Below are 407,939 nucleotides of genomic sequence, written 5' to 3'. Positions count from 1 at the left end.
TTCGGCTTCTCCGACACCCGCCAAGCCGCACGCCGCTACTTCAAAAACGACACCCACTCCATCGTCGCCAAAACCCTCCAACTCCTTGCCGCCAAGGGAGAAGTTGAAGAAGGTGCCTTGGAGAAGGCCATCGAGAAGTACCGGCTCCTGGATGTGAATGCCGGCACCACCGGCGGAGCAGGCGGAGACGCCTAACAACCGCAGGAAAACCCTCGGACGCAGTCCGGTACCAAGGGCCACTCCAGCACCCAACGAAACGGCGGCTTCCACCGAAAGGTGGCGGCCGCCGTCGTGGTTTAACCGTGGGGGAAGAGTCTCCAGGTCATGTGAGCAGCAACAACACAAGTTGTAGCCTTCTCACAAATGGAGCTTGCCCGGGATGGGCCGTATGCTCGTTCCATGGCAGAGCCGAGCAAAACCACCACCAAGCGCAAGGCAGCAACCCAGGCATTGTCGCCTGAAAAGGCCGAAACTCTGCGTCAACTCCGTGCCAATGTGGGCCAACTGTCCACCAGCACCATGCGCCAACTCGAGAAGTCCCTGCCCTGGTACAGCCGTTTGAGCTCCGATGAGCGCTCGGCGCTGGGGCTCGTGGCACAGAACGGCATCGCGGCATTCGTGACCTGGTACGAACGGCCGAGCTCACCGTCATGGATTCTCACGGACGTGTTCGGCAACGCCCCCACGGAACTGACCCGATCCATCAGCCTGCAAAAGGCCCTGCAGCTGATCCGCATCGTCGTGGAGGTGGTGGAAGACCAGGTACCGGTGATCGCGCCGGAATCGGACCAGCCCTCACTTCGCGAAGCGGTCCTCCGGTATTCGCGGGAAGTGGCCTTCGCGGCTGCGGACGTCTACGCCCGGGCCGCCGAGTCCCGCGGCTCCTGGGATACCCGCCTGGAAGCACTGATTGTGGATGCCATCCTTCGCGGTGAGAACACGGATGCTTTGCGGTCCAGGATCGCAGCCCTTGGTTGGAAAGCCCAGGAGCGCTTCACGGTGATGGTGGGGAATTCGCCGTCGGAACCAAGCGCCAGCTATGTCAGCGAGCTTCGCCGGACTGCCGGGCGTTTCGCCGAGGACGCCCTGGTGGGAATCCAGGGTGACCGGCTCATCCTGATCCTTGGTGGCGTCCAGGACCGTGACACCGCATACCTCAAACTCAGCGAACTTTTTGCGCCAGGCGCAGTGGTCTACGGGCCCGAGGCCGGGTCTTTGTTGGAGGCCAGCAGCTCGGCCCAGGCAGCATTCGCGGGTCTCACTGCCGCCCGCGCATGGCCTTCCGCTCCGCGTCCAGTTGCCGCCGACGACCTGCTTCCGGAGCGTGTTGTCTCCGGTGATGACGCAGCCCGCAGGTCCTTGATCAAGAACATCTACCGGCCGCTGCTTGCCGCCTCCAACGGGTTGGTGGAGACTCTGGGAACCTACCTGGAGCTGGGGCATTCACTGGAAGCAACGGCACGCGAACTGTTCGTCCATGCCAACACAGTGCGCTACCGTTTGAAGCGTGTCTGCGACGTAACGGGCTGGGATCCGCTCCTCCCAAGGGAAGCTTTCGTCCTCCAAACCGCCCTGGTGGTAGGCCGGCTTTCAGCGCAACCGAAAGCCGCTCCCGAACGTCATACGTCGCGTTCACAGAACTGAACCGTTGTAGACTTCCTACAAACTGACCCAGTGAGCTTGGTGTACCAAAACACCAGTGGATCACGTGGCAATTTGGAAAGCTGGATACGTGCTTGCAATCGTCTGCCCTGGACAGGGCTCCCAGACCCCCGGATTTTTGGCCCCTTGGCTGGAACTCCCCTCCGTCGAAGGCCAACTGGCCAACCTGAGCGAGATCGCAGGCATTGACCTCAAGGCCCACGGCACCACCTCCGATGAAGAAACCATCAAGGACACTGCAGTGGCCCAGCCGCTGATTGTCGCGGCAGGGCTGGTAGCTGCTTCGTCTTTGTTCGACGTCGAGCTCAGTACCCTCCCCGTGATCCTCGCCGGCCACTCCGTAGGCGAGATCACGGCTTCTGCCTTGGCCGGCGTCCTCACGGAAGCTGAGGCCATGACCTTCGTCCGGGAACGCGCCAACAGCATGGCCGCTGCTGCCGCTGTCACCCCTACCGGCATGAGTGCTGTGGTGGGCGGCGATCCCGCTGAGGTACTGGCAGCCATCGAAGCCGCCGGAGCAACGCCCGCGAACGTCAACGGTGCCGGACAGACAGTCGCAGCAGGCACCTTCGACCAGCTCAAGGCCTTGGCAGAAAATCCGCCGGCGAAAGCGCGCGTGATCCCCCTCAAGGTTGCAGGAGCATTCCACACCTCCCATATGGCTCCGGCCGTCAGCGCGCTCGAGTCCCTCAAACCGTCGCTTTCACCCCAGAACCCGGCCGTTCCTTTACTGTCCAACTACGACGGCAAGGAAGTCACTGCCGGACCTGCCGCCGTCGACAGCCTGATCGCCCAAGTGTCCCGTCCCGTCCGCTGGGACAAATGCATGGAAACGCTCGTCAGCCGCGGTGTCACCGGCGTGATCGAACTGGCCCCAGCCGGCACCCTCGCAGGATTGGCCAAGCGCGGCATGCCCGGTGTCAAGACCGTCGCTGTCAAAACCCCGGATGACCTGTCCGCGGCTCTCGCTCTCTTCGCAGAATTGGAGGGACAGGCATGAGCACTCCCGTGTTGAACAAGGCAGTTGTCAACGAGAACGCCCGTATCCTCGGCATCGGCGCCTACCGCCCCGATGTCATTGTCACCAACGACGACGTGTGCCAGTGGATCGACTCCTCCGACGAATGGATCCGCCAGCGAACCGGCATCATCACCCGTCACCGCGCCGCTGCTGACATCAGCGTCATCGACATGGCTGAAGGCGCCGCACGCGAAGCGTTGCAGCACGCAGGAATCGACGCGTCCCAACTGGGCGCCGTCATCGTGTCCACCGTGACGCACCCTTACGCCACGCCGTCGGCTGCCGCTGCGCTCACCGAACGTTTGGGCGCGACGCCGGCACCCGCCTTCGATATCTCGGCCGCCTGTGCCGGGTACTGCTATGGCGTGGCCCAGGCCGATGCCCTGGTTCGTTCCGGCGCAGCCCAATACGTCCTGGTGGTTGGCGCGGAGAAGCTTTCCGACGTCATCGACAACCACGAACGCACCATCTCGTTCCTCCTCGGCGACGGCGCAGGCGCTGTGGTGGTTGGCCCGTCCGACACTCCTGGCATCGGCCCCTCCGTCTGGGGCTCAGACGGCAGCAAGTGGGACGCTATCGGCATGACCCACTCCCTTGAGGACGTCAAGAAGCTGGGCGAATCCGCCCGGCACTCCGATGAAATCGACGATCCCGCCATTCTTTCGGCAACCCAGGATGTTTGGCCCACCCTGCGGCAGGACGGTCAGACCGTGTTCCGCTGGGCCGTCTGGGAAATGGCCAAGGTTGCCCAGCAGGCTCTGGATGCCGCCGGCATTGAAGCAAGCGACCTCGCTGCCTTCGTTCCGCACCAGGCAAACATGCGGATCATCGACGAGATGGTCAAGAAGCTGAAGCTTCCCGAATCCGTTGTCATCGGCCGCGACATCGCCCAAGCGGGCAATACCTCCGCAGCGTCGATCCCGCTGGCAACGCACCGCCTGCTTCAGGAGAACCCTGAGCTGAGCGGCGGCCTGGCCCTGCAGATCGGGTTCGGCGCCGGACTGGTCTTCGGCGCCCAGGTAGTGGTCCTGCCGTAGACCGGGACTCGTCCCGGCTACCACCAGCCAACTGAATACGACTTACAAACCCAAACCGTAAACCGCGGTTTGCCCCCTTTCCGGCAGTAGCCGGTACAACAAGAAAAGGAGCCAACAATGGCTAGCAACGAAGAAATCCTGGCCGGCCTGGCTGAAATCGTCAACGAAGAGACGGGCCTCGCCACCGAAGCCGTAGAGCTGGACAAGTCTTTCACCGAGGACCTGGACATCGACTCCATCTCCATGATGACCATCGTTGTCAACGCTGAAGAGAAGTTCGGCGTTCGCATCCCGGACGAAGAGGTCAAGAACCTCAAGACCGTCGGCGACGCCGTCAGCTTCATCGCCAACGCACAGGCCTAGTCCTGACACCAGCTGTGCCGGGCCGGGATTAACGTCCCTGCGCCCGGCACAGCCGCAATACCACCCAAAGATTTTTTTGCCTCCCCTTGTGAACGCTGCAGGAGGGATGGCTGATCCGACAGAGAGTGATCGCATGGCACGCAAAGTAGTCATAACCGGTCTGGGGGCCACCACTCCCATCGGCGGCGACGTACCCACAATGTGGAAGAACGCGCTGAAAGGGGTCTCCGGCGCCCGCACGCTCGAAGACGAGTGGGTGGCCAAATACGACCTCCCCGTTCACTTTGCTGCCCGGTGCTCGACGCCGGCACTTGAAGTTCTGAGCCGCGTCGAGGCCAAGCGCATGGACCCATCCACGCAGTTTGGTGTCATCGCCGCACGTGAAGCGTGGTCCGACTCCGGTATCGAAGAGATCGACCACGACCGTCTCGCGGTAGCCTTCGCCACCGGAATCGGCGGCGTCTGGACCCTGCTGGACGCTTGGGACACGCTCAGGGACAAGGGTCCCCGCCGGGTCCTGCCCATGACCGTTCCCATGCTCATGCCCAACGGTGTGGCCGCAGCAGTCAGCCTTGACCTCGGCGCCCGCGCTGGAGCGCACACCCCGGTTTCGGCATGTGCGTCCGGCACCGAAGCACTCCACCTGGGCCTGGACCTGATCCGCTCCGGCAAAGCAGACGTCGTAGTATGCGGTGGCGCTGAAGCTGCCATCCACCCGATGCCGTTGGCCGCGTTCTCCTCCATGCAGGCATTGTCCCGCCGCAACGACGAGCCGGAGCGCGCCTCCCGCCCGTACGACACCGACCGGGACGGTTTCGTCATGGGTGAAGGTGCCGGCGCACTGGTCCTCGAAGCCGAGGAACACGCCATTGCCCGCGGCGCCCGTATCTATGCAGAACTGGCCGGAACGTCCGTCACAGCGGATGCCTACCACATCACCGCACCGGACCCCGAAGGCCTTGGTGCGACCCGGGCACTGAAGGCGGCAATGTTTGATGGCCGCATCCAGGCCGAAGACGTGGTGCACGTCAACGCACATGCCACCTCGACTCCTGTCGGCGACAAGCCCGAGTACACGGCGCTGCGCGCTGCTCTGGGGACCCACGTAGACAACGTGGCGGTCTCTGCCACCAAGTCGCAGATGGGCCACCTCCTGGGCGCTTCAGGGGCCGTTGAGGCTGTCTTGACAGTACTGGCGGTCTACGAGCGCAAGGCCCCAGTGACCATCAACCTCGAAAACCAGGATCCCGAGATCCCCCTCGACGTTGTGACCTCCGTCCGCGACCTGCCATCCGGTGACATCGTGGCGCTGAGCAACTCCTTCGGCTTCGGAGGACACAACGCCGTCATAGCGGTCAGGAACGTCTGACCGGACTCGGAGCACGCTCCTTTATCGACGTTTGGTTGAAACGTGAGAAGGGCCCCACCATCAGGTGGGGCCCTTCTCATTGCTATGGAAGACGCTTCTCGTCGGATTAGTTGGATGAGGTCGGCGGACTCTGTGCGCTGAGCCTACCTGGTGCTGCCCTGCTAACCGACTTGGTGCAGCCAGCGAACCGGTGCGCCCTCTGCTGCATGCCGGAAGGGTTCGAGTTCCTCGTCCCACGCCTCACCCAGCGCCAGGGACAACTCATGGTAGACAGCCGAGGGGTCGCCTGCACCTGATTCGTAGGCGTAACGGATGCGGTCCTCGGTGACCATGATGTTGCCATGGACATCCGTGACGGCATGGAAAATTCCGAGCTCCGGGGTATGGGACCATCGGGCTCCGTCCACTCCCTGGCTCGGTTCTTCGGTGACCTCGTAACGCAGATGCGCCCAACCCCGAAGGGCTGATGCCAACTGCGCACCCGTGCCGGGCGTTCCCGTCCACGACAACTCGGCCCGGAACATTCCGGGCGCAGCAGGTTGAGGGGTCCACTCAAGATCGGTCCGCTTGTCCACGACCGATCCAATGGCCCACTCGACGTGCGGGCAAAGTGCCGTAGGGGCCGAGTGCACAAACAGGACACCGCGGGTTGTTGCAACAGACATTCCATCCTCCATAGCTGTAGGTACGTCTTCCCCAACGACCTCTGCCTGGATGTTTGCTGTTGCTGCCGGATGCCATGAAATTATGTGGGCCCTGACAGGCTATTCAGTTATGTGAAGTGCTACTGACGATCTTGGCACAAAGATAACCCTCAACTGTGAATTGAAGGTTTCCCCGTGGTGCTCTTATTTTGCCGTACGGCGCCGCTTTCCGCCAGTGCGGCTCATGGGCGGGCCTGCTCAGGCCCTGGGGTGCGCCTGCTGGTAGCTTTTCCTCAGCCGGTCCACGGACACATGGGTATAAATCTGCGTGGTCGCCAGGCTGCTGTGTCCCAGAATTTCCTGGACGGCGCGCAAGTCCGCTCCGCCGTCCAAAAGGTGGGTTGCCGCGCTGTGCCTGAGCGCATGCGGTCCCGTGGCCGACGTATCGCCCAAGGCTTGCAGCAGCTCGCTGACCACGGCCCGGATCTGGCGTGGATCAACCCGGTTGCCCCGTACGCCCAAAAAGAGGGCCGGCCCGCTGCTGGCGGTGACCACTGCAGGACGTCCCCTACGAAGCCAGTCATCGACTGCCACAGCTGCCGGGACTCCATACGGAACAGTTCGCTCCTTGTTTCCCTTGCCCACAACCCGGAGAGTCCGACGGTCCGGGTCGAGGTCATCAATATCCAGGCCGGCAAGTTCTCCGACGCGAACTCCGGTGGCGTACAGGAGTTCCACCATGGCCCGGTTGCGAACAGCCATGGGGCCCCCTTCTGCGGCTGCCGTATTCAGGTCATCCACCATCCGGGTAACCTGCTGCTGCTGAAGGACTCCTGGCAGGGATTTGTCCCGTTTGGGAGCCTGCAGGCGGATCGCCGGGTCAGTGGCAATAAGCTCTTCCCTCTGGGCCCAGGCGGTGAAAGACCTGGCCGTGGCAGCCCGGCGGGCCAGGGTGGCCCGGGCCATGCCCGCTTCACTTTGCGCACCCAGCCAGCGGCGCAGGGAACCCAGCTCGAGCTGGCCGAGCTCTTCGATACCTTCCTGCACGGCAAAACCGAGGAGGCTCTCCACATCTGCAAGATAAGCACGCACAGTGTGCGCCGACCTCGCCCGTTCACCCTCCAGGTAGCGGCGAAAACCAGCAAGGGCGCTGAGCATCGATGATGGCAGTGATTGTCCGTTCACACGTCCCACTGTGCCAGCATCCGGCACCGACAGGACGGATCAACATGTTTCCAATCCTGGTCAGGTATTTTTGGCCCGTTTCCAGGCGCCTCGTTCCGAGCTGGCCAATCCCATGAGTCCCAGTCGTCCAAGGCCTGCCCGCACAGCATCCGGGCTCAGGCCTGCCACCACAGTCAGCTTTTCCACTGAACTGGTGGAACGGAGGGGCAGGGCATCCAAAAGAATGAGATCTTCCAGCGACAAACCATCGTGTACTGACACGTCGGCGCTTTTTTCCTCACTGGTGGATTCGCCGATTGCTCCGGCCAGTTCGGCGATCTCACCCACGTCAGTGACGCACACAGCTCCTCCATCCCGCAGCAGGCGGTGGCAACCTGCCGAGTTGGCGCTGTGAATGGATCCCGGCACGGTGGCGACAACCCTGCCGATCGATTCAGCATGATGAGCAGTATTGAGGGCACCTGAACGCCAACGAGCCTCTACCACGACGGTGACGGACGCCAGGGCTGCAATGAGCCTGTTCCGCTGCAGGAACCGGTAGCGGGTAGGTGCGGACCCAGGCGGCACCTCCGAGATGACAGCACCTTGGGTGGCAACAGCCCGGAGCAGGTCCTCGTTGCCGGAGGGGTAGAAGCGGTCCACACCGCCGGCCATCACGGCAATGGTGGGCAGCCCGGCTCCCCCGCCGCTGAGCGCCCCACGGTGAGCATGGGCATCAATGCCATAGGCGCCTCCGGAGACCACCGTGTAGCCACGCTGCGCCAAGCCAAACGCGAAGTCTCCCGTAACGGACGCGCCGTAGCTCGTACTGTCCCTGGATCCGACCAAGGCAATGGTTCGCCCCAAGGGCGGCAGCGGCTGTTCCTGGCCCCGCCACCAGAGACAGAGCGGTTCCTGGAGTCCAAGGTCCTCCAGTTGCTCCGGCCATAATTCATCCCCGGGAATGATGAAGCGCCCACCCAGCCGACGCATGGTTTCAAGGTCACGCTCCGGTGCCAGGTCACTGACGCGCGGCGCCCATCTCCGGAGACTGGCCGGGAGCCCTACCCACGTGGACGGTCCCCCTGCCTCAACCAGCAGGGCGGTAATCTCCTGCTCCACAGTGGGACCTGCCGCCAGTTCCCCGGTCGCCACACCCAGGGCATCAACCGCCCCGAGAGCCCGTACCAAGGCGAGCCCAACGGAGTCCTGCGGCTCCATAAGCCGGGCAAGTGCTGCCCGCGCAATCCGTTCTTTGTCCTGCATCCCCGCTGTTGCCACTGGATTGGTTCCCTTCGATTCAAGGTCTGTCATGGCGCACCCGCCGCTTGTCGCAGACTGAGCGCTTGCCCGATGTGGTCAACGTCCGGTGTCCCGCTGTGTCCCAGGTCGGCGAGCGTCCATGCCAACCGAAGGACGCGATCGTAACCGCGGGCAGTCAACGTGCCGCGTTCCAATGCCGTGTCCAGGATCCGGGTGGTCCCCGACGCCAGCCGCAGTTCGCCTCGCAAGGTGCGTCCTGGAACTTGGGAGTTCGTTTCAAGCCCCAATTGCCGCAACCGATCCAACTGGGCTTGCCTCGCCGCCAATACCCGGGCCGCTACAGTGCCTGTGTCCTCTTCCCGTCCTGCTTGACCGAAATCCGCCAGGGAGACCCGTTCAACCTGGAGCTGGATGTCTACCCTGTCCAGCAGCGGACCCGACATCCTCCCGAAGTACCGCCGCCGCATCATGGCAGTACAGGTGCAGTCCATGCCCTTGCCTGACGCCTTCCCGCACGGGCAAGGGTTTGCAGCAAGGACGAGTTGGAAACGGGCTGGGTACGCCGCCGTTCCTGCGGAGCGGTGAATGACGAGCTCCCCACTCTCCAGCGGTTGCCGGAGCGCATCGAGCACACGGCGTTCATATTCCGGGGCTTCGTCCAGGAACAGCACGCCGCGATGCGCCCGAGATGCAGCACCCGGGCGCGGAAGTCCGGATCCACCGCCAATGATGGCCGCAGCTGTGGCACTGTGATGAGGATTCTCGAAAGGCGGCCTACGGATCAGCCGCACTGCCGAGGATTGTACGGCGGCCAACGAATGGATGGCCGTCACTTCCATGGCAGCGTTATCTGCCAAATCCGGGAGCAGTCCGGGCAGACGCTCCGCCAGCATTGTTTTTCCAGCGCCCGGGGGCCCTGTCAGCAGCATGTGGTGGCCGCCGGCGGCGGCGACTTCAAGCGCCCTGCGCGCCTCGCCTTGGCCCGACACATCGCAGAGGTCCGGCACCAAGGCATGGTCGCCGCCGCCGTCGTCGTCAGGGACGCAGCCGTCCCCGGGGTCGTAGTCGAGGGCCAACTCCTTGGGGTCGGCCCCGAAGTCGAACGCGAGCCTGGCGAGCGTCTTGTACCCGCGGACGTTCGCCCCCGGTACCAAGGAAGCCTCCACGGCGTTTGAGTCAGCTACCACGACGTCGGGATAGCCAGCATGAACGGCCGCCATCACAGCCGGCAGGATGCCACGGACCGGCCGCAACCGGCCGTCCAAACCAAGTTCCGCGATGAATACCGTCCCGTCGATGGAACGGACGTCGTTGGCGGCACACAGAACCGCCATGGTAATCGCCAGGTCGAAGCCGGAGCCCCGTTTTGGGAGCGACGCCGGTATCAGGTTGGCCGTAATTTTTCGCCGGCTCAGGGGTATCCCGGAGTTTCGGGCAGCCGAGCGGATTCGCTCCTTGGCTTCGTTCAGAGCAGCGTCCGGCAGGCCCAGAATGACAAAGTTCGGAAGTGTCTGGCCTATATCGGCTTCAACCTCCACGATGTAGCCGTTGAGGCCCACCAAGGCAACGCAGTAGCTGCGCCCCACTCCCATTCAGCCCACACCCCGCAAGTGGTCAAGCTCAGGCTCGCCCACGCCGTCGTCGATGACCGACACGACGTCCACGCGCCTCCGGAGTGCCTTCAGCTCGTGTTCCCGGCACCACGATGAAGCCAAGCGGTGGAGGCGGGCCAACTTGGCAGTCCCCACAGCTTCAAAAGGATGCCCATAGTCAAGGCTTCGTCGGGTTTTGACTTCAGCCACCACAAGGGTGTCTCCGTCGATCGCGACGATGTCGATTTCACCGTCTGCGCATCGCCAATTACGATCGACGATCCGCATCCCCTGGCTTTCCAGAAAACCGGCCGCCAAGGCCTCGCCGCTCCTGCCCAGCAGGTCTTTTGCTCTCATGACCATCACCTCCGCTTGCCAGCTTTCCGGCTGGCGGCGGTGGGCGGCAGGGGCTCACGGGGCTATGTGGGTAAACCTTCCCGGATCACTGCTGTGGAGGAAGAGTCAGATGCTAGTTTCCAAGATCGCCCAAGTCCCCGAGCCCGCCATCCTTGGGCAAGGACAGGTCTTCACTGCGGGGCAGCTCTTCGACATTGACGTCCTTGAACGTGATCACGCGGACGTTCTTCACGAAACGGGCTGAACGGTAAACATCCCATACCCAGGCATCCTGGAGGGTCAGGTCGAAGTAGACTTCACCGTCCGCGCTGCGTGCCTGCAGATCAACATGATTGGCCAGGTAGAACCGTCGTTCAGTTTCCACGACGTAGCTGAACAGACCGACAACATCCCTGTACTCGCGGTAGAGCTGCAGCTCCATGTCGGTTTCATAGTTCTCAAGGTCCTCGGCACTCATAGTTCCATCTTGCACTATCTGCCGCGCGGCATGCGCCAACCGGAGCATGACCCCAGGCCACAGCAGGGCAGCAGCACTGTGCGGTGTGCCGTCAGCCGGCGTCAGGCCCCGTAAGGTTCCAACTGGTCCGGTGGTAGGCGCTGGGCCCTTGGAGCCGGATCACGTCCCTGTGGGCGGAGGTGGCATATCCCTTGTTCTCGTTCCACCCGTAGGCAGGGACCTCCGAATGGAGATCCACCATGATGCGGTCACGTGCCACTTTGGCCAGGACACTGGCGGCTGCAACGCTGAGGCAGCTCATGTCTGCTTTGACCCGGGTATGTACGGGAGCCTCGCACCAAGGTCCCGGCGCGGGCTCGTCAAAGAGGGACGCCTGAACATCCGGGGAGAGCCAGTTGTGGCTGCCATCCAGGAGGACGACGTCTGGCGTGGTTCCGCCGGCCAGGATCTCCAGCCACGCACGCGTCCCTGCCAGGCGCAAGGCTGCAATAATGCCAATGTCATCAATTTCCCTGGACGAGGCGTGTCCTACGGCGGAAGCAACAGCCCATTCGCGAACCAAGGGTTCCAGCCTGTCACGGTCCTCAGGCTTGAGAAGTTTGCTGTCCCGCACATCGGCCAACAAGCCATGATCCTCTAGGTTGACCACGGCAATCCCGACACTGACGGGTCCAGCCAGGGCGCCACGACCCACCTCATCCACACCGGCCAGCAACCGCACGCCGGGCGCCAGGAAGGACCGCTCCACGTCAAGGGTGGGGAAACCCACAGGGCTCTTGGCCCTGGTGGCGGGCTTGGCGCTCTTCTTGGTCTTGGCCGGGACTTTGACCTGCGTCTTGCCCTTGGGGCCGGCAGCCGTTGTTGCCATTATTTTGCCGGGGTGCTTTCGGGGACATCGCGGAAGACGTCCGGAAAGTTGTCGAGGTAGGTCCAGCGATTGACGGGCCAGGCTATGACAGTGGCCCTGCCCTCAATGTCTTCAATGTTGATGAAGCCGCCGTTGCTCTCCTGGTGGGCCCGTGAGTCCGCCGAATGATTGCGGTTATCGCCCATCACCCACACCTTGCCCTCCGGAACCACAATGTCGAAGGCATTCGGCTGCGGTATCTCGGCCGGGTTGATGTACGTCTCATCCAACGGCACACCATTAATACTGACACGCCCCTGGGCATCGCAGCAGGAAACCCGGTCCCCGGGAAGCCCAATGACACGCTTGACGAGGTGCTGCTCATTGTCGTCGGCAGCCAACCCCACAAACTCCAGCGCGTCCCCCACCCAGTCCATGGGGCCTGCCGGCTCTTTGGCCACCGGCGTCAGCCAGTTCTGGGAGTCCTTGAACACCACAACATCTCCACGTTGCAGGGCGAAAGGTTCAGGGACCAGGAGGTTGATGAAGATGCGGTCGTTGACGTCGAGGGTGCTTTCCATGGACTCCGACGGAATGTAGAACGCCCGGAAAAGGAAAGTCTTCAGCAGGAAGGACAGCACCAGCGCGATGGCCACCACGGTCACAATCTCTTTGACCCAGACCAGGACAGGGTTCTTGCGGGGCTTCTCCACTGCGTGGGCGCCGCCCGTCGATTCACGGGCGGCTGGCTTGCCGTTGCCGGGGGCAGCAGCTGCGTTGCCGGACCCACTTGACGCGTCGTCGGGTTGGCGCGGTTCATCCACCCCGGCGGCAGGTGCCGTTCCGTCCGAGACCCGGGCGTCGTCGTCGTACCGCTCGGGATTCTCTGGAGCCTTGTCCGGCATCTACTGTCCGTTCTTCGATGTTTCGGCCTGCGTAGAGCGAGGCATCTCTGCAAATCTATCAAGTGGCCAGATGATCTGGACCGGCCGTCCTATCACCCGTTCCACAGGAACCATACCGCCGCCCGGCGCACCCAGCAGTCCCCGGGAGTCTGCGGAGCGGGAGCGGTGGTCACCCATCAGCCACAGGCGGCCCTCGGGTACCATGACGTCGAATTTCTGCTTGCTGGGTGCATCCCCTGGATACACATAGGGTTCCTCAACCGGCTGGCCGTTGACTGTGAGGTGGCCACTGGGATCGCAGCACTGGACGCGGTCCCCTGCGACGCCGACGACCCGCTTGACATAGGTGGTGTCGCTGCCGGTCAGTCCAAACCACTGGCTTGCAGCCGAGACGGCGTCAACAAAAGGGCCTTGTCCGCTGCTCAGCGGCGCGAACGAGCCACGGCCGTCGAAGACCACGATGTCACCGCGGCGGATCGGCTCGGAAGTAAAGGCCGTCCGTGACACCAGGATCCTGTCCCCTGCCCCGAGGAGCGGTTCCATGGATTCGGATGGGATGTAGTAAACGTCCAGCCACAAGGACCGGACCAGTCCGCTGATGGCCACGGCGAGGACCAGTGCAAGGAAAACAAAACGCCAGCCCTGTTTCCGGGGCTGGCGTTCTGATGTGTCCATGACTCGTATCCCTGTTGCGTTGCGGATTGCTCCGGAACAACCGGGCACGAATCCTGGACCCGTTACATAAGTCGCAGGACTTACTTGGCGAAGTCGCGCTTTTCCTTGATCTTCGCAGCCTTACCGCGCAGTGCGCGCATGTAGTAAAGCTTGGCGCGGCGGACGTCACCCTTGGTGACGACCTCGATCTTCTCGATGATCGGGGAGTGTACCGGGAAGGTACGCTCTACGCCGACACCGAAGGAAACCTTGCGCACGGTGAAGGTTTCGCGAACGCCGTCACCCTGGCGGCCCAGGACGAAGCCCTGGAAGACCTGGACACGGGAGTTCTTGCCTTCAATGATGTTGACGTGAACCTTGAGGGTGTCACCCGCGCGGAACTCAGGAACATCGTTACGCAGCGAGGCTGCATCTACGCTATCGAGGATATGCATTAATCCACTCCTGGTGAACGCCACAGGTCATTCACTTTGGGTTACGGCAGACAAGCCCGGGGCACGAAGGGCCGCCGGAAATCTCCGCCGAAGTTTCTTAGTGTCCGGCTCCGCCACTGATTGGCGCGGCCGGGTTGTCCGACTGTTGGCTGAACTCCCCCTGTGGCAGGTGTCAGCCCAGTAGACACAAGGGTTAATTCTGCCATATGCGCTGCCATCGGGCCAACTGTCACGACTATTGAACTTTCGACGGCGGCAGCGGACCTCAGATTGCGGCGTCGCCGCCAGGGCGGGGACGCAAGCGACCGTCGACGACCTCGTACCCGAGGTCAGACAGGGCGTTGCGGTCAGCGCGGCTCAAGGTACCGGCGTCGAACGTTTCCAAAAGGTCCGGACGCCGCTCTGCGGTCCGCCGGAATTGCTCGTGGCGCCGCCATTGGGCGATTTTTCCATGGTTGCCGCTCAGCAGGACAGCAGGGACGTCATGGTCGCGCCACGCGGACGGCTTGGTGTAGACGGGGTACTCCAGGAGGCCGTCCGAATGGGACTCTTCCACCAGTGACTCAGGGTTTCCCACCACGCCGGGAAGGAGCCGGCCGATGGCTTCGACCATGGCCAGCACCGCGACTTCGCCGCCATTGAGCACGTAATCACCGAGGCTGACGGGCCGGACAGTGAAGTGGTCCCGCGCCCAGTCGATGACCCGTTCGTCGATGCCTTCATACCGCCCACAGGCGAAGACAAGCTGCTGCTCCTCGGCGAGCTCATAGGCGAGGGCCTGGTTGAACCGCTCCCCTGCCGGCGACGGAACAATCAGTACCGGCTTGGAACCTTCAGGAGCACCGGCCACTGATTCAAGGGCCTGTGCCCACGGTTCCGGCTTCATCACCATCCCGGCGCCACCACCATAGGGTGTATCGTCCACAGTTCTGTGCTTGTCCGTGGTGAACGCGCGCAAATCGTGGACGTTGAGTTCCAGCAGGCCATCCTGGCGGGCTTTTCCTATGAGGGAGAGCTCCAGCGGTGCAAGGTACTCCGGGAAGATGCTGACAACGTCAATCCTCATTCAGGCTTCATCCCCCGTGCCGTCCTCGGGCTCCCCGGATGAGTCGTCGTTGACTTCAAAGAGCCCGGCCGGCGGGGTGATCAGGATGTACCCGTCCTCAACATTGACTTCGGGAACGATCTCCTCGACGAAGGGAACCAGGATTTCCTTGCCATCGTCCGTCTTGACCATCAGCAGGTCCTGGACGGGCATGGTGTTGAGGGCGGCCACCTTGCCAACCACCTGCGAACCAACACGCGCCTCGAGGCCGACCAACTCGTGCTCGTACCAGCCTTCGTCGTCGTCTTCGTCGTCAAGTTCTTCGGTCTCGATGAAGAGCTTCGCACCACGGATGACTTCCGCTTCGTTGCGGTCGGCGATCTCCTCGAAGCCCAGCAGCAGAATGTCCTTGTTCCACCGGGCACTGCGGATGGTCAACGGGCCAGCCGATGCCGGTTCCACAATGAACTCGGTTCCTGCGACGAATCGCTCGGAAGGGGCGTCGGTGAGCACCTGGACGGTCACCTCGCCGCGGATGCCATGGGGTTTGCCGATCCGGGCCACCTGGAGCTGCATGGGTTCCTCTGAATTCTTGTGTACCGCGCCGCCGGGCAGCCACGGTGATGAAAGGGTGGATAAAGCAATCCGGCCCCTCCACCATATTCGGTGAAGGGGCCGGACCTAAGACAAGCAGTGCTGAGCGCGTTACCGGCGGCGGTCGGTGTCGACGACGTCGACCCTGACCTGCTCGCCACCTGCCAAGGCTGCAACCACTGTGCGCAAAGCGCGTGCGGTGCGTCCTTGACGGCCGATCACCCGTCCGAGGTCCTCCTGGTGAACGCGCACCTCAAGGGATTCCCCGCGGCGGTTGTTCTTGGCACTGACCTTGACATCCTCAGGGCTGTCAACGATCCCACGGACCAAGTGTTCGAGCGCTTCTGCCAGCAACTTACTCAGCCTCGGTGGTCTCTGCTTCAGCCTCGGCCGGAGCTTCTGCTTCGTCCTTCTTGGCCTTCTTGGTGATGGCTTCCGGAATGATGACGGAACCCTTCTCCGGTGCTACGAAGGCTTCCTTCGGAGCTTTGGTCTTCAGGGTGCCTTCCTGGCCCGGGAGGCCCTTGAACTTCTGCCAGTCACCGGTGATCTTGAGGATCGCAGCAACCTGCTCGGTCGGCTGGGCGCCAACGGAAAGCCAGTACTGGGCGCGCTCGGAAGCGACCTCGATGTACGACGGCTCTTCGGTGGGGTGGTACTTGCCGATTTCTTCAATGGCACGGCCATCGCGCTTGGCGCGGGCATCCATGACGACAATGCGGTAGTACGGTGCGCGCATCTTACCGAAGCGCTTAAGGCGAATCTTTACGGCCACTTTTGTGGTCACTCCTGTTTCTGAAACGAGGTGAACCCGACGTTCTGCACCCGTGGGGCGGGCCATACTGGACGGTTCGAAGGACAAGATACGAGCACGGAGAGAGGGGCCGCACCGATCGAGTACCTGTCTATTGTGCCAGATGCCCGGAGCAAATACGACTTACGCCACCTGGGCCCGTGTGTTGTTGCTCACCCGCGGGGGTGCAAGGTGCGCCCATGCCCGGGCGGAAGTGCTATTCGGACCAGACGTAGAGCCCGGCGCGCTCCACCTTTTCAACATCGGTTGCCAAGGCAGCCAACTGCTGGACGTACTGGCGGGATTGGGCAGCGTCGAAGGGCATATCGTCCTGCGCAGCCCAGGCTGCGGCAACGTCATCGAGGACGTTTGCCTCGCCTTCGCTCTCGTACGTCAACAGCTCGGCCAAGGCCCGCACCATGGCTTCGGGGACACCCAGAAGCGCATCACTGGTGACATCAACCAGGGCAAGTTCGTAGTCAGCACCGGCTGCGTGGACCGCCTGGCCGGCAAGGTCACCCAGCTGCTCCACTTCGAAGTCGGTAATGCCGTCAATCCTGACGGCGGGGCCGGTGACATCCGCGCCCTTATCCAGGGCCGCTGCCCTCTTGAGTGCTTCATCGTGGGTGGCTACAAAAATTTCGGCAAAGCCCATGGAAAGTACTCTCATTCCTTCGTGCTGACGGGGCGGCGGCACAAAACCCGGTTGGATCCGTGCCGTCACTGCCCAGCCTAATGCAGGAGTGGGCGGCGCAGCGGGAGTGTGCCGGCGCAGCAGGAGTGGCCCTGCTTAGCGGACGGCAACCCGCAGTTTGTTCCGCCACGGATCCTCGAACTGGAGTTCGGCGCCGGTGTGGTGGTTCTGCACTCCTGCGATCTTCAAGCGATCCGCAAGCGCCGCTACGTCGTCGGCGTCGGGGACCTCAATGAGCACTTCCCCCAGGCCCAGCGTGTCCTTGCGGGGCCCGGCGCCACGGCTGTTCCACACGTTCATGGCCATGTGGTGGTGGTAGCCGCCGGCGGAAACGAACAACGCCTGGCCATGCCAGCCCGCGGTCCGCTCAAAGCCCAGGGTTTCCACGTAGAAATGCTGGGCAGTTCCGACGTCACCGACTTGCAGGTGGACGTGTCCAATTCCGGCCGCTGCCTCGCGCTGCCCTGTCACCGCGGCTTCACTCAGGTGCTGCTCGAGGTATCGCTGCGGAGGCAAGGCAACATTGTCCATCACCACATTCCTGCCATCCCACTGCCAGAGTTCACGCGGCTTGTCGTAGTAGAGCTCAATGCCATTGCCTTCAGGATCGGTAAAGTAGAACGCTTCGCTGACCAGATGGTCGGCACTGCCCGCGAAAGCTCGGGGCTCGTACTCGGCGGCGGTAGCAATGGTGGCGGCCAATGAAGGCTGGTCGTCGAACAGAATGGCCGTGTGAAACAGGCCAGCCTCCCCACGGCCTGGAATCTGGAGACCGGACGCCGGGGCAAGATGCACCACGGGCTTTCCGAGCCGCCCCAGGTAGAGCCCGCCATCCTGCTCGGCCACGACGTCAAGGCCAAGGGCACGCTGATAGTAGTCGCTCATGACAGCCATGTCGCCGACCTTGAGCATGACGGTGCCCATGGTCAGTTCGGCAGGCAGAAGATCCTGGCTGAGTGGTGTGGTCATGTGACGCTCCCGGGTTCGAGGTGCCGCTCATCAGCACCTTTCTACTTCTCTAAATTAGTTGAAGCTTCAATTTATTCCTAACGGACCAGTGAACCGCCCAGCACGATGTGTTTGAGGCTGGAAACAGTTTCCAGCTCGATCCTGGGATCCTCGGAGCACAACACGACGTCGGCACCCGCCCCTTCGCTGATGCCCTCGGCCCCCAGCCACTCCCGGGCACGCCACGCCGCGGCGTCCAGGACCGCGGCCGGCGGCAGGCCGGCGTCGTGCAGTTCCTTCATTTCGTCTGCGATCCTGCCGTGCTTGATCACGCTGCCGGCGTCTGTGCCCGCATAAATGGCCACGCCTGACTCAAAGGCCTCCAACACCCGCTCGCGCCGACGCTCCCAAAGCCGCACCATGTGGTCCGCATAGTCAGGAAACTTTGGGGCAGCCTGGGCAGCAATGTCCGGGAAAGTCGCAATGTTGACCAAGGTGGGAACGATCGGCACGGACTGCTCCACCAAGCGCGGAATGTGTCGCGACAGCAGGCCCGTGGCATGTTCGATGCAGTCGATGCCTGCATCGAGCATGTCGTCCACTGTGTCCTCGGCAAAGCAGTGGGCCGTCACCCGGGCACCTTCATCGTGGGCGGCAGCGATGGCATCCTTGACGATTTTGGCGGGGAAAGAGGCAGCGAGGTCACCCACGCCACGGTCGATCCAGTCCCCCACCAACTTGACCCACCCGTCTCCATCCCGCGCTGCCTTCCGGACGGTCTCCACGAGTTGGCCGGGTTCGACTTCATGCCCCAAACCGCGGAGGTACCGCCGGCTCCGGGCAATGTGCCTACCTGCCCGGATCAACCGGGGAACGTCCGCACGTTGCTGGACCCAACGGGTGTCACTTGGTGATCCGGCATCCCGTATCAGCAGAGTCCCGGCGTCGAGGTCAGCGTGGGCCTGCGCAAGGGTGGTCCGCTCGTCAACGGCGCCACCCACACCCAAACCGATGTGGCAGTGGGCATCAACGAAACCCGGGAGGACCCAGCCATCCAACACCAGGTCCGGTGTGGCCGTGGGGCGTTCGAACGTCAGGACTCCGTCAACAGACCACATCCCTTGGCGCTCTTCGTCCGCCGAGACAAGCACAGATCCGCTGAATTCGATGATGGTGGCCATATCAAAAGCCTAGTCCGCAGCGGCGTCCTGGACGCTGGTTCGTTCATGTGACTGGGTGCCCGTTGTGAGCTGTGGTAGCTTCATCTACGACCACACGGGGGCCCCTGCAGGGGCTGAGATCGGACTGATGCAGTCTGCGACCGTTGAACCTGTCCGGGTAATGCCGGCGAAGGAAGTGAGTAATCCTTTGAGCACCACAAAAACACAGCACAGCCCTGCCCAAAACCGGTCCGGCTCCAGCGCAAGGACGCCGGAATCTGTGACCCAGTCGCTGACATCCCATTCATTGGCCTACCTGGAGGACCCCGACCACGGGATCCGGGTGCCCGTCACCGAGATCGCCTTGGAACCGTCTCCCAACGGCACAGCCAACCCGGCGTTCCAGGTGTACCGCACTGCGGGCCCCGGCAGTGATCCCGTTGTGGGACTTGAGCCTTTCCGCGCTCCATGGATCGAAGCCCGCGGTGACACCGTGGCTTACCGCGGACGGGAGCGAAACCTGCTGGACGACGGCAAGTCAGCGGTGCGGCGCGGGGAAGCATCAGCAGAGTGGAAGGGCACCCAACCGGTGCCCCGCCGCGCCGTCGAAGGTAAAACCGTCACGCAGATGCACTACGCCAAGCAGGGCACGGTGACTCCCGAGATGCAGTTCGTCGCGTTGCGGGAAAACTGTGACGTTGAGCTGGTCCGCAGCGAAGTTGCCGCAGGACGGGCGATCATTCCGAACAACATCAACCACCCCGAGTCAGAACCGATGATCATCGGCAAAGCCTTCCTGGTGAAAATTAACGCCAACATCGGCAACTCAGCAGTGACGAGCTCCATCGCGGAAGAGGTGGACAAGCTGCAGTGGGCCACTCAATGGGGTGCCGATACCGTCATGGATCTCTCCACTGGGGACGACATCCACACCACCCGGGAGTGGATCATCCGCAACTCCCCGGTCCCGATCGGGACGGTCCCCATCTACCAGGCGCTGGAGAAAGTCAACGGCGAGGCGAACAAGCTGACGTGGGAGATTTTCCGGGACACTGTGATCGAGCAATGTGAGCAGGGCGTGGACTACATGACCATCCACGCCGGCGTGCTCCTGCGCTATGTGCCGTTGACCGCCAACCGGGTCACGGGAATTGTCTCCCGTGGCGGGTCGATCATGGCGGGTTGGTGCCTGGCGCACCACCAGGAGAACTTCCTCTACACGCACTTTGACGAGCTCTGCGAAATCTTCGCCCAGTACGACGTCGCCTTCTCCCTGGGCGACGGCCTGCGCCCGGGTGCAACCGCCGATGCCAATGACGCAGCCCAGTTCGCCGAATTGGATACCCTCGCCGAGCTGACACAGCGGGCGTGGGAGTTCGATGTGCAGGTGATGGTGGAAGGACCTGGCCACGTGCCGTTCCACCTGGTCCGGGAAAATGTGGAACGCCAGCAGGAACTGTGCAAGGGAGCCCCTTTCTACACCCTTGGGCCCTTGGTCACGGATGTCGCTCCTGGTTATGACCACATCACCTCAGCCATCGGCGCCACCGAGATTGCCAGGTACGGCACCGCCATGCTGTGTTACGTGACCCCCAAGGAACATTTGGGCCTTCCCAATAAGGACGACGTCAAGACCGGTGTCATCACGTACAAGATCGCAGCCCACGCCGCCGACCTGGCCAAGGGCCATCCCGGGGCCCACGAGCGGGACGATGCCTTGTCCAAGGCCAGATTCGAGTTCCGTTGGCGTGACCAGTTTGCCCTCTCCTTGGACCCCGTCACAGCAGAAGCCTTCCACGACGAAACGCTGCCGGCGGAACCGGCCAAGACCGCCCATTTCTGTTCCATGTGCGGCCCCAAGTTCTGTTCGATGCGCATCAGCCAGGACATCCGTGACGAATACGGATCAGAAGAGGCGCAGACAGCCATTGCGGAAATGTACAGCGGCATGCGCGGAAAGAGCCAGGAATTCCTGGCATCTGGCGGAAAGGTCTATTTGCCGGAACTGCAGGTACCCGGCAGCCCGGACACATTTGAGGCCGGCTCAGGAAGCCTGAACTGACATGGCCCGTCCGACGTCACCAACAAACGATCGGATGATGTGATCCCCGTCCACTGAATCCTGGGGCCGGTGCCCTCCCGCAGCAACACGGCGGAGGGCTCCGGTTTCCTGGAGGTAACCGGCAATTTCCTCATACAGGGGTTCCCAGCCACCCGTGAGGACCAACGTGGGGACACCGGGCACGATGTGCAGCGGGGCCTCCCAAGGCGGGGCCTGGAGCCTGAGCCTGCGGGCTGAACGGCGCGCTTCGGGAGTATCCAGTCCCCCCGTTTCGGCAGAAAACGCCCGGCGGTAGTACTCACGTTGGTAGTCGGCGTCGTTGAGCTGGCTCCGTACATCGAACAGGGGTTCCATAAGGGCCCGATGGGAGGCTGTGGCCGGAAGCTCGGCTGTCAGGGACAAACAAGCAGGCTCAACCAAGCTCAGCGAGTGCACCAGGTCCGGACGTTCTATGGCAGCCAGCATGGCGGAGATGGCACCTTGCTCGTGCGCTACGACGTGGCCGCCACCCGTATCCGCCAGGGAATTGATGACAATGGCAACGTCCGCGGCAACGCTCGATCCCACGGGTTCTGCTGCAACGTCAAAGCCATGCCGGCGCAGGAACAGCGCGTCATAAGCGAGGGCCATGCCGTGCTGTTTCGGCCATGCCGCAGCACCAAAGCTGCCCAGGCCGTGAACGAAGACTACGCGCTGCTTATGCATTGGTTCAGCCTATTCCACGGCCCTGACATCCCAACTGCGACGCGGTGGGGATGTCAGCCGCGGCCTATTTGCCGAGGAACTTATCGAAGCCCTTGGGAAGGTTGAGCGATGAGGGATCGAACTCTGCCGCGCCTTGGCCGAAAGCGGCACCCGACGGTGCTGCCGAGGCTGCGTTCGCCCGCTTGGCTTCGGCATCGCGCAGTTCCTGTGCTGCTTTGGCAGGGTTGCCTGAACGCGCCTTCTTCTTGGGCGCATTCTTGCCGCCCTTGCGGCCTCCGCCGGGGCCACCAAGGCCAGGCATCCCGGGCATCCCCGGCATGCCGCCGCCCTGCGCAAGTTTCTTCATCATCTTCTGGGCCTGGGCGAAGCGCTCCAGCAGGCCATTGACCTCGGACACGTGGACGCCTGAACCCTTGGCGATACGGGCGCGGCGTGAGCCGTTGATGATCTTGGGAGCGACGCGTTCGTGCGGCGTCATGGACCGGACGATTGCTTCGACGCGGTCGATCTCCTTTTCATCGAAGTTCTCCAGCTGCTGACGGATGTTTTGCGCACCCGGCATCATCATGAGCATCTTCTTCATGGAGCCCATGTTGCGGATCTGCTGCATCTGGGCGAGGAAGTCGTCCAGGGTGAAGTCTTCCTGGTCGGCGAACTTCTTCGCCATCCGGGCGGCTTCGTCCTTGTCCCAGGCCTTCTCAGCCTGTTCGATCAGGGTAAGGACGTCACCCATGTCAAGGATGCGGGAAGCCATGCGGTCCGGGTGGAAAAGCTCGAAGTCGTCCAGGCCTTCACCGGTGGAGGCGAACATCACCGGCTTGCCGGTCACGGACGCTACCGACAGCGCGGCACCACCGCGGGCGTCGCCGTCGAGCTTGGACAGCACGATGCCCGTGAAGTTGACACCTTCATCAAACGCCATCGCCGTGTTGACGGCGTCCTGGCCGATCATGGAATCGATCACGAAGAGGACTTCGTTGGGGATGATGGCCTGACGTATCCGGCGGGCCTGGTCCATCATCTCGGCGTCGACACCAAGACGGCCGGCGGTATCGACGATGACGACGTCGTGGAGCTTCTGGCGCGCTTCCTCGACGCCTGCCTTCGCGACCGCTACGGGGTCGCCGGCAGGGTGCTCGAGCTCGGAGGTGGCACCAGGGTGCGGAGCGAACACCGGGACGCCGGCGCGCTGACCCACCACTTGGAGCTGTGTCACGGCGTTGGGGCGCTGAAGATCGCAAGCAACCAGCATGGGGCTGTGGCCCTGGGCCTTCAGCCACTTGGACAACTTGCCGGCAAGGGTGGTCTTACCTGCACCCTGGAGACCGGCGAGCATGATGATGGTGGGGCCAGTCTTGGCCAGGCGGATCCGGCGTGTCTCGCCACCGAGGATCTCCACGAGTTCCTCGTTGACGATCTTGACGATCTGCTGGCTCGGGTTCAACGCACCCGAAACCTCGGCACCCAAGGCACGTTCGCGCACGCGGCCGGTGAACTCACGGACCACTGATACTGCAACATCCGCGTCCAGCAGGGCGCGGCGGATCTCCCGGACTGTGGCATCAACATCAGCCTCGGTGAGGCGGCCCTTGCCACGAAGGTTCTTGAAGGTTGCTGTCAACCGGTCAGAGAGTGAATTGAACACGCGCCGTGCACTTCTTTCGATGGTCTGCGAATGGCGGCCAATGCGGCACACCAGAGTCTTGACGATTGCCCCCAGCAAACATGTCTCAACCCAACAAATCTGAATCGACTAGGGGACTCGACTATCTAGGGTACCAAGTCGCACCTGCAAGATGGCATGCTGGCACAGTGACCAGTAAAACAACTGTAAAAACGTTGCTCATCCTCGGCGCGTCCGGGGACCTGACAGGAAGGCTCCTGCTGCCCGGACTCGCCGGACTGCTGGCTTCCAGCAGGGCTCCCGGATTACGGCTGGCAGGTGCAGGCTCGGACCCCTGGTCTCCGGAACAATGGTGGGAGCGGGTTGCGGGTGCGTTCAACGCGGCCTCGGGCACGGCTGATGATGCCGGCCGTGCGGCACTGGCAAAAGTCGCTGACACCACCGAGTACCACCAGCTTGATGTCACAGCGGACGGTCCCCTGGCGGACCTCCTGGCCACCTTGCAGGGACCCGTCGCCATCTATTTCGCTTTGCCTCCCCACGTCAGTCAGAAGGCCTGCGAGGTACTTCACAGCGATCAGGTGCCTGCCGGGACCCGTTTGGTGATGGAGAAGCCTTTCGGCTCAGGCACCGAATCCGCCCACGAACTGAACAAGACGCTCGCGGCCCTGGTCCCCGAAGACCACATCCACCGCGTGGACCACTTCCTGGGCAAAGCCACGGTGTTGAACATCCTGGGCCTTCGATTCGCCAACCGGTTCCTGGAGCCCGTGTGGAACCGCGAACACATCGAAAAAGTGGAAATCGTCTTTGACGAGGATTTGGCCCTTGAGGGACGCGCACGCTACTACGACACTGCCGGTGCCCTCCGGGATATGATCCAGAGCCACCTCCTGCACATCATGGCTTTCCTGGCGATCGACGCGCCGGCAACCATCGAGGAGCGGGACCTGCGCGACGCCGTGGCAACCGTTCTGCGTGCCAGCAGCATCAAGGCTCCGTTCAAGGAGTCCACACGGCGGGCACGGTACACCGCGGGAACCCTCGGGGAACGGACGGTGCCGGATTACGCAGCGGAGGACGGTGTTGATCCGGCCCGCAATACCGAAACCCTGGCCGAGATCCGGGTGGAGATCGACAACTGGCGCTGGAAGGGGGTGCCGTTCATCCTGCGCTCCGGCAAGGCCATGGGACGCCGGCGCAAGGAAGCCGTCATTACCTTCCGCCCGGTCCCCCACCTTCCCAAAGGATTCTCCGGCGTGGACTCCCCCAACCAGTTGCGCATCGGCTTCGGTCCGGACGTGCTCCAGCTTGACGTCGATGTGAACGGCCCCGGCGACATCTTCACCCTGGACCGCGCCAGTCTGGTGACCCAGCTCAGCGCGGCCGGAATGCTGCCCTATGGAGAGGTGCTCGAAGGCATCATCAGCGGCGATCCCCTCCTGTCCGTCCGCGGCGATACGGCCGAGGACTGCTGGCGGATCATCGAGCCGGTGCTTCGCGCCTGGGAGAGCGGCGACGTCCCCTTGGAAGAGTACGACGCCGGCAGCGCGGGGCCGGCGGACTGGCCCACCGGCGTCGTGGACTAAAGACAGGCAGCGGCCTAAGATAGCAGGCCTCATGTCCTCCCACACGCGAAAGCGGGCCGGGTACCTTGACTGGTACCCGGCCCGCCTTTTTGGGTGAAGGACTTAGATTGCGGCCGAGCCGCGCTCCCCGGTCCTGACCCGGACTGCTTCGTAGACATCCACGGTCCACACCTTGCCGTCACCGGCGCGTCCGGTGTTGGAGCTGGCGATGAGGACATCCAGGATGTCGTCGGCCTGCTCATCCGTGGCGAGGACCTCAATGCGGATCTTCGGCAGCAAATCCACGTTGTACTCAGCTCCGCGATACACCTCGGTGTAGCCGCGCTGGCGGCCGTAGCCGCTGGCCGCGCTGACCGTCAGGCCCTGGACCCCGTAGGATTCGAGGCCTTCCCGGACTGCTTCGAGCTTTTCGGGGCGGACGATCGCTGTAATGAGCTTCATGCCTGGACACTCTCCTTGCCTTCTGCGGGGGTCTTGGCTGCGGCGGTTTCCGACTTTCCAGTCATGGCGTTGTGCAGCGGCTGGAAGCTGCCGCCGTGGCCGTTGACTCCGAATTCGTAGGCCGTCTCAGCGTGGAGGCTGAGGTCCACGCCAACGTTCTCCTGTTCCGTGGAAACCCTGAAGCCCATGGTCTTGTGGATGGCGAAGGCGATGATGGCCGTCATGATGGCCGAGAACGCGATGGCGATGCCGGCCGCTGCGAGCTGGGCCCACATCTGGGTCATGCCGCCGCCGTAGAAGAGGCCGCCACCTACGCCGTCGGCGGGAAGGGCGATGAAGCCCAGCGCCACGGTGCCGATGATGCCGGAGACGAGGTGGACGCCTACAACATCCAGCGAGTCATCGAAGCCCCAGCGGAACTTGAGGCCGACGGCCAGGGCGGAAGCCACACCGGCAACGACACCGAGCCCAAGGGCCCCGACCGGGCTGACGTTGGCACATGCCGGGGTGATGGCTACGAGGCCGGCAACCACGCCGGATGCTGCGCCCAGCGACGTCGGGTGACCGTCGCGGATACGTTCGGTGATGAGCCAGCCGATCATGGCCGCTGCGGGAGCTGCCAGAGTGTTGATCCAGATCAGGCCACCCTGCTCTGCTGTTGTTGCTGCACCGCCGTTGAAGCCGAACCAGCCAAACCAGAGGATTGCTGCACCGAGCATGACGAACGGGATATTGTGCGGGCGGTGGTTCGGGTCCTTGCCGAAGCCGCGGCGGTTGCCGATGATGAGGACCAGGACGAGCGCCGCCACACCGGCGTTGATGTGCACCACGGTGCCGCCGGCGAAGTCGATGGCCGGGCCGAGGGCCTTGCCGATTGCGCCTTCGGGACCGAACAGGCCGCCACCCCAGACCATGTAGGCCAGCGGGCAGTAGACCAGGGTCACCCATACCGGAACGAAGATGCTCCAGGCGCCGAACTTGGCGCGGTCAGCGATCGCGCCGCTGATCAGTGCAACAGTGATGATGGCGAAGGTGGCTGCGTAGCCAACCTTGATGAGCCCATCAGGGGTATTGATGCCTTCGAGGCCGAAGGTGGCAAACGGGTTGCCCACGATCTCCATGAAGCCCTCGCCGGAGCTCATTGAGGCGCCCCACAGCACCCAGACGACGCCCACGATGCCGATGGAGATAAAGCTCATCATCATCATGTTCAAGGCTGCCTTGGCGCGTGTCATGCCGCCGTAGAAAAATGCCAGACCAGGTGTCATGAACAGCACAAGCGCCGCCGCCACCATGACCCATACGTGACCTGCGGTAAGTTCCATGGTGCACGTTCCTCTCTTGCTAGATCTGCGGTTCAACCGCTGTCCTGACGCCGTTTGCGTCCTGCTTAAGAGTTTTGTGCCGCCGTGTTTCACCTGCTCGGGTTTTATATTGCGCGCTGGTTACAACAACCTCCCCAACGTAAATGGTGCATATCTCCGGTGTTACGGATATGTTTCAGGCGTCGGACTTCTCTGGAAATCCCCGGTTTTTGACCATCCGGCCCACCACGGCCCCACATCACCTGAAGGACCCGCCCCGTATGACGCAGCCGCCCAGATCCGTCAAAGCTCCAAGGATCCGGCAGGACAAAGCCCCGTTGCCCCGCGACATTAAGGTGATGTTGGCTGCAGCGTTCCTGATCGCCTTGGGGTTCGGGCTGGTGGCGCCCGTCTTGCCGCAATTCGCCGCCACCTTCGACGTTGGCGCCACGGCTGCCGCTGTGATCGTCAGCATCTTCGCCTTCATGCGCCTGGTGTTTGCTCCGGCAGGCGGTGCCCTGATCGGACGCTTTGGAGAACGGAACGTCTACGTCTCAGGCCTGCTGATCGTGGCAGTGTCCACGGCGGCGTGCGCGTTTGCCCAGGATTACTGGCAACTGCTGATCTTCCGTGGCCTCGGAGGAGCCGGCTCCGTCATGTTTACCGTGGCCGCGATGGGACTGCTCATCCGCCTCGCACCCCCTGAACGACGAGGGCGGGTCTCCGGCGCGTATGCCTCAGCCTTCCTGATCGGCAGCGTCCTCGGGCCGGTAGTAGGAGGTCTGCTGGCAGGTTTCGGCCTCCGGGTACCTTTTCTGGCATACGCAGGAGCGCTCCTGGTGGCGGCGCTGGTGGTCCGGACCATGCTGAGCGGTGAGGGCAACGCCGCAGAAGATGCTGAGCCGGCACCGGCCATGACCCTGAAGGAAGCTCTGTCCGATTCCGCTTACCGTGCCGCGGTGTTCTCGAGTTTCGGTAATGGCTGGGTGACGTTCGGTGTCCGCATGGCTACTATTCCACTGTTCGCGGTGGCTGTCCTGCAGTCCAAACCTGAGACGGCAGCCTGGGCCTTGGCCATCTTTGCGGTGGGCAACGCCTTGGCGTTGACCTTCTCCGGGCGTTTGGCCGATGCCTGGGGACGGAAGCCCCTGCTGATCCCCGGACTGCTCATCACGGGCGCGGCCACCGGCGTTATCGGCCTCACCACGGACCTGACCGGATTCCTTGTCGCTTCTGCGGTGGCTGGGTTCGGATCCGGCTTGTTGGGCCCGGCCCAACAAGCCGCCGTCGCTGATGTCATTGGCAGGGGACGCTCCGGAGGCAAGGTGCTCGCGGTCTTCCAAATGGCTGCGGACACGGGTGCCATCATCGGACCGGTTGTGGCGGGCCTCCTGGCCGACCAGCTGGGCTATGGCTGGGCGTTTGGCATCACAGGTGGCGTTCTGCTCCTCACGGCAGCAGGTTGGTTACTGGCCCGGGAACCCCTTAAACCCAAAAACTGACGGGCAGCCTTGGTGCGCCCTGAGTCCTCAGGGCGCACCAAGCTGCCAGCCAGTTGAGTGCGGAGGGTTTGGACCCGCGCTAGTTGAGCAGTGCGTCCACGAAGCTCTCGGCGTCGAACGGTGCGAGGTCGTCGGGGCCTTCGCCCAAGCCAATGAGCTTGACCGGCACGCCCAGCGACTTCTGGATGGCCACAACGATTCCGCCCTTTGCGGTTCCGTCCAGCTTGGTCAGCACGATGCCGGTGATATTGACCACCTCGGCGAAAACGCGGGCCTGGTTGAGGCCGTTCTGCCCGGTAGTGGCGTCCAGCACCAGCAGGACCTCGTCCACTTCAGCCAGCTTCTCGATGACGCGCTTGACCTTGCCGAGTTCGTCCATCAGGCCGGTCTTGTTCTGCAGTCGTCCAGCGGTATCCACCATGACAACATCGACCTCCTGGTCGATGCCGGCTTTCACGGCCTCGTAAGCCACCGAGGCGGGGTCGGCGCCGTCGATGTCGGACCTGACGGTAGGGACACCTACACGCTGTCCCCACGTGGCCAACTGCTCGGCAGCAGCTGCGCGGAAAGTATCAGCGGCCCCCAGCAGGACGTCCTTGTCTTCGGCAACCAGGACGCGTGCCAGCTTGCCCACCGTGGTGGTCTTGCCCACGCCGTTCACACCAACAACAAGCACGACGGCGGGACGGTCACCCTTGCGCTCGACGTTCAACGAGCGGTCCATGGAGGGATCCACCAGCTTGATGAGTTCCTCGCGGAGCATCGCCTTGACGTCCTCGGGGCTGCGGGTGCCCAAGACCTTCACGCGCTCACGCAGCGCATCAACCAGCTGCATGGTGGGTTCGGTGCCGAGGTCGGCCAGGAGGAGGGTTTCCTCCACCTCGTCCCACACGTCTTCGTCGATCTTGTCGCCGGACAGCAGAGCCAGGAGGCCCTTGCCCAGGATGCTGTTGGACTTGACCAAGCGGGCGCGCAGGCGGGTCAGGCGGCCTTCAACCGGCGCAGGAGTGTCGATGGCAATGGTTTCGAGCCCGGCGGCATCATCGGGCACATCCGCGCCCTCGACGGTTCCGTCAAAGGTGGGAGCCGGGGCCTTCACCGCGTCCGGGCGCTCTTCCACCAAGGTTCCGCCGCCCGCTGCCGACGACTGCAGGGGGTCGTTCGCATCCCGGGTTCCGGGGTATTTCGCTCCGGACTTCCGGGCCTTCAGGAGTACCGGCACGAGTCCGCCGACCACCACGAGGGCAGCGAGAATGGACAGAATTATGGGTAGGAAATCGTTCACTCCCCTACCTTCTCATAAAGCTACGCCCCGGCACCGAGCCTCTGGCTGATGACGGTGGAGACGCCATCGCCCCTCATCGTCACCCCATAGAGGGCGTCTGCCACTTCCATGGTCCGCTTCTGGTGAGTGATCACAATCAACTGGCTGGACTCGCGCAGTTCCTCAAAAATGGTGATGAGCCGGCCCAGGTTGGTGTCGTCCAGTGCCGCTTCCACTTCGTCCATGACATAAAACGGCGACGGGCGGGCTTTGAAAATTGCCACCAACAGTGCCACTGCCGTGAGGGAACGTTCACCACCGGAGAGCAGGGACAGCCGTTTGATCTTCTTGCCCGCGGGCCGTGCCTCCACTTCGATTCCCGTGTTCAGCATGTCGTCGGGATCCGTGAGTACCAACTTTCCCTCACCGCCGGGGAAAAGCCTGGCAAAGACGTGGTCGAACTGGGCGGAGGTGTCGGCGAAGGCCTCAGTGAATACCTGCTGGACCCGGGCGTCCACTTCTTTGATGATGTCCAACAGGTCTTTGCGGCTGGATTTGAGGTCTTCGAGCTGCGAGCTGAGGAACTGATGCCGTTCTTCCAGTGCGGCAAACTCCTCCAGAGCCAGGGGGTTCACTTTGCCCAAGGCAGCCAGCTCCCGCTCAGCCTTTCTGAGTCTTTTCTCCTGCTCAGCCCTGACGAACGGAATGCCGTCCACTATTGCCTGGCCATGCTCATCAACGGGTGTCCGGAGCTCTGCCCACTTGTCGGCAGTGGCTCCGGCGGGCACTGGAACAGGCAGCCCGGGTCCATAGTCTGCCACGAGTTGTTCGCCGGACAGGCCGAGTTCCTCTATGGAACGTGTCTCCAAGGCCTCGATACGCAGGCGCTGCTGGGTCCGCGCCATCTCGTCCCGATGCACGGAGTCCGTCAGTTCGGCCAGCTCCTTCGCCAAGGCCTCATTGCCGGTCCGGACCAACGTCAGCTCCGTCTCCAGCCGTTCCCGGGTCTGCTCTGCGAGGTCGCGCTCCCAGCCGGCAGCCTCCACCGAGACATCGATGAACCGCAGGGCCTGTTCCACCGCTGAAGCCACTGCTGCCGCACGCTGCGCCTGGGCTCGGCGGCGCTGGGCCCTACGGGCCGCCTCTTCACGGGCGCGCCGTTCCGTTGCGGCCGCCCGCTCAAGCGACGCGGCCCGGTTGCTGATCGCCCCCAGTTGCTCTTCTGCCGTCCTGAGGGCCAGGCGGGCTTCTGTTTCGAAGGAACGGGCCATCCTGGCTTGCGCGGCCAGTTCGTCGCGCTGATCCGTGGATGGTTCCTCGTCCGGGGCCTCCTGGGCGGCGGCGAGGCGTTCCGCGGCGACTTCAAGATCCAGTTGGGCTTCAGCGATGTTGGCTTCGGCCTTGGCCATGGAGGCGGCCAGCCTGTCGCTTTCGCCCACGGCACTGCGAAGAACGGAATTCAGGTGGCCCAGGCGCTCCGCCACTGCAGCCAGTCGGGCATCGGACTCGTGCAGGCGTTCCAGCGCGGCGTCCGCACGGTCCTGCGCTTCAGCGCGGCGGGACTGGGCGCCTGCCAGGGCAAAACGGCCCCGCTCCAAGCGGGCAGTGACCTCCTGGAGGCGGGCACCGGCGTCGTCCACTGCTGCCTGGACTTCCAACAGCGACGGCGCTGTGGCCGAACCGCCGGTGACGGTCAGGGACGTGAAGACGTCACCTTCCCTCGTCACCGCCTTCAGGTCCGGTTGTTCGGAAATGAAGGCCGCCGCGGCGTCAAGATCGTCGACGACGGCGGTCCCCGCCAGAAGGGCCAACACGCCTTCCGCTGCGGGATCGGAAATTTTCACGACGTCGGACGCCCAGCGGCCGCCGTGCGGAAGCGGCACGTCGGCTGGAGTATCTCCGTCAGCGGCGGAACCACCGGCGAGAACCAGGGCTGCCCGCCCGGCGTCGGCGTCTTTCAGGGATCTGAGGGCTGCTGCTGCACTTGCAGCATCTGCAACGACCAAGGCGTCCGAGGCGCTCCCCAATGCTGCGGCGACGGCTGCCTCGAAACCGGGCTCAATGGCCACCAACGCAGCCAGCGGTCCAAGAACGCCCTCGGCCGTCAGGAGGCTGCCGGAGCCATCCTTCCGGTTGAGTCCCAGTTGCAGGGCATCCCTGCGCGCTGTCAGGGCATCCCTCTCGCGGACAGCTTCCCGTTCCGCGGCTTTCAGTTCCTCAATTTCGGCAAGGACAGCATCCAGGACATCGTTCGCATTTTCGTAATCGGCATCCAAGCTCTCCTCGCCGTCCTCAACGCCGGCCACCTGGGATTCAAGCGCCGTGAACTCGCTCTGGGCCTTGCGGCGACGTTCATCGCCGGATGCGAGGGATTCCCTGAGCCGGCCACGTTCAGCTTCGGCGGCTTCGGCCCTGGACCTGGCGGCCGCCACTTGGCCTGCAAGCCTGGCGAGCCCTTCCCTGCGGTCGGCAGCGGCGCGCAACATGGCCGTGAGCCGCTTGTCTTCGGCGGCCGCCAGCGATTCAGCAGCGTCCTTGGCCACCGTGGCTTCAAGAAGTGCGGCTTGCTTCGCCAGGATGTCATGCTGCAGGGCGGACTCTTCCTCGCGCACCCGGGCGGCCTGGCGTTCCAGCTGCTCCGGGTCCCGGCCTGTATCCGCCGCGGCCTCGGAAGAACCCAGAAGCCGGCGACGCTCAGAAGCAAGGGATCCAAGAGAACGAAACCTCTCCCGGCCGGCAGAGAGCTGGTACCAATGATCACGCGCGGCGTTGAGCTTCGGGGTTGATTCGGCTGCCTGCTGTTCCAAGGCAGCCTGGCGCCGACGTCCCGTCCCCAGTTCCGCCTCCACCACCTGGCGTCGTTCCTTCAACGCCGCTTCGTCGGCAACATCCTGTTCAAGACTTGTAGTGAGCTGCACCAGGTCATCGGCCAGGAGGCGGGCCCTGGCATCCCTGACATCGAACTGGACCGTCTGGGCACGGCGGGCGATTTCCGCCTGCTTGCCCAAAGGAGTCAATTGACGCCGGATTTCCGCGGTAAGGTCGCCGAGCCGTGCCAGGTTGGCCTGCATGGCTTCGAGTTTGCGGACGGTCTTTTCCTTGCGGCGGCGATGCTTGAGGATTCCTGCTGCCTCTTCAATGAAACCCCGCCGGTCTTCCGGTGTGGCGTGCAGGACCCTGTCCAGTTGGCCCTGGCCCACAATGACGTGCATTTCGCGACCCAGGCCGGAATCTGAGAGGAGTTCCTGGATGTCCAGAAGCCTGCAGGGTGCGCCGTTGATGGCGTATTCGGAGCCGCCGGTCCGGAAGAGTGTCCGGGAGATGGTGACTTCGCTGTAGTCGATGGGGAGCGCGTTGTCCGCGTTGTCGATGGTGAGGGAGACATGCGCACGGCCCAGAGGCGGCCGGCCGGACGTGCCGGCGAAGATGACATCCTCCATCTTGCCGCCGCGCAGGGTTTTTGCACCCTGCTCCCCCATCACCCATGCCAAGGCATCAACCACGTTGGATTTACCCGACCCGTTGGGACCGACGACAGCAGTGACGCCGGGCTCAAAGTCGAACGTCGTAGCCGACGCGAACGACTTGAATCCTCGGACAGTCAAACTTTTCAGGTGCAAGGCGCTTCGGTTCTCCTGGGTGGCCGTTGTATCCCCTAAATCTACTGCCGTTTGAGCGAAATCCATGGATCTGTTGCCGGAACGCCTTGTGATCGGCCGGACACACCCCTACACTCCTGCCAAGGGCTACTTGGCCTGTTCGTTCCGGTGATCCGGCTGCAGCATGAACTTTGGTTCTGCCACTGCCGGATCCGGTCCCGATCTTCGGAACGTCGAGCCAAGTGCACAATGCCCCATGTTCATAACTGAAGATCTTGGTTTGACCCTGGCTGGGGAGCGGCAAGCAGGGCCCGTGTATGAAATCGCGGACCCGCATATGCATTTTCGGCGCGCCACCCCCAGGAGTTCTGATGCCCGGTACTTCAGCCAACCGACCCCAGCGAGTCCTCAAGGGTTTCCTCGTGCCCTTGGTGATCGCCACGGTGGCGGCCCTCTTGCCCCTTACTGCGCCAGCGGCGGTGGCTGCGGGTCCGTGCGACCCTGTAGTGAACGCCGTGGTGTGCGAGAACTCCAAGACGGGGAGTCCCGCCTCCGAGTGGGATATTGATGGTGCCGGCGACGATACAATCCAGGGATTTTCCACGGAAATTAGTGTCAACGCCGGCCAACCCATCCGCTTCAAGGTGGACACTAACGCGCCCAACTACACCATCGCGATTTACCGGACAGGCTGGTATGCGGGCAATGGAGCCCGAAAGGTCGCCGATGTCACGCCGTCAGTCCTCAGGCAAAACCAGCCAGCTTGCCGGACTGATGTCACCACCGGAATTTACGACTGCGGCACTTGGGCGGTATCTGCAACGTGGCAGGTGCCCTCCACGGCCGTATCGGGTGTCTACATTGCGCTCCTCCGTCGTCCCGATACGGGCGGCATGAGCCACATCACGTTCGTCGTCCGCAACGATGGCAACCGTTCTGCCGTGGTCTTCCAGACCGCGGACCAGACCTGGCAGGCGTATAACTCCTACGGCGGGGCTGACTTTTATCAGGGGGTGAACGGCCGCGCCTATAAGGTCAGCTACAACCGTCCCGTGGCAACCAGGGGAGGTCCGGATGGCCGGGACTTCTATTTCGCCAACGAATACCCCATGGTGCGTTTCCTGGAACAGAACGGCTACGACGTCAGCTACATCAGCGGCCTCGATGCTGACCGCAACGGCGGAGAATTGCTGAACCATAAGGTATTCCTGTCAGTAGGACACGACGAATACTGGTCAGGTCCCCAACGGGCCAACGTCACGGCGGCGCGGGATGCAGGGGTGAATCTCCAATTCCTTTCGGGCAACGAAATGTATTGGAGGACACGGTTTGAGCCATCGATCGTTGACGGTGCCGCCAACCGGACGCTGACCTGTTACAAGGAAACATGGGCAAATGAAAAGATTGATCCCACTGCCCAATGGACGGGCACGTGGCGTGATCCCCGCTTCGCGGCCCAAGCCAACGGCGGCGGCCTGCCCGAGAATGGCCTGACAGGCACGCTGTATATGTCCAACTTCTCAGACCTGCCCGTGACGGTGTCCGCGGAAGAAGGTAAGACCCGGCTGTGGCGCAATACGCCTTTGGCGGCGCTTCCCGCCGGTTCATCCGCAGCGCTGGCTCCCCATACTGTGGGATACGAATCAAACGAAGACCTGGACAATGGATTCCGTCCAGCAGGTTTGATCCGGTTGTCCACCACAGTGGGCAACGTTCCACAATATCTTCAGGACTTTGGAAACACCGTGGCTCCAGGGACTACCACGCATAATCTCACCCTGTATCGGGCAGCCAGTGGCGCGTTGGTCTTCTCAGCGGGCAGCGTCCAGTGGACCTGGGGCTTGGACCAGATGCACGACGGCAATGGTGCTCCCGCCGATGCCCGCATGCGGCAGGCGCAGGTCAACATCCTCGCCGACATGGGTGCGCAACCCGCCACTCGCGCGGCAGGACTGGTCGCCGCGGTCGCCAGCACCGATACCACCAAGCCCACCGCCGCCATCTCCGCACCAGCCAACGGAGCTACCGTGACGCACGGCAGCTCCGTCACCGTTACGGGCACTGCCACGGATGTGGGTGGCGTTGTGGCTGGCGTCGAAGTGTCCACCGACGGTGGAACCACCTGGCACCCCGCCACGGGAAAGCAGAGCTGGACCTATACGTACATCCAGAAGGGCCTCGCTACGGCCACCATCCAGGCGCGGGCCATCGACGACAGCGCCAACATCGGTGCCGCCGCCACCAGGAACCTGACCCTCAGCGGACCGTACAGCGTATTCGGCCAAACAGTTCCTGTGGTCAAAGACTCAGGTGACGGTGGAGCCTACGAAATGGGTCTGCGGTTCACACCATCGGTGGACGGCTTTATCACCGGCGTCCGCTTCTACAAGAGCACCGCCAACACCGGCACGCATACCGGCTCATTGTGGAGCGCAACCGGCGAGCGCTTGGCGACAGCCACGTTCACCAATGAAACGGCGTCTGGCTGGCAAACAGCCCTGTTCAGCCAGGCCGTGCCTGTTGCGGCCGGCCAGAAATATACGGCGTCCTATTGGGCACCCAACGGCCACTACGCCACCAAAGACCATCAATGGGCGAGTTTCGGTTCCACCGACGCGCCGTTGAAGGTTGCTGGTGGTTTCGGGGCTGAACCGGCGGGCGTCTACAGCACCTCGCCGGGATTCCCCACCACCAGCTTCAACGGTGGCAACTACTTCGCGGACGCGCTCTTCAGCACGGTAGACAGCTCCCCCATGACCGTCACGGGCCACTCGCCCATTCCGTCGTCGTCGAGCGTGTCCGTGAACACCAAAGTTAGTGCTGTCTTCTCCAAGCCCGTCACGGCGGCCAGCGTCCAGCTGACGCTGCAGTCGCCGTCGGGACCTGTGGCCGGCACTACGGCATACGACGCCGCGACGCGGCGGGCGACATTCACGCCGTCGAACGCCCTGGCGTTCAGCACCCAATTCACAGCGACGTTGTCAGGCACCGATTCGATCGGCGGCCCAGTCACTGCCGGAGGGACGTGGTCCTTCACCACTGCAGCGACGTTGCCTGTTCCGGGTTCTTGCCCGTGCAGCCTCTTCGATGATTCCGTCACACCCGGGATCGCCGAACTCCGTGAAGGCGTGCCGTTGACCCTCGGTGTGAGATTCTCCAGCGTATCGGCTGGTGAAGTGCTGGGTATGCGCTTTTACAAGTCCGCTGGGAACACGGGCACCCACAACGGAGCCTTGTACACCGCGGCAGGCCAGCAGTTGGCCACGGTGGCATTTACCAACGAAAGTTCCTCCGGATGGCAGACTGCGATGTTCAGCCAGCCTGTCCAGATGGCTGCCAACACGGAGTACATCGTGTCCTATAAATCGTTGACGGGTACCTACTCGGCCACCACCAACGGCTTCGGGTCAGGGCTCAGTGTTGGTCCGTTGCGGGCGGCATCGGATGCCGGGGCGTACACCTACAGCGGCGACTTTGCCGCCTCACGATCGACCACCAGCTACTTGGTGGACGTCGTGGTGACGGTACCGAATCCGCCATTCACGGTCGGCTCACACTCGCCGCTGCCAAACGCTTCAAGTGTTCCACTGAACACCGCAGTCAGTGCCGTGCTGTCCGAGGCCGCGGTGGCGTCCAGCGTCAGCATGGCAGTCAAGGTGACGGGTGGCGCCGCAGTTGCCGGCGCGACGACCTACGACTCAGCTACCCGAAAAGTCACGTTCACCCCCACCGCTGCCCTGACCGCAGGGACCTCCTACACGGCGACGGTAACGGCAACTTCAGTCTCCGGACAACCTATGTCCGCCGGCGGAACCTGGACGTTCACGACTGTTCCCCCACCGCGTACCCCGGGTGTTTGCCCCTGCACGCTCTACCAGGACACCGTGACGCCCACAACGCCCAACGCCGATGACGGTGTCGCGCTGTCGCTCGGTGTCCGGTTCGCCAGCGATACGGCGGGCCAGATCACCGGGGTGCGCTTCTACAAGGCGGCCGGCAACACGGGAACCCACACCGGTTCGCTTTTCACTGCAACGGGACAACTCCTCGCAACTGTGACTTTCACCAACGAGTCAAGCACTGGCTGGCAAACCGCAACGTTCAGCCAACCTGTCACCATCGACGCCGACACTGAGTACGTCGCGGCTTACAAGACTCCCACCGGCAAGTACTCCTACACTGCCGGCGGATTTGGTGCAGGTTTGACGAGCGGACCACTGCGCACTGCTAATGACTCAGGTGCCTTCAGCTACAACGGCGACTTTCCCGGAGCATCGTCCACGGCCAGCTATCTGGTGGACGTAGTGTTCGCTACGCCCGCCCAGCCACTGACGGTAACCGAACAGGTCCCTGCCCCTGGCGCCACGGGCATTCCGACGGACGTTAGGCCATCCATCACCTTCTCGTCCGCCATCAACCCAGGAACATCGTTCACCCTGACGGCGAACGGCACTCCTGTAGCCGGTGCAGCTGCCCTCTCTGCGGACAGCCGGACCGTCACGTTCACCCCCACCGCGGCGCTGCCCAACAGCACCGTGATCTCGGCCAGCGTCAGTAATGTCGTCTCCCAACAGGGGCAGTCGTTCCCGACTACCAACTGGCAATTCACCACTGCGGCGCCCACCGTCCAGGTGTCCACGATCTTTGGATCGCTGACGCCCCAGATAGTTTCCGCGTCCGACTTCATGCCTGTGGAACTCGGTACTGCTTTCAGTGTTTCGCAGGCAGGGAACGTGACAGGCATACGTTTCTACAAGGGGGCCGGCAACACCGGAACCCACGTGGGTTCGTTGTGGAACTCGGCAGGTACGCGCCTGGCGCAGGTGACCTTCACCAATGAGACCGCCACGGGCTGGCAAACTGCCACCCTCTCCGCACCAGTCGCGTTGGTGACAGGCCAAACCTACGTAGTGTCCTACAGGGCACCCAATGGCCGCTACTCCTACACCTCAGGGTTCTTCAACCAGACTTACACCAGCGGGGTGTTCACCGCCAGTGGCCCGAACAACGGCCGCTACCGGTATGGATCCGGTGGCGTCATGCCGGCCAACTCCTGGAACGCGACCAACTACTTTGTCGATGTGGTGTACTCCTTCACCACCCCGGCGCAGCAGCAGGCTGCACCCGCTCCGTCGCCCACAGCTACTCAGACGGCCTCGCCCACACCGTCACCCACGGCAACGGCGACGGCTACTGCTTCCCCGGGCCCCTCGCCCAGTCCGACTCCCAGTCCAACCCAGTCGGGTGGGTTGCTCTGCGGGCTGCTGGGTACATGCTGAGGGTCTGCTGAGGCCAGCAGTATGCCGCCACCGAATACTCACCTTTCTTGGGAGACTTTTTCGGCAGAACGAAGGAGGACGTGTGCGAGTGTAAGGCCAACGACACACCACACAAGAGCGGCCAATACTGCGACCCCCCAGCCTTGACTGTCCTCCATTCTTAGCCAGCCAACTTGATAGGTAAGAGGGTTGAGCGCGGAGATAAGTTTGATGTACGCGGGCGCGGAATCCAGAGGATAAAAGAGCGGCGCAGCCAGAACCACCGGAAGTGTGGTCAGAGTGACTATCAGATCTCGCTTGGAGTAGGACTGGATTCTCGCTCCGGTCGCCGCACCGAATCCCACCCAGCCGCCTACGACCAAAGCGCCGATGAGCAAGTAGGCGCCCATATCCAAAGCGGTGAAAACTCCACCTCCGAAGATCAGCCATGCCACGAGAACCAGGAGCAGGACCTGGGCAGAGAATATCAAGACAGCGCATGTGACCAAGCTGAACAGGTATCCAGAGGTGCGACCACCTTGCATCATGAAAATAGCAAAGACACCCCATTTCCTGTCATTGGCCACATCGCTGACTGCGGCGGTGGCTGCCCGGAAGGCGACCAAGCAGATGACTCCGGACAGGACAAAGTTCGAGTAGTTGCCCTCACCCAAATCCATCGCTCCCCCAAGCCCTCCGCCCAGAAGAGCGAGATAGGCGATGGGTTCAATAAAGCGTCCTATATACACCGAACGCCAGTTCCACATTGAGAGAAAATGGAACTTGGTAAGAATCAGGGACCGAATCACGACTGACCCACCCGTGAGAGGTAGGCGTCCCAAAGGTCCTCGGACTGGGGGACAACACTCATGAATTCCCCCACAGGAAGATCCGAGATCAGGCTGCCATTTTCCATTGCGATGACCCTTGTACATCGGCTGGAAAAACGTGATGTCTCATGCGTGCTGATAATGGCGGCGGCACCATCGCGGCGGCGCCGCTCCAAGTAAGCAAACACTTCAGAAATTCCTGAGGGATCGAGACCTGTTGTAGGTTCATCAAGGATCATCAGGGGAGGATCTCCGGCCATGGCTCGAGCGATCTGGGTTCGACGAAGTTCCCCTCCCGACAAGGTCTCGGCAGTTTGATCAAGATACGGGGTCAGCCCCATGGCCTCACTGAGTTCCATAAGGTCCTGGCGCCCCCTCCGCAAGAAGCTCTTTTGGCGAAGTTCCAGTCCAAGGGCGATGTTCTGCCGTACGGTCAGGGACCAATCGATGATTTCCCTCTGGGGGCACCACCCTATTTCATCAACATCAACACAAAGTTCGACACTCCCCTTATCGGGCCTCGTTAGCCCACCGAGCATGTCAAAAAGTGAAGACTTTCCCGCGCCATTGTGACCCACAACGGCAATCACTTCACCTGACTCAATTTCCAATGAGACTCCGTCAACAGCAGGGCGCTCTTTACCTTTGTAATGTTTAGTCAAGTCTGAAGCTCGAATTAGAGTCATCGCATTAGTTCCATCTCAATAAAATTGGCAATGCATTCAGTACTGGTACCATCGGGGTATCGAACAGCAATTGCTTCAGCAGGTAACAAACTCTCCAGCAGCTCCGCGGGCGCACCACTGAACCACCCCAATTTTGGTGTTGACACGGATTCAATCACCATTTCACCCCCAGTTTTTGACAGGACCAGAACAAGATCAACACAACCCCCAGGTGAGTTACTTTCCCCCAGAATATCTTCAGGATGCACAAGTGCCACGAGTCCAGTATCCGGAGAGACCGATAAACGATGGTCAAAAGACGGGAGCGACGGTATCAGCTCGACCAAAGTGGACCGACGGAAGCCCAGCGGCATCTGAAATGTCTGGGCAGCGCTGTTAGCTGCCTCAAATATCATCAGGCTGTCACTGACAAGCTTCGATCCACGACGACAAAGTTCAAGCATCGTCGAGGTCTTCCCGACGTAGTGGTCTCCAATAATGGCAAGGACCCGGTCATCGGGGAGTCGGACTATCGCACCTGGATGACTTGCCAAGCGACCCCAAAGTCGGGAATGCAAAAATGGGGGAAGCGGGGAAGGCACTGTCGACCATGAAGTAAATTCGGAGACTTCCGGCGGCAAGCCATCGCGGCAAATGGTGATTCGCTTCCTCAGCCCATCCTTTGAAAGCAGACTTTGGAAGAACCCGCGCTCTGGCCAGTCCAGGCACTGGAGATGAACACTGACCTCAGGAGACGCACTGGGGGAAACAAACTTGCGGTAGAGGAACTCCAAGTCTTCGAAGTCGGCGGCTGTGCATGTAACCTCTACACCGACGCCAAAGAATTCCAAGAGCAGCATCTTTCCGAGGTTTGAATCCACGGATGGTGATCTCCCAGTCATTGTCTACCTTCCACGAGCACCAAGATTGCCTCCTGTGCCTGTGCCAAGTGAGTGCGGACATCAAACGAGATCTTGATGGTGCATGGCCCTAGCTTTTCAACATCGAAGTCCTCAGACGACTCCACAATGACAGTCCAAACCCATGCGGGCATCGCGGAACTAATAGCCGCACCAAAGTCCCTGGGATGCAGCGCCGCGGTAATGCCAGTGGGAGTATCAAATTTCTTCGCCTTAGACATAAAGGGCGCCAGCCATGGAGTCCGCTGCAGGGTAGCTTGCCGAATGCCCACCGGGCGCGTGAACGGGATGAAGCAGTGTTGAGCGGTTACAGGAACGGTATCGTCCGAAACGAAATGCCACCCCTCCTTGAGGAGGCCCAGCAGCAAAGAAGATTTCCCTACGGTTGAGGCGCCGTGAATGAGTAGGGCACGGTCAGGATCATCCCGCGGGGTTGCTGCGCAACCGTGGACCGTCCGCATTCGCGTCGACAGTGGAGGAAGGCCGAAGGGCGGCAAAGGAGTCGGCACCACCGACCTATTCACTGACGCGTTTCGCCAGACGCCTTCCTCGTCTTGTATCAAAACAACCTGGTCGTCCGCGACGTCCCACGTGAAGGGAACTGTGGGCGATCTCAGCCACAACCTGAACTCGGGCTCAACGTCGCTGGGCGCACTCCGATAGTCCTGAAAGTAGTAGTCAAGGTGGGCCCGATCATCATCATGATCAACGCGAACCTGCACTTGGACCCCCCAAAAGTTAAAGCTCAACGACCCGCGAGATATCTTCTCGCCCTCGATACCGGCCCCCCTAGTCATAAATGCCGTCCACATACAGACTGCAACCCGTATGGATGGACGAAACAAGGGTCTCAATATCTCCAACGGAGACAACTGCCATCTCTGGGCCCATATCGGAACGCCATGGGGACATAATCAGCGTGCACATACGATCTGCCGGATAGGAAGCTTTCACATATTCAAGCAACGGCATCAAGCGGGCCACTCGGTTCCCATTAATCCTCAGACTATCCGTACCAAAGTCCCCGACCTGTGAGAGCAATAAAGGGAATCTGGGATCAACAGCGACCTCATGCTGCATGAAAGTAGCCGCTTCGTACAGTTGCACTCCAGCATCAAACCGCTTACCAAGATCGATAAGTACCTGATCCACAAATGACGTCGCTGGCAGTGCCTTTGCTCGGAACCCCAGACTGGAGCATCTCTCCAGAAGGTTCCAGCCACTATTGACCAGGAAGAGCGGATGACCGTATGTCATGAAAGCAACCGACCCAAGGAAATGGTTGCGTTCTACATGGTCAAAAACAAATTCCTCCATGAGCTCGTAGGCCGTGACTGCATGATCAGTTGCTTCATAAGTCGACTGTAGATTGATAATATTTGATGTATATTGTTCGCGGATTTCTTTATCAAATGCGGTCAAGTGAAGGATAGTTGCGCAGCTGCGCAAAGCCTCATCAGTTTCTATAGTTCTCCGATTGAATCCGCCGATGCCAAGACCGACGAGGTAAAGGTCGGCCTTGGCATCAGGGACACGGAGATCTTCTCGCAAGTTTCGCAAGAAATACTCCTACACTTTAGCGGCTTGAAAGGACTTACATCTGAGTGAACTGGCGGTGGCCGCCACTCGCCTTCACTGTTTCTTCGATGGTCGGCACATAGACGGGAATGTAGGTTGAAGCGTCCGGCGAAACGAGAACTTCGTCAACTTCGACATTCTTTTCGAAAGTAGTCATTGCTTTCTCCTTCTTCAGTTGTGCCCGCAGGTAGCGTGACGTGACTCACGGTAACAGCAAAGGACTTGTTTGACAATTCATTAGATTTGGCGGAGCCCAGTTGACTTCAATTTTTAGAAGTATGCATATGACTTGCATCTCTGCCACATTTATGAGTTGAAACGCTTTTGCTGTTGACTTGCAATTGAATGGCCGACGTACTACTGCATATAATTTATGTCAATCGCGCACTGTCCGGGCTGAGGTGCCAGGTGGCAGGAGCAGATGTCCGACTCGCGGTGAATAACCCGCGCCTAGTGGGCTCAGCGGACGACGCTTGGAGACCACGCGTGGGCGATGAACAGGCTGGGCTGCGAGCCCGGTTCGGTGCCAAGCTGCCAAATGTTGCTGTCGCCCTCCACTGCATCATCTGCCAAGCCATAGAGCAGGTTCCGGTCATCCAGCCATTCGATCTGGTCATCCACGCTGCGCTTTTCCGCAAGAACCGTTTCCCGACCTGACGCGAGGTCAAGGACGGCGACCTTCCAATGGGCCACCAGCCCTCCGCCGTCGTTCTTCTTGTAAGCGATCCGAGTACCGTCAGGAGAAATCGACGGGCACTCCACATGGTCGTGAATGGCGGTGAGGGTTTTCGCGGACAGGCTCCCCCGGACCAGCCAGATACGGCCCGACGATGCCGCTGTGGCGTAGAAGACATCACCCTGTCCTGGCGCGAAGGTCACCCCCCAGATGTTCCTGTCCGTGGCAACCAGGCGCTCACCGTTAACCATCAACGCGAAGTCCTCAAGGTTTCCGGACGTACCCCCGGGCAAACTGATTTCAGTGGCTGTGGAAAATCCCGAAGCAGCGTAGGAGTGACCCGTGACAAAGACGGTAGTAGCGATCATGGAGCCGTCAGCGCTGACCCGGGTCCTGCTCGGAATGCCCGGGAGGGGCCATGAACGCTGGATCTGCCAGTCGCGGTTCATGACTGCTGCTTCGAAGGCGGTCACCAGCCCGCGGTTCGTCTTCAAGCACACTACAGTTTCGGCCGTTCCATGGACGCGGTCGCACTCTTGTTCACTCACCGCCCGCGTACCGCCCGGAGCGGACAGGGGCACAGTTGCCGCGTTGCCATAGCCCTGGCCCGACGCCGTGTTCCGGAAAAGGACAAAAGGGGCAGCCGGAAGCGGCTGGCCAGCAGTGATACCTACGGACGAAGCCGCGGTCCTGCTCTCTTCGAACCGCTGGTAGGCGCCCACCGCATAGATTCCGGCCGCTGCCAGCACGAGTGCTGTCACGGCGAGGAGAACACCCCACCGCGCCTTGCTGCCGGTCAGTGTCCCACTCATGCCCCGCTGCCCGCGTCCTGTTGTGCGGCTGGCCTGGCACTTCGCAGGATCACGGTGACAGCCACCACTGCACAGGCCAGGAGTCCGCTGGCCACCACCATCGCCGTCGACGCTCCCACGGCATACCAGAGCACGCCAAAGCCCGCGGAGGCGGTCATCCGGCTCAACGCCACCACCGTTTGGGCTGAAGCAATTCCTGTAGCAAGCTTCCCCGCCGGCGTGAGTTGGCTGGCCAAGGCGGCCAGGACGCCATCGGTTGCGGCGTAAAACGCTCCCAGGAGGACCAGGCACCCCACCGTGCCCCACAATCCACCGAAAGGCGCCGCAGCGAGAAGGTATGTTGCCAGCAAGGCGATATGCCCGCCCACAAAAACCGGAATTTTGCCCACCCTGTCAGCCAGCCGCCCCAGCGGAATTGCGAGGGCAAGGAACACCACATTGGTCCCGACGAACAACAACGGGAACCACTGGACGGCGAACGAGTCCCTGGCCTGCAGAACCAGGTAGATGAAGCCATCTCCGATGGTCACCACACCCAGAAGGCCTGCGGCGATCAGCAGCTTGCCCAGCCCCGGTTCCTTCAAATGGCTCCACGAAAAGGCAAAGAGACGCCGGTCCTCCCGTCCCTCAGTGCTCTTCAGGCCGTGGGCGCGGATATCCGGCACCACCAGTGCCAGGACGGCGACTCCGATCACCGCGAAGGCAAGAGACACCACAAAGACGGTGCTGAATCCGTTGGGAATCATCAACAGGACAAGGAAAGCGATCAACGGCCCGGCCGCAGCCCCTATATTGTCCAGCATTCTGTGAACGCCAAAGGACCGCGCCAAATGTTCTGGCTGGGCGGAGACCGAGATCAGTGCGTCCCTTGGCGCAGTGCGAATTCCCTTGCCGATTCTGTCACCGGTCACAATGGCCGCAATCGCCCAGAAACCACCGGCAAAGAGGAAACCGATTCTGGCAAGCATGGAAAGGCCATAACCGGCCAGCGCTATCCGTTTGGGGTGCCCGCTGCGGTCGGCTGCCCACCCGGCCGCAATCCTGACGATGGCACTGGCGCCTTGGTTGATGCCGTCAATGAAGCCAAACGCGATAGTGGACAGCCCTAAAAACCCCGTCACGTACAAGGGAAGGATTGCCGTGACCGACTCGGAAGAAACGTCCGTCACCATGCTCACGATGCCCAACCAGAGGATGACCGGGGACAAACGGAACGGCACCTCCGCCGCCAGTGCCGTTGCGTTGTTCCGTGACTTGTCCCGTTTACCGCCGCTGTGGTCTGAAAGCGAAATGTACATCGATTCCCTACTCCGCCCTCGTGTGCAGGCTGCCCAGCAGCTGGAAGCGCGAATTGCCGGTTCCCGTGGTGGCCACTGAAACCGTTACCGTGTCAGCGCCCCGCACAAAGCGTGCCGCTACCGCACCGTCCGGGGCCGGCGCGTCCTCGGTCCAAAAGCCGTGTGACACCAACGATTGGCGGAAGACGTCCAGGACCTCAGCCCTCGGCTTGGCAACAATGCCATCCGCTGCCAGCTGGAGGATGTCACCGGACGTGGAAACCGAGGTGGACCCAATCGTGGTCCCGGCCGGCAGCGACAGGACGCCGTCGGGCCAGCCGTCCACCAGCTCGCCCGACGCACTGCCGGGCTCCGGAAGTGCACCAGTGATGAGCGGTGCCGGCGCCGAAGGTTCAGGTAAACCTGTTGGCGTGGCAGCGACGGGAGGCAGGACTTCGAGGGGCTTGGCCGTAGATGGCCCGGCATTACCTTCTGCTCCGCTTGTCCCGTTGCCGCTGCCCTCGGTAGCTGTGCCCCCGGTTGCGCTGTTCGCAGCGTCAGGAGCCGGACTGCCGGATGTCGGCGCGGTCGCGCCGGGTGAACCGGCGCCCGCGGCAGGGGTGGAACTGGACGACGGCGGAGCTTGCGCGGACGTGGCTCCCTGCCTGGCCATCTGGTCGAATACTACGGCCACGGCGGCAATGAGCACAGCAAGGCAGATACCTGCTATGACCAGCCGCCGCGCCATCATGGCGTACCCGGACCGGATGGGCCGCGGAAGCGGCAGTTGGATCGTGCATCAAGAACGGCTGCGGGTAGAAGTGACGCCACCCGGATTGAGGTGGCGTTGATCCTTGCGATGGCGATTCGAAGCGCCAAGCTGTTCATGGGGACAGTCTGCCATTGTGATCCGGATTCCGGAACAGTTTTGGCCCTACCAACGTCCGTTCCGTGGCCGGGGTTGGCATACGGGACACGTATAGGAGGAACGGTTCATGAACTGTTCCCTTTTCATGACACTGTGAAGGCCGATCGCCTCGCACCGGCTGCACAGTTCGCCGGCACGCCCGTACGCATTGAGGGACCGTGCAAAGTAGCCGGAGTCGCCGTTGACGTTCACGTAGAGGGAGTCGAAGCTGGTTCCGCCAGCGGCCAATGCGGCGTTCATGACGTCCTTGACCGCTTCAACCAGTTTCCCGGCATCCGCACGGCGCATGGTGTCCGTAGCCCTGGCGTAGTGGAGGCGGGCGCGCCATAAGGCTTCGTCCGCGTAGATATTGCCGATGCCGGAGATGACTGACTGATCCAGCAGCGCCCTCTTGATGCCGGTCTTCCGGCTCTTGATCCTTCGGTAGAATGCGTCGAAGGAAAAATAGGGATCCAAGGGATCCCGGGCAATGTGGGCGGCTTCCGCCGCGATCTCCGGCAGTGGTGTTTCGCCCAAGCCTCCGGGGCCGCCGTCCGGCGTCGGTACCAAGGACGTCACGAACAGTCCGCCGAAAATTCTTTGGTCCACGAACCGCAGCTGTTCCGGCATGCCGTCCGCCGGGCTGAGCTTGATCCTGACTTTGAGGTGTTTTTCATCCGGAACATCCGGGTCCTGCATCAGCAGTTGGCCGCTCATTCCCAGATGGGCCATCAGAGCCACCGCAGGGAGGCTTTCAGCTGCACCTGGGTCGGTGTGGGGCAAGCCCGGCATGGCAAGGGGCATCCAGAGGAATTTGCCTCTCCGCACCACATCCAGCACCGTGGCGTGTTCCAGGTTCCCGATGAAGTCCTCCGCTCCGAGGGCATGCCGTCGGATGGACCGCGGATCAAGGACATCGACGCCGGTCACGGAACGGCCGCGGACCCAGCGCGCCAGGCCGCGGCGTACTACCTCTACTTCGGGAAGCTCAGGCATCGGGGCTCAGGCGGATGCAGGACCGGCAGCAGTCGGATCCAAGGCAGTCAAAGCACGCCAGGCGTCGGCGGCGGCTTCCTGTTCCGCTTCCTTCTTGGAATGACCCGAGCCCCGTCCGTAGGGGGTTCCGCCGATGTTCAGCACGGCTTCAAAAGTACGGGCATGGTCAGGTCCGGAACCTTCCACGGCATAGTGGATGGCGCCCAGCTGCCGGCTGGCAGTCAGTTCCTGGATGCTGGTCTTCCAGTCAGTTCCAGCACCAAGGGCTCCGGCGTCCTTCAGGAGCGGACCCACCAGCCGCATCACTAATTGGCGGGCAGTCTCCATGTCGTTGGACAGATAGGTGGCGCCAATCAAGGCTTCCATGGTGTCGGCCAGAATGGAGGCCTTGTTCTTACCGTCAGTCAGCTTCTCGCCTTGCCCGAGGTAGATGAACTCGCCAACGCCAATTGCCCGGCCGATCCCGGCCAAGGCGCGCGTACTGACGACGGCGGAGCGGCGTTTTGCAAGTTCGCCTTCAGGCAGGGTGGGGTTCTCACGGTACAGAGAGTCAGTAACCGAGAATCCCAGGATGGAGTCGCCGAGGAACTCGAGGCGCTCGTTGGTGGGAATCCCGCCGTTCTCATACGCGTATGAGCGATGTGTCAGAGCAAGACGAAGCGTCTCGGTGTCAATCGAGACACCGAGACGCTTCAGAAGCTCTTCAGTTGAAGACATCCTTAGTCAGCCTGTACGGCAGATTAGGCGTCTGCGACCTTGCGGCCCTTGTATTCAAGGAACAGCGCGGTGCCGGCAGAGTCAGTAACGACCTTTGCCTGGTGCGGCAGGCTGTAGGTAACCTGACCGTTTTCGATGGTCTTGACCAAGTTGGGGGCAGTTGCCTTCCACTGGGCACGGCGGGCGCGTGTATTTGCGCGAGACATTTTCCGCTTGGGAACAGCCACGGCTATCTCATTTCTCTCTTAGACGAACACTTACTAATCGGTTTGCCGGTCAGTCTTAGCCAGATCAGCTAGGGCAGCCCAGCGAGGGTCAATGACCTCGTGGTGGTGCCCCGGCTCGTCTTCCAGGCGCGCTCCGCATTCGGAGCACAGACCCTGGCAGTCTTCCCGGCACACCGGCTGGAACGGCAGCATAGTGACAACTGCGTCCCGCAACACCGGCTCAAGATCGATCAGATCGTACTCGACTCGACGTTGCTCTTCATCGTCTTCTCCGCCCGAAAGCTCTACGCCTTCATAGAAGAAAAGTTCTTGCACATTGACTTCAAGGTCATACGCAAGGGGATCCAGGCATCGGCCACACTCGCCGGTTACATCGACGATTACGGTGCCGGATACCAGAATTCCTTCGTGTACGGCCTCAAGGCGAAGATCCAACTCGATATCCGAGCCTTCCTTCACGCCAATGAGCGCCACACCAAGGTCACTTGGCGCAGGTACATGCTCGTTGAGTGTCCGCATGGTCCCTGGACTGCGTCCAAGGTCCTTGACTACCAGCGCCAAGGGCGAACTTGCATCTCGCTTAATGAGAACTCCTGTAGAACATATGACCGACGTACCATCTTAGCCTGATCACGCTTGAGGACTCAAACTGACGCCGGGCGCGCATAAATGCGCGGTGGTTTCAGCTTGGGGCACTCCGCATAAGGGCGCGAGGTACCCATCAAGCCTACCCCTTGCGCGGGTGTTCCGTTGCAGGCTCGCCAGCGAGGAGACGTTTCAGTACTGACTTGGGCACGAAATCCGAGATGTCCCCTCCCAAAACGTTCACCTCTTTGATGAGTGTCGAAGACAAGTGAACATAGTGCGCTTCAGCAGGAAGGAACACAGTTTCCACACCGGCCAGCTGACGGTTCATGGTGGCCATGGGCAGTTCGTAGTCAAAATCGGACGATGAGCGGAGGCCCTTGACGATGGCCGATACGCCCCGGTGGCGGCAGTACTCAGCCAACAGTCCTTCGCCCATGGGCTCCACGATGATTCCGCGAAGGGACGCCAGCGTTTCGCGTGCCATTTCCATGCGGTCTTCCAGGCTGAACCTGTACTTTTTGGCGTAGTTGGTGGACACGGCCACAATGACTTCGTCAAAGAGGCCGGCCGCCCGGGCAATGACTTCGAGATGTCCGTTGTGGATGGGGTCAAAGGATCCAGGGCATACCGCTCGTCTCATGAGACGAACCTACCCCATAGCTTCGCCGGGATACCATGGCAGACATGGCATCCGCAGGCAGCAGCCCCTCCCTCGACACGAGCGCCGGCACCACCCCAGGTACCAGAACAGCACCTTGGCAGCGGGCCGCAACCGGAGCCAATCTACTCTCACCCGAAGGAGGGTTGGGAGTGACCATCTTCGAGGAGATGACCACACTTGCTCTCTCCACTGGAGCCATCAACCTTGGCCAGGGTTTTCCTGACGAAGACGGGCCCGATGAAATCAAAGCAGCAGCCCAAACCGCCATAGCCTCCGGGGCCAACCAATACGCACCCGGCAAAGGCCTTCCCGTTCTAAGGGAAGCGATCACGGCACACCAACAGCGGTTTTACGGCCTGGCCCCTGACCCTGACACCGAGGTCCTTGTCACCACCGGAGCAACGGAGGCGATCGCGGCAACACTGCTCGCCTTCACCCAGCCAGGTGATGAAGTCCTGACCTTCGAGCCCTTCTACGACTCCTACGGTGCCATCATTGGCATGGCAGGTGCCACGCACGTCACCGTTCCCCTGCTGGCACCGGACTTCCTCCCGGACCTCTCGGTCCTTGAAGGCGTCTTCAGTCACCGGACCCGCATTGTCCTCCTCAATAATCCGCACAACCCGACGGGCGCTGTCTTCCCCCACCATGTCCTGGCGAAGATCGTGGAACTGGCTGCCAGATACGATGCCATCATTGTCAGCGACGAAGTCTACGAGCATTTGACCTTTGGCGTGGACCACATCCCCATCACTTCCCTCCCAGGAGCAGCGGACCGGACCCTCACCGTGTCCTCGGCCGGCAAGACCTTTTCCTTTACCGGCTGGAAAATCGGCTGGCTCAGCGGTCCTGAACATTTGGTTTCTGCTGTGCGTACAGTGAAACAGTTCCTGACCTACAGTTCGGGGACACCCTTTCAGGGAGCCATTGCAGTCGGCCTCGGCCTTCCCGACGGGTTCTACACCGGCATTGCCAGTACGCTCCAGCACAAACGCGACATCCTGGCAGAAGGGCTGCGTGCGGCGGGGTTCGGGGTATGCATCCCCAGCGGCACCTACTTCATCAATGTGGACACCGCCCCCTTGGGTATCCGCGATTCCGTGGACCTTGCGCGGCGCCTGCCGGGACTGGTGGGAGTGGCCGCAATTCCGGTTCCTGTCTTCTGCCATCCAGAGGGGGCAGCGCGCACCCGCAGCCTGCTGCGCTTCGCTTTCTGCAAAAAGACATCCGTCCTGGAAGAAGCAGCCGAACGCCTCGCCTCGCTCAAGGACCGGCTCTGAATACCACCGGCTCCGGACACCACGTCGCCTCGCGCTACCTCCGGACCACGGGGCAGCACGCCACCATTGACGCGGATACCCTCATTGAGGGCAGCTTCATCCTCAGCATCGGCGGGGCCGAGCAATCGCACGTCAACCTCGCGGATCCGCGGGAGATATTTTATGAGTACCTGCGCAGGATCGGTCATGTAGTGGATTTGGCTGCGGCGCCCGGGGCACCCATCCGCGCACTGCATCTGGGTGCAGGGGCGTTGACCCTTGCCCGCTACATCCAGGCCACCCGCCCTGGTTCGGCACAGTATGCCGTTGAACTGGAACGCGAACTCCTGGACTTCGTGCTCCACAAACTGCCCATGCCCGACGGCACCACGCTGACTACCCACATTGGCGACGCGCGCGACGCGTTGGCGGAGCTTGACGCCGAGGTGACATTCGACGTCGTGATTCTTGATATCTTCTCCGGACCAGAGGCCCCGGCACACATCGCGTGCAGGGAATTCTACGAGGAGGCTGCCGCACGGCTGGGTCCTGACGGGGTCTTGATCGTCAACGTGGGAGACGAACCCGCCCTGACCTTGGTGCGGAGCCAGGTGACGGCCCTGCGTGAGGCCATGCAGGATGTTGCCGCCGTCGCAGAAACCGGCATGTTTGAGGGCCGTTACCCCGGCAACATCATTCTTGTGGGCACACGCAGAGGGTGGACGCCGGAGTGGACGGTGGAGTTGCTGGCCCGCGGCCCGCATCCTGCCGCTGTGCTCACCGGGATGGACCTGGACCGGATTGCCGGCTGAGATCCCAGCCCCGACCCGCTAGGCCGGTTCGGCGAACCATAGCTTGGTTTCGCCGTACTTCTTGTCGGCGAAGCACTCCATGGTCTCAGGCCACGCCGGTTCCGGGCTCCGCGAACTTCGCTCGACAACCACCACGGCGCCCTCATCCAAGTGCGGCGCGAGTTTTGCCAACACCTCGCTCAAGGCCGGTTCGTCCAAGGGGTACGGCGGATCGAGGAAGACCAAATCCCACAACCCGCCCGCATGTGCCCGTTCCAGGAACGATTCCACCTTGGAACGGTGGACCGAAACCTTCTTGCCGCCCAGGAGCTGGTTCACCAAGTCCGCATTGCGCTGGCAGACGTCGCTCGCCTTGGCGTCGAACTCCACCAGGTCCACGCTGCGGGCACCCCGGCTGGCGCTCTCAATGCCCAGGGCTCCCGAACCAGCGTAAAGGTCAAGGACACGGGCATCGGCGATGACCGCCAAGGATTCCAAGCGGGAAAAGAGAGCTTCCTTGACTCGGTCGGTCGTAGGCCGCGTGGCGGTTCCGGGGACGCTGGCCAGCGGGTTCCCGCCACCGACTCCCGCAATGATCCGGCTCACAGGAATGCTCCCGGTGCTGACGCGCCTTGCGGACCGCCACTCCTTGGTTTTCTAACCGCGCTCAAGGAACGCCTCCTTTTCAGGGTTCAAGTATTCGTCGATGGCTGCGGCAAGCCCCGGCTGGTGCTGGAGGGTGGGGTCCTCTGCAACAAAGCCCTGGGCGTCCGTGCGTGCGCGGGCAATGATGTCCTCATGCTCCAGGACACGGAGCAGCTTCAGCGTGGAGCGCCCACCGGATTGCGAAGCTCCCAGGATGTCGCCTTCGCGGCGGAGCTTCAAGTCTTCCTGCGACAGTTCAAAACCGTCTGTGGTTGATGCAACCGCCTCAAGCCGCCGGCGACTCGGATGCCCGGGTTCCAAGGTGGTCACCAGCAGGCAAGTGCCGGGCAAGCCGCCACGTCCTACACGCCCGCGAAGCTGGTGAAGTTGGGAAATTCCGAAGCGGTCCGCGTCCAGGATCACCATCAGGGTGGCGTTGTGGACATCCACGCCCACCTCAATGACGGTGGTGGAAACGAGCACTTTGACCTGGTTGGCGGCAAAGGATGCCATGGTCTCGGACTTCAGTTGCGGGTCCTGCCGGCCGTGGAGCGGTGCCACAGGGACACCGGCCAAGGCCGGTTCCTGCAGAAGGCTCTCGACGACGGCTGTCACCGATGCGAGCTCCCGCGCTGATCCTTCCTCCGCGAGCTCGGCGTCGCTGGGTTCGACCTCTCCCGGACTGAAATCGCCGTCGTCGTCCGTTCCAATCTTGGGGCACACCACGTACACCTGGTGGCCCGACTCAACCTCTTCACGCGACCGTTTCCAAATACGATCCACCCAGCCGGGGTTCTCCACCAGTCCCACCACATGCGTGGTGATAGGGGCCCTGCCAGCGGGAAGCTCATCCAGGATGGAGGTCTCAAGGTCTCCGAAAACCGTCATCGCCACGGTGCGGGGAATGGGCGTTGCCGTCATGACCAGCAAGTGGGGCGGCCGCTGCGCTTTGGCCCGAAGGGCGTCCCGTTGCTCTACGCCGAAACGGTGTTGCTCGTCCACCACAATCAAGCCGAGGTCCTGGAAGCTGGTCTTGTCACTCAGCAAGGCGTGGGTGCCAATAACGATTCCGGCATTGCCCGAGGCTGCGTCCAACATGGCCTGTTTGCGTGCCGCCGTCGGCATGGAGCCCGTCAGCAGCGTCACGTGGACGGACTCATGCGCCGGGTCCCCGCCAAGCATCCCCGCCCCACCGAAGACATCGTCTCGTGCCAACGATCCCAACGTCCGGCGGATCGAGTGGAAGTGCTGTGCCGCCAACACTTCCGTGGGTGCCAACAGCGCAGCCTGGCCGCCGGCATCCACCACCTGCAACATGGCCCTGAGGGCAACAACGGTTTTTCCGGAACCCACTTCGCCTTGCAACAGCCGGTTCATCGGCGCATCCCGCGCCAGTTCTTCAGCAAGCGTCTTTCCGACGGCGGACTGGCCGGCAGTCAGCGTAAAGGGCAGGTTCCGGTCAAAGCTGCTGAGCAATCCGTCGGCGCGGGGCCTGCGTGCGGTGGCTTCCTCGGCTGCAAGTTGGGCGCGCCGGCGCGCGAGGGCCGTCTGCAGGACCAATGCTTCCTGGTACCGGAACCGCTCCTGCGCCCGTTGCCAGTCCTTGGCGGTCTCCGGCGAATGGATCAAGCGGTAGGCCTCAGCCACGCTGAGCAGCCCGTCCCTGCGAACGATGCTCGCCGGAAGGGGGTCTTCCAAGGCGTCAAGGTCCATTGTCTGGAGCAAGGCCGTAATCACTTTGTGGATGGACCAACTGGTCAGCTTGGCGGTTGCCGGGTAAACCGGGATGGGCATCGCGGCAAGCTTTTCGGGGTCCATGGAACCTTCGGCTTCCGGATCCTCGTCCAGCAGCAGGAAGTCGGGGTTGGTCAGGCCAAGTGAGCCACCATAGCGGGTGACCTTGCCGGAGAACATGGCCCGCCGGCCTGCCTGTAGTTCCGCTTTGGCCCTGAAACCGTTGAAGAAGCTGACTTTCAACGTGCCCGGAGCGCCGCTTCCACCGGCTTCGTCCGTCACCACAACATCAGTGATGGAGCCGCGGCGGGCCCGCATCTGGCGCGTACTGTTGGACAGGACCCGTGCAATCAGGGTGACTTCCTCATCCAGCGGAAGGTTGCTGATGGGGGTCAGCTCGCCACGGCTGAGATACCTGCGCGGGAAATAGTTCAGTAGGGCACCTGTGGATTTGAGTCCCAGGTGCTTGTCGATGACTGCCGCGGACCGCTTGCCGATTCTGCGCTCGAGGGGTAGTTCCAGCTCAGTCATCATGCCGTGGCTGGCCTGTGATGCTGGGTTCCTGTGATGTTGGAACCTGTCCATCCCCGCTGGGCAGTGCCAATTGGCTGACGGCGATGTCCGTGGGCTCGCCCAGTGACCGAATCAGGGCCACTGCCGGGTCGGGATCTGGAACGTGGACGTGCACCCTCCACCGATAGCTTGCTTCAACCGTGGATTCCTCGTCCTCATCATCCTGGCTCCGGGCACCGCCAACCTGGCTCATGATGACCGAATCACCCATCTCATCCAGGCGCTGCCTCAGGATGGCTGCATTCAAGGGGGAAAGGTTGATGGTGCACATGACTTCCACGCCGTCGTCGGCCGGCATCCGCTCATGGATGTGGGGGTCCTGCAGCTTATAGCCGTGAAGCCCGTCCAGGAGTTCGTCCTGGAGTTCTTCGCCCAGGACTGCAGAACGCAGGCAGTCCAAAATCAGCAGCATGCCAACACCCCCGGCGTCCACCACGTGGGCTTCCTGAAGTTGTGCGAGCTCGCCTTCGGTTCGGACAACTGCCTGGTAGGCGGCTTCCACGGTGGCGTCAAGAGCGAGGGCAAGGGCGTGGTTGCTGTCGTCGGAGTTTTGGGAAGCATCCACGGCCTGCGCAGCGTCCGAAGCAGCTTCCAGGACCGACAGCATGGTTCCGGCTACCGGCTCACTCAATGCGGACCATGCCCGAATCTGTGCCCTGTTCAGCGCTGTGGCGAGCAACGGTGCACTCAGCCGCGATTTACCGCCCAACGGTTCAGCAGCGGCACAGAGGAAGACAGCGAACAGCGTGCCCGAATTCCCCCGGGCCTGCTCCATGGCGGCTTGGCCGGCGCGCGACAAGACTGCGCCGACATCATTACCCGTTTCGGTGCTGTCCGGGGCTGCCCCGTCAAGGGCGGACACTGCTGCGCGAACCGTGAGGTACAGATTGGTGCCGGTATCGCCGTCGGCCACGGGGAAGATGTTGATCGCATTAAGGCGATCACTGTGGTTGCCGAGGACCACCTCCGCCTTGCCGAGCCAACGTTTCATGGCGTGCGCATTCGCGGCGATCTTAGTCTGCAAAGTGATCCCATCCAACGGTGTCAGCAGCTTGCCCGGCGATCCGGACGCCGCTGCCTGGCGGCTCGACAACGGCTTGAACTGAGCCTATCGCAGTGAACCCCCGCGGCAGCTGAATTCCTGCTGGGAAGGTGGCAAGCAATCCGTGGTCCTCTCCCCCGCCCAGAACCCACGGCATCGGGTCGCGGCCCAGGAGTACTGCAGCCGGTTCCAGCGGCAGCGCCTGGGTCTTCAATGCCACGGGATCAAAATCCAGGGCAACATTGCTGGCTGCAGCGAGCCTGCTCCCGTCCCGTAACAGGCCGTCCGAAATATCCATCATGGCGGTTGCACCGGCGCGTGCCGCCAAGGGTCCTGCTGCCAAAGGAGGCTGGGGACGGCATTGGCTCTCCACCAAACCCCGCTGTTCTGTGTCCAGGCTGCCCATGGGAAAATTGCTTTCCAACAGTGCCCAACCGGCTGCGGCCCTGCCCAAGGTCCCTGCAACAGCCACGACGTCCCCGGGTTTGGCTCCGGACCGCAGCACAGGCGCCACGCCACCGAGGGTTCCGACGACGGCCACCGTCACCGCCAGCTCGCGGCCCCTTCCGAGGTCTCCGCCGGCAACAGAACAATCAGTGGCGCCCAGGCCAATGATTGCGGCAGTGAGGCCATCGGCGAATGACTCGACCCATTCGACGGGAGTGTCCGGCGGCATGGTCAGGCTCACGACAAGGGAGGTGGCGCTGCCGCCCATGGCATTGATGTCGCTCAGATTTTGCGCCGCAGCCTTCCAGCCGACGTCATATCCGGTGGTCCGGTATCCGTTGTTCCACTCCAACCTGAAGTCCTGGTCCTGGGTCTGGGTGTCTATGGAAATCAGGGCACGGCCATCCGGTGCAGCGATCAGGGCAGCATCATCTCCCGGTCCCAGCAGGATGCCGGGGCTGTGGTTCAGGCGCGGAAAGATCCTGGCAAGGAGCTCGGATTCCGAAAGGTCTTGGACGGTTATTTGTTCTGCGGGCACGGCTCTACGCTATCGCGATCCACTGACACAATAGTGCCGTGCACGTGTTGCCAAGCACGTGGGTGAATGTGACCGGGGTTACGTGGATCTGCCCGGCAGCCCTCGCGGGATAGGCTGGATGGATGCACCGAAAGACCCTCCGCCGGACAGCCCTGGCCGTATCCACAGCCGCTGTGGCCGTCCTTGCTTTGTCGGCTTGTTCCCCTGCCGTTGACGTCACGGCCGCCACCGACGCCGCCAATCCTGCCTGCGCCCCGATGATGGTTGCCCTACCCGACCGGATCGGCGACGCCGCACTCCGCAAGACCAACAGCCAGGCCACGGCAGCGTGGGGCGATCCGTCCCAGGTCATCCTCCGGTGCGGTGTAAATGTTCCCGGACCCACCACAGACCGCTGCGTGAGCGTCAATGACATCGATTGGGTCATCAAAGAAGGCGATCCCGTGTACACCCTCACCACGTTTGGCCGCGAACCGGCCACCGAGATCCTGATTGATCCGGTCAAATTGGAAGCAGCGAACATCAGCTCCGCAACCGTGCTCACTGAACTCGCGGCCGCGGTGGGCAAGATCAAGGCAACCGGCAAGTGCGTGGGCCAGGAAGACCTGCAGAACCTGCCGGCCGGCAAGTAGTACCGGCCGGACACGGTCAGCAGGCCACGGGTCAGCGCAGGCCGGTCTTACGGGTCAGCGCCAGATGAATCAGTTCGTCGATCAGCTCGCCATAGGCCAGACCTGACGCCGCCCACATCTGCGGGTACATGCTCTTGGGCGTGAAACCCGGCATAGTGTTGATCTCATTGATGATCAGCTCCCCGGCAGGGGTATAGAAAAAGTCCACGCGGCTGAGGCCTTCGGCTCCCACAGCATCAAAAGCCACAGCAGCCAGTTCGCGCACGCGGCTGATGGCTTCGTCCGGCATGTCGGCCGGGCAGCTCAGAGCGGCCGCACCGTCTTCGACGTACTTGGCAGCGAAGTCATAGAACTGGTGCTCCCCCGCTGCCACCGCAATTTCACCGGGCATGGACGTTCGGGGCGCGTCGGTGCCCCGTCCCTGGAGGACGGCACATTCAATCTCGCGTCCCACGATCCCGGCCTCGATCACCAGCTTCAGGTCATGCCGGCGGGCTTCTTCAATGGCGGCGTCCAGGCCCTCCAGGGAATCCACTTTCGAGATTCCCATGGACGAACCGGCGCGGGCAGGCTTGACGAATACGGGGAACCCGAGCTTGTCGACGCGCTTCCGGACAGCCTCGGCGTCGGTCAGCCACTGGCGGTCCGTCACTGCAATGTACGGTCCAACGCTCAACCCCGCGGACTCGAACACCACTTTCATGTAGTGCTTGTCCATCCCCACTGCGGAGGCCAGAACTCCGGCGCCAACGTAACGTGTGTCGGAGAGTTCCAGGAGGCCCTGGATGGTTCCGTCCTCGCCCCACGGCCCGTGAAGCAGCGGGAACACTACGTCCACGGAGCCCAGCTCCTGTGGCACGGCATTGGGCTGGGTCACGATCAGCTGGTGCTCACCGCCCACTTCGGCCAACGTCACAGTCTTTCCCGACGGCGCCACCTCAGGAAGCGCTGCGGAACTCAAGGACCACTGACTGGTGTCGCCCGAGGCCAGGACCCACTGTCCTGATTTGGCGATGCCAATGGGAATGACCTCGTACTTGCTCTTATCGATGGCCCCCATGACGCCCGCCGCGGTGACGCAGCTGACGGCATGTTCGCTGGAGCGCCCGCCAAAGAGAACCGCTACGCGGGGGCGGCCGGTCGCAGGGGTGGAGTGATCTGTCACCATCAGTAGTCGCCTTCGGACTTCAGTGCCCGGGCCAGCAAACGTGGTCCCAGGTCATCAACGGACATTCTGCCTTCAAGCACCGCTACGACGGCTGCCGTAATGGGCATTTCAACGTTCAACTTGCCTGCAAGCTCGTGCACGGCAGGGCCGGACTTGATGCCTTCGGCGGTCTGCGTCATCTGTTCTGCGACCTGTTCCAGGCTGAGCCCTTCTCCAAGCAACCGGCCGGCAGTGTGATTGCGCGACAACGCCGATGAACAGGTAGCCACAAGGTCGCCCAAGCCGGCCAGGCCGGCCATGGTGTGGGCTTCACCGCCGAGCGCCAGGGCGAGGCGGGAGGTCTCTGCGAGTCCCCGGGTGATCACCGAAGCCTTGGTGTTGTCGCCCATCTGCCGGCCTTCGCAGATGCCCACGGCAAGGGCAATGACGTTCTTGACGATTCCGCCGATCTCAACACCAACAACGTCCGTACTGGTGTACGGCCGGAAGTACGGCGCGGTGCAGGATAACGCGATCGCTGCGGCGGTATCAGCGTCGCTGCAGGCAACCACGGACGCAGTCGGTTGCTCCCTGGCGATTTCCATCGCCAGGTTGGGACCGGAAACCACTGCTACACGGGATGCGGTAAGCCCCAGTTCCTGCGCAATGACCTCGCTCATCCGTGCATCAGTCCCCAACTCCAGGCCCTTCATCAGGGACACCACCACGGCATCGGGGGCCAGCAATGGCTTCCACTCGCCCAGTTGCGGACGCAAGGATTGGGCCGGAACGGCGAGGATCACGAGCGTGGCGTCCTTCAGCACCTCCGCCACGTCCGTGGACGCAGTGATGGTCGCGGGAAGCTCAATGTCTTTCAGGTACTGGGCATTGCGATGCAGCGAATTGATCTGCTCCACCACTTCGGGACGGCGACCCCAGATCCGGATGCTGCGTTCAGCGCCGGCAGCCTCAGCGGCGTCTGCGAGGATTTTGGCAAACGTGGTGCCCCACGATCCGGCACCCAAAACCGCCACGATGTCCGGTGCGTGGACGTGGCTCTGGAGAATGGTCACTTACCGTCCTCCGGTTCCGGCGCCTCGGAGGATCCGCGCTCAACGAAACGTCCGTGCTTTGACTGTTTGTGAACAGCCGGATCCCAGCGTTCGGCGGGAGCGGGCTCGTTGCGCAGTGTGGCCAGCAGAGCGGTGATGGCGTCCATGATGACCTCGGTTGCCTCAGTCAGCGTGGCGCGGTCCATGGGCCGGTCCGCGAAGGCACTGAGGTCCACCGGTTTCCCGACAAGGACCCGAACCGTTTTGCGCGGGAAAAGGTGGAACCGCTTGGCATAGCGCGGGAAGACATCCTGCGCACCCCAGTGCGCCATGGGCACGACGGGCGCACCGGTCTGCAGGGCAAGCCGGGCGGCCCCTGTATGCCCTTTCATGGGCCAAAGGTCGGGATCGCGGGTCAGGGTGCCTTCGGGATAGATAATGATGGCACCGCCGGCGTCCACCACCTCTTTGGCGACCTGCAGCGAGTGGTTCGCTCCCGCCGTCGAGCGTTCAACGGGTATCTGTTTGGTGGCGTTCAGCAAGGCCCCGAGCACGGGCACCTTGAAGAGGCCCTTCTTCGCCAGGAAGTGCGGCGGACGCTGCTGGTTGTAGACCAGGTGCCCGATCACGATGGGGTCGATCTCGGTGCAGTGGTTTGGCGCCGCAATGAAACCGCCGGACGGAAGGTTCTCAACACCTTCCCACTTTTTGGCCATCAGGAGGTTCATCAATGGGCGTGCGATGCCCGCCAGCAGCACGAACGTGGCACGGCTCTTGGCCGATTCCTTCAAGGGATCCCCCGCTACTTGGTGGTGGTGATATCGAAGTCTGCGCCCAGGCCGGCCAACTTCTCGGTAAAGCGCTCGTAACCGCGGTTGATGATGTCGATGCCCGTCACCCTGGAGGTACCAGTGGCTGCCAGCGCCGCGATGAGGTGGCTGAAGCCGCCTCGAAGGTCCGGGATGTCGATGTCGGTACCCCGGAGCGGGGTTGGTCCTGAGATGACGGCGGAGTGAAGGAAGTTCCGCTGTCCGAACCGGCACGGGACACTGCCCAGACACTCGCGATGCACCTGGATGTTCGCGCCCATCCGGGCCAACGCATCGGTGAACCCGAACCGGTTTTCGTAGACGGTCTCGTGGACGATCGACACGCCTTCTGCCTGTGTCAGGGCCACGACCAGGGGCTGCTGCCAGTCCGTCATGAAACCGGGGTGGACATCCGTTTCCAGGACCAACGGGGACAGCTTTCCGCCCTGGTGGTAGAAGCGGATGCCGTCGTCGCCGATGTCCATACCGCCACCCACTTTGCGGTAGGTGTTCAGGAAGGTCATCATGTCCCGCTGCGACGCGCCTTCAACGAAGATGTCGCCCCTGGTCACCAACGCAGCGGACGCCCAGGACGCGGACTCGTTGCGGTCCGGGAGAGCACGGTGGTTGTACCCGCGGAGATCCTTGACGCCTTCAATCCTGATGGTGCGGTCAGTCTGGACGCTGATAATGGCGCCCATCTTCTGCAGGACAGCAATGAGGTCGATGATCTCGGGCTCAGTTGCGGCACCGATGAGTTCAGTGATGCCTTCAGCCCGCGTTGCGCTCAGCAGCACCTGCTCCGTGGCACCAACCGATGGATACGGAAGGGAGATCTTGGCGCCATGGAGGCCGTGCGGTGCGGAGATGTGGATACCGCCCGGGCGCTTTTCCACTACTGCACCAAACTGGCGAAGCACGTTCAGGTGGTAATCGATGGGCCTGTCGCCAATTTTGCAGCCACCCAGGTCAGGGATGAAGGCCTCGCCAATGGCATGGATCAGGGGCCCGCACAGCAGGATGGGAATACGGGAATCCCCGGCGTGGGCGTCAATGGCGGTACTGGACGCAGTCTTTGCATCCTTGGGGTCAAGGGTAAGGTCACCCGTGACCGGATCCTTCACTACTGTCACGCCGTGCAACTGCAGCAGGCTGGTAACAACCTCTACGTCCTTGATTTCCGGCACGTTCCTCAGCACCGATGGTTCGCTGCCCAGCAACGCCGCCACCATGGCCTTGGGCACCAGGTTCTTGGCACCGCGAACGGTCACTCGTCCTGTTAAGGGGACGCCACCGCGGATTGTCAGAACACTACTCATCTATACCGGTTTCCTCACGACTACTCGCCCCCCAAACTTACAAAGGCTCCAGCTAAGCATAGAAGCTCGCGTTACCGAACCGAAATGGACGCACCCGGCGCCGCGAGCTTCAGCCATCAGTTGAACGTTGACGAAAAAGGACCGGCAGGCACTCCCACAGGGTGCCCACCGGTCCTTAATCTGCAGCTTGCGGCCCCAAACGGCGGCGCTATCCAGCTTGAACCTTCGCAGGAAGCGTCTTGGGCTTGAAGGAAGGACGCGTGGCCTCGTAGGCGGTGATGTCTTCTTCATGCTGAAGTGTCAGGCCGATGTCATCGAGGCCTTCCAGGAGGCGCCAGCGGGTGTAGTCGTCAATGTCGAACGGAGCCACGATGTTGCCGCACTCCACGGTCTTGCTGACAAGGTCAACCTTGACTTCGGTGCCCGGAGCGTTCTCCAGCACTTTCCAGATGAGCTCAATGTCATCCTGCGCGACCTGCGCGGCGAGCAGGCCCTGTTTGCCGGAGTTTCCCCGGAAGATATCGGCAAAGCGGGAAGACAGTACGGCTTTGAAACCGTAATCCTTCAGCGCCCAGACGGCGTGCTCGCGGGATGAACCCGTGCCGAAGTCCGGCCCGGCCACCAGGACCGAACCGGCATTGAACGGGGCTTGGTTGAGGATAAAGGAATCATCCTTGCGCCAGGCGGCGAAGAGTGCGTCTTCGAAGCCTGTCCGCGTGATGCGCTTGAGGTAGACAGCAGGGATGATCTGGTCGGTGTCCACGTTGCTTTGGCGCAGCGGCACGCCGATGCCGGTGTGGGTAGTGAATGCTTCCATGGTGATCCTCCTAGACTGCGGTTCCGGTCAGGCTGCCTGCCGGGACGGACTCCAGGTCCGACGGCGAGCTCAGCGTGCCGCGCACAGCCGTGGCTGCGGCAACGACGGGTGAGACCAAGTGCGTGCGGCCTCCCTTGCCCTGGCGGCCTTCAAAGTTGCGGTTTGACGTCGACGCGCAGCGCTCCCCCGGCTCCAACTGGTCCGGGTTCATGCCCAGGCACATGGAGCAGCCGGCGAAGCGCCATTCGGCCCCGAATTCCTTGAAGACCTTGTCCAGGCCTTCGGCTTCGGCCTCCAGCCGGACACGGGCCGATCCGGGGACCACCAGCATACGGACGTTGGGATCCTTCTCACGGCCGCGGATGATGTCGGCGGCAACGCGGAGGTCCTCAATCCGGGAGTTCGTGCAGGATCCCAGGAAGACCGTGTCCACACGGATGTCCTTCATGGGCGTGCCGGCTTCCAGGCCCATGTACTGGAGCGCCCGCTCGGCTGCGGCCTTGGCGTTCTCATCACCGAAGTCCTCCGGAGAGGGCACTTTCGCCGAGAGGGAAACGCCCTGGCCGGGGTTGGTACCCCACGTCACGAACGGCTCCAGGGTGTCCGCGTCCAGGTCCACCTCAACGTCAAAGACGGCGTCGGCGTCGGTGTGGAGCGTGTTCCAATACTCGACCGCGGCGTCCCAGTCAGCACCTTCGGGTGCGTGCGGGCGGCCCTGCATGTAGTCGTAGGTGGTCTGGTCCGGGGCCACCATGCCTGCGCGTGCGCCTGCCTCGATGGACATGTTGCAGATGGTCATGCGGGCGTCCATGGACAGGGCGCGAATGGCCGAGCCGCGGTATTCCAGGACGTATCCCTGCCCGCCGCCTGTGCCGATCTTGGCAATGACCGCGAGGATGATGTCCTTGGCCGTCACGCCGGGACGCAAGGTGCCTTCGACGTTGATGGCCATGGTCTTGAACGGCTTCAGGGACAGCGTCTGCGTTGCCATGACGTGCTCAACCTCGGACGTACCAATACCCATGGCCAACGCGCCGAAGGCCCCGTGGGTTGAGGTGTGGGAATCGCCGCAGACCACTGTCATGCCCGGCTGGGTCAGGCCCAGTTGCGGGCCGACCACGTGCACGATCCCCTGTTCCTTGTCTCCCAGGGAGTGCAGGCGGACGCCGAATTCCTTGCAGTTGGCACGCAGGGTTTCAATCTGGGTGCGGCTGGTGAGGTCGGCTATAGGCTTGTCGATGTCCAGCGTGGGGGTGTTGTGGTCCTCCGTGGCAATGGTGAGGTCAACGCGGCGCAGCTGCCGGCCGGCCAAACGCAGGCCTTCAAAGGCCTGCGGTGAGGTCACTTCATGTACCAGGTGAAGGTCGATGAAGAGAAGATCGGGCTGGGCGTTGGCTCCTTCGCCTTCACCTTTGCGCACTACGTGCGCGTCCCAGACTTTCTCGGCCAGTGTCTTTCCCACGGCCTTGCTCCCTTCACTGCGTTGGCTTGTTGCGTTGTTCTTGATCCACTGAAGCAGCATCGCTGCGAAATAGGCCAGCGAAAGAACTTGCATCTCAGATATTGAGACGGCAATATCATTACATGGACAATTCTAGTGGAGTCGGTGTCATTGATAAAGCGGCCCAGGTACTCGATGCCCTCGAGGCCGGGCCCACGACACTCGCCCAACTTGTAGCGGCTACGGGCCTTGCCCGGCCTACGGTTCACCGCCTCGCGCTGGCGCTGGTCCACCACCGGCTGGTGAGCCGCGACATCCAGGGACGCTTTGTCCTGGGCAGCAGGCTCGTGGAGTTGGCCTCCGCTGCAGGCGAAGACCGGCTGATCGCTTCTGCGGGACCGGTCCTGATCCAGTTGCGCGACGCGACCGGTGAAAGTGCCCAGATTTTCCGCAGGCAGGGCGATTGGCGCGTCTGCGTCGCATCAGCCGAACGCCCCATCGGCCTGCGCGACACCATCCCGGTCGGCACCCAGCTGTCCATGAAGGCCGGCTCCGCCGCCCAGGTCCTGCTGGCGTGGGAGGACCACGACCGCCTTCTTGAAGGGCTGCAAAACGCCCGCTTTACGCCCACCGTGCTGGCAGGAGTACGACGCCGGGGCTGGGGTCAGAGCCTCGGCGAACGCGAGCCCGGGGTCGCGTCGGTCTCTGCCCCCGTTCGTGGACCGTCCGGCCGGGTCATTGCGGCCGTGTCGATTTCGGGTCCCATTGAGCGGCTTACCCGCCAGCCGGGCCGCCTGCACGCCGAAGTAGTCTGCAACGCCGCCCGGGTGCTGACGGAAGCCTTGCGAAAGAACAACGATTAGGCCCGGCATGGACAACTACGCCGTCTTCCTCCGCGGCATCAATGTTGGTGGCATCAACATCAAGATGGCCGACCTCAAGGCTGCACTCCAGGACTACCCGTTCGCCAAGGTCAAAACCCTCCTGGCCAGTGGAAACGTCGTGCTGCAGAGCGAGCTCAAGGCTCATGAGGTCAAGACGCAGTTCGAGCAGTGCCTGCGGAAGACCTTCGGCTACGACGCCTGGGTAGTGGTCCTCACAGCAGCAAGGGTAGCCGACCTCGTGGAGGCCTGCCCCTACCCGGCTGATGACAAAACCACCCACAGCTACATCACCCTGGCCTCCGATACTGCGATGCTTGATGAACTCTTTGAAGCAGGTGCTGCCCTGGACGGCGTGGAGCAGGTACGGCTGGGCCCTGAAGCGTCAGCGTGGCTGGCACCCGCCGGCGGCACCCTGGACAGCCCGTTCAGCAAACTCTCCGCCAAAGCCCGCTACAAAGCCGGCACCACCACCAGGAACCTGCGCACCCTCATCAAAGTCCGGGATGCGGCCGCGGCCCTCTAAGCTGCACTCCTTCACTTGGAGCGGGCCGCCTTCAGCGCGGCGTTGAACGCTTTCAAGCGCGTAATTTCCACCTCAACAGGCTCCACGATCCTCTGTTCGGCAACTGATGCCACCGCGGACTTCAAGCGTTTCGCTGCCCCCGACGCCCTGATGCGCGCAGCCCAGCCTCCAAGAATCCTTCCAGTTATGGCAAGGACGATCCCCAGCCCAACTCCCCCGGCGACCATGAGGGTAGGCCACGGCCACCCTTCCGTTCGGGGAACCTCGGGCACCGGCATTTGGAAGTAACCGAGAGCGGCCAACACCCCCAGCCACCCCAGGCCCCCAACGGCCAGCACAAGCGCCAGCCATTGGAGGGTGTTGAACAACGCCCACCACAGTGGCCGCTGCGTGGCCTTCAGGTCAGTACCGGCGATGGCTTGATCCAAGGCATCGGGCAACTGCTCCCGGCCGTCCCTAGCCACGGCGCGGATTACTGCCCGCCATGGTCCCGGTGCCCCGGCGGATGCGTCGTCCGCAAAATCCCGGACCGCAGCATCGGTGCGCGCCCGCTCCGGAGCACCGGCGGGCGGCAACGATGTCCGGCTGAGTTCGGGCCTGGTGTCCTCCCGCCGCAGGTTCAGCCTCCGCAAGGGATCCGGACGGAAGCGCAGCAGCCAGCGCGTCACGGGCCATCCGGTCCTGCGGGCCGACTCCCTCTTGAAGGACCGCTGGACTGCGTCCACCACCACCGGCACGTTGGCCGCCGTCGCCAGTTCAGACGCAAGCCGCGCCTTGGCGCCTGCAGTGATGCCGCGGGCTTCACCGTCGCCGGACGCTTCGGCGAGTTCCGCGCCGGCTTTGACGACGTCGGCCGCCAGCCTCCGCGTTGTTGCCTCGCGTTGGACCACGACGTTCCTGATGGCAGCACGGACGGCAGGGACGCCGTCGCCGGTTAAAGCTGAGGCACCCACCACGCGGACTGTCCCCAGCCCGTCACGCTCCAGGATGCCCTCCAGCGATTGCATCACAGCAGAAGCATCCGCTGCGTTGAGCCTGTCCACCTGGTTCAGCACCACCAGGGTGACGGCGCCGTGGGAGGCCATGGGCCGAAGGAAGTCATTATGCACGGCGGCATCAGCGTACTTTTGCGGGTCCAGGACCCAGACGAGGACATCCACCATGCCAACCATGCGCTGGGCGATCTCGCGGTTTTCCACCCTGGTGGAGTCGAAGTCCGGCAGGTCAAGGAGGACCAGGCCCGTGTCTGCGTCGGCCAGCCCCGGGACAGGTGGCAACGTATGCCGTTCCTTGACGTCCAGCCAGTCGAGCAACGGGCCGCTGCCGTCCTCACCCCAAATTCCCGCCAGGGGCGCTGAAGTCGTGGGGCGTCGTGCTGTCGCGGTGGCGAGCCCGCTGCCGGACACTGCGTTGAACAATGAAGACTTACCGCTGCCCGTGGCCCCGAAAAAACCTACCACGGTGTGGCCGGCCGACAATGAACGCCTGGAGGTGGCACGCTCCAGGACGTCGTAGACAGATTGCAGGTTGTCGTCCGGAAGCACGCCTTCAGCGAGTTCACGGGCCGTATTCAGCGCCTCGAGCCGCCGCTGCAGTTGGGATGCCTCGCGCACCTGGCCGTGGCGGCTCATGCGGCCCCCGCCAGGCGGCGGAGGATCTTGGCGTGCTGGGCCAGCTGGTTCCCTGAGCTTGGATGTGCCGCTTCAAGGCGGTCGAGGAAACGCAGCCGTTCATCGTCCAGCAGCCGTTGGCACTGCGTATGCAGGTCATCCCGCGCCTGCTGCGCCAGGCGACGCACGGCGTCCTCGCCGAATACGGCTTCCAACAGCTTCTGGCCGACTACCGCCGTGCCGCCGGCGATGCCAATCTCCAGCCCGCTCAAGCCTGCGGTCATGGAGAACACCACCACCATGAGCGCAGCGCCCAGGCCGTTGACGCCAAAGGACAACCAACGGGCCTGGGTCCGTTTCCCCTGCCCCTGGGTGCGGATCATCTCCATCAGGCCTTCCTGCCAGGTCCGAATGGCAGCGGCAGATTTCGCGTCGAAACCCTCGCTGGTCCCTGAAAGATCATCGGAGCCAAGGAGGTGGCGGCCCGCAGCGTCAGCACGCCAGCGCCGGTCCACGTTTTCTGCTGCAGTGGCGGCCTCGTCCAGGATTACTGCCTGCAGCCCGGTCTCGATGGCGGTCTCCACCTTCACCGCGGGAGCCGGCTCTCCGCGGAAGAAAGCGCCCACACGGTCCCGCATACGCCCGATGTTTTGCTCCAATGCCCGGAAGAATTCTCCAGTGCCCACAAAGTCCTGCCATCGCGCCAGTACCTCACCGCGGAGCAGTGCACCGTCCTTGGTGGCCGCAAGAATGCGGGAAAGGGCCAGCTCATACTCCTGAACGCAGGTGGTCTGGAGTTCGTGCGCAGCAGCATCCTGGGCTGATGCCGCTGCGGCGATGCCCTCCAAGCGGACGCTGACGGCTTTGACAGCTCCATTAAGAGTCCGCCGTGCGACGTCCGCCCTTCCAGCTGCGTTCGCTGCCAAGGCACCCAGCCATTGGCGCAGAGCTGACACCGATTCCTCCGGCAGCATTCCCAGCCCGTCCAAGGCACTTTCAGGAACGACGAAAAGCTCCGCCCCACTGAGCCCCTGCCGGTCCAGCATGGCTTTAAGGTCAGTCCTGACTTCTTCTTCCGCGGCCGGGGGCACGCGGTCCAACACCACGGCTACGGTGATGTCACGAGAGGCCGCATCCAGGAGCAGCCGCCAGGGGACGGCGTCGGCGTAGCGGTTGGCCGTGGTGACGAATACCCAGAGGTCCGCGGCCGCAAGCAACTGTCCAGCGAGCCTGCGGTTGTCATCTGAGATCGAGTCGACGTCCGGCGCGTCCAGGAGGGCTATGCCCTGCGGCACGGCGTCATGGCCCACCAACACCAATGATGTGATCGCGTGGGCGTCCGGCGCGGCACCTGCCTGGTTGGCAGGCCTCGGATTTGTTGACACGGTCCCTCGGATGCGGTCCAAACTGGGAAGTATCCTGTGGCCTTCAAACCATCCGGCGTCGTTGGGGTGGTGCAGGAGGATGGGTTGGCGTGTGGTGGGCCTGATGGCGCCTGCCCTGGTTACCGGATAACCCACCAGCGCGTTGACCAGCGTGGACTTCCCCGCGCCTGTGGAACCACCAACGACGGCCAGCAGCGGCGCATCCAGGCTGCGGTAACGGGGAATGATGTAGTCGTCGAGTTGCGCGAGGGAATCGCGGATCCATTGACGGCCTTCAGGGGCCTCCGGCACGGCCAGGGGAAGGGTGGTGGCCGCAAGCTCCGCGCGGGCAGCTTCCAAGGCCTCGACGGCGGCTGCCGCACCTTGAGGTACGGGGGTTCGCCGGATAGCTGCCGGGTCTTCGTTTGCGGTCACAGCATCATCATGCCAGCCCGACCCACGTCCCGGGCGCCCGGCAGGCGTTATGGGCACAACGATGGCAAAAAGAAATCCCCCGGAACCGTAGTTCCGGGGGATTCAGTGGTGACCCCAGCGGGATTCGAACCCGCGTTACCGCCGTGAGAGGGCGGCGTACTAGGCCGCTATACGATGGGGCCTTGCACTTTTGTCGCCGTTTCCGGCGATCAAGCTGAATGAGTATTTCATACTTTCAGCTCCGTTCCAAATCGCTTCAGCGACTTGGAGGTTCCAAATTTCCGGCGTATTCACGCGGATTTTCAGAGCTGGGATACCAGGACTCGAACCTAGAATGACGGTACCAGAAACCGTAGTGTTGCCAATTACACCATATCCCAAAGTGACTTTCGGACCGGAGTTCATCGCTTCGGTTTCCCTCAGCTTTTCCCTCCGTGCCCCTCAGCACGAGTAATGACTCTACCGGAGTCTTGCCACCTGCACAAATCGGGAAGGCGTTACCTGCATCACATGATTCGCGCCGCTGGATGCGTACCCTCAACGGCGCTTGGGACGGTGGCAAGCAAGCGTGTCAGGGAGTCCACTTGGCGTCCGGTGAATTCCTCCACAACTTCTCCGGTCCTGTTGAGCCACACGCCGATCAACCCTGCCGCCGTGGCGCCATCAGCGTCGAGCAGCCTGTTATCCCCCACGTAGAGCGTCTCGCCCGCCGCCGTGCCCAGGAGGCGCACGCCCTCGAGGTAAATGGCAGGATCCGGTTTGGGCACGCCAACAGTATCTGTGCCCACCAAAACCTTGATCCTGGAAAGACCTGCACCGTCCAGCTTGGCGCGCTGGTAATCGTGTACGTTATTGCTCACCGCTCCATAGGGAATGCCCGCAGCGTCGAGTGCATCCAAGACCTCTCCGACGTCGTCGAAGGCCCTCACGTATGCCGTCTGGCGCTGGTGGTACTCCGAGACCCAGGCCTGGGACTCGTCGCCCTCACCAAGTTCCACACCGAAGTGACCCAACGCAGCCCTGCCGCGAAGCAGCCGCTGTTCATTGAACGTCAGCTCGCCGGCCAGGTAACGGTCATAGAAGTGCGTGGTCTCGTGCGTAAAAATGCGGCCGAACTTCACCCACCCGGCCTGGTCCAGGCCGGGCAGGAGATGTTCGCTGACGTCACGCAAGGCTGTGGTCATGGCGTACTCAAGGTCCACCAGGGTGTCATCGATGTCGAAGAGGACACCGCGGATAGTGCCGAAGGAGCTTGCGATTGCCATGACTGAAGCCGTCCTTAGCCGCGGAAAGCGCGAACTCGGGCCAGCGATGAATCCTTACCAAGGATCACCATGGATTCGAACAGCGGCGGAGAGATGCGGCGGCCGGAGATGGCCGTGCGCACAGGCCCGAAGGCGGCCCGGGGCTTGATGCCCAAGTCCTCCACAAGAGCCTGCTTCAGCGCCGTCTGGATGTTCTCAGCCGTCCACTCCTCGATGGGCTCCAGCGCTGCCAGGGCGGCGTCGAGGACCTCGTCCAGGTTGGCAGGGAGTCCCTTCCGGGCGTCATCTGCTACGTCAATGGCTTCGTCGGCCTTGAACAGGAACGACAGCATCTCAGGAGCCTCACCCAGGAGGGTGATGCGTTCCTGCACCAGCGGGGCGGCCTCGGCAAGAATCTCTTCCTGCCGCGGTGTGAGGATCTCCCCTACCAACCCGGCAGCACGGAGGTAAGGGACCAAACGCTCTTTGAAGTTTTCCGGCGCCAGCAAACGGACGTGCGTTCCGTTGATGGCCTCGGCCTTCTTGATATCGAAGCGGGCCGGGTTGCCCAGGACATCGTGGATGTCGAAGTTGGCCACGAGCTGTTCCACGGTGAAGATGTCCTCATCTGCGCTCAGCGACCAGCCAAGCAGGGACAGGTAGTTGAGCAGGCCCTCGGGGATGAAGCCACGCTCGCGGTGCAGGAACAAGCTGGACTCGGGGTCACGCTTCGAGAGCTTCTTGTTGCCCTGGCCCATGACGTACGGCAGGTGGCCGAACTCCGGCATGTACTCGGCAACACCGATGGCGTAGAGCGCACGGTACAGTGCGATCTGGCGCGGGGTGGAGCTCAGCAGGTCCTCGCCGCGCAAGACGTGGGTGATCCCCATCAGTGCGTCATCCACCGGGTTCACCAGGGTGTACAGCGGGGCGCCATTGGCACGGACAACTGCAAAGTCGGGAACGGAACCGGCCTTGAACGTAATCTCGCCGCGGACGAGGTCGTTGAAGGTCAGGTCCTCGTCCGGCATGCGGAGACGCAGGACAGCCTCGCGGCCTTCGGCCTTGAACTGTGCCAGCTGTTCCTCGGTCAAGTGACGGTCAAATCCGTCATAGCCAAGCTTCGGGTCGCGGCCTGCGGCTTTGTGGCGGGCCTCGATCTCATCCGGCGTGGAGTAGGACTCATAGACGTGTCCCCCGGCCTTAAGCTTGGCGATGACGTCCTGGTAGATGTCGCCGCGCTGGGACTGGCGGTACGGCTCGTGCGGGCCGCCGACCTCTACGCCCTCGTCCCAGTTGATCCCGAGCCACTTGAGGGCATCCAGCAACTGGTGGTAGCTCTCCTCGCTGTCACGGGCAGAGTCGGTATCCTCGATGCGGAAGATCAGTTTGCCGCCAGTGTGGCGCGCATACGCCCAATTGAACAGGGCGGTGCGGATCAGGCCAACGTGCGGCGTTCCCGTCGGCGACGGGCAGAAACGGACGCGGACCGGAGTCTCGGCGTTGACGGCAGGGATGGCGCTGGAGGCAGCGTTCGACGCAGAAGCAGTAGTCATAGTGGTTCCAACTTTACCGCTTGGCGCCGCCCCGGTTTCCCGGCTGGAAGCGCCCGACGGCGGCACTGACCCTTCGTGCGAAAGGTCAGTGCCGCCGTCGAACCCTGGCTTTTTGAGGTTTCGCTGGGAGCCTAGCGGCGAACCACCGGGTTGGACAGGCGTCCGATGCCTTCGATCTCCACCTCAAAACGGTCGCCCTCACTGACCAGGCCGACGCCTGCCGGGGTACCGGTCATGATGACGTCGCCCGGGAGGAGCGTGAAGGCGTGGGAAACGATCGAGACGAGTTCGCGGACGCCGCGGATCATCTGGCTGGTGCTGCCGTCCTGGCGGAGTTCACCATTCAGCCGTCCCTGGATGGACAGGTCTTCGTGGTCGAGCTCGGTTTCGATCCACGGGCCCAGCGGCGCGGAGGTGTCGAAGCCCTTGGCACGGGCCCACTGGAGGTCCGTCTTCTGGACATCGCGGGCGGTGAGGTCGTTGCCGCAGGTGTAGCCGAAAATGACGTCGTCCGCGCGATCCTCCGGGACGTCCTTGCAGATGCGGCCGATGACCACGCACAGCTCGGCTTCGAAGGAGACCTCCTCCGAGAACTCAGGGAGGATGATGGGGTCGTTCGGGCCGATCACCGAGGTGTTGGGCTTCAGGAACAACAAGGGCTGCTGGGGAACTTCGTTGCCGAGCTCCGCTGCGTGCTCGGCGAAATTCCGGCCGACGCCAATCACTTTGCTGCGGGGAATGATGGGCGCCAGGAGCCGCACGTCCTCGAGCTTGTGCTTCACATGTGTACGTTCGACGCCGTTGAAGAACGGGTCGCCGTTAATGACAGTGATTTCCTCACTGCCGGGCTCGCCTTCAACAACGCCGTAAAGGGGATCAGAATCAACTACAAACCGGGCGATACGCATGGGCTCAAGCCTACAGTCCGGGCTTAGCTCCGGAGGTAATCAAGTTGCGCTGCCACGGAAGTCTCCGCCGCCCACCTGACGGAAGGGTCGACGTCGGGATAGACGGCGTCGGTGACGGCGGATATCGAGGCGTCCGGCCCCAGGTTTTTCAGGGCCGCCCTGATCTGGTCAAGGCGCTGTTCCCGGTGGTCCCGGTACTCCCGGCATTTCTCGTCCAAAGCAGGGAGTACCGGGCCATGGGCAGGCAGGAGGATTGCGGGACCGAGGGCTTCCAACCTGTCCAGGCTTGCGAGATAGTCCCCCAACCGGCCATCCGGGTAGTCCAAAACAGTGGTGCCGCGCCCCAGGATGGTGTCCCCGGTAAGGACGGAGCCGACCGGCCCGTCGCCCGGGAGATGGAAGCAGACCGAGTCGGAAGTGTGGCCCGGCGTTGCAACGACGCGGATTTCAACGCCGCCTGCCGTCAGGACTTCGCCGCCCGTGAGTGGCTCGCCTCCGTGACAATGCTCCGCGGAGGCAGCCCGGACCGGAGCGCCTGTCAGCTGATGGAAGCGGGCCGAGGCCTCAGTGTGGTCCGCATGGCGGTGGGTGATCAGCACCACATCTACGGTGCCCGCCGCTGCGAGTACGGCCAGATGCCGTTCGTCGGCCGGTCCCGGGTCCACCACAGCCACATGGCCGGAGCCCGGCGCGCCAATGATGTACGAGTTGGTGCCGTCCAGACTCATGGGGCCGGGGTTGGGGGCCAGCCGGAAGCGGGTTAGGTCGCTGCTGCGATGCAGGGAAGAGCTGCCGTCGCTTTGAGAATTATCTGCAGCCGCCATTGATTCTGAAGTCACTCTCCCATCTTGGCACCTCCGCCGATCCTCTCTCACATCCCACGCCCTTCCCGCCGATCCTCTCTCACATCCCACGCCCTTCCCGCCGATCCTCTCTCACAGAGTCTCAAGAGTGGATCGATTCGAAGAGACAACACAGCAGCAGGCCTCAACCCGTGAGCGAGCGCCACCCCAAACCCTTGGAACCTGATAGAGCGCCCACCCCAAACCCTAGGAACCTGATAGAGCGTCCACCCCAAACCCTTGGAACCTGATAGAGCGTCCACCTCAAACCCTTGGAACCTGATAGAGCGCCCACCCCAAACCCCAGGGAAGGGAGCGGGCGTCCGGGAAGCAGAACGGCGGCCCTTCCGCTTGATAACCAAGTGAAGGGCCGCCGTCGTGCGGTGGCGTTTCGGGACGTCCGGAGGCTACACCAGGCGGGTCAGCCAGCCGTGGGTGTCCTCGACGGTTCCGGTCTGGATGCCCAGAAGCTGCTGGCGGATAGCCATGGTGGTGTCACCGGCCTTTGCGTCCTCGGAGCCGATGAACTCCGTGGCGTCCTTGAGCACACCGATTGGTGTGATCACGGCTGCCGTACCGCAAGCGAAGACCTCGGTGATCTCGCCGGAGGCCACGCCGTCGCGCCATTCGTCCAGGGTGATCTTACGCTCGGTGACTTCGCGCCCCATGTCCTTGGCCACCTGGATGACGGACATCCGGGTGACGCCTTCAAGGATGGTGCCGCTGAGGGCAGGAGTGACGAGCGAACCGTCCTTCATGACGAAGAAGACATTCATGCCGCCGAGTTCTTCCACGGCGTCGTCGTTGAAGTGGTCCAGGAACAATACCTGCTTGCACCCGTTCGCTTCGGCTTCCTGCTGCGCGATCAGGGAGGCTGCGTAGTTGCCGCCGCACTTCGCAGCACCGGTACCGCCACGGCCGGCACGGGCATATTCACGGGAGATCCAGATGGAGACGGGCTTGAGTTCGCCGCCGAAGTAGTTGCCGGCAGGGGAAGCAATGACGCGGAAGGACACTTCGCGGGCAGCCCGGACACCGAGGAACGCCTCCGTCGCGATCATGAACGGACGCAGGTACAGCGCTTCGCCGTCGCCGGACGGAACCCATTCCTTGTCGGCCTGCACGAGTTCGCGGATAGCTCCCAGGAAGTACTCCTCGGGCAGCTCCGGGAGGGCGAGGCGACGCGCGGACTTGTTCAAGCGCGCAGCGTTGGCTTCGGGCCGGAAGGTCCAGACGGAACCGTCAGCATGACGGTAGGCCTTCAGGCCCTCAAAGATTTCCTGGCCGTAGTGCAGGACCGCGGCCGAAGGGTCCAGGGAGATGGGTCCGTAGGGCTCAATCCGGGCATTCTGCCAACCGCCATTGCCATCGGCGTCGACTTTGTAGTCGACGACGGCGGTGTGGTCGGTGAAGTAGTCGCCGAAGCCTGGGTTCGCCAGGACGGCTGCACGCTCCTCAGCAGACTTCGGGGTTTCCGAAAGCTGCTGGCTGAATTCGACGCCATGGGCAGTCTGAGTCATGTTTCCTCCACAGTCAGCTACCTGGCAGGGCGAACCGGACCCCCAAAAAAGGTGTGGTTCAGCGATGGACCAGGGAAGCAGGTAAATAATTCAAGACAAGCTTACGCCTGCGTAATGGGCCTAAAGTGCGGCCGCGATGGCATCGCCGATGGCAGCTGTGCTGCGCGGCGCGCCGGTGCGGCTTTCGACGTCGGCGACGACTGCCGCCTCAATCTTTCGGGCCGCCGTGGTGTAGCCAAGGTGGTCCAGGAGGAGCACTGCGGAGAGGATGGCCGCGGTGGGATCGGCTTTTTGTTGTCCGGCGATATCCGGAGCGGAGCCGTGGACGGGCTCGAACATGGACGGCGCGGTGCGGTCCATGTTGATGTTGCCCGATGCCGCCAGGCCGATGCCGCCGGTCACGGCAGCAGCGAGGTCGGTCAGGATGTCGCCGAAGAGGTTGTCGGTGACGATGACATCGAAGCGGGAAGGGTCGGTCACCATGAAGATGGTGGCAGCATCGATGTGCAGATAATCGTGGGTCACGTCAGGGAATTCCTGGGCCACTGCTTCGACGGTGCGCTTCCACAAGTGCCCGGCGAAAACCAGCACGTTGTGCTTGTGGACGAGCGTGACGTGCTTGCGCGGACGATCGTTCGCACGACGGAAGGCATCGCGGACAACGCGCTCCACGCCGTGGGCGGTGTTGAGGGAAACCTCGGTGGCTACCTCGTGGGGCGTACCGCCGCGCAGGGTGCCGCCGTTGCCAACGTAAGGACCCTCGGTCCCCTCGCGCACCACGATGAAATCGATGGCGCCGGGGTTGGCCAAGGGGCTGCCGACGGTTCCGTACAGTCGCGAGGGCCGCAGGTTCACGTAGTGGTCCAGGCTGAAGCGGAGCTTGAGCAGCATTTCGCGCTCGATGATGCCGGACGGGATGCGGGTATCGCCCGGGGCCGCACCGACTGCCCCGAAGAGGATGGCATCGCGGGTGCGGAGGTCGGCCAGGACCTCGTCCGGGAGGGTCTCGCCGGTCTCAAGCCAGTGCTGGGCACCGAGCTTGTAGTTGGTCAGTTCGAGGGCAACGCCTTCGGCGGCGACAGCCTTTTCGAGGACCTTGACGGCTTCGGCGATGACCTCAGGGCCAATGCCGTCGCCAGGGATGACAGCGAGATTGATGGACGTTGCACTCATAGCTCTATCTAGCCAAGCAATCCACATGCTGGTCAAAATCGTCTCATTCTGCGAACACTGATGTCCGGAAGGAGTCAGACCACGGCATGACGCCTCCGCGTTAACAAGCGCATAGAGTCTAAGCGTGGATAGAAGGCACGCAGTATATGAATGGTTCCGGATCAACCGCTTCATCGTGGACCTCACGGCAACGTGCCTGCTGATCCTCCTCGTTGGCCCGGTGTACCTGATCGCTGACCGTCCGTGGCTCTCACTCTTATCCTGCAGTCTCCTGCTCCCCCTGGCTTGGCGGCGCACCCGACCTGCCATGGCTGCCGGTGCGGTGGTCATCGTATGCCTGATTCAATGGGCGGTCGGCGCCGAACCCGTGGCGGGGCAAATCGCCGTTCCCTTGATCATCTACGCGACGGCGGCTTACGGGCCTGCGTGGGCCAGCCGCAGTGTCCTGATTGCAGGCCTCGCCGGCGGCGTCATGCTGACCACCCGGCTGTTCTCGACCACTGTGGAATCGGGAATCATGGGCCTTACCATCGGCACGCTGTACACCGTCCTGATCTGGATGCTGGTGCTGGTGAGCTGGACCCTTGGCGACCTTACACGCGTACGCAGGCTCCAACTTCAGGCCCTGGAAGACCGAACGCGGCGCCTCGAGGTGGAACATGTGCAGGAACGTAAGCTGGCCGCCGCAGACGAGCGCTCCCACATTGCCCGGGAAATGCACGACATCGTGGCGCACTCCTTGTCCGTGATCATCACCCAGGCCGATGGAGCCCGATACGCTGCTGCCGCGAAACCTGAACTCGCTACGGAAGCGCTGGCTACCATTGCCGCCACGGGCAGGGACTCCTTGGGCGAGATGCGCAGGCTGCTGGGTGTCCTTCGCTCCGACGACGACTCCCCTACCCGCCCGCAACCGCGGCTCTCGGACCTGGATGAACTCCTCCTCGGGTTCCGTGCCGCCACCCTCCAGGTGGCTTTTGAACAGAGCGGCGTCCCCCGCCGCGCACTTCCGGCCGGAGCGGAGCTCACGGCGTATCGCATCATCCAGGAAGCCCTCACCAATGTCATGAAGCACGCGGGACCGAAGGCGGCCGCGGGCGTCACCCTGACGTGGCAGGCCCGGGGCCTGCAGCTGGACATCGTCGACGACGGCCGGGGCGCCGCCGCTGATCCGCCGGCACCCGGCGGCGGCAACGGCTTGCTGGGCATGGGTGAGAGGGTCTCCCTCTACGATGGTTCTTTGACCGCAGGCCCTAAGCAGGGCGGCGGTTTCCGTGTGTCCGCTTTCATCCCGTATTCGGAGGCCTAAGCCATGCCAGAACTTCCTGCGCCCATCAGGGTGGCACTCGTCGACGACCAACAGTTGGTCCGTTCGGGTTTTGGCATGCTGATCAATTCGCAGCCGGACCTCGAAGTCGTGGCTGAGGCAGGCAATGGGATCGAGGCTGTCCAGGCCCTGTCCGCTACCGCCGCCGACGTGGTCCTGATGGATGTCCGCATGCCCGGGATGGACGGCATAGAAGCGACCCGACGCATCTTGGAACAGGCGGCGGCACAACCCTCCGGTTCGCAGCGTGCGGAGATCAAGATCGTGGTGCTGACCACCTTCGACCTGGATGAGTATGCACTGGCCGCCATCCAGGCCGGGGCCAGCGGGTTCCTCCTGAAGGACGCTCCGCCCGAAGAGCTCCTCGAGGCCATCCGCACCGTGTACCGTGGGGACGCGGTGATAGCTCCCTCCACTACCCGGCGTTTGCTGGACCATGTGGCACCGTTGCTGAGGACACAGACGCCTGAGCAGACCGAGCATGCTGCCGCCGTCGAACGCCTGACAGCCCGCGAGCGCGAAGTGTTCCAACTGATCGCCCAAGGACAGTCGAATCCCGAGATCGCAGCAGGGCTGTTTCTCTCCGAGGCCACGGTGAAAACCCATGTGGGGCACATCCTTGCCAAGTTGGGTGCCCGTGACCGGGTGCAGGTGGTGGTCATCGCCTATGAAACCGGAGTTGTAGCCCCCGGCTCCTAGCACCTCAGACCACGGTATGAGGGCACCCACCGGACAATGGGCCCCTGGCCCGATCCTGACGGGGTTCAGCAAAACATAGCGTGAAACCATGACAACCTTCACGCCCCTCTCCCACCCGTCAGGAACCGATCGACCCACAGGGTCCGATGAGGCCCAGGCCCGACCCGCCGTCGAGGCCCACGAGCTGACCAAGAGCTACGGCCGCGCCGATACCACCGTGACCGCGCTGAACAAGGTGTCGGTGAGCTTTGACGCCGGAAAGTTCACGGCCATCATGGGTCCCTCAGGTTCAGGGAAGTCCACCTTGATGCATTGCCTGGCCGGCCTCGATACAGCGGACTCCGGCCGCATCATCCTGGGGGGCACCGAACTGACCGGCCTCAATGACCGTCAGCTCACCGCGCTCCGCCGCGAGAGAATCGGCTTCGTTTTTCAGGCGTTCAACCTGGTGCCTACGTTGACGGCCGAGCAGAACATCACGCTTCCGCTCGCTTTGGCGGGGACCACCGCCGACGCCGGGTGGCTGGATACCGTTGTCAGCACCCTTGGTTTGAAGGATCGCCTGAAGCACCGCCCCCATGAGCTTTCCGGCGGCCAGCAGCAGCGCGTAGCAGTAGCCCGCGCCCTGTTGACCCGTCCCGACGTCGTTTTTGGCGATGAGCCTACGGGCAACCTGGACTCCAAAGCCGGCGGCGAAGTGCTGGCTTTACTCCGCCGGAGCAGCCAGGAGATGGGCCAAACCATCATCATGGTCACCCATGATCCCGTGGCCGCCAGTTATGCCGACCGCGTTGTCCTGATGAGCGACGGCGGCTTGGTGGGCGAGATCCACGATCCCACCGCGGACTCCGTCCTGGCAGCCCTCGGCAAGCTGGGAGCCTGAGCATGCTGCGTGTTGCCGTTTCCCAACTGACGACGCACTTCCGGCGGTTTATCGCCATCGGCCTCGCCGTCATGTTGTCCGTGATGTTCCTCTCCGCCACGCTGATGGTGGGTGCGAGCACGAATGCTTCCTTGGGGGCCAGCATCGGTGAGGCGTACCGAAACGCTGACCTTGTTGCCACATCCAAGAACGGTGAAGCATTCACCCCGGCCGCTGTGGAGGCCGCCGTTACCTCCCCGGCAGTGGAGGAAAGCTACGCGGAGCGTTCCACGTACGTCACGTTCGAGGCCGGCGGCGGAGAGCAGTATGGCCGCCTGCGGAATGCGGCGCCCGCAGCTTTGGAAGGTGCCGTGCTTTCTTCCGGGTCCATGCCGTCGAAGGCCTCTGAGGCTGTGATCGACGTCAAGACAGCCGGGCATCTGGGCCTTGGCGTTGGCAGCACGCTTGAGCTGCACGGGGCGGGACCTGTCAAAAATGCCAAGGTGACCATCACCGGCCTGATCCAAGCCACCAATGATCCTTTCTCATCATCGGCAGCGCAGTTGGTGGCGTCCGAATCGGTCCTGAACGCGGTCCAGGACGCGGGTTCCGGTTTTACCGGAGTGCAGTTCTCGCTCAAGGCCGGCGAGGACGTGGCCGCCGCAAAGGAGTACATCACCCATCGCATGGAAGCTGCGGGAGCTACCGGGCCTGTGCTGGAAACGGCCCAGGAGAAGGTGACCTCCACTGTTGCCATGCTGAGCGCTGGGCAGGACCAGCTGACCATCGTACTGCTCGCGTTCGCCGGCGTGGCCATCCTTGTCTCCACTTTGGTGGTGGCCAACACCTTCTCTGTACTTGTGGCACAACGGACCAGGGAGTTGGCGCTCCTGCGCTGCCTCGGTGCCGGGCGGGCACAAATCCGTGGGTCCGTCATGCTCGAAGCCCTGGTGGTCGGTTTCCTTTCCTCTGTGGTGGGCGTCCTGGCGGCCACGGGCTTGATGACCGGGCTGATTGCCTGGGCCAAGTCCCAGCCTGAGCAGGCCTTCGCGACGCTGGCTGTACCGCCGTCGGCCATTATCGCCGGCCTGGTGGCAGGAACTTTGTTGACCGTGGTCGCGGCGTTGGTTCCCGCCAAGGCGGCTACCGCCGTCGCGCCCCTGGCCGCCTTGCGGCCCAGCGATGACGCATCCGTCCGGAACAAGCGCGGCAAGGTACGCCTTGTGCTGGGCTTGTTGGCCCTGCTGGGCGGAGCAGCAGCGCTGGTGTACGGCAGCGTCAACGTATCGCTGGGCGTTGCGCTGCTGGGCGGAGCCGCCTCCTTCGTGGGTATTCTCCTGTGCTCCACGCTGTTCATCCCCACGGTGGTTGCCCTGGCCGGCAGGCTCGCCGCACCCGCGGGAGTGCCGGGCAAGCTCGCGGCCGTGAACGCCACGCGCAACCCTGCCCGCACCTCTGCGACCGCGGCCGCGCTGCTCATCGGCGTCACGTTGGTATCGCTCATGATGACGGGAGCGGCCACATCCCGGCAGGCATTCAACGACACCCTGGCCGAGAACTACCCTGTGGACCTTTCGGCACAGACTGCAGTGGATGGTTCAGTCGACCACCGGCAGGCCCTGGCGAGGATCAAGGCGCTCGACGGCGTCAGCGCTGCGGTCATGCTGCAGCCGATAGGAACACTGGGCGATTCCGCTGCACCGGACAGCGGCATGACGATCTACGGCCTTTCCGCCGCAGATGCAGCGTCTGTGCTGCGCGATAACAACCTGAAGCCGGGCCCGGGCCTGGTTTACCTTCCAGAAGACTCTCCAGAGGGTGCTGCGACCATCTCGACGGCGGAGGGCACGGTTTCGCTAGACGCCAAGGTGCTGCGGACCCGCCACGTCCCGGCGTTTGTGGAAAGCTCCAGCATCGCTGCGTCCCCGCTGCCGGAAACGGCGTCCATGGTGTGGGTGAAGCTGGATGATTCCGTCTCAACGGACCGGGTGCAGGCTCTCCAGAAAGACATCGCGGCAGCATTGGGGGTGCAGGAGCGAACCGTCAGTGGGGCCGCGATCGAGAGGGTGACGTTCAACAGCATCATCGATGTGCTGTTGTTGGTTGTCACCGGTCTGCTTGGTATCGCCGTGGTGATTGCGCTGATCGGCGTGGCGAACACCTTGTCCCTCTCGGTCCTTGAGCGGACCAGAGAGAACTCCCTCCTCAGGGCCCTTGGCCTCACTCGGGGCCAACTGCGCGGAATGCTGGCCATCGAAGCCGTGCTCGTCGCAGGCGTGGCCGCCATCATGGGCGCAGGCATGGGAATTGTCTACGGATGGCTGGGGGCGCAGGCAACACTGGGAGGCGTAGCCAGCGTTGTTCCTGCCGTTCCGTGGATGCAACTGGCCGCAGTCTTCGGGGTGGCCGTGGTGGCCGGACTGCTGGCCTCGGTGATCCCTGCCCGGCGCGCCGCACGCCTCTCCCCCGTCGAGGGTCTGGCCACCGCCTAAGGCAGCAACGCTCTCTCACATCATCATGCCAAACGAGAATCGCTCTCTCACTTCCCGCGGTCATACTGTCGGAAAGTGAGAGAGCGATTGCTCTTTATGGATGGTATGTGAGAGAGGGTCCTAAGCTTCGGCGGGCTCTTCGAAGCGGGGGAAGATCGGGGCTGGAGCCGGCAACTGCGTGCCTGCAACGATCGGCGTGGCGAGCGCGGCGAACTGCCTCGCCTCGCCTTCGGCCTGGCCCAGGACTTCAAGCAGCTTGGCGGACGACGACGGCATGACCGGCTGGGCGAGGATCGCTACGATCCTCACTACCTCCAAAGTGACATACAAAACCGTGTTCATGCGCGCGATGTCGGTCTTCCGCAGCACCCAGGGGGCCTGGTCGGCAAAGTAGGCGTTGGTATCGCCCAATACGGTCCAGATGGCTTCCAGCGCGCGGCTGAATTCCTGCTTGTCGAAGGCTGAGCGGGCTGTTTCCAGCAACTCCCCTGCCTGCGTCAGCAAGGCAGTGTCCTCCGACGTGAACTCTCCGGGCACCGGGACCTTGCCTTCACAGTTCTTTGCCACCATGGACAACGAACGCTGGGCAAGGTTTCCGAAGTTGTTGGCGAGGTCCGAGTTCATGCGGCCCACGATCGCTTCGTGGTTGTAGTTGCCGTCCGCACCGAACGGAACTTCGCGGAGGAAGAAGTACCGGCACTGGTCCAAACCGTACTGCGCCACGAAGTCCTGCGGCGCGACGACGTTGCCCAGGGACTTGGACATCTTCACGCCATTGTTGGTGAGGAAGCCGTGGATCATGACGCGCTGTGGCAGCTCAAGCCCGGCGCTCATGAGGAACGCAGGCCAGTAGATCGCGTGGAAACGCGAAATATCCTTGCCGATGACGTGAACGTCGGCAGGCCAGAACTTCTTGAAGGATTCCGACTCGACGTCCGGGTAGCCAACGCCGGTGAGGTAGTTGGTCAGGGCATCAACCCAGACGTACATGACGTGCTTCTCATCGCCGGGAACAGGAACACCCCAGTCAAAGGTGGTGCGGCTGATGGACAGATCCTCGAGACCACGCTTGACGAAGCTGATGACCTCGTTGAAGCGGGACTGCGGAGCGCCGAACTCAGGCTGCGCCTCATAAAGGGCAAGGAGCTTTTCCTGGTAGCTGGAAAGCCGGAAGAAGTAGCTTTCCTCCGCGGTCCAGGTGACCAGCGTGTCCGTCTCCTTGGAGTAACGGAGACCGTCCTCTTTCACCACGGTGTCGTCTTCGACGTAGTATGCCTCGTCTCGGACGGAGTACCAGCCCTCGTATTTGGACAGGTAGATGTCGCCGTTGGCTTCCATCTTCTTCCAGATGGCCTGCGAGGCGGCGTAGTGGTCCTGGTCGGTGGTGCGGATGAAGCGGTCATGGGAGATGCCCAGGTCCTGGCTCATCTGCTTGAACGCAGCCGAGTTGCGGTCGGCGAGTTGCTTGGCAGTGATGCCTTCCTTCTCGGCAGACTGCTGCATCTTGAGTCCGTGCTCGTCCGTTCCGGTCATGAAGAACACCTCATGACCGTCAAGGCGCTTGAAGCGCGCCATGGCATCAGTTGCAATGACCTCGTAGGCGTGACCGATGTGCGGCACGCCGTTGGGGTAGCTGATTGCGGTGGTGATGTAGAACGGGGATTTCTCTGGAGACGTCACTCTAAGAAGTTACCTTTTTTGGGATGAAATAGCTTAGTTAAGTTCGGTCAGCGTATCGCTGAGCCGCACCAGCTCGTGGTCATGGGAGGCCACCAGGACAGCGATGCCATCGCTCGTGGTGTCCTTCAGGATCCCGATAATGCGGTTGGCTGCTGCCCGGTCCAGGCTGGCCGTGGGTTCATCCACTACCAGCACACGGGTGCCCAGGATCAGCGCGCGAGCGATGGCGACGCGCTGGCGCTCACCGCCGGAGAGCTGTGCGGGACGGTGCCGCATGCGGCGACCCAGGCCCACCAGGTCCAGGAGGTCCTTGGCCATTTCCGTCCGCTGTTCCACTTCGCCATCGGGCACCGCGGGAAGCAGGACGTTCTCCAGGGCGCTCATGCCGTCGATCAGGGCGCCGCCCTGGTCCACATAGCCGATGAGCGCGCGGCGGCGGTCAGCAATTTCGTCATCGCCCATGGTGTCCAGCGGCACGCCCTCCCAAAAGACCTTGCCCGACGTCGGGAGCGTCAGTCCGGCGCTCACGGTCAAGATGCTGGTCTTGCCGGAGCCGCTTCGGCCGGCGATGCAGTGCATCTCACCGGCGTGCAGGGTGAGGTTGAAGTCGTCAACGACGTCCACTTCCTCGGCGCCGCCCTTGTCGCCGCCGTAGTGGATGGTCACGCGGCTCAATTCCAAGGGGGTTGCGTGGTCGGAGGCCTTCACGATCGTGTTGGCGCGGGTCTGCAGCGACTCTTCCGTGGATTCCGGGGTGGCCGCCAGCTCGGGGTTGAGTTTGTCAGTCATTTGACTACTTTCGTTGCAATCGGAATCCAGCAAATTACGGCCAGCAGACCGGCCAGACCGGCCCACAGGGCCGCGTAGGGAGCCAGCAGCAGTCCCAGCCCCAAGGCGCCAAGGACGCCCAAGGGAAGAGCCACTGTGCCTACAAGTGCGTTCTCGAAGAAGCGGACCTGGCCCAGCATGTCCGGGTTCCAGCCCATGGCCTTCAAGGTACCGAGGTACTCCCGCTTGGCATGGAGTTCAAAGCGCCCGGTCACAAGGGTCAGCAGCAAGCCCACCACGACTCCGAAGACCGCCAGGATGACGCTCGGCAAGGCGATGCTTGCAGCTGCCAGGCCACTCAAAGCACTGGCACCGGCTGCGCGGGGGATGTCAATCAGCAGGGCGATCAGGGCACCCACTGCAGCGCCGAACACGCCTACTGCCACGGCAAGGGAGATGGAGTTGAACCGGTTGGTGGTGAGCTGCCGGTTGGCGAACGTCAACGGGGAATCCACCGTTACCAGGCGGTCATCGTGCTGCGGTTCCTGGTCGATCACTACACGGTGACGCAGCTGCTGGGCTGCCAGCAGCGCGGCTCCGCTGTAGATGATGAGCATGGTCACGGAAACAATGACGGTGGCAATATTCCAGCTGAGCAGGCTCAGGACGAGACCGGCCGCAGCAAGGGCCGCAGCTCCCACCGCAAACTCCTCAAGGACCCAGGACCGGATGCGTTTCTGCGTCCAGCCCATCGCCCTGAGAATGCCTGCTTCGCTCCGGCGTTGGCGGATGTAGCTGACCGTCGAGGCGCCTGTCAGGAGAGTTGCGCCCAAGAGCGTCAGGAAGAGCAAGGTGATGTTGGTACCGGTCAGCGAACCGGAGACGGCATCGGCCGCATCCTGGCGGACCCAGGACTGCTGGACGGTGCCCAACGGTGATTCCTTGCCGGCGTCGTCCTTGCTGTAGCCGGGAACAAAGATATTGGCATCTTCGCGCGCGGAACCTGCAACGACTGTGGCTTCAAGGCCGAGCCCGCGAATCTGCGTGGCCAGCTTCTCAACCTCGGGCTGGGCCGTTTTCCAGTTGCCGGCGGCCGAGGCCTTGACCCGGACGGCGTCAATAACGTCGGCGTTGGTGTCGTAGCCACGGGCTGCGGCTAGACCGTAGTAATCGGTGATGGCACCGGCGGACTGGCTGACCAGGCCCGTAGCGCTCAACGAAGGCTTCAGTTCCGTGCCTTCGACATCCTTGCCCTCAGCGTCCTTGGTGAGCGTCATCGGCGTGGGATCGTAGCCGCCCAGAGGCAGCTTGTTGACGTCCCCGGCTGCTGACTGGACGTCGGCGGGGTCAAACGTGCCGTACACCATGGGCAGCGGCGCGGCCGGCTTCTTGCCTGTTTCCAGGTCCTCGCGGTAGGAGCGCTCATCGACTGGTTTGCGCTGCGTCTGGTCCACGGCGGCACCGAAGGAGGACTTCTCAGGCAGGCGGTTGACCGTCACCCAGTCCCCCGGCGTCGCGCTCTTGTCCGAAGCGCCGTTGGAAGCTTCGTCGCCGTCCTTGTACTTGGGGGCTGCTGCAAACGCCGCGCTCCAGGTGGCGGGGTTGTACAGGCCTTGGCTGAAGGAAGCCGTGCTTCCGAGCAGCTTGCTGTGATCTGTTGAACCCGGCCATTCGAGGGCGAACGGCGACTTGGACACGAAGGGGAGGTAATCCTTGTCCAGGCTCCGCGTCACCGTGCCGACCTCATTGACTACCTTGCCACTGGCATCCAGTTCCTCGATCTTCACCGAGTACTGCAGGTCAAGGGAGGTGCCGGAGCGGACAATCAGCGGGATGGCCTGGGAATCGTCAGTCAGCAAACCGTCACGCTTGGCCTGCTGGTACTGGGTCATCAGCGGCGCCCAGTACTTGAGCTTGACGCCCAGAAAGTCAGGACCTTCTTCCAACTGGTCCATGCTGAGGCCTGTGGTGAAAAGGCTTTCGAAGTGGCGTCCGATTGCTCCTGCGTCACGCGCATCGGCCGGCGGAGCCTTCTCAAGGGGTGCCAGGAAGTCGCCTGCGGATCCCAACAGCGCCCTTTCGGCGGCGGGGTCCACCGCGACGACGGACTCGGTCACCTCAGGGGCCAAGGGCAGCGCCACCGAGAGGTTGAAAAGATTGTGCTCGGAGCCAAGTGCGGGAGCCGGGAATTTGATGCCGGTCTCGCCTTCGGGTCCGGCGATCCTGACGTTGGAGCCGCCCGCAGCCTGCTCCTGGATCAAGCGGCCCTTGCCCAAGGTGCCCTCTGCGCTGGTCTTGAAGAGCGTCTGCTGGTTCACACCGTCAGAACTCGTGGCAGAGGCCGTCAGGCGGTACTTCTTGGGGGTATCGGACAACACCGATTCCGCAGCGGGCCATTTGCTGGAATCCATAGCCGAAGGATCCCCCGCGGTCACGGCTCCGGCCAGGCCGGCGTTGTACCCGAGGTAGTCCATGGCATTGAGGCGGGGAGCCTCCAGGTTCTGCGAAACGCGCGAAACCAGGCTGATGGGGGCGGCCACAGCCGTTTGGCCCATGGTGCGGATCTTCTCCAGCTGCTCAAAGCTGATGCCGCCTTGGCCGTTGGCGATTTCCGGCTGGATCAAAGCACCGCCGTCGCCATCTTGGGCCTGGTCCGGCTTGGCCTGGACGAGGATGTCGTAGAGTCCCCGCGAGTTCTCATCCACTGTCCGGTTCAAAGCAGCCTGTGACTGGCTTTGGACGAGGACGGACAAGCACATTGCGACGATCAAAATGGCCGCGGTCAGCAGCAGCACACGGCTTCTGATGAACCTTTGGACGGCGTTCATTGGGCTCCCTGAGACCTTGATTGCGGGCGCGCACACAGAGACCGGAATTCCTCAAAAGACACAAGGGAATACCGGGCTTTAGGTGCAAAAGTTGTGGCCGGCCTGCTGCCGGGTCCGAATCCCGGACCCAGCCATTGTAAGCAGACCGGCCACGCCTGCGTGCCAAAGGTGTGTCGCCGGCACGCGAACTCAGCTGATGGAAATCAGTTGCAGCCCTAGTCCTCCAGATCCACTTCCCGGACCATGTCGGCTCCGATGCCGGCCTTGATGGCCTCCAGGACCTGCTGCGGAACAGAGCTGTCGATGGTCAGGAGCGCAAGAACCTGGCCGCCTTCAGTCTGGCGGGCCACCTGCATTCCGCCGATGTTGATGTTGTTCATGCCCAGAATGTGTCCGATGGTGCCAATGACGCCGGGACGGTCTGCATAGGCCACCACAACCAGGTGCTCGCTGATGGGGATTTCGACGTCGTACCCGTTGACACCCACGAGCTTCTCCACCTGCTTGGGCCCCGTGAGGGTACCGGCTACGGAGATCTGGGAACCATCGCTGAGGGCACCGCGGATGGTCAGGACGTTGCGGTAGTCCTCAGCATCCGGGGTGGTGATGAGGCGGGTGTTGATTCCGCGTTGTTCGGCGATCACAGGAGCATTCACGTAGGAGACCTGCTCGGTCACCACATCGGCGAAAACGCCCTTCAGTGCGGCAAGTTCGAGCACCTTGACGTCCAGGGCGGCAATTTCGCCCGCCACTTCCACATCGATCTGAGTGAGGGAAGCGTGGGTCAGCGCAGTGAAGATCCGGCCCAGCTTTTCGATCAGCGGGATGCCTGGGCGGACATCCGGAGCGATGACGCCGCCGGCGACGTTGACAGCGTCAGGCACCAGCTCGCCGGCAAGTGCCAGGCGAACAGACTTGGCCACCGAGACGCCGGCTTTCTCCTGTGCTTCGTCAGTGGAAGCACCCAGGTGCGGGGTCACAATGACGTTGTCGAACTCGAAGAACGGCAGGTCCGTGCTGGGCTCCTTGACGAAGACGTCCACACCGGCGCCGGCGATCTGGCCTTCCTTCAGGGCAACATGGAGTGCTTCCTCGTCCACCAGGCCGCCACGGGCTACGTTGACCACGTAGGCCGTTTCCTTCATCTTGCGGAAGGCGTCGGCTCCCAGCATGCCCACCGTTTCCGGCGTCTTGGGCATGTGGATGGTGATGAAGTCGGAATTCTCCAGAAGTTCATCCAAGGTGACCAGCTTGACGCCCAGCTGGGCAGCGCGGGCTGAAGTGATATAGGGGTCGTACGCAAGGATCTGGGTATCGAAACCCTGGAGGCGCGCTGCAACCAAAGCACCGATGCGGCCCAGGCCGATGATGCCGATCTTCTTCTCGAAGAGTTCAATTCCCGTGTACTTGGAGCGCTTCCACTCACCGTTCTTCAGCGCAGAGCTGGCCTGCGGAATGTGGCGGGCCAAGCTGAGGATGTGCCCTACCGTGAGCTCGGCGGCGGAGACGATGTTGGACGTCGGGGCGTTGACCACCATGACGCCTGCCTGTGTGGCGGCCTTGATGTCCACGTTGTCCAGCCCAACACCCGCGCGGGCGATGACTTTCAAGTTCTTCGCGGCGGCAATGGCTTCGGCATCCACCTGGGTAGCCGAGCGAACCAAAATGGCGTCAACGTCAACGATTGCGGACAGCAGCTGGGAACGGTCTGCGCCGTCGGTCTGACGGATTTCGAAATCCGGGCCCAGAGCCTCGACTGTGGCGGGCGAAAGTTCCTCGGCGAGGAGGACGACGGGTTTGCTGGCTGACACGGGGAGGCACCTTACTTTGGACAACTTTGGGACAGGACTGGACAAGGAGCGGATGCGTGGCCCGGGGCACGGCGCCGGGACCAGCCCAGAATATCGAATCCGGGCAGGGATTCCGGTGCCGGAGGGGGATGTTACGGCCGGGCCGGTAGCCGTTGTGAAGAAGTTCACAGCCAAGGAGGCTGATGAAAACGGGAGCGAAATGCCGGTGATACGGCAACGCCCGCCCGGCTTTGTCCACCGGGCGGGCGCGTCGTTATGGCGGAGGCCGTCAGGCCGGCGCCGAAGGATCAGCGGGCTGCAGAACCTTCAACGTAGTCAGCGTCCTGCTGCTGCCAGGAGAAGAGGGAGCGCAGTTCGCGGCCGACCTCTTCGATGGGGTGCTGCTCAGCCTTGGCACGCAGTTCCTTGAACTCGGTGCCACCGTTGTCCTGGTCATCGATGAAGCGCTTGGCGAAAGCACCGCTCTGGATGTCGGCGAGGACAGCCTTCATGTTTTCCTTCACCTCGGGGGTGATGACGCGCGGGCCGGAGACGTAGTCGCCGTACTCTGCGGTATCGGAAACGCTCCAGCGCTGCTTGGCGATGCCGCCTTCCCACATGAGGTCGACAATGAGCTTGAGCTCGTGGAGAACCTCGAAGTAGGCGATCTGCGGCTGGTAGCCGGCTTCGGTGAGGGTTTCGAAGCCGTACTGGACCAGCTGCGAGACACCGCCGCAAAGGACGGACTGCTCGCCGAAGAGATCGGTTTCGGTCTCTTCGGTGAAGGTGGTCTTGATAACGCCGGCGCGGGTTCCGCCGATGGCCTTGGCGTAGGACTTCGCCAGGTCCCATGCAGAACCGGAGGCGTCCTGTTCGACGGCGATGATGTCCGGGATACCGCGGCCGGCTTCGAATTCGCGGCGAACCGTGTGGCCCGGAGCCTTCGGGGCGATCAGGATGACGTCAACGCCGGCCGGAGCTTCGATGTAACCAAAACGGATGTTGAAGCCGTGGGCGAAGGCCAGGGCCTTGCCTTCGGTCAGCTTGTCCTTGATGGAGTCGTTGTAGATGGCGCGCTGGTGCTGGTCCGGAGCCAGGATCATGATGACGTCGGCCCATTCGGCGGCGTCGGCAACGTTCTTGACCGTGAAGCCTGCGTCTTCTGCCTTGGCGGCCGACTTGGAGCCGTCCTTCAGCGCGATAACAACCTCGACGCCGGAATCGCGGAGGTTCAGGGCGTGGGCGTGGCCCTGCGAGCCGTAGCCAACGATGGCTACCTTACGGCCCTGGATGATCGACAGGTCTGCGTCGTCGTCGTAGAACATTTCAGTCACTTGCGTAACTCCTCTTGAGTGGTTTCTTAGATAGTGATTGTGGTGCTGCGGTACTGGACGTTCTGCTCACGCGGAGCGGAGCGCCCTGTCACTCATGGAGCGGGATCCCCGTCCAACGGCCAAGGTGCCGGACTGCACGATTTCACGGATGCCGAACGGCTCGAGCACTGAAAGCAGTGCAGCGAGCTTCTCGGGGGTACCGGTTGCCTCGATCACCAACGAGTCTGTGGACACGTCGACGACGGCGGCACGGAACAAGTCTGCAGCTTGGGTAACCTGCAGGCGTGTCGCGGCATCCGCACGTACCTTGACCAGGATGTGGTCGCGTTGTACGGAAGATTCGGAAGTCAGCTCCACAATCTTGATCACGTTGACCAATTTGTTGAGCTGCTTGGTGACCTGCTCAATGAGGTCGCCGTCGGCGTCGACGACAACCGTCATGCGGGACATGCCGGGAACCTCGGTGGGTCCCACAGCCAGGGAATTGATGTTGAATGCACGCCGGGCAAAGAGGCTGGCCACGCGGGTCAGCACGCCGGGCTTGTCTTCTACCAGAACGGACAGTGTGTGGCGGGTCATGCCTAGTCCTCCTCTTCCCATTCCGGGGTCATGTTGCGGGCAACCTGGATCTGGTCATTGCTGACGCCCGAAGGCACCATGGGCCACACCATCGAGTTGGGGCTGACGACGAAGTCGATAACCACTGGGCGGTCATTGATCTCGAGTGCCTTCTGGATGGTGGCGTCGATGTCTTCGTCACGCTCACACCGCAGTGCTGCACAACCGTAGGCATCAGCCAGTTTCACGAAGTCCGGGATCCGGACGGTGTCGTGGCCTGTGTTCAGGTCCGTGTTGGAGTAGCGGCCCTCGTAGAACAGCGTCTGCCATTGGCGGACCATGCCCAGCGAGGAGTTGTTGATGATGGCCACCTTGATGGGGATGTTGTTGATGGCGCAGGTAGCCAGTTCCTGATTGGTCATCTGGAAGCAGCCGTCACCGTCGATGGCCCAGACCACGCGGTCCGGCTCACCAACCTTGGCACCCATTGCTGCCGGAACCGAGTATCCCATGGTTCCTGCTCCACCGGAGTTCAGCCAGGCATGGGGCCGTTCGTACTTGATGAACTGGGCGGCCCACATCTGGTGCTGGCCGACGCCGGCAACATAGATGCCTTCGGGACCGGTGAGCTCGCCGATGCGCTTGATCACGCGCTGGGGTGCGGTGAGCCCGTCTTCCGGCTCGGTCCAGCCCAGCGGGTACGTATCGCGCAGGTTTCCAAGGAAAGCCCACCATGAATCCAGGTCCGGGGTGCCGCTTAGTTCAAACTGCGTCTTCACGGCTTCGGTGAGTTCGGGGATGATCTCCTTGACCGAGCCAACGATCGGGACGTCCGCGGTGCGGTTCTTGGAGATTTCCGCGGGGTCGATATCAGCGTGGATGACCTTGGCAAACGGGGCGAAGGTCTTCAGCACGCCGGTAACGCGGTCATCGAACCGGGCTCCCAGGGTGATCAGGAGGTCGGCCTGCTGGAGGGCAGTCACGGCGGAGACTGAACCGTGCATGCCGGGCATGCCAACATGCTGGGGATGCGAATCAGGGAAGGCGCCGCGCGCCATCAGTGTGGTGACCACGGGAGCGCCGGTAGCAAGCGCCAGTTCCATGAGCTCAGCCGAGGCGTGGCCCTTGACTACGCCGCCGCCCACGTACAGGACCGGCTTGCTGGCAGCAGCGATCAGCTTGGCAGCTTCGCGGACCTGCTTATTGTGACCCCGCACCACGGGGCGGTATCCCGGCAGATCCACCTTGGGCGGCCAGGAGAAGGTCATCTGGCCCACCTGGGCATCCTTGGCGATGTCCACCAGGACGGGTCCCGGGCGGCCCGTGGACGCGAGGTGGAATGCCTCTGCCATGACGTGCGGGATGTCATTGGGGTCGGTCACCAGGAACGAGTGCTTGGTGATGGGCATCGTGATACCCACGATGTCCGCTTCCTGGAAGGCATCGGTGCCGATGACTCCGCTGGACACCTGGCCGGTGATGGCCACCATCGGCACGGAGTCCATGTGGGCGTCCATGATGGCGGTAACGAGGTTGGTGGCACCGGGGCCGGAGGTGGCGATGCAAACGCCAACCCGTCCGGTAACCATGGCGTAGCCTTGCGCGGCGTGGCCGGCTCCCTGTTCGTGACGGACCAGGATGTGATTCATGCTGGAGGCCATCAAGGGGTCGTAGGTGGGCAGGATCGCGCCACCGGGCAAACCGAAAATATCGTCCACGCCGAGTTCTTCGAGCGAACGGACAATTGCTTGCGAGCCGGACATCACCGTTGGGGGTACAACGGTGTTCGGCCCAAGTACAGGAGAGAGAGGTGCAGCAGCGTCGACGACGACGGACTCAGCCGTACGGTCGACCTTTTCCGGAGCTTTGTGGGCTCCAGCGGACTTTGCAGCCATCAGCGAGGGGCTGATCGGCGATCCTTTGCTCATCGGACTCTTCCTTAGTGGATCTTCAATAGATGGGTCTTGCTCGGGGAATAAAAAAACCCCTCAGCCTTCCGGCTCTTCGAGGGGTTTGCGCGTGACGGTTCGTTACCAGTCGGGCTAAGCCACGCGCTTGGTAAGGACGACGACGCCGACGGTAACGAATGTGATCATGCGTTCAGTGTTCCCTCAAAGTGAGATACGTGTCAATTGACCACAATCGTATCTCACTATTTGGACAGCCATGTCCGCCTGCCGGACTCCGCCCTTAGGGCGGGCGGAGTCCGGAGCAGGAATTACCCGCAGTACGCCCCCGTGGAGGCACTGTGGACAAGCTTGGCGTATTTGGCCAGCACACCCTTGGTGAACTTGGCCGGCAGGGGCTCCCAGCCCTCCTTGCGGGCCTCGAGCTCGGCCTCGTCCACCAAGAGGTCGAACGAGCGTGCGGCGATGTCCACACGGATGCGGTCCCCGTCCTTCACGAAGGCGATCGGACCGCCGTCGACCGCTTCGGGCGCAACGTGGCCAATGCACAATCCGGTGGTGCCGCCCGAGAAACGGCCATCGGTAAGCAGGAGCACATCCTTCCCCAGCCCTGCGCCCTTGATGGCTCCGGTGATCGCCAGCATCTCGCGCATGCCCGGGCCGCCCTTGGGGCCTTCGTAGCGGATCACCACGACGTCGCCCTTATTGATTTCGCCGTTGTCCAACGCGCTGAGGGCCCCCTGTTCACGCTCGAAGACACGCGCAGTGCCTTCAAAGACGTCCGCATCGAAGCCGGCGCTCTTCACAACGGCGCCTTCGGGCGCCATGGAACCGTGGAGGATGGTGATGCCACCGGTCTTGTGGATTGGATTGTCCAAGGCGCGGAGGATCTTGCCATCAAGGTCCGGCGGGTTGATCGAGGCGAGGTTTTCGGCGAGTGTCTTGCCGGTCACGGTGAGGCAGTCACCGTGCAGCAGTCCGGCGTCGAGCAGTGCCTTCATGATGACGGGCACGCCGCCGATCTTGTCCACGTCAGTCATGACGTAGCGGCCAAAGGGCTTCAGGTCGCCGAGGTGCGGAATCTTGTCACCGATGCGGTTGAAGTCATCGAGCGTCAGCTCAACTTCTGCCTCGCGGGCAATGGCCAGCAAGTGCAGGACGGCATTGGTGGAACCACCGAAAGCCATAGTGACGGCAATAGCGTTTTCGAAGGCCTTCTTGGTCATGATGTCGCGGGCCGTGATTCCCAGGCGCAGCAGGTTGACCACCGCTTCGCCGGACTTGCGGGCGAAGTCATCACGACGGCGGTCTGCCGACGGCGGGGCGGCTGAGCCCGGCAGCGACATTCCCAGGGCTTCGCCGATGCAGGCCATGGTGTTGGCCGTGTACATGCCGCCACAGGCGCCTTCGCCGGGGCAGATGGCTTTTTCGATGCGGGTGAGGTCTTCCATGCTCATCTTGCCTGCGGCGCAGGCACCCACGGCTTCGAAGGCGTCAATGAGGGTGACTTCCTTTTCCGAGCCGTCCTCGAGCTTGACCCATCCGGGCATGATGGAGCCGGCGTAAAGGAAGACGGAGGCGAGGTCCAGGCGGGCAGCGGCCATGAGCATCCCGGGAAGGGATTTGTCGCAGCCAGCCAGCAGGACCGAACCGTCAATACGCTCGGCCTGCATCACGGTTTCCACAGAGTCGGCAATGACCTCGCGGGAAACGAGCGAGAAGTGCATGCCTTCGTGCCCCATGGAGATGCCGTCCGAAACGGAAATCGTGCCGAACTGCATGGGAAAGCCACCGCCGGCGTGGACGCCTTCTTTGGCGCCTTGTGCAAGGCGATTGAGGGAGAGGTTGCAGGGCGTGATTTCGTTCCATGAACTGGCGACACCAATTTGCGGCTTGGCAAAGTCGTCGTCTCCCATGCCAACCGCACGGAACATCCCACGGGCGGGTGCAGCGTGGATGCCATCGGTGACCACCCGGCTGCGGGGCTTGATGTCCGGCGTGATGTCTGTCGCAATCTCGGTGTCACTCATGAGCAAAGTCTATGGGTACCTCGCTGCCGCCGCCGCTGTTCCATGCCGGGTTAAGCACGATCGACCAAATATTGCAGGGCAAACAAGGTTTCCCGGCAGGCCGGTACTGCGGTCCCGGGGTTACGTACCCGGAGGGGAGTCCCGAAGCTCCTTGGCGATTTCCGCGGCTTCACTCCTGAGCATGTCAAGGACGATCGCGATGGTTCCCCGGGCGGCAACCTCCTGGCGGGAAAGTGCCACAATGCTCCTGCTGGCCTTCACCTCCGTGAGTGGCCGCAGCACCAGGCCCCGCCTGGCACTGGCCCGGGCCGTGTACCGCGGGAGGAGGCAGATCCCATGGCCCGCACCCACCAGTGCCTCCAGCACCCGCAGGTCCGGATACCGCTGGCCACGGTTGGCCTGTCGGCCCGCATGGAGCTCGATTTGGCGAAGGACAGTGTCAAAGGGAAATCCCTCCGGTACACCGATCCAGGGGTAGTCAACAACATCGCTGGGACTTAACCTCGCCTTGGCTGCCAGCGGGTGGCCCGCAGGCACAGCGACGTCGAGGGCTTCTTCGAGCAGCGGAACCACCGTCAGGCCCTGCCGGGCAAATACTTCAGGGCCGTCCACGCTGTGGGCAAGGACAATGTCGTAGTCGGCCATCAAGGGCGCGAAGTGCGCGGTTCCCGGATCCTCGAAATGTGCGTCGAAAGTCAGCCCCTCTACAGAGGACACACGATGCAGCATCCCGGGCAGCAGCATTTCTGCCGCGCTGGGGAAGAACGCTGCGGACACGCGGGTCTGCCATCCCTTCCTGTAGGTGTCGATCGTGGACTCAGCCCGCGCCATGGCTGTGGCGATGTCGGCAGCCGCGGCCGCCATGGCGTATCCCGCTTCGGTGAGCTGCACACCCCTGCCGACCTTTTCCACCAGCACAACACCAATTTCCGCCTGCAACGTCTTCAGTTGCTGCGAGACTGCCGACGCCGTGACATTCATCGCCTCAGCCGTGGCACCCACACTTTGACGGTCTGCCAACTCGCGCAGAATCTGCAGTCTTTTCACGTCCATTCAGCCAGACTAGGCGACCCGAAGGAATTCCATTCCCCATGATTTTGCAGCACCCGCGATTTTCCTCAGCAGACTGATCACATTCCATGGAACAGCAGGTCAAAGGCTGGACAGCCCATTAGCAGGCACGTAACGTCAGGAACACCACGAACTGCACCCCTGTGAGCAGAAGGGCATCCACATGGACTGGATAATTTGGGTCATTGTCATTGTGTTGGCCATTGCCATTGTTTGGTGGCTTATGAACCGCAACAAAGCACGTAATTCGTCCTCAACCCAGGCTCCCGCCGCAATGGAGCCCGCCAACACCACAACCCTGCCGGATGCGGCCGCAGCAACAGCCGGGGTGGCGGGCCTGGCCGGCGTCACCAACCTGGGTAAGGCGGCCGCCGAGGGCAGCGGCCCCTCCGGCGACGAATCCCCCCGGGATCCGGCAAGGGAACCAGCAGGGCAACCCGCCCGGGAATCAGTGGACGAGTCCATCGCTGATGAACCAGCTGACCTCAAAGCCCGCAGGGACCAGGAGGCTGACGACGAGTCGTTGGCCGGGGACATAAAGGCTGGGCCAGCCGCACTTACGGGTGACGAATCACTCGTGCAACCCGCCCGGGAACCAGTGGCAGCCCCATCTCCCGACCCCGCGCCGTCTCCCACCCCCGGCCTCACAGTGGAGGAGCCCGTTGTTGCCGCTCCCGTGGTGGAGGAACCGGTGGTTGAGGAACCCGTGGTGGCCCAGCCGACAGTCGACACCGACGCCGCTGTGTACTCGGCTGACACGGGGCACACAGCTGACACGGCACACACAGCCGATCCTGGCGACGTTGACGACTGGGATGCGGGTGCTTCGGAGCCCGCAGGCAAGGATGCTGCAGACAAGGCCGAGTGGGAATCGACATGGACCGACTCATCAGGGGCTCCAGTCCACCACCACGAGTACACGGACGCGCACTCCCCCACCCTCCCGGGCGCCGAGTCTGCAGCGGCAGAGGACCCCACAACCTCCGGGCACCTTGCCGCCGAGCACCCCTACGGAACCGGCTCCTCCAGCATTGCGGGAGACGCCTATCCCGTCAAAGCCAACGCGGCGGCCATGACGTACCACGACGAAGACACTGCGGACTATGACGACGTTGCCGCTGACGTGTGGTTTGAATCGGCCGCGCATGCAGAGGCCGCGGGGTTCAGGCCACCAAGGCGCAACAGGCACTGACCCGGCAAGCCACCACTTGACCGGTAACTACGGACCTCGGTAACGGACGCTGGCATGGGCACGCACTCACCGGAACGGCGAAGACTGCTGATGTTTGCCGCCGCGTTCGCGACAATCCTGGTGATGACAGGCTGCACGGGCAGCCCGTCATCCCCGGGAACCGCGGTAACGCCGAACCCCACCACCACGGCCCCAGTGCCTTCCAGCCCCGGCAGCAGCGAAAGGCCAGCAGGAGGTCAAGGGACAGCCGGCAGCCGGCAGGCTCCCGAGATTACTGAAAAGCTCGACGTCGGGTTGCAGCTGCCGTGGTCGGTGGTGTTCCTGCCGGATGGAACCGCAGTGGTATCAGAGCGCGACTCCGCCCAGGTCAAAGCCATCAGTGATGGCAGGTCCACCACCGTAGGCGAGGTTGCCGGCGTCGTCCCTGGAGGCGAAGGCGGCCTCCTGGGCCTCGCAGTGTCTCCGACGTTCCAGAACGACCGCTGGCTCTATGCCTATTTCACGTCCGCCAGCGACAACCGCATTGCAAGGATGAAGCTGGACGAAGACAGCGGGGGGACGTTGTCGCTGGGCGAACCCGACGTAATTTTTTCGGGAATTTCGAAGGCTTCAACCCACAACGGGGGGCGAATCCGCTTTGGCCCCGACGGGTTCCTCTACGTGGGCACGGGAGACTCGCAACGCCGGGATCAGCCGCAGGACACCAATGCCTTGGGTGGCAAGATCCTGCGCATCACCCCCGAGGGACGGCCGGCACCCGGAAATCCCTTCGGCGACAATCCCGTCTTCAGCTACGGACACCGCAACGTCCAGGGTTTGGCATGGGACAGCGAGGGAAGGTTGTGGGCCAGCGAGTTCGGCCCGGACGTGGATGACGAGTTGAACCTGATCACGCCGGGCGGCAATTACGGGTGGCCCACAGTCACCGGCGCACCGGGAAGGAACGGCCTGATCGATGCAAAGGTCGTGTGGCCTTCGACATCTGAAGCTTCTCCGAGCGGCCTGGAGATCGTCGGCGACGTGGCGTACACAGGCGCCCTTCGCGGTCAACGGCTGTGGACGGTACCGCTCGACGGCGAGTCAGCCGGAGAACCTGTGGCCTATTTCACAGGACAGCACGGGCGGCTGAGGGATGTCGCCCGCGCCCCGGACGGCACTTTATGGCTGGTCAGCAACAACAGAAACCCCGACTTTGCGCTGATTCTGCGGGTCGCGTCGTAGGGTCAGTGATGGGGCACGGGCCGATTTCACAGTTGGGCGGATGTCGTGTAGAGTTACATGTCGTTGCGGAGATCGCCGGGGAAAGAAAAGCTCCCGGTTTGGTCGAATTCAACAGCTGCACCTCTAGCTCAACTGGCAGAGCAATTGACTCTTAATCAATGGGTTCCGGGTTCGAGTCCCGGGGGGTGCACCAATAACAAAGGCTCCGGATCGTGAAAACGATCCGGAGCCTTTTATGTTTCCGATCCACGGCGTTCCGGGACGGAACGCCGTGGATCGGGCCCTGGGGTAGGTCAGCTTTGCGCGACGTCGGTGGCTTCGTCGCTGGGTTCCGGCTCAGGAGCCGGTAAACCAGCGAGCCCCCGGACGACAATCCTCAGTTCCTCCCGCAATCGTGCGGTATCAACGGCAACGGGCGCCAAGACGTCCTGCTCAAGCTTCACTGCTTCTGCGAGAGCTGCACTGCCGGCCTCTGTCAGGGTCACCACATGGCTCCTGCGGTCGGAGTCGCTGCGCTGGCGCGCGATGTGCCCGTGCAGCTCCAACCGCGCAAGAGTAGTACCCATTGTCTGGGCCTTGACCCGTGCGACTTCGGCCAACGCCGCCTGCGTAATTGCGCCTTTGGCGGCAAGCACTTGCATGGCAATGACCCCGGCATGGGTAAGGCCGATGGACTTCAATTTTTCGTTCCACGAGATTTCCACCAGGCGCGCAGCTGTCGAAAGCAATCGGGTGGTGGGCCATCTCTCCATATCTGGCATGCCGACAGTATATGCGCGGACGGGGAGCCAGCGCGGCTCGTCCCCACTAAACTGGGAAATCGCGATCCCCAGCAAGGAGCATATTGTGGCAGAACGACTTATCCCGGGCGACGTTGCCCCCCACTTCACACTTCCCGACGAAACCGGCAAAAGCGTCAGCTTGTCGGACTTCCAAGGGCGCAAAACCATCGTGTACTTCTACCCTGCAGCCTCCACCCCGGGGTGCACCAAGGAAGCATGTGACTTCCGTGACACCCTGGCCTCTCTCCAGGCTGCAGGCTACGACGTCGTTGGCGTCTCCCCCGATCCCGTCAAGGCACTGGCCAAGTTTGCAGCCGAAGAACAGCTGACGTTCCCGCTGCTCTCGGACGAGGACCATGCAGTGGCTGACGCTTACGCGGCCTGGGGCGAGAAGAAGAACTATGGCAAGACCTACATGGGATTGATCCGGTCCACCATTGTGGTGGACCCCGAGGGGAAAGTGTCCCTGGCGCAATACAACGTCCGCGCAACCGGGCATGTTGCCAAGCTTCGCCGGGACCTCAAGCTGGACAAGTAGCGGGTACACTGGAGGCCGATGGCGGGCCGCCCCAGGGCACCGGCCATCAGCCAGCGCGAGTGGTGAAATTGGCAGACACGCAGGATTTAGGTTCCTGTGCCTTCGGGCGTGGGGGTTCAAGTCCCCCCTTGCGCACAGCATTGAAACACACAGTGGCCATGGGCCACCCGGAATACCCCCGGTTGCAGAACTCTGCAGCACGGGGGTGTTTTTTCCTCAAGCAGCGGGGATGGCTTCCTGAAAATGTGCTGGGAAGTGCACTCAGGACGTTCAACTAGACTGGAATGCGGTCTGGCCGAAGCCGGCCACAGCACTTCCAACCGGCTTGAGGGGACAAGAGTGGCAAGCAGCAAAATGCGGCGCCTGACCGTACAGTTCGGAGCTGCCGTAGCGGTTTTGGGGCTGGCAGCGTGCACGGGAACACCGGGCCCGGCACCGTCTTCGTCCTCCAGCAGTACCGCTCCGGTGGAGCCCACCGCCACCTTCAACTTCGGCACAGCATCCATGCCGCTGGGACTCGATCCCGCCATGACCGCGGATTCCGAGTCCTACCGTGTCACTCGGCAGGTCCTCGAAGGCCTGGTCGGCGTGGATGGCGCCACCGGTGAGACAACTCCACTTCTGGCTACGGAGTGGAAAGACAGCAACAACGGGCTCAGCTACGATTTCACGCTCCGCTCCGAGGTAACCTTCCACGACGGCACTCCACTGGACGCTGCCGCTGTCTGCGCAAACTTCAATCGCTGGTTCACCTTTCCCGCTGAACTCCGGAAACAAGCACCCGGCATTTCGTTCCAAGGGGTGTTCAAGGCCTATTCCGATGAGCCGGTGTTCTCCATCTTCAAGGACTGCAAAGTGGTCTCGGCCAACGACGTCCAGATCAACCTGACGCGGCCCTTCACCGGTTTCCTGCAGGCGCTGACCCTCCCTGCTTTTGCCATCTCCTCGCCCACCGCCCTTGAAGCGCAAAAGGCGAATGTGCTGAACCAGACCTTGAACGGCCAGGCCGTGTCCGCCTATGCCAGCCACCCCGTAGGCACGGGCCCCTATGAGTTCAGCGCTTGGGATGAGAACAGACTCACGCTCTCCACGTACAAGGGGTACTGGGGCAACAGGGGCCAAATAGCCACCATCAATTTCATCCCCTTCGATCGCGCCGAAACGCGGCAGCAGGCCCTCCTGGACGGGAAGATCGACGCCTACGACCTCGTAACACCCGGAACCTTTGACCAACTGGTCAAGAAGGGTGTCCAGATCATCCAGCGCGACCCGTTCTCCGTGATGTACCTCGGGATCAACCAAGCCGTGGCGCCCTTGGAGAAGCTCGAAGTCCGCCAGGCCATCGAAATGGCAGTAGACAAGGAAACGCTGATCCGGCGGTTCTTCATCGACAACACTGCACAGGCCTCACAGTTCGTGCCGCCCAAGCTCAGTGGGTTCAACAACAACGCCCCGTCCCTCGGGTACAACCCGGAGAAGGCCAAGGAACTTCTGGAAAAGGCGGGCTACAAGGGTGAGGAAATCAAGTTCTACTACCCGCTGAACGCCACCCGCGCCTACATGCCCACTCCCGAGAAGATCTATGCCGAAATCAGCCGCCAACTGGTTGCTGTTGGCTTCAACATCAAGCCAGTGCCGGTGGACTGGGAGGGTGGCTACCTGCAACGGGTCCAGTCGGCGGGAGATCGTGGACTGCACCTTCTGGGCTGGAACGGCTCCTACGCCGACGCCGATAACTTCCTGGGGCCGCTCTTCGGCGAAACACGGCCAGAGTTCGGCTATGCGGATTCGGAAGTCTTCCACAAGATCGAGCGGGCACGCGCCATGCCCGACGGAGACGACCGCAACGCCCAGTACCAGGCCATCAACGCAGAGATCGCGGCCTCGGTACCGGCAGTGCCGATCGCCTTCCCCATCTCCGCTTTGGCGTTGTCCAACAAGGTGGAAAGCTACCCGGCTTCACCGGTCCTCAACGAAGTTTTCACGAACGTCCGCTTAAAGCCTTGACGTTCGCCCGCAATTTCAGTATTGGGTCTTCGCGGGGATATTCTGTGACAGCCAGTGCCGCCGCTAACGGAGATTGATCGTGACCTTCATTTCCAAGACTCAACATGCCGACGTCGTCCTTATTGGCGGCGGAATCATGAGTGCCACCCTTGGTGCGTTCATCAAGCAACTCGAACCCACCTGGACCATCTCCCTGTTCGAACGACTCGACGAAGCGGGGCTTGAGAGCTCCGGACCGTGGAACAACGCCGGCACCGGGCATGCCGCGCTGTGTGAGCTTAACTACTCCCCCGCAGCCAAAGACGGCTCCGTGGACCCTTCCAAGGCCCTCCACATCAACGAGCAGTTCCAACTGTCACGTCAGTTCTGGTCCCATCTGGTGGACACCAAAGTCATTGGATCCCCCAAGGGCTTCATCAACACCGTCCCGCACATGAGCTTCGTCATTGGCGACGACCACGCGAACTTCCTCAAGACCCGGTACGAGGCACTCAAGCCCAATACGCTGTTCCGCAGCATGGAATACACCGAGGACCAGGACCAGATCGCACAATGGGCTCCCCTGATCGTCAAGGGACGGGACCGCCAGCAGCGCGTGGCCGCTACCCGCGCAGCTGAAGGCACCGACGTCGACTTCGGCGCCCTGACGCGTGAGCTCACAACCTACCTGCAGGACAGTGGTGCCGAGGTCAACTACGGGCACGACGTCACCAACATCAGCCGCGCATCCGGTGGTGGATGGGACCTGTCCATCAAGCACCCCAAGTCCGGCGAGCACGGCCGCATCCACGCGAAGTTTGTCTTCGTGGGAGCCGGCGGCGGTGCCCTCCACCTGCTTCAGGCCTCCGGTATTCCTGAGAGCAAGGGCTACGGCGGTTTCCCCGTTTCCGGCCAGTTTTTCCGCTGCACCGACGACGCCATCACGTCACAGCACAGCGCCAAGGTTTACGGCCAGGCATCCGTGGGCGCGCCGCCCATGTCCGTCCCGCACTTGGATACGCGCTACGTGGACGGCAAGCGTTCCCTCCTGTTCGGCCCGTACGCCGGTTTCTCCACCAACTTCCTGAAGACCTCCAGCTACCTGGATCTTCCGCTGTCCATCCGACCCGGAAACATCATTCCCATGTTGGCTGTGGCCAAGGACAACATGGACCTCACCGCGTACCTCATCAAAGAGGTTGCCAAGCGGCACGAGGCCAAGGTTGAGGCTCTGCGTGAGTACTACCCCGAGGCATCCGGTGGCAACTGGGAACTGATTACCGCTGGCCAGCGTGTACAAATCATCAAGAAGCACCCTCAGAAGGGTGGCGTCCTGCAGTTCGGCACCGAGGTCATTGCCTCCCGCGATGGTTCCATTGGCGCGCTGCTGGGTGCCTCGCCGGGCGCTTCCACGGCGGTACCGATCATGATCGAGCTGCTGCAGAAGTCCTTCCCCAAGAACTTCAAGGGCTGGCAGTCCAGGCTCAAGGACATGATGCCGGGCTATGGCGTCAAGCTCAACGAGAACCCTGAGCTGGCTGCCGAACTGGAAGCAAGCACCGCGCGGTCGCTGCAGCTTGACGTGGCCAACGCCGTCCAAAGCTAGGCCATACCCGGGGCTGCGGCCGGTTCCCGTCAGACGAATCGTTACGTAGACCCTGGGAGTCAATGCAATGTTCCGCCTGGCCAAGCTTTCTCTGGGAAACCGGGCCCTGATCGCGCTGATCACCGTCTTTGCGGCGGTGTTCGGCGTGATCACCATGGGATCCCTGAAGCAGGAACTCATTCCGTCCATCGAGTTCCCGCAGATCACTGTGGTGACCTCCATGCCCGGGGCTTCCCCGGAGGTCGTGGACAAGCAATTGAGCCAGCCCCTGGAAACAGCACTGAACAGTGTTGAGGGACTGGAGTCCACCACGTCGACCTCCCGCAATGGTGTATCGCAGATCACCATGGTATTCACCTACGGGTCCAACCTTGACCGGGCACGGAACCAGATCGACCGGGCCATCTCCAATGCCAAGCGGGTGCTGCCCGCCGACGTCGAGCCCCAGTCCATTGCCGGGAACATCAGCGATTTCCCCATCGTCTACTTGGCCGTATCCTCGGACAAGCCCCTCAGTGAACTCAATGCCGACCTCTTGCGGCTAAGCGTTCCCCGGCTCCAGAAAATCGACGGCGTCCGCGGCGCCGATGTGACGGGCGGGGCCAGCCAGCACATCCTGATCCAGCCCCGTCCGGCAGACCTGGCCAGCAGCGGTGCATCCATCCAGGCCATCAGTAATGCCCTGAAGAACAACGGAACCTTGGTCCCCGTAGGCACCATCGAGGACCAAGGCAAGACGTTGTCCCTCCAGCTGGGCAGTCCCGTGGATTCCCTGGACATCATTAAGGGACTTCCCCTGACAGGGGCAAAGAATGCTGCCACCATCGGGGCAGTGGCCGACGTCAGCATCGAGGACGACGCCGCTACCTCCATCACGCGCACCAATGGCAAGCCGACGCTGGCACTGTCCGTCACCAAAAAGCCCGAGGGCGATACTGTGGCGATCTCGCATGCCGTGCGCGATGCGATCGGACCCATGCAGGACGAACTGGGCAACAACGCCACCTTCACGCCGGTCTTCGATCAGGCCCCGTTCATCGAGAAGTCCATCAAGGACCTCACCACCGAAGGCCTTCTTGGACTGGGCTTCGCTGTGGCCGTCATCCTGGTATTCCTGATGTCCGTGCGGTCCACCCTGGTGACCGCCGTCTCCATACCGCTGTCCCTTTTGATCACCTTCATAGGCATCTACGCCACCGGCTACTCACTGAACATCCTCACTTTGGGCGCACTGACCATTGCGATCGGACGTGTGGTGGATGACTCCATCGTGGTGATCGAGAACATCAAGCGACACCTCAGCTACGGCGAACACAAGCTCACCGCCATCCTGACTTCCATCCGTGAAGTCGCCGGAGCCATCACGGCCTCCACACTGACCACCGTGGCCGTCTTCCTGCCCATCGCCTTTGTGGGTGACCTCGCTGGAGAGCTGTTCCGGCCGTTCGCCCTCACAGTGACCATCGCGCTGTTGTCGTCATTGTTGGTTTCGCTCACGATCGTTCCGGTGCTGGCCTACTGGTTCCTCGCGTCCCCGGCAAAGGGCGCTGATGCGGCGGCCTCCACCCAGGAGGCGGCAAAGAAGGCCCGGGACGCCGAGCAAAAGAGCAGGCTCCAGCGCGGTTACCTTCCGATCCTCGCGAAAACACAAAAGCACCCGGTCATCACGCTGTCGGCCGCGGCTTTGGTGCTCGTGGCGACCGTTGCCGTTTCACCGCTTCTGGCCACCGACCTGCTGGGCCGCTCCGGCGAGAACAGCATGACCGTACGTCAGGTCCTGCCCGCCGGGACAAGCCTGCAGGCCACCAGCGATGAAGCCGCCAAAATCGAAGACGCCCTGAAGGGCATCAACGGCATCAAGGACGTGCAGGTCACCTCCGGAAATGCGCAGACAGGCTTCGCTGCCCTGACATCAACCGGTTCGTCCAACTCGACGTTCACCATTGTCACCGACGAGAAAGTGAACCAGGCCAAGCTCCAGGATGAGGTTAGATCACAACTTGAAGGTGCCGCGGGGAAGGTTACCGTCGGGTCCCAGCAAGGCGGCTTCGGTACATCCTCCACAGTGGACATCACCATCCGGGCGGCTAACTCCGCCGACCTCCAGACTGCCAGCGACGCCATGGTAAAGGCCATGGACGGGGTGCCGGGCAGTTCCGAGGTAGCTACCAACCTCGCGTCCAAGCAATCGGTGGTCCAAGTCCGCGTTGACCGCGCCAAAGCTGTTGCAGCCGGCTTGACGGAGGAACAGGTAGGGGCCTTCCTGGCCACCACCGTCAGCCCCATCCCTGCCGGTACCGTCCGGATCGATACCAACGACTACCCGGTACAGATCGGTGAGGGCACACGCTTCACCAGCATCGCTTCAGTCCGGGCACTCCAGCTACCCACAGCACGCGGCGGGGTGGCTTTGGAGTCCATTGCCGCGGTCGAGCAGGTTGATACTCCTGTCTCCATCACCAGCAGCAACGGGCAACGCACCGCGCGGGTGACCGTGACGCCGTCAGGTTCCAACCTGGGCAGCGTGAGCACCGCCGTTCAGGAGCGCCTGGCATCAGTGGAACTTCCGGCCGGGGTCACCGCCACCATCGGCGGTGCCACAACCCAGCAGGCCGAGTCTTTCCGGCAGTTGGGCCTGGCACTGCTGGCGGCCATCGCGATCGTTTACGTCATCATGGTGGCCGCATTCAAGTCACTCATCCAACCGCTGATCCTGCTGGTGTCGGTTCCTTTCGCCGCCACGGGCGCCGTCGGCTTGCTGTTGGTGACCGGTGTTCCGCTGGGCTTGCCTTCGCTGATCGGCATGCTGATGCTGGTGGGCATCGTGGTGACCAACGCAATCGTCCTGATCGACCTCATCAACCAGTACCGCAAGCCCCACGATGGCAGCCCGGGCATGAACGTGGCAGACGCCATCACGCACGGTGCCCGCCAGCGCCTCCGCCCCATCCTGATGACGGCATTGGCCACGGTGTTCGCACTGACGCCCATGGCCTTGGGACTCACGGGCGGCGGCGGGTTCATTTCACAGCCCCTGGCCATTGTGGTGATCGGCGGGCTGGTCTCCTCCACGGCCTTGACGCTGGTGCTGGTCCCGGTACTTTACAAGCTGGTGGAGGGACGCCGGGAGAAGAAGGACCTGCTGAACGCCCTGCAGGACAAGCCGACGCCGACCGGAAGCGGCTCGTCGGACGAATTCCAGGATTGGACCACGGGCATGATTCCCAGGGTCAAGGGCCGCCGCGCAGCCCACCATCCCGGCGAATAGCAGCCACCGCCAACAGACTCACCTTGCAGGCAGGGCCGGGAACAATTCCCGGCCCTGCCCTGTTACAGGTACCGATACATGCAAATGCATCTAGTTTGAGGTACACTGTTGAAAGAGCCCGGGACCACGGGCAGGGAGAAAGGCACATCATGCAGATCGGCGTATTCAGCGTCAGTGACATCACCACTGACCCCACCACGGGCCACACGCCCACGGAAAACGAACGCATCAAGGCGTCCGTTGCCATCGCAAAAAAGGTCGAAGAAATCGGTATGGATGTCTACGCCCTGGGCGAGCACCACAACCGGCCGTTCTTCTCCTCCTCCCCCACCACCACACTGGCTTACATCGCCGCGCAGACCGAGCGCATCACGCTCTCCACTGCAACCACGCTCATCACCACCAATGATCCGGTGAAGATTGCCGAAGACTTCGCCATGCTTCAGCACCTCTCCGACGGCCGCGTGGACCTGGTCCTCGGCCGTGGCAACACGGCGCCGGTCTACCCCTGGTTCGGCAAGAACATCCAGGACGGCGTCGAACTCGCGATCGAAAACTACAGCCTGCTCCGCAAGCTGTGGGATGAGGACACCGTCAATTGGTCCGGCAAGTTCCGCACGCCGCTGCAGAACTTCACCTCCACTCCTCGACCGCTCGACGGCGTGGCTCCGTTCGTGTGGCACGGTTCCATCCGTACGCCGCAGATCGCAGAGGTTGCTGCGTACTTTGGCGATGGCTTCTTTGCCAACAACATCTTCTGGCCCAAGGAGCATTACCAGCAGCTGATCGGCCTCTACCGCGAGCGTTACGAGCACTATGGACACGGCAAGGCAGATCAGGCGATTGTGGGCCTCGGCGGGCAATTCTTCATGAGGAAGAACTCCCAGGACGCTGTCAAGGAATTCCGCCCGTACTTCGACAATGCGCCGGTCTACGGCCACGGACCGTCGCTGGAGGACTTCACCTCCCAGACGCCATTGACCGTAGGAAGCCCCCAGGAAGTCATTGAAAAGACCCTGACCTTCCGCGAGGCCTTTGGGGACTACCAGCGCCAGCTGTTCCTGATCGACCACGCCGGCCTTCCCCTGAAGACTGTCCTGGAGCAGTTGGACCTCTTCGGCGAGGAAGTCCTTCCCGTCCTGCGCAAGGAATATGCTGCCATGAAGCCGGCACACGTGCCGGATGCTCCGACGCACGCATCCCGCGTTGCCGCAGCATTGGAAGAAAAAGTCAGCGAATCCGCAACTGCCGGTGCCGCGGGGCAGGACGCCTGATGTCCGGTCCAACGGGCGCTGCGTCCTCCGCCGTTCGCCTCGCCGCCGAAACCTGGGAGTCGTTGTTCCGCTCCCAGGTGGCGGTGATGCGGAAGCTTCAGTCAGGACCGGCGTTCAAAACCCTTCCAGTCAAGGAATACGACGTTCTTTTTACGCTCTCCAAGTGCCCGTCGGGGCAGCTCCGGCTCAACGAAATCAACGACAAAGTGCTGTTGAGCCAGTCGAGCCTGAGCCGCTTGGTGGACCGTCTTGAGAAGCGCGGTTTGGTGGAGCGGACGGCAGCCCCCGACGACGGCCGCGGAGTGTTGCTCTCACTCACCGAAGCGGGCAGCGAACTTCAAAAAACGATCGGGCGGGAACACGTGCGGGACATCGCCCACTTGGTGGGACCGGCCCTCACCCCCGAAGAACAGCGCGAACTCCTTCGTCTAACGGAAAAACTCCGTGCGTCCGTGGCGGGACACTAACGAAGGCTGACGGGCTCCCGGAGATCCTCTACCGGGAGCTCGCCATTGACCGAGGCACTGACTTTGAGGGTCTTCAGTGTCAGGCTGCCACCCACAGTGGAGAGGAACGCCGTATCCGAGGAATCCCGGCCTGCCGTGATCCTCAGCATGGATTCACGGGGTGCCAGGCCCGTGGGGTCGACAATGTACCAAGCACCGTCAATGTACGCTTCGGCCACGGCATGGAAATCCATGGGACTCAACCCGGGGGCGTACACAGCTGCGAGCCGGGCAGGTACATCCTTGGCCCTCAACAACGCAATGGCCAGGTGGGCGAAATCGCGGCACACCCCCTTGCGGTGCAGCAACGTTTCCACGGCACCATCGGTACCCCGGGACGAACCGCTGACGTAGCGGAGTTCCGCGTTGACCCAGTTGCGGACCGCCTGGAGCAGTTCGGCTCCTTGCAGCGAGCCAAACTCGGCGTAGGAGGTGGGCAGCAGCCTGTCAGACTCCGCGTACCTGCTGGGCCTGACGTAGCGGATCAACTCCATGGGAGTGGACTTTTCAGGGATGCCAAAGCCGTGAACAGTGGCGCGGTACTCCACCGTCACTTCACTGGGCTCGGTGAACTCAAGGTAATGGAATCGGCCACCGTGGTGGTCGCTGAGTTCGGCGAAGGGAAGCTCGTCACCGGCGGAGGTGATGGACAGGGTTTCCGTCACTGAGTCGTAACCGGAATTCCGGGCCACGGCTATTGCCATGGCTACTTTGGTGCTGGCTGCGGTCTTGAAAACGAGCGTGGCAGCAACGTTGCGTTCCATTGATCTCCGGGATATGTTGCGGCGGGCAGTCCCCAACGGCGCCGTATGTGTGAAGCAGCCAATCGCGGGACTATTGATTGACCTTCAGAGACAGTAGCATCCGCTGGACATTGGCGAATTCAGAACCGTGGACCGCGTACTTCGCGGCCAGGTCCAGAGTGTCGAAGGATTTGGCCGGCGCCACCTTCTCATCTGCAGCAAACGCATGAAGGGCGGGGACGTCACCAAACGAATAGTCGCCCTTTCCCGCCGGTCCCAACACCCGGTTCCGGAGTTCGCACGACTGCCCATCAGCCCCCGCCACCATGTTGGTGATGCCGTAGGAACCGAAAAACTTGTAGCCCTGGATCACCCGGAAAACGACCCGCGGGTCAATGGTGTCCGGACCATCCGAATGGGGGACGTCCAAGGGGACGCTGCTGATCACCACATACGGCCGCCCCTGGCCGGCCGGGCAATCCACCGGAGTGGATGGAGGCAGGCCTGTCTGGAGGGTGGCAACATAGCTGCCCCCACCGTCCTTGACTTCCACCTTCACTGCTCCCGCCAAAGAACCCGCATCCGGAGTTACCGACTGGGCAATCCAATCCCTGGGCAGATCGAAGCTGACAGTCTTGGCCGGATCCGAATACGTCTTCCATGACAGCGCTGTTGCTGCCCCGCTGGGACTGGGACTGGCGCCGGCCGGATCAGCCGAGGCTGCCGTCCCTCCGGAACCAGGCGTTGCGGAAGGTGGGTTGCCCGCCGTGCCGGGTTCCGCCGTCGAACTGTCTGTTGGCGCGCCTGTACCCGACTCCGGACTGTTGGGCTTCGACGTCGCCGTAGAAGAGACCTGGGGTCCCTTGTTTTCAGCTGAACAAGCGGAAGCTGCGGCGAGCACCGACCCTGCCAGCACCAAGGCAGCGAGCTTCACCGGAACACACTCCAGGTTCATGATGCCCTTCATGACCACAGCCTATCGGCGGCGATACCGCGACACGCACAGGACTAGGCTGAGGGTATGGCTCCCGATCACCAGGACTATTTCGAGGACGACATCCCCACCATGTCAGCGGTTGATATTGCTGACTGGCGCTTGCGGACATTCGCGCTGTACGACAAAGTGCGTCAACTGGCGGCCACCAACCCGTTCGACGCCCACGTTTTCTGGCGCCAGGAGCGGGACCTGATGTTCGCCACCCATCCAGCATCAGCGCTGACTGCGGAGATGAAGGCTTCATTCACAGGACTCCGCACAGCCGGCTACGACCCCGCCTTCCGCAAATACGCGGTGCTCTCTCCCCACGGCTCCGGGCAGGAAATGAATGTTGAGACGGGCACCGATGGCGTGGTGCCGTTCGTCCGCATCGGTACTTTCGAGCTGACCGGCCTGGGCTCGTTGGCGGTGTGGCGGCTCCGGAGCTACGGCGGCGGGATCTTTGTCCCGTTCCGCGACGCAACAGCTGGGAAGGACGGCGGAAGCTACGGGGCGGGCCGCTACCTGCTGGACACGGTCAAGGGCTCCTTCCACGGGACAAGAAATTCGTCCGGAGAACAGGAGTTCATCCTTGATTTCAATTTCGCCTACAACCCCTCCTGCGCCTACAACGAAGCGTGGGCGTGCCCCTTGGCCGGGCCGGACAACCGCCTGGCCACGGAAGTTCCGGTGGGCGAACTGTACGTGGGCTAACCAAACGTTCCTCCCGCGCCAGCAGCTGCGAGCGCCGCGACGGCCGCCAGGATGGTCAGCGGTGCCACGATCAGGCCGTACACGGCGTAGCCCTTCCATGTGATCAGCACATTCATCCGCATCAGCCGGTCATGCCACAGCAGGGTGGCCAACGAAGCCCACGGCGTGATCAAGGGACCTGCGTTCACACCCACCAGCAGCGCGGCCACCCGCTCCGGACTTCCCGCCAGGGGCTCAGCCACAAGATATGCCGGAAGGTTGTTGGCCAGGTTGGAGCCCAGGGCGCCCGTCATGGCCAGCCTGAGCAGCTCAATGAACCCGCTTCCCTGGCCTGCCACCTGTCCCAGCAGCACTGAGGCACCGAGGTATTGGGTAGCCTCCACCACCAGGAAGAGGCCACAGGTGAACAGCAACAACGACCACGGAACCAGCGTCACAGTGAGGACTTTGGGTCGTCGGAAGGCAAACACCCCGGCAAGGATCAGGGCTGCCCCTGTGGCCGGAATCCAGATGGCAACACCGGACACCAACGCGGGCAAAAGCAACACCAGGACTGCTGCGCTGACCACCAGCAGGAGTCTGTCCGCTACAGGAGTCGCCCGTGGGACCTGGGCTGGACGTGCAGCATCGAGGGCATAGGTCTTGCGAAGGTCGCCCCGGAATACCACGGCGATGAAGGCCAGGGGAACCAGTATTGCCGCCAACGATGGCGCCCACATCAGCTGGGCAAACCGTATCGGACTGATGTTGCCAAGATGGTGCTGGGCCAACAGGTTGGTCAGGTTGGAAATCGGGAGCAAAAGACTTGCCGTATTCGCCAACCACACCGTTGTCAGGGCGGAGGGCAGGACTGGGAGACCCGTTTGTCGGGCCACCGTGACCACCACCGGCGTCAAGAGCACCGCCGTCGTATCCAGCGACAGGAAAACGGTGCTCAAAATCGCGAACAACGCCAACAGCAGCCAGAGGAGGACACCGCTGCCGCGGCCCCACCGACGCAGCCGCCGCGCGATCCATTGGAAGGTGCCGGCTTCGCTGACGAGCTCTGTCACCACGGTCATTGCGACGACGAACCCCAGGATAGGCGCCACCCGGTCCACCAGGACCGCTACTTCCTGCCATGGCAGGACGCCCGTGGCCACGGTGACACCGCCTGCCACAAGGAGAACCAGTCCGATGATCGCCAGCCGCATGAGTCGGATTCTAAGCCCGGTGGCTGGGTTTGCCGCCCAGGTTCCTCCGGGGAACGGCCCAGGCAACAGCACGTCACCGTACCGTAAGCAATGAAGCCCCCGCTCCGATGACGTGAAGCCTAGCCTTGAGCTATGAACCGATGGCGGAGTTTCATACGGGACCACAGGACCCTTGCTGCGGTGGTCGGAGTGCTGATCCTGTCAGTGGTGGTGGTAGCGGCTGCGCTCTTCCAACCGTGGCGGCTGTTCACCAGCAGCAGCGTCAATGAGGCGCTGCCGGTAGTGGGTGTGTCCACGGGTCAACCGTCGGCTGGCGGGACGGCGGGCGCGCCGCCAAGCCAGGCCGTGCCAAGCCAGGCTCCACCCAGCGGCCCGGCAGTGGTGGGCGGCGGCATTTTCCAATCCCAGGAACATCAAACCACCGGCACGGCGCAGCTGTTGATGCTCCCCGACGGCAGCCATCTGCTCCGCCTCGAGAATTTGGCAAGCAGTGACGGACCTGACGTCAAGGTCTGGCTCAGCAGCCAGGAGGCCGGCGGAGACTGGTTCAAATACCGCTCGGGACGCTATGTGGACCTTGGCCCCATCAAGGCCACGCACGGCAACCAAAACTATGTTGTTCCGGCCGGCACCGACATCACGGGGCTGACGTCCGTGGTGCTTTGGTGCGATCGGTTCAGTGTTGCTTTCGGATCGGCCCCGCTCGCATGAGGCGTTGCGGGGCCTGCCCTGCGCGCCAAGACTCTGCCACAGGACGTAAAGCGGGCCCCACAACGCGAGGCATCAGGCAGGGAGGACGTAGGATGTCATCATGACCATGCCTGCCCCCCGCCGCATCGCCCGTGTCCGCCCCACCCCCGTTCCGACCGTCGCCGGCCAACCCTTGGCTCGCCAGTACCCCGACGAGTACTTCTTTGTGGCCAACGACGCCCCGGATTTCACTTCGGTGGAAGGCACCAGGTGGACTGTGGTGGAGTCCCCTTTCCCGGCGTCGAGGGCCAATGCCAACAGCCCTGCCAGGAAAGGGTGGGAGCTGGGCGCCGTGGTGAGCCAGGATGCTTTTACTTTCCTCGCGCCTTCAGTGCCTGTGAACGTCTTTGGCATGGCACACAACACCGGGCAGCCGGGACGTGACCTGCCGCCCCAGGCTTTCCACAAGGCGGCATCGAGCGTGATCGGCCCGGGGGAAGCCATCCAGCTGGACTCCGGCGTGGGCTACGTCGACCCGGAAGCGGAACTGACGGTCGTCGTCGGGCGCCCTGCGCGGGGCTTGACGCTGGAAACAGCCCGGTCAGCGATTCTTGGCTACACCATCGGCAACGACGTATCGGCACGGGACCTGCAAAAGACCGACGAGCTCTGGATCAGTGCCAAGAGCCAGGACACGTTTACGCCGGCGGGGCCTTGGATGGTCACCGATCTTGACGACTCGAACCTGGAGATCGGGATCGTGCACAACGGCAATGAACTCAAGACCGCCAGTTCTGCTGACCTGGGCTGGAAGGTGGACGAGATCCTGGTCTACCTGAGCTCGTTCATGACCCTCCAGCCCGGCGACCTGGTGCTGACAGGGTTCCCCGCAGAGTGCGCCCGCATTCAACCCGGCGACACTGTGGTGTGCCGGATTGAAGGAATCGGCGAGCTCCGGAACCCCGTCACCAGCGCATCCTGGGAGGACCAGCCCGCTTGATGTGTCAGGCTTAAGCCATGGAGACAGCTGCGGACGCCACTGAGCTGCGCCCGTCTCCCCCACAGCAACCACCCCGCACACGGCACCGCGGAGTCCTCAGATACCCCGTCGTGCGGCAACTGGCCCGCTTCACCGGAGTCGGAGTGTTGTGCACGGCAAGCTCGCTGGCCATTTACGCGTTGTTGCGTCCATGGATTGACCCTCAGCTGGCCAACGCCGTGGCACTGATTGTGACGTCCCTGATGAATACTGCCCTGAACCGCCGGCTCACGTTCAAGATCACGGGAAAGAACAAACGCACCCGGGACCACCTCAGTGGCGTCATAGTGATCGCCATTGCCTTGGTCATCACGGGAGGCAGCCTGGGCGTCCTGCACCTCATCAGGCCGGAAGCCACAGTCACCGAAGAATTGTGGACTACTACGTTGTCCGGCTTCGTGGCCACAGCGGTTCGGTTTACCCTGCTGAGGCACTGGATTTTCCGGCGCGCCCGGCACGTGTAACCCGTCGTACTGCGGCAACCGGCCACAGTGCAGCTATCCCGCTTGCGGGGATGCCAGGTTCCGGACGCGTCCGACGGCGGTTTCCACGGCGTCGGCGGCCTGCTCCAGTTCTGTTTCGGTGACAGTCGAGGTGAAGCTGAAGCGCACGGCCGTCTGTGCCGTTTCAGGTGCGATGCCCAGGGCCACCAAGACAGGTGACGGAGCATCGGATCCCGCAGCGCAGGCCGAGCCGCTGGAACACACTACGCCAAGGCGCTCAAGCTCCAGCAACACCGATTCTCCACTGGTGCCCGGGAAACAGAAGGACGCCACCGATGGCAACCGCTGCAGTCGGTGGCCAGTGACCACAGTGCCCGCGACACCAGCCCGGATCCGTTCAATGAACTGATCCCTCAAGCCTGAGACTCGAGCGGACTGCTCTGGTTGCTCCGCGCTGGCCAACAACAACGCGGTGGCCAATGCCACGGCGCCAGCCACGTTCTCCGTACCCGAGCGCTTACCCCGTTCCTGGCCCCCACCGTGAACCAAGGGCTCCACCCGGAGCCGCCCTTTGGTGAAGAGCACACCGGATCCTTTGGGGGCACCAAGTTTGTGTCCGGACATGCTCAGGGCATCCACCCCGAGCGCCTTGACGTCCAAGGTCAACCACCCGGCAGCCTGGACGGCATCGGTGTGGAAGGGGACGCCGTGTTCCCGCGCCACTGCTGCCAGGGCTGGAATCGGCTGGACCGTTCCGATCTCGTTGTTCGCGTACATGATGCTGACCAATGCCGTTTCGGGCCGCACCACGGCCCTCAGCCCCTCAACCGACACCAGGCCCTCAGCGTCCACCGGCAGCACATCCACGATGAAGCCGTGCACCCGCTCCAAGTACCTCGCCGATTCCTCCACTGCAGGATGTTCGATCGCGCTGATGACCACCCTGTTCAGTGTCGGATCAGCCGACCGCCGGGCCAGCGCGATGCCTTTGACGGCCAGGTTGTCTGCCTCAGTGCCTCCGGAAGTGAAAGTGACCTCCCCCGCACGGCAATTGAGGATCTTCGCGACGCCGGCACGCGCCCCGGCGAGCGCTGCTGCTGCCGCTTCACCCAGGGTGTGGTGGCTGGAGGGGTTGCCGAACTCACCGCTCAAGTACGGCCACATGGCCTCAAGTGCCTCGCGGCGTACGGGGGTGGTGGCTGCGGCGTCGAGGAAGATCATGGGACCGTCAGGCTGTCTCTAGGACAACGTCGAGGCCGAGATCGAGGGCGCTCACGCTGTGGGTCAGGCCCCCAATGGAGATCACGTCCACGCCGGCCGCGGCTATTTCGGTGACGGTGGTGACATTGACGTTGCCGCTGGCTTCCACCATGGCCCTGCCGTCCACCTGCTTGACCCCGGCCCTGAGTTCCTCGATGGAGAAGTTGTCCAGCATGATGGTGTCCACGCCGGCCGCCAGCACGGGTTCGATCTGCTCAGCGCGGTCCACTTCAACTTCGAAGTGCGTGGTGTGGCCCAGCTGGGCTTTGGCAGCAACCAACAGCTCAGTGAGCTTGGTGGAGTCGCCGCCGGTCATGACGGCCAGGTGGTTGTCCTTGGCCAGCACGGCATCGGACAGGCTGTAGCGGTGGTTCGCTCCCCCACCACAGCGCACAGCGTAGCGTTCAAGGACCCTCAGGCCGGGCGTGGTCTTACGGGTGTCCGTAATCCTGGCGCGGGTACCTTCCACGAGCCGGACAAATTCGGCGGTCTTCGTAGCAATGGCACTCATCCGCTGCACCAGGTTGAGCCCAACGCGTTCAGCGAGGAGCACGGAGCGGGCGCTGCCGCTGACCCGCGCAAGGTGCGTGCCGGCGTCGAACGCTTCACCATCGGCGAGCAGCAGTTCCACCTCGGTATCAGGGTCCACAAGCTTCATGGCATCGCGGAACACGGTACCGCCGCTGAAGACACCGGGAACCCGCGCGTTCAGCACGGCGGTTGCCCGGGCGTCAGCGGGGATCAGCAACTGGGAGGTAATGTCCCCGCTGGGTGCGTCCTCCGCGAATGCCCGCTCCAGGATGTCCCGGACAGGGGCTGCGGGGAGGGTCAGGTTAGTCATGGACGAGGCTCACTTTCCGGCTCATGGTGTAACGCTTGTCAAAATCGTCGACGGCGGCTGGTTCCCCCACGCTGTCGCTGCGGTAATGCGCCCCCAAGGACTCCCGCCGTTCCCGGGCCGCCCGCACGAGCAACTGGGCAGCCAGCAGAAGGTTGGAGTCCTCATGTTCCCGGACATCGAAGGAATCAGGAACATCCAAGGGCAGAACCTCACCCTCCCAAGACCCAAGAGTTTCCGCGGCCGCAGCCAACAACTGACCATCACGCAACACGCCAGCTTTAGCTGTCATGAGGAGCCGCAGCGCGTGGCGTGAGAACCCACTGGTGGAGGCAGGGTGGGCGAGCGGATGACCCTCCAACAATTCCAGCGGTGCCGGAGGCCTCGACAGCGCCGTTGTAGCGTGAGCGCCCGAACCGGCCGCCGAGCTTGCGAGGCGATCGCCGGTTCGAGGCGCGAGCGCAGGCGCCAAGGGGCCGGCGGTGCCGTCAGGCGACTCACCAGAGAGAAAAACGTCAACAGCCCGCCGCCCAAACACCAGCCCCTCAAGCAGGGAGTTACTTGCCAAGCGATTGGCCCCTTGCACACCGGTACAAGCCACTTCGCCTGCAGCCAGGAGCCCAGGAACAGAGGTGCGGCCGTAGAGGTCGGTCACCACCCCACCCATCCAGTAGTGGGCCGCCGGCGCCACGGGGACCAGTTCCCGGGTCCAGTCGACGCCTGCTTGGCGGGTCCTCTTGCTGAGGGTGGGGAAGCGCTTGGCCAGGAAGCCGCTGCCCCTCTGCTCTTCGATCACGGTGGCGTCGAGGAACACATGGCCGTTGGGATCGCCGAGTTTTGCCAGGTGCAGGGCGATGCTGCGGGAGACGACGTCCCGGGGTGCGAGTTCGGCGTCCGGGTGGTAGCCGGGCATGAACCGGTGACCCTGGGCGTCCACGAGGACGGCACCTTCCCCGCGGACGGCCTCGGAAATCAGCAGGGGGTCGTTGTTGCCTTCCACCTCCCGGGCTTCGGCCGGAAGGACCATGCAGGTGGGGTGGAACTGGAAGAATTCAAGGTCGGCTACGGCCGCGCCGACGCGCCAGGCGAGCGCCAGGCCATCCGCTGTGGCGACGGAGGGGTTGGTGGTCTGGGCGAAAAGTTGTCCGGCGCCCCCGGTGGCCAGCAACACGGAGTCGCCATGGACGCCGAGGTGGCGCCCTTCGTGGAGGAAATTGGCCCCCACCACACGGCCACCATGCTGTCCGCCCAGCGAGAGCGACGTGACGTGGGCGTGCCCGATGACCTGGATTTTGCCGGCTGCCTGAAAGTCCAGGACAGTGCGGATCAGTGCGGCCGCCACCCCGGCGCCGGTGGCATCGCCGCCGGCGTGCAGGATCCGTGGAGCGGAGTGGGCGGCTTCAAGACCCAAGGCGGGGTCGCCGTCGTCGTCAAGGTCGAACTCGACGCCGAACCGCCCCAGCCCGGCGATGTCCAGCCGCGCCTCGGTGCACAACACCCGCACTGCCTCTTCATTGCAGTGCTCAGCACCGGCTGTGAGGGTATCGGCAATGTGGGCGGCAACAGTGTCTCCGGGAGCAGGCTCGTCCAGCACAGCCGAGATGCCACCTTGGGCGTAGTAGGTGTTGCTGTCTGCAAGGGCTCCCTTGGTCAGCAACACCACTTCCGCCCCGGCTTCCGCGGCCAGCAGGGCTGAGTACAGTCCTGCGATGCCGCTTCCGACGACGATCAGCCGCTGGGGCCCGGGGCCGCGAGCAAGGCTCTCTGTAGTCATGTGGGGCTCGATTCGGCTAGTCCGTTGGGGTATGCCCGACCGTTAGGCAGGCTTGGCTGCCAGCATGCGCTCCAGCGCAATCTTGGCGTTGTCCTGCACGGAGTCGTCCACGGTAATGCGGTTGACCACTCGTCCTTCCACCAGCTCCTCAAGGACCCAGGCGAGGTAGCCCGGGTGGATGCGGTACATGGTGGAGCACGGGCAGATGACCGGATCCAGGCAGAAGATGGTGTGCTGCGGGTTTTCCGCAGCGAGCCGGTTCACCATGTTGATCTCGGTGCCGATGGCGAAAGTGGTGGGTTCCGTGGCAGCTGCTATGGCCTTCTTGATGAAGTCCGTGGATCCGGCGGAGTCGGCTGCGTCCACTACCTCCATAGGGCATTCGGGGTGGACGATCACGTTGACGCCGGGGAAGTCCTGGCGGGCTTTTTCGATCTGGCCCACGTTGAAGCGCTTGTGGACCGAGCAGAAGCCATGCCACAGGATCACCCTGGAGTCGAGCAGTTGCTGTTCATCGTTGCCGCCCAGTTCCTTACGCGGGTTCCACATGGGCATCTGTTCCAGCGGGACTCCGAGCGCCTTGGCAGTGTTGCGGCCCAGGTGCTGGTCGGGGAAGAACAGGACGCGCTGACCACGCTCGAAGGCCCATTCAAGGACCACCTTGGCGTTGGAGGAGGTGCAGACGATGCCACCGTTGCGGCCACAGAAAGCCTTCAGCGCAGCAGAAGAGTTCATGTAGGTGACGGGGATGACCGGCACGCGGCCTGATGCGTCCGGCTCGGTGCCGAAGATCTCCTCCAGCTGTTCCCAGCACTCCTCCACGGAGTCTTCGTCCGCCATATCGGCCATGGAGCAACCCGCTGCGAGGTTGGGCAGGATGACAGCTTGCTCCGGCGTGGAAAGGATGTCGGCGGTTTCCGCCATGAAGTGCACGCCGCAGAAGATGATGGCTTCGGCGTCGGGCTTGGTGAGGGCCGCGTTGGCAAGCTGGAAGGAATCGCCGACGAAGTCGGCATACTGAATGACCTCATCGCGCTGGTAGAAGTGCCCCAGGATGACGGCGCGGTCCCCGAGTGTTGCCTTGGCGGCCCGAATCCGGGCGTCCAGTTCGGCGTCGGAGGCTTTTTTGTACTCCTCCGGCAACTGGCCCTGGCGTGGGGTGGCCTTGGGGGCGACGTCGCTGCTGGAGGCACCGGGCCCATACGCGGGCTCGCCGGCGAGGGCTTCGGCAAGGTCGTATTCCCATGGGCCCCTGGCCAAGGCCGGGCTGCACGTGGACCCTGCGCGGGAAAGTCCCTTCTCGGCTTCCTCGCGAGTGATCAGCTGGACGGCAGTGTTGACGCTGCTCATGGTGTACTCCTGTTATCTGGCCCGAGGCCGGGCGTGCCGGTGAAGCGGTAGAGGCGGGGTGGGCGGTGTTTGCCGCCTTGAAGGTATTGACCGGTTTCTTCGATTTCCGGTGTTGCCTTGACGTGTCGGCGGAAGTTTGCGGGATCGAGCTGACGGTCCAGAACGGCCTCATAGACTTCGCGGACCTGGGCGAGGGTAAAGAATTCGCCCAGCAGGTGGTAGGCGATGGACCCATAGGCCATTTTGTTGCGGAGCCGCCATAAGGCGTATTCCACGATTGCGTTGTGATCGAAGGCGAGTTCACCGAGCCGGTCGGCCCGGAACCACCGCACATTCTCTGACTCGTCGGCCAAAGCAGCTTCGGTGGGTTGCACCAAAGCCCAGTACACGATGGAGACAACACGCTGGGTGGGCGACCTGTGAAGACCACCGAAAGCGTAAAGCTGCTCAAGGTAGTGCGGGGTCAGCCCGGTGGTCTCACGGAGGTTTCGCGACGCCGCGTCCTGGAGGGACTCGTCGTGGGCCAACGGCCCGCCCGGGAGGGCCCACATGTCCTTGTAGGGCTCGCGGATGCGCCGGACCAACGGCAGCCACAGCGTAGGGCGGCCGGACTTCTCGCTGGGGCGAAGGGCGAAAATCACCGTAGAAATAGCCAACGACGGCGGTGCAAGCCGCCTTTCGGCGACGTTCGCTGAGTTGCTGTTCACGGCGTTCACCTCGCTTCATCGCCGCCTGGAGCGCTCCACCAGTAACTTGGAGAACTAGTTAAAGTCATGTTGACTAGAACTAATGGTACGACTCAACAGGCGCTTGGCAAAATGCCTGACGTCACACTGTCTTGGCTGCGGCCTCCATCAGCGGCAGGGTGCGGCCTTGGATGTGACTGTTGAGCACGATGACCGACGAACACCGGACCACCGACTTTGTGGCGATCATGGCATCAAGGACGCGCTGCATGTCCGGGTTGGAACGTGCCGCAATCCGCACCATGAGGTCCGAGTTCCCCGTGACGGTATGGACCTCGATGATCTCGGGAATGGCGCTCAGGCTTTCAATGATGGCGTCGTGGCCGATCTCCTGTGTGATGGTGACCGAACAGAACGCCACCACCGGAAAACCAAAATTGGCCGGGTCGGGCTGCGGTACCCACGAGCCGATGACCCCGTTCTCAATCATTCGATCAATCCGGGACTGCACGGTAGCCCTGGCAACCCTGAGCACGCGGGAGGCCTCCAACACGGAAGATCGCGGTGAATCCGTGAAGAAACGTACAATTTTTGCATCAAGCGCATCGACCAGCATCAAAGTTCCTGTCCCCGGGGATCCATACCCATCACATCGCCACAGCAAAAAGTGATGTATCTTACAAACTGCGAGAATTATTCCACGGCTCTTGCTGCGTCGTCGACGCCCGCGTGCCAAGCCCATGAGGCCCACACGCCAAACCAGCATGCAATCCATAGAAGGTAGACACGTATGACAACGAAGTCCATCGCGGCTCCTGCCCCAACATCCGGCCTCGGCCATTCGCTCAAACCGCGCCAGCTCACCATGATGGGGCTCGGCAGTGCGATCGGAGCAGGCCTCTTCCTCGGCTCGGGCGCCGGGGTCCAAGCTGCAGGTCCGGCCGTGCTCATTTCCTACCTCGTCGCCGGCACGCTGATCATCCTGGTCATGTGGGCCCTCGGTGAGATGGCGGCTGCCAACCCCAACAGCGGCGCGTTCTCCGTGTACGCAGAGAAGGCCATGGGCAAGACCGCCGGCGGAACCATCGGCTGGCTGTGGTGGCTCCAACTGGTGGTGGTCATTGCCGCAGAAGCCATCGGCGCGGCCGGACTGTTGTTCTCGATCTGGCCCGTGATTCCCGTATGGATCCTCGCCCTGGTGTTCATGGTGGTCTTCACCGGCATCAACCTCGTGGGCGTCCGCAACTTCGGTGAGTTCGAGTTTTGGTTCGCCATCCTCAAGGTCGCCGCTATCGTCATCTTCCTGCTGATCGGCGCAGCGCTGCTCTTCGGATGGCTGCCGAACGTCCCCTCCCCCGGGCTCTCGACCTTCGGTGACTTTGCCCCCAACGGCATCGGTGGCATTGCTGCAGCACTGTTCGTCGTGATCTTCGCCTTCGGCGGAACCGAAATCGTCAGCGTTGCTGCCGCCGAAACCGAGAACCCCGCCCACAGCGTGGGCAAAGCCATTCGCACCGTGGTCTGGCGCATCCTGGTCTTCTACATTGGCTCCGTCTTTGTCATCGCAGCTGTTCTCCCGGTCGGTTCGGACGGACTGAAGTCTCCGTTCGCCGGAGTCCTGGACCTGGCCGGCATCCCGGGCGCCGGCGCTGCCATCACCCTGGTGGCCGTCGTCGCCTTGCTCTCTGCACTGAACGCCAACCTTTACGGCGCTTCCCGGATGATCTTCTCCCTCTCCGAACGCGGGGAAGCTCCCCGGTTCCTGTCCCGCCTGAGCGCTTCCAAGGTTCCGGTCGCCGCCGTCGGAATTTCCGTCGCTTTTGGCTTCATAGCAACGGTCCTGGAACTGCTGTTCCCCGAGAAAATCCTGCCCGCACTGCTGAACCTCGTGGGTTCGACCTGCCTGGTGGTCTGGGGCACCGCCTTGGTGTCGCAGCTCATCCTGCGCCGCAGGGCTGACAGGGAAGGCACAGAACTGCCGCTGCGCATGAAGGGCTTCCCCGTACTCACCATCATTGGCCTCATCCTGCTCGGCATCATTCTGGTGGTGGGCTTCGCCAACCCGGAAAGTGCCGGACAACTGATCGGAACGTTCATCCTGATCCTGGTCATCGCCGCCGGCTGCTTCATCAACGCCAAGTCCAAGGCCGCCAAGCAGCCCACACTCGTGGAGTAAACCGACTGTTCATCACCATCAAGAAGCCCTGCACAGTTTGTACTATGCAGGGCTTCTTTATGTGCCCAAATTGTGCAAAGTGTTTCCTATCAGCTGTGCTGTTTGCGCACAGCTCTACTGGGTGACTAGGGTCACAGCATGACGACCAAATCTGTGCTGGCCGCCGTCGATGACGACGCGGCCCCGCTCACCCACCATCAACTCCGTGAGCTGTACACGCTGATGGCAGCAGTCCGGCACCTGGACACCTCAGCCGTGGCCTGGCAGCGCCAAGGCATCATTCCCGGTTATGCCCCCGGGCTCGGCCAGGAAGCCGCGCAGGTAGGCAGCGGCTACGCCGTGGACCGGACCCGCGATTTTGTGTTCCCCACCTACCGCGAAATGGGCGTAGCCCGGGCCATGGGCCTGGACATGGTGGGCTACATGGCCACCCACAAAGCCACCTGGCATGGCGGCATGTACAACCCCTTGGAGTCCAGGTTCGCTCCCATCCAGGCTGTCGTGGCAGGCTCCGTCCTGCATGCTGTGGGATGGGCGCACGGCCAAACCCTCGCCGGCGACGCAGAGGGTGACCTGGGCGTCGCCATGACGTACTTCGGCGACGGCGCCTCCTCACAGGGTGACGTCCACGAAGCCATGAACTTCGCCGCCGTCATGAAGGCCCCCGTAGTGTTTTTCATCCAGAACAACGGCTGGGCCATCTCAGTCCCCACGGAACGCCAGGTGGCCGGCGGCTCCGTCGCGGCGCGCGCGGCCGGATACGGCATTCCGTCCCTGCAGGTGGACGGCAACGACGTGGTGGCTGTCTTCGAAGCGACCCGTTCTGCCTTCGCGCACTGCCGGGCAGGAAACGGCCCCGTTGTGATTGAAGCCATGACCTACCGGCGCGGCCCTCATTCCACCGCTGATGACCCGGGACGGTACCGCACGCTGGAGGAAGAACGCCTGGACGCAGGCGAAGATCCGCTGGAGCGGTTCAAACAGCGGCTGCTCACGGACGGCGTGGCCGACGAGGCCTTCTTCGCGGACGCGCAGCGATTGGCCGCAGAAGAAGAAGAGGCCGTCCGGGCGGGCATAGCGGACCTGGGTCCAAGGCCCGGCGCCGAAATGTTCAGCCTGGTCTTCCAGGAACCAACGCCAGCCCTTCAATCCCAGGCCACCGCGTGGCGCGAGGAGTCAGAACATGCCTGAGACCATCACCGATCTGCGACTAAAAGACAACAGCACGGAAACGGCTGCAGCCGGCGTACAGCAAGTGTCCATGCAGCAGGCGCTCAACCGTGCACTGGATGAGATCCTGGCCGAGAACCCCAAGGCCGTCATCTTTGGCGAGGACTGCGGACGGTTGGGCGGCGTGTTCCGCATCACCGATGGGCTGCAGGCCAAGCACGGCGAAGCACGCGTCTTCGACACTCCCTTGGCTGAGTCCGGCATCCTGGGCATGTCGGTTGGCCTCGCCATGGCCGGCTTCCACCCCATCCCCGAGGTCCAGTTCGATGGCTTCGCCTACCCGGCCATCAACCAGATCGTGTGCCAGATCGCCCGGATGAACTACCGGAGCCGTGGGACCCTGCCGATGCCCATCACGCTGCGCGTCCCCAGCTTCGGTGGCATCCGCGCACCCGAGCACCATGGTGAAAGCCTGGAGGCCCTGTTCGCCCATGTACCCGGCCTCAAGGTGGTCTCCCCTTCCACCCCGCACGACGCGTACCACCTTCTCAAGTACGCTGCCACGCGTCCGGACCCGGTGATCTTCATGGAGCCGAAATCCCGTTACTGGCAAAAAGGGCCCCTGGACGTCACCAACCCCACCCCAGGCACAGCAGCGCACGTCGACGGCGGCCTCACCGGCGCCCGCGTGGCCAGGGAGGGCCGGCACCTGACACTCATAGCGTGGGGTGCCATGGTTTCGCGGTGCCTGCAGGTTGCTGAACTGGCAGCAGAGGACGGCATCGACGTCGAGGTCCTGGACCTGCGCTGGTTGAAACCGATTGACGCCGAAGCACTGGCGCGGTCCGTCGGGAAGACGCGGCGCGCCGTCGTCGTTCATGAAGCGCCACTGACTTCCGGCCTCGGCGCAGAAGTTGCCCAGCTCATCACGCAGAGCTGTTTCGCAACACTCAAGGCGCCGGTGGAACGGGTCACCGGCTTCGACGTCCCCTACCCCTCCGGCGACCTCGAAGACGAGCACATTCCGAACATTAATCGCATCCTCTTTGGGATCCAACGCGTACTGGAGTATCGCCGTGGCTGAAATTTCCTTCCCGCTTCCCGATTTGGGCGAAGGCCTCATCGAAGCGACCGTGCTGGACTGGCTGGTGGAACCGGGCCAGCAGGTGGAACGCAACCAGCCCATCGTGGAGCTGGAAACCACCAAGTCCGCCCTCGAATTGCCCAGCCCACAGGCGGGTAAAGTGGTGCGTATTCACGGTGCGCCAGGTGACACGATCAACGTTGGCGAACCGCTGATCGTGTTCGAGGTCCCGGACGACACCGCCGGGATCGTGGGCACTGTTCCGAAGGACGAAGCACCCAAGCGCCGGGTCCGCCTGAGCGCCGTACTCGATGAGGACTGACACCATGACCGGCAGGCACACCGTGGAACAGCAGAGGCACACAGTGGAGGGCACCGATCCCGGACTGTTCGTCGAAGTCCATGAGCCGGCTGCCGATGCCGGGCTGCGGCCTGTCCTGTTGATCCACGGTTTCTCCTCGTCCAGCAAACTCAACTGGCAGGACAGCGGCTGGATCACCACGCTCCAGGACGCCGGCCGCCGGGTCATCACCGTGGACTTGCCGGGCCATGGGCGGAGCCACTCCCCCGAGGACCTGGACTCCTACACGCCCAGCCGCATCCGCGCGGATCTCCTCCAAATCGTCACCGACGCCGGAGCGCGGCCGTTGCGCGATGGCGACCCTTCAACGGGACTGGATGTGATCGGATACTCGCTGGGCTCGCGGCTTGCGTGGGAATTCGGAGCCACCCAGCCAGACCTGGTGCACAGGATCGTCCTGGGCGGACCAAGCTCCGCCGATCCCTTGGCAGCTTTCGACCTCGTTGCCGCACAACGCTACCTGGCCGACGGCACACCCATCGAGGACTCCTCCACGGCCGGACTGTTGAAGATGGCGCAGATGCTGCCCAGCAACAACCTGTTCGCCTTGTTGTCCCTCATTGAGGCCATCAAGGGAGAACCTTTCGATCCCGCCGAGGCTGCCCCGCACATGCCCCTGTTGCTGGTTGCCGGCGAGAGGGACGAGCGCGCGGCGAGCATGCCGGAACTGGCTTCCATTGCCGGCAAGCGTGGCGGCATGGTGGAAACCTTGGTCATTCCCGGACGGACGCATACGAATGTCATCACCAGCCGGGCCTTCAAGGACGCTGCGCTGGAGTTCCTTGGCGTCTAGTGCTGCAGCCCGCGGCGGCTGGTCCGGCTGACAGCAGTCAGCGGGCCAGCCGCTCCGCGTTAAGGCTCATGCGCTCCAGTACGCTGAGGGCCATTGCGTACTCGTCAATGCCAATCCCCATGGACAGGTCCTGCCGCGCTGCTTCCACCAACCGCTGGGCTTCGTGGTATTTTTCCCGTCCCCGGTCACTCAGGACCAGCCGGTCATCGACCATGGTGATCATCCCCCGACCAACCAGTGCCGCGAGTTCCCTCTCCCGCATCCGGATATCGTTACCCCACAACGGGTGCAGGGATTCCTCCAGTTGGTCCGGAAGCATGGCGCCCTCGGACAGGACACTGAGGGTCTGCCATTGACGGCGGCTGAGCTTGATCCTGGCCAGGATGCTGTCCAGTTGGGCTTCCAGCGCGGCATCCAGCCTCTTGATCCAATATCCGATGGGCTTGTTCACAAGCCCATGCTTTCAGCGGAGACCCTGCCGGGCAAGGTCTGGACGGTAGGCTTGGAACTGCAACGGATTTCGTGGAAGTGGAGCAGATGGGCATGCGTTTCAAGGACCGCGCGGAAGCCGGTCGACGCCTGGCTGAAGCCCTCCCCCAGCTAAGGGAGCAGCCGGACACCATCGTGTTGGGCCTTGCCCGCGGTGGAGTTCCCGTGGCCGCCGCAGCAGCAGCAGAGCTGTACCTGCCTTTCGGCGCTGTCCTGGTACGCAAGCTCGGCATCCCCGGCCGCGATGAAACCGCCTTCGGTGCCTTGGCCTGGTCGCAGGGGGATGTCCTCCGTATCGTCAACAAACCGTTGAGGGAACTCATCCTCACCCACGGCATCTCCCAGTCCTCGCTTGATGCTGTGGAAGCCCATGAACGCGCCGAGCTTCTCCGGCGGGCGCAGGAATACCCTGGCACTGGCCACGACCTTCGCGGAAAGACTGTGGTGCTGGCCGATGACGGACTCGCCACAGGTGCAACCATGCGGGCGGCTGTGGAAGCGGTTCGTTCTGCAGGGGCGCGCACTGTCATAGCCGCAGTGCCGGTTGCATCGCTGGAGGCCTCTACGTCATTGGCGCGGGTGTGTGACGCGGTGATAGTCCTTCACACACCCGGTAAATTCCATGCTGTCGGCGCTTTCTATGAGCGATTCGAACAACTCTCCGACCCTGATGTGGTGAGCCAGTTGGCAGGTGCTGCCGCTGGCGGCCGCAAGTAGCCGGCGTCGCACCTCACGCAAAAGCGGGTGCGGTCCGCTATGGACCGCACCCGCTTTTTCTTGTTGCAGCTTCTAGTGGTGAACGCTGTAACCCAGCGGCCGTCCACGGGTTTCCTTGGCGAGGATCACGCCAATTGCAGAGATGACGCACAGAACCATGATGTAGATGCCCACCGAGCCGGACCATTTGGTGGTATCCAGGAGTGCCTGGGCGATGAGCGGGGCAAAGGCACCACCCAGGATGGCCCCCAATGCGTATCCAATGGAGATTCCGGAGTAGCGGACCTGGGCCGGGAACATTTCTGCGTACATGGCGGACATCGGACCGTAGGACAGTCCCAAGCCGATGGTCAGGACGAACAAAGCGGTTCCGTAGAGCACGATGTCCTTGGAATCGATCAGCACGAACATGGGGATCATCCAGGCAAAGACCAAACCATAACCGATCAAGAACGTCTTGACGCGTCCGATCTTGTCCGACAACCAACCACCCACCATGGTGAAGATCAGCCAGCCGAACGAGGCGATGGTGGTGGCAAGCAGGACCTGCGGGGTGGGCATCTTCAATGTACGCGTGGCGTAGGAGATGAAGAAGGCGATCAGCAGATACCCGGCGGCATTGTTGGCGATGAAGATCAACGCAGCAAGGAGAACTTCCTTTTTATTCTTGCGGAAGAGTTCGCCCAAGGGCGCCTTGCTTTCGGCCTTGCGCTGGGCGATTTCCTTGAAGACAGGGCTTTCACCCACGGCCCGGCGGATGAGGTAGCCCACCACAATCAGGACCACTGACAACAGGAATGGCACGCGCCATCCCCATGAGGCGAAATCTTCCTTGGACATTCCCGACTGGAGCAGGAACAACAGGCCGGTGGCCAGGATCATGCCGATGGGAACACCGATCTGTGGGTAGGCGCCGAAAAGCCCGCGCTTCTTGAGCGGCGCATGCTCCACAGCCATGAGTGCAGCACCGCCCCACTCACCACCGGCGGAGAACCCTTGGACTACGCGCAAGGTAATCAGCAGGATGGGAGCCCAGACGCCGATGGTTGCGTAGGTGGGCAGCATGCCGATCAGCGCAGTAGCTGCACCCATCATGACCAGCGTCATGACCAGGACGGCCTTGCGGCCCATCCTGTCGCCGAGGTGTCCGGCAACGAAAGCCCCCAGGGGACGGAAGAGGAAGCTGATGCCGATCGTGGCAAAGGACAAAAGCTGGGCGACGCCCGGGTTGGACTTCTCCAAAGGAGAGAGGAACAGCGGCGCCAGAAGGGTCGCCGTGAGCTGGGCGAAGATGAAGAAGTCGTACCACTCAATGGTGGTGCCCACCAGTGTCCCGGCCAGAACCCGGCGCTCTTCGCGCTTGCTGCTGGGTCCTGACGGAGAGTCGACAGTGGAAGTTGCGGTCATTGGAACTCCATGGGGGTGAGGGTGACTGGTCGGTGCTTGACTTGCATTAACCGACAGAACGGTCAGTTAGGAAAGAATACTACAGTCTGTGACCCAAAGCACAGCCCCCTGGAAGTTCGCGCCAACATAGGATGGGTCGCATGAATCCCCGCAGCGATGTCCACCCTCCAACGGAAGCGGCGATACCAGCTCCGCCGTCTCAAACCCTCTCCCGGGGAATCCGCGCCCTCGAGATCCTCGCTGCGGCAGACAAGCCACTCAGTATTGCCGAACTCACCGAAGCTCTGGGCGTTCACCGCTCCGTGGCCTACAGAATCCTCCGGACGCTGGAAGACCATTCCCTGCTGGTACGCGACGACTCAGGACGGGTGCAGCCCGGACCCGGATTGGCCGTCCTGGCCAGCGGCGTCTCACGGAACCTTCAAACCGCGGCACTTCCCGAACTGACCCAACTCGCCAACGCCTTTCACATGACAGCCTTCGTCGCCGTATGGGACCACCAGGAATGCGTCACCCTGGTCACCGTTGAGCCACGACACTCAGGCGCTGCGCTCGCCCAACACCCCGGAAGCCGCCACCCGGTCAGCACAGGAGCTCCCGGAATAGCCATCCAATCCACCATGACCGAGGAACGCTGGCAGCAAGTCGGCTCAGGCAACCCCTACCGCCCCGAAGCCCATGAGGCGCGCCGACTCGGCTACGCCACCAGCCATGACGAGGTCATCGCCGGCCTGTCCTCCATCGCCGCCCCCATCCAGGTTCCGGGTGGACGGCCGGCCGCGATCGCCGTCGTCTACATCCGGCTCGATCAGGACGCCGACGCCGTCGGTAAAGCGCTCGCAGCCAGTGCGGCCCGGATAGAAAGCCAGCTGGCCTGAACTTTTCCCCAGGGCTGAACCTTTCTTTGCAGGTCAAGTGACGTGCCCCACAGCACAAGACGATGGCCGCGACGAAGCGAATACTCGAAAGAAGGACCGGACACGCCGTCCGGTCCTTCATTCGAGTCCAAGAAGGAACCCATGAGCCTGAATCTCCTCGACACCTCCAACTGGCTGCCACTGGACGGACTGGCCCCCGGCTTCGACGCCTACAAGGCACCCACAGTGCAGGACCTGGCAGGAAAACAGTTCTCCGTCCGCAATGACGGCGGCCCCATGACGTTCAGCTTCGACGACGAAGAGGTCCAATGGGCTGCGGCCGGCCACTCAGGAACCGCCCCTTATGAGGCCTTCCTCGTAGCCGAGGGCCTGTTCTACGCCCAATGGCAGAGTCAGGACGCTCCCGATCTCGCCGTTTCCCTGGTCCTGGACCTGCTGCATGGCAGGGCGCTCTACATTGGCGCCGCACTCGGCAGGGCAACAGCCTCCAGCGTCGCCGTCCACCACGATTTCCGCCCAGGAACGCTCGACGGTCACGACACCACGGGGGCGGCAATCTCAGAAAGCAACGCCCTCATTGGTCGCCGCGTTGAATGGGCGTACAGCGAATCCCACGCTTATGAGCACATCTACCTCAGCCCCACTTGGTACACATGGCAGTGCCTGGCCGGACCGGAGCGCGGATTGGCAGACACGGATTCCAACACCGTGCTACAGATCCGCCCGGGAATTTTTGTGTTCACCTGGCGCGAGAAAGTCATACCGTGCGGCTCGGTCACCATCGCCGACCACCGCGATCCCCACGCCATCAGGTCCCACGGCAGCCTCTTCGGGTGGGACGAGGCAGGCACGGAGCCCGTGCACTTCACCTTCGGCGCCCGCGGACGCCTGATCAGCATCAGCCGCCACAGCCCGGAACTCGACCCTGCTGCGGAGATGTAGCCCACCGGAACAGAACATCAACGGAAGACACGGAAGCCCCGGCGAGAGGAACACTCGCCGGGGCTTCCGTAAGTTTCGCCGGGATTCAGTCCTCGGCGCCGTGGCCAATCCGGGCGTACAGTGCCGGCTGCGAGCGCCGCAGGCGCAAGCCCCAGATGACACCAACAACTCCGGGCAGCAACACCAGCATCGGAAGGACAAACGTAGCGGCCGTGGACTCGGCCTGTCCCAGCAGGACGTTGAAGTTGGTCATGATGAGCACGAAGACGATGGCCAGAAGCACGAACCCCAGCCCAGGAGCGATCACCCTGACCCACAAGCTTGCCCCGTGCTGCTGCCGGCGGAAGAAGCCGATCACAGCCACCGACACTACGGTCATCAGCAGGACGAGGCCCATCGCGCCGCTGTTGGTGAGCCAGGTGAACATGGTCAAGACGGGGTACAGCCCGCCCAGTTCGGACCCGGCGCCGGCAATGGCGAAAGCGATGGTCACGACGACGGCAATCACCGTCTGCGCCAGCGAACCGGCGAAGGGCGCCCCGCTTTCTGTCCGCACCTTGGCCAGCACCGGCGGCAGGACACGCTCGCGGCCGAGGGAGAAGAAATAGCGGGCTACTGCGTTGTGGAAGCTGACGAGTGCTGCGAAGAGGCTGGTCACGAAGAGGACCTGGGCGATGTCGCTGAGCAGTACGCCTGCGTTGGCACCAAGGAACGCGAACATCATGTCCGGCCCGCTGGCCGCCGCTGATTCGACCACAGCAGAGGGGCCGGCGCCCACGGTCATGGCCCAGGCTGATACGGCGTAGAACACTGCGATGATTCCCACGGCTGCGAACGTCGCCCTGGCAACGGTGCGCTTGGGGTCCTTGGATTCCTCACCGTAAATGGCAGCGGACTCGAAGCCCATGAAGGCAGCGATACCGAAGGACAGGACTGCTCCGATCCCGGGAACGAACAGGCTTTCGGGGCTGAACGTTGCTGCACTCATGCCTTCGGGGGCCACAGCAAGGCTGATGACGTCATACACAATGACCACCAGGAACTCCAAGGCCACCAGAACGCCAAGCACCTTGGCGGACAGGTCTACCCGGTTGACTCCCAGCCACCCAACAATGGCGATGCAGACCAGCACAGGGATCCACCAAGGAACACTGATGCCAAGCCGCGCAGACAGGAGCGAGGACACGGTGAAACCGAACAAGCCATAGATACCCACTTGCATGAGGTTGTAAGCCATGAGGGCCATCAGTGATGCTCCCACGCCGGCCGGCCTTGAGATGCCCTGCGCAATGTAGGCGTAGAACGCCCCAGCGTTGGTGACGTACCGGCTCATGGCGGCATACCCCACAGCGAAAAGCGCCAAAATTCCACCCAGAATCAGGAAAGACAGTGGCACCCCGGTGACACCGGTGACCGCGAAAGTGGTGGTGACGCCGCCTGCGAGCACGGTCAGCGGCGCCGAGGCCGCGATGATCATGAAAGTTACTGCTGGTACGCCGAGCCGCCTTTTGGTGCCTACGGCTCCGGCCGCCCTGCCCTTGACGGGGTTGTCCACGCTCATAGTGTGCTCCTGCCTCGGTGCCGCGGGAGAATGCGCGGCACGGTGTCTGTCATTCCGCAATCTTCCACCGCAGAAGCATGGCGTGACTTGTCTCACACGGCAGGGTGTTTGTCGGTCCACGCATGCACGGTCCCGGCCTGGTCCCCGGTGTAGAATCGTGGGCAAGCTCACGTCCGCCCAACCGACATTCCCGCCCCAGTGGCAGCGGCGCCGCGGGCCACTGAAAGGGAGTTTGATGACCGTCGCGGCTGATACGGGCCCCGCAACCGTGGAAACCATCGTGGCGGAGTCGTTCCAGGAGTGGAGCAAGGCAATCTCCACCTCATTCGTGCCCTTGTTGGCGACGGGTCCCACCAATTCGTCCTTCCAAGGCTCAACCTTCCACGGCACTATGCGTGCACGCGTGCTGGGGCAGATCTCCGTGGTGGAGGTTACCGCCGGACCCCATACCGTCCAGCGCACACCCGAGCTGATTGCCAGGTCCACGGGCCGCTTCTTCAAACTCAGCATCCAGCTCGCTGGATCGGGCCGCCTGGTTCAGGACGAACGCGAGGCCGTGCTGCACCCGGGTGATCTCTCCATTTATGACACCTCCCGCCCTTATCAATTGACGTTCGACGACGACTTCCGCACCTTGGTGCTGATGTTCCCGCACGTTTTGCTGGACCTGCCGGCCGAGGCCATGGGCCATGTCACTGCCTTGCGCATTCCGGGCGATGAGGGCCTAGGCCAACTCATCAGCCCCTTCCTGGTAAGACTGGCCGACAATCTTGAAGCCCTGTCGGGCACCAATGGTCTCCGGCTGGTGCATAACGCGCTGGACCTCGTGACCACACTCTTCAATGGCGAGCTTGACCAGCTGATCGAGACCGGACGGGATCCGCATCTGCTGCTGCTGGGGCGTATCCACGACTACATCGAGGCGAACCTCGGTGATCCCGAACTCTCGCCCGGAACCATTGCCGCTGCCCATTACATCTCGACCCGGCACTTGCACGATCTCTTCCAGGAAATCGGTACCACCGTGGCCTCTTCCATCCGGCAACGGCGGCTCGAACGGTGCCGGCGCGACCTGAGGGACCCTGTGCTGACTGATCGCCCCGTCACCGCCATCGCAGCACGGTGGGGGTTTACCGACGCCGCCCATTTCAGCCGCATCTTCCGGGCAGCCTTCGGGAACTCCCCCACCGGCTACCGCAACGAGGCCGTGTAGCAACTACGACTGAGGCCGGCGCTTCATCACCAGGGACGTCACAACGCCCAGCAGCAGCAGGCCAGCCGCGGCGGCCATGGAAACGACGAATGCTGCACCCGGCCCCTGCGTCTCGGCCAGTTGCCCAGCCAGGTACGCGCCCAGAGCCGTACCAGCGACGATTCCGCTGGCGAGGGCTGTCATGACCGTTGCCATACGGCCGGCCGGTGCCACGACGCCGCCAATGCTGAAGACCGTGACCATCACAGGCCCCACCGGAATACCCAAAATCAGCAAGACAAAGACCATCGGCCAAATACCGCCGGGCAAGAGCAGCAAAAGCGACAAGGCCGACATCGCCAGCGCGGCCGCAACCCAGCGGGAGGCCAGGCTGAACCGCTGTGGCCAGAACGCGACCGACAACGCAGCCACCGCAGAGCTCAAGCCCATCACCGCGTAGAGGATCCCCGCGATTTCGGCGGTGGCGTACTGGGCAGAGAAAGCACTCAACGCATTTTGCGTCGCCCCAAAGAAGGTACCCATGCAGACCATTGCCAGCACAGGTACGGCAACCACAGCACCGGCCCAACGATTGCGGCGCTGCGGACCAGCCTGCGCGGGCTGCTCGGAAGGCACGACGCCGGAAGCCGCCTTGCGAGGCGCTGGAACCACAGCATGCTGGCTGGGGTGGACGGCGAAAGCCGGCACCAACGTGATGGTCATGACCGCAGCCAGGGCAAGTGGCAACCATGGGGCCACCATGCTGGCCAGGACACCCACCAGCGCCGGGCCAAGGACAAAGGTGACCTCGTCCGCGGTGCCCTCGTAGGACAGCGCGGTATCGAGGTCTGCGCGGTTTGCTGCCACGCTCCTGCTGCCGTTGGCTGCCGAGGGGGCAAGGTTCCGGGTAGTCAAAGCCATCCACCGCACCCTGGCCATCGGGCCGACTTGCGGGCAGCTGGCACCTGCAAGGAATGACGCGATGAGGACACCGACAGCGTCGCTTGCGGAACCGTAGGCCGGCGTCAGGTAGGCCGCCGCAAGAAGTCCGGCGACCGCCAAAGCGTTCATGACAGCGGCCACCAGGAGCACGATCCGCTGCCCTGCGCGGTCGGCCAGGGAACCGAGGACAGGGGCACCCAGGGCCGAACCAATGCCGACAGCTCCGGCAGCCATGCCACCGATGGCGTAGGACTGGCTGACGGCCGTGACGAGGGTCAGGGTTCCGACGGTGAGCATGGCCAGCGGAAGGCGGGCGAAGAGGCCCAAGGGCAGGAACCCGGGTCCTGCAAGTTCCGGGAGCCGCGCAAAACGGCCGGGCAGGCGGGAGGGGCGTGATGGTGCAGAAGACAGAGGCTGGGAAGCCACAGAAGATTTTTCCATTAATCCGGGTTCGCTAAAGGATGCGCATCGTCCCTCCTCCCGATGCGCGCGACCCGGTGTAACGGGTTAAGTCTATCGGATATGTTCCCAGCAGGAAGTATGGCCTAGGCAGGAACCAATTCGGCGATTCGCACGGTGGATCCGTGGCGGCCCTTTACCACCTGCACCTGGCTGGTGATCCGTTGTTTCATCTCGGCAACATGGCTGACCAAGCCAACTACCCTGCCGCCGTCGCGCAGTCCTTCCAGAGCATCCATCACTTGCTCCAGTGCTTGCTCGTCGAGGCTTCCAAAACCCTCGTCGACGAACAGTGTCTCGATGTCCACGCCACCAGCCTCTTGCTGGACAACATCGGCCAGGCCAAGCGCCAGGGACAACGAGGCCATGAAGGATTCGCCACCGGACAAGGTGGAGGTGTCCCGGCGCTGGCCGGTCCACTCGTCCACCACTTCCAGCCCCAGCCCGGACTTTGCACCCCGCGCTGCCTTGGCATCCGTATGCTGCAAGGTATAGCGGCCATCACTCATGGCAACGAGCCGCTCGGAGGCGGCGATGGCTACCTGTTCCAGCCGGCCGGCCAAAACGTATGTGTTCAGGCTCATCCGGTAACTGTTATCACCGGATCCCCTCACTGTGTCCGCCAACTCTGCCAGAAGCCGTGCCTTGTTCCGCGGCTCCTTGCCGGCGTCAGCGAGTTCAAGGTAGGCCTTCCGAAAACGAGACACAGCTTCGGACGACTTTCCAGCCAGGCCCGCAGCCAGAGCTGCGGCACGGGCCTTGTCCGCAGCATCCGCTGCCAGCAGTTTTACCCCGGCAAGTTCGGTATCCGGCAGCGGAAGCTCGCCAATACTCACTTCCTTGGCTGCCAGAACCAGGTCCTCGCCGGCAAACAGTTCATCGAGGCGGGAAGATTCAGCGTCGAAATCGGCCAGGTCCTTCTCAAGGCCTACAACATCGGCGGGCGGCAGGAGTTCACGACGCGCTTCTTCGGCAGATCCGAATCCGGATTCCGGCAGGACCCGGCCGAGAGAGGCGATGGCATCTTCCTGTGCCTGCACGGCACTTTCGACGTTGCGTTCGGCATCAGTTGCTGCCTGCAGCAGTGTGCGCTCGGCGGACAAGGCGTCCAACCTTTCACGCAGGCTCGGAAAGCCGCCCCTCAAACCAGCCAGTTCCTTCTCCAGGTCAGCATGCTGTTCCTCCAGCAGGGACACCTCCGAAGACGCCTGGGCTGCATTGGCCAGGGACCCGGACAGTTCTTCCTCCACGAGGTCGATGCGTTGGGCAAGGGATTGCTGCCGGCTGCGCAGCGTCTCCAAGGACGCTGCTGCCTTGCGGGCCGCAGAGAGAGCCTGCTGGGCATCCGCACGCTTGGACTCAGCCTCAGCCGCATCCGCAGACCCTCCTTGGGCCTTCAGCCCGGCGAGAACCTGGGCCGCCTCGGAGACTTGCCCTGCGAGCTCTCCCACGGCTCTCTCAGTGGCGTCGAAACGCTCCTTCAGCTCTTCCTCTTCCTGGGCAAGGGAGAGGGCTGATCGTACTGCGGCAGCTGGATTCGGGTGGTCTTCGCTCCCACACACCGCACACGGTACGCCGTCTTCCAAGGCCGCAGCCAGTTCCCCAGCTGCATTGGCGAGGCGCAGCTCCCGGATGTCGAGCCACTGCTGGCGGACGTCCTGCGACGCCGACCGTGCTTGGAGATGCTTTCCGGTGATGTCCTCCAGGTCATCGGCGGCAGCCGCATACCGACCCACGATCCCTACCAACTCGGTGGCCGCGGCAGCCTCCCTTTCAAGCTCCGACAGCTTCTCAGCAACGGGTTCCAGGGGCCCGATGTGCGACTCCACTGTGGCAACCTCTTCACGGAGCTTTTCCAACGCGGAGCGCGCCGCTTCCGATGCTGCGGCATGTTCAGCCGACTCGGCGCGTTTGGCCACCATGCGTGTTGCCAATCCGTCCAATCGCTGCTCATCGGGAAGACGAGCCTCCAGCACAGCGCAGCTTGCCTTGACGACCTCCAGGGAAGCGGTGGGGTTCACAGGGTTCACGCCTGCTTCGTCCATTGTCGAGCGAATCCCGGCTGCGAGGGCTGTAGCGGCCTGGAGCTTGCGCGCTGCGGCATCAACGGCTTCCAGTTGGCCGCTGAGCACGGCGGCGCGGCGATGCCGGCTAAGCCTCTCCCTGTTCTCATGTGCACGGGGGGCAGCCAGCTCCAGCAGGATCCGCCGCTGCATTGCGGCGCCAAGACGCCCGTGACGCAACGCTTTCTCCTGGGCTTCCTGGAATTTCCCGGCGAGTCGGGCCGCCGCGGACTCCGCTTCCGTGGCCTCGTCCTGACGACGCTGCCAAACGGCAACTACCTCGGCTTCCGCCTCGGCAAGCCATTCCTCGGGCTCTTGTCCTGCCGTGATGGTGGCCGCGGTGCCTGCTGAATCCCCTGGTGCGGCTTGGTGATCGTCCAGTTGTTGACGCTCCGCGGCAACCCTGTCCAGCAGCATGGTCAGTTCCGCCGTATTCTCCTGCACTGCGCCGGCCGCGACGGCAGCTTGCTGGGCGAGGTGGCGTTCGACGGATTCGAAACGTTGCGTGCCGAAGAGTTTCTGCAGGAGTTCGAGGCGGTCGCCTGCCTTGGATCTGAGGAAGGCGGCAAAGTCACCCTGTGGCAGCATAACTACCCTTGTGAATTGCTCCCGGTCCATTCCCAGGACGTCGGAAAGTTCAGCTCCTACCTCGTCATTCCTGGAGGACTTCTCTTCCCAGGTTCCATTCACCCGTTCCCGGAGGAGGGTCTTGGCCTGCTGCGTGGTGAAGCCATTGCGCCCACGGGCACTGGGACGATCCCATGCGGGCGAGCGCGTCACTTCGAAACGACGTCCCCGGGCAGAGAACTCGCACACCACACGTGGTTCAGCACCGGGCGCCGCGTGATCGCTGCGGAGTCGTTTGCCTTCCTGACGGGCGCCTGGAACGGACCCGTACAGGGCAAAGCAGATGGCATCCAGGATGCTGGTCTTCCCGGCCCCGGTGGCGCCGTTGAGGAGGAACAATCCCTGCGCACTGAGTTGGTCGAAGTCGATGTGCTGGGGCGTGGCGAACGGGCCAAACGCTTCGATATCCAAGCGGTGGATTCTCACAGCTCCGCCTCTTCCAACCGGACAGCTTCAAGGGCCTCTTTCAATGCGGCTTCTTCTGCATCTCCGGAACCGCGGCCCCGGACATGTTCCAGGAAGCCGCAGCAAACGTCGAGGTCATCTTCGGCCTCGGCGAGCCGGCTGCTGTAGCTCGTCCCGGCCCGGGACTCACCGCCTTCGGGGTCGAAGGCAAGGACCAGTGTGTCGGGGAAGCGGCTGCGCACCCTGTCCATCGCCTGGGCAGGCCGCACGGCATCCGTCAACGTGATCTGGCAGTAGGCACCTTCCGCCCAGGCATGTTCCCCGGATGCCAGCAGTTCCTCCAGCGGGCCGCGCAGCATGGCCAGTGGTTTGGGCGACCCCCACAGGACCTCTTCGACTCCGACGGCGCCGCCTGGGCCGATGTCCACGAGCCAGGCACCCTTATGGTGCTTGGCTTCGGAGAAGGAATAGGCCAGCGGCGAGCCGGAGTAGCGGACGTTGGGAGCCAGCTCCTGGCGCCCGTGGAGGTGGCCCAATGCGGTGTAGGCGAAGTCCTCGAAGAGATCCAACGGCACGGCTCCCAGTCCACCGATACTGAGGTCTCTCTCACTGTCCGAGGAAATGCCTCCGCTGGCGAAAGTGTGCGCAAGGACTACTGGGTAAACAGGTCCGGCTTCCCGACGGTGCCCGACATCGCGCCGAATCCGTTCCACAGCCGCCAAAGTGACGTCGAAGTGGTTGGCGGTATCGACGCCCATGCGCTCGGCCACCAGCCGGGGCTCAAGATAGGGAATGCCGTAGATGGCGACATCCCCATGGCTGCGGTCCGATCCCAGCGGAAAAACCACCGGTTCGTCCAGGTCCTCCACCCGGGTCCGTAAGTGCACTCCCCCGCGCTCCAACAGCCGGGAGGCAAAGCCCAGCCGGATGGCGGAGTCGTGGTTGCCGCTGGTCAAGACAACGGCGGCGCCTGCCTGGGTGATCCGGACAAGCGCATCATCGAGGAGTTTCACCACGTCCAGGCCCGGCAAAGCGCGGTCATACACGTCGCCGGCTATCAGGACGACGTCAACGGACCTGGCTTCGACAACCGATACCAACTGGTCCACGAAATCGCGCTGGGCTTCGAGCATGCCTACGCCGTGAAATGATCGGCCAAGGTGCCAATCCGAAGTGTGAAGTAACCGCATATTCCCAAGTTAACCGGGTGTACTGACAATAAAGCGCAGGCAAGCCGACCGCCGTCGATCCTGTCTGGTTGCTAGCCCTTTTTGCCGTCGAAGAAGTCGCGGGCGTCATCGTCGGCGGCCGCAGCAGGTGCTGGTGCAGGGTTGACGGTGTCCTTCTTCGCAGAAGCCTGCTGCTCCTTGGCGCCACTGGTTCCGGCGCCGACCTCAGTGAGGTCGTGATCGGCGTCGAAGGCAGCATTGACGTCGTCATCATGGGCGGCCTGGAAGTCCGCCGACCCGGCACCGTTGCCTTCCGCAAGACCCTGGAAGCCACGGAAGACCAGCCCGGCCAGCGCCGCGCCCAACAGCGGTGCCACCCAGAAGAGCCACAGTCCTTCGATGGCCCAGGAAGAGCTGAAGAATGCCTGTGCCGTGGCCCGCGCAGGGTTGAAGGGAAGGTTGCCCAGAACCTGGCCGAACTGAAGCAGCACAACCATGGCCAGGCCCACAGCGAAGGGAGCCAGGGCGGGAACCGCCCTGCGGCCGGCCGTCGCCCCCAGGAAGACTGCAACGAGCAGGGCAGCACCAAGGATTTCAACCATCAGGACCCCAGCCATCTGCGTTTGGGCTGCAGCATGTTCACCGTAGCCCGGCGCCACAACGTCAAAGGCGGCGCGGGCGTCCTTCAGCACGGGGACTGTGGTGACCACAAAGTAGATCAGCGCGGCACCAACAACGCTGCCGATGAGCTGCGCCGCCAGGTAGGCCACGGCGGCTACTGCCCGGATCCGACCGGCAATCAGGTTGCCCAGGGTGATGGCCGGGTTGAAGTGCCCACCGGACACATGCCCGAACGCCAGCATGGCCACTGTCACGGTGAGCCCGGCGGCGAGGGCCACGGGTACGGGCGCCCCGCTGGGGTTGGAGAAAATCCCGACACCCACCGCCACGACCACAATGAACATCGATCCCAAAGCTTCAGCCGACAACCGGGCAGTGAGCCCCGGCTGGTGTTCGGGTGTGGCCTGTACAGGAGAGGTCATGTCGAAGGTGTCCTTACGGTTGATCTGGATGCTGGCCTTGCTGGCCCCGCAGCGTGCTGCAGGCTCTGATGTACTGCTGACGGCTGCCCGGAGCGTCAAGGGCGTTGGCAAGCCTGGCCGGAAGCCGATGGCCCTTGAGCATTGTCCCAGCCGAGTCTGGGCAGTTGCTGAATCCCGCCTCCGAGCTTATCCGCCCAAGGCTATGGCCGCGATCGCCGTACCGCCAAGGCCCATCACGGCCACGGTGCTGACCAGTACCAGCCGCGCGGAAGCAGCGTTGGTTCCGGCCTGGAGCTGGCGTGAGCGAACCCACACCGCCGAGGCCAGGACGATGGTGGCGGCGGCCGCCACGAGGGCGCAGATGCCTTGGTAGTCAAGTCCCGGGAGCCCGGCGGCGGCGCTGGCGGTGGATGGCTCGGACGTCAGCCAACTCCGCCAAATGAACAGGTCAACGACCACCAACGAAATCAAGGTCCTGCGCCAGGCCAGGGTTGTTCGCTCCGGTTGGAGACCGGGATCGCGGACTTCCACACTCACAAGATGTCCTTATTCACCGGGCAACCAGGATCAGCACCGCGAAGGCGAGGGCTGCCAAAGCCACCACGATGGTCATGAACATCATCACGCGGGAGAACGGAAGGGCTTGGTCGTTGCGCATTGCCGCTTCCATCTGCCCCCACCTGCGGTAGGACAAGGCGGCCAAACCCGCTCCAACCAGCGCCAGCAAGACGCAGAGGACCAGTCGAACGGGGGTCGGCGCGATGTTGGGAGCCAACTGGTCAACAGCCACCGCCCCGGCAAGCAGGGCCAGGGAGGTGCGGATCCACGCAAGGAAGGTACGTTCGTTGGCAAGCGAGAACCTGTAATCAGGTGTCTTGCCGGTCCGTCGCCAAGCAGGTTCACGCACGCAGTCTCTCCAGGGTTTCATCGGTGCCGGGCAGCTTCCCCACCATACCAGCGGGCGTTCGCGGGCACGGTAAGTTACTGGCATGAGTGTTGAACCTTCTTCCCCTGTTGCGCCATCCTTCGAATCCCGTGTCCACGGCTCACTTTTGGGTGGAGCACTGGGCGATTCCCTTGGTTACGCCGTGGAGTTCGATTCCATCGCAGCGATCCGCGCGCACTATGGTGCTGCCGGGCTGACCGGGTTTGGCCAGCTCGGGGACGCGAGCCACTTTTCAGACGACACCCAGATGACGCTGTACACCGTTGACGGTCTGGTGGAAGCCCTCGAATGGGCGAACGACGGTGTGGCAGCTGACGAGATCGCCTGCCTGTGGCTCGCCTACCTGCGGTGGCTCAAAACCCAGGACGTCGCTGTCGCCTCTTCCGCCCCTGTACCCCAGCCCCGGTGGATCGACGCCCAGGAAGTGCTCCGGCACCGCAGGGCACCGGGAAACGCGTGCCTGAGCGGCCTGGCAACCGGTCAGATGGGCACCGTCGCTCGCCCGGTCAATCCCGACTCCAAGGGATGCGGTACGGTGATGCGCTCGGCTCCCTTCGGACTGATTCCGCACATCTCACGGGAGGCCGTCTACAAGCTGAGCTCCGATGCCGCGTCCCTGACGCATGGGCACCCTTCGGCCCGCCTCAGTGCGGCGGCTTTCAGTTTGCTGATCCATCACATCGTGGCCGGACACGACGTCCGCAGCGCTGCCAACGAGGCACTCGACTACGTGAACGGTGTTCCCACCAAGGCCCCGGAACTCGGCGAAAGGCTGGAAGCGGCCTTGCAGTTGTCTCAGCAGTCCACCGCCCTGAGCCCTGAAGACCTGACCGCAGCGCTCGGCGAGGGCTGGATCGCAGAGGAGGCACTCGCCGTCGGGCTCTACTCCGTTTTGGCCACGAGCGGCAGTTCGCCGGCGGACCATTTCCGCAACGCGATCGCAGTTGCCATCAACCACAGCGGCGACAGTGACTCCACTGGATCCATCGCCGGCAACATACTGGGGGCCTTCTACGGTGAAGAATGCCTCCCAGGCGCCTGGCTTGAGGCTTTGGAAGCACCCGAGGTCATCCGCGGCATGGCGGGAAGGCTCCTCGCCGTCACCACTGGCTGACGGGTACTACGTGGTGCTGCGCAGCGTGATGTTGTTGCAGGCCTCGCAAATTTCGGCCGGAATGAGGCCACGGCGCTGCAGTAAGCCGAAGATCGCGCAGCCGAGGCAAAATCCGACGAACGCTTCCAAGGACGCCGCTACGATCAGAAGCGCCAGAAGGAGCCACGCGGCCGGCTGGTAGCCGATGAAGAAGAGAACGACGGCGGCACTCGTCAAAGCGGCACCGATGCCTTGCGCGAAACGCTTGGGCGGACCGGCCACCAGCTTGGCGTGTCCGATCCGTGGTGCCAGAACCTTGACAGACAGCAGCGCCAACGGAGAGATCCGGGGACCAAACAGCACGCGGAGCCAGAAGCCGGCGGCAATAATCACCAAACCCCAGCCCCAGCCGGTCAGCAGGGTTGCGACGGCCAGGACCACTACCAACCCGGCCGTGATGCGGGCGGCGTATTCGTTCACGGGGTTGGGAAACGCGAAAACAGCCCGCCAACCAACCGCAGGGCGCGCAGGACGATCATGAACATCGGCTTGCTGGCGAACCGGTGCTGGAGGAAGTGCGGGCTTGGCCATGCCCCAAGGCTAGGAGCGCATCTCCCCCAGCGGGAAGCATTGTTGCGCAGTATGACCCTTTGCGGGTCAGGCACCGCCCACCATTTGCAGGAACTCGCCCTCGGACACAACCTCGATCTGCTGGCCTTTGGCATGCAGTTCCAGGACCCGCTTGGCTTTGCCAGTGAGTCGTCCGGCGCGAAGGTCGCCTGCCACAAAGCCATCGCCAACTATAAGCACGGTGGTCCTTGCCGTCACCCGGCTTTCGGGGCGTGCTCCCATGTCCGCGGCCCGCGATTTGGCTTCCGGCCGCGTGATCGCGAGATCACCCGTGAAAACCACTGTCTGCCCGAACAAAGGATGCCCCGGCTCCGCGGCGGGATTGGGCAGGGGGTTGGGCCCTTCCTCAGGCCAGGCCGACCATCCACTGGGGCCGCCAACGGCTCGTTCCAGGGCACCCTCTGCCGCACCTCGCGTTGTGGCCGCGAGCGCGGAGAGGGTCGCTTTGGAAAGGCCCTGCGCTGGGTCGAACGCCGGCTGCTGGGGGAGGTTAAGACCCAGGGAAAGGTAGAGCTCGGCGATGCTGTTGGCGTTGTTCCGCCGGGCGATGTCCACCAGGATACCGGCGCAGGCCCGGGCGTCCTCGGCGGCATCGTGATGGTTGACCAGGGGCACGCCGGCCTCCTCCGCGGCATACGGTAAGGAGTTTGACACCAGCGAGTAGCAGCGCCGGGACAGCATCACCGTGCAGACGTAGTCATAGGCCGGTCCGGCCAGGCCTGATACTTCAAGACCGGAACGTATGACCCCGAGGTCGAAGGCTGCGTTGTGCGCGGCCAGGACGTCGCCACCTATGAAGGCGCCGATTTCCGGGAAGAGTTCACCGAACCGCGGGCGGCCGGCAACGTCCTCGGCGCGGATGCCGTGGATGCGGGTGTTGTGGAACTCGAAGTGGTCGTGGTTCTCCGGTGGGCGCATCAGCCAGGACGCTTCCTCCACTACAACCCCGCCACGGACTTTGCTGAGGCCTACCGAACAGGGCGATCCCCGGAAGCCGTTGGCTGTTTCAAAGTCGATCGCCGTAAAGTCCAATGCCACTGGACAAGGTTACAGCCGAAAAAGGCCGCCCTTTCCGATTTCCGCAGTGGGGCGGCCCTTCCGGCCTGCATTGTGGTCAACGCTACATTCGGTGCCTACGGAGTGGCCCTGCGCAGAGTTGTGTAGGAACCTGCCGCGAGGACGACGCACAGGAGCGCAGCCCATCCGCTGATGGTGAGCGGCGTCTGCTGGGCGAACCAGTTTCCTATCACTCCCCACCACTGAAGCAAGGTGGACAAGGCGGCTATACCAATCAGGACCAGCCCGGTTCCGAGGGTTGAGATCAAGGTCCCGGTTGTCCCCCAGCGCTTGAAGATGGTGGCGAACCAGAATCCGATGATGAACATGAACATCATCACTATGAAGAAGAACGCTGCGGTGGAGTACCACGGCCCGTCCGTAACCCACGGGATCTTGAAGAAGTATCCGTACACACCCCAACCGTTGGTGGCCGCTTCAATGACGCCGCCCAGAAGGTACAGCCCCGTCATCCCGAGGGCAATGAGGGAAAAGAGCCCCAACGTTCCCAGGTAGAAGGCCTTGCGGCTGATGCTCAGGCCCTGGGAGAAGGGGAACACCAAGGTCATGCTTTGAATCCCCAGGACCAGGAAGTACCACAGGGGGGCCTGGCTTCCCCCGCCGTACTTGCCTTCCTGGACCGGGATCAGGGCAAAGATGGCCAGCGACATCAGGAAGGAGGCCGCAAGGATCGTCAGCGGCCAGCCGATATACGTCCACTTATTGATCAGCTGCATCCGGGCAACTGCTGCTGTCCTGCTCATCGCCTTGCCTCCATCGTGTTATCGGCGAAGTCTGCACTGCCTGTTCCTGTTGCTCCCGCCCCGGCCATGGTCTTGCGGACCACCAGTTGCTGCAGGGAAACGGGCGACAGTTCCAGGCCCAACTCCTGCGCTTCGGTTCGCTCGCGGCTGCTGAGGGCCTCATCCACCGTCACGGAAGCCAGGGACCCCAGCGTCTCGCGGTGCAGGATCCTGCGGCCGGCCAAAAATGCGTCCACCTTGTCCGCTGATCCCGAAACGGTGACGGCCGAACCACGGATCTCGTCGGCATCTGCGTCCATGATGATCCGGCCCCGGTCGATGACCACCACATGCTCCAGCAGGTTGGCCACCTCGTCGATCAGGTGGGAGGACAGGATGATGGTGCGCGGGTGCTCTGCGTAGTCCTCCACCAGGCGGTCGTAGAACAACTGGCGGGCGACGGCGTCGAGCCCCAGGTATGGCTCGTCGAAGAACGTCAGTTCCGCGCGCGAGGCCAGGCCTATGATGACGCCGACGGCGGACAACTGACCCCGCGAGAGCTTCTTGATCCGACGCTTGACGGGAAGTTGGAAGTCCCCGGCCAACCGGTCGGCGAAGTCCTGGTCCCAGTTCTTGTAAAACAGGGCTGCGGATCGGAAGGCGTGCTGGGGCTGGAAGTCATCCGGATATTTCTGTGACTCCCGGATGAAACAGAGCCGGGACAGCACGGCATCGTTCTCATAAGCGCTGGCCCCAAAGACCAACGCTTCGCCTGAGGTCGCGAAAGCCTGGGCGGTGAGGATGGACATCAATGTGGTCTTGCCCGCGCCGTTGCGTCCGAGCAATCCGTAGATGCGGTTTGCGGAGAGTCGGAGGTTGACGTTGTCCAGCGCGTTGAGGTCTTTGTAGTGCTTGATCAGGTTACGGGCCTCGACGATGGTGTCGTTCACAGGGCCGCGCTCCTTTCCTTGTCTGTCCCGGATTCCGGGGCAAGCCCGGAACTGCGTTCAATCATGGTGTTCAGCTGCTCCGCCGAAATGCCCAACTTCCGGGCTTCCAGCACCAGCGGCTTGACGTACTGCTCCACAAACTCTTCGGTGCGGCGCGCGATCAACTGGGCGCGGGCTCCCGTGGCAACAAACATCCCTATCCCCCTGCGTTTGTAGAGAATTCCTGAATCCACCAGCACATTGACACCCTTGGCAGCGGTAGCCGGGTTGATGCGATGGAAAGCGGCAAACTCATTGGTGGAGGGCACCTGGGATTCCTCGGCCATGGTGCCGTCCACGATTCCGTTCTCGATGAGTTCGGCGATCTGCAGGAAGATCGGCTTGGTGTCATCGATCACGAGCACCTCCGCCTCACTGGTTCATTACTCATGTAACTAACCATACAAGCAGCGAAGCAAGAGTCAAGGGTTCTCCCCCCGAAAATCACGACGACGGCCGTCAAGTAGGCTTGATGGGTGATCTTTTCTGCGATAAACGACCTTGCCGTATCCACTTTCGGGGGCGCGGGACCGGTTCAGCCCTCCATGGCTTCGTTCCTGCCGGACTGGTTGAACCCCGACGTGTTCCTCCGCGACTCACCGCTGGGACCGTGGGTGGTCCTCCTGGTCTGCGCCATTGTTTTTGCAGAAACAGGCCTCCTGGTGGGCTTCTTCCTGCCGGGTGATTCGATGCTTTTCACGGCGGGACTGCTGGTCTCCACCGGCGCCATCGAATTCAACCTGTGGGCCATGTGCGGCATGATCATCGTGGCTGCCATCATTGGCAACCAGACCGGCTATCTCATTGGATCGAAGGCCGGCCCGGCCATCTTCAACAAGCCGGATTCACGGCTTTTCAAGAAGGAAAATGTGGAGAGCGCCCATGCCTTCTTCGAAAAGCACGGTGGCAAGGCGCTGATCCTCGCGCGCTTCGTTCCCATCATCCGCACTTTCGTGCCGGTGATCGTGGGTGTTGCACAGATGGATAAGCGCAAGTTCTTCCTCTTCAACGTCATCGGTGCCGTCCTCTGGGGCGGCGGCGTTACACTGCTTGGCGCATGGCTTGGCCAGTTCGAGTGGGTCGGAAACAACATCGACATCATCTTCATTGTCATCGTCCTGATCTCGGTCATCCCGATCTTCATTGAAATCGGGCGTGGATTCGTGGCCAAGCGCAAGGCGGCAGCAGCAGGCACCGACCCCGTGGAAGAGTTCATCGAGGAACACGAGGGCGGCAAGCACGGCGAGCACTGAGGCTCACCGCTCAAGTACTGCAAAAGGCACCCCGCATCGCGGGGTGCCTTTTGCGTCAGGAAAACACTAGTTCGAGCCGGACTCGGACAACGCCTCCACAATTGCGGGAAGCAAAGCACGGAATGCCTGTCCGCGGTGGCTGATGGCGTTCTTCTCCCCAGAGCTCAGCTCGGCACAGCTGCGGTCCATCCCGGCCGGCTGCAGTACGGGGTCGTAGCCGAAGCCGCCTTCGCCGCGGGGTTCACGAAGGAGCGTGCCCTCCAGCTGGCCATACTCCACGGTCTCGCGGGCGATGCCACCGGGACCCGGCACAGCCAAAGCGGCAGCACAGACGAAGGCCGCTCCCCTGAACGAATCAGGAACATCGGAGAGCTGGGCCAGGAGCAGGTTCAGGTTGGCGGCATCGTCCCCGTGGGTTCCGGACCATCGGGCCGAGAAGATACCGGGAGCGCCGCCCAGGACATCAACAGCCAACCCGGAATCATCGGCAATGGCTATCAGACCTGTCGCCTCAGCCACGGCCCGGGCCTTGAGGAGTGAGTTCTCGGCAAACGTGACGCCGGTTTCAGCAACATCCGGGGCACCAGCCGCAGCAGCGTCCACCACCTGGGTATCGACGTCGAGCCCTGGAACCTGGCCCCTCAGCAGTTCGCGGAGTTCCTTCAGCTTGCCCTTGTTGTGGGTTGCCAGGACAAGCCGGGGCTCCGCCGTGGACCCTGTGGCGCTCACGGGGCCTCAGCCAGGGTTTCGCGCTGGATGGCGGACAGTTGCGTGGTGCCCAGCAAGGCGAGGTCAAGCAATGCGTTGAGCTCGTCGCGATCGAAGGGGGCACCTTCAGCCGTACCCTGGACTTCAACGAACTTCCCTGATCCGGTGACCACCACGTTCATGTCGGTCTCAGCGCGGACGTCCTCCACATAGGGCAGGTCAAGCATGGGAACGCCGTCGATGATCCCCACGGACACAGCTGCAATAGTGTCCACCAGCGGCTCGGCGTTGCGGGCGATGAGCTTGTTCTCGCGGGCGAAACGTATGGCTTCTGCAAGGGCAACGTAGGCGCCGGTGATCGCAGCGGTGCGGGTTCCGCCGTCGGCCTGCAGGACGTCACAGTCCAGGACGATCGTGTTTTCGCCGAGCGCCTTGGTGTCAATGATGGAGCGAAGGGAACGGCCGATCAGGCGTGAAATCTCATGGGTGCGTCCGCCGATCTTGCCCTTTACGGACTCACGGTCCGAGCGGGTGTTCGTGGCACGGGGAAGCATGGCGTACTCTGCGGTGACCCAGCCGCGGCCTTCACCCTTGAGCCAACGCGGCACGCCCTCCGTCAGCGAAGCTGTGCACAGGACCCGGGTGTTGCCGAACTCGATCAGTGCCGAACCTTCGGCCTGCTTGGACCAGCCGCGGGTGATGCTGATGGGACGCAGTTGGTCAGGTGTCCGGCCATCGGCGCGGATGACGGGTGTGGCTGTAGCTTCAGAAGTCATGGTTCAAGCTTAGCCAAGCCGGGGACACCTCCCGACGCCGCTCACGTGCTAGATCGTGTAGTGGACTCCAGCGACGGCGACGGCCACGTCACCGGCAAACACGGGTTTTGCTTCGGACAGCACTTTGGTTTGGGACGTCCACACGGGAATGTGGGTGAGTAGCAGCCTCTTGGCGGCCGCGTTGGTTGCTGCCTCGCCTGCCCTCTTGCCGGTGAGGTGGACGTCCTTGATGTCATCGTCCCGGCCTTCCTCGAACGCTGCTTCACACAGGAACAGATCCGAGCCTTGGGCAGCATCTTCAAGCCCCTGGCACGAGTCGGTGTCACCGGAGTACGTCAGGATTTTAGTCACGGAGACGCCGTCCTTGCCAGGTTCGGTGGCCGTCACGCGCAACGCGTACGCCTCTTCCACCGGATGGTTGACGGCATACGGTGTCACCGTGAAAGGACCCACAGTGACAGGCCGGCGCTCGGCCCAGTGCGTGAAGTCGAATTCCTCATGCATCCCGGGATCCAGGTCCAGGCCATATGCCGTGGCCATCCGGTCCGCCGTAGCAGCAGGCCCCCACACCGGCAACCGGTCCCGTCCCCATCCGCCGGGCTTCCACCGGACAGCTACGTGGAGTCCGCAAAGGTCCATGCAATGGTCCGGATGAAGGTGGGTGAGGAATATCGCGTCGATGTCCTCAAGGTCGGTGTACCGCTGGATCGCTCCCAGTGCTCCACTGCCGAGGTCCATGACGATCTTCCACTCGCGTTCGCCGTCGTGCGCCGTCACCAAATAGCACGACGCCGGCGAGCCGGGACCGGGGAAGGAACCAGTGCAGCCCACGATGGTCAGCTTCACAGTCCACGCCCCAGGGGTGTGCCTGCAGTGCCGTTAAGGGCGCGGTCCGGTTGTACGAAATACGAGCGACGGGACAACCCTGTCCCTGACCGCGCGGCTTCCAGCATCTCGGGCGTGATGCGGGCCAGGCTGCCTGTGGGGTACTGCGCCGCTACATGGTCCACATGCTTCACGGAGAGCACTTCCGGCCCGAGGAAACGCCGGGCCAGTGTCTCGAATTGGGCGGCATCCCCGGTGGCAATGAACTCGTGGCTCGGCGTGGTGGACTCCGTGCGCTGGATGCCATGGGTAGCCAAGGCGCGATAAACGTCCTTGGCGGTCTCCTCGGCGCTGGAGACCAAGGTGACGTCCTCACCCATCACATAGGAGATGACACCGGTCAGCAGCGGGTAGTGGGTACATCCCAGAACCACGGTGTCCACGCCGGCGTCCTTGAGCGGTTCCAAGTATTCGTTGGCGGCGGCGAGCAGGTCAGGGCCGGTGGTGATCCCGGCCTCCACAAAGTTCACGAACGCCGGGCATGCCACTGACGTGATGGTGAGGTCCGGGGCTGCAGCAAAAGTGTCCTCGTAGGCACGCGATCCCACGGTGGCCGAGGTTCCGATGACACCGATCCGGCCTGAACGCGTAGCCGAGACAGCCCGCCGTACTGCAGGCTGGATCACCTCGATGACCGGAATGCCATAGCGGGCCGTGTAGCGTTCCCGCGCGTCCCGCAGCACCGCCGCCGATGCTGAATTGCACGCGATGGTCAGCAACTTCACCCCCGAGTCCACCAATTCATCCATGACGCCCAGGGCGTTGGCACGCACCTCGGCGATGGGAAGTGGACCATAGGGTCCGTTGGCCGTGTCACCGACGTAAAGGATCGATTCATTGGGGAGCTGATCGATGATGGACCGCGCGACGGTCAACCCGCCCACTCCGGAGTCGAAAATGCCGATCGGGCGCGTCCCGACAAGTTCCCCCGTAGTGATGGGGGCGTCACTGCCCAGGGCGCCGTTTGGTGAACCCGATGCTGAAGTCATAATTATTCGAGAATAAGGCTTCCCTTGGTGTGCGGCCATTACCTGTGGCCTCCGCCTCGTGTCTGATGTGTCACAAGGCGGGAGCAAGGCCCGGCCGTCCGGATCAGGATTTCGCCTGCCTTGCGGCCATCATGGCCTGCACCAGGGACTCCTGCAGCCACGTAGTGAAGTTGTAGACCAAGGCCAAGTAGCTCTCTACGTCCTCGGCCTGGCTCCAGTCCTGCATGCTGTGGATGTGTTCCGCGTCCGCTTCGTCCCGAATGTCCAAGCGTTCGGCCAGGACCAGGCGGACATCGTTCAACGCCATGGACCATCGGGTGGCGTCTTCCGGGGTCAGGACCAGCTCGTCTCTGTCCAGCCCCATGGCCGCGGCCCTGAGGGCGCCGATCTTGTTCTCCCGCACAGAGCGTTCGGTGAGTTGCCGGAACTCCAGCGAGCCGCCGTCGTCGTCCTTCATGACGTTGGGCAGAAGCCGCAGCAGGGCGCGGTCGCTGGGCTGTTTGACGTCCATGTCCAGCCCGATAAGTGCCGCCAACGGGTCTTCGTTCTGGCGTACGTCCTGCTCCAGCATGGAAATGACGTCGTCCAGCAATCCGCGCAGGAGGTCCCGCTCGGCGGGCTCGAGGAATCCGGTGATGCCCTTGAGCCCGTACTTGAATGCCTTAGCCACGCTGTCGGCCGCCCTTTCCGGGTGTTTCGTTGCCGCTCGCAGCCTTCTCCACCGTGGCCCACAGACCAAAACCGTGCATGGCCACCGCGTGCTGCTCCACTTGTTCCTTGCTGCCGTGGGCCACGATGGACCGGCCTTTCTTGTGGACCTCCATCATGAGCTTGTGGGCTTTGGACTCGGAATAGCCGAAGTAACTCTGGAAAACAAAGCTCACGTAGCTCATCAGATTCACGGGATCATTCCAGATCACAAGGTTCCACGGGATATCAGGGGCTGTCAGGACATCGGTGGCGGACTGCTCTGCAGCTTTGGTCCGCTCATCAATGTCCGTGCCATACGCAACGCTAGGGCTCATCTGTCCATTCTATGGCGGCTCGCACTAGAGTGAATTCGTGAGTAGAGCCACGTCCTGGGATCATCCCGCAACTTCCTTGTACACAGACCACTACGAACTGACGATGCTTCAGGCCGCTTTGCATTCAGGCGCCGCGCATCGCCGTTCAGTCTTCGAAGCCTTCGCCCGGCGGCTGCCGGACGGACGGCGCTATGGCGTGGTGGGCGGCACCGGCCGCCTGCTGGAGGGGATCGCCGACTTCCGCTTCGGCGACGCCGAGCTCGCATTCCTTGAGCAAAACAAGGTGGTCAACCAGGAAACCCTGGACTATCTGGCCGACTACAAGTTCAGCGGCGACATCTGGGGTTACGCCGAAGGTGACGCCTACTTCCCCAACTCCCCCATCCTGATCGTGGAATCCACCTTCGCAGAAGCCTGCATCCTGGAGACCTACATCCTGTCCGTCCTCAACCACGACAGCGCCATTGCATCCGCCGCTTCACGCATGACCTCGGCTGCGGGCACCCGCCCGTGCATCGAGATGGGCTCCCGGCGGACCCAGGAGGAATCGGCGACGGCGGCCGCCCGCGCCGCTGTGATAGCCGGCTTCGCCAGCACCTCCAACCTGGAGGCCGGACGACGCTACGGCATCAAGACCGTGGGCACCGCGGCGCACTCCTTCACCCTCCTGCACGACACCGAGCGGGAGGCCTTCGAAGCGCAGATTGCGGCTTTCGGCCCCGGGACCTCATTGTTGGTGGACACCTACGACGTCGAGGCAGCGGTCCGCACTGCGGTGGAACTCGCCGGCGACAAACTCGGCGCCGTGCGCCTGGACTCGGGTGACCTGATTGCACAGGCCCAGTGGGTACGGCAGTTGCTCGATGACCTCGGCAACGTCAACACCAGGATCGTGGTGACTTCGGACCTCGACGAGTTCGCCATAGCCGCACTGCAGTCCGCCCCAGTGGACTCCTACGGCGTCGGCACCTCGTTGGTGACAGGCTCCGGCGCCCCCACGGCCAGCATGGTCTACAAGCTGGTGAGCCGCACCAACGATTCCGGTGATTTCATCTCCGTGGCCAAGGCCGCCAAGAACAAAACCAGCGTGGGCGGACGTAAATACGCCCTCCGCAAGCTCAATGAGCGAGGCCGCGCCACCCAGGAGGTCGTGGGCATCGGACACCGCCCCGAAGACGACGGCAACGACCGCGTGCTGCTTCACCAATTTGTCAAGAACGGCGAGGTATTGCCGGGCTGGACCGGCCCGGAGGGCGTCATTCGTGCCAAGGAACAGCACGCGGCCACCATGGCCGAACTGCCCGCCGTCGTAAACCGCCTCCAGCGCGGCGAGGCCGCCATCCCCACCGTCTACGAGGAGAACTGATGTCCCGCGCCCTGATCATCGTCGATGTCCAGAACGACTTCTGCGAGGGCGGCACGCTGGCCGTCGAAGGCGGTGCCGCCGTCGCCGGAGCCATCACCGAATACGTGGACGCCAACCAGCAGCACTTCGACCACATCGTGGCCACCCAGGATTGGCATATTGAACCGGGAGACCACTTCTCCGATGACCCCGACATGGTGGAGTCCTGGCCTCCGCACTGCCGTGCCCGGACCAAAGGTGCGGAGCTTCACGAAGACCTGGACCCCGAGTACATCCAGGCCTATTTCCGCAAAGGGCAATACACGGCGGCCTACTCCGGCTTTGAAGGTGTCCTCGCCCCCGAAGACGACGTTCCTACCGGGGACCTGAAAGCCGGGGCAGCCGTTGCCGAAGTCCTCGACGAGGATGCCATCGGCCTCGATGACTGGCTGCAAAGCCACGACGTCGAAGACGTGGTGGTGGTGGGCCTCGCCACCGATTACTGCGTCAAGTCAACAGCGCTCGATGCTGTGCAGGCCGGCTACAACACCACCGTCATCGCCGGGCTTACCGCCGGAATAGCCGACGACCTCACAGAGGCGCTGGACGAAATGGAAGCAGCCGGCGTCGACGTCGAACGCGACTGAAACTGACCTCACAGCCTGACAGCAGAAAGCCAGGGGGCGCCGCAACCGCGGCGCCCCCTGGCTTTTCTGCAGATGATGGTCCGCCTATTTCCTGCCGATGAACCAATCCTGGAGCTTGCGCAGGCGGGCCTGCAGCTGCTCCTCATTGGCCTGCGCCACCGCCGGGCCACCACACACCTCACGAAGTTTGGTGTGCACTACTCCGTGCGGGGTCCCGGTACGGGCAGCCCACGCAGCGACGTTCTTGGCCAGCTCGTTCCGGAGATCCATGAGCATCCGGTGGTCAGGCACAGCGGGTGCAGCCGCAGCCGCCAGAGGTGACTGGCGTTTCTTACGCGACTGCTGATCGTGCTGGCGTTGACGCAGAAGTGTTCCCACTTGCTCGGCGTCGAGGAGCCCGGGAATACCCAGGAAGTCCAATTCATCATCGGAACCGATATCCGCTCCAGTGCCGAACTCGCCGCCATCGAAGAGGACGCGGTCAAACGACGCCTGGGAGTCCAGTGCTTCGAACTTGCCCTTGGTGAGCTCGTCTGATGCTTTGTCCTCACGGTTGGCCTCGGCCATGAGGTTCTCTTCGGGATTGAAGAGACCGTCCTCGTCCTTCTCCGGGCGGTCCAAAGCGTGATCACGCTCTGCCTCCATGGTGTTGGCGAGGATCATCAGCGGCGGCACGGACGGAAGGAAAACCGACGCCGTCTCGCCCCTCTTGCGGGCACGCACAAAACGTCCCACGGCCTGCGCGAAGAACAACGGCGTGGAGGTGGAGGTGGCGTAGACGCCGACCGACAGGCGCGGGACGTCAACGCCTTCGGACACCATGCGGACGGCCACCATCCAGCGCTGTTCTCCTGCGGAGAATTCCTCGATCTTGCTGGAGGCTTTGGAGTCATCCGAGAGAATCACCGTGGGCGACTGACCCGTGATTTTCTTGAGTTGGCCCGCGTAGGCGCGTGCGTCGTCGTGGTCCGTCGCGATGACCAGGCCGCCGGCGTCCGGCACCGTCCGCCTGACTTCGCTGAGGCGTTTGTCAGCAGCAGCCAGGACGGCGGGGATCCATTCACCGGTAGGGTTCAACGCCGTGCGCCATGCCTGCGACGTGATGTCCTTGGTGACCGCCGCTTCACCCAGCGAGGCCGCCATTTCGTCGCCGGCACTGGTGCGCCACCGCATCTGGCCCGAGTAGGCCATGAAGAGCACGGGGCGGACCACGTGATCCCGCAGGGCATTGCCGTAGCCGTAGGTGTAATCGGCCTTGGAACGCCGGATGCCGTCCCTGTCCTCAGCGTATTCAACAAACGGAATGGGTGAGGTATCCGAGCGGAACGGAGTACCTGTCAGTGACAGGCGCCTTGCGGCCGGATCAAATGCCTCACGGAGGCCGTCGCCCCAAGAGAGCGCTTCACCGCCGTGGTGGATTTCGTCCAGGATCACCAACGTGCGCGCCGCTTCAGTCTTGGCCCGATGCAGCATGGGCTTGCTCGCCACTTGCGCGTACGTGACGGCCACGCCAACGAAACCGCGACCGTGCTGGCCGTCGGAGTTCTTGAAGTTGGGATCGATCGCAATGCCCACCTTGGCGGCGGCATCAGCCCACTGCCGCTTCAGATGGTCCGTCGGGGCAACGATTGTGATCCGGTTGACCACGCCGCTGTCCAGCAGTGTGGTGGCAATGCGCAACGCGAAGGTGGTCTTACCGGCACCGGGCGTCGCCACGGCGAGGAAGTCCTTGGGGTTCCGGGTCATGTAGAGGTCAAGGGCCTCCTGCTGCCAGGCACGGAGCTTGGGCGCAGTTCCCCAGGCGGCCCGTTCCGGGTACGCCGGAGGAAGGGATGGACCGCCGAAAAGTGTTTCTGTCATGCTGGCTCCCCCGGCCTGATGGCAAAGACCATTACCTCCAGCCCGGCGGGAACGCCGGGCTGGAGGACACGGTAACGATCAGAAGGGACCTGTGTTCGCTTCCCACCCACTACTTGGAGTTGCCCGGGCCGCCGTTTTTTCCACCGTCGTTGCCGGGGCGGAGACCTTCATAGATTTCCTTGCACTCCGGGCAGACCGGGAACTTCTGGGGGTCCCGTCCGGGCGTCCAAACCTTGCCGCACAAGGCAATGACCGGCTCGCCGGTCAACGCCGACTCCATGATCTTTTCCTTGCGGACATAGTGGGAAAAACGCTCGCGGTCGCCGGGTTCCACTTCCTGGCGCGTTTCCTCGCGCTCAATGGTGGCAGTGGACGTTCCGGCTCCGGAAAGCTCGCGCATGGGGTCGTTTTCGAATGGATCCGGAGGAAGCGTAGTCATGCCAAACATCTTACCGTCTAGATCCCCTGCCACTCCGGCTTGTTGTCGTACGTGTGCCGATAGTAATCAGCCAACTTCAACGATGACGCGGCAGCCTCATCCACCAGGATTGTTGCGTGGGGGTGCATCTGGAGGATGGACGCGGCACAAATCGCGGCCACGGGTCCTTCCACGAAATCACGCACCGCCTGTGCCTTTTGGGCACCGGTTGCGACCAGCACCACATGCCGGGCATCCATAATGGTCCCCAGCCCCTGGGTCACTACGTGGTGGGGAACATCATCGATGCTGTCGAAGAAGCGGGCGTTGTCCTTCCGGGTCTGCTCAATCAGTGTTTTGATCCGGGTCCGGGAGGCCAAGGATGATCCCGGCTCGTTGAAACCGATGTGACCGTCGGTGCCAACGCCCAGGATCTGGAGGTCCACACCCCCAACGGCCTTGATGGCATCCTCGTAGTCCTGGCAGGCTGCCTCCAGATCTTTGGCGGCACCGTCCGGACCGTGCACGTTCTCCGGCTTGATGTTCACCCGGTTGGTGAATTCGCGCCGGATCACCTCGCGATAGGACTCGGGGTGTCCGGCCTCGAGGCCAACATACTCGTCCAACGCGAACCCGTGAGCCTGGCTGAAGTCCAGCCCTCCGGCATCGTAGCGGCGCGCGAGTTCGTCATAGACAGGCAGCGGTGAGGACCCAGTAGCCAGGCCCAGCACAGCATTCGGCTTACGACGGACCAATGCTTCAATGGCATCGGCTGCAAGCGCACCGATCTGCTTGGTGCCAGGGAGAATGACAACTTCCATCGTCACGGCCTTTCTTGGTAAGGGACTTTGAGCTATCTGACAGAGACGTTATCCCATGTCCCATCTATGGGCATGGTTGTTACGCGGCTAACGGTTCACACTGAGCTGCGCGAACATTTCCGGACCCCGCGCGTCCAACCATTTTCCACCGAGGCGGATGCCCACGATGAAAAGGATGACACCCAGAACAGGACCTGCCACCAAATTGATCCAGCCAGCCTCCGGCCCGCCGGTGAAAGCCTGGACTGCCACCAGCGCAAGTTCCGGAACCAGCAGGAGGGCCAGAAGGCCCATCCCCACCGCTTGGACGGCCAAAGTCTGGGCAACGTTTCCCGGCGGCTTCTTGAACGGGCTGTCGCCCGGCAAGGGAACGGCAATGTTGTAGCGGGCCGAAATGACTGAAGAAAGCCCCAGTCCGGTGAAGAGAGTCCCGAGGGACAATCCCAGGAGGTTGGGCAGCCACTGCCAATCCCCCGTCACGAAGAGCGGCCCCACGGTGAAGAGCAGAACTATCGGAAGCGATATGGCCAGACAGGCCAAAGCCCGCCCCAGCCTGTCGTCGACTCCCCTGACGCCGGACGCGAGGTGGAGGGCAAAAGCAGTGTTGTCGTAAGAGACATCAGCGCAGATGGACCATGCCATAACGAAAGCGGTCAGCGGACCCAGAATCATGAGCAAGCCATAGCTGCCGCTCTGTGCGCCGCCGAAGTAGAACAACACAGGAAACATGGGAACAATCACCAGGGAAGCCGCATACCTCGGATCCTTCAACCAGTAGATCAGCGCCCTGGCAGCAACCGCGCCCGCCGGCGTCCCCGGGAGCAGGCCGAACAAGCCCAGCTTTCCGCCCTTCCTTGCAGTGCCTCCCGAGTATGCCGGCGTCACCAGCGCACGCTTCAGGAGCACATGCCAGCAAAGGAGGAGCACGGCAATGGTGGCCGCCGCGATCAGGAACTTCAGTCCAGCCGCAGCGGGATTACCAGAGTCGATGTCGCCGCCAAGGGACCAGGCCGCACCCAGGGGCGTCCACGACACCGTTCGGGCGAGCACCGGAAGGTAGTCGGCGCTGCCGCGGACACCATCCACCAAGCCCACCATCATGGGGCCCAACAGGATTAAGGGGATGAAGACAATGATGCTGCTGACGTCCTTGAAACGCCTCGAAGCCGCCAGGCCGGCTGTCGCCGTCGTGACCACTTTGGACAGCACGATGCACGTCAGCGCACCGAGGACGGCCCCCAGCAGGGCGCCGGTGACCGCCGGAACACTGCGCCACCAGGTTCCGACGGTTCCCAGTGCAGCAATCAAGGTAGCCAGGCCGGGAATGCCGATGAAGCCCGCAAGGGCAAGGCCCGTCAACAGTTGTTTGGAAGGTATGGCGAAGGTGGTGAACCGCGCGGGGTCCAGGGTCATGTCCGCGGCCGAAGCAACAAGCGGGATGATGGCCCACCCGAGGATTGTCGCCGCTCCACCCAATACCACTACGGTGTGGGCGATCTCCGGATCAGCCAACCGCAGTGCTATGAGGCCTCCAACCAGGAGGACCAGCAATCCCAACGCATACAGGAGCCCCAGGGCCATGCCCACCAGCTGCCACGGGCTGCGCTTGAACCCATTAAGGAGCAGGCGCCACTTGAGGCTTAGAAGGTGCGCAACCATTCCAGGCCCTCCGTCCGGTGTCCGCCGCCCACCAACTGGACGAAGCGTTCCTCCAACGTCGAGCCATCGCGGACCTCGTCCACGGAGCCCGCTGCCAGAACTCGTCCACCAGCCACCACTGCAACGTGGCTGCACATGCGCTGCACGAGGTCCATCACATGGCTGGAAACAATGACCGTACCTCCGGAGGCGACGTATCCCTCCAGGATGCCGCGGATGTTGGCAGCCGACACAGGGTCCACCGACTCAAACGGCTCGTCAAGGACAAGGAGACGCGGTGCATGGATGAGAGCGGAGGCCAAGGCGATCTTCTTGGTCATGCCGGCGGAGTAATCCACCACCAGCGAACCGGCGTCGGCTTCAAGGTCAAGGGCCGCCAGCAACTCGGGAACCCGTGCACCAACAACGTCGCGGTCCATGCCGCGAAGGAGACCGGAATACGTCACCAGTTGCTCGCCCGTCAGCCTGTCAAAAAGGCGCACACCATCAGGCAGGACACCCATGAGCTTCTTGGCCTCCAACGGCCGGGCCCATACGTCGACCCCATGGATCAAGGCTGTGCCAAAATCCGGCCTCAGCAGACCGGTGGCCATGGACAACGTGGTGGTCTTGCCTGCACCGTTGGGACCGACCATCCCGTAAAAGGATCCGGCAGGTACTTCCAGGCTGACCCCATCCACGGCGATCTTGTCACCGAAGCGTTTGGCCAGGCCACGGATGGACAAGGCAGCCCGGGGCGCTGAAGCAGTCGGCGCCCCGGAGGCCTGGGTTGCGGGGGTCTGTCCAGGGACCTGTGGCGGTGCGGGGAATTGTGGAGTCGGGGCATCCTGAGGTGGAGCGGACGTGGGCGTGGGTTCATGGCGTGGTTCCGTCATGTGACCAGCCTAACCTCGTCGCAGCGGAGCCGGATCCGGTTCTAGAAGCCGTGGCGGGGGACGGCCCGCTGGTATTGCGGAACCCAGGGGATGTCATGGCCGAGTTCGTACGCAGCCCTCAGCCACCAATGGGGATCGCGCAGGGCCGCCCGTGCCATGAACACGGCATCCGCCCTGCCGTTGGCAACGATGTCCTCGGCCTGTGCAGCACTGGTGAGGAGCCCCACCGCACCAGTGGGGACACCGGCGTCGCGCCTTATCTGTTCGGCGAACCCGGCCTGGTAGCCAGGCACGGCCCTGATTTTCTGGTGCGCTACAGCGCCGCCGGAAGAGACATCCACGAGGTCGACGCCGCGACCGGCAGCAGCGCGCGCCAGGCGGACTGATGCCTCAACGTCCACTCCCCCGTCAGCCCAATCGGTAGCGGAGATCCTCAACAGGAGCGGCATGGAGTCCGGGATGACGTCGCGGACCGCGTCCACCACAGTGAGCATGAGCTTGTTCCGCCCCTCCTCGCTTCCACCCCATCTGTCCGTCCGGGTGTTGATGAGGGGGCTTTGGAACTGGTGCAACAGATATCCGTGGGCGCCGTGGATCTCCACGGTGTCGAAACCGGCAGCAACGGCCCGTGAGGCCGCGGCGGCAAAGTCGTCCACCACGGCAAGGATGTCCTCTTCGCTCATGGCAGCCGGCGCGGCATAGCCGTCAAACGGCTGGGTGGCAGGTCCAACGGTGCCCCACCCGCCGTCGGACGACGGCACGGAACCTGACTGATGAGCGAACGGCCAGTACGTCGAAGCCTTGCGCCCTGCATGGGCCAGCTGCGCGCCGATCCGGCACTCCACTGCGCCATGCCGGTGGACAAAATCGACAATGCGTTCCCAGCCCGCAGCCTGCTCATCGGAGTAAAGTCCGGCGTCCAACGGGCTGATCCTGCCCACAGCGTTCACCGCCGCGGCCTCACTCATGATCAAGGCGGCTCCACCTGCGGCGAAAGAACCGAGGTGCATCAAATGCCAGTCGTTGGGGACGCCTTCTCCGGTCCCGGGATGACAGCTGTACTGGCACATGGGCGAGACCCATCCCCGGTGCGGGATGGTCAGTGAACGCAGCTGCAGCGGGGAAAACAGCGCGGAAGGCACTAGAAAAGAACCCTCGCGAGTCCCTGACGGGCCTTGGCTACCCTCTCGTCCGATGTTCCGACGACCTCGAAAAGCTCGAGGAGCCGTACGCGCGCGGTCTCGCGTTCAGGACCGAAATTCCTGCCGATGAACGTAATGATGCGGCTGAAGGCGTCCTCGATGTGTCCCCCGGAAACGTCAAGGTCTGCAACGCCCAACTGGGCGTCAAGGTTGTCCGGTTCCCGGGCGGCAAGGTCACGGAGGCTCTCTGCCTCCGGAGCGGAAAGGTTCTCCAACCGGGCCATGAGTTCAACCTGGGCAAGTCCGGCTTTAGCGTCAGCGTCGGCCGGCTGTTCAAGGAGGGCTTGCTTGTAGGACGCAGCTGCTCCGGCGTAGTCACCGGCCTCGATCGCGTCGATGGCGGCCTGGTGCAGGGGCGGGAGGGGCTCAGGCCCGGTGTCTTCACCCTGGGCTCCGGCGTCCCCGATGCTACCGGTGACCCCGTTGGCGGCAGCTACCTTGAGGAGTTCGTCCACCAGGTCCTTGATCTGCGCGTCATCGGCAGGACCTTGGAAAAGAGGAACCGGCTGGCCTTTCACCACGGCCACCGCCGTGGGGACAGCCTGCACCTGGAAAGCCTGGGCCAGCTGCGGGAAGGCGTCGACGTCGGCCGCGGCAAGAACCAGCCGCCCGGCGTAACTCGCCACCACGCGCTCAGCGGAGTCAAGGACTGCGGGTGATTCCGGTGCATAGCGCGACCAGAGAAGGAAGAGAACAGGAACCTGCGCAGACAGCTGCACCAGATCCTGGAAGTTTGTTTCGGTGGCATCCACGCGAAGGGGTGCCCTGCCGGCGCCACCATTGGTTTCATCACCGTTGGGGGTACCGCCGTCGCGCGCAGCACCGTCCGCGGAAGCGGAGGCTGGCGGCGCGGGAGGTGCGGCCGGGCGGCGCAGTGACGAGAGGTCAACGGCGCCGCGAAGGTTGAGCTGGCTGGCAGCGGCTGGAGTGGGTCGGTATCCGGGCGAACTCATACCATCCACTCTAGCCGCTGCCCTGCAGCGGAATTGCCTATTTGAAGCTTGCCCCTACCAAGCCACGGGTGGCAGCTACGAGCTTCATGGGGTCGGCAGATCCTGCCGGCGGAATGTACACCGCCACGGACTCGGCGAAGTTCAGCACCATGCCGGTAGTAGTCTCCTTACCCCCGGCAAAGACGGCGGAATCGTCTTCAAGCAGGAGTTTGTCTCCTGCCGCCTTGGGCGTGCCCTCGAAGGCGAAGTCCAGGCGACCCACCACCAGCGCACCGCCGTCGGCAGTGCGCAGCACTACGGTCTGGTTGGGCACGGGTGTGTGGGTGAACTTGAAGTTGGCGCTGGTCCCGTTCTTCACGGTGTCTGCCTGGTAGGCAAGGGCACCGGCGATGTACGGGGACGCCTGGCCGTCGGCCAGCTTGCTCCGGTTCGGGGAATCAGGCGTGGTCAGCATTTCAGCCAGAATGCCCAAGGCCTCGTTGCCGCTGTACGCCAAGCCGGTCTTGTCGGCGGCAGGCACAGGTTCGGTTCCTTCACGGGGAACCGGGAACGACGGGAAGTTGGTGCCCGGCTGGAGCGGGGCACTGCCCCAGAGCTTGTAGTTTTCGCGCGGCGAGAGCTGAACCAGCGTCAGGACCTGCGGCACAACGTTGCCCTCGCCCTGGGTCAGGGCAAAGACTGTACGCGGCCACTCGCGCTTGGTGCTGATGACGCTGCTCTGGAGCTTGGTGGCCCGGACGGGCATACGGGCTTCGTAAGCCGACACAGCGGTGCGGACCTTGTAGTTCTGCGTACGGATCTGCAGTTCCATCTTGTCAACGCGGGGAGCCAGCTTGGCCGCATCCTTGGCAGCGTCAGCAGCATCAACCGTGCTGGCAACCTGTTCCAGGATCCGCTGCAACTGGGATTCCAGCAGCACGGGGGTGCCGCCTTCACCTTCGGCAGGAGCTGCGGCAGAAGAGGTGGGGGTCGCCTCAGGCGTGGTGGTTGCCTGGGCGGCGACAGCCGTGCCGCCTACCATGACCGCGGCCAAAGCGGCAGCAATGGCGGTCACCCGGAGCGCAGGGCCCTCGGTCTCCGGACCACGACGACGGCCGGCGTCACCTGACGTCGACTGGACGGGCAGCGTGGTGGTCTCCCCGCCATCATGCGGCTCGTCGTCCTGGCCGTCCTTGCGGCGGTTGGACAGGGCTTTGGCGATGAAGGGCAAAGCCGCTCCCACCAGGATGATGATGATGCCCAGTACGATCAGCGGCACGGCCCAAGGGGTGGTGGCGTTGTTCGGGAAGGTCATGGAAATCGACGACGGCGCAGGCTGGGTTCCGTCTGCGGCTACCAGCAGGGACCACTCGCCATCAGCAGGAGGGTTCCAGGTGTAGTCCAGCTCTCCGCTGGCGTCTTCGGTGCTGACCCACAGATCGGATCCCGCCGGGGAGGGGGCCGTTGCTTCGCCGTCCACCGAGGAGGCTTCCAGTGACTTCTGGTCTGCTGACACGCCGGTCAGCGTGGTGTGGGCAGTCCCACCCACCCAGGCTTCAACGTCGTCCGGACGTCCGGTGGCGACCATGAAATTGCCTTCGCCCTGGATCTTGATCTTCACTGGCCCCTCATGAAGGGCAATCAACTTGGGGTCGATCACCGTCAACGGGGCAGCTTTGGTATCGCTGGGAACCGAGGCGGTTACGGTCTCGGAGGGGGCCCAGAAAGTAAGCTGGCCAATGCCGGCCAGCATCGTCAGCAGGCCCAGCAGCACCAGCAAGGCTGCAGTCTTCAAACGCACAGGATCACCTATCATCAGCGGTCGTTGAACTTCAAGGGTAACCGTTTTGTTATCAGAGAGTCAGATCGGGGTGATCTCCCCAACATCGGGAAAACCCCGCCATCGCGCCGCCCCCGCGGCATTCCGAGCTCCTGATAGTGTGGCGATGATCATGATAAACGGGCCTTTCAGCGCCTGAATCAGCCCTTTACCACTAATGAAAAGGCAGCAAAACCGCGTGAAAGACCACTTGGAGCCCCGTCCCACCGATGAGCCCGGGTCAAGTGCGGTGGATGCTTCCTCGGACGGCACCGCCGCAACGGTTCCGGTCCGCACCGGACGCCTCGCCGCCCTCGGGCGCAGGTTGAAGCAGCCCATTCCCGGAGCCCGCAACCGCGTACGGTTCGAAATGCCCCCCGAAGACGAAACAGATGAGGGGGCAGGCAGCCTCCGGCCCGAGGACGACCACGGCTTCGGAGCCCCGGGGCCTCGGATGTCATCCCAGCATCCCCTTTATGTGGGCTTCATGGGGACCGCCGGCGTCGGCATTGCCCTTGCAGTCTTCTACATCGCCAGCAACACCACCCAGCTCATCCTGTGGATCGTCGCCGCACTCTTCATAGCTCTGGGCCTGGACCCCGTAGTCCGCTGGCTGGAGTCCCGAAGGGTCCCCCGGCCCGCCGGCATCCTGATCTCCGTTTCAGCCCTCGTCCTGGCCGTGGCAGGGTTCTTCGCAACCCTGATCCCCACCATCGTTGAACAGGTATCGGAAATCGTTCGCCAGGCCCCCGAATGGATCCGGGGCTTCCTCGACTCGGACTTCTTCCGCAACGCCGACAGCCAGTTCGGCGTCCGTGACCGGATCACCACCGAGCTGGATAAATTCGTCAAGGATCCCGAGGCCATGGGCGGCATCTTCGGCGGCGTGGTCGGCTTCGGCTCCACGGTTGCCAACGGCCTGTTCGGCTCGCTGATCGTGCTGGTCCTGAGCCTCTACTTCCTGGCGGCCCTGCCGTCCATGAAGAAGTGGGCCTACCGCCTCGCTCCCCGGTCCCGCCGACCCCGTGTTGAAGCTCTTTCAGAGGCGATCACCGATTCCGTGGGCAACTACGTGATCGGCCAGGCCTGCGTTGCTCTCCTGAATGCGATCTTCGCTTTCATTGTGATGACCATCCTGGGCATCCCCTTCAGCGTCCTGCTTGCCTTTGTGGTGGCCCTGCTCGCCTTCATTCCGCTGGTGGGCGGCATGATCGCCGCCGTGGTGGTCATCCTGGTAGCCCTCACCGCCGGGTGGCAGACCGCCGTTGTCTACGCGATCGCCTACTTCGCCTACCTGCAGTTTGAGGCGTACTTCATCTCGCCACGCATCATGCAACGTGCCGTGGCCGTTCCGGGAGCCGTGGCTGTGATCTCGGTGATCGCCGGTGGCAGCCTGCTCGGCGTCCTGGGCGCGCTGATCGCCATTCCCACGGCGGCCGCCATCATGCTGCTCATCAAGGAAGTGTTCATCATCCGCCAAGACCGGCACTGACCTCGTCCCCTGCCTGGTTCTAGTACAGATAATGCCCCCAACCGCGAGGTGGGGGGCATTATCCGTACTAGAACTCTTCGCTGCAGCGGCCGGACTACCCGTTCGCTACCGGACTACCCGTTCGCTACCGGACTACCCGTTCGCTACCGACCCCGCCCACTCGCGGGGCAGTCCGTCAACGCCGGCACCTGCGGGAGTGACGTCGTCGACGATTTCGTTCAAGACCCGCGCCGCGTACTTCTCGCCCACCCACAGGTGCTTGGCGCCATCGACGCCGACAATCCGGGCCTGCGGCACCAAGCCGAACCGCTGTGCTGCTTCGGCAGGCTGCAGGTAGTCATCGTGCTCCGGTACCAGGACCGTGAGCGGCTTGCCGGAGACGGCCCATTCCTTGAGGTGGACATCGGTGGCGCGGTGCAAGGGCGGGGAAAGCAGCACTGCACCTTCGATCTCCGGGGCCACCGGCTCCACAGCGCCATACATCAAGGCAAGTTCGGTGCCGAAGGACCAACCGACGAGCCAACGGTTAGGCAATCCCCGCTCGACAGCAAAGCGAACTGCCGCTTCTACGTCGTAACGCTCTCCGATACCTTCTTCGAAGTGGCCATCGCTGGTACCGCGCGGCGACTGGGTGCCGCGCGTGTTGAACCTGAGCACAGCCACACCGGCCAGCGCCGGGAGCCTGTAGGAGGCCTTCCGGTAGACGTGGGAATCCATGAACCCACCGTGCGTGGGCAGCGGGTGGAGGGTAATCAACGTCGCAGTGACCTCCTCTGATTCCGGCAACGCCAGCTCGCCCAGCAGCACCTTGCCGTCCTCAGTGGTGAACTCCACATTCTCGCGGCGGGCGGGAAGGACCGTGGAAGCGCGGATCTCCGAGGGGGCAGCCTGCGGGGTAAACACGAACGAGGCGGGGTCGAAAGTCATGGTTCCCAGCCTAGCGAATCAGCGGTAGCGGTACGTCCTGCCCGTCCAACAATTGGTGTGCCAATGCCTGCGTTCGGCCAACCCGGCCGCTTGCCCGAACAGGTGGCTGTCGGACCACACCACCAGATGCGCGATGCCGGGAACGATGGCCGTGGAGCAGCCGGGGCAGATGTACTGCTTCTCCGCTTTTTTGGCTGTCATGGTCCGGACCATCCAGTCACCATCCGGAGCACTTTCCCGCCGGGCAATTCCACCCCGTGCCCTTTCAAGGTCAAGCTCAGGTACCGGCTCGGCCCATTTGCCGCCGGCATTGCCGGAGCGTGTGCTGGACGCGTTGCGACGAGGGCGGTTGGAGCGGGGCATGCTTCCATTCTGCCCCAGCCACACTGTTGCAGATGCTGAGACGGTAATGTGGGGCGGGTGCGACTCGTCATAGCCCGTTGTTCTGTTGATTACGTTGGCCGCCTCAAGGCCCACCTCCCCCTCGCCACCCGGCTTCTGCTGGTCAAGGCCGACGGCTCGGTATTGGTGCACTCGGACGGCGGCTCCTACAAGCCGCTGAACTGGATGAGCCCGCCAGCCACACTCCGGGTGACCACGCCGGAGGAGACGGACGTGGAGGAAGGCGTAGTGGAACAGTGGACTGTCCAGTCTGCCAAGACCGATGACCGCCTGATCATCAACATCTACGAGCAACTGCATGACACCTCGCACGAGCTCGGTACCGACCCCGGCCTGATCAAGGATGGGGTGGAAGCGGATCTTCAGCGGCTCCTTGCGGAGCAGATCGAGACCCTCGGGACCGGCTTCTCCCTGATCCGACGCGAATACTTCACCGCAATCGGTCCGGTAGACATCCTGGCCCGGGATGCCAACGGCGCTACAGTGGCCGTTGAACTCAAACGCCGCGGCGACATTGACGGCGTCGAACAGCTGACACGGTACCTTGAGCTGCTCAACCGCGATCCCCTCCTGGCACCAGTGCGCGGCATCTTCGCCGCGCAACAGATCAAGCCCCAGGCAAAGGTCCTGGCCAACGATCGCGGGATCGCCTGCGTGACCCTGGATTATGACGCCATGCGGGGCGTGGATGACAGCGAGTCCCGGCTCTTCTAGCACTTCCCCGGGCTCATGTGCCGCAGGCCACTAGAATCGACATCATGACTGCCGCAGATCGTTTGTCCACTTCCTCCGCGCCAAGCCACCAGATCATCAAAGGCACGATTGTCAGTGACGGCGAGGTGGTGGGGGACGGCCTTGTTGCCATCGAAGGCGACAGAATCGCCTACGCCGGAGCTGCGGGTGGCTTTGATCCGGAATCATTTGAAGGTTTCCAGAGCGCTGTCCGTTTGGGAGTCCCCAGCGGCAGCTACCTGATTCCCGGACTGGTGGATGTTCACTGCCACGGTGGCAATGGCGGCGACTTCCCTGGCGGTGAAGAGGCATCGGCGCGCAAAGCCGTCGACTTCCTGCACCGTTCGGGAACAACAACGTTCCTGGCCAGCATGGTGACCGCTCCCCCGGAGGACCTCCTCCGTGGCATCCAGCTGTATGTAAAGCTCGCGGATGAAGGCCTCGTAGCCGGAATCCACCTTGAAGGCCCGTTCCTGTCGCATGCCCGCTGCGGAGCCCAGAACCCGGACTACTTGCTGGAACCGGACCTGGACCTCATGGAGGAGCTCGTTGGCGCTGCCGCCGGCAAGCTGGCCACCATGACCTATGCCCCCGAGCTTCCTGGCGCAGCCGCGCTGGTGGACCTGATGACCTCCCACGGCGTCACTCCGTCGCTGGGCCACACCGATTGCGATGACGCCACGGCAACGGCGTCACTGGCCGCCGCCCGTGAAGGGCTGGAATCAGCAGGGTTCGACGGCGTCAGCTCACTTCCCACCGTGACCCACCTTTTTAATGGGATGCCTCCACTGCACCACCGCGCGCCGGGTCCCGTTGCTGCCTGCCTGCGGATGGCGCAGGAAGGAAAGGCTGTGGTGGAGCTCATCGCCGACGGCACACATCTGGATCCCAGCACGGTAGCCACGGTCTTCCAACTTGTAGGAGCTGCCAATATTGTCCTGGTGACGGACTCCATGGCCGCCGCAGGGCTTTCGGACGGCAGCTACATGCTGGGCCCCTCCCCTGTGACCGTCAGTGATGGTGTCGCCACGCTCGATGCCACGGGGTCAATCGCAGGCGGCACCGCCACCCTCCTGGAGGTTGTCCGCAAAACCGTAGCTGCCGGCGTCGATCTTCCCGACGCCATTTGTTCCGCGACGGCGGTACCTGCGGCTGTCCTTGGACTTTCCGACGAAATAGGCGGACTGCGCCGTGGCCTGCGTGCCGACATCGTTGTTACTAACGAAGATCTTGAACTCACTGGCGTGATGCGCAACGGCCAGTGGCTGTCACAGCGCTAATTGAATGAGCCGCGTTACCTTCTTTTTACCGAAAATTTTCCAGAATTGCCCAAAAGACCGTTGACCTCCGGCAGGGCACATGAAAGTGTTGTAGCAGTCTTTGTGTAGGTGGTTTTCATGCTCGCAAGACGAGTTGCGAGCGTGAAGCTCCTGCGAATCCAACCGGCATCCCCGGACGGAATCCAAGATCTTCTCGCGGAGTAACAAAGCCGGTACGAGGTGTATCGGACTGAAGTTCCATAATGAGGAGAAATACATGGCACTGGGAACCGTCAAGTGGTTCAACGCTGAAAAGGGCTTCGGCTTTATCACCCCGGATGACTCGGATGGGGACGTTTTTGTTCACTACTCCGAGATCCAGACCGGTGGCTTCAAGACCCTCGATGAGAACCAGCGCGTTCAGTTCGAGATCGGTCAGGGCGCCAAGGGCCCCCAGGCAACCGGCGTTACCGTCGTCTAGCCTTACCTGCTGAATTCTGCTGGTTGCAGATTCAACAAACACATTGACCCCGGCTTTCGCGTCGGGGTCAATGTGTTTAAGGGGCCAATAATGTCTGATATTTCGACAACATCTGTTACTAACCATGAAGAAAGACGAACTGGCACCCGTGAATGGGGTTGACTATTCAAGCAACGAGGGTCCGGAGCAGCCGGGCTGAATGCCGTACCGACAATCCGGGCAGATAGGCGCGGCTTAGTGCCCGCCCCATTGCCGGAAGGTGCAACGGGTCTTGGTAATACATGTACAACGTTCGGTACTCGGGCTGGAACCTCGACTTAAAAGAAGCCAATGACCTGAATCCATAAACCGGTTCCAGTGCCTGCCCGACGGCATCCAGAATTCCCGCCAGGCCCTCAGCCTGCTGTTCGATCTCGCCCTTCTCCCTGGCCAAGGGAGAACCTGACAATGAGATGACCTCTACGGAGCCACGCAGGTGCAGGATGGCCGAGGCAATCAGGAATTCCATGACTCCCGGGAAGGTGTCACCGCGTCGCCTCATGAAGTCCAACGTCCAACTGACAACCTGGCCCTCCTCGTAGACCGGAAGCCAACTGGTGACCCCGTAGACGAACCCCGCCTCATCAACGGCAACGCAGCACAGCACGTCGTCGTCCTCCAACTCGTCCAAGCCGCCCAGGGTGAAGCCCATCTCAGGAATTTTCTTCTGGGCCGCCCACTCCTCCGAGACCTCAGTGACTTGGGCGCGCACGGCGTGCGATAGCTCCGAGTAACGGCCCCAGCTGGCTGTTATCCCCAGTTTTTTGGCACGGTTCAGCGATGTCCTGACGTTCTGCCACTCCTTACCCCGGAATTCCAGGTCCCTGATCCGCAGGCGGGTTTCCTGGGCAACAGCCACCCGACGGAAACCCCGCGCTTGAAGCATGGGCCACAGCTCATCCGTGCAGGAGTAGAAGCACGGTATCAACGCCTGCTGGGTGCAGAACTCGAGGAAGCCCCTGGCCGTTTCCAGACGATATCGGGCAGACCCAAACGGGCCAGCCAACGTCAAGGCCACGTGACCATGGTGTTGGTAGGCCACTCCCCCAGTGCCGTCAACGTTGAACCAATACTTGTTGGGTTCCCAGAGCGCCATCCAAGACAATGAGTCACCCCCGGATTTGACCAGGGTGCGGGCTCCCTGGCGGGCTTGGTGGTCGAGTCCGCCGGAATGGTGTCCACGGATGAGCAGGATCCATACGCCCACCAGCGCCACCAACCAGAACACCGTTCCGGAATACGAGAAGAGGAACACCTCCACGACATCACGTTCGGCGAAGACCTTCCGGTAAACGCCCGGCAGTGGAACGGGAAGATACTGCCTGGCCAATTCTGCAGCCAACCCCAGCAAGCCGCCGTCGCGGTCCATGCCGCCGGACGCAAACCACACCGCGGTGTAAGCGAGGCTAAGGCCCGCCCCGGTCAGGCCTACCAACCAGAAGATTCTGCGCCGGAGTCGATCCGACGACACCACCCGGAAGTGGCCACGGTAGACAAAAAGCAGCACAGCCAGCACCAGCGGCACCAAGACGAGCGGTATCAGGTGCACCACTGCCGAGTTCAGCATCGGGATGTGGGGACGCCCCTGCAGCCTGGGCATGCCGGCAAAGAGGCTAAGGTAAATCGTTGACAACGCCACCACTACCAGTTGGACCCCGATCGCGATCCCCAAGGCCAGCCGGCGTCCACGTCTCATGCCATCGGCACAAATGAGCAGCAGGACAACGGGTACCACTGCCAGCGCCAAACCGAACGGGCCCGTGTAACCTTGGCGCCCCACCTCCAAACAGGCAACATCAATGGTTCCCCCGCAGTTGCTTTCCAACTGGCTGAGCGTGGGCAAAGGATTCAGGATGACGTCCCGCAGCAATGCGAGGGGACCGGACGGACTCTTCGCTGCAGCAGTAACGATGGGACCCACCGCGAAGATTGCCATCGTCAAGGACAGAAGGTTCCGTACTTCCCTGCCCGTAGAGCGGTGCAGATGGAGATGTCCCTGGCTGCTTTGCATCCACCACCCTGCGGCCAATCCGATCAGGGCCCCCAGGAAACCCACCACCGTCTCAGCGTGCCCAACGTAGAGAACCAGGAGCAAGGAAACCGAAAGGGCCACCGTGCGCAGGCGCCGTTGCCACAGCGTAGGGAGCAGGGCGCTGGCTGCCAACGCAGTAGCCATCGCTGCCCCGTAGGGCCCAATCAGCCGGCTATCCACCATTCGCGACAGCCAGCCGTCATCTGAGTACTGCGCCACTTGGGTGACCAGGAGGAATGCCGACACGCACGCGTACTGGGCGCCCAAGAAGACACAAGCAGTCTTGAGTGACCCCAGGTGCCGCTCGGCAAGGCCCAGAAGGAACACGATCATCAGGATCGCTGTGGCATAAGCCAAGGGATTGGTGGTGAAGAACAGCGACGTCCAAATGGACCACCATTCTCCAGACCGCAGACCATCAAGTGATACGCCGGCGAAAGCAAGCCACGGCTCCGGCGGACCGGACAGGAAACTGTCCGAAACCACGGACAACAACACAAACAAGCCCAGTACCAGCAGGGTAAACGGCGTGGCCCGCACGTGCCTGCCCGCCTGCAGCACGGCCGGCTTGATCACACCCTTGAGGGCACGGCTCACCGGGACAGCTCCCAGCGGTCGGCAAGGAAACCCAAGGCTCCGGGCATTCCCCGGACAACAGCGTCCCAAGAGTGTCCTGCGTGCTGGATGGTATGTTCTTCTGCCGCGAAGCCTGCGCGCCGGGCAGCGTCAGCGAGCTCATGCATGTAGTCGGTGAATTCGTGGTCAGTTTCGCCGGCCGTGAAGTAGGCAGCGCTTCCCGCATAAGTGCGTTGCTGCATCAAGGCCAAAGGCGTCCTCGACTCGAAAGCCGCTGTGTCGCCGTCGAACGAGTCCTGAATGGTCTTGTTTCGATCCTTGGCCAATGCAGGTTCCCGTTCCGCCGCGAACGCCAGCACGGTGGGGAAGAGCTCCGGGTGGGCTGTGCCCATCTGCATGGCACATGTACCCCCAAACGAGAAACCGCCCACGGCCCACAGCCGGGGGTCATCCGAGACGTCCAGCGTGGAGGTGATCCAGGCCGGAACATCCCTGGAGAGATATGTGTCCGCAGGGGCAATCATGCTGTCCATGCACATGGTGTTGGATCCGCTTGAGCCGTTCGGATCCACCACCACCGTCACCGGAGCCACTCCGTGGTGGGCTTCGGCGAAGCGGTCGAGTTGGGAGCGGAGCTGGCCGCCCGTCAACCAGTCGGCCGGGCCACCGGGCTGTCCTGAGAAGAGCACCAGCACAGGCAGTTTGGGGCGGGGTTCGGTTTGATATGCGGGGGGAAGATAAATGTACGCTTCCCGTGCAGTGAAACCGGAAGTGGTGCCGGGGATGTCGGCCTTGCGCAGAATTCCGTGCGCCGGCATGGCCGCGGGGGCTTTCCACTCCGGGAGGGCGGGGCCAGGCTTACTACTGTCCGGACTCCGTTGAAGGCCGGCCTCCAGCGGCTGAATGCGGGCCACTGCAGTACCCAGCAAATCTCCTACCGAGTTGTTGAGCCCGAAGTAGAGATTCACTTGGACAGCACTCAGAAGGACGACTCCCAGCATCGCCAGGACGCTGAGGGAGCGGCCTTTAACGGAGTTGCGTGGAAGGCGGGCCGCGCAGAGAAGGACAGCTGCAACAGCCGGCACAGACCATGCCAGCGTCTCAAAGGGCAGGTTCTCTGAAAAAGTGGCCATGAGATCCACCAGGATCCAGTGGATCAACGCCACGATGCCGGCAGAAACGGCGAGAGAGCCCACAACGACCAAGGGCCAGGAATGTCGTCGTCGCCAGAGCAGGTACATTCCACCGGCAGCACCGCAAGCAATGCTGAACCAGAGGAACGGACCACCAACCAGGCTGACGTCGGAAAGAAAATCCATAACGCCTAGCGCCAGGTACCGACGCCGATGACCGGACCGGCCTCCAACCAGGAGGACAACCCTGCGTAAGCGTCGAAATTCATGGCGAGCATGAACTTTTGGCCTTCGTACTGCAATTCAACAACCACAACGCCGGGCTGCACCCTGACGAGTTCATCTTCCGTGGGTTGGCGGCGGCCCAGCAGTTCGAGCGAACTGCGCGTAAATCTGTGCTTGGGGATCACGCTCAAGGACATCAAGCGGAACCACTCCAGCTCATTGTCCTGATAACGACAAACCCCCATCTGCCAGCTGTTTCCAGCCGTGCAAATGGAGGCGTCTACCGTGCCCAGGGCACGCCGCAGGTTGAAGCGGCGCACCCCGAACAGGCACAGTGAAATGATCAGCAACGTAAACGCTGTTGCCAGGGCGATGAACGGAATAAGGGAATCGTCCATCAAGGTCGTGCTATCGGATCCCCGCTGTAGCCGCTTCGCCCAATTTGGCGTTGTCAGCAACAATGACCACGCGATCGTTGTCAACGGAGAAGAATCCGCCGTCGACCACTACCGCAATACGGTCACCGGAAACCGGCTGGATTGCCAGCTCGCCCTCAGCCAGGATGGCCAGAAGGGGCGAGTGGCCCGGCAGGATTCCGATTTCACCATCGCTGGTGCGGGCCTTCACCATCTTGGCCGCGCCGGACCACACGAAGTGGTCCGCTGCGACAATCTCAACCTCGAGCTCAGCCATACTACTTGGTCTGTTCCTGGATCTTGGCCCACTGACGCTCGACGTCATCCAGGCCACCGACGTTGAAGAACGCCTGCTCTGCAATGTGGTCCAGCTCGCCGTCGCAGATGGCCGTGAAGCCTTCCACGGTGTCCTTGATGGACACGGTGGAACCCTCGACGCCGGTGAACTGCTTGGCGGTGTAGGTGTTCTGGGAGAGGAACTGCTGGATACGACGTGCACGCGACACGACGATCTTGTCCTCTTCAGACAGTTCGTCAACACCAAGGATGGCGATGATGTCCTGAAGTTCCTTGTTCTTCTGCAGGATCTGCTTAACACGGACAGCCGTGTTGTAGTGGTCCTTGCCGATGTACTGGGGATCCAGGATGCGGGAAGTCGACGTCAGCGGGTCAACGGCCGGGTACAGACCACGGGATGCGATTTCACGGGAAAGTTCCGTGGTTGCGTCGAGGTGTGCGAAGGTCGTGGCCGGGGCCGGGTCGGTGTAGTCATCAGCCGGCACGTAGATGGCCTGCATCGACGTGATGGAGTGACCCTTGGTGGAGGTGATGCGCTCCTGGAGGAGGCCCATCTCGTCAGCAAGGTTGGGCTGGTAGCCCACAGCGGACGGCATACGGCCGAGCAGCGTGGAAACTTCCGAGCCTGCCTGGGTGAAGCGGAAGATGTTGTCGATGAAGAGCAACACGTCCTGGTTCTGGACATCGCGGAAGTACTCCGCCATGGTCAGGGCCGACAGGGCCACGCGCAGACGCGTTCCCGGCGGCTCATCCATCTGGCCGAACACAAGAGCGGTGTCCTTGAGGACGCCTGCCTCTTCCATTTCAACCCAGAGGTCGTTACCTTCACGGGTACGCTCGCCGACACCGGCGAATACGGAAGTACCACCGAAGTTGCGGGCAACACGGGTGATCATTTCCTGGATCAGAACGGTCTTGCCAACACCGGCGCCACCGAACAGGCCGATCTTTCCACCCTTGATGTACGGAGTGAGAAGGTCGATGACCTTGATACCGGTCTCGAGCATCTCCGTGGAGCCCTCGAGGGATGCGAAGGCCGGAGCCTTGCGGTGGATCGGCCAGTAGGCGTCAGCCTTGATCTCGGACTCTTCGACGTCCAACGGCTTGCCGAGAACGTTGAAGATGTGGCCCTTGACGCCGTCGCCGACGGGCACCGAGATCGGAGCGCCGGAGTCCTGCACGGTGGTGCCGCGGACAAGTCCGTCGGTTGCCTGCAGGGAGATGGCGCGGACGAGGTTGTCACCCAGGTGCTGGGAGGTCTCGAACGTGATGGTCTTCGTCTGGCCGTTGAGAGTGATCTCAGTGGTCAGAGCGTTGTAAATCGAGGGGATTGCGTCAGCCGGGAATTCGACGTCGACAACCGGACCAATAACACGGGCAATGCGGCCGGTGGCACCGGCCGTTGCTACGTGTTCGGTAGCAGTGGCAGTCATCTCTCTCACTTCACTCAGTAGATGGCGTGGGGTTAAGTTTATCTGTTTGTTGCAGGTGCGGCTTGGAACCGAATCCGGTGCTGGCTAAGACGCGAGGGCGTCGGCGCCGGCAACGATTTCGGAAAGCTCCTGCGTAATCTCGGCCTGGCGGGCCGTGTTGCGAAGGCGCGTGTACTTCTTGATCAAATCCGTAGCGTTGTCACCGGCCGACTTCATGGCACGCTGGCGGGCTGCGAGCTCGGAAGCAGCGGCCTGCAGCATGGCTGCGAAGATGCGGGACTCGATGTAACGCGGAAGCAGTGCGTCAAGCACCTGCTCTGTTTCCGGTTCAAACTCGTACAACGGCAACAGCTCGGATTCCGAGGTTGCTTCCTCTTCGACGACCTCCAGCGGAAGCAAACGGATAACCGTAGGCTCCTGCGTCACCATCGACTTGAAGCGGGTGTAGACGACGTGGATCTCATCCACGCCACCCTCTTCGAAGTCAGTGGAGAAGTCTTCGAGAAGTGCAGCTCCGACTTCCTGTGCTGTTTCGAATTCCGGCGCGTCCGTGCCACCGGTCCATACGCGAGCGTATGCCCGGTTGCGGAAATCGAAGTACGCCTGCGCCTTGCGGCCAACCAGGTACGCCTTGACTTCCTTGCCTTCTGCGTGAAGAAGCTCGGTGAGACCTTCAGCCTGCTTGAGCACGCTCGCGGAGTACGATCCTGCAAGGCCACGGTCCGATGTAATGATCAGGACTGCGGCACGGCGGATCTGCTCCGGCTCGGTGGTCAGCGGGTGGTCGATTTCGCTCTGAGTTGCGACAGCAGAAACGGCGCGGGTAATCGCGTTCGCGTAGGGCAGTGAAGCTGCTACGCGGGCGCGGGCCTTACCGATGCGCGAGGTAGCGATCAGTTCCATCGCCTTGAAGATCTTGCGCATCGACGTCGTCGAGCTGATCTTCTGACGGTAGACCCGAATCTGGGCTCCCATACTTATCCTTTCCTAAGTTCCCGATGTGCTGCCCTGCCGGGGCCCTTGCGGACCCCGGCAGGGCAGGTGATCGGAACTAGCGCTTCTGCTTGACGATCTTTTCCTGGTCGACGTCGCCGCCGGAGATCGCTGCGTGCTCTTCGTGGCCGGCGCCAACCAGGTGGTTGTCGCCTTCTCCGAAGAAGCCCTTCTTGAAGGAAACGATCGCTTCCTCCAAGGCTGCAGCGGTGTCGTCATCCAGGACGTTGGTCTGCGCCAGCGTGGTCAGGATGGAGGACTTGTGCGTGAGGTGCTCCAGGAACTCGGACTCGAAGCGGCTGATGTCCTCAACCGGAACGTCGTCCAGGTGACCCTTGGTGCCGGCCCAGATGGAAACAACCTGGTTCTCAACCGGGAACGGTGAGTACTGGCCCTGCTTCAGCAGTTCCATCAGGCGTGCACCACGGGTCAGCTGCTGACGCGATGCAGCATCCAGGTCCGAGGCGAACATGGCGAATGCCTGCATGTCGCGGTACTGGGCCAGGTCCAGCTTCAAGGTACCGGAGACCTTCTTCATGGACTTGACCTGTGCAGCGCCACCAACGCGGGAGACGGACACACCGACGTCAACAGCGGGGCGCTGGTTGGCGTTGAAGAGGTCCGACTGGAGGAAGATCTGGCCATCGGTGATGGAGATCACGTTGGTCGGGATGTACGCGGAGACGTCGTTTGCCTTGGTCTCGACGATCGGAAGACCGGTCATCGAACCTGCACCGAGCTCGTCGGAGAGCTTGGCACAACGCTCCAGCAGGCGGGAGTGCAAGTAGAACACGTCACCCGGGTATGCTTCGCGTCCCGGCGGACGGCGCAGCAGAAGGGACACGGCGCGGTAGGCTTCGGCCTGCTTGGACAGGTCATCGAAGATCACCAGAACGTGCTTGCCGCCGTACATCCAGTGCTGGCCGATGGCCGAACCTGCATACGGTGCCAGGTACTTGAAGCCAGCGGGGTCAGATGCCGGGGAGGCCACGATGGTGGTGTACTCCAGTGCGCCGTGGTCCTCAAGGGTCTGGCGGACGGCTGCGATGGTGGAAGCCTTCTGGCCAACACCAACGTAAACGCAGCGAACCTGCTTGGTGACATCTCCCGAAGCCCAGTTGGCCTTCTGGTTGATGATGGTGTCCACGGCGATGGCCGTCTTACCGGTCTGGCGGTCACCAATGATCAGCTGACGCTGGCCACGGCCGATCGGGATCATGGCGTCGATAGCCTTGAGGCCGGTCTGCATCGGTTCGTGAACCGACTTGCGTTCGGTAACGCCCGGAGCCTGGAGTTCCAGTGCGCGGGTGCCTTCGGCCTTGATTTCGCCAAGGTCATCAATCGGCTGGCCCAGCGGGTCGACAACGCGACCCAGGAAGGCGTCGCCAACCGGAACGGACAGGATCTCACCGGTGCGGTGAACTTCCTGGCCTTCTTCAATACCGGTGAAGTCACCGAGGATAATGACACCGATCTCGCGGACGTCAAGGTTCTGGGCCAGGCCCAGCGTGCCATCTTCGAAGCGAAGCAGCTCGTTCGCCATGACCGAGGGAAGACCCTCAACACGGGCGATGCCGTCACTTGCGGTGGTCACACGACCAACCTCTACGCGCTCTGCGTTACCGGGTTCGTAGGACGCCGCGAACTCGTTCAACGCATTACGGACGTCGTCGGCGTTGATGGTCAATTCGGCCATCTGCAGTCCCTGCTCTCCTGTTTTCGTGATCATCGTTGCTCACGATGACCGGGTTTTATATCAGTTAAGTTGTGCTTTGATCTGGCTAGCCAGCGAGCTGACGGCGGAGTTCGGTCAGGCGGGCGATGACCGAAGCGTCGAGCACTTCGTCACCTACCTGGACACGGATCCCACCGATCAGTGCGGGGTCAACATTGAGGTTGACCTTCAGTTCGCGGCCGTACAGGGCATCCAGCCCGGCCTGCAGACGGCTGGCCTGCGTTTCCGTCAACGGACGGGTAACGCTGACAGTTGCAATCCAGCGCTGCTGGCGCTTGGCTGCAAGCTTGGCGAAAGACTCGACGAGCTTGCTCGGCTTGACACCGCGCGGCTGCGTAACTGCCTGGCTGATGAGAACCTTTGCTTCCTCGCTGCTGCCAGGAACAAGCTTCTCGGCCAGTGCAATCTTTGCCGCAGGGGAACCCTGCGGCTCGGACAGAGCACGTTGTACTTCGTGGCTGGAGGCGACGATCTGGTTGAAGGCAAACAGATCGTTTTCCAGCTCTTCCAGCCCCGTGATACCGGAGGCAGAAACCGCCGACTTGTTTTCAGCTACGGCAATGACAACCGTGGCGGCAAGCGTCTCGAGTGCATCGCCGATATCGCGTGCCGATGCCCAGCGTGAGCTGGCCAGTCCGCCCGCAATTTCAGCAGCATCAGCGGAGACTTTTCCGCCAACCAGCTGCTTGACCAGCGCCGACTTTTCGTCTCCAGTACGGGACGGGTCAGTCAGGGCGCGGCGCAAGCCAGCCGAGCTGTCCACCGTTCCCAGGATTCCGAAGAGGTCCTTAGCCAACTGCAGCGAGGCGAAGGGAAGCTTGGCTTCCAACTGCGCCAGTGCTGTGGTCAGCGATTCGCTCGATATACCTGCCATTACTTAGCTGCACCTGCGCTCTGGGTCTCCAGATCTGCAAGGAAGCGGTCCACAACGCGTGCGGCGCGCTGGTCGTCGGTGAGTGCTTCACCAACGATGCGGCCGGCCAGCGTGGTGGCCAGGGTGCCTACCTCGGAACGAAGCGAGACAACAGCTGCCTGGCGCTCCGACTCGATGGCAGCGTGTGCCTGCTCGGTGATGCGGGCAGACTCTGCTGCAGCCTTGGCCTTGAGGTCCGCAAGGATCTGGGCGCCTTCGGCGCGTGCTTCTTCACGGATTCGGTTGGCTTCGGCGCGGGCGTCGGTGAGCTGCTGCTTGTACTCTTCAAGAGCTGCAGAAGCTTCCGCCTGGGCCGCTTCGGCCTTTGCAATGCCACCTTCGATTGCTTCGGCGCGCTCTGCGAAGGTCTTCTCGAACATCGGGACAACAAACTTGACCACGATGTACATGAGGACCGCAAAGCCGACGAGGACAACGCCCATTTCCCAGACGTTGGGAACGAGCGGGTTGCTCTTCGCTTCGCCTTCAGTGGCGGCTGAGATGATCAGCTGATTCATATTTCACCCGTCCTATCTACTCGTGCGTCGAATTCGCTTGGGTTCTTATTATTAGGAAAGAACGAAAGCGAAGACGAGGCCGAGGATGGCAAGAGCTTCAGTCAGTGCCAGGCCAAGGAACGCGATCGGCTGCAGCACACGCTGAGCTTCCGGCTGACGTGCAACACCGTTGATGTACGCGGCGAACACGAGACCCACACCGATACCACCGCCGATGGCCGAGAGACCGTAGCCGATGAGGTTGAGGGAGCCGTTGATGGTGCCTTCCATTTTTTCTTCCTTTCAAGATGCCGCCCGTGCGGCAGGTTGTTTGGGTTGCTTCATCCCCGCAAGGGGAAGTTTTGGGAGCCTAGTGGCTATCGGCGTGCAGGGCGCCTTCGATGTAGATCGCGGTCAACAGGGTGAACACGTAAGCCTGCAGGGCCATGATCAGTGCTTCGAGCATGTACATGGCGATTGCGCCGACGAGGACCAGGACCGATGCGCCCTTGAGCAGGACGTTCTCCTGCATGACAAGGAACTCGATGCCGGAACCGGCGAGCATGACGATCAAGTGACCGGCCAGCATCGTCGCGAACAGACGGAGGCTGTGCGTGACCGGGCGGACCAGGAAGTTGGAGATGATTTCGATCGGTACCACGATCGGGAGGATGTACCACGGGACGCCGGAAGGAACGGTGGCGAGCTTGAAGTACTTCAGGCCGTTCTTCTTGATGCCGATGATGATCCAGGTGAAATACACGATGCCGGCCATGACGTAGGCACCGCCTACGTGTGAGAAGCTCGGCAGCTGAATCACAGGGATGGCGCCGTAGATGTTGTTCACCAAAATGAAGAAGAACAAGCTGAACAGCAGCGGGACGTACTTGATGAAGTCCTTGCCGCCGATGATGTCCTTGGCGATGCTGTTGCGGACGAAGCCGTAAGCCATCTCGCCTGCGAACTGCAGCTTGCCGGGTACCAGCTGCTGCTTACGTGCAGCGAGGATGAAGAATGTAGCGATAATGACGACCGAAAGAATCACCAGCAGCATCTGCTTGGAGAATCCGTCGTGCGCACCCCAAGGCAGGATTGCCGGCAGGTGCATTTCGTCGATTCCGGGTGGGGTGAAGGACCCCGAATCCTGGGCGGGGAGCGCAAGCGCGATCAACGCGTTTCCTCTCTGCTGTGTCCATCATTGGGCATTGGTTGGAATCCGGAAGCGTTGGACGCATCCACAATCCATGTGAAATTATTTGGCATTACTGTCCCCGTCCGTGGACGGACCGCTGTCTGCGTTGCTCTCGCCAGCAGAGGAGCTTTGCCTGGTGAGGCCGTGCATATGGGAAAGATAGAACCCTCCTGCGGCTCCCAGCAGAGCGCCAAGGAGCACAATCCAGCGGGTCCCCCACAGATTATCCAGACCCCAGCCTATCAAACTCCAGACAATGATCCCGCCAATGATGTAGCTGAAGACGGCGATGCCGGCGTTGTATCCGCCGTCGTTTCCGGCTTCTGCGGCTTCATTGGCTTTTCCACGTTGCTGGGCTGGTGCGGCCGGGCGTGAATATCGCTTACGCGGAGACATCCGGGCCACCCTTCTTCTCTTCAGGATCGTTGTAGATCTGGAGGCGGGCCTTGCTGAAACCATGGATTTCTGCTGCCTGCCAGAAGACAACCGTGACCACTGCGCCAATCAGGAACCAGCGGTGGTGGAGCCAATCCGGCGCGCCGAGCACAAACAGTACTACGGCAAAACCGACCACTTTGATGAAATACGTAGCAACAAAGAGGCCAACGGCGCCTGAAGGGTTGTTGCGGCCTACATAGTGGCCTATCAAAAGGCTGATGCCAAAGAAGAGCATCACCAGCGCGGCGCCGAACGCCGCTGAAAGCGCACCCTGACCGCCGTTCATTACGGCCGCGATCACGCAGGTGACTGCGGTGGCCGCGACTGCGGCGGAGGCGCTCAGAAGAAGTAACCGGAGCCACAACGAGGATGCCTTGCCCATGGAACCAACACCACGTTTACCGGACGGGCGTCCGGTTTCGGCGTTGGATGTCATGGGGATACCAATCCTCGTGGCACAGGTGCCATATTCTCAAAGTGGGGTTACGGGCGAGTGACTGTCCGCAGAAAGAATTCTACATGAGATAGAACTGTGACGATAACCAGCCGCCACAACTACTCCCCCGGCCGCGTCGAGTTCCGGGTGAAGTAGGGCCACGCAGTCACGGCGGCCATGACGAGAGCCGCGACCACAACCACGATGAGCACAATCTGCCATGGGAAGACGGCGAAAGCGACGCCACCGAACGCCAGGATGCACGTCCAGACATAGAGCATGACGACGGCGGCACGGTGCGAGTAGCCGAGGTCCACCAGCTTATGGTGGAGGTGTCCGCGGTCAGCCGACCATGGCGACTGACCCCTCGCAGTCCTGCGGACTACGGCCATCCCCAGATCCAGGAGGGGCAGGGACAGAACCGCAAAGGGCAGCAATATTGGAACGATCGTGGGGATGCCGTTGGCACGGTCATAAAGGCCCGAGCCGATCTGTCCCGTGGCTACGACACCGGCTGACGCCATGAGCAGGCCGATGAGCATGGCCCCCGAGTCACCCATGAAGATTTTTGCCGGGAACCAGTTGTGCGGCAGGAACCCGATGCAACTACCCACGAGGATGGCCATCAGGAGTGTGGCAAGGTCTGAGTTGTCGGTGGACGGATTGTTCCTGTGGACCCAATAAGCCGTGAGGAAGAAGGCGCCGCCACCAATGATGGCCACTCCCGCTGCCAAACCGTCCAGTCCGTCAATGAAGTTGACGGCGTTCATGGTGGTGACAATGAGTCCCGCCGTAAGCACAATCTGAAGGATCTCAGACTCGAGGAATATCGGCTCCGGGATGAAGGGCACCACCGACATCCGGACGCCCCACAGTGCCACGATGAGAGCGGCAGCGCCCTGGCCCAGCAGCTTGATCCACCATCGGATGTCCAGGATGTCATCTGCCACCCCCACGGCGACGATCACCACAGCACCGGCCAGGATCCCCCAGGGCGCATCGTTGTGCCTGAAAATGTCCTTCACGAAGAATGAGTTGCTGGCAACTACCAGGGCGACGAAGAAACCCGCAAAGATGCCCAGCCCGCCGAGCTTGGAAATCAGGGCAGAGTGCATGTCGCGGCTGCGGATGGGACGGTACAGGCGCAGTTTGTTTCCGGCCACGCGGGCACCCCACGTTCCCGCGTAGGACACCACTGCAGCCGTGAGTGCCATCAGCAGATACATGATCATGATGCGGCTCCCGGGAGCAGCCCGCCCACTGTTCCGGAAATGGCAATGTACTGACGCTGCCGACGCGTCGGGTGAAAGCCGGTGGTTTCCGGGCACCTTGAGGTGTGGAATTCTGTGTGTGGATAAATGGAACTACTCCGTCGCCATGCCTGCACCGGCTGTGCCGAATGTTGCGGGATTTCTGTGGACTCTAGTCACGATACTAATGCCAATGGACGTGACCACCCTGTGACGCAGCCGCACGACCCACGCCTCTTTGACCGGGTTTTAGCTGCGCCGCTGTCAGCTGGCAGGCTCTTGGACGTTCCGCAACGCGTAGATTCCCTCAAGCACCTGCGCATTGGAACGCGGTGCTTTGAGGCTGTGGCGCAGGCCCTTGAGAAGCCCGCCCAGCAGTACTTTGCGGTTGGGCGATGCAGCAATGGTGCGGGTCCAGTTGCGCAACGACGCACCGGTGAAAAGTACCTTTTCCCATGGCGCCAAGGCACTGGAACGGGTGTAGACCCACAGCTTGTTCCGAACCTCGTAGTAGAAGCGCGGTCCGGGGTCAGCACCGGCGTCACCAAAGACCTTGGTGTGGTGATTGGCCACCGATGCTTCCGTGGTCAGTGCTGTTCCCCTGCGCGAAACCCTGGCGGTGTACTCAAGGTCGTCGTTCCAGATGAAATAGTCCGCGATGGGAAGGCCGTATTTCCTGATTTCTTCGGCTCGGATCAGGACTGACACGAAGGAAGCGCTGCGGATCTGCGTGGCACCCACACGCGCAGCAGCATTGCGTGCGTTTTCGCTGGCACCCATCCGGGGCCGCATGCGGTTCATGGGGTGGTCACGGCCATCGGTCCAGACAACGCGGCTGGCGATGAAGGCCGGCGTATCTCCTGTTTCCTGCTGATACGCCGTGGAAACATCCAGTGCTTCGGCAAGCGCGCCTGGTTGCGGCTCGGTGTCGTCGTCCATGATCCAGACGTGGTCCGCGCCGTGATCCAGCAGGGCGCGCTCCATGCCGACCACAAATCCACCTGCACCGCCCACATTGGCGGTGAGCGTGACGACGTCCGTAGCCAGCGGCCCCTCATACTCCCGCAGGTACTCTGCGGTCCCATCAGTGGAAGCGTTGTCCACCACGACGACGGCGTCCGGAACCCGGGTGCCGGCTGCGATGCCCGCCAGTGTGGTCTGGAGGAGTTCACGCCGGTTATAAGTCACCACGACGGCGACCACAACAGCTTGGGACGTCATTTACTTGCCTTTGGTCTTGGGTGATTGAAAACGGCGCCGGACCAGCAGGCCGGCAAGCTTCCACGGCTCAATGAAAACTCTGTAGGCAACCCGGCCCGGGTGGAGGACCAGACGCCAGGCCCATTCGAGCCCCAGGCGCCCCAGCCAGCGCGGTGCCAGTTTCTGGATACCGGCAACCTGCTCGATCGCGCCTCCAACGGCGCAGTAGGCGGCCGGCGGCAGTTCCCCCAGCCTGCGATGCAGGACATGCTCCTGGAGCGGCATCCCCAGACCCAACAGCACCAGTTGCGGCCGGAACGTGTTCAGCCAGCCCACTACGGCGTCTTCAAGGGCGTCATCCCAACCTTCGCCGGGCATGCCGTCCACCGTGGCGCCGGGAATGATGGACCGCAGGCGGGCCACCGCTTCGGTATTGGCCTCCCTGCCGGCTCCGACCACAGCGACCCGCTGCAATCCGGGAACCTTGCCGAGTTCAGGGATCCAGTCCATGGAACCCAGACGGTACGCCATGGCCCCTTCACCCAAGGGCAGACCTTGCCGCTTCCGGGAAACTCCCCACAGCAACGTGGCGGGGGCTCCATCCAGAAGGACTATGGAGCTTGCTTCGTACAGGGCGCGGACATCCGGACATGAATGAAAAAGCGTGATGCTGTGCAGGTTGTGGCCGAGCACAGTGCTTGTGGTCCCGGCAGCAATCAGCCCGCCCACGGCGTCAATGAGTTCATGGACGCGCAACGGAGTAGCGTCGACGTCGAGGACGGGGACGCGCTGGCGGTCCGGAATCATTCGGACTTGGCTTCTCGTGGGGCCGGCGGCTCCACATGGTCGTCAGGCACCGATTGCTCATCAGGCTTGGCTTCGACGTCGTCGACGGCGGCCTCGGTCACCTCAACCGGCGCGTCATCCGCCGTGGGGGTCGCCGCGACAGCAACTGCCTCTTCAGGTTCCTCAACCCCGGCGGGAACAGACTCGCCAAAACCGAGGAGGGTCGGAACGATCGCACGGAGGCTTTCCAAGGAGATCGCTCCTTGGCGCACTACCCGGAACGGGGTGGCAGTTGCGTCCACAATCGTGGACGGCAGCGCGGCAGTACCTTCCACGGGCCGAAATCCGCCCTCAAGGTACACCTCTACGGATTCGGCCAATTGCATGCGCGCTTCCGCAGCGGTCTGGGCTGCTTCCTGGCCGGTGCGGTTGGCCGATGATACGGCCAGCGGGCCCGTGAGGCCGAGGAGTTCCAAGGCAATCTGGTCATCGGGCATACGCAGGGCAACGGTGCCCTTTGTCTCGCCCAAATCCCAGTCCAACGACGGCTGGGCATGGAGGATCAGGGTCAGCCCACCGGGCCAAAATGCCTGCGCCAGCGCGCGGGCGTCGGCCGGTACGTCCGTGGCCAGGCCATCAAGGGCGTTGATCCGGGGAATCAGCACCGGAGGCGGCATCTGCCGGCTGCGTCCCTTGGAAGCCAGCAACATCGTCACAGCCAGGGGCGAAAAGGCATCCGCGGCAATGCCGTACACAGTGTCCGTCGGCAGCACGATGCACTTCTTTTCGCTGATGGCACGCTGGGCGTGCTGAAGTCCTTCGGCACGCTGGTCATCGGAAGTGCAGTTGTAGGTTGTGGTCACAGCGCTATTCTTTCACTCATCAGGGTCAGTGCTTGCCAGCACCGCGCTGGTGGCACGTTCCTTGCCGTTCAGGTCACAATGCGTGGTGACGTTGTTCCAACGTCCGGAGCGTCGCAGCATCCCGGCGATCCAGCCGGCCTGGACTTCGGCGTGTTCCATTACGAAGTAGCCGCCGGGCTTCAGGAGCCGGGCCGCGGAGGCCGCTGCCGCCGTCGGGAGTTCCATGCCGTCCGCTCCCCCACCGTACAGTGCCTCGGGAGGATCGTGGAGCGCGACTTCAGGTTCTGTGGGTATCGCCTCAGCCGGGATATACGGCGGGTTGGAGACGACGACGTCGAAGGTTCCGTTATGTTCGGGAAGCGCGTCCCTAAGGTCGCCCTGGATGAGGGTGACGCCCAGCGGCTCCAGGTTTTTCGCAGCCCAGGCATGCGCGAAAGTACTGTATTCCACGGCGTGGACGTCAGAGCCCGGTACTTCGTGGGCGATCGAGCCGGCGATCGCACCAGATCCGGTGCCAAGATCCACCACTTTGGGGTTCGGGATTCCTGCCACGTGGTCAATCACCAACTGGACTACCGATTCCGTTTCCGGCCGGGGTATGAAGACACCCGGACCCACACGCAACTCCAAGTACCGGAAATGGGCGACGCCGGTGATGTGCTGCAGGGGAACGCGGCCGGCCCGCTCCTGCACCAGTTCCCCATAACCATCAGGTGCGGGAGTATCGCCCAACAGCATGGCCCGCAAGCGTCCCAGCCCCACACCCAGCAGGTGTTCGGCCAGCAACTCCGCGTCCACGCGCGGCGAGGGGACACCGGCGTCGGTGAGAACGGCAGTAGCCTCGCGAACCGCGTCCGCGAGGCTCTGGCCTGGGTAAAACGTCATGGATCTACTCTGCTGTTGATATGCGGCAGGGTGCTATTCGCCGATGGCATCCAGGCGTGCTTGCTCGTCCGCCTCAATGGCCGACTGGATCACGGGCTCCAAGTCGCCGTTCATGACGGCGTCAAGGTTGTACGCCTTGTACCCTGTGCGGTGGTCCGCAATGCGGTTTTCAGGGAAGTTGTACGTGCGGATGCGCTCCGAACGGTCCATAGTGCGGATCTGTGACTTCCGCTGCTCCGAGTTGGCGGCGTCGATCTGTTCCTGCTGGTGGGCCAGGAGGCGGGCACGGAGAACCCGCATGCCGGCTTCGCGGTTCTGCAGCTGGGACTTCTCGTTCTGCATGGCCACCACGATGCCCGTGGGCAAGTGGGTGATGCGCACAGCGGAGTCGGTGGTGTTCACGGACTGTCCACCCGGACCAGAGGAACGGTAAACGTCGATCTTGAGATCGTTCTGGTTGATCTCAAGCTCTTCGGGCTCGTCCACTTCAGGGAGTACCAGCACGCCGGCAGCCGAGGTGTGGATGCGGCCCTGGGATTCGGTCACGGGCACGCGCTGCACACGGTGCACCCCACCTTCGAATTTCAACCGCGCGAAGACTCCCTGCGCAGGATCGTTCGAGTTGCCCTTGATGGCCACGGCAACGTCCTTGTAGCCACCAAGATCGGATTCGGTGGCCGAAATCATTTCGGTCTTCCATCCCCGCGACTCGGCGTAGCGCATGTACATTCGCAGAAGGTCACCGGCGAACAAGGCAGCTTCGTCACCACCTTCGCCACCCTTGACTTCAAGGATGACGTTGCGGGCATCGTCAGGATCACGAGGGATCAGCAGACGGCGCAGGCGCTCCTGCGCCGCGGGAATCTGCTCCTCCAACAGCACAACCTCGGCAGCGAATTCAGGATCCTCATCAGCCATCTCTTTGGCCGCTTCCAGATCATCATTGAGCCCGCGCCACTTGTTGTACGCCTCCACAATGCCCTGGAGCTGGGCAGACCGCCGCCCCAACTTCCGGGCCGCGGACTGATCGGCATAAACAGCAGGATCACTCAACTGCGCCTGAATAGCAGCGTGCTCATCAAGCAATCCCTGTACGGACTCAAACATTTTCAAACCTCTTTCGACTTCTACAAGTCTAATAACTGCACAGTGGGGTCACGCACAGCCCATCTGGGGCCCGCTGGGCCGTTTCTGACCTCACGTGGTGTCGGGCCAAGGATTCCTTAAACAAAGACCGCTCAAAATATGCCGGCCAGGGAGTGGCTTCGGGCCTGCCGGAGCCGGGTAGCTTCCGATCGTAGATCGGAAGCTACCCGGCGTAGGGGCGGGGCCGGCATATTTTGAGCGGTTAGAGCACAGCTATTTGTCGTTGTCCGACTTCGCTCCGAGTGTCGTCTTCTGAACCTGCATGAGGAACTCGACGTTGCTCTGCGTCTCCCGGATCTTGTTGGTCAGCAGCTCAAGGCTCTGCTGCTGCTCCAGGCCGGAAAGGACGCGGCGCAGCTTCCACATGATCTTGACTTCTTCAGGCGAGAGGAGGTTCTCTTCGCGGCGTGTGCCGGACGCGTTGACGTCCACGGCCGGGAAGATGCGCTTGTCTGCCAGCTGGCGGGACAGGCGGAGCTCCATGTTGCCGGTGCCCTTGAACTCTTCGAAGATGACTTCATCCATCTTGGAGCCGGTCTCCACGAGGGCCGTTGCCAGGATGGTCAGCGAACCGCCGTTTTCGATGTTGCGGGCAGCACCGAAGAAGCGCTTGGGCGGGTACAGGGCTGCGGAGTCCACACCACCGGACAGGATACGGCCGGAGGCCGGTGCTGCCAGGTTGTAGGCGCGGCCCAGGCGGGTCATGGAGTCCAGGAGGACTACAACGTCCATACCCATTTCCACGAGGCGCTTGGCGCGTTCGATGGAAAGTTCGGCAACCGTGGTGTGGTCGTCGGCGGGACGGTCGAAAGTTGAGGCAATGACCTCACCCTTGACGGTGCGCTGCATGTCCGTAACTTCTTCGGGACGTTCGTCAACCAGCACCATCATGAGGTGGACCTCAGGGTTGTTGGTGGTGATTGCATTCGCGATGGACTGCAGGATGAGCGTCTTGCCTGCCTTCGGCGGCGACACGATCAGGCCACGCTGGCCCTTGCCGATCGGGGCCACGAGGTCAATGACACGCGGGCCGATCTTCTTGGGATCAGTCTCAAGGCGGAGGCGCTCGGACGGGTACAGCGGTACGAGCTTGGCGAACTCGACGCGGTCCTTGAGCTCTTCCGGAGTCTTGCCGTTGACGGAAGTGACGCGAACCAACGCGTTGAACTTCTGTCGGGCCGACTGCTGGCTGCGGTCTTCGCCGTCACGCGGTGCACGGATGGCGCCGACAACGGCGTCGCCCTTGCGGAGGTTGTACTTCTTGACCTGTGCCAGGGAGACGTAAACGTCGTTCGCCCCGGGGAGGTAGCCGGACGTACGGATGAACGCGTAGTTCTCCAGGACGTCCAGAATGCCGGCTACGGGAAGCAGGACGTCGTCCTCGGTGACCTCGACGTCGTCGACGTCCGGTCCCTGGGCGCGGCCACGACGACGTTCGTTGCGGTCGCGGAAGCGGTCGCTGCGGGTGTTACCGTCACGGCTGTCCTGACCTCCCCGACGGTCGCTGCGGTCGTTCTGGTCGTTGCGGTCACGACGGTTGCGGCGGTTGCGGCGGTTGCCGGTGTCATCGCCATCGTTGGTGTCTTCACGGCGGCCGCGGGTGTTGTCACGGCGTTCGCGCTGCTCGCCCGAATCCGACTGTTCACGCTGCTCACGCTGTTCGTTGCGGTCGGCGCGCTGCTCACGCTGCTCGGTGCGGTCGGCACGCTGCTCACGCTGTTCCGTACGGTCAGCACGCTGCTCCGTGCGGTCAGCGCGCTGCTCACGCTGCTCGGCCGCGGGGGCTTCTGCCGCTTCAGCAGGTGCTGCAGCAGCTTCGCCACGGCGGCGGTTGCGGGTGCGCGGCTGGCGACGCTCGGTACCGGACTCAGCCGCTTCAGATGCTGCCGGTGCTTCGGCAACCGGCGCAACTGCGGTTTCAGCGGGCGCAGCAGCGGCCTCAACAGCAGCTACTACACCATCACTGGTGGCGCGGCGGCTACGGCCACGGCCTCGACCGCGGGGGGCTTCCTGGGCCGGAGCCTCGGAGGCAGCATCGGCAACAGCACCGTTTTCGGCAGCCTTAACCTTGGTCTCCCCTGCAGCCTTGGCATCCACGGCCGGAGCTTCCTTGGCCACAGCAGTGGTTCCCTTTGCCGGGGCACTGGCCTTGGCGGGTGCCTTGGTAGTGGAGGTGCCGGCGCGATGGGCGGAAATGGCGGTCACCAGATCCCCCTTACGCATACGCGATCCCCCAGAGATGCCCAACTGGCTCGCGAGAGCCTGAAGCTGGGCGAGCTTAAGGCCTGCAAGGCCGCTGCTCTTGGTGGTTGCTGCTGTTGACGACTCAGCAGCAGAAGATGTTGTGTCCACAGCTGAAGCCAGCTCAGTGGTTTCTGTCACGAAGGATCCTTCCCCCTCGACGGCGTCCAGAGCGAGAGCTGGACGCGATGATTTGTTCTGGGCTGCAGTTCAGATCTGCAGCCGGTGATTTGGGCCGTGCCTGATGGATTGTGGCCAACAGGGCCGGATACTGATCGTCATCACTGGATCCGGTTGCCCGGACTGCCGGCTGTAGGTTCAGGGAACAGAGAGATCTCGGCACCTGAGACTGGCCGGAAAGAGACGACACCACCAACGTTGGCACAGTTGACGAAAGGTACGGCGAAACACCGAGATCCGAAATCAGGGAACTGCCCGCGGCTTTACCGGCGGTGCACTTCCACTCTAGCACCTTGAACGTCCACAGCCAGTGTCATCACACGCCAGCCAATGTCTGGTGTGTTGGACGCCGTGTAGGACTCAATGAAATCCGCAACAGTGGAGGCTTCACGTTCCCCGTTGGCCAGCACCATCACAGTGGGGCCCGCACCGGAAACAACGGCCGCGTGGCCTGCGGACCGAAGAGCTGCGATGAGGTCGGCGCTGGGAAGCATAGCCTGTGCACGGTAGCTCTGGTGGAGGTAGTCCTCGGTAGCAGGCAACAGGAAGGCCGGCTGCGCCGTGAGGGCGTGGATCAGCAGGGCGGCGCGTCCGGAATTCATGGCCGCCGCATGATGGCCCACGGAGGCAGGGAGCAAACCGCGTGCCGTCTCCGTGGACAACTCAAAGTCGGGGACGGCGACTACCGGAATGACTGAAGGCGCAACGTCTGCCCTGGTACTGCTGTACTGCTCGCTGTCCTGCCAGGACAGCGCCAGTCCGCCGAAAATGGCCGGTGCGACGTTGTCCGGGTGGCCCTCCATCTCGCTGGTCAGCTGCAAGATCCAATCGCGATCCTTCCGCGATTCCTCCGGTACCAAGGCATTGGCTGCGGTCACCGCCGCCACCACGGCAGAAGCTGAGGATCCGAGGCCACGTCCGTGCGGATTGACGTTGTCCGCAGTGATCTTCAGTCCGGAGTGCTGGTAGCCAAGGCGATCCAGCGCCAGATCAATGGCGCGCACCACGAGGTGGCTGGAATCCCGGGGAAGGGTTTCGGCCCCTTCACCGGAGAGCTCAAACTCGAGCTCTCCGGTGCTGAGGGTTTCCACCGTCAAGGTGTCGTAAATCGACAAGGCCAAGCCGAGGCTGTCGTAGCCGGGGCCCAGGTTGGCGCTTGTACCGGGGACCTTGACGGTCAGCCGCTGGCCTGCCGCGACGAGCGCACGATCAGTCGCGGTGGGCTGCGTTGATTCCACTCTTACTTTTCTTCCAGTCCCAGTTCTGCGGCAACGGTGACGACATCGTTCGGCACCTTGACGGGTTGAACATCGCTGCCATCGTCAGTGCGGAGGGCCCACTGCGGGTCCTTGAGTCCGTGACCGGTAACCGTGATGACGATGGTCTTCCCGGAGGGAACCTCGCCTGCAGCGTGCTTCTTGATGAGGCCTGCGACGCCGGCAGCGGAGCCGGGTTCCACGAAGACGCCCTCCTTGGCGGACAGCCAGCGGTGGGCAGCCAGGATCTCATCATCCGTAACGGCCTCAATCAGGCCACCGGATTCGTCGCGGGCGGCAACAGCGGTGTCCCAGGACGCCGGGTTGCCGATGCGGATGGCAGTCGCGATGGTGTCCGGCTCAGTGATCGGGTGTCCGGCAACAAATGGCGCCGCCCCTGCAGCCTGGAAGCCCCACATGATGGGCGTCTTGGTGGCGACAGCCGCCAAGGTCCCGTTGGCGGTCTCGAAGGGCGCGGAATATTCCTTGTAGCCCTTCCAGTAGGCGCTGATGTTGCCGGCATTACCGACAGGCAGAACATGGATGTCAGGAGCATCGCCGAGTGAGTCGACGATTTCGAAGGCACCGGTCTTCTGGCCCTGGATACGGGCGGGGTTGACGGAGTTCACCAGGAACACCGGGTAGGACTCACCCAGTTTGCGGGCAATGTCCAGGCAGTTGTCGAAGTTGCCGTCAACCTGCAGCAAGGTGGCGCCGTGCGCGATCGCCTGGCTCAATTTGCCCATGGAGATCTTGCCTTCGGGAACCAAAACGGCACACTTCAGCCCGGCCGCAGTGGCGTAGGCAGCTGCCGAGGCAGAGGTGTTACCGGTGGACGCACAGACCACTGCCTTGGCCCCGGCTTCAACTGCTGCCGTCATGGCCATGGTCATGCCACGGTCCTTGAAGGAACCCGTGGGGTTCATGCCTTCAACCTTCAGGTACACCTCTGAACCGGTGAGCTCGGAGAGCTGCCGTGCATGGACCAGGGGCGTGCCGCCCTCGCCGAGGGTAATGACCTTGGTGGCTTCCGTTACGGGCAAACGATCAGCGTATTCGCGGATTACTCCGCGCCATTGGTGAGCCACTTAGACCCCTTCTACCCGCAGTACGGATGTCACAGAATTGATGACGTCCAGGCCCTTGACGGCCTCGACGGTTGCTGCGAGTGCAGCTTCGGATGCACGGTGCGTCACGATCTTCAGCTCAGCCGATTCAACGTTCGACTCTGCGTCGCGGTGGATCGTCTGCCGCATGATCTCGATGGAGACACCGTTTTCCGCAAAGATGTGCGCAATCCGCGCCAATACGCCGGCTTGGTCAGCTACGTCCAATCCGATGTAGTAGCTGGTGTTGGATGCGTCGATGGCCAGCGCCGGGACGTGCCCCGTGGTGGTTTCCGTGCGGCCCGGGCCACCAAGGACCAGGCGCCGCGCTGCGGAGACGAGGTCACCAAGTACGGCAGAGGCGGTAGGAGTTCCGCCTGCACCCTGCCCGTAGAACATCAGTTCGCCGGCGTTCTCCGCCTCGATGAAGACTGCGTTGAAGGCGCCGCGGACGGCGGCCAACGGGTGTTCCCGCGGCAGCAGTGTGGGGTGGACCCGCACTGAGATGCCGCCGCCGTTTTCTGCTGAGTCGATCTTCTCGGCAATCGCCAAGAGCTTGATGACGAATCCGGCTTCCTTGGCAGAGGCGATGTCCGCCGCGCTGACCTTGGTGATGCCTTCGCAGTAGACATCGTCCAGGGAAAAGCGTGTGTGGAAGGACAGGGAGGCCAGAATGGCTGCCTTCGCCGCGGCGTCGTGTCCTTCGATGTCGGCAGTGGGATCCGCTTCGGCGTATCCGAGCCGCTGGGCTTCGGCCAGTGCGTCAGAGAACTGGGCACCGGTGGTGTCCATCTGGTCAAGGATGAAGTTGGTGGTGCCGTTGACGATGCCCAGGACCCTGGTGATGCGATCGCCGGACAGGCTGTCGCGGATGGGGCGCAGGATGGGGATGGCACCTGCTACCGCGGCTTCGTAAGACAACTGGACACCGGCTTTGTCAGCCTCTTCGTACAGGGTGGGGCCGTCCTGCGCGAGCAGGGCCTTGTTGCCGGTGACAACACATGCGCCGTTCTGGATGGCCGTCAGGATCAACGAACGTGCTGGCTCAATGCCTCCCATGAGTTCGATGACCAGGTCTGCATCCTTGACCAGGGTGTCGGCATCCGTGGTGAAAAGTTCACGCGGCAGTTCGACGTCACGCGGGGCATCGATGGTGCGTACGGCGATGCCCGAAAGTTCGAGGCGGGCGCCGCTGCGGGCGGCCAGGGCGTCGGCGTCGTCAATCAGAATCCGCGCGACCTGGGCCCCAACGTTGCCACAGCCCAGCAGGGCCACCTTCAAGGTTCGCACTTCAGACATTCGCCACTCCCATGTCGCGGTTCAAGAGATCTTCTTCGGTTTCCCCGCGGACAATCAGCCGGGCAGCTCCGTCGCGTACAGCGACAACGCCAGGCCGTGCCAGGTAGTTGTAGTTGCTGGAGAGGGCCCAGCAGTAGGCGCCGGTACCCGGTACTGCGAGCAAATCACCGGCTGCCACATCCGCGGGCAGATATACATCTCTAACAACTATGTCGCCGCTCTCGCAATGTTTGCCCACTACGCGGGACAGCTGGGGAGCCGCTGAGGAGTCACGAGAAGCCAGAATCGCCGAATAATCCGCGTCGTACAGCACCGGACGGGCGTTATCGCTCATCCCGCCGTCCACTGACACATAACGGCGCGGATACGTAACGTTCTTTTGACCGTCCTCACCCTCAGGGGCGTCAACCCGCACGGTTTTGAGGGTGCCTACTTCATAAAGCGTGAACGTAGTGCTGCCTACGATCGCCCGTCCAGGTTCGATGGAGATGCGCGGCGGCGTGATGTCCAACCTGGCGCATGTGGAACGCACGACGGCGGCCATCGCCTCCGCGATCTCGGCCGGTGGGCGGGGTGTGTCCACCGGGGTGTACGCGATGCCATAGCCACCCCCGAGGTCCAGTTCCGGCAGGACAATGGAGTACTTGGTCTGCATGGCCGCGAGGAAACCCAGAAGCTTCTCCGCAGCGACGGCAAAACCATCCGGCTCAAAGATCTGCGAGCCGATGTGGCAGTGCAGGCCGAGCAGTTCGACGCTTGAGTAGGAGGTGGCTGCTGCCACAGCTTCCTCGGCTGCCGAAAGACCAGCTTCCTCGGTGGAGTCTTCCGCCATGGAGAGGCCAAATTTCTGGTCCTCGTGTGCGGTGGCGATGAACTCGTGGGTATGCGCATGCACACCAGGTGTCAGGCGCAGCATGACCTTGGCAACCTCGCCGCGGCCGGAAGCTATTTTGGCAACCCGCTCGAGCTCATCGAGGCTGTCCACCACGATCCTGCCCAGCTTCATGTCCAGGGCGCGGTTGATCTCCGCGTCCGACTTGTTGTTGCCATGCAACCCCAGATTGGAGCCATCAATTCCCGCACGTGCAGCGACAGCTAGTTCGCCGCCGGAACAGGTATCCAGGCGCAGGCCCTCTTCTGCTACCCAGCTTGCCACGGCGGTGCACAGGAAGGACTTCCCGGCGTAGTAGACGTCCACTCCCCCGCAAATATCGGCGAAGGCGGCGTCGAAGGCATCCTTGAATGCCCTGGCGCGGGAGCGGAAGTCCGATTCGCTCATGACAAACAGTGGAGTTCCGAACTGTTCCTTGAGCTCACTGACGGAAAAACCGTCAACTGTGACCTCACCGGCGTCGTTCTTTCCAACTCCGGCGGCCCACAGGGGTTCCTGCAGTGCGTTGAGGTCCTCAGGTACGGCCAACCATTCGGGAGCGAGCGGAGAAGCGTGATCAGCTGCTGTGTTCATTGCCCTACATCCGTTCCGGCGCCGAAACGCCCAGCAGTTCGAGTCCGTTGGCAAGTACCTGGCTGGTGGCGTCATTGAGCCACAGGCGCGTGCGGTTCACATCAAGGACGGGATCGTCACCCTGCGGCGACACCCGGCAGGCGTCATACCAGCGGTGGTAGGCCCCGGCAATGACTTCCAGGTGGCGCGCCACACGGTGCGGCTCGCGCAGCTCAGCAGCCTTGGCCACGATGGACGGGTAGCTGCCCAGATAGGACAGCAGCTCATTTTCCGTGGCGTGGTCCAGGAGCGATGCGTCGAATGCATCCACTCCATCAACCTGGCGTTCTACACCGGCTTCGGCAGCGTTGCGTGCCGTGCCGCGGGACCGCGCGTGGGCATACTGCACGTAAAATACCGGGTTCTCGTTGCTGTGCTTCTTCAGCAACTCCGGATCCAGCGTCAGCGGCGAGTCGGCCGGGAAACGGGCCAGGGAGTAGCGCACGGCATCCTTGCCCAGCCAGGAAATGAGGTCCTTGAGCTCAATGATGTTGCCCGCACGCTTGGACAGCTTTGCGCCGTTTACCGAGACCAGTTGGCCGATGAGAACCTCGATGTTGGCCTCGGGATCATCGCCCGCGCAGGCCGCAATGGCCTTCAGACGGTTGATGTAGCCGTGATGGTCGGCGCCGAGCAGGTAGATCTTCTCAGTGAAACCACGGTCCTTCTTGGAAAGGTAGTAGGCAGCGTCCGCGGCGAAGTAGGTCGGTTCGCCATTGGCGCGGATCATCACGCGGTCTTTGTCGTCACCGAAGTCGGTGGTGCGCAGCCACACGGCACCACCGTCGTCAAAGACGTGGCCCTGCTCGCGAAGGCGGGCAACAGCGGATTCGATCGCACCGGCGTCGTGCAGTTCCTTCTCCGAGAAGAAGACGTCGAACTCCACGCCGAAGTCCGCCAGGGTCGTTTTGATGTCCGCCATCTGTGCCTCATAGGCAGCCGAACGGATCACAGGGAGGGCGGCCTCGTCCGTCAGTTCCCGGATGCCGGGGTGGGCCTTCAGGACTTCGTCGCCGAGCTCTCGGATGTATTCACCCGGATAGCCGCCCTCAGGGACGCCGCGGCCGTGCAGCCGGGCAAGGACAGAGTTGGCGAAGACATTCATCTGCGAGCCGGCGTCGTTGATGTAGTACTCAGCGGTGACGTTTGCACCGGAGGCGCGCAGGACCCTGGCGATCGCATCGCCCAAGGCTGCCCAACGGGTGTGCCCAATGTGCAACGGTCCTGTGGGGTTCGCGGACACGAATTCCATGTTGACCACGCGTCCCGCGAGCGCCTGGTTGGTGCCGTAGCTGGATCCGGCCTCAACGATGGCCTTTGCCAGGGCACCGGCGGTGGCGGCGTCCACTGTGATGTTCAGGAAGCCGGGACCGGCTATTTCCACCCCTGTGACACCGGGGATGCCCTGGAGGTGATTGCTGAGGATCCCGGCAAATTCGCGCGGATTCATCCCGGCCTGCTTGGAGAGTTGCAGGGCGATGTTGGTGGCCCAGTCTCCATGATCCCGGTTCTTTGGTCGCTCCACTCGCACGGAATCGGGCACGGCAGATTCCGTCAAGGTAATTTCGCCGGTAGAGACGGCGTCCTTAAGGCAGGCGGATATGGCAGCAGAGAGTTCTTCGGGAGTCACGCATCTAGCCTACCGGGGGCCCGCAAAGTCGCGGAATTGAGGGTCGCTTATGTGGACAATGTGGACACAGCCAACGCACAGGAACGTATATCGGGCGCCACAGACTGAACCATTACGCTGAATTCAACGTTGTGAAGACGTAGGAGGTGGCCTCGTCCGTCATCCCGCGAGTACCAATCCCATGACCATTTCTTGTCCAGTTGAAACGAGCAGAACCATGACTACGCCACTCCGCAAGAGCATTTACTCCGGAATTGCCGGCCTTTCACTCATTGGTGCCGTGGCGGGCTGCGCGCCGTCTGCGCAGTCCCCGTCCGCTGAATCCACGCCGGCTGCCGAGAATGGCGGCCAGGCCAGCACGTCCAGCCCCACCTCTTCCTCTACCGCGTCCGGCTCCACTGCCGCGGGCACCTCGGTATACAAGGACGGAACCTACAGCGCCGACGGCACGTACACCTCGCCCAATGGCCAGGAGACCGTGGGCGTGGAATTGACGCTTGCCGGTGACAGGGTGTCCGCGGTCAACATCACCACGCACCCTTCGAACCCCAACACCAAGAAGTTCCAAGGCGAGTTCGCCAGCGGCATTTCGGCGCAGATTGTTGGCAAGAACATCGACGAACTCAATGTCTCCAAGGTGGCTGGTTCCTCCTTGACGTCCGGCGGGTTCAACGATGCCGTGAAGCAGATCAAGTCCCAGGCCAAGTAGCACCATGCCGCACGCGGACTGGAGCTCCTTCAGTTTTGACGGCATCGGGACGCGGTGGGAGATTTCGACGCCGGAGGCGCTGGCACCCGCGGTGCGGCACCAACTGCTGGAAACAGTCGGTGACTATGACGCGACGTATTCGCGGTTCAGGCCGGACTCCCTGGTGTCCGGCCTGTCCCGCGAACCCGGCAGGATTACCTTGCCCGGGCATGCCGTAGCCCTCCATGAGGTCTACGCCGCCCTGTATCGGCTCAGCGGGGGCGCCATGACCCCCCTCATCGGCAGCAGCCTGGAAAGGCTTGGCTACGATCCGGGTTACACGTTGGCCCCCTCCGGAGATCCCCTGGCCCCGCCACGCTGGGAAGACGTCCTTGAGTGGACGGATACGGCACTGACCGTCACCGAAGCAGTGGTCCTGGACATTGGGGCTGCGGGGAAGGGGCAGTTGGTGGACCTGCTGGGCGGGATCCTGCAGTCAACCGGCCATTCTGAATTCCTGGTGGATGGGAGCGGCGACATGCTCCATGCGGGCACCCACCCTGTGATGGTCGCCTTGGAACATCCCTATAATCCCGGCCAGGCCATAGGCACTGTTGAGCTCCATAATTCAGCCCTCTGCGCTTCGGCTTCCAACCGGCGCGCCTGGGGCGATGGCCTGCACCACGTCCTGGACGGGACTACAGGCCGGCCCATCCACACCATGGTGGCTACCTGGACCATGGCTGCGAGCGCATTGGTGGCGGATGCGTTGGCCACTGCCTTGTTCATGCTTGAACCGGCCCAGTTGCAGGAGGAGTTCGATTTCTCCTGGCTCAAGGTGTCCTCCAGTGGTGCCGCCACATTTTCGCACCGTTTCGAGGGGAGACTGTTCACATGATTGCCGCTAAGTCCCGCGTAGACACCTGGTTGGGCCGCTTCACGATGTACCGCTTGATTCTGTGGGTGCTGGGTGCGCTCGTGGCCTACAGCATGCTCCTCAACATTCTGGGCTGGCTGACGTTCGGCCTCCCCGAGATGCTGGTGCATCTGGCGCTCTGCCTGACGGTAACGTACGCGTCCAACCGACTGCTGGCGTTGATCTTACGCCTACAGCCGCACACGGAGTCCTCCCTGATTACGGGATTGCTGCTCTATTTCCTGTTCTGGCCCGCCTTCGGAGTCACTGACATGACAGGCGTGGCCCTGGCCTGCGTGGTGGCCAGCGTCTCCAAATATGCGCTGGCCTTCCGTGGGCGTCACATCTTTAATCCGGCCGCGGCCGGGGCGTTCGTCACTGGCCTGACCGGGTTGAACATCGCCACGTGGTGGGCTGCGACCCCGGCAATGCTGTGGCTCCTGGTTCCCGGCGTGCTGGTTGTTCTGTACCGCACGCGAAAAATGTTGATGGCGACAGTCTTCCTGGTGGTGGCTGCCGGCATCATCACCGTGGAGCTCCTGAGCCGCAGCATGAGCTTCGGACAGGCACTGTGGCAGTCCTTGGCGCAGAGGCCTCTGCTGTTTTTCGTGGGCTTCATGCTCTCGGAACCGCTCACCCTCCCTCCCCGCCGCTGGCAGCAGTTGGCCCTTGCCGGTGTGGTGGGTGTTGTGTTTGCGGTTCCATATAACTTCGGCTTTGTTGCCAACTCCCCCGAACTCGCTTTGTTGCTGGGCAACCTCCTGGCCTTCTTCCTGGGCCAGCGTGGCGGGGTGGAACTGACGTTCAAAGGTTCGCGTGCCCTGACCCCGGGCAGCACGGAGTTCAGGTTTGAGCCACAGCGCCCGGTGCGGTTTGCTGCAGGCCAGTACATGGAGCTCAACCTGCCGCACCGGGCTTCCGACGGCAAGGGCCGCCGGCGGGTCTTCAGTATCACCAGCGCCCCGGGCGCCCCGGAAGTGACCTTTGGAGTTGGCACGGCCGAGCCGCTGTCCACGGCAAAGAAGGCGTTGCTGGCTTTGAAACCCGGCGACAAACTCTCTGCCACGGCCGTAGGCGGGGACTTTGTTCTACCGCACGACGCCGGCAAACCGGTCCTGCTGATCGCTGCAGGAATCGGCATTACGCCGTTCCTCTCGCACCTGTCCGCTGACGCCGCGCCCCGCGACACCGTGGTGATGTACCTCGCCAAAGGTCGCGATGAGTTGGCCGGCGTGGAGCAGCTGGAAGCCTCCGGGGCCAGGGTGATCGCCAGGCTGGCGGACGGTTCCGCTCCCCCGGCGTTCATGGTCGACGCCGGTGCCGCCAGAATCGACGCGGAACGCCTTAAGGAGTTGGTCCCCGACATTGCCGATCGCGAAGTTTTCGTTTCCGGCTCACCAGCGAGCGTTGATTCGCTGCGTGCCGCTGCCCGCACTGCAGGGGCGCGCCGTATCCACGTCGATTCGTTCGCCGGGTACTGATGCGAAGGGCCGGTCCGGTGGTCCAGGGCGGGGATTGCCGCCGGTGGGTCGGGTTTTCATTTGCGGCGCAGTGACTGCTAAGCTCTAGGACGTCCCACCGGCAACGGAGGGAACCCTGGATGCCCTCGTAGCTCAGGGGATAGAGCGTCTGCCTCCGGAGCAGAAGGCCGTAGGTTCGAATCCTATCGAGGGCACAACGAATACCCCGCCAGTGAACTGGCGGGGTATTTTTGTGTTCCGGTGCCGGCTATCAGTTCGGGGCTTGCCGGACGTTCACCGCGATATTGTCGGAGCCTGCTTTTAGGCTGAATCCAGTTGGTCTTTCCGATAGCCAAAGGGGTTTGCCGTGATGTGTTCGATCGTTCCTCCGTACATGCTTCGCAGGATTGCCGCCCAGAGCGAGCCACGGCTGCGGGCCGTGGCCAGGGCAGCAAAGGAGTCGCTGCTGCACATCAAAGACCTGCAGGCCATCCGCACAGCGCCCATCCCTGCGGCGCCGCCCAGTGCCCGCCAGGCAAAGCCGGGCCCGCCCAAGCGGACTATTTTCGATGCCGAATCCACGGAGACCTTGCCCGGCCGTGTTGTCCGTAAGGAAGGCGCCGGGCCTGTTGGGGACATGGCGGCGGATGAGGCCTACGACGGCCTTGGCAGCACACACCGCCTGTATGGGGAAATCTTCGGCAGGGACTCCATCGATGATGCGGGCCTCGCCCTCGATGCCACTGTCCACTACGGAAAGCTCTACGACAACGCCTTTTGGGACGGATCGCAAATGGTCTTTGGCGATGGCGACGGCCAGATCTTCCAACGCTTCACCAAGTCCGTCAGTGTCATCGGCCACGAACTCGCCCACGGGGTGACCCAATACACGGCCAATCTTGCGTACCGGAACCAGGCCGGTGCACTCAACGAGTCCATGTCTGACGTCTTCGGTGTCCTCGTGGAGCAGTACCTGAAGCAGGAGACTGCGTCGAAAGCCAGCTGGCTCATCGGTGAGGGTCTCTTCACGGACCAGGTCCAAGGCGCTGCCCTGCGCTCCATGAAGGCGCCGGGCACCGCTTACGACGACGACGTCCTCGGCAAGGATCCCCAGCCGGACTCCATGGACACCTACGTGCGCACCAGCGCGGACAACGGTGGGGTGCACATCAACTCCGGCATCCCCAACAAGGCTTTCTACGTGGTGGCCTCGGAACTCGGTGGCAATGCGTGGGAGGCGCCCGGCCAGATTTGGTACGGAACATTGACCAGCGGCTCCCTCCCCGCGACCTGCACCTTTGGAAAGTTCGCGAAGACCACCGTGGCCACCGCCGGGGAACTTTTCGGATCCGGTTCCGCGGAGCATGACGCCGTCCTCAAGGCGTGGGAGACTGTGAAGGTCAAGGTTTAGTCGGTCGGCGGACCGGACAGCTTGGTGCGGTCCCGCTGGCTGGCTGACGAGGAAACGTCGAACGAGAAGCAGCCGGCCATGAAGATCACCGTCCAACGCAGTGGGGGAATTGCAGCGATGACGCGCGTCTGGAGCGTGGACGCAGTCTCCCCCGATGACAAGGAACGGTGGGTTCCCATGGTTGAGGCTTGCCCATGGGAGGAAGCCAAGAGCCAGTCACGGGCGGCCAACCAACCGGACAGGTTCATGTACTCCATCAGGGCAGGCCAACGCCGGGCCACCCTCCCGGACCGCGCCGTCACCGGGCCTTGGCAGGAACTGGTGGAATGCGCCAAAGCCGAGGGCTCTGAGTCCCGCGGCCGCCTGGGAGGCAGACGCTGACAGCCAAGGGCGTACTGAACGCAGCGCGTCCCTAAATAGCCTCCGCCAACTGCCCACGGAAAGCACGGCGATAACTCTGCGGGCTGGTATCCAGCACCTTGGTGAAATGGTGGCGGAGCAGCACAGAATGTCCGAACCCCGCTTCCCTGGCAATTTCGTCGATGTTCAGCTCTGTGGTCTCCAGGAGTTCCTGGGCCCTGAGCACCCGCTGCGAGTTCAGCCAGGCAGCCGGAGTAGTTCCCGTCTCTGCCCTGAAGCGGCGGGCGAAGGTCCTCGGTGACATGTGGAGGCGGGCCGCCAACTCGTTCACGCTGTGTTCCTCGTCGAGGTGCTCAACCATCCACCGGAGGAGTTCCTCCATGGGCGCGGATCCGCATCGAGGCATGGGCCGGTCAATGAACTGGGCCTGGCCGCCATCGCGATGCGGCGGAACCACCATGTCCCGGGCAATGGCGGCAGCTACGTTGGCTCCCAACTCGACCCGAACCAAGTGGAGGCAGGCGTCGATGCCGGCCGCCGTGCCTGCGCTGGTGATGATGGTTCCATCCTGCACATAGAGGACGTTCTCGTCCACGATGGCCCCGGGGTATCGGCTGGACAGATCCTGTGAATAGTGCCAATGCGTGGTGCACCGACGCCCTTCCAGCAATCCAGCACGGGCCAGGGCGTAGGCCCCGGAGCAGATGGACATCACCCATGCGCCCCGTGCGTGGGCTGCCCGCAGAGCGTCCAGGACCGATTCGGGGACGTCCCGGTCCCGGCCGAAAGGCGCCATGATGACGAGGTCCGCATCAGCGGCTGCTTCCAAGCCCAGGTTGACGTGGAGGGACAGCCCGGACTTCATGCGGATATCCCCGGGCTCCGGCGCGCATACCCGGAAGTCGAAGGCCGGAACTCCAACGCCCCGATCCGATCTGTCAATGCCGAAAACTTCGAAAGCCGTGCCAAATTCGAAGATCGAGAAGTCGGGAACAACGATCACCGCCACTGATTTCAACATATCTCCAGTGTGGCAGAAAATTATCTAAATGGGGCATTTCTGCCACTGTTTCTTGACCTTCCACAGGAGCAGGCTGGAGGCATGGAAATCTTCGGAATCATCCTCTTCATAGTCCTCATCACCGCCGTCGCGGCCACTGTTTCAGCCTTGCTGAAGGATGGCCGCGGCCATAACCCGCCCATCCAGTCCAAGGAGCCCTGGAGCGCTTTCGACGCTCCCAGCACCCCGTACTGGAACCCCCGCATCTACTAGGACATGCAGGCTCACTGCACACCTTCGTCAAAACCAACCCCACCAGCCAACGCCGGCAACCCACATTGTCCACCCGACGCCCGCCCGTTCACGGAATTTTGCGCAGATTCCCCGAACGGCGGGCGTCTTTCTACCTGCCACAGGTAGTGGAACTGTCGTCCGTGCCGAAGCGAGATGGACTAGATTCACTTGCATGATCCAAACCTCTGCCCGCCTCCTCCAGCTGTTGTCACTGTTGCAGGTGCGCCGGGAATGGACAGGTCCGGCTCTGGCGGACCGCATGGGCGTCACCGAACGGACCGTGCGCCGCGATGTCGACAAGCTCCGTAACCTGGGATACCCCATCCATGCGTCCCCGGGGATCGCAGGCGGTTACCAACTGGGGGCCGGTGCGCAGCTGCCGCCCCTGCTGCTGGACGACAACGAAGCCCTGGCAGTTGCACTGGGGTTGAACTCCGTAGCTGCGGGACCCGTCGCCGGCATTGGCGAGGCCTCCGTTCGTGCCCTGGCAAAACTGGAACAAGTATTGCCTTCCCGGCTGCGCCCGAAGTTCGCCATGCTGAAAGCAGCAGTCACCACCCTTCCCAGCAACGCGGCCACGGTTGACCCGCAACAGCTGACGGTGGTTTCAGCCGCGATATCGGACAGGCGCCAGATCTCTTTTGACTACGTCAAGTCCGACGGTGAATCGGCACGCCGCCTCGTGGAACCCTACCGGCTGGTGGACACCGGCCGCCGTTGGTACCTGGTCGCCTGGGATGTGGAACGGGACGACTGGCGGACCTTCCGCGCGGATCGTTTTGCTTCCCTGCCGTCCGAACGCAAAAAGTACCTGCCCCGCCCCTTGCCTGCCGAAGACCTTGCAGCCTACGTGCAGCAGTCCATCACCCGTTCCCCCTACAGGTTCGACGTCGTGGTGCGGCTCCGCGCGCCGCTCGCGGAGGTGGCCGCCGTCGTCAGTTCACAGTACGCGACGCTGGCCGCTGACGGTCCGGCAGCAACCATCCTCCGTTCCGGGTGGGACAACCTTGCTGCACCGGCCGCTTACCTTGCCGCACTGGACATGGACTTCGAGATCCTGGAACCGGAGGAGTTCAGGTCATTCGCCCGCCATCTCTCCCACCGGCTCACCGCGGCGGCGGGGACTGTGACGGACACAGCGGACGGGGAACCGCGGCCACAGTAGACTGGCAGCAGCCATGACACTTCATATTTCCTACCCCGCTGAGCTGCCCGTATCCGAGCGCCGCGAGGATCTGATGGCGGCCATTGCCGCAAACCAGGTGACCATCATCGCCGGCGAGACCGGTTCCGGTAAGACCACCCAGATCCCCAAGATGTGCCTCGAACTTGGCCTTGGAGACAAGGGCCTGATCGGGCATACCCAGCCGCGCCGCCTGGCAGCCCGTACTGTCGCAGAACGCATTGCCTCGGAACTGGACGTTGAGATCGGCCAGGAGGTGGGCTTCCAGGTCCGCTTCACCGGTGAGGTCAGTGCGTCAACCAAGATCAAGCTGATGACCGACGGCATCCTCCTCGCGGAGATCCAAAGGGACAAGCTGCTGCGCAAATACAGCACCATCATCATCGACGAAGCCCATGAGCGCAGCCTCAACATCGACTTCATCCTGGGTTACATCAAGCGCATCCTCCCCCAGCGCCCGGACCTCAAGATCATCATCACCTCGGCCACCATCGATCCCCAGCGCTTTGCCAAGCACTTCGGGAGTGAGGAAGCCCCAGCGCCCATCATTGAAGTTTCCGGCCGGACGTATCCGGTGGAGATCCGCTACCGGCCGCTGTCCCAGCCTGCCGGAGGGGATGAGGACACCTCTGACGATGAACTCGAAGAAGACCGGGATCCCCTGGATGCGGTGTGCGACGCAGTGGACGAGCTCGCCAAGGAAGCTCCCGGCGACATCCTGATCTTCTTCTCCGGTGAACGCGAAATCCGCGACGCCGCCGAGGCCATTAACGGCCGCATCCAGAGCAACCGCCGCCTCGCCGGGACCGAAGTACTGCCGCTTTTTGCGCGGCTGAGCCTGCAGGAGCAGCACCGGGTCTTCAATCCGGGGGGCAAACGGCGCATCATCCTGGCTACCAACGTTGCTGAGACGTCGCTGACCGTCCCGGGCATCAAGTACGTGATCGACACCGGCACCGCACGTATTTCGCGCTACTCCCACCGGACCAAAGTCCAGCGCCTGCCGATCGAGCGCGTCTCCCAGGCGTCGGCCAACCAACGCTCAGGCCGTTGCGGGCGCGTGTCCGAAGGCATCGCCATCCGTTTGTACTCAGAGGAGGACTTTGAGTCGCGTCCGCAGTTTACGGACCCGGAAATCCTTCGAACCAACCTCGCCGCGGTCATCCTCCAGATGACCGCCATGGGCGTTGCCCGCAGTCCCAAGGACGTGGAGAACTTCCCCTTTGTGGAGCCACCGGATTCCAGGGCAATCAACGACGGCGTGACGCTCCTGCGCGAACTCGGTGCCTTGAGTTCGCCCAAGTCAGGAGACGCAGGAGCGGGTGGCCGCGGCGGCGGCGGCCTCACCGCCGTGGGACAGAAACTGGCCCAACTGCCCGTTGATCCCCGGCTTGGCCGCATGATCGTTGAGGCAGGCAAGCGTGGCTGCGTCCGCGAAGTCATGATCCTGGCCGCTGCGCTCACCATCCAGGACCCCCGCGAAAGGCCGACGGACAAGCAGCAGCTGGCCTCGGAAAAGCACGCACGCTTCCGCGATGAGATCTCGGATTTTACAGGCTTCCTCAACCTGTGGAACTACATCCAGGAAAAGCAACGCGAGCTGTCCTCCACCCAGTTCCGCAAGCTCTGCCGCAACGAGTTCATCAACTATCTGCGGGTCCGCGAGTGGCAGGACCTCTTCACCCAGCTCCGGCAGCTGGCCAAGCCACTGGGCATCGCGCTGGACAACAAGCGTGAAGCCGATCCTGTGGGCAACTACGAGGGCATCCACATCAGCCTGCTCTCGGGGTTGCTGAGCCACATTGGGCTCCTCGATGAGCGCAAGCGCGAATACGCCGGTGCGCGTGGCAGCCGCTTCGCCATCTTCCCCGGTTCGGCCTTGTTCAAGAAGTCTCCGGCTTTTGTCATGGCAGCGGAACTGGTGGAAACCAGCCGCCTGTGGGCCAGGGTCGCCGCCAAGTTCGATCCCCTGTGGGCTGAACAGGTAGCTCCCGACCTGGTGAAGCGGTCCTACAGCGAACCTCACTGGTCCTCACGGCAAGGCGCCGTCATGGCCCACGAGAAGGTCACCCTTTACGGTGTCCCGATCATTCCCAACCGCAGGGTCAACTACGGACGGGTTGATCCGGAGCTCTCCCGCGAACTGTTTATCCGGCACGCGCTGGTGGAGGGCGAGTGGAAGACCCATCACAAGTTCTTCCACCGCAACCGTGCCCTGCTCCAGGAAATCGAAGAGCTCGAGACCCGCATGCGGCGCCGCGACATCCTCGTGGACGACCAAACGCTCTTCGAGTTCTACGACGCACGCGTGGGCAAGGAAGTGGTCTCCGAGAGGCACTTTGATAAGTGGTGGAAGGACGCCCGTCAGGCCGATCCCACGCTGTTGGACTTCGACCAATCCCTGCTGATGAGCGAAGATGCAGATGGCTTGGACGACTCCGCCTATCCGAAGACCTGGGTGCACAAGGGCTTCGAGCTCCCCTTGAGCTACGAGTTCCATCCCGTGGCGCCAGGGTCGGCGCCCAACCCATCGGACGGCGTCACTGCCGAGGTTCCCGTGCTGTTCCTCAACCAGCTGGACGACGCCCCGTTCCGTTGGCAGATTCCGGGCCAGCGGGTAGAGCTTGTCACTGCCCTGATCAAGTCGCTGCCCAAACAGGTGCGGAAGAACTTCGTCCCGGCCCCGGATGTGGCCCGGCAGGCAACCGCGGCACTGGAAACGGACTTCGACCCCGCAACCGATGAGCTGGAGCCTTCCTTGGAACTGGTGCTCCGCCGGCTCCGCGGACACGTCATACCGCCCGGTTCCTGGAACTGGAACGCCGTACCGCCGCACCTGCGCGTGAGTTTCAAGGTGGTGGACAGCAAGGGCAAAATCCTGGACGAAGGCAAGGACCTCGCTGAACTCCAGGAAAAGCTTGCCCCCGCCACTCGCCGCGCCATCGCCGAATCGCTCGGCGCCACCCCAGCCACCACGGCGGCCAAGGCCGGTAAGGGAGCGGGAGCCTCTGGCCTGGCGAACGGTCAAGGGGCTGCGGCCAAGGCTTCGCCCACCGGCAATCCCGACGGCGTAGTAGCCGAACGCAGCGGAATCACTGGGTGGGACTTCGGCACCGTGGAACGGCAGGTAACACGTACCGTCAAGGGCCACGCCGTCACCGGCTTCCCGGCGGTGGTCGATGAAGGCAAGTCCGTGGCCCTTCGGGTCTTCCAGACCAAGGCCGAACAGGAGGCCGCCATGCGTGGCGGCGTCATCAGGCTTCTGGCACTGCGGATTCCGCCTCCTGACCGCTACGTGCTGGAGCATCTCAGCAATATGGAAAAGCTGACCTTCAGCCAGAATCCGCACGGATCTGTCAGTGCCCTGATCGCGGACTGCGCCCTGGCCGCCATCGACAAACTGACGCCCCAGAACCTGCCGTGGGACAGGAAGTCCTTCGATGCGTTGTATGAAGTAGTCCGTGCGGAACTGATCGACACCGTGTTTACGGTGACTGCCGTCGTCGAACGCGTTCTGGCAAGTACGCGGCGCATCCAAAAGGCGCTGAAGTCCAACGCCAGCCTGCCGCTGATCAGCGCCCTCAACGACATGAAGTCCCAGCTGGAGCAGTTGGTCTTTCCTGGCTTTGTGGCACAGACGGGCTACGCACAGCTCAGCCAGTTGCCGCGATACTTGCAGGCGATCGAAAAGCGGCTCGAAAAGCTCCCCGGCAACGTGCAGCGGGACAGCTTGAACATGGCGATTGTGCAAGCGCTGGAGGATGACTATGACGATGCGGTGTCCGCCCTTCTGCCCGGACGACGCGCAGGCACTGAGTTAACCCGGGTGCGCTGGATGATCGAAGAACTGCGGGTCAGCCTATTCGCCGTAGAACTCGGAACCGCCTACTCCGTCTCGGAGAAACGCATCCGTACGGTGCTGAACCAGGCGCTCGCCCCGGCCTAGCATCGGTCAAAAACCCGGCGGCGCTGATTCAGCACCGCCGGGTTAACTTTGTCGAAGGTCTCAGTCCTGCGGGACGGCGTCCCCATGCCCGGCCGAACGCAAGGCAGCACGAAGCCTCACGGCCGTGGCATCCATGATGGCGGGATCCGGATTGTGGTCCACGTTGTGGATCTCGAAGTCTGCAGTGGAATAAGCCGGCCACACGTGGACATGCAAGTGGTCCACCTCAAAGCCTTCCATCAGAACGCCTACTCTTTTGGCGTCAAACAGGTCCTCCTGGACCTTCCCGATGCTTTGCGCAACATCCATGACCTTGGCCAGCAGCTCGGGACGCGCGTGGGTCCATGAATCGACTTCTTCACGCGGCACCACCAGCGTGTGCCCTTGCGTCAGCGGTGCAATAGTCAAGAAAGCCACCACTTCGGCGTCCTTCCAGACGAAGCGGCCCGGAATCTCCCCGTTGATGATCTTGGTGAACAGTGTGCTCATGCGTCTGCCCTTTCGGATGGGTCCTGGAGTGTTGAGGTGTCCAGCACGAAACGGTACTTCACATCACCGGCCACCATGCGGTCGTAGGCCTCGTTCAGCTGGTCGGCCCGTACCATTTCGATGTCGCTGGCAACACCGTGTTCCGCACAGAAGTCCAGCATTTCCTGAGTTTCCTCGATGCCGCCAATCAACGAGCCTGCATAGGCGAGCCGGCGGCGGATGAGCAGTCCGGGGCTGACCGGAGGCATCTCATCCGCGGGAAGGCCCAGCTGGAAGAGCGCCCCGTCCAGGCGAAGCGTGCGGAAGTAGGGGTTGAGATCGTGCGGTGCAGCAACAGTGTCAATAATGACGTCGATGCTCCTGTTGGCCGCTTCCATGGCATCGGCATCCTTGGACAGGACCACGTGGTCGGCGCCCAGCTCCCGGGCAGCGTCAAACTTGGATTCAGAGGTGGTAAAAACTGTCACTTCCGCCCCCATGGCCTTGGCAATCTTCACAGCCATATGTCCCAGGCCACCCAAGCCCACCACGCCCACGGCGTCGCCTTCTTCCACATCGAAATACCGCAGCGGAGAGTATGTGGTGATCCCGGCACACAGCAAAGGGGCTGCCGCTGCCGGATCAAGGGCTTCGGGAACACGCAGCACGAAGCGACGGTCCACCACTACCGACGTCGAGTAGCCGCCTTGGGTGATGGCGTCACCGTGCCGGGGGTCTGCGGCCCCATAGGTACCGATGTTGCCCCGCTCGCAGTATTGCTCCAGGCCGTCAAGGCAGCTCTCGCATTCACGGCAGGAGTCCACCAGACAGCCGACGCCGACGTAGTCGCCCGGCGTGAACTCCTTTACGTCGGAGCCCACGCGGGTTACCCGGCCCACAATTTCATGGCCGGGAACCAGAGGGTATGGAGGAACCCGCCATTCTCCGCGCGTCGCATGGACGTCGGAGTGGCACAGTCCGCAAAACTCAATCGCGATCTCTACGTCATCTGCGGTGGGTGCCCTCCTCGCAAGGGTCAGGGGCACCAAGCCGCTGTCCGGGGACGTGGCACCGTACGCAGCAGCCAGGGTGGTGCTTCCGGTGTCACCGGTGTCCAGGGTGATGGGTTTGGCAAGGGGCGGGGGAACGGGGCGTCCTGGAGTCATGCTCCGACGCTACTCCCGGCAGCTGTGCTTCTGCCACTCGGCCCCACGCCGTCCCCGGAGCCTTCCTTCAACGGCTCACTGCCCACGGCCACCGGGTTGCCGGGGTTGTTGGACCACTGCGAGAAGGATCCCGGGTACAGGGCGGCTTTGTATCCGGCGATGTGCAGTGCCACGATTTCATGGCTCGCTGTGACGCCGGATCCGCAATAGACCGCCACAGGGGACGAGCCATCCACGCCCAATGCTTCGAAACGACGGCGGAGCTCTTGGGCCGGCAGGAATGTTCCGTCGGGTGCGAGGTTCCCTGTGGTGGGGGCGCTCACGGCGCCGGGGATGTGCCCTGCCCGCGGATCAATCGGCTCTACTTCGCCCCGGTAGCGCTCCCCCGCCCGGGCATCGAGCAGGACTCCGCTCCGGTGCCACTGCGCGGCCTCGGCTTCGTTGATGACCGGCAGGCGTCCTTCGCCGAGGGAAACACTTCCGGCCACGGGCCTTGCCTCACCTGTCTCCTCCGGGTGACCGCCGGCGCGCCAGGCGGCGAGGCCGCCGTCGAGCAGGTAGACAGATTCCAAGCCCGCATTTCGCAGCATCCACCAAACGCGGGCCGCGGCCATGCTTCCGCTGTTGTCGTAAGCAACCACGGTATCGCCGTCGTTGATGCCCCATTGCCGCGCGGCATCCTGGAACCGTTCGGTCGTTGGCAACGGATGCCGGCCACGGCCTGGCTGCGCATGGTCGGCAAGCTCTGTGGGGAGGTCCACGAACACGGCGCCGGGCAGGTGCCCGGCCAGGTACTCGCTGTGCCCGTCCGTCCGGCCGAGCACCCAGCGGACATCCAGAAGCACGGTCCGCTCCCCTGAATCGAGGCGATTGCGCAGTTCGGGGGGACTTATCAGCGTGGACATCTTTTCTCCTTCATTCCTGCGGCACGGGCTCCGTTGCTGCCGGCGCCCGATTTCCAGCCTAGGCTTATCCGGTGAGCAATTCGTGCATTCAGGACAGGGCATGGGCCAGCGAGGCTATCCGCAAAATCGAGGCCGAGAACAACCGATCAGCGGACACGCACCTTTATGCAGTCCCCCTCCCGGACCATTGGGGCGTCCAGCTGTACCTGAAGGACGAATCAACGCACCGCTCCGGCAGCCTCAAGCACCGTCTTGCCCGGTCCTTGTTCCTCTACGGATTGGTCAACGGCTGGATCACCGAGGGCACCACCATTGTTGAGGCCTCGAGCGGCAGCACGGCAGTCTCCGAGGCTTATTTTGCCCGCCTCATCGGACTGCCTTTCATCGCGGTGATGACAAAAACCACCAGCCCGGAAAAGATCGCCCTCATCGAGGAATTCGGCGGTGCGTGCCTGCTGGTGGACCATGCCTCCGAGGTGTACGCGGTGGCCGAAGAGACCGCGAAAACCTCCGGCGGCTACTACATGGACCAATTCACGCACGCAGAACGCGCCACGGACTGGCGCGGCAACAACAACATCGCCGAGTCGATTTTCGACCAACTCGCGCTTGAGGAACACCCCGTCCCGGAGTGGATCGTCGTGGGAGCGGGCACCGGCGGTACCAGCGCCACCATAGGCCGCTATCTTCGGTACAACCGCTACTCCACCCGCCTCGCCGTGGTGGACCCGGAAAACTCGGCCTTCTACCCCGCATGGCGCGACGGAGACGCCGCCACGGCAACGGGCCAGCCATCCAGGATCGAAGGCATTGGCCGGCCACGATCCGAGCCGAGTTTCGTGCCCGCGGTTATCGACCACATGATCCAAGTGCCGGACGCCGCCTCGGTGGCAGCCATGCGCCACCTCCGGAAACTCACGGGCCTGCATGCCGGTCCCTCCACGGGGACCAACCTGTGGGGCGTGTGGCAGTTGGTGGCCGGGATGGTCGCCGAAGGCAGACGGGGCAGCATCGTGTCGCTGATGTGTGACGGCGGGGACCGCTACGCGGGCAGCTACTACGACGCCGGATGGCTTGCGGCGAAGGGACTGGACCCCGCACCGCACGAGGCAGTACTGGAGCGGTTCCACCGCACAGGGGTGTGGACCGGCTAGACCTCTACAGAGTCGCGTGGGGCAAGACGCCGGTAGCTGGTCCCGTAGCGGGCACCGATACGGGTCACGTGGCCTTCAACAATGCCCCGCCCCAGTTCGTTAAGCAGGGCGTCGTGCACCGGGAACGCCCGGGGAGCACGGACCGAGATGACAAAATCGACAACCTCCCCCACCTTGGACCATGGAGCATGGATGGGCACCAGGAGGGTCTTGACGTCAATTCCGTCCGGGACCACGAAAGAGTCCCCAGGGTGAAACACGTTGTCATCGATCAGGTACCCGATGTTGGCCACCACCGGGATCTGGGCGTGGATCACTGCATGCTGGCCGCCGAACGTGCGCACGCTGAACCCTGCGGCGTCGAAACCGGAGCCCGGCTCAGCCGTGTGGACGCGGACTGCGACGTCGGATTCCTCACGCAGGGCTGCGGCAACCCCGGCTGGAGCATGGACCTCAAGCCCTGCGTTGCTCCGGAGCGCGGACACCAGGGCGGGCCGGTCAAAATGGTCATTGTGCTCGTGCGTAATAAGGACGGCGTGGGCGCCGGTCAACGCTTCCCCGGACTCGGAGAAGGTCCCGGGATCGATGACCAGAACGTTCCCGTCCTTCTCCAACCGGACACAGGCGTGGGTGTATTTGGTGAGCAACATGACCAAAGCCTAGGACCACCGGCTGAGAGTTTCCAAGCCTGCCCTGCTGGTAAAATTGGGGTTTGCCAGCATCCCCAGGGAAGTGAGTCCTTCAATGCCACACGGCACCAATTCCGCCACGACCGGCCCCTCAGCGCCGGCCACCAGCGGCGTCAAGGAGCAGCGCGTTACCAAGCAGCGCTTGGCCGTCAGCGCCGCACTGGACGAATTGGATGACTTCGTCAGCACCCAGGAGCTGTACCGCCTGCTGCAAAACAAGGGCATTTCAGTGTCCCTGGCCACCGCATACCGCATCCTTCAGTCGTTGGCCGATGACGGACTCATTGATGTCCTCCGCAACGGTGAAGGCGAAGCGGTTTACCGACGCTGCAACGTCACCGGCCACCACCACCACCTGCTGTGCCGCAACTGCGGCAAGGCAGTTGAAGTGGAGGCACCCGCCGTCGAGACCTGGGCAGCACGGACGGCTGCGGAACATGGCTTTACTGAAGTGGCCCACACCGTGGAAATCTTCGGCCTGTGCCCTGAGTGCACTGCCAAGAAGGCAGCCGGGACTCTCTAGAGGGCGCCTGCCGGCTGGTCCCGCGACACCCGTCCGTTGAGGCCCCTGTTGGCCCTGACCCGTCCGATCACCCTGCACACCACGTAGATCAGGAACGACAGCGTGGTGACGTACGGGCTGATGGGAATCCGGCTGCCGAGTGCCAGCAGGATTCCGCCAACGGTAGCCGTCATCGCGAAAACCACGCTCAGCACTACCACCAACCTGGGTGAGGTGGTCACCCGAAGCGCAGCTGCTGCCGGCGTAATCAGCAACGCGAGGACCAGCAGGGCGCCAACGATCTGGATGGACAGCGCCACACTGACACCCAGCAGCACCATGAAGCCAATGGCCAGGCCGCGAACAGGAACCCCCCTGGCCTCCGCCATTTCGGGGTCTACGCTGGCAAAGCTCAGCGGCCGCCAGATTGCCGCCAAGGCGATCATCACCACCACTGCAGTTCCTGCAAGAACCTGCAGCTGCACGGTGTCCACGGAAACAATCTGACCGGTGAGCAGTCCGAACTTGTTGGCCGCGCGGCCCTCATAAAGGGCCAGGAAAAGGATGCCCAGCCCCAGGCCGAACGGCATGATGACACCGATGATCGAGTTCTTGTCCCGCGCCCGGACGCCCATGAAGCCCAGCAGCACAGCGGCCGCCACTGAGCCGACCAAGGAGCCAAAGATGATGTCCGCACCGATCAGCAAGGCAAACGCAGCTCCGGCGAAGGACAATTCCGAAATGCCGTGGACAGCGAAAGCCAAGTCCCGCTTCATCACGAACGTGCCCACCAACCCGCCCAGCAGACCCAGTACGGCTCCAGCCCAAATGGAGTTCTGGACGAGGACCAGCAACTCGCCGTAGTTCTCGAAGTTGAAAATGGTCTGCAGAATCGTGTCGAGGTCCATCTAGAACTCCTCCCCGGCGGTTGCATGGGCATCGTCATGGAAGTGCGTGGTTGCGTCAGGGAGACCGACGACGACGATCCTTCCGTTGGCGTGGATGACCTCCACATGGCTGTTGTACAGCTCCGAAAGGACTTCCGTGGTCATGACTTCCTGGGGCGTTCCCACACGGAACTGGCCGCCGGCAAGGTAGAGGACCCGGTCAACATAGTCGATCACCGGGTTGATCTCGTGGGTCACGAAAACCACTGCACTGTTCCGCTCGTGGCATTGCTTGTTGATCAGCGAGCTGACGCCCTGCTGGTGGTGCAGATCCAGGGAAAGGAGCGGCTCGTCGCACAGCAGCACCTGCGGCTCCGTGGCCAGTGCTTGTGCCACCCTGAGCCGTTGCTGCTCACCCCCGGAGAGTTGCCCCACGGGCACCTTCGCATAGTCGGAAGCCCCCACCAGCTCGAGTAATTCATCTATCCTCGGGTTGACCTTACCGGCCGAGAACCGCATGCCCCACCTGTGCCCGTCGATTCCCAAGCCCACCAGGTCCCGTGCGCGCAGGGGTGTGTCTGGAGCAAACGACTTTTGCTGCGGGATGTAGCCGATCCGCTTGCTGCCTCGTTCCACCGGATGGCCGCCCAGGGAGACAGTCCCTGAATGCAGTTCCTGCAGCCCAAGGAGAACCTTCAGGAAGCTGGTCTTGCCGCTGCCGTTGGGACCCAGCACAGCGAAGAACTCGCCGGGATTGATGTCGAGGTCGAGATCCCGCCAGAGCGCCCTCTTGCCGAACTGAAGGCTCGCTCCGCGGAGGCTCACTACCGGTGTCAAAAGTTGTCCTCGATCCATGCGTCGCTGGGAACGCAGTCAGTGGTGCCGCTGGTATTCGCGGCCGTGCTGGTGGCAGGCAAAAGGCCCCGCAGCCATCCTGAATATCTTAGGACGTTGGCAGGGCCCTTCACCGCATAGCGGGTGTCGGGAAATGCTACTTCTTGAGTGCGGAGGAGACCGATTCCACGTTGTCGGACATCCACTGGAGGTAATCCTTGCCATCAGGCAGCGTCTCGGTGAAGTTCACCACTGGCACGCCCGCAGCTTCCGCGGCCCGCTTGACGGATTCAGTCTGCGGTCCTTCGGTCTGCTCGTTGTACGCCAGGAACCGCACGGATTTGGCAGAGACCAGGTCCGTGGTTTCCTTCAATACCGCGGCCGGGACATCTGTTTCCTCTTCAATGGCAGCGCTGTAAGCCTCCGGGGTCTTGTTTTCCAGGCCGGCAGCTTCAAGGAGGTACAGGGGCACGGGCTCGGTGACAGCTACCGGCGCATGGTCGTTTGCGGCCTTGACGGCGTCGAGTTTTCCGGTGAGGTCGGCGAGTTTGGTTTTGAAGGCTTCGGCATTGGCTGTGAAGGTCGCGGCCGATCCCGCATCCAGGCTGCCGAGCTTGGCAGCAACTGCATCGGCGAGCTTGCCCATGGTGTCCAAGCTGTACCAGACGTGCTCATTGAACTCGCCGTGGTTGTGGGTGTGGCCTTCTTCACTGTGGGATTCCCCGCTGTGGGCTTCTTCTTCCGGGGCGAGCCCGGAGATTTCCACGGCGCTGATCATGTTTTCATGGCCGACTTTGGTCTCATCAGCAATTTTGTGGAGGAACTCGTCATAGCCTCCGCCGTTCTCCACCACGAGCTTGGCCTTGGAAATGACCAGCTTGTCCTGGGCACTTGCCTCATAGGAGTGCGGGTCCTGGCTGGTCTTGGTGATGATGGCGTTCACGTTGACTTTGTCCCCGCCAATGGCCTTCACAACATCCCCATAGACATTCGTCGAGGTGACTACTTCAATGGCACTTGGCGACGATGAATCGCTTGCCCCTGCTGTCCCCGCGCAGGAAGAAAGAAACAGGGCGGCAAGGGCTGCGGAAGCAGCCATGGACAGGCGGGCGGCGGAACGACGCACGAGAACCTCGGATCTACTCAAAATGAGAATCAAACACAATTACTGGCAGATTCAAGTGTAACTCTAAATGGGAATGATTCCTATTTAGAGCCAGCCGGCGCCGATCGGGGTGCGATCGGCGCCGGCCTTTTCCGTGATGCTACTTGACCTGTTGATCTCCATAGCGGCGGATACCGGTCGCCTGGGTGGCGTCGCGGATCTCACCAACCAACTGTTCAATGACGTCCTCCAGGAAGAGGACACCCTGGGTCTCTCCGTCGGCGCCGATGACACGGGCCAGGTGCGATCCCGTCCGCTGCATGACGGACATGGCCTGCTCGATTTCGTCGTCCGGCGCAAGGTTTGCAAAGGAACGGATGCGCCCCTCGGCGATGGGATGCCGCCGGCCCTCGTCCGGGATGGACAGGATGTCCTTCACGTGCAGGTATCCGGCGAGTTCGCCGTCGTCGTCCACCATGGGGAAACGGGAGAATCCCGTGCGGCTGACCGCCTTTTCCAGGTCCACCGGAGTAGAGGCAGTCTTAAGCACCACCAATTTGTCCAAGGGAACCATGATGTGCGAAGCCGTATGCTCCGAGAACTCCAGTGCACCGCTCAACAAGCCAGTTTCGTCGTCCACCAAACCATGGCGTGTGGACTCCTGGACGATCGACTGCACTTCCTCCAGGGTGAACGAGGAGGACACCTCGTCCTTAGGCTCAATCTTCATCAGCCGCAGGATGTGGTTGGCCAGCCAGTTCAGGGTCCAGATGATGGGGTTCACCAGGCGTGCAATGAACATCAACGGCGGGGCCAACAACAGTGCGGCCTTGTCGGCTACGGAAACCGAGATGTTCTTGGGAACCATCTCGCCGAAAGTGACATGCAGGAACGTGACGAACAGCAAGGCGATCGCAAAGGCGATGATGTCCGCCAGTTCAACCGGAACGCCCACCAGCTCAAGGGGCTCGGCCAACAAGTGGTGGATGGCCGGTTCGGCAACCTGAAGGATCAACAGGGAACAGACGGTGATGCCCAGTTGTGCACAGGCAAGCATCAACGACACGTTTTCCATGGCGCGCAGTGTTGTCTGCGCGCGCTTTGATCCGGCTTCGGCCAAGGGCTCGATCTGGCTGCGGCGTGCAGACATGACGGCAAACTCGGCACCGACGAAGAAGGCGTTGCCGATCAGGAGAACAACGAGCCAGACAATTCCTACCCAGTCGCTCATACGGCCCCCGCTTCATGACGCGGATTCTCTGCGCTCTCCGGAGTGGACTCATCCGACTCCACATGATGGAAACAGATCCGGTCTATCCTTCGGCCATCCATCCTGGTCACCGTGAGCGTCCCGCCGCCAGTGTCCACGACGTCTCCCGTCCTGGCAATACGACCAAGCTGGCTCATGACATAGCCGCCCACAGTCTCATACGCGGACTCGTCGGGCACTGTGAGGTTGGGTATCTGCTCGGAAACCTCATCCGGCCGCAAGAGCCCCGGGAAGTACCAGTCGCCGGACGCGCTCTGCAGCACTCCGGGGCGGACCTTATCGTGCTCGTCAGCGACCTCACCGACGATCTCTTCCACCAGGTCTTCCAGGGTGGTGATTCCTGCGGTTCCGCCGTACTCGTCCAGTACGACGGCCAACTGCAGGTTACCCTCGCGCAATTCGGACAGCAGTGCATCCAGGTGGATGGTTTCGGGAACCTGCAGGACATCGGTCATGATCGCACCGGCCTCAAGCTTGGCCCGGCGCTCTGCCGGAACAGCCACGGCTTTCTTGACGTGCACCACGCCGCGGATATCGTCCGTGGAATCACCAATAACAGGGAAACGTGAATATCCGGTGCGCCGTGCGGCGTCGAGGATGTCGGACACAGGCTGGTCGGCGTCGATGGTTTCCATGCGGATGCGCGGTGTCATGACATCTGCCGCCGTACGCCCGGAGAAGTTCAGGGTGCGGGCAACAAAGTTGGCGGTCCCGGCGTCCAAAGTCCCCAGCTCAGCGGAGCGCCTCACCAAGGAGGCCAGCTCTGCGGGGGTCCTTGCCCCGGAGATCTCTTCCTTGGCCTCAAGGCCGAACAGATTCAGCACCTTGTTCGAGAACCCGTTAAGAACCACGATGGCCGGCTTGAAAACGGCCGTGAACATCAGCTGCGGGCGGGCAAGGCGCTTACCCAAAGGGAACGCAAGGGCGATGGCCATGTTCTTGGGAACCAGTTCGCCGATCAGCATCGACAAGAGGGTGGCGACAGCCATCGCCAGGATCAAGGCCACTGAATGCGCTGCCTCCGGACCAAGCCCCAGGGACGCAAGCGGACCCCCAAGAAGTTGCCCCAAGGAAGGTTCCATGACGAAGCCGGTCAACAGCGTGGTCAGGGTAATCCCGAGCTGGCAACTGGAAAGCTGCGTGGACAGCGATTTGAGGCACTTCAGCAGCGGCGCAGCACCATGATCGCCGTTATCAACCGCACGCTGAACGCTGGCTTGGTCCAACGCAACCAAGGAAAACTCAACTGCTACAAAGAAGCCGGTACCCAGGATCAAGGCAAAGCCGGCGAGGAGAAGAATCCATTCCACTTAGCGCATCACTCCAAGAGTGGGCGCGTGCAGTGTGGAGGGCGCCTTCAGCGGGGGGATTCGCCCCGGCGGAGGCTGGTCGGGTCCCACGGACGCATGGTCCGGAGAACCACCGGCTGTGGGCGCCGGCGCGTGATGGGCATGTGAACGGGTATTGCCGGCTCGACGGGCACGCTGTGCGGAGTTGCCAGATTGGCTCCCCCGACAGTTCCCAGGCCGGCACCTAGATTTACTGTCCATAAGACTTTCAGTCTACAGTCCGGCCGCCGGGCACCTCCAACAGCAGGCCTGGCTCCGCGACAAAAAAGGAGTGTCACCCTACTAAGTCAGCCGCAACATGATTTAGGTCACCACTATTGGCAGTTAACCAACGATCCTAACTAGACTGTCAGGGGTCTGAGTTCGCGGGACCCGGACCCTGTCCCATCGTTGCGGAAAAGCAACTTTGGCCAGCGGGAAAACAACACTCATGGAAGAGGCGTATTTCAAGTGCCAGAGCAGCCCAGCCACCGTCTACCAGAGGAATTTGGCGGAAACGAGTGGCTCGTTGACGAACTGTACGAGCGGTACCAACAGGACAAGAATTCGGTCGACACCAAGTGGTGGCCGCTCTTTGAATCCTTTGCTTCTGCTGACGGCACTTCTTCCAACGGAAACTCCGCAGCTCCTTCAGCTGCCAATCCACCCACCCAAGTACTTCCCGTGGTAGCCCCGGCTGCAGCGGCTCCGGCACCGGCGCCGGCCGCTCCTGCCGCTGCCGCGGAACCGGCTGCACCGGCGGCACCCGCCCCGGCGAAAAAAGCACCGGCCACCGTTGCCCGGGACGGAGCAAAGAAGCCCGCAGCCGGAACCACGGCACAGCCCATTCCTGCCCAGCTGCCCAAGAGCACCAAGGCGCCTACGGCACCTGAGGAAGATGTCGTTTCCGTCCTCCGGGGTCCGGCCAAGGCCATCGCCACCAACATGGTGACAAGCCTTGAAGTACCTACCGCCACGAGTGTCCGCGCAGTTCCCGCCAAGCTGCTCATTGACAACCGGGTGGTCATCAACTCCAACCTTGCCCGTGCCCGCGGTGGCAAGGTCTCCTTTACGCATCTCATCGGCTACGCCGTTGTCCGGGCGTTGTCCCAGTTCCCGTCGATGAACGTCTACTACGACGAAATCGACGGCAAGCCCAGTGCTGTGCAGCCCGCACACGTCAACTTCGGCATCGCCATTGACATGCCCAAGCCCGATGGCACCCGCCTCCTGATGGTTCCCAACATCAAGAAGGCCGAGACCATGGACTTCGCTGAGTTCTGGCACACCTATGAGGACCTGATCAAGCGCGCCCGTAACGGCAAGCTGACGGCAGACGACCACGCCGGCACCACGGTCTCCTTGACCAACCCCGGTGGCATCGGCACCGTGCACTCCGTGCCACGCCTCTCCAAGGGCCAGGCCGCCATCATCGGCGTCGGTGCCCTTGACTACCCCGCGGAGTTCCAGGGCGCCAGCGAGAAGATCATCGCCCAGAACGCCATCAGCAAGATCCTCACGCTGACGTCCACCTATGACCACCGAGTCATCCAGGGCGCCGGCAGCGGCGAGTTCCTCAAGCTTGTCCACCAGCTCCTGCTCGGTGCGCAGAACTTCTATGACGAGATCTTTGAAGCCCTGCGTATTCCCTACGAACCCGTCCGCTGGAGCCCGGACCTCCAGGTGGATCCTGCCGACGAGATCAACAAGGTTGCCCGCATCCAGCAGCTGATCCACTCCTACCGCGTCCGCGGTCACCTGATGGCGGACACCGATCCCCTGGAGTACGTCCAGCGCAAGCACCCGGACCTTGACGTCCTCACCTACGGCCTCACCCTGTGGGACCTGGACCGCGAATGGCCCACCGGCGGGTTCGGCGGCAAGCCGCAGCTCAAGTTCCGCGACATCCTCGGGGTCCTGCGTGACGCCTACTGCCGCACCACGGGCATCGAGTACATGCACATCCAGGAACCTGCAGAACGCAAGTGGTTCCAGGACCAGCTGGAGCACCCCTACTCCAAGCCGAGCCGTGAAGAGCAGCTGCGCATCGTTTCCAAGCTCAACGCAGCAGAAGCTTTCGAAACGTTCCTGCAGACCAAGTTCGTTGGTCAGAAGCGCTTCTCCCTGGAGGGTGGCGAGTCGCTGATTCCGTTGCTCGACGCCGTGATCTCGGACGCTGCCGACGACGGCCTGGACGAGGTTGCCATCGGCATGGCCCACCGCGGCCGCCTCAACGTGCTGACCAACATCGCCGGCAAGACCTACGCACAGGTCTTCCGCGAATTCGAAGGCACCCAGGACCCCCGCTCCGTGCAGGGCTCCGGTGACGTCAAGTACCACCTCGGTACGGAAGGCACCTTCACCTCGGACAACGGCAAGCAGACCAAGGTCTACCTCGCCGCCAACCCGTCCCACCTCGAAGCTGTGGACTCCGTCCTCGAAGGCATTGTCCGCGCCAAGCAGGACAGGCTGGATCAGGGCGAGTCGTTCCCCGTCCTGCCCATCATGGTCCACGGTGACGCCGCATTCGCCGGCCAGGGTGTTGTGGCTGAAACCCTCAACCTCTCGCAGCTGCGTGGTTACCGCACCGGCGGCACCATCCACGTGATCGTCAACAACCAGGTTGGCTTCACCACGGCGCCGTCGTCATCGCGCTCGTCCACGTACTCCACGGACGTTGCCAAGATGATCCAGGCACCGGTCTTCCACGTGAACGGCGACGACCCCGAGGCCGTGGTGCGTGTTGCCCAACTGGCCTACGAGTTCCGTCAGCGTTTCCACAAGGACGTTGTCATCGACATGGTCTGCTACCGCCGTCGCGGCCACAACGAGGGCGACGACCCCTCGATGACGCAGCCGCTCATGTACAACCTGATCGAAGCCAAGCGCTCCGTCCGCAAGCTGTACACCGAGTCGCTCATCGGCCGTGGTGATATCACCGAGGAAGAAGCAGAGCAGTTGCTCCGCGACTACCAGGAGCGCCTGGAGCGTGTCTTCGCTGAGACACACGCAGCGCAGACCTCGCCGATTCCGATCATCACGGCGGATTCCGCAGCTGTCTCGGACATCGAGCGTCCTATCGCCCAGCAGGCCGACTTCGGGACCAACTCCCCGGCGTCCACTGCTATTTCCGCTGAAACCCTTGCCCGCATCGGCAAGGCGCACCTGGAAATTCCGGATGGCTTCACGGTCCACTCCAAGCTGAAGCAGCTGCTGGAGAAGCGTGAGCAGATGTCCCGTGAAGGCGGCATCGACTGGGGCTTCGGCGAGATCGCGGCCTTTGGCTCGCTGATCATGGAGGGTGTGCCGGTCCGGTTGGCCGGACAGGACTCCCGCCGCGGTACGTTCGTGCAGCGTCACGCCGTCTTCCACGACCGCGCCAACGGCAACGAGTGGCTGCCGCTGGGCAACCTTTCCGATGACCAGGCCAAGCTGTGGATCTACGACTCCCTGCTGTCCGAATACGCAGCCATGGGCTTCGAATACGGCTACTCGGTGGAGCGCCCTGATGCCCTGGTCCTGTGGGAAGCGCAGTTCGGTGACTTCGTCAACGGCGCCCAGACCATCATTGACGAGTTCATTTCCTCGGCTGAACAGAAGTGGGGCCAGCGCTCATCGCTGGTGCTCATGCTTCCGCATGGATATGAAGGCCAGGGTCCGGACCACTCCTCTGCACGCATTGAGCGTTTCCTGCAGATGTGCGCCGAGGACAACATGATCGTGGCCAACCCCACCACCGCTGCCTCGCACTTCCACCTGTTGCGTCGCCAGGCCTACAGCCGTCCGCGCAAGCCGTTGATCATCTTCACGCCGAAGCAGCTGCTCCGCCTCAAGGGCGCCGCATCCGCCGTCGAAGACTTCACCACGGGTGGCTTCCGGCCGGTCATTGCCGATCCCGAGGTTCAGCCGGCCAACGTGGACCGCGTCATCCTGGTCTCGGGCCGGTTGTACTACGACCTCCTGTCCAACCGGCAGAAGTCCGGCGATACCTCCACTGCCATCATCCGCGTTGAGCAGCTTTACCCGCTGCCCAAGGCTGAGATTGACGCAGAATTGGCCAAGTACCCGAACGCCGACATCGTTTGGGCACAGGACGAACCTGCCAACCAGGGTCCGTGGCCGTTCATGGGCCTGAACCTGGCACCGGACCTGGACCGCAAGCTCCGCTTGGTCTCGCGTCCGGCCTCGGCCTCCACGGCTGCCGGTTCCATGAAGCGCCACGCCGCTGAGCAGGATGCCCTGATCAAGCAGGCGTTCGAACGCAAGTAAAGCGAAACTGCCCGGTCTGAGGAGTGAATGCGCCCCTCAGGCCGGGCAGTTCTGTTTAATGGGACAGGTATCCGGTTCCGGAACCGGCCGATGATCCGGCAAACCGTGCAAGGACCGTAACGAGTGTGAAGAGGTAACCGTGGAAGACAGGAAGCTGCGTATCGCAGCTGTAGGAGATGAACTGCTCGCGGGCCTGGGGGATCCCCGCGCCTTGGGCTGGCTCGGACGAGTGCTGGCCCGAACGCCCCAGGACGCCGTCGTAGTGGAGAGTTTCCCGCTCCCCTGCCCCATGGAAGGCACTGAGGGCTTGGCCGCCCGGTGGCAGGATGAAGCCGGAAGGCGCTTCAGCGACACCCACGAGAACCGCCTGGTGATCGGACTTTCGGGCCGCGACCTCGAGTTCGGCCTGTCCACGGCGCGCAGTCGATTGAACCTGGCCAACATCCTCGACGGAGCCTCGCACAGCAGCGTGGAGGTCTTCGTGGTGGGACCCCCGCCTACGCTGGACCCGGCACGAAACAAACGGCTCGCGGAACTCAACACAGCTTTCGCCGATGTCACCACGCGGCGCAACCACCACTACGTTGACACGTTCTCTCCCTTGCTCAATCATGAGCAGTGGAGGACGGACCTTGCAGCCAATGGGGGAACACCGGGCCAGGCCGGCTACGGATTGATTGCGTGGCTCGTCCTGCACCGCGGCTGGTTCCAATGGCTTAACATCGCTCAACCGGAGTAGCCACGACAGCAGACCATTGCCTCCAGGCTATTCGCGATATATCGTGATTTTATCAACGCGATATATCGCAATTTGGAGGGATTATGTCTGAGGAACTATGGACCGTCACCGGCCCTCAAACCATTGATGTGGACGATGTCCGCTCTCTGAAACTGGGAATCGTCAAGGGCCGCTTTGACGTTATGACCCACGACCAGCCTTCTGTCCGCATTGAAATCAGCGAAATCACCGGCGACCCCCTCACGGTAACGCTCGTGGACGGCCGTTTGGAAGTGCGCCACCAACTGCAAGGACCGCAGGGGTGGTTTCGCAACCTGATGGGCACCGTCAACAACACCAGTACCAACTCAGTGGTTGTCGGCATCGCCCTTCCGCCCGGTGTGGATGTCGAGGCGGGAACGGTCAGCGGCGACGGCCTGGTGTCCGGGATCAGCGGACGGACACGCCTGAACACCGTCTCAGGCTCCGTTATGGCAGATGGAACCAGCGGCGAGTTGCACGTGAACACCGTCAGCGGCGAGGTCATCGTCAGGAACCACGACGGCGTCCTGACCGCCAAGAGCGTCTCAGGCGAAGTGACCGCTTCGGGCAAGTTCAAGAACGTCCGGGCCAGCACTGTCAGCGGTGACCTCAGCTTCGATCTCCAGGACTATACCAACGACCTCGGGGCGAACTCCGTCTCCGGCGACCTGACCATCAGGCTTCCCCACGACGTCGGCCTGGACATTGTGGCCAAGTCAGCCAGCGGAACCGTAGTGATCGACGACCAGATGTATGCCCAACCCGGCAGCAACGTGCACACGATTGTAGGCCCGGACGAAAAGCTCATGCTGGTGCGCACCAACACGGTCTCCGGCAAGACCTACATCATGCACGGGTCAGCACCGGCACAGGACAACAACCACCCGATCCCCGGGGAAGCGGGCCTCTGATGCCTCCCGTCTTTGCACACGGAGCCCTGCGCCTGTACCTGTTGGCGTTGCTCGAAGCAGGCCCCAAGCACGGCTATGAATTGATCAAGGCCTTGGGCGACCGGTTTGGCGGGACGTACTCCCCCAGCGCAGGGACCATCTATCCGCGTCTGGGCAAGCTGGAGGAAGAGGGCTTGGTAGCCACCGAGACCGAGGGCCGCCGCACCAAATACTTCATCACCGACGCGGGCCTCGCCGAACTTGATGGCCGCAGGGACGAGTTGGCCGACGTCGAAAACACCATTTCCGCCTCCGTCAGGCGGCTCGCCGACAACTTGCGCGAAGATATCCGCACCAATATGCGGGGCCTGCGGGCGGACCTTGCGGCCACTGCTGAAGCGGCCCGCACCACCGCAACCTCAGCACCTTTCCGGAGCCGGCCCGGCGGCTACACCCCTGAGGGCCAGCGCCTGGTGAAGGAAGCCGAGCTCATGGTCCAGTCGTTCAGGGACGATATCCGGGTGGAGCTGCGCCTGCACGGTGCCTCACAACCGCTGACGCCTTTGGCACTGGAAACAGTGCGTACGGTACTGGACCAGGCGCGCATCTCGATCAGGAACTCGCTGCGCAATTGACGTGGAGTTGGCTTCTTCCGGCGCAACAACGTTCCCGGTTCGCGACCCGGCACCCGGATGTGCGAAACTGGAGGGCAGCTCTATTGAGTATCAATCATTGAAGGAGGCCAGCTATGAGCAAGCGTGCACGTAAGCGTCGTGACCGTAAGCGCGGCGGCGCGAACCACGGCAAGCGTCCCAACACCTAAGCCAGCGGCTTAGTGTCACAGGCTTAAGAGCGAGGGCCCCGGAAACCATGCGGTTTCCGGGGCCCTTGGCGTTTGCGTCCGCTGGGATCAGGCTTCTACCGGCTTGATGGAGTGAATCCTGTCCAGAATCGAGTTCTTAAGGTTCTCCGGGGCTGACTCGGTGCACGACCGTTTGACCATGGTACGGATGAGGCACTCGAGGTCATACTGCTCGGAGCACTCCTCACAGGTGTCCAGGTGCTGCTTGATCTCAGTGAGGTCCTCGCGGGTCAACGCGCCGTCGAGGTATTCGTAGATCCGCTGCATTCGCGTATCGTCGCAATCGCCCAATCCCTGGCAGTCGCTCATTTCTCTTTCTCCTGATTGTTGCTTCCGGCCGCGGCCTGGTCTTCGGTGTGGGCCCTGAAGCCCCGTTCGGTGGCGTAGTCCGCCAGCATGTCCCGCAGCATCTTCCTGCCGCGGTGCAACCGTGACATGACCGTGCCGATGGGAGTGTTCATAATTTCAGATATCTGCTTGTACGCGTAGCCCTCGACGTCCGCGAAGTAAACAGCCAGCCGGAATTCCTCCGGGATGGATTGCAATGCGTTCTTGACGTCGGAGTCCGGCAAGTGGTCCAGCGCCTCAGTTTCCGCAGACCTCAACCCCGCAGAAGTATGCGACTCAGCCTTGGCCAACTGCCAGTCCTCGATCGTGTCCGAGTTGGACTGCAGCGGCTCACGCTGCCGCTTCCGGTAGAGGTTGATATAGGTGTTGGTCAGGATGCGGTACAGCCACGCTTTGAGGTTGGTCCCTGGCTTGTACTGGTGGAAAGCCGAAAATGCCTTGGTATAGGCCTCCTGAACCAGATCCTCCGCATCCGAAGGGTTTCGTGCCATCCTCATGGCTGCCGAATACAACTGGTCCACATACTGCATGGCGTCGCGCTCGAAACGCGCACGCCGCTGCTCGGGAGTCTCCGAAGCGACATCGACGTCGGGTGCGGCCACTGCGTCTTCCGCGCCGGCCGCCTGGTACATGGCCGCTGCGGCCGGTTCCGTGGTGCTCATCGTTGCCAAGTCTACTGTCAGCTGCGGGGAATCCGGCTGTGTGCCGTACCCGCGCTCCGGTAGAACCACACGGTCCTTAACCAAAGTCAAAAAATCAACTCCGTTCACCAAGGCGGCAACACCGTGCCGCAGTCCGGTCTCCACCGCACCACTAGTTCACAACGGCCGCCGGTGGGTAAATATTCCGCAAAGGTGCAAGACTAGAGCAGACTGCACCCCTTGAACACAAGACCCATTGACATAGTGTGGCAAGCCATCCAGGAGGCAAGACATGTCTGTTATCCGTTTTCTCGCGCGGCCCATGCTCGCGTCCAGCTTCGTCGTCGCAGGCCTTGACAAGCTCAGGAACGCAGACGATACCGCCAAGCAGCTCTCGCCCGTCCTTCGACGGGCCTCGGAATCGCTGCCCTTCAAAGCCGATGAGAAGACCCTCGCGCGCGTCCTTGGAGGCGCCCAGTTGGGGGCCGGCGCATTGCTCGGGCTTGGGAAGCTCACCCGTTTTGCCGCAACGGTGCTGGCTGTCACATCGGCGTTGAACTCCTACGTCGAATGGCGATCAGCGGATATCAGCACCAAGGAAGGGCGGAGCGCACGCAAGGCCCAGTTGCTGAAGAATATTTCCCTGACAGGCGGGGTCCTTCTTGCCTCGGTTGATACCGAGGGACGCCCCAGCATTGCCTGGCGCGCTGAGCACTTGGCTGCCGACGCCAAAAAGGTGACGGGCAAGCAGATCAAGCGGGCAGACAAAGCAGTACGCAAGGCCGTAGACAACGCAGTTGGAGCATAAGGAAGCATGACGGGGACCACCGCCGCAAATACCGGACCAAGCAAAGCCGCTGCGCTGCCTCTCTGGCCGGCGCCCTACGCCAAAGGGCCCGTGGATGCCACGGTGACGGTACCTGGTTCAAAGTCGTTGACCAACCGCTTCCTGGTGTTGGCGGCTTTGGCGGATGGTCCCTCACGGCTGCGGGCTCCGCTGCATTCCCGTGATTCCGCACTCATGATCCAGGCTTTGCGGCAGTTGGGGGCCACGGTCACGGAGGTTCCCGGCGACGGCGACTACGGCCCTGACCTTGAGATCACCCCGATGGATCCCGCCGCCCCAAGCGCCGGGACAGCCATTGACTGCGGCCTCGCCGGCACGGTCATGCGGTTCGTACCTCCGCTGGCGGCCCTGCGCAAGGGAACTACCGTCTTCGACGGCGACCCCCACGCCCGCAACAGGCCGATGGGCACCATCATCGAGGCGTTGACCGCCCTCGGCGTTTCCGTGGCAGCCGAAGGCGGCAGGACGCCGTCGGCCCTTCCCTTCATGGTGGACGGCACCGGCGAAGTCCGGGGCGGCCACTTAGTGATCGATGCCAGCGCGTCATCGCAGTTTGTGTCCGCCCTGCTGTTGGTCGGCGCCCGTTTTACCGATGGCCTCCACTTGGAGCACGTCGGCAAGCCTGTGCCCAGCCTGGACCACATCACCATGACCGTGGAGGTCCTCCGCAGCGTGGGCGTCACCGTGGACGACTCCGTACCCAACCACTGGCGGGTCTCCCCCGGGCCCATCCACGCCTTTGACCAGAGGATCGAGCAGGACCTTTCCAACGCCGGCCCCTTCCTGGCCGCAGCCTTGGCAACACAGGGCACAGTACGGGTCACCAATTGGCCGGAAGGCACCACCCAGGTTGGCGATATGTGGCGGACCATCCTGGCCACCATGGGAGCCAGCGTCACCATGGAGGACGGAACCCTCACCGTGACCGGCGGAACGGTCATCAAGGGCGCCGACTTCGACGAAACCAGCGAACTCGCGCCCACCGTTGCCGCCTTGTGCGCTCTGGCTGCCGGCCCCTCGCGGTTGACGGGGATTGCCCATCTCCGTGGCCATGAAACGGACCGGCTTGCGGCACTCGTTGCTGAAATCAACTCCCTGGGCGGTGACGCCGAAGAGACCGCCGATGGCCTCATCATCCGCCCCGCGGCTCTGCACGCCGGAGTGGTCCACAGCTATGCCGACCACCGCATGGCCACTGCCGGCGCCATCCTGGGCCTCGCCGTGGAAGGCGTCCAAGTGGAAGACATCGCCACCACGTCCAAGACCATGCCGGAGTTCCCGGAAATGTGGACCCGAATGGTGGGGACCATCTCCAGCACGGATGGGGCACAAAACTGACCATGGGCCGCGATGCACGCTCCTGGGACGAATCCGACGTCCGGATCCGACCCAACAAAAAAGGGTCCAGGCCACGGACCAAGGACAGGCCCAGCCATGACGACGCCGTCATCGGGCGGATCATCACCGTTGACCGCGGGCGGTACAGGGCGATTGTGGGCGAGGATTCCGCGAACGCACGCGTCGTCATCGCTGCGCGCGCCCGCGAACTGCGGCGTAACCCGGTAGTACCCGGGGACTTCGTCGCTTTGGTGGGGGACGTCTCCGGTTCGCCGGACACGCTGGCGCGGCTGGTCCGGGTGGAAGAACGACGAACCCTCCTGCGACGCAGCGCGGACGACACCGACCCCATCGAACGCGTAGTGGTGGCCAACGCCCATCAGTTGGTCATTGTTGTTGCAGCCGCCAACCCTGAACCGCGCACGGGATTCATCGACCGCGCCTTGGTGGCAGCCTACGACGCCGGCATTGAGCCGTTGCTGCTCATCACCAAGGCGGACGTCAAGGATCCGGCAGAATTGCTTGCCAACTACCTCAGCCTGGACTTCCCCGTCATCATCAGCCGCACGGCGGACTCCGAAGCAGGCGGCATCGACGCCCGCTCCGATGACGGCCTGTCCGCACGGTTGGACCGCGACGCCGTAGCCCAGTTGCGCTCCCACCTCGGGGGCAAGGTCACCGTGATGCTCGGCCACTCGGGCGTGGGCAAGTCCACCATGGTCAATGCGCTGACAGGGGCGGAGAGGGCCACCGGCGGCGTTAACGCCGTGACAGGCCGGGGCCGGCATACGTCCTCCTCCGCTTTGGCCCTGAAACTCGCCGACGCCCCGGCCGGCAGTTGGATCATCGATACCCCGGGCATCCGGTCCTTTGGCTTGGCCCATGTGGACCCTGACCGGATTCTGCATTCCTTCCCGGATCTTGAACCCGGAACTGAAGCCTGTGAGCGGGGATGCAAGCACGACGCCACGGCCATCAACTGCGGACTGGATCCGTGGGTTAACAACGGCCATGCAGGACCTTCAGGAGCAGCGCGGTTGGCCTCGTTGCGCCGGTTGCTCGGTGCCGACCCCCGGATGGAAGCAAAGGAGACCAAGGAACTGGGCACCGTCAACTGATCGTTGCGGCTTCACGTCCCCGCTGCAGGGAGCGTTTCAGGATAGTTTGGTGGCATGACCCATCCCGTTTCCACCTACAACGATGACCTGCGCCTTGCCCACGTCCTCGCTGACTCAGTCGATGCCCAGACCATGGACCGCTTCAAGGCCCTGGACCTGAAGATCGAAACCAAGCCAGACCTCACACCTGTCACTGACGCCGACAAAGCAGCGGAGGAAGCCATCCGGGGTCAGCTCTCCCGGTCCCGCCCCCGGGATGCTGTCCTTGGCGAGGAGTTTGGCAGCAGCGGACACGGCTCACGGCGTTGGATCATTGATCCCATCGACGGGACCAAGAACTTTGTCCGGGGCGTACCGGTGTGGGCAACATTGATCGCATTGGTTGATGAGGGTGAACCCGTGGTTGGCGTCGTCAGTGCACCCGCCTTGGGAAAACGCTGGTGGGCTGCCAAGGACATGGGCGCCTACATGGGCCGGTCCCTTGCCGCGGCCACCCGTTTGAAGGTCTCCAACGTTTCCCGCCTGTCCGATGCCTCCTTGTCCTACTCAAGCCTGTCCGGGTGGAAGGACCGCGGAAACCTGGATGAGTTCCTGGGGCTCACAGAGGATGTATGGCGAACCCGGGCCTACGGCGATTTTTGGTCATACTGCCTGGTGGCCGAGGGTGCAGTGGACATCGCGTGCGAGCCTGAGCTGAACCTGTACGACATGGCAGCCCTCGTCCCGATCGTTACGGAGGCCGGTGGCCGTTTCACCTCCCTGGAAGGCGACGACGGTCCGTTCGGCGGCAACGCGCTGGCCACCAACTCCATCCTTCACTCGGAAGTCCTCAAGCGGCTCAACCCGGGCCTGGACGACCTGCTCTAGGCAGGTTCGTTTCAGGGCACGCACGCTGCTTTTCACCGAATATTCGACGGCGGACGCCTCCTTTTCGAGGCGTCCGCCGTTTTTTCTTCGCCAGATCGGCGATTTACAACCCGGCGTAACAAAGTGCTTAACAAAGCGAAGTGACTTTGGAGGGGCCATCGGAGGTGCCCTAACCTTTTTTACAGGTCACGAGTGCCAGCGCTAAACCCCGGTTTGCTGGCCGGCAACCCTCCATTCGCGGCGGGGTGCCCCGGGTGACGACCCGGCCGGTCCGGAACGGATGCGGCAAGCGCGGATCCCCCTCCGGGGATCCCTCTTGAGTGAGGTCCCATGAGCACAGTTACGTTCGACTCAAACATCATTCCGTCTTTCGCCGGTGAAACCCCGTCTCAGGCAGCTCCCGCTGCACGGCCACTCGCCGCCGTCACTGGCGCTGAGCTGCAGGCACCGCTGATCCAGGGCGGCCACGTCCGCTATGCCAATCTGGACTACGGCGCATCGGCTCCGGCCCTGACCATCGTCTCGGCCTACCTCAACGAGGTCCTTCCTTACTACGCCAGCGTTCACCGCGGCGCGGGTTTTGCGTCCCAGATCAGCACCTCGGTCTATGAGAATTCGCGCAGTATTGTCCGTGAGTTCGTCGGCGGGCGTCCCGACGATTCCGTGATTTTCACGCGAAACACCACAGACTCCCTGAATCTCCTGGCAGGCTGCCTTCCGCAGATTGACGGCCGTTTCTCCGGGGAAGTCCTTTATCTGGACATCGAACACCACGCCAACCTTCTCCCTTGGCAGGGTGTCCCGCACCGCAGCGTCGTAGCGGCCACCACGTTGACCGCCACCGTGGACAAGCTCCGCGACGAATTGGCCCAAGGCGGGGTCAGCCTGCTCGCCGTCACTGGCGCCTCCAACGTGACAGGTGAAATCCTGCCGATCGCAGAACTCGCTGCACTGGCGCACGAATACGGTGCCAGGATTGTTGTGGATGCCGCCCAATTGGCACCCCACCGCCGGATCAACATCACGGAGGACGACGTTGACTACGTGGTGTTCTCCGGTCACAAGCTGTATGCCCCCTTCGGCGCAGGCGTCGTAGTGGGGCGCCCGGACTGGCTCGACGCCGGGATCCCCCACCTGGCTGGTGGCGGCGCCGTCCGTGAAGCCCGCCTCGACTCGGTGAGCTGGGCAACGGGCCCTGCCCGCCACGAAGGCGGCTCCCCCAATGTCCTGGGTGCCGCAACCCTCGCCCGGGCCACCCAGGTCCTCGCCGGGCTGGACCAGGAGGCGTGGCACGCCCATGAAGCCGCCATCCGCAGGTACCTGGTGGATGGCTTGGAGGCCATCGACGGCGTGACCGTGCACCAGATCTTCACTGACTCAGATGACACCATCGGTGTGGTCAACTTCTCCGTGGAAGGATTCGACGCCGGACTGGTGGCGGCGTATCTGGCCGCCGAGCACGGAGTTGGCCTCCGGGATGGACGCTTCTGCGCCCACCCACTGCTCAAGCGACTCGGACTTCCCTCAGGCTCCTTGCGTGCCAGCTTTGGCGTCGGCTCCCGGTTGGAGGACGCCACGAGGCTGCTCGCAGGCATCGAGGGGCTTAAGCGCAACGGGTTGGGCTGGGACTATGTGGTGGACGAGGGCCGCTGGGTACCTGCCAACGACCACCGGACCTACCCGGAATGGGCGCCCAACACGCCCGGCACTGCAGGCGCTGCTCCTTGCACTGTTGACTAAACGCGCTTTACCGCGGCTGCGGTAAATTCGTAGGGTATCTTTTGGCGACCCTGTGAAGGAGTTTTTGGTGGCATTGCCCTCTCCGGCCGCCTCCAGCGGACGGCCCGGCGTTCCCGGACCCGCCGGACCGCGTGGTCCCAAGCTCCACGCTGACCGTCGGAACGAGTTCGGCCAGAGCTTCCAGGACGGTGGCGAGCACTACGATCGAGTGCGGCCCGGTTATCCCCGGGAGTCCGTCGAATGGTTTGTTCCCCAGGGGGCCACGACTGCTGCGGATCTCGGAGCGGGTACTGGCAAGTTCACGGCCCTCCTCGTGGAGCGCGGACTGGACGTTGCCGCCGTCGACCCTTCCACCGACATGCTGGAGCAGCTGCGCAAGTCCCAGCCGCACGTCACCGCGCTGGAGGGAACAGCTGAAGCAACAGGACTGACGGACTCAGCATTCGACGTCGTCAGTGTTGCCCAGGCCTGGCATTGGTGCGACCCACTGGCCGCGAGCACCGAGATAGCCCGTATCCTCCGGCCGCACGGGACCTTGGGACTGGTCTGGAACCAGCTGGATACCGACGTGCCCTGGGTTCATCGGCTCTCGCGCATCATGCATGCCGGAGACGTCCACAAGCCAGGTTTCCGTCCACTGATCGGCCCGGAATTTTCCGGCGTGGAAAGCCACTTCACCCGCTGGTCGGATGCCTTGACGCCCGAAGACATCATGGAGCTGACCAAGTCGCGGAGCTATTATCTCCGCGCCAACGACGCCACCAGGGCGAAAGTCATGGGCAACCTGGAGTGGTACCTCTATGAGCATCTGGGGCACGCACCGGGAGACAGCGTTCCACTGCCGTACGTGACGCAGACCTGGCGGGCGTTCAAGGTGCGCGCTGCGCGGCCACGGTAGGCTTGAGGTGTGAAGACCAGTACGCCCTCCTCCTCGATTGAGGACTACGTCAAGGTCATCTACTCGTACACAGAGTGGCAAGACAAGCCGATAACGTCCTCCCAGCTTGCCCAGCGCCTGGGTGTGGCTAATTCCTCCGTGTCTGAAATGGTCCGCAAGCTCAAGGACCAGGGACTGGTGGACCACCAGCCCTACAGCGCCATTCGCCTGACACCCGCGGGCATGCGCCTGGCATTGGCCATGGTGCGCCGGCATCGCCTCATTGAGACCTATCTGGTGGAAGAACTCGGGTACAGCTGGGATGAGGTCCACGATGAAGCTGAGATGCTGGAGCATGCAGTGTCGGATACCTTCATCGAGCGAATGTCCGACAAACTTGGCCACCCCGTCAGGGACCCGCACGGTGATCCGATCCCTTCGGCGGATGGCTCCGTTGAACTGCCGCACGCCTACCGCATGATTGAACTGGACCAAGGCCACTCCGGCCGTATCACCAGGATCAGCGACGAAAACCCGGATCTCCTCAGATACCTGGCAGCGGAAGAGATCACCCTCGACGCCCCGGTTGAAGTGGTCGGCCGCAAACCGTTCGGCGGAGCACTGGTGGTGCGGATTGGGAGCGGCGCCTCAGGCCGCGAGTTCGATCTTGCCGACGAAGTCACGTCCGCACTCTGGGTCCAGAGCGCTGAAGCCCACGAGGGCTGCGTCCTTCCCGCCCGCTGACCCAACCCCGGCGGGAGCTCAGCCGGGATGCCCGGCCGCCCCGCCGTCGTCGGACGCTGCATCAGGTTGGCTGTCAGCGGCAATTGCCGCCCCCTTGGGCGGATTTCTTATCCCGACGGCGGAAGCTACTGCCCCGGTCAGGAACAGTGCGGCTGTGACCAACAGGGCGTTGTACAAACCATCGCGGCTGAAGATCGGCCCCACGATCAGTCCCGCGAAGGCAATGGTGATCAAGCCGGCAATGCGGGCAACGGCGTTGTTGACCGCCGAACCAATTCCCGCCTCTTCGGGCGGGACAGCACCAAGAATGGCGGCTGTCAGGGGTGCCACCAAGGTAGCCAATCCCACTCCGAAAACAATCTGGCCCGGCAGTACCTGTGTCCAATAATTCAACGGCTCCTGGACCGACAACGACATCAGGAAGCCCACACCACACAGCAGCGGACCCACGGTCATGAACCATCGGGGCCCGTACTTCCCTGCCAAGCCACCAAAATACGAGGCACACAGCATGAGGATGACGGTGCCAGGCAGCAGGGCGATGCCCGCCATAGTGGCAGCCATCCCCCCAACTTGCTGAAGATAGATGCCCAAAACAAAGAACCCCAGGGAAATTCCACCGTAAATGGCCAGCGTTGCCAGGTTGCCCCACCCAAAGTTGCGGATCGCGAAGAGCCTGAGTGGCAGCATGGGCTCGGCAGTCCTTGCCTCATGGAGCAGGAAAAGCACCATGGCTGCGATGCCGGCCACCAGTGGCAACCACACCTGCACGCTCCCCCAGCCCATGCGGCTCTGTTCGATGAACGCAAACACCGGGCCACCGAGGCCCACCATGGCCAGGACGGCTCCGAGGTAGTCAATATGTTTGCTCTTGTCCCTCGCGGCGTCGGATGCCCGGAGACCTGCGAGCATGGGCCAAATGGCAACGGCGGGAATGACATTGATGAAGAAGATGACCCGCCAGGAAAGCAGGTCCACCGCCATGCCGCCAATCACCGGACCCACGATGGCCGCAGCGCTGGTCCAGCCGGACCACTGGCCGATTGCTTTGGATTGGGCCGGACCGGTGAACGAGGTAATAATCATGGCCAGCGAACTGGGGACCAGGAGGGCCCCTGCAATACCCTGCAGTGCCCGCGACACCACCAGGACTTCGCCGGACCACGCCAGCCCACACAAGACCGAGGTCACCGCGAAACCCGCCAGGCCCCATTCGAGGATTCGCGCCCTGCCGAAATGGTCGGACAACGAGCCGGCCACCAGGATCAACGCACCCAAGGTCAGCAGGTACGCGTCTACTACCCATTGTTGGATGACCAGGCCGCCACCGAGCTCCCTGCCGATGGCAGGCAGTGCGAGATTGACCACAAAACCATCGAGGATGGCGATGAACGACGCCACGATCGCCACCACCAGCACGCGTTTCTGTAGCGAAGTACTCGGCAGAAGCGCGGCAGCGTCAGTCATGAGCACAGCCTACGCCCGTGAAGTCCCGTATCGTTGAGTGGTGATCAGCAGACGTGATGCCGCATTGGCCCTTGATATTTCGATGGAAATGGCACAGCGCCACGGTATTCCGTCCAGGCTTTCCGAAGCCGAACTCCGCGACATGCAAGACAATCCCCCCGCTTGGTTGGTGCAGTCGCGCGCCAACCGTACCGGCAAACGCCCCGTCTGGGTCCATCTGACCTGTGCCGTGTGCGGCTATTCCGAGGCCATTAGGCCCAAAAAGTGGTGGCCGGACTTTTCCTTCGTCTATTGCGGTACCCACCGGAGCAGTGACCTTCCCAAGCTCTTCCTCGGGGAAGTACGCAGCGAATACGAGGGGGTCGGCAGCCGCTTCGTGGGCGTCGTCGATGTTCCGGAGAGCAAGGCCTAGCTTCCGTTCACGGCTGGACCATCTCGGAGGGCACCGCAAGAATCTGCACTGGTTTCCCCTCCCGCAGCACGGTCAGGGGGAAGGGTTGGCCAATGGCCTCTTCGAACAACAACTTCTGCAGGCTCTCGGCACTGGACACAGCCCGTCCCTGGGCGCGGAGCACGATGTCCCCGGGTTGAAGTCCGGACAGCTCCGCTGGAGACTGTGGAATCACCTCTACCACCCGCAAGCCTTCCTTCTGCCCCGTCCGTACAACGGCACTTGCATCCAGGGGAATTGGCGTGCTCACCAAACCCAAATACGCACGGTGCACCCGGCCATCCCTCAGCAGGGACGCGATAATGCGCTGAGTGGTGGTGTTGATGGGCACGGCCAAACCCAGGCCCAATCCTGCTACCGCGGTGTTGATGCCCACGATGCGGCCGCGGGTATCGGCCAAGGCTCCGCCGGAATTCCCCGGATTCAGGGCAGCGTCCGTTTGGATCACATCCTCGATGACCCGCTGGTGTTCGCCCGCCCTGACGGGAATGGACCTGCCCAACCCACTGACGACGCCCGCAGTCACCGAGCCGGCCAGACCCAGCGGGTTTCCCACGGCGATCACCAACTGGCCCACCTTCAGGATTTCGGCATTGCCCAGCACTGCCGGAGGCGGCGTGGACTTCACGCCACGGACCACGGCGAGATCGGATAAAGGATCCGCGCCCACCAACTCCACGTCCGTGTGTCTCCCGTCGGCGAACACAGCCCGGCCGGACCGGATACCAGCCACTACATGGGCGTTCGTCAGCATGTATCCATCGCCGGTGAAGACCACGGCCGAGCCACTGCCCTTGCGGATCTGGCCCCTCCGGCCGGTGCTGGTCATCTCGATGGCGGCGACGTGGGGTGTCACAGATTCCGCAACCCGGACCACGATCTTCGAGTACGCATCCAAGGCCTGCTCGTCGTCGTCAGGGTCTTGCAGTTCGAAGTCCGGTTCAGTGCTCATCACGTGCCTCCTGCCACCGCTCCGCCGTGGTTCGGCGCTTATCCAGTTCAACCGCCGGCCCTTGGCTGGTAGTCCTGCGGACAGTACGCCGTGGGTGAACGTGGAAGTGTCCTGCCTTGGTGCGTTCGGGCATGGAAAAACCCCCGGATCACGATGATCCGAGGGCTTTCCGTGGGTGGAGATGGGGGGAATTGAACCCCCGTCCGATGTCGTTTTGTCAGGGCTTCTCCGGGCGCAGTTCGCGTCGGATTTTCTCGGCCCCAGCCATCCTGCGAACAGGTGGCTGATCCGGGCCCAGTCATCTAAAAGTCCCGTTTACCTCAATGACGAAGGCAAACAGCAGTGGCTATCTAAATGACGCCAGGAACCGGGGCGATAGCAACCCCGGGCTGACGGACTGTCTTACTGCTTAGGCAGCGAGAGCGAAGTCAGTGCGCTTAGATTCGGCACTTATTGGTTTGCAGACAGCGTTTACGAGATAATTCTGCATCCTCGGCCCGCTTCACCTGTCGCGACTAACATCGTCGAAACCGATCATCCCCGTATTTTGTTACCAAACCCGACCGGAACATCGACCTTGTCGAATTCCCTTCGGACTACTCATCATAACGCATGCATCCGGTGGAACATTCCACGGGCGCGGTGGGCGTGGCGCTACCGGCGGTTGCGCTCCCGCAACTCACGCAGCGATTCGCGCTTGTCCTGCTGCTCACGCAGCGTTTGGCGCTTGTCATAATCCTTCTTGCCTCGGGCAATGGCGATTTCCACCTTGGCGCGGCCATCCAGGAAGTACAACTGGAGCGGCACCACGGTGAAGCCGGACTCGCGGATCTTCTGCGAGATTTTGTCCAGTTCATCGCGATGAAGCAAGAGCTTACGACGCCGGCGCGCGGCGTGGTTGGTCCAGCTCCCTTGGTGATACTCAGGGATATGGATACCTTCCATCCACAACTCGTCGTTGTAGAAGGTGCAGAAGCCGTCCACCATGGAGGCATGGCCTTCACGAAGGGACTTCACTTCTGTTCCCATGAGGGCGATGCCGGCCTCATAGGTGTCCAGGACATGGTAGTTATGCCGGGCCTTCCGATTGGTGGCCACTACCTTACGGCCACTTTCCTTGGGCACGGTAGAACTCCTTGTTAGATGCGGATTTCAACTAGTGTACGCCAGTGCCGGGGGCCTCCCGAGCACTGCCCCACACACTAGAGGAGGTTCATGGGATCCACAGCGGAACCGTTCAACCACGTTTCGAAGTGCGCATGGCAACCGGTCGAGTTACCGGTGCTTCCCGAGTAGGCGATCAGTTGGCCGGCAGAAACGCGTTGGCCGTTCGACACCACAATGCTGCTGTTGTGGTAGTAGATGGTGGTCAGCGAATTGCCCTGGACTACGCCATGGGACAGCTTCACACGCCATCCACCGCCGTCGGCTGAGTTCCATCCTGAGTTGAAGACCTCGCCTGCAGCCGCCGCGTAGACCGGAGTGCCACATGCCGCGCCAAAGTCGATGCCGGTGTGCATGTAGCCACCCGTACCGTAGAAGTCGATGGTACCCGGGGGCGTTGCGCGCCAGCCGAATCCGGAGGTGATGGGAACATAACTGGCAAAGGGGTGACGCAGTCCGAAGGCGGACGGCGATCCTGCTGCCGGTGGAACGTACGGCTGCTCTGGTGGGGCCGGACGGCCTTGGGCCGCTGCTGCGGCTGCGGCCGCTGCGGCAGCCTCTTCAGCAAGACGGCGCTGCTCCGCTTCCCAGGCTTCCCTGAGTTTCCGGTCGCGCTCTACGATTTCAGCGGCCACGGTGTTCTGCTCAGCCTTGACGCGGGCCAGATTGGCTTCGATACCCGGTTTGGCAGCCTGAAGCTGCCCATTCAGGCGCGTGGTGTCTTCAATGAGCTTGTCGACTTCGGCTTTCTTGTTCGCAGCCTCGTCCCTTGCCGATTTCTCCCGGTCAAGCGCAGCGTCTGCTTTTGCTTTGAGATCTTGGATCTCTTCTTCGACGGCTACCAGCCGTGCCTGGGAATTCACGTTCGTGGCGTTCTGCTGGGTCAGCTTGGTCATGGCGGCGTTCTGGCTGCGCATGGCCTGGTCAGCCAAGTCCATGGACTCGGTCAGGTTGCCGGACTCACTGGACCCGAACAGAAGGGCGATGTTGGTGGGAACACCACCGGACTTGTAAGCCTGGGAGGCGATCTGACCGATCAGTTTCTTGGTATCAGTGATCTTCTGTTTATCACTTTCCAACTGCTCGGTGATCTTGGCCTTGTTTTGCTGGGCAAGTTCAACCCTGGCCGCCAGAGCTTCAACTTCCTTGACCGCACTCGCCACCCGGCCCTGCGCCTCAAGCAGCGCCTGCTGGGCTCCGGGAAGGCGGCCCTGGTAGATCACCAGGTCGCCGGCAGCCTTGGCGATGTTGGCATCGACAAACTCCAGGGATGCCTGAACCCTGGCGGCTTCAGCTTCAAGTGCGGCCTGCTGGTCTTCAAGGTTGTCGGCCTGGGCAGCGGGCGCGCCCGACAGGAGGCTGACAGCCAGACCCACAGCAAGCACGGCACCCATGATCCGAGCATTGCCCGACGCAAAGCGCCGGCGCAGGGAGATCGGGTCCAACGCGGTCATCAGGAGTCCTTTTCGGTTGTCAGCATGAAGGGTGATCGGGCTTGGGCGGTCATCGCTAGACCTTCAAATACTTGCGGAGGGTCAATAGCGAGGATATCCCAGCCAAACCCGCACCCAAGGCAATCAGCACGGGCGCGATCACCAGCACCTGGGTGGAGGAAATAAAGGGGGTGTTGAGGAACTGTGTCGACAGCTCACCATTAAGCCAGAAGTGCGCCATCAACCAGAGCGTGACCGAGGCTAGGACTGCCCCCACAACGGCAGCGATAACACCCTCCAGGATGAACGGGAGTTGGATGACTGTTTTGGATGCTCCAACGAGCCGCATGATCCCGGTTTCCCGGCGTCGGCTGAAGGCAGAAAGCCGGATGGTGGTGGTAATGAGAAGCACTGCGCAGAAGATCATGACCACGGCTACGCCCATCGCAGCAACCGACGCACCGTTCATCCAGGAGAAGATGCGCTCCAAAACCTGCCGCTGGTCGCTGACCGTCTCGACTCCCGGCTGGGAGGAGAACGTCTCGCTGATGATCTGGTACTTTTCCGGATTCTTCATGTTGATCCGGAAGGAAGCCGGCAGCTGGTCCTCGGACACCGAATCCACAATCGGTGAATTGGAGAACTGTTCCTTAAAGTGCGTGTAAGCCTCAGCCTGGGATTCGAACTGGAAATCGTTGATGTATTGCTTGACCGCCGGCGACTCAAGCATGGCCTGCAGGTTTTCCTGCTGCTCCTGGGTGGCCGGACCCGAAGCGCAGCCCACCGCCGTCGAACCGTCGTTGCAAAGGAAGACCGCCACCTGGACTTTGTCGTACCAGTAGCCCTTCATCTGGTTGATCTGCATCTGCAGCATGCCGGCCGCACCGACGAATGTCAGGGAAACGAACGTTACCAGGACCACTGAAATGACCATGGAAAGGTTCCGGCGCAAGCCACTGCCGATTTCCCCCAGGATGAACAGGAGCCTCACAGCTGCGCCCCCTGTGCACGGTTGAGTTCCTCGCCGCTGGCATCCCGCAGGCGGCGCGATTCGCCAACCACCGGAATCATCGAGGTGTAGAGCGCCTTGGCTTCGTCTCGAATGACCTTGCCGTTCTTGAGCTCCACCACCCGGCGGCGCATTTCATTGACGATGTCGTCGTCGTGGGTTGCCATGACTACTGTGGTGCCGTTCTGGTTGATCTTGTCCAGGACTCCCATGATTCCCATCGAGGTGATGGGGTCCAGGTTGCCGGTCGGTTCGTCAGCCAGCAGGATGCCGGGACGGTTTACGACGGCGCGGGCGATGGCCACACGTTGCTGCTCGCCACCTGAAAGTTCGTGGGGCATGCGCCGCTCCTTGCCCTCCAGGCCAACAGTCTTCAGGACCTCAGGAACGGTTTCGCGGATTATTGAACGGCTCTTGCCAATCACCTGCATCGCGAAGGCAACGTTGGCGAAGACATTCTTCTGCGGGAGCAGGCGGAAGTCCTGGAACACCACGCCGATGCCGCGACGAAGCTTGGGTACACGCCAGCTCGAAATGTTGGCAACGTTCTGCCCGGCAACATACACAGACCCGGACGAGGCTTTGTCTTCCTTCAGGATCAAGCGAAGAAAAGTGGACTTGCCTGAGCCCGAAGCACCTACGAGGAAGGTGAATTCGCCGCGGTTGATCTCAAGGCTGACAGAGTCGAGCGCCGGTCGGGCATTCTGCTCGTAGACCTTGGTGACATTCTCAAATCTGATCATGGCCCTTTAGAACCCCGCCGGACATGACATAGTCGCCCAGTCCAACAGCCGGAGCGCGGGCTTTCGATGGGGGAAGTGAGAGCACCGGCCACTCGACTATACGCACGGGCAGCCCGGATTTACCGGGCTTTGGAGGGTGTGTCGCGGAATCCAGAGCGTTGGCGCGAACCGGACTCCGCCCTTCTCCGTCCTAGCCGGCTGCCGCGTTGCGGTTGCCTGTACGCCAACGGATGCCGGCGTCAATGAAGTCATCGATGTCGCCGTCCAGGACTGCTGAGGTGTTGCCTACTTCATGTTCCGTTCGCAGATCTTTGACCATCTGGTACGGGTTGAGGACGTAGGAGCGCATCTGGTCACCCCAGGACGCCTTGACGTCTCCGGCCAAGGCCTTCTTTTCCGCGTCCTCCTGTTCCTTCTTGACCAGCAGCAATCGGGACTGAAGCACGCGCATGGCAGCGGCACGGTTCTGAAGCTGTGACTTTTCGTTCTGCATCGAGACCACAATGCCCGTGGGGATGTGAGTCAACCGCACTGCCGAGTCGGTGGTGTTGACCGACTGGCCTCCGGGCCCCGAGGAACGGAAGACGTCAACACGAATTTCGTTATCCGGAATTTCGATGGAGTCCGTCTGTTCGATCAACGGAATAACTTCCACTGCCGCAAAGGACGTCTGTCGGCGGCCTTGGTTGTCGAAGGGGCTGATGCGGACCAACCGGTGTGTTCCTGCTTCGACGCTCAACGTGCCGAACGCGTACGGCGCCTTGACCTCAAACGTGGCGGATTTCAGTCCCGCCTCCTCGGCATAGGACGTATCCATCACGGTGGTGGGGTACCCGTGGCGTTCTGCCCAGCGCAGGTACATCCGCATCAGCATCTCGGCGAAATCTGCCGCGTCAACTCCACCGGCACCCGCACGGATGGTAACCACCGCTTCGCGTTCGTCGTACTCGCCTGCCAACAGCGTGGTGATTTCGAGTTCCGCCAGAGCCTTGCGAATGGACGCCAACTCCTTGGCAGCCTCCGCCATGGAGTCTTCGTCGCCCTCGTCCTGGCCGAGTTCCACCAGGACTTCAAGGTCGTCGATCCGGGAGTCCAGCTTGGAAAGACGCTCAACTTCGGACTGCCGGTGTGACAACCGCGAAGTTATCACCTGGGCAGAAGCCGGGTCATCCCAAAGGTCCGGGGCTCCGGCTTGCTCGCTCAGTTCAGCGATCTCAGCCTTTAGTGCATCAACATCGGTAACGTTCTCGATGGAGCTGTAAGTTGCGCGAAGTGCGCGGATTTCTGCGGGAAAATCTATCTCAGCCATGGTCCTCCCAGCGTACGCTATCCGTCACGCTCCCCCGACGGCTCCGTTCTTTCCTGCCGGACCATGACCCGGACCGTTACTGCGTTAAAGATGAGCGGGCGACCGATCGGGCCTCAACCAGGATCCCGTCCGGCAGGAGGAAGCTGATGACCGGAGGATGGGCCACAGCGGTAAGGACCACTACGGCTGTGCCGCCGGGCTCGCTGCCAGTGCCGGCCGCCAGGGCAAGGCGGTCATGATGGGAAGAGGCGCCAGTGCCGGAGAGGTAGGAGGCTGCCCCGGACCGCACGCGCTCATCCACCAACGACGGTTCAGGGCGGCTCCCGGCCCCTATATCCCCCACCATGAAGGAGTCGGCAGCGGCAAGCGCTGCTCCGTCCGCCAGCGACAACAGTTTCTTGTGCTCCAAATAGACCGCCGAGACGGCCATGACCACTGTTGCCAGAAGGAGCGCAAGCACAACGAAGCCAATAATGAGAACGGCGATCTGGCCGTCTTCGCGGGTTTTTCCGTTGAGCAGCGTCGTCACAGGAAGCGCCCCACTGCTTGAGTGGCCGATGCACTCAACCTGGCGGCACTCAAGCCCACTGTGTCTCCAAAGGGCATCAGGGGCAAGGGAACATCGAGGGTGACCGTCACCGTCACCTTTGCTCCAGCCGACAGACAGTCCGCTCTGTCACACGACACCTTAACCCTGGCGTTGTCCGGGGTATGCCCGTAGTCCCCCAGGGCAAGGAAGACTGCCCGTTCCGCCGCCGCCCCGGCATCGGCAAGCTCATCCCGCGCCACAAACACCTTCGCGGCTTGGTCGGCGGCCCCGACCACCGCAAAAGACCCCCCTTGGATCTGTCCCACCGTCACCACGAAACAGACCACGGGAACCATGAGCAGTACAGCCAGGAACGTAAATTCCACTACGGCACTTCCCTGTTCGCCCCCAAGCGCCCCCGCGCCTGGCCCGAACCTCCTGGCGGGCACCCCGACTCGATCCCCGGCGGGCACCCCAAAGGAACCGTCAGCGGGCACCCCGGCCGGCCCGGCAGAGAGGCATAGTGCCTGGTGCATCCTTTGCCTGAAGGCTTTGAGCAGGTTCAGGCGTGGCTCAGTGTGCTGCATGACCCTTCACCTCCAGCAAGCCACGGGGACCAACCAGCCCGACAACCGGCAAGGGCGCCGTCACCGTCACCTCCAAGGTGCGGGCTCCGTCCACCATGACGTCGCTGCAAACGATGTCCCCGGAAAAGTCACTGTTCAAGGCGGAGCGAATCAACTCCGCGGTCCGTGCCCGTGCATCTGCCGGTGTCCGATCCGCCAAGGCCCCGTAACGCGCACCGGAGGCCGCGGCATCAATCAGGGTGTTGCGGACGTGCAACACCAAGGTGAGCTGGATGATCGCCATGAAGAACAGCGTCAACAGCGCGCCGACCAAGACAAAGTCGACAACGGCGGACCCGCACTCATCGGAGGCGTTCCGCCGTTGCTTTATCCGAAGCCCTGGAACAACGGCGGTGTCCGGCCGCACTCCTACTGGCCCACTTTCTCAATCGCCTGATCGAACAAGCCCTCCAAAGCAGGAGCAGCCAGGGCAAGAAGGCCAGCGACCAGGACAGCCGACATCAGAGTAATCATGACCCAGCCAGGCACATCCCCTCGATCCCGGTCCTCGGCACAGGACAGTCCCCTGAACGCGACCGCCATAACCCACGAGCTGCTGACGACGCTCAGGAAGGAGGTGGCGGACAGTCTTCTTGTAATGCGGTTCATTGTTCTCCCCAGGATGAATGGATCGGCGGACGGATATGGCGTGAAGTGATGCGGTGGATTCGGTGGACCGTGCTGCATCCATGGACTGGACTGCCTCGACGGATAAAACCTGGGCGTTCTTGACGGCTGGCTTACAGGCTGATTTCCAGCGCAGCCATGGCCGGGAAGGCAGCGAAGACGACTGTCAGCGGGAGCACCCCGAAAACGAGGGGAACCGTAATCGTTTACTGCTAGCGTTTCTGGCATGAGCCAAATAGCGATCTATGTGCGGCAGTCCCAAGACAAGACAGGCCAGGAGGCTGCCGTGGAGCGCCAAGAAGCGTCCTGCCGCAAGATCGCCGAAGCCAAGGGCTGGGATGAACTCGCGCTGTATCGGGACAACGACAAAAGCGCCTCCAACGGCAAGGAGCGACCCGAGTTCGAGCGCCTCCTACGGGACATTGAGGTCGGCCTCGTTTCGGCCGTGGTGGTGTGGCACCTAGACCGGCTCACCAGGACCATCCGCGACCTAACCCGAGTCATTGAAGCCGGGAAAGCCCACCGTGTGAACATCGCGTCGGTCCACGGCGTCTCCCTTGACTTGGGCGACCCCACCGGCGTTGCCGTTGCCACCATCCTGACTGCCATCGCCGCCATGGAGGTGCAGCACAAAGGCAACCGCCAGCGGGAGGCAAACCGGCAACGCGCCGTCGCTGGAAAGGCATTCTGGACGCGGCGCCCCTTTGGGTATGACCGTGGTCCCGAGGGCGTGTACATCGTCGAGGAAGAGGCAGAACTGATCCGTGCAGCCGCGGAGCGAGTCCTAGAGGGCTCCACCATCGCCGCCATCGCCCGCGCCTGGAACGATGCTGGGCTCCGGACTACTGCTATCCGGAAGGAGACGGAGGGTCGGGCTGCGACCGACGGGGGCTTATGGGGCGTTACCCAAGTACGGCGGGTCCTGCTGAATCCCCGCTACGCGGGCAAGCGCCTATACAACGGGGAAGAGATGGAAAGCGATGGACTGTGGGAGCCCATCCTCAGTGAGGAAACGCACCGTGCACTTGAGGAACGCCTGACTGATCCCCGGCGCAAGACCGCGCCGGATGATCTAAACACCAAGTACCTGCTTTCCGGGATCTGCGTCTGCGGCAAATGCGGCAAGAAGATGTTTGCTTCCCCCGTGAAGTCCAAAGGCAAGGAGTGGATGGTCTATCGCTGCTTCGGAGGCTACTGCATGACGCGGCGGCTGGACCTCGTCGATGAGATCGTGGAGAAACGCACCTTGGAGCTTCTGTCCCGCCCTGATGCGGCAGGACGCCTTTCGGGCAGCCAAGACGCTGCCGCCCTTAGAAGGGAGGCGGTCGAGCTGCGCGGGCGGCGGGATGCGCTTGCGTCGATGCTGGCGGAAGGCCTGCTGGCTCCGGCGGCCGTGCGGGAGCAGGCGGGCAAGATTGGAGCAAGGCTCCGAGGGGTAGAGGATGCCCTCGATTCGATGGATGGGCTGAACCCAGCGGCCGCTATGGCTGGAGCGGATGATGCCATCAGCGAGTGGTTCAGCGCATCACTGGGCAAGCAACGCCAGGTCATCAGAGGGCTGTGGAACATCACCGTCCTACCGGCCGGGAAGGGTGTTAGGTTTTCTCCAGACCAGGTACAGATGACACCGGCGGAAGGTTGGAACTGATGAGCGTCCATTCGATCACTGTCGTGTGCCGCGATCCTCGGCATCCCAAGGGGCAGCAGAAGCTTCTCACGCTCCAATGCGTGCGGCCCGACCGACCTGGCTATGTTCAGGAGGACGAATGGGCCTGGTCGCCGAAGCCAACCCATACCCGGTCATCCATTCCGGGCCGCAACCAAGCCAGCCACGGTTACGACGACTGGTGGAAGGAAGCCATGAAGGACCCCGACTTCCTGCCCAATCCCCCGAAGCACGGCGACGGATCGGCGGGGATCAAGACCGTCTTCGAATGCACGCGATGTGGGAGTGCCTTCGCAGCGTCAAACAAGGAGAAGCTGGACGCCGTCCTGACTAAGTGCTGGGAGAACAATCTCGCAGAAATACCGTTGGACTTTCTCCGACGTGCTTATAATCCCTAGTAGCTAGGTCCTTCTAGGACCCCCAGCTGAGTCGGTCAGGCTCCATACCTGACCACGCCAGACCCTTGAGCAAAGGGCACGATTTTTACGTGCCCTGGAGGCTCAAATGTCTTGGAACCCTGAACTGTCTTGGACGCGCGAACGCGCTCGGCTTGCTGCCCTTCATCGTTCCCGCCAACCAGATGACCCAGAACTGCAGGATGCTCGGCAACGGCTAAAGGCAGCGCTCCTTGAGGATCACATCAGGAAAGCGGTTGAATCCTACCCGCCGCTAACCTCAGAGCAGCTGGACTTCATTTCGGCGGCCTTGCACCAACACTCACGTTCGGGCGGCGACGCGGCATGACCCCGGACATAGAAAACCCCCCGGCAGGCACCGAGGGGTCCTCTCCAAGCGGAACACCATCCATCCTCAGTATAAATGTCCGGCCTCTAACCAGGGCGGACCTTTCCGCTGAGGAGCACGCGCTCCGCACCGAGCTGTTGAGGAAAGCCATTGCAACGTTCCGGGAATCGGGGCAGGAGCTAGACGACGTTGCCCTGGCCGCCCTGGAGGCCACAGTCATAGCTAAGATCGCCGAAGCCCGCCAGCACATACCACTTAGCCCAGTCATGGCAGCCTCGCTGAAGCAACTCCCGAGCCTGCACTACCAAGTGGACTACGGCGACCTTAACCAGCAGGCCTTCCAAGCCTTGGTGGACAAGGAGTACCGCACCCTCTTGGCCCGGGACACAGCCCGCCGGCAGATTGAGTCGGCACAGCGCACGGACCTGGAGCCCAAGCCGCCAGTCCGGCTCGACAAGCTTCTACTCCAGCCGGACGAGGACCCCGAATACCGTATCGACGGCCTGCACCCCACCGGCGGACGGGTCATGCTGCTCGCCATGCGGAAAACAGGGAAGTCCACGCTGGTCGGCAACCTAGCCCGCTGCCTGGTCGATGACTACCCGCTGTTCGGCAGGTTCCGCGTCGAGCCGGTGGAGCGCCTCCTAATCATCGACAACGAACTGGACGAGAGAACCTCCAAGCGCTGGCTGCGGGACCAAGGCATCAAGAACACCCACCGGGTCGATGTCCTGCATCTTCGCGGCCAAACCGGCACGTTCAACATCCTCGACCCCGTCATCCGCTCCCAATGGGCCCGGCGTTGCGAAGGCGTGGACTTGGCCTTTTTCGACTGCCTCCGCCCCATTTTGGATGCCTTGGGCCTGTCGGAGGACAAGGACGCGGGCCGCTTCCTCGTGGCCTTCGACGCCTTCCTGGCCGAGGCAGGGATCGGAGAAGCCGTAGTCGTCCACCACATGGGCCACAGCGGCGAACGTGCCCGCGGTGACTCCCGCATCCAGGACTGGCCCGACGCCATCTGGAAGCTCGTGGCCGAGGACCCGGAGGACCACAGCAGCCCCCGCTTCTTCTCCGCCTATGGCAGGGATGTGAACGTGCCCGAGTTCCAGTTGGACTTCGAGTCCACGACCCGGCACCTCACCCACGCCGGTGGCTCCCGCAAGGACGGGAAAATCGGCAACCACCTCGAAGCCGTTATCGACTTCGTCATCCTCCACCCAGGCGTTTCCAGAAGCGGGATCAAGGAGCAGCTGCGCGGCGACGACAAAGTGATCGCCAGTGCCGTCGACAGAGCCGTAGAGCTCGGACGGCTTGAGGAACGCCCCCGGCTGGGAAGGGGCGGCGGCAAAGCTTACTTCCCCGCTCCTGAGCCCAAACCCGGAACCCCGGTGACCCCGGTGAACCCGGTGAACCCCAGTGCACCCATGTTCTGAACTCAGGTAACCCCGGTTATAAACCGGGGTTCCTGTTCAGGTACCTGCGAAGGAGAAACCCAATGAACACCGACACCCAAGTTCAAGCAGTACTCGACTACCAACCCGACCTGCACATCTGGGGCAACGGCGACCCCGGCTTCCCCGAGTTCGAATTCCACGCCGCCCGCAACGAGCTGCTCAAGCCCTCCACCCTCCTCGGAATCCAAGCCACCACCCTGTGGTGCAACCGCCACCTGGTCTCATCCCGGCCGAACAAAAGCCGCGACCGCTCCACCTACTACTGGAAGCACGTCTACGAACGGCACACCAACGGCATCTACATCCCCAACGGAGCCTTCGCCGTCGCAGCAGCCCTGGCAGGGCTACCCATGGACTGGTCCGAATACAACCCCACCATCCACGCCCGCGAATCCCGCCACCACCCCATCGAGGGACGACGTGACTAATCCCCGCCAGCTCAAGGACATTGCAGCCAGTTTGCCTGAGTTCACCGCCCTGATGAACGCTCAAGTCCGAGCCACGCTGCCGTGCAAAGGCGGCACGGAATGGATGGCGGAAGACCAACGCATCCAGCAACGGGCCGCCGAGCTGTGCCGCCCCTGTACCCTCTTGGCGGTGTGCCGCACCTACGCCATCGCCGCCGGTGAACGGTCCGGCGTCTGGGGAGGCACAACAGCTAAGGACCGCAAGCGACTCCGACGGAAAACGGCAGCATGACGCCGACCAACGGAGGGGGCGTCTGCGTCGCGGAAACGGATCGCCGGAAGCGCGCCGGGGTCCGGCCGCTTCCAGCCTTTCAAAATTCACAACCCCCCTTGAAGCTTCAACTATCAATGGCAACGCACTAGGAGACTCTTATGGCAACTAAAAATGATTTTGAGGTTCACCGCACAGCACTTGCATTGGTCCAAGCCAACAGGGCCAACGACGAAGCAGGCATCATTGCCGTCCTCAGCATGGTCAAAGAGTCAGATATCGGAGAGTTCGTGGTGGCGCTCACTGAGCTCGTCTCCGAGGCCTTCAACACGGCCCCCTCCGCGGGCTGGGAGGCGTTCGTTTCACACTACTCGGCGGCGATCGACACAGCTGAGTCCCAGATCTAACGGCTGCCGCTGCCTCCCAAAGTTCAGGGAGGCAGCGGCAGCCCAATTCTGTTCGAAAACGCCCACATAAGTACCGGAAGTACTGGAGGGTAGAAGCAGGGCCATCGCCACAGCCGACTACAAGGAGCTGTGCCATGACACCCCAAGAAAGACTCATCGAACTTGTCGCAGAGGGCGAAGCGCTACGACGCAAAGCCATTGACGCTCCGGACACTTTCACCGAAGCCGACGCTGACAGGGCGACGGCTGTCGCCAAGGAGCACGCCACCACTAGCGCCTTGGTCCATCACCAAAAGACCACAAGCGAAGCCCTCGCCCAAGCTGGCGCAGGGACCCCTACACAATCCTCAAGCGTCGGCTCGTCCGGCCTCTTTGAAGTTGACGCTGGCAGCGGCCGAACCAAGTTCTCGGGACGCGGCGGCGTTCCCCTCGCCCAAGGAGACAAAACCAAGGCGTACGCCGACCAAATCATGAGGGCGTTCGCAAGCGCGGCCCCCGCCATCGGCGGACCGGCCGTGCACAAGGCTCTCGTCCCCTCCGGAAACATCACCGCCGACTTCGATGGCCGCGTCATCCACGACCCCGCCGCCACCTTCAGCATCTTGGAGGCCGTGAACCGCCGCGAAGTCAGCTCAGCCGCAGGAACCTACCTGCGGCAAACACAGCGCGTAAACAACGCCGCCCCCGTGGTGCCCGGAGAGCTGAAGCCAATCTCGCAGTACGGGCTGGAACCAGCAACGTGGCAGATCGCCACCATTGCGCACCTGTCCGAGCCCATCAAGCTGCAGTGGCTGGACGACTACCCGGCGCTGGAGCAGTTCCTCGGTCAGGAACTGGCATACGGCGTGGATGAGGCCATCGCGGACTTCATCCTCAACGGCGGCACCGCTGAGGATGGCAGCACCGTCTCTGGCATCCTCAACACCAGCGGCGTCGTGCAAACCCCCTTCACCACGAACAGGCTCCTGACCCTCCGCCGGGCGATCGGAGAGCTGGATGTCCAGGGCGTCACCCCAACCGGCATCGTCCTGAACCCGACCGACTGGGAATCCATCGAAACGCTGACCACCACAACCGGAGAATTCCTGCTTCCGCTGGCGCCCCAGAATTCCGTCGAACGGCGCCTCTGGAACACCCCAGTTACTTTGGCGGCAGCCATGCCCGCTGGGGAAGCCATCATCGGAGACCTCTCCACCGTGTCCCTGCTGTACCGGAACTCGCAGCGGATCGAGTGGAACCCATACATGGGAGATACTGCCACTGATGGCACCCCCGCCATCAGAGATCTTTTCCGCCGTAACGAGGTTGTATTCCGAGCCGAAATCCGTATCGGCCTGGAAATCCTCTCCACAAAGACGCTCCGTATCGCGGACCTTACTGCATAGATTCAGCTGTTGTGCAGGTCCGTATCACCGGCAGGGGCAGAGTATATGCCCCTGCCGGTCCGAAGGGATTCTTGGGCTTGAGCTGGTGAAATGACTCCGGAGATTACCGCCTTGAGAAGCAGGAAGATTTGGCGCGTGTCTATGACCAAGCCGTCATCCTCAGCGAAGTCCTGCACGTCTTCTGGACTTGCACCCAACGGAATAGGTCGCTCATCAGGGGACTTCCCAAATTGAGCGTTCACGATGTACCACTGCGCGTCCGGGCTTCGGCTCTCCTTCTTGGTAAAGAAGCCAACGGCCTTAGCCAGCTGACGAAGGTCACCGGCCTTCGCTCCGCCTTTGGCATATCCTTTGACCTCGGCGAGTGCGATCCAACCTGGCGTTGATGGAATGGAGATTTGGAGATCTTCCCGTTTCGCTGCGCTGTTAGCCTCGGCTATTGCGTCGGAGTCGACAACTTTGAACCCTATGCGCTCCAGGGCAGCTGTCACGGCCGCAACCAGCTCATCTCCCTGAGACGTCAGGAGGCGACGCTCATTCCGTTCAGCTAGTTGAGCCGTAAGATCAGCCTTCAGTTGGAGATCTAATTTGTCCTGTTCCCGATCTCGGAGCAGTTTTTCGGTCTCAGCCTCATAAGCGGTGATAGCTGCCGCAGCGTCCACCTCGTCGGCTGTGAGCCACCGTTCGGTAAGGGCTTGGCCGACTGCCGGATGCTCGTCAGGGTACTCTTCCCGCCAGTGGGCAAGTGCTGCTCGAAGCCATTGGGGCTTGGCTGTTGTGGTTGTGGCTAACATCCACCACTGGGAGCCTGCCGGGTTTCGAAGGATACCCGCAAGGGGGTTACCATCTGTTTCCTGAACCAAGGCCTCAAAGTACTGCCGGCCACTCGCTGGCACCCCAATTACAGAGTAGGAGCCCCCCGGCGTCACATGGCGAAGTAGCTCTTGGTTGCACAAATGCTCTAGCCCTAACGCACGCGCAGATTGTCCGACTTCGAATCTGGCCGCCTGGTCTCCCCCCCGCAGGGAGAAATGACCGCCGTTGTAGTGCACATCCGTGTAGGTAGTCTGTTCGCCAGATGCAGTCTCGCCGAATTGCAGCACCTTCAGATGCTTCGCGAGCGGGATTTTATAGTCAGGCTCTCCCTCCACCACCAAGATGGTGTAGTCCGCCTGACGGACCTCCACGAGACTTTCTATGTAGTTAACGGTCGCCCCGAGGGAATTAAGTTCTTTCCACAGAGGGCTATCTACCTCGATGTTTTTGGCGATGATCCAGGGTAACGGCCTCGGATCAAGTGCAGACGCTATGACGCTCACCACGGTTGACTCATTTCCTTCTTCGCTGCCCGCCCAACATCGTTCACAGGAGGCCGCACCTATTCGCTGCGGTGAAGAGGTCGGCCTGGAAGTGGTCGAGCGTTGCGCGGGTATACATTCCCTCGATGGCCCTGTTTCGCCACAATCTGTGTATCCGGGCCAGGTCCGAGCGCCGCCGTATCCAGCCGATTCCGTCAATTACGGCCATCACGTACTGATTGGGGCGCCGAGCAGCGGCCATAGCCTCTATCTCCCGGACCGCGTCGGAGAGTTTACTTCCGGTGGAATCGAAACCCTTTGCAGCTACCACGATTTCCGCATCCGCACCTGCTCCGGGGATGGCCAGGTCGTATGGGGCCTCGACGCCGTTGGCACCAATGAACGTTCCGCGCAGGACATATGGGAGGCCGAGCGTTTTGGCTATCTCCTCTATTTCGTCCTCAAGATTTCGGCCTGCCACCGTTGCCCTTTTGGCAACAGCGCGCGACCCAGCCCTTGCCACAAGCACATCGCCGAAGTCGTACTCTCGCTGAAGCTGTGCATGTAGCTGAGCGACGAGGCCGAAGCTTTCGTCCAGATACGCGATCAGGTCTTGCGGCCGTTCACGGGTCAACACGGTATATCCCGAAGTCCCCAGCTTGTGACGAAGGTTGTTCAGGAGCTTTTCCTTCGAGAGGCCGAGAGCGAGGCCGAGCGTCTCGACATGGCGTGGCCTAGTACTGATCCAGTCCGTAAGGCTCTCCTGCGAAATTACCCTCAGCTCAGCGAGTTCTGCCGCCGCCAGCTTTATATTTATGCCCTCGGGGGATTCCCGTGTGGGAATAGGGTGCGCGGATTGCGACCCCAGTGTTGCCATGTAGTCGTCAAGGGACGGGATTTGTGCCGCCACAGGTCAGTCCGTCCCGATGATGATGTACTCAACGACGTTGCGCCGGTTGGCAGTGGCGTGAGTTCCGAAATGATAGGTGTGGGGGATTTCCCGGACCTCGACGTTGGACTTGACGTCGCTCAGCATTTCTTTGAGCCGGTCCTCGCCGGGAAGGGCATTAGATGAGTACGAAAGCACGATTGCCCCGGAGTCCTTGAAACGGTCGAAGGTGGCTTCAAGCGCACCTTCAATGGTTCGCTTGTTGGCGAAGAGCGAATGCCGCTTGGGGATCTTCTTCGTCTTAGTCCAACTCATGATCTCCCGGCCAGCCCAGTAGTCAGACAGCCCCTCCAGGAAGTGGTAGCGCTTCGTGTAGTCAGCATCGTCAGTGGGTGGTGCGTACGGAGGGTCAAGGTAGACCACATCGAACGAAGGAACTGGCACATCGCAGACATCCCCGGTGTAGGCAACCTTGCTGCCATCGCTTGAGAAGACCGCCGCGTTGTATTCCGCGGCGCGTTCCTGGAAATGCTGACGAAGAGGCAGCCGCAGGTCGCGGCGACCATCATTGTAGTGCTCCAGGTCACCCGAAATTGTAAACACACCCCGCGGCTGCTTCCGCGCCGCAGAAAGAATTAGGGCAGCCAGGGCGATGTCGCGTTCCGGACCAGTCATTGTTTCAATGTGGGACCAGGCAGAGTCCAGAAACTGGCGGTCATCAGCGGTGAAGAATACGTTCTCGAACGTCTTCTGAATGAAGTCACGGTCGTCTGCAGCGGGCCCGCATATCCGGGCGATGCTGTCCTCCGACAAGTGCACATTGTCGTTAACGATGGCGGCCCGTGCGATGACGCTGGGAAAGGACAAGTGATCGTTGGACGCGACGGAGTAGCCAAGCTTCTTGGCTAGGTAGCCAACAAACCCGGAGCCGCTAAAGGCGTCAAGGAACGTCGAACCACCAACATCCTTGAAAGCCTGGGAGAGGTGAGGTGCGAGCTTGTACTTGGAGCCCATATAACGCAGCCGAGGAAAGTTTGCTGCAATCGCCTCGTCGGGCTGTCTCAGCGGGGTAGGGGAGGCGGCGACGGCCGAAGGCATTGTGGCTCCTGAAAATAAGTGTCCTGCGAGCGCGGCAGGCACTTGCCCTGCGAGTCCCCGCCCAGTTGTTGTTTAGCCTATCCCGACCGGCCGACAGAACCTTGCACCCTGGCTCCGACTGCAGTGACGGCGTTCCTCTTTCGAGTTGATAAGTTGTGCTGGTTGGGGGCAAGGTGCTCCTCATAAATGTAGGAGGCTCAATGTCGGTTATGGTGCTTTTCGGCAACGGTGGAGAAGCAGAATTTGTGGACAAAGGGAGTGTGGAGTATCACTACCTGCTGTCTGCTGCTGGGGTGCTGAGCGTCGTCGAGAACGACAACGACACGTGGCGCGTCGTCACCGAGTACTCCCCCGCGGGTTGGGTCAATGTCAACGGCACCCGCAGGACCGTTCCGCTTGCTGGGCTTCCCGGCTCTGATGGAAAGAAGCTTGAGGGTGCCCCTCGTGGCGCCAGGTTCCAGCAGAACTAGGTCTGCCGCTCGTCTTTGCTGAAGCATTGAACCACTCTGCGCGTCTGACGGCCAACGTTGCTGCCTGACGCGCAGAGTGTGCTTCTGCGTTAGAACAGCTAGCAGCTAACCATTGCGACCATCATGGCAATTTCTTTCCTGCCTGCGGACTCCATGAGCTCGCGTTTTGCGGCGTCGCGGACGTCCGCGGCCTGCGCCCGGAGGACATCGGCCAAGGGCGTCCCCCGTTCCACCGCGACCACCAGCCCGTCAAAAAACCTGACCAAGGGCGGCAGCTCCGACCTCATGGAGAACGCGTGGAGTGCCTCCGAAAGTGACTTGCCGGACCTGGCATCAGCGAGGACCAGACCAAACTCTGCAGAAAGTTCCCCACTGGAACTGCGGCTTACCCTGTCCATGGCGCCCATGGCGCTCTCGCCTGCAGCAACGGCGAGCGCCATCAACTCCGCGAGACTGGGAAATTCGGACAGCATCGCCGATTCCCGCTTTTTGATCCGTTGTCCCAGAACATAGTCACGGAGCATGTACCCCCCTGCTGCACCAGTGACGACACAAACAACAAGGAAAGCCGGGCTGAACTGCCCTGCGGCGGCGCTTATCACGACGACAAGTACCGCCACTACGAAACCTGCGCCGGCCCACAGGAGCTGCTCGGCCCGGAAGTCCAGGGTGGATTTGGAAGAGCCAGCACGCGCCAACCTCTTTCCCAGCGCCGCAGACCCGATATTGAACCGGGACATATACGTGATGGCGTCACCAATGATGGGACGCACTATCCTCTCCAGCGGGCCGAACGGTGTGAGGTTATAGGTTGGTGTGCGCAGGAGCCGGGATTCCAGGTTCCGTGACCTCAACTGGGCCTCTATACGGTCCGAAAAGGTGTTTCCGCGCATGAAGGGGAGCCGCACCAGGATCAGCCAGCAACCCGCCCCTAGAAGCAGCCCGTAGAGCACGGCGAACGCGGTGGTAGTGGTCATCGAAGCACCCGCCGATCCTCAGGCAACGCCCCAACCCGCAGCATCACCGAGTAGCTGACAACGGATACCAGCAGCCCACCGAGCAAGACCATGGCTCCTGTGGCCGAGTTGTAGGCCAGCATCGCTTCAGGCCGGCTGGCCATGACAACCAGGACCACCCAAGGCGCCGCTACCGCAAGCCGTGCTGCATTGATGGTCCATGACTGTCGGGCTTCAAGCTCACTTCGCGTGCGCGCGCTGTCTCTCAGGAACTCGGAAAGAGTGCCAAGCATCCGGCCGAGATCCGAACCACCAACCTCGCGGGTCATTCTGAGTGCCTCGATAATACGATCCGCCACAGGATCGGCCAGCCGTGCCTTCAGCCTGTTCAGGGCAGCCTCAAACTGTCCGCCGGATCTGTAGTCCGCCCCAAAGTCCAGGAACAGCATGCGAAGTTCTTCCGGTCCCTTGTACCCCAATTGGATCAGCGCTTCCGGCAGGGCGAGACCGGCACGTATGGCTGAGCGTAAGTGGTCCACGATGTCCGGCCACAGGAGTCGAAGTGCGGCCCGACGTTTGCGTGCCCGCCAACGGACCGCTGCGAAAGGAACCCACGAAGCAAAGAGGGAAAAGCAGGCTGCAACCGGAGGCGATCCCGTGACGACGTAGAACACCAGCAAGGCGAAGAGACCGAAGCCTGCGCACGTGAGAAGAAGGCCTCCACCCGTGACTTTCTCGATTCCGGCTGAGGTGAGCAGCAGCTCAAGGCGCCCGGGGCCTGTCTCCTTCACTTCTACCTGCGGTTGTACCCACGAGGACCACCAGATGAGGAACACCCCAAGGCCGCAGAGGATGCCAAGAAGGGGCGCCATCAGTTCAGCTCCAATAGGGCGGCGACGTCGAATCCTGCCCGGGCGAACTTCTCCGCGGCAGGCATGGAGTTGGCCCGTGGCAGCAGTTGCGCGCCGACCATGCCGAACACACCCGAGGATTCGATGATTCCGTTTTCGACCCTCCGTCCAAGGGAGAGGATCTCAGTCACCTGCCTCCTGCCCGTGGAGTGGCGGCTGCAGTGCACCACGAGGTCGATGCAGGATGCGACTGTGGGCACTACGAAAGCACTGGAAATATTTGCTCCTGCCAGAAGCGGGAGCGTGCAAATCTTGGTCACTGCGTCGTGTGCGGAATTCGCATGGACGGTGCACATGCCTGGCAAGCCGGAGTTAAGCGCAATCAGCATGTCGAGGCTCTCCGCTTCACGAACCTCCCCCACGACCAGCCTGTCCGGGCGCATCCTCAAGGCTTCCTTGACCAACCGCCGCAGCGGAATTTCGCCTCCTCCTTCCAGATTGGGTTGCCGGCACTGAAGTCCCACGACGTCGCGCAGCGGGAGTTGCAGTTCGAAGATCTCTTCCACCGTAATGACACGTTCACGGGAACCAATGTGTGCGGCAAGGCAGTTCAACATTGTGGTCTTCCCGGCCTGGGTGGCACCCGATACGAGGATATTGAGACCGCTGGCCACAGCTGCTCCAAGGAACCGGGCCGCCTGCGGCGTAAGGCTTCCCAGCTCGACCAAATGCTCCAGGCGGCTTGCCCGGGCAATGAACTTCCGAATGTTGACGGCCCAGTGCTTCCGGGTGATGTCCGGGATGGCGACGTGCAACCGCGAACCATCAGGAAGGGCGGCATCGACGAACGGCGATGAAAGATCCAGCCTGCGCCCCGAACTCTTGAGCATTCGTTCTACAAGGTCCCTGACCTGCTGCTCGGTAAGGCTGATGCCCGTCAGTTCCGATTCACCGTTGCGGGCAACATAGATTTCGTGCGGTGCATTGATCCAGACCTCTTCAATCGCGGCATCGTCCAGGAGTGGCTGCAATGGCCCGAAGCCTGCCACCGCATCGAAGATGTGCCGCCGGGCAGTCTCAAGGTGGCCGAGGGAAGGAAGGGGGCCCAAAAGCGCACGTTCGTCGTAGTCGTTCACTGCCGCTTCCACCAGAAGCCTGACATCCGAAGCCTGCTCGAGGGGATCCAATCCTCTGCGCCGGATGAGCTCCCTGACTTCTCCCTCGACGATCCTTACAGCATCCACTTCTTCCCCCACCGCCCACGAAGTTTGATAAACGAGAGGAACATCTCGCCTCATTCACGCTAAGGGAGCCCCCACACCCCTTCAACCCAGAGGAGCGGGCATGTGGATAACTGTGGATCAGCAGTCACGTCAGCAACCCAAATCCCACTAGTCACTCCAGTTTCAGGATGTTATGGTAAAGCCCGTTAGGAGCTGGCCTTTGGTCTCATGCGCAAGCGCCCGCCCCGGAGCTTGGCCGCAAGCCACCCCATGCGCCGCTGAGCCGCGGTACAGGGCCGGATATAAAGATGAAAAGACGTTCAAGTGACCCGTCCCGCCGGACTCCGCTGGCCCGGGTCGGCCTGGCGCTGACGATCGCCCTGGCAGCGGGCAGTTGCCTTGGATCTCCCGCCTGGGCGGAAACGACCGGACCACGCCCAGCTCCTCTACCGGAGACCCAGTCAGCAACCCCAGTGCCGGAACCAGCAGGTACCGGTGCCCCGGCACCATCCCCCGGCAGCCCGACTCCCGCGGAGACCCAGGTGCCCGGGCAGCAGCAGCCGTTGCCCGCCGTCGGGCCTTCACCTGCAACAGTGCCGCTGCCGGCAGCCGGGTCAACGAACGATTCCCAAGCGCAGCCGCCCTCAACGATGGCCATGCCCGGCAACGCCCCGAACGCTGAAGCGATGAAGGCGGCTATGCTGGCAGCCATCCCGGCGGGCGGCGCAGAAATGGGCCAACGGTCTCCCCGGGTGCTGGCAGCCAAGCAGGGCAAAGACGCTTCGGGAGCGTCGGGGTCACGGGCAGTAGGAGGCACAGTCAACGCCGCCGTCCCCTTGGCCGCCGATCCGGGCCATTGGCGGCCCACTATCGGCATTGCAGGACAGGATGTCAGTGCCCACCAAGGAAACGTGAACTGGCAAAGCCAGTGGAACCAAGGATCCCGTTGGGCGTACGTCAAGGCATCCGAAGGCAATTACTACCTCAACGAGAACTACACACAGCAGTACAACGGATCCCGCAATGTGGGCATGGTGCGGGGTGCCTATCACTTCGCCATCCCCAACTGGTCATCAGGTGCTGATCAAGCACGGTACTTCGTAGCGAACGGTGGTGGCTGGACGGCCGACGGGTACACCCTCCCGCCGGTCCTGGACATCGAATACAACCCCTATGCCGGGCGAACCATCAACGGGTTCTACTTCGGGAACACCTGCTATGACATGTCCAAGGCGCAGTTGGGGCAATGGGCAGCTGACTTTGGGAACACCGTAAAGGCCCTGACCGGCCGCTTCCCGGTCATCTACAGCACCACCGATTGGTGGAACACCTGCGTTGGCAACACGACGTTCGGCAGCTATCCACTGTGGATTGCTTCCTATTGGAACAATCCCACCAACTCACCCGGCTCCATGCCGGTCAGTTGGGGCAACTACACCATGTGGCAGTACAGCAGCACCGGCCCCTTCGAAGGCGATTCAAACATCTTCAACGGCAGCTACGACCAGCTGCGGACCTTTGCCCGCGGGGTTTCTTATCCTTCCAATCCGTCCATTAAGTCAGCCGCAGACATCCTGACCACCAGCGCGGCAGGACGTTTGGACGCTTTTCCGGCGAATGGGGCCGGCAGAATCACCGGCCCTGTGGCCATCGGCTCGGGATGGTCCGGCGCGAAGGCGCTCTACGTGGTGGACTGGAACCAGGACGGAGTCCAGGACATCCTCTCCCAGTGGTCCGACGGGACGCTGAAGGTCTTCCGGGGAGCTCCCGGGGGTTCTTTCTACGCGCCCATCCAAGTGGGTTCCGGCTGGCAGGAAATGTCCCTGACCGTAGGCTGGTGGAACGTCAAGGATGCCTATCCCGGAGTGATCGGCCAGGACTATCGGGGGAACCTGTACAGATACTCGAACAGTGGTGGCGGCGGACTCGGGAACGGTGTCCTGATAGGAACCGGGTTCAGCGGACACCAACTGAACCAGATCGACTTCGACGGCGACGGCAACCAGGACATTGTCACACGCACAACGGACGGCACCCTGCGGCTTTTCCGCTCCAACGGTGTGGGCAGCTTCATCAGCGAGCCGGGTCGGGTCATTGGTTCGGGCTGGGGTGGCATGACGGCAGTGAGCTCAGCAATCAACTTCAATGGAGCGGACTCGCAGGGACTCCACGCCCGGGCCTCGAACGGAGACCTCTACTATTACCCCGCCGGTTCCGGATCGTGGGGTAACCGCAGCCTTATCGGCGTGGGGTGGAACGATGCAAGCCTCATCAGCGGTGCAGCACTGGACGTGGAGTCCACCCTTGGGATTGACCAAGAGGACATCGTGGCAGTCCGCCCCGATGCCAATCTCTACCGCTACCCGGGAACCGGCACCACTGCATTGTTGCCCGAAGACCTCATTGGCACTGGCTGGGCGGGGTTGAAGGCGGGCTTCGTCACGGACTGGAACGGCGACGGCGCCTTGGACATCGTGGCGCAGTGGTCCGACGGGCGCTTGAACGTCTATCCCGGCAGGAACGGCAGCGGCTTTGGAGCCGCGATCTCACTGGGGAGCAACTGGAAAGACTGGACGCTGAGTGTCGGCACGTGGAAGAAAGCTGACGCACATCCCGGAATTGTGGGATATGACGCCACGGGCCGGTTGTACTACTTCAACAATCCCACCGGAAGAACCGTTTCCACCGGTGTATCCATTGGCGTCGGCTGGACGGGCCTGGAGATCACACAGGTGGACTTCGACAAGGATTCCAATGCCGACCTCCTCGTCAAAACGGGCACCGGCGATCTCAAGCTGTACCGATCCAACGGGTCCGGCAACTTTATCCAGGAATCCGCCGGCGTTGTGGGCACGGGCTGGAATGTAATGTCAGATTTTGCAGCGATCCGTGGTTTCGCAGGTGCCGGTTCGCTGGGCATCATCGGGAAGACCACCGTCGGGGACCTGCGATACTACCCCGTGGGCGCCAACAGGTCGTGGGGAACACCAACCAAGATTGGTACGGGCTGGAGCAACCTGACAATTCTGGCACCGGCTGCCAGGTAGCGGCCGGGGTCATAAAGTGATGGCGGGCCTGCCCAAGGATTCCTCGGGCGGGCCCGCCAACTTTCGCACACTTTAGGCAAGCAAGGCATTCATCGCATTGACAAGCGTCGTCTCCACACCATTGGTACCCGCTTTGAAATGAGCCAAATGTCCATACACCGTCATTGAGCCACCGGCAATTCCCGGGAAATCAGGCTCCCATCCACCCTCATAGCTGCCCAGCGGCATGAACGGTGGAAAGAATTCATTGCTTGGGATATAGCAGCATGATTCATTTGCATAACCTCCAACAATAATTCCGTTGTTCCCGCCATTCCTGCTCCGGAAGTAGGCTGCGTACCCGCTGACGAGCTCCCCACCAATCATGGCAATTTTTAATTGCGGGCTTCCGTTGAATTTCCATACCTGGAAGGGTGACGGCACAGCCGTTTCAATACTGTTGCTGTCGATCCGCCCGATCATGACCTGCGCATGGCGCTGGTACCACTGGGGTTGGCCGTTGGGGTTGGCGAGCCGGGCTACATAGGAAGCGCGGACTGCGGCCAGATTTCCTGCTGTTGGGGTGATATCCAGCGGCAACTGGACCTCCTGGTACCGCGTGACCATGGGGCCGCTCAGCGCACGCCCGGCCGATTGCATGTTTGAGTGCACCGTGGCACCCAACGCGTCCCCGTGCTGATCCCGTAGTTGCCAACTGCGGACTCCACCCGGGTCCTGGTCACCGGCCGGCCCCTGAACGAACATTGCAAAACAATTCGGGTTCCGGTTCTCAATATAATTGCAGGCACCTGCGGCGAAATCACCATCAAAAAGTGTCCGAAGCCCAGCGCTGATGGGGTGGCATCCATAGCTGAAAATCACTGCAGCCGGCGTACCATTGCCCCGCCTGGCCACCAGAATCGGCACGGCAGTCTCGGTGTATGGCAACCCAACCCGGTTGGCGGAAAAATTCTGGGTCGAAACTTTATAGTCGAAAGTCACCGCCGTTTCATCCGCATCCAGCGCTTCCTGGGCAAGGTTGACTATGGTGTCTTCAAGATCGGCACTGTAGGAACGCACCAAACCCAGGTCCGCGAGCCCATACGCCATGAAGGGGTGAAGGGTATCAATCAATGCGGGTCCATTATGCGTATGGGTTGCCTGGATCAGGATGTCGCTGCTGGACCACGAGGTAAGGTCAATGATCCTGTCACGGATCCTTTGATGCATGGCCCGCGGCAAAGCCAGGACGTCCAGGCTGATAATGATGTGGGGGTGGGCGTCTTCCCAGATAAGAATCGCCCGTGCATACAACGGCTCAAACGGTGAGCTGCTGGTGGCCTCGCGTCCACCGTCAGTTGAACCATATCCGGCCATGTAGGGATTGGTGCTCAGCGACGGCGTTATGTCAGCGCTTGCAGTTCCAATTCTGAACGCCATAAAAGATCACTCCTTGATTGTGCGCAACGGGTGATCTTTGTTTTCTCTGCAACAAAGTCCGTTTCCCGGATACGCTGAACAGCCAATACGTGAGACCACTTTCATTAGACCATGTGATCCCGCAATTTTGTGTGGTTGGAAGGGATGGATATCGGCCTCTATAAGTGGCGTCCCGGCCTTGTAAATCCTGCCGGGGGCCACCCATATTCAGCTTTGCAGGGGTACTGCCGTCTTCAGCCACCTGGTGAGCTGGGCGGCCTGCGGAGCCAACGGAGCCAGCGTCAAAGCGCCCTTGACTACGGGTATGCCGTACGCGGCGAGTGAAGCTGCAAGTGTCCTGTGATCCGTGCGTGTGCAGGCCCTGATAATGAGCAGGCACAAAGCGGAGTCCTGTCCAGGAGCCGCCCCGGCCGCAACAGCCGCGTTGACGGCTGCCCGTTCTTCCGGAGTCAGGAGGTGCGGGCCGTTTCCGACGTAGACCACTTGGCAGTCAGTGACGTGCATGTACCGGGTGGAAGCCCAGACTTCCTCGAGGCTCGAAAATTTGCCAATGAGGCTGCCATCTGCCGCTGTACACGTGAACTGGTACCGGATCAGAGGTTCCGGACGCTCAATGGGGACCTTGTCGTCGCTCGCGATAACCGGTGCCATATCGAGCGCGGCTGGTTGGGAAGTATCTACTTTGGTTCCTGAACAACCGGCCAGGGCAAGACCTGCCACACCGAGTTGAAGAACACTGCGCCTGCGCATGTTCACCGAGGGATCCCCACTTCATTCGGATGCTCCCCAGCTCCGCATGCATTGGTTATTCGCCCCAAGCCGTTTCCGGCTGCGTCTTAGTACATCTTCCCCCAAATTCCGCATTTGTCACTAGTAAACTTCTGGCCCGGCTTCAGTTCCACTGCGTTACCCGCCTCTGCAAGGCCACCGTTGGCAACAACGGAGCCGTCCTGGCTCGTGATGGACCATGCGCAACCGCCCGTCTCGCCGGCCGGTTTAATCAACTGCCATCGCCCCGGCTCTTGGTTCTCGCCCGCCACGTGGGTCCCATCTCCCACCCTGGCGCCCTCTGCCCAAGCGGCAATGATCTTTCCCTGTGGAGCGTCCGGACAGAATTCCGCCGCTGCCAGCAACGTCCCCCTACTTGCTTCGGCAAATCCGCCTGGCCCGGTTTCATCACTGATCCTTGTGCAGAGGCGAAGGATATCCAGCATGGTGTCCAGCCCGTCATCGGCTGCCACGCCTTGCGGCGCAGCTGTCGAAATGGCTTCAGCTTCCCGGGGCGTGGGCTCAAACTGCCCGTCCCCCTCGAACGTGACGCCACACGAATCCATACGGGTGTAATTGGTGGCAGCCCAAACCTCCGCCAAGCTCGACAATTGGACTTCGGGCGATGCGTCAAGGCTCGTGCAGAGGTAGGAAAAGCGGCCCGGTTCGTCGTCGCCCGCTGCCGGGGCAACGCCGCTCGGTTCGCTGCTTCCCGGAGCAGTTTCGCTGCTTCCCGGAGCGGACGACGGCGGCTGGCCGGGCCCGGCGGTGGCGCTGGCATTGCTGGTCGCCGGCGAACCGGTTCCAACGGGTGGCTCGGACGACGGCACAGTGCAGGCGGCCAGCGCCATCACTATCGGCACCGCCATCAGGAACAGTCTGCGCATTGTGACCTCCACCTCAATCGTGCGGTGCAGCCGTTGTGCGGTCAAGACGGACGGCTCGCGGGGCCCAAGGTGGACCTCTTCCGGACTTTGGTAGTGACAAATGTGAAAATTGGTGGAAGATGGACGTAGACGCAGCCGGAAACGGCGTGGGGCGAATAACCAATGCATGCGGAGCTGGGGAGCATCCGAATGAAGTGGGGATCCCTCGGTGGACACGCGCAAACGCAGTGTTCTTCAGCTTGGTTTGGCATGTCTTGCCTTCGCCGGTCGCTCAAGAACCTTTTCCAAAACTCCCCGTCACCTTGCATCCCGCAGGGCGGCCGGCAGTCGGCAACACCACAAACTCACGGCAGTCCTGGCCACAGCCAGCCTCGCAACGGCGGCACTTACCGGTGTGCTGACTGCAGGCCCGGCTTTTGCTGATCAGGCACGTCAAACCGTGGCTACTGGTCTCACCAAAGCTGCCGGCACCGTTGTAGACCCGGACGGACGCTTATGGGTTTCCGATGCACGCGCAGGATTCTGCCGCATAACAGAGGCGTCCGGCGCCACCGCCGGTAGCCTCGAAACCAGCACTTGCCTGGGCGGGACGCTGCCCGGTCACGACAGCGGTCCGGCCTTGGCCGGTACACCCGCCATGATCGATCCGTCGCCTGCCAGCCACGGCGATGGTGATGAAATCGCCTTCATTCCGGATGCCGCCGTCGGAAGTTCCGACGTCGTACGCGCGCTCTGGAACCCTGATGGTGGTGTCTTCGAATACGATGGCGCGCTGACCATCTTCGACGGGGACCTGCGCCCGAACGCCGTCAGCGACGGCCCGGACGGCAATATCTACCTGTCGTTCGCCAACGCACGGTCAATCGTCAAGATCGTGAATCCTACGGCACTTCACCCGAGCATCGAGTCCATCGCGTCCGTCAATTCCAGTTCCCTCAGCCTTGCGGCGACGCACCGCAACAGCGCGGGCAACGTCGTGGTTTACGTTGCCGAAACCTCTGGCCTGACAGTCTTTACCGCCCCCGACGACGGCGTCCTGACCAACTATGTCCCAGCACCCCTCTATAACGTCGGCAAGCCGACGGCCATCTATTATGACTGGCAGTCGCCCCTGGTCCTCTACACAGGAACCGGCGGCGGAACCACCACAGCCGACGTCGGCAAGGACACCATCACCCGCATCGATCTGAGCACTGACACGGTCAACAACCAGTGGGCCCTCGGCTTCAGCAAGATCGGCGGCCTGGCCATGCGTGACGGCAAACTCCTGGTGATGGAAGATCCGGGACAACTGGATCCTGCCAAACCCGCTGAGCGAGGAAGGCTGCTCACCTTGGGTGGTGTTGTTCCCTCCATCGTCAGCGGTCCGACTGCGGCCAACGGAACCCAGGCAGCAAACCCGGCGTTCACCAACGACTCCACGCCAACCTTCACTGTCGCCTCCACGCCTCCGGGCGGGGCCCTTGAATGCAGTCTTCAGCTAAGCACAGCGACGCCGGTTTGGCAGGTATGTACCGGCGGAACCTTTACACCGTCAACTGCTCTGGCCAACGGCGCCTACACGTTCTCGGTGAGGGCCGCACCAACAGGCCTTCCTGTTTCACGGGCCTTCACGGTCGATGTCACCGCACCCGCCGCTCCGGTCATTACCTCACCAACGGCCGGTGCAACCGTCAACGGCTCGCCTGTCCTGGGTGTCACCTCCGACCCTGATTCGGCCCTGTCCTGCTCGGTGGATTCCACCACGACGTACACAGCCTGCACCAACGGCCAGGTGCTCACCTTGGCAACCGCAGGTCAGCACGTGCTGCGCGTCAGGGCCACGGACATGGCCGGCAACGTCAGCCCGGTGGCGTCGGTGACAGTCACCGCCGACCTGACTCCACCACAGGTCTCCATCAGTTCGCCGGCAGAGGGAGCAACGGTGGGCATCTCGCCGTCGTTCACCTTCGCGTCAACGGCCACGGATATTGCGGGGTTCCGGTGCAAGCTCGGCTCCAACGCCTACACTGCATGCACCTCGCCCAAGGCTTACACCAACGTTCCCAGTGGTCCCGTCACCTTCACGGTGGAAGCGAGGGACAACGCTGGAAACACGTCCACTGCCAGCAGGAATGTGACGGTGTTTGCTGCGGACACAGCACCACCAGTGGTTTCCGTGGACCCGGCTGGAGGCACCTATGGAGCCGGGAAGTCCATCACGTTGTCGGCCAACGAAGCAGCCACCATCTACGTCACCAAGGATGGCACAGTGCCTACGACGTCGAGTCCCGTGTACTCGGGCCCGATTCCGTTGACGTCGCTGACCCTGAAGTACTTCGCGCGGGACACTGCAGGAAATTCCTCGGCTGTGGCCACGCAGACGTACATACTCGACAACACCGCTCCAACCCTGACCGTGGCACCAGCAGCCGGAGGATATGCCTCGGGACAACTTGTCACCATGTCCTCGAGCGAACCGGGCAACATCTTCTACACTACCGATGGCACCACCCCTGCCACGGCCGCCTCGGGAAGCACCAAGGCCTACACAGCGCCCTTTGCCCTCACGGGCAACACCACCGTGAAGGCCCTTGCTGTTGACGCCTATGGAAACGCCTCTGCGGTGACCACACGGGTCTACACCGTACTGGATACGACACCTCCCGTGGTTACGGTGACCCCGCCTGCGGGCAGCTATCCCGCCAACCAGCAGATCACGCTGGCGGCGAATGAGGTTGGTGCGAGTATCTACTTCACCACCAATGGCACGAATCCGACCGCTACAGCCGCCAACAAGTACTCCACGGCCATCACCCTCACAGCAGCGATGACTCTGAAGTACTTTGCAGTGGACACATCCAACAACAGTTCGGCAATCGTCACCCAGGCCTACACCGTGACAGCGCCACCGGCGAACACCTGGAAGGACTACACCGGAGATGCAAAGAACGACGTCGTGGCGCGCGACAACGCCGGCACGCTCTGGCTGTACCCGGGGAATGGAGCCGGAGGTTGGTTGGCCCAACGCTCGCTCGGCACCGGGTGGAACTCGTTGAATGCCATTGTCCCCACCAAGGACTTCAACGGGGACGGACGCAGCGACGTCCTGGCCAGGGATACCAACGGCGTCCTGTGGCTCTACCCTGGAAATGGATCAGGAGGCCTCCAGACCCGCGTTCAAGCAGGCACAGGCTGGTCCGGCATGACGCTGATCCTGGCGCCGGGCGACTTCAACGGCGACGGGAAGGCAGACGTCCTCGCGAGGGACTCCGCCGGAATACTGTGGCTCTACCGGGGGAACGGCACTGGCGGCTTCGCCTCAAGCGCCCAGGTGGGTACCGGGTGGAACTCCATGAATGCCATCCTCAGTACCGGGGACTTCAACGGCGACAGCAAGACCGATGTCCTTGCCCGGGACACGTCAGGCATTCTCTGGCTCTACCCCGGCAACGGTACCGGAGGCTGGCTTAGCCGGGTCCAGGTGGGAAGCGGATGGAGTGGCATGACCGCCATCCTCGGGCCGGGCGACTTCAACGGCGACGGCAAAAATGACGTCCTCGCCCGTGATGCCGGCGGCAACTTGTTCCTGTATCCCGGCAACGGGACTTCTGGATGGCTCTCCCGGAGCCAGGTCGGCTGGGGCTGGGGAGGATTCACGTCCCTGCCGTAGGAAGGCAAAACAGGGAGGGGCCCGGACGCCAACGCGTCCGGGCCCCTCCCCTGTTTCAACGAATGCCTAGGTACGTTCCTTCATGGGATGCATAGTGGGCCTGTTGGGGCTCGCCTGGATATCCAATTGCAGGGATACCAGCAGCATCTGGACGCCCAGCACAAAGGGAACCACAGCGAGCATCACCGAACCCGCCGTCGGCGAACCCACGCTTGCGGCAAGTACCCAGATTCCGGCCACGAGGCCCATGACGATCAAGGCAATGCCTGCGATCAGCAGGAGGGCAACAGCGGAGAAGGACCACACCATGTACTTCCACCACACACGGCGCCAGAAGCCGCCAAAGAGCATGGCAAGAAGTTCAGGAATGACCTTGCGGAGCTTGATGCTGGAGACCTCGTTGCCGTAAACAGCTGGAATCGGCACATCAACGATCGGAACATCAAGAATGTTGAGGTGGATCAGGAGGTCGTTTTCGAAGCTGTAGCGCGCCGCCACCTTGTTCATGGGAAGACGGCGGAGGACCTCCGTGCGAATGGCGGTGTAGCCGTTCTGCGGATCGAAGATGTGCCAGTAACCGGAAGCGAGCTTCGTCATGAAGGACAACACGATGTTGCCGAAAATCCTGTAGCCGGGCATGCCCGCGAATGACTCACCCGAAAAGAAACGGTTGGCCTTGGCGAATCCGTAGCCATCGACCACCGGATCAAGAAGCTGCGGCAGGTAGTCGGGATCCATCTGGGCATCGCCAGCCATGACCACGTTGATGTCGGCGCCCAGTTCCATCGCGGCTTTGTGGGCCGTGAGGACTGCGCCTCCCACGCCTTGGTTGACTTCATGGCGAATCAAGGTGACCCGGCCGTCGTCGGCCCGACGTGCTGCCCCCGACGTGTCGTCCGGGCTGCAGTCATCAACAATGACAATGTCATCAACAAAATCAGGCATCGTTTCGATGACCTGTGCGATGTGGTTTTCTTCTTTGTAGGCCGGTACTACCGCGGCAATTCGAACGCCTCGATACATCGATTATCCTTCGCTGCTGTTTGGTGTGAGTTTCTGTGTTGGCGCGTCGGTGCCCGACTGGCCATCTGACTGTTCGCTGCCGCTGGTCGGTTGCTTCTTTTGCGGGAAGACCCAGTGCTTGTAAATGAAGTAGTTCCACCCCATGGTCACAATGGTCGCAACCACCTTGCCTATCACGTAGCCGGCGCCGATGAACTGGAAAAGCTCAACGATGCCCATCACGGCAAGCGTGTTGAAAACCAGGAGCCCTGAGTAGCGAAGTACGCCGCCCAAAGCTGTTCCACCGCCGTTGAACGCAAAATGCCGCTGCAGGAAGTAGTTGAAGAAAAAGCTGCCCCAGAAGCCCGCACCGGTCGCCAACCACAGCGGCCAGCCGAAGACCTGGAAGCACAGGGCCAGCAGCCCCAGATCCAAGAGGAAGCTCAGGCCGCCGATCAGCAGGAATTTGAACAAACTGGACGCCAGGAACTTGGAGATGAATGCCTTCATGATCAGCAGATCCTTCCTAGCGGTGCTATTCCATCAGGGTTCCGGTTCTCAAGGATTCCCGATACGCCGTCGAGCTGGAGCCGGTCCTTCGCTGCGGCGTCGAATGCTTCCTTACCGCCAGGCAGCTGCGACCAATCAATCTTGTACAACGCAGCATTACCTTCACGCACTACCAGCTGAAGATACGGAATCGAGTCAGGCTGCGTCAGCCCGGCCTTGGGTTCGTCCCACGCCCGGATCCTGCCATCAGCAATGTAGACCCATTCGATACCCAGTTCAGCAGCTGCGTCGCGGACCTCGGAGTCGGTGGCAAGCTCGGGGAGCTTTTGGAGAACCAGCAACTGGCGGTTGGTCGGAAGGATCTCGAAGTGGCGGATCATCGGCATCCGGTTACCCAGCGCGTACATCCAGACTGACCCGTCGCAGGAATCGTTCAGAACCGTGGCATCCTCTGGCACATACTGATCGATTTTGCTGAGGAGTCCAACCTCGGATGCACTCAACGTAGCCCCATCCACCTTGGTATTGATGTTGATGCGTTGGGCGTTTTGCTTGAAGTACGGAATGGCCGCAATACCACTGACAAGGAGTACCGCTGCCGCGGCCACTGCGGTCACCACGTGGCTGGGCCTGCGGCCGGCTTTGATTCCGTCCGTAGTGGAGTTGGCCGAGCGGCCGCGTACCTTTGCCACCAGCCAGGCGATGGCTTCTGCCAACTGCGCCACTCCCAAACCCGCAAGGGGCACAAGGAGCATCACCAAGATTCCGAAGATACGCCACTGGTCGTCGTAGAACGGTGCCGTCAGAGTCATGAAGCGTGGGTTGTCGGTACCCATGGTGTAGACCGAGAGGAAGGCGAAAGCGAGGACAGGTCCGAAGTACCACCACATGCGGATCCTGAGGACCACGGCCAGGCAGCCAAGGGCCACAAGGGCCGTCAGGATCGGCATGGCCATTGAACCGTGGTTCAGGAAAATGATGTTCTGGATAGCGCCGTTGCGGTCAGTGTCCGCGGCCCAAACCTGTTTGGAGACCCGCTCGGATTCCTTCAGCATCTGGGCGATGATCGGCCACCCGAGGACGACTGCCAGAGCACCGGAGACCGCAAGGTAGACCGTGATGCCGAGGATCCTGCCCTTGCGGCGGATCAGGGCGGAAAGGAACCAGAAGATCAGAACGGGCAGGACAACGAAGGCCAGTGAGGGATGGACTGCTATGAGTCCGACTGCGCCAAAAGCGATGCCGGGGATCCAGAACTTCTGCCGCTCCAGGGCCCCCTTCACTGCCAGCAGGGCGAACGGCCCAACCAGCAGCATTCCGGCAAAGAAAGGAATCAGCGGGCCACGCCACAGGAGGTCGTAAGGGTAGACCGTGAACCAACCGGCAACGGCCGCCGCGGCCGCCAGAGCAATCGGGCGGCGGGTGACTAGCATGGTCAAGGCCATGGTGCTCAACGGCAGTTGAACTGCCATCATCACCAGGACAAAGACGTTCAGAAACACCGGGATGCTGACACTGCTCATCGGCCAGAACAGCGACAACACTGCGTGGAAGGCAATCGGGTAGCTCCGGATGGGAGCCTCAGGAATGGTGGTGTCGTAATAGGCAAAGTTGCCTGCGATACTCGGATCCCACTCGTGGTTCACGGAGATCAGTCGGATCATGTTGGCGTGCCAGGGAATGTCCCAGTCCTGGTTGATGCCTTGGAGACCTTCGGTGCCCACAATCCAAGACACAGCGGCAACCGCACCGCCAGCAACCAAACCGGCCAGGAGGATCCACCACGATCCCTTAAAAAGCTGCTTGCCAAAGACAGACGGCTGGTCAACGGTTCCGAACTTATCCGGGAAATAGCGCCGCAGAGTCAGGCGCAGGGCAAACAGGAGCGCACAAAGTACCAGCAGGACGGCAGTCACCGGGAGCAACTGCCAGCTGAGACCCAGCGCATTTCCCATGACGCCGATGACAGTCAGGACGCCCATTCCGAGCAAGGGCGCTACAACGGGCAGGAGAACCCGGCGGACGCCCAACGCTTCTCCCAGGATCCAACCCGGGCCCCACCACAACACAACGATCAGGAGTACACACAACAGCAGCGGGCCGATACCCATTCCTACGATCGCCTTTCTTAGATGCTTCCACCAGCCATCCGTTGACAGACGACTCTTTGCAATTGGATGCGGGTTAGTTGCGTTCCCGCAGCCACGCCACAGCTTGGTCAGCCGGACCCTCGAACTGGACCGTGCCCGAAGACAACACCACTCCCCGGTCGCAGATCCGCGAAATCATGTCGAGGTCGTGACTGACCACCACCAAAGTGCGGCCTTCATCAGAGAGCTGCTTGATCTTAGCCAGGCACTTCCTCTGGAAAGGCTCGTCGCCCACGGCAAGGATTTCGTCAACGAGGAAAATATCCGGTTGGGTATGGACAGCTACCGCAAACGCAAGCCTGAGGAACATACCCGAAGAATAAAACTTGACCTCGGTGTCAATGAACTGTTCGATCTCGGAGAAGGCAACGATGTCGTCGAACTTTTCCTGGATCTCCTGCTCCGTCATCCCCAGGATGGCTGCATTGAGATAGACGTTTTCACGACCTGATAGATCCGGGTGAAAGCCTGCTCCCACCTCGATCAGGCCTGCGACCCTGCCCTTGGTGCGAACGGTCCCTTGGTCGGGCAGGATGACACCCGAGATCAGCTTCAGAAGCGTGGACTTGCCGGAGCCGTTGAAGCCCAACAATGCCACGGTCTCCCCCGGCTGGATCTCAAAACTGACGTCGTGCAGGGCGTCGAATTTCTTGGTGAGATCCCCCTTTCGCCCCTTGGCGAGCCACACCAGCGTTTCCTTCATGGAGTGCGAGTGGCGGAGGTTGAAAGTTTTCTTCAAGCCCTTGACGATTACTGCTGCACCCATTTAGACCTCCTGCGCAAAGTGGCCCTCGAGCCGTCGGAAGACGATCTGGCCAATAACAAGGAACAGTGCCGCCATGCCCAACCCGATGAAGCCGGTCACCAGGAGGTGCGGAGGCAATTCGACAGGCTGATTGACTGTTGGATACCAAAACGCCCAGTGAAACAGTTCCACCGCAACGGTAATGGGGTTGAGCTGGTAGATCGTCAATACCCAAGGCGCAGCCAGGCGGCGGATCATGGTCCAGTCGTACAAGACCGGCGAAGTCCATGTCACGATCATCATCAGCATGTCCACGATGTTCTCGGCATCCCGGAAGAACACATTGATGGCACCGGCCAACAGGCCAAGGCCTGTTGCCGTAACGGCCACAATGACAAAACCAAGAAGGGCACCGAAGAGCTGCATGATGTCCGGATGCCACCCGCTCAGCAGTGCTGCAGCCAGCAGGACAATCAATTGCGGCAGGAAGTGGACCGCAGCCACCCATACGGATGCCACTGGGAACAGCTCACGCGGAAGATAGATCTTCTTTACCAGCGCCGCATTCGAGACGATGGATCGGGTGGCATTCGAAAATGCCTCCGAGAAGAAGTTGATGACAATGACACCGGAGAACATGTAAAGCGCGTAGTTGGGAATTTGATCCCCAACCCGCAACACGATGCCCAAGGCAAAAAACAGGACCACATACTGGACCAGCGGCTTAACGTAGGACCACGCCAAACCCAGGACCGAGCCACGGTAGCGGACCCGGAGTTCCTTGCGGACAATCAGCTTAAGGAGGTACCGCCGGCGGTAGACGTCCAACAACCCGGCGCCCACCCCCGGAACAGCATACGTATCAGTGGAGTTCGACATCGCTACTTGCTGGGCTCCGACGCTTCAAAGGTTTCCCGCCAGGAGTCCATCGAAGTGATCTCTGGAAGGGCTTCCTGATACTGGGTCCGCAGGGTCTCCCAGTTCGAGAAGAGCTGGGCGTGGAGTTTTGCTGATTCCACCACAAGCTGGCGCGCCAGCTTGGGGTCGCGCAAGTGCCAGGAAGCTCCTGTGCCATCTGCATTGGAGACGACTGCACTGTCCAAGTGCGCAAGGCTCCACCATTTGCCATCCTGGTGCGCCACCTGTGCCTCGGGGTTCTCCTTGGCGGAGTCGCGCACGGGGGCAAGGGTTTGCTTCAGGACGGTCTTCACGGCCCAAGGAAGCAGACCAAGGGCACCGGGCTGCTTGTATGACTGCGGCTTCTTGGGGGGACGCTTCCGGAAGACCTCCGGGAAGGCCCCGGGATCCGTCTTCACCTGGGAGTCCTGGAATTCCTCGCGCATTGCACGGAGCTTGGGCATGGTGGTGGGCAGCTGCTGGTGCAGGTTACCCGGCCCCGCAAGGACATCCCTGAGGGCCATGATCCGCGCCTGCTCGGGGTAGTACTGCATGGACACCAAGTGCTTGACATCCGTGTTCAGGCTTTCGCGCAGGATGCGTCCGCCCTTGGGGAACGGCGAGTGCAGGAGCGTGGCGATAAGCCGGTTGCGCTCATGGTAGTAGGCCTGCCAGTCAACAGAGTCGTCCTTGTCGGCCCAGGAGACGTGCCATACAGCCGCCCCGGGAAGAGTGACAGTCGGGAATCCGGCCGCACGGGCGCGAAGTGAATACTCCGCGTCATCCCACTTGATGAAGACGGGAAGGGAAAGTCCAATGGTTTCCACCACGGTCTTCGGGATAAGGCACATCCACCAACCGTTGTAGTCAGCATCCCAGCGCCTGTGCAGCTGAGGGGTGGACCGCAAGCCCGCAGAAGAGAAGTCGTGGTTGCCGAGGCCTTCCACCGGACCCCAAAGGAAGCGGTAGAAGTTGACGACCTCCGAGTAGGCATGCAGGACAGACTTGTTGTACATGTCGAACATGTGCCCGCCGACAATGGTTGGCTTGCGGCAGAGGTCAGCGAACGCCACTGCCCGCATGACGCCCTCCGTCTCAAGCTCAATGTCGTCGTCCAGCAGCATCACGTAGTCGCTCTTATCGGAAACGACCATCTCGTACATGTTGCGGGCGAAGCCGCCTGAACCGCCCAGGTTGCCCTGGTTGATGACGCGGAGCTGGTCACCCATCGATTCTGCGACTGCGTCGAATCCGGCTTCGTCGGCGACCTTTTTGTTGCCTTGGTCCACGATGATCAGCTCGGCGAGGATCTCCCTCAGGCCGGCGTCGGCGTCAATCGACTTGATGGTTTCAAGGCAGTAGTCAGCGCGGTTGAACGTCGTAACACCGAGCGTGACGCGGCCCTGGGGGCGGCCTTCATCCGGGACTGCCCAGTGGGCGCTCTTCAGCGTCATTCCGTCGCCACCGGCAATGAGGTCGAACCAGTACCAGCCACCGTCGCCGAACGGCGCCAGGGTCAACTCAAAGTCGTTGCTGGCTGCGCCTTCCACGAGAATGGAATCAACTCGCTGCGAGGCACCACGGGCGTTGGAACGGTAGACAATGACTGTTCCTTCGCCCTCAGTCTCAAGATGCAGGACTGTCTTCGTGGCAACGGTCCACTTCCGCCAGTAGCTGGCAGGAAAAGCATTGAAATAGGAACCGAAGGAAAGCCGCTCACCACGGCGAACCTGCACGGACCCGCGGTCCAGGATGTCCTCCGGGTGCAGCTTCCGTGTCATGCCAACAGCCTGCACGACGGCGCCGCTGTCGCCGTCGTCCTTTTTCACCTTGCTGGTGTCCGGGTCGACATACAGCGGAAGAGTGTCGAGGTCGCGGTTAGCGGGGAAAACCACACGCTGAACGATTCGCAGGCTTTCTTTGGCCGGTGCCAGGTCATCCGTGGTGGTCATCGCCGTCATCTGACTTTCGTTCGTAGTAGCCGTCATGCGTCCACTCCCCCGCTTTCAAGCTTGGCGCCGCCAGTGAAGTGCGGCTTGATCTTGTTATCGAACATGGACAAGGCGGAGCCAATGGCCATATGCATGTCGAGGTACTTGTAGGTTCCCAAACGCCCGCCGAAGAGGACGGACTTCTCGCCCCGGGCGAGGTCGCGGTATGCGAGCAGTTTCTGGCGGTCGTCAGAGGTGTTGACCGGGTAGTACGGCTCGTCGCCCTTTTCCGCAAAGCGCGAGAACTCACGCATGATGACCGTTGCGTCCTTGGTGTAGTCACGCTCAGGGTGGAAGTGCCGGAATTCGTGGATGCGCGTGTAGGCGGCATCGGCGTCCGGGTAGTTCATCACGGAACAGCCCTGGAAGTCCTCAATAGGAAGTACTTCTTCTTCAAGGTCGATGGTGCGCCACGACAGGTCGCCTTCGGCGTAGTCGAAGTAGCGGTCCACCGGGCCTGTGTAGATGACCGGCACCTGGCCCAGAACAGAAGACCTGCCGAACTCGCCGTCGTCGAAGAAGTCCGTATTCAGGACAACCTCGACGTTGGGGTGATCGGCCATACGCTCGATCCAGGCTGTGTAGCCGTCAACCGGAAGACCCTCGTAAGTGTCATTGAAGTACCGGTTGTCGTAGTTGTAGCGCACAGGGAGCCGGGAAATAATCTCGGCCGGCAGGTCCTTGGGATCCGTCTGCCACTGCTTGCCTGTGTAGTGCTTGATGAACGCCTCGTACAGCGGGCGGCCAATCAGCTGGATGCCTTTGTCATTGAGGTTCTGCGGATCGGTCCCGGCCAATTCACCGGCCTGTTCCGCGATGAGGGCCTTCGCTTCGGTCGGGCTCATAGCCGAACGGAAGAACTGGTTGATGGTGCCCAGGTTGATGGGCATCGGGTAAACCTCGCCCTTGTGGCTGGTGTACACCTTGTGCTGGTAGCTCGTGAACTTGGTGAAGCGGTTCACATATTCCCAAACGCGTTCATTCGACGTGTGGAAGAGGTGTGCACCGTAGCGGTGGACCTCGATTCCCGTCTGCGCTTCGTTCTCGCTGTAGGCGTTTCCTCCAATATGGTGGCGGCGATCAAGCACCGCGACCTTCAGCCCCAACTCGGTAGCGGCGCGTTCTGCAATGGTCAGGCCAAAGAAACCCGAGCCGACGACGACGAGATCAGCGTTCACAAACTCTCCTGTGTATTGGCGTGCGGGCACAGAAATGCCCACGTCTACTGGTCAAGGCTACCCGACATGACGCGGGTTCCCGTATCCGGGGCGGTGCACGGCGGTGTGGTGCCACACCAGGAAACGGCAAGGGGAGGTTGGCCAGCGGCCAACCTCCCCTTGGTGCCTTGCTTGGTCTGAAGTGCTCAGAGAGTGATGACTGAGCCGGATTTCGCGGATTCCAAAACAGCCTCCGCGACCCTCAGTGTCTCGAGCCCTTCCGCCATGGTGACAATGTTCAACGACTTTCCGAGAACTGCATCACGGAAGGCCTCGTGCTCCATTTTGAGGGGTTCACGCTTCGCCAAGGCAAAGCGTGTCGATGAACCCTCCGAAACACCGCGGAACGCCGCCACGGAATCCCAGTCCGTTTGGAAGGTACCGTTCTCCACGAATGTGAGGTCCGCGGAAATGGTGTCGGCAATGAACGCGCCACGTTCACCAAGAACCACGGTGGTGCGTTCCTTCATGGGCGACAACCAGTTGACAATGTGGTTCGTCACAACGCCACTCTTAAGGTGACCGATGGCCGTCACCATATCTTCATGCTCGCGGCCACTGCGCGATGTGGTGTGGGCAACGACGTTGACGAAGTTGCTCTGGGCCAGCCAGGCTGTGAGGTCGATGTCATGGGTGGCCAGGTCTTTGACCACCCCGACATCGGCGATACGGGCCGGGAAAGGCCCCTGCCGCCTCGTGCTGATCTGGTAGACATCGCCCAGGTCACCGTTCTCCAACCGGTCCCGCAGGCTCTGCAGCGAGGGATTGAACCGTTCAATGTGCCCGACGGCACCGATGAGCCCCTTGGATTCAAAGGCTTCCGCGATGCGTCGTCCCGACTCGGAATCGTTCGCGATCGGCTTCTCTACGAGGCAGTGGACACCTGCCTCTGCGAGCTGCAGCGCCACTTCCTCGTGCAGGATGGTGGGCACTGCTGCCACAGCCATGTCAATGCCCTGTGCGATGAGTTCCTCAACGGTGTTGAAAACCGTCAGGCCGTCGGCGACGTTGTGGGGGTCGCCGAAGGAATCGGCAACAGCAACAAGGTCAACACCTTCAAGTTCACGAATGACACGGGCGTGGTGACGCCCCATCATTCCCAGTCCAATGAGGCCTGCGCGCAGATTCGCCACTAGCTACCCGCCTTGGCGACAGCGTTGACGGCGGCAACAATCCGGTCAAGGTCATCCTGGCTCAATGACGGGTGCACCGGAAGGGAGAGCACGCTTGCTGCCGCCTCTTCGGTGACGGGGAGGTCATCCGAGGTCTGGAAAGGCGCAAGACGGTGGTTGGGAATCGGGTAGTAGACCCCGCAGCCAACGTTGTATTCCTCGCGCAGTGCCTTGGCAAAACCGTCACGGTCCTCAGCGATGCGGATCGTGTACTGGTGGTAAACGTGTTCGTAACCTTCAGCGACCTTAGGCGTGACAACGCCTTCGATGTTCGCGTCAAAGAAGGCAGCATTTTCCTGGCGGGTCTTGGTCCAGCCGTTGACCTTGGTCAGCTGGACGCGGCCGATGGCGGCATGGATGTTGGTCATACGGCAGTTGAAGCCAACCAGTTCGTTCTCGTACTGGCGTTCCATGCCCTGGTTGCGGAGCAACCGGAGGCGGCGCTCCACGTCGGCCAGACCGGTGCTGACCATGCCACCCTCACCCGACGTCATGTTCTTGGTGGGGTAAAGGCTGAACATGGCGAAGTCGCCGAACGTGCCGACCTTGCGTCCGTTAACTGCTGCGCCATGGGCCTGGGCAGCGTCCTCGAAGACCTTGACGCCGTGCTTTGAGGCAAGCGCGCCAATTGCGTCGACGTTGAATGGGTGTCCGTAAAGGTGCACAGGCATGATGGCCGCTGTACGGTCTGTGATTTTTGCTTCGACCGAAGCCGGGTCCAGCGTGTAGTGGTCGGGATCAACGTCAGCAAAAACCGGGGTGGCACCAGTCAGTGCCACCGAGTTGGCCGTCGCCGCGAAAGTAAACGACGGAACGATGACCTCGTCTCCAGCGCCGATGCCGGCAGCCAGCAGGCCCAGGTGAAGACCCGAGGTGCCGGAGTTGACGGCGACGGCGGCCCTGCCATCGAGGAGGACCTGGGAGAATTCCTCCTCGAAAGAGGCTACCTCCGCGCCCTGGGCGAGTTGGCCGGAAGCCAACACGGCATCAACGGCCTTGCGCTCTTCATCGCCGATGATGGGTTTGGCCGGGGGAATGAATTCGGGGCTCATGCCTCTACCTCTCGAAGGGTCTCGTTCTGTTCAACATACGTTGCGCCGGTTTCCGGACACACCCAGTTCTCTCCGCTGCGCTGCAGCGGGAAACCGGCTTTGCCGACCCACCCGTGACGCTTGGCCGGAACTCCGACCATCAGGGCAAAATCCGGAACATCTTTAGCCACGACCGCGCCGGCGGCAACTGTGGCCCACCGTCCAATAGTCACGGGAGCAACGCACACGGCACGGGCACCGATTGATGCGCCTTCGCGAATGGTGACGCCAACGGGCTCCCAATCGTGAGCGCTCTTCAAGCTGCCGTCTGGGCCGACAGCACGGGGGTAGGTGTCGTTGGTCAGCACAACAGCCGGGCCAATGAACACACCGGCTTCAAGTTCCGCGGGCTCGTAAACAAGTGCGTAGTTCTGGACTTTGCAGTTGTCCCCCATCTTTACCCCGGTGCCGATATAGGCACCTCGTCCCACGATGCAATTGACGCCTAACTCGGCCTGCTCGCGGACTTGGGCAAGATGCCAAATCTTTGATCCATCACCAATTACCGCCTTGTCTGAAACATCGGCGCTCTCCGCAACCACTATCACCGGTGAAGGTCCTTCCTCATTGAGCACACGCGACAACGAGATTCATCTTAGCTGAGACACCATGCCGCGGCGTCAAGGGCTCCGTGAAGATCGCCCGGGTTTGTCCACATACGCCTTATCCGAGGCTGCAGTACGGCGTGAAGGCCTCTAGCGTCAAGGGCAGCGGCCTATCTCTGTTTGGGCAGGCGCGTGACTGATCACGGGAAGACGGAAAACCATGACTTTGGAATGCACGTTGGTGAGGGGCCCGGCGGCCGCGGAGCTCTCGGCTCCGGAGGAATTGACCATCCGGGTCCCTCCAGGCACCCCCGGAGCACAACTTCAGTCGATTCTTGGGGAGGAGCGCGGGACTGGTCGATTGGCAGTGGATGGAAGGGATATAGCCGACCTGACGGTCGGCCGGCCTCCACTGGTGTCGGGTGCAATACTCGTCGACGGCCCCGCACCGCACCACGCCTCCGAGCCAGCGTCCCTGCCGCTCATGCTGCTTGCTCATTCTGGCCCCAGCGCCGGAGCTGTCTTCCGTATTCATCGCGGCCGCTTCCGGATAGGCCGCGGAGCCACGGAGATTTCCGTGCCGGATCCAGGCATGTCCAGGGAGCACGCCGTGCTGGATGTTTCCAGTACTGCACTGACCCTGAGTGGCGTCGCAGCCGTCAACCCGGTCCTCGTGGATGGACGCCCGTCGCGGCGCACGTCCGTGACGTCGGAATCAACCATCCTGTGCGGCAACAGCGTGTTCTCTGTCTCCACGGAGAGAGGTCGCCTCCCCGAAATTTCCAACGATGCCGGACGGTCCGTGGAGGAACCACTTGAGGTGCCGCATGCCGGACGGCAGGGAAGCCGCACGGCGATCATCCTGGCCGCCGGGCTGCCGTTGATCGCAGGCGTTGGACTGGCCATTGCCACAGGAATGTGGATGTATCTGGGATTCACCGCCATCTCCGCGGTCAGTCTCCTGATCCCGTTCATCACCGGACGGAAGAGCCGCCGGGAATGTGGATTGGCTGTGGCCCGCGCTGCTCAGGAGGATCTCGGCCGCCGGCAACGTTGCTCTCCCTCCGCGGCGGAACTGGTGCTGGCTATCTGCGGCACGGCCGCCCTGCAGGTTCAGGACGAAGCACGAGGCCAAGCCGGTTCATCGTTGTCCCCATCGCCCACAAATACCCACGGGAAAACCGTAGGCGCAGATTCCGGCAGCTGGATCCGGCTGGGCACAGCCAATGCACAGGCAAACATCCGGTTGGTACCTGACGATCCGATGTTCAGCGCACCAGACATCGGATCAGCCGCAGTGACATTGGACCCTGGACTTCCTACGGTGGCACTTGACGGACCTCCTGACCACGTTGATTCCCTGCTCCGATTCATGCTGATGCAGATGGCCGGCTACCCCCGGGCTGCGGAGTCACCGGTCATTATCGTTGGGACGGTCGGAAGGCTGCCCCTAAGCGCCAGGTTCCTCGCGAAGGTAACTCTTACGACCCAGCACGAGGTGGCCCTCACTGCCATGCAGCAACTAAGCGGCAGCGCCCATGGAAGGCTGGTCATCATCGATGAACCGGCAGGTTGGGACAAGGGCGCGTTGTCGTCTCTCCTGGTTGCCGGGCGCCGGAACGGGTGGCAAGTGGTCCATTGCGGCCCATCTGCTGAACACCCCGACCCCTTTGTCGAGCTTTCCACGTCAGGGACCACCGGGACACTGACCGTGGCCGGCGAGCGCCGGTCATTCGTTCCAGACCTCGTCCCAATCAGCGTTTTCGATACGTTCTGCCGCACTATTGCTTCGCGGGCCCACCAGGAACGTGTCGACGCGCGGCAGCCCGTTCCTGAGCAGTGCACATTGGCTACCTTTCTTCCCTTCGGAACCCGAAGAGTTCTTCTTCGCTGGGAAGACACTGCACGATTGCCTGGACTAAGGGCAGTGTTGGGCCAGGGACGTCAGGGACCCGTGACTTTTGACCTTAAGCGCGACGGTCCACACCTTCTGGTGGCGGGTACCACGGGCTCAGGAAAATCCGAGCTCCTGAGGACCCTCGTCGCTTCCATGGCGTTGACGTACTCCCCCGATCACACAACATTCCTCTTTGTCGATTTTAAAGGCGGCTCAGGATTACGGCCGCTCGCCGGCTTGCCTCACTGCGTAGGCCTCTTGACCGATCTGGGTGGGCGTCAGTTGGATCGCGCACTTGCTTCGCTCCGGGGAGAAATCAGGTACCGCGAGGAATTGTTCGCTGCGGCTGACGTCACGGACCTGGGCCAATACCACCTTGCTGCGTCGAGCACGTGTCCTGTTGTTCCGCATTTGGTTTTGGTCATCGACGAGTTCCGCATGCTGATTGACGAAGCTCCCGGCGCCCTCCGCGAGCTCATGCGGGTCGCCACCATCGGCCGGTCCCTTGGTGTCCATCTGGTGATGGCAACCCAGAGGCCTCAAGGAGCATTGACCGCCGACATCCGGGCGAACGTCGCGTCGAGTATCGCCCTTCGAGTGCAGTCAGAGGCGGAGTCCGTGGATATCATCAATTCGAAGGTGGCCGCCTCCATCAGGGCAGACACTCCGGGAAGGGCCTACCTGGTCCGGGCCTCAGGCAAGCCGGAAGAATTCCAGGCCGCGTCCCTCTCGGTTTCCCGCGATGCCAGAGCTTCCGATGGCCCTGTTGATGGATCTCCTCAGCTGGTCCACTCAGCCTCCCAGATACTCAACAACGGCTCACGCCATGAGGTCCTACCGTCCCGGCCCTTGGCCGGACATCGGGATGCCCTCCCGGATGCCGGTGTCGGGCGGCTTGTTTTGGCTGTCCAGGACGCGTGGCGCCGCCAAGGGAGTTCACTCCCGCGACATCCCGTGGCGGCACCCCTGCCGTCCGCGATTGCGTGGAGTGGTGGACTTTCCCTGGCGGATGCCTCTTATGTTCCCGAAACTGCTGAAGCAGTGCCATGGTGTGTTGGGCCGCTGGCGTTGGTTGACAGACCCACACGGCAGGTTGTGGAGCCTTTGCAATGGTTGCCGGCCGAGCACGGACATCTGGCCATGATCGGAAGTGCTTCGAGCGGCATGCACGCCTGCTTCAGGGCAGTCTCGGCCATGCTGGCCATGCAAGGACCCCAGCCTTATCCCTTTGTTCTGGATGCGGCGGGAATAATGGCCGACCTCGTTGGCCAGGAACGGGTAGGTGCGCTCGTCGGTCTGCACCAACTGCCGCTTGCAGCGCGTGTGCTACAGCGTTTTGTCGAGGAAATGGACTGTCGACGCACCAGCAGCGACGCCGGGAGGACCGCCAAGCCTCTGACTTTGATCATCACGGGGTGGTGCTCATGGGCCACCGCCTTCCGGGCCGGGACCTCAGCCTGGGCAGAGAGCCTCCTGCAGGACATTGTGAGGGACGGCCGTCCTCTCGGCATCACGGTGATGATTTGTGGCGAGCGGGAATTGGTCAATTCACGTTTCTTTGCCGCGATACAAAACCGGGCTTATTTTCCGTCAGGCTCCACGGAGGAAGCCCGGTTTCACTGGCCCCGCCTTCCAGAGGTGGAGCCAATTCCAGGGCGCGCCGTCGCCACGGGCAACTTCGTCGACGGAGATACAGTGGTTACCCAGTTTCGCGAGGCTCCCGACGAGGGGCACTGGCCGTTCGCCCCTCCCCCACAAGGGAAACCGCCCTTCCGTCTGCGGTCGCTTCCCGATCGCCTGGACGAACAGGAATTTCGTGTTGGGCTCAAGTCCTCGTCTGCCGTGTTGATGACTGCCGGGCAGGATTCGGGGAACGCTCTATGGATCGGCGTTGGAGGGGACGAAGCGATGCCCGTTTCCCTGCCTCTCCGGCTGCATGGTGTCAGCATCATCCTCGGCGGCCATCGATCAGGGAAGAGCACGGCTTTGGCATCACTCCGTCGCCTGAATCCTTCAGTTGCCTGGGTTGTTCCGGCACTTGGAACATCCGCGGACTCTTTCCGGGCCTCGGCCACACAAGAAAACTGTGAGCTGGACCCGGAGAGCGTCGTGTTGGTGGACGACGCGGACTCTCTTGACACCCTGGGGCGCCAAGCCCTCACTGCGTTGGTGGGTAAAGTCCGAGGCATCGTGATGACAGCCACTCCCGGGCCCGCACTGACGCAACAACTGCCACTGGCCCGGGAAGTCCAGACCTTCCGAATGGGTGTGGTCCTGGCGCCGGGATCGCCACACGATGGCGAACTCCTGGGAGTACGGCTGGAAACAGACCGCCCAGCCCGCCCAGGGCGTGGCTATGTGGTGGACGGAGGAGAAGTGCAGCCGTTTCAAGCAGTCCTCACAACGGACTTCCCACCGATTGCCACCTATTGTTCTCCCACGGAGGCGGGCTAGAGGACTCCAGAGGTACCGCCTGTGCGCGACACGTAGGCAATCACGTCCCTATGGAAAAGAAAGACAATGGCCGCAACGGCCGGGATGATCATAGCCAGGCCCGGCAGAACCAGCCCACCGGTCATGGTGGGGAAGCCGATGGTGAGAACAAACAACTGGGCCACCAATGCAGCGGCCCGGGTCCATCGGTATCCACGGAACAAGTAATGGCCCACCGCGAACAACCACACCGAGAAGGCAAGGAGCAGCCCCAGCGTAAAAACGGCTCCCCAAAAAGTCAGGACAGGGGCGCCAGTCAGCAATTCGTACGCGTACCAGGCGGCGGCACCCATGAGCGCGAGGGCTTCCAACAGGACAACAGCAGAAATCACTGCCACACCCATTGGCCGGCGGCTGCCGGTCGGGCCGCTCTTTTCTTGGTGCGCCTGCGCATCGGAATCTTCTCCCGGCTCCGGTCCGGAGGCGGGTTGGGCAGGGTTTACGGGAGGTCTTGACACACTGGCACACTACCGGACATAGTCATCTAGCAGTGAGGGCACTGGCGGCTGATGTGATGCATCGCTCACAGATTCCGGGCATTTCGACCACTAACACCCCTTGTTTACAAGGCGTTAACATGAAACGCTTGACTCAGACGACCAAGGGGGCCCATGCGGGCCCCTTTCCTTTGGAGCCTCTCGTGAATGTTTTCACAAAAGGCCCTATCTAGTTCTCACGAATGGAGTGACTGATCAGCATGGATTGGCGTAATCGCGCAGCCTGCCTCGACAAGGACCCGGAGCTCTTCTTCCCAGTCGGCAACACGGGACCAGCACTTCTGCAAATCGAGGAAGCCAAAAGCGTCTGCCGCCGCTGCCCCGTAGTGGACACCTGCCTGCAGTGGGCCCTGGAGTCCGGACAAGACGCCGGTGTATGGGGCGGTATGAGTGAAGACGAGCGTCGGGCTCTCAAGCGTCGCGCTGCCCGCGCGCGCCGCGCTTCCTAGACCTCAAAAATAATAAGGAAGGCCGCTGACCATTGGTCCGCGGCCTTCCTTATTTAAGCATGACTGTCGGAGCGCTCCCCAGTGTCACTGGGGAGCGCTCCGACCCCTTAGGTGCGGGCCAAATTCAACACGATCTCGACGGCGGTTCCCCCACCGTCGCGAGGGCTCCACTGGATTGATCCACCGAGTTCGCTCGTCACCAGTGTGCGCACAATCTGTAAGCCCAAGCCTTCGGTGTATTGACCGTCCGGCAGACCAACGCCGTCGTCGGCAATGGTCACGGTCAAAAATTCGTCATTTCCGTCTCCATCAGCCCTATCAGCCAAGAGCCATACCGTTCCTGTGCGCCCTTCAAGACCGTGCTCCACGGCATTGGTGACCAACTCGTTAATAACCAGGGCCAAAGGAGTCGCGAAGTCGCTGGGCAACTCGCCAAACATCCCTGAACGTTCCGTTCGTACTTGCTGGGACGGAGATGCCACCTCGGCAGACAACCGGAACTGCCGTCCGATCAACTCATCAAAATCAACGCTCTGCGTCAGCCCCTGGGACAGGGTTTCGTGGACAAGTGCGATGGTGGCCACGCGCCGCATCGCTTGCTCCAAGCCCTGCTTCGCTTCGTCACTGACCATACGGCGGGATTGCATTCGCAGCAGTGCTGCCACAGTCTGAAGATTGTTTTTCACCCGGTGATGGATTTCCCGGATGGTGGCATCTTTGGTGACGAGTTCCATTTCCCTGCGCCGCAGTTCCGAGACATCGCGGCACAGGACGAGGGCACCGAAACGGTGTTGCTCGTCGCGCAAAGGAATGGCCCGGAGGGAAAGGCTGACGCCACGCGACTCAATCTCACTGCGCCAAGGCATCCGACCAGTGACAACCAAGGGCAGTGTCTCATCCACCATCCGGCGGTCTTTGAGGAGCCCGGCAGTCACTTCCGCCAAGGACCGACCCTCCAGCGATTCAACTTCCCCGAGTCGCCTGAAGGCTGACACCCCGTTGGGGCTCGCGTACTGCACGATGCCTTCGGCGTCCAGCCTGATGAGTCCATCCCCCACACGTGGCGCCCCACGGCGGGATCCAGTGGGCGAAGCGAAGTCGGGCCACAGTCCCAGAGTTCCCATGCGCAGAAGGTCATAGGCACACTGACGATACGTCAACTCCAGCCTTGAGGGCATCCGGGAGCTGGAGAGATCCATGTGGGATGTCACTACGGCCAGCGTCCTGCCGTTTCGCACCATGGGAACAGCTTCGACACGCAGTGCCATCTCGCTGCTCCAGCTCGTTTCGCTGGAACGTTCGATCGCGCGGCTGTTCCATGCCTTTTCCACCAGCGGGCGAAGATCGGAACGAATGCCCTCCCCCACGAAGTCCGTGTGAAACACCGTATGTGATGTCGACGGACGGACGTGGGCGAGGGCAATGTAACCGAACTCCGGGTGCGGGAACCACAATGCGAGGTCCGCGAATGCCAAGTCGGCGACCATCTGCCAGTCACCGACGAGGAGGTGCAGCCATTCGGCATCTCCAGGCCCGAAATCAGCGTGTTCCCTGATGGGGTCTGTAAAGATTGCCACTGCACCTCCATTTGCAACGCCGGGATTCCCCTAGCGTCGAACGATTGACCTCAAGAGCCTTAATGCTACCGACAGTGAAGCCATGTCGTCGGCTTCGAGCGCGTTGACCTCGTCAAACATGGTCTTGGCCCGGCCCAGTTGCTCGGCATTCTGTCCTTCCCACGCCTTCAGGCGATCTTCAGCCGAGGTGCCGGCCTCCGTCGACTCAAGGACCGACGTTGTCATATCCGCGACCGTTGAGTACAGGTCATCACGAAGGGCGGCCCTGGCCAACGCCTGCCAGCGGTCATCACGCGGCAGGGAACTGATCCGTTCCAGCAGCGAATCGACATGGAAGCGGTTGAACACGGTGTAGTAGACGTGAGCCACGTCTTCGACACTGCCGCCACCGGTCTGGGCAATCCGCGCGATATCCAACAGCGCGTAGCTCTCGAACAACTCCGCCCACCTGTGGGCAAGGTGTTCGGGCAAGTCCCAGCCACGTGCCTTCTCAAGCCACCCTGAGATGCGGGTTTTGTCCTCGCCCCGGAGGTAGTCCAGCAGCTTGGCCCGCAACGGGGCCATCATCGGCTTGAACGATTCCACCACGGTTGAGATCGGTTGGGATGCGATCCCTTGCCCAAGAACCCATCGCACAGCCCTGTCCAGCAGACGGCGGATGTCCAGGTGGACTTCACTCCAGTGTTCTGTCGGGAAGGAGGCTGGGAGCGCGTTCAACTCCGCCACCATGGGATCGAGGTCGTAAATTTCGCGCAGCGCCACAAATGCCTTGGCAACTGCTACCTCATTTGCCGATGTTTCTTCGATGGCCCGGAAGGCGAACGTGATACCACCCAGGTTGATGATGTCGTTGGCCACGACGGTGGCGATGATTTCGCGGCGCAGCGGGTGGGTGTCCAGCTCGGCGTCGAACTTCTCGCGCAATTGCTTCGGGAAGTAGTTACGGATGGTGTCCGCAAACCAGGGATCGTCAGCAAGGTTGCTGTCCCGCAGTGCTGCACCGAGTTCGATCTTGGCGTAGGCCGCCAGAACTGCCAGTTCCGGGGACGTCAAACCTTGGCCCTGCTCCAACCTTGAACGAAGCGTCTCCGTGGTGGGCAAGGCTTCGAGATCACGCTTGAGATCGGCGGACTTCTCCAACCAGTCCATCAGCCGCTCGTAGCTTGGACTCCACTCGGCAACCCGGGTCCGGTCATTCAGCAGCAGGATATTTTGGTCGATGTTGTCCTGAAGGACGAGTCGCCCCACCTCATCGGTCATATCTGCCAGGAAAGCAGCCCGTTCTTCGGCCTCAAGCTTGCCGGCGGCCACCATTCGATCCACAAAAATCTTGATGTTCACTTCATGGTCGGAGCAGTCCACCCCGGCTGAGTTGTCGATGGCATCCGTATTGAGGATGACTCCTTGCAGTGCGGCTTCAATACGCCCACGCTGCGTCAATCCCAGGTTTCCACCTTCTCCCACAACCTTGACCCGCAGGTCGCGCCCATCCACACGGATGGCGTCGTTGGCTTTGTCGCCAACGGCCGCGTGGGTCTCCGTGCTGGCCTTGACGTAGGTGCCGATGCCGCCGTTATAGAGGAGATCAGCGGGCGCCAGCAAGATCGCGCGAAGCAGCTCCGGCGGGCTCAGCTGCGTGGTGCCTTCGGGCAGGCCCAGTGCTTTTCGGGCCTGGTCAGAGACGGGGATGGTCTTCGCATGGCGCGCGTAGACGCCTCCACCTTCACTGATCAGTGACCGGTCATAGTCATCCCAGGAAGACCGGGGCAGTTCAAATAGCCGCTGCCGTTCCGCGAAGGATGCCGCGGCGTCGGGTGTGGGATCAAGGAAGATATGGCGATGGTCGAATGCGGCCAGCAAACGGATGTGCCGGGACAGCAGCATCCCATTGCCGAAGACGTCGCCGGACATGTCGCCGACGCCAACTACCGTGAACTCTTCGGTCTGGGTATCCAGATCGAGTTCACTGAAGTGCCTCTTGACTGATTCCCACGCCCCGCGTGCCGTAATACCCATGGCCTTGTGGTCGTAGCCCACCGACCCGCCGGAGGCAAAGGCATCGCCCAACCAGAATCCGTACTCGGCCGCGAGTCCGTTGGCGGTGTCGGAGAAGGTGGCGGTTCCCTTGTCGGCTGCCACCACCAGGTAGGAATCGTCGCCATCGTGGCGAACAACGTCCGACGGCGGGACAAGCCTTTCGCCGTCCGCTGACGTCACGAGGTTGTCGGTGATGTCCAGCAAACCCCGGATGAAGGTCTTGTAGCTCTCAATACCTTCAGCCATCCATGCTGCCCGGTCAACTGCCGGGTTGGGCAGCTTCTTCGCGAAGAACCCACCCTTGGCACCCGTAGGAACGATCACGGCGTTCTTGACTGTCTGGGCCTTCACCAAGCCCAGGATTTCCGTGCGGAAGTCTTCCCGACGGTCCGACCAGCGGAGACCGCCGCGGGCTACCTTCCCAAAGCGCAGGTGCACGCCTTCAACCCTGGGTGAGTAAACCCAGATCTCGTACATGGGGCGGGGGAAGGGCAATCCGTCGATCGACGTTGGATCCAGCTTGAAGCTGAGGTATTCCTTGTTTTGGAAGTAGTTGGTCCGCAGGGTGGACTCAATCAGGTTCACGAAGGTACGCAGCACGCGGTCAGCGTCCAGTGTTGCCACCTGTTCAATGGACTCGGCGAGGGCTACCCGTGCTGCAGCCTGGCGTTCCGGCCGAAGATCCTCCGGAACAGTGGGGTCGAAGCGCGCAGAGAAGAGTGCGTTAAGTCCGCGGGCAACGTCGGGGTTGCCCAGAAGAGTGTCCGCGATGAAACCGAACGAATTGGTGTTGCCCATTTGCCGCATGTATTTGGCGTAGGCACGGAGGACCACAACTTGGCGCCAGTGCATGCCCTCACGCAGCACCAGCCGGTCAAAGTTGTCCGACTCGACGGATCCTGTGACGGCTGCTCCAAAGGAATCACCCAGAAGTTCCCCCGTAGCGAGCGGATCGACGCCGGCGGGGTATTTAAGCCCGAGGTCGTAGAGGAAGAAGTCGCGGTGATCTGCGGTTTCGATCTCGAAGGGACGTTCATCCAGAACTTCAAGACCAAGATTGTGGAAGTAAGGGAGGATCTGGCTCAGGCTCTTGGGCTCCATGAGGTAGAGCTTGACGCGGGCGTCCTCCTCCAGAGCTTCTCCGGCACCTTCTGGAAGATACACGTGAACCCCAGGTTTGACATGCCTGGTTGCTTCACCGGCTCGCTCGGCCTGTGCCCCATACTTTTCGAAGCGTTCGATGTCCTCCAAGGCGTCTTCAACTTCATAGTCCACCCGGTAGCCTGCGGGGAATGCCTCTGCCCACAGGGCAGACAGCACATCGGCACTTTCTGCCGGGCGGTGCTCACGGAGGACCTCGGCGACTCCTTCGCTCCAGGAGCGGGACGCCCTCATCAGCCGGTGTTCAAGCTCAGCAACATTTACTTCCGCCAGCTCAGCGGTGCGTGGGAGGCGGATCCTGAAGAAGACACGTGCCAAGGCAGACTCAGTGATCCGGGCCTCGTAGTCGATGCTCTCGGCCTGGAACGTTTCCCGGAGTTCCTGTTCGATCCGAAGGCGAACGCTGGTGGTGTAACGATCACGGGGCAGGTACACCACCGCAGACATGAAGCGACCGTAAATGTCAGGCCGGAGGAACAACTTTGTACGGCGACGTTCCTGCAACCGCTGGATACCCGTGGCAGTAGCAGCCAGGTCCGGAATCTCGATCTGGAACAGTTCGTCGCGCGGGTACGTCTCGAGGATACCCAGGAGGTCCTTGCCGGAGTGGGAGTCAATAGGGAACCCAGCGTTCCGCAGGACGGCGTCCACCTTGTCCCGGACAATAGGGATGTTGCGCACAGAACCGGTGTAGGCACTTGTTGCAAAAAGCCCGATGAATCGCCGTTCCCCATTGACGTTGCCCTGGGCGTCGAAGCTCTTGACGCCGATGTAGTCGAGGTAGGCAGGCCGGTGGACAGTCGATCGGGAATTGGCTTTGGTGATTACCAGTGCCCGCTTTTCCCGGGCGCGCTTCCGCCCGGCGTCCGTAAGGTGCTGGACCTGACGCGTGGTGTCCCCTGCGCGCAGAAGCCCAAGACCGCTGTCTTCACGCAGTTGAAGGACGTCCTCGCCGTCCTGGTCTACGAGGTCGTACTCGCGGTATCCGAGGAAGGTGAAGTTGCCGTTGTCCAGCCAGCGCAGAAGATCCTGTGCCTGCCGGAGTTCGGCGATCTGCTCGGGGTGGGATATGCCCCCAAGGGCTTCTGCCAGTTCCAGTGCTTTGCTGCGCATCTTGGGCCAGTCCTCGACTGCTGCCCTGACATCGCCGAGGACACGGTGCAGTCCTTCGATCAGTTCTGCACGGGCGTCGTCGTTGACACGGTCAATCTCCACCGCAATCCACGACTCCATGTGCGACGAGTTGTCGCCGTCGCCCAGGAGGTGCGCCACGCTTGGCAGAGCCGCAGTATCACCGCTGGAGATCCCGACGTTGGAAGGAACCCGGGAGATGTTACGGAGCTCCCCGGATACGCGGTCGCGGGTGATCACAAACAAGGGGTGCATGACAAGCCGGATCGCGCAGTTCTGGCGAACGAGTTCTGCATTTACCGAGTCCACGAGGAACGGCATATCGTCCGTGACGATGTACACGACGCTTCGGTCCGCTTCACCGGCGATTTCGACGACGGCGTTCCCCGGCGTCCGGGACTGCGCGACTTTCTTGTGATTCGTTGCCCGCGAGATCAGCAGCTCAGGCGAATACGCACGGGCATCCTCCTCTGCGAGGTGTTCATAGTAGTCACCGAAGAACCCTTCACGGACAACTGCTGCATCGGACCGATCCTCCACGCTGGATCCTGACGACATCTACAAACGCCTCCATCACATGTTGATTGCTGCGACTCTGCAGCCCACATTTTGAGCCTAGCGCTTAAGCAAGCGGACGGCTCTGGTACTTCGGCCAAAGGAATTTCGTTTTTGCTGGACAGGCGCACAGACCAAGTCTGCTATCGCGATCCGCAGCGCAGATTCAGGCGAAGTTTCAAGGAGGACCGAGCCGGAGAGCAAGGCGGCGTCACAGGCCACTGGATCTGCCGGGAGGTAGGCATCAATCGCCATGCCGGGCCCGTACCGGTCCCAGGCTTCCGCCAGTTGCTGCTTGGGTGCGTGCCCAACGGCCGATCTCTTCACCTTGTTCAGCACCACACGGAGGGATGCTTGTGGAACGGCTGCTTGAAGGTCCGCCAGGCCCCGGACCAGCCTCGGTACTCCGATTGCGTCGGCTGCTCCCACCGCGAACACAACGTCAGCCATTTCCAAACTCCTGAGAGTTGCTGCGTTCCGCCGCGGGGCCATGGTGTCAAAGCTCAGTTCCTCATCTGATTCGAGGCAGAATCCGGTATCAACCACCACAACATCAGATACATGTTTGGCTCGTTCAAGGACCTGCGACAGCGCAGCTGCCCTCAGTTCCGTCCATCGATCCGCGCGTGTCGTCCCAGTCAGCACCCGAAAGGAGCCCTCTTTGGTGTAGACCGGGGTCGCCACGGCCTTCAAAGCACTGGGGTCGAGCATCCCCTGGTCCGCAAGCCTGCAGGCCTGGGCCAGTCCTGCGGCTTCGTCCAACAACCCCAGCACAGCAGAAACACTGGCACCATAACTGTCAGCATCGACGAGGATGACGGATTTACCCTCTGCTGCCAATTCGGCAGCGATGTTGACCGCCAGCAATGTCCTGCCGGGTGACCCTATGGGACCCCACACAGCAAATACCAGGCCTGAACCCTCCGGGGAGTCCTCCACAGTTTCCGGAGCGGGCATCAAAAGTGGTCCGCCTCCCGCATCAGCGAAACCTGCGTCCTGGCCCGCGCCCAGGCGGCCGCGCGCGTGCTCACGACCCACAGCCTCTGATATTTTTTCCGCGAGTGCAGACGGTTCTATTCCGGAAGCCGCCACAACGACTCCGATGGAGTCCAATCGCCCTACTTCGGCCGGGTCATCCGTCAGGGCCACGATCGTAACTCCAACAGCACCAAGCCGATCCACCAAAGTCGTGGTCAATTCCTCGCAGCCCTCGGCGACGACGGCAGCCATGGCAAGGCCGCTTTGGCAGGCAGCCATCAGCTCAGCAAGCTCTGAACAACGGCGAACCACCGTTACCGGACCATGCAGGCCCTCCAGCCCGCCCACTACGGCCTCCTGGGCAGGACCCACAGTGACTACTGGAATACTCATGGGTTGAGGCCCGCAGGGTTCCACACGACGGAGATACTGGCCTTGTTTGCTTGAGCCCCCAACAATTTGGGCATCTGCTCATCCGTCACAAGAACCAGCACTTGAGTGGTCTTCGATGCCCCCAAGGCAGCGGCGCCTGAGACCACCTGGGCGATCTCCGCACCGGGCAGAAGCAGTTGCGGCTCATCGAAGGCTCTGCTCGCACCGGGCAAGGCAACCCAGACATCCACGCGCGCTCCCCCGACCGCTTGGGCAGGAAGTTCCCCTTCCACGGAAATAGCCACCGGCTTCCTGTCCAGGGCATCAGCTTTTCCCAGGCTTTCCTTTGGAACGAGCTGGTTTTTCGCCACCCGCTGCAGGGCTACCCGACCCTCAGCCAAGCCACCCTCCACAGTGACGTACCCGGACTCGACATCATCCAGGCGCACACTGACAATTGAGAGGTCGGCCACGGCGACCACCTGGCCGACTGCGATGTCTTCGCGTGCAGTGTAGACCTGCGTAGTCCTGTCAGCCGATCCAACCAAGGCGATGACGCCGGCAATGGACACAAGCACCAGCAGAATGCCGATGAGAAGCCGCGGGTCCTTCCACGATGGCTTCTTCAGTCTTGCTGCAGCGGCCACTGTAACTTGAGCCATGTTTCTGCTACCCCCCGATGAGCTAAAGGCATGGTCGATGGACCCGCCCCCTCATTCTTACCGGCCGTTTCTGCGGGACAAAAGCCATCGACCTCAAAGGGGTCGAAACTGTGGATAAACACACCAAAGGGGAGCCAACGGTGGCAAAATGGTGCCATGCCCCGATTCCTGACTCTGGCGGATGTCGCCGAACAACTCCAAATCAACTCACCACAGGCCTACGCCTTGGTGCGAAGCGGCGAGTTGAAAGCCATCCAGGTAGGAGGTCGTGGACAATGGCGCATCGAGGAGACGATGCTTGAGCAGTACATCCAGGAGCGCTACGCAGAAGCAAGCCGCATGATCCAGGAAGCAAAAACCAAGGCGAACCAGCCCTAGGGGCTGCCCCGGAGGGATTATTCTCCGCCTGCCGAACAAAGGGCTGCAACAGCACTGAACGGGACGGTCATGACTGACGCCACGTTGCCAGCCCGCCGCACTTCACCGTCGCGGACCACAGCAATATCGAAGTGGTCCCTTCCGACCCTGTCGATGACGCCGTTGACCTTGACGCCGCCTCCGGCCCGCGTGCTCAAATGAACAACCACGGCGGACCTGTCCCTGGCCAATGCCCGCAGGACTGAGGCGATCCCCGGCAACTGCCGGACCGTGGACACAGGCTTAAGGGCCAGCCTCCCCAGGCCTTGGAAGGTAAGCACAGCAGCCAAGGGCACCAGCCATTGCCGCGAGCCCTCGGGCAACACCAGCCACCCGGCACCCACGCGGCCCAGCACTCCGTGAATAATGTTGCCGTCAGCGAGGAAAAGCTTGAGCCCGGAGCCGGTTGCACCACGGAGGCGATCACCCAGTTCGATCCCCGCAAGCTCCATCCTGGCCCGCTCGGTGATCTCCGATTCCGCCTCCAGGGCACGCTCGGCAGAAAATTGTGCTTCCAAGTCGTCAAAGAGAGAGTCCCATCTCATGTAAGCAGACTAGGCTGCAACATGTAGGCAGGGCGAATAATGCGTGATCAGGCACCCGAATTGGACAGGAAGCCCGGGACGTGCCCACAATAGGCCTAAAGATGTCAAAACGCATCAAAATGCATCAAACGAAGCTTTGGGGGCTTTGAATGGGAAGAACGTTACGGGGCGACGCCTGCCTCGCTGCAACGATTCTGGGGCTGGGGATACTGCTCGTCCAGGTGGGTGGCATGCTCCTTGCCCAGTGGCGGTCAGCCGATCACCATCATCAGAACTTCTCATTTGAGGACCTCCTCGGTATTGTCGCGAACGGCGCCGGCATAGCGCTGGTGGCATGGTGGGTCCTTTCCTTACTGCTTGCCGTCTTCGCGTCGCTGTTGCATCGGAGCGGGCGGGAGAGAGGGGCCAACACCCTTGCCAAGTTCAGCCCTGCCTTTATGCTGCGGCTTGCTGTAGCAGTGGTGAGTGTGAATCTCCTGGGCGTCACCATGGCGCAAGCATCGCCTCCACCCGCCCCCGGCTGGGCACCGACATCTGCGGGTGTGGAAACCTCTCCCCACCCGGAGTGGACCCCGGAGCCCGCTGCCGGGCCTGTGTCTTCATCACAGACGTCCATGGCCGACACCACAACAGGTAGGGGCGATCCGCGCTGGAAGCCTCAAGCACCCGCACCTGAACCTGGGCTTCTAAGTCGCCCTTCGTCCAGGCAAGAGATCTCCCATGGCGACGCCGGCGTCGTCGTGAAGGCAGGAGACTCCCTGTGGTCGCTTGCAGCATCGCGGCTTGGTCCCTTTGCCACGGACGTGGAGGTCGCGCTGATGTGGCCTAAGTGGTATGCCGCAAACCTCACCGTCATCGGCGGCGACCCTTCAGTGTTGACTCCTGGTCAGGTCTTGCGGCCACCCGCACCTGACTGACAGTACGGGTCACCCGACCCTCCGATTTGTCGGCCCACTCAGGGGCCGTATCACCGCACCAAACCAAGTTCAGCGTCATCCCAGCAGAAGCCACCAGAACAGAGTGTCCCCACGCTCCTGTTCATGTAGTGAATGCCTGAGGTGTATGACCATGACCGTTGCGACTGCAAGCCGGCCCGCGGGCCGACAGAGCACCCAACGAACATTGTCCGGCTACGGTTCGAGTGGTTCGGACATCGATGTTCGGCTGGTTGCGCGCAGTATTGCGCAGGCAGCTTTGGAAGTCCTGGCCGGAACGCGTGCTGTGAGCCAGCTTTCCCGTTCCCTCGACCCTGACTGCTATGTCGCTCTTCAACATAGGGCGGCCCTCACCCGCAAGCACGCCGCCAGAGTCCGGGGGAACCTGCAACCCCACCGCAGCCCCATGGTCCGCTCCGTTCGAGCCTGCTCCATCTCCGAGGACATTTGCGAGGCAAGCATTGTGGTTGCGGAAGAACTCAGGTGCCGGGCTGTCGCCATGAGGTTGGAACGCTTGGACGGCGTGTGGCGGGTTACGGCCCTGGAGATCGGCTAGACCTGGCGAATCCATCTGCAGACAACAAAAAGGGTGGACTCCGGACTTTTAGTCCGGAGTCCACCCTTTTGAGTTACAGATATTCGTGCCTGGCAGACCACTGAAATGGCTATCGGCCCGCCGTACGGTGTTGGGTCAGCGACGCTTCTTTTTAGCCGGCTTACGCTGCTCCTGGGCCGCTGCCTTCGCTGGGTTGCCGGATCGACCGGAAGCGCGGCCTTCGATGCGTGTTTGGGTAGCACCATCTTCGCCAGGGGCGGTGTACTGCAACTGGGCCGGCTTTTCCGGTGCCTGCAGACCCGCCGCCCGGATCTGGGGTTCATGATGTTCGGTATGCGCCCCAGCGGCGGTATCGTCGGCCACAACAACGTCTTCGGCGGGTGTTACCTCCACCTCCAGGTTGTAGAGGAAGCCGATGCTCTCTTCACGGATGGCTTCCATCATGCTCTGGAACATCACAAAACCCTCGCGCTGGTACTCCACCAGGGGATCGCGCTGGGCCATCGCCCGGAGACCAATACCCTCCTTGAGGTAATCCATCTCATAGAGATGTTCCTGCCATTTCCGCCCCAGAACAGAAAGCACAACACGACGTTCGAGCTCGCGCATGCTCTCAGAGCCAATGGCCTCCTCGCGGGCCTGGTACACCAGCCGGGCATCCGAGAGGATCTCCTCTTTCAGGAACTCGGCAGTGACGCGTGACTTTCCGCCTGCTTCCTCAATGATTTCATCGGGAGTCACGGTTGCCGGGTACAACGTCTTCAGATTGGCCCAGAGCTGGTTGAAGTCCCAATCGTCGCCCGTTCCCTCGGCAGTGGCAGCCTCGATGAGGGCGTTGATGGTGTCTTCAAGGAAGTACTGGACCTTCTCGTGAAGGTCGTCGCCTTCAAGGATGCGACGGCGGTCGCCATAGATCGCTTCACGCTGCCGGTTAAGGACGTCGTCGTACTTGAGAACGTTCTTACGCTGTTCGGCGTTGCGCCCTTCCACCTGGCCCTGCGCCGACGCGATGGCGCGGGAGACGAGCTTGGATTCAAGGGCAACATCATCCGGGACCGAACTGTTCATGAGACGTTCGGCCGCACCTGAGTTGAACAACCTCATGAGGTCGTCCGTCAGCGACAGGTAGAAGCGCGATTCGCCCGGGTCACCCTGGCGCCCTGAACGGCCTCGCAACTGGTTGTCGATCCGGCGGGACTCGTGTCGCTCGGTACCCAGGACGTATAGCCCGCCAAGGTCCAAGACCTCTTCGTGTTCATCTTTGACCGCCTGCTTGGCTGCCGAAAGGGCCTCGGGCCAAGCGGCCTCGTACTCTTCCGAGTTCTCCTCGGGATCGAGCCCTCGCTTTGCCAGCTCTGCGATGGCGGTGAACTCGGCGTTTCCGCCAAGCATGATGTCAGTACCACGACCGGCCATGTTGGTGGCAACAGTGACGGCACCTTTTCGTCCGGCCTGCGCCACGATGGACGCTTCACGTGCGTGGTTCTTGGCGTTCAGTACTTCGTGCCGGATACCTTCCTTGGCCAGCAGCTTGGAGAGATACTCGCTCTTCTCAACGCTGGTGGTGCCGACCAGCACAGGTTGGCCCTTCTCGTGCCTTTCGGCGATGTCCTGGACCACGGCGTCGAACTTCACGACTTCGTTCTTGTAGACAAGGTCCGGCTGGTCGATGCGCTGCATGTCACGGTTGGTGGGGATCGGGACGACACCCAGCTTGTAGGTGCTCATGAACTCCGCGGCCTCAGTCTCGGCCGTGCCGGTCATGCCGGCAAGCTTCGAGTACATGCGGAAGTAGTTCTGCAAGGTCACGGTGGCGAGAGTCTGGTTCTCCGCCTTGATCTCGACATTTTCCTTGGCCTCAATGGCCTGGTGCATGCCTTCGTTGTAGCGGCGGCCGGCCAGGATACGGCCAGTGTGTTCGTCAACAATCAGCACCTCGCCGTCGAGGATGACGTAATCCTTGTCCCGCTTGAACAGTTCCTTCGCCTTAATGGCGTTGTTGAGGAAGCCGATCAAAGGCGTGTTGGCGGATTCGTAGAGGTTTTGGATTCCGAGGTAGTCCTCCACCTTCTCGATACCGGCTTCGAGAACGCCTACCGTGCGCTTCTTTTCATCCACCTCGTAGTCGACTTCGGGCTGCAGGCGGAGCACGACTTTGGCGAATTCGCTGTACCAGCGGTTCGTGTCGCCCTGGGCAGGACCGGAAATGATGAGCGGCGTACGGGCTTCATCGATCAGGATGGAGTCGACCTCATCAACGATCGCGAAATTGTGGCCGCGCTGAACCAGTTCGCTGCCATCCCAGGCCATGTTGTCGCGCAGGTAGTCGAAGCCGAACTCGTTGTTGGTTCCGTAGGTGATGTCCGCAGCGTACTGCTGTCGGCGGACCGCAGGATCCTGATTCGAAAGAATGCAACCGCTGGTAAGTCCCAGGAACCTGTAAACCCGGCCCATCAGCTCGGACTGGTATTCGGCGAGGTAGTCGTTGACGGTGACGACGTGGACACCCTTGCCCGCCAGCGCGTTCAGGTACGCGGGGGCAGTAGCTACGAGGGTCTTGCCCTCACCGGTTTTCATTTCTGCGATGTTGCCCAGGTGGAGTGCGGCACCGCCCATCAGCTGGACATCGAAATGGCGCATGCCCAAGGTGCGGGAGGAGGCTTCCCGGACAGCGGCGAATGCTTCCGGGAGGAGAGCTTCCAGAGTCTCGCCGTCCTGGTGACGGGACCGGAGATGGTCCGTCTCCTCACGGAGTTCGGCGTCCGTGAAGGACTTGAAGGAGTCTTCCAGGGCATTGATGGAATCGGCATAGTTCCGCAATTGCTTGAGTGTCTTTTTGTCACCCGTGCGGAGAAGTTTTTCGATTAGTGATGCCACGTGAAATTGCTCCCAGTCTCATGCTGCCGAATTCTGGCTGTTTCAGTCTACGGGAGAGACCAGCGCCACGTGGCCGCGTTCCCCTCTGAGCGGACTGTCCGCATGCAGCGGCCCGCCCGGCCATCAGCGCGGTCCGCGACAGCCTGGGTAAGAACGCCGGCGAGGTCCCCGACGGGCCACACCACTACCTCCTGCAGCCTGAGCCAGGCGCACATGAGTTCCAGTTCGGCAGCAAGCTCGACGGCGGTATCCGCCGGAGCGCCAACCTCCGCGAACGCCGAACGCACCAGGAGCTGGCCGGACGCACGGTCAGCCTTCAAGTCCACTCTTGCCACGACACCATCCCTGAGGAGGAATGGGAGAACGTAGTAGCCGAACTGACGCTTGACCGCGGGGGTGTAGATCTCAATCCGGTAGTGGAAGCCGAACAGTTCCTCAAGACGCCGTCGCTCAAAGACCAGCGAGTCGAACGGGCTCAGCAGTGCACGCCCGACGGCCCTGCGTGGAATCCTGGCATTGACGTGTTTGTAGGTTTCCCTGTCCCAACCACGCACAGAGACCGGATGAAGGCGCCCTGCACGGACCAATCGCTGGACCGAGTCCGCTCCGGCTTTCAGGGGCGTACGGAAGTAGTCGGAAAAGCAGCGTACAGTGCCGATGCCATGTGCTTGGGCGGCCGCGTCCATCAGGCGGTCGAGCGCTTCTTCGGGAGTGCCCCCGGGCTGTGCCATGGCAGGAACAACCTTGGAGGTCAGGGTGTACTTGCGTTCGAATTGCTGTGTGCGTGAGGCGGCAGAAATCCGTCCCTGTTCAAACAGATGTTCAAGGACCCGCTTAACGATGTTCCAATTCCATCCCCAGTTGCCACGGTCAGCTTCCTCATTGTGTCCGAGCTCGGCCGTCAGTTCGGAGGCCGTCATGGGTCGTCCGGCTGTGAGTGCAGCAAGAATACGGCCTTCCATGTCCTGACGGACAAGGGGCTCAAGGTTGTGGGCGCCCACCCAGCCCCGCTTTTGCCACACCAAGAGGTCATGAAAGTGCTCCGGGCGGATAAAGCTTGCCTCGTGTGCCCAGTACTCCATCATCCTGCGGGGTTTCCGCCCGGCCATGGCATGGAGGATGCGGGGGTCGTAGTCACCCAGACGGGAGAAGAACGGCAGGTAGTGGCTTCGTGCCACCACGTTCACGGAGTCGATTTGGACAAGCTGGAGTTGGGCAAAGGTCCGGCCCACCGCCCGTGATGTCACGGGGCCGGCGGGCCGGGTCTTTGCCAATCCTTGAGCTGCCAATGCGATCCGCCGTGCCTGTGACAGGCTCAGCGAAGCGGTCATGGAAGTCCCTTCATGCAGGAAAAGTGGGCCTACTTGGCGGTGGACGCCTCATCATCGGAACGGTAAGCGTGGATCTTCTCTTCCACAGCCTCCTCGCCCGGTTCGCAGGTGGAGTCGAGGGTGATTACTCCGTAGGTCCAGCCATTGCGCCTGTAGACAACCGACGGCGCGTTGGTTTCCTTGTCCAGGAAAAGGTAGAAGTTGTGGCCAACGAGTTCCATATTGTCCACAGCGTCATCCAGTGTCAGGGAAGCTGCGGGGAAGACTTTCCGGCGGATCAGGACGGGTGAATCGCCTGCCGGAATATCGTTCTCGATCTCATAAGGAGAACGCTCGTCTGCGGTGGGAACGGATTCCTGGTGGTTGCTCGCCTCGACGTAGAGTGGTTCGCTCGCGCTGGCTGGCTCGAGTGTTGCGGTGGCCTCCCGCACGGCTTTCGGCGTGTGGCGTCCGTGGTGCACCTTTTTCCGGTCTTTCGCACGGCGAAGCCTCTCAAGAAGCTTGTTGTACGCGAGATCGAAGGCAGCGAATTTGTCAGCGGCTGTCGCCTCGGCACGGATGACGGGGCCGCGGCCCAGGACTGTCACTTCTACGGTGAGCTGGCCTGGCGTCTGGCGCGGGTTGGTTTCCTTGGAAACCTTTGCGTCGACTCGCTGGACCTTATCCCCCAGCGATTCAATCTTTGAGATTTTCTCGCCGGCGTATTCGCGAAAGCGGTCAGAAACTGTGAGATTTCGTCCGCTGATCATGAACTCCATGGTGCCCTCCAAATAACTCAGGTGACACGACAACGACGCTGGTGGGGGCTAGTCTGACGGACAGTCGAGCCCCTTTCCGAGCCGCTATCGACAGGTACATCTGTTCTTGGTACCCACAACCGACGTTAGTTCATCGCCACGCGTTATTCATCCTTTAGTCACTTATTTTTTGATTGAGTCTTAAGGACTTAACAGGGATCGCGCCTTGCACTGTTGAAAGCATAGGCTGGTGGCCTCGTGGCCGCGAGGACAACAGCCCCGCAGACCACTCCCCCCGCGGTTTCCACCGCCCTCATCGCTTCTGCAAGGGTGGCCCCGGTAGTGAGGACATCGTCCACGAGAATGCATCTCCTGCCCCTGATCTCTTTGCGGAATCGGCTTCTCACGCGCATGGATCCGCGGACCCTGCTGGCCCGCGCACCTCGTCCCAGTCCTTTTTGCCCTGCGCCGGAGCCCCCTGTCCCCTTACCGGCGAGAGAATCGGCGGCCCGGGCAAGCAGGGTCTTGATGGAATCCCTGCTGATGTAGGCTGCCGGCGAACCGCGCCTCTTCTCAAGCGCGTCAAAGCTTGGGCATTCCGGCACCATGCCCCGCATCCGCAGGCAGAAAAGCAACAGGTGCAGCGGACTGAATCCCCGCATGCGGTACGCCCGGCCGCTGGTAGGAATTGGTACAAGGCATAATCCGGATTTGCCTCCGATGGCCCGTTTGACCGCTTTGCCCAGACATGGCGCCAAGACCCCGGCCAAGCGCCACTGGCCGAAGCGTTTGAAGGACAGGAGGCACTGTGCCAGCTCATCACGGTATGGGCCCGCGGCCACCACCCCGATCCTCGCTGTGCCATCCGTCTCCACCAATGCGGGCGATTCCCGTTCCGCGCGGAAGGGTTGGCTGCAGAGTTGGCGGACGCGCTTGGCGCAGCCGCCACATAACACGGTGTCCTCCGCTGAACAGCAGACACAATCCACCGGGACCAGCAGTCCCAGCAGATCGACAGCCGTACCCTGGAGCACCACCAGCAACCGGCCGAGCCCCCGTTGGTCCGGACCACGACGACGGGCCCGTACGGGATCCACCGGGTGGAGGTCCGGGTCGCGTACCCGCAGAGGCGGCCGCCCGTGTGTCCCGATATTTGGTTCGGGAGCAGCACCCTGGTCAGAGCCTCTCCCGACGACGGCGCCTGCCCCAACGACAGAGTCAGTCCCAGTCCCAATGCCTGCCGCTGTCCCCGTATCTGCTCTGATCATGTTGCAAGCCTGCGCGGACGCAGGCCAGGCCGGAAGCCACGTTGCACCCTATGTGGACATCCGGCACGCTTTGACGGCAGCCTATCCGGGGAAGGCGGGTTCCGTGGGCCCTTTGAGTTGGAGTTCCCATCCGTTCCCGACCCGTTGGAACACCCCGGCCTCGGACTGCCCATAAATCTGCTCGGAGCCGTTCCCGGCACTGAGACTGGTCAGGCCGTCCCAAGGGGCCAATTGCTGCGGCTCGCCCGATTCGAGCGAAAGCAGCTCAGGAACCACGGTTCCTGTCGCCGATCCGGACATCACAGCCACTGTGGAACTGTTGACCCAGACTCCCTGGTCAGCGGATCCGGTGCTGACCAATGTGATGGGCGATGTGAGGTCCTTGGGGACGCCGTCGGCATTCCGGACTATTCCGGTGATCTGCACCGTTGACTTTCCGTTTGCTGCAGAAATGACCAGCGCCCTGGTCCCTTCCCTGGAAACCCTGAAGTCCTTCACGGTCCGCCCGGACAGCCAGGCAGGGGTGATGGTGACATTGGGAACGGCCATGCCAGGTGCAATGCCCGTCGGTTTGAAGGCCACCACTTCGGCAGCCCCGTTGGCGCCCGGCCCTGCGGTCCATACCCAGTCGTGTGGGCTGAATGATGGCCCCGTGAGCGTGCTCCTGGTAGTCAGCTGGCGCGCGGGCTGCCCGGGTTCGATTGCATAGAGAGTTGTCTTGTCACCATTGAGGAACGCGGCCGTTTGGGACACGGGGGACTCAGCCGGCGAGTGGGGACCCAATCCGGACACGGGTTGTATGTCCGGAAGCGGAGTCATCCGGTTGTTCTCATACCGCACCAAGTCGCCGTTGCTCACGGCAATCTGGCGTGCCGGAACGCTCTTGTCCACTACGGGAGGCAACACGGTGCCGTTGTCCTCAACCCGTACCAGGTCCTGATCCGCCCGCAGTTGAACGTTGATGACATCGGGCTGGTCACGGAAAGTCAATGCCAATTGGTTCTGCATCCTTTGGCGGTCCTCCGCCGAGGCATCAAACAGTTCTTTGGCAGAGAGGTCCACCTGTGCAGATCCGGACACGACCGGAACGGATTCCCGTGCGAGTTTCATGCCGGAAGGAAAGGCGCTGACAACTGCCCCCCGGAGGTACGGAGCAGGGCCGGCCAGCACGGCAGAAGTCATGGACTTGACCGTGTTCTTCTTGATGAACCAACGGTAGTCGGGCACGGCATAGGTAAATGTGGGGTCGTAGAAGTAGATGGGGAAGGCCCCATAAATCACCTTGAACGTCTCTTCCGGTATGGCCGTCCCGTCGGGCACCTTGGAAATCCGCCATTGGCCTTCCACCTGCTCAAGAGTCAGCGGAATGGTCTCCTTGGTACCCGGCGGGAATTGCGTTGCCACGCCATCGGCATCCACCGAATAGGCGAGGTCCAATTCGTAGAGGTACTCGTTCTCCCCCGCTGCCTTGACTACCTGCGCCTCGCGAAAAACGATGGCTCGCTTGTCTGGTTTCCAGGTGACGGACTGTGCCTGCGTCAGGTACTGGCGGGCAACAGGGTAATCGTCCTCATAACCGCTGCCTGCCATGTAGAAGTCCTCGATCACAGTCTCCGGACTCGAACCCGCGCGCGGGGCCGCCGGAAAGAAGACCGGCGCATTGGGATTGCCTGCTCCCTCATCCTTGCTCTTGCCTACAGGACCGGACCGTGGAATCTGCGCACAGGAAGCCAGCAACACCATCAGCACCGCCAGCACTGCCACAACCGCCCGTGAACGCCGGAGACTTACCATGTTCAGTCCCCCTCCCCGAATGAGCCGTCATCAGCCGCAGCTTTTCCTGCAGCGGAGTGGGACGATTGCGGGGCACTTCCGGACTCTGTACCCAGGATGAGCATGTGCCGCTCACTTGCGGTGCCGGGGAATTCGATGTCAGCAGGTTCAAGCTGAAGCGGTGATTTCACGATGGTGCCACCTTGGCGAAGGGGCAGGGTCAACCGGAAATTGGAACCGGCCCCCTTGCGCCCCCAAGCCTGAAGCCAGCCGTTGTGCAGTTTGGTGTCCTCGGCGGCGATGGAGAGGCCCAAGCCGCTGCCGCCGGTGGTCCGGGCGCGTGCAGGATCTGCACGCCAGAATCGGTCGAAAACCCTCGCAGCCTCTGCCTGGGTCATTCCGATGCCGTGGTCCCTCACGGAGACTGCCACAGCGTCGTGGTTGGCCGCCACGGATATGTGAATCGGTTTGCCTTCTCCATGTTCCAGGGCGTTAAGCAGCAAATTACGGAGGATCCAGTCAATCCTCCGGGAGTCCATTTCCACCACGATGCTCTTTTGCCGGGCGTTCAGCCTAACCTCTGAGCCGTACTCTGCGGCGACAGGCGCGGCGCCGTCCATGACGTGGGAGATGACCTGGAAAATGTCCTGGGGTTCTGCATCCAAAACAGCTGCCCCGGCGTCGAAGCGGGAAATCTCCAGCAGGTCGGAAAGCAACGACTGAAAGCGCTCAACCTGGTGGTAAAGCAGCTCAGCAGACCGTTTGTTCATGGGGTCAAAGTCGTCACGGGCGTCGAAGAGGACCTCGGCAGCCATTCGGACAGTGGTGAGCGGCGTCCGCAGTTCATGCGAGACATCGGAGACAAACCGCTGCTGCATCTGCGACAAAGTGGCCAGTTGGGTGATCTGCTCTTGGAGGCTGGCAGCCATATGGTTGAACGAGGCGCCCAATCTCGCGACCTCGTCCTCGCCCTTGACCACCATGCGCTCCTGGAGCTGTCCTGCCGCAAGCTTTTCGGAGACCACGGCGGCGTGGCTGACAGGACTGACCACATTGCGTGTGACGTACCAGGCGATCGCCCCGATCATGAGGACCAGCGCTGCCCCGCCTGCCCAGAGGACGTTCTGGATTTCGTCCAACGTCTGCTGGGCGGTATTGAGATCGTAGATGAGGTACAGCTCATAGGACGTGCCATTGAACGTCACCATGTTTCCGACCGCTATGCCGGGGCGGTCCTCATTACCGACGGGGAACTGGGTGGAGGCCCAGAACTGCTGCTTGCCGCCTTCCTGGACGGCCTTCCGCAACTCCGGCGGGATAACCCGGACCGTCAGTTGGTCGGATGCACGTGACTCGACCCAGCGGTTGCGGGGCTTGGTCTGTTCAGGTTTCGCTTCAAAGACGTAGCGGCGTTGGATGACCGAACCGCGACCTTCAACGGCGGTCAAGGTGTCGTAAACCAGGGTGATGACGCTGGACTGATCGGTGACCTGCGCGCCGTCGAACGTGTCTTGAACCTGCTTGACGTTGTAGCGCGACTCGGATTCCGCTTGGGCCAGACGTTCCTGGAAAAGGTTGTTCGCGATCTGGTTGGACAGGTAGGCGCCCACGATTGCGAAGGATGTCACCGCCAGCAGCAAGGTGGTGAGGACTGTCCGGAACTCCAGTGAGCGCCGCCAGCGCCGGAGCACTGAGCGCCAGAGGTAGCGAATTCCCGGCCTGATCTGCCGGATGCCGAGGGATACCAGCCGGGAAACCCGAAGAACCAGGATGAGTCCGCGCCGCGTCCAGATCCTCGCCCGGGTAATAATCCACGGCAGGGTCCGCATGCTCCGTACCGGTGGCCCGGAGGACGCCGTTTGCTCCGGGGACCGTGAGGCGGACTCCCCACCGGACGGATCGGGGGACGGGGCAAGCGCCGGTTCGGAGGTCGTTGACTCAGCCGGTGTCATCTGGTGGACACCGGCCCCGTCCTGCCCCTGAGTATCAGGGCCCTCTCCTGCCGCGCCGGTCTTGCCGACCGGGGACTCAGGAACCTGCTTTATATCCGACACCACGCACCGTCAAAACGACCTCGGGCGCCTCCGGGTCGCGTTCAATCTTGGAGCGCAGACGCTGGACGTGGACATTGACCAACCGCGTGTCCGCGGCATGGCGGTAGCCCCAAACCTGCTCGAGGAGGAGTTCGCGGGTAAAGACCTGCCAAGGCTTCCGCGCCAGTGCCACCAGGAGATCGAACTCCAGGGGAGTCAGGGAAATCCGCTCGCCGCCGCGGGTGACCAAGTGGCCGGCGACGTCGATGGTCACGTCGGCAATGCGCAGGGTTTCGGGGGCCTTCTGATCGCCCGGGCGGAGCCGCGCACGAACACGCGCCACAAGCTCGGCGGGCTTAAAGGGCTTGGGCACGTAATCGTCAGCACCGGATTCAAGCCCCCGGACCACGTCGGAAGTATCGGACTTTGCCGTGAGCATAACGATGGGGACGTCTGACTCGCCGCGGATTTGCCGGCACACCTCGATGCCGTCAGAGCCCGGCAGCATGAGGTCCAGCAGCACCAAGTCCGGCTTGGAAGAACGGAAGACCTCCAAGGCCTGGCCGCCATCTGCGCAGAACACCGGCTCGAAGCCATCATTGCGCAAGACGATGCCAATCATCTCTGCGAGCGCTTCGTCGTCGTCAACTACCAGAATGCGTGCCTTCATAGTTATATATTCCCTTATCACCAAGTCTTTGTCCCGTTGGGCACGGCGCACGGCATGGCGCCCCAAGGGCAACTTACACCGTACTGCACAACAGTGGCGGCCCATCTGCCATGGCTGGCCGGGCGTCAGGCTATGAGGGACGACGGCGGGACTATAGGCTGGGTGCCAAGGTCCGTATGGGGGACGTCGGATGCCGGCGCGCCGGGTCTTATGGGGAGGATATCGTGTCACAGCCAGAGCATGGCCACCATCCATCGCCGGGCAATCAGCCCGGGTGGGGGAACCAGCCGCAGTGGGGCAACCAGCCGCAGTGGGGCGGTCCCCCGGCATGGGCAGCTCCCCAGAGCGGTGGACCATATGGCCAGGGTCAACCGGCACCCGGTTGGCCACCGGTGCCTCCTTATGGACAACCCCTCTACGTCGCTCCCCCCAAGCCGGGCATAATTCCCTTGCGTCCACTGCAATTCGGCGAGATCCTGGATGGTTCGTTCCAGACAATCCGTCGCAATGCCGCTTCCATGTTTGGATCAGCACTGATCGTACAAGCACTCGGTGCGGTGTTCATCGGGATCGTCACAGTGGGCATGTTCCAGCTGTCAATGTCCTTTGAATCCGTCAGCACTGAGGCGGAATTCACCGAAGCCATGGGTCCCTTCCTGGCCATCATGGCCGGCACTTTGGGTGTCTCGGTCCTGATCGGTTTCCTTGGTTCGGTCCTTCAAGGTGTCCTGGTGGTGCCGGTGGCGCGCTCGGTCCTCAACCGGCGCACAGGCTTCAAGCAGATGTGGAAACTTGCCGGCCGAAAGATCTGGCCGCTGCTGGGTGTTGCACTCCTGCTGACACTCGGCGGGCTTCTGACAGCAACTGCGGTGGTGGGGATTGCGGTGCTGTTGTTCACTGCCATGGGTCCCGGAGCCCTGCTCCTTGTCTTGCCCCTGGGCCTTGGATCGGTAGTGGCCTTCGTCTGGATCGGACTGAAGGTGATGCTGGCGCCCGCCGCGATCGTGGTTGAGCGGACAGGTGTCTTCGGCGGACTTCTCAGGTCCTGGCAGCTGACCAGGAACAACTGGTGGCGGATCTTCGGCATCACCCTTGTGGTCGCCATCATGGTGGGCGTCATCGCCCAGATTGTCCAGATCCCGGCTTCCCTGGCAGCGGCGGCCATTGGCGAGGTGGTTACTCCCCACCCGGACGCTGAGTCGGTTGCTTCCACCCTGGTGATCACCACTGTGATTTCTTCAGCGATCGGCGCTCTGGTGGGGTCCGTGACGTTCGCTTTCCAAGCCTCGGTGTTCGCCTTGATCTATATGGATCTGCGGATGCGCCGGGATGGTTTGGACGTTGAGCTGATGCGACTGATGGAAACCGGCGCCGATCCTGATGGCGTGCCGGGCGGCCCGCCAGCCCAAGCCGGAAACCCGGCGCAACCCGCAAACCCGGCACAACCCGGATACCCGTCGGCCACCCTCCAAAATCCGCCGACCCAGCCCCAAGCCCCCATGTGGCCGCCGAACGGCGGGCAGTTCCCGTCTGCGCCTCCGTCCGGGCCACGGCCGCCGGCATGACCCTGAGGCTGTTGGATGCATCCACCACCGTGGCTGCCATGGAACCGCCCGTAACGCCGGACCGCGAGGAAGGTCGGCGCTGGGCGGCCGAAGAACTCTCCAAACCCCAATACCCGGACGCCCAACCTCCTTGGCTGGAGCAGTTATGGCGCGATTTCCTCGACTGGTTGTCGTCCTTGGATGGCGACGGGATGGGCCAGGGACCAGACCTTGCTGTTCCACTGATGATCGCTGTGGCGATTGCGATCATCATCGCTGCGGTTGTTGTGGTCCGGCCCAGGTTGAATGCTCGCCGAAAAGCCGCTGCAGTGGACATCTATGGGGATGACGACAGTGTGGATTCGGAAGGCTACCGGAGGCGTGCGGCAACCGCGGCCGACCACGGCAACTGGCCGGCCGCCGTCGTCGACCAGTTCCGGGCGCTGGTCCGTTCCGCGGAGGAGCGTGACATCATTGACCCGCGCGCCGGGCGGACAGCTGACGAAGCGGCAGGCCAGCTTGGACAGGTGTTCGGCGCCGCGCAGTTCCGGCTGGATGCAGCCGCCCGCCTTTTTGACGCTGTGCGCTATGGCGAGCAGGGTGCAACAGCGACTGACTACGAGGATGTTCGCGGACTCGATGCCGACCTGCTGGAGATGAAGCCAGACTTTTCCGGACAGGCACACACCGGATTCGCGGTGCCGAAATGACCACATCCATGGCGAAGGACACCATGGTCCAAGGCGAAGCCGCTGCCCTCCAGCAGCCCGCCGGCAAAGGTTTTCGCGTCTGGTTCCGGAAACATCTGGCATGGATCCTCATTGGCGCACTCTTGGCCGGCTTAGTGACCTACTTGGTCGTCTCGAGTGTCTCGGGCGCCAAGGATCCGCGGCCGCTGTCCTCCCGGAATCCGGCCCCGGATGGCGCCATGGCCTTGGCCGAAATACTGGGGCGCCACGGCGTGGCAGTGACAGCTACGGACACCCTGGCGGAGACCATGGATGCCTTGGCCGACCGGGATAACGCCACGGTCCTCCTCTACGACCCCCGCGGCTTCCTCGACCGGGCACAGTTGGAAGGCATCACCGATGCCGCGGACCACGTGGTGCTGGTCAGTCCGCGCCTCAGGACCCTCAACGCACTGGAGCAGGACTTCAGGCCCGGCGGCGTGGTTCCTGAATCAGCGAAGAGTCTCGAACCCCGCTGCGACCAGGACGATGCCGCAGCGGCGGGCACGGTCTCGGCCCAGGGCTTCATCTATTCAGGACCCGTAGTTTGCTACCCAGCCGCGGGGACGGCCTCGGGTCTCTATGCGGCATCCGGCGACGGCCGGGTGGTGGTCCTTGGCAGTACGGATGTGGTTGACAACCAGCACCTCGCCTCAGAGGGCAACGCAGCCCTCGCGCTCCGCACCTTGGGCAAGGATCAAAACCTTGTCTGGTACTTGCCCGGAGTTGGTGACCTCAGCGCGACGGATTCAACACCTACCCTGAACGAGTTGGCGCCCCGGTGGTTGGCGTTTGTGGGGCCGTGGCTGGGAATCGTGGCGCTCCTGGCCATCGTTTGGCGGGGTCGACGCCTTGGCCCGCTGGTTTTTGAGCCGCTTCCCGTTGTGGTGAAGGCTGCTGAGACCGCAGAAGGCAGGGCGCGTCTCTATCAGGACTCACGGGCAGTGGGGCGCGCGGCCGAGAACCTCCGGGCGGGCACGTTGGCCCGCTTGGCGCGGCACTTCAACCTCGGGGCGGATGCCACCCCGGAGGCAATTGTGGACGCCTCAGCCAGACATGTGGAGCGGCCCGCTTCAGAAGTCAGGTCGGTGCTGCTCGATATCCGGCCGGAGAACGAAGGACAACTGGTGCAATGGGCACAACAGATCGAACGAATCGAACAGGAGGCGACCGCCCGATGAGCAGCCAGCCGAACAGCTACACAGACAGCAACAGCCAACCCACCGGTGGTGTCCCGCCCCAGCAGGATGTCCGCCACCAGGATGTGCCCCACCAGGGCTTGCCGCAGCAGGCTGTGCCGCAAGGAGGCGATCCCTCAGGGAACGGGCACCGCTCTGCGCCGGAGGACCCCGCCCGGCAGTCGCTGCTGAACGTCCGCGCCGAAGTGGGCAAAGCCGTAGTAGGCCAGGATCCTACCGTCACCGGTATGCTCATTGCGCTGCTCTGCGGGGGCCACGTCCTCTTGGAGGGTGTCCCAGGCGTGGCCAAGACCCTGTTGGTGAGGGCGTTGTCCACGGCTTTGAGCCTGGATACCAAACGTGTCCAGTTCACCCCCGACCTCATGCCGGGTGACGTCACAGGATCGTTGGTCTATGATTCCCACACGTCGGAGTTCACTTTCCGCGAAGGCCCCGTCTTCACCAACATCATGCTCGCGGATGAAATCAACCGCACCCCTCCGAAGACCCAGGCGTCCCTCCTGGAAGCCATGGAAGAGCGCCAGGTTTCCGTGGATGGCGTCTCCCGCCCGCTACCGAGCCCGTTCATCGTGGCGGCGACGCAGAACCCCGTGGAGTATGAAGGCACATATCCCCTCCCCGAGGCTCAACTTGACCGGTTCCTCCTCAAACTGACCATGCCTTTGCCCGGAAGGGCCGATGAAATCGAGGTCATCCGGCGCCACGCAAGCGGCTTCGATCCGAGGAACCTTGCCGCAGCCGGTGTGCGTCCGGTGGCCGGCGCTGCTGAGCTTTCCGCCGCCCAGGCCGCAGTAGCCCACGTAGCAGTGGCCCCGGAAATCCTGGCGTACATCGTTGACGTTGTCCGTGCCACCAGGTCCGCGCCGTCCTTCCACCTCGGGGTCTCCCCCCGTGGTGCCACAGCGCTGCTCAATACGTCCAAGGCCTGGGCCTGGTTGTCCGGTCGGACTTTTGTCACCCCGGACGACGTCAAGGCTTTGTCTTTGCCATGCCTGCGGCACCGCGTTGGCCTTCGACCGGAAGCCCAGATGGACGGCATCCAGGTGGATGATGTCCTCGGCAGCATCCTGGCGTCCGTTCCGGTGCCGCGGTGAGTTCGGGCTTGCAGGTTGGTTCGGGCGCACGGATGACTTCCGACGCGGGCCTGACCGAGGCGGCCTGAATGGCCATTACGGGTCGATTCGTGGTCATTGCCTTGGCCGGCCTCATTCCGCTGGTGCTGTTTCCGACTTGGAGCACAGTCCTGTTCGTTACCGTGGGTTTGTTGCTCTTGCTGGTCCTTGACCTGCTCCTGGCTGCGTCACCGGCACGTCTCGGCTTGGAGCGCCAGCACCCGGGAAACGTGACGCTGCAGGGCCAGGTGGAGACTGTGGTGACAGTTGCCAACCCCACCCGGCGGACGCTGCGGGCGAAAGTCAGGGATGCATGGCACCCTTCTGCCGGCGCCATCGACAATGTTCAATCTGTGGTTGTCCCCCCGGGCGAGCGGCGACGCATGAGGGTGGTCTTGGTTCCCCGGCGCCGCGGTGACCTGGACAGCCCTCATGTCACCATCAGGTCCCAAGGGCCACTCGGTCTGGCAGCCAGGCAGCGCACGCGTGTGCTTCCCGGACATCTGAGGGTCCTGCCCCCTTTCCACTCCAAGCGCCATCTGCCGTCCAAGCTCCGAAAGCTCCGGGAACTGGACGGCAGGGCCGCCGTACAGATCCGTGGAGCCGGAACGGAATTCGATTCCCTTCGCGATTACGTGCGGGGTGATGACGTCCGCTCCATCGACTGGCGGGCTACAGCGCGCCGCACCTCCGTGGTGGTGCGCACCTGGCGCCCCGAACGCGACAGGCGTGTGGTCATTGTCCTGGATACATCCCGCACCGCTGCCGCCCGAATCGAGGACGAACCCCGCCTCGATACCGGCATTGAAGCGGCGTTGCTCCTTTCCGTGCTGGCCGAACGCGGAGGGGACCGCGTTGACTTCCTCGCGTACGACCGCAGGTTGCGTGCCAGGGTCGAGTCGGCATCCAAAAGCAACTTGCTGGGCCAGCTGGTCCAGGCCATGGCCCCGTTGGAGGCAGAACTGATCGAGCTGGACTGGCAGCAGATTCCTGGACAGGTGAGGGCGGTCTCGGCGCACCGATCGCTGGTGGTGCTGTTGACAGCGCTCGACGGCGGCGCCCCCGAAGAGGGCCTCCTCCCCACGGTGGCGCAATTGTCCCGCCAACATGTGGTGGTGGTGGCATCGGTCAGGGATCCCCTGCTCGCGGCCATGAAGGAGGAAAGGACTACGGCAAGCCAGGTATTCCGGGCCGCGGCGGCTGAACGCGCCCTGTTGGAACGTGCTGCGGTCACGGCCCAGCTCCGGCAGCTAGGCGCCGAAGTGGTGGATGCCGAACCACTTGACGTCCCACCCCTGCTTGCTGACACCTATATCCGGCTCAAAGCGGCCGGCAGACTCTAGTTCCCACCTCCAGAAAGGATTGCCATGAATGCGCCCATTTACCAGCTGGCACTCGGCGATGACTTCACCAAGCTGGCTCCGGAGCTTCAGGATTACTTTTCGCTGGCAGCAGGTTCCGGCTTCTACGGGATAGGCGAAGGCGTCTTTGATGTGGTGGGCTGCCGGCAAAAATGGTTGCGGCCCCTGCTTGCCCTCACGGGCAGTGAGGAAGCATTCTTTCCTGAATACGGCGAAGGCATCCGGTTCCGGATCGAGAACCACGCTCATGTGGATCCCTTTGGACGCCCAGCCCTTACAGCACGGCGGGAGATCTACTTCCCCTCAAAGACGCGGCTGTTCCACGATACGACGAGTGCCATAGTGTCCGGTCCCGGACAGGGCAGCAGCAAGCAGCGGGGCCGCCTGGTGGACCACGTGGGACGGTATCGGCGGCTGGTGACGGATCTGGATGTCAGCGTCACCGCCGAGGGCAGGCTTCGTGGTGTTTCCAAAGCGAGCCGACTGCTTCTGGGGCCTTTGCGGATTCCATTGCCGGCTGCCTTGGACGCACGTGCTTACGCCGAGCAATGGTGGGACAGCTCCGAGGGCAAACACCGTATCCAGGTCAAGGTCATCCAGCCGCAGATTGGGTTGGTACTGGTCTATGCCGGACGCTTCGATTACCGGTTGGCTCCGTATCTGCCGGGAGCCGCCCCTGGTACGACCCTCCCGCGCTACGCAGAACCGGAGCGCTGGCAACAGCGGATCTGACGGGCCGCCCAGCGCCGGGCGGCCCCTCAGGCCTCTGCCAAGTGATGCCCGTCAGCCTTGCGCCAATTGGTCCAGTCCGTCGGCCACTTGGGTGAGTTTCGTCAATACGTCCATGGCCGCCGGAGGCGTGTAACCGGCAAGTCCCGTGGACGGGGTGACGCGCAGTCCAGCCAGGCCCGCTGCGGGCAGGCCAAGCTGGCGCCACGGCTTCCAGATACTCTCCACGATGTCCGAAGTCCGCGGCAGCTGGGCCTGCGGATCGTGGGTGGGCAGCGCACCGGCCCAAACACGCTTGCCGCTTTCCACGGCGGCGGCCAACTGTTCCCACTGGCGCATGGTCAGCGCCCTCAGGGGGACGGCCAGGCCGTCTGCTCCAGCAGCCAGAATCCGTTCGATCGGCGCTTCGATCTCCGGCACGGACACCACGGCCTCGACGACGCCAGCCGCCTTAAGTGCCTCGATCACCAACCGCCAGGCCCCTGTGACCTCTTCACCGGAAACCGACCGCAGCGTTCTGTAACCGCTTGCAGTGGGGATGGTCCCGGCCATGACAGAGGCGATGTCCGGCTCGTCCACCTGGACCACAATGCCTGCGCCCGGCACTGCTCCGGAGACCCGGCGGATGTGCTCTCCCACGCCGGCGGCCAGGGACTCAGCAATGTCGCGGCGGGCGCCATAGTCAAGCAGCGCGCGTTCTCCATTATGCAGGTACAGATTGGCAGCAAGTGTCAGGGGACCCAATATCCGGATCTTGAACTCAGACGCGGAGACGTCCTCGGCTCCGGCTACGTCGGCCAGGATATTGATGTCCGTGGACAGTGCAGATCGTGCACGCTGGGCGTCCTTCCCGGGCCGGTCCACAAGCCGCCACCCGTGTGGCTGGACGTCGAGGGCCAGGTCCAGCAGCAGGGAGCCCGAACGGCCCACGGCGTCCGAGCCTACTCCGCGGTCCGGAAGTTCGGGCAGGAATGGAAGGTGGGGGTCACCGAGCTCGCCGCGGATGATCCGGCTTGCCTCGGCGGGATCGGTGCCTGGCCACGGCCCCAGAGCAGTTGCGCTGGCGCGCAGGTCATTCACTGATGCCATGGATCAAGCCTGCCGGCTGGAAATCTGGTGATCCTCGGCAATTGCCTCGTGGTGGCGGATCACTTCGCTGATGATGAAGTTCAGGAATTTCTCTGCGAACGCTGGATCCAGATGGGCATCTTCGGCGAGACGGCGGAGGCGGGCAATCTGTGCCGACTCCCGGCCCGGGTCTCCGGCTGGAAGCTTGTGCGTTGCTTTGAGGATGCCTACCTTTTGGGTGGCTTTGAAACGCTCAGCGAGCAGGAAGACAAGGGTGGCGTCGATGTTGTCGATGCTGGACCGGATGGACAGCAACTCATCCATGACGGCGCGGTCCACTTGGCCGGCCAGGGAACTCGCTGCCGGGTTGAAGGAATCGGCGTCATCGGGAAGGGCATTGTTCTGCTCGGTCATGCACCCCAGTCTATGGTGCTTGCCGGTAGCGCCGCGGGTGTTACCTTCCCGTCCGGACACCAGGAAAGGCACGCCCCTGGCCACGGAACGTGCCTTTCCTTCCTTCCGGAATTCAGTTGCCTGGCCTAGCCACCCAGCAGCGCCCGGTGGGCTTCCCGCCGTCGTGCTTGTTCGTCCGGGTCCGGCACCGGCAGGGACGCGATGAGCCTCTTGGTGTAATCGTGCTGCGGTGATCCCATCACGTGGTTGCCGATCCCCTGTTCCACCAGTTGGCCCTTGTAGAGCACGCCGACCCAGTGCGACAACATATCCACGACGGCGAGGTCGTGGCTGATGAAGAGCGCCGCGAAGCCGAACTGCTCCTGGATGTCCTTGAACAGGTCCAGGACTTTCGCCTGCACCGAAACGTCCAGGGCGGACGTCGGTTCGTCGGCGATCAGGAGACGCGGGTTCAGCGCCAGCGACCTCGCCAGGGAAGCGCGCTGCCGCTGTCCGCCGGACAGCTCGTGCGGATAGCGTTGCGCGTACGACGCCGGCAGCTGGACTGACTCGAGCAGCTCGCCGACCTTTTTCCTCGCCTCAGCCACGCTCGGTTTGGTGTGGATCATCAAGGGCTCGGCGACGCACTCACCGATGGTGAGATGTGGGTTGAACGAGGCAGCCGGGTCCTGGAAGACGAAGCCGATCTCTTTTCGGAGAGGGCGGAAGGAGCGTTCCTTGAAGTCCAGCATCTCGTAGCCAAGTACCTTCAAGCTGCCACCCGTCACGCGGTTCAGGCCCGCAATGGCCCGGCCGATGGTGGACTTGCCGGAACCGGATTCGCCTACCAGGCCAAAGACCTCGTTCTCCGAGACCGTAAAGCTGACGTTGTCCACTGCCTTGAATCCATGCCTGCCGAAACGGCCGGGATACTCGATGGTGAGGTTCTTCGCCTCCACCAGGACCTTGCCGTCCTGATGAAGCCGGGCCCGGGCACCTTCGGAGGCTGAATGGCGTCCCAGATGCGGAACGGCGGCCAGCAGCTTCTTGGTGTAGTCCTCCCGGGGTTCCGCAAAGAGGACCCTGGAAGGGGCCTCCTCCACTACGTCTCCCTGGTACATGACCACGACCCGGTCCGCCAGGTCGGCCACCACGCCCATGTTGTGGGTGATCAGGACAATCGAGGTGCCATAGTTGTCCCGCAAATCCCGGAGGAGTTGCAGGATTTCCGCCTGCACGGTGACGTCCAGGGCAGTGGTCGGCTCGTCGGCCACGATCAGGCCCGGGTTCAGGGCAAGGGCGGCCGCGATGACAACACGTTGTTTCTGGCCGCCGGAGAACTGATGCGGATAATAGTTGACCCGTGTTTCAGGGTCCGGGATGCCCACCTTGCGCAAGGCCTCGGTGGCCCGCTGTTTGGCCTCCTTGGCCGTGACGTGTTTACCGTCCGTCGCGTGTGCCCGGATGCCTTCGGCGATCTGCCAGCCGACAGTAAAGACCGGATTCAACGCGGTGGACGGCTCCTGGAACACCATGGCCACATCGCGGCCACGGATCTTGCGAAGCGTGGATTTGCTGACGCTGATTACATTGTTGCCGTTGATCAGCACAGCCCCGGAACTGATGGCCGTTTCAGGAAGCAGGCCCAGTATGGTCTTGGCGGTCACGGTCTTGCCGGATCCCGACTCCCCCACGATCGCAACTACCTCGCCGGCTTTCACGTCAAGGCTGACATCCTTGACGGCGTGGACGTCCCCACCGTCGGTGGCGAAGGTGACCTGGAGCCGGTCGATGGTGAGGACGGGCTGGCCGCTGCCGGCCTGGTCCGAAACGTGTCCAAGGTTGGTTGTCATGGCTTACCTGTTTCTGCCGGCGCAGACGCCGCTGTTGGTGCTGCGGGGGTTGCCGGGGTTGGTGCTGCCGGCGTCCCGCCCGCACGCTTGCGTCCACGGATCCGGGGGTCGTTGAGGTCGTTAATGCTTTCGCCAACCAACGTCAGGCCCAAGACGGTGAGCACAATGGCGATGCCCGGGAAGACACCGGTCCACCAAATCCCGGACGAGGTATCAGCCAGCGCCTTATTCAGGTCAAATCCCCATTCAGCAGCAGAGGTTGGTTCAATGCCGAAGCCCAGGAAGCCCAGCCCCGCGAGGGTGAGGATCGCCTCGGATGCGTTGAGGGTGAACATGAGCGGCAGGGTCCGCGTGGCGTTCTTGAAGATGTGACGCCAGATGATGCGCATGCTGGAAGCTCCCAGCACCTTGGCCGACTCGACGAACGGTTCAGCTTTCAGACGGATGGTCTCAGCCCGGATCACCCTGAAGTATTGCGGCACGAAGACCACCGTGATGGAGAAAGCGCAGGAGAAGATGCCACCCCAGAAGCTGGACTGGCCCCGGCTGATGACGATCGAGATGACGATGGCAAGGAGCAAGGTGGGGAACGCATAGATGGCATCTGCCACCACCACCAGGATCCGGTCCAGCCAGCCGCCGAAGTAGCCGCTGAGCAAGCCCAGGGCAACGCCGAGGAAAATCGACATGGCGACTGACACAACAATGACTGTGACAGCGGTCTGGGATCCCCAGACAACACGGGACAGGACGTCATAGCCGCTGACGGTGGTCCCGAGCAGGTGCTTGGCTCCTGGAGCTTCCTGGGTGGGGAAGGAACCGGAAGCATCGCTGAGCTGCGAGTAGCCGTAGGGGGCAAGCAGTGGCGCGAAGATACTGGTGAAGATCAGTAGTCCGGTCAGGACGAGGCCCACTATCAACATGCCGCGTTGGAGGCCAACGCTCTTCTTGAAATGGGACACGACGGGCAGCCTGGAGAAGAACGGCTGCTTGGGTGCGGTCAGTGCAGGAATGCTCATGGTCAGTACCTCACTCGGGGGTCGATGAGCGCGGCAATGATGTCCACGATGAAGTTGGTGACGGCCACAATGATGGCCAACAGCACAACTATTCCCTGGACGGCCACAAAGTCGCGGGCATTGAGGTACTGCACCAACTGGTACCCCAGCCCCTTCCATTCAAAGGTGGTTTCCGTCAGGATGGCGCCGCCCAGCATGAGGGCAATCTGCAGGCCCATCACGGTAATGATGGGAATCAACGCCGGCTTGTAAGCGTGCTTGGTCACCAACCGGAACTCGCTGACACCCCTGGAACGCCCGGCCTCGACGTAGTCCTTACCCAGTGTGCCGATGACGTTGGTGCGTACCAGGCGCAGGAAGACGCCTGCGGTGAGCAGGCCGAGGGCAAGGGCAGGGAGGACCGCATGGGAAGCGATGTCGCCCAGGGCCGTGAAGTTGCCGCTGCGGAGCGCGTCCAGCCAGTAGATACCTGATGGTGCGGCCAGGCCGCTCATGGTCAATTCCGTTCGGGTGGAGGCACGGCCTGCCACCGGGAACCATCCGAGCCACACTGAGAACGTGAGTTTGAGGAGCAGGCCGGCGAAAAAGACCGGCGTGGCATAACAAAGGATCGCAAAGAACCTCAGCAGCGCATCCGGAGTCTTATCCCGGTGCTGGGCCGCGATAAGACCGAGGGGGATACCCACCAGGAGCGCGACGATCAATGCGTTGATGGAAAGTTCAAGGGTGGCTGCCCCGAAAGTGGTCAATACTTCCACCACTGGACGCCGGTCCGTAATGGTGGTGCCGAAATTGCCCGTGAGGAGTTGGCCGATGTATTCGAAGTACTGGATCAGAATGGGGCGGTCGTAGCCGGCATCGTGGATGCGCTGGGCCAGGACATCCGGAGGAAGCCGGCCACCTTGTGATGCCGTGATGGGATCTCCAATGACCCTCATCAGGAAGAACACCAGTGTCACGAGGATGAAGACAGTGGGGATGATCAGGAAGAACCTGATCACGATGTACCTGCCCAGCCCTCCCCCGGCTTTCGACTTGCTCTTCGGAGCGACGATCCCGGGATCGGCCTCGGGTACTTCAATAAGTGTTGTCATTATTACCTGTATTTCCTGCCCGTGGATTGCGCGGGATTGGCTCAAGCGTGCCGGCCAAGGTGGTGGTCAGCAAAGGAGGCGGGACACCGGATCAGTGTCCCGCCTGCCTTCTGGTCTCAGTGGTGCAGTTACTTGGAAATGACACCCAGACGGAACTTGAAGGACGGATCCAGCGTCTTGTCGACGCCGTTCACGCCACTTCCGACCACAGCCACCTGTGCACCCTGGAGCAGGGGCAGCGTGGAAATGTCCTTGGCGAGCGCATTCTGGACTTCCTTGATGGTTGACTCGCGGCTGGTCTTGTCCGCATCAGTGAGCTGCTTGCTGATCAGTTCGTTCACCGTGGCGTTGTTGTAGTGGTTCTTCAGGAAGCCACCCTCAGGGAAGAACGGCGTCAGGTAGTTATCGGCATCGCTGAAGTCCGGGAACCAGCCGAATTGGAACAGCGGGTATTCATCGGCACGGCTGGCCTTGCTGTAGGTGACCCACTCGGTGGACTGCAGGTTCACTGTGAAGAGGCCGGACTTCTCCAACTGCTCCTTGACCATGGCGTACTCGTCACCTGAGGATCCGCCGTAGTGGTCCGGGTTGTACTGGAGGTTCAGGGCCACGGGTTCGGTGATCCCGGCATCGGCCAGGACCTTCTTGGCCTTGTCCAGGCTGGGCTTGCCGGCATCACCATAAGCGTCCTTGAACGACTCGTTGGCACCGAGGAATCCACTCGGAACGTTGGAGTACAACGGCAGGTAGGTGCCCTTGTAAACCTGGTCGGCAATGGCCTGGCGGTCAACGAGGTTGGCCACGGCCTGGCGTACTGCGAGCGCCTTGGCCGGGTCCGCCCCGGCAGCCTTGGTTCCGTACGGCATGGTGTCGAAGTTGAACGTGATGTAGCGGATTTCGCCACCCGGGCCCGTGAGTACCTTGACCTTGGAGTCCTTGCGGAGATCGTCGATGTCCGTCGCGCTCAGGCTGCGGAAGGCAACGTCAATGGCTCCCTGCTGGATTTCCAGCTTCAGGTTGGTGGGGCTTGCGTAGTACTTGATGGTGGCTGCCTCGTTTGCGGGCTTGCCCAGGACGCCTTGGTAGTCGGCGAAGGCCTTGAAACTGACGAGCTCATTCTTCTTGTAGCTGTCAATGGTGTACTGGCCGTGGAACGCGTTGGCCTTGATGATCTCGTCGTCAGAAAGCACTTTGTCCGCCGGGAAGACTTCGTCGTCGACGATCGGCGCGGCAGGGCTGCTGAGGATCTGGCTGAACGTTTGGTCGTTGGCGTTCTTGAGCTTGAACACCACGGTGGTGGCGTCGGGCGCCGTGACGCTCTCGATGTTGGTCAGCAACGACGCCGGACCAGCGGGGTCATTGATCGCCACCTGGCGGTCAAACGAGAACTTGACGTCCTTGGAGTCCAAGGTATGGCCATTGGCCCACTTCAATCCGGACTTGAGCTTGACCGTGTACTCGGACGGCGTCGTGAACGACGACGATTCCGCGAGGTCGGGCACGGGTTCCGCGCCGCCGGGCTTGGAATTCAAGAGGAAGGAATAGATCTGGTTCATCACCATGAACGAACCGTTGTCATAGGATCCAGCGGGGTCCAGGGACGTGACCTTGTCTGTGGTGCCGTAGGCGATGGGGCCTGCAGCAGCCGGTGCGGACGATGAGCCGCCGCCGGAGGGTCCCGTGCATGCCGTCAGGGCGAGCGCGGAAATGCCCGCCAGCGCGATAGCGCCGTGCAGGGCCTTCTTATTCAGTGCCATCTGATGAACCTTCTGTTCGATGGATTCGGCGCGCCGCCGTGGGATATTTGTGACGGCGCACACTCTTAGTGCCTCGATTCAACCAGACTTCGCAGGCCGCGAACCGTCATTTTAGTGATTTGAGACACAAAATTTACTTTCCAGTAGCTTTCTTCGAACGCCTCCCGGCCATTGCTCCGACGGATGCGCCGGAATATCGTAGGTTCCGAGTCCCCACTCACTGAAAGACCGCCCGAAGGACAAGCACATGAGCAAGGCAGCACTTTGTGTAGGGATCAACAAGTTCAAATTTCTGCCCCAGGCCAGCTGGCTCAACGGCTGCGTCAACGATGCCGAAGACCTCGCAGCGATGCTCGAAAAAAACTATGGCTTCGAAGGTTCCAACATCACTGTCCTGCGGGACGCCAAAGCGGTGAAAAAGTCAGTCATGGCTGCTCTCAATGCCTTGGTGGACGCTGCCGTGGCGGGTACCGTGACCCACATTGTGTTCACCTTTTCAAGCCATGGAACCCAAGTGCCGGACACCAGCGGCGATGAAAGCGACCGCTTGGATGAGGCCTTTGCGTGCTACGACATCAACAACTCCGGTGATCGCTGGGATCCCGGCACGGTGATCACCGACGACGAACTCGCATCCTTGTTTGCCCGGCTGCCGAAGGGAGTCCTGATGGATGTTGTGCTTGATACCTGCCACAGCGGAACGGGCCTGAAGTCATTGGACCTCCTCCCCGGACGCCGTCCCCGTTTCCTGCCGGCGCCCAGCCCCCGGGCAGCCATCGCCAATGAATCCAAGGACACCCGCAGCTTGCGGGACATGGTCAAGGCGGCCAAGCTCTCCGCACCGGTTCTGATGGCAGCCTGCCGCTCAGACCAGACTGCAGCCGACGCCTTCATAGAGGGCCGGTACAACGGCGCCTTTACCTACAACTTTGTGAAGGCCCTCATGGGTGACGGTACCGTGGCGCGGGCCGACATCCTGAAGCAGGTCAGCAAGGGCCTCAAGTCCGGCGGCTTCGATCAGATCGCCCAACTGGAAGGCTCGACGGCGGCACGCAGGGCCGCGTGGGGCGCCTGACTCGGGTGCCTGGGGAAATCCGCCGGCTGCCGAAAGCTTAGTCCCCGGTGCCATGGAACTTGTCCCGGACCCCCGATGAGGCGGCCTCCTCAGCATCGTGGTGCTGGTCCGAACCGAACATCTGCCCTTGGCGTTCCCTGTCCATCACTGGTTTGAGGGCCGCATACACCAGCCGGCCACCGGCGTCGAAACGCAACAGCCCTCCCCCGCGGATGTCCACGAAGTCCCTCCGGGTTTTCAACCCAAGGCGGACGTATGCTTCCCGCCGGCTCATCCGGACCGTCTGGATGAACGAGGCTCCTATCTCGGAAATGATGAATCCATCCGGGGACACACGCTCAGAGGTACGTACGCGCGTGGAACTGAGGGGTGTACGCCGCTCAAGCCGCGCCGCCTCCAGGAGTCGGGGATTTTCCCAGACAAAGCGCTGCACCTCCTGGGGGTCGGAGCCGAGGGCCGAAAGCCTGATGGGGTAGCGGAGGCCCTGGTAGTTGTCCACGCCGCTGATGTTGTTCAAGGAGACCCGACGTATTCCGATGGCGGAGAACTCGTTTTGGATCGCCTCGCGGTATCCGTGATTGTCTTCGGGAACCATGTCGAGGTCGGCTGCAATGATGCCGCGGAGGAGATCCCGCCACGAGACGTCCACAGGTGGCATGTAGGAGAGTCCGCGGATCACCATCCGCAGGACCCGGGTGGCCACAATCGAGCCTGATTCGGCTTTCTGTTGCAGACCTTGGCTGTCCCCGAACCGCGCGTTCCGCTCCGACCACAGACGTTGGACGGCCCGGAGCACCGCCCCCACCACCACGGCACCCCGTGCATGCGGCTCCAGCAGTGACTGCCAACCTTCGGGCACAGCGCCAACGAAGGGCTCGCGCAGTGGCCCGCGGGCGAAGAGGTCACGCGCAAAATCAAAAAGGGAACGCATCAGGATGGCATCATCAACTGCTTGCCCGGCCTCAAACCCACCGCCGGCCGCTTCAAGCTGCCGCGCCACCACGTCGCGGGAAGAAAAGACGGAAAGGATGGCCACGATGTCGGCCAAGGCCTCGTGCATGGCCAGCTGCTCCGTGGTGGCCATGTGGTCGGCCCACGCCGGCCGGAACCCGTCCAGGATGGCATGTGTCACTTCGTGGGCGACGATGTCCCGGTAGAGGGCTGTGGGGACTTTGTATCCCATCCGATCCACCGAACCGAAGCGGATGATATTGGTTCCCCGTTCGTAGCCGGTGTCAGTGGCAGTGATCAGATCCCGCGCTTTGAGAACCACACGCCCTTCCGGGTTCCAGGGCATGCGCCTGCCGAGCGTCGTTTCGAAGATATCCAAGGTACTCATGGCCACACCGTAGACGTGCTGTGCCAGGAAACGTGTGTCATCCAGGAGTTCACGCAAACCCGCTGCCGGAGGTTCCGAGATCAGCTGCCAGGGATCACCTTGCTGCGTCAGCGTCACCGGGGACACAGTGGTTCCACGCCACTTCCTGATATGGACGGCGTAGCGGTGGCCGGTGGGACCACGCCTGAGGCGTTCAACCGGGATACGGACCTGTGCCGTCAGTGGAGGTGCTCCCGGGGCGCCGATAGGCCCCTCGGCCAGGACCGTCACCGAGACCATCTGCCCGGCTTTGATGTCCCCCGGGCTCTTTTTTGGATATGCCACAGTCATCGCCGTCCCGAATGCGGACCCCAAACACCGCAGCGGAAGCGCTGCTTAGCCCAGTATGGAGGCGCCCCATTGCGGAGGCAATGGGTGTGGCGGGCTAGAGCTCCTAGAGGGTCACGCGCTGAAGGGAACGGGCGGCATCGATGGTTGCCTGCCCCAAAACCCGGCTGCCCTGGTAAAGGACAACTGTTTGCCCAGGAGCCACACCACGGAGCGGATCGGTCAAGGTGACAACGAGTTCGGCCCGCTGAACCCCTGAATCGTCGACAACGGTTTCCACGTGTGCTTTCGCCGGAACGGGATCCCCGTGCGCCCGTACCTGGGCATGGCAGTCGAACTCCGCACCCGTCGCAACTTCGGCGATGGGCAAGCCTGCCCACGAAACCTTGATTCCACGGATCTCGTCGATGGCAAGCAAAGCTTCGGGTCCCACCACCACTTTGTTTTCCTTGGGACGGATCTCCAGGACAAACCGGGGCTTGCCATCAGCGGCCGGAGTTCCCAGCTTCAATCCGCGGCGCTGTCCCACTGTGAACGCGTTGGCACCAGGATGTTCGCCTACTTTGACCCCGGTCTCGTCAACGATGTCGCCGGTGGTCATGTCAATCTTTTCGGCCAGCCAGCCACGGGTGTCGCCGTCGGAGATGAAGCAGATGTCGTGGCTGTCCGGCTTGTTGGCCACGGACAGGCCCCGCCGCTCAGCTTCCGCGCGCACTTCTGCCTTGGACGGCGTGTCCGCCAGCGGGAACATGGAGTGCTTAAGCTGCTCATGGGTCAGGACGCCCAGGACGTAGCTCTGGTCCTTGGCCCAATCCGCCGCGCGGTGGAGTTCCCGGTTGCCGTCGGCGTCTTCGATCACCTTGGCGTAGTGCCCGGTGCATACGGCGTCGAAGCCCAGCGCAATGGCCTTCTCCAGCAGGGCAGCAAACTTGATGCGTTCGTTGCAGCGCATGCACGGGTTTGGCGTCCGCCCTGCAGCATATTCGTCAATGAAGTCCTGGACGACGTCTTCCTTGAAGCGCTCCGAGAAGTCCCACACGTAGTAAGGGATCCCCAGGACGTCGCAGGCACGCCAGGCGTCACGGGAGTCCTCGATGGTGCAGCATCCCCGGCTTCCGGTGCGCAGGGTGCCGGGCATGCGCGACAACGCGAGGTGGACTCCGACGACGTCGTGTCCCGCCTCGACGGCGCGGGCGGCGGCCACGGCAGAGTCAACTCCGCCGCTCATTGCTGCAAGTACTCGCATGCTGGCTTTCTGTGTTGGGGGCTGTGGCAACTGTTCCGGCTCAGACCAGCCGGCGTGCCCGTCCATTCTAGCTTGCAATACCACGACTGCACTAAATTCCTTGGCCCCTCCCCACCAAGGCCACCGTTACAAGGACGTTGGCGATCCCTGCCGTGCCACTGTTGCAGCCGTCTGGATGCTGGACTCGTGGCCTGCCATTCCTGCCTGCCGCGCCCGTGAGCATGCCTCGGGAAGAGCCTTCAGCAGCGCATCCACATCCGCTTCCGTAGAGCTGTGGCCCAGAGTGAAGCGCTGGGCGCCGCGGGCAGTATCGTCGTCGAGGCCCATGGCCAACAGCACGTGCGACGGGCGCGGGACTCCTGCCGTGCAGGCAGAGCCAGTAGACGATTCAACGCCTGCCAGGTCCAGGAGGAAGAGGAGCGAATCGCCTTCACACCCCGGGAACGTGAAATGGGCATTGCCCGGCAGCCGCCGCTCTCCCGCGGCACCCCGCAGCACTGCGTCGGGCACGGCAGCGCCGACGCCATCGATCAGACGGTCGCGCAACGCGCTGAGCCGTTCCCGCTCTTCCGCGAGATTCCCAGTGACTGCTTCAGCCGCGGCGGCGAAGGCAGCAATGGCCGGGGTGTCCAGGGTTCCCGAGCGGACATCACGTTCCTGGCCGCCACCGTGCTGTACCGGCGTCAATTTCACAGCCCTCCCCAGGAAGAGCGCGCCCACGCCCACTGGGCCGCCCAGCTTGTGCCCCGACACCGACATCGCAGCTAGGCCGCTTGCCCGGAAATCCACGGGGACCGAACCGAAGGCCTGCACAGCGTCGGAGTGGACCGGGATTCCATGGGGCTTTGCGAGGTCAACGATCTCCGCGACTGGTTGGATGGTGCCCACTTCATTGTTGGCCCACATGACAGTGACGAGCGCAATGGATCCGGGATCCCGCTCGATCTCCCGTTGAAGGACCTCGAGCCGCACGGTGCCGGACTCATCGACAGGTAGCCACACAACGTCCGCACCTTCATGCCGCTCGAGCCACTCCACAGTGTCAAGGACCGCATGATGTTCGACGGCGGAGCACAAGACCCGCGTCCGGCGGGGGTCCTCGTCCCGGCGGGCCCAGAACAAGCCCTTGACGGCCAAGTTGTCTGCTTCGGTTCCTCCCGAGGTGAAAATGACCTCCGAAGGATGGGCGCCAGCTGCTGCGGCCAACATTTCACGGGCATCCTCGACGGCGCGCCGGGCGCGTCGACCCGCTCCGTGCAGCGAGGACGGATTGCCGGTTCGCGCCAACTCCCGCGTCATGACGGCGAGCGCTTCTGCCGACAGGGGCGTGGTGGCAGCGTGATCGAGGTATACAGGCACCTTGCCATTCTACCGATGGGACCTGGGACGCAGTGGTCTCTTCCGCGGCCACGACCGTGCAAGACAGGCAGCAACCTGGCGGGACCCAGCTTAACCTGGCGGGACCACCACAAGCTGGGCCGCCGCTTCAGCACGCGCCTTGTCCAAGGAACCGTCATCCGGGCAAGCCACCGAAATATACACCGACGACGCCGGAACACTGAACAACCGGGCCATCACTACAGCGGCGTTCCCGCCCGTTGCGGCTGACGATTCCAAAGCAAGGAACTCCACGTTGTGCTGCGGCTCATCCGAGTCCTGTCCCCACCGCAGCGACACCGGCTTCAGGCTTTCCACCGCAATGCCGGGATCAAGGTAACGGAAGAGTTCCTTGGTGGAGGCTGCGTCATCATCCGCGACGGTCAAGGGACCCTGGTTGACGCTGACGCGGGCTGCCAGGGTGCAGCCATCAGTCTTCCGATACCGGACTTCGCCTTGGAGGCCGGAATGCACCACAGTCCACCCCGGAACTTCTTCCAGCCGCGTAGATACCGTCACCGGATCCCCCGGAGCCAACGTGTTCCCAGCTCCCAACGGCAAGTCCTTCGCCGCAACCGCTGCCGCATCATGCCCGGGCGTGATGCGCGGCGTTGCCAGCGTGGACTCCGACGGCGACGGTTTCGGCGCCGCTGGATCCGGAACGTTAACGGTGCAGCCCGCCATCACGGCGCCAGCGGCTGCCAAGGCAGCAATCCCAGCCACCCGTCGTCGAACGTTTCGCGCCACCATCGCTCCTTATCCCCCTGCCATGCCGGAGGGCATGGCATCTGCCGCGATCGAGTCTAGCCGTCAGGCCCGCCTAGGCGAGGACCCGTAGAGCACCTGGAACAATATCGACCTCCACAGGCAACGCGCCGATGCGTTCGCCGTCCGCATATGCCACCACACCCTTCGCGTCCAACCGCACCTTCCGGACACGCCTGGTCTCCACAGCGGGGTGGCTGACGTGCCTGCCGGCAAATACTTTGGGGAAGACTGCGAGGAATCGGAGCCGTGACAATGGTTTGACCACAAAGAGGTCCAAGAAGCCGTCATCGGGCGAAGCCTCGGGGGTGATCCGCATGCCGCCGCCGATGTACTGCCCGTTAGCCACCGAAATCAGCAACGCCGGCTGGCGCCAGGTCACGTCATCGGCAGTCACCGTATAGTCGATCCGTCGGAACGAACCCAGCTCCATGAGCATCGCCAGGTTGTAGCGGCTCTTTCCGCGCGGCCACCGCCACGAGTTGGCCCGTTCGTTGACTGCGGCATCGAACCCGGCCGAGAGAACCCCGGCAAAATAGACGGTCCGGCCATCCGCAGCGACCCGTCCGGCATCGATGGTCCGCCCGCCTGAAACCATTGCGGCCAGGATCCGGCGGCAGGCAGCGGGTGTGTCATGCAGCGGCAAACCCAGGAGCCGGGCAACATCGTTACCTGTCCCGCTGGGAACAATACCCAGGGCAACGTCCCCTCCGGTAAGCGCGTTGACCCCCAGATGGACCATGCCGTCGCCTCCCACCACCACCAGGGCGTCTACTGCAGGGCCGGAAAGGGTTCGGGCTACAAGCCGCTGCAGGGCGTCGTAACTATCCGCTTCGAGCACGACGACGTCCCGTCCGGCGGCGCGGAACTGCGCTGCAGCGTGGTCCCCGGCATTGCGGGTCCGGCCAAAGGACGCCGCAGGATTTATCGCCACGGCGATCGTCCCCGCCTTGCTGGAGGGGTTTATGGCTGCCGGTGGGGTCACAGCGTGAATTATGCCAGTCGGGAACCACACGCCCCGATACCAACGTTCACATAGTGGCTGGATAAACTGGCCACTACCGCGCCTCCCTGGAGCGCACCACCTTGAGAGAAGGGCCCGTGCTTGGCCGAGGGCAGCAGTTCGCACTATCAGGTTCTCCGTGTGTCCGTCACAGCTACGGACAAGGAGATCAAGGTCGCCTACCGCAAGGCTGCCCGAAAGGCGCACCCCGACCATGGCGGAGAAGCAGAGATGTTCCGGCGCGTGACTCTCGCCTACGAAACCCTGATCGACCCGCAGCGAAGGGCTGAGTACGATCGCAGGTACGCCAGCGGCTCCCCAGGCCGCGGCCAGCCGCAGCCCGGGGACTACACGGGCGCCACGGCGCCGGGGCCTTTCGCCACAGGCAGCGTCAGGCGACCCCAAGCCCAGCGCAACACCGCCGGTGATCCCCCTGTCTACGTCCCGGCCTTCGACGATCCCCATGAAGTGCCGCTCATTTCTGCTGCGGACGCAGCACAGCAGGTCCATGGGTCACCGCGCAAGCGCGGCATCTTTGGTGCCGAAGCGCGGATTCAACGGGAAATGCGTACCGTCCAGCTCATCAGCAGGCAGGTCCTGCCTGCCATTCCTGCGGCCCGGCTCATCAATGGTCTTCGCTCGCCGTCGGACAACAACCACATCGACCACGCTGTCCTGTCCGGATACCGGCTGGCCCTGGTGGGTTCCATGCTCCTTCCCAAGGGTGCCTACGCTTGGGATGGCCACTCACTGCGGCACGGTGGCCGATCCGTCGCTCCCCCACAGCTTGCCCATATTGTCCGGCATATGCAGGACATCTTCCCCGAACTCAACGTCACAGGATGGGTTGTCCTGCACAGTCCCGATGGCAACCTGCACGAACCGGTGATCGACCAGTATGGCAAGGGCCAGTCCAGCAACAGTGCCGTGGAAGTAGTCAACGCGGCAGGGCTGGTCAGAGGCCTGAAGCAGTTCCTGAGCTCGGGGCCGGCGCCCAACACCGTGGTGGTTCCGGTTCTGGCGCGGCTGCTGCGCGGGATGCACTAGGCGATCGTGCCGCGGGAGGCTGGTTTGGGCTGGCTAAGATGGAACAGTGTTCCGCATCCTCTTCCACACCCCTGAAATCCCGGGCAACACGGGCAACGCCATCCGCCTGGCCGCCATCACGGGAGCCGAGCTCCATTTGGTGGAGCCCCTCGGCTTCGACTTTTCCGATGCCAAGCTTCGTCGCGCCGGCCTGGATTACCACGACCTTGCGGTGGTCACCGTCCATAAGGACATCGACGCCGCGTGGGAGGCACTGCACCCCGATCGCGTCTTCGCGTACACGTCCGACGGCGAAACGTCCTATACGGATATCAGCTACCGTGAGGGCGACGTCCTGATGTTCGGGCCGGAGTCGGTTGGCTTGCCGGACTGGCTGAAACAGGACCCACACGTCACGGCTCGAGTCCGCCTTCCCATGAAGCCCTCACTCCGTTCGCTCAACTTAGCCAACGCTGCCTCCATCGCTGTGTTCGAGGCCTGGCGCCAGAACGGGTTCGCAGGCGCCAAGGTGTAGCCCATCCAAGCGCGCCACGGCACCGAATACCTTATGCAGGCACAGTTCCTGCATCAGGACATTCGTTGAGGGAGTATTCGTGAGCGCGCTGCAGACCAGGGTAACAACGGTAGTCCGCTGTGCCGCCACGCCCGCAACACCATATGGCCGTGCTGCCGGTTTCAAACGGGACGACATATGCTGGACAGTAATGGACATCCCCAACAACCCCGGCCCCCCGGTCTTCGAGGACACAGGCACTGCAACTGACTTGAATACGCAGTTGACTGCCTTGCTCGAGCTCGTGGCTGCCGGTGATCAGCCGGCTTTTGCCGAGTTCTACCGCCTGACCTCACGGCGCGTGTTTGGCATGGCCAAGCGCGTCCTGATCGACCCGGACCTGAGCGAGGATGCCACCCAGGAAGTTTTCCTCCAGGTGTGGCAGGGCGCAAGCAAATTCGATCGCGCGGCCGGAACCCCGCTGGCGTGGCTCATGACCATCGCCCATCGCCGCGCCATCGACCGCGTCCGTGCCGTGCAGGCCGCCACCGACCGCGAGGCCAGATACGGCGCAGCGAGCCAGGACCCCGATCGGGACCTGGTGGCAGAGGAAGCCGACACCAACCTCGAAGCTGAAGCAGTCAGCCGATGCCTCGGCACGTTGACAGACACCCAGCGCGAATCCGTCCGCCTTGCTTACTACGGCGGCCTGACGTACCGGGAAGTCGCCGAGCACCTGGGCGCCGCCGTCCCCACCATCAAGTCCCGCATCCGTGACGGTTTGCTGCGCCTCAAAACCTGCTTGGGGGTGGCTTGATATGACTGAGAACACCAGTGGAGGCTTTATCCGCAGAATGTTTGCCAATGACATCGCTACCGACCTCGCCGAGGGACGCGTCCTCGAGCTGGCTGAGATCTATGCCTTGGACGCCGTCAGTGACGATGAACGGGCCATGATCGATGACTACGTCAAGGATGCTCCCGAAGGTCCCGAATTCCTGGAGCGGGTCCGCGAAGCCCGCGAGACCCTCGCAGTCAGCTTTGCCCCGGAGGAAGCGCCACCAGCCAGGCTCTTCGATAACATCATGGAACGCATCACCACGGATGCTGCCGCCCAAGCGCCTTCTGAGCCAGTGGCGCCGCCTGCCCTGCGTCCCGCCGTCGACGACCTCGCGGCCGCCAGGGCCAAGCGCGAGGAACGCCAGCGCACCGGTGGCGCACGCAGATGGATCATCGGTGCGGCCGCAGCGGCCGTGATCGCGCTTGGAGGCATCGGTGTGGGCGCCTACGTCTCGGTGCAGAACGACCCCGTAAACCAGGTGCTGCAGGCACAGGATGTCCAGCAGAAGTCCGCGCCCGTTCCCGGCGGTGGTACGGCAACCATCTCCGCGTCCTCGGCCAAGGACTCCTTCGTGGTTCTGATGGATGGCGTTGCACCCGCTCCGGAGGGCAAGGTCTACCAGCTGTGGACCCTGCCCAAGGACGGCTCCGCCCCGGTGCCACAAGGCACCATGGACGCCCAAACACTCTCCAAGCCAGCCGTTGTCAAGGGGCTGTCCTCAGCTTCGTCCGTTGCCATCACCGTGGAACCCACGGGCGGATCAAGCGCCCCCACCACAGACCCTGTCCTGGTGGTCGCGTTGAGCGCCTGACCCTGAACGGGAATTAACACACGACGGCGGCCGTCCCACCATGGGGACGGCCGCCGTCGAGCTTTATGGAGTCGCTTTCGCAGCTATAACACGAGCGACAGAAGCATCACGAAGCCGAAGCCGACCACGGAAATCAGTGTCTCCATGACGGACCAGGTCTTGAACGTCTGCCCAACGGTGAGCCCGAACAGTTCTTTGACCAACCAGAATCCGGCGTCGTTGACGTGGGACAGGAACAGCGAGCCTGCCCCGATGGCCAGGGCCAGCAAGGCCGCGTGCGTCGGGCTCAGGCTACTGGCAAGGGGTGCCACGATGCCGGCGGCCGTTACAGTGGCCACCGTCGCAGACCCTGTGGCGAGGCGGAGCGCCACAGCAACGATGAAGCCGAGGACCAAGACCGACATATTGGCGCCCTCCGCCCATTTCTTGACGGAGTCCCCCACGCCGGCGCCGATCAAGGTCTGCTTGAAACCGCCACCGGCACCGACAATGAGGAGGATCGCCGCGATGGGACCCAGGCTCTCGCCGAGCTTGGCCGTGATCCTGCTGCCAGTGAAGCCCACGGCGTAGCCGAAGGTAACTATGGCCAGCAGCACGGCCAGTGTCATGGCCACCAAAGGCTGGCCCACAAAGTCAAAGAAGATCCGAATGGCAGGTGCCGTCTCAGGGTTCGGCCAGATGATGCCGCCCAAAGCCTTCAGCAGCATCAGCACCACCGGGAAGATGATGGTCAGCAGCGTCACCAGGAACGATGGCTGGCGCTTGACCTCACTCAGGTCAGCCGCGTGCTGGGTGTCGATGCCACCGGCTACGGCCGGCGCGTCAACAGGCACCCACCGCGCTGCGAGTCGGGAGAAGAGCGGACCACAGATGATGACGGTGGGAATCGCCACGAGGATGCCAAGACCGAGTGTTGTTCCCAGCTCGGCCTTAACGGCGCTGATGGCAATCAGCGGCCCCGGGTGCGGCGGTACCAGTCCGTGCAGTACGGACAAGCCGGCCAGCGCAGGGATGGCGATGCGCATCAGCTTCATCTTGGACCGCTGGGTGACCAGGACGATCACCGGAAGCAGCAGCACGAGTCCGATTTCGAAGAACATGGGCAAGCCAATGATCACGGCTACCAGGGTGATCATCCAGACCAGCTTGTTGCCGCTGGCTTTGGCCAACAAGGTGTCCACCACACGGTTGGCGCCACCGGAATCGGCCAGCAGCTTGCCGAGCATGGCTCCGAGCGCGATCAGCAGCCCGACTTCCTTGAGGACACTGCCAACCCCGTCTTCGAAGTTGGTGATGACCTTGCCCAGTTCCACTCCGGAGGCCAGGCCCACGAAGGCAGATCCCAGGACAAGCGCCAGGAACGGGTGGAGCTTCAATTTCGCGATCAGTACGACGATCAGCGCAATGCCCAGTGCAGCGACCACAAGGAGTTGGGTGTCGTGCCCGCTCCATTCCTGCACTTGCATCGCGGTATCCAGGACCTTCACGAGACGGTCGATTCGGTACCGGCACCAGCAGGCCGAAGACCCAGCCGGTCAATGACCTCGTCGGCTTCTTCGGCCGGCGATGCGGAGACGCACAGCGAGATGTGATTCTCGTCTTCCGTCGGCTCCTCCAGGGCGTCGAATTGGGATTCAAGGAGCGACGGCGGCATGAAGTGTCCATGCCTGGACGCAAGGCGATCAGAGATCTTGTCTTTGCTCCCCTGCAGGAAGACGAACACTACGCCTTCTCCGCGGAGAACATCACGATACTTTTTCTTCAGCGCCGAGCACGTGATAATGGCCGGCGTTCCAGCCTCCACGTGTTCCCGGATCCAGTCCGAAATGATACCCAGCCACGGCCAGCGGTCCTCATCACTGAGGGCTTGACCAGCCTGCATTTTTGCCACGTTCGCTGCGGGATGAAGGTCGTCGCCCTCGGCCAGGTCCCATCCCAATTTGCCGGCCAGAACGCCGGCTACGGTCGATTTCCCGGAACCGGAGACTCCCATAATCACCAGTACGGGTTGTTGCGCAGTCTTCGCCATCAAAGTCTGCCTTCCTCGAATAAATATGATTTAACCGAGATCAAGCATATGACACGGGTAACACCACGGCAACGTCAGAAGCCGGCGATGGTGCTCGATCCGTTGACTGACACCACGTGGAAGCCCTCAGCGCTGGTCCCGGCAGGCAGCCCGGCACGTTCTCCGTTGGCCAGCATCAAGTCCCTGACAACACGCTCCATGCCGTCAATATCGGGATGCTGGCTGGCATGGACGCGGATGGCTTCCAGCTTGGCATCGACCTGGCTTGAGACATCCACAAAGTGGTTCTCCCGGGCCTCCGGACTGGAAATAAACCACAACCACGGCAACTTGTACGCGCCCAGGCCGGCCTCGGCCAGTTCCGGGTAGGCAAAGGGATTCTCCACCGCAGGATAAGCAGCCCGGGTGACGGCCTCGCCGGCCGCGAGGTGGTCCGGATGGCTCTTCTGGAGCCGATCCCAGTTACGTTCCGGGTGCATGGTCAGCACGATGTCCGGACGGATTTCCCGGATCAGTTTCACCACCTGCTTGATGACGCCATGCGTCGGTTCAAGATAGCCATCACGCTCGTGCAGATAGTGGATGTCGCTGACGCCCACCAGGGCGGCTGCCTGCTTCTGCTCCTCCGCGCGGAGCTCGATGATCCGTTCCCTGTCCACCGGATCAAAGCCTCCGGCGTCGCCGTCAGTCATGATGCAGTAGCTGACCTCGACGCCGGCCGCCGTCCATGCCGCAATGGTGCCGGCGGCCCCGAAGTCGATGTCGTCAGGATGGGCAGTAAAACAAAGCACCCGCTCAACGCGCTCCAAGGAGGCGTCGAACGGGCTCTTTGCTGACGAAACGCCAGGAGACAAAGGGATCAGCCTTTCCGCTTCTTGATCTCGGCTGTGGCCTGCGGGAGAACCTTGAAGAGGTCGCCGATGATGCCGTAGTCGGCAATTTCGAAGACCGGCGATTCTGCGTCCTTGTTGATGGCCACAATGACCTTGGAGGTCTGCATGCCGGCCTTCTGCTGGATGGCTCCGGAGATGCCTGCCGAGATGTACAGCTGGGGCGAAACCGTGACACCGGTCTGGCCCACCTGGGCATCGTGCGCGATCCAGCCGGCGTCGGTAGCAGCGCGGGATGCACCCACTGCAGCACCCAATGCATCTGCAAGCTCTTCCACCGGACCGAAGTCGCCGTCAACGCCGCGGCCGCCGGCCACGACGATCCGGGCTTCGCTGAGGTCCGGACGGCCACTGACCGGTTTTTCGGACCGCGCCGCGATGCGTGCAGAGTTCGCCAAGGCGTCCGCCGGGACATCAACCGTGACAGATGCGGGAATTCCCGCTGCGCCGGCCGGTGCAGGCTCAACGTTGTTGGCCTTGACCGAAAGAACCGTCACCGAAGTGGTGGCCTTCGCCGTGGTGTTGTAAGAGCCTGCGAGAACCGACTTATGCGCGGTGCCGTCAGCCTCCACGCCCACAACGTCGGTGATAACGCCGGCGTTGAGCTTGATACCAAGCCTGCCCGCGATTTCCTTGCCCTCCGGCGAGTTGTCCAGGAGAACTGCTGTTGCTCCCGAAGCGTGCACTGCAGCGGCAAGGTAAGCGGCCTTCGGGCCCACCAGGTAGTTGTCGAGGTCGTCCGCCGACGGCTGGTAAACGGTGGCGACGCCATAGGCACCCAAGGTGGCGGCGACGTCGTCGTGCAGCTCACCGGAGAACGCGACGGCGGTCTCGCCCAGCGAACGGGCGATGGTCAGGAGTTCCAGGCTGCTCTTCTTAAGAGCTGCTCCCGGGTTATCAATGAAAACAAGTGCATTTGCCATGGTTGCGATCCCCTTTAGAGCAGCTTCTGTGCGGCGAGGAAGTCGACCAGCTTGATGCCGGCGTCGCCGTCGTCGGTGATGATGGTGCCGGCTGTCCGCGGCGGGCGGGCCTCCGCAGACTCCACCACGGTCCAGGAGCCAGCCAAGCCCACCTGCGAGGCGTCCACACCGATGTCGGCAAGCGACAGGGAGGCAATTTTCTTCTTCTTGGCCGCAAGGATGCCCTTGAAGTTGGGATAGCGCGGCTCGTTGATCTGGTCTGTCACCGAAACAACGGCAGGAAGCTGCGCTTCAACGGTCTCAGAGAAGGCGCCGGCATCACGGCGGGCCGTGACCTGGCTGCCGGCAACGTCCAGGCTGGAAGCAAAGGTGACCTGCGGGAACTGCAAGCGCTCGGCCAGCTGGGCCGGGATCAGCGACGTCTCACCATCAGTGGACGCCATGCCGGTCAGGACCAGGTCCACAGGGCGGCCGTCGGCCGAAAGGTAGCGGATGGCGGCCGCGAGGGCCAGTGAGGTGGCCGCGGCATCCGAACCGGCCAAAGCGTCATCGCTCAGGTGCACGCCCGAGTACGCACCGATCTGGAGCGACTTCTTCACCGCGTTAACGGCGCCGGACGGACCCATGCTCAAGGCGATGACCTCATTGCCGGCCTTCGGTCCGCCGCGTTCCTCGGCCAGCTGCAGCGCTGCCTCAAGTGCGTACTCATCCAGCTCGGACAAGATGCTCTCGTCACGGTCGGTTGTGTTGCCAGGTCCGGTGATGTGCCGGTCGAACTGCGCGTCCGGGACGTGCTTGACCAGAACGACAATCTTCAATGTCTCTTCCACTGTCTTCGAAGCAGCCTTCCATGCTTGTGGACGGCCAACCGCAGCAGCGTGGCCGTGAATAGCCCAGCGCGTGGGCTCGTCCTAGCTAAGCATATTGCCCGCAGAAAACCACTCCCAGCGTTAACCCCTGTTTCAGATTCCTTTGGCCGACGTTGTCGTGTGAGTGTCGGGAACGCCACGACGGCGGGCGCCACCCGTCAGGTGACGCCCGTCGTCGTACGCTGTTCCTGCCGCCTATTGCTGGGCGGCGTCGAGGGTGACCTCGACCTCCTGGGACTGTCCACCTCGCTGAATGGTGACCTTGACCTTGGCACCGGCCGGCTGCTCGCGCACAGCGGCGGTCAGCTGGTTCGGGTCGCTGACCGTGTAATCTCCGAACTTGGTCACGACGTCGCCAACCTTGATACCGGCCTTCGCTGCGGCCGAACCAGTGGTCACCGCGGCGACCTCTGCACCCACGGAGAACCCGGAATCGCTGCCCGTAGACGACTTGGAGCGAACCGACACGCCGAACTGTCCGTGACTGGCCTTGCCGGACTCGATGATTTCCTGGGCCACGCGCTTGGCGTGATTGATCGGCACGCTGAAGCCAACGCCGATGTTGCCGGTGGAGGAATCGGAGGTTCCGCTGCCCGCGGAGGCGATGGCAACGTTGACACCAATGACTTCGCCCTTGTTGTTCACAAGCGCACCACCGGAGTTGCCCGGGTTGATGGCAGCATCAGTCTGGATGACATTGATGGCAATGGATCCTTCATTGGCCGAGCGCTGGCTCTGGCCGCCGTTGGGAGGCGCGAACTGGAAGCCCTCGTCGTCGCCTTGGCTCTCGTCAGGCGTTCCCTCCGGCACAGCCGACGAAGCGACACTGATGGTCCGGTTGAGCGTAGAGACAATGCCATCCGTCACCGTACCGGTGAGGCCCAGCGGCGAACCGATGGCGACGGCGGTGTCCCCCACGTTGATCTTGGACGAGTCACCGAGTGTTGCCGGAACCAGCCCGGAAGCGTCGCTGACTTTGATCACGGCGAGGTCTGACAACGGGTCAGTGCCCACCACGGTGGCCTTGAGAACCTTGCCGTCGTTGGTCCGTACCTCAATTGCTGCGTTGGCCGTTGCGCCATCGAGCGTCACGACGTGTGTGTTCGTCAGGATGTGGCCCTGGTCATCAAGGATGATGCCGGAACCTGTTCCGCCCTCGTTGCCGCTGGTCGCCTTAATGGTAACGACACTGGGTGAGGCCTTGGCGGCCGCTGCGGTGATGACGTTGACGTCATCCTTGTTGTTCACGATGACAGTGCTCGACTGTCCGCTGCTTGACGCTGCCGGGGCCGGTTGGTCCCACAGCACGTTGCTTCCGGCCACGACGCCGCCACCGATCAAGCCCGCCGCCAGCATGCTTGCCACGAGGGTGCCGACGCCGAACGCCGGCTTGCGCTTGGTGGCGCCATTGGCGTTGGCGGGAGCGTGCGGCATTCCAGGACCATGCTGGCCCTGAGGGCTGGCTCCTCCGCCGTAGAACGGCTGGTGCTGGGGGTAGCTGGGGCGGTGGGCCGGGTCCTGCTGTGGCACGCCGTAGTACTGCGGCTGCTGCGTGTTGGCGTTGGGCTGGGCGGACGGCTGGGCCGGGGCCGCGTGCTGGCTGGCGTGCTGCCCTCCGTGCTGTGCGGTGTACTGCTGGGGTGTGTGCTGGGCCGGGGCCGCGTGCTGGCTGGCGTGCGGCGCCGGGGCACTCTCCTGGCCGGGCTGAGCCTGTCCGGGCTGGCGCTCCTGACCTGGTTGGGACTCCGGGGCGGCATTCGACTTGAAGGCCGGCAGCGGCGTAGTGGGCTGTGCAGAGTTCTCCGCACCTGCCCCTTGTCCTGACGTCCAGGCAGGCTGCTGCTGGGTTGCGGTGGCATCACTGTGGCCGCTGGTGGTGTCCCGCGGCTCTGATGGCTCGCGATCCTCCGGTGCTGTGCCCTGCGCTGGGTTCTCCGTCATGGGTCTTCCTTTCGTCCTTGTCTCCAACAACTATGGACCCTGTAACTGGATCAAAAGCGGACGTTCGCTGGGAGCTTCCTGAAAAGCCCTCACCGCCTCTCGGAACTCCTGCTGGATTACTCTCAACGGCTGGACAATCCAGCTCAATTCTATATTTCGCTGGTGGCATATTCACTCCTGTGGACGGGCCATGGGGTGCACCATAGAATCAAGAGGAATTGCCACAGCGACCTGCGGCTTTACACCATGCGTGGGGGCGCTGAGCATTCTGTGACGATTGGTACGCCTTGTTCCAGTCGCAGACGTGCTGAAGGGTTGCACATGCGGTCAATAGTTAAACGCGTACTCGCCGTGATCGGCCTGGCTGGAATGTTGGCCTTCCCGGCCACAGCTGCCTGGGCCGAAAGTCCGGTGACGCTCGATCCCACAACCAAGATTGTGGACTCGGCCGGCGTTCTCGGCGGAGACAAAGCCAAGGTCCAAGAGGCCATCCAGAAGCTGGGTACAGACCACGCCATGACGCTGCACGCTGTGTTCGTCAAGCGCTTTGAGAATCCTACGGACCGGGTTGCATGGGCTGCCGAGGTCGCAGAAAAAGCGCAGCTCGGGCCCAACGCCCTTGTTCTCGCCGTCGCAACCGAAACGCGTCAGTACCAGCTGAGCAAACCCAGCAACAGCAAGATCACCAATGCCCAGCGGGACACGATTACCAGTAAGGCAATCGACCCGCAGTTGCGTGCAGGCAATTATGCCCAGGCTGCCATCGACGCAGCTGCAGCAATCGGAGATGCCGCTGGTGGCGGCAGCGGAACAGTGCCAAACGGTAACGCGGGAGTCGGCGTGCTCGTCGGGGTGGGCGTTGTAGCGGCTGGCGGCGCTGGTACGTACCTCTACCTGCGGAACCGACGCAAGAAGGGCGGCACCAAGGCCGTCAGCGCCAGCTATGGACCGCAAGGTGAACAGCTTGATCCGCTCGCCGGATTGAGTATCCCGGAACTGCGGCAGAAGAGCGGCTCGCTGTTGATCGAGGCGGATGACGCCATCAAGTCCAGTGAGCAGGAACTCGGATTTGCCCAGGCACAGTACGGGGACTCCGCCATCGGCAACTTCACCAAGGCTTTGGAAGAAGCCAAGGCCCACATGACGGAGTCCTTCAAACTCCAGCAGCAACTGGATGACCACATCCCTGACACCGAAGAACAGCAGCGGAGCTGGCTCGGGGAGATCATCCGCCGGTCGGAAGCAGCGCTGGCTTCACTGCGTGATCAGAAAGCTGATTTCGACTCCTTGCGGGAGCTCGAGAAAAACGCCCCCCAGGCCCTTGCAGCGGTGTCCGCAGGAGCCAAGGACGCGGACTCGAGAATCGCCAGCGCCGAGCAATCGCTTGAGGGGTTGCGCGCCAAATACGCCGAGTCGGCGTTGACCCAGGTCTCCGACAACATCCTGCAGGCTAAAGAGCGTCTTGCGTTCGTGCAGAATGCCGTCACCGCAGCACAGGAGAAGTTGTCCGCCGGTGAGAGCAGCCTTGCGGCCGTGGCTGTTCGTGCTGCCGAGGAAAGCCTGCACCAGACCACCGTGTTGATCGATGCCATCTCCAAGACGGCCGGAAGCCTCGATGAGGCCCGCGCTTCACTGGAAGGCGCAGTGGCTGAAACCAGCCAGGACCTTGCCCAAGCCCGTGCCATGATCCAATCCGGCGAACATCCGGAACTTGCCGGCCCTGTGGCTGGTGTGGAAGCCGCACTTGCGCAGGTCAAAACGGAGATTCAGGGCGGAAAAATCGACCCCATTGCCACCCTTGGCCGCGTGGAGTCCGCCCATCAGGCACTGGACCAGTCCCTCTCCGGGATTCGTAACCAGCAGGAGCAGGCCCGCCGTGCACAAGCATCGCTGCAGCAGACCATCATGGCTGCCCAGGCCCAGATCAGCGCGACGTCGGATTACATTACGGCCCGTCGCGGTGGCGTGGGTACGGAGGCACGGACCCGGTTGGCCGAAGCTCAGCGCAACCTCGACTACGCCCTGTCCATTTCACGCAATGACCCCGTAACAGCTCTGACCTACGCACAGCAGGCCCATTCACTCGCTGCCCAGGCTGCCCAGCTCGCACAGTCCGACGTAGACCAGTTTGGCTACGCAGACCAGGGGCAAGGATACGGACGCGGTGGCATGTTCGGCGGCGGTGGCGGCGGCGGCCTCGGCGGCGCCATCCTCGGCGGCATTCTCATCAACTCCATCCTCAACGGCGGCGGCGGCGGCTGGGGCGGCGGGAATGACGGCGGAGGCGACGGCGGCATCTTCGGTGGCGGCGGCGATTCCGGTGGTGGATTCGACGGCGGCGGCTGGGGCGGCGACGGCGGCGGTGGAGGCGACTTCTAGCCCGACAGACTAGGTGGGGTCCATGCCCCGCATAGAAGCGGTACAACAACTGATCACTGATTTCAGTGGCACCACTGAGCAGGACGAAAGGCAACACCATGGTTAAGCAGTCCATTTTCGGTCGGATCTCACAGCTCGCCAAGGCAAACATCAATGCTTTGCTGGACCAGGCTGAGGACCCGCAGAAGATGCTGGACCAAATGGTCCGCGACTACACGAACAACATTGCCGAGGCCGAATCAGCCGTGGCCCAGACCATCGGTAATCTCCGGATGTTGCAGGCGGACTACAACGAGGACATCAAGAACGCCCAGGACTGGGGCAACAAGGCCCTTGCGGCATCCCGGAAGGCCGACGAGTACCGCGCCGCCGGCGACACCGTGGATGCCCAGAAGTTCGACAACCTTGCCAAGGTGGCCATCCAGCGCCAGATGACCGCGGAGTCCGAGGCCAAGGCAGCTGAGCCGAGCATCGCATCCCAGACTGAGGTAGTGGACAAGCTCAAGACCGGGCTCGACCAGATGAAGGGCAAGCTGAACCAGCTCACTGCCAAGCGCAACGAACTTGTGGCACGCTCCAAGACCGCAGCCGCGCAGTCCCAGGTACACGATGCCCTCAAGAGCATTGACATCATGGATCCCACCAGCGAGGTAGGCCGCTTCGAAGAGAAGATCCGCCGCGAAGAGGCCAAGGTCCTGGGCCAGCAGGAGCTCGCCAGCTCCAGCCTCGACGCCCAGTTCAACCAGCTGGAAGACCTTGGAGAGCAGACGGAGATCGAGGCTCGCCTTGCAGCATTGAAGTCCGGCGGTTCCAAGCCGGCCATCGGCGCCGGTGCTGCCGCTACAAGTGGCTCCACCGTCGACGAAGCTGACTTCGACAAGCTCTAGCTCGCATCGGGCACGTGCCCGTGAAGTACCGCTGAACCAGGCCAATGGGCCGGATCCTCCAAAGGATCCGGCCCATTTTCTCTGATGGCATTTACCTAACCCGCCGCAGTTTGAACCACGGAATCCTGCCCAGGGCTTACGTCGGTAGCCACTTCAGCACGGATCTCGAACCCTTTCGGGTGGAAGTAGGTCACCGTGCATTCCAGCACCTCGCCGTGTGGGCCCAGCGTGGTCCGCTCCAGTCGGGGCACCATGGGGAAGCCACGGACGTTGAGCGCGTCTGCGAGGTGCTCCGGGGGCTCATGCATGGTCACGGTGATTTCCGCCCGCTGGAGCGGCTTCAGTGTCCTGTCCTGAATAACCTGATAGATGGAATTCCGTTCGGCATCCGCAAGGCTGATATGGCGCCCGATGTGCGAAGGGATGAAGATCTCCGCAATGGCATACGGCCAGCCGGCGCTTGAATACGATCGGCGGATCACCAGGACAAGGTTGTCATCAGAAACCAGCTTTGCCGGCACTGACTTGTCCTTTTCCATCCATTTGTATTCGATAAGGCCTTTGACGGTCTTCATCCCCGCCGCCGTGAACGTCTCCATGAAAGGAGCCAGGCGGTTCAGCATTTTTACCGGGCGTTGGGCCATTACGAACGTTCCCTTGCCCTGCCTGCGAACCAACAGTCCTTTGACCACGAGCGTTTCTATCGCCTTCCGGACTGTGGTGCGGCTGATGCCGTACTCGTCCATCAGGGACTCTTCCGTAGGTATCCGGGATCCTGGCTCCAGCCGGCTGACTTGGTCCACCAAAACGTCAGCCACCTGCTGGTAGACAGCAACGGGACTGTCCCTCTGAAGGACTTCACGGGTGAGGCCCGGCTTGACGTCTTCATTGACCATTGGGTCCGTCCCATCCCCTTTCCTGCCTCAGCAAATCCGGATCTGATGCTAGCACCCGTCATCACGCACTTCGCTTAAACAAAAGATCCGGATCAGTAAAAACTGATCCGGATCTTTTCTCCAGTTGCGGGGACAGGATTTGAACCTGTGACCTCTGGGTTATGAGCCCAGCGAGCTACCGAACTGCTCCACCCCGCGTCGCAAGATCAACTCTACCGCACCCTTCAGGGTGCTTCTGACCATATGGCGGCAATGGTGCCGCAGATCACTTCCGCGCCTTAGGGCTCCATTCCATCTGCGTTGACCACCGCTACCCCTCCCAGAGGACACGTCGGCACAGTGGATTTCACAGGACTCCGGGGAAAACAAAAAGGTCCGGATCAGTAAGTACTGATCCGGACCTTTTCTCCAGTTGCGGGGACAGGATTTGAACCTGTGACCTCTGGGTTATGAGCCCAGCGAGCTACCGAACTGCTCCACCCCGCGTCGCAAGAACAACATTACCGTCCGGTGAATGGGAGACCAAATCCTGGCTGCGTGATGTGCGTCTCCCCAAACTGAAAGGGCCGGTGACCGCTCCGAAAGGAGCGGGCACCGGCCCATATCAGTCGCCTTTTTCGCCAGGCCTAGCTGCTCGGAGAAGGCGACGGTGTGGCACTGGGGCTGGCTTCCGGTGTTGCCGAAGGCGTCGCCGTGGCGCCCAGACGGGTTTCCGCATCCAGGGCCTTCTTCAGTGCCTCGGACAGCTTGGTCTGCTGGGCGCCGTAAGCGGCAAAGTCGCCCTTCGCCAAGGCGGCCTGGCCGTCCGCGATCGCCTTATTGGCTTCGTCCAGCGCTGCCTTGAGGTCAGCCTTGGCATCAGTGGGACCAGCCGGCGGCGTCGTGGTGCCCGGAGGTGAGGTGGGCGTTTGGCCGTTGTTGTCGGCATCGCCGGCGGTAGCGCCGGAGTTGCCACCGAACAGTTGGTCCAAGGCCTCGTCCAAGGTTGGCGCAAAGCCGATCTTGTCACCGAAAGCCACCAGCACGCGCTGCAACGTCGGGTAGGACGTCTCACCGGTGGACTTCAGGTAGACGGGCTGCACGTACAGCAGACCGCCACCCACGGGCAGCGTCAACAGGTTGCCGTTCAGAACGTCCGAGGCCCCCTGCCGCAGGAGGTTCAGCGCCTGTGACACGGTGGGATCGGAGTTGAACTTGTTCTGTGCCTGGCCGGGCCCAGGGACTTGGGTATCGGTAGGGAGCTCCAGGAGCCGCAGTTTTCCGTAGCTCTCCCCCTTGACGCCCTTGACGTTTCCGGCATCAGAGTCCGCAGCAAGGAAGCCGTACAGGATGTTCCTCGCGCTGCCGTTGACCGTCTGTGGAATAAAGGACGATGTCAGCTGGAAGGCAGGCTTCTCCTGGTCAGGCATCTGCAGCGACATGTAGAACGGCGGCTGCTTGACGGCTTCGGAAACAGTGGGATCGTTCGGAACGCTCCAAGCATCATTGTTCTGGTAGAAGCTGTCCGGATCCGTCACGTGGTACCGGCCGAGAAGCTCACGCTGGACCTTGAAGAGATCCTCCGGGTACCGAACGTGGCTCATGAGATCGCCCGACATCTCCGAGTAGGGCTTGATAACGGTCGGGAAGACCTTCTGCCAAGCCTTCAGGATGGGGTCCTGATCATCCCATGCATAGAGGTTTACTGAACCGTCGTAGGCATCCACGGTGGCCTTGACCGAGTTGCGGATGTAGTTGACCGAGCTGTTCGGCAAGGCAACCGTGCGGCCAGCGCTGGTCTGCGAGTCGGCAGTGGCGTTCTGCAACTGCTGCGGCTGCGAATACGGGAAGTACTGGCTGGTGGTGTAACCGTCAACAATCCACTTCACTCGACCATCGACAACGGCCGGGTACGCATTGCCGTCAACAGTCAGGTACGGGGCGAGCTTCTCGACACGTTCACGGGGATTGCGTTCGTACAGGATCTGGGACTCAGCGTTGACACCATCGGACAGCAACAGGTCCGAAGACTGGAACTTGATGGAGTAGAGGATCCGATTGAGCCAGTTTCCAACGTTGGGACCGCCATTGCCGCTGAAGGTGTACTGGGTCTCTCCCCCGCCTTCCCTGCCTGCTGGCCGGTCCTGCTCACGGTTCGGCGCACCATCAGGCGCTCCCACGATGGAGTACTCGGGAGAGTTCTCGCCAAAGTAGATGCGGGGCTCGTAGGTGGTGTCGTTGCCGAGGACACCATTTGACGGAATGCCGGACTGCAGGAACTCCGGCTTTCCATCAGCGGTGAACTTGTTGCCCTTGGCAGCCACAACACCATAACCATGGGTGTACACAATGTGCCTGTTGACCCACGTCTGCTGGTTGGCGCTCAGGCCATCCGGGTTCAGCTCGCGAACTGCGATGACTGTGTCCTGAACCTTGCCGTCAACCATGTAGCGGTCAACATTCAAGGTCTGGGGAAACTGGTAGTACGGGCGGTACTGTTCCAGCTGCGCGAACGCTGAAGAAATGAGGTTCGGGTCCAGAAGGCGGATGTTCGCAGTGGTTTGCGCATCTGCAGCGAGCGCGCCAGTCGTGGCTGTGGTGGTGGCGTTGTAGGCCGAGACATCAATCTGGTCCAGGCCATACGCGGCCCGGGTCATCTTGATGTTTCGGTCTATGAATTCCTTCTCCAACGTGTTTTCCGAGGGACGTACTTGGAACTGCTGGATAACCCACGGATAGACACCGCCGGCCAGGATGGCTGTGATGACCAACATGGCGGTACCGATGACCGGCAGGCGCCAGCGTCCGATGACCGCGGCGATGATGAACAGAATGGCCACAAGTCCCGCGGCAACCGCGAGGATCGCTTTGGTGGGAACTACCGCATTGACATCCGTGTACAGTGCACCGGCCCAGCGGCCGGAATTGCTCTGCACCGTGGTGTAACGGTCCAACCAAAAGTTGACACCCAGCAGGATCAGGAAAAGTGCACCGGTCACAGCGATGTGGATCTGGGCTGCGCGGCTGGTGAAAATACCGCGCTCCATCAGGCGGATGCTGCCGTAAAGGTAGTGGGTCAGGATTCCGGCGACACCGGCCACTACGGCGATGCTGATCAGGAAGCCCGTGACGAAGCCCAGGAAGGGAAGCGACATCAGGTAGAAGCTGATGTCGAGGTTGAACAGCGGATCTGTCTGCCCGAATGGCTCCTGGTTGAAGAACAGCAAGGCCTTCTGCCACTGGCTGGCCGCCGCGCTGCCGGCAAACAGGCCAAACAGGATGGGCAGGCCGATCATGACAACCCGGCGTACAGGCTCAAGCTGGGCCTGGTAGCGGTTGAGGTTATCCCGCGACTCGGCATCCGGGGCATAAACGGGGCGGGAGCGGTACGCGATCCTGATGGCGAAGAACACAGCAGCGAACATCATGGCGAAACCGATCAGGAACGTGATGATCCTGGCCAGGTTTTCGCGTATGTACACTTCGAAGAAACCAAGCTGCTGGTACCAGAGGACGTCGGTCCACACATTGGCGAAGAAAATGAACCCGACGACGGCCACTGCCACGACAATGAGCGTCGGCGTCAGGGCACCTCGTCTCAGCGGTGATCTTCCGGGCGGGTTGGAGCTGGCGGGACGGGACAAACTCTGTACCTCATTGGTGTCAGTGAACAGTCGGTATGCGAGTGGTTGACATTCTCTGCCGCTGGGATATGGCGGAGGCCGTCATATATGCCACGAGTGGCGGTGGAGCTAAGTTCCACCGCCAGTCTAGTTGTTTGTGCAGGTGGGAAGGCCCGTCGTGTCGTCTCCCGAACCGAGCCGTTCCACAGCGGCGGTGGCATCGGCCAGGGTTTCGACCTTGACCACCTGCAAACCATCGGGAACATGGCCCACGACGTCAGCACAATTGGCGGCCGGAGCCAGGAACATGGTGGCCCCCTGCTGCCGTGCTCCGATCATCTTCTGGGCTATCCCACCGATGGGACCCACGGCGCCATCGGCTGTGATGGTTCCGGTGCCGGCGACGTGTTTGCCGCCAGTCAGGTCGCCCGGGGCGAGGTTGTCGATGATTCCCAAGGCAAACATCATTCCGGCGCTTGGTCCACCCACGTTCTCCAAGGAAATACTGACATCGAACGGGAATGTGAAGTCACTGGCCAGGAGCACACCCAGGACATAGCGGTCGGCCGAATTCCTGGTGGGCGTAATGGTTTCCGTCACCAGAGCCCCCTTCCGCTCGACCACCACCTCGGCCGGCGCCCCTGCACCAGCAGCCAACTCGGCCTGGATCACGCTCATGGACGTAATGGCTTTGCCGTTGATGGACTTCAGGAGGTCGCCCTCCTGGATTTTCCCGGCTGAGGGTGAAGCTTCCGAGAGTCCCGCGACATTCAGCCGTTGCTCAAACGGGATATCCAGCTCCCGCAATGCGGCGGCGAACGCATTCTCCTGGGAGGTCTCCATGGCGATCTCACCCTCTTGAACCGTTTGCTCAGCGGTGGTGCCCTTGGGGTAGATCAGTTCCTCGGGATAAATGGCTTTGGAACTGTCCAACCAAGCACGGAACACGTCAAAGATAGTGGCCGGGCTCTTTGGACCGCCGGTCATGACCACGGTGGTGAGATCCAGGTTGCCATTGGCGGGAAAGGATTCGCGTCCGGAGATCTTGATAACGGGTTTATCGCCGTCTTTGCCCAAAGTGTTGAACGTAGGCCCCGCTGACTCAATCACGTAAGGAACCGGCAGGGCGGCAGCGCCAATGCCGAGTCCCAGTGCCAAAAGGCCTGAGATCACCATGATCATGTACCTGGTGTCGCGGGGCGGTGCCGAAGGCACTGAGGAGGGATCGGCGTCGGACGTTTGACGCGGATCCAATGAGCCCTCGGGGCTGGGCGAAGTTAGCATTGAGGCCTCTCTATGCCGGCATTGCGTGACCGGTTACATGGCTGTTGCCACCGAAGACGGCAGCTGCACATACCAAACATCAACACTACGCGGTCCGGCGTTGGCGGGCTGCTTTGCCTACAGCGAACGACGCCGCATCCGGGCAGACAGCGCTACGGCCGCGGGGTACGGTGAAAGAGATCACCAGCCAGTTCGACGATCGGCGGCACCATGACATCCAACCCCAACAACCCGTCCAACGACGACGACACTCCCAAGGATCCGTTGGCAGAAATGCTGCAGAACCTGATGGGCGGCCAGGGCATGGGCAACATCGATCCCGCCGAGCTTGCCAAGGCAGCCGGCCTGCCCAACGATCCCCAACTGCTCCAGCAGATGTTTGCGCAAGTCCAGGCCATGATGAGCTCCACCTCCGAGGGCCCCGTGAACTGGCAGCTTGCCCATGAGAATGCGCGACGGGTTGCAGCGGCAAGCACCGATCCCTCAGTGAACGCCGTGCAGGCCCGGGAGATCGACGAAGCCCTCAGGCTTGCGGAACTCTGGCTGGACCCCGTGACCGATCTTTCAGCAACCGGCCTGATCGGCCGCGCGTGGTCGCGGGCAGAGTGGGTGGAGGCGACTCTCGGTACGTGGAAGCGCCTGACCGAACCCGTTGCCAACAGCGTCGCCAACGCCCTGTCCACTGCCCTCACCCAGCAAATGCCCGAGGAAATGAAGTCCATGATGGGCGGTGCCTCGTCGATGCTGCAGAACATGGGTGGCGCAATCTTCGGCATGCAGCTGGGGCAGGCCATCGGTGCGCTCTCGGCCGAGGTTGTCAGCTCCACCGATATCGGTGTTCCTCTGGCTGACCTGGAAATGGCGCTGTTGCCAGCCAACGTCGCCAAATTCGGTGAAGGCCTCAGCCTCCCGGAGAACGACGTCCGTCTGTTCCTTGCCGTCCGTGAAGCGGCGCACGCCAGGCTTTTCGTCCAGGTTCCGTGGTTGCGTGGCCACCTTCTGGGCGCCATTGAGGCTTACGCCCGAGGGATCCACATAGATATGTCCCGTATTGAAGACCTCGCCCGCGACCTTGATCCCAGCAACCCTGAGGGAATCCAGGAAGCGCTCTCGCAGGGTGTATTCACCCCGGAACGGACCCCGGTGCAGACGGCCGCCCTGGAGAAGCTCGAAACCGCCCTCGCCTTGGTTGAAGGCTGGGTGGACGAGCTCACCGCGGAGGCCACGGACAAGGTCCTTCCTTCTGCCACCGCCCTCCGCGAGACCGTACGTCGTCGTCGCGCCACGGGTGGCCCGGCCGAACACGCGTTCTCATCCCTTGTTGGCCTGGAGCTGCGTCCCCGCAGGCTCAGGGAGGCTGCCACGCTGTGGGCAACGCTGAAGGAAGAACGCGGCATTGCCGGCCGTGACGCTATCTGGCACCACCCGGATCTGCTGCCCACCGGTGAAGACCTGGACGATCCCAAGGGCTTCTCCGAACGCCGCCGTTTGGCCGAAGCCAGCGACAGCGAAGTTGACGATGCCCTGCAGAAGCTGCTCAGCGGCGGCTATGACACCAACGAGGCCGGGGATGCTGATGCCCCGGATGCCCCGGAAAAGGGCGATGCTGCGGGGAAGACCCCTGGCAAGGAAACCGAAGAAGATGACACGGACACTGAGGGCCCGGCCAAGTAGGCGAGCCCCCGGGGGCTTTACGTAGCAACGGCCGCCACCTACCTGGTGGCCGTTGCTGCGTTAAGCCCCTGAATCCGGTGCCGGGTTCGAATCCGGCGGAAGACCCCTTGAGGTGGCAAAGGCAACACCTTCCAGAAAGGCCTTTGCGCGCTGCGTCTCGGGATACGACTCCACCAGCTTCCAGAAGTCGGCGTTGTGCCCCGCCACCAGCAAGTGCGCGAGCTCGTGCACCAGAACGTAGTCGATAACCCACTGCGGCATGGACTGAAGCTTGTTGGAAAGCCTGATGGTGCCGTCCGCCGGAGTGGCAGAACCCCATCGCGAATTCTGGTTGCTGACCCAACGAACGGATGTCGGGACGGCCCGCCCGCCCAAATAGGTCCGCGAAAGATGCGCGGCATGCTCCGCGAGGACTTCGTCTGTCGCCGGGCGGCGACTGCCCTGGCCTGACCGTCGCTCGCCCTGCTTCTTCAGCTTGGCCAGCATGCGGTGGACCCACTCCCGTTCCTGGGATTTGGTGAAGCTGGCCGGGATGGCAACAACGGCTTTGCCATCCTCCCAAAAAGCAGCGACCGTCCTGCGCCGCCTGGCTGATCGGCGCACGACCACGGGAGCGCCGTCGTCGGTGACCAGGGGAACGTCAGCATCCGCAGCCGATCGGCGCACCATCAGAGCTCGGTGCTCTCGGTCAGGACCGCCAGGACCGCTTCGCCGTAGCGTTCGAGTTTGGACGGCCCAATTCCTGCCAAACCGGCCAACTCCTCCAATGACGATGGCTTGGCCTCGGCGATGGCAGTGAGAGTTGCATCAGTGAAAACAACATAGGCAGGGACATCGGCGGACTTCGCTTCATCCTTGCGCCATTGCCTGAGCGCATCAAAGGTTTGTTCCTCATAGGACGGCGGGCACTGGTTGCAACGTCCCACCTTGAGTTCGGCACCGCTGGCGAGCATGGTTCCGCACACCCTGCACGACGCCGGTGCGGCGGCTTTCCGGCGAGTGGGACCTGTCTTGCTGCGGGCGTTTGCGGACGCCACTGAGTTGGGGCGAAGTCCGTCAAGGAACCTCGATGGCTTGCGGTTGGCACGGCCGCCCGGTGTGCGGGCCGTTGACCAGGACAAGTTCAGATGTTCCCGTGCCCGGGTGATACCGACGTAGAGCAGTCGTCGCTCCTCATCAACGTCTTCCGGGGTGTCTGCGAAGGAGATGGGCATAAGTCCTTCGCTCAGGCCCACCAGGAACACGGCATCCCATTCCAGTCCCTTGGCGGCGTGAAGAGAAGCAAGGGTGACCCCTTGGACGGTGGGTGCGTGCTGGGCTACCGAGCGTTCCTGGAGTTCGTTGACGAATTCGGCCAGCGTGAAAGCCTCGCCACGGCTGACGGCCAGTTCATCTGCCAAAGCGACCAATGCTGCCAAGGATTCCCATCGTTCACGGAGCGCACCCCCGTTGTGCGGCGCGGCGTCGGTATAACCGAGCGACGCGACGATGTCCCGAACGATCTGCCCCAGCGGCTCCTGCGGCCCCTCGGCGACGGCCCGGGTTGCGGCGCGCAGTTGGAGGATGGCATCGCGGACTTCCTTGCGTGCGAAGAATCGCTCTCCGCCACGAAGCTGGTATCCGATGCCGGCTGAAGCGAGTGCTTGTTCATACGCTTCGGACTGGCCGTTGGTGCGGAACAGAATCGCGATCTCGCTGGCCTTGATTCCGGTATCAAGCAGTTCCTGGATCCGGCCGGCCACCACTGCAGCCTCAGCCTCGTCATCCGGGCATTCCATGAAGCGCGGTTCGGGACCGGCCGGCCTCTGGGCCACAAGTTTAAGCGGCGGCGCCCAGGCAGCATCCGCGACGGGCCCACCGCTTCGCCGGGACCCGAGGAGGTCGTTGGCCAACTTCACCACTTGCGGGGTGGACCGGTAGTCGCGGATCAGCTTAACGACAGTAGCGTCCGGGAATTGCGCTTTGAACCCCAACAAGTGCTTGGGTGAGGCACCCGTGAAGGAGTAGATAGTCTGGCTGGCATCGCCCACCACGCATAACTCGTTCCGGCCTCCGAGCCACAGGTCCAGGAGTCGCTGTTGCAGCGGGGAGACGTCCTGGTATTCGTCCACTACGAAGTGGCGGTACTGTTCCCGGACCGTTGCCGCCACTTTTGGATCCTCTTGGAGGATACCTACTGTGATCAGGAGGACGTCTTCGAAGTCGATGACGTTCCGGTCAGTCTTGATGTCCTCGTATGCCTGGAAAACCCTGGATACCGCCGTCAGGTCAAAACCGCCGGGCGTTCCGCGGTCCTGGGCGTTTTCAAGGTAGTTGGCGGGAGTGAGCATGGACACTTTGGCCCACTCGATTTCTGCGGCCAGATCCCTGATGGTTGCGCGGTCGGTGCTGAGCCGAAGCCTGCGGGAAGCCTCCGCGATCATATTGGCCTTGTGGTCCAACAGATTCGGCAACGTACCGCCAATGGCCTGGGGCCAGAAGAACTGCAACTGCCTCAGTGCGGCTGCGTGGAACGTGCGGGCTTGGACATTCGCCACACCAAGGTCCCGAAGCCTGCTGCGCATCTCCGCAGCGGCACGCGCTGTAAAAGTTACGGCGAGCAACCGCTGCGGACTGTAAACGCCGGAGTGGACCCCGTACGCGATGCGGTGGGTGATGGCACGCGTCTTACCTGTGCCCGCTCCCGCGAGAACGCACAGGGGCCCCGTTAAGGTACTTGCTACTTCGCGCTGTTCTTCATCCAAGCCACCGAGGATGCGTTCCTCCAGTGAACCACCGGCGTCGAAAACGTCTTCGGTCACGGCTGGAGGTCTTCGATAATGCCGCCATACCAATGTTCAATCAGTGAACGCGCAATGGAGAGGCGCGAGGAAATGGTGATCTCTCCGCTGGAAACGGCTGCCTGCAGCTCTTCACGGCTGAACCAGCGCGCCCTGGTGACTTCAATGCCATCCGGCCGGGCCACCGAGTCTTCAGTGGTGGCGGTGAAGCCCAGCATCAGCGATGCGGGAAATGGCCAGGACTGTGAACCGAGGTATTGGCATGCCGACACGCGCACACCTACTTCTTCCCCGATTTCCCGGACAACCGCCTGCTCCAGCGATTCTCCAGGTTCCACGAAGCCCGCGAGCGTCGAGTAATTCCTGGCGTCTGTGGGGCCCCCACCGCCTAGGAGAAGGCGGCCGTCCGGACCCACTACCGTGACAATAATCGCGGGATCCGTCCGGGGGTAATGCTCTGAATTGTCCTTGGGGCACCGACGTACCCATCCGCCGGCCTCGATGTCCGTGGGATGGCCACATTGCGGGCAGTGCGTGTGCGTCGCGTGCCAGTTGGAGATTGCGCTGGCCTCGATGAACAGCGCAGTATCGCTGGCGTCCAATCGGCCGGCGACTTCCCTGAAACCCGCCCATTGGGCATCCGCGGGCACCGTAGCGGTGCCCGGCACCGGTGGTTCCGCCACCGTGAACAACAGGACAGGCGTTCCTTCAGGCAAGGAAGACGATTCCAATGTGATGCCCAGGTAAACAGCCGCGGTGGAACCGGGATTTGCTCCCTTGAGGGCATTCCACAGGGACGTGGCGTCCCCGAACCACAGTCCATCAGCGGTCACGAGTGCCTTGCGCTGGGAAATAACCATGGCTTGGGCCGCCCCGGAAGCCAGGAGGTCCTCCACCATGCCGGGCTTAACCCGGACCCCGGAGCCACGATCCACCATGGCAGGGCGCACTGGAAGAACGGTCTCCATCAGGTGGTTGGCCAGCGCCGGTGACTCCGTATAGCTCATGTATCTACCGTACTGATTCGTACCGACAAATAACATTTGGGAGGGTCCCCCCTTGTGGATGCACCCCGCCGGGCGTCCATCGCCTGCAAAAATGCCCTGTTTTACGGCGGATCTGAAGACTCGCCGCACTGCATCATGGCCACAGGCCCCACTCAATCTACCGTTGAGAAGGTGAGAAGAACACCGCTCGAACTGGCCGCTATAGCAACCGCGGCGGTGCCTGGCCTGGCGCCGACGGCTACAGCCTTTTCCCCCGACGACGACGCCGACTTCGACTCGGCGTTGCTGCTCGACGCGGATGGCAAACGCTGGCGCGTCCGTTCACCGCGCCATCCGGAGGCCAGCACCCGGCTGGAAACCGAATTCATGGTGCTGCGCGCCTTTGCTCCGTCCATTCGCGCAGAGTTGCCCTTCCACGTGCCAACCATTGCCGGCACTGTGCGCCAGGGCGACCTCACCACTTTTGTCTACACCCACCTGCACGGTGCGATGCTCTCCATTGACGAGCTATCTGCAGGCAGTCCCGCCCTTGCCAGGGAGATCGGCTCAGCGCTGGCTGCCATCCATGACCTCCCGTTGACCTTGGTGACCAACGCGGACCTGCCCAGCTACTCTGCCAACGAGTTCCGGCAGCGGAAGCTCAATGAACTGGACCAGGCGGCAACCACTGGCAAGATTCCTGCCACCCTGCTCCGGCGCTGGGAGCACGCCCTGGAAGACGTTGCACTGTGGCGGTTCAATACCTCGGTGGTCCACGGTGACCTCCACGAAGACAACCTCATGGTGCAGGATGACTCCGTGACTGCCCTGACGGGGTGGACCGATCTCCGGATTGGTGATCCCGCCGACGACTTCGCATGGCTGGTGGCATCGAACGAAGCGTCGTTCGTTGAGGCCGTCCTGAACCACTACACCCAGGCACGCCGTGAGAAGCCCGACGTTCATTTGCTCCGGCGGGCAGCTTTGTTGGCCGAATTCGCCTTGGCCCAGTACCTGGTCAAGGCTATGGCTGCCGGGCACCAGAGCATGACGGCGGAGGCAGAGTCAATGCTTCAGACACTCTCCGCTGACATTGACGAGCAAGCGCGGCGTGACGAAGAAGCAGCGCAGGCCGCCGAGAATGAGGCCGCTGAAATCCTGGCTGCCGATGCGCAGGCTGCCGCCACTTCAGCAGGCCAAAACCCTCCCGTCAGTGTCGTAGCGATTCCCAACGCCGAACCAACGGTTACGGTGGCAGCCATCCCCGGGACGTCTGCCACGTCCCGGGAGCGGTCTCTGGAGTCGGCGCAGGCGGGAACAACTGCCCCGGGATCAACTGCCGACGCAGAGGAAACGGAGAAGCCCGTCCAGGCCGAGGGCGGCGATTCCAACGGCACCAACGATCCGGACGACACATCCACTGCCGCCATCAGCGTGGTCAAGGTGACGCCGCTCCATACAGCAAACCGGTCCTAGCACCAATTGGCCCCAGCACCGGTCGGCCCTAGCGTCCTTGGCCGCCGGCTTCCAATGCCTTGGCAACGATTTGTTCCAGTTCGTCGGCGGTTCCCAGATCGTGTGGCCGGACCACTGAGTCATCCGCCACGTAATAGAACGCCGCGCTGACCTCTTCCAGGGGCACACCCTTGAGCCTGGCCCAGGCCAACCGGTAAACGGCCAACTGCACGGCACGTGTTGCCAACTGTTGACCCGCTGGTCGTCGGCCGGTTTTCCAGTCGATCAACTGCCAGCGGCCGTCCGCGTCGCGGAAGACGGCATCGATGCGTCCCCGGACTACGACGTCGCCAATCCGTGTCTCCACCGGCACCTCGACGAAGGCAGGCGCGCGTTGGGCCCACTCGGACTTTTTGAACGCCGCCACCATCTCGTCCAAGCCGTATGCCTCGTCGATGTGCGAATCCGAACCCGGAGCCTCATCGAGGTCAAGCATGCCCGTCGTCCCGAAGTACTCTTCAACCCACGCATGGAAGGCCGTGCCTTTACGCGCCGAAATACCCGGTTCGCGTGGCACCGGCCTGCGGAGCTGCGAAAGCACAGCAGCCGGGTCCGCGCCAAGATCCACGAAGAGTGAGGCAGAGATGTGGCTCGGGAGATGGACATCCTGGGTGGTCTTGCGTTGCTGTTGACGGTCAAGGAGCAGGTCCGCCTCCTGGGCCCATTTCGCCGCCGGGCCCGTGAGTTCAGGGGCCGGAGTTTGGTACGGTGCGCCGGCGATGAACGCGCGGACGTTGGCCGCGGCCTGGTCCATGGCTAGCCTGCGTCCGGGAGCCAGCCTAAGACGGGCGCCAGTCCTGGGATCAGACGGACCTTCCAGGGGGTCGTAAGGGAACCCGGCAACTTCAAGGGTGGTGGTCAGTGGGCTTTCCTCCGGTAGTGTTTCCTCAGCCACGGATTCGGGATGAACCACCGCTGAGCCTGTCCGGCCTGCAGGCATCCCAGTACCGTCGCCTGTGGCAACACCCGGAACTCCAGCAAGAGGCGCCAAGTCGGAGAGAAAGGCGGACATACCGGCCATTCCGGAGCGCGAACCGTTCCAGGCAGCACTGGACGCCCATAAGACGAACTTTGCCCGGGTGTAGGCCACATAGGCCAGCCGCCGCTCCTCGGCCTCACCGTGATGCTGGACCTCGGCCTTGAAAACCTTCTCCGCGTCCAGCCACCCCTTTTGGTCTGGCTGGTCCAGGTCCCACTGGGGAAGGTCGGCGCGGTCGCCACGCAACGGCCAAGGCAGCGCCGCAGCCCCACTGCTCCATCGTGAATCCCTGGTGCTGGGGAATGATCCGGCATTGAGGCCAGGGACGAAGACGACATCCCACTCCAGCCCCTTCGAGGCGTGAACCGTCAGCAACTGCACAGCTTCCCGGTTGGTCTCCACCGGGGCCAGATCCAATCCGCCTTCTTCGGAGGCCGCTGCCTCCAACCACGACAAGAAGGCCAGCAGATCAATCCGTTGGGACGTCTGCAGGAATCCGGCCGCGGCATCCTGGAACGCATCAAGGTTCCGGCGGGCCTGGTGGATGCTGATTCCAGGCTTGGCGGCCACCTCGATATCCAGGAGCATGGCGCGTTCAACCTCACCAAGGAGCGTGGTGAGATCATCCCCGATGTAGCTCCGGAGGGAACGAAGTTCCGAGGCAAGGCGGGTCAGTCGTTCCAGGGCAGCGGGACTAAGGGTGCGACCATGCCCCGACGTCCAGCCGGGCTTGGGTAGGAAATCAAGGGCCTCCACCAGGCTGGAGGCATCGGTAATGTCACTTTCAACCACCACTGCGGCCGGTTCCTCGTTGTCATCCATGGGTTCGGAAGCGGTGCCCGGATTTGCCCGGCGGCGAGCCAGGAAACGCGACCAGTCGTTGAACGCCATCAAGTCTGCCGGGCCAATACGCCATCGCGCCCCGGCCAGCAGCCTCATCAGGGCATCGGAACGCCCGGGATCAGCCAACACCCGCAAGGTGGCCACCAGATCCACGATTTCCGGGGTGTCCAACAGGCCGCCAAGACCCACGATCTCGTAGGCGATTCCCTGCAGCTCGAATTCCCGGCGGAGGCATTCCATCTGCGCCCGCCTCCGGCACAGGACAGCCATGGTCGGTTTGACCGGCGTCCCGTCCTTCTCTTCCTCGAAGACTGTCCGTTTGTAGCGCCGGATATCACGGGCAATGACTGCAGCTTCGTCCTCATCGGTGCTGAAACGACCGATTACCACACTTCCGTCCACGGCGGCCGGGCTCGGGGCCAGCGCCGGGACTGAGACATTCCCGGCTGTATCCCTGCCCCCTGCCGGGCCGTCCATGGCCGCAGCCTTGTTCAACGGCGCGGCAATGGTGTTGGCTGCCTCAAGGATGTTCCTGCCATTCCGCCAAGCGGTGGTCAGGTATGAGGTCGGAGCCACTGAATACGTCTCTGCGCCGCCTATGGTGTCCGTGTACCGGACAGGGAACTCCTGGACAAAATGGAAGAGCTGCCCGGCAGAGGCACCCCTGAATCCATAAATCGACTGGTTGGGGTCCCCTACGGCTGTCACTGCGTGACCTTGCCCGAAGAGGCGGGAGAAGAGCACCAACTGGGCATGGGAGGTGTCCTGGAATTCGTCCAGGAGTACCACCTTGTACCGTGCCCGCTCCGTGGACGCTGCGAGCGGGATGTCGCTGGCGATCCGGGCAGCAAGGGCCACGAGGTCCCCAAAATCAAGGACTCCGCGTTGCCGCTTTGCTTCCTGGTAGCGCACCACCATGTCAGCCACGCTGGCGCGGGTCCGGAGCATGGCTGCCAATGATGCTGCTGCCTGGGTGGGGTTTTTGCTGGCACCAGCTACATAGGGAAGCTGCTCGAACGTCTCCACGCGCTCCAGCACCCAGTTGCGTACTGAACCCGGGTCCTGAAGGTGCTCGGCGCACTCCCCCGCCAACTGTATGACGGCGTTGACCAACGTGGACTTGGCCGCCGTGAAATGCTCGTAGTCGCCGTCGTAGGCCTCTACTACTTCGCTGGCCAGCTGCCAGGACTGTGCCCCACCCAGCAGGACGACATCGCGCTCAATGCCCAGCCGGAGCCCATAATCGGTCACAATGCCACTTGCATAGGAGTGGTAGGTGGAAACCTTCGGTTCGAGGTCGTCAGCCCCCAGGAGCCCTTCGGGGAACCCAATGCTGCCGTCATCCTCTGCCGCGATGCGCTGGAGGGTGGCCAGTTTGCTTCGGATCCGGCTGGCCAGTTCGCCGGCAGCTTTACGCGTGAACGTCACGCCAAGCACTTCCTCCGGACGGACCCACCCATTGGCAACGAGCCACACGACCCTGTCCGCCATGGTGGCTGTCTTGCCGGAGCCAGCCCCGGCGATCACCAGCCGGGGTGACAGTGAAGAGGCAATGATGTCCGACTGTTCGGCAGTGGGCAGGTTCTTCTCGCCAAGGATGCCGGCCAGCTCAGACGGAGAGAACCGGGGTTCGGGAACATGTATGCCGTCACGGGTGCCGGGCAGGGCGCCGGCAAATCCGTCCAGGAGCTCTGTTGTCATTCGGTGACCTGCTTTCCTCTGGCGCACAACGGGCAAACATCCGGGAGGCGGCACCCGTGGCCGCCATGCCCGCTCTTGCCGGGATCGTGCCGTGCTTCGAATGAGGCTCCTGCCATGAGCGCAGCAGCGTCGTTGACCAGCTCCTCCGCCCAGTTCACTGAAGGATCCAAGGGATCCTGCTGCTGCACTGCCGGCGTCTTCGTCTTGGTTCCAAGGTGGGCCAGCACCGCGCCGCCAGGTGCGAAACCACCAGCACCGGTGCGGGACCCGGCGTCGAGCGTTTCTTCGCCGGTTCCAGCGTCCCGGAAGGCACCTTTGAGCACCGCCGCCTGGTAAGCACCCAATTGCGGGTGCCTGGCAACTTCGGCCTTGCCCGGTTGACGCTTGCCGGTCTTGAGGTCCACCACCACAAGCCGGCCTTGCGAATCAACCTCCAGGCGGTCCACCTGGCCCCGGAGCACTGCCTGCCGGGTGGCAACCGCTTCGGGATCTGCCGGATCCGAGGCATCGAGGCTGACGTCGGGAAGCTCTACTTCGAAGTCGTGCTCTACGGCCAGCAGGCTCCTTCCCTCGCTGCGCATAATGAGGATGTACTGGGCCAATTTGCGCACCATCTGTTCTGCGCGTTGGAAATCGAGCTTCCCTTCCCAGTTATCCTTCATGCCCAAGGTTGGCCACCGGCGGACGAGTTCAGCCACATATTCTGACCCCGAGGCCTCGGGCAGTTCCTGGGCAATGCTGTGGACCAACGTGCCAAGGCTTCGCGCAAAATCAGTGGCGGCCTCACCACCAGCGGCTTGGACGAACCAGTCCAGCGGTGACTTATGGACAGCTTCAACTTTGGAAGGTGAGACGGAGACTGTTCCCCCCGGAGGGACAACAGGCCCGCTGGAACTCAGCGGTGCCAAACCCCACCATGTGTCCGGGTGGGCCCCCGGAACGGGTGGATCCGTGCTGGCAAGCCGGGCCAGTATCCGCGCTGCTTCCAGCCCTGTGGCGGCAACGTCGGCGGCGTCGGCAACGGACTCCTCCGACTGCGCGTGCTGCCTCAGCTCCGCGACAAGCGCCCTGAGTGTCATGGGGCGGTCCACGGGAGTGTAGTCGCGTTTGTACTGCCCGGACTCCAATGGTGCTACGTAGTCCAGGAACGCCGAGGGCTGGTCGTCTTCAGAGGAGACGGCCGTGCAGATCAAGACTTCACGAGCCCGGGAAACCGCCGTTGAAAAGCTCCTGAGTTCGTCGTACCGAATATCGCGGAGTTTGCTCAGTGGTCCCCGCCGCACGGCGTAGTCCACTCCATGCTCCACGGCGTCGGCGTAGACGGTGCTGCCAAGCAATTCACCACGCAGGCGCGTATTCGGCCAGACGCCTTCCTGGAGTCCGGCGACTATCACCAATGGCCATTCCCGTCCCGCTGCGCTGGCGGGCGTCATGATCTCCACGCACGCCTCAAGCTGGGCACGTGCCGCAAGAGTGTCCATGGGAAGTTCCTGGTTCAACAGATAGTCCAGGAACTGCTCGGGACCGGATCCGGGTAATTGGTCCACGAAGCGTTCGGCCGTATGGAACAGGGCCATCATGGCGTCGAGGTCGCGATCCGCACGTGCGCCGGCGTTGCCACCCTCCAGCGCCATTTCCGCCCAGCGCGACGACAAACCGGTGGCCTGCCACAAAGCCCACAAGACTGACTCCGCATTGGCACCGGGCTCGGCAGCGGCCGTGGCACCCGCCGCGATCATGCGGGCAAGACGGCGGGCGGCGCTGCCTTCAATGCCCAATGACGCCAGCGCTCCTGGTTCAAGCAGCGCTTCCACCAGGAGGGCATCGCTGGACCTGCCGCCTCCACCCAGGAGTTCCTCGCGCCTGAGTGACTGCCTAAGCCTGCGCAATTCGATGGCAGTGGCTCCGCCGACGCGGGATGTCAACAGCGAAACAGCCATCTCCGGCGTCAACTTGGCCGGGTCCAGGACAACCGCGAAGGCCTCCAGAAGAGGACGCACAGCTACTTCGTCCCGGACGGCCGAGTCTGCCACTGGAACCCGCACCGGTATTCCCTGGCCACTAAGGTAGCGCTGCATCTGTGAAATTTGTCCACCGTTCCGCACGATCACGGCGATGTCACTGAACTCTCGGTTCTCCCTCAGTTGGGCTTCCAGAATCCGCTGGGCTACGTAACGCAGCTCATGCACAGCGGATGGCAGCACATGCCCTTCCACCCTGCCATCACGGGAAGGCGGCTCACCTGCATTGTCCGGACCTGGCAGTTGCTCAAGCCGCCTGGCCAGCTGACCGCCGGAACGCTGTGAAATACGTGCCGCGACGCGCGTCCAGGCCTCTGCTACCACGGGGAGGTGCCGGTGGGTGAACCACAAAGGACGTTCAGTGACCGCGCCCTGGGTGCCTCCCAGCAGCGAAGGCAACTCGGCCACAAGGTCAGGACGGGCACCGCGGAAGCCCTGCACTACGGTATCCGGGGAGTACGTGACCACGACGTCCTTGCCCTCCGATATATCGGCGAGGAGTTCAAAAATCGCAGGATTGGATTCCTGGGCGTCGTCCACGAGGATCAGCTGAAGGCGTTCACGTTCCGCGGCCAGGAATGCCGGCGAATCCTGGAAGATCTGGCGCGCCGTAGTGATGATTCCAGCGGGGTCAAACGCCTCGGGCATGCGGAGGTCCAGGACGTCCCGGTATTCGCTGTACAACTCGGCTGCGGCCATCCAATCGGGACGACCGCATTCGTAGGCGAGACCCACCAAATCCTCTGCGGTACGGCCGGACTCAATGATGCGGTCGAACAACTGGCGGATCTCATGGCGGAAGCCCCGGGTGGGAAGGGCAGCACTGAGATCCTCCGGCCAGGGCAGCTGGAAACCCGGCCGCGCATGGCCTTCAAGGAGTTCTTTGATGATGAGGTCCTGCTCCGGACCTGAGAGGAGCTTTGGGGGCCTGGCCAGGGGTATGACGCCTTCGGCCTTCGCCCGCCGAATGACGTCGAAGGCGTACGACGCCCAGGTGCGCGCCGGCGTCGTACTGAGACTGCGGTCCAACCGTCCGGTGAAGGTGTCGCGCAAAGCTGCGGCGGCGTGGCGCCCCGGGGCGAGTATGAGGATCTGCTCCGAATTCAGCCCGTCTTCACGGACGCGGCGCACTGCGGATTCCACAAGCACTGTTGACTTGCCCGTGCCCGGACCTCCGGGCACAAGCACGGGGCCGCTCCCCTGCCGGAGGGAAACAACCGCCTGCTGGTCCGGGGACAAGACAGGTGCCGCATAGTGGGTCTCGCGCGGAGGCAGCAGGCGAAGAGCGGCCGGTGATTGGCGGGTTCTGGCGGGAGTGGCGGTCACACAGTCATTTCATCATCGGGCACCGACAATTTATGGAGTTGACGCTCCAACTGGTCAGAGATCACATCAAGTTGATCGAAGTCGGCGTCCGAAGGCGCCCATCGCGCCGTGGTCAGGTCAACCCGCCAACGGCCTTCCCCGGTCCTGAGGAAGGCCTCGTAGGCGCCATGCAGCGGCGTAAATTCCTGCAGGTAATGCTTCAAGGCATCGACCTCGTGGCCGGGAGGCGCTTCCCCGCTGGCCCGAAGGACACGCCACCAAGCCACGGAGCTTCCGTAGTGGCTCATGACTGCGCCGACCTGACGCGGTCCGCCGGCACCCAGGAGCTCTGCCACGTCGCCGTAGGAGACCGCCGATCCCGACGGCACGAGGTCCACCACCGCAAGAACCGCCGTCACATACTCCATCCGCATGTGTTCAGGGTAACGGCAGGAGTGTCGCGCCCAAAGACTGTCGGACCCAGCCGGTAACTTGAAATCATGAGCTCCTGGAACACCCTCTCCCGTGCCGCATTCGACCTCGAGACCACCGGGAAGAACTCGCGGTCGGCACGGATAGTCACGGCTTCGATCACCGTTGTGGATGCCCACGGAGAGCTCATTGCCGAACACGAATGGCTGGCGGATCCGGGCGTTGAGATTCCCCTCGAGGCCAGTGAAGTGCATGGCGTGACCACCGAGAGGGCCCGCGCGGAAGGCCGCCCCGCAGCGGAGGTTACGCGTGAGGTTGCTGCGGTTCTCCAGGAACTTTTCGACGCCGGCACTCCCGTCATCGCTTTCAACGCCAGTTACGACTTCACGGTACTGGCGGCCGAGTCCGCGCGTTATGGCGTACCGCAACTGAGCCGGTTCCCGGTGCTGGACCCCTACGTGATGAACAAGCAAGTGGACCGCTACCGCAAGGGCAAGCGCACCCTTACTGCCCTGTGCGAGGAATACGGCGTGGACCTGACCAACGCGCACACCTCTGCCGCGGATGCACTTGCCACTCTCCGTGTCCTGGACGCGATGGCCGGCAAGTTCCCCAAGCTGCACATGCCGGCAACCACCCTCCACCAACTGCAAGTAGACTGGGCGGCATCGCAGGCCGCCGATTTCCAGCAGTATTTGCGGCGCAGCAAACCCACTGCGGTCATTGAGGGCGAGTGGCCGGTTCTGCCGCCCGAGGACGCCAGCCGCGGCGGTTTCTAAGCCGGGGAGATCCCTTCGAGGCTTCGCCCTGCGACGCATGTCACATGATTCTCGGGAACCCGCGTTCTAGCCTCAGTTGCGCGCGGATTCCACGAGCCAGAGCAGCGTCTGAATAGTACGGCGGTCGATGCTGCCTGGGCGGGAACAATATTCGGCGTAATCGAGTGTGAGCCACCATTTCTTCGATTCACCATGCTCCGGTGGGCTGGTGACATAATTAAGTTTGGCGGGTTGAAGTCTGCTAAGGCAGCAAACCTTCTTTCGGTTGCCACATTCCCCGCCCACCGTGAATCGTCTCCGTGACCCGATGAAAGTGATTTCTTTATGAAATTCAAAGCCCCTAAGTGGCTGTCTGTTGCCCCCGTGGCCGCAGCCCTGGTGATTTCCCTGGCAGCATGCGGCGGTGGAACTTCCGAGCCCAGCGGTTCGCCCACCGATGCACTGGCCGGCAGCGACCAGAAATCGCTCGACACGTTCACGACGGCTGAGGTGACGCCGCTGGACAAGATCGACAAGTCCAAGCTGGGCCTCATCACCGACGGCACCCTGCGGGTGGGCACCCTCTCCGACGCCCCGCCGAACATCTTCATTGACCCTTCGGGCAAGTTCACCGGCTACGACAATGAGCTCTTGCGCGCCATTGGCGACAAGCTGGGCCTCAAGGTTGAGTTCGCCTCCACTGACTTCTCAGCACTCCTGTCCCAGGTAGGCAACAAGCAGTTCGACGTCGGATCCTCCTCGATCTCCACCACGGACGCCCGCCGCAAGACGGTCGGTTTCACCAACGGCTACGACTTCGGCTACATGGCCATCGTCACCAAGAGCGACTCCAAGGTCACCGGCTTCGCCGACGTCAAGGAAGGACTCCGCATCGGCGTTGTCCAGGGCACCGTCCAGGATGACTACATGACGAACACGCTCAAGATCGAGCCGGTCCGTTTCCCTGACTACAACACGGTCTACGGCAACGTGAAGAACGGCCAGATCGATGCTTGGGTTGCTCCTTCCCAGCAGGCAGAGGGCCAGGTCAAGGAAGGCGACAATACCAAGATCGCCGAGAAGGTTGTCAACACCCAGAACTTCACGGCCTACGCCGTGAACAAGGACAACCAGCCACTGATCGACGCCTTGAACTCGGGCCTGGATGCTGTCATTGCTGACGGCACGTGGGCCAAGCTCACGGCCGAGTGGTACAAGGACCGTCCGACTGCTGCCGAGCAGACCCCCCAAGGCTGGAAGCCGGGCAGCAAGGCCGTCCAGCTCCCCGCCAAGTAACCAGGGCGTTCCATGGATATCCTCAATCAACTGGCCGAGACCTTCTTTGACTGGGAGGCAATGGGCGAAGTCCTCCCTAAGATGTTCGCCGTCGGCCTGCCCAATACCATTGTCCTGGCCGTCGTCTCGGGCATCATCGGGACCGCGCTGGGGATGCTGCTCGCCCTGATGGGGATTTCCCGGAACGCAGCAGCACGGTGGGTAGCCCGCATTTACACGGATATTCTCCGCGGGCTTCCTCCGGTGCTGACCATTCTGGTGATCGGGTTCGGTTTCGGCCCCATCATTCGTGAACTGACGGGCTCCACCAGCCCGTACCCCATGGCCATCGCGGCGTTGTCCTTGATGTCCGGCGCGTACATCGGCGAGATCTTCCGTTCCGGCATCCAGAGCGTGGACAAGGGACAACTCGAAGCGACCCGCGCCCTCGGGTTCAGTTACGGCTCATCCATGCGCCTCGTAGTGGTGCCCCAGGGAATCCGCAGGGTCCTTCCTGCCTTGGTCAACCAGTTCATCGCGTTGATCAAGGAATCCTCGTTGGTGTTCATGCTGGGTCTTCTTGCCACAGAGCGTGAGATCTTCCAGATCGGCAAGGATGCCGCCGCCAACAGCGGCAACCTTTCCCCGTATGTCGCTGCAGCCATCTTCTACCTCGCGCTGACCATCCCGCTCACGCACTTTGTGAACTGGATTGATGCCCGCATGCGCTCCGGCCGGCCGGAGAAGAAGGAACCGGACGAGGCAGCAGCAGTGGTAGGAAAGGGAGCCCAGGCATGAGTGAATTCGCTTCAGGAACGTTAACGGCGAAGAACATCCATTTGTCCTTCGGCAACAACCACGTGTTGCGGGGCATTGACCTGCACGTCGAGAAGGGCACAACGGCCTCCGTGATCGGCCCCTCGGGCTCGGGCAAGTCAACGCTCCTGCGCGTAATGAACCGGCTCATCGAGCCGGACCAGGGGGACATCCTGCTGGATGGACGCTCTGTCCTCAAGGACAACCCGGACGAATTGCGGCGCCGCATTGGCATGGTCTTCCAGCAGTTCAACCTTTTCCCCCACAAGACGGTGGCGGAGAACATTTCGCTGGCCCTGCGCAAGCTCCGTGGCATGTCCAAGGAACAGGCCCGCGATGAAGCACTGGCCCAGTTGGACCTGGTGGGCTTGAAGCACAAGGCAGACGCGCGGCCAGCCAACCTCTCAGGTGGACAGCAGCAACGTGTAGCGATTGCCCGCGCGCTGGCCATGAAGCCCGAGGTCATGTTCTTCGATGAAGCCACCTCCGCACTGGACCCGGAGCTCGTCAAGGGCGTCCTTGCCCTGATGACGGATCTGGCCCAAGGCGGCATGACCATGGTGGTGGTGACCCACGAGATGGGCTTCTCCCGCAACGTCTCCGACGTAGTGACCTTTATGGACGCTGGTGTAGTGGTGGAGTCCGGCCCCCCGGAGCAGCTTTTCACCAATCCGCAAACGGAACGCCTGCAGGGCTTCCTTTCGGACGTCCTTTAGCCAAGACAACCACAAGTCTTGAGAACCCCGCCTTCGTTTCGAAGGCGGGGTTCTTTGCTGTGATCATTACCCTGCTTTGACCCGCAGCACTGTCAGGGCGGCAGCATCCACCTTGGCGCGGAAGGAGGCATCTGCTGTGGCTTTCTTCACCACGGCCTGGTGCATGGCAGGAATGCTCGCAGGATCTGCACACACCAGCATGGTTCCACCGGCCGCGAAGAAGTTCAGGGCGCGGTCCGCATCGGACCAGGCGCCCAATTGCGCGGCACTGCAGAGGTCGTCGGATAGGACAATCCCCGTGAAGCCGGCGTCTGAACGCAGCATCGTCTCCATCACCGTAGGCGAGAAGGGTGCGATGTTCGAGGGGTCAATCTTGTCGTAGTAGGCATTCGATACCATGACCCACTGCGTGCCTGATGCGATGGCAGCGTGGAACGGTTCCAGGGCGGGATCGTTCCGGGTGGTGGAGGTATCCCTGACATCGCTGGTGACATCCGTGTTGGGGACTACCCTGCCCAGGCCGGGGAAGTGCTTCACTACAGGGGCGACGCCCGCGTCCTTCATGCCATCGGCAAAGGCATTGCCCAGGGTCGACACTGTGCCCGGTGCATAGCCGTACTCACGTTGGAAGTGGCCAATCGGAGCATTGGACGGCGCAAACTCCGGGCTGGTGACTGTGTCCAGCACGGGCGCAAGATTGACGTTGACGCCGGCGCTTCGCAGCTCCTTGCCCCAGGTTGCAGCATCGGCGCGGAGCTTTGACTCCCCTGCCCCTGCCTGCACCAACGCTGTGGGAATTGTTGAGAACCCCGGACCCGAAAGAACCTGGACATACCCGCCCTCCTGGTCGGTCGCTACGAAGAGGGGCAAACCGCCGGTGGTGGCGGTGGAAACCGTTCCCGTCAACGACGACACGACGGCAGCGGTGGCAGCACTGCCTGCCTTGCTGCGCCCGCTCAAGTAGACGTTGCCCGCGTGGTATTCCTTCAACGCCTGCATGGTTCCTGGCTCGGCGCCGGTGGCCTTGGCCGCCACCATGAACAGTTGGCCTACCCTTTGTTCAAGACTGAGCGCCGCCAACTGTTGCTCCGCGGCCGTAGGAGCGCTGGTGGCAGGCGCAGCGGAGGGCGGAGGCACCGTGGATGGCTTTGTTGGCGCCGCTGATGTGGTGGCTGGCTGCGGAGTGCCCGGCGGTGAAGAGGCAGAAGCCGACGGCGTCGCTTCCGTTGCGGGTGGGACGGTGCCTCCGCTGCCGCTTGAGCAGCCGGACGCCATGGCGACCAAAGCTCCAGCCGTCGCGATGCTTACACCGAAGGATGCAATTGTCTGGGTCTTGCGCATGGTAAACCGTTAGTTCGTTGGGGGTGGGTTTCCACCTACGAGCCTACCCCTTGCGGACACAGCAATGCCCCGGGCAAGTGCCTTCCGCACCAGCCCGGGGCATCAGCAGGGTCAGGCCGTGGCGCCGGCAGCAGCCTGTGCAGCTGCGGGAAGCGCCTCGAAAATACGGTTCATTGCTGCGTCGTCATGGGCAGCAGACAGGAACCATGCCTCGAAGACGGACGGCGGCAGGTAAACGCCGGAGTCCAGCATGGAGTGGAAGAACGGTGCGTAGCGGAAGCTCTCCTGAGCCTGCGCGTCGTCGTAATTGTGCACGCCGTGGGCCGAGGTACCAAAGGCGACCGAGAACAGGTTCCCTGCCCGCTGGATGGAGTGGTCAACGCCTGCAGCATCCAGAGCTGACGAAAGTGCCGCGGAGAGTTCCAGCGAGCGGGCATCAACGTAGGCGTAGACCTCCGGTGTTGCATGGGTCAGCGTGGCTACGCCGGCCGCCATGGCCACGGGGTTTCCGGACAGCGTGCCGGCCTGGTAGACCGGGCCAACGGGAGCAAGGTAGTCCATGACGTCGGCACGGCCGCCGAGTGCCGCCGTCGGCATTCCGCCGCCGATGACTTTGCCGAAGGTGAGCAGGTCAGGCGCCCACCCTTCCTGGCGGCCTGTCAGGCCCCAGTAGCCGGAGTAGCCAGTGCGGAACCCGGTCAGGACTTCATCCACGATCAGGAGGGCCCCGTGCTCCTTGGTGATGCGGGACAGCCCTGCGTTGAACCCCTCTCCCGGTGTGACAACGCCCATGTTGGCGGGAGCCGCTTCCGTGATCACTGCGGCAATGTTGTTACCGTGCGTGGCGAAGGCAGCCTCAACTGCGGCGAGATCGTTGTAAGGCAGGACCAAGGTTTCAGCTGCTGTTGCCTCGGTGACGCCGGCCGAGCCTGGAAGGGCCAGGGTGGCAACACCGGAACCTGCGGCGGCCAGCAAACCGTCCAAGTGGCCGTGGTAGCAGCCAGCGAACTTGATGACCAGGTTGCGGCCGGTGAAGCCACGGGCGAGGCGTACGGCGGTCATGGTCGCCTCGGTGCCGGTGGACACCATGCGCAGGCGCTCAACGGCGGATACGCGGTCCTTGACGATCTCGGCCAGGTTGGCCTCATCCGGAGTGGAAGCACCGAAGGACAGGCCGCGGTCCACGGCGGCGTGCACGGCGTCGAGTACGGCAGGGTGGGCATGGCCCAGCAGCGCAGGGCCCCAGGAGCAGACAAGGTCCACGTACTCCTTGCCGTCGGCGTCCGTGAGGTAGGCGCCCTTGGCCGAAACCATGAACTTCGGGTTGCCACCGACGGATCCAAAGGCACGGACCGGGGAATTCACGCCACCAGGCATGAGGGACCGGGCGCGGTCGAAGAGCTGATCGGACACAGGGGTGTTGGAAGTCATGGTTCCTATTCTTTCAGTGATTCAGGAGCAGCCGGTCAGTGATTCAGGAGCAGCCGGTCTGCGATTCAGGAGCAGCCGGTCTGCGTCGTGTGCGCCTATTCGGAAGCAAGCAGCCGGGCAACCCGCGGGGCCACCTCGGTGCCATAGAGCTCAATGCAACGCATCATGGATTGGTGGGGCAGGGTCCCGTTGCTGTACTTCAGGTCGAAGCGGTCCACACCCAGGGTGCGTTTGAGGAGGACGATCTTCTGCGCAACGGTTTCCGGCGAACCCACGTAGAGGGCGCCTTCGGGGCCGCACATGGCCTCGAATTCACCGCGGTTTCCAGGACCCCAGCCGCGCTCAGCGCCGATCCTGTTGCGCTGGTCCAGCCAATGCGGGAAGAGCTCCTCCCGGGCGTCCTCATCCGTATCGGCAATGAAGCCCGGCGAGTGCGTTGCGATCTGGCGCATCGGGTGTCCGTACTTCGCCATCGCATCGCGGTAGAGGTTCACCAGCGGGGCAAAGCGGCGGGGTTCTCCCCCGATGATGGCGAAAATGATCGGGTAGCCGTATTCGGCACAGCGCAGCACGGACTCCGGTGTTCCGCCTACGCCAATCCAGGCCGGCAGCAAATGGTGCTGCAATTGCGGGAACACCTGGAGTCCATTGACATTGGGCCGGGTACGGCCCTCCCAGTGGACCGGCTTCTGGGCACGAACCTTGTCGAAGAGCTCCAGCTTCTCCTCGAAAAGGACCTCGTAGTCAGCCAGGTCGAGGCCGAAGAGCGGGAAGGATTCAATGAACGAGCCCCGGCCCAGCATCACTTCAGCCCTGCCGTTGGACAGCGCATCCACAGTGGAGAAGCGCTGGAAAACTCGAATGGGATCATCCGAGCTCAGCACCGTAACAGCCGAGCCGAGGCGAATCCGGGATGTCACTGCGGCGGCGGCTGCAAGGAAGACCTCGGGTGCGGAGACTGCGAAGTCCCGGCGATGGTGTTCCCCTACCCCGAAGGCATGGATCCCGACGGCGTCGGCCAACTTCGCTTCTTCGAGCAACTCGCGGAGGACGCGGGCGTGTTCTTTGGGGTTCCCGTCGGCGTCGACGCCGGCATCGCCAAAAGTGTTCAGCCCCAGGAGGATGTGGTTGGCAGCTACCGGCGCGGCGGGGTCGGACGGCCCGCCGCGATCCGGGGAGGCGCCGGGGTCGGAGGGAACGGATGTCATCAGGACTCCTTCAGCCAGCCTGCCAGTTCGGAGGCCCAATAGGTCAGCACGGTATCGGCTCCGGCACGCTTGATTCCCAGGACGGATTCGGTGATGGCACCGCGCCTGTCGATCCAGCCGTTGGCCGCAGCAGCTTCGATCATGGCGTACTCGCCGGAGATTTGGTAGGCCGAGACAGGTACCGGGCTCATGGCTGCGACGTCGGCCAGGATATCCAGGTAGCTCATGGCCGGCTTTACCATCACCATGTCGGCACCCTCTTCAAGGTCCAGTTCCACCTCCAGGATGGCTTCCCGGCGGTTTGCTGCGTCCATCTGGTAGGTCCGACGATCGCCCTTGAGCTGGGAATCGACTGCTTCACGGAACGGGCCGTAGAACGCCGACGCATACTTGGCTGCGTAGGCAAGGACCGCGGTGTTCTTGTGGCCGGATTCCTCCAACGCCTGACGGATGACAGCGATCTGGCCATCCATCATGCCTGAGGGTCCCAGTACATGGGCCCCCGCATCGGCCTGGGCTACAGCCATATGTCCGTAGATCTCCAGGGTGGCGTCGTTGTCCACATAGCCATCGGCATCGAGGACCCCGCAGTGGCCATGGTCCGTGAACTCGTCCAGGCAAACGTCGCCCATGATGACCAAGTCATCCCCCACCTCAGCCTTGACGTCGCGGATGGCCTTGTTCAGGACGCCTTCCGGGTCGAGTGAGGCCGTGCCCTGCGCATCGCGCACGGAGGGGACGCCAAACAGCATGATGCCGCCCACTCCAAGCTCCACAGCTTCGGATGCAGCGCGCTTCAGGGAATCAGTGGTGTGCTGGACCACGCCCGGCATGGAGCTGATGGGGCTCGGTTCGGTGAGGCCCTCCCGGATGAACGCCGGGAGGATCAGGTCTGCCGGTGCCAGCCGGTTCTCTGCGGTGAGCCTGCGCATGGCGGGAGTGGTGCGCAGACGGCGGGGACGATGGTTTGGAAAGCTCATTGCGGGTTCCCTTCGTTGGCGAAAACAGATTCCAAGGCGGCCACGATGCCGTCCGGGGTTGGTTCTTTGGCTGTGGCGGCCACGGTGAGGCCAAGACGCGAGGCCTCACCCGCCGTCGGACGCCCGATGGCAATCAAGTGGCACCTGCCCAGCGGCGGCAAGGTTTGGGCGATGCGGCGTGCGGCGCTGGGCGAAGCAGCCACCACGGCGTCCACAGTGCCTGCCTTGAGGCTGGCCCGTGCTTCTTCCGGGCTGAGCATTGGCAGCACGCTGTCCTCGGAAACCTCGACGGCGGGCGGCAGTTCCGCCGTCAGGCGACGTCCCGTCCCGGCCGGGTAGTCCACGGTGTGGTAGGCAACCACGGAGGTCACGTCAGCACCTTTTGACGCCAGGCCTTCCCGAAGGCCGGGTGCCGCGATATCTGCTTGGGGCAGGAGCACCCGGGCCGGCGCGGGCTCCCACAGTTCCACCAGGCCGTCAGCAGACTGACGCTCCGTCGGCGCCAGGTGGACAGAGAGGCCAATGGATTCCAGGACCCGCAACGAGGACGGCCCGATGGTCGCCACCCGGGTGGCTGCCGGAACCAGGGCTGCCGGGGTTGTGCCCCGCTCTGCAGCCTTCTCAAGTAGGACTCGGGCGCTGGTGATGCTGCTGATCACCAACCAATCGAATTCACCGGCAGCCAGGCGGTCGAGGGAATCGTCCAGGGGTGCCTGGTCTTTTGCCCGTTCAAAATCGATCAGGGGCAGCACCAAGGGTGCGGCGCCGAGGCTGGTCAGCAACGACGCCAGCGGCTTGGCACGGTCGGCGCTCCTGGTGATCAGGATGCGCCGACCGGTTAGCCCTCGTGGATCATGCGGTTCAGGACGCGGCAAGGTCCGCGATCTCCGCGGCACCGGCAGCGAGCAACAACTCAGCCACCTCGATGCCGAGCAATGTGGCGCCGACTTCCGTGAGGCCATCGGTGGCTTTTTTCTCACGAACGGTCTTGGTGCCATCCACAGCGCAGACCACTGCCTCCAGGTGCAGCATGCTGCCCTTGCGGAAGGCGTAGGCACCCACCGGAGCAGCGCAGCCCGCTTCGAGCCTGGCCAACACGGCCCGCTCGGCTGTCACCGCCAGCCGGGTGTCGTCGTCGTTTAATGCAGCCAAGGCCTGGGCCAGCACGCCGTTTGAACCCGCGGTGGACCCTGGCTGGCGCGGAGCATCCCCAGTTCGGCATTCGATGGCCAACGCACCTTGCCCGGGTGCGGGCAACATGACGTTGGTTTCGAAGAACTCACTGACGGTGTCCAGCCGGTCCATTCGTTCCAATCCAGCGGCGGCCAACACCACTGCGTCGAGGTCGCAGGACTTACCCGGCACAACCTCATCCGTGATGTTGCCCGGGAGGCCGGGAACCCGGCCGAGGCGGGTATCGACGTTGCCGCGGATGTCCAAGACCTCGATATCGGGCCGGGCTGCCCGGAGTTGGGCAGCGCGGCGTGGTGAGCCTGTACCTACTTTGGCACCGCCCGGCAGCTCAGAGAGCGTCATCCCGTCCCGTGCGCAGAGAACATCACGGACATCCACCCGCTTGGGTGTTGCAGCGATGCTCAGGCCAAGGGCTGCGCCGGTGGGCAGGTCCTTGAGGGAGTGCACCGCGACATCGCACGTGTCAGCCAGCAGCGCGTCACGCAAGGCGGCGACGAACACACCTGTTCCGCCCATCTGGGAAAGGGAACCGGTTTTGACGTCGCCCTCGGTCTTGATGTGAACCAGCTCTACCGGGAAGCCGCCAACCGCGGACAACTTGTCCGCCGTCTGCTGCGTCTGCGTCAGTGCCAGCTTGCTGGCCCTGGTGCCGATGCGAACGGTCACTTGGCAGCCTCCGCAGCCGGGTAGGCGTCGTGGCCGATGCCCACCGTGGTGCCAACTTCTGAAATAGCAGGCTTCGCTCCACGGAAGTTCTCGCAGCAGTTGGGGCGGCAAACGTCGTACCACGGTCCGAGGTCCGTGACGTGGGGGCGCTCGGCGATGTTGTTCTCCACCGTGCGTTCGCAGATCAGGTCCACCAGGCCGGACACGAACGCCGCGTGCGTACCCGGGGTGGGAACACGGGTTGCTTCAATGCCCAGGTTCTTGCAGGTTTCCAGGGCTTCGGTGTCGAGGTCCCAGGCAACTTCCATGTGATCGCTGACGAAACCGAGGGGAACAATGACAACGCCGCGGACGCCATCGGGGGCGATTTCCTCAAGGTGGTCGTTGATGTCCGGCTCAAGCCACGGGATGTGCGGGGCGCCGGACCGGGACTGGTACACCAAGTCCCAGGCGACGTGGGGGGCCACGACATCCATGATGGCCTTGGCATTGGCCAGGTGCTGCGCAGCATAAGCCGAACCTTCGGCGAATTCGCGGGGCTCGTCCTCCGACCTGCCAGCGGCTTCGGCATCCCGCGTAGGGATGGAGTGCGTAGCGAACAATACGCGGATCTTTGAATCGGGATCTGACTCACCGGCAGCGGCAAGCTTGCCACGGATCTCTTCCAAGCCCGCAGACGTACCCTCCAGGAAGGGCTGGACGACGCCGGGGTGGTCGAAGTACTGGCGGATCTTGTCCACCTGGAGCTTGCCGTCCAATCCTGTTTCCGTCAGTGCAACGCCGATGTCTTCGCGGTACTGGCGGCAGCTGGAGTAACAGGAGTAGATGCTGGTGGTGAGCATCAGGAGCCGGCGATGTCCGGCGTCGTAAGCGTCCTGGAGTACAGGAGCGATGTAAGGATCCCAGTTGCGGTTACCCCAAAGGACCGGCAGTTCGATGTCGCGGCGGGCCAGCTCGGCCTCAATGGCGGCCTTCAGCTCACGGTTCTGCTGGTTGATGGGGCTGATGCCGCCGAAGGCGCGGTAGTGGTGGGATACCTCTTCCAGTCGCTCATCCGGGATGCCACGGCCACGGGTGACGTTGCGCAGGAACGGGATGACGTCATCCTGCCCTTCAGGTCCGCCAAAGGAAGCGAGCAGCACGGCATCATAGTGCTTGGCTTCCTGGCGCCCACGCTCAGTGACGGCGTTCGTTGCGGTGGAGACAGCGGGGCTGGTCATGCGAGAACCTCGGCAATCTCGGCAGCCGTGACCCGGCGGCCGGTGTAGAAGGGGATTTCTTCGCGAACATGGTGGCGGGCTTCGGTGGCCCGCAGGTGGCGCATCAGGTCTACCAGGTCCACCAGTTCAGGTGCTTCGAGGCCAAGGATCCATTCCCAGTCACCCAGCGCGAAGGAGGACACAGTATTGGAGATGACCTGCGGGAATTCGCGTCCCAGCAGTCCGTGGTCGCGGAGCATCTTGCCGCGTTCGTCCGTCGGAAGCAGGTACCACTCGTAGGAGCGGACGAACGGGTAGACGCAGAGCCAGGTGCTCGGTTCAACGCCGCGGGCGTATGCCGGCACGTGGCTCTTGGAGAACTCGGCTTCGCGGTGCACGCCCATGGCAGACCAAACGATGTCGGTGCCGGCGAAAAGCTTGCTGCGGCGGATGGAGCGGACGGCGGCCTGCAGGTCCTCCGGCTTGGGCCCGTGGAGCCACACCATGATGTCCGCATCCGAGCGCATCGCCGAGACGTCGTAGCTGCCGCGGAGGATCACTCCACCCTCAGCGAGCTTCTCCGCAAGGGCGTCGAATTCCTGGGCAGCATCGCCGCTGCGCAGGACGTCGGCCGATCGCTTGAAGACCGTCCACAGCGTGTAGAACTGTTCTTCGGTTTCAGCAGTTTTAGTGACAGATTCGGCAGAAGTGTGGCTCATGGTTCAAGTTTGCCCCGTGCCAGCCCCTAAGTCGAAACGGATCAGTTCTACAACACGTAGAAGTGATGCAAATCACAGTTTTGAGGCATTCTCGGCTACGGCTGCGGCGAGCTGTGTCCGGGTGTCGGCCACCACGGCAGCCAGGCCATTCCCCGCCAACCAGCCTCCAACCACCGTCAAACCGGAGGCCGCGGCACACACAGCGCGCACGTGCCCGACCCGCTGTTTATGACCGACGGCGGCGAACGGCAAGGCTCCGGCCCACCGCACCACATCCCAATCCACGATGTCCGCCCGGGAGACCGGCACCGTCAACAACGCGGAGGCATCCATCAGCGCCGCGGCAAGGAGTGCCTCATCATCCAGGATGATGTCCGCTCCCCCGGCAGCTTCTTCACGCCGGCCATAGGACAGGCGCAGGACATGCGTCCCCGGCCCGGCTTCGCCCGCCAACCAGTCCCATTTGGCTGTCGCGTGGGTCAACGCCTTCGCCTTGATTCCGGGAGTTTGTGGTGCCACCAAAATTCCGGTCCCGCGGGGCCTGCTGTCAAGCTCGGGAAGGTCCACCACCATGGTCACGAGGCTCACCAGCGGTCCGGGTGCCGGACGCAAGCCGGACAGTTCCGGCAAGGACTGCTCAAGAAGCCCGACGGCGGCCGGGCCGTCGAGCGCAACCACCAACCGGCCGGCGTCGTACGTGGAACCTCCGGCGGTGACCCGCCAGCCGTCCGGGGTCTTGGCCACTGCGTCGGCGCGCTTTCCGGTCATCAGCCCGACGCCGCGTCCGCGCAGGTCCGCCACGAGCGCAGTCACCAGCGAATGCATGCCACCTTGCAAACCGGCGACGGCGGATCCAGCCTTGGCCGGGCCGGATGCGGAGCCAGCGGCGGCCCTGCGCTGGGCCGCCACAGCGGCGGCCAGTGAGCCATGCTGACGAATGCCCGCCCGCAGGCCTGGCGCAACCATGTCCACATCCAGAAGACCGGGGTCGGCCGAATGGACACCGCCCACCACCGGGGAAACCAGCCGGTTAAGGACCCTTTTACCCATACGGCTCCGCACAAGCGCGGAAACACTGGTGACCTCCGAGGACGTACCAAAGGACGCCGGAAGCCAGGTGTCCAACGAGGCACGGATGGCTCCGGCGAGTCCCAAGGAACGGCGGACTTCCGGATCCCAGGGATTGGCGGGGATGCCCAGGATTCCCGTTTTGGGTAGTTCCTGCGGCCCGTCGGGTAATTGCACCCAGGCACCTCCGGGGTGCGGGGAAACGATTTTGTCCGCCAGGCCCAGCTCTCCGGCGAGATTGGCAACAGCCGGCGACCGGGTGGCAAACGATTCCGCCCCACTGTCAAGCTGCAGCCCGGCAACGACATGGCTTCCCACGCAGCCGCCCCAGGCGTCGCCCGCTTCCAGGATGGTGACGGCAAAGCCGCCCATGGCAAGTTCACGGGCAGCAATCAGGCCTGAGACGCCGCCGCCCACCACAACGGCGGACGGCCTGTCGGCCGGTGGCTTTGGCGTTGGGTGTCCCCCGCGCATCGGCACTACTCCGAAGGGATGGAGTGGATGAGTTCCACGACGCGGGTCAGGACGGTGGGATCCGTTTCCGGAGGCACTCCGTGGCCCAGGTTCAGCACATGGCCCGGCGCGTGGGCTCCGGCCGCAATGACCTCACGGACATGGGCTTCAAGGACCTCCCACGGAGCGGAGAGAAGTGCGGGATCGATGTTTCCCTGCAGCGGAACGGTGCCACCCAAGCGGCGGTTGGCCTCATCCAAGGGGAGTCGGTAGTCCACGCCCACCACGTCCACTCCGACATCGCGCATCGCGACCAGGAGCTCGGACGTCCCCGTGCCGAAATGAATCAACGGAGCACCCAGGCCACGGACATGACCCAGCGCCCTGGCGGACGCCGGCGCGACGTACTTGGTGTAATCAGCCAGGCCCAGTGAGCCTGCCCACGAGTCGAAGAGCTGCGCAGCCGAAGCACCCGCTTCGAGCTGGGCCTGGAGGAACATTCCGGAGGTGTCGGCGGCCCAGTTGGCCAGTGCCGCCCAGGTTTCAGGATCGGCGTGCATCATGGTCCGGGGTCCGAGGTGGTCCCGGGACGGCTTGCCTTCAACCATGTAGGCCGCCAAGGTGAAGGGGGCGCCGGCGAACCCGATAAGCGGGGTTTTCCCGAGTTCAGCAACAGTCAGGCGGACGGCTTCGCGGATGGGTTCCAGCGCCTCCCACGTCAGCGTGGGCAGGGCCGCTACATCAGCGGCCGTGCGGACAGGTTTGTCCAGGACCGGTCCAACACCGGGGACGATATCCACGCCCACACCGGCCAGCTTCAGCGGAATCACGATGTCGGAGAAGAAAATGGCCGCATCAACATCATGGCGGCGAACCGGCTGGAGCGTGATTTCCGCCGCAAGTTCCGGTCGCAGGCAGGAGTCCAGCATCGCCACGCCTTCGCGTACCTTCAGGTACTCGGGCAGGGAACGGCCTGCTTGACGCATGAACCACACAGGCCTGCGGGACGGCGTGCCGCCGCGGTAGGCGGTAATCAACGGCGAGTCCGAGGTCCGGCCGTCCTTCAGCGGGTGGTTGGCGTCGAGGGTTCCCGCCGGGGCGTTGGAGGCCGTACTCTTGGATGCTGCCGAGCTAGAAGTCATGCCTTCGATTGTGCCGAAAATCCGGTGCAAAAGATAACGACAAGCTGTCACGTTGAGCGCCCCCGGGGCCTTTGTGGCGGCGATCACTCCCCTGCGTGTGGATCGCCACGGTGCCATATTGTTCTACCGGGCTACGAAAAAGCTATGATTGGGGTGCTGTGGTTCTTTTCTCATTGGTGGCTACACACGCCGACATCGACCTCGAAACTGTCGCTCAGTTGAGCAACGGTTCCTCTGAGCTTGCCTCGGCAGCCCTAACGGACTCCCCGGTGGTTTCCGGTGCCGTGGTCCTGGCGACGTGCAACCGCTATGAGGTTTACGGCGAAACGGCCAACGGGGCGGACCTCGAAGCAGCCCGCTCCGCCCTCGTTTCCCAGATCAGTGAACTGAGCGGACTCAACGAGCAACTGGTTTCCCGCTCCTTTGCTACCCACACCGGCCCGGAGGTCACCCGCCACCTCTTCGCGGTGAGCGCCGGCCTGGACTCCGCCGTAGTGGGCGAACGCGAAATCGCCGGCCAGGTCCGCCGGGCACTGATCACAGCCCAGCAGGAAGGCACCGCGAGCTCCGGCCTCGTCCGGCTTTTCCAGGCGGCTTCCAAGACCGCCAAGGATGTTGGCGCGCAAACCGCCCTCGGCTCGCGCGGGCTCTCCATAGTTTCCGTCGCGCTGGACCTCGCAACCGACCTCGCCGAGAACGATGACTGGTCCACCAAGAAGGTCGTGGTCTTCGGTACCGGGGCATACGCAGGCGCCACGATGTCCCTTCTCCGGGAACGCGGCTGTACTGATATCTCCGTCTACTCGTCGTCCGGCCGCGCCGAAGGTTTCGTCGCCACCCGCGGTGGAACAGCGCTCGACGCCGACACTCTCCCAGCCGCTGTTGCCGACGCTGACGTCATGATCGGCTGCAGCGGATCGGACAACCGTGTGGAGGCCGCAGACCTCGCCCGTGTCCGTGCACAGTCGGGCAAGCCGTTGATCGCCATCGACCTTGCCCTCACCCATGATTTCGATCCCGCCGTGGGCGAACTCGACGGCGTTGAGCTCTTGACGCTTGAGTCCGTTCGGCTCGCCGCACCCCAGGAACAAGCAGAGTCGCTGTCCCAGGCAAGTGCAATCGTCACCGGCGCTGCCGCGTCCTTTGAATCCGAACGCGAAGCGCGTTCGGTGGACACGGCCATCGTGGCGCTTCGCCGCCACACCATGAACGTCCTGGACGCCGAGATGGAAAAGGTCCGCGCCCGTCACGGTTGCACGGCCGCCGCCGAAGAAGTGGAGTTCGCACTCCGCCGCATGGTCAAGCAACTCCTCCACATCCCCACAGTCCGTGCACGCGAACTTGCCGCCAACGGACAGCAGGATGACTACGTCGCAGCCCTCGAGGCACTCTACGGAATCCAGGTGGAACAGCCCCAGGCTGCAACCCCGGCCGCCGAATGCCCCGTGGACCACCAGCAGCTCCGCTCAGAGAGCGCCTGAGCAGACGGGGCCGTGCCCTCGAGCCCCAGGCATCCGCTCATGTGGGACTGCCAGGCACGGCTGGGGGCGAAAAACGACCTAGTAAACGGGTTTCGCCGGCTCGACGTCGCGCACCCAGGCGAGGATACCGCCGTCGAGGTGGCTGACCCGCGTGTAACCCGCTTTCCGCGCAGCCTCCAACACAGCAGCCGAGCGCGTGCCGGCCTTGCAGTGGAAAACGATGTCCTTGTCCTGGGGCAACTCCACCCACGCTTCACCCGAGAGAATACGGCCCTGCGGGATGAGGACTGAACCGTCAATACTGACGATGCTGTGCTCCCCCGATTCCCGGACATCCACCAAGTCGAAGTCCCGCTCCCCCGCCTCCCGCTCTGCGAGCATCGCTGCAAGGTCCTTCGCGGACACAGTGTGTTCCTGGTCGGTTGCTGCCAAAGGCGTCATACCGCAGAAAGCTTCGTAGTCCGTCAGCTCCGTGATGGGTTCGGCTTCCGGGTCCTTGGATACCCTGATCTCGCGCCAGCTGCCGCCAAGTGCGTCAAAGAGCGCTACCCGTCCCAGCAGTGAACGCCCGACGCCGGTGATCAGCTTCACGGCTTCGGTCACCATGAGCGAACCAACCGCTGCGCATAACATGCCGAACACTCCGCCCTCGCCGCAGGAAGGCACCGAACCGGCGGGAGGAGCTTCAGGGTAGAGGTCCCGGTACGTGGGTCCGTGCTCGGCCCAAAACACGCTGACCTGGCCGTCGAAGCGGAAGATGGAGCCCCAGACATAGGGCTTGCCGAGGATGGCGGCGGCGTCGTTGACCAGGTAACGCGTGGCGAAGTTGTCCGCGCCATCGAGGATGAGGTCGTACTGCGCAAACAACTCCAAGGCGTTGGATGAGTCCAGCCGGATGTCGTGCAGGACGACGTTGACCAGCGGATTAAGTTCGTTGATGGCGTTGCGGGCCGACTCGATCTTGGGGATGCCCACGTCCTTCACGCCATGGATGACCTGGCGCTGCAGGTTGCTGAGGTCCACTACGTCGTCGTCAACGATTCCGAGTGTGCCAACGCCGGCCGCAGCCAAGTACAACAATGCCGGAGAACCAAGTCCGCCGGCGCCTATGACCAGCACTTTGGCATTCTTAAGCCTGCGTTGGCCCAGGGCACCGATTTCGGGAATGATGAGATGCCGGGAGTATCGCTCCACTTCGGCCGGCGTGAGTTCGGCGGCCGGTTCAACAAGGGGCGGCAGGACAGCGGGCGCAGCAGGGCGGGCAGCAACAATTGAGGCCATACCCCAATGTATGCCTGCCGATGCCGCCCGGTCATATTACCCACCGGTAGAGTGGTCATAACTGCAAAGGAAAGGCGGCAGACTGTGGCTGACGGCACAAGGGCACACGATGGGGCACCGGCCAAGCAGGAACGGGCTGTTTCAACGCGTTCACCAAGGTTGCCGCGCGACGAGCGCCGGGCGCAGTTGCTGAATGCGGCGTTGGAAGTTTTTGTCTCCAACGGATTCCATGGTGCCGCCATGGACGAGATCGCCGAGGCTGCCCACGTGAGCAAGCCGGTGCTGTACCAGCACTTTCCGTCCAAGCGTGAGCTCTACATGGCCCTTTTGGACAGCCACCTGGCCGCGCTGACTGAACTGATGCTCAGCGCCTTGAACTCCACCTCGGACAACAAGGAACGCGTGAAGGCCGTGATGCGGGCCTACTACCGGTTCATCGCTGATGACGACCAAGCCCACCGGCTCGTCTTCGAATCTGACCTCATCAACGATCCCGATGTCAGTTCCCGTTTGGAGACGTTCAACAAAACATTCGCTGATGCGGTGGCCCATGTTATTGCCGAGGACACCAAGCTGCCTCCCTTGGAGGCGCAGCTCCTGGGCCGTGGTCTGGCCGGGATGGCGCAGGTCAGCGCACGCTACTGGCTTGAAACGGACGGAAACCTTGACCTCGATGTGGCCAGTGATCTGATCTATCGTTTAGCTTGGCGCGGAATCAGTCGATTCCCCAAAGAGTCCTAGGCTACAAATAGAGGACTGACTTAATACTTGATTGGCTTGGAGGCCTTGCTGTGGAAGTAAAGATCGGCATTCAGAACGTTGGCCGTGAAATCGTGCTCGAATCCGCTTTGGATGCAGACGCGGTGGCCAAGATCGTGGCAGAGGCCGTGTCCAAGGGCTCGGAATTGCGCCTGACCGATGAAAAGGGCCGCCAGATCATCGTTCCCGGCAGCGTCCTGGGATACGTGGAGATCGGCGCAGAGGAAGTCCGCCGCGTCGGCTTCGGTGCCCTCTAGGCCCTCCGCATAACGCAGTCCGCAAAGGAGTCTTCATGCTTTCACTCGTCGTGGTGGTTCTGGCCACCATAGCCACCGGTTTCATCGTGTGGGCCAACGACAAGAGGCACGGCAAGTACGGCATCGCTTTGCCGGCCGGTGTTTCGGTGGCTGTGGGCACCCTGGGCTGGATTGCGTTCATCAGTGCCGGCTTGGGCTACCAGCCCGGGGCAACCTGGATTCCCTGGGTCTTGCCGATCGTCCTGGGAACTGCCGCCGCCGCAGCGGTGGTGGTCTTCCTGGGCCGGACCCGCACCCGGCACGATACTGCGGCGCTCACCAAGGCGCTCAAGCTCTAGCAGCAACAAGAACACACGACAGTGACCGCCGCCCTCGGGCGACGGTCACTGTCGCTTAAAGCCTTGTCACAATGGTTCGGGTTCAGGGTTCCGGATACCGCTCCGGCTGGGCGGTTGCACCCAGCGCCGCTGCGGCTTCACTCACGGAAGCCGCAGCGGTGATGTCGCGTTGGGTGACTTTTCCGCCTGCGTCGTGGGACAGGTACCGCAGGTGGACCCTGTTGTAGCGCCATTCCAGATCCGGATGGTGGTTTTGGTGTTCGGCGATTTCTCCGATCGCTGCAATGAGGGCCAGCGCTTCGGCCGCCGTCGGAGTTTTATAGACGGTTACCAGGCCGCCCTGGTACTTCCAGTCGCGTAGCTCCCGGAGGGCATCGTCGACATCCGCCTGGGTCAGATGGTCATGGTTCCCTGCCACTGCTGCTCCTTCTCCCGGAGACCCGGCGGACACTTAGAGAAACTCTGCCCGGCCCTCCATGGCCGACGACGCCAAAGCGTGCTCACGCCTCGGAATCCGTCCTGCCTGCTTGGCCAGCCTACCGGCGATCACGGCGTGCTTGAAGGCCTCACCCATTTGCACCGGGTTCTGCGCCCGGGTGACAGCGGTGGCCAGAAGCACGGCGTCGCAGCCCAATTCCATGGCGAGGGCAGCATCGGAGGCGGTTCCTATTCCGGCATCGAGCACCACGGGTACTGAGGCCCGGGACACGATGAGTTCAATGTTGTGCGGGTTCAGGATCCCCAGACCGGTTCCGATCGGCGAGCCCAGGGGCATCACTGCGGTGGCACCCAGGTTTTCGAGGCGCAGTGCCAGGACGGGATCATCGTTGGTATAGGCGAAGACTTTGAATCCACGGTTCACCAGCTGTTCCGTTGCCTCGACGAGTTCCACTGCGTCTGGAAGGAGCGTGTGTTCATCGGCGATGACTTCCAGCTTCACCCAGTCGGTTTCCAGTGCCTCGCGTGCCAGTTCAGCGGTCATCACGGCGTCTCTGGCAGTAAAGCAACCGGCGGTGTTGGGCAGCACCCGGATTCCGTGGTCCACCAGGAGTTGGAAGAGGGATCCTGTTTCAGCGGGTGAGTAGCGCCTCATGGCTACTGTGGTGAGCTCAGTCCCGGACGCCAGGAGCGCAGCGCCCAGACCGTCCAGGCTCGGGGCACCTCCCGTCCCCATGATCAGGCGGGATCCGAAGTGGACGCCGTCGATCACCAAGGCGTCAGTAATGACCTCTGTGTTTGCTGTCGTCATGATGTCAGCCTCCTTGGACTGCGGTAACAAGTTCGAGTTCATCCCCGTCGGCGAGCGCCGTTGCGGACCATTGGCTGCGTGGCACCACCTCGGAATTGCGGGCGACGGCGACGCCCAGCTTGCCACCGTCGGCTGCCTGTCCGCGGTGGTCCAGGGCGCGGCCGGTGACGGCCGTGACCAGGGTGCTGACTGAAGCATCCTCCGGCACGGCGTGATCGGATCCGTTGAGTTTGATGTTCATGCTGTTTCCTTGCTGGGAGCGTGTGCCGGCGTAAGCGCCCGCGCTGTGGATGAAGTGGCCGCGAAGCGGTCAGGGGAAAATGATGCCCACCGGGGGTCCGACGTGCCGTTGATCAGCCCGCCCACGATCCGTGCGGCCGCGGGCGTCAGGAGGACACCATGCCGGAAGAATCCTGTGGCGATCACCAGACCATCAACATCCCCCCGGGGGCCAACGACCCGTCCAAGCAGCGGTGCGTTGTCCGGAGTGCCGGGGCGGGCCCGGGCCGTTACTTCGAGCAGCTCAAGTTCCGCCACTGCGGGGACCAGGGCCTGGGCGTCCCGCAATAACTGGTAGACGCCCCCGGCTGAGACCGCGTTGGACGCTGCCGACAGTCCGTCCTCGCGCTGGGTGGCCCCGATGACTACAGTGCCGTCGTCCCGGGGCACGATGTAGACGGGCACTCCACGGACCATCCCGCGGACGGTGGAGGTGAGCAGGGGCCGGAGGTGTTCAGGCACCCGAAGCCTGAGGATGTCGCCATATACCGGCCGCAGGGGAAGGCTGAGCCCGTCGGGGAGCCCTTCCAGGTCTGCCGCACCCAGTCCGTTGGCGACCACCGTTTCGGTGGAGTGGACAGCGGCGCCGGACTCGAGTTCCACTCCTGAGACCCGCCCTCCGTCCCAGAGCAAGCGGCGCGCCGTGGAAGTCACGGCAAACCCATCGTCGGCGCCCGAAACCCACGTGGAGTCGCTGGCCGCGTGGCGTGCCAGTCCCGAGAGCAGGCATGCCGCCAGCTTGCGGGGATCGACCTGGTGGTCGGCGGGAACGTCGAAGGCACTGGAAATTTGGGGGCTGAGGAGGGGTTCGCGATCCCGGGCGTCGCGCAGGGACAACGGCTCGACCCCCAGTCCCGCAGCAAGCTGTACCGTACGGAGGTCTGCCAGTGCCCTGCGGTCCGCGGCATCGGCACCCACGGCAAGTGTCGGCGTCGTGCGGTATCCGGTGTCTTCCCCTCCGCGGGGCAGGCTTGCCGCGAAAGACGGCCACAGCCGGGACGATTCGAGCATCAACTCCAGGAGATCTTCCTCCTGGTAGTGAAATTCGCTCACGGGGGCAAGCATTCCGGCGGCAGCAAACGTAGCCCCCGAAGCCGGTGCGGGGTCGATCACCACCACGGAGCGGCCAAGTCGCCGCGCTTCGCGGGCGATGCCCAGCCCGATGACGCCGCCGCCAATGACGGCCACGTCGGCCTGGAGCGGGGTTTGGCGGGGAACTGCCATTGCGCGTTTCCTTCCCTACGCCGGTACTAGCCGGATCAGGTCAAGCGGTCGGCTCTTAAGCCCTCTCAGCCGGACAGTCATATGACGAACGTCGCGGCTCCCGCAGTACGTGCCCAGTTTAGAGGAACTACTCTGGGTTCCATGACCCAGACTGATGCCCTCGCCACCGCCCGCTTGTATCTGTGCACCGATGCACGGAAACGGCAAGGCGATTTTGAAGACTTTGTGGACGCCGCGTTCGAGGGCGGTGTGGACATCATCCAGCTGCGCGACAAGACCCTCGAAGCTGCCGAGGAATTGGAGTTGCTGGCGGTCCTGCAGGGAGTTGCGCAACGTCATGGACGGCTGTGGGCTGTCAACGATCGAGCCGACGTTGCCAGTGTTTCCGGGGCTCCGGTGTTCCACATCGGGCAAAAGGACCTCCCGTTGAAGGTGGCCCGGACATTGCTTCCGGAGTCCGTCACGATCGGTCTTTCCACCCACTCCCCCGAGCAGGTGAATGCCGCCATCGCGGCATCACCGGGACAGGGGGGCCTGGACTATTTCTGTGTAGGACCCGTCTGGGCGACACCCACCAAACCCGGCCGCGAAGCCGTGGGACTGGACTTGGTCACATATGCCGCAGAAGCGAGCAAGCGTGCAGTCGAGACCACCGACGGCGCCGTGAACCTGCCATGGTTCGCCATCGGAGGGATCGATCTCAGCAACGTAGAGCAGGTGCGGGCCGCAGGAGCCACCCGGATCGTCGTGGTCCGCGCCATCACCGAGGCTTCGGATCCGACGACGGCAGCCAAGTCGCTGCTGGAGGCGCTGGAGGCGCTGGACGCAGCTTGAGCCTGGCCGTTGGAGCCTTTCAGGCATAAGCCCGGTCATACCGCTAGGCAGTGAGGCCCAGCGCCGTCATCCGGCGGGCATGACGCCCGGCGAGCTCGCCTGTCAGTCTTTTAATTGCGGCGCGGGCATCGCCACCACTTTTTAGTGCCGGCCCCAACTGTGGGTGCTCAGTCCCTACCCTCTGCGCCTGTGTCAGCGCTTCCCCCACCAGCCGGCGGCCCCACAACGCCAGCCGTGAGGCCAGTCGTGGGTCATCGGCCAAGGCCCGCCGCAGCAGGACACGAAGTACCTCGGTTGCCTGGTCGGGGGAGGCAACCCGGTCCACGAACTGCTGCGTTGTTCCATCGAGGAAAGTGGCGACAGCCCGGTAGAAGTCCGAGGAAACGGTGTCGATGACGTATGCCTTCATCACAGATTCGAACCAGTCCCCGGGCTTGGTGCGTTCATGGAAGTGGTCAAAGGAACGCTGGAACGGCAGCATGGCTTCCTCCGGATCGAGGCCCATTACAGCGAGCCGATCGCTCAGCAGCGCGAAGTTTCCGTACGCACCGACGGCAATTTTTGCCAGCACTGAACGGTCATGGAGTGTGGGGGCGTATCGGGAATCGAACGAAAGCCGGCCGAAAGCCGACAACTCGCCGTAGGCCATGGCGCCCAGGAGTCCCGCGGCGAGTTGTCCGGCAGAAGGTGCGACGTCCGTCGAAGTGCCCATAATCCAAGACTATCCCCGGCTCTCCACACCCCGCCCGCGGAGATTGCCTTCAGCAGCGTTGGTCCCACTAGGCTGACTGGAAGTGAGTTGACTGTCTGGCCTGCCCGCAGGCCGCGTGTCCTCCTCCTCGCACCCACTCCCCCGAAGGATGATCAATGACTAATCCGAGCTACCCGCCCGCGCCCCACAACGGGAACGGTGCCCCACCAGTTCCCCCTGCACCCGGTGCTTTCGACGCCCAGTACCAAGGCGGACCCCAGACGTACCAGTCCGGCCCGGATTCCAGCCCTTATGGTGTTCCCGGCACGGGTACTCCGGCCAAGTCCTTCATGGTCACGTGGATCCTCTCCTTGCTCCTTGGTGGCCTCGGTGTTGACCGCTTTTACTTGGGAAAGATCGGGACCGGCATTGCCAAACTGCTCACTGCGGGCGGACTCGGCATCTGGTCCATCGTGGACCTCATCATCACGCTGACCGGCAACGCACGGGATAAGGAAGGCCGCCCGCTGCAGGGTTATCCGGAAAACAAGAAGAAGGCCTGGATCATCACGCTCGTTGTCTGGTTCGCCGGCCTGGTTGTTGGGATCGTGTCCACGGTGTTGTCTTTGACGCTGGTGGCTGCCGCGGTCCAGGGACAGGCCACGCCTGTCCCTGCCGCACCGTCAGCTTCACAGGAGGCCACTGCCCCTTCCCAAGGCACTGCCACCGATGGCAACGCTTTCGAGGTCACGGTGTCCGAGGGCAACACCGTTAAGGTCACCGTCCTTAACTCCGGATACGCTACCGAAATCCCGGAGATGGCTTACATGAAGCCGCTCAACGGCGGGTTCCTCCTGCTGGAGGTTTCCTGGGAGACCACCGCCGGATCCAGCTTCGCCGCGCCCAGCAACTTCGATGCCTTCGATGCTGACGGCAACGAGGGCGACCGGATCTTCCTTGACAACGGTCTGGGCGGTCTCGTCTCCGGCGATGTCGCAGCCGGAGACGTACAGCAGGGCGTCATCGCCTTCGACATCAAGAATGGTCCCACCACAGTGGTGATCAACAATGACTTCGGCGACAAGGCAGCCACCTTCACTTTGACACCGGCAAGCTAACCGCCTGTTTGGTCAGAACCAGCTTTACCGAAAGCCCGTTGCCCCTTGGGGCAGCGGGCTTTTGCGTGCGGCTGCCAAGACTATCCGCCGGTTTCGGGCTACCCTGATTTTCGTGTCACATCATCGGATAGCACCCAACGTCGACGATTCGTCGGACCAGCTCGCTGAAGCACTTGCGGCCTTGAGGACGGAACTGGAACTCCCCACCGCGTACCCTGCCGAGGCAGTACAAGAGGCAGAGCGGGCCGTGGAAAACCTCAGGCTGCCGGATCAGGACCTGCGGGAGATCCCCTTCGTCACCATTGATCCCGCTACCTCGACTGACTTGGACCAGGCCCTGTTCATTGAACGTTCCGGAGACGGCTACAAGGTCCTCTACGCCATCGCCGACGTGCCGTCCTTTGTGGCTCCCGGAGGAGCCTTGGATGCCGAGACCCGGCTACGCGGACAAACGTTCTATGCACCTGACGGCCGGATCCCACTGCACCCCGAGGTCATCAGTGAAAACGCCGGAAGCCTGCTGGCCGAACAGGACTGCAGTGCCTTTGTGTGGAACTTCGAACTCGGCGCCGATGCAGAGGTCATGTCCGTGACCGTTGCCCGGGCTGCTGTCCGCAGCCGGGCCAAGCTGAGCTACAAAGGCGCCCAACAGCAGATCGACGACGGCACCGCCCCGCCTGTTCTTCAGCTCCTCAAGGAAGTGGGACTGAAGCGCGTCGAGCTGGAACGGTTGCGCGGCGGCGCAAGCCTCAACATGCCGGAACAGGAAATCGTCCAGGCGACCGACGGCGGCGGGTACAGGATCGTTGCAGCCCCGTCTTTGCCGGTGGAAGACTGGAACGCACAGATCTCTCTGATGACCGGAATGGCGGCCGCACAACTGATGCTGGAAGGCAAAGTTGGCATCCTCCGCACGATGCCCGCCCCGGACGAACGCTCACTGCAGCATTTCAAACGGCAAACCACTGCGCTGGGCAAACCGTGGGATGGCCAGGTCAGCTACGGCGAGTACTTGCGCACCTTGGATGCGTCCGACCCCCAACAGCTGGCCATCCTGCACTCGGCCGGGACACTGTTCAGGGGCGCCGGTTACACGCCCTTCGACGGCGAGGTGCCTGACACAGTGATCCAAGCGGCCATCGGGGCTCCCTATGCCCACACCACAGCACCGCTGCGACGCCTGATTGACAGATTCGTCCTGGTCATCTGCGAGGCCCTCAGTAACCACAAGGACATTCCGCGGTGGGCCCGTGACGCACTGCCCTCGTTGCCGGAGATCATGGCAGCCTCGGACCAAGTGGCCGGTCGGCTTGAGCGTGCGGCTCTGGACACGGTGGAAGCAGCACTGGTAGCCAACCACGTGGGCCAGGAGTTCGATGCCGTGGTGATTTCAGGGTCCAAGCCTGCCAATGGAAACAGCAACGGCAACCGAGGCAATGGCAATAAAGCCAACGGAAACGGGAGCGGTCCGTATGGGGTCGTCCAGATCGCGGAACCGGCCGTCACCGCACGCTGCGACGGCGAATTGGAGTCCGGAACCAAAGTGCGGGTACGCCTTGTCACGGCGGATATTGCCAGCCGGGAAATCAGGTTCGAGCGGCAGCACTGACCCCGGTGAACCCATGATCCGGGCTTTATGGCTCCCAGAGGATAGACTGGGCCTGTAGTAATGGATGCCCGGTCGTTGATTCAGTTAATTTTTGAAGTCAACAAGCCCGCCCCTACGCGATCTTGAGATGTACCAACTGGTCACCAGTGCCAGTACTTAGATAGCCCGCGATCGGCTTCCACTGGATATGCTTGCGCGCCAGTTCGTGCTCCGGTACGGCTTCGCCGCCCCCGTTGAGCACGCAGCGCCAATGCCTAAATGAATAAGGAAACTCCCTGTGAGTGAATTGCACACCCATGAAGTCCTGACCGACCCCACCGGAACCGAAATTCTTGAACCCGAGGAAACGATCGTCTCGGATGAAAAGCCCCACGAGATCGAAGAAAAGTCCTTCGCCGACTACAACGTCCGCGCTGACATTGTTGAGTCCTTGGCCGATGCCGGGATCACGCACCCCTTCCCCATCCAGGCGATGACCCTGCCAGTGGCCCTGAGCGGCCACGACATCATCGGCCAGGCCAAGACGGGTACCGGTAAGACGTTGGGCTTCGGCATTCCTGCGCTCCAGCGTGTAGCCGGCCGCGACGACGCCGGCTATGAGAAGCTTGCCGTCCCGGGTGCACCCCAGGCCTTGGTGATCGTTCCCACGCGTGAACTCGCGGTGCAGGTTGCCAACGACCTCCAGACCGCGTCACGCAAGCGCAACGCCCGCATCGCCACCATTTATGGTGGCCGCGCTTACGAGCCCCAGGTCGATGCCCTGCAGAAGGGCGTCGAGATCGTGGTCGGTACCCCCGGGCGTCTGATCGACCTTTACAAGCAGAAGCACCTGAGCTTGAAGAACGTCAAGATGGTGATCCTTGATGAGGCTGACGAAATGCTGGACCTCGGCTTCCTTCCGGACGTTGAGACCCTGATCGCCGGCACCCCCGCCGTTCGGCAGACGCTGCTCTTCTCCGCGACGATGCCCGGCCCGGTGATCGCGATGGCACGCCGTTACATGACGCAGCCCACCCACATCCGTGCTGCGGATCCGGACGACGAAGGCCTGACCAAGCGCGACATCCGTCAGCTGATCTACCGTGCGCACAGCATGGACAAGTCTGAAGTGGTGGCCCGCATCCTCCAGGCTCGCGGCCGCGGACGGACCATTATCTTCACCAAGACCAAGCGCACTGCTGCCAAGGTTGCCGAGGAACTCGTCGACCGCGGTTTTGCCGCTGCCGCCATCCACGGAGACCTCGGCCAGGGTGCCCGCGAGCAGGCTCTCCGTGCTTTCCGCAACAACAAGGTCGATGTCCTGGTGGCCACTGACGTTGCCGCCCGCGGCATCGACGTTGATGACGTCACGCACGTGATCAACTACCAGTGTGTTGAAGACGAAAAGATCTACCTGCACCGCGTTGGGCGTACCGGCCGCGCGGGTAACAAGGGCACCGCTGTCACGTTCGTCGACTGGGACGATATGCCGCGCTGGGGCCTGATCAACAAGGCACTCGGACTGAGCGTTCCGGAACCGGTGGAGACGTACTCGTCCTCGCCGCACTTGTACGCGGATCTCGACATCCCCGAGGGCACCAAGGGCAGGTTGCCCCGCAACAAGCGGGTCCTCGCCGGCGTCGACGCGGAGGTTCTTGAGGATCTCGGCGAGACCGGCAAGAAGAACGCGCGTTCCGGTTCAGGCCGCGATGGCGGTCGAGACAGCGGACGGGGTCGCGACGGCGGACGAGACAGCGGCCGCGGACGGCAAGCCAAATCCAACGACTCGGACTCCAGCGAATCCAAGGGCGACGGCGGCCGCAACCGTACCCGCCGCCGTCGTACCTCCGACACCGAAGCAGCCCCGGCTGCCGGTGCGTCGGAAACCCGCACTGCCACTGCCGACAACGCAGACAAGCCTGCCCGGACGCGTCGTACCCGCACGCGCCGCCGCAACGGCGAAGTGGTTTCCGGTGAGACCGCAGCTGCCCAGTCCGGCAGCACCGAGGGCTAAAACCCTCAATGACTGAAACTGTTTGGGCGCCGGACGGCGGCAATGTGGTGGTGCACGCGGACAACGCGGAATTCCTCCCTACGCTGCCGGACGGCGCCTTCACACTCATTTACGTCGACCCGCCCTTCAACACAGGCCGGGTACAGCGCCGCCAGGAAACCCGCATGGTCCGGAACGCGGACGGCGACGGCGATCGCGTCGGTTTCAAGGGGCGTTCCTACGACACCATCAAGGGTGCCCTTCACAGCTACGACGACGCCTTCAGCGATTACTGGTCCTTCCTGGAGCCCAAACTCGTCGAGGCGTGGCGGCTCTTGTCAGACGACGGCACCCTGTACCTGCACCTCGATTACCGGGAGGTGCACTACGCCAAAGTGATGCTGGACGCCATCTTCGGCAGGGAGTGTTTCCTCAACGAGATCATCTGGGCCTACGACTACGGCGCGCGCGCCAAGAACCGCTGGCCCACCAAGCACGACAACATTCTGGTGTATGTAAAGAACCCCACCAAGTACCACTTCGACAACGCAGAGGTGGACCGGGAACCGTACATGGCCCCCGGCCTGGTGACTCCTGCCAAGCGCGAGCTCGGCAAGCTGCCCACTGATGTTTGGTGGCACACCATCGTTTCCCCCACCGGCCGTGAGAAGACCGGCTACCCTACCCAGAAACCCGAAGGCCTGGTCCGGAGGATCGTTTCCGCATCCAGCCGCGAAGGTGACTGGTGCCTCGATTTCTTTGCCGGATCAGGGACCCTCGGAGCCGTTGCAGCGAAGCTCGGCCGCAACTTTGTGTGTGTCGACCAGAACGAACAGGCCATCGAGGTCATGCGGAAACGGCTGGGCAGCAAGGCTGTGTTCCACCAGATCCAGCCATCCGGCCTTTAGCCCGCAATACCAAAGCGTGCTCAGGCGACGCCCTTCACGAAGGCCGTCACGGAGTCCGCGATCATCTGCACGGCAATGGCCGACAGAAGCAGGCCGGCAATCCGGGTGACAAGCTCGACGCCGTTTTCACCCAGCACGCGCTGCACGACGCCCGCGAAGCGCATCGCCAGGTACAACGAGCCCAGTACCACGGCAATGCCCAGCCCCACAGCCAAATACTCTGACAGTTGGCTGGACTGCTGAACGAAGACCATCACGGCAACGATCGCACCAGGTCCAGCCATGAGTGGCGTCCCCAAAGGAACAAACGCCACATTTTTGTACTTGGCCGCATTTTCCTCGCCGCTGGTGGAACCGGTCAGCAGCTGCAGGGCAATGAGCACCAGCAGCAGGCCACCCGCGCCCTGCAAGGCCGCCAGCGAGATATGCATGTAATTGAGGATTGACTGGCCGAAGATGGCGAACACCACAATGACGCCGGTGGCCACCAGCAGTGCTTGGAAAGCGGAGCGGTTCCGGTCCCTCGCCGTCATCTGGGCCGTCAAGGACATAAAGATCGGGACGGTACCCGGTGGGTCCATAATCACGAACAAGGTGACGATCACCGAGGCGAGCAGCTGCAAATCCACTAAAGGACCCCTCTCAACGAACCACCGTGCTGCCTGTTGCCATCTCCTCAATCCGGGCCAACACCGCGGGCGAGGTGGTGTTCTCACCCAACAGATTCGGTTTCCCCGCTCCGTGATAATCGGAAGATCCAGTGATGAGCAGGCCATGCTCTGCAGCCAACATGCGCAGGAAGTCGCGCCCCTCCTCGGGGTTGTCACGATGTTCAACCTCAAGGCCCATCAGGCCGGCATCAATCATCTCCCGGTAGGTCCGCTCCCCCACGATGCGTCCTCTCGACGACGCCACGGGATGGGCGAATACGGGAACGCCGCCTGCGGCACGGACAAGCTCGACGGCGACCGCCGGGTTGGGTGCGTAGTGCTGAACGAAGTATCGCGAGTGTGAGGTGAGGATGGAAGTGAAGGCCTCCGAACGGTCGGCCACTACGCCGGCAGCGACCAAGGCATCCGCAATGTGGGGACGCCCCACGGTGGCGCCCGGAGCTACGTGATGGATAACGTCGTCCCAGGTCAAGGGGTAGTCCTCGGACAACAAGGTGACCATATGCTCCGCACGGGTAAGGCGGGCATCCTTTGACTTGGTGATTTCCTCCAGCAGACCCGCATGGGCGGGGTCATGCAGGTAGCTCAGCAAGTGGACACTGATGCCCTGTTCCGTCCGGCAGGAGATCTCCATTCCCGGAACAAAGGCGATGCCATGGTCGCGGGCGGCTGCTGCGGCCGGATCCCAGCCATCCGTGGAGTCATGGTCGGTCAGCGCCACCGCATCCAAGCCTGCCGCCACAGCGGAAATGATCACCCCGGCGGGTGTCTCGGTTCCGTCGGAAACATTGGAGTGCGCATGCAGGTCTATCCTCACTTTCCCAGCCTAGGGGATGCGGGCGGGCTTGGCGGGTTGCGCCGTTGGCCTCCTCAACGAACTGGTGGGACGATGTAACGGTGAACGATGCCGAAAACACCCAAAACTCGTCCTCCCAGCCGCTGCAGGAGCGTGTCAACAACCGCTCGCAACGGCCCACATCCGATGCCTTCAAGGCATTCATGGCCAGCAACTGGGCGCCCGCCCCGCAGGTGACCCCTGCGCGTGACGCCGTCGCAGACCACGCCGCCCGCCGCCGTCGTACTATTTCAGAACAGTTCAAAGGCGAACGTCTGGTCATCCCGGCAGGTCCTTTGAAGGTCCGGTCCAACGACTGCGACTACCGTTTCCGCCCGCACTCGGGATTCGCCCACCTCACCGGTTTGGGTTTGGACCACGAGCCTGACGCCGTCCTCATCCTGGAGCCGGTGGCTGAAGGAAAGGGCGACGACGGCGGTCACCATACCGCCACGCTGTACTTCCGCCCGCTGGCCGGCCGCGATACCGAACAGTTCTATGCGGACTCCCGCGCGGGCGAGTTCTGGATCGGCGCCCGCCCCACCCTGGCCGAGTTCGAAGCCCGGCTTGGCCTGCCCACCGCGCACATTTCCGAACTGGAAATGGCCATCACCAAGAACGTGGGTGCACCCGAAATCGGCGGCATTTCCATTCGTTTGGTCCGCAAGGTGGACGAGAACATCGACGCCCTGGTGGATACCGCCCGGTACAACACTGCCAAAGATCCCGAAACGCTTGACCTCGGTGAACTGGATGCCTTGGATGAAAAGCTCAGCGAAGCACTCTCCGAACTGCGCCTGATCAAGGACGAGTGGGAAATTGAGCAGATGAAGATCGCCGTCGCTGCAACCGTGGAGGGGTTCGCCGACGTCGTCCGTGCCCTCCCCCGCGCCCTGACACACAACCGCGGTGAGCGTGTTGTGGAAGGTGCTTTCTTTGCCCGCGCCCGTGAGGAAGGCAACGAGCTCGGCTATGACACCATTGCAGCGTCCGGCAACAACGCCACGGTCCTCCACTGGAACCGCAACTCCGGCACCGTCAACGCCGGCGAACTCCTGCTCCTGGATGCCGGGGTGGAAGCCGATTCCCTGTACACCGCAGATGTCACCCGCACCCTGCCTGCCACCGGAACGTTCACCGATGTCCAGCGCAAGATCTACGAAGCCGTGCTGGACGCCGCCGACGCCGGATTCGCAGCAGCCCAGCCGGGCGTGAAGTTCCGCGACATCCATACGGCCGCCACCACGGTCCTGGCCGAGCGCCTCGCTGAGTGGGGCCTGTTGCCCGTTTCCGTGGAAGAGGCCATCAGCCCCGAAGGCCAGCAGCACCGCCGTTGGATGCCGCACGGTACCAGCCACCACCTTGGCCTTGACGTCCACGACTGCGCCCAGGCCAAGCGCGAGCTCTACCTCGATGGGGTCCTCACCGAGGGCATGGTGTTCACCATCGAACCGGGCCTCTACTTCAAGAACGAGGACCTTGCCATTCCGGAGGAGTACCGCGGGATCGGCGTCCGGATCGAAGACGACATCCTCATGACCGCAGACGGCCCCGTGAACCTCAGCGCCGCTTTGCCGCGCAAGGCAGAGGACGTCGAGTCATGGATGGCCGGCATCTACCAGGACGCGCAGGGCTAAGCGGCTCCGCTGTCAACCACGACCACAGCAAAAAGGGAAGGCCACCGGGGATCCGGTGGCCTTCCCTTTTTGCTGGTCAGCTGAAATCAGTCGCAGGGAGCCTACTGCTTGGACGAACCCTCGGAGCCGGGCTGTTGTCCGTCCTCCTGCGGCGCGTTCTGCGGTGCGTTCTGGCCATCGGTGACGCGAACGCCGTACTGCGGACGGCCGTCAGGGAGGTCCGGGTAGCGAACGGCCGCCGGTGCCGGCTGGGGAGCAGGCGCCGGGTTTCCGGCGGGCGCGTTCTGGCCCTCCGGAACGCCCGCGGTGGATTCGGGTCCGCGCTGGCCATAGGGGTCGTTCCAGGTGGAAGGCCGCTCAGGCGCCTGGCCGGGCTGGTGAAGCGGGGCGTTCTGCGGGTTGTAGTTGGCGGGCTGCGCCGTGGCTGCCTGCGACGGGTTCATGGGCAGCTGCTGGAGCAGTCGGCGGGCTTCGTGGGCTGCTTCAACGGCAACAATGACGTCATAGTTGGTGGCCACCACCTGGCTGGTGGAGGTGAAGTCACGCTTTCCGCGTTGGGTGGCGTACGTGACGATCCCGAACAGCATGAAAAACGCAGCACCCATCAGCACTGAAGTGATGATGGAGAACGGCCCACCTGCCGGTGTGAAGAAGGAGAGCATCACGCCGACAAAGAGGCCAAACCACATGCCGCTCAAAGCACCGGACAATGCCACCCTCGGATAACTCAGCCGGCCAGTCACCCGCTCTACCATCTTGAGGTCGTTGCCCACGATCGACACAAGCTGTACAGGGAACTGCTGGTCCGCGAGGTAATCCACCGCCTTTTGGGCATCCAAATACGAGGTGTATGAGCCCACCGTGTCACCTTGCGGGACGCTGCGGGCTTCCTCAACGGCTTTGGGGGCACCAAAAATGTTAGACATAGCCCCATTGTGTCTCATGGACATGTGAACAGGCTGGAATTCAGCTAAAAGAGAGCAGACTCGGTAGCCTGTAAACATGAGCACACATCCTTCACGCGTCTTTGTCGCGCGCCTGCTCGGTTTGGACGTCTTCGACCCCTTGGGCGATCGTCTGGGCCGGTTGCGCGACGTCGTGGTGCTCTCCCGCGGGACCCGCGGGGCGCCGCACGTGGTGGGCATCGTGGTGGAGGTGCCGGGGAAAAAGCGTGTCTTTGTCCCCATGACCCGGATTACGTCCATTGACCAGACGCAGATCATTTGCACCGGCCTGGTTAATTTGCGCCGCTTCGAGCAGCGGGGCGCCGAAACGCTGGTGGTTGCCGAGATGTTCGACCGCCGTGTGACCCTTGCCGACGGCAGCGGCGATGCCACCATCGAGGACATCGCCATGGACCAGCACCGGTCCAAGGACTGGTTTGTCAGCAAGCTGTTCGTCCGCCGTGGACACTCACTCTCACCGTTTGGCAGGCTCCGCCGCAACGAGACGTTGATCATCGATTGGGCCGACGCCCAAACCGGCGCCCACAACGAGCCCCAGGCTGCCACCCAGTTCGTTGCCACGCACGAAGACCTTAAACCCGCCGACTTTGCCGAAGCCCTTCAGGAGATGAGCGATAAGCGGCGTTTTGAAGTGGCCAGCGAGCTCCAGGATGAGCGTTTGGCAGACGTCCTCCAGGAACTGCCGGAGGATGACCAGGTGGAGATTCTCTCCGCCCTCGACGTGGAGAGGGCCGCAGACGTCCTCGAAGAGATGGACCCTGATGACGCCGCCGACCTCCTCGCCGAGCTTCCCTCGGCCCAGGCGGAAGAGTTGCTGCAACTCATGGAACCCCAAGAAGCCGAAGACGTCCGACGCCTCCTGGAGTACGACGAAGACACCGCCGGCGGCCTCATGACTCCAGTCCCGGTCATCCTGCCCCCGGAAGCAACCGTGGCCGAAGCGTTGGCCCACGTCCGCCGCGAGGAGCTCTCCCCCGCCCTGGCATCATCAATCTTCATCGCGCGGCCTCCCTTGGAGACACCCACGGGGCGTTTCCTGGGGGTCGTGCACATCCAGCAGCTCCTGCGTTTCCCGCCGCCCGAACCGCTGGGCAACCTCGTTGACAAGAATCTTGAACCCCTTTCGGACCAAGCCCACATCAGCGAAGTCGCCCGGACTCTTGCCACGTACAACCTTAATTCCCTTCCAGTCGTAGACGACGACGGCCGCCTTGTGGGGGCGGTGACTGTTGATGACGTGCTGGATCACCTGTTGCCGGATGACTGGCGCGCCCACGAGGACGACGCCCCTATAAGGAAACTTGGAGGCCGCATTGGCTGATAACAACGCCGCACGATCCCCCAAGTCGGCAGGACGCGCAACCAGCAGCCTCGACACCCCACTGAGTGGCCGGCAACGGATCCTGCCAAAGTTCTCTCCCAACCCGGATGCTTTCGGCAACGCAACCGAAGGCTTCGCGCGGTTTATGGGCACGCCGACGTTCCTCGTCTACATGACGGTGTTCTGTGTGTTCTGGCTTGCGTGGAACTCTTTCGCCCCCACGGACTGGCAATTCGACCGCATGGAGCTGGGCTTCACCCTGCTGACGCTGATGTTGTCTCTCCAAGCCTCGTATGCGGCACCACTCCTGCTGCTGGCCCAGAACCGGCAGGATGACCGGGACCGTGTCTCACTCCAGCAGGACCGCCAGCGTGCCGAACGCAATCTCTCCGACACCGAGTACCTGACACGGGAGCTGGCGTCTCTCCGCATCGCCCTGCGTGAGGTAGCCACCCGTGATTATGTCCGGACTGAACTCCGGAGCCTCCTGGAGGACATCATCGATGCCCAGGAAGAGCTCCGCGAAAGCGAATCCGCCGCGGACGGCACTGAGTCTCCTGGCGAGAAGGTCAAGGAGAAGCTGAAGGAGAAACGCGACAAGTCCCGTAGCCCCCGCACACAGCAGATACCCAAGGTCCGCCAGCCGCGGGCCACAGGACCGCAGCACTCCACTGCAAAACCGTCGCCTGAAACCCCTGAAAGCCGAGCCTGACCCTATGAGCACCGCATCTGCCGAGGCGCTGCATGCTGCCCTGGCTACAGTCATCGATCCCGAACTCCGCCGCCCCATCACGGAGCTCGGAATGGTGGAATCGGTGTCTTGCGACGACGCCGGCACAGTCCGTGTCGCCGTCCTTTTGACTATTGCCGGCTGCCCCCTTCGCGAAACCATCACTCAGGACGCCTCTGCGGCTTTGTCGCAGGTGGAGGGCGTCACGTCCGTGGACGTGGAGCTGAAAGTCATGTCCCCGGCACAGCGTGAAGCGCTCAAGGAACAGCTCCGCGGTCCAGGCGGCCAGCGCGGCATACCCTTCACCAAGCCGGGCTCCCTGACCAAGGTCTACGCCGTAGCCAGCGGAAAAGGCGGTGTGGGGAAGTCCTCGGTCACCGTCAATTTGGCCTGCGCATTGGCCGCGCAGGGTCTTCGGGTAGGCATCGTTGATGCCGATGTCCACGGCTTCTCAGTGCCCGCTTTGATGGGTATCACCCAAAAGCCCACCCAGGTGGATGACATGATCCTGCCGCCGGTGGCCTACGGCGTGAAGGTCATCTCCATTGGCATGTTCGTAGCAGGCAACCAGCCGGTAGCCTGGCGCGGTCCCATGCTGCACAGGGCCTTGGAACAATTCCTCACGGACGTCTATTTTGGCGACCTCGATGCCCTGTTCCTCGATCTGCCACCCGGCACAGGCGACATCGCCATTTCCGTGGCCCAGCTGCTCCCCAATGCCGAGATTTTGGTGGTAACCACGCCGCAAGCTGCTGCCGCGGACGTCGCCGAGCGCGCTGGAACGATCGCCACCCAGACGGGCCAGAAAGTGGCCGGCGTCATCGAGAACATGTCATTCCTGGAAATGCCCGACGGCGGCAGGATGGAATTATTCGGAAGTGGCGGCGGCGCTATCCTGGCCGGGCGGCTGAGCGCTGCCGTTGGCAGCGAGGTTCCTTTGTTGGGCCAGATTCCCTTGGATATCCGGCTGCGGGAAGGCGGTGACGCCGGGAAACCCGTGGTCCTGGCTGCCCCCGAAACTGCGGCCGCGAAGGCTATGCAGGACGTGGCCTCGGCTTTGGCCTCACGACCCCGCGGACTGTCAGGCCTGTCACTGGGGATCGAACCGCGCTGACGCTTAGCGCTTGCGGGCGCGGCACTATCAAACGGGTCAGGTGGCTTCGGAATCGAAGGGGGCAGCTTCGCCCTCAGCCAGCCGCTCGATGACCCGGGCGGGAGCCTTTGGCTTGGTCTCCACCGATGCAGCCGCAGCAGCAGCTGTTGCGGCAACGGCAGGTGCTCCAGCGCTCACGGGCTTGGTCTCATCATCCAGCAGTGCATCCTTGATGATGCGCCGGGGATCATATTGCCGGGGATCATATTTCTTCCAGTCGACGTCATCGATATCGATGCCGACTTCTTCCTTGATCTGCTCCCGGGCACCCGACGCCATCCGGCGGACTTCCTTGACCAGGTTGGCAAGCTTTTGAGTGTATTCGGGCAAACGGCTGGGACCGATGACGAGTACGCCGATAATCAGAAGGAGTACGAACTCCGGGCCGTTGATTCCAAGCACGCTACGAAGATTACCTTGTCTGTGGTGCCGCTCATAAACCGGCGGGTCGGAGAAGGGTCTGGAGCCCGCGCAGCAGCCTCGCGTACCAGGCTTCGGCCCCTTCGCTGGGCTGATCAGCCGCCATGGATTCGCCTGCCCGGACGATTTCAGGTACCGCGTCATCCGCAGTGTCTGCGGGAAGGTCCGAAGCATAACTGATCACTGCAGCGGGCATGGTGTACACGGCCTTCCACGGGCTCCCCTGCGTGACAGAAAGCCGTGCCGACGTCGTTGGTCCCTGGGCCGGCTGGTCAGCCGGCAGATGCTCCTCCACAATGATGGCGTAGTGGCCGTTGCTTTCCAGCCTCATTTCCACCGCCGGGTGCCCGTTGTGCATAGTGCCGTGGGCCGAGACCACGGTGAAGCCCATTCCCGCCAACTCAGGGCACGCCCACCCTTCTTCCCGCAGAGCGTCCAGCTGGGCAGAGCTCAAGCTGACAGTGCTGCCGGCCCGGAATACAGGTCCCGCCATGCTTTCCACCGGGTTCCCTGTCCACGCTCCGGCAAGGGCGCCGACGTCGCTGGTTCCGGCACGGACCTGCGGGATGTCGTCACCGGCCACCACGTACGCCGACACCCCCAGGGCACCGGCGCTGACAGCCAAGGTGCCGGCTGCGACGCCCGCGACGCGAAGTCCCCGGCGGAGGCCGTTGGAGGAAGTCCGGGCGGCAAATTCCTGGCCCGTCTCGTTGGCAAGGCGCTCAGTATGCTGGATCAGCCGTGCGGCAAGGTCCTGGCTGGCTTCGGGCACTGAAGCACCCCGAAGACGTTCCAGGTACTGCCGTTCCCGGCGAAGGGCGTTACTGCAATCGGCGCATACCTGAACATGGTCCGGGTTGCGGGTATGGCGCAGGGCAGCCAGTTTGCGCCGGGACAACAGTCCCGGACGACGAGGATGTCGAGGCATCGACGTCCTAAAGGATGCTTGCGATGCGCGGCATCTTCAGGCGCGGCTTGCGGGCCTCGGCCGGACGGGGATCGCGGTGGGCGAGTTTCTCCCGCAGCATGGTCCTGCCACGGTGGATACGGGACCTGACGGTTCCCAACTTGACGCCCAGCGCCTCTGCAACCTCGTCATAGGAAAGGCCTTCGAGATCGCACAGCACGACGGCGGCGCGGAAGTCCGGCGGCAGTTCTTCCAATGCACGCTGGACATCCAGGTCAAGGTTGTTGTGTTCGAAGCTCTGCTCCGGACCGGGCTCGCGGCCGGGCAGGCGGGACTCGGCATCCTCAGCCAGGGCATCGAAACGGATCCTGCTCTTGCGCCGGGCCTGGTCCAGGAACAGGTTGGTGGTAATGCGGTGCAACCAGCCGTCCAATGTTCCCGGCTTGAAATTCTCCAACGACCGGAACACCCGGACAAAGACCTCCTGGGTGAGGTCCTCGGCGTCGAACTTGTTGCCTGTCAGGCGATAGGCGAGGCGATATACCTTGGCGGAGTGGTTGGCCACCACTTCCTCCCAGCTGGGCATGACCCAGTCGGCAACGCCGTCAATGCTTTCCGATGTTTGGACTGGCGCAGCATGCAATGCCGGCATCGTCCACTCCCCTCAAACTGTGGTTCACCGAATCCTTCGGCGCCGGCCACCTCATGGATGATCGGACCATTATCATCCCAAGGTTGTCTGGGAATTTCCTGACTGGCGCAGGTTTTTCCCGCAGGGCTGAAGAGGGGGCTGGACACAGCTGCAGGACGGCTGCCCAACAGCGGGTTTACGCGTGCTAACACAGTAGTCTTGGTACAAACACCCCTACCCGCGGAAAGCGAAACCCTTCATGAGTGCCGACAAGTCAAGCAGCTGGTCCTATGCAGAAGATCTGCCTGCTGAGGATGACGTCTTGTTGCGCGCCAGGGAGCGGTCTTTCGAGCTTGGAGTCACACCCATCAGCCCCGGTGTGGGCGCGGTGCTCACGGTCCTCGCTGCCGCCTCCAAGGCACAGACAGTGGTCGAAGTTGGCTCGGGAGCCGGAGTGTCCGGCGTCTGCCTGCTCCGCGGACTGAGCCCCCAGGCAGTCCTGACCACCATCGACGTTGACGTTGAACACCTCAAAGCGGCCAGGGAAGCGTTCCTGGAATCCGGCAGCCCTGCCAACCGCACCCGTACCATTTCAGGGCGTGCGGCCGACGTCTTGCCGCGATTGACGGACTCGGCCTATGACCTCGTCTTTATCGACGCCGACAAGCCCAACTTCCCCAAGTACGTGGAACAGGCCATCCGCCTCCTCAAGTCCGGCGGCACGCTGGTGATCAACGACGCCCTGGACAAGGACCGGGTGGCCAACCCGGCCGCACGCGATTCCACCACTGTGGTGCTCCGCCAGATCGGCAAGGCAATCCGCGACGACGATCGGCTGGCGTCGGCGATGCTGCCCACCGGTGATGGACTGCTGGTGGCCGTCAAGAGGTAGGGCGCCAGCCTTCCTTAAACCAAAAAGCAGGGCCCCGGCTCAGCCGGGCCCTGCTTGGTAAATCTATCCAGTCACGCCTACGAGGCATTCCTTGAGGTTCTCCGCCTCAGCGGCGTTGAGCTCGACCACAAGCCGTCCCCCGCCTTCGAGCGGCACACGCATGATCAGGCTGCGTCCCTCTTTGGTCACTTCCATCGGGCCGTCGCCAGTACGTGGTTTCATCGCCGCCATTAGGAAAATCCCCTCCATTTGTCCCAAGTCACGCCCAACCCGGCCGGGCTGGATCCGCGTCGCAATTGCAGCCGGCGGCAACGCTTGGGAGGCCGCCTTGGCCGGGCACTTTTAGGTGCTTTATCCTTGCTCTTGGTCCATTATCCCGTACTTAACCGTCCGTAGCGAATCAGCACGCCATTTGTCCGGCCTTTGTACATATTGCCATTCCCGGCAAAGCTGCACGTCAGGGCGGATAGTCGCCTCCCCCGGGCAGCTGGGCCCACGCCCACAGCCATACCACCCAGACAATCTGGAGCAGGATGAACATGGCCACCACGGTTCCCCGGTACGCCTTGGATTTGGACAGCAGGGCTGCACCGAGCGCCAGCGGAAACAGCGGCAGGAGCATACGGAAGGTGCTGGTTTGCGGGTGCAGGAAAACCAGCAGATAGCCCATGTAACAGGCACACCACAGCCGCAACTCCATTCCAATGGCCCGGACCGGCCTGGACATCATCACCAGCACAAACACTCCGGTGAAAACGAAGGGAGCCAGCACTCCCAGCACCGGCCCGAACAACATCCGGCCAGTATCAAACCAGGGCTTGAAGGGAACAAGGTCGTGACCACGCCACGCCGTTTCAGTACGGGTGTAGGCCGCCGGATCCCCTGTCACGGCCCAGGCAATGGCAGGCCATGCCAAGGCCGCAAGACCCGTGGCGAACACGAGGACTGCCAGTGATACCAGGCTGCGCGTCGACGTCGGGTCCGTTGCCTTGCCGGCATGTCCAGCAGTGCCAACCGCCGGCAGCGCCATAGGTGCCTCCCGGAACCGTTGCCACAACCGCCACAGGAACAGCAGCCCCAGCATGGCGGCAAACGGCACGCCGGTGGGCCTGGACAGGCACATCAGGAGCACCACGGGAATGGCCGTAAAGTAGTGGCGCCTGACCACAAGGAGCAGTGACGATGCCAGAAGCAGCAGGTTCAGCGATTCGGCATAGGGGACCTGCAGGATGGGGGAGACAGGGAAAGTGGAAACGAAAATGACGCCCCACATGGCGGTACGCCGGCCCGCGAACTCCCGGAAGAGCAGGTAAATGACCAGCGCCGCACCGAGGCCAGCCAGCATTGCAATGGCCGTGAGGGCGGGCAAAGTCCCCATCCCGGTGATGGCGGACAAGCCCCGGCCCAGGAAGGGAAACAGTGCGTAGAACGCCCAGGCATTCTCCTTGACGACGCCGTTGGCGTCCACGGGAAGCTCTGCAGGATAGCCCTTGTCCGCCGCCTCCTGGTACCAGCGCCCGTCCCAAATGGTGATGAAGTTCCAGTAATCCGGCGCCGGCGGAAACCACGGGTTGATGCCTTGGTGGATGGCTGCGGCCATGAAGATACACGCGCTGACGAGCCTGGCCACCACGAAGAGCAAGGAAACCTGGAGCCACCATGGCCACACCGACATCCGTGCGGCCAGGGCTGAGGCAGAGTTCGAAATCCGTTCCGTGGGCCCTTGCCCGGCCTTGCTCCCGGTCTGTGGACTCACGGCTTGATCCGGCCCGGTTCGCCGTCCTCAAGTCGCGGCTGCGCCTGCGCGCTGAGCCGTTCGATCTCCTGGTCTTTGGCATGCAACTGGTCCCGAAGGTCATCAAGGACCTGGTCAACCTGGTCCATGCGGTATCCCCTCAACCCCAGGGCGAAACGCAGGGAATCGACGTCGGACGGCTTGGCCTTGGACGGCAGCACCACCGGAGGCAGGCCGGCTACGGGGTCGTCAAGGCCAGCGCCGATCGAGCGTCCCCGGACCATCCCGGCTCCGAGGTACAACACAGCGCCGATGAGGACAATCGCGAGAAACACCAGGAAAAAGCTCACAGGTCCATCGTGCCAGAAACGGCCGGCTATTCCGGGCGCTGGTTTCCGTTGGGAGTGGGAGGGAGCGGCGCCCCGTGCAAAACGCGGTGCACGGCGTCCGCGGGGTCATCCACCAGTTGGATCAGGTCAAGGTCCTTTTCGGACACCATTCCCTCCGCTACCAGGGTCTCCCGGATCCACTCGATCATGGGCCCCCAGAACCTGACCCCCAGAAGCACGATGGGGAACGATGTCACCTTGCGGGTCTGGACCAACACCATGGCTTCGAACAGCTCATCGAGAGTCCCGAGGCCGCCGGGCAGGACGACGAAGCCCTGCGCGTACTTGACGAACATGGTTTTACGGGCGAAGAAATACCGGAAGTTGATGCCCAGGTCCACCCACTGGTTGAGTCCTTGCTCGAACGGCAGTTCGATGCCCAGGCCTACGGAGACCCCGTTGCCTTCCACGGCACCTTTGTTGGCCGCTTCCATGGAACCGGGACCTCCACCGGTGATCACTGCGACGCCGGCTTCGGCGAGCTTGCGTCCGACGTCCACGGCCATTTCGTAGTACTCGGTCCCAGGCTTTGTCCGTGCGGAACCGAACACGCTGACGGCCGGGCCCAGGTCAGCGAGCGCTCCGAAGCCCTCCACGAATTCGCTCTGAATCCTCAGGACACGCCAAGGATCAGTGTGGATGAACTGTCCGGCGCCACTCGTATCCAGCAAATGTTGGTCAGACATCCCCGTATCCGCTTGTTTACGGCGAAGCTCCAAGGAGCCCTTGTGCTTGGCCGGCGCGATCTCCGAGGGCAGGGGAACATGACTGGCCCTGACCTGGCCGTTGGCATCCGGGTGGGGTACTGGGTGCTGGCTGATGCTCATTGCCCAAGGCTAGCGCTTACAGCTGCCTGCTCCGTCGCTGCGACCCGGTTCTTGCATTGCAGTCTGGTATATCGCTGTGGGGCAGGTTTCTGTTCAGTCACGATCTTGGGGAAGTTGCCGTGACCGTGGTCATATTTGCTTCTTTGTTCGCTAGATTCGTCGTATGACTACTCAAGCGTCCGGCGATGCCCTCGTCTCCCTGAATGGCGTCAACAAGCATTACGGTCAACTGCACGTCCTCAAGGACATCAACCTTCAAGTCAAGAAGGGTGAGGTGGTAGTGGTAATCGGCCCCTCAGGTTCCGGTAAGTCCACACTCTGCCGTGCCATCAACCGTTTGGAAACCATCGACGACGGTGACATCGCCATCGACGGGAAGAAGCTTCCCGAAGAAGGCAAGGACCTCGCACACCTGCGTGCCGACGTCGGAATGGTCTTCCAGTCCTTCAACCTGTTCGCCCACAAGACGATTCTTGAGAACGTCACGTTGGGTCCCATCAAGGTCAAGGGTGTGGCCAAGGGCACGGCCGACAAGGAAGCCATGGCTCTCCTTGAGCGCGTTGGCGTTGGGCACCAGGCTCCCAAGCTTCCTGCCCAGCTCTCCGGTGGCCAGCAACAGCGTGTTGCCATCGCACGTGCTCTTGCCATGAAGCCTAAGGTCATGTTGTTCGACGAGCCGACGTCCGCGTTGGACCCCGAAATGATCAACGAAGTCCTTGACGTCATGATCCAGTTGGCAAAAGAAGGCATGACCATGATCGTGGTCACCCACGAGATGGGCTTTGCCCGCAAGGCTGCCGATCGTGTGGTGTTCATGGCTGACGGCCAGATTGTGGAAGACGCTACTCCCGAGGAATTCTTCACCAACCCGAAGAGCACCCGAGCCAAGGACTTCCTGTCCAAGCTTTTGACCCACTAGCTCTTGACCGCCCGCACCCAGGCCGTTAGAGACCGCACCCAGGCCGTAAGACGGCCAATCTATGAAAGGAATGTCATGAAGGCTTTCATTACCCGGAGGAAATCACTCCTGGTGGCCGCTTCCGCAGCCCTCGCCCTGTCGCTGAGCGCATGTGGCGGCGGCACCACCACCACTCCCCCGGTTGCTTCGGCGACCTTCGAGGCCGGCACCACCATGGAGAAGCTGAACAAGGCCCAGAAGATCACCATCGGCACCAAGTTTGACCAGCCGCTGTTCGGCCAGAAGGGCCTGGATGGCAAGCCTGTCGGTTTCGACGTCGAAATGGGCAAGGCGATCGCTGCCAAGCTGGGTATTCCCGCTGACAAGATCGAATGGGTAGAGACTGTCTCCCAGAACCGCGAATCGTTCATCGAGCAGGGCCGCGTTGACTTGGTCATCGCCACCTACACCATCAACGATGCCCGGAAGGAAAAGGTTGCCTTCGCCGGACCGTACTACGAAGCGGGCCAGGCACTCCTGGTGAACAAGGACGACACCTCCATCACCAAGCCTGAAGATGTCGCCGGCAAGAAGGTCTGCTCCGTCACGGGCTCCACCCCGGCAAAGACCATCGCCGAAAAGTACAACGCCGAGGTTGTTCCGGCTGCCACGTACACCGCTTGCCTGGAGCCGCTGCGCAACAAGCAGGTTGTTGCAGTAACCACGGACAACGTGATCCTCGCCGGCTACGTGGACAAGGAACCGGATGCCTTCAAGCTCGCTTCGGATGAGACCTTCACCAAGGAGCCTTACGGCATCGGCCTGAAGAAGGACGACACCGTCTTCCGCAACTGGATCAACGACCAGCTCGAGGCATTCCAGAAGGACGGCGACTACAAGAAGGCTTGGGAAGCCACTGCAGGCAAGGTCATCAAGACCACTCCTGAACTTCCTGCGATCAACCGCTACTAGTCGGGATCCGTTGACTGCCGTCGCCCAACCGGACGGCGGCAGTTGACGACTCCAGGACCCTGTTCCCTGATTAGCTGCAGCCAAAGGAAGCCATGGACGCCGTCATAGCAAGCCTCCCCGAATACTGGGACGGATTTCTCCGGACCCTTTATCTTTCCGTCATTTCAGGAATCATTGCCCTCGTTGTCGGCACACTCCTGGCGGCCATGAGGGTCTCCCCCGTGGCTGCACTCCGCGGTTTCAGCATGTTCTATGTTGAAGTCGCGCGTAACACCCCGTTGACCATCATTTTCTTCTTCGCAGCCATCGTTCTCCCCCGGCTGGGCGTCAAGTTCGAGCAATTCGAAGTGGCCGCCATCATCGCGCTGAGCAGCTACACGGCAGCCTTCATCGCCGAAGCAGTCCGTTCCGGTGTCAACAGCGTGCCCGTGGGCCAAGCAGAAGCTGCCCGCAGCATCGGCATGACCTTTACCCAGGTCCTGGGCTTCATTGTCCTTCCCCAGGCCGTCCGTACCGTCGTCCCCCCGTTGATCAACATCCTGATCGCCTTGGTCAAAAACTCTTCGGTGGCCGGCGCGTTCTTCGTCCTCGAGCTTTTCGGTTACGGCCGCCAGCTCTCCAACGACTACGGTGACCAAGTCCTGTGGATCCTGCTCGGGGTGGCCTTCTTCTACCTCCTGATCACGGTGCCCTTGGGTCTTCTGGCGCACTTTGTTGAACGAAAGGTGGCGATTGCCCGATGACCTCGGTCCTGTACGACGTCCCCGGGCCCAAGGCCCGCCTTTACTCGCTCCTGGGATCCGCAGCCGGAATCCTGATCATCCTTGGTGTCCTTGCCATCGCCGTCACGACGCTGGCGCAGCAGGGCATCTTCGATGCAGACCGCTGGGAAATCTTCTACGGTCCCCTGGCCCCGGATGTCTGGAGCCTGATCGGCCAAGGCATCCTCTCGACGCTGGCTGCAGCCGCGGTCGCGGCAATCATCGCCTTCCCTCTGGGCATTGCTCTCTGCCTGCTGAGGATCTCCCTGATCGCCTGGATCCGCATCCCCACCCAGGTGGTCCTTGAGTTCCTCCGCGGCATGCCCGTGGTCCTCATGATGTTGTTTGTCCTGCTGGTCTTCGCCACGGAACAGTTCCAGGCCGTCGTCGTGGGCCTGGTCCTCTACAACGCCGCCATCTTTGCCGAAATCCTCCGCGCGGGCATCCAGTCACTGCCCAAGGGTCAACGCGAAGCCGGACTGGCCATAGGCCTGCGGAGCTTCCAGTCGCGGATGTCCATCGAGTTCCCGCAAGCTGTCCGCCGGATGCTGCCATCGCTGGTCGCCCAGCTGGTGGTCCTGCTCAAGGACACCTCGCTTGGCTACATCGTGGGCTATGAGGAACTGCTGCGGAAGATCCAGATCATGGCCGACTTCCTGGGTCCGGACTTCCTGTTCCCGGCCTTCTTCGTCGGCGCGGCCATCTACATCCTGATCAACCTGACCGTGTCACGGATCGCGATCATGATTGAGCGCCGCGGTTCCAAGAAGGCCGCCGGCGGCGTGGCTCCGCCCAGTCTCCGGACCGGGCTCGTGGTGGGCGGTAACGACCCCATCGCCAAGGATTCCATCGAAGGCCCCAACAAGGCGTAGTCCTGCACCAACTCAAAGAAGGTCCGCAGCCACCAGGCTGCGGACCTTCTTTATGCTGCGGGGAAGCTCCTAAACTACGGCGCCAGCCACGTCCTGAGTGCCCGCAGGCACTCACGGATGGCATCGGCGTCGACGTGTTCGTTGTCCTTATGTGCCAGCAGCGGGTCGCCGGGTCCGAAGTTCACCGCCGGGATTCCCAGCTCGCTGAAACGCGCGACGTCGGTCCAGCCGTATTTGGGCTTGGGCTCGGCACCGACTGCGGCCACGAAGGACGCGGCAGCGGGATGGTTCAGACCGGGCCTGGCGCCGGCAGCAGCGTCGGTACGGACGACGTCGAATCCTTCCAGGAGTTCCCGGACATGGGCCTCGGCCTGGTCCGGCGACTTGTCCGGGGCGAAGCGGTAGTTGATCTCCACCACGCACCGGTCCGGGATGACGTTGCCGGCTGTCCCGCCGTTGATCTTTACTGCGTTCAGGCTCTCGCGGTAATCGAGGCCGTCCACGTTGATGGTCTGCGGCTCGTAGGCGGCGAGCCGCGCCAGAATGGGGGCAGCACCGTGGATGGCATTGATGCCCATCCAGGCGCGGGCTGAGTGCGCCGTTTCGCCGATGGTAGTGGCCTCAAAACGGCTGGTCCCGTTGCATCCACCTTCCACCGTGCCGTGGGTCGGCTCAAGCAGGATGGCGAAGTCGCCCTGCAGCAGGTCACCGTGGTTGCGGACCAACCTGCCCAAGCCGCTCTTCACGGCTTCGACTTCCTCGTGGTCGTAGAAAACGAAGGTGACATCCTTGTCCGGTTCCCGGCCGTCGTCGAACATGGTCGCCGCGAGCGCCAGCTGCACAGCGACGCCACCCTTCATGTCCGTCGTCCCACGGCCGTACAGCACACCTTCGCCCGGAACGCCGGATTCCCACGTGGCTGGAACGGTGCCCAGCGAACCCTCCACGGTGGGCAGGGGCACGGTGTCCAGATGTCCTGCCAGGATGACCCGTTCGGGACGGCCAAGCTCGGTCCGGGCAATGATGGCGTCGCCGTCGCGGACCACCGTATAGGCGGGTATGGCCCGCAAGGCGGACTCGACGGCGTCGGCGAGCTCGGTCTCATTGCCGGACACGCTGTTGAAGTCGATGATCGCGGCGGTCAGCAGGGCAACGTCCTGGCGCAGGTCGAGGAGGGCGGGGGCTGGATTCAGGGTCACCCGTCCAGCCTAATGCCCGCAAATGCGACCTTTATGGCATGAGACGGGTTTTAACCGACCTCCGGGTGCTGGATACACTTGCCCCATGACTGAAACTGCTTCCTCTGCTGTGCCCACCGACGCGCCCGCCAACCTCCGATCAGCCTACGGATTCGGCCTCGCCACCATCGCTACCTCGGCTTCCGGGGAAGCAACCGTGCTGGATGTCTGGTACCCGGCTCCCGCATTGGGCGTTGCCGCCGAGACCCTGCGCGACGTTGAGAACGCCGATCCCGCGCTCACTGCACTGGCCAACGACGGCAAGGACACCGACCGCGGTACGGAACAGAAAGTGGTTTTCGCCCAGATCGACCTCGACGCCGCCCCGGCAGACACCGCCGACGCGTACCTCCGCCTGCACCTCCTCTCGCACCGCCTGGTCAAGCCGAACAGCATCAACCTGGACGGCGTCTTCGGCAAGCTTCCCAACGTGGTGTGGACCAACTTCGGTCCGGCAGCCGTGGACGGCTTCGAACTGACCCGCGCCCGTCTTCGCAAGCGCGGCAACGTTGTGGTTTACGGCGTGGACAAGTTCCCGCGGATGGTTGACTACGTTGTCCCCACCGGTGTGCGCATTGCCGACGCCGACCGCGTCCGCTTGGGTGCACACCTGGCAGAAGGCACCACCGTGATGCACGAGGGCTTCGTGAACTTCAACGCCGGCACCCTGGGCACTTCCATGGTGGAAGGCCGTATCTCTGCCGGCGTCGTGGCCGGTGACGGCACTGATGTTGGCGGTGGAGCGTCCATCATGGGAACGCTCTCCGGTGGCGGCAAGGAAAAGATCGCCCTGGGCGAGCGTGTCCTCCTCGGTGCCAACTCCGGCGTTGGCATCAGCATCGGTGATGACTCCGTGGTGGAGGCCGGGCTGTACGTCACCGCCGGTACCCGCGTCCGCGTTCCGGGTCCCAAGGACGAGAACGGCGAGGACACCAGCAAGATCATCAAGGCCGTGGAGCTCTCCGGGGTCCCCAACCTGCTGTTCCGCCGCAACTCCACCACGGGCGGCGTGGAAGTTCTTCCGCGCAAGGGCCAGACGGTGGAGCTCAACGAGGCCCTTCACGCCAACTAGCAGGAGGACATCCGTGCGCCGGTTCCGCCGCGCCATCGTTGCGGTGCTGGCTTTGGCCCTCGTAGCAGGTGCCATCTACGCGATCGTTGCTGTGCTGCAGCGCTCCGAGACCTTGGTCACGGAGCGCTGCGTCGCCGTCGTCGGCTCTGAAAGCCACGAGCTCGCCACGGACCAGGCAGCGAATGCTTCCCTCATCACCGCCATTTCCGTCCAGCGTGGGCTGCCTCCCCGGGCTGCGAGCATTGCCCTCGCCACAGCCATGCAGGAATCCCGGATGCGGAACATCAACTACGGCGACGACGCCGGTCCCGACTCCCGCGGGCTCTTCCAGCAGCGGCCCTCGCAGGGCTGGGGCACTGAGGCTCAAGTCATGGACCCCGTCTACGCCGCCAATGCGTTCTTTGACGGCTTGGTCAAAGTCCCCGGCTACGAGTCAATGGAGATCACCCAGGCCGCCCAAGCGGTCCAACGATCGGCCTTCCCCCGCGCCTACGCGCAGCACGAAGGCATGGGCAGGGCCTTCGCTTCTGCACTTACAGGACATTCCGAGGCGGCGTTGAACTGCGAACTGCGCATGCCCGAAGCGGCCGGTGACCCTGCCGCCGTCATCGATGAACTCACGACGGCGTTCGGCACCCAAGCGGCCACCGTTCAGGGGCGCTCGGTGCAGCTGGACATCACGGGGACGCAGGCATGGGCCGTCGCCCACTGGGCCGTGGCGAACGCCAAGACGCTGTCCATCACCCAGGTGGATGTAGGCGGCCGGGCCTGGAACCGGGAGAAGCGTGACGGATGGCAAGCCTCGCCGGCACCCTCCGGAGCGGTCACCATCACCGTCTCAGCCCCTGCCACCTGAGTTTTTCTCAGGCGAGGATCTCCACCACCGGCTGGACGTAGCTCCGGAAGACGTCGGGCTCGGCCAACAGCCTGTGGCTCATAATCATCGTGCTGGGTTCCAGATACCACGCACGTGGTTCGTTCAAGGGGAGCTCAATGATGGTCAATTCGAAGTCGCGGGAACTGCGCCCGACTTCCAGCAGCCTGTCTTCCACCATCTCGTTGAGGACCTGGGTCACACCGTTGGCTTCACGGGCAGCTTCGAGGTCGGCGTACTCGTCGATCCTGTCAGTGGCCCATCCCAAAGCCGAGCCGAAGTGGGCCTGTAGGACACGTTGAAGTGCCGGCGAGTTGCCGAAGGCCTTAAAGCTGGGTGGCGCCAGTTCCGAGGCGGGCTTGGGGTAGGACTTCACCAGGCTTTCCCACCAGGCTTCCCACTCGGTCTTGAGGGCGTGGATACCCCCGACGTCGGAGGTCAGGTGGCTGTGGTCGGCATGCCGGACTTTGGGGGCTGCGTGGGACAGGCTGGGTTTGCCGGCACCATCCAGTCCGGCGACGTCCCGCAGGTACAGGGCGATGAGCATCGGCCCGGACGTGTCCATGGTGATGCGCCATCCCGGGCCGCCTGACTCGTGCATCCGAATTCCTCCCTTGGCAGGTTCCCGACATCTCCCAGTCTATTCCCGTTGGGTCTGGACGGTAGGGGCGTGGGGCATTTGCCTTGTGGCGGCACTGGTTGCCGGAGAAGCCCTTTAGTGGGCAGCGGGCATCCCGGCCAGGGATCCCAGATGGGCGGTGAGGACGTCGCTGCACATCTCGGCCGTCATCCATTCGGGCTGCAACAGCGCGTGCATGCACAAGCCGTCCATGGTTGCCAGGAGCCGCTCCGCCTCCGTGACGAGGGTTTGTTGGGCCGCGGCTCCCCCGGGGCTCAGGTGCATGATCAAACGCCCGACGACGGCCGCTACAGTGCGGTGGCTGCGCCCGGCTTCGGCTGCGAGGACGGGCTTGATACGGGCTGCGTGCCTGAACGCCATCCATACGCACGCATCCACCGCGAGTTCCTCGTCCAGAGGCAGGAATTGGCCCAGAAGGTTCAATACTGCAGCTTGCTGTTCCGGACTGCCCGGCGCCTCTTGCTCGACAGCTGCCATTGATGATTCAAGCCGCCCCGCGATCCGGTCAATCACAGCACCAAAGGAAAACACCAGGAGGTCGTCGCTGCTGGCAAAATAGTGCCGGACAGAGCCCACTGCCAGTCCGGCCTCATCCGCTACTTCCCTGAGCGATGCCCGTTCCAAGCCATCGCTGGCAATGATCCGGAACACGGCTTGGACAACTTCCTGGCGCCGGGCTTCGGCATCAACAATTTTGGGCACCAGTAGTTTTTAGCACGAACGTGCTTCAACACCGCTCAACACAGAGCGGCGTGGCTCCAATTTCCGCTAGCGTAGAGACCATGAAAATTCTTGTCACGGGTGGCACCGGCTACATCGGTTCCCACACCGTTTTGTCCCTTCAGGAAGCCGGCCACGACGTCGTCGTGCTTGATAACCTCGTGAACTCCAGCGAAGAATCCCTCCGCCGGGTTTCGGAGCTCACCGGCAAGACCGCCGCGTTCCACAAGGTTGACCTGGTGGATGAGCCCGCAGTTGAGGCCGTGTTCGACCAGCACCAGATCGACGCCGTGATCCACTTCGCTGGCTTGAAGGCAGTAGGAGAGTCCGTCCAGGAGCCCCTCGCCTACTACTACAACAACATCGTTGGCACCCTGAACCTGCTCCGCGCCATGGACAAGCACAATGTGCGCTCCATCGTCTTCAGCTCTTCAGCCACGGTGTACGGCGAGCACAACCCCATTCCGTACATCGAGAAGATGGAAATCGGTGCCAACAACCCGTACGGCCGCACCAAGGAACAGATCGAGGACATCCTCTCGGACCTGGGCAACGCGGACGACCGCTGGCATATCGCACTGCTGCGCTATTTCAACCCTGTGGGCGCACACCCGTCAGGCCGCATCGGCGAGGACCCCCAGGGGATTCCCAACAACCTCGTGCCGTTCATCGCCCAGGTGGCCGTGGGACGCCGCGAGAAGCTCATGGTCTTCGGCGGGGACTATGACACCCCCGACGGCACGGCACAGCGCGACTACATCCACGTGGTGGACCTGGCCGACGGCCACGTAGCAGCCCTGAACTATATCGCTGGGCGCCCGGGCGTCCGGCGCTGGAACCTTGGCTCCGGCCGCGGCTCCTCAGTACTGGAAGTGCTGCGCTCCTTTGAGAAGGCCGTCGGCCAGCCGATTCCGTACGAGATCACTGGCCGCCGTGCCGGCGACCTCCCCGCATTCTGGGCCGACGCTTCCTCCGCCCTGGCCGACCTCGGCTGGTCCACCACCAAGAACGTGGACCAAATGTGCGAGGACCATTGGCGCTGGCAGAAGAACAACCCCTACGGGTACAACGCCGCCGAGCCTGCCGCAGCCGGCAACGCCCAGGCGTCCGGCGCTTAGGCGACCAACCGCTGAGGCGACCAACGCCCCGGTAACCAACGACGGCGGCCGCCCACCTCGCGGGCGGTTTCTAGGAGTCGTTGCAACACCTGTTGGTTAGGTGGTTAGTAGTAAATCACGTAGGCGCTCGGCTGGGGTT

Annotated in this window: 365 protein-coding genes, 7 tRNA genes, 1 other RNA gene and 3 riboswitches; of the genes, 130 read left to right on the top strand and 243 right to left on the bottom strand. The window is 62.6% G+C overall.

Going from position 1 to position 407,939, the window contains the following annotated elements; translation table 11 throughout:
* From WBN73_RS06705 to WBN73_RS06680, 6 genes are all read left to right on the top strand, one after another.
* The coding region (locus tag WBN73_RS06705; RefSeq protein WP_337339646.1) for a hypothetical protein at positions 1-195 on the top strand (195 nt) is incomplete at its 5' end.
* Between the two features lie 204 nt (positions 196-399).
* Positions 400-1,644, top strand: coding sequence for a PucR family transcriptional regulator (locus WBN73_RS06700; protein ID WP_089595416.1), 1,245 nt, complete (start codon positions 400-402; stop codon positions 1,642-1,644).
* A gap of 88 nt (positions 1,645-1,732) precedes the next feature.
* Entirely contained in the window at positions 1,733-2,662 is a 930-nt protein-coding gene (locus tag WBN73_RS06695) for an ACP S-malonyltransferase (RefSeq protein WP_337339647.1), read from the top strand.
* Positions 2,659-3,720, top strand: coding sequence for a beta-ketoacyl-ACP synthase III (locus WBN73_RS06690; RefSeq protein WP_207593782.1), 1,062 nt, complete (start codon positions 2,659-2,661; stop codon positions 3,718-3,720). The genes WBN73_RS06695 and WBN73_RS06690 overlap by 4 nt, the downstream gene beginning before the upstream one ends.
* A gap of 117 nt (positions 3,721-3,837) precedes the next feature.
* Positions 3,838-4,083: an acyl carrier protein gene (locus WBN73_RS06685; RefSeq protein ID WP_011692310.1), complete on the top strand. Its 246-nt coding sequence runs from the start codon at positions 3,838-3,840 to the stop codon at positions 4,081-4,083.
* A gap of 133 nt (positions 4,084-4,216) precedes the next feature.
* On the top strand, positions 4,217-5,452 hold the full coding sequence (locus WBN73_RS06680) for a beta-ketoacyl-[acyl-carrier-protein] synthase family protein (protein ID WP_207593783.1): 1,236 nt from the start codon (positions 4,217-4,219) through the stop codon (positions 5,450-5,452).
* A gap of 161 nt (positions 5,453-5,613) precedes the next feature.
* Here the strand turns inward: WBN73_RS06680 and WBN73_RS06675 are convergent, their stop codons facing one another.
* The 17 genes from WBN73_RS06675 to WBN73_RS06595 form a co-directional block, all read right to left on the bottom strand.
* Positions 5,614-6,117 carry a DUF3145 domain-containing protein gene (locus WBN73_RS06675; RefSeq protein WP_026005636.1) on the bottom strand — a complete coding sequence of 168 codons (504 nt, stop codon included), beginning with the start codon at positions 6,115-6,117 and terminating at the stop codon, positions 5,614-5,616.
* Between the two features lie 237 nt (positions 6,118-6,354).
* Positions 6,355-7,254 carry a tyrosine recombinase XerC gene (locus tag WBN73_RS06670; protein WP_337339798.1) on the bottom strand — a complete coding sequence of 300 codons (900 nt, stop codon included), beginning with the start codon at positions 7,252-7,254 and terminating at the stop codon, positions 6,355-6,357.
* An 87-nt stretch (positions 7,255-7,341) separates the two neighbouring features.
* Positions 7,342-8,574 carry a DNA-processing protein DprA gene (gene dprA / locus WBN73_RS06665; RefSeq protein WP_337339648.1) on the bottom strand — a complete coding sequence of 411 codons (1,233 nt, stop codon included), beginning with the start codon at positions 8,572-8,574 and terminating at the stop codon, positions 7,342-7,344.
* Positions 8,571-10,115, bottom strand: a complete 1,545-nt coding sequence (locus WBN73_RS06660; protein ID WP_337339649.1) for a YifB family Mg chelatase-like AAA ATPase — start codon at positions 10,113-10,115, stop codon at positions 8,571-8,573. Before WBN73_RS06660 ends, dprA begins: the two co-directional genes overlap by 4 nt.
* The gene (locus WBN73_RS06655) at positions 10,116-10,481 is read right to left on the bottom strand and encodes a YraN family protein (RefSeq protein ID WP_280623009.1); all 366 of its coding nucleotides are present in this window, start codon (positions 10,479-10,481) and stop codon (positions 10,116-10,118) included.
* Positions 10,482-10,584: 103 nt separating this feature from the next.
* Complete coding sequence (locus WBN73_RS06650) at positions 10,585-10,929, bottom strand: DUF2469 domain-containing protein (RefSeq protein WP_089595421.1); 345 nt, start codon at positions 10,927-10,929, stop codon at positions 10,585-10,587.
* Between the two features lie 91 nt (positions 10,930-11,020).
* Positions 11,021-11,797, bottom strand: a complete 777-nt coding sequence (locus tag WBN73_RS06645; RefSeq protein ID WP_337339650.1) for a ribonuclease HII — start codon at positions 11,795-11,797, stop codon at positions 11,021-11,023.
* Positions 11,797-12,681, bottom strand: a complete 885-nt coding sequence (gene lepB / locus WBN73_RS06640; RefSeq protein WP_337339651.1) for a signal peptidase I — start codon at positions 12,679-12,681, stop codon at positions 11,797-11,799. Before lepB (WBN73_RS06640) ends, WBN73_RS06645 begins: the two co-directional genes overlap by 1 nt.
* Positions 12,682-13,356, bottom strand: a complete 675-nt coding sequence (gene lepB / locus WBN73_RS06635; RefSeq protein ID WP_337339652.1) for a signal peptidase I — start codon at positions 13,354-13,356, stop codon at positions 12,682-12,684.
* Positions 13,357-13,436: 80 nt separating this feature from the next.
* Complete coding sequence (rplS, locus tag WBN73_RS06630) at positions 13,437-13,790, bottom strand: 50S ribosomal protein L19 (protein WP_144649543.1); 354 nt, start codon at positions 13,788-13,790, stop codon at positions 13,437-13,439.
* Positions 13,791-14,055: 265 nt separating this feature from the next.
* Positions 14,056-14,856 (bottom strand): tRNA (guanosine(37)-N1)-methyltransferase TrmD, encoded by an 801-nt coding sequence (gene trmD, locus WBN73_RS06625; protein WP_280623013.1) that lies wholly within the window; start codon positions 14,854-14,856, stop codon positions 14,056-14,058.
* Complete coding sequence (gene rimM, locus WBN73_RS06620; protein ID WP_337339653.1) at positions 14,857-15,411, bottom strand: ribosome maturation factor RimM; 555 nt, start codon at positions 15,409-15,411, stop codon at positions 14,857-14,859.
* A gap of 129 nt (positions 15,412-15,540) precedes the next feature.
* Positions 15,541-15,783, bottom strand: coding sequence for an RNA-binding protein (locus tag WBN73_RS06615; RefSeq protein ID WP_011775119.1), 243 nt, complete (start codon positions 15,781-15,783; stop codon positions 15,541-15,543).
* A 1-nt stretch (position 15,784) separates the two neighbouring features.
* Positions 15,785-16,204: a 30S ribosomal protein S16 gene (rpsP, locus tag WBN73_RS06610; RefSeq protein WP_017199647.1), complete on the bottom strand. Its 420-nt coding sequence runs from the start codon at positions 16,202-16,204 to the stop codon at positions 15,785-15,787.
* A 235-nt stretch (positions 16,205-16,439) separates the two neighbouring features.
* Positions 16,440-16,892: a hypothetical protein gene (locus tag WBN73_RS06605; protein ID WP_242703325.1), complete on the bottom strand. Its 453-nt coding sequence runs from the start codon at positions 16,890-16,892 to the stop codon at positions 16,440-16,442.
* Positions 16,893-17,012: 120 nt separating this feature from the next.
* A complete protein-coding gene (locus WBN73_RS06600) occupies positions 17,013-17,885 on the bottom strand; it encodes a VOC family protein (RefSeq protein WP_337339654.1) in 873 nt (290 codons plus the stop codon).
* 77 nt (positions 17,886-17,962) lie between these two features.
* A complete protein-coding gene (locus WBN73_RS06595; protein WP_337339655.1) occupies positions 17,963-19,045 on the bottom strand; it encodes an amidohydrolase family protein in 1,083 nt (360 codons plus the stop codon).
* Between the two features lie 84 nt (positions 19,046-19,129).
* A riboswitch (TPP riboswitch) is annotated at positions 19,130-19,237 on the top strand.
* Here WBN73_RS06595 and thiC point away from each other — a divergent pair.
* Positions 19,233-21,086: a phosphomethylpyrimidine synthase ThiC gene (gene thiC, locus WBN73_RS06590; protein ID WP_242703326.1), complete on the top strand. Its 1,854-nt coding sequence runs from the start codon at positions 19,233-19,235 to the stop codon at positions 21,084-21,086. It overlaps the preceding riboswitch by 5 nt.
* On the opposite strand, the gene WBN73_RS06585 is transcribed toward thiC, so the two are convergent.
* Positions 21,069-21,791 carry an alpha/beta hydrolase gene (locus tag WBN73_RS06585; protein WP_207593796.1) on the bottom strand — a complete coding sequence of 241 codons (723 nt, stop codon included), beginning with the start codon at positions 21,789-21,791 and terminating at the stop codon, positions 21,069-21,071. The genes thiC and WBN73_RS06585 overlap by 18 nt on opposite strands.
* A gap of 64 nt (positions 21,792-21,855) precedes the next feature.
* Positions 21,856-23,436 (bottom strand): signal recognition particle protein, encoded by a 1,581-nt coding sequence (ffh, locus tag WBN73_RS06580; RefSeq protein WP_280623019.1) that lies wholly within the window; start codon positions 23,434-23,436, stop codon positions 21,856-21,858.
* A gap of 167 nt (positions 23,437-23,603) precedes the next feature.
* Between ffh and WBN73_RS06575 the strand changes: the two genes are divergently transcribed.
* Complete coding sequence (locus tag WBN73_RS06575; protein ID WP_337339656.1) at positions 23,604-25,004, top strand: glucose-6-phosphate dehydrogenase; 1,401 nt, start codon at positions 23,604-23,606, stop codon at positions 25,002-25,004.
* Positions 25,005-25,106: 102 nt separating this feature from the next.
* On the opposite strand, the gene WBN73_RS06570 is transcribed toward WBN73_RS06575, so the two are convergent.
* Positions 25,107-25,445, bottom strand: coding sequence for a P-II family nitrogen regulator (locus WBN73_RS06570; RefSeq protein ID WP_089595433.1), 339 nt, complete (start codon positions 25,443-25,445; stop codon positions 25,107-25,109).
* Positions 25,442-26,770, bottom strand: coding sequence for an ammonium transporter (locus WBN73_RS06565; protein WP_207593799.1), 1,329 nt, complete (start codon positions 26,768-26,770; stop codon positions 25,442-25,444). The genes WBN73_RS06570 and WBN73_RS06565 overlap by 4 nt, the downstream gene beginning before the upstream one ends.
* Positions 26,771-27,030: 260 nt before the next feature.
* Here WBN73_RS06565 and WBN73_RS06560 point away from each other — a divergent pair, with 260 nt between their 5' ends.
* Positions 27,031-28,251, top strand: a complete 1,221-nt coding sequence (locus WBN73_RS06560; protein ID WP_337339657.1) for an MFS transporter — start codon at positions 27,031-27,033, stop codon at positions 28,249-28,251.
* Between the two features lie 79 nt (positions 28,252-28,330).
* Here WBN73_RS06560 and ftsY read toward each other — a convergent pair whose 3' ends face one another.
* Both ftsY and smc read right to left on the bottom strand, forming a co-directional pair.
* Positions 28,331-29,536, bottom strand: a complete 1,206-nt coding sequence (ftsY, locus tag WBN73_RS06555; protein WP_337339658.1) for a signal recognition particle-docking protein FtsY — start codon at positions 29,534-29,536, stop codon at positions 28,331-28,333.
* A 20-nt stretch (positions 29,537-29,556) separates the two neighbouring features.
* Positions 29,557-33,135, bottom strand: a complete 3,579-nt coding sequence (gene smc, locus WBN73_RS06550; RefSeq protein WP_337339659.1) for a chromosome segregation protein SMC — start codon at positions 33,133-33,135, stop codon at positions 29,557-29,559.
* Between the two features lie 350 nt (positions 33,136-33,485).
* Between smc and WBN73_RS06545 the strand changes: the two genes are divergently transcribed.
* On the top strand, positions 33,486-38,393 hold the full coding sequence (locus WBN73_RS06545; RefSeq protein WP_337339660.1) for a DUF4082 domain-containing protein: 4,908 nt from the start codon (positions 33,486-33,488) through the stop codon (positions 38,391-38,393).
* A gap of 38 nt (positions 38,394-38,431) precedes the next feature.
* Here the strand turns inward: WBN73_RS06545 and WBN73_RS06540 are convergent, their stop codons facing one another.
* The 13 genes from WBN73_RS06540 to coaD all read right to left on the bottom strand — a co-directional run bounded on the left by WBN73_RS06540 (position 38,432) and on the right by coaD (position 49,205).
* Complete coding sequence (locus WBN73_RS06540) at positions 38,432-39,181, bottom strand: ABC transporter permease (RefSeq protein WP_207593804.1); 750 nt, start codon at positions 39,179-39,181, stop codon at positions 38,432-38,434.
* Positions 39,178-39,864, bottom strand: a complete 687-nt coding sequence (locus WBN73_RS06535) for an ABC transporter ATP-binding protein (protein ID WP_207593805.1) — start codon at positions 39,862-39,864, stop codon at positions 39,178-39,180. Before WBN73_RS06535 ends, WBN73_RS06540 begins: the two co-directional genes overlap by 4 nt.
* 20 nt (positions 39,865-39,884) lie before the next feature.
* Positions 39,885-40,748 (bottom strand): hypothetical protein, encoded by an 864-nt coding sequence (locus tag WBN73_RS06530; protein WP_207593806.1) that lies wholly within the window; start codon positions 40,746-40,748, stop codon positions 39,885-39,887.
* An 828-nt stretch (positions 40,749-41,576) separates the two neighbouring features.
* Positions 41,577-42,347, bottom strand: a complete 771-nt coding sequence (locus WBN73_RS06525) for an SAM-dependent methyltransferase (RefSeq protein ID WP_337339661.1) — start codon at positions 42,345-42,347, stop codon at positions 41,577-41,579.
* A gap of 34 nt (positions 42,348-42,381) precedes the next feature.
* Positions 42,382-42,522 (bottom strand): hypothetical protein, encoded by a 141-nt coding sequence (locus tag WBN73_RS06520; RefSeq protein WP_207593808.1) that lies wholly within the window; start codon positions 42,520-42,522, stop codon positions 42,382-42,384.
* A 302-nt stretch (positions 42,523-42,824) separates the two neighbouring features.
* A complete protein-coding gene (locus tag WBN73_RS06515) occupies positions 42,825-43,853 on the bottom strand; it encodes a TolB family protein (protein WP_337339662.1) in 1,029 nt (342 codons plus the stop codon).
* Positions 43,850-45,073: an MFS transporter gene (locus WBN73_RS06510; RefSeq protein WP_337339799.1), complete on the bottom strand. Its 1,224-nt coding sequence runs from the start codon at positions 45,071-45,073 to the stop codon at positions 43,850-43,852. The genes WBN73_RS06515 and WBN73_RS06510 overlap by 4 nt, the downstream gene beginning before the upstream one ends.
* Positions 45,074-45,158: 85 nt before the next feature.
* Entirely contained in the window at positions 45,159-45,881 is a 723-nt protein-coding gene (locus tag WBN73_RS06505) for a hypothetical protein (protein WP_337339663.1), read from the bottom strand.
* Between the two features lie 183 nt (positions 45,882-46,064).
* Complete coding sequence (gene mutM / locus WBN73_RS06500) at positions 46,065-47,033, bottom strand: bifunctional DNA-formamidopyrimidine glycosylase/DNA-(apurinic or apyrimidinic site) lyase (protein WP_207593811.1); 969 nt, start codon at positions 47,031-47,033, stop codon at positions 46,065-46,067.
* 6 nt (positions 47,034-47,039) lie between these two features.
* Positions 47,040-47,750: a ribonuclease III gene (gene rnc / locus WBN73_RS06495; protein ID WP_089595441.1), complete on the bottom strand. Its 711-nt coding sequence runs from the start codon at positions 47,748-47,750 to the stop codon at positions 47,040-47,042.
* Between the two features lie 23 nt (positions 47,751-47,773).
* Positions 47,774-47,977, bottom strand: coding sequence for a 50S ribosomal protein L32 (gene rpmF, locus WBN73_RS06490; RefSeq protein WP_011775139.1), 204 nt, complete (start codon positions 47,975-47,977; stop codon positions 47,774-47,776).
* 33 nt (positions 47,978-48,010) lie between these two features.
* Positions 48,011-48,538: a YceD family protein gene (locus tag WBN73_RS06485; protein WP_089595442.1), complete on the bottom strand. Its 528-nt coding sequence runs from the start codon at positions 48,536-48,538 to the stop codon at positions 48,011-48,013.
* Positions 48,539-48,704: 166 nt separating this feature from the next.
* Positions 48,705-49,205, bottom strand: a complete 501-nt coding sequence (coaD, locus tag WBN73_RS06480; protein WP_026540246.1) for a pantetheine-phosphate adenylyltransferase — start codon at positions 49,203-49,205, stop codon at positions 48,705-48,707.
* A gap of 35 nt (positions 49,206-49,240) precedes the next feature.
* Here coaD and WBN73_RS06475 point away from each other — a divergent pair, with 35 nt between their 5' ends.
* Positions 49,241-50,506 (top strand): aminotransferase class I/II-fold pyridoxal phosphate-dependent enzyme, encoded by a 1,266-nt coding sequence (locus tag WBN73_RS06475; RefSeq protein ID WP_337339664.1) that lies wholly within the window; start codon positions 49,241-49,243, stop codon positions 50,504-50,506.
* The gene (locus WBN73_RS06470; protein ID WP_337339800.1) at positions 50,503-51,297 is read left to right on the top strand and encodes a spermidine synthase; all 795 of its coding nucleotides are present in this window, start codon (positions 50,503-50,505) and stop codon (positions 51,295-51,297) included. The genes WBN73_RS06475 and WBN73_RS06470 overlap by 4 nt, the downstream gene beginning before the upstream one ends.
* A gap of 18 nt (positions 51,298-51,315) precedes the next feature.
* On the opposite strand, the gene rsmD is transcribed toward WBN73_RS06470, so the two are convergent.
* From rsmD to WBN73_RS06450, 4 genes are read right to left on the bottom strand one after another with little or no spacing between them, the layout of a single operon-like run.
* A complete protein-coding gene (gene rsmD / locus WBN73_RS06465; RefSeq protein WP_207593813.1) occupies positions 51,316-51,882 on the bottom strand; it encodes a 16S rRNA (guanine(966)-N(2))-methyltransferase RsmD in 567 nt (188 codons plus the stop codon).
* 51 nt (positions 51,883-51,933) lie between these two features.
* Positions 51,934-54,189: an ATP-dependent DNA helicase RecG gene (locus WBN73_RS06460; protein ID WP_337339665.1), complete on the bottom strand. Its 2,256-nt coding sequence runs from the start codon at positions 54,187-54,189 to the stop codon at positions 51,934-51,936.
* Positions 54,179-55,219 (bottom strand): DAK2 domain-containing protein, encoded by a 1,041-nt coding sequence (locus tag WBN73_RS06455; protein WP_337339666.1) that lies wholly within the window; start codon positions 55,217-55,219, stop codon positions 54,179-54,181. The genes WBN73_RS06460 and WBN73_RS06455 overlap by 11 nt, the downstream gene beginning before the upstream one ends.
* A 22-nt stretch (positions 55,220-55,241) precedes the next feature.
* Positions 55,242-56,255: a thiamine-phosphate kinase gene (locus WBN73_RS06450; RefSeq protein WP_337339667.1), complete on the bottom strand. Its 1,014-nt coding sequence runs from the start codon at positions 56,253-56,255 to the stop codon at positions 55,242-55,244.
* Positions 56,256-56,377: 122 nt separating this feature from the next.
* Between WBN73_RS06450 and WBN73_RS06445 the strand changes: the two genes are divergently transcribed.
* A complete protein-coding gene (locus tag WBN73_RS06445) occupies positions 56,378-56,887 on the top strand; it encodes a DUF3515 domain-containing protein (protein ID WP_207593817.1) in 510 nt (169 codons plus the stop codon).
* Between the two features lie 31 nt (positions 56,888-56,918).
* On the opposite strand, the gene WBN73_RS06440 is transcribed toward WBN73_RS06445, so the two are convergent.
* From WBN73_RS06440 to leuC, 6 genes are all read right to left on the bottom strand, one after another.
* A complete protein-coding gene (locus WBN73_RS06440; RefSeq protein ID WP_207593818.1) occupies positions 56,919-58,055 on the bottom strand; it encodes a D-alanine--D-alanine ligase family protein in 1,137 nt (378 codons plus the stop codon).
* The gene (locus WBN73_RS06435; RefSeq protein WP_207593819.1) at positions 58,055-59,107 is read right to left on the bottom strand and encodes an NAD(P)H-dependent glycerol-3-phosphate dehydrogenase; all 1,053 of its coding nucleotides are present in this window, start codon (positions 59,105-59,107) and stop codon (positions 58,055-58,057) included. Before WBN73_RS06435 ends, WBN73_RS06440 begins: the two co-directional genes overlap by 1 nt.
* On the bottom strand, positions 59,104-59,877 hold the full coding sequence (locus WBN73_RS06430) for a lysophospholipid acyltransferase family protein (protein ID WP_207593820.1): 774 nt from the start codon (positions 59,875-59,877) through the stop codon (positions 59,104-59,106). Before WBN73_RS06430 ends, WBN73_RS06435 begins: the two co-directional genes overlap by 4 nt.
* A gap of 11 nt (positions 59,878-59,888) precedes the next feature.
* Complete coding sequence (gene murA / locus WBN73_RS06425) at positions 59,889-61,214, bottom strand: UDP-N-acetylglucosamine 1-carboxyvinyltransferase (RefSeq protein WP_089595453.1); 1,326 nt, start codon at positions 61,212-61,214, stop codon at positions 59,889-59,891.
* Positions 61,215-61,422: 208 nt separating this feature from the next.
* The gene (gene leuD / locus WBN73_RS06420) at positions 61,423-62,031 is read right to left on the bottom strand and encodes a 3-isopropylmalate dehydratase small subunit (protein ID WP_089595454.1); all 609 of its coding nucleotides are present in this window, start codon (positions 62,029-62,031) and stop codon (positions 61,423-61,425) included.
* Between the two features lie 10 nt (positions 62,032-62,041).
* A complete protein-coding gene (gene leuC, locus WBN73_RS06415; protein ID WP_207597580.1) occupies positions 62,042-63,493 on the bottom strand; it encodes a 3-isopropylmalate dehydratase large subunit in 1,452 nt (483 codons plus the stop codon).
* Between the two features lie 122 nt (positions 63,494-63,615).
* Between leuC and WBN73_RS06410 the strand changes: the two genes are divergently transcribed.
* Together WBN73_RS06410 and WBN73_RS06405 are read left to right on the top strand one after the other, a co-directional pair.
* Positions 63,616-64,335 (top strand): IclR family transcriptional regulator, encoded by a 720-nt coding sequence (locus WBN73_RS06410; RefSeq protein ID WP_014922101.1) that lies wholly within the window; start codon positions 63,616-63,618, stop codon positions 64,333-64,335.
* Positions 64,336-64,342: 7 nt separating this feature from the next.
* Positions 64,343-64,879: a DUF1697 domain-containing protein gene (locus tag WBN73_RS06405; protein WP_280623031.1), complete on the top strand. Its 537-nt coding sequence runs from the start codon at positions 64,343-64,345 to the stop codon at positions 64,877-64,879.
* A gap of 11 nt (positions 64,880-64,890) precedes the next feature.
* Here the strand turns inward: WBN73_RS06405 and WBN73_RS06400 are convergent, their stop codons facing one another.
* The 10 genes from WBN73_RS06400 to WBN73_RS06355 all read right to left on the bottom strand — a co-directional run bounded on the left by WBN73_RS06400 (position 64,891) and on the right by WBN73_RS06355 (position 75,531).
* Positions 64,891-66,510 carry a GTPase gene (locus WBN73_RS06400; protein ID WP_337339668.1) on the bottom strand — a complete coding sequence of 540 codons (1,620 nt, stop codon included), beginning with the start codon at positions 66,508-66,510 and terminating at the stop codon, positions 64,891-64,893.
* Positions 66,507-68,288 (bottom strand): dynamin family protein, encoded by a 1,782-nt coding sequence (locus WBN73_RS06395; RefSeq protein WP_337339669.1) that lies wholly within the window; start codon positions 68,286-68,288, stop codon positions 66,507-66,509. The genes WBN73_RS06400 and WBN73_RS06395 overlap by 4 nt, the downstream gene beginning before the upstream one ends.
* A 106-nt stretch (positions 68,289-68,394) precedes the next feature.
* A tRNA-Glu gene (locus tag WBN73_RS06390) sits at positions 68,395-68,470 on the bottom strand.
* 126 nt (positions 68,471-68,596) lie between these two features.
* Positions 68,597-68,668, bottom strand: a tRNA-Gln gene (locus WBN73_RS06385).
* A 126-nt stretch (positions 68,669-68,794) separates the two neighbouring features.
* Positions 68,795-69,553: an HAD family hydrolase gene (locus WBN73_RS06380; RefSeq protein WP_207593824.1), complete on the bottom strand. Its 759-nt coding sequence runs from the start codon at positions 69,551-69,553 to the stop codon at positions 68,795-68,797.
* Positions 69,554-69,567: 14 nt separating this feature from the next.
* Positions 69,568-71,088 (bottom strand): glutamate--tRNA ligase, encoded by a 1,521-nt coding sequence (gene gltX, locus WBN73_RS06375; RefSeq protein WP_337339670.1) that lies wholly within the window; start codon positions 71,086-71,088, stop codon positions 69,568-69,570.
* 131 nt (positions 71,089-71,219) lie between these two features.
* Positions 71,220-71,996 (bottom strand): fumarylacetoacetate hydrolase family protein, encoded by a 777-nt coding sequence (locus tag WBN73_RS06370; protein WP_207593826.1) that lies wholly within the window; start codon positions 71,994-71,996, stop codon positions 71,220-71,222.
* A 23-nt stretch (positions 71,997-72,019) separates the two neighbouring features.
* The gene (locus WBN73_RS06365) at positions 72,020-72,820 is read right to left on the bottom strand and encodes an MBL fold metallo-hydrolase (protein WP_337339801.1); all 801 of its coding nucleotides are present in this window, start codon (positions 72,818-72,820) and stop codon (positions 72,020-72,022) included.
* Between the two features lie 425 nt (positions 72,821-73,245).
* Positions 73,246-74,358, bottom strand: a complete 1,113-nt coding sequence (locus WBN73_RS06360) for a branched-chain amino acid aminotransferase (protein ID WP_207593827.1) — start codon at positions 74,356-74,358, stop codon at positions 73,246-73,248.
* Positions 74,359-74,478: 120 nt separating this feature from the next.
* Positions 74,479-75,531, bottom strand: coding sequence for a 3-isopropylmalate dehydrogenase (locus tag WBN73_RS06355; protein ID WP_207593828.1), 1,053 nt, complete (start codon positions 75,529-75,531; stop codon positions 74,479-74,481).
* 124 nt (positions 75,532-75,655) lie between these two features.
* On the opposite strand from WBN73_RS06355, the gene WBN73_RS06350 reads away from it, so the two are divergent.
* The 4 genes from WBN73_RS06350 to WBN73_RS06335 all read left to right on the top strand — a co-directional run bounded on the left by WBN73_RS06350 (position 75,656) and on the right by WBN73_RS06335 (position 80,911).
* Positions 75,656-76,840, top strand: coding sequence for a sensor histidine kinase (locus tag WBN73_RS06350; protein WP_337339671.1), 1,185 nt, complete (start codon positions 75,656-75,658; stop codon positions 76,838-76,840).
* A gap of 3 nt (positions 76,841-76,843) precedes the next feature.
* Positions 76,844-77,557, top strand: a complete 714-nt coding sequence (locus WBN73_RS06345) for a response regulator (protein ID WP_207593830.1) — start codon at positions 76,844-76,846, stop codon at positions 77,555-77,557.
* Positions 77,558-77,645: 88 nt separating this feature from the next.
* The gene (locus tag WBN73_RS06340; protein ID WP_337339672.1) at positions 77,646-78,440 is read left to right on the top strand and encodes an ABC transporter ATP-binding protein; all 795 of its coding nucleotides are present in this window, start codon (positions 77,646-77,648) and stop codon (positions 78,438-78,440) included.
* A 2-nt stretch (positions 78,441-78,442) separates the two neighbouring features.
* Positions 78,443-80,911, top strand: a complete 2,469-nt coding sequence (locus WBN73_RS06335; RefSeq protein WP_337339673.1) for an ABC transporter permease — start codon at positions 78,443-78,445, stop codon at positions 80,909-80,911.
* Positions 80,912-81,031: 120 nt separating this feature from the next.
* Here the strand turns inward: WBN73_RS06335 and metG are convergent, their stop codons facing one another.
* The 9 genes from metG to WBN73_RS06290 all read right to left on the bottom strand — a co-directional run bounded on the left by metG (position 81,032) and on the right by WBN73_RS06290 (position 94,859).
* The gene (gene metG / locus WBN73_RS06330; protein ID WP_280623039.1) at positions 81,032-82,591 is read right to left on the bottom strand and encodes a methionine--tRNA ligase; all 1,560 of its coding nucleotides are present in this window, start codon (positions 82,589-82,591) and stop codon (positions 81,032-81,034) included.
* 33 nt (positions 82,592-82,624) lie between these two features.
* Entirely contained in the window at positions 82,625-83,380 is a 756-nt protein-coding gene (locus WBN73_RS06325) for an ABC transporter ATP-binding protein (RefSeq protein WP_207593834.1), read from the bottom strand.
* A complete protein-coding gene (locus tag WBN73_RS06320) occupies positions 83,377-86,187 on the bottom strand; it encodes an FtsX-like permease family protein (protein WP_207593835.1) in 2,811 nt (936 codons plus the stop codon). The genes WBN73_RS06325 and WBN73_RS06320 overlap by 4 nt, the downstream gene beginning before the upstream one ends.
* A gap of 215 nt (positions 86,188-86,402) precedes the next feature.
* Positions 86,403-87,998: a phosphoglycerate dehydrogenase gene (serA, locus tag WBN73_RS06315; protein WP_207593836.1), complete on the bottom strand. Its 1,596-nt coding sequence runs from the start codon at positions 87,996-87,998 to the stop codon at positions 86,403-86,405.
* Positions 87,999-88,285: 287 nt separating this feature from the next.
* On the bottom strand, positions 88,286-89,311 hold the full coding sequence (ilvC, locus tag WBN73_RS06310) for a ketol-acid reductoisomerase (protein ID WP_026540216.1): 1,026 nt from the start codon (positions 89,309-89,311) through the stop codon (positions 88,286-88,288).
* 66 nt (positions 89,312-89,377) lie between these two features.
* Positions 89,378-89,890: an acetolactate synthase small subunit gene (ilvN, locus tag WBN73_RS06305; RefSeq protein ID WP_021470923.1), complete on the bottom strand. Its 513-nt coding sequence runs from the start codon at positions 89,888-89,890 to the stop codon at positions 89,378-89,380.
* Between the two features lie 2 nt (positions 89,891-89,892).
* Positions 89,893-91,797: an acetolactate synthase large subunit gene (locus WBN73_RS06300; protein ID WP_337339674.1), complete on the bottom strand. Its 1,905-nt coding sequence runs from the start codon at positions 91,795-91,797 to the stop codon at positions 89,893-89,895.
* A 290-nt stretch (positions 91,798-92,087) separates the two neighbouring features.
* Entirely contained in the window at positions 92,088-93,806 is a 1,719-nt protein-coding gene (ilvD, locus tag WBN73_RS06295; RefSeq protein WP_207593838.1) for a dihydroxy-acid dehydratase, read from the bottom strand.
* A gap of 120 nt (positions 93,807-93,926) precedes the next feature.
* Entirely contained in the window at positions 93,927-94,859 is a 933-nt protein-coding gene (locus WBN73_RS06290; RefSeq protein ID WP_337339675.1) for a LysR family transcriptional regulator, read from the bottom strand.
* 181 nt (positions 94,860-95,040) lie between these two features.
* On the opposite strand from WBN73_RS06290, the gene WBN73_RS06285 reads away from it, so the two are divergent.
* The 3 genes from WBN73_RS06285 (at position 95,041) to WBN73_RS06275 (ending at position 97,483) form a co-directional block, all read left to right on the top strand.
* Positions 95,041-96,069, top strand: coding sequence for a sunset domain-containing protein (locus WBN73_RS06285; protein WP_242703327.1), 1,029 nt, complete (start codon positions 95,041-95,043; stop codon positions 96,067-96,069).
* Positions 96,070-96,123: 54 nt separating this feature from the next.
* Complete coding sequence (locus tag WBN73_RS06280) at positions 96,124-97,290, top strand: PQQ-dependent sugar dehydrogenase (protein WP_337339676.1); 1,167 nt, start codon at positions 96,124-96,126, stop codon at positions 97,288-97,290.
* A gap of 117 nt (positions 97,291-97,407) precedes the next feature.
* Positions 97,408-97,483: transfer RNA gene (locus tag WBN73_RS06275), tRNA-Lys, on the top strand.
* A 100-nt stretch (positions 97,484-97,583) separates the two neighbouring features.
* Here WBN73_RS06275 and WBN73_RS06270 read toward each other — a convergent pair.
* A complete protein-coding gene (locus WBN73_RS06270; protein ID WP_242703328.1) occupies positions 97,584-98,051 on the bottom strand; it encodes a MarR family winged helix-turn-helix transcriptional regulator in 468 nt (155 codons plus the stop codon).
* Positions 98,052-98,136: 85 nt separating this feature from the next.
* Between WBN73_RS06270 and bcp the strand changes: the two genes are divergently transcribed.
* The 7 genes from bcp to WBN73_RS06235 all read left to right on the top strand — a co-directional run bounded on the left by bcp (position 98,137) and on the right by WBN73_RS06235 (position 107,211).
* Positions 98,137-98,610, top strand: a complete 474-nt coding sequence (gene bcp / locus WBN73_RS06265) for a thioredoxin-dependent thiol peroxidase (RefSeq protein WP_337339677.1) — start codon at positions 98,137-98,139, stop codon at positions 98,608-98,610.
* A gap of 53 nt (positions 98,611-98,663) precedes the next feature.
* Positions 98,664-98,745: transfer RNA gene (locus WBN73_RS06260), tRNA-Leu, on the top strand.
* Between the two features lie 204 nt (positions 98,746-98,949).
* Entirely contained in the window at positions 98,950-100,617 is a 1,668-nt protein-coding gene (locus WBN73_RS06255; RefSeq protein WP_280623045.1) for an ABC transporter substrate-binding protein, read from the top strand.
* Between the two features lie 79 nt (positions 100,618-100,696).
* Entirely contained in the window at positions 100,697-102,202 is a 1,506-nt protein-coding gene (locus WBN73_RS06250) for a malate:quinone oxidoreductase (RefSeq protein ID WP_337339678.1), read from the top strand.
* Positions 102,203-102,269: 67 nt separating this feature from the next.
* Entirely contained in the window at positions 102,270-105,470 is a 3,201-nt protein-coding gene (locus WBN73_RS06245; protein WP_337339679.1) for an efflux RND transporter permease subunit, read from the top strand.
* Positions 105,471-105,619: 149 nt separating this feature from the next.
* Positions 105,620-106,744, top strand: coding sequence for an LLM class flavin-dependent oxidoreductase (locus WBN73_RS06240; protein WP_207593844.1), 1,125 nt, complete (start codon positions 105,620-105,622; stop codon positions 106,742-106,744).
* Complete coding sequence (locus WBN73_RS06235; RefSeq protein ID WP_207593845.1) at positions 106,744-107,211, top strand: MarR family winged helix-turn-helix transcriptional regulator; 468 nt, start codon at positions 106,744-106,746, stop codon at positions 107,209-107,211. Before WBN73_RS06240 ends, WBN73_RS06235 begins: the two co-directional genes overlap by 1 nt.
* On the opposite strand, the gene WBN73_RS06230 is transcribed toward WBN73_RS06235, so the two are convergent.
* The gene (locus tag WBN73_RS06230; RefSeq protein ID WP_207593846.1) at positions 107,208-108,014 is read right to left on the bottom strand and encodes a transglutaminase-like domain-containing protein; all 807 of its coding nucleotides are present in this window, start codon (positions 108,012-108,014) and stop codon (positions 107,208-107,210) included. The two genes, WBN73_RS06235 and WBN73_RS06230, sit on opposite strands and share 4 nt — an antisense overlap.
* Positions 108,015-108,084: 70 nt before the next feature.
* Entirely contained in the window at positions 108,085-108,960 is an 876-nt protein-coding gene (locus WBN73_RS06225; protein ID WP_337339680.1) for a hypothetical protein, read from the bottom strand.
* A 54-nt stretch (positions 108,961-109,014) separates the two neighbouring features.
* Here WBN73_RS06225 and WBN73_RS06220 point away from each other — a divergent pair, with 54 nt between their 5' ends.
* Complete coding sequence (locus WBN73_RS06220; RefSeq protein ID WP_337339681.1) at positions 109,015-109,683, top strand: DUF1684 domain-containing protein; 669 nt, start codon at positions 109,015-109,017, stop codon at positions 109,681-109,683.
* On the opposite strand, the gene WBN73_RS06215 is transcribed toward WBN73_RS06220, so the two are convergent.
* Positions 109,680-110,876: an SLC13 family permease gene (locus WBN73_RS06215; protein WP_337339682.1), complete on the bottom strand. Its 1,197-nt coding sequence runs from the start codon at positions 110,874-110,876 to the stop codon at positions 109,680-109,682. The two genes, WBN73_RS06220 and WBN73_RS06215, sit on opposite strands and share 4 nt — an antisense overlap.
* A 132-nt stretch (positions 110,877-111,008) precedes the next feature.
* Between WBN73_RS06215 and WBN73_RS06210 the strand changes: the two genes are divergently transcribed.
* From WBN73_RS06210 to WBN73_RS06200, 3 genes are all read left to right on the top strand, one after another.
* Positions 111,009-111,587, top strand: coding sequence for a DM13 domain-containing protein (locus WBN73_RS06210; protein WP_337339683.1), 579 nt, complete (start codon positions 111,009-111,011; stop codon positions 111,585-111,587).
* A gap of 100 nt (positions 111,588-111,687) precedes the next feature.
* Positions 111,688-112,566, top strand: a complete 879-nt coding sequence (locus WBN73_RS06205) for a fumarylacetoacetate hydrolase family protein (protein WP_337339684.1) — start codon at positions 111,688-111,690, stop codon at positions 112,564-112,566.
* A 17-nt stretch (positions 112,567-112,583) separates the two neighbouring features.
* Positions 112,584-113,069, top strand: coding sequence for a GtrA family protein (locus tag WBN73_RS06200; RefSeq protein WP_337339685.1), 486 nt, complete (start codon positions 112,584-112,586; stop codon positions 113,067-113,069).
* A gap of 33 nt (positions 113,070-113,102) precedes the next feature.
* On the opposite strand, the gene WBN73_RS06195 is transcribed toward WBN73_RS06200, so the two are convergent.
* From WBN73_RS06195 to WBN73_RS06170, 6 genes are all read right to left on the bottom strand, one after another.
* Positions 113,103-114,269, bottom strand: a complete 1,167-nt coding sequence (locus tag WBN73_RS06195; protein ID WP_207593852.1) for a cysteine desulfurase family protein — start codon at positions 114,267-114,269, stop codon at positions 113,103-113,105.
* A 7-nt stretch (positions 114,270-114,276) separates the two neighbouring features.
* A complete protein-coding gene (gene nadC, locus WBN73_RS06190) occupies positions 114,277-115,149 on the bottom strand; it encodes a carboxylating nicotinate-nucleotide diphosphorylase (protein ID WP_337339686.1) in 873 nt (290 codons plus the stop codon).
* A complete protein-coding gene (locus tag WBN73_RS06185) occupies positions 115,142-116,920 on the bottom strand; it encodes an L-aspartate oxidase (protein WP_337339687.1) in 1,779 nt (592 codons plus the stop codon). Before WBN73_RS06185 ends, nadC begins: the two co-directional genes overlap by 8 nt.
* 42 nt (positions 116,921-116,962) lie before the next feature.
* On the bottom strand, positions 116,963-118,270 hold the full coding sequence (gene nadA / locus WBN73_RS06180; protein ID WP_337339688.1) for a quinolinate synthase NadA: 1,308 nt from the start codon (positions 118,268-118,270) through the stop codon (positions 116,963-116,965).
* Entirely contained in the window at positions 118,267-118,986 is a 720-nt protein-coding gene (locus WBN73_RS06175) for an NUDIX hydrolase (RefSeq protein WP_337339689.1), read from the bottom strand. Before WBN73_RS06175 ends, nadA begins: the two co-directional genes overlap by 4 nt.
* Positions 118,987-119,098: 112 nt before the next feature.
* Complete coding sequence (locus WBN73_RS06170) at positions 119,099-119,572, bottom strand: Lrp/AsnC family transcriptional regulator (RefSeq protein WP_207593857.1); 474 nt, start codon at positions 119,570-119,572, stop codon at positions 119,099-119,101.
* A gap of 174 nt (positions 119,573-119,746) precedes the next feature.
* Here WBN73_RS06170 and WBN73_RS06165 point away from each other — a divergent pair, with 174 nt between their 5' ends.
* From WBN73_RS06165 to WBN73_RS06145, 5 genes are all read left to right on the top strand, one after another.
* Positions 119,747-121,132: an amino acid permease gene (locus WBN73_RS06165; RefSeq protein WP_280623058.1), complete on the top strand. Its 1,386-nt coding sequence runs from the start codon at positions 119,747-119,749 to the stop codon at positions 121,130-121,132.
* Between the two features lie 138 nt (positions 121,133-121,270).
* Complete coding sequence (locus tag WBN73_RS06160; RefSeq protein WP_337339690.1) at positions 121,271-122,323, top strand: thiamine pyrophosphate-dependent enzyme; 1,053 nt, start codon at positions 121,271-121,273, stop codon at positions 122,321-122,323.
* Positions 122,316-123,386 (top strand): alpha-ketoacid dehydrogenase subunit beta, encoded by a 1,071-nt coding sequence (locus WBN73_RS06155; protein ID WP_337339691.1) that lies wholly within the window; start codon positions 122,316-122,318, stop codon positions 123,384-123,386. Before WBN73_RS06160 ends, WBN73_RS06155 begins: the two co-directional genes overlap by 8 nt.
* Entirely contained in the window at positions 123,379-123,708 is a 330-nt protein-coding gene (locus WBN73_RS06150; protein WP_017200407.1) for a biotin/lipoyl-containing protein, read from the top strand. The genes WBN73_RS06155 and WBN73_RS06150 overlap by 8 nt, the downstream gene beginning before the upstream one ends.
* Before the next feature lie 4 nt (positions 123,709-123,712).
* Complete coding sequence (locus WBN73_RS06145) at positions 123,713-124,540, top strand: alpha/beta fold hydrolase (RefSeq protein WP_337339692.1); 828 nt, start codon at positions 123,713-123,715, stop codon at positions 124,538-124,540.
* Positions 124,541-124,577: 37 nt separating this feature from the next.
* Here WBN73_RS06145 and WBN73_RS06140 read toward each other — a convergent pair whose 3' ends face one another.
* Positions 124,578-124,991 carry a MarR family transcriptional regulator gene (locus WBN73_RS06140; RefSeq protein ID WP_207593862.1) on the bottom strand — a complete coding sequence of 138 codons (414 nt, stop codon included), beginning with the start codon at positions 124,989-124,991 and terminating at the stop codon, positions 124,578-124,580.
* A gap of 71 nt (positions 124,992-125,062) precedes the next feature.
* Here WBN73_RS06140 and WBN73_RS06135 point away from each other — a divergent pair, with 71 nt between their 5' ends.
* Positions 125,063-125,746, top strand: a complete 684-nt coding sequence (locus WBN73_RS06135) for a phosphoribosyltransferase (RefSeq protein WP_337339693.1) — start codon at positions 125,063-125,065, stop codon at positions 125,744-125,746.
* Positions 125,747-125,818: 72 nt separating this feature from the next.
* On the opposite strand, the gene WBN73_RS06130 is transcribed toward WBN73_RS06135, so the two are convergent.
* The gene (locus tag WBN73_RS06130; protein ID WP_172326041.1) at positions 125,819-127,153 is read right to left on the bottom strand and encodes an MFS transporter; all 1,335 of its coding nucleotides are present in this window, start codon (positions 127,151-127,153) and stop codon (positions 125,819-125,821) included.
* Positions 127,154-127,284: 131 nt separating this feature from the next.
* Here WBN73_RS06130 and WBN73_RS06125 point away from each other — a divergent pair, with 131 nt between their 5' ends.
* Positions 127,285-128,031 carry an IclR family transcriptional regulator gene (locus WBN73_RS06125; protein ID WP_443193247.1) on the top strand — a complete coding sequence of 249 codons (747 nt, stop codon included), beginning with the start codon at positions 127,285-127,287 and terminating at the stop codon, positions 128,029-128,031.
* A 141-nt stretch (positions 128,032-128,172) separates the two neighbouring features.
* Positions 128,173-128,973, top strand: a complete 801-nt coding sequence (locus tag WBN73_RS06120) for a MoaF C-terminal domain-containing protein (RefSeq protein WP_280623062.1) — start codon at positions 128,173-128,175, stop codon at positions 128,971-128,973.
* Positions 128,974-129,058: 85 nt separating this feature from the next.
* Here WBN73_RS06120 and WBN73_RS06115 read toward each other — a convergent pair whose 3' ends face one another.
* On the bottom strand, positions 129,059-130,534 hold the full coding sequence (locus tag WBN73_RS06115) for an APC family permease (RefSeq protein ID WP_337339694.1): 1,476 nt from the start codon (positions 130,532-130,534) through the stop codon (positions 129,059-129,061).
* 235 nt (positions 130,535-130,769) lie between these two features.
* Here WBN73_RS06115 and WBN73_RS06110 point away from each other — a divergent pair, with 235 nt between their 5' ends.
* The gene (locus WBN73_RS06110; protein WP_337339695.1) at positions 130,770-131,747 is read left to right on the top strand and encodes a helix-turn-helix domain-containing protein; all 978 of its coding nucleotides are present in this window, start codon (positions 130,770-130,772) and stop codon (positions 131,745-131,747) included.
* Between the two features lie 3 nt (positions 131,748-131,750).
* Here the strand turns inward: WBN73_RS06110 and WBN73_RS06105 are convergent, their stop codons facing one another.
* The 6 genes from WBN73_RS06105 to WBN73_RS06080 all read right to left on the bottom strand — a co-directional run bounded on the left by WBN73_RS06105 (position 131,751) and on the right by WBN73_RS06080 (position 139,341).
* Positions 131,751-133,109 (bottom strand): MFS transporter, encoded by a 1,359-nt coding sequence (locus WBN73_RS06105; RefSeq protein WP_337339696.1) that lies wholly within the window; start codon positions 133,107-133,109, stop codon positions 131,751-131,753.
* A 104-nt stretch (positions 133,110-133,213) separates the two neighbouring features.
* The gene (locus WBN73_RS06100; RefSeq protein WP_337339697.1) at positions 133,214-136,243 is read right to left on the bottom strand and encodes an SMC family ATPase; all 3,030 of its coding nucleotides are present in this window, start codon (positions 136,241-136,243) and stop codon (positions 133,214-133,216) included.
* The gene (locus WBN73_RS06095) at positions 136,240-137,412 is read right to left on the bottom strand and encodes an exonuclease SbcCD subunit D (protein WP_280623067.1); all 1,173 of its coding nucleotides are present in this window, start codon (positions 137,410-137,412) and stop codon (positions 136,240-136,242) included. Before WBN73_RS06095 ends, WBN73_RS06100 begins: the two co-directional genes overlap by 4 nt.
* A gap of 71 nt (positions 137,413-137,483) precedes the next feature.
* Positions 137,484-138,434 (bottom strand): aquaporin, encoded by a 951-nt coding sequence (locus tag WBN73_RS06090; protein WP_207597586.1) that lies wholly within the window; start codon positions 138,432-138,434, stop codon positions 137,484-137,486.
* Positions 138,435-138,620: 186 nt separating this feature from the next.
* A complete protein-coding gene (locus tag WBN73_RS06085) occupies positions 138,621-138,971 on the bottom strand; it encodes a DUF202 domain-containing protein (protein ID WP_242703334.1) in 351 nt (116 codons plus the stop codon).
* Between the two features lie 13 nt (positions 138,972-138,984).
* Positions 138,985-139,341: a YidH family protein gene (locus WBN73_RS06080; protein ID WP_337339698.1), complete on the bottom strand. Its 357-nt coding sequence runs from the start codon at positions 139,339-139,341 to the stop codon at positions 138,985-138,987.
* 82 nt (positions 139,342-139,423) lie between these two features.
* Between WBN73_RS06080 and WBN73_RS06075 the strand changes: the two genes are divergently transcribed.
* Entirely contained in the window at positions 139,424-140,494 is a 1,071-nt protein-coding gene (locus WBN73_RS06075) for an ADP-ribosylglycohydrolase family protein (protein ID WP_337339699.1), read from the top strand.
* A gap of 6 nt (positions 140,495-140,500) precedes the next feature.
* Here the strand turns inward: WBN73_RS06075 and WBN73_RS06070 are convergent, their stop codons facing one another.
* From WBN73_RS06070 to WBN73_RS06050, 5 genes are all read right to left on the bottom strand, one after another.
* Positions 140,501-141,064, bottom strand: coding sequence for a DUF4395 domain-containing protein (locus WBN73_RS06070; RefSeq protein WP_337339700.1), 564 nt, complete (start codon positions 141,062-141,064; stop codon positions 140,501-140,503).
* Between the two features lie 66 nt (positions 141,065-141,130).
* Entirely contained in the window at positions 141,131-142,141 is a 1,011-nt protein-coding gene (locus WBN73_RS06065; protein ID WP_207593879.1) for an exonuclease domain-containing protein, read from the bottom strand.
* 95 nt (positions 142,142-142,236) lie between these two features.
* Positions 142,237-142,923, bottom strand: a complete 687-nt coding sequence (locus WBN73_RS06060) for a hypothetical protein (RefSeq protein ID WP_207593880.1) — start codon at positions 142,921-142,923, stop codon at positions 142,237-142,239.
* Positions 142,920-143,852 (bottom strand): ABC transporter ATP-binding protein, encoded by a 933-nt coding sequence (locus tag WBN73_RS06055; RefSeq protein WP_280623071.1) that lies wholly within the window; start codon positions 143,850-143,852, stop codon positions 142,920-142,922. The genes WBN73_RS06060 and WBN73_RS06055 overlap by 4 nt, the downstream gene beginning before the upstream one ends.
* Positions 143,849-144,250 carry a GntR family transcriptional regulator gene (locus tag WBN73_RS06050; protein WP_207593882.1) on the bottom strand — a complete coding sequence of 134 codons (402 nt, stop codon included), beginning with the start codon at positions 144,248-144,250 and terminating at the stop codon, positions 143,849-143,851. Before WBN73_RS06050 ends, WBN73_RS06055 begins: the two co-directional genes overlap by 4 nt.
* Positions 144,251-144,382: 132 nt before the next feature.
* On the opposite strand from WBN73_RS06050, the gene WBN73_RS06045 reads away from it, so the two are divergent.
* Positions 144,383-145,144 carry a DedA family protein gene (locus WBN73_RS06045; protein WP_198318480.1) on the top strand — a complete coding sequence of 254 codons (762 nt, stop codon included), beginning with the start codon at positions 144,383-144,385 and terminating at the stop codon, positions 145,142-145,144.
* A 66-nt stretch (positions 145,145-145,210) separates the two neighbouring features.
* Here WBN73_RS06045 and rdgB read toward each other — a convergent pair whose 3' ends face one another.
* From rdgB to clpS, 6 genes are all read right to left on the bottom strand, one after another.
* Complete coding sequence (rdgB, locus tag WBN73_RS06040) at positions 145,211-145,873, bottom strand: RdgB/HAM1 family non-canonical purine NTP pyrophosphatase (protein ID WP_337339701.1); 663 nt, start codon at positions 145,871-145,873, stop codon at positions 145,211-145,213.
* The gene (rph, locus tag WBN73_RS06035; RefSeq protein WP_011775233.1) at positions 145,870-146,628 is read right to left on the bottom strand and encodes a ribonuclease PH; all 759 of its coding nucleotides are present in this window, start codon (positions 146,626-146,628) and stop codon (positions 145,870-145,872) included. The genes rdgB and rph overlap by 4 nt, the downstream gene beginning before the upstream one ends.
* Positions 146,629-146,676: 48 nt before the next feature.
* Positions 146,677-147,474 carry an MBL fold metallo-hydrolase gene (locus WBN73_RS06030; protein ID WP_207593884.1) on the bottom strand — a complete coding sequence of 266 codons (798 nt, stop codon included), beginning with the start codon at positions 147,472-147,474 and terminating at the stop codon, positions 146,677-146,679.
* The gene (murI, locus tag WBN73_RS06025; protein ID WP_443193248.1) at positions 147,471-148,502 is read right to left on the bottom strand and encodes a glutamate racemase; all 1,032 of its coding nucleotides are present in this window, start codon (positions 148,500-148,502) and stop codon (positions 147,471-147,473) included. Before murI ends, WBN73_RS06030 begins: the two co-directional genes overlap by 4 nt.
* 103 nt (positions 148,503-148,605) lie before the next feature.
* Entirely contained in the window at positions 148,606-149,172 is a 567-nt protein-coding gene (locus WBN73_RS06020) for a DUF2017 domain-containing protein (protein ID WP_207593886.1), read from the bottom strand.
* The gene (clpS, locus tag WBN73_RS06015) at positions 149,165-149,527 is read right to left on the bottom strand and encodes an ATP-dependent Clp protease adapter ClpS (RefSeq protein WP_026540162.1); all 363 of its coding nucleotides are present in this window, start codon (positions 149,525-149,527) and stop codon (positions 149,165-149,167) included. Before clpS ends, WBN73_RS06020 begins: the two co-directional genes overlap by 8 nt.
* A 37-nt stretch (positions 149,528-149,564) precedes the next feature.
* Between clpS and WBN73_RS06010 the strand changes: the two genes are divergently transcribed.
* Positions 149,565-150,893, top strand: coding sequence for a nicotinate phosphoribosyltransferase (locus WBN73_RS06010; protein ID WP_207593888.1), 1,329 nt, complete (start codon positions 149,565-149,567; stop codon positions 150,891-150,893).
* Positions 150,893-151,519, top strand: a complete 627-nt coding sequence (locus tag WBN73_RS06005) for an isochorismatase family protein (RefSeq protein WP_207593889.1) — start codon at positions 150,893-150,895, stop codon at positions 151,517-151,519. The genes WBN73_RS06010 and WBN73_RS06005 overlap by 1 nt, the downstream gene beginning before the upstream one ends.
* Positions 151,520-151,603: 84 nt before the next feature.
* On the opposite strand, the gene WBN73_RS06000 is transcribed toward WBN73_RS06005, so the two are convergent.
* The 8 genes from WBN73_RS06000 to WBN73_RS05965 form a co-directional block, all read right to left on the bottom strand.
* Positions 151,604-153,379 carry a DEAD/DEAH box helicase gene (locus WBN73_RS06000; RefSeq protein WP_089595518.1) on the bottom strand — a complete coding sequence of 592 codons (1,776 nt, stop codon included), beginning with the start codon at positions 153,377-153,379 and terminating at the stop codon, positions 151,604-151,606.
* A 109-nt stretch (positions 153,380-153,488) separates the two neighbouring features.
* Positions 153,489-153,827, bottom strand: a complete 339-nt coding sequence (locus tag WBN73_RS05995) for a DUF3039 domain-containing protein (protein WP_089595519.1) — start codon at positions 153,825-153,827, stop codon at positions 153,489-153,491.
* 8 nt (positions 153,828-153,835) lie between these two features.
* Positions 153,836-154,618, bottom strand: coding sequence for a glucosamine-6-phosphate deaminase (gene nagB / locus WBN73_RS05990; RefSeq protein WP_089595520.1), 783 nt, complete (start codon positions 154,616-154,618; stop codon positions 153,836-153,838).
* A gap of 87 nt (positions 154,619-154,705) precedes the next feature.
* Positions 154,706-156,277 carry a transporter gene (locus tag WBN73_RS05985; RefSeq protein ID WP_280623074.1) on the bottom strand — a complete coding sequence of 524 codons (1,572 nt, stop codon included), beginning with the start codon at positions 156,275-156,277 and terminating at the stop codon, positions 154,706-154,708.
* Entirely contained in the window at positions 156,259-157,152 is an 894-nt protein-coding gene (locus WBN73_RS05980) for an ABC transporter ATP-binding protein (RefSeq protein ID WP_207593891.1), read from the bottom strand. Before WBN73_RS05980 ends, WBN73_RS05985 begins: the two co-directional genes overlap by 19 nt.
* A 41-nt stretch (positions 157,153-157,193) precedes the next feature.
* Complete coding sequence (locus WBN73_RS05975; protein WP_337339703.1) at positions 157,194-158,294, bottom strand: NADH:flavin oxidoreductase/NADH oxidase; 1,101 nt, start codon at positions 158,292-158,294, stop codon at positions 157,194-157,196.
* Positions 158,294-159,307: a tetratricopeptide repeat protein gene (locus WBN73_RS05970; protein WP_337339704.1), complete on the bottom strand. Its 1,014-nt coding sequence runs from the start codon at positions 159,305-159,307 to the stop codon at positions 158,294-158,296. Before WBN73_RS05970 ends, WBN73_RS05975 begins: the two co-directional genes overlap by 1 nt.
* Positions 159,308-159,344: 37 nt before the next feature.
* Positions 159,345-161,102, bottom strand: a complete 1,758-nt coding sequence (locus WBN73_RS05965) for a hypothetical protein (RefSeq protein WP_207593894.1) — start codon at positions 161,100-161,102, stop codon at positions 159,345-159,347.
* Positions 161,103-161,304: 202 nt separating this feature from the next.
* Between WBN73_RS05965 and WBN73_RS05960 the strand changes: the two genes are divergently transcribed.
* A complete protein-coding gene (locus WBN73_RS05960) occupies positions 161,305-162,597 on the top strand; it encodes an AI-2E family transporter (protein ID WP_337339705.1) in 1,293 nt (430 codons plus the stop codon).
* A 132-nt stretch (positions 162,598-162,729) separates the two neighbouring features.
* Here WBN73_RS05960 and WBN73_RS05955 read toward each other — a convergent pair whose 3' ends face one another.
* Complete coding sequence (locus tag WBN73_RS05955) at positions 162,730-163,524, bottom strand: alpha/beta hydrolase (RefSeq protein ID WP_337339706.1); 795 nt, start codon at positions 163,522-163,524, stop codon at positions 162,730-162,732.
* Between the two features lie 18 nt (positions 163,525-163,542).
* Entirely contained in the window at positions 163,543-163,887 is a 345-nt protein-coding gene (locus tag WBN73_RS05950) for an ATP/GTP-binding protein (RefSeq protein ID WP_207593897.1), read from the bottom strand.
* Between the two features lie 57 nt (positions 163,888-163,944).
* On the opposite strand from WBN73_RS05950, the gene nucS reads away from it, so the two are divergent.
* The 3 genes from nucS to WBN73_RS05935 all read left to right on the top strand — a co-directional run bounded on the left by nucS (position 163,945) and on the right by WBN73_RS05935 (position 166,398).
* The gene (gene nucS / locus WBN73_RS05945) at positions 163,945-164,640 is read left to right on the top strand and encodes an endonuclease NucS (RefSeq protein ID WP_337339707.1); all 696 of its coding nucleotides are present in this window, start codon (positions 163,945-163,947) and stop codon (positions 164,638-164,640) included.
* A 44-nt stretch (positions 164,641-164,684) separates the two neighbouring features.
* Entirely contained in the window at positions 164,685-165,938 is a 1,254-nt protein-coding gene (locus tag WBN73_RS05940; RefSeq protein ID WP_337339708.1) for an N-acetylglucosamine-6-phosphate deacetylase, read from the top strand.
* Positions 165,939-166,194: 256 nt separating this feature from the next.
* Positions 166,195-166,398: a cold-shock protein gene (locus WBN73_RS05935; protein ID WP_018776337.1), complete on the top strand. Its 204-nt coding sequence runs from the start codon at positions 166,195-166,197 to the stop codon at positions 166,396-166,398.
* 166 nt (positions 166,399-166,564) lie between these two features.
* Here the strand turns inward: WBN73_RS05935 and WBN73_RS05930 are convergent, their stop codons facing one another.
* The 25 genes from WBN73_RS05930 to argS all read right to left on the bottom strand — a co-directional run bounded on the left by WBN73_RS05930 (position 166,565) and on the right by argS (position 194,099).
* Positions 166,565-169,066, bottom strand: coding sequence for a bifunctional lysylphosphatidylglycerol flippase/synthetase MprF (locus WBN73_RS05930; protein WP_443193249.1), 2,502 nt, complete (start codon positions 169,064-169,066; stop codon positions 166,565-166,567).
* Positions 169,063-170,364 carry an alpha/beta hydrolase gene (locus WBN73_RS05925; protein WP_337339709.1) on the bottom strand — a complete coding sequence of 434 codons (1,302 nt, stop codon included), beginning with the start codon at positions 170,362-170,364 and terminating at the stop codon, positions 169,063-169,065. The genes WBN73_RS05930 and WBN73_RS05925 overlap by 4 nt, the downstream gene beginning before the upstream one ends.
* Positions 170,365-170,369: 5 nt before the next feature.
* The gene (locus WBN73_RS05920) at positions 170,370-170,801 is read right to left on the bottom strand and encodes a DUF2550 domain-containing protein (protein WP_207593900.1); all 432 of its coding nucleotides are present in this window, start codon (positions 170,799-170,801) and stop codon (positions 170,370-170,372) included.
* Between the two features lie 10 nt (positions 170,802-170,811).
* Positions 170,812-171,096 carry a F0F1 ATP synthase subunit epsilon gene (locus WBN73_RS05915; RefSeq protein WP_026540143.1) on the bottom strand — a complete coding sequence of 95 codons (285 nt, stop codon included), beginning with the start codon at positions 171,094-171,096 and terminating at the stop codon, positions 170,812-170,814.
* 1 nt (position 171,097) lies between these two features.
* On the bottom strand, positions 171,098-172,549 hold the full coding sequence (gene atpD / locus WBN73_RS05910) for a F0F1 ATP synthase subunit beta (protein ID WP_089595532.1): 1,452 nt from the start codon (positions 172,547-172,549) through the stop codon (positions 171,098-171,100).
* Between the two features lie 84 nt (positions 172,550-172,633).
* Positions 172,634-173,524 carry a F0F1 ATP synthase subunit gamma gene (locus WBN73_RS05905; RefSeq protein WP_207593901.1) on the bottom strand — a complete coding sequence of 297 codons (891 nt, stop codon included), beginning with the start codon at positions 173,522-173,524 and terminating at the stop codon, positions 172,634-172,636.
* Between the two features lie 76 nt (positions 173,525-173,600).
* Positions 173,601-175,238 carry a F0F1 ATP synthase subunit alpha gene (gene atpA / locus WBN73_RS05900; protein ID WP_207597589.1) on the bottom strand — a complete coding sequence of 546 codons (1,638 nt, stop codon included), beginning with the start codon at positions 175,236-175,238 and terminating at the stop codon, positions 173,601-173,603.
* An 85-nt stretch (positions 175,239-175,323) separates the two neighbouring features.
* A complete protein-coding gene (locus tag WBN73_RS05895) occupies positions 175,324-176,151 on the bottom strand; it encodes a F0F1 ATP synthase subunit delta (protein WP_207593902.1) in 828 nt (275 codons plus the stop codon).
* Positions 176,151-176,708 carry a F0F1 ATP synthase subunit B gene (locus tag WBN73_RS05890; protein ID WP_024817283.1) on the bottom strand — a complete coding sequence of 186 codons (558 nt, stop codon included), beginning with the start codon at positions 176,706-176,708 and terminating at the stop codon, positions 176,151-176,153. The genes WBN73_RS05895 and WBN73_RS05890 overlap by 1 nt, the downstream gene beginning before the upstream one ends.
* Positions 176,709-176,759: 51 nt before the next feature.
* Positions 176,760-176,978 (bottom strand): ATP synthase F0 subunit C, encoded by a 219-nt coding sequence (atpE, locus tag WBN73_RS05885; RefSeq protein WP_011775261.1) that lies wholly within the window; start codon positions 176,976-176,978, stop codon positions 176,760-176,762.
* Positions 176,979-177,057: 79 nt separating this feature from the next.
* A complete protein-coding gene (gene atpB / locus WBN73_RS05880) occupies positions 177,058-177,858 on the bottom strand; it encodes a F0F1 ATP synthase subunit A (protein WP_172322239.1) in 801 nt (266 codons plus the stop codon).
* A gap of 81 nt (positions 177,859-177,939) precedes the next feature.
* Positions 177,940-178,275, bottom strand: coding sequence for a hypothetical protein (locus WBN73_RS05875; RefSeq protein WP_207593903.1), 336 nt, complete (start codon positions 178,273-178,275; stop codon positions 177,940-177,942).
* Positions 178,262-178,753, bottom strand: coding sequence for a hypothetical protein (locus WBN73_RS05870; protein WP_207593904.1), 492 nt, complete (start codon positions 178,751-178,753; stop codon positions 178,262-178,264). Before WBN73_RS05870 ends, WBN73_RS05875 begins: the two co-directional genes overlap by 14 nt.
* Positions 178,754-178,872: 119 nt before the next feature.
* Positions 178,873-179,985 carry an MraY family glycosyltransferase gene (locus WBN73_RS05865; protein ID WP_089595539.1) on the bottom strand — a complete coding sequence of 371 codons (1,113 nt, stop codon included), beginning with the start codon at positions 179,983-179,985 and terminating at the stop codon, positions 178,873-178,875.
* A 282-nt stretch (positions 179,986-180,267) separates the two neighbouring features.
* Positions 180,268-181,224, bottom strand: a complete 957-nt coding sequence (locus WBN73_RS05860) for a glycosyltransferase (protein ID WP_337339710.1) — start codon at positions 181,222-181,224, stop codon at positions 180,268-180,270.
* On the bottom strand, positions 181,225-182,010 hold the full coding sequence (locus tag WBN73_RS05855) for a WecB/TagA/CpsF family glycosyltransferase (protein ID WP_280623086.1): 786 nt from the start codon (positions 182,008-182,010) through the stop codon (positions 181,225-181,227).
* Complete coding sequence (locus WBN73_RS05850; RefSeq protein WP_337339711.1) at positions 182,007-182,852, bottom strand: L-threonylcarbamoyladenylate synthase; 846 nt, start codon at positions 182,850-182,852, stop codon at positions 182,007-182,009. The genes WBN73_RS05855 and WBN73_RS05850 overlap by 4 nt, the downstream gene beginning before the upstream one ends.
* Positions 182,853-182,864: 12 nt before the next feature.
* Positions 182,865-183,737, bottom strand: coding sequence for a peptide chain release factor N(5)-glutamine methyltransferase (gene prmC / locus WBN73_RS05845; RefSeq protein WP_337339712.1), 873 nt, complete (start codon positions 183,735-183,737; stop codon positions 182,865-182,867).
* A 33-nt stretch (positions 183,738-183,770) separates the two neighbouring features.
* Positions 183,771-184,844, bottom strand: coding sequence for a peptide chain release factor 1 (gene prfA / locus WBN73_RS05840; RefSeq protein ID WP_337339713.1), 1,074 nt, complete (start codon positions 184,842-184,844; stop codon positions 183,771-183,773).
* 252 nt (positions 184,845-185,096) lie between these two features.
* A complete protein-coding gene (gene rho, locus WBN73_RS05835) occupies positions 185,097-187,265 on the bottom strand; it encodes a transcription termination factor Rho (RefSeq protein ID WP_207593909.1) in 2,169 nt (722 codons plus the stop codon).
* A 302-nt stretch (positions 187,266-187,567) separates the two neighbouring features.
* Positions 187,568-188,542: a homoserine kinase gene (thrB, locus tag WBN73_RS05830; protein ID WP_280623090.1), complete on the bottom strand. Its 975-nt coding sequence runs from the start codon at positions 188,540-188,542 to the stop codon at positions 187,568-187,570.
* Positions 188,543-188,544: 2 nt separating this feature from the next.
* Positions 188,545-189,648, bottom strand: a complete 1,104-nt coding sequence (thrC, locus tag WBN73_RS05825) for a threonine synthase (RefSeq protein WP_207593911.1) — start codon at positions 189,646-189,648, stop codon at positions 188,545-188,547.
* Entirely contained in the window at positions 189,649-190,965 is a 1,317-nt protein-coding gene (locus tag WBN73_RS05820) for a homoserine dehydrogenase (protein WP_207593912.1), read from the bottom strand.
* Positions 190,958-192,430, bottom strand: a complete 1,473-nt coding sequence (gene lysA / locus WBN73_RS05815; protein ID WP_337339714.1) for a diaminopimelate decarboxylase — start codon at positions 192,428-192,430, stop codon at positions 190,958-190,960. The genes WBN73_RS05820 and lysA overlap by 8 nt, the downstream gene beginning before the upstream one ends.
* Before the next feature lie 4 nt (positions 192,431-192,434).
* Positions 192,435-194,099, bottom strand: coding sequence for an arginine--tRNA ligase (gene argS / locus WBN73_RS05810; protein WP_207593914.1), 1,665 nt, complete (start codon positions 194,097-194,099; stop codon positions 192,435-192,437).
* Positions 194,100-194,316: 217 nt separating this feature from the next.
* Here argS and WBN73_RS05805 point away from each other — a divergent pair, with 217 nt between their 5' ends.
* The 6 genes from WBN73_RS05805 (at position 194,317) to WBN73_RS05780 (ending at position 198,955) form a co-directional block, all read left to right on the top strand.
* Positions 194,317-194,808: an FMN-binding protein gene (locus tag WBN73_RS05805; RefSeq protein ID WP_207593915.1), complete on the top strand. Its 492-nt coding sequence runs from the start codon at positions 194,317-194,319 to the stop codon at positions 194,806-194,808.
* 4 nt (positions 194,809-194,812) lie between these two features.
* On the top strand, positions 194,813-195,685 hold the full coding sequence (locus tag WBN73_RS05800) for an FAD:protein FMN transferase (RefSeq protein ID WP_337339715.1): 873 nt from the start codon (positions 194,813-194,815) through the stop codon (positions 195,683-195,685).
* A complete protein-coding gene (locus tag WBN73_RS05795) occupies positions 195,682-197,184 on the top strand; it encodes an FAD-dependent oxidoreductase (protein WP_337339716.1) in 1,503 nt (500 codons plus the stop codon). Before WBN73_RS05800 ends, WBN73_RS05795 begins: the two co-directional genes overlap by 4 nt.
* A gap of 121 nt (positions 197,185-197,305) precedes the next feature.
* Positions 197,306-197,378 (top strand) — tRNA-Arg (locus WBN73_RS05790).
* Positions 197,379-197,533: 155 nt separating this feature from the next.
* Positions 197,534-198,574: a M4 family metallopeptidase gene (locus WBN73_RS05785; protein WP_242703335.1), complete on the top strand. Its 1,041-nt coding sequence runs from the start codon at positions 197,534-197,536 to the stop codon at positions 198,572-198,574.
* 78 nt (positions 198,575-198,652) lie between these two features.
* Positions 198,653-198,955 (top strand): protealysin inhibitor emfourin, encoded by a 303-nt coding sequence (locus WBN73_RS05780; RefSeq protein WP_207593918.1) that lies wholly within the window; start codon positions 198,653-198,655, stop codon positions 198,953-198,955.
* Between the two features lie 31 nt (positions 198,956-198,986).
* Here the strand turns inward: WBN73_RS05780 and WBN73_RS05775 are convergent, their stop codons facing one another.
* Complete coding sequence (locus tag WBN73_RS05775; protein ID WP_207593919.1) at positions 198,987-199,955, bottom strand: GlxA family transcriptional regulator; 969 nt, start codon at positions 199,953-199,955, stop codon at positions 198,987-198,989.
* An 81-nt stretch (positions 199,956-200,036) separates the two neighbouring features.
* Here WBN73_RS05775 and WBN73_RS05770 point away from each other — a divergent pair, with 81 nt between their 5' ends.
* The 3 genes from WBN73_RS05770 to hrpA all read left to right on the top strand — a co-directional run bounded on the left by WBN73_RS05770 (position 200,037) and on the right by hrpA (position 205,357).
* A complete protein-coding gene (locus WBN73_RS05770; protein WP_198318235.1) occupies positions 200,037-200,207 on the top strand; it encodes a hypothetical protein in 171 nt (56 codons plus the stop codon).
* 193 nt (positions 200,208-200,400) lie between these two features.
* The gene (locus WBN73_RS05765; RefSeq protein WP_207593920.1) at positions 200,401-201,393 is read left to right on the top strand and encodes a helix-turn-helix transcriptional regulator; all 993 of its coding nucleotides are present in this window, start codon (positions 200,401-200,403) and stop codon (positions 201,391-201,393) included.
* A 13-nt stretch (positions 201,394-201,406) separates the two neighbouring features.
* Positions 201,407-205,357 (top strand): ATP-dependent RNA helicase HrpA, encoded by a 3,951-nt coding sequence (hrpA, locus tag WBN73_RS05760; RefSeq protein ID WP_337339717.1) that lies wholly within the window; start codon positions 201,407-201,409, stop codon positions 205,355-205,357.
* 60 nt (positions 205,358-205,417) lie between these two features.
* On the opposite strand, the gene WBN73_RS05755 is transcribed toward hrpA, so the two are convergent.
* Genes WBN73_RS05755 through WBN73_RS05745 form a run of 3 tightly spaced genes read right to left on the bottom strand, consistent with a single transcriptional unit; the run spans position 205,418 to position 207,896 of the window.
* Positions 205,418-205,846 carry an HIT family protein gene (locus tag WBN73_RS05755; protein WP_337339718.1) on the bottom strand — a complete coding sequence of 143 codons (429 nt, stop codon included), beginning with the start codon at positions 205,844-205,846 and terminating at the stop codon, positions 205,418-205,420.
* Complete coding sequence (locus WBN73_RS05750; RefSeq protein WP_280623100.1) at positions 205,843-206,991, bottom strand: NAD(P)-dependent alcohol dehydrogenase; 1,149 nt, start codon at positions 206,989-206,991, stop codon at positions 205,843-205,845. The genes WBN73_RS05755 and WBN73_RS05750 overlap by 4 nt, the downstream gene beginning before the upstream one ends.
* Positions 206,988-207,896, bottom strand: coding sequence for a sulfurtransferase (locus WBN73_RS05745; RefSeq protein WP_337339719.1), 909 nt, complete (start codon positions 207,894-207,896; stop codon positions 206,988-206,990). Before WBN73_RS05745 ends, WBN73_RS05750 begins: the two co-directional genes overlap by 4 nt.
* A gap of 71 nt (positions 207,897-207,967) precedes the next feature.
* Between WBN73_RS05745 and WBN73_RS05740 the strand changes: the two genes are divergently transcribed.
* Entirely contained in the window at positions 207,968-209,050 is a 1,083-nt protein-coding gene (locus WBN73_RS05740; protein ID WP_337339720.1) for a PLP-dependent cysteine synthase family protein, read from the top strand.
* Here WBN73_RS05740 and WBN73_RS05735 read toward each other — a convergent pair.
* Entirely contained in the window at positions 209,047-209,700 is a 654-nt protein-coding gene (locus WBN73_RS05735; RefSeq protein WP_337339721.1) for an MBL fold metallo-hydrolase, read from the bottom strand. The genes WBN73_RS05740 and WBN73_RS05735 overlap by 4 nt on opposite strands.
* A 94-nt stretch (positions 209,701-209,794) precedes the next feature.
* Here WBN73_RS05735 and WBN73_RS05730 point away from each other — a divergent pair, with 94 nt between their 5' ends.
* Positions 209,795-210,262, top strand: coding sequence for a Fur family transcriptional regulator (locus WBN73_RS05730; RefSeq protein WP_207593926.1), 468 nt, complete (start codon positions 209,795-209,797; stop codon positions 210,260-210,262).
* Here WBN73_RS05730 and WBN73_RS05725 read toward each other — a convergent pair.
* From WBN73_RS05725 to WBN73_RS05705, 5 genes are all read right to left on the bottom strand, one after another.
* Positions 210,259-211,149, bottom strand: coding sequence for a metal ABC transporter permease (locus WBN73_RS05725; protein WP_089595564.1), 891 nt, complete (start codon positions 211,147-211,149; stop codon positions 210,259-210,261). The genes WBN73_RS05730 and WBN73_RS05725 overlap by 4 nt on opposite strands.
* Entirely contained in the window at positions 211,150-211,983 is an 834-nt protein-coding gene (locus tag WBN73_RS05720) for a metal ABC transporter ATP-binding protein (RefSeq protein ID WP_207593928.1), read from the bottom strand. It lies immediately after the preceding gene.
* Positions 211,984-212,119: 136 nt separating this feature from the next.
* A complete protein-coding gene (locus tag WBN73_RS05715; protein WP_337339722.1) occupies positions 212,120-213,121 on the bottom strand; it encodes a metal ABC transporter solute-binding protein, Zn/Mn family in 1,002 nt (333 codons plus the stop codon).
* A 106-nt stretch (positions 213,122-213,227) separates the two neighbouring features.
* Positions 213,228-214,298, bottom strand: a complete 1,071-nt coding sequence (locus WBN73_RS05710) for a hemolysin family protein (protein ID WP_089595567.1) — start codon at positions 214,296-214,298, stop codon at positions 213,228-213,230.
* Complete coding sequence (locus tag WBN73_RS05705) at positions 214,295-215,647, bottom strand: hemolysin family protein (RefSeq protein ID WP_207593930.1); 1,353 nt, start codon at positions 215,645-215,647, stop codon at positions 214,295-214,297. The genes WBN73_RS05710 and WBN73_RS05705 overlap by 4 nt, the downstream gene beginning before the upstream one ends.
* 489 nt (positions 215,648-216,136) lie before the next feature.
* Here WBN73_RS05705 and WBN73_RS05700 point away from each other — a divergent pair, with 489 nt between their 5' ends.
* The 5 genes from WBN73_RS05700 to WBN73_RS21430 all read left to right on the top strand — a co-directional run bounded on the left by WBN73_RS05700 (position 216,137) and on the right by WBN73_RS21430 (position 222,407).
* Entirely contained in the window at positions 216,137-219,934 is a 3,798-nt protein-coding gene (locus WBN73_RS05700) for a multifunctional oxoglutarate decarboxylase/oxoglutarate dehydrogenase thiamine pyrophosphate-binding subunit/dihydrolipoyllysine-residue succinyltransferase subunit (RefSeq protein ID WP_207593931.1), read from the top strand.
* Positions 219,935-220,073: 139 nt separating this feature from the next.
* Positions 220,074-220,673, top strand: a complete 600-nt coding sequence (locus WBN73_RS05695) for a GDSL-type esterase/lipase family protein (protein WP_207593932.1) — start codon at positions 220,074-220,076, stop codon at positions 220,671-220,673.
* Positions 220,674-220,756: 83 nt separating this feature from the next.
* On the top strand, positions 220,757-221,605 hold the full coding sequence (locus WBN73_RS05690) for a DUF4097 family beta strand repeat-containing protein (RefSeq protein ID WP_337339723.1): 849 nt from the start codon (positions 220,757-220,759) through the stop codon (positions 221,603-221,605).
* Positions 221,605-222,219 carry a PadR family transcriptional regulator gene (locus tag WBN73_RS05685; protein ID WP_207593934.1) on the top strand — a complete coding sequence of 205 codons (615 nt, stop codon included), beginning with the start codon at positions 221,605-221,607 and terminating at the stop codon, positions 222,217-222,219. The genes WBN73_RS05690 and WBN73_RS05685 overlap by 1 nt, the downstream gene beginning before the upstream one ends.
* Before the next feature lie 113 nt (positions 222,220-222,332).
* The gene (locus tag WBN73_RS21430; RefSeq protein ID WP_369299106.1) at positions 222,333-222,407 is read left to right on the top strand and encodes a 50S ribosomal protein bL37; all 75 of its coding nucleotides are present in this window, start codon (positions 222,333-222,335) and stop codon (positions 222,405-222,407) included.
* A gap of 87 nt (positions 222,408-222,494) precedes the next feature.
* Here the strand turns inward: WBN73_RS21430 and rsrA are convergent, their stop codons facing one another.
* Together rsrA and WBN73_RS05675 are read right to left on the bottom strand one after the other, a co-directional pair.
* On the bottom strand, positions 222,495-222,755 hold the full coding sequence (rsrA, locus tag WBN73_RS05680; protein ID WP_159707456.1) for a mycothiol system anti-sigma-R factor: 261 nt from the start codon (positions 222,753-222,755) through the stop codon (positions 222,495-222,497).
* Positions 222,752-223,546, bottom strand: a complete 795-nt coding sequence (locus WBN73_RS05675; protein ID WP_089597498.1) for a sigma-70 family RNA polymerase sigma factor — start codon at positions 223,544-223,546, stop codon at positions 222,752-222,754. Before WBN73_RS05675 ends, rsrA begins: the two co-directional genes overlap by 4 nt.
* A 181-nt stretch (positions 223,547-223,727) precedes the next feature.
* Between WBN73_RS05675 and WBN73_RS05670 the strand changes: the two genes are divergently transcribed.
* The 7 genes from WBN73_RS05670 to WBN73_RS05640 all read left to right on the top strand — a co-directional run bounded on the left by WBN73_RS05670 (position 223,728) and on the right by WBN73_RS05640 (position 230,966).
* Complete coding sequence (locus WBN73_RS05670; RefSeq protein WP_207593935.1) at positions 223,728-224,243, top strand: DoxX family membrane protein; 516 nt, start codon at positions 223,728-223,730, stop codon at positions 224,241-224,243.
* Between the two features lie 6 nt (positions 224,244-224,249).
* Entirely contained in the window at positions 224,250-225,620 is a 1,371-nt protein-coding gene (gene aroA, locus WBN73_RS05665; protein WP_280623110.1) for a 3-phosphoshikimate 1-carboxyvinyltransferase, read from the top strand.
* A gap of 2 nt (positions 225,621-225,622) precedes the next feature.
* On the top strand, positions 225,623-226,738 hold the full coding sequence (rsgA, locus tag WBN73_RS05660; protein WP_337339724.1) for a ribosome small subunit-dependent GTPase A: 1,116 nt from the start codon (positions 225,623-225,625) through the stop codon (positions 226,736-226,738).
* 54 nt (positions 226,739-226,792) lie between these two features.
* On the top strand, positions 226,793-227,605 hold the full coding sequence (gene hisN, locus WBN73_RS05655; RefSeq protein WP_207593938.1) for a histidinol-phosphatase: 813 nt from the start codon (positions 226,793-226,795) through the stop codon (positions 227,603-227,605).
* A gap of 184 nt (positions 227,606-227,789) precedes the next feature.
* Positions 227,790-227,903, top strand: a riboswitch (SAM riboswitch).
* 32 nt (positions 227,904-227,935) lie between these two features.
* Positions 227,936-229,345 (top strand): aminotransferase class V-fold PLP-dependent enzyme, encoded by a 1,410-nt coding sequence (locus WBN73_RS05650; RefSeq protein WP_337339725.1) that lies wholly within the window; start codon positions 227,936-227,938, stop codon positions 229,343-229,345.
* Between the two features lie 73 nt (positions 229,346-229,418).
* Positions 229,419-230,243, top strand: coding sequence for a class I SAM-dependent methyltransferase (locus tag WBN73_RS05645; protein ID WP_337339803.1), 825 nt, complete (start codon positions 229,419-229,421; stop codon positions 230,241-230,243).
* A 9-nt stretch (positions 230,244-230,252) separates the two neighbouring features.
* Entirely contained in the window at positions 230,253-230,966 is a 714-nt protein-coding gene (locus WBN73_RS05640) for a metal-dependent transcriptional regulator (RefSeq protein ID WP_337339726.1), read from the top strand.
* Positions 230,967-230,984: 18 nt separating this feature from the next.
* Here WBN73_RS05640 and WBN73_RS05635 read toward each other — a convergent pair whose 3' ends face one another.
* Positions 230,985-232,439, bottom strand: coding sequence for an MFS transporter (locus tag WBN73_RS05635; protein WP_443193250.1), 1,455 nt, complete (start codon positions 232,437-232,439; stop codon positions 230,985-230,987).
* 76 nt (positions 232,440-232,515) lie between these two features.
* On the opposite strand from WBN73_RS05635, the gene WBN73_RS05630 reads away from it, so the two are divergent.
* On the top strand, positions 232,516-232,845 hold the full coding sequence (locus tag WBN73_RS05630) for a hypothetical protein (protein ID WP_280628015.1): 330 nt from the start codon (positions 232,516-232,518) through the stop codon (positions 232,843-232,845).
* 7 nt (positions 232,846-232,852) lie between these two features.
* Here WBN73_RS05630 and WBN73_RS05625 read toward each other — a convergent pair whose 3' ends face one another.
* The 11 genes from WBN73_RS05625 to WBN73_RS05575 all read right to left on the bottom strand — a co-directional run bounded on the left by WBN73_RS05625 (position 232,853) and on the right by WBN73_RS05575 (position 241,258).
* Positions 232,853-233,836 (bottom strand): S1C family serine protease, encoded by a 984-nt coding sequence (locus WBN73_RS05625; RefSeq protein WP_337339728.1) that lies wholly within the window; start codon positions 233,834-233,836, stop codon positions 232,853-232,855.
* A 173-nt stretch (positions 233,837-234,009) separates the two neighbouring features.
* Positions 234,010-234,378: a transfer-messenger RNA gene (gene ssrA, locus WBN73_RS05620) on the bottom strand.
* Positions 234,379-234,490: 112 nt separating this feature from the next.
* Positions 234,491-234,961 (bottom strand): SsrA-binding protein SmpB, encoded by a 471-nt coding sequence (smpB, locus tag WBN73_RS05615; protein ID WP_017198498.1) that lies wholly within the window; start codon positions 234,959-234,961, stop codon positions 234,491-234,493.
* A 77-nt stretch (positions 234,962-235,038) separates the two neighbouring features.
* Positions 235,039-236,454, bottom strand: coding sequence for a M23 family metallopeptidase (locus WBN73_RS05610; RefSeq protein WP_089595581.1), 1,416 nt, complete (start codon positions 236,452-236,454; stop codon positions 235,039-235,041).
* A gap of 55 nt (positions 236,455-236,509) precedes the next feature.
* Complete coding sequence (gene ftsX, locus WBN73_RS05605) at positions 236,510-237,424, bottom strand: permease-like cell division protein FtsX (protein ID WP_207593944.1); 915 nt, start codon at positions 237,422-237,424, stop codon at positions 236,510-236,512.
* Positions 237,421-238,185: a cell division ATP-binding protein FtsE gene (gene ftsE / locus WBN73_RS05600; RefSeq protein WP_017198501.1), complete on the bottom strand. Its 765-nt coding sequence runs from the start codon at positions 238,183-238,185 to the stop codon at positions 237,421-237,423. Before ftsE ends, ftsX begins: the two co-directional genes overlap by 4 nt.
* Before the next feature lie 190 nt (positions 238,186-238,375).
* The gene (gene prfB, locus WBN73_RS05595) at positions 238,376-239,494 is read right to left on the bottom strand and encodes a peptide chain release factor 2 (protein WP_207593945.1); all 1,119 of its coding nucleotides are present in this window, start codon (positions 239,492-239,494) and stop codon (positions 238,376-238,378) included.
* 76 nt (positions 239,495-239,570) lie between these two features.
* The gene (locus WBN73_RS05590; protein WP_337339729.1) at positions 239,571-240,023 is read right to left on the bottom strand and encodes a pilus assembly protein TadG-related protein; all 453 of its coding nucleotides are present in this window, start codon (positions 240,021-240,023) and stop codon (positions 239,571-239,573) included.
* Positions 240,020-240,610 carry a hypothetical protein gene (locus WBN73_RS05585; protein WP_337339730.1) on the bottom strand — a complete coding sequence of 197 codons (591 nt, stop codon included), beginning with the start codon at positions 240,608-240,610 and terminating at the stop codon, positions 240,020-240,022. The genes WBN73_RS05590 and WBN73_RS05585 overlap by 4 nt, the downstream gene beginning before the upstream one ends.
* A complete protein-coding gene (locus tag WBN73_RS05580) occupies positions 240,597-240,980 on the bottom strand; it encodes a TadE/TadG family type IV pilus assembly protein (RefSeq protein WP_207597594.1) in 384 nt (127 codons plus the stop codon). The genes WBN73_RS05585 and WBN73_RS05580 overlap by 14 nt, the downstream gene beginning before the upstream one ends.
* Before the next feature lie 38 nt (positions 240,981-241,018).
* Entirely contained in the window at positions 241,019-241,258 is a 240-nt protein-coding gene (locus WBN73_RS05575; RefSeq protein WP_337339806.1) for a hypothetical protein, read from the bottom strand.
* 244 nt (positions 241,259-241,502) lie between these two features.
* On the opposite strand from WBN73_RS05575, the gene WBN73_RS05570 reads away from it, so the two are divergent.
* The 7 genes from WBN73_RS05570 to WBN73_RS05540 all read left to right on the top strand — a co-directional run bounded on the left by WBN73_RS05570 (position 241,503) and on the right by WBN73_RS05540 (position 247,610).
* On the top strand, positions 241,503-242,924 hold the full coding sequence (locus WBN73_RS05570) for a recombinase family protein (protein WP_337339731.1): 1,422 nt from the start codon (positions 241,503-241,505) through the stop codon (positions 242,922-242,924).
* Positions 242,924-243,340, top strand: a complete 417-nt coding sequence (locus WBN73_RS05565; RefSeq protein ID WP_337339732.1) for a hypothetical protein — start codon at positions 242,924-242,926, stop codon at positions 243,338-243,340. The genes WBN73_RS05570 and WBN73_RS05565 overlap by 1 nt, the downstream gene beginning before the upstream one ends.
* Before the next feature lie 342 nt (positions 243,341-243,682).
* Positions 243,683-245,119: an AAA family ATPase gene (locus WBN73_RS05560; protein WP_337339733.1), complete on the top strand. Its 1,437-nt coding sequence runs from the start codon at positions 243,683-243,685 to the stop codon at positions 245,117-245,119.
* 62 nt (positions 245,120-245,181) lie between these two features.
* Positions 245,182-245,568, top strand: coding sequence for a hypothetical protein (locus WBN73_RS05555; protein WP_337339734.1), 387 nt, complete (start codon positions 245,182-245,184; stop codon positions 245,566-245,568).
* Positions 245,561-245,839, top strand: coding sequence for a WhiB family transcriptional regulator (locus tag WBN73_RS05550; protein WP_337339735.1), 279 nt, complete (start codon positions 245,561-245,563; stop codon positions 245,837-245,839). The genes WBN73_RS05555 and WBN73_RS05550 overlap by 8 nt, the downstream gene beginning before the upstream one ends.
* A gap of 140 nt (positions 245,840-245,979) precedes the next feature.
* Positions 245,980-246,225 (top strand): hypothetical protein, encoded by a 246-nt coding sequence (locus WBN73_RS05545; protein ID WP_337339736.1) that lies wholly within the window; start codon positions 245,980-245,982, stop codon positions 246,223-246,225.
* Positions 246,226-246,359: 134 nt separating this feature from the next.
* The gene (locus WBN73_RS05540) at positions 246,360-247,610 is read left to right on the top strand and encodes a phage major capsid protein (RefSeq protein ID WP_337339737.1); all 1,251 of its coding nucleotides are present in this window, start codon (positions 246,360-246,362) and stop codon (positions 247,608-247,610) included.
* Between the two features lie 2 nt (positions 247,611-247,612).
* Here the strand turns inward: WBN73_RS05540 and WBN73_RS05535 are convergent, their stop codons facing one another.
* Genes WBN73_RS05535 through WBN73_RS05525 form a run of 3 tightly spaced genes read right to left on the bottom strand, consistent with a single transcriptional unit; the run spans position 247,613 to position 250,895 of the window.
* Positions 247,613-248,932 (bottom strand): hypothetical protein, encoded by a 1,320-nt coding sequence (locus WBN73_RS05535; protein WP_337339738.1) that lies wholly within the window; start codon positions 248,930-248,932, stop codon positions 247,613-247,615.
* 40 nt (positions 248,933-248,972) lie between these two features.
* A complete protein-coding gene (locus WBN73_RS05530; protein WP_337339739.1) occupies positions 248,973-249,818 on the bottom strand; it encodes a hypothetical protein in 846 nt (281 codons plus the stop codon).
* Positions 249,819-249,821: 3 nt separating this feature from the next.
* On the bottom strand, positions 249,822-250,895 hold the full coding sequence (locus tag WBN73_RS05525) for a DNA adenine methylase (RefSeq protein WP_337339740.1): 1,074 nt from the start codon (positions 250,893-250,895) through the stop codon (positions 249,822-249,824).
* A gap of 200 nt (positions 250,896-251,095) precedes the next feature.
* On the opposite strand from WBN73_RS05525, the gene WBN73_RS05520 reads away from it, so the two are divergent.
* Complete coding sequence (locus WBN73_RS05520) at positions 251,096-251,365, top strand: hypothetical protein (RefSeq protein ID WP_337339741.1); 270 nt, start codon at positions 251,096-251,098, stop codon at positions 251,363-251,365.
* A 98-nt stretch (positions 251,366-251,463) separates the two neighbouring features.
* Here WBN73_RS05520 and WBN73_RS05515 read toward each other — a convergent pair whose 3' ends face one another.
* Genes WBN73_RS05515 through WBN73_RS05505 form a run of 3 tightly spaced genes read right to left on the bottom strand, consistent with a single transcriptional unit; the run spans position 251,464 to position 254,416 of the window.
* Positions 251,464-252,342, bottom strand: a complete 879-nt coding sequence (locus WBN73_RS05515) for a type II secretion system F family protein (RefSeq protein ID WP_337339742.1) — start codon at positions 252,340-252,342, stop codon at positions 251,464-251,466.
* Complete coding sequence (locus WBN73_RS05510; protein WP_207594007.1) at positions 252,339-253,193, bottom strand: type II secretion system F family protein; 855 nt, start codon at positions 253,191-253,193, stop codon at positions 252,339-252,341. The genes WBN73_RS05515 and WBN73_RS05510 overlap by 4 nt, the downstream gene beginning before the upstream one ends.
* Entirely contained in the window at positions 253,193-254,416 is a 1,224-nt protein-coding gene (locus WBN73_RS05505; RefSeq protein ID WP_280628017.1) for a CpaF family protein, read from the bottom strand. The genes WBN73_RS05510 and WBN73_RS05505 overlap by 1 nt, the downstream gene beginning before the upstream one ends.
* A gap of 452 nt (positions 254,417-254,868) precedes the next feature.
* Here WBN73_RS05505 and WBN73_RS05500 point away from each other — a divergent pair, with 452 nt between their 5' ends.
* Positions 254,869-257,442, top strand: coding sequence for a GH25 family lysozyme (locus WBN73_RS05500; protein WP_337339743.1), 2,574 nt, complete (start codon positions 254,869-254,871; stop codon positions 257,440-257,442).
* A 72-nt stretch (positions 257,443-257,514) separates the two neighbouring features.
* On the opposite strand, the gene WBN73_RS05495 is transcribed toward WBN73_RS05500, so the two are convergent.
* The 3 genes from WBN73_RS05495 to WBN73_RS05485 form a co-directional block, all read right to left on the bottom strand.
* Positions 257,515-258,861 carry a hypothetical protein gene (locus WBN73_RS05495; protein ID WP_280623119.1) on the bottom strand — a complete coding sequence of 449 codons (1,347 nt, stop codon included), beginning with the start codon at positions 258,859-258,861 and terminating at the stop codon, positions 257,515-257,517.
* A 207-nt stretch (positions 258,862-259,068) separates the two neighbouring features.
* Positions 259,069-259,611 carry a hypothetical protein gene (locus tag WBN73_RS05490; protein WP_207597596.1) on the bottom strand — a complete coding sequence of 181 codons (543 nt, stop codon included), beginning with the start codon at positions 259,609-259,611 and terminating at the stop codon, positions 259,069-259,071.
* 86 nt (positions 259,612-259,697) lie between these two features.
* The gene (locus WBN73_RS05485; RefSeq protein ID WP_337339744.1) at positions 259,698-260,516 is read right to left on the bottom strand and encodes a hypothetical protein; all 819 of its coding nucleotides are present in this window, start codon (positions 260,514-260,516) and stop codon (positions 259,698-259,700) included.
* A gap of 439 nt (positions 260,517-260,955) precedes the next feature.
* Here WBN73_RS05485 and WBN73_RS05480 point away from each other — a divergent pair, with 439 nt between their 5' ends.
* The gene (locus WBN73_RS05480) at positions 260,956-264,168 is read left to right on the top strand and encodes a chitobiase/beta-hexosaminidase C-terminal domain-containing protein (RefSeq protein ID WP_337339745.1); all 3,213 of its coding nucleotides are present in this window, start codon (positions 260,956-260,958) and stop codon (positions 264,166-264,168) included.
* A 66-nt stretch (positions 264,169-264,234) separates the two neighbouring features.
* Here the strand turns inward: WBN73_RS05480 and WBN73_RS05475 are convergent, their stop codons facing one another.
* The 10 genes from WBN73_RS05475 to WBN73_RS05430 all read right to left on the bottom strand — a co-directional run bounded on the left by WBN73_RS05475 (position 264,235) and on the right by WBN73_RS05430 (position 275,518).
* Positions 264,235-265,191 carry a glycosyltransferase family 2 protein gene (locus WBN73_RS05475; protein WP_089595595.1) on the bottom strand — a complete coding sequence of 319 codons (957 nt, stop codon included), beginning with the start codon at positions 265,189-265,191 and terminating at the stop codon, positions 264,235-264,237.
* 3 nt (positions 265,192-265,194) lie between these two features.
* On the bottom strand, positions 265,195-265,680 hold the full coding sequence (locus WBN73_RS05470; RefSeq protein ID WP_207594012.1) for a GtrA family protein: 486 nt from the start codon (positions 265,678-265,680) through the stop codon (positions 265,195-265,197).
* Between the two features lie 2 nt (positions 265,681-265,682).
* Positions 265,683-267,791 (bottom strand): DUF6541 family protein, encoded by a 2,109-nt coding sequence (locus WBN73_RS05465; RefSeq protein WP_337339746.1) that lies wholly within the window; start codon positions 267,789-267,791, stop codon positions 265,683-265,685.
* Between the two features lie 73 nt (positions 267,792-267,864).
* The gene (locus WBN73_RS05460; protein ID WP_089595598.1) at positions 267,865-268,596 is read right to left on the bottom strand and encodes an ABC transporter ATP-binding protein; all 732 of its coding nucleotides are present in this window, start codon (positions 268,594-268,596) and stop codon (positions 267,865-267,867) included.
* Positions 268,597-269,454: an ABC transporter permease gene (locus tag WBN73_RS05455; RefSeq protein ID WP_172324331.1), complete on the bottom strand. Its 858-nt coding sequence runs from the start codon at positions 269,452-269,454 to the stop codon at positions 268,597-268,599. It abuts the gene before it with no gap.
* Between the two features lie 2 nt (positions 269,455-269,456).
* Entirely contained in the window at positions 269,457-271,460 is a 2,004-nt protein-coding gene (locus WBN73_RS05450; RefSeq protein ID WP_207594014.1) for a glycosyltransferase, read from the bottom strand.
* Entirely contained in the window at positions 271,457-272,641 is a 1,185-nt protein-coding gene (glf, locus tag WBN73_RS05445) for a UDP-galactopyranose mutase (RefSeq protein ID WP_207594015.1), read from the bottom strand. Before glf ends, WBN73_RS05450 begins: the two co-directional genes overlap by 4 nt.
* A 185-nt stretch (positions 272,642-272,826) precedes the next feature.
* Positions 272,827-273,813, bottom strand: a complete 987-nt coding sequence (locus WBN73_RS05440; protein ID WP_089595601.1) for a Gfo/Idh/MocA family protein — start codon at positions 273,811-273,813, stop codon at positions 272,827-272,829.
* Positions 273,813-274,904 carry a DegT/DnrJ/EryC1/StrS family aminotransferase gene (locus WBN73_RS05435; RefSeq protein ID WP_207594016.1) on the bottom strand — a complete coding sequence of 364 codons (1,092 nt, stop codon included), beginning with the start codon at positions 274,902-274,904 and terminating at the stop codon, positions 273,813-273,815. Before WBN73_RS05435 ends, WBN73_RS05440 begins: the two co-directional genes overlap by 1 nt.
* Positions 274,901-275,518: an acyltransferase gene (locus WBN73_RS05430; protein ID WP_026540062.1), complete on the bottom strand. Its 618-nt coding sequence runs from the start codon at positions 275,516-275,518 to the stop codon at positions 274,901-274,903. Before WBN73_RS05430 ends, WBN73_RS05435 begins: the two co-directional genes overlap by 4 nt.
* Before the next feature lie 190 nt (positions 275,519-275,708).
* Between WBN73_RS05430 and WBN73_RS05425 the strand changes: the two genes are divergently transcribed.
* The gene (locus WBN73_RS05425; RefSeq protein ID WP_337339747.1) at positions 275,709-279,839 is read left to right on the top strand and encodes an FtsK/SpoIIIE domain-containing protein; all 4,131 of its coding nucleotides are present in this window, start codon (positions 275,709-275,711) and stop codon (positions 279,837-279,839) included.
* Here WBN73_RS05425 and WBN73_RS05420 read toward each other — a convergent pair.
* Entirely contained in the window at positions 279,836-280,222 is a 387-nt protein-coding gene (locus tag WBN73_RS05420; RefSeq protein ID WP_337339804.1) for a hypothetical protein, read from the bottom strand. The genes WBN73_RS05425 and WBN73_RS05420 overlap by 4 nt on opposite strands.
* 353 nt (positions 280,223-280,575) lie before the next feature.
* On the opposite strand from WBN73_RS05420, the gene WBN73_RS05415 reads away from it, so the two are divergent.
* Positions 280,576-280,824 (top strand): WhiB family transcriptional regulator, encoded by a 249-nt coding sequence (locus WBN73_RS05415; protein WP_003804966.1) that lies wholly within the window; start codon positions 280,576-280,578, stop codon positions 280,822-280,824.
* Between the two features lie 107 nt (positions 280,825-280,931).
* Here the strand turns inward: WBN73_RS05415 and WBN73_RS05410 are convergent, their stop codons facing one another.
* From WBN73_RS05410 to WBN73_RS05395, 4 genes are read right to left on the bottom strand one after another with little or no spacing between them, the layout of a single operon-like run.
* Positions 280,932-282,401, bottom strand: coding sequence for a sensor histidine kinase (locus WBN73_RS05410; protein WP_337339748.1), 1,470 nt, complete (start codon positions 282,399-282,401; stop codon positions 280,932-280,934).
* Between the two features lie 30 nt (positions 282,402-282,431).
* On the bottom strand, positions 282,432-287,288 hold the full coding sequence (locus WBN73_RS05405) for an NAD-glutamate dehydrogenase (protein ID WP_337339749.1): 4,857 nt from the start codon (positions 287,286-287,288) through the stop codon (positions 282,432-282,434).
* Between the two features lie 57 nt (positions 287,289-287,345).
* Positions 287,346-288,656, bottom strand: a complete 1,311-nt coding sequence (locus WBN73_RS05400; RefSeq protein WP_280623129.1) for an AAA family ATPase — start codon at positions 288,654-288,656, stop codon at positions 287,346-287,348.
* Positions 288,653-289,297, bottom strand: coding sequence for an SAF domain-containing protein (locus WBN73_RS05395; RefSeq protein WP_337339750.1), 645 nt, complete (start codon positions 289,295-289,297; stop codon positions 288,653-288,655). The genes WBN73_RS05400 and WBN73_RS05395 overlap by 4 nt, the downstream gene beginning before the upstream one ends.
* Before the next feature lie 156 nt (positions 289,298-289,453).
* Between WBN73_RS05395 and WBN73_RS05390 the strand changes: the two genes are divergently transcribed.
* Entirely contained in the window at positions 289,454-289,675 is a 222-nt protein-coding gene (locus WBN73_RS05390) for a helix-turn-helix domain-containing protein (protein WP_207594023.1), read from the top strand.
* Positions 289,676-289,692: 17 nt separating this feature from the next.
* Here WBN73_RS05390 and WBN73_RS05385 read toward each other — a convergent pair whose 3' ends face one another.
* Positions 289,693-290,259, bottom strand: coding sequence for a hypothetical protein (locus WBN73_RS05385; protein WP_337339751.1), 567 nt, complete (start codon positions 290,257-290,259; stop codon positions 289,693-289,695).
* Positions 290,260-290,408: 149 nt separating this feature from the next.
* Here WBN73_RS05385 and WBN73_RS05380 point away from each other — a divergent pair, with 149 nt between their 5' ends.
* On the top strand, positions 290,409-291,176 hold the full coding sequence (locus WBN73_RS05380) for a LysM peptidoglycan-binding domain-containing protein (protein ID WP_337339752.1): 768 nt from the start codon (positions 290,409-290,411) through the stop codon (positions 291,174-291,176).
* A 151-nt stretch (positions 291,177-291,327) separates the two neighbouring features.
* On the top strand, positions 291,328-291,750 hold the full coding sequence (locus WBN73_RS05375; RefSeq protein WP_242703338.1) for an Rv3235 family protein: 423 nt from the start codon (positions 291,328-291,330) through the stop codon (positions 291,748-291,750).
* Positions 291,751-291,885: 135 nt separating this feature from the next.
* Here the strand turns inward: WBN73_RS05375 and secA are convergent, their stop codons facing one another.
* The 7 genes from secA to mtrA form a co-directional block, all read right to left on the bottom strand.
* Positions 291,886-294,627, bottom strand: a complete 2,742-nt coding sequence (secA, locus tag WBN73_RS05370; protein ID WP_207594027.1) for a preprotein translocase subunit SecA — start codon at positions 294,625-294,627, stop codon at positions 291,886-291,888.
* Between the two features lie 47 nt (positions 294,628-294,674).
* Positions 294,675-295,958 carry a winged helix-turn-helix domain-containing protein gene (locus WBN73_RS05365; RefSeq protein ID WP_337339753.1) on the bottom strand — a complete coding sequence of 428 codons (1,284 nt, stop codon included), beginning with the start codon at positions 295,956-295,958 and terminating at the stop codon, positions 294,675-294,677.
* A 29-nt stretch (positions 295,959-295,987) separates the two neighbouring features.
* Positions 295,988-296,716 carry a ribosome hibernation-promoting factor, HPF/YfiA family gene (gene hpf / locus WBN73_RS05360; RefSeq protein WP_207594029.1) on the bottom strand — a complete coding sequence of 243 codons (729 nt, stop codon included), beginning with the start codon at positions 296,714-296,716 and terminating at the stop codon, positions 295,988-295,990.
* 188 nt (positions 296,717-296,904) lie between these two features.
* The gene (locus WBN73_RS05355; protein ID WP_337339754.1) at positions 296,905-297,963 is read right to left on the bottom strand and encodes a ComF family protein; all 1,059 of its coding nucleotides are present in this window, start codon (positions 297,961-297,963) and stop codon (positions 296,905-296,907) included.
* An 81-nt stretch (positions 297,964-298,044) separates the two neighbouring features.
* The gene (locus tag WBN73_RS05350; protein ID WP_280623132.1) at positions 298,045-299,757 is read right to left on the bottom strand and encodes an LpqB family beta-propeller domain-containing protein; all 1,713 of its coding nucleotides are present in this window, start codon (positions 299,755-299,757) and stop codon (positions 298,045-298,047) included.
* A 2-nt stretch (positions 299,758-299,759) separates the two neighbouring features.
* Positions 299,760-301,565 carry an MtrAB system histidine kinase MtrB gene (gene mtrB / locus WBN73_RS05345; protein WP_337339755.1) on the bottom strand — a complete coding sequence of 602 codons (1,806 nt, stop codon included), beginning with the start codon at positions 301,563-301,565 and terminating at the stop codon, positions 299,760-299,762.
* Positions 301,566-301,764: 199 nt separating this feature from the next.
* Complete coding sequence (gene mtrA, locus WBN73_RS05340) at positions 301,765-302,439, bottom strand: MtrAB system response regulator MtrA (protein ID WP_014922244.1); 675 nt, start codon at positions 302,437-302,439, stop codon at positions 301,765-301,767.
* 449 nt (positions 302,440-302,888) lie between these two features.
* Between mtrA and WBN73_RS05335 the strand changes: the two genes are divergently transcribed.
* The 6 genes from WBN73_RS05335 to WBN73_RS05310 all read left to right on the top strand — a co-directional run bounded on the left by WBN73_RS05335 (position 302,889) and on the right by WBN73_RS05310 (position 309,115).
* Complete coding sequence (locus WBN73_RS05335; protein ID WP_337339756.1) at positions 302,889-304,004, top strand: DUF7847 domain-containing protein; 1,116 nt, start codon at positions 302,889-302,891, stop codon at positions 304,002-304,004.
* The gene (locus WBN73_RS05330; protein WP_280623134.1) at positions 304,001-304,693 is read left to right on the top strand and encodes a DUF4129 domain-containing protein; all 693 of its coding nucleotides are present in this window, start codon (positions 304,001-304,003) and stop codon (positions 304,691-304,693) included. The genes WBN73_RS05335 and WBN73_RS05330 overlap by 4 nt, the downstream gene beginning before the upstream one ends.
* Entirely contained in the window at positions 304,690-305,892 is a 1,203-nt protein-coding gene (locus WBN73_RS05325) for a DUF4350 domain-containing protein (protein WP_280623135.1), read from the top strand. The genes WBN73_RS05330 and WBN73_RS05325 overlap by 4 nt, the downstream gene beginning before the upstream one ends.
* The gene (locus WBN73_RS05320; protein WP_337339757.1) at positions 305,889-307,004 is read left to right on the top strand and encodes an AAA family ATPase; all 1,116 of its coding nucleotides are present in this window, start codon (positions 305,889-305,891) and stop codon (positions 307,002-307,004) included. The genes WBN73_RS05325 and WBN73_RS05320 overlap by 4 nt, the downstream gene beginning before the upstream one ends.
* Positions 307,005-307,072: 68 nt before the next feature.
* The gene (locus tag WBN73_RS05315) at positions 307,073-308,365 is read left to right on the top strand and encodes a DUF58 domain-containing protein (protein ID WP_337339758.1); all 1,293 of its coding nucleotides are present in this window, start codon (positions 307,073-307,075) and stop codon (positions 308,363-308,365) included.
* A 24-nt stretch (positions 308,366-308,389) separates the two neighbouring features.
* A complete protein-coding gene (locus WBN73_RS05310) occupies positions 308,390-309,115 on the top strand; it encodes a DUF4166 domain-containing protein (protein WP_337339759.1) in 726 nt (241 codons plus the stop codon).
* Positions 309,116-309,166: 51 nt separating this feature from the next.
* Here the strand turns inward: WBN73_RS05310 and WBN73_RS05305 are convergent, their stop codons facing one another.
* The 6 genes from WBN73_RS05305 to WBN73_RS05280 all read right to left on the bottom strand — a co-directional run bounded on the left by WBN73_RS05305 (position 309,167) and on the right by WBN73_RS05280 (position 316,296).
* The gene (locus WBN73_RS05305; protein WP_280623138.1) at positions 309,167-310,201 is read right to left on the bottom strand and encodes a hypothetical protein; all 1,035 of its coding nucleotides are present in this window, start codon (positions 310,199-310,201) and stop codon (positions 309,167-309,169) included.
* Positions 310,202-310,204: 3 nt separating this feature from the next.
* Entirely contained in the window at positions 310,205-310,594 is a 390-nt protein-coding gene (locus tag WBN73_RS05300) for a chorismate mutase (protein ID WP_207594040.1), read from the bottom strand.
* Positions 310,595-310,719: 125 nt separating this feature from the next.
* A complete protein-coding gene (locus WBN73_RS05295) occupies positions 310,720-312,426 on the bottom strand; it encodes an ABC transporter ATP-binding protein (RefSeq protein ID WP_337339760.1) in 1,707 nt (568 codons plus the stop codon).
* A complete protein-coding gene (locus WBN73_RS05290) occupies positions 312,423-313,445 on the bottom strand; it encodes an ABC transporter permease (RefSeq protein ID WP_337339761.1) in 1,023 nt (340 codons plus the stop codon). The genes WBN73_RS05295 and WBN73_RS05290 overlap by 4 nt, the downstream gene beginning before the upstream one ends.
* A 2-nt stretch (positions 313,446-313,447) precedes the next feature.
* Positions 313,448-314,539, bottom strand: coding sequence for an ABC transporter permease (locus tag WBN73_RS05285; RefSeq protein WP_280623141.1), 1,092 nt, complete (start codon positions 314,537-314,539; stop codon positions 313,448-313,450).
* A 128-nt stretch (positions 314,540-314,667) separates the two neighbouring features.
* Positions 314,668-316,296: an ABC transporter substrate-binding protein gene (locus WBN73_RS05280; RefSeq protein ID WP_337339762.1), complete on the bottom strand. Its 1,629-nt coding sequence runs from the start codon at positions 316,294-316,296 to the stop codon at positions 314,668-314,670.
* 247 nt (positions 316,297-316,543) lie between these two features.
* On the opposite strand from WBN73_RS05280, the gene WBN73_RS05275 reads away from it, so the two are divergent.
* The gene (locus WBN73_RS05275; RefSeq protein WP_207594044.1) at positions 316,544-317,371 is read left to right on the top strand and encodes a caspase family protein; all 828 of its coding nucleotides are present in this window, start codon (positions 316,544-316,546) and stop codon (positions 317,369-317,371) included.
* 37 nt (positions 317,372-317,408) lie between these two features.
* Here WBN73_RS05275 and WBN73_RS05270 read toward each other — a convergent pair whose 3' ends face one another.
* The 5 genes from WBN73_RS05270 to WBN73_RS05250 all read right to left on the bottom strand — a co-directional run bounded on the left by WBN73_RS05270 (position 317,409) and on the right by WBN73_RS05250 (position 323,410).
* Positions 317,409-319,034: a hypothetical protein gene (locus WBN73_RS05270; RefSeq protein WP_337339763.1), complete on the bottom strand. Its 1,626-nt coding sequence runs from the start codon at positions 319,032-319,034 to the stop codon at positions 317,409-317,411.
* Positions 319,035-319,143: 109 nt separating this feature from the next.
* Complete coding sequence (mnmA, locus tag WBN73_RS05265; RefSeq protein ID WP_337339764.1) at positions 319,144-320,283, bottom strand: tRNA 2-thiouridine(34) synthase MnmA; 1,140 nt, start codon at positions 320,281-320,283, stop codon at positions 319,144-319,146.
* A 126-nt stretch (positions 320,284-320,409) separates the two neighbouring features.
* A complete protein-coding gene (locus tag WBN73_RS05260) occupies positions 320,410-321,642 on the bottom strand; it encodes a cysteine desulfurase family protein (protein ID WP_337339765.1) in 1,233 nt (410 codons plus the stop codon).
* Positions 321,643-321,732: 90 nt separating this feature from the next.
* The gene (locus tag WBN73_RS05255; protein ID WP_242703341.1) at positions 321,733-322,410 is read right to left on the bottom strand and encodes a hypothetical protein; all 678 of its coding nucleotides are present in this window, start codon (positions 322,408-322,410) and stop codon (positions 321,733-321,735) included.
* 70 nt (positions 322,411-322,480) lie between these two features.
* Positions 322,481-323,410, bottom strand: coding sequence for a diacylglycerol/lipid kinase family protein (locus tag WBN73_RS05250; protein ID WP_337339766.1), 930 nt, complete (start codon positions 323,408-323,410; stop codon positions 322,481-322,483).
* 120 nt (positions 323,411-323,530) lie between these two features.
* Between WBN73_RS05250 and WBN73_RS05245 the strand changes: the two genes are divergently transcribed.
* The 4 genes from WBN73_RS05245 to WBN73_RS05230 all read left to right on the top strand — a co-directional run bounded on the left by WBN73_RS05245 (position 323,531) and on the right by WBN73_RS05230 (position 326,620).
* Positions 323,531-324,475: a J domain-containing protein gene (locus WBN73_RS05245; protein ID WP_337339767.1), complete on the top strand. Its 945-nt coding sequence runs from the start codon at positions 323,531-323,533 to the stop codon at positions 324,473-324,475.
* A 46-nt stretch (positions 324,476-324,521) separates the two neighbouring features.
* Positions 324,522-324,989: a tRNA (cytidine(34)-2'-O)-methyltransferase gene (locus WBN73_RS05240; RefSeq protein WP_337339768.1), complete on the top strand. Its 468-nt coding sequence runs from the start codon at positions 324,522-324,524 to the stop codon at positions 324,987-324,989.
* A 79-nt stretch (positions 324,990-325,068) separates the two neighbouring features.
* On the top strand, positions 325,069-325,785 hold the full coding sequence (sigK, locus tag WBN73_RS05235; RefSeq protein ID WP_369744711.1) for an ECF RNA polymerase sigma factor SigK: 717 nt from the start codon (positions 325,069-325,071) through the stop codon (positions 325,783-325,785).
* A gap of 1 nt (position 325,786) precedes the next feature.
* Complete coding sequence (locus WBN73_RS05230) at positions 325,787-326,620, top strand: anti-sigma factor (protein WP_207594051.1); 834 nt, start codon at positions 325,787-325,789, stop codon at positions 326,618-326,620.
* Positions 326,621-326,703: 83 nt separating this feature from the next.
* Here WBN73_RS05230 and WBN73_RS05225 read toward each other — a convergent pair whose 3' ends face one another.
* From WBN73_RS05225 to WBN73_RS05200, 6 genes are all read right to left on the bottom strand, one after another.
* Positions 326,704-328,107 carry a GntT/GntP/DsdX family permease gene (locus WBN73_RS05225; RefSeq protein WP_207594052.1) on the bottom strand — a complete coding sequence of 468 codons (1,404 nt, stop codon included), beginning with the start codon at positions 328,105-328,107 and terminating at the stop codon, positions 326,704-326,706.
* Positions 328,104-328,649, bottom strand: coding sequence for a gluconokinase (locus tag WBN73_RS05220; RefSeq protein ID WP_280623145.1), 546 nt, complete (start codon positions 328,647-328,649; stop codon positions 328,104-328,106). The genes WBN73_RS05225 and WBN73_RS05220 overlap by 4 nt, the downstream gene beginning before the upstream one ends.
* Positions 328,650-328,723: 74 nt before the next feature.
* Entirely contained in the window at positions 328,724-329,503 is a 780-nt protein-coding gene (locus WBN73_RS05215) for a PIG-L deacetylase family protein (RefSeq protein WP_207594053.1), read from the bottom strand.
* 5 nt (positions 329,504-329,508) lie between these two features.
* Positions 329,509-330,462 carry an electron transfer flavoprotein subunit alpha/FixB family protein gene (locus WBN73_RS05210; RefSeq protein ID WP_207594054.1) on the bottom strand — a complete coding sequence of 318 codons (954 nt, stop codon included), beginning with the start codon at positions 330,460-330,462 and terminating at the stop codon, positions 329,509-329,511.
* A gap of 14 nt (positions 330,463-330,476) precedes the next feature.
* Positions 330,477-331,280, bottom strand: a complete 804-nt coding sequence (locus tag WBN73_RS05205) for an electron transfer flavoprotein subunit beta/FixA family protein (protein WP_089597514.1) — start codon at positions 331,278-331,280, stop codon at positions 330,477-330,479.
* 246 nt (positions 331,281-331,526) lie between these two features.
* Complete coding sequence (locus WBN73_RS05200; protein WP_337339769.1) at positions 331,527-333,272, bottom strand: S1C family serine protease; 1,746 nt, start codon at positions 333,270-333,272, stop codon at positions 331,527-331,529.
* Between the two features lie 321 nt (positions 333,273-333,593).
* Between WBN73_RS05200 and WBN73_RS05195 the strand changes: the two genes are divergently transcribed.
* Positions 333,594-335,651 (top strand): TPM domain-containing protein, encoded by a 2,058-nt coding sequence (locus WBN73_RS05195; RefSeq protein WP_337339770.1) that lies wholly within the window; start codon positions 333,594-333,596, stop codon positions 335,649-335,651.
* A gap of 98 nt (positions 335,652-335,749) precedes the next feature.
* Positions 335,750-336,538 (top strand): PspA/IM30 family protein, encoded by a 789-nt coding sequence (locus WBN73_RS05190; protein WP_337339771.1) that lies wholly within the window; start codon positions 335,750-335,752, stop codon positions 336,536-336,538.
* Between the two features lie 95 nt (positions 336,539-336,633).
* Here the strand turns inward: WBN73_RS05190 and WBN73_RS05185 are convergent, their stop codons facing one another.
* From WBN73_RS05185 to WBN73_RS05165, 5 genes are all read right to left on the bottom strand, one after another.
* A complete protein-coding gene (locus WBN73_RS05185; RefSeq protein WP_207594059.1) occupies positions 336,634-337,434 on the bottom strand; it encodes a GntR family transcriptional regulator in 801 nt (266 codons plus the stop codon).
* A 124-nt stretch (positions 337,435-337,558) separates the two neighbouring features.
* Positions 337,559-337,632 (bottom strand) — tRNA-Met (locus tag WBN73_RS05180).
* 214 nt (positions 337,633-337,846) lie between these two features.
* A tRNA-Met gene (locus WBN73_RS05175) sits at positions 337,847-337,920 on the bottom strand.
* A 140-nt stretch (positions 337,921-338,060) separates the two neighbouring features.
* Positions 338,061-341,057, bottom strand: coding sequence for a UPF0182 family membrane protein (locus WBN73_RS05170; RefSeq protein WP_280623149.1), 2,997 nt, complete (start codon positions 341,055-341,057; stop codon positions 338,061-338,063).
* Positions 341,058-341,183: 126 nt separating this feature from the next.
* Positions 341,184-342,320, bottom strand: a complete 1,137-nt coding sequence (locus tag WBN73_RS05165) for a YlbL family protein (protein WP_280623150.1) — start codon at positions 342,318-342,320, stop codon at positions 341,184-341,186.
* A 210-nt stretch (positions 342,321-342,530) separates the two neighbouring features.
* Between WBN73_RS05165 and WBN73_RS05160 the strand changes: the two genes are divergently transcribed.
* Positions 342,531-343,994: a zinc-dependent metalloprotease gene (locus WBN73_RS05160; protein ID WP_337339772.1), complete on the top strand. Its 1,464-nt coding sequence runs from the start codon at positions 342,531-342,533 to the stop codon at positions 343,992-343,994.
* Between the two features lie 60 nt (positions 343,995-344,054).
* Here WBN73_RS05160 and WBN73_RS05155 read toward each other — a convergent pair whose 3' ends face one another.
* Genes WBN73_RS05155 through nudC form a run of 3 tightly spaced genes read right to left on the bottom strand, consistent with a single transcriptional unit; the run spans position 344,055 to position 347,781 of the window.
* Positions 344,055-344,663, bottom strand: coding sequence for a YgjP-like metallopeptidase domain-containing protein (locus tag WBN73_RS05155; RefSeq protein WP_337339773.1), 609 nt, complete (start codon positions 344,661-344,663; stop codon positions 344,055-344,057).
* Positions 344,663-346,795: an ATP-dependent DNA helicase UvrD2 gene (locus tag WBN73_RS05150; RefSeq protein WP_337339774.1), complete on the bottom strand. Its 2,133-nt coding sequence runs from the start codon at positions 346,793-346,795 to the stop codon at positions 344,663-344,665. The genes WBN73_RS05155 and WBN73_RS05150 overlap by 1 nt, the downstream gene beginning before the upstream one ends.
* Positions 346,792-347,781, bottom strand: a complete 990-nt coding sequence (gene nudC, locus WBN73_RS05145) for an NAD(+) diphosphatase (protein WP_207594065.1) — start codon at positions 347,779-347,781, stop codon at positions 346,792-346,794. Before nudC ends, WBN73_RS05150 begins: the two co-directional genes overlap by 4 nt.
* 171 nt (positions 347,782-347,952) lie before the next feature.
* Here nudC and WBN73_RS05140 point away from each other — a divergent pair, with 171 nt between their 5' ends.
* Complete coding sequence (locus WBN73_RS05140; RefSeq protein WP_337339775.1) at positions 347,953-349,236, top strand: macrolide 2'-phosphotransferase; 1,284 nt, start codon at positions 347,953-347,955, stop codon at positions 349,234-349,236.
* A gap of 28 nt (positions 349,237-349,264) precedes the next feature.
* On the opposite strand, the gene WBN73_RS05135 is transcribed toward WBN73_RS05140, so the two are convergent.
* Genes WBN73_RS05135 through WBN73_RS05125 form a run of 3 tightly spaced genes read right to left on the bottom strand, consistent with a single transcriptional unit; the run spans position 349,265 to position 356,558 of the window.
* Positions 349,265-352,798 (bottom strand): ATP-dependent helicase, encoded by a 3,534-nt coding sequence (locus WBN73_RS05135; protein WP_337339776.1) that lies wholly within the window; start codon positions 352,796-352,798, stop codon positions 349,265-349,267.
* Entirely contained in the window at positions 352,795-356,145 is a 3,351-nt protein-coding gene (locus tag WBN73_RS05130; RefSeq protein ID WP_337339777.1) for an ATP-dependent helicase, read from the bottom strand. The genes WBN73_RS05135 and WBN73_RS05130 overlap by 4 nt, the downstream gene beginning before the upstream one ends.
* Positions 356,142-356,558 carry an MGMT family protein gene (locus WBN73_RS05125; RefSeq protein WP_337339778.1) on the bottom strand — a complete coding sequence of 139 codons (417 nt, stop codon included), beginning with the start codon at positions 356,556-356,558 and terminating at the stop codon, positions 356,142-356,144. The genes WBN73_RS05130 and WBN73_RS05125 overlap by 4 nt, the downstream gene beginning before the upstream one ends.
* Positions 356,559-356,624: 66 nt before the next feature.
* Here WBN73_RS05125 and WBN73_RS05120 point away from each other — a divergent pair, with 66 nt between their 5' ends.
* The 4 genes from WBN73_RS05120 (at position 356,625) to WBN73_RS05105 (ending at position 360,121) form a co-directional block, all read left to right on the top strand.
* A complete protein-coding gene (locus tag WBN73_RS05120; RefSeq protein WP_207594069.1) occupies positions 356,625-357,335 on the top strand; it encodes a 3'-5' exonuclease in 711 nt (236 codons plus the stop codon).
* A 324-nt stretch (positions 357,336-357,659) separates the two neighbouring features.
* Entirely contained in the window at positions 357,660-358,610 is a 951-nt protein-coding gene (locus tag WBN73_RS05115; protein WP_091468676.1) for an ABC transporter substrate-binding protein, read from the top strand.
* A gap of 12 nt (positions 358,611-358,622) precedes the next feature.
* Entirely contained in the window at positions 358,623-359,387 is a 765-nt protein-coding gene (locus tag WBN73_RS05110) for an amino acid ABC transporter permease (RefSeq protein ID WP_089595652.1), read from the top strand.
* The gene (locus WBN73_RS05105) at positions 359,384-360,121 is read left to right on the top strand and encodes an amino acid ABC transporter ATP-binding protein (protein WP_337339779.1); all 738 of its coding nucleotides are present in this window, start codon (positions 359,384-359,386) and stop codon (positions 360,119-360,121) included. Before WBN73_RS05110 ends, WBN73_RS05105 begins: the two co-directional genes overlap by 4 nt.
* A gap of 66 nt (positions 360,122-360,187) precedes the next feature.
* Here WBN73_RS05105 and WBN73_RS05100 read toward each other — a convergent pair whose 3' ends face one another.
* On the bottom strand, positions 360,188-361,258 hold the full coding sequence (locus tag WBN73_RS05100) for a glycoside hydrolase family 3 N-terminal domain-containing protein (protein WP_242703345.1): 1,071 nt from the start codon (positions 361,256-361,258) through the stop codon (positions 360,188-360,190).
* Here WBN73_RS05100 and WBN73_RS05095 point away from each other — a divergent pair.
* Complete coding sequence (locus WBN73_RS05095; protein ID WP_242703346.1) at positions 361,230-361,475, top strand: hypothetical protein; 246 nt, start codon at positions 361,230-361,232, stop codon at positions 361,473-361,475. The two genes, WBN73_RS05100 and WBN73_RS05095, sit on opposite strands and share 29 nt — an antisense overlap.
* A gap of 98 nt (positions 361,476-361,573) precedes the next feature.
* Here the strand turns inward: WBN73_RS05095 and hemL are convergent, their stop codons facing one another.
* The 9 genes from hemL to hemE form a co-directional block, all read right to left on the bottom strand.
* Entirely contained in the window at positions 361,574-362,893 is a 1,320-nt protein-coding gene (gene hemL / locus WBN73_RS05090; protein ID WP_207594073.1) for a glutamate-1-semialdehyde 2,1-aminomutase, read from the bottom strand.
* Between the two features lie 95 nt (positions 362,894-362,988).
* Positions 362,989-364,101, bottom strand: a complete 1,113-nt coding sequence (locus WBN73_RS05085; RefSeq protein WP_337339780.1) for an LLM class flavin-dependent oxidoreductase — start codon at positions 364,099-364,101, stop codon at positions 362,989-362,991.
* The gene (gene hemB / locus WBN73_RS05080) at positions 364,101-365,081 is read right to left on the bottom strand and encodes a porphobilinogen synthase (protein ID WP_337339781.1); all 981 of its coding nucleotides are present in this window, start codon (positions 365,079-365,081) and stop codon (positions 364,101-364,103) included. The genes WBN73_RS05085 and hemB overlap by 1 nt, the downstream gene beginning before the upstream one ends.
* On the bottom strand, positions 365,078-365,956 hold the full coding sequence (locus WBN73_RS05075) for a uroporphyrinogen-III synthase (protein ID WP_337339782.1): 879 nt from the start codon (positions 365,954-365,956) through the stop codon (positions 365,078-365,080). Before WBN73_RS05075 ends, hemB begins: the two co-directional genes overlap by 4 nt.
* Positions 365,943-366,941: a hydroxymethylbilane synthase gene (gene hemC, locus WBN73_RS05070; protein WP_207594077.1), complete on the bottom strand. Its 999-nt coding sequence runs from the start codon at positions 366,939-366,941 to the stop codon at positions 365,943-365,945. The genes WBN73_RS05075 and hemC overlap by 14 nt, the downstream gene beginning before the upstream one ends.
* Positions 366,938-368,161: a ferrochelatase gene (locus WBN73_RS05065; RefSeq protein WP_207594078.1), complete on the bottom strand. Its 1,224-nt coding sequence runs from the start codon at positions 368,159-368,161 to the stop codon at positions 366,938-366,940. The genes hemC and WBN73_RS05065 overlap by 4 nt, the downstream gene beginning before the upstream one ends.
* Complete coding sequence (gene hemQ / locus WBN73_RS05060) at positions 368,158-368,859, bottom strand: hydrogen peroxide-dependent heme synthase (RefSeq protein WP_207594079.1); 702 nt, start codon at positions 368,857-368,859, stop codon at positions 368,158-368,160. Before hemQ ends, WBN73_RS05065 begins: the two co-directional genes overlap by 4 nt.
* 72 nt (positions 368,860-368,931) lie before the next feature.
* Positions 368,932-370,401, bottom strand: coding sequence for a protoporphyrinogen oxidase (gene hemG / locus WBN73_RS05055; protein WP_337339783.1), 1,470 nt, complete (start codon positions 370,399-370,401; stop codon positions 368,932-368,934).
* A 5-nt stretch (positions 370,402-370,406) separates the two neighbouring features.
* The gene (gene hemE, locus WBN73_RS05050) at positions 370,407-371,522 is read right to left on the bottom strand and encodes a uroporphyrinogen decarboxylase (protein WP_337339784.1); all 1,116 of its coding nucleotides are present in this window, start codon (positions 371,520-371,522) and stop codon (positions 370,407-370,409) included.
* A 158-nt stretch (positions 371,523-371,680) separates the two neighbouring features.
* Between hemE and WBN73_RS05045 the strand changes: the two genes are divergently transcribed.
* Positions 371,681-373,003 carry a glutamyl-tRNA reductase gene (locus WBN73_RS05045; protein ID WP_337339785.1) on the top strand — a complete coding sequence of 441 codons (1,323 nt, stop codon included), beginning with the start codon at positions 371,681-371,683 and terminating at the stop codon, positions 373,001-373,003.
* A 78-nt stretch (positions 373,004-373,081) separates the two neighbouring features.
* Here the strand turns inward: WBN73_RS05045 and moeB are convergent, their stop codons facing one another.
* Entirely contained in the window at positions 373,082-374,284 is a 1,203-nt protein-coding gene (gene moeB / locus WBN73_RS05040) for a molybdopterin-synthase adenylyltransferase MoeB (protein ID WP_337339786.1), read from the bottom strand.
* A 6-nt stretch (positions 374,285-374,290) separates the two neighbouring features.
* On the opposite strand from moeB, the gene WBN73_RS05035 reads away from it, so the two are divergent.
* The 3 genes from WBN73_RS05035 to WBN73_RS05025 are packed head-to-tail and all read left to right on the top strand — an operon-like array spanning position 374,291 to position 375,638.
* A complete protein-coding gene (locus tag WBN73_RS05035; RefSeq protein ID WP_207594084.1) occupies positions 374,291-375,025 on the top strand; it encodes a TetR/AcrR family transcriptional regulator in 735 nt (244 codons plus the stop codon).
* Positions 375,026-375,075: 50 nt separating this feature from the next.
* A complete protein-coding gene (locus tag WBN73_RS05030; protein WP_026539987.1) occupies positions 375,076-375,300 on the top strand; it encodes a DUF3107 domain-containing protein in 225 nt (74 codons plus the stop codon).
* 35 nt (positions 375,301-375,335) lie between these two features.
* The gene (locus WBN73_RS05025) at positions 375,336-375,638 is read left to right on the top strand and encodes a hypothetical protein (protein ID WP_207594085.1); all 303 of its coding nucleotides are present in this window, start codon (positions 375,336-375,338) and stop codon (positions 375,636-375,638) included.
* Positions 375,639-375,720: 82 nt separating this feature from the next.
* Here WBN73_RS05025 and WBN73_RS05020 read toward each other — a convergent pair whose 3' ends face one another.
* The 4 genes from WBN73_RS05020 to thiO form a co-directional block, all read right to left on the bottom strand.
* Positions 375,721-376,056: a 4a-hydroxytetrahydrobiopterin dehydratase gene (locus WBN73_RS05020; protein ID WP_337339787.1), complete on the bottom strand. Its 336-nt coding sequence runs from the start codon at positions 376,054-376,056 to the stop codon at positions 375,721-375,723.
* A 33-nt stretch (positions 376,057-376,089) separates the two neighbouring features.
* Positions 376,090-376,887, bottom strand: coding sequence for a thiazole synthase (locus WBN73_RS05015; RefSeq protein ID WP_207594087.1), 798 nt, complete (start codon positions 376,885-376,887; stop codon positions 376,090-376,092).
* Positions 376,888-376,891: 4 nt separating this feature from the next.
* Entirely contained in the window at positions 376,892-377,128 is a 237-nt protein-coding gene (gene thiS, locus WBN73_RS05010; protein WP_207594088.1) for a sulfur carrier protein ThiS, read from the bottom strand.
* A complete protein-coding gene (thiO, locus tag WBN73_RS05005) occupies positions 377,125-378,390 on the bottom strand; it encodes a glycine oxidase ThiO (protein WP_337339788.1) in 1,266 nt (421 codons plus the stop codon). Before thiO ends, thiS begins: the two co-directional genes overlap by 4 nt.
* Positions 378,386-378,504: riboswitch (TPP riboswitch) on the bottom strand. (Overlaps the previous gene by 5 nt.)
* A 27-nt stretch (positions 378,505-378,531) precedes the next feature.
* Between thiO and thiE the strand changes: the two genes are divergently transcribed.
* Positions 378,532-379,224 carry a thiamine phosphate synthase gene (gene thiE, locus WBN73_RS05000; RefSeq protein ID WP_337339789.1) on the top strand — a complete coding sequence of 231 codons (693 nt, stop codon included), beginning with the start codon at positions 378,532-378,534 and terminating at the stop codon, positions 379,222-379,224.
* A 43-nt stretch (positions 379,225-379,267) separates the two neighbouring features.
* On the opposite strand, the gene WBN73_RS04995 is transcribed toward thiE, so the two are convergent.
* A complete protein-coding gene (locus WBN73_RS04995) occupies positions 379,268-379,936 on the bottom strand; it encodes a ferritin-like fold-containing protein (protein WP_337339790.1) in 669 nt (222 codons plus the stop codon).
* 155 nt (positions 379,937-380,091) lie between these two features.
* Between WBN73_RS04995 and WBN73_RS04990 the strand changes: the two genes are divergently transcribed.
* The 4 genes from WBN73_RS04990 (at position 380,092) to WBN73_RS04975 (ending at position 385,522) form a co-directional block, all read left to right on the top strand.
* A complete protein-coding gene (locus WBN73_RS04990) occupies positions 380,092-381,033 on the top strand; it encodes a TM2 domain-containing protein (RefSeq protein WP_337339791.1) in 942 nt (313 codons plus the stop codon).
* Between the two features lie 112 nt (positions 381,034-381,145).
* Positions 381,146-382,642, top strand: a complete 1,497-nt coding sequence (locus WBN73_RS04985; protein WP_337339792.1) for an RNB domain-containing ribonuclease — start codon at positions 381,146-381,148, stop codon at positions 382,640-382,642.
* A 277-nt stretch (positions 382,643-382,919) separates the two neighbouring features.
* Positions 382,920-384,635, top strand: a complete 1,716-nt coding sequence (locus WBN73_RS04980; RefSeq protein ID WP_207594094.1) for a DEAD/DEAH box helicase — start codon at positions 382,920-382,922, stop codon at positions 384,633-384,635.
* A gap of 8 nt (positions 384,636-384,643) precedes the next feature.
* Positions 384,644-385,522, top strand: a complete 879-nt coding sequence (locus WBN73_RS04975) for a DNA-methyltransferase (protein WP_337339793.1) — start codon at positions 384,644-384,646, stop codon at positions 385,520-385,522.
* A gap of 20 nt (positions 385,523-385,542) precedes the next feature.
* Here WBN73_RS04975 and WBN73_RS04970 read toward each other — a convergent pair whose 3' ends face one another.
* Both WBN73_RS04970 and WBN73_RS04965 read right to left on the bottom strand, forming a co-directional pair.
* The gene (locus WBN73_RS04970) at positions 385,543-386,151 is read right to left on the bottom strand and encodes a MarC family protein (RefSeq protein WP_207594096.1); all 609 of its coding nucleotides are present in this window, start codon (positions 386,149-386,151) and stop codon (positions 385,543-385,545) included.
* A 13-nt stretch (positions 386,152-386,164) separates the two neighbouring features.
* Positions 386,165-387,010 carry a PHP domain-containing protein gene (locus tag WBN73_RS04965; RefSeq protein WP_089595677.1) on the bottom strand — a complete coding sequence of 282 codons (846 nt, stop codon included), beginning with the start codon at positions 387,008-387,010 and terminating at the stop codon, positions 386,165-386,167.
* An 80-nt stretch (positions 387,011-387,090) separates the two neighbouring features.
* Between WBN73_RS04965 and WBN73_RS04960 the strand changes: the two genes are divergently transcribed.
* Entirely contained in the window at positions 387,091-388,665 is a 1,575-nt protein-coding gene (locus tag WBN73_RS04960; protein ID WP_337339794.1) for an aminopeptidase P family protein, read from the top strand.
* A gap of 101 nt (positions 388,666-388,766) precedes the next feature.
* Here the strand turns inward: WBN73_RS04960 and WBN73_RS04955 are convergent, their stop codons facing one another.
* Positions 388,767-389,591, bottom strand: coding sequence for a general stress protein (locus WBN73_RS04955; RefSeq protein ID WP_207594099.1), 825 nt, complete (start codon positions 389,589-389,591; stop codon positions 388,767-388,769).
* A gap of 76 nt (positions 389,592-389,667) precedes the next feature.
* On the opposite strand from WBN73_RS04955, the gene WBN73_RS04950 reads away from it, so the two are divergent.
* The 3 genes from WBN73_RS04950 to WBN73_RS04940 are packed head-to-tail and all read left to right on the top strand — an operon-like array spanning position 389,668 to position 392,795.
* The gene (locus tag WBN73_RS04950) at positions 389,668-390,951 is read left to right on the top strand and encodes a magnesium transporter MgtE N-terminal domain-containing protein (protein WP_011775428.1); all 1,284 of its coding nucleotides are present in this window, start codon (positions 389,668-389,670) and stop codon (positions 390,949-390,951) included.
* Positions 390,932-391,663, top strand: a complete 732-nt coding sequence (locus WBN73_RS04945) for a DUF1003 domain-containing protein (RefSeq protein WP_207594100.1) — start codon at positions 390,932-390,934, stop codon at positions 391,661-391,663. Before WBN73_RS04950 ends, WBN73_RS04945 begins: the two co-directional genes overlap by 20 nt.
* Positions 391,664-391,667: 4 nt before the next feature.
* Positions 391,668-392,795: an Mrp/NBP35 family ATP-binding protein gene (locus WBN73_RS04940; RefSeq protein ID WP_207594101.1), complete on the top strand. Its 1,128-nt coding sequence runs from the start codon at positions 391,668-391,670 to the stop codon at positions 392,793-392,795.
* A gap of 36 nt (positions 392,796-392,831) precedes the next feature.
* On the opposite strand, the gene WBN73_RS04935 is transcribed toward WBN73_RS04940, so the two are convergent.
* Genes WBN73_RS04935 through sigE form a run of 3 tightly spaced genes read right to left on the bottom strand, consistent with a single transcriptional unit; the run spans position 392,832 to position 394,813 of the window.
* Positions 392,832-393,236, bottom strand: a complete 405-nt coding sequence (locus WBN73_RS04935; RefSeq protein ID WP_207594102.1) for a Sec-independent protein translocase TatB — start codon at positions 393,234-393,236, stop codon at positions 392,832-392,834.
* 31 nt (positions 393,237-393,267) lie between these two features.
* Positions 393,268-394,182: a hypothetical protein gene (locus WBN73_RS04930; RefSeq protein ID WP_280623178.1), complete on the bottom strand. Its 915-nt coding sequence runs from the start codon at positions 394,180-394,182 to the stop codon at positions 393,268-393,270.
* Between the two features lie 7 nt (positions 394,183-394,189).
* The gene (gene sigE, locus WBN73_RS04925; RefSeq protein ID WP_207594103.1) at positions 394,190-394,813 is read right to left on the bottom strand and encodes an RNA polymerase sigma factor SigE; all 624 of its coding nucleotides are present in this window, start codon (positions 394,811-394,813) and stop codon (positions 394,190-394,192) included.
* A gap of 238 nt (positions 394,814-395,051) precedes the next feature.
* On the opposite strand from sigE, the gene WBN73_RS04920 reads away from it, so the two are divergent.
* Positions 395,052-395,684, top strand: coding sequence for an O-methyltransferase (locus WBN73_RS04920; RefSeq protein WP_026539968.1), 633 nt, complete (start codon positions 395,052-395,054; stop codon positions 395,682-395,684).
* A gap of 63 nt (positions 395,685-395,747) precedes the next feature.
* Here WBN73_RS04920 and WBN73_RS04915 read toward each other — a convergent pair whose 3' ends face one another.
* From WBN73_RS04915 to WBN73_RS04900, 4 genes are all read right to left on the bottom strand, one after another.
* Positions 395,748-395,915 carry a DUF3117 domain-containing protein gene (locus WBN73_RS04915; protein ID WP_089595685.1) on the bottom strand — a complete coding sequence of 56 codons (168 nt, stop codon included), beginning with the start codon at positions 395,913-395,915 and terminating at the stop codon, positions 395,748-395,750.
* Between the two features lie 226 nt (positions 395,916-396,141).
* On the bottom strand, positions 396,142-397,359 hold the full coding sequence (locus tag WBN73_RS04910) for a hypothetical protein (RefSeq protein WP_337339805.1): 1,218 nt from the start codon (positions 397,357-397,359) through the stop codon (positions 396,142-396,144).
* Positions 397,360-397,436: 77 nt separating this feature from the next.
* Positions 397,437-397,769: a DivIVA domain-containing protein gene (locus WBN73_RS04905; protein ID WP_207594104.1), complete on the bottom strand. Its 333-nt coding sequence runs from the start codon at positions 397,767-397,769 to the stop codon at positions 397,437-397,439.
* 26 nt (positions 397,770-397,795) lie between these two features.
* The gene (locus tag WBN73_RS04900; RefSeq protein WP_207594105.1) at positions 397,796-398,635 is read right to left on the bottom strand and encodes a TIGR00730 family Rossman fold protein; all 840 of its coding nucleotides are present in this window, start codon (positions 398,633-398,635) and stop codon (positions 397,796-397,798) included.
* 163 nt (positions 398,636-398,798) lie between these two features.
* On the opposite strand from WBN73_RS04900, the gene WBN73_RS04895 reads away from it, so the two are divergent.
* The 4 genes from WBN73_RS04895 to WBN73_RS04880 all read left to right on the top strand — a co-directional run bounded on the left by WBN73_RS04895 (position 398,799) and on the right by WBN73_RS04880 (position 402,138).
* Positions 398,799-399,554, top strand: coding sequence for an amino acid ABC transporter ATP-binding protein (locus tag WBN73_RS04895; RefSeq protein WP_026539964.1), 756 nt, complete (start codon positions 398,799-398,801; stop codon positions 399,552-399,554).
* Between the two features lie 75 nt (positions 399,555-399,629).
* Complete coding sequence (locus tag WBN73_RS04890; RefSeq protein ID WP_207594106.1) at positions 399,630-400,505, top strand: glutamate ABC transporter substrate-binding protein; 876 nt, start codon at positions 399,630-399,632, stop codon at positions 400,503-400,505.
* A gap of 92 nt (positions 400,506-400,597) precedes the next feature.
* Positions 400,598-401,248 carry an amino acid ABC transporter permease gene (locus tag WBN73_RS04885; RefSeq protein ID WP_280623179.1) on the top strand — a complete coding sequence of 217 codons (651 nt, stop codon included), beginning with the start codon at positions 400,598-400,600 and terminating at the stop codon, positions 401,246-401,248.
* On the top strand, positions 401,245-402,138 hold the full coding sequence (locus WBN73_RS04880) for an amino acid ABC transporter permease (protein ID WP_337339795.1): 894 nt from the start codon (positions 401,245-401,247) through the stop codon (positions 402,136-402,138). Before WBN73_RS04885 ends, WBN73_RS04880 begins: the two co-directional genes overlap by 4 nt.
* Positions 402,139-402,212: 74 nt before the next feature.
* On the opposite strand, the gene dapE is transcribed toward WBN73_RS04880, so the two are convergent.
* Complete coding sequence (gene dapE, locus WBN73_RS04875) at positions 402,213-403,337, bottom strand: succinyl-diaminopimelate desuccinylase (RefSeq protein WP_207594108.1); 1,125 nt, start codon at positions 403,335-403,337, stop codon at positions 402,213-402,215.
* Between the two features lie 85 nt (positions 403,338-403,422).
* Here dapE and dapD point away from each other — a divergent pair, with 85 nt between their 5' ends.
* Both dapD and WBN73_RS04865 read left to right on the top strand, forming a co-directional pair.
* Complete coding sequence (dapD, locus tag WBN73_RS04870; RefSeq protein WP_207594109.1) at positions 403,423-404,448, top strand: 2,3,4,5-tetrahydropyridine-2,6-dicarboxylate N-succinyltransferase; 1,026 nt, start codon at positions 403,423-403,425, stop codon at positions 404,446-404,448.
* A 13-nt stretch (positions 404,449-404,461) separates the two neighbouring features.
* A complete protein-coding gene (locus WBN73_RS04865; protein ID WP_337339796.1) occupies positions 404,462-405,304 on the top strand; it encodes a hypothetical protein in 843 nt (280 codons plus the stop codon).
* A gap of 7 nt (positions 405,305-405,311) precedes the next feature.
* Here WBN73_RS04865 and WBN73_RS04860 read toward each other — a convergent pair whose 3' ends face one another.
* Both WBN73_RS04860 and WBN73_RS04855 read right to left on the bottom strand, forming a co-directional pair.
* Positions 405,312-405,923 (bottom strand): hypothetical protein, encoded by a 612-nt coding sequence (locus WBN73_RS04860; RefSeq protein WP_207594111.1) that lies wholly within the window; start codon positions 405,921-405,923, stop codon positions 405,312-405,314.
* A 114-nt stretch (positions 405,924-406,037) separates the two neighbouring features.
* Entirely contained in the window at positions 406,038-406,664 is a 627-nt protein-coding gene (locus WBN73_RS04855) for a TetR/AcrR family transcriptional regulator (RefSeq protein ID WP_337339797.1), read from the bottom strand.
* Positions 406,665-406,744: 80 nt separating this feature from the next.
* Here WBN73_RS04855 and galE point away from each other — a divergent pair, with 80 nt between their 5' ends.
* Entirely contained in the window at positions 406,745-407,800 is a 1,056-nt protein-coding gene (galE, locus tag WBN73_RS04850) for a UDP-glucose 4-epimerase GalE (RefSeq protein ID WP_207594113.1), read from the top strand.
* Positions 407,801-407,939: the final 139 nt, after the last annotated feature.

Source organism: Paenarthrobacter sp. CCNWLY172 (genome assembly GCF_037402035.1).
Lineage (GTDB): Bacteria > Actinomycetota > Actinomycetes > Actinomycetales > Micrococcaceae > Arthrobacter.
The sequence above is the reverse complement of the archived record's forward strand: the minus strand, read 5'-3'. Positions and strand labels throughout refer to the sequence as shown.

Bases quoted from the DNA above. Each gene is read 5' to 3' on its own strand.
- WBN73_RS06105 (WP_337339696.1), bottom strand. From the start codon at position 133,109: ATGGAAAAATCTTCTGTGGCTTCCCAGCCTCTGTCTTCTGCACCATCA.
- lepB (WP_337339651.1), bottom strand. From the start codon at position 12,681: ATGCCGGACAAGGCTCCAGAGAATCCCGAGCGGTACGACGACGACGCC.
- WBN73_RS06585 (WP_207593796.1), bottom strand. From the start codon at position 21,791: ATGCATAAGCAGCGCGTAGTCTTCGTTCACGGCCTGGGCAGCTTTGGT.
- rph (WP_011775233.1), bottom strand. From the start codon at position 146,628: ATGACTTCTGAAGCTACAGCCACACCCGTCATCCGCGCCGATGGCCGG.
- atpE (WP_011775261.1), bottom strand. From the start codon at position 176,978: ATGGAAGGCACCATCAACGGCTCCCTCAACCTCATCGGCTACGGTCTC.
- rsgA (WP_337339724.1), top strand. From the start codon at position 225,623: ATGGGCCGCGATGCACGCTCCTGGGACGAATCCGACGTCCGGATCCGA.
- WBN73_RS06355 (WP_207593828.1), bottom strand. From the start codon at position 75,531: ATGAGTGCAACGTCCATCAATCTCGCTGTCATCCCTGGCGACGGCATT.
- WBN73_RS06595 (WP_337339655.1), bottom strand. From the start codon at position 19,045: ATGGCCACCATCATCGAATTCAGCGGATCTGTGCTTGTCTCGGCGGAC.
- WBN73_RS06170 (WP_207593857.1), bottom strand. From the start codon at position 119,572: ATGCTGGTCGATGCGCTTGATGCAAAAATTGTACGTTTCTTCACGGAT.
- WBN73_RS05905 (WP_207593901.1), bottom strand. From the start codon at position 173,524: ATGGGAGCCCAGATTCGGGTCTACCGTCAGAAGATCAGCTCGACGACG.
- WBN73_RS06210 (WP_337339683.1), top strand. From the start codon at position 111,009: ATGAACCGATGGCGGAGTTTCATACGGGACCACAGGACCCTTGCTGCG.
- WBN73_RS05955 (WP_337339706.1), bottom strand. From the start codon at position 163,524: ATGACTTTCGACCCCGCCTCGTTCGTGTTTACCCCGCAGGCTGCCCCC.
- WBN73_RS06605 (WP_242703325.1), bottom strand. From the start codon at position 16,892: ATGAGAGTACTTTCCATGGGCTTTGCCGAAATTTTTGTAGCCACCCAC.
- atpA (WP_207597589.1), bottom strand. From the start codon at position 175,238: ATGGCCGAATTGACCATCAACGCCGACGACGTCCGTAATGCGTTGAAC.
- WBN73_RS05995 (WP_089595519.1), bottom strand. From the start codon at position 153,827: ATGTTTGGCATGACTACGCTTCCTCCGGATCCATTCGAAAACGACCCC.
- WBN73_RS06185 (WP_337339687.1), bottom strand. From the start codon at position 116,920: ATGACTACAGAGAGCCTTGCTCGCGGCCCCGGGCCCCAGCGGCTGATC.
- WBN73_RS05745 (WP_337339719.1), bottom strand. From the start codon at position 207,896: ATGTCCACGCTGATAAGTCCCCCCGAACTGCGCAATCGCCTCGATTCA.
- WBN73_RS06335 (WP_337339673.1), top strand. From the start codon at position 78,443: ATGCTGCGTGTTGCCGTTTCCCAACTGACGACGCACTTCCGGCGGTTT.
- WBN73_RS05230 (WP_207594051.1), top strand. From the start codon at position 325,787: ATGACTGAGAACACCAGTGGAGGCTTTATCCGCAGAATGTTTGCCAAT.
- WBN73_RS04900 (WP_207594105.1), bottom strand. From the start codon at position 398,635: ATGAGCATCAGCCAGCACCCAGTACCCCACCCGGATGCCAACGGCCAG.
- rsrA (WP_159707456.1), bottom strand. From the start codon at position 222,755: ATGAGCGACTGCCAGGGATTGGGCGATTGCGACGATACGCGAATGCAG.
- WBN73_RS06505 (WP_337339663.1), bottom strand. From the start codon at position 45,881: ATGATGGCGCGGCGGCTGGTCATAGCAGGTATCTGCCTTGCTGTGCTC.
- WBN73_RS05725 (WP_089595564.1), bottom strand. From the start codon at position 211,149: ATGGACCTCGACACGATTCTGCAGACCATTTTCAACTTCGAGAACTAC.
- WBN73_RS05295 (WP_337339760.1), bottom strand. From the start codon at position 312,426: ATGACAACCAACCTTGGACACGTTTCGGACCAGGCCGGCAGCGGCCAG.
- nadC (WP_337339686.1), bottom strand. From the start codon at position 115,149: ATGACTAACCTGACCCTCCCCGCAGCCCCTGTCCGGGACATCCTGGAG.
- WBN73_RS05545 (WP_337339736.1), top strand. From the start codon at position 245,980: ATGGCAACTAAAAATGATTTTGAGGTTCACCGCACAGCACTTGCATTG.
- ilvN (WP_021470923.1), bottom strand. From the start codon at position 89,890: ATGACCCGCCACACACTGTCCGTTCTGGTAGAAGACAAGCCCGGCGTG.
- WBN73_RS05650 (WP_337339725.1), top strand. From the start codon at position 227,936: ATGAGCACAGTTACGTTCGACTCAAACATCATTCCGTCTTTCGCCGGT.
- WBN73_RS06475 (WP_337339664.1), top strand. From the start codon at position 49,241: ATGGCAGACATGGCATCCGCAGGCAGCAGCCCCTCCCTCGACACGAGC.
- WBN73_RS05755 (WP_337339718.1), bottom strand. From the start codon at position 205,846: ATGAGCACACTGTTCACCAAGATCATCAACGGGGAGATTCCGGGCCGC.
- murA (WP_089595453.1), bottom strand. From the start codon at position 61,214: ATGAGTAGTGTTCTGACAATCCGCGGTGGCGTCCCCTTAACAGGACGA.
- WBN73_RS06685 (WP_011692310.1), top strand. From the start codon at position 3,838: ATGGCTAGCAACGAAGAAATCCTGGCCGGCCTGGCTGAAATCGTCAAC.
- WBN73_RS06360 (WP_207593827.1), bottom strand. From the start codon at position 74,358: ATGACTCAGACTGCCCATGGCGTCGAATTCAGCCAGCAGCTTTCGGAA.
- WBN73_RS06225 (WP_337339680.1), bottom strand. From the start codon at position 108,960: ATGAAGGGCATCATGAACCTGGAGTGTGTTCCGGTGAAGCTCGCTGCC.
- ftsE (WP_017198501.1), bottom strand. From the start codon at position 238,185: ATGATCAGATTTGAGAATGTCACCAAGGTCTACGAGCAGAATGCCCGA.
- WBN73_RS05495 (WP_280623119.1), bottom strand. From the start codon at position 258,861: ATGGCGTTCAGAATTGGAACTGCAAGCGCTGACATAACGCCGTCGCTG.
- WBN73_RS05490 (WP_207597596.1), bottom strand. From the start codon at position 259,611: ATGCGCAGGCGCAGTGTTCTTCAACTCGGTGTGGCAGGTCTTGCCCTG.
- WBN73_RS05610 (WP_089595581.1), bottom strand. From the start codon at position 236,454: ATGACCGCGTTGGACCCGATCTCCCTGCGCCGGCGCTTTGCGTCGGGC.
- WBN73_RS06380 (WP_207593824.1), bottom strand. From the start codon at position 69,553: ATGGCAATCGCAAGCTCCTTCGGCACTATCCGCGGTGTCCTCTTCGAC.
- dprA (WP_337339648.1), bottom strand. From the start codon at position 8,574: ATGACAGACCTTGAATCGAAGGGAACCAATCCAGTGGCAACAGCGGGG.
- WBN73_RS06460 (WP_337339665.1), bottom strand. From the start codon at position 54,189: ATGATGACTGAGCTGGAACTACCCCTCGAGCGCAGAATCGGCAAGCGG.
- ilvD (WP_207593838.1), bottom strand. From the start codon at position 93,806: ATGAGTGACACCGAGATTGCGACAGACATCACGCCGGACATCAAGCCC.
- WBN73_RS05255 (WP_242703341.1), bottom strand. From the start codon at position 322,410: ATGGTGGCGCGAAACGTTCGACGACGGGTGGCTGGGATTGCTGCCTTG.
- WBN73_RS05630 (WP_280628015.1), top strand. From the start codon at position 232,516: ATGGAAATGGCACAGCGCCACGGTATTCCGTCCAGGCTTTCCGAAGCC.
- WBN73_RS06660 (WP_337339649.1), bottom strand. From the start codon at position 10,115: ATGGGAGTGGGGCGCAGCTACTGCGTTGCCTTGGTGGGCCTCAACGGC.
- WBN73_RS06645 (WP_337339650.1), bottom strand. From the start codon at position 11,797: ATGGCAACAACGGCTGCCGGCCCCAAGGGCAAGACGCAGGTCAAAGTC.
- WBN73_RS05355 (WP_337339754.1), bottom strand. From the start codon at position 297,963: ATGATCAGAGCAGATACGGGGACAGCGGCAGGCATTGGGACTGGGACT.
- WBN73_RS06090 (WP_207597586.1), bottom strand. From the start codon at position 138,434: ATGACCTCTCCTGTACAGGCCACACCCGAACACCAGCCGGGGCTCACT.
- WBN73_RS04990 (WP_337339791.1), top strand. From the start codon at position 380,092: ATGACTAATCCGAGCTACCCGCCCGCGCCCCACAACGGGAACGGTGCC.
- WBN73_RS06070 (WP_337339700.1), bottom strand. From the start codon at position 141,064: ATGGCCAAGCCCGCACTTCCTCCAGCACCGGTTCGCCAGCAAGCCGAT.
- WBN73_RS06515 (WP_337339662.1), bottom strand. From the start codon at position 43,853: ATGAGTGGGACACTGACCGGCAGCAAGGCGCGGTGGGGTGTTCTCCTC.
- WBN73_RS05470 (WP_207594012.1), bottom strand. From the start codon at position 265,680: ATGAAGGCATTCATCTCCAAGTTCCTGGCGTCCAGTTTGTTCAAATTC.
- moeB (WP_337339786.1), bottom strand. From the start codon at position 374,284: ATGGCCTCAATTGTTGCTGCCCGCCCTGCTGCGCCCGCTGTCCTGCCG.
- WBN73_RS04890 (WP_207594106.1), top strand. From the start codon at position 399,630: ATGAAGGCTTTCATTACCCGGAGGAAATCACTCCTGGTGGCCGCTTCC.
- WBN73_RS05415 (WP_003804966.1), top strand. From the start codon at position 280,576: ATGGATTGGCGTAATCGCGCAGCCTGCCTCGACAAGGACCCGGAGCTC.
- thiO (WP_337339788.1), bottom strand. From the start codon at position 378,390: ATGGCAGTTCCCCGCCAAACCCCGCTCCAGGCCGACGTGGCCGTCATT.
- WBN73_RS05190 (WP_337339771.1), top strand. From the start codon at position 335,750: ATGGTTAAGCAGTCCATTTTCGGTCGGATCTCACAGCTCGCCAAGGCA.
- WBN73_RS05405 (WP_337339749.1), bottom strand. From the start codon at position 287,288: ATGTCGTCAGGATCCAGCGTGGAGGATCGGTCCGATGCAGCAGTTGTC.
- WBN73_RS06650 (WP_089595421.1), bottom strand. From the start codon at position 10,929: ATGAGTGCCGAGGACCTTGAGAACTATGAAACCGACATGGAGCTGCAG.
- WBN73_RS04955 (WP_207594099.1), bottom strand. From the start codon at position 389,591: ATGTCTAACATTTTTGGTGCCCCCAAAGCCGTTGAGGAAGCCCGCAGC.
- WBN73_RS05690 (WP_337339723.1), top strand. From the start codon at position 220,757: ATGTCTGAGGAACTATGGACCGTCACCGGCCCTCAAACCATTGATGTG.
- WBN73_RS06095 (WP_280623067.1), bottom strand. From the start codon at position 137,412: ATGCGGTTACTTCACACTTCGGATTGGCACCTTGGCCGATCATTTCAC.
- prfA (WP_337339713.1), bottom strand. From the start codon at position 184,844: ATGTTTGAGTCCGTACAGGGATTGCTTGATGAGCACGCTGCTATTCAG.
- WBN73_RS04885 (WP_280623179.1), top strand. From the start codon at position 400,598: ATGGACGCCGTCATAGCAAGCCTCCCCGAATACTGGGACGGATTTCTC.
- WBN73_RS06690 (WP_207593782.1), top strand. From the start codon at position 2,659: ATGAGCACTCCCGTGTTGAACAAGGCAGTTGTCAACGAGAACGCCCGT.
- WBN73_RS04995 (WP_337339790.1), bottom strand. From the start codon at position 379,936: ATGGGCACTTCGACGGACGTCGCACCTTCTGCCGGACAACTCGCCGCG.
- lepB (WP_337339652.1), bottom strand. From the start codon at position 13,356: ATGGACACATCAGAACGCCAGCCCCGGAAACAGGGCTGGCGTTTTGTT.
- prfB (WP_207593945.1), bottom strand. From the start codon at position 239,494: ATGGCTGAGATAGATTTTCCCGCAGAAATCCGCGCACTTCGCGCAACT.
- WBN73_RS06215 (WP_337339682.1), bottom strand. From the start codon at position 110,876: ATGCGGCTGGCGATCATCGGACTGGTTCTCCTTGTGGCAGGCGGTGTC.
- WBN73_RS05820 (WP_207593912.1), bottom strand. From the start codon at position 190,965: ATGTCTGAAGTGCGAACCTTGAAGGTGGCCCTGCTGGGCTGTGGCAAC.
- WBN73_RS06245 (WP_337339679.1), top strand. From the start codon at position 102,270: ATGTTCCGCCTGGCCAAGCTTTCTCTGGGAAACCGGGCCCTGATCGCG.
- thiS (WP_207594088.1), bottom strand. From the start codon at position 377,128: ATGAACATCAAACTCAACGGATCCGATCACGCCGTGCCGGAGGATGCT.
- WBN73_RS04915 (WP_089595685.1), bottom strand. From the start codon at position 395,915: ATGGCGGCGATGAAACCACGTACTGGCGACGGCCCGATGGAAGTGACC.
- WBN73_RS06160 (WP_337339690.1), top strand. From the start codon at position 121,271: ATGACGACCAAATCTGTGCTGGCCGCCGTCGATGACGACGCGGCCCCG.
- WBN73_RS05115 (WP_091468676.1), top strand. From the start codon at position 357,660: ATGAAATTCAAAGCCCCTAAGTGGCTGTCTGTTGCCCCCGTGGCCGCA.
- rnc (WP_089595441.1), bottom strand. From the start codon at position 47,750: ATGTCTTCAACTGAAGAGCTTCTGAAGCGTCTCGGTGTCTCGATTGAC.
- WBN73_RS05280 (WP_337339762.1), bottom strand. From the start codon at position 316,296: ATGGCACTGAATAAGAAGGCCCTGCACGGCGCTATCGCGCTGGCGGGC.
- WBN73_RS05585 (WP_337339730.1), bottom strand. From the start codon at position 240,610: ATGCAGCACACTGAGCCACGCCTGAACCTGCTCAAAGCCTTCAGGCAA.
- WBN73_RS05890 (WP_024817283.1), bottom strand. From the start codon at position 176,708: ATGAATCAGCTGATCATCTCAGCCGCCACTGAAGGCGAAGCGAAGAGC.
- sigE (WP_207594103.1), bottom strand. From the start codon at position 394,813: ATGCCGGCATTGCATGCTGCGCCAGTCCAAACATCGGAAAGCATTGAC.
- WBN73_RS05965 (WP_207593894.1), bottom strand. From the start codon at position 161,102: ATGATAGGTGATCCTGTGCGTTTGAAGACTGCAGCCTTGCTGGTGCTG.
- WBN73_RS05795 (WP_337339716.1), top strand. From the start codon at position 195,682: ATGATTGCCGCTAAGTCCCGCGTAGACACCTGGTTGGGCCGCTTCACG.
- WBN73_RS05305 (WP_280623138.1), bottom strand. From the start codon at position 310,201: ATGGCATCAGTGAATGACCTGCGCGCCAGCGCAACTGCTCTGGGGCCG.
- WBN73_RS06455 (WP_337339666.1), bottom strand. From the start codon at position 55,219: ATGAAACGTTGGCTCGGCAAGGCGGAGGTGGTCCTCGGCAACCACAGT.
- WBN73_RS06440 (WP_207593818.1), bottom strand. From the start codon at position 58,055: ATGGTGACAGATCACTCCACCCCTGCGACCGGCCGCCCCCGCGTAGCG.
- WBN73_RS05555 (WP_337339734.1), top strand. From the start codon at position 245,182: ATGAACACCGACACCCAAGTTCAAGCAGTACTCGACTACCAACCCGAC.
- WBN73_RS05135 (WP_337339776.1), bottom strand. From the start codon at position 352,798: ATGACAACAGAGCTCCTGGACGGATTTGCCGGCGCCCTGCCCGGCACC.
- WBN73_RS05970 (WP_337339704.1), bottom strand. From the start codon at position 159,307: ATGAGTTCGCCCGGATACCGACCCACTCCAGCCGCTGCCAGCCAGCTC.
- WBN73_RS05875 (WP_207593903.1), bottom strand. From the start codon at position 178,275: ATGTCTCCGCGTAAGCGATATTCACGCCCGGCCGCACCAGCCCAGCAA.
- WBN73_RS06005 (WP_207593889.1), top strand. From the start codon at position 150,893: ATGTCCCGCGCCCTGATCATCGTCGATGTCCAGAACGACTTCTGCGAG.
- WBN73_RS06230 (WP_207593846.1), bottom strand. From the start codon at position 108,014: ATGGAACGCAACGTTGCTGCCACGCTCGTTTTCAAGACCGCAGCCAGC.
- WBN73_RS06155 (WP_337339691.1), top strand. From the start codon at position 122,316: ATGCCTGAGACCATCACCGATCTGCGACTAAAAGACAACAGCACGGAA.
- nagB (WP_089595520.1), bottom strand. From the start codon at position 154,618: ATGGAAGTTGTCATTCTCCCTGGCACCAAGCAGATCGGTGCGCTTGCA.
- WBN73_RS05025 (WP_207594085.1), top strand. From the start codon at position 375,336: ATGCTTTCACTCGTCGTGGTGGTTCTGGCCACCATAGCCACCGGTTTC.
- WBN73_RS05800 (WP_337339715.1), top strand. From the start codon at position 194,813: ATGCCGCACGCGGACTGGAGCTCCTTCAGTTTTGACGGCATCGGGACG.
- WBN73_RS05285 (WP_280623141.1), bottom strand. From the start codon at position 314,539: ATGACAACACTTATTGAAGTACCCGAGGCCGATCCCGGGATCGTCGCT.
- WBN73_RS05710 (WP_089595567.1), bottom strand. From the start codon at position 214,298: ATGAGCGACTGGGTAGGAATTGTCTGGCTCGTTGTTCTCCTGATCGGC.
- WBN73_RS05390 (WP_207594023.1), top strand. From the start codon at position 289,454: ATGCCCCGATTCCTGACTCTGGCGGATGTCGCCGAACAACTCCAAATC.
- WBN73_RS06365 (WP_337339801.1), bottom strand. From the start codon at position 72,820: ATGGCGGCTGCAGATAATTCTCAAAGCGACGGCAGCTCTTCCCTGCAT.
- WBN73_RS06520 (WP_207593808.1), bottom strand. From the start codon at position 42,522: ATGACTACTTTCGAAAAGAATGTCGAAGTTGACGAAGTTCTCGTTTCG.
- WBN73_RS05935 (WP_018776337.1), top strand. From the start codon at position 166,195: ATGGCACTGGGAACCGTCAAGTGGTTCAACGCTGAAAAGGGCTTCGGC.
- WBN73_RS05750 (WP_280623100.1), bottom strand. From the start codon at position 206,991: ATGACTCCAGGACGCCCCGTTCCCCCGCCCCTTGCCAAACCCATCACC.
- WBN73_RS06115 (WP_337339694.1), bottom strand. From the start codon at position 130,534: ATGAGCGTGGACAACCCCGTCAAGGGCAGGGCGGCCGGAGCCGTAGGC.
- WBN73_RS06195 (WP_207593852.1), bottom strand. From the start codon at position 114,269: ATGATCTTCCTCGACGCCGCAGCCACCACCCCCGTACGCCGCGAGGCA.
- WBN73_RS05350 (WP_280623132.1), bottom strand. From the start codon at position 299,757: ATGGTAAGTCTCCGGCGTTCACGGGCGGTTGTGGCAGTGCTGGCGGTG.
- WBN73_RS05540 (WP_337339737.1), top strand. From the start codon at position 246,360: ATGACACCCCAAGAAAGACTCATCGAACTTGTCGCAGAGGGCGAAGCG.
- WBN73_RS05485 (WP_337339744.1), bottom strand. From the start codon at position 260,516: ATGCGCAGACTGTTCCTGATGGCGGTGCCGATAGTGATGGCGCTGGCC.
- hemG (WP_337339783.1), bottom strand. From the start codon at position 370,401: ATGCGCGGGGGACACCCAACGCCAAAGCCACCGGCCGACAGGCCGTCC.
- WBN73_RS05730 (WP_207593926.1), top strand. From the start codon at position 209,795: ATGCCACACGGCACCAATTCCGCCACGACCGGCCCCTCAGCGCCGGCC.
- WBN73_RS06325 (WP_207593834.1), bottom strand. From the start codon at position 83,380: ATGACTGACAAACTCAACCCCGAGCTGGCGGCCACCCCGGAATCCACG.
- WBN73_RS05570 (WP_337339731.1), top strand. From the start codon at position 241,503: ATGAGCCAAATAGCGATCTATGTGCGGCAGTCCCAAGACAAGACAGGC.
- WBN73_RS05110 (WP_089595652.1), top strand. From the start codon at position 358,623: ATGGATATCCTCAATCAACTGGCCGAGACCTTCTTTGACTGGGAGGCA.
- mnmA (WP_337339764.1), bottom strand. From the start codon at position 320,283: ATGCGAGTACTTGCAGCAATGAGCGGCGGAGTTGACTCTGCCGTGGCC.
- WBN73_RS05720 (WP_207593928.1), bottom strand. From the start codon at position 211,983: ATGGATCGAGGACAACTTTTGACACCGGTAGTGAGCCTCCGCGGAGCG.
- mutM (WP_207593811.1), bottom strand. From the start codon at position 47,033: ATGCCTGAGCTTCCCGAAGTAGAGGTAGTACGCCGCGGCCTGGCGCGC.
- WBN73_RS05805 (WP_207593915.1), top strand. From the start codon at position 194,317: ATGACTACGCCACTCCGCAAGAGCATTTACTCCGGAATTGCCGGCCTT.
- WBN73_RS05065 (WP_207594078.1), bottom strand. From the start codon at position 368,161: ATGACCAGCCCCGCTGTCTCCACCGCAACGAACGCCGTCACTGAGCGT.
- WBN73_RS06675 (WP_026005636.1), bottom strand. From the start codon at position 6,117: ATGTCTGTTGCAACAACCCGCGGTGTCCTGTTTGTGCACTCGGCCCCT.
- WBN73_RS05940 (WP_337339708.1), top strand. From the start codon at position 164,685: ATGACTGCCGCAGATCGTTTGTCCACTTCCTCCGCGCCAAGCCACCAG.
- WBN73_RS05460 (WP_089595598.1), bottom strand. From the start codon at position 268,596: ATGGGTGCAGCAGTAATCGTCAAGGGCTTGAAGAAAACTTTCAACCTC.
- WBN73_RS04860 (WP_207594111.1), bottom strand. From the start codon at position 405,923: ATGCACGAGTCAGGCGGCCCGGGATGGCGCATCACCATGGACACGTCC.
- WBN73_RS05085 (WP_337339780.1), bottom strand. From the start codon at position 364,101: ATGACATCCGTTCCCTCCGACCCCGGCGCCTCCCCGGATCGCGGCGGG.
- WBN73_RS06320 (WP_207593835.1), bottom strand. From the start codon at position 86,187: ATGAACGCCGTCCAAAGGTTCATCAGAAGCCGTGTGCTGCTGCTGACC.
- WBN73_RS05915 (WP_026540143.1), bottom strand. From the start codon at position 171,096: ATGGCTGAGCTCGAGGTTGAGATTGTCGCAGCGGACCACTTCGTGTGG.
- WBN73_RS05155 (WP_337339773.1), bottom strand. From the start codon at position 344,663: ATGGTGCGCCGATCGGCTGCGGATGCTGACGTTCCCCTGGTCACCGAC.
- WBN73_RS05165 (WP_280623150.1), bottom strand. From the start codon at position 342,320: ATGCTAACTTCGCCCAGCCCCGAGGGCTCATTGGATCCGCGTCAAACG.
- WBN73_RS04910 (WP_337339805.1), bottom strand. From the start codon at position 397,359: ATGTCGGTGTGGCCATGGTGGCTCCAGGTTTCCTTGCTCTTCGTGGTG.
- prmC (WP_337339712.1), bottom strand. From the start codon at position 183,737: ATGACGTTTTACCCAGGCCAGAGCCTCGCGGACGCGGTTCGCGAGGCT.
- WBN73_RS05380 (WP_337339752.1), top strand. From the start codon at position 290,409: ATGGGAAGAACGTTACGGGGCGACGCCTGCCTCGCTGCAACGATTCTG.
- WBN73_RS06200 (WP_337339685.1), top strand. From the start codon at position 112,584: ATGGAGACAGCTGCGGACGCCACTGAGCTGCGCCCGTCTCCCCCACAG.
- WBN73_RS05685 (WP_207593934.1), top strand. From the start codon at position 221,605: ATGCCTCCCGTCTTTGCACACGGAGCCCTGCGCCTGTACCTGTTGGCG.
- WBN73_RS05775 (WP_207593919.1), bottom strand. From the start codon at position 199,955: ATGTTGAAATCAGTGGCGGTGATCGTTGTTCCCGACTTCTCGATCTTC.
- aroA (WP_280623110.1), top strand. From the start codon at position 224,250: ATGACGGGGACCACCGCCGCAAATACCGGACCAAGCAAAGCCGCTGCG.
- trmD (WP_280623013.1), bottom strand. From the start codon at position 14,856: ATGAGGATTGACGTTGTCAGCATCTTCCCGGAGTACCTTGCACCGCTG.
- WBN73_RS05200 (WP_337339769.1), bottom strand. From the start codon at position 333,272: ATGACGGAGAACCCAGCGCAGGGCACAGCACCGGAGGATCGCGAGCCA.
- mtrB (WP_337339755.1), bottom strand. From the start codon at position 301,565: ATGCGGACCCTGCCGTGGATTATTACCCGGGCGAGGATCTGGACGCGG.
- WBN73_RS06290 (WP_337339675.1), bottom strand. From the start codon at position 94,859: ATGGACGTGAAAAGACTGCAGATTCTGCGCGAGTTGGCAGACCGTCAA.
- WBN73_RS05980 (WP_207593891.1), bottom strand. From the start codon at position 157,152: ATGACGGAACCACGCCATGAACCCACGCCCACGTCCGCTCCACCTCAG.
- WBN73_RS05525 (WP_337339740.1), bottom strand. From the start codon at position 250,895: ATGCCTTCGGCCGTCGCCGCCTCCCCTACCCCGCTGAGACAGCCCGAC.
- WBN73_RS05455 (WP_172324331.1), bottom strand. From the start codon at position 269,454: ATGTCGAACTCCACTGATACGTATGCTGTTCCGGGGGTGGGCGCCGGG.
- WBN73_RS05450 (WP_207594014.1), bottom strand. From the start codon at position 271,460: ATGACGGCTACTACGAACGAAAGTCAGATGACGGCGATGACCACCACG.
- WBN73_RS06300 (WP_337339674.1), bottom strand. From the start codon at position 91,797: ATGAGCAAAGGATCGCCGATCAGCCCCTCGCTGATGGCTGCAAAGTCC.
- WBN73_RS05300 (WP_207594040.1), bottom strand. From the start codon at position 310,594: ATGACCGAGCAGAACAATGCCCTTCCCGATGACGCCGATTCCTTCAAC.
- WBN73_RS06000 (WP_089595518.1), bottom strand. From the start codon at position 153,379: ATGACAGAAACACTTTTCGGCGGTCCATCCCTTCCTCCGGCGTACCCG.
- WBN73_RS06565 (WP_207593799.1), bottom strand. From the start codon at position 26,770: ATGGAACTTACCGCAGGTCACGTATGGGTCATGGTGGCGGCGGCGCTT.
- WBN73_RS06680 (WP_207593783.1), top strand. From the start codon at position 4,217: ATGGCACGCAAAGTAGTCATAACCGGTCTGGGGGCCACCACTCCCATC.
- WBN73_RS05770 (WP_198318235.1), top strand. From the start codon at position 200,037: ATGGAAATCTTCGGAATCATCCTCTTCATAGTCCTCATCACCGCCGTC.
- WBN73_RS05855 (WP_280623086.1), bottom strand. From the start codon at position 182,010: ATGATTCCGGACCGCCAGCGCGTCCCCGTCCTCGACGTCGACGCTACT.
- WBN73_RS05920 (WP_207593900.1), bottom strand. From the start codon at position 170,801: ATGGACGATTCCCTTATTCCGTTCATCGCCCTGGCAACAGCGTTTACG.
- WBN73_RS05105 (WP_337339779.1), top strand. From the start codon at position 359,384: ATGAGTGAATTCGCTTCAGGAACGTTAACGGCGAAGAACATCCATTTG.
- WBN73_RS06670 (WP_337339798.1), bottom strand. From the start codon at position 7,254: ATGCTCAGCGCCCTTGCTGGTTTTCGCCGCTACCTGGAGGGTGAACGG.
- WBN73_RS06700 (WP_089595416.1), top strand. From the start codon at position 400: ATGGCAGAGCCGAGCAAAACCACCACCAAGCGCAAGGCAGCAACCCAG.
- WBN73_RS06240 (WP_207593844.1), top strand. From the start codon at position 105,620: ATGCAGATCGGCGTATTCAGCGTCAGTGACATCACCACTGACCCCACC.
- hemE (WP_337339784.1), bottom strand. From the start codon at position 371,522: ATGACTTCTAGCTCGGCAGCATCCAAGAGTACGGCCTCCAACGCCCCG.
- WBN73_RS05785 (WP_242703335.1), top strand. From the start codon at position 197,534: ATGTGTTCGATCGTTCCTCCGTACATGCTTCGCAGGATTGCCGCCCAG.
- rplS (WP_144649543.1), bottom strand. From the start codon at position 13,790: ATGCATATCCTCGATAGCGTAGATGCAGCCTCGCTGCGTAACGATGTT.
- WBN73_RS05515 (WP_337339742.1), bottom strand. From the start codon at position 252,342: ATGACCACTACCACCGCGTTCGCCGTGCTCTACGGGCTGCTTCTAGGG.
- WBN73_RS06235 (WP_207593845.1), top strand. From the start codon at position 106,744: ATGTCCGGTCCAACGGGCGCTGCGTCCTCCGCCGTTCGCCTCGCCGCC.
- WBN73_RS06165 (WP_280623058.1), top strand. From the start codon at position 119,747: ATGACAACGAAGTCCATCGCGGCTCCTGCCCCAACATCCGGCCTCGGC.
- WBN73_RS04895 (WP_026539964.1), top strand. From the start codon at position 398,799: ATGACTACTCAAGCGTCCGGCGATGCCCTCGTCTCCCTGAATGGCGTC.
- WBN73_RS06270 (WP_242703328.1), bottom strand. From the start codon at position 98,051: ATGCCAGATATGGAGAGATGGCCCACCACCCGATTGCTTTCGACAGCT.
- WBN73_RS05475 (WP_089595595.1), bottom strand. From the start codon at position 265,191: ATGTATCGAGGCGTTCGAATTGCCGCGGTAGTACCGGCCTACAAAGAA.
- leuD (WP_089595454.1), bottom strand. From the start codon at position 62,031: ATGGAAGCATTCACTACCCACACCGGCATCGGCGTGCCGCTGCGCCAA.
- WBN73_RS06560 (WP_337339657.1), top strand. From the start codon at position 27,031: ATGACGCAGCCGCCCAGATCCGTCAAAGCTCCAAGGATCCGGCAGGAC.
- hrpA (WP_337339717.1), top strand. From the start codon at position 201,407: ATGACACTTCATATTTCCTACCCCGCTGAGCTGCCCGTATCCGAGCGC.
- WBN73_RS05895 (WP_207593902.1), bottom strand. From the start codon at position 176,151: ATGGCAGGTATATCGAGCGAATCGCTGACCACAGCACTGGCGCAGTTG.
- lysA (WP_337339714.1), bottom strand. From the start codon at position 192,430: ATGAACACAGCAGCTGATCACGCTTCTCCGCTCGCTCCCGAATGGTTG.
- thiE (WP_337339789.1), top strand. From the start codon at position 378,532: ATGACCCAGACTGATGCCCTCGCCACCGCCCGCTTGTATCTGTGCACC.
- WBN73_RS05330 (WP_280623134.1), top strand. From the start codon at position 304,001: ATGACCCTGAGGCTGTTGGATGCATCCACCACCGTGGCTGCCATGGAA.
- atpD (WP_089595532.1), bottom strand. From the start codon at position 172,549: ATGACTGCCACTGCTACCGAACACGTAGCAACGGCCGGTGCCACCGGC.
- hemB (WP_337339781.1), bottom strand. From the start codon at position 365,081: ATGAGCTTTCCAAACCATCGTCCCCGCCGTCTGCGCACCACTCCCGCC.
- galE (WP_207594113.1), top strand. From the start codon at position 406,745: ATGAAAATTCTTGTCACGGGTGGCACCGGCTACATCGGTTCCCACACC.
- WBN73_RS04975 (WP_337339793.1), top strand. From the start codon at position 384,644: ATGACTGAAACTGTTTGGGCGCCGGACGGCGGCAATGTGGTGGTGCAC.
- nudC (WP_207594065.1), bottom strand. From the start codon at position 347,781: ATGAGCTATACGGAGTCACCGGCGCTGGCCAACCACCTGATGGAGACC.
- WBN73_RS05185 (WP_207594059.1), bottom strand. From the start codon at position 337,434: ATGGTCAATGAAGACGTCAAGCCGGGCCTCACCCGTGAAGTCCTTCAG.
- murI (WP_443193248.1), bottom strand. From the start codon at position 148,502: ATGACTTCAGCATCGGGTTCACCAAACGGCGCCCTGGGCAGTGACGCC.
- WBN73_RS05160 (WP_337339772.1), top strand. From the start codon at position 342,531: ATGACATCCAACCCCAACAACCCGTCCAACGACGACGACACTCCCAAG.
- WBN73_RS06370 (WP_207593826.1), bottom strand. From the start codon at position 71,996: ATGCGTATCGCCCGGTTTGTAGTTGATTCTGATCCCCTTTACGGCGTT.
- WBN73_RS05195 (WP_337339770.1), top strand. From the start codon at position 333,594: ATGCGGTCAATAGTTAAACGCGTACTCGCCGTGATCGGCCTGGCTGGA.
- clpS (WP_026540162.1), bottom strand. From the start codon at position 149,527: ATGAGCCCTAGCGTTGCGTATGGCACGGACATTGATGAGCGGACCAAA.
- rimM (WP_337339653.1), bottom strand. From the start codon at position 15,411: ATGCAGCTCCAGGTGGCCCGGATCGGCAAACCCCATGGCATCCGCGGC.
- WBN73_RS05395 (WP_337339750.1), bottom strand. From the start codon at position 289,297: ATGGCTCAAGTTACAGTGGCCGCTGCAGCAAGACTGAAGAAGCCATCG.
- hisN (WP_207593938.1), top strand. From the start codon at position 226,793: ATGACCCATCCCGTTTCCACCTACAACGATGACCTGCGCCTTGCCCAC.
- WBN73_RS06285 (WP_242703327.1), top strand. From the start codon at position 95,041: ATGGACTGGATAATTTGGGTCATTGTCATTGTGTTGGCCATTGCCATT.
- WBN73_RS05125 (WP_337339778.1), bottom strand. From the start codon at position 356,558: ATGCGGATGGAGTATGTGACGGCGGTTCTTGCGGTGGTGGACCTCGTG.
- WBN73_RS05310 (WP_337339759.1), top strand. From the start codon at position 308,390: ATGAATGCGCCCATTTACCAGCTGGCACTCGGCGATGACTTCACCAAG.
- WBN73_RS05670 (WP_207593935.1), top strand. From the start codon at position 223,728: ATGTCTGTTATCCGTTTTCTCGCGCGGCCCATGCTCGCGTCCAGCTTC.
- WBN73_RS06205 (WP_337339684.1), top strand. From the start codon at position 111,688: ATGACCATGCCTGCCCCCCGCCGCATCGCCCGTGTCCGCCCCACCCCC.
- gltX (WP_337339670.1), bottom strand. From the start codon at position 71,088: ATGACTACTGCTTCTGCGTCGAACGCTGCCTCCAGCGCCATCCCTGCC.
- WBN73_RS05865 (WP_089595539.1), bottom strand. From the start codon at position 179,985: ATGATCATGTATCTGCTGATGGCACTCACGGCTGCAGTGGTGTCCTAC.
- mtrA (WP_014922244.1), bottom strand. From the start codon at position 302,439: ATGAAGGCACGCATTCTGGTAGTTGACGACGACGAAGCGCTCGCAGAG.
- WBN73_RS06345 (WP_207593830.1), top strand. From the start codon at position 76,844: ATGCCAGAACTTCCTGCGCCCATCAGGGTGGCACTCGTCGACGACCAA.
- dapD (WP_207594109.1), top strand. From the start codon at position 403,423: ATGACTGAAACTGCTTCCTCTGCTGTGCCCACCGACGCGCCCGCCAAC.
- WBN73_RS05565 (WP_337339732.1), top strand. From the start codon at position 242,924: ATGAGCGTCCATTCGATCACTGTCGTGTGCCGCGATCCTCGGCATCCC.
- WBN73_RS05290 (WP_337339761.1), bottom strand. From the start codon at position 313,445: ATGAGCATTCCTGCACTGACCGCACCCAAGCAGCCGTTCTTCTCCAGG.
- WBN73_RS06060 (WP_207593880.1), bottom strand. From the start codon at position 142,923: ATGAGCAGGACAGCAGCAGTTGCCCGGATGCAGCTGATCAATAAGTGG.
- WBN73_RS05575 (WP_337339806.1), bottom strand. From the start codon at position 241,258: ATGAACCGCATTACAAGAAGACTGTCCGCCACCTCCTTCCTGAGCGTC.
- hpf (WP_207594029.1), bottom strand. From the start codon at position 296,716: ATGGAGTTCATGATCAGCGGACGAAATCTCACAGTTTCTGACCGCTTT.
- WBN73_RS05220 (WP_280623145.1), bottom strand. From the start codon at position 328,649: ATGGCGAAGACTGCGCAACAACCCGTACTGGTGATTATGGGAGTCTCC.
- WBN73_RS06410 (WP_014922101.1), top strand. From the start codon at position 63,616: ATGGACAATTCTAGTGGAGTCGGTGTCATTGATAAAGCGGCCCAGGTA.
- WBN73_RS05120 (WP_207594069.1), top strand. From the start codon at position 356,625: ATGAGCTCCTGGAACACCCTCTCCCGTGCCGCATTCGACCTCGAGACC.
- WBN73_RS04920 (WP_026539968.1), top strand. From the start codon at position 395,052: ATGAGTGCCGACAAGTCAAGCAGCTGGTCCTATGCAGAAGATCTGCCT.
- WBN73_RS05210 (WP_207594054.1), bottom strand. From the start codon at position 330,462: ATGGCAAATGCACTTGTTTTCATTGATAACCCGGGAGCAGCTCTTAAG.
- WBN73_RS05015 (WP_207594087.1), bottom strand. From the start codon at position 376,887: ATGACGACAGCAAACACAGAGGTCATTACTGACGCCTTGGTGATCGAC.
- WBN73_RS05925 (WP_337339709.1), bottom strand. From the start codon at position 170,364: ATGGATTTTCTTTCCGACGTCAGCCTGGTTGGTGGTCCGTTCCTCTGG.
- WBN73_RS05425 (WP_337339747.1), top strand. From the start codon at position 275,709: ATGACTTTGGAATGCACGTTGGTGAGGGGCCCGGCGGCCGCGGAGCTC.
- WBN73_RS06600 (WP_337339654.1), bottom strand. From the start codon at position 17,885: ATGACCACACCACTCAGCCAGGATCTTCTGCCTGCCGAACTGACCATG.
- WBN73_RS06545 (WP_337339660.1), top strand. From the start codon at position 33,486: ATGCCCGGTACTTCAGCCAACCGACCCCAGCGAGTCCTCAAGGGTTTC.
- WBN73_RS06075 (WP_337339699.1), top strand. From the start codon at position 139,424: ATGAGTGTTGAACCTTCTTCCCCTGTTGCGCCATCCTTCGAATCCCGT.
- WBN73_RS05375 (WP_242703338.1), top strand. From the start codon at position 291,328: ATGACCGTTGCGACTGCAAGCCGGCCCGCGGGCCGACAGAGCACCCAA.
- WBN73_RS04930 (WP_280623178.1), bottom strand. From the start codon at position 394,182: ATGCCTCGACATCCTCGTCGTCCGGGACTGTTGTCCCGGCGCAAACTG.
- WBN73_RS05365 (WP_337339753.1), bottom strand. From the start codon at position 295,958: ATGACCGCTTCGCTGAGCCTGTCACAGGCACGGCGGATCGCATTGGCA.
- WBN73_RS06125 (WP_443193247.1), top strand. From the start codon at position 127,285: ATGGGTCGCATGAATCCCCGCAGCGATGTCCACCCTCCAACGGAAGCG.
- WBN73_RS05510 (WP_207594007.1), bottom strand. From the start codon at position 253,193: ATGGCGCCCCTTCTTGGCATCCTCTGCGGCCTTGGGGTGTTCCTCATC.
- WBN73_RS06280 (WP_337339676.1), top strand. From the start codon at position 96,124: ATGGGCACGCACTCACCGGAACGGCGAAGACTGCTGATGTTTGCCGCC.
- WBN73_RS05860 (WP_337339710.1), bottom strand. From the start codon at position 181,224: ATGACGTCCCAAGCTGTTGTGGTCGCCGTCGTGGTGACTTATAACCGG.
- WBN73_RS04880 (WP_337339795.1), top strand. From the start codon at position 401,245: ATGACCTCGGTCCTGTACGACGTCCCCGGGCCCAAGGCCCGCCTTTAC.
- hemL (WP_207594073.1), bottom strand. From the start codon at position 362,893: ATGACTTCCAACACCCCTGTGTCCGATCAGCTCTTCGACCGCGCCCGG.
- WBN73_RS05465 (WP_337339746.1), bottom strand. From the start codon at position 267,791: ATGGGTATCGGCCCGCTGCTGTTGTGTGTACTCCTGATCGTTGTGTTG.
- WBN73_RS05765 (WP_207593920.1), top strand. From the start codon at position 200,401: ATGATCCAAACCTCTGCCCGCCTCCTCCAGCTGTTGTCACTGTTGCAG.
- WBN73_RS05435 (WP_207594016.1), bottom strand. From the start codon at position 274,904: ATGAGCCCCGAATTCATTCCCCCGGCCAAACCCATCATCGGCGATGAA.
- WBN73_RS06400 (WP_337339668.1), bottom strand. From the start codon at position 66,510: ATGAGCCGCCACGGCCAGGTGCGCGAGGCATCCCAACTGCAGCGGCGG.
- WBN73_RS05625 (WP_337339728.1), bottom strand. From the start codon at position 233,836: ATGAGCACTGAACCGGACTTCGAACTGCAAGACCCTGACGACGACGAG.
- WBN73_RS06340 (WP_337339672.1), top strand. From the start codon at position 77,646: ATGACAACCTTCACGCCCCTCTCCCACCCGTCAGGAACCGATCGACCC.
- WBN73_RS05520 (WP_337339741.1), top strand. From the start codon at position 251,096: ATGTCGGTTATGGTGCTTTTCGGCAACGGTGGAGAAGCAGAATTTGTG.
- WBN73_RS06405 (WP_280623031.1), top strand. From the start codon at position 64,343: ATGGACAACTACGCCGTCTTCCTCCGCGGCATCAATGTTGGTGGCATC.
- WBN73_RS06130 (WP_172326041.1), bottom strand. From the start codon at position 127,153: ATGACCGCAACTTCCACTGTCGACTCTCCGTCAGGACCCAGCAGCAAG.
- hemQ (WP_207594079.1), bottom strand. From the start codon at position 368,859: ATGAGCCACACTTCTGCCGAATCTGTCACTAAAACTGCTGAAACCGAA.
- WBN73_RS06220 (WP_337339681.1), top strand. From the start codon at position 109,015: ATGGCTCCCGATCACCAGGACTATTTCGAGGACGACATCCCCACCATG.
- WBN73_RS05385 (WP_337339751.1), bottom strand. From the start codon at position 290,259: ATGAGATGGGACTCTCTCTTTGACGACTTGGAAGCACAATTTTCTGCC.
- WBN73_RS05035 (WP_207594084.1), top strand. From the start codon at position 374,291: ATGTATGCCTGCCGATGCCGCCCGGTCATATTACCCACCGGTAGAGTG.
- WBN73_RS05560 (WP_337339733.1), top strand. From the start codon at position 243,683: ATGACCCCGGACATAGAAAACCCCCCGGCAGGCACCGAGGGGTCCTCT.
- WBN73_RS05400 (WP_280623129.1), bottom strand. From the start codon at position 288,656: ATGAGTATTCCAGTAGTCACTGTGGGTCCTGCCCAGGAGGCCGTAGTG.
- WBN73_RS04950 (WP_011775428.1), top strand. From the start codon at position 389,668: ATGAGCACACATCCTTCACGCGTCTTTGTCGCGCGCCTGCTCGGTTTG.
- WBN73_RS06145 (WP_337339692.1), top strand. From the start codon at position 123,713: ATGACCGGCAGGCACACCGTGGAACAGCAGAGGCACACAGTGGAGGGC.
- WBN73_RS06570 (WP_089595433.1), bottom strand. From the start codon at position 25,445: ATGAAGCTCATTACAGCGATCGTCCGCCCCGAAAAGCTCGAAGCAGTC.
- WBN73_RS05780 (WP_207593918.1), top strand. From the start codon at position 198,653: ATGAAGATCACCGTCCAACGCAGTGGGGGAATTGCAGCGATGACGCGC.
- WBN73_RS05320 (WP_337339757.1), top strand. From the start codon at position 305,889: ATGAGCAGCCAGCCGAACAGCTACACAGACAGCAACAGCCAACCCACC.
- WBN73_RS06110 (WP_337339695.1), top strand. From the start codon at position 130,770: ATGACCGTCGCGGCTGATACGGGCCCCGCAACCGTGGAAACCATCGTG.
- WBN73_RS05420 (WP_337339804.1), bottom strand. From the start codon at position 280,222: ATGGGTGTGGCAGTGATTTCTGCTGTTGTCCTGTTGGAAGCCCTCGCG.
- WBN73_RS05315 (WP_337339758.1), top strand. From the start codon at position 307,073: ATGGCCATTACGGGTCGATTCGTGGTCATTGCCTTGGCCGGCCTCATT.
- WBN73_RS04940 (WP_207594101.1), top strand. From the start codon at position 391,668: ATGAGCACCGCATCTGCCGAGGCGCTGCATGCTGCCCTGGCTACAGTC.
- nadA (WP_337339688.1), bottom strand. From the start codon at position 118,270: ATGAGCAGCGTCAACACTGCCGTCCAGCTGATCACTCGCGAGGAAGCC.
- WBN73_RS05275 (WP_207594044.1), top strand. From the start codon at position 316,544: ATGAGCAAGGCAGCACTTTGTGTAGGGATCAACAAGTTCAAATTTCTG.
- WBN73_RS05735 (WP_337339721.1), bottom strand. From the start codon at position 209,700: ATGTTGCTCACCAAATACACCCACGCCTGTGTCCGGTTGGAGAAGGAC.
- WBN73_RS05325 (WP_280623135.1), top strand. From the start codon at position 304,690: ATGACCACATCCATGGCGAAGGACACCATGGTCCAAGGCGAAGCCGCT.
- coaD (WP_026540246.1), bottom strand. From the start codon at position 49,205: ATGAGACGAGCGGTATGCCCTGGATCCTTTGACCCCATCCACAACGGA.
- WBN73_RS06120 (WP_280623062.1), top strand. From the start codon at position 128,173: ATGAGCCTGAATCTCCTCGACACCTCCAACTGGCTGCCACTGGACGGA.
- WBN73_RS06445 (WP_207593817.1), top strand. From the start codon at position 56,378: ATGCACCGAAAGACCCTCCGCCGGACAGCCCTGGCCGTATCCACAGCC.
- WBN73_RS05985 (WP_280623074.1), bottom strand. From the start codon at position 156,277: ATGGTTGCGCACCTTCTAAGCCTCAAGTGGCGCCTGCTCCTTAATGGG.
- WBN73_RS05950 (WP_207593897.1), bottom strand. From the start codon at position 163,887: ATGCCCCGCTCCAACCGCCCTCGTCGCAACGCGTCCAGCACACGCTCC.
- WBN73_RS05870 (WP_207593904.1), bottom strand. From the start codon at position 178,753: ATGACATCCAACGCCGAAACCGGACGCCCGTCCGGTAAACGTGGTGTT.